Genomic DNA, 461,373 nt, shown 5'->3' with positions numbered 1-461,373 from the left:
AATAGCCCCATAATGGCCAAAGAGAACAGCAAACGATAGTACAGAGGTACCTTTCTCTGCTTACCGGCATGTCTGTTCTCTATTTGCCCCAAATTGAACTGAAAGCCATTCATAGCCAGTTTTGTATCACCCGATTTTCCCTTACCGTAGTGTTGGTTTTCCGGATGATTCATGGAACTCTACCTCCCTGAATCTGAATGCTGGCAATGCATCATCCAGACAAAACATTCGTGCTCCAAGACGAGCCAAACTATCTCCGACAGTTCCCTTTCCAGGCTGGCGAGCCTCCCCTGGCTTCGGTGCTGATTGGTCCCAAGCATAATAAAGCTCCACCTTCACACCTTGCATCAAGAACTTGGCAATCACCTTGGCAGATTCCTCTTCTAGCCGTCCCGTGATAATGGCTACTGTCATCCCCGGAATCCAGCCTCGGGAGGCATCATCAAGCAGCAGCGACAGGTTTCTAGTGCCATCCAGGGAAATTTCAGTCAGAATATCCAGCACTCTCCCTGGGATTTTACCCAGACCTTCATGTCTAGCCATACCTTCTGGCCAACCGCCGCTAAACAACTGAACATAAGCACCTGAACGCTCAGCGGAGAGCATCAGCCCCATCGCTGTCGACACCGCTTTCTCAAATGCTGGAGGCGAATCGTCTCGGCTCCCACGAGGTTTAAGCGCATCTGTAGGAACCTCGTAGCTGAGCGGGTCATTAGCCAATACGATACAGGTCATTCTTGCCTTTTCCCGTTCTGGAACTTTGCTCTGCAGCGCTCCCGTTCTTGCACTATTCTTCCAATGAATTCGGCTAAGTGGATCTCCTGGCTCATAATCCCTGGATTCCAAAGCCTCATCGCTGATGCTTCTTCCCCGTCTAGAATACAAGGTGTCACCCGTCATAAATCCGCTATCTGGTACAGTTCCAACAAAGTATAAAGGCGCTGGCAGCACCTTAAAACTCTGTCCTCCATCCGGTTCAGATCTTCCCGTGAACCAACCCGGAAAATCTCCCCAAGTTACTCTACAGCCCAGCAGATGATGATTGCCGCGAGATAAATTTTCAATCGTATATGTGTATGAAAAAGAACGTTTGAATCCAGGAAATAGCAGCTTCTGATGATGGCTATCACCCCAATAATCGGCAATGGTCATCCAAGGGAGAGGCAACCGAGAAGAGAAGCTCAGCTGTACCTTCACATGAAGTGTATTACCAGCCATCGGTCTCGCAGGAGTAATTGTACGAACTAGCTTAATCGTCCGTGGACCAGAGAGCTGAAGCATAAGTCCACCGAGCATAATAACTCCAACAACGATCAGGAGAAACAGCAAAGACGGACCTCCTCGCCAAACATATAAAGCACCTATAATTCCAGCCACAGTCAGCATCCTTAACCATTCCATCAGAGCACTTCGGCTACGCGGATAAGAGAAGCTTTTGACACTTCCGGCATCTTTCTTCAATTGATCAATTAGTGATGAAGAGGACAATGGGACACCCATCCTTTGGTCATAGACTTGTTCCCAGCTCAGGAACTTATTACTATCTATTCTTCCCATGAAAAAGGGTGCCCAGACATTTGTTTTTTCTTTTTACTAGACAGCCTCAGCTCTTCTTTCAGAATGTTTTTACCCGGCGTTCTACTTCAGTAACGCTTATATTAAGCGGAGGATGACCTGTTGTCTCCAGCAGTTCTCGTAGCGATACCCAGATCGATCCACCAATCATTTCTACCCTCGCATCGATTGTCTTTTGACCCTTATCAGGATGGTTTAGAATCAATTGTTTGTTCATTACATCGGCAATGACCGCTTTCCCGTTCCAATCTATTTCTCCACTTCGGCTATTCACATCCCAGCTAACTCGCCCTCCAAGCCGTTCAATTACAGCACGAAGCGGAACCATATACTGTCCATTTCGCACGGAATATTCCCCGGGATTCAGCTTCGTCTCCAGCTTTCCTACCTCCAGAATCAATGGCTTTCCAGGCGCAAAGAGCTCCGCATTCGGTGTGATATTTGAGGCGACCCAAGCTTCTGAAGGCTTTTTCCGCCCCAAATTAGTGGCTTTTGAAGAGACTCTAAATTGTACAGGTTCTACCGTTTCATCCAATAGGCCAAAGTCATATCCAGCCGCCTTATAGCGTGCAATAATGTCCGGCAGCGCTTTGACGCTCTCTTGATGACCGCCACCATCATGTAGCAGCAAAATAACCTGGGAAGACTTCATATCTATTGTGGATTCCTTCAAAATTTCTGAGGCTGGCACGCCTTTCCGTTTAGAATCGCCGCTATCCACCGTCCAATCCATCACCTTATAACCTGCTTGCTTCAATAAATTGAAATAGGTATTATCAAAATGATCATAGGTTCCACCTGGGGCGCGGATAAGCTGTGGCCGAACCCCTGTAATCCCCTGAACAATCTCTTCAGTCTGTTTAATTTGATTCCAAAATTCCGTGAATCCACTATATAAATCATGGTAATTATGATTATAGGTATGATTGCCAATCGCATGGCCCTGTTCCCATATGGAGTCGATGAGCTCAGGATGGCTTTTCGCTTGATTACCAAGAACAAAAAAGGTTGCCTTCACACCCTCCTGATGTAAAATTTCAAGTACATTGAAGGTGTTATCGCTAGGTCCGTCGTCAAATGTAATATAGACTGTTTTTTTAGATTTTTTGGCTGCTGTGATTGCAGAACTCTTTGTCGAAACCTTGGATATTTTCTCTACCCCATTAGCTTGAGGGAGTTGATTCACAGTAAGGGCCGCACTTGAAGAGGAGTGAACTTCCGGAGATGCAGAAGCGAGGGGTTCTACTGCAGATGGCAAATCTTGCATCGTCGCTGCGGTAAGCTTATTCTTAACAGATACAGACTCCGCGCTAGCGGGCTGCAAGGATCGGAGCTCCCATGAATTCAAGTTTTTCCCTATACTCCATCCGAGCATTACGATGAATATTACAACCATAACGAGCAATCCGCTTATCAACTTTCGGCGGCTGTGTGCGCTTTTATTACCCTTCATCTTCTCTACCTCCAGCATTCTATTGGCTTAAAAGCCATTTGGTAGATTGTATGAAGACAAGCTGTAAAATAGAATAAGGCAACTGCCTCTTGGAGAGTGACAATCTTATGGAAATGCTGAGTTTTATACAAGAATTATTCACTAAATATGGATATAGCGTATTATTCTTTGGATTACTTCTCGAGTTCGTTGCCCTGCCCTTTCCCGGAGAGACCACTATGGCGTTTGCCGGTTTCCTTTCCTATACTGGGAGACTTGATTTCTTTACACTAATTGTAGTTGCTTTTGCAGGCACCACTGCTGGGATGACCCTCACCTATTTTGTCGGATTAAAAGCCGGTATGCCCTTTATCCAGCGATATGGAAAATGGTTTCTATTCTCACCTACTAAGCTAGAAAAAACACAGAAATGGTTTGAGAAATACGGAAGCTTTCTAATTTTTATCGGTTATTTCATTCCAGGGGTACGGCACTTTACAGGTTATTTTGCTGGTATTATCGCGCTTCCCTTCCGTAAATTCGCCCTATATGCTTATAGTGGAGCCGTATTCTGGGTAGTGCTATTTCTTAGCATCGGAAAGGTGTTTGGTCCACAGTGGATGGGCATCTTCCATTTGTTCGAGTCCTATGCGCTTTGGATTATTTCTGGTGGTGCAGTAATAGCAGCTCTTGTGATCATTTACCGTTATCGCAAAAACATTGGTGCCCGCCTCTTCCCTGGCAAAGCTGCCACTCGGATTCAGGCCCAGATTAAAAAACCTTCCAAGGAGCGGTGAATTCACCGCTCTTTTTACTACGTATCAACGCATACCCTGCCAACAGTATAGCAATTACAGAAAACCCTGCTCCCCCAGCAAAACCCAGCGCCCGAGGCTCCATCCATGCTTTATTTTCAAGAATTTGCTAAGATGTAGTACATCATTACATAACGAAATTATCCGAAAAGGAGGGCTCTATTTTTGAAAATTGATCGATTGCTCTCTATCGTCATTCTACTAATGAACCGGCGTCTCATTCAGGCGAAGGAGCTCGCCGACATGTTCGAAGTGTCCGTGCGTACCATTTACCGTGATATTGAAAGTATTAATGGGGCTGGAATTCCTATCGTCACCTATCAGGGATCGGGTGGTGGTATCGGCCTTATGGAAGGCTACCGGTTAGACCGCAATGTATTGACCGACCGCGAGCTGGCTGATATTTTTTCCGCTCTGCAAAGCGTCTCCTCTTATGGAGGAACTGAACACACTCTGCTCATGGAGAAGATCAGTAGCGTAATCCCGCCCTCACAGACCGCCGCTTTCCGAAGCAAAACGACCCAGCTTATCATCGATTTCTCTCCTTGGGGTCTTCAGCCTATCCTAGAAGAGAAGATTGCAACTCTAAAAGAGGCGCTGGAAGAAAACAGAACTGTGGCCTTTGATTATGTCAATGCCGAGGGGCAGTCCAGTCAGCGTTCTGTCGAGCCCTATACTTTAGTCTTAAAAGGACAAGCATGGTACTTGTATGGTTACTGCCTGCAACGCCAGGATTTCAGATTATTCAAGCTGCATCGTATGAAAGGACTCGTTAAAGAAAAACGGGAGTTCATTAGAGAAGATAGGGACATGCATGAGCTACCCTGGAGCACTGATTATCAGCGAGTGACTTCTGCCTCAGTAGTGTCGCCAATCCTTCTGCACTTCACAGCTGAAGGCAGACATCTAGCGGAAGATCGCTTTGACTCCACTGAGCTTCAACCGGACGGACATGGTGGATATAACGTGTCCATCCATTATCCCGAGGACGGATGGCTCTATGGTTTCTTGCTCAGCTTCGGAACGGCTTTAGAAGTGCTAGAGCCGGAACATATTCGTCAGAAGCTTGGAGAGTTAGCTCTTGGGGTTGCCAAAAAATATGCAACCTCGCTTTAAACCTGACGGTATGTCGTCAGATTCATAGTTCTATAATGTACTTAAAGCGAGTGCTCATAAGCTTCGCATACTTTTAAAAGGAGTGCTGTATATGAATCAAGAGCATGTAGGGCAAATGCAAGGCGAACCGAAATTTTGTCAAAGCTGTGGGATGCCTATGCCTACGGAAGATCTACTTGGAACGAACAAGGAAGGGCAAAAGATCGAGGATTATTGTGTATACTGCTACGAAGATGGAGCATTTAAACAGCCTGATATTACGCTGCAAGAAATGTCTGACATTTGTACAGGCTACTTGGTTCAAGAAGGAATGGATGAGGCTGTCGCCCGCAAATTACTCGCCGAACAGCTGCCTCATCTGAAACGATGGAGAGGCGTAGCCAGCTCTCCTTCAACAAACTAATAATCAGCACAAAAAAGCGGACCAAGTGAATTCTTGGTCCGCTTTTTATAGGCACTTCTTCTATATGTTACCTTTTTAAGCTCAGGTTAAACTGTAGGAGCCTTCAAGTAGGGGCTGCTGCAGCGGTTTAAGTGATGGTTCTAAATCAGACACAGCATTCCCTTCATGACTGCTAGCAATCGACATCATCAGCTTGATTCGATTCGCTTGGTTAACTACACTAACTCCAGCATCATAATCAATGGCGACGATATTCGCACCTGGATACAACTCCTTAAGGCCCTTAATCATCCCACGCCCGGTAATATGATTGGGCAAGCAGGCGAACGGTTGAATACAAGCAATATTATTCACACCATTATCCAGCAGATCCATCATTTCTGCAGTCAGGAACCATCCCTCACCCATCTGATTTCCTACGGATACCAGTCGGCTGGCCTTCTCAGCAAGACCATAAATATTTTCCCGTCCTTTAGCCAGTCCAGCATCCTCAAGAGCTACCTTTATCGGCTTGCGATAAATCTCCAGATAGGAGATCAACATCGGATTAATATATCCTAGCCGTTTACTTTTACCGAATTGCTCGGCTTTGTAGATCGGATTATACACGCAATAAAAGATGAAATCTAAGAAGTCTGGCATTACCGCTTCTCCGCCCTCTGCCTCAATCATCTCGATGATGCGGTTGTTGGCGTCCGGATGAAATTTAATCAGGATCTCTCCAACAATGCCTACTCTTGGTTTAGTAGCACCTGTAACGGGCAGCTTACAAAAATCAGCTACAATTTCACGAATCAGACGTTTATATTCTCGGAACGAGAAGTTGACTAGGCTGACCTTACAGCGCTCCATCCCCTTACGGAATAAACGCTCAGCACTCTGTGGAACGACCTCATACGGCCTAAAAAGATTTAGCAACCGCATCATTAGATCACCATAGCAAGCCGCAGCGATCAGCCGATTTGCCAGCTTAAGACTGATTCGGAAGCCTGGCTGGTTCTCCATTCCAGAAGCATTCAGCGAAATCACAGGAATCTGTTCGAGGTCTGAATCCTTTAGGGCTTTGCGGAGCAAAGAAATATAATTCGTCGCCCGGCAGCCACCGCCCGTCTGTGACATGATTACAGCGGTACGATTCGGATCATAGTCCCCACTCTTCAGTGCCGACAGAATCTGCCCTATCGTTACAATAGCGGGATAACATGCATCATTGTTAACGTATCTAAGGCCCTCTTCCGTCTCTTCAGGCCCAGTGGTTTCAAGGATCTTGAGACGGTATCCCGCATCGCGGAAGACCTGTTCAAACAATTCAAAATGAATGGGCGACATCTGCGGCGCAAGGATCGTGTACGTTTCTTTCATTTCCTTCGTGAATGCTACATTAGCCTGTATTTTAGGCGGCTTCTGTGGCAGCACCTTTCCTTTTTCCCGTTCGCGCATCGCTGCCAGCAGTGAACGCAGCCGAATGCGCGCAGCGCCAAGGTTGCTAATCTCATCGATTTTGATCAGCGTATATACTTTGTTATGCCTTTCCATAATGTCTTGTACGGCATCACAGGTGATCGCATCAATCCCACAACCGAAGGAAGTCAATTGAACAAGCTCCAGGTCGGTTCGGACTGCGGCAAGGCGGGCTGCGCGGTACATTCGGGCATGATAGGTCCACTGATTAACTACCGCCACATCCCCTTCACTTCGGTCCAGATGGCAGACAGAATCTTCTGTCAGCACGGCGAGTCCCATACCGGTAATCATATCTGCAATGCCGTGATTAATTTCAGGATCCGCATGATAAGGGTGACCACAGAGAAGTATTCCCTTGTTCCCAGTGCTGGCAAGATACGCAAGCGTCTCTTCACCTTTGGTACGCACATCACTTTTGGCGCGGTCAGCTTCAGCAAGTCCTGCCTGCACAGCATTCGCAATCTCTTCTCTCGGAATCCCTGTAAATGTCTTCACGAGTCCCTTAGTCAGCGCAGATCTATCGTCGAAGGTCAGAAACGGACTGACCAGCGTGATTCCATTATCCTTTAGCCCATCCATATTGTTGCGAATGACCTCAGGGTAAGAGGCGACCACCGGACAATTGAAATGATTATCCGCTGCTTCATCTTCCTTCTTCTCATACACTACGGCAGGATAAAAAATAAAATCGACGCCTTTACCGATCAAGCTCTGCACATGTCCGTGCGCCATCTTTGCAGGATAGCAGATCGATTCTGAAGGAATCGTATCCATCCCACTTTCATAGAGCTTCTTGCTTGATTTAGGAGAGAGAATTACCCGGTAGCCAAGTTTGGTGAAAAAAGTGTGCCAGAACGGGTAATTCTCGAACATATTCATCGTACGTGGAATACCGACAGTGCCCCGTGCTGCACCTGCCTCAGGTAATGCTTCATAGTCAAAGAAACGTTCATACTTATACTGCATCAAATTTGGCAGTACATTCTTCTCTTTCCTGCCTCCTGCACCACGCTCACAGCGATTGCCTGTAACGTAGAAGCTCTTGTCCGGGAACCGACTGATCGTTAACGCACAGTTATTTCCACAGCGGCCACAGCGACCTGAAGATACCTCGTACTTAAAGTTGGCTATTTCCTCCGGTCCAAGCAGTGTACTTTTTCCGTCAGCCCCTGCTTGCTCACGGGCAATCAGTGCACAACCGTACGCTCCCATAACGCCAGCAATATCCGGTCTGACTACCGTTCTCCCCGTTAGGCGCTCAAAGGCCCGCAATACGGCTTCGTTATAGAAGGTGCCGCCCTGAACAATAATATTCCGCCCTAAATCCTCAGGGTTGCGAATTTTAATTACTTTTTGCAGGGCATTCTTAATTACGGAATAGGCAAGACCTGCCGAAAGATCAGCCAGCGACGCACCTTCCTTCTGAACCTGCTTCACTTTAGAATTCATGAATACCGTACAGCGGGAACCCAAATTAACAGGTTTGACTGCTTCCAGCGCTGACTTGGCAAACTCCTCGATACCTAATCCGAGCGCAGAAGCAAAGCTCTCCAGAAAAGAGCCGCAGCCTGCCGAACAGGCTTCATTGAGCATTAGACTGTCGATAGCACCGCCGCGGATCTTGATGCATTTCATGTCCTGTCCGCCGATATCCAGAATAAAGTCTACTTCCGGCATGAACTTAGATGCGGCCTTGTAATGAGCAACCGTCTCCACTTCACCGCCGTCCGTCCATAAAGCGGCTTTGATTAACCCCTCTCCATAACCTGTTACATAAGAACCTGCAATATAACAGCCTTCCGGTAGAACCCGATACATTTCCTTCAGTGCCTCACTGACAGAATACAAGGGATTCCCCTTGTTGCTTCCATAAAAGGTATGTAGAATTTCGTCAGCAGAGCCGGTCAATACGAGTTTGGTTGTTGTTGACCCCGCATCGATCCCCAGATAACAAGGGCCACGATACACAGCCAGGTCTGATCTGGCAGCAGAAGCTTTACCATGGCGCTGACGGAACGCAGCAAGCTCTTCGGGGTTCTCAAACAGCGGTGGTAATTCAGCATCCGCTGCCCGATCCGCTGTAAAATCCACAGCCGCTATTCGCGCGATCCAGCCTGAAAGCGGCAAAATAGTAGGATCCGCTTCAGAGAGTGCTGATCCAATCGCTACGAAATACTGCGACCGCTCGGGGAAAAGAATATCTGACTCCGCAAGTTCAAGCGTCCCCGCAAAACGCTGACGCAGGGCTGGCAGGAAGGTTAGCGGTCCGCCAAGGAAAGCCACCCGTCCGCGAATCGGACGTCCGCAAGCGAGACCGCTGATCGTCTGATTAACAATACTCTGAAAGATTGAAGCCGCCACGTCCTCCCGGCGGGCCCCCTCGTTTAATAGCGGCTGCACATCGCTTTTGGCGAATACACCGCAGCGTGAAGCGATAGGATAGATTCGCTCATGCTTCTCTGCCAATGCGTTTAAGCCCGCTGGGTCGGTCTGTAGCAGCGATGCCATTTGATCAATAAATGCTCCCGTTCCTCCCGCGCAAGCCGTATTCATACGCTGCTCAATGCCGCCTCGGAGATAGATGATCTTGGCGTCCTCACCCCCCAGTTCAATCGCCGTATCGCATTCTGGAATCAGCTCGCCTATCGCCTTTGTACAGGCGATCACCTCCTGAACGAACGGTACGCCTCCCAGTTTGGATAAAGATAAGCCCGAGGAACCGCTTACAGTAAGGGCTGCGCCTCTCTCAGGAAATCTGCTCTGTACATCAGATAGAAGAGAGAGGGCTGCTTTTTTTATATCGCTATAATGTCTTACATAGTCCTGATAAACAATAGTGTTACGCTCTATAACAACCACTTTCGCAGTAGTTGATCCGATATCAAGGCCAATACGCAGCATTATCACTACACCACCTCGTCTTGCTCCAAATTTGAAGCAATTATGAGGAAACTATATCATGACAACACCTTATGAAAGCTGTTAAAAATGTAACAGACTTTTACAAAAAGTTATTAACAAACTTTATGATTTGGAAATCCCTGCTATGGCAGATGCTACATGACCCTTCACTCGTACTTTCCGCCATTCTTCCACTAAGATCCCCTGCTCATCGATCAGAAAAGTAGAACGTACAATGCCCATGAATTCTCTACCATAGAGCTTCTTAAGCTGCCATACACCGAACATTTCACTGACCTTATGATCCTCATCAGACAACAGTGGAAAGGGTAGACTGTTCTTCTCCGTAAATCTCATATGCGAAGCCAAAGGATCTGGACTGATGCCTAGAACAACCGCACCAAGCGTAGTAATCTGATCATGGGCGTCCCGGAATTCGCAGGCCTCCTGCGTACAGGCTGGTGTCATATTTTTAGGATAAAAATATAAAATGACCTTTCGGCCCAGGTAATCACTTAAACTAACCTCTTGCCCGTTGGAAGACGGAAGAGTGAAATTCGGTACTTTTTGTCCAATAGCTACTACGTTCAAGTTATATCCACTCCTTCTTGATATTGGAGGATCGAGCATGAATTGCGCGTATCCCCAAAAGAAATTATAATGTAGAGAATGTGAATGCGAAAGGAAGAACGAGAAATGCCACCTAGAAAGAAAAGGCACGCAAAGACTGGTAAGTCAAAAAAGAAACCGCTGCTTTGGACACTGGCCATTATACTCCTCCTTATTATCGGTGGAGCCATTTACTACTTTACATCCATCTACACTGAGCTTGGCAGCATGTCGAACACCGAGAATTCACCATTTAAGAATGCTGAAACTGTTGATGTCGACACGCCAGAACCTCCAAAATGGGAAGGTACAGAGCCTGTTAATATACTGCTAATGGGCGTAGATGCCCGCGGTGTCAAGAAGGGAGAAATTCCTCGTTCTGATACAATGCTCGTAGCCTCACTTGATCCCGTGAAGAAGAAAATCAGCGTATTCTCAATTCTTAGAGACACTTACGTTCCGATTCCAGATCACGGCGAAAAACGTATTAATTCAGCTATCATTTATGGACCTAACACGGCGATGCAGACTGTAAGCGATCTGCTCGGCATCCCGATTCAATATTATGTCTACACGGACTTCCAAGGATTCATCAAGCTAGTAGATGCCGTTGGTGGTGTAGATTATGAAGTCGAGAAAGATATGGTGTACAAGACCATTGCAGATGGTCCCGAGTATGACATTGATCTTAAAAAAGGATATCAGCATCTCGACGGTAATAAAGCTCTGCAATATGTACGTTTTCGACATGACGCTACCTCCGACTTCACTCGGACCGAGCGCCAGCGTGCTTTTCTCAAGGTTGTGGCTGACAAGCTGATCAAGACCACATCCATAATCAAGCTACCGAATATCCTGTCTCAAGTTACGCCTTATATCGAAACCAATCTGACAGTAAATGATATGTGGAAGCTTGCAACCGTTGGGTACGATAGTACCATGGGCGGTAGTGAGCAAATTCCGCCAATGGATCTGCTCAAAGAGGAAACTACAAGTGACGGATCGCAGGTTATAGGCATTCGCAGTGAGAAAAAATTAAAGGAATTTGTTCAGGATACCTTAAATGGCCCTGAGCCAACGCCTACACCTTCAACTTCACCAGAGACTACTTCAAATAGTAATACTAGCGGAACCCAATAAAGATCTGACAAGCAACGTTCACAAGTAGACACTACAGGCAATGGTATAATACGGGCGGACAGCGGAAACACCGTTGTTCGCCCGTTGCCATGAGCACCAACAATCGAAAGGATGATCACATTATGAATCGTTCCACATCTGAGCAACTTTATCACGAAGCCCTTCAACATATCGTTGGAGGTGTAAATAGCCCTTCCCGCTCTTTTAAAGCCGTTGGAGGCGGAGCACCTGTATTTATGAAACGTGCCAGCGGATCTCACTTCTGGGATGTAGATGGCAATGAATATATCGACTATCTCCAAGCCTATGGACCGATCATTACCGGCCATGCTCACCCACATATAACGAAGGCAATTACCACTGCAGCTGAGAATGGTGTTCTTTACGGAACCCCAACAGAGCTCGAAATTAAGCTTGCTAAAATGCTTAAAGAAGCTATTCCGTCTATGGATAAAGTCCGGTTTGTCAATTCCGGCACAGAAGCGGTTATGACTACCATTCGTGTCGCTCGTGCTTATACAAAGCGCAGCAAAATCGTAAAATTCGCTGGCTGTTATCACGGCCACTCTGATCTAGTGCTCGTAGCAGCAGGATCCGGGCCTTCTACGCTTGGCATTCCAGATAGTGCCGGCGTTCCTAGCAGTATTGCACAGGAAGTAATCACTGTTCCTTTTAATGATCTGGAAAGCCTGCAAGAGGCACTAGAAAAATGGGGCGAAGATGTCGCCGCTGTAATGGTTGAACCGATCGTCGGTAATTTCGGTATGGTGATGCCGAAGCCGGGATTCCTCGAAGGGCTCTGCAAGCTGGCTCATGCTAACGGCTCACTTGTTATTTATGACGAAGTCATTACGGCCTTCCGCTTCCACTATGGTTCCACACAGACATATGCAGGACTGGATAACCATGAAGACATTACTCCTGACCTTACAGCACTCGGCAAAATCATCGGTGGCGGTCTACCGATCGGCGCGTACGGCGGACGTAAGCATGTGATGGAACAAGTAGCCCCACTAGGACCGGCATACCAAGCGGGAACAATGGCGGGAAATCCTGCTTCCATTTCCGCAGGGATCGCCTGTCTGGAAGTGCTGAGCGCAGAAGGCGTATATGATGAGATGGAACGGCTTGCGATCCGCCTTGTCGGCGGTCTTCAGGAATCCGCTGACCGTCATGGCATTCCACTGACGATCAACCGCATCCGTGGTTCATTCTCTACTCATTTCTGTAAGCATCCAGTTACGAATTACGATGAGGCACAGGATACAGATGGCGAATTGTTCGGTAGCTTCTTCCGTCACATGTTGAACCGAGGGATTAACCTCGCCCCTTCGAAATATGAAGCTTGGTTCCTAACGACAGCACATACCGATGCAGATATCGACGCTACGCTGATTGCAGCAGAAGATTCATTCCGCGCTATGGCGGCTGAGAAATAAGACGTTATTAACAGCCACTAAACATACTAAAACCTACCACCAAGCTTCTGGTGGTAGGTTTTTTTGCATAGGCACTATTCGAAGTCAATTTGCTTGTCCAATATAATCTCTGTCATGGTAGGTCGAAACATTTGGTCTCCTCCGGGTATTAAGGCAAATTGAACCGTATCCAGATCCGCTGGCAGCGGTGGCGAGACCAAGAACTGCATTTGTGTATGAGCTCCCCCTCCGTGACCTCCATGCTGCTGGATTTCATAGGCTGCCTCGCTCAAAATCTCCAATGATAGAGCGGGTCTAAGATGAACGTGCTCCACTGTTTCTTTTAAATACTTAATCTCCACAGTAACTATACTGAGCGTTTCATACTGCATAGCATGTGTAAGTGTATACTCGCAATCTTCGAGGACTGTCCGCTTCACAATTGGAAGTACGCCGAGCAGTAAACCAGGCTCTTCCCAATATTTCCGTCTGGGCACAGCCTCATTCAGACTGTGTATATACTGTACAATCTGAGAAGTGTCCATCTCGAATCTAGTTGACCATTCCTCAAGGAGCTCACTTTCGGGGGAGAACCGTTTTTTGCCTGTTATAGCTTTACGTTCCTGAATCAGAGTCAAAATCTGCTCATCAATCTTCTTAACCTCATCATTATATTCGTTGACCACGCCTCTTATTGGCATTCTACCCCAACCCATTTAATAACCTCCTTCTTATAATAAAGTTACTTTCTACCCATTAGCTATATGGTACCTCCTGTGGATTAATTTGTAAAATATTCGAAATCTTTCAATCTTGCAGATAGCAAAAAAAAGCATGTACCCCTCAGCTTTATGCTGCAAGACCACACGCTTTATGATTCAGAGATTTTCTTTTACTCGTACAAGTTACGGATTTCCACTCCCTGAGGAAGCTTGAATGGATTTTCCTTGTTGATTCGGTCGTAGAACATGATCCCATCGAGATGATCAATCTCATGCTGGATGATGATGGCTTGGTAGCCCTTAAATTTAAGGACCACTTCCTTCCCCTCAAGATCATATCCCTTTACCTTCACAGATTCATAACGAGGTACAAAACCATGCACCGGTCGATCAACGGACAGACACCCCTCGCTCTCCGGTAAGTACACCATGGTTAGTGAGTGACTGATGATCTTAGGGTTAACCCAAGCATGCTCTACAATCCTCCCTCTCTCGTCCGTAGAATACATCACGAACATACGCTTCAACAGTCCGATTTGATTCGCCGACAGACCTACGCCAGAGCGTAAATTGTATTCTTCGGAAATCTCCGGGTCCTGGCTGTTCTTCAGAAACTGAAGCATACATTGCAGAGTCTCACGATCCTCCTCTTGTAAAGGAAGCTCCACTGGTTGAGCTACGGTACGAAGTACGGGATGACCTTCCCGTACAATATCATCCATAGTGATGATATATTCAGCACTAAATTTTGAACTAGACAATATTCCATCCACCTTTGCCTTACGGGCTTAATTTAAAATACCTATGATATAGTATGCAGATTTATGGATTTATGAAAGCCGTTCGCAGTTTGCTACTATAATTAACATCAAATCCAAGTCCGGTCGCCAATGCGGCAAGGGGAAGATAGGTTTTATCTTCTTTGCCTACCTTTTGCAGAAAAGCAGGGGTATCAATGGCTACATTCTGTCCATTCACCTTAATAAATTTGCTACCAATCGTGATTACAACCGTCCGGCCACCGTATTCAATAGTAGCACTGGAGGTCTTATTATCCCACTTTCCATTAGCGCCTACGGCATTTAGAATATCTTTAAGCGCCAAGAAGTTCTGACCATTCTTAAGGATGGGCTTATTCGGCGTATTTAACTCCACACCCTTTACAACAATCGACATCGGTAAAGTATCCGTAGCCATCGCCGCTACAGTGGGAATACGGTATTCCCCCCATTGTAATTCAGCAAATACTTTTGCAATGGTCTCGTATCCGAGCTGCGTAGGGTGAAAATCCGCTTGTCCTGCCCCGATAATATGCGTGAGTGATCCCTCTGAGCCGGCAAACTTTGCCGCTACATGAGCTACTACTACCTTTGCTCCCTCTTGATTCATACTTGCAGCCACACGATCTGCCGAATCCGTAAATTTCGCTGCTGCGGTCATCAATTTAGTGTACATCGCACCAAGAGCGATCTTAGGAGCAGGCTGATATTGGTCAGCCAGTATAATTGTTGCTTGAGGATTTATCGCACGAATATTCTCAAGACTGGCCTTCACATTCGTATTGTAATCCGCTAGCTTCTGCTCCAGCTGAGATTCAAAATCTGTATCTGTCAGCTCCTTCACCTGTAAGAAAAGACGGCTTACATCATTCCCTCCAATTGTAATCGTAATCAGATCGGCTTCCTTCAGCTCTGATGCGATCTGCGGGGTTAACTTTACGAATTGGTCTATCCGCGGATCTGGAAGACCTGACTGAATACCTTCAGCGGTAATCGTTGAGCCGTCCTTGATGGCTCCAGTGTAATTACGTAATCCAGCAGTGGTCAATCCAAGAATACCATAATTGGTAAGCTCGCTCCGGCCATGATACCACCCCTGCTCCAGTAGTCGCTCCGCATAACCGTAAGGCTTGGTATTCACATCCGTCATTCCCGGCTCGTATCCGGCAGTAATCGAATCGCCAAGAGCTACGATGCGAAAGACATCCTGACTTGCATCTTGTGTTGTAGACGTGTCAGCTGCATTTGCCGATCCGGCACCTACGCCAATCAGCACAGATAACAAAAGCATACTGCTTGTGCTAGCTGCTAAAATTCTTCTCCACTTACTTAGCATCGTATCCCTCCCAAAATGTTCTAATTCTCATTCTACCATCCCTGATAGCAACGCAAAAGAGCGGCCTCCCATATTCGGGAAACCGCTCTGAACATCGCAATTATTATCACAGCTAGAAACGAATGTCTTATTCTTTATTAGAATCCTCTTGTGAATTCAAATGTTTCCCGGCACGTTCCAGATATTTATCATAACGATCGTCTAGTTCATGTCCAATCTTACGATACCGCAGCGTCTCCTCCACAATAGGATCCATTGTGGTCTGGATACGAATTTCATACTTCGGAGAGATCTCACGGATTTCTTTAGCTATACGGTCACCCTGTTCCATCTCACCATCAACCAGCATTTCGCTTAGCTTGCGTTCCAGATCATCCTTCTCGCTCATGACGCATCGTCCTCCCTAAAGCTTATATCCTGTTGCTTCAGCATTCTTCAGTGACGAAACCAAATATTCGTGAATATGACCATTACTTGCTACTATATGACGAGTGCCAATATCGTATGGACGCCCAAGCGTATCCGTAATTCTGCCCCCTGATTCAAGCACTAGCAGCACTCCTGCTGCACAATCCCAAGGGCTTAAGCCTACTTCCCAGTACCCATCTACCCGACCTGCTGCCACATAAGCCAAGTGTAGAGCAGCTGAACCTCCTGCGCGAATACCACGAATCTGCGGAAGAATGCTCTGCAGTCCTGCCATATTTACAGGTTGCGCAAATTCACGGTCCGGCGGAAAGCCCATTGCAATCAAGCTGTCTCCAAAAACGTCCTCCGTAGAGACTGCGGTAGGAACACCATGCATGTAGGCTCCCTTACCTTTTTCAGCAACGAACATTTCATCACGAATCGGATCGTAAATTACCCCCACCGTTAATTCTCCACGAATCACTAAAGCAATGGAGACACAGTAAAAAGGAAATCCGTGTACAAAATTAGTCGTACCATCTACAGGATCTACAATCCACAGATATTCATGCTCACGAGCTTCTTCCAATGCAGCGGTTGCTGCTGCTGCTCCCGGGGAAACGCCTTCCTCACCGAGGATCGCATGATCTGGATAATGTGTCAGGATCAACCTGCGGATCATCTGTTCAACGCCTTTATCTACTTCCGTGACCAGATCCTGTGCTGATGTCTTTGTATTAAGTTCCTTCACCAGGCCCTGTCTGCTTTTTATCCATTCTCCTGCTTTGGCAGCAGCATTAATGGCTACCGCCGTATGTCCCTTGCTTGTTACTACATAGGGTTCACGTTCTTTCTTACCCTCTGGTTTTAAAGGACTCATATCTTCACTCCGCTTCCTTGAACATAATCGCCATTGGCATGAAATTTAAAGCAATCCTATTCACAATACCGTTCACTACGCCAAAACGTTCTCAAAGTTCCGCCATAAGGGATACCCATCTCTATGTTCCCTTGAATGTTAATCGTAATAAAGTTTCATTCAACGTACCCTATTTCAAGTTACATATCAAGTCATGATAGGGCCCGTATTCGGGACCTATCGCCTTATTTTCATTGTTTAAGGTTCGATATTCACACTTGCCCCATTTAATACAGAAATTCCGTTACCGGCATCAGCCAGCTCCTTCATCGCTTCCATCAATCCAAATAACGCACCATCTTTTAGTTTTGCCTCAATCATAACATCAATAGCAGGGGTATCTGCAGCTATCCGCTTTAAAAACGCTACTAATGGCGCAGGCTCCACACCATCTGCATGGCTGCGTGGATCAGACGGACTGCGCGGACTAGATACATGAATCTTAGGCGGGAAAAGCTCTCCAGATGGAACATCCTTCTGTGCAAGCTCGCTCCGCCATGTCTGCTGAATATCAGGCCACAGCTCCCAAGGGAGCTCTCCTTCATTATTCACCCATTGATGGTGAATATCCAGCACCATCGGCAGGCCTACGTTCTGGCAGACTGCCAGTGTCTCCGGGGCTGTGAAGGTCTTATCATCATTCTCCAGCGTAATACGTGCCTGCAGCGCTGCTGGTAGCTCACGGAAATGCTTCTCAAACCGCTTGGCTGCCACCGGCTTGTCCCCATAGGCTCCGCCAATATGAATATTGTTCTTCGCCATGGCAGGAAGTCCCATGGCATTCAGCATGTCCGTGTGGTGCTGTAAATCCCGGATGGAACTTACTAGCACCTCAGGACGGGGTGTACTAAGCACTGTAAAGTGATCTGGATGAAAAGACACCCGCATCCCATGCTTTTTCACATATTGCCCCACTTCCGCGAATTCCTCAGCGAGCGCAGCAAACGGATTCCAATCCTGTAAATCAGGATGCGTCGCCAGAGGAATCAACTTGGAAGTGAGACGGTACACGAAGATGTCCGAACCCACATTATGCTTCATTAGTCGCAGCGTATTGTGCAGATTCATCCGAGCGAGGTTCTCCAAACGCCGAAGTGCCGCTTCACGGTCATCCAGCTTCTTGAAGGAGGCCATCGTCATAGTCTTGGATGGTGAGCAGTCTTTGATAACGGTGGACATCGCTACATATCCAAAACGGACAATCATCCCTGCGCTCCAAAAAACATTTCATCTGCTAGTGCAGTTTGCACTTTTGATTCTTCTTCATTCAATTTACGCACGAGTTCCATTTCGACCGCTGTAACCTCATGCCCCTGAAAATTAATCTCTGCAATCGAGGCTGAGATTTTGACGATCGCTACAGCTACATTCTCAGGTGTGTAGGCAATCACCTTCTGACCCGTCGGATACACGCGAAAGCCCTGCTTCACCATTTTGGTACGCCCATACTCCAGCAGCTCGTACAGCTCTTGTTCATTCTTGAACTTACAGACGGAATTGAATTCAGTTTGAAAACCCATATTTTGTCGCCCCTTTCCAGTCGGGATGAACCCGCTAGTAGCTTCAATTACTCGTTGTCATACTTAAGACCTTGTTTGAAATTATAGCGCTCTAAGGCTAACTCAATCATACGGTCTAACAGAGCTCTATAGGATACACCTGTCTCACGCCACAATAGCGGATACATGCTGTACGGAGTGAAGCCAGGCATCGTATTCACTTCGTTAATTAGAATTTTACCATCCGATCTCCGCAGGAAGAAGTCCGCCCGGGTAATCCCGCTACCCTCAATCGCTCTAAAAGCGGTTATCGCGGACTCCCGCAAACGATCAGCAACTTCAGAATCTACTGGCGCAGGAATCATCATTTGCGATTTACCATCCGTATATTTAGCTGCGTAGTCATAATATTCTCCAGAAGAAACGATTTCACCCGGAACAGAGGCCTCTGGCTCATCATTTCCGAGCACACCGACCTCTACCTCACGAGCATCCACGAATTCCTCAATAATGACTTTGGTGTCATAACGGAAGGCGAAATCTATAGCTTTTACAAGACTTTCCTTATCAGAAGCCTTAGAAATACCTACACTTGAGCCCAGATTAGCAGGCTTTACGAATACTGGATATCCCAGTTTATCCTCTACACCCACAATCAACTCATGGCTTTTTCTTTTCCAAGCGCTGATGTTAAAATAACAATATTCACACTGATCCAGACCTGCATCAGCGAATAGCTTCTTCATAACAACCTTATCCATCCCTGCCGAAGAGGCAAGAACACCAGCCCCAATGTAAGGAATATTCGCCATTTCGAACAACCCTTGAATTGTTCCGTCCTCGCCATACGTGCCGTGCAGCAGTGGGAACATAACGTCCACCGCTTTATCCGCACCGGATAGTCCACTAAATACTACATTCAGGGCTGTGCCCATATCTTCCGTTGCCTCTGAAAGCTTGAGCTGCTCTACCTCACTATAAGGTGCCGATAACGTCTCTCCGACTTTCCACAAGCCCTGTTTTGAAATATAAAACGGGATAATCTCATATTTATCGTAATCAAATGAGTTCATCACGGCAAAAGCCGTCTGTAAAGATACCTCATGTTCTCCGGATTTGCCCCCGTACACCAGCCCTACGGTTAGTTTTGCGTTCCCCATACCTTTATAACCTCTTTCTGTCTTATAAATAGTCGTTAATATGAAAAAAACGGTATTTCGTTTGATCCGTCCATGCGTAGGAATCACGATAGTCCCAGAAGCGATGACGACTGCTAACTGTACGTGCATTCACAAGCGGCATGCCACCAGCATCAAAGGCTGTGACGATCGTGCTGTGCTGATATTGCCCGTTACCATCCCAGTCATATTGAATGATATCGCCCAGCATCAATTGCTCCGGCCGCTCCATGACTTCCGCACGCAAGCCACTGCTCCGGCTAACGCTCAAATAGCGCTGCAGACTGTCTGATACAGCCCAGCTATAACTCCACCATTCTTGTTTTCCTTGGTAGCCTTTGTACCACCAACCCGTTTCTCTTTTACCAGTATAGTTGATAGGCGCGCCCCCTGCAAAGAGGCATTGGGAGACATAATTCGTACAATCTACCTCAAATGTTTCGAACTCCGGATTCCCGTCTTTCCACCAACGATCGGCATAAGCCACCGCTTCTTCACGGTTGTAGCGAACCTCTCTTGAGCCCGAGATCTCACCAAGAATATTCCGGTTTAGAAGGGGCTGTGATGGCAGCGGAGCAGGCAAAGCTTCCCCCCATTTGGACAACCTGCCTGATAACTCCACCTCAGCTCTATGAACTGTATTCCTTTCGGGAATGGTTCGTTCTATAGCAGCGATTTCCCAACCCCCTCCGTCCCGCACAAAGGTCAGCCGCTCCAGCTCAACCCTATCCTCGCGGTGGTTAACGCCTCCTTTTTCATAATAGAGTGCACTATGCAGCGTAACCTCTGCTACCACCTCAGTCGGAGTCTGCCGGACGGTCCGTAAAGTCTTTACACCTGTTTCTCCACGCAGCGGAGTGATCCCACGAGCGGTATACCATTCAGCGATACGGCGTGAACGTTCCCCTTGCTCCACCAGAAAACGTGGATCTTTAACGGATACGGAAACTGTTTGCGATGAGGACTTAGGTTCCACCCTGGCCTTATTCACTTGATCTACATATACATATAGACTCTGCTTCCACTGTTGTTCCATTATACTCGCACCCCTTCATTCCCTTTTAACTGCTGCTCTATGTATATGAAAGGAAACAGGCCGCTATACAGATCGCTTCAATTTACATGGTAGGGCATATGCTTTGCTTATAGCTTACGTTTTAGAGGTAACTCTAAATGGTTTCTGAGATGCGATATTCGGGCTTTATATATAGGAAAAAAAACTTTACTCCCCTCTTTGTAACCGTTATAATTAAATAACATGCAATGTGAAATTGAGTTTCAATAGATGAAACAAGGAGGCGCACATATGCCAAGCAAGGATCATTTCTCGTTGGCCCGCACCCTGGAATCAGGTGGCAAATCTTATCGCTATTATGATCTTAACTCCCTTGAGGAACAAGGATTGGGCTCTATCTCTTCCCTTCCTTTCTCGATCAAAGTATTACTTGAGGCGGCTGTTCGTCAATTTGACGGACGGGCGATTACAGAAGAACATGTGAAACAATTGGCTGATTGGTCAGGCGACATTGATCGCAATAAAGAAATTCCGTTTATCCCTGCTCGTATCGTACTTCAGGACTTTACCGGTGTTCCGGTAGTCGTAGATCTGGCAGCTATGCGTGACACCGTAAAGAAAGCCGGCGGAGATCCTAAACAGATCAACCCGCTCGTTCCCGTTGACCTTGTAATTGACCACTCTGTTATGGTTGATGCTTTCGGTACGGCAGACGCTTTGGAATACAATATGAACGTGGAGTTTGAGCGCAACGAGGAACGCTACCGTTTCCTTCGCTGGGCACAGACCGCTTTCAATAATTTCCGTGCAGTTCCTCCAGCTACCGGTATCGTGCATCAGGTGAATTTGGAGTATTTGGCTTCCGTAGCCACCACTAAAACTATCGATGGTGAAACTGTCGTTTATCCAGATTCCCTTGTTGGAACGGACTCCCACACTACGATGATCAATGGACTTGGTGTTGTGGGCTGGGGTGTAGGCGGTATTGAAGCTGAAGCAGGTATGCTCGGACAACCGCTCTATTTTGTTACACCAGATGTAGTGGGCTTCAAGCTTACAGGCAGTCTTATCGAAGGGGCTACAGCAACAGACTTGGCTCTGACAGTGACTGAAATGTTGCGTAAAAAGGGCGTAGTCGGCAAATTCGTCGAATTCTACGGTCCTGGTCTTGCTAACATCAGTCTTGCTGACCGGGCAACGGTTGCTAACATGGCGCCAGAATACGGAGCAACGATCGGTTTCTTCCCTGTAGATGAAGAGACACTTGCTTATCTTCGCAGCACAGGTCGTCCAGATGATCTGGTAGAGCTCGTTGAGTCTTATTACAAAGCACAAGGCATGTTCCGCACTTCGAATACGCCAGATCCTGAGTTCAGCGATGTAATTGAACTTGACCTAGCTTCTGTCGTTCCAAGCTTGGCTGGACCAAAACGTCCGCAAGACCGGATCGAACTTACGCATATGAAAGAAAATTTCGAAGGTATTATCCGTACACCTGTAGACAAAGGCGGTTACGGTCTCAGCGATGAGAAAATCGCCCAAGCTGTAGAAATAGAACATAAAAATGGCACCAAAAGCAAGCTAAGCACAGGCGCGGTCGTGATCGCAGCGATTACAAGCTGTACGAATACTTCTAACCCTAGCGTTATGCTTGGTGCAGGTCTTTTGGCGAAAAAAGCTGTGGAACGTGGTCTGACCAAACCAGCATACGTTAAGAGCAGCTTGACTCCAGGATCATTGGTTGTTACTGAATATTTGGAAAAAGCAGACTTGCTGAAGCCACTTGAAGCACTGGGCTTCTACTTGGCGGGATATGGCTGTGCTACTTGTATCGGTAACTCCGGTCCGTTGCCTGAAGAGGTTAGCCAAGCCATCACTGATAACGATATGACCGTAGCTGCTGTAATCTCCGGTAACCGTAACTTTGAAGGCCGCGTACATGCTCAGGTCAAAGCCAACTACTTGGCTTCACCGCCGCTCGTAGTTGCTTACGCACTGGCTGGCACTGTAAATATCGATTTGCAGACTGAACCGCTCGGATTTGATCCACAAGGTGAGCCAGTATTCCTGAAGGATATTTGGCCAACTACTGCTGAAATTCGTGAAGCTATCGGTCTCTCCCTTAGTCCGGAGATGTTCCGTCGTAAATACGAGAATGTATTCACTGCTAATGAACGTTGGAATTCTATCCCTGTTCCACAAGGCGAGCTGTATGAGTGGGATGATAATTCCACGTATATTCAGAATCCGCCATTCTTTGAACATCTGGCAGACGGTCTGGGAGACATCAAGGATATCAAGGATGCACGCGTTCTGGCGTTGCTTGCTGATTCCGTAACCACCGACCATATCTCACCTGCAGGTAATATCTCTACCTCTGGTCCTGCCGGCGAATATTTACGCGATCATGGTGTAGAACGTGCAGACTTCAACTCCTACGGCTCACGCCGCGGAAATCATGAAGTCATGATGCGTGGTACATTCGCTAATATTCGGATTCGTAACGCAGTAGCTCCAGGTACAGAAGGCGGAGTTACAACCTTCCTGCCAAGCGATGAAGTCATGTCCATCTATGACGCTTCCATGCTGTATCAGGACGCTGGACAGAATCTCATCGTTATCGCCGGTAAAGAATACGGCACAGGAAGCTCACGTGACTGGGCTGCCAAGGGCACGCTTCTGTTGGGTGTTAAAGCTGTTATCGCTGAGAGCTTTGAGCGGATTCACCGCAGCAATCTGGTTGGTATGGGTGTGCTTCCTCTGCAATTCCAGGAAGGCCACGGCTGGAGCAGCTTGGGACTGACCGGACGTGAGACCTTCAACATTACAGGTCTCGATAACGAGGTGACGCCAAGCCAAGATCTAACTGTTACCGCTACCCGTGAAGACGGTACTCAGTTCGATTTCCCTGTCACAGCACGCCTCGACAGTACGGTTGATATTGATTACTATCGCAATGGTGGTATTCTACAAACTGTACTTCGTCAAATGCTGGCGGATGCCACAGATTCTTCGGCTGTATCGGTAGAATAGGTTTATCGCAAGACGCACAAGGGAGTGCCCTCTGGCCATTAAGGCTAGAGACACTCCCTTGTCTTATTATATTTGGATATTAAACGGCCAGCCTCCGATCATCCGGAGACTGGCCGTTTTTCTCATGTTGGGCTATGGAATCATCATGCCCATTTCACTTGCTGCTTCCTTCAAGATGGCGGCATACTCTACTAACGTGTCCCTAGACAGGCGGCTGACCGGCCCTGACAGCGATAACGCCGCAATCACATTTCCACTACGGCCTGTGACTGGTACCGCCACAGCGGCCGCACCAGACTCACGTTCTTCGAAACTCGTAGCATACCCCAGCCGGATGATCTCATTAAGCTGATCTTTGTATACACTCTTCTCAACGTAATCCGGCCACTCCGAACTCTCCAGCAGCTCTCTCAACACCTCAGGTGGTGCATACGCTGCTAACACCTTACTCGACGCCCCTACGGATAATGGCAGCCTCGCACCGATCTGTGCAACTCTACGAATCGCTTGCTGGCTCTGTACCGCCTGAATACGTACGCGTTCAATACCATCCCGTAAGTAAAGGCTGACCGTCTCTCCGAGTCGATCTCTCAGCCGTTCCATAGATGGCAGCAATACCGCTGCCGACTCGTCAAAAGCAGGCAGATGCGTCGACAACTCCCAGATTCGTATACCCAGCCTGTATTTTTCTGTCGCCGGATTGCGAATAAGAAAGCCCTTTTCCTCTAGTGTTGCCAGCAATCTGTGGACTGTACTCTTATGTAAGTCAATCTTTGATGCGATCTCCGTTAACCCTAAATCTCTGTCCTGCGTAAAACAAAGTAATATATCAAGCGCACGTTCTACCGCGCGTACCGTAAGCTTTCGGTCCTCCACAGTAATCCCCCTTCGTGTTTCATCAAATGAAACGCGGTTACATTATAACTAACTCTATCTTAGTGCAAAACTCTACGGAAAGTCCAGTATATTCACTGAGCCGAAAAAGACTGGTCCGCACTTTACAGTTACATTACAAAACGGTCCAATTCATTGACTTTGTAAGTGCTTCAACTTACGATAAACATATTAAATATACTAATGCTTTAGTATCATTTTCGACAAATTATCCTAGGCACTAGTACTCACATCATACTTAGGAGGGGACCTTATGGATCTGACAACCAGCCGAGCCGGCACGTCAGTCTCCCGTCGTCCTAAACTACCTAAACAGGGCAGTTCATCACGACTATCGCTGCGGATGATCCGTGTTAAGCATATTATCGTTGCATTGCTATTATCTATATTTTTCTTTTTAGCATTTTGTTTTGTCTCGCTTCATGGCTACATCGCTTGGGTGCTATCCAATCCAACCGTCGCGCCACTGTACTCCAATCCTATGATGGCCAAAGGCCTCGCCTACGAGGATGTAACCTTCCCAGCTAAGGATGGCAGTCGCCTGATGAACGGCTGGTATATTCCAGCCAAGGATGCCACTAAGACTATCGTATTCAGTCATGGCTATGGTGCCAACCGCGAAGAGTCTTGGGTACCTATGTACGATCTCGCTCACTATGCACACAGTCTGAATTTCAATGTCGTAATGTTTGATTACGGATTTGCTGCCCAAGGTAATAAGGATATTGCAACCGGCGGCAAAAAAGAATCCCAGCAGCTTCTAGGCGCCATTGATTTCGCGAAGGAACGTGGGGCTAAAGAGCTCGTTGTTTGGGGCTTCTCCATGGGGGCTGGCACAGCACTGCAGGCAGGATTAGTATCTGAGGACATCGACGCGATGATTCTGGACAGTACCTTTTTGCTAGAACCAGACACGCTGTATCATAATATTAAGCAGAATATCGATCTGCCACGCCAGCCTTCCCTGGCGATCATGGAAATGCTGTTCCCGGTACTGAACGGTACGGGACTAGATCAGATTCCTTATGCAAAGGTTAAATCCAAAGATTATCCTTTCCCTATCCTTTTCATGCATGGAACCAAAGACGATAAAGCCCCTTATCCTATTGCCGAAGAACTAGCAGCAAATCAGAACAATCCGTTCTCTGATTCCTGGATCATCGAGGGTAGTCATCATGAGCTGTTGTTCCGCGAGCATCCCCGTGAGTATTTGCGGCGGGTCTCCGCTTTTTTAGGGAATGTCCATCTGGCCAAAAATAATAATGGCGATCAGCCAGCGATGGCAAGTAATTAACTAAGCGCTAATAACCATACAAACAGCCTCTTCCAGGGACAGAAAGAACGCGCCCTAGGAAGAGGCTGTTTTCATCCCCAGGAAAGAAAGAAGCCAAAGAGGCACTCTAAGTTTATGTTCTTCATAACCTTCCAAGACCGTTCATATAATGGACTGATAAAGACATATCACGGGAGGTTTTCTTGGCATGCTATATGTATACGGGCCGATGCTGCCAGTACGTATTCTGGAAGAAATCGTATTTTGGAAAACACAAGAGAAAGAGCATACCGAAGTCATCAAAGCGATCGTACCTAAATTAGAGGACCCTTATGTGAAACTCCTCGATGAATGGGCCGTTGTTTTTGGTGCAACTGAGCAGGCGGCACAGCAGCTATTGAATGCTGCCCTTTCCGCTTCTCCTCCGCCACAGGCAGAACTCACTGCGGAAACGGAGAAACTGCTACATATCTCCTGCAATCAATCCCAAGAGTTCGTCCGGCAGCTCTTTGCCATCATGGAGAGTAGCGCAGCGGTCAAAGCCGTCCCCCTTGCAACTACTGTGATTCTGCATATTATTCGCGAATCAGAATACTTCCTAGCCGTACTGCAGACACTCAGCTCGCCCGGAAAGCTATCACAAGTCATGCGCGATTATACAGAGGATTATGTCGTAAACATCGATACAGACGATACCATGCGGAATGATGGATTTTCTACTTTTACTGACACTGTTCCTGATATCCGCGATAAAAACGACGCGGTACCCATTGGCGGCCATACGCTACCTCCCTTGCCTTACGCCTATAATGCACTAGAACCTTATATTGACGAAAAGACGATGAGAATTCATCACGATAAGCACCATCAAAGTTATGTAGATGGATTAAACAAGGCTGAAGTTAAATTAGCAGATTCCCGTAAGAACGGTGACTTCGATCTCGTTAAACATTGGGAGAGAGAATTAGCCTTTAATGGTGCAGGCCACTATCTTCACACGATCTTTTGGAACGTGATGTCTCCGCAAGGTGGGGGCCGCCCAACAGGTGCTTTACTAGAAGCTATAGAACAAAGCTTTGGAAGCTATGAAAGCTTCAAGAAACAGTTCACCGAAGCTGCGAATAAAGTAGAAGGTGGCGGATGGGCCATTCTCGTCTGGAGCCCACGTAGCCATAGACTAGAAATTCTCACTGCGGAAAAACATCAAAATTTATCGCAATGGGACGTTGTTCCGCTCTTGGCCTTGGATGTATGGGAACATGCCTACTATCTGAAACATCAGAATAATCGTGCGGATTATATTAACGATTGGTGGAAGGTCGTCAACTGGCCATATGTGTCAGAGCGTTATGCCGCTGCCAGTAAACTTGCATGGAAGCCTTACTGATCTCTTACCACTTCGTAGAAGACATCACTTCTATTCGCTTATATTGACCCAAAAGGACCCATCGTTCACAAAAAGTGAATGATGGGTCCTTCTAATTTCGAGGCATAGACACCTCTATATACTATTCTTTAATCAAGTTCAGAAACTCCGCACGAGCGGCGGCATCCTCCCGGAAGACCCCTCTAGTAGACATGGTTACCGTCTTACTTCCTGGCTTCTTCACTCCACGTGCGCACATACAAAGATGTTCACCTTCCACAACGACCATAACGCCGTGAGGGCTTAGTACCTCCGTCATAATATCCGCAATTTGCGTCGTAATGCGCTCTTGAACCTGCAAACGCCGACTCACTGCTTCAACTAGGCGAGCTAATTTGCTGAGCCCGGCAATCCGTCCGCTCGGAATGTATCCAATATGCACTTTACCGAAGAATGGAGCCATGTGATGCTCACATTGGCTGTAATAGACGATATCCTTCACGATCACTAGCTCTTCATGAGACTCATCAAAAGTAACACCGAGCGCCTCGCGGGGATCTATCGAATAACCGCCGAATATCTCCTCGTACATCCGCGTAACACGTGCTGGTGTTTCAAGCAGTCCCTCGCGGCCGGTATCTTCACCGATTAATTCTAATATTTTCTCAACGTGATACTCGATTTGCTCACGGTTCTCTGATACTTTACCGTTCACGTATTCATTGATGTTCCCCATGATGTCTCCCCCTTCCGCACCCGTATAATTTCTATCCGGACCCGGTTACTTACTTCTACGTTTATTCCCTTTAGCTGCTCCTGGTCGGGCGCCTGTCTGGTTCTGATTCTTCATCATCTGTTGGGCACGTTGCATTTGTTTCCCATTCAGGTTATAACCCATTTGTTTCGCAACCTTTTGCAGCATTTCGGGATCATTCTGCATAGTTGTCATTTGTCTGCGCAGATAATACACACCGATAAAAAATCCACCGATGAGACCTACGACCAATGTAATAATAGGTAATGCGATATTCATCTAAAGCCCACCTCTACACTCTATTGTCTGCATCGCCATATGGCACGCGAATCTATCATAGCATTTCGAGAACTGGACAGCAATTGGGAATATGCAACCTGTCTATGATCTTTTTCCTTCATTAAACATCGCTGTCCTCTCGTGCCTGCTTCGCAGTAAGGAGCACATCCTGTGCCCGGCTCAGCATTTCTTTTACCGTGTCATGCTCTTCGCGCTCTAAAGCCGATTCAACAGCAGCTAGAGCCTCCTCACCACCGATGCGTCCCAGCGCCCAAGCAGCAGTGCCTCGCATCTCAGGCCGCGACTCTTTCAGAACAATTTCTGTTAGCTTTGGCACCGCTTCTACTTCCTTGAAATTACCGAGAGCGATGATCGCATTTCGTTGCATCGGCTTTTTGCCTCTCCAGGCAGCAGAGCTATTTCCGAATCTCTCTTTGAATTCACGGTTGCTAAGATCCAGGATTGGCATTAACAATGGCTTCACGATCTCAGGATCAGGCAGCATCTGAGGGCGATGATTCCAGTTCTTCCCTCGATTCTTGGGACATACAATCTGGCAGGTGTCACAGCCGTATAGACGATTGCCAATCTTGGTCATGTATTCATCACTCAGAAATCCTTTGGTCTGCGTCAGAAAAGAAATACAAGCCTGCGCGTTAAGCTGACCCGGCCCCACCAGTGCACCGGTTGGACAAGCATCAATACACTTGGTACACTCCCCGCAGCCTTCCTCAACAGGCTCATCCGGAGCAAAAGGAATGTTCGTAACCATCTCCCCTAGATAAATCCAGGATCCCCATTTGGGTGAGATGATAGAACAGTTTTTGCCGCTGAAGCCTATTCCTGCTCTTTCCGCAACCGCTCTATCTACCAGCACACCGGTATCGACCATACTTTCCAGCACAGCCTCCGGCACACGCTCATGAATAAAGTCCTCTAACTTACTTAAGGCCTCCCTCAGCACATGATGATAATCCCTGCCCCATGATGCTCGGGCGAGAATACCTCTTCGTGCACCTGGCTCAGACTTCGGAGGATTCTCCATTTTGGAAGGATAGGCCACAGCAATTGAAATAATAGATAAGGGCTTGTCCCCAGAGCTCAGAGCGGGGATTGTCCTTTTATCCAGATCCGGTTCCTCGAAACCAGATTCATATCCTTTGTCTCGGTGGTCTTGCAAAATATTTTTCAGATATAAAAAAGGCTCTGCTGTAGTAAACCCGATATCATCAATACCGAGTGACGTCGCAGCCTCCTGAATCTCCGCTTTAAGCTGTGCCCACTTGGAAGGCGGGGGAGCATACGGTGACTGAAATGTATTGTTCATTTCCGCCTTCTCCTTTCATGTTATCGATATAATTCTTATAGCCCTTTCAGTTTAGACAGCGGCCACCAGATATAATCCGCCCTGCCTACAATCATGTCCTCTGGGATGGAGCCGAAATAACGGCTATCTTTGCTTGCTGAAGCATGACGGTTATCTCCCATGACAAAATAGTTTCCGCTCTCCACAGTTAACGCAGCGAAATCCGGGTCTTCAATCTCAGTATCGATATAGGGCTCATTCACTATTTTTCCATTCACATATAACTGGTGATCCTTCACTTCTATGATATCTCCAGGTATACCAATGACTCGTTTCACTAAAAAGTCCTTCCGGCTAGGCCCCGTGCTAGGATCATGAAGAATGACGACATCCCCGTGTTTTGGGTTTACAAACATCAATGAAAGCTTATTAATAAAGAGCCTCTCACCTTCCACAAGCGTTGGCTGCATAGACTGACCTTTAACCGTTGATATATTGAACACAAAAATATTAAGAACCGACATTACCGCAAAGACAACTACCGCTGTAAGCAACCAATCCTTCAATTCCGCGGCCAAACGACCACCAAAGCCTTTGTTTGATCTGGACGATCTATGTCTTTGCTTCCGATTACGCATGAACTCTACTTGGGACTCCTGACTCAATATGTCACCTCTTATTCTCAATTATTGATGTCTATACTTGCAGATATTATAACAATAAAAAAGCATATCTCCCAGCCATTAGTAATGGACTTCTGGAAAATACGCTTGAGTATGAATGAAACAGACTATATCATCAACTATAGTTCTTTATTTAGTAAATGTTTCCGCTTACGCATCTGAGTGATCAAAATTACCCAACAATGCTCAGCTTCCGGACAGATTTAAAAATTTGATTCTCGCTATATCCCATTGCTTCATACAATGGCAATGCAAAAGAATTATGCTCATCGACGGCTACGTAGATACCACTAACCTTACGAGCTTGAAACCTGGATTCCATAGCCGATACCAGACTTCTACCGACTCCTCTGCGGCGATAATCAGGATGTACAGCAATCCGGAAATAACAACCGTGGTTTTTCTCAATCGTACCAATCAGTGCTCCAACAATTTCTTCTTCATCTTCCGCAACTACAATGAGATCTGAATCCCATGAAAGCTGCCTGGAGAAAGGCTCGATAGTGTTCTCGAAACATTCTTCCGATAATGCTGTTTGCAGCAAATCAGTCACAGGGCTAACGTCGCTTAATTGAAAGGAACGAACGTGCATTCTTTAAAATCTCCCTTGTCTATGGCTTATGAATTTAACAAAAAGAAGGGGTTCCCTTAACATTGAGAAAATAAAAAAAAGCATCAAATACCGAGGAATACCTGCTTTTAAATCTATTAAAGCACACTTTTCTCGTGATATCATCATTTTTCTTTTGAAAGCGCTTAATATCAAGCGTTTACATTTTGGCTGAGATTCATTGTTTCATTATAAGGGTAATTATAAAGAGTTATGTCTATGGGGTGACGGCTCTTTATTTTAACATTTTAAATACAATTGATGATCCTGTTTACACTCCCATCATACTTTATAAACATTTATGTTTGTTTAGTGTTGCATTATTGATCCAGATACTGTTTAATTAAAGTATCCTATTGGGAGATACCCTATAGTACATATCAACAATAAAGAATTTTGACGATAAACCGCCGAAGTTCTTTATCTATACAAATTCTAATATACTCAGGAGGGATTTTTCCATGGCATTTCAATTACCAGCACTTCCTTATGCAAACAACGCACTCGAACCACACATCGACGCTTTGACGATGGAAATTCACCATGATAGACACCATAACACATATGTGACTAATCTGAACGCAGCTTTGGAAAAGGCACCTGAATTGCAAAGCAAAAGCATCGAAGAACTTCTTACAGATCTGAACGCTGTACCAGAAGCTATCCGCACTGCTGTTCGTAACAATGGTGGCGGACACGCTAACCACACCTTGTTCTGGGAAGTTATCGGACCAAACGGCGGCGGCGCACCAACTGGCGCACTTGCAGCAGCTATTGATAGTGAACTAGGCGGATTCGAAAAATTCAAAGAAGATTTCGCAGCAGCAGCAACTACTCGTTTCGGCAGTGGCTGGGCTTGGCTAGTTGTTAAAGATGGCAAACTGGCAGTAACAAGCACACCTAACCAAGACAACCCAATCAGCGAAGGCGCTACTCCAATCCTCGGACTTGATGTATGGGAGCACGCTTACTACCTGAACTACCAAAACAAACGCCCTGATTACATCAAAGCGTTCTGGAACGTAGTAAACTGGGAAGAAGTTGGCAAACGTTACGAAAGCGCGAAATAAGGAATTAAATTACGGATAAAGTCATAGCCTTCAAGGCTGTGGATTTACCGCTTAACTAAGTATAAACAAAGAAGGTATCTCCGAGCCGTTATGGCTAAGGGATACCTTCTTTTGTGTTTGGGTCGTTTATTTGGGTGGGTGTGTAGAGAGTTTGTTTGAGACTAATTTCGTTTAGAAGCAGATTTGTTAAAAACAGGGTTCGTTAGAAACAGGGTTCGTTAGAAACAAATAGAGTAGATCATTATCCTCGGACATCGCTTTTTTACGCCGCTTGAATGCAGATCAATGAGTGTGGAACGAGACTGCCCTTTATCGTACCGCTGTTGGAAAGACGCCTAAATGAGGCATTCTGCTTCTAATTAGGGAATAACTCCCTCTAATTCTGCTCATAAACACTTAAATACGAGTAATTAGGGAAATCCTCCCTCTAAATCATCCATATTGGAGCATAATACAGGTATTCACCCAAATTAAAGGGAGTTTTTCCCTAAAAAGATCAAAAACAGATCCCCACAGGCAGTTTATAGGGAGGAATTCCCTTTAAACTGACCACGGGGATGAGATAAGTGATCATGTTTAGATGCGTACGCCACTCTCTCTTCACACATAACTTATATATTCAACACATCAAACTGTATCAACTCACTCAGCACAATCGACGCATTCATCACATCTTAAACATCTACATATTCAACTCGCTCAGCACAATCGACGCATTTAACATATTTCCTACTCCAGAGACTTTGGATGCGTTTCTTACTCATCGACTTCAGCGTACTTTGCTTACTTCAGGCACTTCTCGTATATCTGCTGCTTCTCTTACAACTCATTCTTTTGCCACATCGGATAATCTGCTACTTCCCCGACTTCGCCAGCTCTTCCTGCTCATCGAAATAAAGGTTCAGCAGCTTCAAGAAGACATTAGGGAACGCATAATTAGCCATGTCCTCACGACTGATCCAGCGCACGGCTCCGCCATCCTCTGGACTAGCATTACCGTCCTCAAATTTCTCGACGGGCACGCTGCTGTCCATCTCTGGGAACAGGCCTGCATCCGCGGTGTAGGCTGCCCGTACTTCTGCCGCTATTGGCAGCGGAAGGGCGTCCTCCTCCCTGCACCGATACACCTGCAGGGTCCACACAATATGGCTGAAGATATGCTCAGCAGCCATCCAGTGCTCCTCAGGCCGGGCGGAGATCCCGGCCTGCCGCAGTGACCGGCGCAGCCGGTCCAGCGCCGCGGCCTCCGGCAGCCGCGCGCTCTTAGCGCCGCCTTCCGCTGGCGGCGCCTGCCAGTGCGGCAGCTCCCACATGCGGGCTAACAGCCCGCTTTGTGGCCGCTGCCGGATGAGCACTTGGCCCGCGTGGGCACCGCGGCCCTCGATTAAGGCCGCCAGCCGCTCCTCTGGGCGCGGCGGCTTGGCCTTGGTCTTGACGGGCAGCGAAGTCTCGCAGCCCGCCAGGCGCGCAGCGCAATGCTCCATCACCGGGCAGGTTAAGCAGCTCGGTGATTTCGGGGTGCATACGAGCGCCCCGAGCTCCATAAGCGCCTGATTAAATGAGGCAGCTTCCCCCTCCGGGATCAGCTCAGCCGCCAGGCGCTCCATTTTCACGCGGGTGGGTCCCTTAGCGATATCATCCTCGATGAGGAAGTATCGGGACAACACCCGCATTACATTACCATCTACCGCTGGTTCTGGCCGATTAAACGCGATGCTGAGAATAGCCCCTGCTGTGTAAGGACCCACTCCCTTTAAGCTGAACACCGCATCACGGTCATTCGGCACCTGTCCACCATAAAGCTCCTTTACCTGCTTGGCTGCATGCTGTATATTACGTGCGCGGGAATAATACCCTAAGCCTTCCCAACACTTAAGCACGTCTTCTTCAGGGGCGTCAGCGAGTGACTCCACCGTCGGAAAGCGTTCAATAAAACGATTAAAATAAGGGATTACAGTATCTACCCTTGTCTGCTGCAGCATGATTTCAGAAATCCAAATATAATAAGGATTGCGGTGCCTGCGCCAAGGCAAATCCCGTTTCTGCCCTTGATACCACTCCAGCAAATGATAACTGAAATATTGCTTGGCCTCCCGCAGCTCCTGATCTTGTTTATCTTGTCCTTCTTTAAAATCCAGCTGTTTTGGTCGTTCATCTTGATCTTGCAGATCTTGTCCTTTTTTTAACTCTCGTCCTTCTTCTCGTTCCTGCAAATCCTGTCGTTCTTGTTGTTTCATTGTAACTCTCCTTGCCCTTCTATAATCACGGTTCAATTCATGAACCTAGCTCCTCCACCACCACCGCAAAAGCTGAAGCCAAATCACGGCCATGCGTTATCGTAAGATGAATGGTATACTTCTGTCCTTCAGGTAGATCTAGTCTGCTCCAGGCTTCGCATGATAAGGTTACTTCCGGCTTACCTTTGCGGCCAGGTAATATCTCAATATCCTGAAAACCAACCACATTACCAATGCCACAACCTAAAGCCTTCACAACAGCTTCCTTGGCAGCAAAACGCCCGGCTACGAACTCAGCCAACCTTCCACCTCGTTGCTCAGCAAGCTGGTACTCTTGCTCCGTTAGGATGCGCTGGTTGAATTTCTTGCCCTGTCCCCTGCGTATTACCTCTGAGATTCGCTCAATTTCTAACACATCATGTCCGATTCCGTAAATCAAAATTTCACGCTCCTTATGGACGTGTATCCTATACTACTTCAATAATGGTATGATCATTATACAGGTCATTCATTTCAATTTTAAATTATAGTCCTATAAGATTCTTTCTGCTATCTTAAAAGAAAATGCTTTGGAAGTCTATCTAGCCGCTTTCGTGATGGACTAGCTGATTTACTTCATTTATATATAGAGAGAGGGGATTACCCTATGCAGCATCGTAATTTCGAAATACCCGCTGGTGAAGACGCTGTTCTCCGCTGCTCACACTTTCCTGCCCAAGAAGCACCTAAGAGCCTTATCGTTATTGCACACGGCTACAAGGGCTTCAAAGATTGGGGGATGTTTCCTTACATAGCCACTACTCTCAGCCAAGATCATGAAGTGATCACCTTCAACTTCTCTCATGCTGGAATCGGAGAGGATCTGCTGCATTTTACCGAGCTTGAGAAATTCGCCCGCAACACCTTTCGTCGCGAGCTGAAGGACATGGAAATACTGTTGTCCTACCTTAGCCAGCACCCGAAATTCGGCAGCTTGCCCTTATTCCTTCTAGGACATAGTCTTGGAGGGGGCATTTGTCTAGTCTACACGCTTGATCATCCGAGTGAAGTTAGCGGGGTCATCTCCTGGAACGGGGTTACGAAGCTCGATTTGTTGACGGAAGAACAAAAGCAGGAGATGAAGCAAACAGGACGAACCCATGTCCTTAATGCACGCACAGGCCAACAAATGCCGCTGGATGCTGTTATTTTAGAAGATATGGAGAACCAACAAGAACGTTATAATATCCTTGAACGCATGAAGACAGCGTCCTTCCCAGTTGTTCTTATTCAAGGCAGTCTGGATGGAGCGCACCTCCGGCAAGGATCTGAGCAGCTCACTGAGCTCCGACCCGATATTAACTGGGTTCATATTCCTGAGGGTAATCATACCTTCGGTACTGTGCATCCTTTTGCCGGCACTACCCCACAATTGGAGCTTGCGATTGCTTCGACCACTAATTTTATCGATCAAACGCTGGCTAACTAAGATTCTTGTAGCTTATCCATCTTACAAAAAACCGCCACGAGAGCTGCTACAACGCAGACCCGTGGCGGTTTCTACTTCTACCTATTCTAAATTCCAGGAATGACATTGCGCTTATGCGCCGTTCTCCGGTAATAATTCTCGAGTTTCTCCGCTACCTCAGGGTTAACCTGTTTGCCTTCCAAATAATCGCTATTATCATCATAAGTAATGCCCAGCTCGGTTTCATCCGTCTGCCCCGGCCATAAGCCTGCCGTAGGTGCTTTAGTAACAATATCCGCAGGCACACCAATATGAGCAGCTAATTGACGAACCTGACGTTTGTTAAGTGTGGATAGAGGTGTAATATCTACAGCGCCATCCCCCCACTTGGTGTAGAAACCCGTAATGGCTTCTGAAGCATGATCCGTTCCTACTACAATCAGATTGTTCTCAAAAGAGAGCGCATATTGCATAACCATACGTGTTCTCGCTTTAACATTCCCCTTGCCTTGATGGGTCATATGACGATGTTGGCCCAAGGACTTCAGGCTATGCTCAACTTCAAGCGCAATCTCATTTACAGCTTCCTCAATGTTTGTCTCCACGGTATGGGTCAGATTAAAAGCTTTTGCGACATCATAGCTGTGCTGGATATCCTCTTGAACACCATATGGCTGGTATACGCCAAGCGTAATATACTCTGTGCCTTCTTGAGCCGACAGCTCGTCCGTAGCCTGCTTACACAGACCCGCAGCTACCGCGCTGTCCACCCCGCCGCTAATGGCGATCAATAATCCTTTGGCACCTGCCTTCAGCACGTACGACTTTAAGAAATCAACCCGTTTGCGTACCTCTGCTTCTACATCAATCGTTGGCTTCACACCAAGATCTGCAATAATTTCTTCCTGCAAACTCACAAACCACACCCCGTTCCATCAGAAATGGTTCCATATCCATCAAAATATCCATACCAAGTGAAGCTCTATGCTTCTAAGTATATTCTATCCCATTATCGCTCTTATATTTTGAAAAATCCCGCAACAGCCGAATTACCGACTAATGCGAGATTATATGGAATAACTTTTTTACTTGCAAAAACGATCAAAAACTTCTTTCAACTCAGCAGCAATTTCAGCAGCCGAACGATTTTCAACACTATGGCGTTCAATAAAATGAACGAGCTCTCCATCCTTCATCAATGCGATGGAAGGGGAAGATGGCGGATAAGGAGCAAAATATTCACGCGCTTTAGCAGTAGCTTCTTTCTCTTGACCTGCAAACACTGTGAACAAGTGATCCGGAGCGATCTCATTTTGCAATGCCTGAGCTACACCAGGACGGCATTGTCCAGCGGCACAACCACAGACCGAATTCACGACTACAAGCGCCGTACCTTTTGCGGTAGGAAGAGTGGCTTCCACCTCTTCTGGAGTCATAAGCTCCTGAAACCCAATGCTTGTAAGGTCATCACGCATAGGCTGAATCGAATCTCTCATATATTGATTAAAAGACATGGACATTTCTCTGCACTCTCCTTCACTGATTACTGTTTTGTCAGATAACATTACAGCAGTACTTACTAACTTTATTATACATTCATACTCTGTGAAAGCAAGAGATGCTACAGTAACCTGATTTAATCCGTAAGCATGGCTTCACTATATTCATCCTTTACTAAAGGGAATGAGATGGTAAATACTGTACCCTCTCCTTCTACAGAATCTACAGTTATTTTACCGTTATGCCGTTCCACAATACTGAGACACAAGGATAACCCTAGACCCGTTCCCTCCCTTTTTGTTGTGAAGAAAGGGGAAAACAGCTTCTCTCGTTGACTGTCCGACATACCGATTCCTCTATCCCTTACAATTAGCTCCACTTGTTCCTGAGTACTATGTGTTTCCAGTGTCAGAATCCCCTTGGATCCCATAGCCTCCATGCCGTTGCGGCCTAAATTAAGGATAAGCTGCTTGATTTCCCGAACGTTTAACTCCAATTCATGGATGGATGCGTTCAGCTTTAGCTCAACACTTTGACCACGAAGATTAGCATCCGCCCACAGCAGCGGACTGACTTCTTCTATAACTCGGTGTAATAGCACTTTCTCCTTATCGGATATCCGGCTTTGTGCCAGCGATAGGAAATCATTAATAATGCTATTCGCCCGATCCAGCTCCTCCAATACGATCTGATAATAAGAATCCAAATCATCCGAGCTCTTTTCTCTCATTAGCTGTAAAAATCCGCGAACTACCGCCATAGGATTACGAATCTCATGGGTAATTCCGGCAGCCATCTGCCCTACTAAGCTCAATCGTTCCACATGATCCAGCTCTGAGCGGAGTTTCACTTCATCCGTAATATCCTGTGCAATGAGTACCACTCCACTCGTTAATCCTGAGTTCTTATGCATTAGTGGTGCTGAATAAATTTGATAGATCCGCGTTCCATGAATCATTCGCTCATGGGAACGCCGTTTATGCTGAATGTTATCCCGTACCCTCATATATGCATCAACATCCGCTGAACCATTAAAAAATTCCCTAACCGGCTTGCCAATAATATCTTCCCTTTTCAAATTGGGATAATGAATTCGTGCCATTCCCAACATACAATCATTGAGGTCGGTCACAACTCCGTGATCATCCAGGGACATAATACTCAGAGGTACTACATTTGTAATCTGCTGCAGCTTCTCAGACTCCCACTGGAAATTATCACTTATACTTTCCATATGTATTTTAGCCCGCCAACTACTCCAGACCATTTCAACAAAATAAACAAAAATACCGCCTAGTGCGATGCTGAAAAATAGATACAAAGTAATCAAAAGTGACTCGCCAGAATGAGCCTCATATATATTTTTTCCACCTATAATAGGCACAAGTGCAATGAACAACATATTCGGACAAAGAACCATCCATAACATACCTATCTTCTCTACCACTGTGCCTTTCTTAAAAGGCTTAGCCAGCCCAAACAGCAACGGATATAATAATATTCCTGAATTTAATATCATATTACTTATTCCTGCTGGCTCTGCAATGAATATATTACAGACAAGCAAAAAGATGGACAGCAGAATGCCTGAACGTACAGTTCCATATAAAATACCGATATAAGCAGGAATCATTCCTAAATTCAAATAAGCAATACCGAATAAAGTCGTCGAAAGAAGAGAGCATAGCATAAGACTTAACGCACACGCCAAAACCAAAAAAGTTTGATTATCCGGGAAACTACCTTTTTTTCGAGCCACAAGCCCTCGGTCCACCCACCACTGAATCAGAAAAAGAAAGGAGCATGCTGCCGATATTTGCAATAATATATCCTTAATTGCGCCAATAATTACAATCACACCCCAAAATGGACAAATTGCCCTACATGACTAGATTAAAGCACAGGATTACTCTCCTGACAACGATTATAACCAAGTGAGCGGACAAGACTGGTTACATGACAGTCAGAATGGTATGATTCCGTTAGGAAAACACGAAGTAACACCCGTGTCTTAACATGTAAAGGAGTAAAATTTCATGAGCAACTTCGATGTGATCGTCATAGGTGGCGGCCCTTCGGGATTAATGGCAAGCGTGGCCGCAGCAGAACACGGGGCATCCGTACTACTGATCGACAAGGGAGCTAAGCTAGGACGAAAGCTCGGGATATCTGGTGGCGGACGCTGCAATGTAACGAACGTCAAGGAGAGAGATGAGTTAATCTCCCATATCCCGGGAAACGGGCGGTTTTTGTATAGCGCCTTCGACCATTTTAATAATCAAGATATCATTGCCTTTTTTGAAGGCTTAGGCATTGCATTAAAGGAAGAAGACAACGGACGGATGTTTCCCGTCTCCGATAAGGCCTCCAGCGTCGTCTCCGCCTTAATCAACAAAGTACGGGGTCTAGGTGTGCAGATTATGACGGATAGTCCTGTTTCACGTGTAATATATGGAGAAGGGGCTGTTAAAGGCGTTCAGCTGGGCTCGGGCAAAATGATTTCCAGTGCTGCCGTAATCATCGCCACCGGAGGAAAGTCCGTTCCTCAGACCGGCTCTACTGGAGATGGGTACCCATGGGCTGAAGCCGCAGGCCACACCATTACTGAGCTATTTCCGACAGAGGTACCGATTATTTCACGGGAAGAGTGGATTAAATCCGGTGAGCTGCAAGGATTGTCGCTACGCGATGTGACACTTACTGTATGGAATCCAAAAGGAAAAAAGGTCATTTCTCATCGTGGAGATATGATCTTCACCCATTTTGGATTATCCGGGCCAATTGTACTGCGCTGCAGCCAATTTCTGAGACAGGTCCAGCGTAAATCAGGGAATGACACGGTTGAGATGTCCATCGATCTCTTCCCTGATCTGAACTTGCAAGAAGTGGAATCATCGCTGCAGGACAAGCTGGACCAGGAGCCGAAGAAAGCGATCCGCAATTCACTAAAGGGGCTGCTGCCAGAACGTCTCATTCCCCTCTTGTTAGCTAAAGCTGACCTCGATGGAGATATTACGGGTCATCATGTATCCAAGAATGGATTGCATGCGCTAGCAGGTATCTTGAAAAGGATGCCCGTTAATGTTCATGGTACCCGCTCCCTGTCCGAAGCCTTTGTTACGGGTGGCGGCGTAAATCTGAAAGAGATCGATCCCAAAAGAATGGAATCTAAGCTTATGCAGGGGTTATTCTTCTGTGGAGAGGTACTCGATATCCATGGCTACACTGGTGGCTACAATATTACAGCAGCGTTCTCTACTGGATATACAGCAGGCAAACATGCCGCTGACCTTCGCCTTAGTTAATGCGTTGCAACTAAAAACAGCGTGACTTGAGAGGTTTCTCAAGTCACGCTGTTTTTTTATCTATCTATCAATCTTTGCCCAATCGGAACGTACCAAATATTCTGCTTATAAAGAGTCCAACCATGTATCCAACCGGTACGAACAAGATGATCCCCCACCATCCATATAAAGAGAGACAGATTAGTGCGGAGGTAATCATTGTAAAGGGAAGTAATAAAATAGGGACCGCATGCATACCCGCTTCAGCCTTTTGTTCTTTCGTAAATGGAAGTATCCCGATGTAATCATCCCCAACAAACAAAGACCAGAACGAAAACAGCCAAAAAGTCATAAGCGATGTTAATACTACAAATCCTAGCCATTTAAATCCCGATGGAATGATAAGGATCGCTACCGCGGACACGGCAGTGAAAGCCAAGTAAAGCTTCAAATGGGCCGGATTCCGTATGAGTGCCTTAATCGCTGCCGCAGAGAAACGGCTCTCGGCAGTCTTTGATTTAAGCAAAGGCTGCGACTTCCGGAAAATCCATGGCTTATGGCGAGTCGGGCGAGGTTTATCCAGAACATGGCGGAGCAGTATGGCCGCTATCTTCATTCGCTGCTTGTAGTCCTCCCGCACATCGTTCATAAATGTCCCACGCATCAATAAGCGCCACCGGAAAGCAAATATTGCAACGACTGTGAATACAACCGCACTCAGCAATATGATGAGCGGGCGATCATTCCAAAGGCTAGCTACTCTGAAATAAATAGCGTTCGGGACGGAGATCGCCAGAAATAGCCATAACCAGCGGCGCCAGCCTTGCTTCTGTACTTTTACAAGATGTCCCAGTAGCTTCACACACCAGCTGCACGCCAAGGTCAGCGCGAACAGCGCCCATACCTCCGATGACGTCATCTCAAATCCCCGAATCAGAAAAGGCAGTAACAGTGCAAAAGCTACACAGAACTTCAGCGAGGTTACAATCAGGCTGTAGAGCAACCCGCGAAATAGGATCGTATTCATCCATCGTTGCCGTTGTCTAAGAAATAATAGATCGCCTTCCTGCAATAATAGCACCAAGCCCCCGTTGCAGATCAAGAGCACTAATAATGAAGGAATGAGCATAAACGGCAAATTCACACTCCAAGCCGGTAGCGCCTCATTCCAGAACCCATAATACAAACGCCCTCCCAATAATCCCCCGGGAATAAGAATATATAAAAGAACGGTCCAATCAGCCGCCGTACGGATAATAGCGGATTGCTCACGCCAATGAGAGAATAGCCGCCGTCTGAATAGTTGTTTAGCGTTAGAAAAAGCAAACGCCCGCTGTCCCTGCTTACTCATGTTAATTCGTCGAAGCAATCAAACAACGACGCCTCCGGCAGTCCAGCATAATCACGTATATCTTCGAGTGTTCCTGAGGCGGCAACCTTTCCCCCGGAGATCAATACGAAATCATCGCATATCTTCTCTGCTGTATCCAGTACATGCGTAGACATTAATACACCAGCTCCGCGCTTCCGCTCCGCTTCTAGCAGCCGCAGGAAATCTTTAGTGGCGCGGGGGTCTAAACCAATAAATGGCTCGTCCACAATATAAACATCCGGTTGTACCAAGAAGCCAAGCATTAGCATCATTTTTTGTTTCATGCCCTTAGAGAATCCAGCTGGAAGATCATTGCGCACATGGCCCATACCAAACTGCTTCAACAGTCTTTCTGCAGTTTCTTCGAACTGTTCGTACTTCAGTCCATAGGCAGCGGCCGCTAAATCCAAGTGCTCCCACAATGTCAAATCCTCATAAAACACAGGCTGCTCCGGAACATAAGCGTAAGATTTATTAACTCCACTAAAAGACACCTTAGCCTTGGTATTCTTCAACAAACCAAGCAGGGTCTTAATGGTTGTACTTTTCCCAGCACCATTAGGTCCGATCAGTCCGAGCAGTTGACCTCGCTTCACTTGAAAAGAAATATCGAATATGCAAGGATCTCCCGCTTCATAGCCAGCTTCATCGATCTCAACATCGAGCACAATGTCGTCATAGCTCTCGGTATCCACTGTAGTTTCTTCTTTTTCCATACTCTCCATCTCCTAGTACTTCTAATAAATACTATTATAAATTGCATTCCCTATTGCGTATATGAATGATATTCAAATGATCAACAGAGGCAATCGCAACTTATCTAATCGTACTATATATTTTTCCTGAAAATAATCAAGCTGCTTTTTTCACAATAATAACTTAAGCCCTGCGAAATATCGAATAAAAGAAACCTCCCATCAAAGGGAGGTCTGTCCTACAAGGTCCATGTTATTCGTCGCAGCTATTCCTTCCTGCTTCTTGATCGCCGCTTCATCCCTGCGCTCGATTTTACCACGCAGCATTAACAGCCCTAGTCCTAGCAATCCTGTAAGCAAACCAGATAGAATAAAGGCAGATACCGGCCCAGATGCTGTCACTAAGGCTCCACCGGCTACAGGTCCTAGAATAACAGCTGCGCTTGTCAGGCTGCCTATGGTTCCAAATACACGACCCGTGTATTCCGCAGGTGTCCGTTGCTGGAGCATTGAATTGAAGGGGATAAACGCTAGTCCTGCACCCACACCAGCAAACATGAAGGACCCAAACAAAGCAATGTTCATCCAGATTCCGGCTTGACCATGAGCAGTTACGATCCCTGCACTTGAGAAGACAACGCCCATGATTACAGCACCTAATCCCATAAAAATAAGCGGATGCTTACCACTGCCTAATCGGCTTACAAGCAGCGCAGATAGCAAGGTTCCAAAGCCACTGGCTGCTACACACCACCCCAGCAGATCTCCGTTCACACCTGGAATCTCCCGGAATAACGTTACAATCTGAGAGTCTCCGATCTGTAGCATTAGCAGCACCAGTACTAGCATAACAATGCCACACAGCACTACAGGCATTCCTGCAATCACATGCAGACCTGCCGACATTTCTTGGCGGAAGGATTTACGCACCTCCGTATCCCCCCCGCTTGCTTCCGTATCTTCCTTCTTTATCACAGCTGTACGCGGTAATCCAAGCAAAATAATCGCTGATAAAACGAATGTAGCAGAATCGATCATATAACAAACAGATATGCCGAAGGCTGCAACTAGCAATCCACCAAGAGCTGGACCCACAATTTTAGTTATCTGCTCTATAGATGAGCTAAGCGCCATTGCTTTATCCATCTGAGCCGCAGGAACAAGTTCCTTAATCTTTCCGCTTTTGGCCGGAGAGAACAGCACATCCATACATCCCTTAGCCAGCAGCAGCACATAAACCTGCCACAGCGAGCCTGCAAATACCAAGCAAATAACAACCGCTGCACGGGCTATATCCGAACCAATCATTAGTGCCTTGCGGTTAAAACGATCACTTAAATAACCTGCAAACGGTCCTCCTAAGAGCAAAGGCACTGCCATACATAAAGATATAGCCGTAATTTCCCACGGTGTGGCATTCCATTTAAACCCTACCATTGTCAGTAGCGCTAGTATATGCAACCAGTCTCCTACATTCGATACAAGCTGTGCCGCAATAAGCAGCATGAATGGTTTATTTGCGGTTAGCTTACTTTCTTTTAAACCATCAATATGATGTTCCTCCATCCTTCCTTCACTCCCCGTTACTATTTCTCAATGAAATAATAGTAAAATATTGGGGATTGTCATTCATCCGTCTGGAGGCGTAAATAACACTGAACCGGGGGATGAAATTGATATCCTTTCAGAGACTGAAGTAAAAAAACATTCAATTTCAGCATCTTCAAAAAATTGTTTGATTTTTAATAATTAAAAGTTGCTCATTGTGACAAATCACATGTTCTTCATTCGATCTTTCACGTATTCTATTGTTATCTCAAAGTTCGTTGCACAGGTAAACCGTGCACTAATTAATATGATTACAGACGTGCGACGAGTTCACATGATTAACGATAGAGGGTGGAGAAGCATGATACAATCTTATGAACGTGATACACAATTAACACTACATTTGTACCGGGTATTTGCCAAATCATTCAAGAGTATTAATGAGCATGCTGTTACCGGCAGCAAAATTGAAGGTTTTAACCCTACTGCCTTTGCCGTCATGGAAGTGTTGTACTATAAGGGACCACAGCCCATTCAACAAATTGGTGCCAAACTACTGCTACAGAGCGGCAACGTGACTTACGTTATCGACAAGCTCGAAGAACGCGGCTATTTGCAACGCAAGCCTTGTCCAAGTGATCGTCGTGTTATTTTCGCAGAGTTGACCGCGGAAGGCGAACGTCTCATGAATGAGATGTATCCGAAATACTCAGAGCGTCTTCATCTTGCTTTCAGCGGACTGAATGATGAAGAGAAGGAACAAATGATCACTCTGCTCAAGAAGATGGGTCTGCAAGCTGAGAAGCTTTCTCCTCTTCCCCGTAAGTAGAGCTAGAGGCTAGGCTGCTTTTACTTCATATGTGTTAGACAAGCTGTTATTGCACGAAGAAGCCCGACCGGTAAATACCCGGTCGGGCTTCTTTATGTGATTTAGAGAATGAGTTATGCCTTTTTCAAAGACGACGTAGCATCCTCTACTGAAGGTACACCCTTGCGCAAACCCCAAGATATAACTAGTGACAAGACTGCGAAAACTGCCATCACAATAAATAGTGAATGAAGTCCCCCTTCTAGTGCACCACGTAAACTGTTTGATACTTCGCCGGAGAGGTTAGTGCCTGTATGCGAGCCTAGCAGCTTATTAATATCATCACCTGTAACGTTTGAATCCGGTTGTTTTCGCAACAGCTGATCAATATTCAAGTTCAGCCAGGAACCGAAAATAGCCACCCCAATGGTCTGACCTAGGGACCTTGTAAATGCATTAAGTGCTGTGGACGCACCGCGTTGATCATACGCAACCGACGACTGAGCGATAATCGTGAAGACCGTAGAGGAGTATCCGAAGCCTACCCCACAGACCAGCATCAAGCATAAGAGGATTACCTGTGAAGACTCTCCTGTCAAGAAAACCAGACCAATAGCTCCAGCAGCAATCATCATCAATCCAAGCATTGCCGTTCGGCGAGAACCTGCTCGCAGAATCATTCGTCCGCCTGCGATTGACCCAAACATCCAGCCTACAGACATTGGCGCAAGCAGCAAGCCTGAGATCGCAGCGCTTTTTCCAGAAACGCCCTGAACCCATAAAGGGATGTACGTAGAAAGTCCAATAATTAATGTGCTTACAAGCAGGTTAGCACCTGTTGATACTGCGATATTACGATTTGAGAATAGGTTCAGCGGAAGCATAGGCTCTGGTGCACGGCGCTCCACAAACAAAAATAAGATTAGCAGGATAACTGCTGCACCCAGTGTTGCGAGTAGTAACGGAGAGGTCCATGCCAGGTTCTGCCCTCCCGTGGAGAGTCCAAAGAGTAGAGCACCCATGCCTGCCGCGAACAGAAGGACGCCTGGCACATCGATCTGTGTCTTCCGACGCACCTTTTCTTCCTTCAGGTAGCGCGCAATAAATACCATTGCTAACACGCCAAATGGCAGATTGAATACAAATACCCAGCGCCAGCTTAAGTAATCTACCACATAGCCACCAAGCAGTGGCCCTACCAAAGAGGAAATCCCCCATACAGAGCTTAGCAACCCTTGTGTCTTTGCTCTTTCTTCAATGCTGTAAATATCACCGATAATGGTAAAGGTCATTGGAATAAGTGCACCCGCACCGATCCCCTGTATCGCGCGAAACAGGATCAGCTGTTCCATACTTTGAGATATGCCGCATAATAATGAGCCTAGTAAAAAAACAGCCGCTCCCCACATGAATACAGGCTTGCGTCCGAACAGATCACTGATTTTGCCGAAAATAGGTGTAGTAATAGCCATTGCCAGTAAATATGAAGTAAATATCCAGCTCAGCCACTGCATTCCCTGAAAGTCGCCTACAATCGCCGGTCCGGCTGGTCCTGTTACAGTTCCCTCAATAGCCGCCAGAAACGTGGCCAGCAGTACCCCTGTTAATATTAGTTTACGTTCTAAATCCCCTGTTGACTTCAATATTCCAAACCCTCTCTTTATGTATTAAGTGGATTGCCACTCCTCGCGCAGTAGAGCATGGAGAGCAGTATCCTGAAAGCCGGAAGCGATCTGCCTGTATTGACGCAATACGCCTTCCTTCTGAAATCCAAGCGTATGAACCAGCCTCTCCGCACGGATATTATCAGGATGACAGAGCGCTTCAATCCGATTCAAGCCCATAATATTGAAACCAAAATCGAGTACAAGCCCAAGCGCTTCTTTCATATATCCAAGCCCCCAAAAGGCAGGCGACAGATCACAGCCTATTTCACCACGGTAAGCTCCCTGAAGCTGCCAATGGTTATATCCACAGCTACCTATGACTTCCTCCCCTGGTCCAATAATACTCCAACGTAAGCTCTCCTCTTCCTGAGCCATCTGTGATAGAAGGTCGATAAGCTGCTTCGTCTCTTCTATAGAGGATAATGCCGGTGCACCCAGCCAGTGAGAAACTTCCGGATGAGACCAAACCTGAAATAACGCTGAAGCATGTTCAGTAGTCATAGCACATAATTTTAATCTTCTACCGATCAGTGTAGGTGTCACTCCATTGTATAGATACAATTCTCCGCTCCCCCTTCAACTTATCAATTATACATCATTCAAGAGTATATCCTTAAGCTAAAAGTTCTAATTTCTTTAACTTTGAAAAGAACAAATTGTATCCTCTCACGTAAAAAGCGCCTGCATCAGAAGGGTAATTCTCCCTTGATACAGACACTTTTATGGAACTTTGCTTTAAATGATTTCATTCTGCTCCCTGAATAACTTCACTACACAGCACCTGAAGTTTGGCTCGAATATCCTTGAACTCTTCAATACCCGTGCCAGTAATACTGTACCCTTCACTATGTGCAGTCAGAAAGTTGTCCAGCGTCAGCTTTTCCAATTCCTGTTTCACTTCGCGTTCTCCTACACGATACCCCATGTCTTCCAGTCCGAGCAGCATCTCCGAGATCGTCACATCTTTATCATGAGCACAATAAAGCATGTGAATTCCTATGAACAAGTTCTGTACATCAGCGCGCATATTCCACTCCTTCTGGCAACAAAGCCTTCGGTATTTACTCTTGCATTACCCTATGACAGTTCATTGGAAACATCATCACAAGGGTTCAGTGCTACAGAGGGGTCATAGCCCATCCCAAATTATTACAAAACAATGTTGTGTCTTGACGTACCCCTCATAGCTGTACTATGTTGTTAGTTACAGTTATGGTTTCATATTGAATTTAAAGTACAGGAAGGTGATGCTTCATGTTTCAAGCTATGCCATATGATGGAACGCGCAGCGAGCAGTTTGAAGCCGTTCTAATCCAACTCGAAGCATTGATAAAGGACGAACCAAGTGCTACAGCCAATCTGGCTAATGCTTCGGCACTACTTAAACACGCTCTACCGGATACGAATTGGGCCGGTTTTTATTTATTTGACGGCAAGGAGCTAGTACTTGGACCTTTTCAAGGCCTCCCTGCATGCATTCGAATTCCGCTATCTCGCGGGGTGTGCGGAACGGCAGCCGCCGAGCGGCGCACACTTGTAGTAGGTGATGTGCATGCATTCCCAGGTCATATCGCCTGTGATGCAGCCTCCAACAGCGAGATTGTTGTTCCTTTAATAAAGGATGATCGCTTGCTTGGCGTACTTGATATCGACAGTCCGCTCAAGGATCGCTTTGATGATGAAGAACGCCGGTTTCTGGAGCGGTTCGCAGCTTTAGTATCGGAAGCTATCTAAAAATTTCTTCGTTTTATATCCCATAAGAAAAAAGGCTGTCTTATTTGTAGGGGTTACCTACTTATAAGACAGCCTTTTTATGTTGATCCTACAGTCGAACTGGACTAATGTTCCAAATCTCAGCTGCATAGCGACTAATTGTGTTATCGCTGGAGAATTTACCGGAATGACCAATATTAATAATGGACTTCTTCAGCCATTCTTGCCGGTTGCGATATGCCCGATCAATTTCGACGTGCGTCTCAACGTAACTAGCGAAATCCTTCAGGACAAAAAACTCATCGTTATTATCCAGAAGAGAGTGGAAAATGCTCTCAAACTCCGTAGCGTGACAACATATAGGTCCTGGTTTGATTAACTGATCCAGCACTTCTTTCACACGACTATCCCCGTTGTAAATATCACGCGCATGATAACCGCCATGCTGGTAGTAATCCATGACCTGCTCAGCACGAAGTCCGAACAGGAACATATTGTTATCTCCCACCATTTCATGCATTTCTACATTTGCGCCATCCATCGTCCCTACCGTCAATGCACCGTTCATCATAAACTTCATATTCCCGGTACCGGATGCTTCTTTGCTGGCTGTAGAAATCTGCTCACTGATGTCCGCTGCAGGAATGATCTTTTCTGCTAGGGATACCGAATAATTTTCAAGGAAAAAGATACGAATCTTCCCTTTAACATCCGGATCTTTATTGACTACCTCCGCAACTGTATTAATTAGTTTGATAATCCGCTTCGCCAGATGATAACTCGGCGCTGCCTTTGCTCCGAATATAAACGTGCGTGGAACCATATCCATCGAAGGATTATCTTTGATTTGATTGTACAAATGCAGAATATGCAAAATATTAAGCAACTGGCGCTTGTAGGCATGTAGACGTTTCACCTGTACATCAAAGATAGAGTCAGGATCGACATGTACTGAATGCTTACTGTAGATGTACTCTGCAAGACGAAGCTTATTCTGGCGCTTAATACTGGCTACTTGTTCCTGGAAGGAAGCATCCTCACAATATTTAATCAAGCCAATCATTTCTTGAGGATGGCTCACCCAACGGGTCCCTATCGATTGATTGATTAAATTAGCCAGATCTGGATTGGCATGCAGTAACCATCGCCGATGTGTAATTCCGTTCGTCTTATTATTGAAACGGTGTGGATACATTTCATTAAAAAGTCGCATCTCGCGCTTCATTAATATTTCTGTATGCAGCGCCGCTACTCCATTGACACTATGGCTCGCTACAATCGCCAGATGAGCCATTCGAACCTGATCATCATGAATTATCGCCATCTGCGCAATTCGATCCTGATCCCCCGGATAACGACTCATAAGCTCGCCACAGAAACGCGCATTGATCTCTTCAATGATAAGAAAAATACGTGGCAGTAGCTCCCTAACCATTTGAATAGGCCATTTCTCAAGCGCCTCGCTCAGAATAGTGTGATTAGTGTAAGAGACCATACGCGTCGTGATACTCCATGCCTCATCCCATCCTAAACCATGTACATCCATCAGAATCCTCATCAATTCAGGAATCACCAACGTTGGATGTGTATCATTAATATGAAGAGCAACCTTGTCTGGCAGCGATTCTATAGGAGTCCCAAGCTTGGCATAGGTACGCAGAATACTTTGCAGCCCCGCGCTACAGAGGAAATACTGTTGCTTCAGGCGAAGCAGCTTACCTTCGTATTGAGAGTCATCTGGGTAAAGGAACTCCGAAATGGATTCTACAGAACGCTTATACTCCAGAAACTTATGATAGTCCGTCCCGGCAAAAGAACCAAAGGTTCTAGAGGGCTGGGTGATGGATTCTGCACTCCAGTTACGCAATGTATTCACATGCCGGCGATCAGCACCAATGATAGGGACATCGTAAGGCACTGCTCGAACAGCCTCATATTGCGTATGATCAAATACGAGTCGTCCGTTCTCTTCGCGGGTCTCAATAGTCCCCCAGAACCTAACTTCAACCTGCTTGTCTTCGCGGCGCACTTCCCATACATTATCATTCTGCAGCCAGTAATCAGGAAGTTCCACTTGATACCCATCAACGATCTTCTGCTCGAACAGGCCATATTTATACCGTATACCACAGCCATGTCCCGCATATTGCAGGGAAGCGAGTGAGTCCAGGAAGCAGGCGGCCAAACGACCGAGACCTCCATTCCCTAACCCAGCGTCCGATTCCTCCTCTTCTATATCCTGCAAACAAAAGCCAAGGTCCGCTAAACCTTCACGTACTACTTCCAGTACACCCATATTCAACAGATTGTTCCCCAGAAGCCTACCGATCAAGAACTCCATTGAAAAATAGTAAACCTGCTTATCTTTATCGAGCTTATATTTCTGGTTCGTTTCCGCCCAATTTTTCCCGGCGTTCTCACGAATCATGTTGCCCAGTATTTTATAGACATCGGCATTCGAGGCTTCCTCAAGCGGTTTACCTAATTTACCAATGAGGGTCTCACGGAATACCTGTTTGAAAGATTCTTTATCGTTAAACAACAGTAGGTCCTCCTGACAAATGCTTTTATTAGAAGTGCAGCAGACTGTGCCATTAGATCAGATAGGTTAATACTGCTTTGTTCATCTAATCCAGTCGTTAGATCTTGCTGCTCTTGGCGATGACGAATGGACGTTTGCTATCTCCAACAAGAATTCGATTCTTACTCAAATGTACGTCTTTATCCATGATTACATTCTCAATGACCGCATTTTCTTCGATGACGCACTTTTGCATAATTACTGAGTTGATGATCTTCGCTCCCTTCCGTACCTGAACCCCCCGAAAGATCACGCTGTTCTCTACCGTTCCAGCTATAATGCAGCCATTAGCCACCAACGAATTACTGACATTAGCACTTTCCAAGTATCGGGTTGGAGCCTCGTATTTAATCTTCGTCTGTACCGGGCTTTCTTTGAACAAACTGAAGTAATTCTCCTGCTGGAGCAGTTCCAAACTGTTCTTATAATAACTCTCCAATGAATTAATTACGGCATGATAGCCATGATATTCGTATGCGGCGATATTAAATTTGTGTCGGTTCTTCTGAACTACATCTCGGAAAAAATAACTCTCTCCATGCGCAATGCAATGCTCCACCTGCTCCAAGAACAGTTTTTTCTCCATAATGAAGATATCCAGATATAAATTAGGATGGTCTTTCTCATGATGGATATTAGTCACCTTATTCTCTTCGTCTACTTCAATACGCTGGCATAGATCATGTTCTGGCTGCAGTTCTTCAATCTTTTTATACACTACTGTAACGTCGGCACCCTTCTCCAGATGGTAACTATACAAATCCTGAAGATCGATCGTATTGATATGCTGGCTGCCGGAAAACACGATATATTTAGCAGATCCCCGTTTAAAAAGATCCAGATTGTTATGATAATGCTGTAAGTCCCCGAGAGAAGTATCCGTTGGATCGTTCCAGTCTGGAGGCAAAATGAATAATCCCCCATGCTTGCGGTTCATATCCCACGATTTCCCGTCACCCAAATGGTCCATTAGAGAACGGTATTTACGGCGGACGAACAGGCCAACGCTCTCCAGGTCTGCACGCATCATATTAGAAAGCACGAAATCAATCAACCGATAACGACTGGCAAAAGGTACGGCTGCACCACAGCGGAAATAAGTGAGTTCATTTAGTTTGTCGAGTTCATGATCCAGATTAATTACACCCATGAGTTGCTTCATCGGAATCCACCGTCCTCTTATAATTTATAAGAAAGTATAAGTTTCACGATATACTTTATCCTTATAAATCTCGCATAAACGCTTACCGTCCCTAGAAGGACGCCGAAGGCGTTTTAGCTTGATTATATGGTTTTGGCCACAGCTGATTTACGTTTTTTGCTTTTATTGTCGATCAGCAGAATTTCGTTCTCGTTCTCCCGTTCGATGCCTATTTCCATATAATCGTCGATTACCGTATTCTCACTAATAATCGCTTTATGAATGCGTACGTTCTTGCCAATCTTGACCTTAGGCATAATCACGGAGTCCGTAATTACACTTCCTTCACCCACTTCTACCCCATAAAAGAGAACCGAATGATTCACTTCTCCGTGCACTATGCAGCCTTCATTAATAATGCAGCCTGACACTTTCGCCCCAGGGGCAACATATTGGGCAGGTTGATTCGGATTACGTGTAAAAATGCGCCAGCTGGGATCATTTAGATTAAGTGGCGGAGTATCGCTCAGCAAATCCATATTTGCTTCCCATAAGCTAGTTACTGTACCTACATCTCTCCAGTATCCTTCAAAAGGGTACGCAAATAAGGAGTTTCCGTCCTCCAGCATCAAAGGAATGATATCCTTGCCGAAATCGTGGGATGATCCTACATTCTCCCCATCCTCTAGTAAATGCTTGCGGAGAACCTCCCATTTGAAGATATACACACCCATAGAAGCTAATGTGCTTTTTGGCTGAGCGGGCTTTTCCTCAAATTCGTAAATTTTTAGATCGTCCTCCGTATTCAAAATTCCAAATCGGCTTGCTTCCTCCAGCGGAACGTCAATGACAGAAATTGTGCAATCAGCGTTTCTTTCCTTGTGGTATTGAAGCATAGCGTGATAATCCATTTTATAAATGTGATCACCGGACAGAATAAGAACATGCTCTGGATCAAACTGATCCACAAACTTAAGATTCCGATAAATCGCATCGGCTGTTCCCCGATACCAGCTGCTTCCATTCTCACGTTCATGCGGTGGCAACACGAATACCCCACCGTTCTTACGGTTCAAATCCCAATCGCTGCCTACTCCGATGTATGAATGCAGTATGAGTGGCTCATATTGAGTCAGCACACCAACTGTATCAATACCTGAATTGGAGCAGTTACTTAAAGGGAAGTCGATGATCCGATAGGTCCCTCCAAAATAAACAGCGGGCTTGGCAAGCGATTTGGTTAAACCTTTCAATCTTTTGCCTTGGCCTCCAGCCAATAGCATGGCTACCATTTCCTTTTTCTTCATGGAAAAGCCTCCCTTGACTTATGGGTAATATGAAGTTCAGCAAGCACAGGTTGAATGAACAGAAGTTCCAAAAAGAAATGAATTAACAAGAAATACACTTGAAAGAAATGAGCCTTGATAGGAAGATGGACAAAGATGAGAAAAACGTGGAAGGAAATGTAACACGGTCGGATGATCTTTCCTAAAATGGGTAACTTTCACCAAAATCAGGAGATTATCCTTATTGTAAAGTGTTCTATATCCGCCGTCAAAACCCTTTATCACATTTTCGAAAATCCGAATTTTTTAACCTTGTTTGTTATTAAACACATTAATATTACTTATAACTAAATTAACCGCTTTGAATCATCATGAAATAAGAAAAGGCTCCTTTAATCGTAAAGCAAAGGGACTCATCTTCAGCAAACATTCAACCGAATATGTCATAATGTAGCTATCTATCACTGATTTGGAGGTACCTATGATGAAAGCAGCTCAAGGCGTTCGACTACTGCTCGTAGATGATGAGCCTCATATATTACAATTTCTAGAGTTGGGTCTCCTTAACGAAGGATTTGAAGTCAGAACCGCACCCGACGGAATCACAGCCATCTCGGTCGCTGCTGAGTTCAAGCCACATGTAGCCATCCTAGATGTCATGATGCCTGGCATGGATGGATTCGAGTTATGTCATTACCTTCGCTCGGAAGAGACGGAACTAGCCGTTATCATGCTAACTGCAAAGGATGAAGTGGACGATCGAGTCAAGGGTCTCACTATTGGTGCTGACGATTATATGGTCAAGCCCTTCAGCTTCGACGAATTGCTTGCCCGAATTCAAGCGCGGCTACGCAATCAGTTTCCAGGTCTGCTCGGCGAGGTACGCTGCGGTCCATTCCGAATTGATAGCCGTAGAAAAGAAATTCGCTTCAAGGAAGAAGTCCTTGAACTCTCACCCACGGAATACGAGTTATTACAGTATCTCGTTATTAATCACGGCCTTGTACTAAGTAAACCCATGATTCTTGATAAAGTGTGGGGCTATGACTTTGGTGGTGAGGAAAATATCGTTGAGGTCTATATCCGTTCGCTTCGCGAGAAGCTCGGGGATAAGGAGCACCGTATTATCCGTACCCTGCGGGGAGCAGGCTACCGGGTAGATCTATGAGTACGCGCTTCTCTAAATGGTTTCGTAAGCTGCCCGCACCACGTTCTCTACGCAAACAGCTGCTAGCCATTTCGCTGCTCATTCTATCAGGATTGCTTCTTCTAATCGGAGTATTACAATATATACTCATGCGGGATTTCATATATAGCAATAGAGCAGAGTCTATGGAAGCGCAAATACGTTCTGTTCCCCGTGAGATGTTTTTCAACTTTTTCAATTCCTATGACGAGGACACCACAACTCCGAATGAGGGAAACACCGAGTATAACGGCAATTTGCCGGGGGAAAGAAACGGCGAGAATAAAATCCCAAATGGTCAAAGAACCGGTGAGAATAGGCGTCCACTCCTGCTGGATGCCCATACAACCCTCGCTATTTATAGCTCAGATGGCACCTTCAGGGACTTACAGCAAATGACTTTATCTGATTCAGCCGCGCCTAGATTAACGAATGAGCAATACAATAATCTGCTCATTCATACCACGGATAGAGCAACAGGAAATTACAAGCTCATAGAGGCCGATGACGGCACTGAACATCTGGCTATATTCGTGAGTCTCTATAGACCTGGAAATACTCGATTGCTTCTCCAAATGAGCGTGAATACCGGACCTCTTACGGATGTAATCTTACAGCAATTGATGATCTACGCAGGTTTGTCAGTGATTGCTTTATTGGCTGGCTTCTTCCTATACTTGCCTGCCCTTCGAAAGACGCTGGTCCCTCTTTCAAATATGGGAGAGTCCGCCGAGATCATTGATGCCGGTAATCTGGATATCCGATTTCCAATTAACCAAGGCCAGACTGAGATCGACAAGCTGGCCCATTCATTCAATGGTATGCTCGAGCGTCTCGAAATATCCTTTCATAATGAACGGGAAGCCAAGGAACAGATGCGCCGCTTCGCTGCCGATGCTTCTCACGAGCTGCGAACGCCGCTGACCTCAATCCACGGTTTTTTGGAGGTCTTACTGCGTGGCGCTGCGGACAACAAAGAACAGTTATACAATTCATTGCGAAGCATGCATGGCGAATCGAAACGGATCAATAAGCTGGTGGAGGATTTGCTGCTGCTCGCTCGGATGGACGGCGCCCCTCAACTGCGGATGACGGATCTGTTGCTCGGTGAGGTCATTTCCGAAATGAAGCCGCATCTGCTCTTGTTAGCGGATCAGCGCAAAGTTACTTTTGATATCTCGTATGGCATCCATGGTAAATATGAACCCAATAAAATCAAACAGGTAATTCTGAATCTGTTCCACAATGCAGTTCAGCATACGGATACAGAATCTGGCACCATTCATCTCTCTTTACATGCTAGAGGAAATGAGGCCATTTTAACGGTGCAAGACAACGGCTGCGGGATTTCTCCAGAGCATATCCCACATATCTTTGATCGCTTCTACCGCAGCGATTCCTCTCGCACACGAAAATATGGTGGATCTGGACTCGGCCTTTCTATTACCAAGTCTATCGTGGAGGCACATCACGGCAAGATTAGTGTAAGCAGCACTCTCGGTGAGGGAACAACGTTTAGGGTTACCCTTCCCTGTGAGGAAGGATTAGCCAAGAGAGAGTAACAACCGTTATAATAGATGATAGACTTAAGCCTATGTCTACGATGCGAGTTTTGCTTCACAAAACTTAAGCCTATGCTTTCGATGCGAGTTTTGCTTCACAAAACTTTTAGGAGGTCAAAAAATGTACGAAATCGCCGTAATTGGAGCCGGTCCTGCCGGTGCAAGCGCAGCCCTGTTCGCCGCCAAGGCGGGCAAAAAAACGCTGCTGATCGACAATGATAAAGGCATGACCCGTAGAGGATGGTTTGAGAACTTTTATGGAATTTCCGAAGTAGGCGGTCCTGATCTCGTAGAAACCGGACATAAGCAAGCCGTCAAATTCGGCGCTGAGCTAGTAGCAGAACAAGCTATTAACCTCACTTCCAGCGGCAATGGATTTGTCATTGAGACCGAAGACGGAATCATTTATGAAGCCAAACATGTTATTCTTGCAACAGGCGCCCTTACTGATCTAGCCGCCAAAGCAGGGGTGGAAACTAAGGATGGTACAGAGCCAAGAATCAAAACAGTTGTCGCTGTTAATCCAGAAGGCAAAACAAATATTGAAGGCATTTGGGCTGCAGGTACCGTTGCCGGAGTAAGTGTACATGCCATTATTACGGCAGGCGATGGCGCGAAGGTAGCCATTAATGTGATTAGCGAGTTAAATGGTGCGCGTTACGTGGATCATGATGTACTAAAGGCTTAATAAATGACTGAAAATATAGATCCGGAGACGATTCTTAGGAATCTGTCCTCCGGATTTTTTATATCGCAAAAAATAACTGCACTTGGTGCAGCTATTTCATACTTCATCCCCTCTATGACTCTTTTAAGTGTAGTTGATGCAACTAAAAATAGATGGAAAGAGTATTTCCATTGGATTATGAAGAAATAAGTGTATCAAGTGCAACTAGGTCGATACATAGCAGTCTGATGCGCTTTTTAATTGTATAAAGTACACTTATTTTTTCATCCCCAACTGCCCTGTAAACGCCCCACGCGCAAAAAAACTGCCCCAAACATCATCCCACCGCCGCCGAAGACGATGTTAGGATCGTTTGAAACAGTCTCCTTCAATCACTAGCGTGTACCCCAAGGTAACGCCCCCACTTCTTCACTTTCCTTCAGACTAGCAGCCAGCTTTTGCAAATACGGAACCAGTAATGGACGCAACTCCTCCCGCATCAATCCGACCTCCAGCGTAGCCTGAATGTAGCCGAATTTATCACCAATATCATAACGTTTGCCGATCAAATCCAGGGCCAGCAAACCTTCATTACGACATACCTCATGCAATGCATCAGTCAGTTGATATTCACCACCTGCTCCCCGTTCAAGGTTAGCCAGCACTGAAAATATCGAAGACTCCAAAATGTAACGTCCCATAATCGCATGCTCTGAAGGTGCCGTATCCGGGGAGGGCTTCTCCACCAAACCTTTAACTTCATGGACGCCTTGTAGAGAACCGCTTGATGAAATAATTCCGTATTTATGAACATCCTGCCGTGGTACCGACTGAACACCGACGATGGTCTTCTCCTCTTGTTCATATAATCGCATCATTTGCAGCAGCGCCGGGTCCTCCGAGACCATGATATCGTCACCGAGCAGAACAGCGAAGGGCTCATCGCCAACGAACTGTTCCGCACAAAGGATGGCGTGACCTAGTCCTAGCGGCTCTTTTTGCCTAATGTAATGAATGCTGGCCAGTTCGCTAATCGCTTGGACTTCACGAAGCAGCTCCTCTTTTCCTTTTTCCAAAAGCGTCTGTTCCAGTTCCACTGATTTATCGAAATGATCTTCAATCGACTTCTTGTTGCGACCCGTCACGATAATGATGCTTTCAATGCCGGATCGAACAGCTTCTTCTACGATATATTGAATCGCCGGCTTATCCACAATGGGCAGCATTTCCTTGGGCTGAGCCTTAGTTGCAGGCAGGAAACGAGTGCCTAAACCCGCGGCGGGAATAACCGCTTTTCTAATCTTCACAACGAATCCCTCCCTTGCATTTATTGACGATGTAGAACTTGCTGTTCACGAACATCCTGTTGTTTCTTACCTTCATAGAACTCTTGAACAATATAGAGCGGACGTCCCTTGGTCTCATCATAAATCCGACCGACATACTCACCCAGAATCCCTAACATAATGAGCACAAAGCCATTAAAGGTCAGTGTGATTCCGATCATCGATGCCCAGCCCTTAACGACTGAATCCGTAAAAATCACCAGATATAGCACATACATCAGATATAGAAAGCCGGAGGCCGACAGCAGTGCGCCAAGGTATCCTGCCAGCTTCAGCGGCTTATAAGAGAAGGAAGTAATTCCATCCAGAGAGAGCTTGATCATCCGTTTCAGCGGATATTTAGTTTCTCCAGCCAGACGCTCATCGCGTTCATATTCAATGGCTTTTTGCCGAAAACCGACCCAACTGACTAGCCCGCGTACGAACCGATTTTTCTCCGGCAGGCGTTTGAGCTCCTCACAGACTTTACGATCGATGAGGCGGAAATCCCCCGTATCTACAGGTATTGAAATATCAGTTGAATAACGTAGCACTCTATAAAAGAGACTGGCCGTCCACTTTTTGAATAAGGATTCTCCGTTGCGCTTTATCCTTTTGGCATATACAACTTCATACCCCTGCTTCCATTCCGCAATCATGTCCAGAATCAGTTCCGGCGGATCTTGCAAATCGGCATCAATAATGACAACTGCATCCCCTAAGGCGTAATCCATTCCGGCAGTAATAGCGATCTGATGTCCAAAGTTACGAGACAAGTCGATCAGCTTCACACTCTCATCCCAGTAGCTATATTCCTCAATCATCTGGGCGCAATTATCTGTGCTGCCGTCATTCACAAAGATCAGCTCATACACTTCATTAGTTAAACCCATTACTTTTTTGATACGTCGATACGTCTCTTGAATGACCGCCTCTTCGTTAAACATCGGTATAATAATGGAATAGCGCACGTTGGTACTCATGAGCAGCTCCTCCTTAAATTTGAATAATGAAGCGTGCCTGATCTATCTCATAACACGCCTCATAGGATTAACATTCGCCTAGTTTACAGTAACTTTGTATAATGTCCCGCTGTTTCCTCCATCGCTTCCTTCCCAATCGGCTGCTGGAACTTCTGTACCATTCTCTGTGATCCAAGTCGTTAACTCGGAGCTTCCCCCGCGTCCACCACCCATACCACCGCTATTGATCAGGAAGTACTTCACCTTTCCACTCTCTACAAACGCCTTTAGGGTATCTGGGGTATACACGGTGTCTGAGTTAGAAAATCCGTTCAAAATAACTACCGATGTACCCTTGTCAACGATATAAGGAGCTGCTGTGCCATAATCCAATGTAGCGAAAAGATAGGGCTCCCCAGTATTGTTCTCCTCCAAATAGGACAACAGACTCTCATTCGCACTTGCGGCGCTATTACGTCCAAAATTGCTTGGACTGCCTCCCATTCCCCCTCTACCCTCACTACTAGTCGGGCCCGCCTCAGGGGTTTGACTGTTCAAGCCATAAGTAATGGGGGTAGCTGCCCAGTAAAGCGGCCCAATTAACAATACTAATACGGCTGCAATGCCTGTCGTATATATAAAGGATTTCTTCTTGCCTTTAAGAACTACCAGTACCAGCGAAACCACAATGCCTGCAGCTAAAATCCCAATGGACCAGCCACTGCCGATCGTATCGTTATAAGGATGAACAATGTACCACTGGAAACCTGCTGTAACCAGCGTTGCGGCTGGCAATAACCAAGACAGCCAACCAGAGTGCTCGCGATATAGCGTCCACAGCTTTGACCATCCTGCACCGACTAACGCTGCAACTGGCGGAGCCATCATCACCAGATAATATTGATGGAAGAACCCTGCGATACTGAAGAACCCCATAACGGGCACCAGCCACGCTAACCAGAAGAGAGCTTCTTTATGAGCCTGAGTAAAGTTCTTTCTCCGCAGATTGGCGAATAATCCAATGATGCCTAGCAATACAAAAGGCAGCATCCAGCTAGCTTGACCTGACAGTTCTGATTGGAACAGGCGCAGTGGGCCTGCTGTTCCTGTATTGAACATTCCGCCTCCGCTTCCACCGCCATTCATGCCGCCGCGATTTCCTCGCCCGCCGTCGTCGCCACCAAATTGCCGGCCTTGACTGTCTGTTCCACTAGGAGGCTGACCTGGTGCACCTCCATCATCGTCACCAGTCTGGCTATTTGAGGTCGAATTTGTGCCTTGCCGGCCCGAAAATGCTGCACGTCCACCATCAGTGCCATTATTACTGCCTGACCCATTCATAGCTGGCATCTCGCCGTTCATGTTTGGCATCTCACCATTCATCGCGGGCATTTCACCGTTCATGTTTGGCATCTCACCGCCATTCATTCCTGGCATTCCACCGCCACCACCACCTGCCCCACGATCCCCCGTTAATCGGGCAACGCCATTGTACCCAAAAGCAAGATTCAGCACTGAATTGGTACCACTGCTGCCGATATAAGGCCGTTTGCTGGCGGGAATCGAATCCACGATCACTGCCCAGGATAAGGAGACTACAAGCAATATTGCTGTGGAGGCTGCCAATACTCCCGTCTTCCGCTTCCAGTTCACTTTGGCAGCTAAGACATAAAAGAAATAAAAAGCCGGCAGAACCATGTACGCCTGCAGCATCTTCTCGTTAAACCCAACACCGATTAACGCAAATGCGGTAAGAAGGCTACCCATCTTGTTGCTCTTCGTCCCTTTAAATAAAAACCATGCCGCGAGCAGAAGGGTGAATACAAGCAGTGCATCAATATTGTTCGTCCGGCTGACTGCCGCTGCTACCGGAGTAGTCGCCATGACTAGAGCTGCTATACGTGCTGCCGCTCTGCCAAAGGTAGGCTTCACCAGCAGGTATACAAGTAACACGGAGCCCACGCCGCCGAGTGCCTGTGGCAAAATCACACTCCAACCATGCAGCCCGAAGATAAGTGCGCTAAGTGTCTGAATCCAAAAGGTAACTGGTGGTTTATCCACCGTTACTGAACCCGCGGAATCCAATGAAGCGAAGAAGAAATTATGAAAGTTCTGCAGCATACTTCCCACCGCGGTGGTGTAGTATGTATTCACATAGTGGTCGTTCCAAACTCCATAACCATACAAAAAAGCGGCAAGTAATAAAATGAGCCAAAGTATAAGATCCGAGCTTATTTTTTTGAACCTACTCATCTCCATCCACTCCTATCCTTTGATCGTCTATAATTCCGGCAGTTCTGTGCCCCCGGTTCAAACTTTCTGTAGGTGTATTATTTCACCCTTACCTTAACTCTCAATGAGTCCAAGCTGAATGTTTGCTGAATATACAAGGCCACCAGAACGCAAAAAAAGCCCCACAACTGTGGAGGCTTCTGTTCGAATCCCAACCCAAGCAAATATTTTAAAATAGACTATTCCATTCTGCCCATAGTAACGAGCTTATTCACCGTATTCCAATTACGTGCTGTAAGCGTCATACCCAATATTCTGTCAAAAGGAACCTTGAAAAGCGGCGACTGGCTCACACTGACCTCATATAACACGTACATCTCTCTGCCGACAAAACGCACTTTATCTGGTCCATCCTCATAAGTGCGCAGTTTATCCAATGCTTCCGCTGAAGGCTCGACTGGTAAAAAAGTAACATACCATCTTTTGAATTCCTCTGGCTCGGAGAGCTGAAAGGGATCGTTAGCGATCACGTTCTCCATTTCTGCTAAGGTACGGATAATAACAGAGACCTCGAATCCAAAAACCTCATGAATCTTACGTTCAATGACTCCAGTAAGCAGACTCTCCGAACCTTCATCACTCTCAAATACAACATTTCCGCTCTGAATATACGTTCGTACATTTTCAAATCCAAGAGTCCGAAACATCGCCTTCAGGTCCAACATTTTAATAATTTTGTTCCCGCCGACGTTAATTCCACGCAGCAGCGCAATATAGGTAGTCATAGAATACGCCTCCGTTTTTGTGCCATGATCAGCTTACCTCTGCGGCTAAGGTTTGTAGACGTTTACGAACTTCTTTTACCAGCAGCTCCTTCTCTGGAGGCGAAAGCCCCTCCACCAAACGCGCGGCAGCGATCGGCAAAATCCAGCGGTCTACGTCCTCATAAGTATGTCCTGATAATCTGAGATACTCTTGAATATATCCCTTGGTTAATTTCTTTCTAATAAAACCTATCATCATTCTCGATAAGGCAGAGGCTCCAGGGGGCATGGCTCCCATACTGAACATTACTACAGATCGCGCAGCATCGGCCGCTGGTTCTCCCACCACACCTGTCATCCAGTCGATTACCCAGAGCTGATCATCCATAAGTACATTGTCAGGATGGAAATCTCCATGACATAAATAGGTTCCTTGTGGTAACTTCTCCAGATAGCGCAGGATGGCTGACTTCTCATCTTCACTAAGCATTGGAGCCCCCATGATATTCCACTTCAACATATCCTTCTGCTGTCCAATCTCCTCAGTAATTTCAAGTTTATGCAAATCGTAGTGAAGCCTAGCCATCATTCTGGCATACTTACTAACTTTCCAAGGCTTCTCACCCATCACCTTTAGCAGGGAGGGACCTTTAATTTGTTGAAATACAATACCTTGTCTTGATTGTTCAGAAATGAGTTCAAATGGCTGTGGTGTCCGGACGCCCTGCGAGTGCACAAACTGGCTGATCTTATATTCTCGGCTAATATTCTGTTCTGAAACATCCTCTAGGTACAATTTAAGAATCCTCTGATCATCATGCTGCCAGATCTCCGCTGTTCTGCCTTTCCCAACAAGCTTCGCCTTCATTCGGCAGCCTCCATTTAGTCCAGATTAATGCGGGTAAAATGCTCAACATCCGGAAATGGGTCGTAGTAATGGTGAAGTAGCGCCTTCCATTCCTGATACTGGCTGGATTCTCTGAATCCTATGGTGTGATCTTCAAGCGTTCTCCACTTCACAAGCAGCAGATACTTATGATTATCCTCCAAGCAATGTTGCAATTCATGCCCTATGTAGCCTTCGATCGAAGAAATTAAGCTTGATGCCCCCTTGAAGCTTTTTTCAAATTCAGTAGTTAAACCAGGCTTCACTCGCAGCATCGCAGCTTCCAAAATCATAATCAGCATCCTCCAAAGGTTATGTATTTAAAGCATCACGGAAAAATTCATGATAAAAATTAATAATAACAAGCAGAATGGCTAGTGACTCGTTGACCTGCTCTACCTCAAGGCTATGATTAGCATCATCGATTCTATACACTTTTAAATGATGAAGCCCACTAATTTCACCAGAAAGCTGTTCGCTAAATAAAGGGTCGCTTCCCCCATAAATTACAGTCCCACGACTCTGCTGTATCAAAGGGATCGCCTCAGGTAATGGTGTTATATATAGATGAGACGTCTTTTTCTGTATTTCTAGCTCTTCTGCAATTCTCCCTGCTATGACCGAACCCACGCTTTTGCTAATGAATAGAATCTTTTTGTATTCAGGAAGAGATGCAATGGCCGCCTTACATTCCTGAATGAGAATAATCATTTCATCACGCTTAAAACCTACTCTAGCACTCTGGTAGCCATATTCAAGCAGCAGGACATCGCAATTATGTTCCCGAGCTGCTTTGGCCGCATAATCTAGCAGGGGGCGTTCAGCCGAGTAATTTTTACCTGGAAAAATAACAGCCAATGCCTTAGATCCTTGAGTAATATATTTATGTCTAACCTCTCTACCCCAATAAGAGGACATAATGATGTTGCTGACGTTCATACCTGTTTCCCTCTTTTCTAAAACAACCATTCTATATATATCTATCATTATAGCTAACTTATGTTTAGTTTTAAAATCAAAGAATTCCTAATCTTTACTAGAGATCAGGAATGTTCGAAAGTAGGTTTATTGCTGTGATGCCACCTGCTTATTTTTACTTTTACTAACCTTAATTTCAGCACAAATCCACAATATCAACGGAATAATCACCTGAAAAGGAAGCGCATATATTGGATAAATAGTATAGGCAAAATGCTGCATCTCCATAATATCCTTGAAGATAAATCGAGAGAAATAAACCATAATCAATCCCAGCTGAAGCACAACGGATCGGTAGCTCTTCAGTTTGAATAATTTAGCGACTCCAACACTAGCCACATATAAACATAAGCTAGTCTTTATGAATATCGTGATGACAAATCCAAGTGCTGATGATGCCTCCATTCGGGTCAAAAAATCCCCTATATTAATCCGACTAACCGCTACATAAGAGGGGAAGTATAAACTTTGAACAATATCAGGATTGAGAATCAGCAAATTCCGCAGAGAAACTAGCAAAATCACCCCACCAGAAATCAGCAATCCGCTTAGCAGAATCTTTTTGGCTGAGTCTTTTGCCGGTAAATGACTGAACACTCCCATAAAAAGAACAATTTCAGCAAAAGGAAAAGTAAATGACCCAAATGTATCTGCAAATATTGGTGACCATCCACTGGCAAGAAAAGGCTTCAAATAGTGATACTTGAGCTTGGGAATGGCTAAAATTTCAATAAACAGAACCTCAGCTAAAAGAAGCAGCAGAAATAGCTTAGCACATCTCCCAATCACCTCAATTCCTGCCTTAACCACCCAAATACATAACAGACCTACGCATAACATGGGTGCAATCATAGGCGTCTCTGTCAAGGCAACCGTTTTACTAAATTCCCCAAAATTCCGTAGAACGAGGGCCCCCATATGCAGCGCGTACCATATATACATACAAGAAACTACTCTCCCAAAGATAGATCCAAATACGATGATCAATATATCAAATAGATTCTTACCCGGAAAAAGCATATGAAATCTGGCGTATATAAACAGCAGGGGAACCGTTAAAGATATGGCAAAAAGTAGAGCAATCCAGCTACTGTTGCCCGATTTCCCCGGCAGACCCATGAATAGTGAAGTCCCAATAATAAATAGAACAACAATACTTATAGAATGCCCTGTGGGTATGATCTCTTTTTTCATGCTTAAATCTCCTCTTGGACTTGTAACTAAAATAACTTGCTGATCCAGCTTACAATTAAAGGTGAAGGACTAGGAAGCTGCCATTTCATGGCCAATGCAAAAGCAATACAGAAAGAAAACAGACATAGTGTACAACACACATAAAAATCCCGTTTCATCCCTTGCTTTAACAATCCGTAAGGATCCATCAATACAACAAAAAAGTAGATCAAAACAACGATAACAGCCAATTTTATCACCTATTCTTGATGGATCTGGATAGATCTTGAGTTTTGAGCACTGCTCTCAATAATTACTGTTGAATTTACAACCACATCTAGATCAGAGAATTCCCGCTCCCAATCTTTATCTAGCTCGGTCCAGGTCTTAGGCATATTCTCAAAGATAATCTCTCCGAATCCAAAAATATCGGAATGATATTCCTGCTGCAACTTTTTAATTACAGAGAGAATATGCTTCTGTAATTCCTTAGCGGCACGCTTCTCTATAACATTCTTACTATTCAGACTAGTGAATCCTTCAGTAGTCATTACCTCATCAAGCCCGGTATGTGTGACCATATTTATCTGTAATTGGAGCTTACCGTTTACCCAAACAGGCTTTACTTTTGTTTTATTGGAAAAAATCTCAAGTGTGAAGTCGGGGGCTCCCTTTTCGTTATTCACGGTTAACACCCCACCCTTTATCTCATCTTTAATAAACAACATGTACTTGGTCTCTTCGCCACTCAGTTTGCCAATCATTTTGTCCATTTTGAATATAGCAGTTCCACTAACACGCGGATTTTTCTGACCATTTTTTTCGTGAATATAAATAAGAGGAGCTATAGCACAATCCCCGGGCGTCTCCAGCTTTTCAATGAAGTCCCAAATCTCCACAACCGGGGCCGTACTAACATTTTGTTCAATTGCCATCTGCTGAGCAAGACCATAAGACATAATAGTTTCTGTTGAGCTATTTAAATTAATTACTTCCTGAGCCGTCTTCTCTTTAGAAACAAACACGTATACATCCGATCGAGTTTCTGTATCTCTGTTGTACCAATCAATCACTTTTACAACCCCTTCCTTCGCTATCTCCTCACTGAGGATGATCGCCTTGGAATGACTCCAAAATAGTTTCTTTCCCGTGATTGAAATCATGCTTCTTACAATATCAAACATCGTTTTTCCTGAAAGACTAACCATCTTATAACCCGCTTGACTAGATTTCATCCCCTCTTTCGTATCCACAATTTCGACCGTTGCTAGTAGCTTCCCGTCAGAATCCTTATCGATGCCCACGCCTGCTACAACTGCCCTATCTTCAATTTCGGCGTAATCCCAACAACCCAAGGTACTTACCAGAAGTAATAGCGATATACAAGCTAGCAACCCTCTTTTGATTTTTTTCATGACCGATTCCTTACTTTATTGGTCTTTTTTCTCTTTCGGTTACGCGCTCCAATCATCGCCGGACGTAAATACATATGCCACCATGGCGCCCTTATAGCTGTATCCTTAATATCCTGCGGATGAATAGAACCTACTCCAAGCATGTACTGAACCCCAAAGGAACGTAAACTCATCAAATGAATCACTAAACCGATCACACCCAAAAAATACCCATATAATCCCAGAAAAAAGGTTACGAACAGCAAAAGCGACCTTACTACGATTAGAGGACCCGTCAGTCTTGGGTTAAGCAAAGCCATAATTCCTGTTAAACCCACTACAATAATCATAGGAGCGCTAACGATTCTCGCTTCCACAGCCGCCTGACCCAGTACAAGCGCACCTACGATGCTAATCGCCTGACCAATGTAGGTCGGTATTCGTTCTCCTGCCTCTCGCAGAATTTCAAATATCGTTAGCATGAACAAGACCTCCACCACAGTTGGAAAAGGAACGGCTACTCTCGACGTTGAAATACTAAGTAACAACATGGTAGGCAGCATTTCCTGACTATAGGTAACCAACGCTACGTACAAAGCAGGAATACTAATAGACAAAAAGGCTCCAAGTACCCTTATCATTCGGTTAAACGAACCAAAGTAATAGTTAATATAATAATCAGCACTGGCCTGAAAATTCTCCACAAACAAATAGGGCACTGTCATTGCATAAGGACTGCCTTCCATTAATAAGGCAACTCTACCCTCCATAATTTTGCTTACTACAGAATCAGGACGTTCTGTGCTTCCCGTCATTTCAAAGGGTGAAAAGGGTTCATCTCGAATAAGCTCCGAAAGAATAGACGTATCCAATACAACATCTATGTCCACCTGTTGAATTCGGTTTTGCAGCTCTTTAACAACATCCGGTGAGGCCAAACCTTCGATATAACAAATACAAGTTTGTGTTTTGGAGCGAGTCCCGACTTGACCATAAATAATCTTTAAGTCCGGACTTTGCACTCTTCGGCGAATGAGCGTCAAGTTTACAAGCAGCGACTCTGTAAAACCTTCTCGCGGACCCTTTACGCTTTTTTCCGTCACAGGCTCCGCGATAGCCTTCGTTTCCCACCCCTGCGCACTAATGTTAAGCGCACCCGCAAAGCCATCCATCAGAAACAAAGTTTTTCCGGCTACGACCGCGCTAACCATCTCATCCAAACTCGTAGAGCAAACCACATCACTAATGTTAATAACCAGCGTCCGAATTTTCTCCATCATTTCAGCTGTATTCCCGCTATCCATTGCCGTAAAATCAAAATCCATTAGAGGCTTTATCACCCCGTACTGGATCATTTCCCTGTCTACCATTCCGTCTACATAGACTAATCCGCAGCGGATGCCGTCACTATGGATATTATTTATCACCCTTATTCTAAGTGTCCCATCATCCTTGAATATTTGTCGAAACAGATTCATCATTTCATCTAGTGACGTACTCGGAGTCTGCCCAGACGTCGTATTTTTTAGGGAATCTTTGCGGATACCATCTGCTGTCTGTTTCTCCACAGTAGTCACTCCTGTCACAATAGTTTCCTAGAAATTATCCCCCATCTCACTAAATACTATCCGCCAAAATTATACTGTAAAGGGATCAACTTCTTCGCAAAGGAGAGTAAAGTCCATCCGTTAAAATAAAAAAAAGCCGCTTTAGCAGCGGCATGTTGAATGTTTATGATTGTAGTGATCATCTGGTATAATTTGATGAAAATAAGAGATAGGAGCTCCCTATGACACCATTTACAGAACAAGTGATTCGTATCATACAATCTATACCTGAAGGAAAAGTGATGACTTACGGAGGCGTTGCTCGTGCGGCAGGAAGCCCAAGAGGCGCAAGGCAGGTAGTTCGTATCCTTCACTCCATGAGTAGAAAATATAAGCTTCCCTGGCATCGGGTTATCAACGCCAAAGGAATGATCGCCTTGACTGAAGATGAATCCAACTCCCTCCAGAAGCTTTATTTACAGGAGGAAGGGATTATTTTTAATGAAAAAGGTGTGGTAGATCTGAAGCAATACCAATTTGATCCGGAATTTATGGATTAACCACGTATGCGCTTAGCGCCCCTTCCTCTTTCACTGGTTCCAAGACCATTCAGCAAACAGTACATCGTAGCGTAGATAACCAGCAATACAAACGCAATGAACAAGCTGAAAAATACCGACTGTCGATTCAAGCTGTCCATAACCAGTTGGTACAACTGATGCCGGTCCGTCAGTACATCCCAGCTATTCAGCCTGTAGACTCGGCCAAGCAGGACACCATACCCCCCAAGTACACATGCTGCGAATACGAATATCCAAGAGAACAGCAGGCTGCTTTTGCGATAAACAACCGTCTGGAACTGGTATAAAGAGAAGAAACCAGTCAACCATCCGCTCCAAGTGAACAATAAGAGGGTAACCAGATCATACCAATACCGATTCTGAATGGTGCCATCCACGATATATCTGCTTTTTCTTATCGTCAGATGCACCAGATCCGTCATGAGATAAGGCGCGTTCGGAAAGAACAGCAGCCAAGCGACGCCTAGCGGAACAAGCAGCAAGCCGCCTATCTTCCTTTTATCCAGTTCATAAGCAGCCATAGAGAACAGGAACGGAATCCAAGCCAGGAATAAATTCCAGAGTAAAAATGCATAAAACGAATCCGTCTGTAGTGACACTACACGATATACGGCCAATGTCGCCACAGACAGACCTGCCAAGAGCATAAACACCTTCGGATAATGCAATTCCTTCATGAGCTTATATTCTCCTTATCGAGATAGTTTACATTTAACTTATACCCAATTGTACAAATTTGGCATTCCCAAGTCCAATCTCAAGCATAAACGCCTTTGTCGTCCTTATTAGGACGATAAGCATTTAAGCGAGAAATATAAGGATAATATATGATGTGAAACTTAAATTCTTATATTTGAACAGAAAAACCCGGACGCAGAAACGTCCGGGCTGACTCTTATCTATTTCACTCAAAGACCACTATTTAGTTCAGGTGCAATTACAGGTTTCTTGCGCCCTTTCAGACCGCGCACACTTCCCGCCTCTTCCAGACAGGAGAACGCTGTACACTCCCTAAAAGCGGCATGGCTACATCCAATACACTTGTTGTAATCGATGCTGTTAAGTGCGTCATTAATGGCTTCCCCGGTGTGCGGATAAAACTGAGCCTCACCTATGGTACTATATAGTCCAGTTCTCTTGAGTAGCTCAAGCGGCTGTGGCTGAATACCTGAGATCATAAGTTTCCCTCCAACAGCTTGTAAATGCCGCACAAGCTCTGCTAAATTGGATTCTCCAGTGGTATCCATGAAGGGTACTTTCCCCATCCGCATTAATATAATTCTAGGTTGATCTGAACCATAGCTTGGCATAGTGTCATCGAATCGATAAGCAGCGCCAAAAAACAGCGGACCTTCCACCGTGTAAATTCCAATTTGCGGACAGTCATGACTCTCCGTAACCATATGTGCCTCTACCTTAACGGACTTCGGATCAGGCAGCACTTTGGCTACCAGATGAACCTCTCCCATTCGTTTCACAAACAGAATAACCGCAAGAATTAATCCCACCTCTACAGCCAGCGTTAAATCTGCAAATATCGTTAACAAGAAGGTGATGAATAACACCAAGGAATCGCCGGTCTTGATCTTAAGCAGATGAAGGAACTCTTTGCGCTCACTCATATTCCAAGCTACTACCATTAAGATCGGTGCCATCGCAGCTAAAGGAATACTGGAAGCATAGGGTGCGAGCAACAGGAGAATTAGAAACACCACAACACCGTGAACGATCCCCGAGATGGGAGAAACAGCGCCACTCTTGATGTTCGTCGCTGTTCTAGCAATTGCTCCTGTCGCTGGTATGCCCCCGAACAATGGAGCAGCAATATTTGCGATTCCCTGACCGATCAGCTCTCGGTTACTATTATGGCGGCTGCCTGTCATTCCATCCGCTACAACAGCGGATAACAATGACTCTATAGCACCTAGCATTGCAATGATAAATGCCGGACGAATTAGCAGGGTAATTCGTTCCCAAGTAATGTCCGGAAATCGAAAGCTCGGTAATGTATTAGGGATTTCTCCGTAAGCAGAGCCAATCGTAGTCACTTTGCCGCTAAAGAATAACGCAGCAACCACAGTCGCGCACAGAAGACCTACCAATGATCCAGGCACCTTCGGAGCGAATCGAATCGCTAGGATAACGACGGCAAGACAAATCACGGCGGTCAGAATACTGTATCCATTCATCGTCGATAGATGAAGCCCTATTTCTTTCATATTATTTACAAAGCTCTCATGCCGTTCTATATTCCTTAGTCCAAGGAAATTAGCAATCTGCCCGGTGAAGATAATGACCGCTATCCCTGCTGTGAAACCAATCGTTACTGGCCTCGGAATAAACTTAATCAATACACCCAACTTTAATAATCCCATGAGAACTAGAATAACCCCTGCCATCATCCCAGCGATAAGCAAGTTCTCATAGCCATACTCCATCGCAATGGCAAACAAGATAGGAATAAAAGCACCTGTTGGCCCACCAATTTGAAATTTTGATCCTCCGAACAATGAAATACATATTCCGGCAACGATTGTCGTGTAAATGCCATACTCCGGTTTTACACCAGATGCAATAGCAAATGCCATCCCCAAAGGAATGGCAATAACACCAACGATTGTTCCCGAAATCAAATCCTTGCGAAATGCATTCATGTTGTAGCCTTTATATCGGCCCCACCCTGTCATGATCAAACCTTCTTTTCTTTAAATATCTGATTATTTGAATATAAGAAGAACATTACTCTAGGACGCAACTGTTGTCAACGCCAAAATAATGTTATTCCTTTATTCTCCGCGCATACCTTCGAGCAATGAAATGGTATTCACCAGATGGTTATCAAATATTTGTTTGGCTACAACCAGAAGATCTTTAATTAGAGGATCACGTAACGAATAGATCACAGTGGTGCCTTCTTTTACACTGGCTACTACATTCTTGGCGCGTAAAACAGCTAGCTGCTGGGATACAGCAGAGCCTTCTGATCCTAGAATGGCTTGTAGCTCATTCACATTCTTCTCACCTTCGCTGAGCAGTTCCAGTATACGAATTCGCATCGGATGAGCCAGCGCCTTGAAGAATTCGGTCTTAAATTGCTGAATTTCGGTGTTCATAGACTTCTACTCCTCATACTTACTTCTGAATCTAATGCTATCTTTGTATGTTATCTTAGTCCCTGATAAGCGTCAAATACTCAAAGGGTAGATACTCACATTACGAACCTGTACTTCTACAAACACACCAAGCGCCATAGGCTCACCGAGACACTCGAACATCACTAAACTTTCACCTATTCGCAAAAATCCTGTTCCGTCCTCTTCAATATTCTCCAGCACACCGGTAAAAACAACCTTATCTCCCTCTAACCTAGTATTGAACTCACTAGCAGGTGCAGGCAGAATATCCACCCATCTCATCAGCAGCTCCGAAAGCTCGAATTCCACATCTGTTTCCGTATCTGGCTCCACAGGAGCACCGCACCAGATCCCCCGACCCTCGCCAAACTCTGTGCGAAAGAATACCTCATCCTTTTTCATGCCATTCTTTGTAATTTTGATTTTCATAGCTATTATTCCACCTTGATAATTTATAACGATCATTATACATGACAATGAACCGATATTATCAAGTGTAATTCTGAGTAACCTTGTTCAGATACGTACTAGGATGCAGCCAAGGATACTTAAAGAACTCACTTTTCTTCGTAATTCTCCGTGAGACACCCAGATCATAATCGATCATAGACTTTATCCGCGCTGCGAAGGCCTCCCCTTTCACCAGCATTCCCAGCTCGAAATCGTGGCAGGCGCTTCTCTCATTGATGTTGTAGGAGCCATGAAATACCGCCCGTGATCTATGGTCATAGGTTATTTTCCAATGTGAAAAACGACCTGTGAAACTGTAATCATAAAAGGAAACCCCATTGAGAAACGGCTTATACATATTGCCTCGTACCGCCGCAGTATTGGTAGGATGATCATTAACCTTCAGCGGATTGCAGATGCTCAGATGACAGGAACAGTCTGGCCCCAGCTCCCCCAGCCGATCCCAAAACTCTTGATCAATCAAATAAGGATTTACAATCACCGTCTCCTCAGTCGCATAGGTAATTAAATTCAAATAGTATTGCTGAATTAAGTTAACTGGATTACCCGGAAAGCTTGCAAACAGTGTACATTCTTCCTCCCCAAAATGATAATTTACATTCGGATGGTAGAAGGCATCATCCACGTCAAAATGATCACCTCCCAGAAGTAACCAACGGGAATGAAACTTAGCATTTAAAGGCTGCGCCGCCGCGCCACGGATCCGGAAGCAGCCATCATGCCACTCCTCTTTTTTACTAGGAATCCCCTGTAGATGTCCTTCTATACTGATCGAAGAAGATGCCTGAACAGGCGTCACGTACGTGTATTGGTCTCCAATATTCAGGCTGCCAATAATAGAGGTTACCCCATCAATGACCATAAACTTCCGATGATCAATGACATTCAGCCCAGTGATTTCAACGTCCTCTTGTACTTTATCCTGTAAGAACAGGATACTTTCCGGTACGCCTTGTTGCTTCAGCGCCTTCCGCTTCACACGCCATTCTACGGCTGTATAATAAGAATTGAAGGTATTCAACAGCTTAGCTCCTGCATTCTCGAGCCTTTCAGAAATCTTGGAAAAATGACCAAACGCCAGATTGTTCTCATACCCTAAAGCTGTCAGCGCGTAATTGACCATGATCCGTACCTTCACCCCCCGTTTAAGGGCGTGAAATAATTCATCTGCAACCAGATTGCCTGAACGGTCATTAAAGAAGAGCATCACGGACAGGTGAATATAATGCTGTGCCTTCTTTATTTCTTCTAGTATCATCCCTAGGCACTCGGGTCCATTCACGTAAGGATCTACTTGGTTATTCCATGTGGTTTGTGGGGCCAGAGCTTTTAGCTTGTCTGAATCTAATCTGTCTAATACTTCAGTAAGTTGCCCCAGCAATCTTGGGCTAAAGCCAGGAACCTGAAATAGCTGCTGACCCTCCGTAATGACTCCGCCAATGGACTGTCGGTATGCTCTAGCCGCCTCCAGATCGATCCCCATTAGCCTGTGCTCCGCCTCTTCTCCTGCTTCGCACATAATGCGGGCAAGTGAACCGCCTGATAAATAATAGTTCACCATATCGATCATATTTTTCTGTATTTCCATATGTAAGATCCCCTATCTTTATTGTGAGTGCACATGTATCAAGGTAAGGATAGATACCCTTGAACTTCTCCTTATAAACGGGGAACATAAAAAACAGGGATGCCCCGCAGCCATTATGGCTATGGAACATCCCTGTTTAAGATTAACCAGGATTCACTAAGAATCGAGATAACTTATTTCACTTGCTCTGCGCTAAATACTTTTACGTCTAGTGGCGCAGCCAAGAATTCACCAGCTTTAGCTGAGAACGCGGTAAAATGAGCGCTCGTATTGTGGCTGGATACGGCTTCAGCGTCGCGCCAAGTCTCCACCATAATAAATGAGTTCGCTTCTCCAGCATTCTCATACAGCTCGTAAGAGAGATTTCCTTCTTCAGCGTGAGTAGCTGTGAGAAGTGTTTTGGACTCCGCTAAAAACTGCTCGCGACGTTCTGGATTCACTTTAAGTACTGCATGGATAATGATCATTGTGTTTTCCTCCTAAGGTATAAAGTATTATTTCCACTCAGCAATTTTATCGATAGGCAAACGGACAGATGGGTAACCTGCATCAACAGCCTTACCGATGGAAAGCAACATTACAGGAACATAACGATCTTTTTCCATGCCAAACGCTTCTGCGATTTGATCTTTTTCATAACCGCCGATTGGGTTTGTATCGTATCCATGTGCACGGGCAACCAGCATCAATTGCATTGCAACAAGAGCACCATCAATAAGCACAGTATCTTTGTTAACTTCACGTGGCAAGGTAGCAAAGTGAGCAGATAATCTAGTTAATTGGTTTTCTTTTACTTCAGCAGGCATTAGTCCACGTTCAACAGCTGTGCCATAAATCTCCTCTGCATAGTCGAAATTGTTCAAATCACCGAAAATGGCAATCATAGCTGCAGAGGTTTCAACTTGTACGCCATTAAAGCGAGCAAGAGGAGCTAAAGTAGCTTTTGCTTCGTCACTTTCAATGACAAGAAACCGCCAAGGCTGCATGTTTACAGAAGAAGGTGCAAGAGTCGCTTCCGTAAGAATCTGAGTCATCTCTTCTTTGCTGATCTTAACGGATGGATCATATTTGCGGATAGAGCGGCGACCCGTAATAATTTCTTTAAAATCATTGGTTTGTGTTTGTGTAGCGTTCATATGTGTATTTCTCCTTTGAATGTGTAATTTGGGTAGTTACAGTTACAACAGATTGATATTAGATTGCAGACGATTAAGCATATCTATGAGCACTTTTCGCTCCTGATCGTTAAATCCAGTAAGCAGAGTAGCGACAAATCGTCTCTTCTCTTCGCCATATTGAATCATTCTTTCCCGCCCTTGATCCGTTAATGAGACCAATGTAACCCTGTTATCTGCGGGGTTGTTGCGGCGAGTGATCGTACCACTCTCTTCCATCCCTTTCAAGTGCCGAGTGACGGCGGCCGCATCTATATCCATGCCCTTTTGCAGCGTAATTTGGCTGACTTCATCCACCTGGAATAGTTCATGCAGGAGGCGAAGCCGTGTGGGACTAATCCCAGCACATCGTTCAAATTTCGGACAGATTCCCTTGTTTAATGCCTGCAGCAGTTCAAATATGCGGTCTTCCTCAGGATAGTGCTCCGTCAAAATATACCTCCTTTATAAATTTAATTGTGCACAATTGTTTTGTATAAAATAATACTAACTGATAATCATTGACCCGTCAACTAATATATCAAATCATTTTTTAAAAATCAACATTGCTTATCCTCTTATGGTGCTATAGTCTTGAACAAAAAGGAGGAATCCTATGAGAATCTCCCTGATTCAGCTGGATATAGCATTTGGCAAACCCGATATGAATTATGCTGCTGTAGCAAATAAAATTAGTGTAGCTGCCGCCACAGCCCCCGACTGTCTTATTCTCCCTGAGCTTTGGACCACTGGCTATGATCTGACCCGACTAGAAGATATTGGTGATCCAGAAGGAGAAATTACCAAGGAATTCATCTCCATCTTAGCCAGACAATACAACATCAATATCGTCGCTGGTTCAGTCGCTAGCAAGAACGCCTCCGGTGTAACTAATCGTATGTTTGTATTTAATCGAACTGGAGAACTCGTTGGCGAATACAGTAAGCTACATTTGTTTCAGCTAATGGATGAACATCTATATTTGCAGCCTGGAGAAGACAAAGGCCTCTTCACATTGGAGGGCACGTTATGTGCCGGATTAATCTGTTATGATATCCGATTTCCAGAGTGGGTTCGTGCTCATACCGCACAAGGTGCAGAAATCTTGTTTATCAGTGCAGAATGGCCATTATCCAGGCTGTCACATTGGCGTGCACTACTGATCAGCCGAGCGATCGAGAACCAATGTTATGTAGTAGCCTGCAACCGTGCAGGAAGCGATCCTAACAATACCTTTGCTGGGCATTCTATGATAATTGATCCTTGGGGAGATATTTTATGTGAAGCTTCTGAAGGGGAAGAAATCCTAACGGGGGATATCGATTTACATATGGTGCGTGAAATTCGAGCACAAATCCCAATTTTTGCAGACAGACGTCCCGACTTATATGATTAAAAAGGACGTAACAGATGCTGGCCTCTCGCCAGATTTCTGTTACGTCCTTCTTGATGATGCTCAATATCCATTTATCCTTGGGCATAACGTTCATGCAGAACTCGCGCAGCATCCAGAACACGCGGATCTTCATAGTCTAGGAAATATCCGGTCTCCTGCTGTAGCCTGTCAGAGGATTTAAGCACCACTCCACGGTGGGCTAATGCTTGTCTAATACCTTCGGCAAATACTTCAGTCGCATTTGGTCCACCTAGTTCGCCAAGCCCAGCGATCGTCTCTGGACGAACCCGTGGATAAGATAATGCTGAGTCTCCTCCAGAGGCTTGCTCATAGAATTTATGAATGAGTTCACCACGCTCCTGTCCCGAACCCGAAACCACTACAAATGCATGTACGAAATAGGCATTATTTTGTCTGCGCTGAGCAATGCCGCAAAATTTCCGCCCACCGATCGCCAAATCGAAGTCCCCCGGGCAGTAAGAACCAACAATTTCACCAGCCTCAATTTGAGCTGCAGCCTGTGGATGACTCATAGCAACTGCCTCAGTGATCAGAGAAGCCAGAAGCCTAAAGTCATCATGAAAGTCCAGCTTTCCACGTCCTTTGGGGAGAACTAGCGAAACATTAACAATTCCATCATCCAGAGGCACCGCAGCACCACCGGAATGTCTCACCGCTGTACGAATGCCTCGCTGCTCCAACTTAGCCATCGCTTGGGCCGCGTACGGAAGCTTGCTGTCCCGTAGGCCGAGCACAACACCCCCAGAATGACTCCATAGGTGCAGACTAGGAGGAACAAGTCCCGCTCCGACATCCCTACAAAGGGTCTCTTCAAAGGCGAATGGGATCAACATCTCCCCGATGCCCCCTGCTTTCTCATCTATCCTGTCATCCTTTAAGATTAGATGCTGGAAAAGTCCCATTTCTGCAGGAAGTCCGATGACTTCTTTACTTCTATCAACAGATCCATTGATCATTGCATCGTATTCCCGAGTATCCACCGATTCCCCTCTTTCCCGTATTATCCGTAATATTGTAATCAATCTGCCTCGCTAGTGCGAAATCAGAATTGAAATGAGGTTATGATAACGCTATCCTTATAGTATACGAACATACCCCAGCTCGAATAGGGGGTAGCCTTAGGTTCATGCTATACACAACGTTAAGGAGTGATGCCGCATGACAGTGGAAGTGATGAAGGAACGACAGTTAACCAAGACAAGACAATGGGAACAGGCACTTAACCTGCTGTATATTGATTTCTGGGATTACTGCCATGATGCACTTAGCAAATTCGATGACGAGGACATTCACCAAGCAAGAGTGAACTGCCGCAAGCTGTTAACACTGCTATCCATTCTCGACCCTGGTCATACTCTAGGGCTATACCCTCTATTTGAAAGAGCCCAAAAGAGATTAGGCAAGGTCAGAGATGCAGACGTTCTGATTGAATCGTTCAAGACTAAACGCAAACAAGCCAAGGAAAACGGCGATATAAAGACCGCAGAGTTGTTGAAGGCAGTGATCGACCATCAAAAGGACAAGCGCAAAACTTATCGTAAGAAGCTGGCCGATGAGCTGCCTAAGCTAATCAATGAAGATCTGGATGAGAAGTGGAAAGCCTTCCTAAGTGAACAGCTTGAGGCCCTGGTAGCGAAAAAAGATGCCAACGTTGTCATTCGCGAACTTGAGGTAGCTTACGAGCAGAAGAAAAAAGCTTGCAAGGCTATATTTCGTGGACAAGATGCCGAATCAGAAGCAGCCTTCGACTCACTGCATGAGCTGAGGATGGCTGCTAAGGAACTGCGATATACCGCTAGTGCAGCCTCTTTTGCGTTAAATCAAAAATTTCATGCCCATGAGGAAATATATAAGCAGATCCAAGATCAGCTCGGGCTGATAAACGATAAACGCCTTTGGCTGGAAACACTAAATGCTATTGGGCGGGAAGAGCTGAATGTCGGCAAAAAAACATGGAATAACTTTACTGAGCAATTAAAAACCGAAGTACTCGTTGCGCTGCACCAAAATGATGTCATACCGCTCACACATCAAATGAAGTAACTCTGAACCTTTTACAATCTCTCTATTCAGCCGTTGTATCTGATGCGCCATATTCTTCTATATTCACATTTACTTCATAGGTAATCGGAATTTGGCTGAAGGTTTCGTCCCAGTTATCCTTGACGCTCCGCCATACGGCTGGATGCTGATTATGTAGACTGGTGCCGAAACCGGCAGCTTCGGTATGCAGCTCCTTCTGCATCTTTGTTACAGTAGTTTGCACCATTTCTAGGACACGCTTCTGCAGCAAGGCTTTATCCTTCTTTACAATTCCGTCGTGTAATTTCTTCGATTTCTCGGCAAAGACCTCAGCATATCTACCTGTAGATGTTATTTTCACGTTAAAAGAGATCTGACCATTATTCACATTGGCTTTGATCTTGCTATGCATGGTTTTAACCTCATAGGTTAAGAGGTCATTGGTATCCGGATTATACGTCTTAAGCACTCCCCCTAGCCCCCTTCCGGTCAACCAAGCCATCCCTTCCAGCTCCGACTCATCCAAAAACCCAACAAGCTTCCCCGTTTCCCCGTTGATTACACCTGCTCCCGATAGCTTTGTCTCCTGATCAATAGGGATAACATTTTGCAATAAGAAGCTTTTCTTTCCTTGCAACGGGCCAACTACTTTAGCCAGAGATACCGGCTCCCATATCCCCATATTCCGGTCTCTGTTATTGAATATCCCTTCAAGTACAAAGGCAGGAGTCTGACCCGGCAGCGCATTTTCCAATACATCCTTGGCCATTCCCTTGCTGACAAATAACATAACACTCGGACGAATATCATTATCCCGCGTAAAGAAATCTATGATTTTAGTAAGGTTATTGGAACGCGCGAGTTTTTCACTAATCACAATAACCTTTAAATGATGACCAATCGGAGTGCGTCTAGTACGCAGTGAAAGCTGCCGCATCGCTTCAAAGATAGAATCGCTAGTTTCACTCATATTATAGTAATTCTTAAAGGAGGAGGAAGAGGAACTGGCAGAAGACTTCATGACGGCGCCTCCCGATCCTTGTGGAATCGTAAATTGATAGGTACTTATTATTTTTTCAGGCTTCTTATGGCTCCCACCTTCCGGATTAGCTACTCCCTCGCCTCCTGACTCCTCCGCACTGTCTAGTGCAACACCAATCTGCATGTTTAATTCCTCGATCGGTACGCTGCTCCAGCAGCCTGATAACAGAGAACATAGTACAGTGAGTACGATCCACAACCTCCATTTTTTCATGAAGCAGCCCTCCGGAAGTATGTGATGATTAATAATGGTAAAGGAAGCACTCCGAATAAAATAAGCATACAATCACCAATGCCTGATCCTAAAGCAAACAAAGCATTCACATTAGGAGGAATCCTAGAAACTATATAAACAACCGGAAGTAATGCCAATAAACAGCTTTTGAAGCTTCTATGAATGATTTGAGACAAACCTAACGCCGCTGCATAAATCGCAACACAAAAGGTACAAAAGATCTGCATAATCCAGATCACCAGCAACAACGACTCAAACCTTTCAAAGATGAGATAGTTCACCTCAAAGCTACGTACAAGATCGAGAAACGGCCAGGTTCTTGTGAGAACTCCATCTATAGAAAAGGCACCTATGGTTGCTACAACTGCCAGGACATAAAATATCGTCGATATACAGGTTCCGGCTATAATTACCTTTACTGCTTTTTGGGGCTTGTCCATAAAAGCAACAACGAACAGCATCGCTTCACCAGCTGTAAAGGTCAGAATGGTTGGCCTGATCCCTTTCCATACGGGTTCCATTCCCTCTCCCAGTACTGGAAGTAGATTATTGAGGTCAAAAACTTCGAAACTTAGCAGACAAACCCCCAGAAACACTGTCCAGGTAATCGGAACAATAAGTCTGCACATGCTAGTGATCGCATTAATTCCTCCTCTGCATAAATAGAAGGCGATCCATATAAAAGCAGCCACTATCGCCCAAGGAGGTGTTCCTTCCAGTAGAAAAAAAGAGGTCACTTCCTGCACCGAACGTATCTCAAAGCCGGCAATACTGAGAAAATACCCAATGACTCCTATTGAGAGAACCACTCCGAGTGGTTTGCCGATGATCTTCCCGATATATTGAAAAAAAGTTTGGCCTGGAAACCTTTGACTAAGTTTCACAATGATCAAGCCTAACAGAAAGGAGATTAATCCCCCTAAAAAAATACTTATCCATACATCTGGACTACCACTGGCCTCTACAATGGTCCGAGGAAGCGTAAGTACCCCTGCCGCAATCGTATAATTGGCTAGAATGATCGTCGCTTGAACAGCAGTTATTCGATCCTTTACCTCGGCGCTCATGTTCTCTTCCTCCTTCACCTAGACTTTTCACCCTTTACGCAAAGGGTCCTTGGGTTTCAACAATGTAGGCCGCCCGGTTAAAAATTGCAAAGGCATTCGGAATATAAAATCTTTCCAATTGAATGTTCTATTCGGGACTGCCAGACCAAGATAGGGAACACCAAAACTCTTCAGCTTAATTAAATGACTACTAAGCAAAAGAAAAAAAAGTACCACTCCGTATAATCCAAAGATTGCTGCAAAAAACATAGCCGCAAACCGGAGCATACGAAGCGTCATCCCAGCACTATACATTGGCATAGAGAAGGAAGAAACAGCAGTAATTGATACTACAATGACTAGGATTGGACTCACGATTCCTGCTTCTACCGCGGCCTGGCCGATGATCAAACCGCCGACAATCCCCATCGCCGGACCGATAGGTTTAGGCAAACGAAGTCCAGCCTCCCGTAAAATTTCAATCGAGGTTTCCATAATCAATGCTTCGATTAATACAGTGAAGGGAACGCCTTGCCTGGAGGCAATAATGGAAATGGCCAGCTTCGTTGGAATCAATCCGGGTTGGAACGAGAGAAAGGAGATATATAGTGCCGGCGCAAACAGTGATATCGTTGCCGCAAAAAAACGTAACAGACGTAGCAGCGACCCTACCATCCAGCGATCGTTATAATCCTCTGGAGATTGCAGTAACATCCCGAAGGTAACCGGCATAATCAACGCGAAGGGAGTACCATCAATTAAGATAGCTACTCTTCCTTCCAGGAGTGCTGCCATTACGCGGTCCGGTCTTTCTGTATTCTGAATCTGCTGGAAGGGACTATAACTATTATCTTCAATCAATTGTTCGACATAACCAGATTCTTGAACATCATCTATATCTATCGTTTTAATTCTTCGTTTAACCTCTTCTACAAGCTCATCATTCGCAATATCCTTGATATAGGTTAAGATGAGTTCCTTCTGCATTCTCTTTCCTAGAGTAAAAGAAATCATCGCTAGCTCCGTACTCTGCCCGTGTCTACGCAGCATTGCCGTGTTGTCGCTTAAAGTCTCATTAAATCCGCTCCGTGAGCCCCGTAAGACTGCTTCAGATTCTGGCTCTTGAATCCCTCTTGTAGCCCCCTTTGGACTACTAAGCACAAAAACTTCTGATATCCCCTCCACGAGTAGCACGGCAGATCCAAATAACACCTTCTGAAGGGAGAGGTATGCATTATCCGTAAGCTCAACTTCCGAGATAAGCAGGATCTCGTGGATGAGAATATCTTGTAGATCTTTCGCTTCCGCTTTGTTATTCATGTTCATAAACGGCTGATATGCATTCATTAACGGTTTTAAAATATTCTGATCCATTTTGTCTTTGTCCGTTAGACCGTCTACGTACAAAAGTGCTGCCCTTGTCTTAATGCTTCCGATTCGCAACTCCCTTACATTCACATCATGCATATCGGCGCTGATCTCTCTGAATTTCTGCAAATCATCCTCAAAATGGCCACTATAAGTTATTCTCTTCCCCTTATCCTTAGTTACTACATTCGAGCTGGACTGCTTCACCGGCCCTTCTAAAATGCCTGTTTCTCCAGAGTTTTCTACGGAAGAAACACCTCCACCTTTGCTGCCAGTAGCTTTTTCCGCTCTAGTCGTTATCCTGTCTTCTTTAGCTTTAGCCCAGCTTATTGTACGAAGCAGGAAGAAAGGGACACAGAAAATCATAATCCCTTGGAAAACCACACCCCAACTTGGAATTAATTCTATTACCTCATTCCACACCCCTAACACCTCCTTTATAGCTGTGACCGTATTTTTTACCGAAGATGGATAATTCATGCATACAAAAAAGACCCCATAGTATGGGGTCTCCCTAAGTTAAACTTCATATGTTCTTATACCTCTATTGTATCTGTAAAGTGTCGGATGCTAGCCTTGGACGTTCGGCTGACGTAATTAAAGTTTATTGCGGCATCATGCGAGTGGTGATCGCGATGCGATTCCATGCATTGATTGTAACAATTGCCATGATGATCTCGCCAAGTCGCTTAGTATCGAAATGGCGCTCCGCTTCCGAATAGACATCGTCCGGTACATGTCCTTGTGTCACGAGTGTAACCGACTCGGTCAGCGCAAGCACTGCACGCTCCTCGTCGCTGTAGAACGGCGCTTCACGCCATGCGTTCAGCATGTAGATGCGCTGTTCCGACTCGCCTGCCTTGCGGGCATCCTTCGTATGCATATCGATGCAGAAGGCGCAGCCATTAATTTGTGACGCTCTGATTTTGATTAACTCCAATAACGACTTCTCCACGCCTGTCGATTGTACGAACGCTTCAAGACCCGTCATCGCTTTGTATGCGGCTGGAATTTCACCGGCCAGATCCATTCTTTGTTCCATGGGGATAGCTCCTCTCCGGCTGTAGACCGGTTATCTTTTGATTGTTTCACTAATAAGACAATGCAAAAGCTCCGTTTGTGACAGGTTACCCCATTCGTTGTAATTTATCGGGATTGAGTACGATATAAATATGCTCGATCCGCTCCCCGGCCGCATCAAGCTGGAAGCTGATCGCTTTAAGCGGTCGGCCATCCCGATAGATGACGATGCCCAGCTGGCCGTTAAGTAGCACCATCCTTTGCGAATCTCCGAGGAAGCCCTTCGTAATGACGCCTCCAATGAAAGCTTGAACACGATCCCTGCCCGTAATAGTGAAGATCGCTGCGCGAACTTTACCGCCGCCGTCCGACGTAAGCAGCGCGTCCTCGGTCAGCAGGCTGACAAGCGCATCGACGTTGCCGCCTCGCGCAGCTGCGAGGAATGCTGTCGCAAGAGGTGTTGCCTGAGCCGTGTTGCCTGGCAGAACTGGCGATTGTTGATGCAGCTTATCATTAGCGCGGCTAAATATTTTTCGACAGTTGGCTTCTGATTTTCCTAATACATCGGCAAGTTCGCTATATTCGAAAGCGAAGGATTGGCGCAAGATGAAGACGGCTCTCTCGACAGCCGACAAATGTTCCAGCATGACGAGCAGGGCGTAGGATACATTTTCATCGTGATCGAAGAGATCAGCAGGATTATCTCCGCCTCCATTCGTAAAGCTGACGAGTGGCTCCGGCAGCCATGTGCCGACATATTGCTCTCTCCTTATACGGGCGGATTGCATATAGTTGATGCAACGATTTGTTGTCATACGGATTAAGTAAGCTTTCGGATGGGTGATATCTATTGTTTGTAGCTTGCTGTACTCGATGAATACGTCTTGAACGAGGTCCTCTGCATCTGCTATAGAGCCGGTCATACGGTAAGCGATTGCTTTCAGCAGAGAGTGATAGTTGGTATATGCGACCTGAAAATCCATACGGGCTAGACTCCTTCCAAAGCTGTGCCTTTCATACCATCACGGCTCACCGCGGCGTCTACATCGATCAGCGGATGATCAACAATATAGACGCTCTCCTAGGGCTTCACGTCTAGCCTATCGAGTGCACGCAGGAAATATCCGGATGAGGCTTCTTAATGCCTTCTCAGCTTGAAATTAATATAGCATCAAAATACAACTAAATTCCAATTCGCTATGCTAGAATAACCTTGTTCAATATCCCTTGGTAGGCTGCTATCGGACGTAAGCCAACCAACTTTTCCATTGGCTGCCCATCTTTATATACAATGACTGTAGGCATCCCCATAACACCAGCTTCACCAGCCAGATCCGGCAACTCGTCACAATTCACCTTCACAATAGAGACATCGTCTCCATATTCCTGATGAAGATCTTCCAAAAGAGGCAGCAGCACCTTGCAAGGGGGACACCATGGCGCACCGTAATCTACCAATACCGTTCCACCACCGCGAATCTCTGCTCGTACCCAATCAGCGCTATCTGCATTTGTAATAGCCATTTGTCATTCCTCCTCATAGTTTTCAACTCCAGCAGTACCTACTCCAAACTCTCCAGTGTACATGCCTCTAAACTACTCTCGTTCTGCTCTTGCAAGATAGAGGCCATTCTTTCTTCCAAATTGCGTTTGATCTGATTCAGTTCTACAAGCTGACGTTCAATATCTTCAAGCTTGCTACGGTATAGTGGCATCACTTCTGCGCAGAAAGCTTCTTTGTTCTTCAAGACACAATGTAGAAAGCCCGCGATCTGCTCTGTGGACAGACCCAGGTTCAAATATAATTTTATCGTTTCTACCGTCTCCACAGCGAGCGGAGAGTACTCCCGATATCCGTTGGCCTGACGGATCGGCGAAATTAATCCCTGACTCTCATAATAACGAATTGAACGGACGCTTACGCCCGTCATTTTAGCAAGCTCACCTATTTTCATAGCAATCTCCCCGGGGTTCATGAGAATTGTTCTACACCAGTATAAACCCTGACATCAATGTAAGAGTCAACAAAAAAAATCCAACCGTAGTTATCCCACAGTTGGACTCATTTATAATCTTACAACAAGTATATCCGCCGCTTATATTCTACAATAATCCTGCTGCCCAAAGCCCACCTCTACGAATCATTTCGCGGAATGGTTCTACTGAGAATGATGGTAAATGATGCCCTGGCATTAAATAAACAACCCGGCCCAAGCCAAATTCGTGACACCAAGCCGCTTGGCGCATAGCTCCCTCATGAGAATATTCAGCGAGCACCGTTGTTTCGAAATAAGGATGCATCTCAAAATAATACGGCTCATCCTCAATTACAAATTCTTCAATTCCCTGCATAATGGGATGCTCTCGTGCGGGTATGGACATCTGCAGCGAAGTATACTCTGGATGATGGGTGAAATGTGCGCCCAGCATAACACCAAGCTCCTGATTGCGCTGTAAGGAAATTCCGTTATGTACCACTAGTAGTCCGCCCCCGCCAGCCACATAAGATAGCAAAGCACCACTTTGATCCGCGGGGATTTTGTCATCAGAAAATTCAGTGTAGGAGATTACCAGCTTATAGTTAGACAACGTTTCTTTATTGAGAAGTGCATAATCCTCTGAAGAGAAAACCTGTAAGTCATTCGCAAGGATTTGTTCGATCTCCCGGTCCACGCCAGCAAAGGGGTGATATTTAACCTCCGAGTAGCTTCCGAGTGCGAGTGCTTTTAGTGTAGACATGTTATCAGCGCCTTTCTTCTTATCTATTTTGAAATATCCGTTCTACCACGGCCATGAGCTGCCATCCGTATCCAGATAGGCCGGTTCCTCGCCCATATATTTTTTATAATCCAGAACAAGGTCGATAATCTGCTCCGCGGACTGTTCAGGAGTCATTTCCGCTTGCTCATCCTTCTTACCATGCATATAAGTCTGCAGCCAGCCAGGATGGAACACCATTACTTGACCGCCAAGCGTTTTCAGATGATTATGCATCAAGGAGGACTGCATATTCAGTGCTGCCTTCGACATACAATAGCCATACATGTTGATACGCTTATTTCGGGCAACACTGCCTGCCTCCGATGAAATATTGACGATTAATTTATCCTCACTTTGTAGTAATAGTCCCATCAGTGCATTGCTGACTCTTAACGCGCCAAGCGTATTTACATTATATATTTCTGCCATGCCTTCATCATCCAGCTCCACCAGCACAGTAGCATTATCAGCAGAACGAATAATACCAGCATTATTAATAATCATATCGACGTATCCAGTTTTACTGGCTATCACTCTTGCAGCCTGCTTTACACTATCTTTATTGCTGATATCTAGGGGGATAAGCTCCAACTGTTCAGGATATTGCTCTTTAAGCGCTTTCAAATCTTCCGATTCTTTCAAAAACTGTCCTGCAAATACTGAGAACTGGTTGGCCAGCAACGAACGTACAAGCGACAGCCCGAGCCCCCGATCAGCTCCAGTTACACATGCAACTCTCTTCATTCTTCTGAACACTCCTATCTCGTAGCGATATGGTTAGGCATGTTGCTTCTTTTCACCTTAGCATGCTGTACTCTTTTTTTCAACGCGATTGGTTTCAGGTATATCGCCTCTTGTGCAAGCCTTTCAGAATCCTTTTTGTTTTAATTTTGATATATGTTACAATCATGATTACAGGTTGTTAACAACACAATTGTTAGCAAAATAACGATCCCAGGAGGGTGATATCTATGTCTATTCAACAACTCCATACGCTGGAGGATCTTGAGCAATATGTAGCTAAGCCTGGCAAGAAGCTGCTGTTCAAACACAGCACGACCTGCCCGATTAGTGCTAAAGCTAATGAAGAGTTTCAGGCTTATCTAAAGGATGCGGATACTGCCGCTGCAGTGGTCTTAGTCATCGAGGATCGTCCCGTTTCCAATCAAATTGCTGAGGATTTTGGCATCAAACATGAATCTCCACAACTCTTCCTGCTTGAGGACAATGTGGTTCGCTGGAACACTTCCCACTGGAAAATTACAAGAGATGCTATCAAAGAGGCTGTGAACCAATGAGTGAGCCAGTGATTGTCTATTCAACCGCAGGGTGCAGTGACTGTAATTTGGTTAAAAATTATCTTACGGAGCAGGGTGTCCCTTTTGAAGTAAGAGATGTTATGACCAGCACAGTCTATCAAGAGGAAGTTGAGAAGCTTGGATTCATGGGTGTTCCTGTCACTGTAGCAGGGGATCAAGCGATCAAGGGATTTAATCTTCCTGCGCTCAAAGCACTCATCGAAGCTGCCCAATAATTAAGCCATTAAACTATTCAGTACATGATGTAATTCATAGCTGCAAAAAAGGGTATCCTCATAGCCAATCGGCTTGAAGGTACCCTTTTTCAAAATATAAGAATCTATAATTTTCACGCTATACATTATCCTTATATTTCTCGCATAAACGCTTACCGTCCTTTAGGGACGCCGAAGGCGTTTTTACTTGTTAGTCATAGTCTATGCTTCCTCACGTATGAGATCTGCCACGACCAGCACATCCACGTTTCTGGCAGAACGCAGAATCTGCTTGGTAACATCGCCGCGAATACTTTTTCGCAGCCATGAGCGTTGTGATTGACCGATAATAATCTGAGTACTCTGCAAAGCTTGAGATCTTTCAAGCAGCAAGGACGCCACTCGTGCAGGAAGTACGTTAGGAATCATCTTGAACGTTCCACCCAGTCGTTCCGTCAATTCCTTTAAATCATTTATACGTTTATCATATACGGGTCCATTTTGTTTAAATTCCTGCACATACGTAACATACCAGCAAGCTTTTAGACGATATGCAATCCGAAAACCACGCCGAATTAAACGCTCCGCATGATCCCCCAAGGTGATACACACATATATTACTTCCTGACGCCGCCAAGGTCCCCGTAACGAACCAACACGTTCCCAAGATTCTAGCCTTTCATCAACATCATCAGCAATTTCCCGCAACGCCAGCTCCCGTAGGGCGATCAAATTCCCGATTTTGAAAAAAGCCCCCAGCGCCTGATCCACCTTGGCCATAGCATATATTTTTCCATCCTTCATTCGCTCTTGAAGCGTCTTGGGTGATACATCGATAAGCTCTACCTCATTTGCCCGCTGTAGAATGCTGTCCGGAAAAGTCTCCCTTACTCTAACTCCTGTAATTTGCTCTACGGCGTCATTCAGACTTTCTAAATGCTGCACATTCACGGTAGAAATCACAGATATTCCCGCATCCAGCAGCTCCATAACATCCATATACCGCTTCTTATGTTTGCTGCCTGGCATATTGGTATGAGCGAGTTCGTCCACTAGCACGACTTCTGGATTACGCTTAATAATTGCTGCCGTATCCATCTCCTCAAGGATAGTCCCGCGGTACTCCATACGTAGACGCGGAAGGGTCTCCAAATCGCCGATTTGTTCAAGGGTTTCTTTGCGGCCATGTGTCTCCAGGAGCCCTATCACGACATCGATCCCTCTCTTTAAGAGATCGTTCCCTTCACGCAGCATCTTGTAAGTCTTGCCCACACCGGGAGCAGCCCCAATATATACCTTAAAGGTTCCTCCGCGAATCGCATCGATTTTATCCTTTACTTCCTGACTGCTTAACCTGTGATAGGCATCCGCTTTCCGTTCATTACGACTCTGCCGGGTTGGAAGTACACGTTCTCCTTCGCGATCTGCGCGATCCGCTACGAAGAACACATCCACACCTCGGATTTGCTTCAGTAACGAATTAGCGATTGAGCCTTTCCATAATTCCTGCCAAGCGGTCTGCTTGGAATGTCCCATAACGATCCGGGTAATATTATGTTCTATCGCGTATTTTACCAACAGATGTGGGATCTCCCGCTTCGAGCGAAAGGTGATCTCCTCCATAGAGGCACCAATCTTCTCGGTCAGCTTCCAGAGGGAACGCTTAAATGTAGCTGCTTCCTTAGAAAGGGTGAGACCCTGCTTCCAGAATGACACTACTGAAAGATCCCCATTTAACCGCTTGGCAATCTGCTGTCCACGTCGGATGTGGATCGAGCCATTCCAATAATACTGCGCAGATACCAACACTTTTTCTGCGATCCCCGAAGCTCCCTGCAGCCCTTGTTCTTCCCGGTGTTTCTCCAGCGAGTCATTAACATCCTCAGCGACCATCCGAAGTGCCAGCTCCCGCAGCTTGCTTAAATTACCCTTATTAAAAAGCGATCTCTGCTGGCGTTTACCTAAATGGCCATCGGACAAGCGCTGAAGTATTTTTTCAGGGGTCACATCAATTAGAACGATATCATCGGCAAGGGTAAGCACCTCGGCGGGAAGAGAATGCTCTACCTCAATCCCGGTCCATTTCCGTGCCAGATCCGCAGCACCTTCTAGTTCGTACACGTTTACAGTTGTGATGACACTAATCCCATTGCTCAATAAGTATTTGATATCGTCCAGTCTTCCAGATCTCTCCGCACCCTCGCGATTCTGGTGGGCCAAGCCATCGGTTAGCACAACTTCTGGATTACGTGCCACAATAGCTTCTACATCAAGATCCTTCTTCTCTATATCTTTCTGAAACCAATGAATACTTGGTATCCGTTCCAAATCGCCCAGCTGATCCTTAGTTTCTGGACTCTGATTCGTCGAAACCGCACAGATCACAACATCGATTCCCTGCGCTTTTAGTGCCTGGCCCTCACGCAGCATCTGATACGTTTTGCCCGACCCACTGACCGGACCGATATAGATCTTCAGACGTCCCCGATGCAGCTCATAGATAGAGAGCAGCAGCTCCTCCGGCGTCTTCCTCCGGTATGTTCCCATCAAGACCACTCCTTAATAACCGATCATGCATGTACCCTTCTGTTTCCGAAAGCAAGATATCCCTGCCCGATTCTAGTAATCTGGCAGGGACATTTACTATATTTATTTGTTCGCTAGTTTCAGTAGATCCATGTTCAGCTTCAACACATTGACCCGTTCTTCACCAAACAACCCTAAGTCACGACCCTCGGTATGCTTATTTACGAGCTCTTCCAGCTGCGATGCAGGAATACCGGTTAAATTGCTAATCCGAGGAATCTGCACCATTGCTGAAGCTGGTGTGATATGCGGATCAAGCCCCGAACCCGAGTTGGTGACCAAATCAACTGGCAATTTGTTCACGGGCACATCCGGATTATCGAGCTTCCACTGCGTAATGAAATCCTTTGTCCGCTGCAGCATATCCGGATTGGATGGAGCGTAGTTATTGGACCCTGAGGCTTCTGCTTTATACTCAATACTAGACACACGACCATGAAATAGTCCTGGGTTCGTAAAGTTCTGCCCAATGAGTTCCGAGCCTACAACTACTCCAGCATCATTCTTAAGCAAGCTGCCGTTCGCTTGCGACGGCATTAGAACCTGGGCAAGCGCTGTAGTTGTCAGAGGATAGATCACTCCGCAGAGAACAATAAATACTAAACTTAGTCGCACAATAATAAAGAAATAAGCACCTTTCGATGATGATAACTGCTCTTCAGTGTCCTCCATGGAGTTTCCGTTATTCACGATGCTCTCACCCTTTCAATGATTAGTCAACACGTCGTTAAATCCATACACTTACGATCATATCAATGAGCTTGATGCCAGCAAATGGAACAACCACTCCGCCTAGCCCATAAATAAATATATTACGTCCAAGCAGCTTCGTAGAGCTCATAGCTTTATACGACACACCCTTCATAGCCAGTGGGATGAGCAGCGGAATAATAATCGCATTAAATATTAAGGCGGATATTATAGCCGAGCTTGGCGAGCCTAGTCCCATTACATTCAGGGCTTCCATTTCAGGAATGGCGAGCATGAACATCGCCGGAATAATAGCGAAATACTTCGCGATATCATTCGCGATACTAAAGGTTGTTAACGCACCCCGCGTCATCAGCAGCTGTTTACCAATCGCTACGACCTCTATAATCTTCGAAGGGTCGGAGTCCAAATCGACCATATTTGCTGCTTCCTTAGCAGCTGTAGTGCCGCTATTCATGGCTAAGCCCACATCAGCTTGTGCAAGGGCAGGGGCATCATTTGTACCATCTCCGGTCATCGCAACCAGCTTGCCCTCGTTCTGTTCGCGGCGAATGACTGCTATTTTATCCTCAGGTGTACTTTCAGCGATGAAATCATCTACCCCCGCTTCACGGGCAATCGTAGCTGCGGTCAGCGGATTGTCACCCGTACACATGATGGTCTTGATCCCCATTTTCCGCAGCTCATCAAACCGCTCTTTCATGCCTGGCTTAACGGTATCCTTCAAGTAAATAAGTCCATAGATCCGATTGTCTACCGCAACCGCTAACGGGGTCCCCCCCATCCGGGCGATGGCATCAGAATTACTGTCGAGGTTCGCGGGAATGACACCGCCTTTCGACTGTACCCATTTCTTCACGGAGTCTACCGCACCTTTGCGTACGCAGCGTCCATCTTGCAGGTCAATACCACTCATCCGAGTTTCGGCCTTAAACTCTACGAATTCGCCACCTTCAGCAAGCTTGCTGTCATAGCTGCGTTCCAGCTTTTTGGCCAGCTCAATTACAGAACGTCCCTCAGGCGTCTCATCCTTTAGGGAACTGATGGCCGCCCATGCCGTAAGCTCCGCTTCGGATTCATTTCCGACTGGTACAAATTCACTCGCCATCCGGTTCCCAAAGGTAATCGTACCGGTCTTATCTAGGATCATCGTATTAATATCGCCAGCAGCCTCAACGGCCTTACCAGACATCGCGAGTACATTAAACTGGGTCACCCGGTCCATACCCGCTATTCCGATTGCGGATAGCAGTCCCCCGATAGTTGTCGGGATCAGACAGACCAACAAGGCGATCATAACCGGAATATCAAGATCAACACCTAGATAAGTTGCAATCGGCCGCAAGGTCACTACTACAATCAAGAAAATCAGCGTCAGACTGATCAAAAGCGTATTTAGCGCAATTTCGTTAGGTGTCTTCTGACGTTTCGCCCCTTCAACAAGAGAGATCATTCGATCTAGAAACGACTCACCAGGATCACTTGTAATTCTGACTTTAATCTCATCACTGACGACCCGTGTACCGCCTGTAACGGAGCCAAAGTCCCCACCAGCCTCCTTGATTACAGGTGCAGATTCACCTGTAATCGCTGATTCATCTACGGAAGCCAGCCCTTCAATCACCTCACCGTCACCAGGGATGAGTTCTCCCTGACTGACAATGACGATATCTCCTTTACGCAGCTCGGAGGAAGAGACTGTCTTCACCGCTCCTCCAACCAGTTTGTTAGCTGTGATATCTTGTTTTGTTTTCTTGAGCGAATCGGCTTGGGCTTTCCCCCGGCCTTCTGCCAGTGCTTCAGCGAAGTTCGCAAACAGCACTGTAAACAGCAGAATGAACAACACTGTGATATTGAAGCCTATCGATTGCTCTGCATTAAAATATCCAGGAGCCAGCACCATGAGGAGGACAATGATCGTACCGACCTCTACCACGAACATGACGGGATTTTTGATTAGCGTTACTGGGTTAAGCTTTATAAAACTATCCTTTACAGCGCTAAGGAGTATGGGTCCCGTCAGCAGCTTTTTTCTTTTTACAGTACTCATCTTATTCTCCCTCTTCCTACCGTAAGGTTAGATATTCTGCAATGGGGCCGAGTACAATGACCGGCAGGAACGTCAACGCACCGATAATCACTACTGTACCAATCAGAATTCCCGTAAACAGTCCATTGTCTGTGCGGAACGTGCCAATCGTCTCAGGAACCGGCTTCTTCTTAAGCAGAGAACCTGCTACCGCCAGCATTGCAATGATAGAGACATAACGACCTAGCAGCATGACAATCCCGGTTGTGACATTCCAAAAAGTTGTATTGTCTGCAAGCCCTTCAAATCCTGAACCATTGTTCGCGGCAGAAGAGACATATTCATATAACACTTGGCTGAGTCCATGGAATCCAGTGTTCGTAATCGCCCCTTGCCCCAAATCGGTCAGGAACGCAGCTGCGGTTGGCACAAGGATAATGAACGGATGCACAAGGATCGCTATGGCAATCAGCTTCATCTCCTTGGCCTCTATTTTCCGTCCGAGGAACTCCGGTGTCCTGCCGACCATGAGACCGCACAGGAAGACACCCAGAATCGCATACATCAGCATATTGATCAGTCCGACACCTTTACCACCGAAGACATTGTTGAGCATCATCAGTGCAAGAGGCGTAATGCCTCCCAGCGGCGTCAGCGTATCATGCATATTGTTAACACTACCTGTCGTAGCTGCGGTTGTTACTGAAGTAAACAAGGAAGACTGCGGTATGCCGAAGCGCACCTCTTTACCTTCCATACTACCTTGTGAAGATTCAATTCCTAGTGCATTGATCGCCGGATTGCCTTTCGATTCAGCATAGAAGTTTAGGCTTAATAGCAGAACAAACAAGGTCATCATTGCGGTAAAAATTACCCAGCCCTGACGTTTGTTCTTGGCAAACAATCCGTACATATAAGGGAGCGCAGCTGGCAGCATCCACATAGAGAGAATCTCTAGCACGTTCGTAAGTGGATTAGGGTTCTCAAAAGGATGCGATGAATTGGCTCCGAAGAAGCCGCCACCATTGGTGCCCAAATGCTTGATCGATTCCAGAGAAGCTACTGGACCGATAGCAATTTGTTGCGTTTGCCCCTCTAGTGTAGTGACTTCAAGCGATGGTTTGAGTGTTTGCGGCACATGTAGTCCTACCAGTACCAATGAAACCAGCAGAGCTAGAGGAATGAATACACGAATATGTGCTTTAACGAAATCCTCGAAGAAGTTCCCGACTGATTTCCGTCCTGTGATCCCTCTGACAAAGGCAACCGCAACAGAAAATCCGCTCGCTGCAGACGTGAACATCATCATCGTGATGACAGCCATTTGTGAAAAATACGAAAGTCCCGTCTCCCCGCTGTAATGCTGCAGGTTTGTATTAGTCATAAAACTAATCACCGTATTGAACGAAAGCGTCTGTTCCATATCCGCAATTCCATTCGGATTTAGCGGTAAACCCCGCTGCAATCGAAGAAAGATATAGCTGAAAGTAACCAGTACGATATTCGTTAAAACAAAGCTGAGCGCATACTTCTTCCAGGACATACCGTCCCGTTTTTTCAGGCCGATCAGCTTAAAAATTCCTTTTTCCATACCTCCAAACCATCGATCCGTACGGTTCGGTTCATTAGAAAACACATAATATAAATACGTGCCCATCGGCTTAACCAGCAAGATGAGAATTACGATTACAGCAACAATTTGCAAAATGCCCATGAATGCCCCTCCTTAAAATTTCTCCGGATGAATCAATGCATAAACCAGATATATAAACAGCAGTAGGGTAACAGCGATTACTAGAATCACAGCTTATCCCTCCCCGTATCCTCAACTACACCTGCACACCAGCGCATAAATCCATAAAATAACCCGTAAATTACAGCTAACGAAGCCACCATATACAGATCCATCATATCTTCCGCACTCCTTCTTTTATCCTTAATGAGGTGATCTATCTACCAGAAAATCAGCATCACCGCTGTGGGAATAGATTACATAACTCGCGCCAAGTCTTTTATAGACCAATCTAGGATTTATTGAGCTTGTAATTACAAAAATCGGCTGTGTCGTCCAGGTACGGCACATCTGAATGTAACGGCAGCATAACGTAAAGCTGCTCTCGAACAGATATACCCGGCCTACCGGAAACGGCGGGCGAAACCAAGTATTCTGATGGCGGGTATCAACTAGAACGACTTGTTCAATCCCCATCTCTTCGAGTAGGGCCTTCTCAGGCAAGTTGTTGGTCAATCCGGCCATCTTAATGCCTCTGAATTTTAGAAGCTTAATAAAATGTTCGCCTGCCTTCGTTGGCGCACATACCAGTACATATTCATTCTGATCTGTCATCTCTTATTCTCCTCAAATGCTTTGCTTGTAAGATCAGAGCTTGATCACCCTGATCTTGAAAGAAAAGCTACCGCTAATGATGAATATAACGACCTCTTCGTGAGGTTTTCCATAAATGCTTTGCTTAAAAAAGCACAGCAAAAAGCCACAAAGGATTCTCCTCTGTGGCTCGCTAGCGGTCACATTGCACTCATCCTCTCTCCATACGCTTACGAGGTTAGCTGTCGGATTCGGGCGGTGAGAGTCGCCCTACCTGTATAGATGCGAGCTCACTGGCATCTTCTACAGGATTCACCCCATAACCGGCTTCCGACTCTCACATCGTCTGCCGATTGTTGGTTCCCCCGCTTTCCTTATCGGAAATTAAGCGGATCAAATATTCGATTGTTGTTGAAACAGGAGTAATCATACCCTTATGCAGGAAGTATTGTAAAACCTGATTGATGCCAAAATAATGCAAATTAAAAACTATTTTCGCATTGGATAGCGCTTACTTGATATCCAATCTCTCTATATCTCTTGTTTACTCGAGTTTCAATCCATTAGCGAAAAACGGTCATACCATGTGATTTTATTCACCACGATTAGTGAAATCACCAAAAATCGCCTATATAAGAAAGGAAACAAGAAAGCGAGATTAAGCGAGGAAGAAGCCCGATAACTCGCAATAAATACCTATTTGGTTCCCTTTTTCGTCGTAGTAGGCAGGATTTGGTTTAAATTGCGCTCAAAAGAACACTTTCTGTTTTTACAGAAACACCTTGAAAAGAGTATGATTCGGGTTGAATCTATTTCACGAAATACATTCAACGCTGAGTTCCTGCATTTGCAGGGAACGGGGGAACCATCAGGCCACATGGCCTACTTGGGGTGAATCCGAAGGAGACTGTTCAAGTCTCACATAGGTAGGGCGACTCTCACCGTCCGAATCCGACAGCTAACCTCGTAAGCGTAAAGAGAGAGACCCTTGATCCGCCACGCTTTGGCACAGGTGTGTGTATACCTGTATTCCAAAACCGCAGCAGAGGTCCTCCTCTTGCTGCGGTTTTTGCGTTACCTGAATCTATAGGGTGATAGCATGCTGGACGGGGTGAAAGGAATGAAACACTATTATTGGGGAACTCAGCAAGGGCTACTTGAGCCGATAAGTCTAAATTATGTTTGCTTTGGAGCGTTGTGGTTCGAAGAGGATCATCACAGAACTATTGTCGGCTATGCTTTTGGTCAGAAGCAGATTGAATCACTTCGCCATTTCAGCAGCCCATCTACCTGTGAATACTGTATGGACCGAACAATTATATACGAAATATATAAAAATATCCGAGAAAAGCAACAGCTGCAGGATTGGTCAGCACACCAACGTTTTCCGTGGCTCACCGCTTTTAAGGAACCGTGGAAAGAAGTTGCAGTCGGTTGGTACGTAATGAGATCCCGCAACACCTTTCCCTTACATTTATCCGTTATACGCAAACAGAAATTCCGACTATGGCTGGAGCATGCCGCAGTCTGTGAGAATGAAGCTGAAATGCTCGCCTGTATAGAGAAGGCTAACGTCATTCACCATGTAAATCTTAAGCTTTTGGAAACCTAAGGAGGAGAAACCTGTCATGGACCAGCGAAGACTATCTCGCATAGAAGTATTCGTCTTTGATTCACCAGAGCCTATTCACTATGGAATGGAGGCTGATCAAGACAGCCGTTATGGCATCCTGAAACTTACCTGTAAAGGAGGTAGCAGCTGGGGGGCATGTCTTATCTCTGCCAATACCAAAACTTTCGATCTTATTAAATGGAGTTCTTTTCTCAGAATGATATACCATTGCCGGCTAGAGGAAGCGATAGATAAAGTACGTACCCATGGTTCAGAGTGGGATCAGACTCAGTTTGAGCTAGTGCAAGGTGCTTTACAGGATTTAAAAGCCAAGCTGCAGGGTAAATCCTTGGCAGGGCACATTGAGCAAGGTCGTCTGTACAGAGCTGTCGCTGGTGGGAGAGATTCCAAAGGAGGGCGGCTATATTATAAACCATCCAGTGTAGCGCTTCAAAAACATAGTTATCCAGAACCTGATACCGCCGAGCTTATCAACAAATCCATTTCTTACTTTTCTTTATTATAAGTTCATCCCATAACCCATTCTGAAAGGATCGTGTTTATCATGCCTGACCCCTTACCTTCCGAATCACCCCGTAGAACTATATTTGCAGAGTGTGTTCAAAAGTGTACGAATGATATCTATACGCTCAGTTCCATGTTGTTACAACAATCAGTAGAAGCCGAGAAGGTTACTATCCGTACTTTTAAAGAGCTTCATAAAATATTCCGTCAAAAAAGCTTCGACAGCCAGCTATTCTCTATCGAGGCTTACCGCTCTTGTATCCGACAATGCGCCGATTATTACGCACGCCGGTCTCTTCTGTCTGCCAAGACATTGCCTTGGGAGGAACAGCTTATAAAAACGATGTGGTATGGCCTAAAGCTATCTTTACCTCAAATAAGCATCATTCTGCAAAAGAGTGTTCCTGTCCTAAAAGCACAGCTTAGGCGTGTGCGGGAGCAACTGACTGCTCAAGAGGATTTGCTGCCTAGTGGTAATCTATCCGTTGTCTAACTCCCTCAACTATCTTCCAAATAACTTTTACGATACATACACAAAAAATAAAAAAGCCACGGCATCTGCCGCGGCTTCCTTTCCCTATTTTCCTACTATTACGCTTTACTCTTACGAGCCTTTCCGTACATCCACAATCCCGCAATCATCCCCACCATGGCAATCCCAGTCAATACACCCTGAGTGAAATCCATTAAAGTGGACCCATTGGTCGAGAGCATTCTACTAACCGTAGCCAGAGATACCGAACTCATTAAAAGCATCATATTGTATTGTTCACTTTTAGTCATGATTACCACTCCTTAAAAGTTTATATGAAGCCACTTAGATCTTGTAAGCCTTCATCGCTTTTCTGATCTCTTTAATACTTGGACGTTTGCCGTACATCAATACGCCTGTGCGATAGATCTTGGCAGCCAACCATCCAAAGATGAACGTTGTAACAAGCAGGATGGCTAATGATACAATAACTTGCCAGATCGCTACTTCACCAACACCAATCCGGAGCAGCATGGTCAATGGAGAGGTGAAAGGCACATAACTCGCTACCTTAACCAGCAGAGTATCCGCATTAGAGATACTGAATAGTGGAACATAGAATGCTACGAAGCCTAACATCATAATCGGCATAACCGCTTGGCCAAGATCCTCTGTACGGCTGACAATTGAACCTACAGCTGCATACATCAAGGCATAGAGGAAATAACCTAGTACATAAAGAACAATTCCATAAAGCAACAAGTTAATATTAAGCTGGCCTAAATCCAGGTCTAAATCTTTCAAAATCGTTGCATTATGCGGAAGCTTGAGATTGACAACTACCGCTGCAATAATGACGCCAATTTGTAATAACCCTACTAAGAAGACACCGATAACTTTACCGAACATTTGCGCTAAAGGTGAGGCACTTGTAATCAGAATCTCCATGATCCGTGAGCTCTTCTCTGAAGTAATCTCAGCTGCGATCATATTACCGGTCATCATGATAGACATGAAGAACAGCATAAGCATGGCGTATACAATGACGTAATTAATAGGTGGAGCGGATTCCTGCGACGCATCCTTATCTCCCGCAGTCCCATCAGGGTTGAGCTGCTGAGTAGCTATCTGTACCGGTGTTGACATAGCAGCAATCTGCTCCTGCGTCAGCTTGTCGCCAACGACGAACTGGGTGTTTACCTGCTGAAGGGCATTTTGGAGATAGATTTGTACATCGCCCTTCAATTCACCATTCTCACTATGATAAGTAACGGGTGGAAGTCCTTCACCAGTCGGTTCTGCAAAAGTAACATACCCTTCTACAGTCCCTTCATCTAAAGCTTTCTTTAGCTCCGCATCGTCGGCAGAAGTATATTGCACAACTTTTGCCTGCGGCATTCCTTCAGGTGAAGTATAAGCCTTCAACAACTCTGCAGCCTGATTTCCATCTTCCGCGATCACAGCAATTTGAGTCTCTGCGTTTGTAGAATCACCCTTAAACTGATCGATGATGTACGGAAGATTCATCCCAATGCTGAGCAGCAACACTAGAATTAACGTAGTAATCATGAATGATTTCGTTCTTACTTTATTTTTAAAGGTAAAGCCAATAATTGTCCCCATCTTATTCATGAGATTCACCCACCGCTCTGATAAAGATTTGATTTAACGTTGGTTCCTTAATTTCAAAATGCTCCACTTCACCCTGCGCCATCGCCTGCTGTAGGATACGTTGTGCTGCGCCGATCTCACTGATTGACAACAGATAACCTCGCTCCTGTCGCTGTACTGCTGTTACACCTGCAATTGATTCTAGACCGGTCACTTCGTTATCCGTACGCAACAATACTTGTTCACGAGGATATCCACTCTTAATCGTACGAATATCGCCCTGCACGACAGTATTGGAACGATCCAAAATCGTAATATTACGGCAAAGCTCTTCAACATGCTCCATCCGGTGAGTAGAGAATAAGATACTCGTTCCTTGATCACGCAATTCTTTTACCGTATCTTTCAGTAGTTCCACGTTAACAGGGTCCAAGCCACTGAAGGCTTCATCAAGGATGAGAATTTGCGGCTTATGAACGACTGCGGCGATAAAGCCCATTTTCTGCTGATTCCCTTTGGAGAGCTCTTCAATCTTCTTATTGTAGTAATCCGGAACCTCAAACCGATCGAGCCAGTAGCGAAGGCTCTTATCTGCATCACTAGCCGACATCCCGCGCAGACGTGCCAAGTAGACGATTTGATCGCTTACCTTTACCTTTGGATATAATCCTCTTTCTTCGGGCAGATAGCCCATGATTTGCTGAAGTTCGCTGTTATACGACTTTCCATTATACAAAATATTCCCGCCATCAGGGTAAATTAGGCCAAGCACCATGCGCATTGTGGTTGTTTTCCCTGCACCATTTGCCCCCAGTAATCCGTAAATTTCCCCCTTGCCTACCGTTAGGTTAATTCCGTTTACAGCGGTTTTTTCTCCATATTGCTTCATTACACTTTCCAGCTTTAAGGCTTCCATTTCTCTAGTCCCCTCTCTTGTGATCAATCAGGATAGGACGGTGTCCCTGTGTCCATAAACCCAATATTTCGTCCAATTCTAAACTGCGACTCTTGATAACCTTTACGCCCAAGTCCTGAATGCGTTTCTCGTTCTTAGAAAATTGTTCTATGATAAAAGAAGCTACACCCGGTGTATCCATGGTAAAGTTTATACCTCCCGGTAATTCCGCTGATAACTCAGCAAGCTCCTCTTCACCTGCAACCTGTACCCATACCTCGGTCCAAGTACCGAATAAACTGTCTTTCTCGGCCATACCCAGCAGTTCACCTCTATGCATAAGCATGATATAATCTGCCAACCGCCGCACCTCTTCCACAATGTGTGTAGAGATGATGATCGTAGCGTTGTTCTCATCCATATATTTAAGCAGCGTCTCGATCATAATCTTCCAGGCAAAGGGATCAAGACCTGATGAAGGTTCATCCAGTAGCAGCAGACTTGGGCGTGACGCAAGTGCTGCGGCAATTTCGAATTTCCGACGCTCACCCTTAGACATCTTAGAAAGCCTCATATGATATGGAACCTCAAAGCGATCCATTAGATCCTGAAAATACGACTCATCCCAGTTCGGATACCAATGCTGTCGAAATTGAGCGGCCTCTTCTGCATTCCAGTGGTTCTCCTCAGTAATCGACGTCTCAGGAACATAGGCAATGGTCTGCCGCAGCTCCAGAGGCAACCCGCTATCATACCTGTTCTCAAACCAATATATCTCGCCTTCCTCTGGATTGGTCAGCTGCATCAGTAGATTCAGTAGCGTGCTTTTGCCAGATCCATTCTGACCTACCAGGGCTGTAATATATCCTCTTGGCAGATTCATGGTCAGCGGTCCTATCGTCTTGTTTCGCCGCTGTTTAAGTACATTCCGCAATTCTATAGCCATCTGTACCATATGAATATGCGCCCCCCTTTCATTCCTTTGCTCTATACTTGCGTTCTACAATCTCCATAAAAATCTGCTCAAGTTCATCCTTGCTGCAATGTACCGATCGGCCGATATCCACAGCACTTTCAAGTGCTTTGCCTACCGTGTCTCGTTTGTATTCTTCCATTGCTCCGTCGCCTATGTGGGATACAAAGGTACCTGTTCCTTGTCTCGTTCGCAGCAAACCTTCGTTCTCCAGATCCTGATATACGCGCCGCACTGTAATTACACTGCATTTCAGATCTCCTGCAAACTCACGAATCGAGGGCAGTAGCGTACCTTCTGTAATGACTCCGCTAATGATTAATGATCTAAGCTGAGTCTCTATCTGATGATAGAGGGGCTCTGCACTATTTTCGTTGATTTGTACCGGTATCCACATTATTTACACCTCGCCTTCCACTCTAGCGTGCTAGAGCGCAGTCCTTGCCATTCCGATTTTTTATACGAGATTGCGACTCTTCAGTCGATGTATAGTCCATTTAGAGAATAACTGCACAGATATTGTCCCCAGCAGAAGTGATCCCCACATGATCGGAGATAACAGCCCCCACTCCTTGGAATAGGAGATACTGTATAAAAACAAATTACCTCCCCCAAGTGTAACTAGGAATGATATTCCCCACGATAACACTACGATAAGCAATGTTAGCCATAGATAAGCTTTGCCGCTAAAAAGATACTCAATAAAAATATATAGACCTGAGACCATGAATCCGAAGCCGAGCCATGTAATGGCAAAAGCTATATACGAGGGAACCGCCAGCTCTGTCCGGAAATTTTCCCCTAACAAGTAAACAATACCGAAGAATAACGTACCATTTAGAATAAAGGAGCAAACTCCCTGAAGTTTTCTCCGCGATAATATTACTGCAGCTGGAATTGGTAAGGTTCTTAAGTAAACCAACATTTTTGTGTAAGAGTCTTCACTCCAATATTTCATGGAACGGCGAGAGAATGTTAATCCCAATAAGGGTATGAAGGAGAGAAATAAGAAATCCGTTATCATCGTCCGATCCTGCTCACCTAGTACGTCATTTGCTACCAGGCTAGTCATTCCACCAAGATAACACATAAAAATAACTGTTATTACGAGGGTCCCAAATATCTTTAATTTGTCTCCGCGAAAATCAGAGCGCAACATAAACCATGAATCTTTTAATGTTCTCATTAAAACTAACCTCGCTTTACAATGTCTTCAGCGTCTAGCAGAAGCAGGTGTTCATATCCCTGTGCTTACTGTATATATCTATATACACAGTATATGACCTTAATTTACCATTGTCAATCCTGTAAATGGAAAACATTCAAGTTGATTAGGAGGTATGCGCTCCCCGTCCCTTTGGAGAAGGGTTTGCACGTATGAGAAACTGATCATTATTGGGATTAACTAATCAGAGGATTAAACATTACTTATGGAGAGGTTGTATGTGAGCGAAGGACGCGAAGTGAGGTCAGCCTCATTGTTGCTTCGCCAATGGGTTGTAGGTGTAGGGCCAGTTGTTGCGGCTCGGTGGGGTGATTGATGGGCGGGAGCGACTCCTCTGTGGGTGTGACCACTAATGGATGCGACTCCTCGGCGTGCGCTACCACTGAGTGGATGTGAGTCACTCGGTGAGTGTAACTGCTAGTAGAAGCAACAATTAGGGAAAATCTCCCTCTAATTACTTGGATTTATCCTGAAATCATCGTTTTTAGGGAATTCCTCCCTATAAATTCGCCCATTTACGCGTTTTAGCGCTAAAACCGTAAAAAAACAGGGAGGAATTCCCTAATTACCGATTTTCGAGCTCAAAACTTATCTCTTTCAGGGAGGTTTTCCCTAAAAGTAAGCAGATAGAATACTTCACATCACGCACTGTTCAGATCACGAGTGATTTCACAGTACAATTTCAAGATTTCAGCACTCCCCCAACTCCATAAACTAAAATAAGCCCGTCATCCATCATCCCTATTTAGGAACGAGCAGATGCACAGGCTTATTTCATTACTATTCACACAAATTCACGTACGATTCGCACGCATATTCACATGCTCTTTTCACATGCCAATCACAAGCTCTTTTCACGCAACTATCTTACGCGCCCAAAATAACTTCCCACACTGGCTTGGTGTGTCCACCTGGATACAGAACATAAAGCAGCACATATACCATAACGCCAGTAATCGCAGTAATGAACCAGATTATAGATGTTACTCTGCCCCACTTACGGTGCTTGGAGTACTTCGCCTTAAATCCAAGAGTTAACGTAGTAAGTCCGAATACCGCAGCTACCGTTGCCAGCACGATATGGAAGATCAGAAACACTTGATAAATCGTCTGAAGTTCATCCGGTCCGCCCCATGAGGTGTTTCCCACGAACAACGTTCTAGATACATAAACAATAAAAAACAGGAGCGCAGCGATTGCGGCAGCAATCATCGTCTTCTTGTGCGCCTCGCGTTTGCCCTTAATGATGAGCCACCAGCCAATAGCTACGAGCACCGCACTGAGCACGATGAACGATGTGCTAATAGTTGGAAACACCGTAAAAATATCCATGATTCTCCTCCTTGGCAGTCTACCAGTTATGCACGGGTCAAGGTGCTCTCCTCGAGTGCTGAGGAAGGCGTCGATAATTCATCGCCCTCTTGTCCGTTCTCTTTTTTATACCAATGATAGAACACATAAGCAAGCATAGAGGCAAAAATAAATTCCTGAATGAACTTCATCGCGATACCTCCCACCTGCTGATCCACTTTTGGTGACAACAATGAAAAGAACGCAGGACCCCCAAAATTCTGAAGTAAGGCAGAAGGATCACCCGATATACAATAGCCCATGGCAAGTGCCCAAGTCTCCGGATCACTGTAAGTAGCATAGAGCGGTTGATCTGCAAAAATAATCAGTCCGCATGCTGGTGTCAGCAATACCATGTTTAGAAAAATAAACCCAATCTTGCCCAGTCCACTCGCCATTCGGCGCTCCGGTAGCGGATTGATCAATGTCCACCACATTAAGGCAGCTGTTAGGAATAAAACAATATAGTAGATTCGGTGAACGGTAAAATGCAGCATCACATAATCATGGATAACAGGAATATGGTACAAAGAAAATAGTCCATTAAACAGTAAAGCAGCTACCACCGGTCGAGCTAAAAAAGACAGTCGGCGAAATGGATTTACTCTCAATATGCTGCGCCAGATAAAATCTGGAATCCCCAGCATAATCAGCGGCACCGCCACTAGGTATGACAAGGCCATACTAACCATGTGGAATGAAAACATCATATGTCCTAAGAGACTAACAGGACCGCCTTGTGCAAGATAAAGCGCAAGCATTCCGCACACAAATAGTGCTCTTCGCCAGATCGGAACCGGAACTGAATCGGCATGACGTCCAGCAATCGGACCAATCCAAACGAAATAACCCGCCGTCAGCAGCAGCATGACCGCCAGAAAAAGCGGGCTCCATAGTTCTGCAAAGCTAAAATATTGTAATCCGAGCATAACCCTAACCCCTCCTAGCGCAGGATCTAGTTAAACACCAAAAAGAGGGGGCATCTCAGCCCGCCTCTTTCTTTATAGTCCGTTAATTCCACCAAACCCAATACAGCGACATAATAATACAGGTACCGGCGGTAAAAAAACCACCCAGCATGAAGATAATCGGTATTAGATGTCCTTTATCTTTCAGGTGCATCCAGAAGCCCATCTGCACAATGACCTGAATGACTGCCATCACCAGGAGTAGAATAACCGCAAAGGTGGCATTCACCCCTCCAGCCGCAACAGCGGCGAAAGCAATTAAGGTCAAGACAATGGACAGTATAAAGACAACAATATGCCTCTGTGGCCCTTCATGCCGATGACGATGCTTATACCCGTCATTCTCTGGCACATGCTGATCTGTCGTCATAGTGTCTAGCCCACCTTTCCAAGTAGGTATACAACCGTAAAGATGAAGACCCATACCACATCAATAAAATGCCAGTACATGGCTGACACATACACTTTTGGTGCAGTAACTACGGTTAATCCTTTACGCATGAGTTGCCCAATCAGGATGGCGATCCATGCAATCCCGAAAGCTACGTGCGCACCGTGGAATCCTACTAATGTATAGAATGCCGAACTAAATGCACTTGTAGTCATTCCGAAGTCTTCGTGTCTCACATATTGAGTAAACTCATAGATCTCCAGAATCAGGAAGCCAAGCCCTAAGGCTACAGTTACCAAAAGCCAGTTACGAAGCACAGCCGGACGGTTCCTATGCATCGCTTGGATAGCGAATACACTCGTCAGACTGCTTACCAAAAGAATGAATGTTGCAGCAGCTACAAGCGGCAAGTGAAACAATTCATTCGCCGATGGCCCCTCATTCGTCTGATTACGCAATGCGAGGAACGTAGCGAACAACGTACCGAACAATACCGCTTCCCCACCTAGAAACAACCAAAAGGCAAGAACCTTGTTTCGTCCTTCGAGCGTAGCTTTTTCCGGCTCGTGAGGAAATTCTTCCTTAGAAGCTTCTGCATGTGCCGTTGTCATGTCCGCTCACTTCCTTCCAGCTCTTCAGGTTCAATATGCCATCCATGATCATCATACAGCGAACGCAACAGCATAGATCCAAACGTGATGATAAGACCGATGGCTGTAACGATATAATTATTAAACATAAAGCTCATAAAGGCGTTGCCGAAGTCATCCCGACTGAACATGAAGCCAAGTCCAGCGATGAAAATTCCAACAGACATAGTAAACGGCAATATAGTTGCAGACGGCATATGGATCGAGCCGACCGGTTCTGCCGGAGTCATGCCTTTATTTCCTGCCATCTTTTCTTTCCAGAATGCATCAATACCACGGATAAGTGGGGTTTGCTTGAAGTTATATTCTGGTGGTGGTGAAGGAATCGTCCATTCTAGTGTACGTCCATCCTCCCACGGATCATTAGCTGCATCCGCCGGTCTTCTTGAAGTTAGATAGATGTTAACCAAGAATATAATCATGCCCACACTCATCAATCCAGCACCGATTGTACTGACTAAATTCAACAAATCGAATTGCTGATTCGGCAAATACGTGAATACCCGACGTTGCATCCCCATGAGTCCAAGGAAATGCTGTACAAAGAATGTCAGATGGAATCCGATGATAAACGTCCAGAAGGTCCATTTGCCCAGCTTCTCACTTAGCATCCGACCAAACATCTTCGGCCACCAGTAATGCAGACCTGCAAACAGGCCAAGCACCAAGCCGCCCACAATAACGTAGTGAAAATGTGCTACAACAAAATACGTATCATGGAACTGAAAGTCAGCAGGCGCAGAAGCCAGCATGACGCCAGTGACGCCACCCATCGTAAAGGTAGGAATGAATCCTGCCGCGAACAGGTTTGGTGTCGTGAAACGTACTTGCCCGCCCCACATCGTGAACAACCAGTTAAAAATCTTGATTCCTGTCGGAACCGCAATCAACATCGTCGATACAGAGAACAACGCATTAGCTACCGGCCCAAGTCCGGTAGTGAACATATGGTGAGCCCAAACCATGAAGCCCAGGAAGGCAATCAGGATGGTAGCGAACACCATTGAGCTATACCCGAACAATCGCTTCCGTGAAAAAGTCGGGATAACCTCCGATATAATTCCGAAGGCAGGCAGAATGAGGATATATACTTCTGGATGACCAAATATCCAGAAGATATGTTGCCAGAGCACCGGATTACCCCCAGCCCCAACCTCGAAGAAATTGGCTCCAAGTATCCGGTCGAATGTCAGCAGTACTAAACCTACTGTAACTGCTGGAAATGCAAACAAAATAATTGCGGAAGTAATAAATGTAGTCCAAGCAAACATCGGCATCCGCATGTAGGTCATTCCCGGCGCGCGCATCGTAATGATCGTGGCTAGAAAGTTAATCCCCCCGATGAGGGTACCTAATCCGGCAATTTGAAGACCAATCGTATAAAAGTCTACACCGTGTGTAGTGCTGTATGTACTCGTAGATAGTGGGGTGTAGGAGGTCCATCCGGCATCAGGAGCGCCACCCATTATCCAGCTGAGATTCAGTAGAATTCCGCCGAACAGGAAGGTCCAGAAGCCAAGTGCATTTAGAAAAGGAAAGGCTACGTCACGTGCACCGATCTGTAGCGGTATGACGGCATTCATTAAGGCGAAGATGATTGGCATGACGCCGAGGAATATCATCGTCGTACCATGCATGGTAATAAGTTCATTAAACGTTTGGGCATCCAAAAAATTATTCATTGGTTTGATGAGTTGCCAGCGAATCAGAAGTGCTTCAATTCCGCCGATACCAAAAAATAATCCTCCGGCCCATAGGTACAAAATTGCGATTTTTTTATGATCGACGGTTGTTAGCCAATCCATAAGTCCTGTATGGCGCTTCACATTGTGGCCATGCCCCAGAGGCTTGGATGAATTCAAGGTATGCGCTGCTTGAGCCAAAGTTCGTACCCCCTTTTTCGAAAGTTCCGCCCGCCTTTAGGCTAAGGCATTAGTCCAGCTTATAGTTGGCCAGATACTCAGCAATGCCATCAATCTCCGCATCACTTAGGCCTAGATCTTTGGGGTTAGGCATCAGATTTCCCGGTTTTACGGATTGTGGATCATGCAGCCATGTTTTGAGATTCTCCTCAATTGGTGCACCATCCTCCCTCGTGTCGTCGTTGAGCAGGATCCCTGCAATCGACTCCCGAGAACCAATTCCGGTCAAGTTCGGCGCATTATTAATCCCTTGATCACCTACAGCGTGGCAAGTCAGACACGCCGCTTTGAACTTCTCAGCTAAAGCAGGATCCTCTGGCAGCACAGCTACGGGTGCTTTCATCGAATCTATCCACTTCTGAAAATCTTGCTCACTAACCGATTTCACCTTAAATTCCATGAATCCATGAGACGGCCCGCATAGTTCCGCACATTTGCCACGGTAAACGCCTTCATTAGGTGCACTGAAGCTGAAGCGGTTAATCGTCCCGGCTGGGTTGGTGTCGATTTTACCGGAAAGGGAAGGGACCCAGAAGGAGTGCAGCACGTCTTTAGTCTCCAGTTCAAAAGCAATATCTTTGCCCACTGGAATAATCAGATCCTGCGCTGTAGTCACCTTGTAATCGGTATACTCAAACTCCCACCAATATTGGTGGCCGGTTACTTTAACCTTAATCGCATCCTTGTCATTGGCATGATCATCTCCTGCGGCGAACACTGCTTTCACCGTTGGAACTGCCAGTACCACTACGAGGATAAGCGGAATGACCGTCCAGAGAATCTCAAGCTTGATGCTACCCTCAACCTGCTCAGGGATTTCATTCTGACCCGGCTTTCGACGGAAACGGATCAGTACATAAGCTGCAATCGTAAAGACAATCAGCAACACGACGATCATAATACTGATCGACAGCTCCATTAATCCATAAGACATTTCCGCCTGAGGCCCCTGTGGTCTGAGCACTGACAAGTCCTCACGGCCGCACCCGGCAAGAAAGAGACCAAACATAGCGGTCATGGGAAGGAGTCGCTTTACAGCCTGCCACGTTTTCATCATTGATCTACCCCGCTTTTCCCGATTTCGTAGGTTCCTGTTTTTTTCTGTCAATTATAACAATCACTATTAATATAAGTTTAAGGGAAAGTTTTGTCAATCGTTCACAACTAGTTCACATTGTAATTTTCGACATAATAATTCCTTGTCCTACCTGCATTTATGCGCGTTTTTTGAAAACGCAATCAAATAAAAAATGATCGTTAAAGCGCATTCATTGTGAAATGTGTCTATTAATTCATTTGACTATTTTATGAGAGACAATATTTCTTATTCATAAATGTACATACAAAAAAAACCGATTCCTGCAACAAACGCTGCTCGGGCACGGTTTATAAGAATCCTCGTGGATGTTATTACTCAAAATGATGTCAAAAGTAAGTGACACTCGTATCTGTTAGCTAGGAGACGGATGAATTCATCTTTACCAGCTCATGCTCCACGACCATGGTCAGTTCTTCTTCATAGCCTCCGGTAATCCGATATTTTCGGACGTACTCCTTTACGAATTTCTTGGGATCTTTGGGCCGGAAAATACGTGTCATTTCCCGTAAACTTTCCTTGACTTCGTTATGACCTTTACTTGCCATGATCAGTTCCCTCCCAAAACATTGAAAATGAATGCTCCGTTGTAGAGAATGCATGATGAAAAGTACGCCGTAACCTCGAATGCAAGTGAAGCAACCATTACACATACGTGGCTTGCATTATCCGCCAAAACGTAAAATTCAAAGCTTCAAAGCCTTGAGATACTGGTTCGCCGGTGAAGCAGGTTCGTCGTGATTTGGGCTGAGAGTAAGGACGCCTGTTGAACGAAAGCTCCTTGACACTTTTATTACCCGAAGAGCCACTTACTGAATCACCCCTTTCGGGCCTTATCGTTATATTGTATCATATTCCGGTCCAACTTCCACCTTTCCTTGTAAAATGTGCTAATTGGAAAATTTTTATTTTTTTACAATGTTCTTCGTAAGTCATATTGCTCGTGTCGGGTTAAAATACAATATGCTCTATAGCAGGCCACACCTAGCATATACCACAGCAAGAAAAGGAGATCATTATGGGCCAACCTACACCATTACTGACTTCATCTTATAACGTAGTTCCCGCGATGACTACCGCGCTACCCGAGGAAACTGCAACGCGCCGTGAGGGTCTTGAACAAGCTGATTATGCTATTCAGAAAGAATATCCAAAGATGCATAGTATGCTTATTGCTCGCCATGGCAAGCTCATCTTTGAACGTTATTACGGCAACCATCATGCCGGGGCATTAAATGATCTTCGATCTGCGACTAAAAGCTTTATCAGCGCAATTACCGGAATCGCTATCGATCGGGGAGATATCCCTGATATCGATGTCTCGGTTTCCAAGGTACTTCGTAAACATGTTCCATACCTGCACTCCCCTCATTTATCAAAAATCACTCTCCGTCATCTGCTTACCATGACTTCCGGATTTAGCTGGATCACGGGCAAGAAGCTGGGGGAGCCTTTCGTCCGGAATCTCCATCGTAGTCGCCGCTGGGGTTCCTTTGCTCTTAGTATGAACATAATTCCGGAACATATCGGTCAATTTCAATACCGTAGTATCGACACCCATCTGATTTCGATGATCCTTAGTGAATCTACAGGTCTCGATGCATTCACCTATGCTGCTGAGCATTTATTTAGCCCTCTCCGAATGACTCACACGGCTTGGTTACCGAGTCCCGAAGGACATAGTATGGGACATATTGGTCTGTACTTAAACTCAAGAGATATGGCTAAATTTGGTATGTGTCTGCTTAATAACGGCGTATTTGCAAAGCAGCAGATCATTCCGAAGCATTGGCTGCAAGAAGCACTAACTGCACAGACTACGGGATACCCGGCTTTTGGAGATTACGGATATCAGTTCTGGGTGGGTACGATGAGCGGCCAACCCTACAAGCTTGCCCACGGTCATGGCGGACAGCAAATCCTTATCCTACCCAAGTTAGATACGGTAGTGGTCTTTACAGCAGAGAGTAAGACAAACAATTGGAAGAACCCCCGCAAGCTGTTGGAAAAGTATATTATACCCACAATGAGCTAAACATACTTTTTCCTGACAAGTCATAGGCTTTTAAGGAAGAAGGAGTAGCGAACTAACCCCCTTCTTCTCCAAGTAGAAGGAGAGTGAGCCCTTTGTCCCCTTTCAAATCATCCACCGGATTGCCCGATAATATTGCGGGCGCGCTGTGCTATTTTTTCCCTTTTATCGGCGGTGTTGTCTTTCTCGCTCTGGAGAAACGCAACCGCTTCGTGCTGTTCCACGCGTTGCAATCACTGCTTACGTTCGGCGTGCTGATGATTCTCCATGTCCTAACCGGATTTATCCCTTTTCTCGGTTCCCTGTTGAGTGCAATCCTCTCTCTTTGCAGCTTTGCTATATGGCTGCTTATGATCTATCAAGCTTTAAGCAGCAGATGGTATAAGCTCCCTTGGGTTGGGGATATCGCAGAAAGTCAGATTCGGCATCTATAAACACCGCTGAACTAACACCTCTTATCGCTGAAAAGTATTCCCTTTTGCCCATCCACTCCTTACAATGGAAAGACGGGCATCAACGGAATTCTACAGGCTGGAGGAATTTAAATGTATCTATTCATCATAAACCCGCGTTCCGGCGGGGGCGCAGGCGGGCGGACCTGGCATACTGTAGAGGCGCTCATGAAAGAGCGGATGCTGCCATATATGACCTTGTTTACGCATAGCGCAGAGGGTGCAGAAGCCCTCGTTCTAAATACAATTAAACACCGTGAGGACTGGAAAGCCGCGATTGTAATTGGCGGCGATGGCACGCTGCACAGCATTTTGGGTGCCCTTCGTGGCAAAGATATTCCTATGGCAATCATCCCTGCCGGCTCCGGTAACGACTCCGCACGCGGCTTCGGCATTCCGCTTTCGACTGAAGCAGCGCTGGAAGCTGCACTTAGCGAACGGTATATCGAAGCCGATCTGATCTCAGGCGCAAACGGACTGACTTTAACAGCCGTTGCCAACGGCTTTGATGCTCAGGTGGCCGAGAATGTGAATGCCAGCCGTTACAAACGGCTGTGCAATGCCATTGGTGCAGGCCAACTGGCTTATATCATCGGCATATTGCATACGCTGATGACGTTTAAGCCATGCCGGGTGAGTGTTGCGTGCGACGGGACGGAGCACGTCTTTGAAAAGGCATGGCTGGTCTCGGTCTGCAACCTGCCCAGCTACGGCGGCGGGCTCTTGATCTGCCCGCAGGCGAAGGCCGATGACGGCCAGCTCGACGTCTGCGTCGTGCACGGGTGTAGCCGCGGGCAGCTGCTGCGGCTGTTCCCAACGGTACTGAAGGGCAAGCATGTAGCGTTGCCCTTCGTGTCGATGCTGCGTGGACGTAGCGTAGCCGTCAACTTCGCAGAGGCCCGGCCGGCGATCGGCGATGGCGAGAGCTTCGGCAAAGGGCCGCTTGCCGTGCGCTGCGAGCCTGGATCGCTGCGGGTGCTCTCGCCGCTGGCGGCGGTTAGCGCGCAGCGCCACGCCGATCCTGCAGCGGCATGCGGTAGCAACGGGTAATCCATACCCGTACATCACAAAAAACAGCAAGAGACAGGCTTATAAACCTGTCTCTTGCTGTTTTGTGTTAACTTCATCCGAATCTACACCAAAGAGTCTTAGCTAAGTAGCCCTTCCTCTTCTTCCACGAAAGAGATTCTTCCATCCTCCAGTGAAGCGATTCGCACGAGTGATTCTACCCGGTAACCAGCTTCCTGCAGTAACCGATTTCCTGGCTGGAACGCTTTTTCGATCACGATACCAATCCCAACCACACTTCCTCCTGCCTGCTCAACAATACGAGCAAGTCCGAAGGCAGCTTCGCCATTCGCCAAGAAATCATCGACAATCAGAACTCGCTCACCCGGAGCAATGAACTTCTTGGAAACGGTAATTTCATTCGTTTCTTTCTTCGTGAAGGAGTAAACCTTTTCTACATAAATATCCTCTGTGAGCGTCAACGATTTCTGCTTACGGGCAAAAATCAGCGGAACCTCCAGCTCTAATGCCGTCATAATCCCCGGAGCAATTCCCGAAGATTCAATCGTCAGTACCTTTGTAATCTCTTCGCCGGAAAAACGGCGGGTAAACTCACGGCCAACCTCACGCATTAGAAAGGGGTCCATCTGATGATTCAGAAAAGAATCTACCTTGAGCACGCCTTGCCCGAGTACAATACCTTCTTTTAACACCTTTTGTCTCAACAGCTCCATAGTGCTCCTCCTTCTCCCATCAATGAATCCTTTCTCCCCACTTTATAGACCTGTCGGTTTTTGTGGCAATAAATTTCCAACGATAGATTTTAAATTATGGTCATCCTTGCTCTTTTCTTGCCCATTATCATAACCCGTAATTCGGATCTCCACGAAATCGCCCGGATTTACCGGTTTAAAGATCAATTTCTCGCGATCTTCCAGTCTCACGTTAAATTTCATGTCCTTGAACATTTCAACTAGCTCTGCTTCTCCGGGACTTGCTCCTTTATCCAGAAACAGCAGTCCACGCAATTTTTTAGGACCATCCTCATGCACCACTTCAAAATGTACGATACATTCCATGCTTTTCACCTCCCTGTAATAGCTACTGCGCCTGTTCTTCCCCATCATCGCCTGGATCATGCATCACATATTTGCTGTGAATTTTGCTGTAACGCTCACCATAACGTTCTTCTAATTCTGCGCCCATATCCTGCTCCAGCTCGAACAGCACCATTTCCTGTGCAAAATGATTCAATAGCAGATCTACTAACACCGGGTGCTCGGTTACAACCGCTTGTGCCGATCCATCTTCATAGCGCATCCCGAGCATACACCAGCTCCGATCGATCACGAATGAGAACTTCCGTCCATCTGTTCGCTGAGTATCTCTTCCGAGAGGCGGCCATACCGGATAGGCGGCAGGAGCAGCATTGCCACCATCAAACGCCCACAAGAGTCTAACGCCACGCAACTCCGCCTGTTCAAGTTCACTCCGTAGAAGTGACGCTTCCTCACGCCACATATCCACTACGATCTCTTGCTCAGCCATATTAAGTTGGCGAATAAGAGCGCCCAATACATTGCGGTCACCTTCCACATTATAAAACGAAGGGCTAACAGGTCCACCGCGAGGCATCTCACTTTCCATATAAGCCAGTGAAGCTTGAACCCGTCCCGAGATCATGGTCGCAAGCTCCTCTGGATTGAGAACACTGTACCGCGCAGGTTCTCCTTCGCCACATCGTACATATCCCTGCTGCGTAAGGCGTTGTAACGCCGCATACACATTCGATCTTGAAACTCCGAGCTGTTTGGCAACCTCATAGCCAGAAGCCTGACCTTTTGTCGCAAGCTCTACCATAATTTTGGACTCCATCTCCGTGAAGCCCAGATTGCGCAGATGCAGCAGCAGCTGTTCCATCTTGTTGTCCCCCTAAGCTGACTGAAATCCGTACTATATTTGCTCTGACCCACATCGCGGGCACCATAAGGAGCCCTTAGGTAATTCGTTCCGACAGATTTGGCACTGGATCATATCTCGTACACCATGGTCCTCAGTGACCGCAGATTCCTCCTGATGCTCATTCTTGTGCCATTCGCCGAAGCGACGGTCTAGTTCAAGCTGTCTTTTTCTTTCCCGTTCCAGCTGCTCGGCTTGTTTACGTTCCCGCTCAATATCTTGCTCGCTCGCCTTATATTCCTCAAGTGGCAGCTCATCATCCGGATGCTGAACTTCAGCATATACGACACTCTGCGGGTGCAGCTTCATTGCAATTTCCTTCTCTTCATCCGTAAGCTCATCTGCACCATAATATTGATCTTCGTCATCTTCATTCACAGATTGAACAAATACCGGTGTGGAAGGCACCCTTCTCGAAGCGGACAATGGTTCCAGCTTACTTCCGCATTTCGGACAAAAGTTTGCATCAAGCGCCACAATATGACCACAGGAACATAACCGCTCATTTTTCAGCTCAGCAATTCGTGTCCGCAGGACTTCGATTTTTTCCTGAAGTTTGGAACAGTTACGGGACAGCTCCACCATTTTACCTTCAGCTACCGACATATCCTTTGAACGATATCCTTCATAAAAAAGTCTGCCCATTTTCGTAAATTCAACTTCCATCTCTTGTTCAACATCGGAAATAAGTCCGTTCAGCTTGCCGATCTCTACTGAGTTTTGGGCTTTTTCGGTAACCCGGCTCGCGCTATCTTTAATTTTTTTGATAAAACTCATTACAGTTCCTCCCTCTCCAGCGATACGTGTTTCTATCATACCAAATGTATCGAGTAGATTCATTAATGTGCTTTAATACGCGATTTAGAGGAGAATGTTCCTATAAAATCCATACTAATTGATTTAAGCCACTTCCCTCTTACACATATGGGTTATATTTCCTAATTTTGAATGTAATTTTGCGTCAGGGGTTCTACATCGGTTAAAATAGAATTATCACAAATAACGAAATCGGGAGAGTTTCAGTGGAAGAACATGAGAGCACACAGCTTACGCTTAGTCAGCTACAGGTACACGTAAAGGATCTGCAACAGTGGCAAGGTAACAGCAACGAGGATTTCGCCAAACTGGTTAACGAGTTCGAAGCCTTACCGGCACTCTATCGCCACGCGTTAAATGATCTTCAGAATAAAATTGATGTGATCAAGACGGAATGGCAATCCCGCGACGGCTTCAGTCCCATCGAACATGTCAAATGCCGGATCAAAGAACCAAAGAGCATTCTTCAAAAGATGGAGCGCAAAGGCTACGGCTTCAGCTTGGAAAATATGGAGCAATACATTCACGATATTGCCGGAATGCGGATTGTATGTGCCTTCGTTAAAGATATATACCGTTTAGTAGATCATCTTAGTACACGCGAAGACATCCGCGTGCTTGAGATTAAAGATTATATAGCTCATCCTAAACCAAACGGATATCAAAGCCTTCATCTTATAGTCGGTATCCCACTCGTCCTACTGGAAGGAACACGCTGGGTCAAGGCTGAGATCCAGCTGCGCACCCTAGCTATGGACTTTTGGGCAAGCATGGAACATATTCTGTATTATAAATTCGATAAGCAGTTGCCTTCGCATGTCGCTGAGGAACTGAAAGAAGCCGCGCGCGCCGCTGATGAACTAGATCAAAAAATGCTTCGTCTTCGCCGCGAAATTCTAGAGCTTTCAGAAGGAGAATTGCCTCCTGCTGGTCAGCATTAGAATAACTAACCAGATACTCTGTTAGATAATTAGGCAAAACAAGAGGCTGTTTCAAGAGTAGCATTCACTACTTTTGAGACAGCCTCTTTCGTATTTTCACTTACCGCTTAATCAGACCCTTATTCGCCCGACGTGCAGACGCTTCTGCAACCCGCTGCATAATCAAAGTTAATCCCTCAATGGCTTTAGGTGTCTGCGGTAGCAACGTTCCCCAGTCTTCTGTAACTTCAGCTACTACTACAGGCGAAGGAAACGGTCTAGCCGCAATCTCATGGAACTGTGGCCCAGGCTGATGTAGAGAACCCTCAGCAGCCGCTTCTGCCAGCCATTCGCCAGAGGAAATGGCCGGACCCTTGCGTTCAAGCCGAGCCAATTCTGTAGAAAGTTCACTAACCGAGGCCTCTTCTTCCTCTGTTTCAGCTTCGCCGCTAGAAATATCCCCTTCAGCCCAAAGGGCAAAAATTCCGTCCAAGAGCTCTCCTTTAGTAAATCCTCTCAGCGAAAGTGCCAGCAGTGGCTCTTCAGCAAGACGTTCTTTAATAAGCTTCAAAGTTTCCGCCTTATGCTCCAAACCCTCACCCTCAAAAAGGGCTTGCTCCAGCTCACTATCCGTAGGTAGAAGCTCAAGTTCTGCCAGCTCACCCGTCAAACGTCCTTGCAGCAGGGAAAATACTTCCCCGGGACTTAGTGCCAGACTTCGTAATATTTCTTTTCTTCGGGAAGCATGCCATACCGGAACCTTCAGAGAGAGAGGTCGATCCGCTTGTTGTTCCTGAGCAGGCGCACTGGCGTTCAATTCACCCTTCGACCGAGACCCTCCCGTCACTTTCCCAGGTAGCACCGACCATGCTGCTTTTACTAATCCAGGCACAACTTCCAGCCGCATCTCTAACCGTTCACTCATTGTTCGATCCCTCCGTAACACTCATATCTGTCTTACATCCAGTCCTGATCCTGCAGTTCAATAAGTTCCTTCAGCTCATGATTGGACATCTCAGTCAACCATGTTTCGCCAGAGCCAACAACCTGCTCGGAAAGATTCTTCTTACGCTCAATCAATTCATCAATACGTTCTTCCAACGTTCCTTGGCAAATCAACTTATGCACTTGAACATTTTTATCCTGACCAATTCGGAATGCCCGGTCTGTCGCCTGATTCTCGACTGCCGGATTCCACCAACGGTCATAATGGATGACATGATTAGCTCTTGTAAGGTTCAACCCTACACCACCCGCTTTTAAAGAAAGTACGAAGAAGGATGGGCCTTTTCCCTCTTGAAAATCATGAACCATCTCGTCGCGCTCTCGTTTTGGAATTCCGCCGTGTAAGAATAGCGGCGCTGTTCCATAACGCTTAGTCAGCTTGCTAACCAAGAGCTCACCCATCGCTACATATTGAGTAAAGATCAACACAGATTCTCCGACCTCCGCAATGCTATCCAGAATCTCGAACATGACTTCCATTTTACCGGAATGCTCACTTCGCGGACCCCTGCCTTCTTCTTTGCGGAATAGCTGAGGATGATTACAAATCTGCTTCAATTTCGTTAGAGAAGACAGCACGAGTCCTCTGCGAGCCATCCCGCTACTCTCTCCAATCACGCCAAGCATTTCATCCACGACACCCTGATATAGGACTGCCTGTGTTTCCGTCAGCGGACAATAAGACTTCAGCTCCAGCTTTTCCGGTAAATCTTTAGAGATATCCGGATCGCTTTTCAAGCGGCGCAACAAGAATGGCGATACCAAGCGATGCAATTCCCGCAGTCGTTCTCCACCCTCTCCAGATACATAACGCTGCCGGAAGGAATGGTAGGTTCCTAGGTAACCCGGGTTTAAAAAGTGAAAAATAGACCATAACTCACCTAGTCTGTTCTCTACTGGTGTCCCCGTCATAGCTATGCGATGCGGCGCTGATAGCTTCATCACACTTTGCGCCTGTTTCGTCCGATGATTCTTAATATACTGAGCTTCATCCAGCACCACAGTGGACCACTGAACATTCGCTAAATCCTCGCTGTCACGACCTGCTAAATGATAGGTCGTCAATACAATATCATGACTGGCAGCCAGTTCTAAAAAGCTATCTCCCCGCACTCGGCGTCCACCATGATGAATGTGAACTTTAAGCGAAGGCGCAAAGCGCTGCAATTCCCGCTGCCAGTTCCCCAAAAGTGAGGTTGGGCATAGAATCAGCACAGGCTCCTGCTTCTCTTCAGGTGGAGCACTTAAAGCGCGGTCCAGCAGGCAGGTAATGACCTGCACCGTCTTACCGAGACCCATGTCATCGGCCAGACACACCCCAAATCCCAGACCACTGAGAACGGAGAGCCATTGATAGCCGCGCTCCTGATAAGGTCTCAGGGTGCCGTGCAGACCTTCAGGTACGGCACGCACTGGAAGATTACGCAATATGTCGCCCCGCATCAGCGATGACAATAGTCCGGATGTTTCCATCCCCGTGACCGACATCCCTTTCCAGAGCCGCTCTTCACCATCCTCAGCCTCTAGGCGCATCCAATCGGCTGCGGTCATTTCCCCATTTTCATGGCGTTTCATATATCTAAGAACCTGGCGAATTTCTTTAGGATCTACCTCAATCCATTCTCCGCGGAAACGTACAAAGGGTACGCCTGCCTCCACTAGTGCGTTTAGTTCTTCTTCACTGATTGTACTCTCCCCAAGTGAGGCTTCAATGCGAAATGAAATCAGCTCTTCCATCCCAAGAGCCACTGGAGCAGGACTATCAATCCCACTCACTACCGGCTGCATTTTCATTTTCATGCCAATCCGGCGGCGTCCCTCACGGCTCCAGCGCGATGGCATCTGCACGGTTATTCCACGCTCACGCAGCTGCTGCACCGTCTCCTTCAAAAAGAAATAAAGACGCTCTGGTTCCAAATCTGCTCCCGTAGGTGCAGGCATAGAAAGAGCGCGCTCTATGTCTGGAGAGATTCTTGCCGCTCGGCCCAGCGCTATAAGAAGCTGCTGCTGTATATTTCGATAGCGTTTCCCCCATAACGTAAACTCTCGTTCCTTACTGCTCCAAATCGATTTTGCCGGAATCCAGAATTCCCCTTCTTCCTTGTTCTCCGCCCAGAAGGTTAACCGCCAGATTTCTTCATTATCTCCAGGGGGCTCAAGACGTAGCCCAAGACCCAGCTGTCCACTCCGCGCTTCTTCAGGTTCCGATTGCGGCACATCGCTACCAGCTGTCTCATTCACAGTAGCCAGAAGATCTGTCACCTCTGCTTGCGTTCCCTGCACGGGTATATCCCGGCTGCCTGTAAGAAGACTATTCCACCACAGCTCAGTTAAAGGGGAGTAACCCCGGCGATAATTGGCTTTGTAAGGGGTAAGTTCACTTTCAATACCCGCAATCACTTTCTTTATCTCTGCAGTCATTACCGCCTGCATAAAGGAGTAAAGCACATAGGCGCCTGCCTCTTCCCTCGAAGATAAATCCCCCGCTTCAGCTATATGCGTCCCTAAGGCCAATACCGGCATGGACGACGCCAGCTGCAGAAAGATCTCCTTATCCTCCTGCTTTCGAAAAGCTGGAGACCAGCAGACCGTTGCTGCTTGTTCACCACCACGACGGCGTGAACCTACCGGACGTGGGGGCAAGGCTCCTGGCGTAACGCCGCCAGTACCCATCAATTCCAGCGCAAAGCGGGCTGCTGCCGCCCAATAGCGCAATTCGCCTCCAGGCTCTACTCCCTGATCTCGGCATAACGTCTCATCCCATGCCAGAAGCAGTTCAAATGCATCGCTAGGGACTAAGGCGAGCCCTTCGAATGTTCTTCCGGGCAATCCACGGCGTGCTGGCTTCCCCTCTACAGGAGGAGCCGGATATTTCACTTCTGCGAGCCGCAGAGCAGCACTCGCAAAAGGGCGAACTCCTCCCTGCAGCTCCAGCCGCTTCACCACTCGGGTCCAAGCGTCAACCTTCGGCTCCGAAGTTTCGCCAGAGAAGCAAAATAACACATCCCCCAACCATATTGCATAAAGATGCTTAGTCATCGGTGATCTCCTGTCTTTTAAGCAAGCAAAAAAAGAACCAGTCCGCCACCATCAGGTGGTAACTGCAACCTTTTCCGCGAGAAATAAATTTTGAAGCTATACAAGTAGAAGTAGTTTCTCCATCCTTTTAGAGATGAGATACACTCCTGTAAGAAATATAAGGATAAAGAACTAGGATAAAACTTATCTGCTCTTGAATCTTCATCTCTTCATCTTATACGAAAAAGCGCTGATTTAAAAACGTTTCTGCATATTTTCTGTAGATTTTTATACAAATAAAGTTGAAGTACGTAGAAACACCCATGAATTTGATTCATTTCAGCATATTTTTAATAAATGTTCTAGCCACTATCGTAAAATACCCTTCACCACTACCATACTATCCATGAACATTATGACTCGCTAGTCACTTCTTTTCTTGTTTATAGTCTTAATTGTGCCGAAAGCGGGTATATTCTAAGTAAGCATCACCCTATTAAAAAGCTAGGGAGTGAATTATTTGAGACGTTATAATCCTTATAAATGGTGGAATCTTCTGTTTTTTTTAGGTGTGATTATCGTGAATGTGCTCTCGGTCACCTTACCATTAGGCGGGCACAGCACTGGAGAAATCTCTGATAAATATCAGACCTACATCACACCTGCCGGTTACGCGTTTTCCATCTGGTCATTGATTTATCTACTGTTAGCCGGCTTCATTATTTATCAATTCCGCTCCTATACAGCCTCTAGAGATTCTGTGCGGGCGGTTCAGTTCTGGTTTGTTCTGAGCTGTATTTTTAATATGAGTTGGCTCTTCCTTTGGCAATACTTATACATTGAGCTCTCTCTGGTTGCTATGGTGCTGATGTTAATCACACTGATTGTCATTTACCGAAAAACACGTTTGATCGCTAATCCTACCTCAGGCGAGAAATGGCTGATGAAGCTACCCTTTAGTATATACCTTGGCTGGATCTCTGTGGCTACTATCGTGAACATCAGCGTTGTTCTAGAAAAGAATCATTGGGGAGGTTGGGGTCTTAGCGGTAGCACCTGGGGCGTTATCATGCTCTGCGTAGGAACTCTACTTGCAATTGTGGTCAGCTATCCTTACCGAGATAGCATTTATCCACTCGTATTCGTGTGGGCCTTCATTGCGATTGCCTTGGAACACAAAGAGACCAGCGATGTCTATTTAACCGGAATGATTACAGCAGGCCTCCTGCTTCTTTACAGCATCTGGTTATTGTTCAAACCCCGCCGTAGCAGGTATCGGAGATACAGAAGTTACTAATTCTAATATAAAAAATGGCAGGCTAGGGTTATCCACCTTAGCCTGCCATTTTGGTAAAATAATAAAAGTGCAAAGGATAACTCCTTATTTCTTACGAGCTACCGCTTCAATCTCAACAAGTCCGTCTTTAGGCAGACGCGCAACCTCAATAGCACTGCGGGCAGGATAAGGTTCTTTAAAGAAGGTGCTATAAACCTCATTAACGGCCGCGAAATCATTCATATCCTTTAAGAATACAGTTGTCTTTACTACATGGTCTAGTGTTGCACCAGCTTCCTCAAGAATCGCTTGTACATTGTTAAGCGCTTGACGCGCTTGTTCTTGTACACCCTCAACCAAATTACCCGTTTCCGGATTCAGACCAAGTTGTCCTGAAGTGTATACCCAGCTACCCGTGGTTATAGCTTGACTATAAGGACCGATTGCTCCGGGTGCTTTTGTTGTAGCTACTTGTTTTTTGCTCATCTTACTACCCCTCTCCATTATGCGCTGATCATTTATTGTCCATTGTAAGTCCTGTTCTCATCTTAATGCAAATTTATTAGAGACCCAGAAAGCTTAGCGTTTCCCAATCACATGTATCACTTCATTCGTATAAATATGTAATCCATGGGTATCCGCAGACGCAATGTTAACCATAGCTCTTGCGACTGTCGTACCAGGTATTGCACGATATTTAGCCGCCTTACCCACCATTACAAAATCCAGCGCTTTCATCAAACTGGCTCCGACTCTCTCCCCTAATCTGAATTCTTCACGTTGGCCCAGTAGCAAGGAGGGGCGAAATATATGCATACCTTGAAATCCAATAGCGGTTAAACCTTCTTCCGCTCTTCCCTTAGTCCGACTGTAGAAATTACGCGACTTCGCATTTGCCCCTATTGAAGAGACGACCAAAAACTGTTTAACACCCTGTTCTCTCGCTATGGCTGCAGCATCAAGCGGATAGTGTAGATCGACTCGTTCAAACTTTTCTTGTGAACCCGCCTTTTTTATCGTAGTTCCTAAACAACAGAAGATGGAATGTACCCCTTCGAACGACTCTGTATAGTTTCTTAGGTTCTCCCAATCTACAACGATTTGTTTAAGCTTAGGATGTTCTATGGCTAACGGTGTCCGTACAAGCACCCTTACTTCTTCCCAGTTATCACGATTTAACAATTCCTCCGTAACCGCTTTGCCTACCAATCCGGTGGCACCTAATACCATCGCTATTCTTAACAAGGAATAACCCCCTTTTACTTCTATTCGTCCTTTAGAATACGACGACCTAGCAGAAACGCAAGTGCAATCATAAGCGTCCCTACCACTAGCTGCATACCGTATACCTGAGTCCATTGCGGCCAGTGCGCAATTTTTTCATAGAGCTGACCGCCAATAAGCGGACCAAAAAAGGATGATAACCCGGTAAGCGCCGCATATGTGGCCATATACATCGGCCGTTCTTTTTTCGGCGTGTCTCCAATAATAAAGTTAAAGGCCAGCTGGTTGAAACCGCCTACACCAACACCAAAAACGATATGGGCCGCAAATAAGACCACCAGCATCGGCATCACAGACAAGAGTCCCCACATCAATGAGGACAGTGCAATAATCGGCAAAGTAAAGAATAACAGTCGCTTATTGCTGTATTTCGCATTTAGATTGCCCCAAACGTAGAAGCTAGCCATCATAAACACGGTCTGGGACACATTAAGCAATGACAACGTTTCATAATTAATATGAAGTAACTGCAACATGACATAAGAGTATAGCGGAACCGTTAGGTTCTGCAACAACAGCCAAGCAGCCAGAAACAAGGTTGACTTCATAAATAATGTATCTTTAAGCGGTTTCTTAAACATGGGCAAAAATTTATGCTCTTCTGATTTCTCGAACGGTACATCCGGATAAAAAAAGAATACTACGACATTCGATATCGAGAAGATCCACACAACAATATATAGAATCAGAAAACCATGACCCCCGGGATAACGGTCCAGAATAATACCTCCGCCATACATAACCAAACTTCCAAGTGCATTCAGGACCGTGTTACGAATCCCAAAATAACGTCCACGTACCCGTGCGGGAACTAGATCACTAATCACTGAGCTCCACAACACACCACCAGCAGTATTGGCAATAAAAGCAGTAGTATATAAAGCAATAAATGCGATGACCCAATATTCTTTAGGAAAAATAAACGGGATTAGTCCCGTAGAACCCCAAAGTATCCTATGCAGACCGATAAAAGTAACCATAGCCCATTTGCGACTTGGCAGCTTCTGAATCAGAAAAGCTACCCCAATCTGTGCCACATTAACTAATGTAGTAAGCGCTAGCACAAATCCAATTTGACTAGAGGAAGCTCCTAAATATAGTAGAAATCCTGTTAGGAACTGCCCTTGCAGCAGTACCTGAAAAATAGTTGACGGCACACCTTCCAGCGTAGCTATACGCAAATTTCTGCGATGCACTGAAGGTTTACGAACACGTTTTGAAACCGTAACCTTATGCTTATTTTCCATGTTGTCCATAGAGGCGGTAACACTCCTTTGATGCGGCATTGGCTTCATTCTACTCCGCATCAATCTACTGTCAATACGCCAAATCACCAAATAATATTGGAGCTTTACTCACTATCCACTTCAAGGGGCAAATAAAGCGAAAATCGACTCCCCTTCTCTTCCTTACTCTCTAGAGAAATGAACCCGCCGAGCAATCTGGCCAAGTCATTACTAATAGAAAGTCCTAGTCCTGTTCCACCATATTTCCGGCTAGTCGTTCTGTCTGCCTGTTGAAAGGCTTCAAAGATCATGGCATGCTTCTCCGGTGCGATTCCTATGCCACTATCCTCCACATCAAATACAAGCCAATGTTGCACGGCATCCCCTTCCCCACCTTCCTGCTCGTGGATATGCAGCGATACGAAACCTGTCTTTGTAAATTTAAAAGCATTTGAGAGCAAATTACGCAAAATCTGCTGTACGCGATGTGGATCGGAATGAATCATTGGAGGGACATTCTCATCCATGGAGATATTAAAAGCCAGTCCTTTTTGTTTGGCCGTCACAGCGAACTGCATTGCCAGCAAATCTGGGATCTCGCTAACATTTAATTCTTCATTTATAATATCTAATCGACCTGCCTCCACCTTGGATAAATCCAGAATGTCGCTGATGATCATCAATAATTCATCACCCGAACGATGGATAATGGCTGCATACTCTCTTATTTCTGCTTCCGTAAGCAAATCATCATTTTCTTCAATTAATTGCGATAGATTAATGATGCTATTCAATGGAGTTCTAAGCTCATGTGACATATTGGCGAGAAATTCCGATTTGAATTGAGATGCCATCATTAACTGATTAGCACGCTCTTCAAGATCAAGCTTGTTCTTATGTAATTCTTCAGTCTGAGCAGACAACTGCTCGTTAGCATGCTGGATCTGCTCATTCCTTAGAAGACCGAGTTGAAAATCACGGATAATTAATGAGAACAAAATACTTAAAATTAGCCCCGCAGGGAACGTAATTGGCATAATCTCTCTTATGTACTCTTCCACAGGGATAACGCCTAACGCCATAATGTTTATGGCATTCATAAGATTAACGATTAGAATAACGATCAGACCTTGATTCACAATACTGAGGGTTGAGCGTCTGACCCAGTAGCTAAGCGCCGCGCAAATAACTCCCAAAATAAAAAGATTTAGCATTCCTGCAACTGCTGCCTCTGTCACTCCGAAAGTTAACCTTGTAAGCCCCGTCCCTATACCGATCAAAATAAGTGTGATGGGTCTAGGATACGCCAGCGTCGAGATGATTAAGGGTACAAACCGCAAATCAAAGATCACATGGTCGTCCAAATTATAACCAAAAAGAGTACTGATCCAACCAGCAAAGATCGCCAGGATCACCCAGCTCGCCTTTTTTATTCCTACACTTGCATTTGAAATGGTATGTTTATAGATCAGATTAGCCAAATAGGCCACGGCTATAAGAATTGCGGTATTCCCGAAAAATATTTTAAGATACCCCATAGTTTTGCTCCTGCCTGCACAAGATAAATTACAGATTTCATCTCACAATAATACCATAGCTTAACCTTCGCACACCTAATTGTTGCATAGGAAGAGCGCAAATCGTATACGATTTGCGCTCTTCCTATGCATTTTATATTTGGGTACTTAGAGTATAAGCTATTTTGAATTAATCTCGGTAGGAACGTCCCCAGCTTTGATACTCTTTTTCCGCGTCTTCTTTCGAATGGCCATAACGCTCTTGTAGTTTACCTACCAACTTATCCTTTTCACCATCAATCACATCAAGATCGTCATCTGTAAGCTTGCCCCATTGCTTTTTGGCCTCGCCTTTGAGCTGTTTCCATTTTCCTTTAAACACATTGTTGTCCATTATATGCTCATCTCCTTAGCTGAATTAAGTAGGGTAGAATACTATCCTGTGTTATCGTTACATTACCCTGTCCTATTCGCCATGAATCTTACCTAATCTATAGAAAGTCACAATTTGTCAAATAATAGTTTAAAAAAAGGTATTCAAATCCTTTAAAATTTGATACAATCAATGTATAAATTAAACATTTAATTTTTTAAGTGATTTTTTTCACATGAGTTATTTGCTCTATGTGCTAGAATGCCCTCGGAGATGAAACAACATCATTAAATTTTTTTCTATCGTATGCCGATATATGTCATGATACTGTTAGAGTTTGGCTCTTCACCCCAAGATTAAAGTGACAAATATCATTTATAAAGTGATTTTTATCACTTCGCATTACTATTAAAATGTTTTACATTTTAATATATATATTTTAAACTATATTTTTGGAGGTCATAACAAATGAAAAAAACAACAGTAATCTTGTCGACTGCCCTTATCTTAGGTAGTTTGCTTGCAGGTTGCGGTAACAACACAGACAACACACCGGCGGCTACTAATGCTCCAACAGAAAACAGTACAGCAACTAATTCCACTAACACTGGAACTGAAGCGGCTACGTACAAAGACGGAACTTATTACGCTACTGCTGATGTGGACGCTAAAACTGGCTGGCAATATTTCGCACTCCTAACTGTAGAAGGTGGAAAGATCACTAAGGCTGACTGGGATGCTTTTAACGTAAACACTGCTGGCGATCTGAAGAAAAAAGTTTCCGAAGATGGTAAATATGGCATGAAAGCTGGTGGTGCTTCTTCTGAATGGCACGAGCAAGCAGCAAAAGCTGAAGCTTTCCTGATTGAAAAACAAGATCCAGCAGCTATAACTTTAGACGCTGAGGGGAAAACTGATGCTATCTCCGGTGTATCTGTACACGTATCTGACTTTGTAAAAGCTGCTCAAGCTGCTCTGGCTGCTGGACCTGTTGAAGCTGGTCAATACAAAGACGGAGGTTACCATGCTGAAGGCGAAATGGATAAAGACTCCGGTTGGAAATCCACTGTTGACTTGACTGTTGCTAACGGTAATGTTGTTGCTGTTAAATTCAGTGGCGTAAATGCTGCTGGCGACGACAAGAAACAATTCTCCGTCGATGGTAAATACGGTATGAAAGCTGGCGGCGCTTCTGCTGAATGGCATGAAGAGATCGCAAAAGTTGAGCAATACTATCTTGAAAAAGGTACTGCTCCAGAACTTACAGCTGAAGGTAAAACTGATGCAATTTCCGGCGTGAGTATTCATGTTGGTGAATATTTTACACTTGCTGAAAAAGCACTCGAAGGCGCGAAATAATTTCGCATAACCTTCTGCAGTTAATCAGACGAATGAGGTGAATTTCTTTTGAAAAAAATAGTCATTTTGGGCGGCGGCTACGGCGGCGTACTCACGGCTAAGAAACTGGCAAAGAAATTTAAGAAAAACAAAGATGTTGAAATCACACTGATCGACCGGAATCCATATCACACTCTATTGACTGAGCTGCATGAGGTTGCCGCGAACCGTGCTCCAGAGGATTCAATCAAGATCGATCTAAAGAAAATCTTTGCTGGACTTAAAGTGAATGTTGTTCTTGACGAAATCAGCAATATTGATTTCAAGGGTAAGAAACTCAAATCCAATAAAACTACCTATGCGTACGATTACCTTGTAATCGGTACAGGTAGCAAACCAACCTTCTTCGGCATTCCAGGTGCAGAAGAGAATACCTTCTCCTTCTGGTCTTACGATGATGCGGTAGCATTGAAACGTCAAATCCGCGACATGTATACCAAAGCCGCTATGGAGAAAAATCCAACTGTACGCCGTGCAATGTTAACTTTCGTTATCATTGGTGCCGGCTTTACAGGTGTCGAGCTTGTTGGGGAAATGGCTGAGCAACGCGAGGAATTGTGCAAGGAGTTCTATATCGACCCATCCGAAGTAAGATTGATTGTGGCTGATATGGCTCCGAAGATTCTGCCTATCCTTCCAGATAAGCTGATTCAAAAAGCCGAAGCTCACCTTCGCAAGCTGAACGTGGAAATTGTAACAGGCGCCAAAATCACTGAAGTAGGCGAAGGTAGTGTTGCCCTTGGTGAGAAAAATGTTGTCGCTTCACAAACCATCGTTTGGACTGCAGGTGTTGAAGGTTCTGAAATCGTGGGTGGACTTGAAGTACAACAACAAGGACGCAAACGTATTGTTACGAATGAGAACCTTGAAAGTGTAGATCATAAGAACGTATATGTAGTAGGGGACAACATTTTCTTCATTCCTGAAGGTGAAACTCGTCCTGTACCACAAATGGTTGAGAATGCTGAACAAGCAGCTCCGATCGTTGCTGGTAACATTGCAGCTGACATTCAGAACACTGCTAAAAAAGCATACAAACCTGGTTTCCACGGTACCATGGTATCCATCGGTAGCCGCTACGGTGTAGCAAACGTTGGTTTGCCAGGCAAGTTCTTTATGCTTACTGGTTTTATGGCAATGTTATCCAAACACTTTATCAATATGTTCTACCTGTCTCAGGTTGTAGGCTTCAATAAAGTTTGGACTTACATGATGCATGAGTTCTTCCATGTTGAGAACCGTAAGAGCTTCTTGGGCGGACACTTCTCCAAGCGTTCACCTAACTTCTGGCTCGTTCCGCTTCGCATGCTGCTTGGTGGAATGTGGTTATATGAAGGTATAGATAAGCTACGGAAAATTTGGGTAGATCCAAACAAGATATTCCTAATTCCAGCCGCTCCTTTTGCAACGGATGCTTCATCAGCAGCCAGCGTAGCGGTGGATGCAGTTAAAACAACAGTAGATGCACAATCTGCAGCTTCAGCAGTATCCACTGCAAAAGAAGCGGTTGAAGCATTGCCAGTTCCTGGCTTCGTTTATAATATTACAAACTGGTTCATGGATTTGATGTTCTACAACAACGACGGAAGTTATACATTCCTCGCAAAATGGTTCCAAATCGGTATGGTATGTGCAGAAATCGTGTTCGGTATTATGCTCATCGTTGGTCTGTTCACAGCTATTGCTTCTATAGCGACGATAGCCATGTCCGTCATGATCTGGTCGACCAAAATGGCTTCTACAGAAATGTTATGGTATGTTGGTGCGGGTATCGCCTGCATCGGCGGATCGGGCAGCACATTTGGCCTAGATTACTATGTACTTCCTTGGCTTAAGAAACATTGGAAGAGAGTTCCGATCGTCAGACGATGGTATCTATACACCGACTGATTATAAAGCCCTGAATTCGTGTAATTTATTTTAAAGAAAATATGTAGATTGCATGTCAGTAAGCTAAATATGGATGTACTTCAGAGTAATGTGTCCCTAGGACACATTACTCTCCTTATTTACAAGAAGAAAATAATCTTCCTAATATCAGGAAATGGTCAATTTATTCTTTAATGAATGGTTTTGTAGGGATGATCAGGGGTATGGTTTCTTCCGGCAAAACCGACAAGAAGGAGAGAATCTTGTGAACAAACAACTCATAGAAGATACCCTCCGGTTGTTGCATACTGAAATGTCACCTATTGCCGGAATTGAGCTTAATCCCTCTCCGGCTGCATGTGAGCAGCTAATCTCGGTACTAGAACGCCATGATCTGGAATACAACCGCAAAGTCAATTTGCTGGGTATTTACACTATTCTCACTTTGGCAGCTGAGCGCCATATGGAATGTATCCCACATCATCCCGACCTTACACGCAACATTTTGGATGGAGATTATTTGTACAGCTTTTACCTTCAGTTTGCGGTGAAATGCCGTGAGCTCGACCTAGTTGCTTATCTAGCTCCTTCGATCAAAAAAATGCAAATTAGACGGTCAAATGGAGACTTCGCGGAACATGATCCAGCGGCTGGAATCGAACAGTTCTTGATTCAAGAGTGCAGACAGCGCAGTCGCACAAGCAAAGCCATTTGACAGGTGGGATCTATAAGATGAAGCTGCATGAGGCCTTAAACATAGACATAGACGAAATTAATCGTGAAATCGTAAATCTAGTGGCACGAGATAAGGATGTTCCTAAGAAATCACAACTCGGGCAGAGTGTTCTTGAGCTTATAAATTCTGGAGGTAAACGCCTCCGTCCTCTTATGGTCATTGTTGGCAGTCGTTTTGGCCGAAAGGATACAGGTCGAAGAGCGCTTCAATTAGCTGCTGCCGCTGAATTTATTCATGTTGCCTCATTAATTCATGATGATATCATCGACGATTCTGAGTTACGGCGGGGCAAACCCGCCCTACATACTAAGACAGGCACACTATCAGCTGTGCATATTGGCAATTATATGTCCGCTCGGGTTATCGAACTGTTAAGCAAATATACCGGAGACAAAAACAAATATGTTCATGACTTATCTTCTGTAGCTACTGCTCAGCTCTGTCTAGGTGAGTATCAGCAAATGGAACATGCTTTTGATTATGAGATTACAATGGAACAATATCTTGAGAAGTCCTTAAACAAAACAGCTCTTCTTATGGCCACCTGCTTACGTGTGGGTGCATTATCCACCGAAAGCTCAGAGGAAGTGGCCAACCTTCTGTATACCTTTGGCGAAGCCTTAGGCATGTCTTTTCAAATACAAGATGACCTGCTGGATTTCACGCAGTCTGAGGCTGTACTGGGTAAGCCCGCCGGTAGCGATCTGCGTCATGGTCAGGTTACCCTGCCAGTGCTTTATGCATTACAGGATCCAAAGCTTTCGCCTGTGATTCGTTCAATCGGCCCTGATTCTTCGGATGCTGAGGTGGCACATGTGCTCGCCCTTATTAAGAGAAGCGATGCCTTAGCTCGCGCCGAACAGTTCAGCCAGAACTACCTAGATAAGGCTGGAGCGATTGTGCAGCAGCTCTCCTCCTATCCGGCGCATGCCGATCTGGATACGCTACTGCAATATTTTGCCGACCGTGATCGCTAAGGATCTGCTCTCAGAGCAATCAAAAACGGATACCACCCATTTACTTGGGTTGGTATCCGTTTTTTTATGTACTTTTGCTAAACAAGCCGAACGTAGCGCAGCGCCCGTGAGCGTGTTTAGCCTTTTAGCTTCCAGGCTCTACTATTCCGAACATATAGGGAAATCCTCCCTTTAATTAGCTTAAAATCGCTTGGAATCCACGATTATAAGGAATTCGTCCCTCTAAAAACCTAAATTTGTATGGTTTATAGACTAATCAGCCAATTTAGAGGGAGACTTTCCCTATAACAAGATCGAAAGTCACTTAAGCTCGAAAATATAGGGAGCTTTCCCCTATAAGTCTACCTTAGATTAGTTCAGCCCTCTCACACTGCTCTAGCCCCCCTCGCAGATGCCCACAAAAACAAAAAAGGAAAGCCGCGTAGCCAGCTTTCCGATCCCATTGCCTACCCCCTTTTGGGTAGGCTATTGTCTTTTGTTGTTAGCTTGGAGGCAATGCGCCAATGGTTAGGACAGAACGGAGTGGAATTTTGGAACTGTAGAAACGAAGTGCTCGCCTTTATTCTCGGATTTCTACCGCAGACAGCCGGTTCAAATCAAAGAAATCCGAGGATAACAGCGATCGAAAGTCCAACATTCCACGCAGTGCAGCTTCCTAACCTCCTAACCATCCATCGAACTAACTCTCCCTAGCTAACATAAAAAAAATCAATCAGCGTACACAATAAAATCACTATGCTGATCACCTGATTCAGATTATAAGAGGCCACCTTCATCAGCTTACGATTCGATGGTTTTATAATCTTATGCTCGGTCATCAGGAGCAGCGTCGCAATCCCAATTCCCACCAGATACATCCAGCCGAGATCACGCCATAGATATAAGAACAATAGCAGCATAATCATGATGAAATGTAGACCTTTTGCAATGCGCAGCGCGTTCTCTAGACCGAAAAAGCTAGGAATAGACCATAGACCATGCCGCCGATCAAAGTCAATATCCTGAGTGCCGTAAATAATATCAAATCCGGCAATCCACAGCATAACAACAGTACCGATAACAAACGGTGTAAATGCGATATTTCCGGTTACAGCGAACCATGCGCCAATCGGTGCAGAAGCAATAACAAATCCTAAATATAAATGACTGAGAAAGGTAAACCGCTTCGTGTAGGAATAGGTTGATATCAATACGATAGCCACCGGTGACAAGATCAAGCAGAGCAAATTAAGCATGCCTGAAGCCACAATGAAAATGGCATAGTTGACAATAACAAAGACAACAACTTCTTTTTCCGCCAGTAAGCGTCGAGGCAGATGTCGATGTGCCGTACGAGGATTCTGTTCATCGAACGTACGGTCTGCCAGCCGATTGAATGCATTGGCGCCATTACGGGCGCCTATCAATGCAATCAATCCCCAGATCATCACATGTCCCGATGGCCAGCCCCCAGCGGCCCACACCATCGAGATAATGGCAAATGGCAGCGAAAAAAGTGTATGAGAGAACATCACCAGTTCGCTGAACATTTTAAGCTTTAGGCCTGCAGTTTTAAAAATGTTTAGAATAGCCATTCGTTTTCCTCTTTCTTCGCTACTTGAAATTCATCGTATTAGTCATTAAGCTCCGCAAGAACTTCGTTCAGGACGTTAAGCATCCCGTCGATATCTTCTTCCGTAATAATCATCGGTGGCTGGAAGGCTAGTACATTGCGTCCTATGCCATTTTTGCCGATTAGATAACCTCGGTCCTTCATCGCCTCCAGCACTTGATCTGTAAGTGCCGCTGCACCCTCAGCATCTACACCCGTTAGCTCCGCACCCAGCATTAGTCCAGTTCCCCGCACATCAACCATCAACGAAGGATAACGAGCTTGCAATGCCTTCAGACCTGCCTTCAATCGTTCTCCGAGCTGTACCGAGCGTTCAGGAAGCCGTTCATCTCGAATATAATCAAGCACAGCCAGCGCCGTTGCAGCAGATACCGGATTCCCCCCAAATGTGGAAGCTGAAGGACGGTTTAGAGCAAGAGCAATCTCATCGGTTGTAGCGAAGGCTGCAACTGGAATTCCGTTACCGAGTGCTTTGGCCATACTTATAATATCGGGTACAACGTCAAAATGCTCCATAGCAAACATTTTACCAGTACGTCCAAATCCAGTTTGGATTTCATCAGCGATTAGGAGTACACCGTATCTCTCTAACAATGCTTTTACATCACGGAAGTAGGTTCGGGTTGGCATAATCATTCCGCCGTTGCCTTGGATTGGCTCTACGATCATAGCAGCGATAGTATTCCCCTTCTCTTCAAGCACCCGCTCTAGCGACTCCAGGGATAACGATGCCGCTTCCTCCAGCGATAAATCCGGATGATAAGGGCGAGGAATAAACTCAACGTCATGATCCAAATATTTATCGGTACGCCACATAGGCAGGCCTGTCACACTCATAGTTAGATTGGTACGGCCATGCAGGCCACTCTCCAGCGCTATAAACCCTTTACGTCCCGTATACAACCGAGCGAGCAGCAGAGCTCCCTCATTAGCCTCAGAGCCACTGTTAACAAAGAAGGTCCGTCGTAGCCCACCCGGCATAACCTCTTCCAAACGCTCTGCCAAATCTACACTCGGTTGAGTTAGATAGATGGTTGTCGTATGCTGCAGCTGCTGCAGTTGTTCAATCGTGCGTACTGTTATAGCCGGATTACAGTGACCACATGCGACTACGGATACGCCAGCGAAGAAATCCGTATAGGACTTTCCTTTTTCATCATAAACAAACTGCATTGAACCACGAACAAGCTGAGGTGCATCACGGTAAAAATGCTGTGTACAAGGATAGAAATATTGCTTACGTTTGGCTGCTACTGCTTCTCTTCCGATGAAGTCTTGTTGTTCCATGAAGGGTTCTCTCCTTTTTGTGAAAATAGTAACTTATTCATAGAGTCCTGTGCACCGCCCTATCACTTAGGCGATATTTAGTTCCCATTAAAATACAATTAGTTGAACTGTAGCGAGCCCAAAGTATAACCAGCATAGACCGGCTTAAGGCCGCCCAGCATGTCATCCCCGCTATCAGATCGGTTGATTGCCTGTTGATAAGAAACAATAATTTCACGTAGCTGTTCGACGCTATAGGTTGCTCCTTCAATACGGAAGCTTGATATCCCTAGTCCACTCATCTCACTCAACAAAGGTAAATAGCAAAGCTCTTTTGCGAATAAAAGATGGCAACGGCCGTGCTGATCACGATATACCGGATTCTCGCCTTGGTCTGTCTTTAGTACCAATACATTATTGTGTACATATTGATTATCCTCTTCAGCAATAGGCTCCATTAACTCCGTATTCTCATAAAGATCATGTTCCATATACATTAGTGCAGGTGTACCATGAACAACAACTTCCAAAGGCGTTTTGCAACGAGAGGCAAAGGTAGCAAAATGCTCTAGCGTCATTTCTGGCGATACCGAAAGCTGAGTTAAACCTAAGTTAGCATATAATTGCGCTGAAAGATGATTGTATACATTTAAGTTACTGTCCCCAATTAGCGGATAACCTGTATTGTTATAACGACGAATAGCTCCTAAATTTGTAACGATAATACCGTCAATCGGCAAGCGTTCTCCGCCAAGCAATTGATCATATTGGTCAAAATGCAGCTCGGTCATCATCCGTGGTAAACCCAAGTAGATTTTGCTATCGCCCTTTAGCTCACCCAGTTCCTTGATGTCACGCTTTGTAAAAGGTTTATCTGGTTCAAATACATCCCCTGGCAAGTACAGGCTATCTACACCAAGCTCTAAGACCATCCGTGCCTGTTCCATATTATTCACACGTACAGCTAACTTAGCTTTTGTCCTTTGCGGTTGCTCGACCTCAGCCAATCTTTCCCGCAACTGCTCAACTCGTTTCTCAGACAGCTCACGCTCTGCAGTTGGTGTACTGAATACTTTTCCAGTGCTATAGAATTTACCAGTTCCTTCATAACGGCGGTTAATGTTAGTCAGTCCTGGTTTGCCGAAGGCATACGCCGTCGAAAAGTCACGTTTACGGTTATTATAAAGCTCTTTTGTATCTACCGTACGATCAAAGCCAATCGGATCATCGATATACCGGTCAATGGCTTCGCCGTAGCTATTCGCCAGCATCACCATAAACTCCTTATCCCGCATGCGGCCCTCTATTTTAAAGGAGGTGATCCCTGATTCAATCAATTCCGGAAGATGCTCATACATAAACATATCTTTTACAGCTAGGGGGTATTCGGCCGGATATACATACCCGTCTTTTTTAACCCGATAATCCCAGCGGCAAGGCTTCATACATTTCCCACGGTTACTGCTCATACCGAATACATGGGAGCTGAAATAACAATTCGCACCGTGAACGGAGCACATATCCCCGTGAATAAAATACTCCAGTTCCATCCCACTCCGCTGACCTAGCAGCTTAGCTGTCTGCAAATCCATTTCCCGCGAAGTAACCACACGACTTACACCCAGATCACGCAATGCGTAGATCATTTCCAGATTGTGAACATTCATCATGACCGAAGAGTGAATAGGAAGATTAAGCTCCATCTCGCGAATTAGCTCCAGCACTGCCATATCCTGAACAATCAAGGCATCAGGACGAGCACCATCAAGGAAACGCAAATATTCTTTAGCCTCTTCCACATCTTCTTCACTAAATAGGTTATTCACTGTGATATACACTTTTTTGTCTAGACGGTGAGCAATATCTAGTGCCTCTACGATCTCCTCATGAGACAGATTATATCCTTTACGCATCATTCTCATATTCAATACAGGTCCACCAAAATAAACTGCATCACATCGTGCCTGGATCACTTCCTTGAAAATCTCAAACGTTCCTGCGGGTGCTAATAATTCAATCTCTCTACCATTAAAATAACGTGCCATTCAAGTTCCCTCCCAAGTTGATACTCTCCATACAAGTTGTACTTTACACCAAAGCTACTGCAATCCCCATTACAATAAACATAGTAATAAAAATAGTATCGAATATGCCCCACCTTAGGCGGTGATACTGGCTACGCGGAGCATCCATACGAAAGCCACGAGCCTCCATGGAATATACCAGATCCTGCGCACGCCTAAACGCACTAGCGATAATCGGAACCAGCAAGGACACTAACATTCGTCCCTTTTCCTTTAAAGGTAGCTCCTTCAGATCAGCACCCCGTGAGGCCTGCGCTTTCATGATAATCTGCGACTCATCTAGAATCGTAGGTATGAAACGAAGGGAAATGCTGATCATCAGTGTGATACGGTCGGGCTTCAAGCCAAACTTTTTGAATGGAGCCAAAATCCCCTCCAGCCCTTGATTCAGCTTACCCGGCGTTGTGGTGAATGTAAGTAACGCCGTGAAAGTGATCAGAAAGAACATGCGGATGACCGAAAATGCGCCTAATCTTAGCCCTCCCTCATAAATGGACCACGAACCAAGCGTCAGCACCGCCTCACCCGTCTTCACAGACAGCAGCTGTACGATAAAGATAAATAGCATTAAATACCGTAAAGGCTTAGCTGCTTTCAGGAAGTATTTAAGCGGAATCCGAGTGGAAGCCATAACCGCTATTGAGAAAATAGCCAGCAGCGCCATAGCCATCCACGAACGGGAGAGCAGGATAACAGCTACGTATAATAGCATTCCGGTGATTTTGGCACGAGCATCTAGCTTATGCACCCATGAACCGGTCTCAATACTGCGCCCTATGATTAGCTTCTCATTCATGGCCATCCCTCTTTCCTTCGTGCTGCTCGCTAGAGTTGCCTGATCCAGATGGCAGCGAAGCGATTAGCTCTGCTAAGCTCTCAGCCGTTAAGCGAGGAGCTTCATCCGTAAGACCAAAGCGATCAGCTACTGCACGCCAGTAACGAAGGGACTGCGGAACCGTCAAGCCACACTGTTCCAGAATCGAAGGGTCATCTGCCAGCGCTTTTACGCTACCTTGAAATGCCGTACTGCCCTCTTTAAGGACAAGCCAGTTGTCCGCGTAAGGTAATAACTCATCCATCCGATGCGTGACGACGATGATCGTTCTCCCCTGCTCACGGCATAAACGCTCCAGCAAGTGGATTAGTTCTGCACGGCTGATGGGATCAAGCGTAGCCGTCGGTTCATCCAGAACGATGACTTCAGGATTCATAGCTAGTACGGAGGCGATAGCTGCCTTACGCATTTGCCCACCGCTCAATTTAAAAGGATTCCGCTCTAGCAGTGCCAGATCCAACCCCATATCTAGCATGGCCTGTCTTGCGCGTGCCTTTGCCTCTTCGAGGCTCATGCCGAAGTTAAGAGGACCGAAGATAAGATCCTTTTCGACCGTATCTTCAAACATTTGCTGCTCTGGAAATTGAAATACCAATCCGACTCTACGGCGCAGCGGCATCAGCTTAGGTGATTTCTCCCCCGCCTGGATGGTTACATCGAGTACTTTTACCGTACCCTCCGTTGGTTTCAGTATCCCGTTAAACAACTGCAGCAGTGTCGATTTACCAGAGCCTGTCGCCCCAGCAATACCAACCATAGAGCCTGTTGGAACACTGAGGTTAATGTCGCGGAGCGCCGTCAGCTTCCATAGGCTTCGGTCAGCATAGGAATAACTTACTTGCTGTAATTCTATGGCCATAACGTGTCTATAAGCTCCTTTTCACTGGCGGGAACATCCACATGGATGCCCTGATTCTGCAGCTCGCGTGCAAGGCGCCAAGGATACGGCTCACATAGATGGCATTTTTGCAGAAGCTCCTCGTTCCGGAACAATTCCGCCGGTGTAACATCAGCAGCTAAACCACCTCCATGCAGCGCAAGCACCCGATCCGATGCCAAAATCTCATCTGCATCATGCGTAATCATAAGGATCGTATACTTTCCTTCCGCTCGCATATCCTGCAAAATACCAAGAAGATCATTTCTGCTTCCTTCATCCAACATAGAAGAGGCCTCGTCAAAAATGACGATGCCTGGTTCCATAGCAAGAATGGAGGCGATAGCGACACGCTGCTTTTGGCCTCCAGACAGCTCACCTGGGTGTTTGGACAGCAGATGATTTATTCCCAGCCTCGTCGTATAAGAGTGTAGCCGCTCAGCCATCTCTGCGTACGACAAACAAAGCCCTTCCAGGCCGAATAAGATATCTTCCTCTACAGTGGCTCCAATAAACTGATTATCTGGATTTTGGAACACCATACCAATGCATTGCCGAATGCTTCCGATCGTTTCCTCACTCAGTTGCATACCACTAACCACAATCTCGCCAGCACTCTTAGGCAGCAAAGCATTTAGTAGCTTAACTAGCGTAGACTTTCCGCAGCCATTAGGACCAACCAAGCTAACCCATTGTCCCTGAGAAATAGATAACGTTATATTTTGAAGAATCGGATGCTCAGGATCATAACCAAACGATACCCCATCCAGAGAGATGATAGCTTGTCCTTCTCCCTCTAATTCTTGACCTTCATATGATTCATTCATGTTAGTCATCCTTCCGCTGATGTGACTAATCAGTCCAAAAACTCTTCAAACAACGATATTTTTGACAATGAAGCCACCAAATAACGGACTGCATAACCCACGGCAATTCCTGTTACTACTCCAGTGATTAGCAGCATGGGAAGATAATAAAAAATACTAAGGGATGAGAATACCATAGAAGCTGCCAGCAGCTGACCGATATTATGTGCAATCCCACCAGCTATACTAATGCCGATCAAGCTTATACTCTTGCCTTTGCCACTAATCAGCATTAATACGAACATTACAACAAAGCTAAACAGCGAACCGAATAAACTGAATAGTAAGCTTGAAAAAGTACCTAGCAAAAATGCAGTAAGCAACGTTTTGAGGATGACAAGCAGGAATGCGTCCCGTCCACGTAAAAAGTAAATACAAGTCAAAATCATGATGTTAGCTAATCCTAGTTTAGCACCCGGCACCAGTCCCATTCCTGACAACGGAATCTGCGCTTCTATTAGACTAAGCACTACTGCCACTGCGGCGAAAATCGCAATAATTACCGTTCTTTTTAAAGCTGTTGCAGATTCACTACTGGACATAGGCATCTATATCATCCTCCCCCGACGCACTTGTGATTTCCACTAATACTCTATGCGGTAGACAGACAATCGTCTGTTTGGGCAGGGTAATAAAACCAAAACCTAGGCATACTTGATCCGGGCAGTCGGCATCGTACATTTCAATCCCGTAATCATGCACCTTCAAGAGGTTATAGCCACGTTCGGTACGAACCTCAATGGTTTGTTCTTCTTTTGTAAGCTTTACCGTTTTAAATAACTCGCCGTCCACCGTTACATTGGCTACGAGATTTTTACCGGCCCCACCTTTATCATCATTGTCCGAAAACCATCTCGGTGCGAGAAAAGCGAGCGCAGCAATTAACACGATGGAAATCAACCACACATCTGCGCGTTTCATAAAAATCTCCCTTATTTTTTAATTAAAATCCAGACTTATTAATTATAACGGTCTACCCTCAATCCTTCAATCAATGTTGGGGTTTAATGTAAGTTTTAGAGACCAGTTCACAAAATAGGCACGCAAAATAACCCCCACAGCCCCATTTACTCTGGCTTTCTAGCTTTTCCGAATTAATCCACAAATAATCCAGCATACGATATATTCAAATCAAACGCTTTCTCTTGCTCTGCTTGTTCCCCTTCTAAATCAAACAACCCTTATCTTGGAATTCATTATTATATTTGCCTTTTAAACAATACTGTGTTATATTTATATCGTATTTGTTTTTCGATATATTGAATATCCCCATCAAGAAGATGTCAGGCCGACTATTTTACACTTCGGCAATTTGGACACAGAGGCTTCATGTTTTCTTGCAGAAACTTTCCTTTTTATGAGACTAAATTCGAAATATAGCATTCCGATTCACACTGGCGCGGTCAATGGAGCCGCAAGGGCAAAAGAGAGGTAGGGCTTTTGTCGTATTGGAAGGATTATTCTCGCCACACGGCTGCTGGAAATAACAAGGAATTAAGACACCCGTTACTCACGAACGGCGGGGGATGAATATAACGAAAAAGCATGGCTGTACGAACCTTACATAAGGACACATGCCATGTGTGGAAAAATATAGGCGCCCGATAACCGCTACCTAGCGGATATCGGGCGCTGTCTACGTTCAGGGCATCTAATTTACATACTGATTCACAAAAGCTGTTACTACGTTTATATACCCCGTCTTATCCATATCGTAAGCTAACCCATGCCCTGCTTGCGGCACTACGAACTTCTCTTTGGGACTCTGACATGACTCATACAATTCATTCATCATACTATATGGTACAAAATTATCGGCATCCCCATGAATAAAAAGAATCGGCACCTTCGCCTTCCGCACCTGTTTCAAGGCAGACGCTTCACTAAACCCATACCCTGCTTTCAAACGAGTAATAAGACTCGCACTTTGAATAAAAGGGAAACTTGGCAAGCGATACATACGCCGTAGTTGGTAGGCTAATTGTGCTTTAACTGAGCTGTAAGCGCAGTCCGAGACAATAGCTTTGACCTGCGACGGGAGATTTTCGCCTGAGGTCATTAGCACTGTAGCACCACCCATAGAGACCCCATGTAGTACAACTTGAGCACTGGGCCCAGTCTTTTCAATTATATAATCAATCCACTGCAAATAATCCTTGCGCTCATGCCATCCAAAACCAATATAATCCCCAGCGCTTTCCCCATGTCCCCTGGCATCGGGAATCAGGATATTAAAGCCCAGTCTCTCGTAATAGATTTTGGCGTACGCCCCCATATCCTTCCCTTTTCCAGAATAACCGTGAGCTAGAATCGCCGTACGACCTTCAGCACGATCCGAAAGGAGCAAGTACCCTCTTAGTTGTAGCCCGTCCTCAGATGTAATCTCCACATTCTCAAAGCTCTGACTGGAGATCCAATCCTTCCCCTCACCCCAAGAAGCCCCGGCAACCGGGGGATCAACCTTCAAATCACGATTATTACTCAGGAATTCCTTCGGTGCTCGTTTAATAGCAATTCCATAAAAGAAAAAGCCCGCATAGATCAGAGCTCCTATGACGATGACAGCGCTAATGAAGAACCATACCAATTCATCTTCCCCGTCCTTTCCTCATATCCGTTGTAAATCAGTATAACATCTACTTAGAATGCGCCAAAATATAACAATCATAACAAAAGAAAACCGCCCTCGGAATATGTCCCGAAAGCGGCTTTACTATTCTTCACGGCATAACTTGTATTCAAGCTACAATCACCGTTTATTATTTCTTGCTCGAGAATCTATTTCTCATTAGCAATCCAATAAGTGCAAAACCTAGACCAGTTACATAATAAGGGACTGAACTTGATTCTCCCGTTTTTGGAAGTTCATCAACAGGTGGATTACCTAGCGGGATTGTATCATCCACTACAGCAATATCCTCTGGTGACGGCGTTGGTGTTACTGTCAATACTGGTCCTAATGGAATCTCCTCCTCATCAACAAGTACCTCTGTATTGCTCGACGGTGTTGGTGTTGGTACTAGTACTGGAGTCGACGAAGCTACAGGGCCCAGCGGCACAGGATCATCATTAACAATGATAGTGCCAATTACAAATGATGGTGTTGGTGTCGGGAACACCGGAGGCTCCGGCGTTGGCGTCGGTGTTGGCGTTACTTCTGACGACGGTGCCGGTGTTGGTGTTACTTCCGACGACGATGTCGGTGTTGGCGTCACTTCCGACGACGGTGTCGGTGTTGGCGTCACTTCCGACGACGGTGTCGGTGTTGGCGTTACTTCCGGCGACGGTGTTGGCGTTGGCGTTACTTCCGGCGACGGTGTTGGCGTTACTTCCGGCGACGGTGTCGGCGTTGGTGTCACGGTCGGCGTTGGTGTTGGCGTCACGGTCGGCGTTGGTGTTGGCGTCACGGTCGGCGTTGGTGTTGGCGTCACGGTCGGCGTTGGTGTTGGCGTCACGGTCGGCGTTGGTGTTGGCGTCACGGTCGGCGTTGGTGTTGGCGTCACGGTCGGCGTTGGTGTTGGCGTCACGGTCGGCGTTGGTGTTGGCGTCACGGTCGGCGTTGGTGTTGGCGTCACGGTCGGCGTTGGTGTTGGTGTCACGATCGGCGTTGGTGTTGGCGTCACGGTCGGCGTTGGTGTTGGCGTCACGGTCGGCGTTGGTGTTGGCGTCACGGTCGGCGTTGGTGTTGGCGTCACGGTCGGCGTTGGTGTTGGCGTCACGATCGGCGTTGGCTTTGGTGTGTGTGTTGGCTTTGGTGTGTATGTTGGCTTCGGCGTTTGTGTTGGCTTCGGTGTGTGTGTTGGCTTCGGCGTTGGTGTTGGCTTCGGTGTCGGTGTCACGCACGGCGTAGGCGTCACGGTCGGCGTTGGTGTTGGCGTCACGGTCGGCGTCGGTGTTGGTGTCACGGTTGGCGTTGGTGTTGGCGTCACGGTTGGTGTCGGTGTTGGTGTCACGGTCGGCGTCGGTGTTGGCGTCACGGTCGGCGTTGGTGTTGGCGTCACGGTCGGCGTTGGTGTTGGTGTTACGGTTGGTGTCGGTGTTGGTGCCACGGTCGGCGTTGGTGTCGGAGGTGGTTCTTCCCCTCTATATGGATACCAATGCATCTGCACCCCACCAGCAAATCCCTTTGCAATCAGCGTCCCATGCAGTTCACCGGAATTATAAGTTACTTTTGCAAGCGGAGCTAGGATAGTTCCTTCTATTGTTAAACTTCCAATGTCAACAGTGCTAGCTTCATAAAAATTAAATAATACCTTGTTAGGGCTACCTCCCCAGATTTGAAAGCTTGGAATGTTAACTGAACTTCCGCTAACGTTAATGATAACTGTGGCGCTATTTGCAATATTAAACTGTAAGCCATTAGCACCAGCGAAATCGGCAGCACTAAGATTAAGAACGTTAAATGGTTCCGGAGCATCAATCGTTATTTTCCCATATTCCTTTTTGAAAGTTCCTATTGTAGCAAGCGAAGAGAATTCATTAGAACGTCCAATAAGAAATTGCTCTTCAGCATCAAAATCAATAGGAGTCCCTTTTCTCGCTGGTTCTTTAAGATCTACACCGTTGCTGGAAAAAACACCACCATAAACGGATGCTCCATGAACAGTCCCATTAGTAAAACTGATGTCATTACCAGCGATAAGAACATCTCCACCTGGATTATCCTTGGATACGCCGTAATTCTGCAAAATAATATTACCTTTGGCCGCAAGGCGCCCATGAACCTGATCATTAGATTGTTTGAAATCCCCAAAAATAAAAGTATTAAAATTCCCTGCAATACCTAACACAGGTGTAGGAGTATAGGGAAGCACCTCCCCAGCCGCATTTACCAAATGACCTCCAGAAAGACCACTACCTACCGTCAATATCCCCGCTAATACTAGTGCAAGCAGCGGTTTCATTCTTCTTTTCAAAAAGCACACCTCCTAAATCTATGATTTATATTTAATCAGAATAATTACCAGAAACTCTAAAGGACCTAACAACAAAAAAGACCGCCAAAAAAGAAGTGGAATTCCCTTCTCATGGCAGTCGGACGGTCATAGCGCATTTAAGACACTTTAGACTCCTGGACTTTGCGTCCCACCCTTTCAGGCGGTTTGCTATTATCATGATAATATATGTATTGACTTGCGGATTAGAACTAGCATTTTAAGCATCCTATTAAATAATCGTCTATGACTTTTAATACTTTTGAACTAATAATAGTTTAGCGCTCCATTCCTACAATTGTCAATCAATTCCTTTTGATATTCATACGCGTAAGCAAGCACAAAAAAAGCGCCTAAAGGCGCTTCACACAAAGGTTTTCCTTCAATTTTAAAGTAACTTTATAAAGCCTAATATCGATATCCATAATGGAATACTTAGAATCAAACCAAATACCATTCCACGGTGGAGACTTCCTTCCTCTTTCATCCTAATTCTCCCTTTATATAAGTCTGAAGCATTATTTTTTATTATTACAATTTTAATATATTTTATTCTTTCTAATTTAGTTGTGAATTCAATCACATTGGACTAGCTGTTTAGAAATACCATTGATTATTTTTGGAATATCGGGGTAGAATACGAATATACGTTCCCATTAGAGGTGATGAGATTCATGAATAGAGCTGAAAGCAGGGACAACATGCTGGTCAAATCTTATTTATTGCTTCCGATGATTTTATCAGCTTTCGAACGGGACTCCGCCATTCTATCTGCACATTTACGAACACCTACCCCCTATCTGGAGGTTCTTGAAACAGCCGCAGCAGTTGCTACAACAGATCTAAGAGATGTTCGTTCAGAGATGAGAAAACGGGGAATCAAGGTTTATGAGCAGAACAGACTTAACACGGGGATAGAAGCCAAATTTATATGTCGTGGATACCATGAACGAATGCTGCTGTTAAACGACATCGTCGCTGCCCAAGCTGCCATTCATATGCGCAGATATCTCGGTCTGGATATTTCATCTTTTAAGAGCTATGAAGAGCAGTATCAGATTAAGTGAAGTAGCGAAGAAGCTGCCCCCTCCCTCATTTAATTAGCGAACAAAAAAATAGGCCTTACCATGGGAGTTGGCAAGACCTGAGAGATTTATACCACAAAACACTGGGGGGTGTTTGGTGTCTTCAATATATACCTTGAACCTGAAAATAAGATGATGCTCACATGAAAATTACATTAAAAACTTCAATTCGTCGCTTAGGCTATCCGCTTGGCACTTTTGATTTCCAACCAAAGAGGCCCGCTTCGCCGACAGAGAAAATCGACCGATTGATAGTTAGCCACGAGTGCTTTGAACAAATTGTTTCAAAATGATATAGTGAATTCGTTCTCACAGGATGACTTGATAGCAGGTTGTAAAACATAATAAAGTCGGGACCTGAGTACGGAGCGACAACAGGCGTTTGCCTTTTCGTTGAATATTTTCTGAAGGAGGGTAATAGCCCATGAGTGATGAAATCTGTATACCGTCTGGCATTCAACAGAAGGACACTAGCTTTGGCTACACCTTGTCTATTATTAGTGGTAAATATAAAATGACTATTCTCTACTATCTCTCTGAAAACAAGATCGTGCGGTTCAATGAACTGCAACGGGGTATCGGTACAATACCTTTTAAGACATTAAGCGTTATGTTGAAAGAACTGGAAGCCGACTGTCTTGTCAGGCGCGAGGAATTCCCCCAGATTCCCCCTAAAGTTGAGTATTCCTTGACCGAGAAGGGCCAATCGCTTATTCCGGTGCTGGATATGATGTGCACTTGGGGAGAGAAAAACTTCGTTCCAGCCGCGCAAGAGATAACCATACCTTTTATGATTTAACGACAACTTATGACAAAAGCAGCATTTCCATTAATGAAAATGCTGCTTTTTGCTTCAAATCTAATTACATATTTTCGATAAATTCAACATAGCCTTGCGAACTGATATCCAATTTATTTAAGTAATCCGTACTTCCTACCGTCTCAGATTCCGTGCCATAAATGGCATAGAAGGAACGATAATCAGCGTTGCAATACAAAAAAGTCGTGTCAAAGGGAGATAAAATACGGTCAAGCCCGTAGCCGAGTTTACCTTCTTCACTAAAGTCTTTTGCACTTCCTCCGGCAGTTACAGCTAATGCGATTTTTCGATTTCTTAATTTATCACTCTTCGAGCCATATGCCCATCCGTAAGTAAATACTTCGTCCAGCCACTTTTTAAGCAGAGGTGGACTACTAAACCAGTAGACAGGGAATTGTAAGACGAGCTTATCATGCGCTTCAATCAGCTGTTGTTCCTTTTCCACGTTGATTTTTTCATCGGGATAGGCTTTGTACAGCTCGTGCACCGTATATTTGTCTGGATATTTACGGAGTTCTTCGATCCAGCGTTTATTAACGACGGATGTTTCGATGTTTGGGTGCGTAACGACAATAAGTGTTTTCATTGGTGTATCCTCCATGTTTGAATCAGATTTAGGACTTGAGTATACCTCCCACCATGACATCGCGTAAGTATGCACTTTTAGTTCACGTACTTACCTAAAGGTAAGCACTGCAACCTGCCTGCACGTGATTGATGTATAGTCTTCGGGGCGAATCTCGTCTTCGGTGTACACCCAAATATCACACAAGAGAGACTGGGTCATTCCGCCATTTTACTTGAGTAAAGGTTAGACGGATGTAACGTTATGTGTATGAACTCTATATCACTGATAAAAAAATTTGCCTGAACGCAAAGAAATACCCCACCATTACTGGCAGGGTACGGTACTTCCGCATAATTTCAACATAATCCATTTGGGATACTCGCCTACCACTTAAGGTTGACAGGGTGCGTCTTTGATTATGTATGAAAAAAATCCACCAGCATGAGTACTGGCGGATTTAATAAGGTGCAGCTATATTGGGAGGTTTGAAACTTAAATAAACAAAGTCTTAGAGATGATTACCAACAAGATAAACAGAACCAGAATTGCGGCGGTAGAAGTAAAGCCACCATATCCTCCTGCGAATTCGCCCATTTTAACTCCTCCTTTGTAATTGAATACAATTTAAAATATACAAGCTTTTGTAATGATGACCAGCAGGATAAAGAGCACTAAGATTGCCCCTGTGGATGTAAAGGCTCCACCAACAAAACGTTCAGGTTCACGTTCACGTTCACGTTCACCAACGCCGCAACAACGTTCTCCACGTACTTCGCCCATTTGTCAATTCCTCCTTTTTAATTGGATACAAAACTAAGATATGCGGGATTTGTATCGGTGCTTGGGTAAAAAAGAAACGAAAATAGTAGGCCTGTTGCGGGATCCGACATTTCGTAAAAAACAAAAAAATACCCACCAGCCGAAGCCAGTGGGCGGTTTTTCCCGGTTTTATGATTTTTTAAATAAGGGCTATAGCCAGCAGAGTGAACAAACTCAAGGTTAAGATGTCATTTGTAGCAAAAGGATTACCAAAAAAAGCTGAAGTGTGCACAGATCCGTTATGTTCCGTTCTTAAGTAAACACTATTTCTGTCCACATTTGTAATTACGCCTACGTGCTGTCTACCATCTTTAGTCAGAATCCGCACTCTTCTATTCATGTAGCGCAAGCAGCTGCAATAAGCATCCATCAGGAAACTCCCCCTCGCTCGTATTACTTTATTTTATGATGAGAGGTTACGCCGGTAACGGCCAGCAGCGCCCAAAACTTCCGGCTCGACAAATTAACTTTCCAGTTCACTTTGTAAGGTTAACTGTCTTACTTGCTCTTTCTTGCCGTTTACGAGTACTACCACTTTATTGTCATTGTTGCCCTGATTCGCTGTTTCCTTCTTTTTCAGCCCTAGGTACTTTGCAATCCCGATCACATGGCTATCAATGATTGCTTGGATAACCACATCTTTTTTGAGTTTGGCAGCGTCGGTTGCCACATCGAAAAATAAATTCTCCGTGAGTACTGCAGGCATGTTGCTCTCACGCACCACGTGGTTTTTTGCCTTTTGGCCCCGGTCGTTGGGGACTCCATTACAAGCGGAAAAGACACTCTTTCGGTAGAAGAATGGTAGAAGAAACAAAAAAGCGCGACTCCCCAAACTTCAAGAATCCGCGCCAAATATGGTTTTTTGGGATGCTGGTGAAGGGAATTGAACCCCCGGCCTACGCATTACGAGTGCGTTGCTCTACCCCTGAGCTACACCAGCTTAAGGCTGATTTTTCTGTCAAACAAAAAATATTATACAACTTTCAGCCAGAAACGCAAGCCTATTTCTCCCTATTTCCCTACTCTCCCGAACTGCTATTCCACCTGTAGTTTACGCTCCACAGACTCCAGCTTTCCACGGCTAGTGGAGGGTTTATCGCGGCGGTCGTCTATTTTAAGTGAGGTAGAGACACGCTCTGCGCCTGCGGAAAAAGGAGACTCGTGCAGCGCTTCGACTGCAGCAAAAATACGCTGAAGAGGCCCTTCGATGATTGTACCCATGGATGTAAGCTCATAAGTAATCCCTTCTACCGTCTTCAGCACTCGCTGCATATCCGCAACATAGCTGCTAAGGCTCGTACTACCTGTTCCAATCGGAATAACGGTTACTTCAGCAATAGGCATGGGAATACCTCCTGGGAATTTTAAAGTATGTGTCTCCTTCTATTGTAACAACTCCACCGCTCTCCCACAAATGATCTCAGCTTTATTATGCCCCTTCTTCTTTCCCCAAAATTCTCCGAAATATGACTTTCGCCACAAGTATTTTTTCTAACATGAATTCTAGGGTCATCTGCACTACATTTATGGACTCTTTGTGGCATCTTTTCGGACAATTTATGAATCATTTTTCATATGCCTGTGGATCAATTGTGGATTACTTATGGACAGCCTGTGGATCATTTGTGGAGTACTTTTGAAGAACCCGCTCCCCACGCGGGTTTTCTAAAAAACTATTTACAAACACAACATCTTGGGTTATTTTTATCTAACGACAACAAAATATAGTGGAGACAGGCGCTTTGATCCTTTATCGGAATTAGAGCTTAATAGGGAAGTACGGTGAAAATCCGCTGCGGTCCCGCCACTGTAACCGGATGCCCCTTATAAGCTTTTTTAAGCTTAAGATGGGCAGATCTCCTGGCAGAAGCCACTGAGGGGTAAGAGCCCCCTTGGGAAGGCGCTGAGAGGTCCTACGGAAGCCAGGAGACCTGCCTGTTTCGACGACACCAACTATGAGTGCCTGCGAGGAACAGGAACGGTGTCCGCATGCGGTCATCTTCTTAGAGACCACTGCAAATATCTGTGTGGATATTTACATAACGCATCGGGCATTTTCTGCCATCCTCGCTAGAGGATGCTTTTTTTATGAGATCACAATGAATATACGGCCGCTTATGCGGCCCCACTTCTTAATGATAGGACGATAGACTGAGAGGAGAGCTATACAATGACGTTGTTGGAGAGACAATTTAACGGTACAACAAATGCACGAGAAGTTCTTTTAGAAGAGCTCATTGATTTAGGACGCGATATTATCGACAGCCGGGATTTGGACCTGCTGCGCGAGAATGCCAATTTGAACGGAGAGAGTTTCTCCGGTAAAATGAGCAAGTTCGGCAGTGAATATTCAAAATGGTACGCCCGCAACTTTACGATGCCGCCGCAGCTAGTGCAAGCCATTGATGACAATGTCGTCTATGTGCATGATCTGGATCAATACGCAATCGGAACGACTAACTGCATTTTTATCCCGTTCGATAAGCTTCTCCGCGAAGGCTTCAACACCGGCAACGGCAGTGTTCGTCCTCCGAACTCCATAATGACAGCTATGTCACTGGTAGCAATTATTTTTCAATCCCAGCAAAATGCTCAATATGGCGGCGTATCCGCCAATAAACTCGACTATGATCTAGCACCTTATGTAACCAAATCCTTCGCTAAGCTGTTCCGCAAGGGTCTGGATTATTTTGATGAGGGACAAGCTAATGAATCTTTGGGCGAGATTACAATGAGCCGGACCGATCTGGCGGAGTTATATCCAAAAGCATTCCGTTTTGCACTAAAGGAAACCGAAATTGAAACCCTGCAAGCGGCTGAAAGTATGGTACATAATCTCAACACCATGTCCAGCCGATCCGGTGGGCAAATTCCGTTTACCAGCATCAATTATGGTACTTGTACTTCACCAGAAGGTCAGCTTGTGATCAGCTCCCTGCTAACAGCAACGATGAACGGACTTGGCAGCGGAGAAACACCTGTGTTCCCGATTCAAATCTTCAAATGCAAGCAAGGAGTCAATCAACAGCAAGGCGATCCTAACTATGAATTGTTCCTAAAAGCGGCGGAATGTTCTGCACGCAGACTATATCCGAACTTCGCTAATCTGGACGCTCCGCTCAACTTGCAGTATTATGATCCAAGTGATCCTGATACGGAATTTGCTACAATGGGCTGCCGCACCCGAGTGCTCGGTGACCGTTTTGGGCGTAATCATTGCTCCGGGAAGGGCAACCTTTCCTTTAATACACTGAATCTGGTTCGGCTCGGTCTGGCACACGGCACAGTAACAGGCCGACGTACCGTCGCAGATGAAGCTGGCTTCTATGAGGATCTAAACCACTATATGGATATTGCGCTGGAAGGACTTCTTCATCGGTTCCACATCCAAAGCGCGCAAAAAGCTAAAGCATCCGATTTCATGATGCGAGAAGGCGTCTGGGAAGGCGGCGAAAATCTCGCTCCTGAAGACTCTGTAGGCGAACTGCTGAAGCATGGTAGTCTGTCGCTTGGCTTCATCGGTATGGCGGAATGCATGAAAGCCATGTACGGCAAACACCATGGCGAGGATATGGAAGTCCATGCCAAGGCTGTGGCTATCGTGCGTCACATGCGGGAGTATTGCGACCTTAAAAGTGAGGAACTTAATCTCAACATTACCTTGTTCGCAACACCAGCAGAGGGCCTGTCCGGCAAATTCACCAAGATTGATCGCAAGGTACTGGGTTCTATTCCGGGCGTAACTGACCGTGAGTATTATACGAACTCTTTCCACATCCCTGTATACTACGATCTAGGTGCTGCTCAGAAGATCAGCTTGGAAGCTCCTTTCCATGAATACTGCAATGCCGGGGCTATTTCTTATGTCGAATTAAATGGCAATGCCCGCAGCAATCCATCTGCTTTTATCAAAATCATTAAATATGCACTAGAACAACAGGTCAGCTACTTCAGCATTAACCATCCGATTGACCGCTGCTCCAGCTGCGGATACGAAGGCGTAATTGGGACAAACTGTCCTTCCTGCAACGCACATGAGAATGACGTGCACATCCGTCGTTTGCGCAGAGTTACAGGTTATTTAACTGGCGACTATCAGACCCGCTTCAATGCCGCCAAACAAGCCGAAGTACGGGATCGCGTTAAGCATCTATGAATATTTGCGGATACTATCCGGAGTCGATTAACGAGGGAGAGGGCATGCGGGCCGTCCTCTTCATCAGCGGCTGCCGTCATCGTTGCCCGGGATGCTTTAATCCCGAGACATGGAACTTTAAATATGGAGAAGCCTTCACCTTAGAACGTCAACATGAAATCATTGCAGAAATCGCCGCTAACCCTTTGCTGGATGGTCTAACACTGGCAGGCGGCGATCCTTTTTTCTCGGCAGAAGAGGTACTTGGGTTCATTCATGAGCTTCGCGCCGTGCTCCCAGGCTTCCCCATCTGGATTTACAGTGGTTATACGTATGAGGAACTAACCGCCCTTCCCGGTTCGCCGGAGTGGAATCTACTTACACAGTGTCAGGTATTAATAGATGGACGTTTTATAGAAGAATTGAAAGATACTACACTTCCTTACCGAGGAAGCTCTAACCAACGCATAATCGACATTCCGGCCAGTACGAACGGCTCGGAGGTCTTTCTGTGGCAGCCTACTGCGCTATAATATATCAATTTTTGATATTCAAAATTAACCCAAAATAAGAAGGGATGAAATAACCATGCCACAATTCGTAGTAAAACCAGATAATCGCCAACTGGCTTTTGATGAGAAGCGCCTTTCCGTATACGCCGACCGTATCTTAGAAGGTCTTGATCAACTAAATAAAGAAACATTGCTGCGGGGAGTAATTTCCAAACTGCGTCGTGACTCCGTAAGCGGAGAAGAAATTAGCAATGCCTTCACCATGAGTGCTTTAGAGCTTGTAACGAAAGAAGAGCCTACTTGGAAGTTTGCAGCTGCCCGTGCCCTTCTGACTACCCTTTATAAAAAAGCAGCCGTTCATCGCCGCTATAAAGCTTATCCAGAAGAGCCTTACGGTGAGCTGTACCCGCTAATTACGGATCTCGTAAAAAAAGGAATCTATCGTGAAGAGCTTCTAAGTCATTACACCAAAGAACAAATTATCGAACTAGGTGGGTGTATCGATTATACACGCGATCTTTTGTTTGACTATATCGGTCTGCTTACGCTATCCGACCGTTATTTGGCGCATGATTTTGACGGCCGTGTAATGGAGCTTCCGCAAGAACGTTACATGATTATTGCTATGTACCTCATGCACCGTGAACCAGCTGAGAAACGTCTTGAGCTTGTAAAAGAAGCTTACTGGGCTATGAGCAACATCTACATGACAGCTGCTACCCCTACAATGTCCAATGCCGGCAAAAAGGTCGCTGGACAACTATCCAGCTGCTTCATTGATACGGTAGACGATTCCCTAGAGGGTATCTTTGACTCTAATACAGACGTAGCGCGCCTTAGCAAAATGGGTGGCGGTATCGGCGTCTACCTTGGTAAAGTACGGGCACGGGGTTCGGATATCCGTGGCCATAAGAACACTAGCTCCGGCGTAATTCCTTGGATTCGCCAATTGAACAATACAGCAGTCAGTGTAGATCAACTTGGAACACGTAAAGGTGCTGTCGCTGTCTACCTTGATGTATTCCATAAAGATATTCTCGCTTTCCTCGATCTTAAACTAAATAATGGTGACGAGCGTATGCGTGCACATGACGTATTCCACGGTGTAACCCTGCCGGACTTGTTCATGGAAGCCGTTGAATCACGCAGCCACTGGAACCTCTTCTGCCCACATGAAGTGAAGAAGGTTATGGGCTGGACGGATGAGAACGGTCGTCCGCTTGGTCTGGAAGACTTCTACGATGAAGAGCTTGGTAAAGGCATTTTCCGTGAAAAATATGCTGAAGCTACAGCCAATTTGGAATTGTCCCGTATTACCGTTCCTGCGATCGACATCATGAAACGGATTATGAAATCACAGCTTGAAACAGGTACTCCATATATGTTCTACCGTGATACGGTTAACCGGACGAACCCGAACCGTCACCAAGGTATGGTCTTCTCTTCCAACCTGTGCACAGAAATTATGCAGAATCAATCCGCTACCGTTATTGAACAGGAAGAATTAGTAACCAAAGATGGCAAGACCCGGATTGTTATCTCCAAAATCCCTGGCGACTTCGTAGTCTGCAACCTGAATTCGATTCACTTGGCACGTGCAATTCCAGCTGGTGTGCTGGAAAGACTTGTACCTATCCAAGTACGCATGCTGGACAACGTAATCGACATTAATAATATTGAAGTTCTGCAAGCACAATACACGAACAGCCAGTACCGCGCAGTCGGTCTCGGCACATTCGGCTTGCATCACCTATTGGCACTCAAGGGCATTCGTTGGGAATCTGATGAAGCCGTAGAATATAACAACCATTTGTATGAACACATCAACTACCTGTTGGTACGTTCGAGCATGGAGCTTGCCCGTGAAAAAGGCCGTTATCCGAAGTTCGCCGGTTCCGATTGGGAGACAGGTGCATACTTTACTTCACGTGGCTACGTTAGCGGTGAACAAGAAGGTAAATATGTTACCACTGAACAATGGCGCGAGCTGCAAGAAGAAGTGGCTAAAGACGGTGTTCGTAACGCATGGATGTTCGCGATTGCACCGAACGGCTCCACATCGATTATTGCCGGCTCCACAGCCAGCATTGATCCTTTGTATGAACTGCTTTCCTATGAAGAGAAAACAACTTACAAGATCGCTAACCCAGCACCAGATCTGTCCGACAAGACGATTTGGTACTATAAAACTGCGTTTACAATTGACCAAAACTGGTCGATCCGCATGGCTTCTGCTCGTCAGCGTCACGTCGATCAAGGCCAAAGCTTCAACCTGTATGTTCGTCCTGACATCAAGGCTACCGAGTTCCTTGAGCTGCATCTGAACGCCTGGAAGGGCGGATTGAAATCAACTTATTATGTGCGTAGCCGTGCTTTGACAATAGAAGAGTGTGATTCTTGCGCTAGCTAAGAGTCTTACTGCTTTAAAAAATTTGGTGATTTAATCGTAACTGCGAGAAATGTTTGGGCTTCCGGTCGCTGTTATCCTCAGATTTCTTGATCTATACCGTCTTCGCGGTAGAAATCCGAGGATAGCATATGCTTTCGATGCGAGCTTTCCTACGGAAAGCTTTCGGGCGAACGCTACCGCTCCTACAGCTCCAAACTTTCTCTCCGTTACTTCATCAACCTAATTTAATTAAAGATCAGACAAGACGAATTACCAGCGCAAAAAAATGGAGGGAAAATAAATGCAACTACAAAAGATTTTTAACACTGAAGCACCCAACCAATCCACACGCATCATCGACGGTGAATGCTCAGGTATTCTGAACTGGAACGATATTCGCATGCCGCATATGTACAAGCTGTACAAGGTGCTGCTGCTGAATCACTGGATCGCGGATGAAATCCCAATGTCCAAAGATGCGCAACAATTCCCTATGCTCGATGCTGAGGAGCAACGCGTATTTAAGATCAACATCTCCCTGCTCGCCGTGTTAGACTCGATGCAGACGATGTTCGTAAGCGACGTGAAGCGTTATTTTACTGACTCTTCTCTAGAAGCTATCTCTGCCATTATCGGACAACAAGAAGTGGTGCATAACCAATCCTATTCCTATGTTCTTTCCTCTATCGTGTCGGAAAGTGAGCAGAAAGAAATTTTTGAATATTGGAAAAAAGACCCTGTCCTGCTGGAACGCAATCAGTTTATCTCTGATATTTATCAAGAGTTCCGTGATAACCCTACGAGACAAACCTTTTTCCATGCGCTGGTAGCCGATCTCATCTTGGAAGGAATTTTCTTCTACAGCACCTTCGCCTTCTTCTACAATCTGGCCCGTGACCAGAAGATGATGGCGACCAGCCAAATGATCTCTTATATCCAACGTGACGAGAATCAGCACTGCTATTTCTTCGCAGAAGTATTTAAGCAGCTGCTTGTAGATTTCCCTGAGTTGAACACTAAAGAGAACATGGATTACGTGTATCGTACGATCGACCGCGCGGTAGAGCTTGAAACCAACTGGGCTTACTACACCCTTACTAATGTCCGCGGTATTGATCTTAACGAGCTTAGTGACTACATCAAATATACAGCGAACAAGCGCTTAACCTTGATGGGTATGGAAAAAGCCTACCAAGGCGTTGACGTTAACTGTATGCCTTGGATCAAACCTTTCTCCGATGATGCGCTTAATGCCACCAAAACCGACTTCTTCGAAGCTAAATCCCGTAACTACGGTAAGGTTGGCGACGATAACGGATTCGACGATTTGTAAGACAGGATTATAACGAACCCTATATAAAAAAAGGCCATTCTCTACTTTCACAGTGAGATGGCCTTTTTACTATAGCAAAAAGCGTCTCTTCACCCCTTGGATCAGGTATGAATGAGACGCTTATATAGTTGGTATGAATCCATACGAAACAGAATGCTTGCTACTTAGTCTTAAGCCTTGCGTTCCACACGATGTGTAGTTTCTTCTGCAAGCTCAGCTAACGCATCATTCAGACGCAGCTTCAGCTCCTCAGCAAGCTCTACCACTCCGTGATCATTACGAACCACCTGAGAATCCACGGCATACACTCCACCAAGAATGTAACGAGCACCGAGTACAGACAACACAGGTTTCAAAGCATAATCAATCGTAAGTAGATGTGCAAGACTGCCGCCCATGAAGAGCGGGAGTACGATTTTGCCGGCCAATCCCTTTTGTGGAACTAGATCCAAGAAGGTCTTCAGCACGCCTGTATAAGAGGCTTTATAAACCGGGCTAACCACGATTACCGCATCCGCTTCGGCTACAAGGCCGTTCGCTTTGACGATAGAATCACTCTCAAACTTGGTATGAATCAAATCTTCCGCTGGCAGCTCTGCAACGTTAATACGCTCAACCTCAAAGCCCTGATCCGTTAAGCTTGCCTCCGCATACTCTATAACTGCATTGATGCGCGATACCAAGGAAGGTGTTCCGTTAATCACAACAATTTTAGCCACTTCTCCACCTCTTTCATCCCATTAAGCAGCTCACACTGCAAGTATTTATCCCGACAGGAATACTTCAAATTAATATTAATCCTATCGCAGATCAGATATTATTGTCAAACCATAAACGCTTGCGCTCATCCCACTCTTGCGATATACTAAGCAACAATATTAAATCCAAGAATCAGGCCAATGACCGGCATCCAACCGTGAGGCGTCTGCGACCGGAGCCTATAATGACTCCCTAAGTTCACCGGGTTTCGCCCGTTACCGCGAAGACCAAAGAGGGTCGAATTCTTTCCTGCTGTTAAGGAGATTCGATCAACCTGGGTGGCACCGCGAGCTGACGCTCCTCGTCCCATGGATGAGGGCGTTTTTTGCGTTTTTTCAAGCATAAATACCTTCGGCGTCCTTTTAAGGACGGTAAGTGTTTGTGCGAGAACTAGAGGGATAAAGTGAAGTGTGAAACTTACACTTTCTTATCTTTTAAACAAAAAGGAGCGAGCGATATGCTGGAAATGAACTGGATCAAGGATAATCAAGAACTTGTAAGAAACACTGCCACATGGAAAAGAGTCGACTTCCCACTGGATGAATTGCTGGAATGGGATGAAAAGCGCCGAAGCCTGCGACAAGAAACCGAACAAATGAGAGCCGAACGTAATGGGCTAACCAAAGAGGTTGAACGATTATTACGGCAGGGTGACCGCCCTGCTGGAGAGATCGTCAAGGCACAGGTACGAGAACTCAATCATCGGCTGAACCTGCTGGAAGCTGATCTGAACGAGGCTGAACGCCGCTGTAGAGAGCTCATGCTGCTCGCACCGAATCCGGTGTCGCAGGATACACCCATCGGCCACGATGATAACGATAATGTAGAACTGCGGTTGAACGGAGCGGTGCCGGAATTCGGCTTTGCGCCTCGTGATCATGTGGAGCTAGGTGAACTCCACGATATTATTGATATTCCCCGTGGCGTCAAAGCAGGCGGTCCTCGCAGCTATGTGCTCAAAGGAGCCGGCCTGATGTTACATCTCGCTGTACAAAGACTTGCCCTAGATGTGCTCACTGCACGCGGATTCACCGTGATGGATGTTCCTGTGATTGTCCGCCCTGAAGCGTTGGAGCGAACCGGATTCTTCCCGGGTGGGATGGATCAGACGTACGAGCTCAGCGGAGATAATCGCTGGCTGGTAGGCACATCTGAAGTGTCGCTAGTTTCACTCTACAGCGACGAGATTGTAGAGCTCGACACACCCATGCGATTAGCCGGAATGTCGACTTGCTTCCGCCGTGAAGTTGGATCAGCGGGGCGAGATGTGCGCGGGCTGTACCGCGTACATCAGTTCTCGAAGATCGAGCAAGTCGTCTTATGCCGAAATGACGAGGGGGTCTCGGACCATATGCTTCACGAGATCCTCGCGAATGCCGAGCACATTCTCCAGCTCTTAGAGCTCCCCTATCGAGTTATGGCTGTCTGCACAGGGGATATGTCCCTGAAGACGCATAAGCAGTATGACATCGAGACATGGATGCCTAGCAGAAGCGCATACGGTGAGACCCATTCGGCTTCTAATCTACTCGATTTCCAAGCTCGCCGTTCGGGCATCCGTTATCGGGATGCGGACGGTCGCTTACAATACTGCCATACCTTAAATAACACCGCAGTGGCTACGCCAAGAATTCTGATCCCGCTGCTGGAGAATCACCAGCAAGAGGATGGTTCTATCTACATCCCTCAGGCGCTGCGCAAATATATGGACGGATTAGAGCGGCTAGAGCTCCCACAACAGTAGTCTGTTTTATCCAAGTAAATTTAAAATAAATAATGCCTATTCACTTCTCAACAAGAAGCTGAATGGGCATTTTTCTGTTCTAAGACCTCCCAAATAGTCGAGTCTAATAGCTCCTTCTCTATTGTTATTCAAATGTAAAATTTAACAGAAGTATAGAATACATTTGTTGTAATCCTTTGATAATTCAACTATAAAAATTGATTCATATATGGGACTATTCATCATCCAATAAACACTAGATTTTAAGGATTGTTGTATTTATGCACTATTTTCAGCCCCTATTCTTATGCGAAAACAATAACTTTTTATTTTTTTATTTTAATTTATAGAACCTTTAATTTATATTAATGCAAACCAACCTTTCATTTTACATTTGAATGATAAGATTTAGTAGGTTTCTAATAAAAGATTTGAGGGGAGAATACTTATCCAAATGATTATTTCTTCAAGAGTAAGGAAATGGTGGGCTAGTGGACTGGCAATGTTAATGCTTGTCGGCAGTGTGCTACCAGCTATTCAGACTGCCGAGGCAGCACCGGATAATAGCAATGTTGTTATCTCACAAGTCTATGGCGGTGGTGGAAACAGCGGAGCAGAGTTTAAGAATGATTTTATTGAATTATACAATCCTACCAACAAACCAGTAGTTTTGACTGGATGGAAAGTTCGGTATACTTCCGCAACTGGAACCTTTAGCAGCGGAACAGAATTAACAGGAACTATTCCTGCAAATGGATACTACCTCGTCCAAGAGGCTGCAGGAACAGGAGGAACTGCTGCACTACCTACTCCTGATGCCGCAGGTATCCTAGCTATGAGTGGGACAAACGGTAAAGTCGACTTGGTTGACCCATCGAATAATACGATAGATTTAGTTGGCTATGGTACAGCTACAGGTGTTGAGGGAACTCCAACCCCTGCTCTCACCAACGCGACAGCCGCTATTCGTAAAGCCGCAGCTGGTGCACCAGCTGATAGCCGTGGTCTAGATACGGATAACAACGTTGCGGATTTTGTTGTTCAAGCAGCAAGTCCACGCAATAGTAGTTATGGTAAAGCACCAGAGACAGCTAACTCCGTAGTAGCTTCACCAGCCGCTAATGCCTGGCCGGTAGGCACTGAAATTTCTCTGAACTCTCCGACAGTTGGAGCATCCGTCTATTCAGCTGTTTATGGATCAGGTGGTTCAACTGATTTCCAACCTTACACAGGGCCTATCACCTTAACTGAGGACACTACGATTAAGGCGTATGCTTCAGAACCGAATATGCCAAACAGCGCAATAACAACTTTTGACTACACGATTCTGACCAAAACAGACGTCGCAACAGCACGCCTTGGTAATAAAGGTCAGAATATTTCAACAGAAGGTATCGTAACTCACATTAACGCAGCAAAAATGTATATTCAGGATGGAACCGGTGGGATCGTACTTTATGGATTCCCAGAGTTCGCAAACGTTGGAGATCGTGTTGCAGTTAGTGGCGAGATGGATATCTACAGCAACCTGCAAGAGCTCAAACTCCAAAGCGGACTTCAATACTCTGTCGTTGCGAGTGATGTAGGTGTACCCGCACCTAAATTGATTACAGCAACCGACTTGTCTGCAGCGAACGGAGAAAACCATGAAGCTCAGCTGGTAACTATGAATAATGTCACTATAGATAATGTAAATGGAAATACAGTGACTGCAAGTCAAGGCGGACAACAATTCACAATTTTCTCAACCCTGCCTAAACTAGTAAAGGGTGCAACCTTTGATAGTATCATTGGGGTTATCGAGCAATATAATACAACTTATCAATTCATTCCACTTAACGAAAACGCTTTGGTGGAAGAAACTTTTTCTGTAATGGCGAGCCCTGGTGCAGGTCGCATCATTAAAGGAAGTGCTGTGACCCTATCCAGCCCTACCCTTGGAGCACAAATTCATTACACGACCGATGGAACTGAACCGACAGCAGCAAGCAAGCTTTATTCAGATCCAATTACAGTTAGTAAAGATCTTACCATTAATGCAATTGTCGTAGCAGATGGCAAGACAAGTAAGGTGTATACCTTTGCTTATAAAGCTTCTGATCTCCCTCGTATACATGATATTCAAGGAGAATCTCATGCCTCTGAGTATGTAGGTCAGAACGTTACTGACGTAGAAGGTATCGTTACCCAATACGGATACACATTCGCAACTGGCGCTTATAGAGGTTTCTTTATGCAGGACCCTCAGCCGGACAATAATGTGAACACATCGGAAGGTATTTTCGTTTACAGCACAAATGCATCCCTTAAACCTAAAGTTGGAGATTTAGTGCGCGTTAATGGAGTCGTTTCCGAGTATAACGAAGGAAGTGCGAGCAATCTAACCTCCACTCAAATTAATATGACATCACTAACAGTAGATTCCTCTTCTAGTTATACTGTGCCTGAACCTATCGTACTTGGCAAAGGTGGAAGAGCTATTCCTTCTTCCATCATTGATAATGACAGCATGGCTGATTTTGAACCTAGTGAAGATGCCATAGATTTTTATGAATCGTTAGAAGGCATGCTTGTAAAACTCCCTACCCCTACGATTATTAGTCCTTACTGGACAAGTGGTAGCGGAAATTCCATGCTTTATAACATCCCTACAAGAGTAGAAAATGATACTCCTGATGTCATCACACCAGCTGGTGGACTAGTTCTAAAAGAATATAACCAATTCAATCCTCAGCGCCTTATCATTGCTTATGGAAATCCGGGTCAAGAAGTAATCACCGGAGATAAGTTCGCTGGAGATGTTACAGGAGTCATCGGATACAACAATGGCAATTTCAAAGTAATTCCGGAGAACGGTAAGCTGCCAACCATTACCCCAAGTACTTTTAAACAAGAAACAACTACTCTTGAGGTTAATGAGGACAAGCTATTAATCGCTTCATACAACATTGAGAACTTCTACCCAGGCGTCGGAGCAACAAAAATCCAGAAACTTGCCGACTCCATCACGAATAATATGAAAAAGCCTGACATTATCGGCGTGGTCGAAATGCAGGATAGCAATGGTGAAACCAATAATGGAATCACTGAAGCAAGTGCTGACGAACTAATTAAGGCTATTGAAACTGCAGGCGGTCCTGTATATAAATACACAGACATCGCTCCAGTCAACAATCAGGATGGCGGAGCTCCAGGCGGAAACATTCGCGTAGGCTTCTTGTACAATCCAGCAAGAGTACAGCTTGCGGATAGTGTAAACGGTCAAAAAGGTACATCTACGCAATCCGTTGCTTATAATGCAGCGACAGACAAGCTGACTTACAATCCAGGACGAATTGATCCAACGAATGCTGCATTTGCTAGTTCACGTAAACCACTTGCTGCACAATTTATTTTCGGCGGAGAAAAAGTGATCGTGATCGCAAACCATTTCAATTCAAAAGGCGGCGATAATGGTCCTTTCGGGAACGTTCAGCCACCGGTATTGTCCAGTGAAACACAACGTCATAAAATTGCGGCGGTCGTAAACGGATTTGTCAAAGAGGTTCTGACTGCTAATCCTGAAGCCAACGTCGTAGCTCTTGGCGATTTGAATGATTTCCAATTCACTAAAACTGCAACTATTTTAAAAGGTACAGAGCTGGACAATTTGATCGACACATTGCCTTTGAATGAGCAGTATACGTACACCTATGACGGAAACTCTCAAGTACTGGATCATATTCTTGTCAGTAAAAATCTAACGGCTTCTTCCAAAGTAGATGTCGTCCATCTAAATGCCGACTTCTCTCCATCGAAAGGTCGGGTATCCGATCATGATGCGGTTGTAGCACAGATTGATTTTAGTACTGCTGAAGATTTTCCATTAACAGTTCTACACACCAACGATACGCATGCAGGATTAGATACTGTAAGCTCACCAAACAACATCTTGCGCCGTGTAACAGCAATCAAAAATGCTAAGGCGACTACAGAAAACCCTATTCTTCTCGATGCGGGTGATGTGTTCTCCGGAACACTGTACTTTAACAAGTATCTGGGTCAAGCAGATCTGGCCTTTATGAATCTAGTCAAATATGACGCTATGACTTTCGGTAATCATGAATTTGATAAAGATTCTGATACCCTTTCCAAATTTATCGGCAACGCTAAGTTCCCTTTTGTCTCATCTAATGTGAATTTCTCTGCAGATGATATTCTAAGCAAAATGTTCACCAACGAAATTGGTCGATCGGGTAATGCGGCAACCATCTACCCTGCTCTGATTAAAGAAGTAGACGGCGAACAGGTTGGTATCATTGGTCTGACGACAGAAGATACAGCGAACATTGCTTCACCAGGTAAAGTGACTTTTGAGAATGCTGTAGTGAAGGCAAAAGAAACTGTCGCTATGCTGCAAAAAGAAAAGATTAACAAGATTATTGTTCTCTCACACCTTGGCTACGAAGAGGATCTCAAGTTAGCCAAAGCGGTTAATGGCATTGATATTATTGTCGGTGGTCACAGCCACACGCAATTAGATCAAGCGGTTGTAGATAACAGCGATCCTAATGCACCGAAGCTTATCGTACAAACTGGTGAAAAAGGACTTTTCCTTGGTCAGCTTGAAGTTAAATTTAACAAAGATGGCATACTGACAAATTGGAAAGACCAATTAATCTCCATCGACGCTAAGAACGGCGCTAACTACGTAATCGCAGAAGATCCTGAAGCTAAAAAGATCCTGGATACCGAATATAAGCCAGGTATTCAAGAGCTAACCAATGAGGTAGTAGGTAACTCAGAGGTTGTTCTAAACGGCGTTCGTGATAATGTTCGTACAAAGGAAACCAACCTCGGTAACCTGATTGCCGATGGAATGCTTTTTGCAGCTAAGAAAGCTGGCACTAATGCGGTAATTGCCCTGCAGAATGGTGGCGGTATTCGCGAATCTATCAATGAAGGACCGATTACACAAGGTGAAGTACTCGGAGTACTTCCTTTCAACAACGATCTGGTTACGATCACTTTGACCGGACAAGAAATTAAGGATGCAATGGAGAATGGGGTTTCCAAAACTCCAGCAGCAGACGGACGTTTCCCACACGTTGCAGGGTTGAAATTCTACTATGACTCTACGAAGCCTGTGAACGAACGTGTATTACGTATCGAAGTGAAGAACGGAGACAAATACGTTCCTCTAGATCTAAAAGCATCTTATGAAGTAGCTACTAATGCTTTCACAGCTAAAGGTGGAGATTTCTATACTTCCCTTGAGAAGGCCTATAAAGAAGGCCGTGTGAATCTGCTGTACCTGCCGGACTTTGATGTATTTACGAAGTATCTTAAAGAAGTTGGAACTGTCACTGCGAACACTTCCGCTGTTGAGGGCCGGATTGTGGATCTGAAAGGTGCACCACTGCCGGAGACAACAGAAGACTTCCCATTAACAGTTCTACACACCAACGATACGCATGCAGGACTAGATACTGTAAGCTCACCAAATAACATTCTACGCCGTGTAACGGCAATCAAAAATGCTAAGGCGACTACAGAAAACCCTATTCTTCTCGATGCGGGTGATGTGTTCTCCGGAACACTTTACTTCAACAAGTATCTGGGTCAAGCAGATCTAACCTTTATGAATCTGGTTCAATATGATGCTATGACTTTCGGGAACCATGAATTTGATAAAAATGGTGAAAGTTCTGAAGTGCTTTCCAAATTCATCGGCAACGCTAAATTCCCTTTTGTCTCATCCAATGTGAATTTCTCTGCAGATGATACGCTAAGCAAAATGTTTACCAATGAAATCGGTCGTTCGGGTAATGCGGCAACCATCTACCCTGCTCTAATCAAAGAAGTTGACGGAGAACAGGTTGGTATCATTGGTCTGACGACAGAAGATACTGCCAACATTGCTTCACCAGGTAAAGTAACTTTTGAGAATGCTGTAGTGAAGGCAAAAGAAACTGTCGCTATGCTGCAAAAAGAAAAGGTTAACAAGATTATTGTTCTCTCACACCTTGGCTACGAAGAGGATCTCAAGTTAGCCAAAGCGGTTAATGGCATTGATATTATTGTCGGTGGTCACAGCCATACGCAATTAGATCAAGCGGTTGTAGATAACAGCGATCCTAAAGCACCGAAGCTTATTGTACAAACTGGTGAAAAAGGACTCTTCCTTGGTCAGCTTGAAGTTAAATTTAACAAAGATGGCGTACTGACAGATTGGAAAGACCAATTAATCTCCATCGACGCTAAGAACGGCGCTAACTATGTTATCGCAGAGGATCCTGAAGCTAAAAAGATCCTGGATACCGACTATAAGCCAGGTATTCTAGAACTGAGCAATGAGGTAGTAGGAAACTCAGAGGTTATTCTAAACGGCGTTCGTGATAATGTTCGCACAAAGGAAACCAACCTCGGTAACCTGATTGCCGATGGTATGCTTTTTGCAGCCAAGAAAGCTGGCACTAATGCGGTAATCGCCCTGCAAAATGGTGGCGGTATTCGCGAGTCCATCAATGAAGGACCAATTACACAAGGTGAAGTACTCGGAGTACTACCATTCAATAACGATCTGGTTACGATCACTTTGACCGGACAAGAAATTAAGGATGCAATGGAGAATGGGGTTTCCAAAACTCCAGCAGCAGACGGACGTTTCCCACACGTTGCAGGGTTGAAATTCTACTATGACTCTACGAAGCCTGTGAACGAACGCGTATTACGTATTGAAGTGAAGAACGGAGATAAATATGTTCCTCTAGATCTAAAAGCATCTTATGAAGTAGCTACTAATGCTTTCACAGCTAAGGGTGGAGATTTCTACACTTCACTTGAAAAGGCCTATAAAGAAGGTCGCGTGAATCTACTGTACCTGCCGGACTTTGATGTATTTACGAAGTATCTTCAGAAGATTGGAAATGTCACTGCGAACACTTCCGCTGTTGAGGGCCGGATTGTGGATCTGAAGGGTGCACCATTGCCGGAGATAACCCCAACTCCGACACCAGTGCCGACACCAGTGCCAACATCACCAACAGTTCCAACATCAACAGCAACAGTAGCACCAACACCTACTGCAACAACAGCACCAACGGCTGCACCGCAAGTAACAACAATTGATGCTGCTGATCTGACCAAACAACTTGCTGAACTGCCAACTGGTAAACATGAACTGGTTATTCCGGTTAAAGCGACTACTGGCGGCGCTCAAGTAGAACTCCCAGGCAGTGTGCTTGTAAAACAAGCTGCTGCACAGCCTAACACCATTCTTACCCTTACTACTGATGGCGCTTCGTATTCCTTGCCGCTCAGTGTTATAAACAGTGTATCGCTTGCCGCTCAATTAGGCACCAGCGACTTTACAATTACAGTATCCATTCTATTAGCGGATTCGAAAACGCTAAGCAGCACAAACCAAGCTATCGCTTCACAGCTAGGTAATGCTACTTTAGCTGCTCCAGTAATCGAATTTAGTGTTTCAGCAGTAGCCGGATCTAAGCGTGTACCGCTGAACAACTTCGGCAGTACTTATGTTAATCGGACGATCAATGTACCTACTTCCTTAAATTCAAATAACGCAACGGCAGTCGTCTTCGTGCCTGCTACAGGCAAGATTTCCTTCGTGCCTGCGATTTTTGCCCCTAAGGCTAATGGAACAACAGATGTTACGATTAAACGGAACAGCAACAGCTATTACACCGTTGTTAAATCTTCCAAAACGTTCGGAGATATTAGCGGACACTGGGCTAAAGCGTCCATTGATCTGTTAGCTTCCAAACTGATCGTTAGTGGAACCAATAGCGATACATTCTCTCCTTCACAGTCGATCACACGGGCTGAGTTCGCAGCATTAATTACGCGTTCTCTTGGACTTGTGACAACGGGTGGCGAGACAACTTTTAAGGATGTAAATCCAAACGCATGGTATGCTGATGCTATTCGCACTGCTGCAGAAGCCGAATTGATTTCTGGTTATACCGATGGCAGCTTTAAGCCAGGTAGCCCGATCACTCGGCAAGAAATGGCCTCTGTATTAGCTAAAGCCATCAAGTACACGGGCAAAACCTTAAATGCCGATCCTGCAGCACTAGCTAAATTCAGTGACGCAGCAAGCATTCCTGCTTGGTCCCAAGCAGCAGTAGCAGAAATCGCTGCTGAGGGCATCATTCAAGGAGCGAAAGACGGTTCCTTTGCTCCACAAAAGCTGGCAACTCGTGCTGAAGCCGTTACGATGCTGGAGAAGACCTTGAAATCTCTTCAGTTCATCAATTAATAAAGGCCCACAGCTCTGAGGACAAAAAGGCGGTTCCTAGGGTGCATAATGCACTCGAGGAACCGCCTCTTTTTCATATAACCTCTAGGATTCCATCCCAGCCTCATTCTCTTCATAATGACTTGTATCCCCGTGCAGCAGGATCTCCGGCACGCCATCCGTAAAATCAATCCTGGATAAGCAGGTTGGATATATGTAAGGCAGATCCCATAGCTTAGGCAACTCTCTGCCCTCAAAATAAGCCATCAAGAGCTTGATCACTACCGTATGCGTTACGATAAGAATCGTCTCACCCTGATGGGCAGTGAGAATTTCCTGAAGCTTCTCCAGTGCTCTTGTCTGCATCTCTGCGAAGGTCTCGCTGCCCTCCACTTTAAACCGGTCGGGTTCCTTCCAGAAATAACGATGCTGGTCTGAATACTGAGCTGCCAGTTCAGCAGAATCTCTACCTTCCCATACGCCCATGCCAATTTCTTTAAATGCATCGGAAATCTTCAGCGGAACATCCCGCTCTCCGCGTATAATTTCAGCTGTACGCAGCGCCCTTGGGCTAGAGCTTGCATAAATGACATCCAGATTTGTAGCCTGCATTCCCTGGCTCAACCATTCCGCCTGTTGTACGCCAAGCGTCGTCAGCGCAGAATCCATATGACCTTGCATACGATTCTGCACATTCCATTCTGTCTGTCCATGACGCGTTAGATATATCGTTGTAGTACTCATCCGTTGCTTCTCCTCCTAATCCCAAATTCAGAGATAGTCTACTTCCTGTTTTGCTCCATCCAGTTCACCGCATAGTCTACAATTTCACGCTGTGGAATCAATTGAGCTGCAGCTGAGGCGATATGACCATTTGTAATGAGCCCTGTCTCTTGCCCGAATTGCTCAGCAAGATCAACGAAATCGTCAGAGTTCCAATCTAGCTCCTTGAATTCCACCCACTGTCTATGACCATCCACTAGTATAGGTGCTCCGCCAATGGCTTCCTTCTTTCCTTCATAGAAGGCCCGGCATTCAGCAAGATGTAATGAAGTATTATTCAGATTACCAACGCCTAGCAGCAGCACACTTCCCCCCAGATCATAAATACGAGCTAATGGAGAGTCATCCCCCAAACCGTATTCGAGGGAGTGACCATATATAATCTCATCCCTATGCTTGCCCCAAGCCGCAAATGAATGAATGGGGTGATCGCTGCGCTTTACCTCTTTTTGTCTACGGAAGCAATCCGGAATAACCCCCATTCCTCTCAGTGGGGTCAGGTCTGGATCATAAGCCGGCATCTGCTCACGGATACTCTGCCACCAAGATTCGGGTACCGGTGGGTTACTCCAGCCAGCAGGGTCCGTCAGATCACTAGAATGCGTGGGCATCACAAGTGTACCTGACTCTCCAAGAACCTCCTCAAGCGCCAAAATAACGGCAACCGGGCCACCTGCCACCCATTGGCCTAGTGATTTGAAGGACGAATGCAGTATAATCGTCATCCCCGCCTGTACACCCAGTCGCCGAAAGTCCTCTGCCAACGTCTGAACTGTAATCAAATTGCCTTGAATTTCTTCCACCCTTCATTCCTCCAAACTCTCTTGCTGCTAATCCTAGCAAAGCTTCTCACTGCCATTATATAGGAGGATCACTTCTAACGACACCCTTAACGCCCATCAAGGTACAGTTCAGCAATGATATTTATACTAAAGCTACTTATCCTGCCTTTTACGACAGATCTTCAGACAGCATTTTGGCTCTATAATCCCCTGGAGAGATCCCTTCCAACTCTTTGAATACACGGGCAAATTGCTTACTGTTCTCAAAACCTACTTTCTCCGAAACCTCAGCAAGCTTGCCACAGTCTTTCGCTAGCAGTTCTTTAGCATGACGGATGCGTACCTTTTTTAAATAAATGACAAAATTCTCACCAGTATATGCTTTGAAGGCTTCGCTAAAATAAGAATAATTCAAAGAAACATGGTTACTAACCATAGCCATATTTAGTGGACGAGCATAGTTGGCTTCAATATAGTGCAGCGCTTCCTCCATGTCAGCATGCTCCGTATGAGCAGAGCGTACCCCTACAATGTAATTACTCACACTCAGGAGCAAATTCTCAAGCGCACGATAATAATCATGAAAATGACGATAATTGTACATATTGCCCACTGTGCGATACAGCTTCAACACCTCTACCGAGGCCTCGCCATGCACCCGAAATACTTCATCCAGCACCAATTCATTGATATTCTGTCCCACCGACTCCAAATAAGACAGGTCAAGCGCCTTCAAATGCTCAGTCTGAAAAATCACAGCCAGAAGATGCTTCATCTCCTTCTCGCGTTCTGTTCCAAGCATATTGAGCAGCTTGCGAAGCGCCTCCTTCGGCAAAGGAAAGTTACGACGCTCTTGACTGACATCCTCGTAATCCAAAAATCCTTCTTGCGGAAACAAAAAAGTATATTGTAGTGCCCGACAAGCTTCCTTGTAACAGGAACGAAGTTCTTCGAGACCTTTTCCCTCACGGCTGATTCCGATCGATAAACTAGTTATTTCTCTAGCTTCAGCTTGACGGGATAGTTCCATAAAGCTCTGTCTACTAGTCCCGATTAATACTAACTTACCGTCCCAGTCCGTTATAATTTCTGAAAAACACTTTTCGATTGGCCCCATCAAACGTTCGACCAGCCCTTGAACTTCTGTCGCCTTCATCCGAGTCCCATCATTAAAATAGTAATTCAGCACGCCAACTGTAAAAGGAACCTCCAAACCATTTAGCTCCTCTTGCTGCTCGGGCTCCAACTGAACCTCCTGCTGCTGCAGCAGTCCCCGTAAACGGCTGGAGCGTAGCTCTTTGCGAAACTGTTCTGCTTCCCGCTCTATTTTCTTGACGCTGAACTCCTGTTCTTCCTGTTCCTTATGGATATGCAGCAGGATTTCGAACAGCTCATCTCGGCGAATCGGCTTAAGTAGATAATCCTTCACACGATAACGTATGGCACATTTAGCATATTCGAAATCATCGTACCCACTTAGGATCACCACTGCTGGTTTTTTCTCGCCTCTTACCTCCATAGACAGCTGCTCCAAAAGCGTAATTCCATCCATTACCGGCATACGAATATCCGTAATAATAATATCGGCACCATCTGTCTTAAAGACCTCTAGCGCCTCTGCACCGTTGCTCGCCATTATGATCGAATATGCGGACGGAAATTCCCTTTCAATCATGATCTTCAGACCTACACGAATATTTTTCTCATCATCAACGATCAGTAATTTCTTCATGGTTGTTTTTCTCCCGTCAAAAGAACTTTCGGCAAGCTTAGACGTACCATCGTCCAACTCCCTGCCTCGCTCTGTACTACAAGCCCGTATTCTTCGCCATAAAAGATTTGCAGACGCTGGTGTACATTTCGCAGTCCTATGCCCCCTGCTCTCTGGCTTACTTCCCGCTGTTCACAGGAGCTATCACAATCACAACATTCATCCTTAGCATATATCGCCTCGTTTAAAGCAACTAGACGTTCTGGGGTAAGACCGATACCATTATCACGAAGCTCTATGGAAATATCACCTTCCGTTTCCGAAATATGAATATGAATGTTCGGGTTCTCTAAATTCTCTTTTTCACCGTTCCAAGCATGCTTAACACTGTTCTCTACAATAGGCTGCAGTGACATTTTCAGCACCTCCAGCTCCAAATATCGAGGTTCAATATGAAGTACAAGCTTAACCGGGTACTCAAAACGAATATTCATTACTTCAATGTAATTCTCAATATGGCGGACTTCATCACGAAGCTTCACATACTCCCCAGACCATTTGAAATTATAACGCATCATTCCACCGAGCGAAGTTAGTGCGTCTGATATCGTTCGTTGATTTTCAATTTCAGCAAGCATTTTAATATTTTCAAGTGTGTTATATAAAAAATGTGCATCTATTTGATTATGCAACGTGCGCAGCTCAGCCTCTTTGGACAATGCCTGCTTACTCACAGCCTGAGCCACCAACTTATTAATTGTATTCATTAGCTTAGAGAAATGATGGGCAAGCTCACCGACTTCTCCCCCACCCCGAATCGTAATGCCACTATATGCTTCACCTCTGCGCACGCTTTTCATCGTTTCGGTCAATCTGCGCAGATTTTTTAGAATAAAGGCATTCATCACATAAGCGATCAACGTGAGTAAAATAATAAATCCAATGTTAGCTCCAATAATAAAGTTGCGTGTACGGGAGATATCCTTCAAAACACCCTCCGTTGAGACCACATTTAACAGATAAGCATCAATACGTTCCAGCGGTGTGTTAATAAGTAAATAAGATTTACCGTTGGCTGTATAACTACTATCCCATTCACCAGTAGCCTTGAAGGTCTTGTATCGTTCAGTAATAACACTAGCCATCTCCTCGTTATCCTGTAGAAAAGACTGATCAGGACGAGTAAATAGCTGCAGCTCACCATCTACAAGGAACATTTGTGTCTGGTTATCCCGTACATCGGTATATGTCTTTGGTGTAAAGCGGTTCAACATCATATCTACTTGAACCATCCCAATATGGTTGCCAGCAGGACGACTCATCTCACGTAGTAAAGAAACCTTCGGCAAACTCTCAGTCGGTGCACCCAAGTATCTCTGCATCAGATCCGGATCACTCCTTTGAAAAGACCAGTACTCCTGTTCCTCCAACTGCAGTGCTTTCTGGTACCAGGGCTCGGAAGAGACTCGTTCTTCGCGAAATAAAATCGGCCAAATTTCATGCATCGTTTTACTTTTGGAATACAGCCGTAAATGCTCGATATTCGGATTATTAAATTGAATACGTGTCATATTCACATAAACATTTGTATTAAAATCAACCAAATCTTCAAGCATCGGCTCAGTCTCATTCGCAAGAAAGTCTTTAACATCCGAGTCAGAATACGCCATCTGTGCTGCCCGCTCCATCGCTTCAATTTGATTGTGGATATGCAATTTTTCCATTTGCAGCAAATACTCATTTTTCTCAACAGCATCTCGGAAATAGGTACTATTGATAGACTCATAAAAATAGACGGACACCAGCAAGCACGGACCTATAATAATAAAAACATAGGCAGCAATCAAACGACTCTGCAGCGACCTTCGTCCCCACCAATATAAGAAGGAATTCCAAATTTCTTTGCTGCGCTCACGCATATTATCCCTCTTCACTTCTTCAACGTTCACCTCGCTAATATCGTGAATACTTAACATACTTAACAACTATACCTTATTATTGTTTCAAAATAACCCAAAAACCCGCAATCAGCGGGCTTCTGGGTTATATTTTATTGGGCGAGCTTCACTTTGTTCTCTTCATACTTTTTCTGTTGATAGGCTTGGAATTTATCTACACCTATATCCTTTTGTTTCGCTAAATACTCACTCCATATTTTATCGAACTCAGCATCCGAAGAAGCCATAAGCAGCTTAGGAATCGTCTTCCCGCGCAGTTCTTTCAGCTTTGTAGCAATGATGCCTTCAGGGGAGTTACCTGTAGGATCAATCTGTTGGAACGTTGAAGTACTAGTCGCTTTTCCTCTCGTCCAATCTTCCAATTGTTTAAAAGGTTCTACTGATTTAGGTGCCCATTGATCCGTGATATTCGTGTTCTGCATCATCCAGTAGGTGAACGAAGATCCGTATTGCTTATCAAACGCCGAACGATCCTTATTCATTAGATCAAACACTTCAGGCTTAAATTGGTCTTTGCCATCAATCGTTTCGTAGCTGACACCCTTTTCACCGAGGAACAAATCTTTATTACCTTCTTCACTGTTCAAGTAGCTTAGGAAGCGGATAGCGCGAGCTTTATCCTTTACATCTTTGGAGATCAGCGTTACTGTCCAGCCTGCGATCGCAGGTCCATCTAGGGTCGGTTGATCCAAGTTCGTATTCGAAGGACCATCAATAGCAATATAAGTTTTGCTAGGATCTTGTTGGTAGATCGTACCTAGTTGCGCTGCAAAGTCTGTACGTTGGTAGAGCATCGCGAAATAACGACCTTGAGCGATCTTCTCTTCCATTTGTGGACGTTTATCAATAAAGATATCTTTAGCAAGCAGTCCATCCTGATTCGCTTGGCGAAGTGTCTTCATCCAGCGGATATATTCAGGATCAGTCTCACGGGCATATACCTGACCATCTTTTTCTCTAGGAATTGCCAGGAAGTTCTGAAGATAACCTTCCAGAGAATCATTACCATTTACACCAAATTCATGCAGACCAAGCGGGATTAGCGGCTGTCCATTTACGTCAGGGAATTTCTCTTTCGCTAACTTAAGCGCATTCAAGAAACCTTCTGGTGTGCGCATATCAGGACTGCCAATCGCTTCATACATATCCTTACGGACCGCGAATACTTGGTTGGATACGTAGTTCTCTCCATATTTCTCATAGTCAGCAGGAGAGGAAGAAGAGTTAGGATAGCCATACACATTGCCATCTTCCTGAGTGTACCAATTCAGCTTATCTTTATCAGAAACTTTGTAGAAATAAGGATCATATTCATCAGCAAGCTTGTTCAGAGGTAGCGCAAGATCACCTTCGATTATTTTCTTAATTGCATCTTCATAGAAGCCCAATGTGATGAAATCAGGCAATTTACCAGAAGCAATGAGTGTGTTCAGTTTCTCATTCTCGTTACCAGCCGGAACGATGAAATTAATATCAACGCCGGTCTTCTTAGTTACATATTGAGAAGTTGGGTCCACGCCCCATTTGTTAGGGAACCAAGAGAAGTTCAGGTACCAGTCAAACGTAATCGGTGAAGTGTCAATCTTCCAACCTGGTTCATCAGCAGACAATGTAGCAGCAGGTGCATCTGTCGCCCCCGTGTTCGTTTCTTTAGTACCATCCGAATTTCCTTTAGCGTTATTTCCACTGGAACAGCCTGCGGCTGACAAGGCCATAACCGCTGCCAGAAGTAGAGCCATCGCTGTTCTCGGTTTGCGTTTCATACCCATATTCTTTACCCCTTTTCTATGATTGTTAATTATAAGCTCAACCCCAGAGCTCATAGAGATGAGCTGCTGGAGGAGTTACCTTTACTAAGGATCAGCCCTTAATGGAGCCGATCATCATGCCTTTAACAAAGTAGCGTTGTAAGAAAGGATATACGAACACGATAGGAAGTGTGGTGACCACCATCGTCGCCAGCTTAATAGACTGTGACGTTACGCTTCTTGTCATGCCGCTACCTTGTGCAGCGACCATCATTTGAGTCGAGCTAGATTGTGCTACAACGCGGAACAGGTACGTCTGGATCGGCTGTAGCTCTGTATTATTGATATAGATCATACCTGTAAAATAATCATTCCATTGGAACACGCCGTGGAACAGCGCAATGGTCGCAATAACAGGCATAGACACTGGAAGCACAATTCGTAGGAAGATGGACCAATCATTAGCCCCATCAATCCGGGCCGCTTCCTCCAATCCTTCAGGAATCTCTCGGAAGAAGGTCATGAAGATAATAAGATCGAAGAAGCTAAACATCGCAGGAATGATATACACTAAGAAATTATCTAGTAACTGAAGATCTTTGATAAGCAAGAAGCTCGGGATCAATCCTCCAGCGAAGAAGAGCGTAACTGTACCCATAAACATGTAAAACTTTCCACCGATCAAGCCCTTACGAGAAAAGGCATAGGCTACCATTGCTGTGAAAAATACATGCAGGACTGTGCCGATTGCTGTTTTGGCAACGGTGATCCACATCGCCTGCATAATACCAGGGCTGTCGAACACCGCCTTGAAGTTTCCTAGACTGAACACCCGCGGCCACCAGTATATACCACCTCGCATAGCATCCGTACCTTCATTAAAGGCATTGACGAGTACGTACCAGATCGGATAAAGCGTTATGAAGCAAATACACAGCATGATGATGTTGTTGATGATATCGAATAGGGCCTCGCCCTTCGTTTTGCGCTTGAGAGCAAACATGTGTAGGTCCTCCTTATCCTAGAACAATGATGTATCGTTGATTTTTTTAGACACTTGGTTAGCTATCAGCAGCAAGATTAGAGCAATAATCGATTTTAATAGTCCAACTGCAGCCGAATAGGAGAAGCGGCCTGAGAGAATCCCTGTGTAGTACACATAATAATCGATTACATTACTTGCACTATCATTCAACGAGTTACGTAGCACCAAGATCTGATCGAAGTTGGAGCTTAGTACACCACTGACTGCAAGAATGAAGAGAATACTGATCGTCGATTTGATGGCCGGCAGCGTAACGAACCACATTTTCTGGAATCTTCCAGCACCATCAATCGTAGCAGCCTCATACATTTCAGGAGATACACCAGAGATTGCTGCTAGATATATAATCGCTGACCATCCAAGTTCCTTCCAAATATCAGATGAAATAACAATCGTCCAGAAATAGCTAGGTTCGGCCAGATAGGTAATCGGCTGATCAATGATATTTAGCGCTAACAAGATGTTATTGATAATCCCTATATCCGCAAGCCAGGTCGCTAGAATCCCGCCGAGTACAACCCATGAGAGAAAGTGAGGTAAATACGAAATCGTCTGAATCCACTTTTTGAATCTCACCGAACGGACCTCATTTAGGAATAGTGCAAATATAATCGGCAGCGGAAAACCGATGAAGAGCTTGATCAAGCTAATGCCTAACGTATTCCTAATAACGTCAACCAAGCTTTCATCTTGTAGGAATTCTTTGAAATGAGCTAGTCCTACCCATGGAGCTTCGGAAATTGATTTGACGATGTTGAACTCTTTGAAGGCAATAATAACTCCATACATTGGAATGTAGTTGAAGATGATCATCCAGGCTACGCCTAGTAGGGCCATGGTCTGTAAATGACGCTGGGCTACAAATCTCCTCCACAGCGAGTTCCTATTTACTTTACCGGTTTCGAAATTGCCAGGAATTAACGGATTCATCGCTGGGCTTACTTCCACGCTTTTTTTGTTCTCCATCCTTTGGACCTCCAGGCTATGTATCTTTTTCTTTTTCTGAAGCGCTTACAATATCTATGTATTTATTGTATTTGCTTTTGCCTGTCTCCGTAAGGCTTTGAATTTCGGGTTATAGGTTCCATTTTTCGGGTTCAAGCTAAAACGCCTTCGGCGTCCTTTAAGGACTTTCTTATATTTGGAGAAAAAAATAAAGGGAGGGCCTAGGCCCTCCCTTATTTTCTATGCCATTATTGCTCGAATTTGCTTGATCTCTCCACGCCGCAGAGCCTCTGCCTCTTCCCCACGAACGAGCGCTCCGGAAATTTCCGTCACCGTTCCATTCTGGTAGACTAGCGTCATGCTCTGAATAACAACCTTCTTCTCACCAAATGTATTCTCACATTGTGGGTTCGAATAAGTTACTTCCGTGCCACCTAGAAATGTGAAAGAGAGATTGCCTTGTTCATCAAATAGCCAGCCTGGTAGAACCGGATCCAAAGATAATGTAAGCTGTCCATCTTCTACTCTGAAAACATGGCTTCCGGCCATCATCGTTCTCCACATACTCAAGAACTCAGCAGTCGACCCACTTAATCTTGCAACGAACCCTCTACCATGATTGTTCGGATCAGGATTACCTCCGGTAGCGATAAAGGATGAATTTTCAAGCGTGCTGCGTCCATAGACAGCCGGATCTAGGAACGGAACTAGCGAGGTCTTCAGTTCTCCGTAGAACTCCTCATAAAGCCCGCCCTTCAACAGCTCAAGCAAATATTTGTAGGACATATGCAGGAAGTTGGACTCCCGCTCTAGCCAGCCTGGCGTAAAGGCTCTCATTCGTCCGATCTCATGAGACTCACCCTCTAGACTAACCGAAGTTTGATACATCGACGTAGTCGGATCATATAGCTCTGTTTGCTTAATCAAATTATAGATTTCTTTGGCTTGCACCGGATCTTTCAGCGTCTTCAACAGGCGAGTAGGCCCCTCAAGGAAGTATGGCAATGCATAGACCTCAAACTCCTCTACCACAGCTTTTGGCAGGCCGTATCCGCTAAGTACTGGTTGACCTTCAGCATCTGTTACCTGCTGGAATTTCTTCGCCTCAAAGCGGAAATAGGTTGGGGTAAGTCCGTTACCAAGTTCTACTGCCTTGTTGATTCCCTCGTCGATTTTGACCAAGAACTTGGAGAGGGCCTCACGAATGTATTCTAAGGTTACTTCAGACTCAGTTCCAGTAATACCGAAACGGATACGTGCTCTATAAGCCTCACGCGCCGAAGCTACAGTATCCCAATAATTAAATTGTTCCAAATCTCCCGACAGAACCGCCGTGACCGCATGATATACCTCTTCAAGCAACTGGGCAATTTCTTCTGGCAGGTCTACAGCTCCTTGGACGCTTTCTTTGCTGTTCAGAGCATCTAACAAAAAGACTACGGTACGTTTCAGCTCAAAAGTCTCACTCATTCCGGAGCCGAACAATCCAGGCAGTCCATTCATAGCATCGTTCCAGCCCGGCTTATTGCCTTCCATTTCTACACCCATACCATAAGGATCAAGCGTAGCAAATTTATTCAAGGCAAGAGACAACATCTTCACGAACAGATTGGTGTGGTAAATGGCGCCGTGACCGCCTTCAGTACGCAGCCAATGGGTATCTCCAGCTTTCCATTTCAGCTTGTGCAGCTTCTCCTCATCCTCAAGGAGTGCACCATATTGCCGGGCCTTTCCGTCACTGATTACATATTTCTCACTACGTGGCAGCACATACGCTGGGCTGTCATAGAACGCATAGGTGTTATCCCCAAATAGAAGCTCCTGCTTTTTGTCAGGGAAGATATCCAAGTAACCTACTACCAGATCCATATTATATGTCCAGTGATCCGACCAGAAGCCTTCGCCAAAGGCTGCCTCAATGTTTTGCTGTGACAGGGCAAGTAATCCCGACAAAAATTGTTGTTCGCTTACCTTCAAGGCAACGTTATGATCCGCAATATAGTTCACTAAGCTACCTGGTGTGAACCGAGTGCTACACAGCTTTACAAGCTCAGCTTGATGATCTGCCGCAGCTTTTCCAATCCACTCCGCAGCTTGTGCCTTACTATCCGGTTTCACTTCAAAGGTTGTTCCTTGCACGCTCAGTGGATTGTAACCATCCGCCTGAATCAAGCTATAGAACATTTTGATGTTAAAGCTACCCACCTTCGGATTAAAAAACACATCATTCCGACGATTCTGATTCATATCACGGAAGTTTCCGTTCCCCTGTGAATAATATTCTGGGGCGAGTGAGAAGAAATTGTAGTCACGCTCCAAGTCACCGTGCTTACGCGAGTATAAGTGAACTACAAAGCCATCACCACCATTGTCAAAGACAAAAGGATAGCCTCCACGCAGGAAGTTATCGAGATAGGATTGACGGCAATACGCATCAAACACAGCCGATGAAGTGTGAGTAGCAATATCTTCCGTTAATTCCTCCGTCAGACCTGCGGCCTCTTGAGATTTAGACAGGATATATTCATCGCGGCATAACTGCTCCGCCTTCTTATTGATTTTGTCGATGTCATTTACATGTCCAACCAGTGTATTCAGGATCAGATTGCTACCTGGTGCTAAACGTCTTGCCACTCCGCTAAAACCGCACGGAACCTTGTTGACGGGGTATTGTGGAAGCTCGCCCAGTTCGGCAAGGGTTAATCCCGCAAAGCGGTCCGGGTACGTAAGCGAGGTATTGCCACCAAAGACTAGCTCGAAATCGACGATTGGCGAGACTTTTTCTCCTTCTCCAGTGAACGACAGGTAGAAATGGCCATTGGTAATTTCGCTAACCTGTGCATCATCATTGGTACTGGAACGCAGCTTATAGAACGGAATACCATTCTCTAAGTTGTATACGTCCATCCAGCTGCGCAGCAGATTCCCTATTTCCTTGTATCCACTGTTTTCTACGCCGTAAGGCAAGATTTCAGGCAAACCATCCATCAGCTCCAGCTCGATCTCTTTACCGCCGATGTTCTCAATCTCTACCCGACGTACCAATGCTGCATAATCGTCATTAGGCAAATTAAAATAGTGTACGGTCGTCTTCAGACCATGTCCGGCATGGCTTTCTTCAATAGTAAGCCCATTAGGCAAAATGGTCATGAGGCGCTTTGCAGCAGGATCTGGACGCGCAGATTGAAACGGTTCATAAATCTCTTGCTCGCCTTTAATTTTGATAAAGGTTCTGAAACCGGTCGTCCCTACGTTCTTATAAGAGATATTTGCAGGAGAGAATTCCATGATTGGCGAATTCTTATCGCGTACCCCGAAGCTGCAAATGGCCTGCCCCCGATTCACATAAAAAGTCCACATCGGAATTCCCTTCAGTCCGGCAAGACCCGGTAAGAAACTGGAAAAAGGCTTTCCTTCATCAAATTGCTCCATTACAAATGTACCTGATTCGAAATAATAGTTGCTCATACTTATGTCCTCCTAGGTTGTAGATTATTTATGAAATCAAATGCGTTACGATGGAATGAGGCGATAGCTCGCAGCTTGCAATCTCTTCGCCTAGACCTAGCGTTACACTGTGCACTTCTTCACTTTCATTCATCAGTACGACAGCAATACTACCGTCGGGATTGCGGAATGCTGTGGTTAAGATACCTTCCGCTTCAGAGGTAAATCCGATCCGTACCGCACCTGGCACAATGAATTTACTGAAATGCCCAATGTAATAATAGGAGCTGTTATAGTGCACTTCATCCGTTGTAGTATCTGCAATAATCGGCGCATCGCAGAGATTGCCTACATGGTTAGGACCTCCAGTCTCATCCAGTACCAGGTTCCAATCCAGGTATCCTTCTGTCCACGCATTGAGATCTCCAATCATGTTTCTGCCGTAACGTTCGCCTGTAAACCATTCTCCCAGCTTAACGCCGCCCTCTTGGCAGCCCTCTGTGAACAACAAATGCTTGTCAGGAAATAAATCATGTACCTTTTCTACTTTGTCGAACTCCTCGCCTCCGTACCAGTGAATACCTGTACCCCACACATACTTTGCAGCTTCAGGATCAGATAATACTGCCGAAGCACGCTCGACCATAATATCGCGGTTATGATCCCAGATTACAATGTTCACATCTGAATGGCCGGTCTGATGCATCACCGGTCCAAGATAATTTTTAACAAAATCCCGTTCCTCTTCCGCACTATAAATACATGAATCCCAGATCTGAACGGCAGCCGGCTCATTTTGCACGGAAACTGCCCAAATCGGTACTCCCTCTTTTCCATAAGCTTCAATGAATTTCGTATAGTAGCGTGCCCAAACTTCTGCGTATTCCGGCTTCAGTGATCCACCGTTATTCATTTCCCCATTTGTTTTCATCCATGCCGGAGGGCTCCAAGGAGAAGCTAGCATCGTGAATGCACCGCCTCTTACTTCCATGGCGTCTTTTATCAGCGGAAGTACCCACTTATGGTCATGTGAGATATCAAAAGTAGCTAGCTCTGTGTCATGATCAGCAACATAAGTATAATTGCCGAGGGCAAAATCACAGCTGTGAATATGAACACGCCCCATGCTATAACCTAATCCCTCTACTGGATGGAAGTACCGATGAATAACCTCTGCTCGTTTCTCGGAGCTCAGACGTGACAACGTATAAGCAGCAGCTTCAGTGAAAGCGCCGCCAAATCCAATCATCTTTTGAAACTCCTGCTCTGGCTTAATCTCCACATCGGCAGACCCAGATCCTACTCTTGCGCTAAAAACAATTGCATCTTTTGGAGTTAAGCGTTCCCCTGTATCTTTTGCAGTTACCACAGTTTGAACTTTTGCCATTTCATCCATCTCCTCTGAATTGTTTTCTTACCAAAGCACTAGTCTTTACTGGATCATCTTCCGATGTTATAGATTCGGAGCAATGAGCCATCAAATCGAAACAATCGAAACCGGTTTCGATTGTTTCGAAAAAAAATGATCTTCCAAATCAATTGAAAGAGCATTTATAACAATGGGTCTATTATAGCTCCATCTCACTAAATAAGATGTGCCAAATACCACTATCTCATCTCATAAGAACAATTGAAAGCTATACTGTCTTTTACTTTAGCAGGACTCTTTTCAGTTCGTCAAGATTTATCAGACTACTTTCCGCTAATCGGAGGTGCACAGGATTCCCGTTCAACCACTTCCACCGGAACTAAAATCGCTTCCTTATCTAATACTTTACCTTCAATTGAGGTTAAAAGAATGTCCGCCGCTTGGCTTCCAAGAAGCTCCGTATCCTGACGCACCGTTGTCAATGCAGGTGTAACGTACTCGGCAAGATCAATGTCATCGTAACCCATAACTGAAATATCCATCGGTACGGAAAGTCCACTATCTTTAGCGGCCATAATAGCCCCTAAGGCTAGTAAGTCACCGGAAGCAAAGACGGCGGTTGGACGTTCAGGGAGCTTAAGAAGCTCCAGCATCGCGTTATAGCCGCTTTCTCGAGAATAAAAGGCTCCGTTTACAACATAGGACTTAGGTACTTTAAACCCTCGCTGCATCATAGCGGTCTTGTAACCCAACTCCCGCATTTTACCTGGAAATGTATTCATGCCTCCGGAAATATGGGCAATCTTGCGATGCCCCAAAGAGGCTAGATACTCCACTGCCAGCTGGGCTCCAGAAGTATTATCTGAGCATACCGTATGCGTCTCAGAAGTCTCAAAATCCATAATAACGGTAGGAATATCACTCTCAAGCAGTTCACGGAAATACGGATCCTCATAATCGGACAAGAAGACAACAACGCCGTCTACGCCACGAATCCTGCAATTCTCTAAATAACCGCTTTGCTTACCACCGACATCTTTGGAGATAAACATGAGGGCATAACCCTTTTCAACAGCAACCTTCTTAAAGCTTTCGATCACAGCGCTGAAAAAAGGATGGCGAATACCAAATCCCGTATTCTCTACGAACAGCACGCCGATGGTCCACGATTTCTTAGTGGTCAATGTACGGGCATGTGAATTTGGCAAATACCCCATTTCTTGGGCAACCCGGAATATTTCCTGACGAGTTTTCTCACGTACGTCGGAATAATTATTAAACGCCTTAGAAACCGTTGTTGGAGAGTAACCGGTTCTTTTGGCAATATCGTATATCGTTGTCAAATCGGCTCGCTCCTTGCCCTGACAAATGAAATGCCTTTTGTTCACTGCAATTTTAACGTCTTTCCGTACCGCCGTCCAGCGAAAAGTAACTTTGTACAGAGGGGAGTATTGTAACGGCCTGAATCAACAGCCCTAGACTCATATAGATCAGATGTATCATTGCAACACTATTCAGCATGTACGTCTGCACCGTTATCCAAATGATTTGCCCAAACCCGATATACAGAGACAAAGCCCAGAAGCTATATAATTTCTTGAACGGATTTAATCGTTCCACCAAGTGCCACTGAGGTCTCTTGATCAGACCATAAACAATGAGCAGAGGCAGTAAACCAAATACGATAAATAGCAGAATACCCGGGAATAAAAAATCTGAGAATGGCGATCTTTCCAGCATAGAAGTCGGCATTTTCATTAGATCCCCGCTTGGATCTATTACAAGAGCACCGCCCCCTCCTAACGCTCCAACCCCCAAAAAAATAAGAAGAATATAAAGCCATGATACTGTACCCGGCCTTCCCTTCGTTAATTCCATTTCACTTCCCCATTTCCAAATAAGAATTAGAGCAACCCTATCTAGATAACGAATCTGCCCTTTTTTCTATTTTACAAGTTTTCCCTGTTTATCACCGAGATGCATGTCACAAATTTGGCTGTGTTTACGGTTTTTTTACGTACGATGTGAACAGCAGTGCTTTACGTTATACTAAGTTTAGAGGCTAACATTTCAATTAACGGAACTCATAAATGAACATCATTGAATCCAAAGCATAAACAATTTCTACGTCCTTATAAGCGAGAAACCCAAGACATAAATTATGGTGTGGAACTTATAGTTTATATTACAAAAACAAGGAGACAGGACATGCGTACACATGCGCTGCACCTAACATATCTATGAACGATACCGACCTTCTATCTACCAAGCAGTGTGCTTATTGCCACAAGCTGAAGCCGCTCACAGAATTTCGCAGACGTACAGGAAAACGTTCCAAGGGGCAGTCACGCCGTGGTGCCTGCCGTGAATGTCGCAAACAACGGGAAACACTAAATATAAAACTCACAGCAACCCCCTTACTGGTGAAGCTTGATACGATCCAAACCCATCAGCACACTCTATTGGAGCGTCCCAAAGAGGGAAAGCCGTCTTCCGCTGCTGCTTCTTCAGGACAATCTAATCCGAACCGACGCGTACGAGGTTTGGAACAGCGAAGAAAAAGGTCGCATGCTCAGGGCACAAAGCTAAATCCCGAAGATCCAACCCAATTGATTCCTTCTACCAAAGGGATGATTCTAATGCGCGGTCATAGCGACAAGGGACGGCGCTGGCATCAGGAGATCGATCTAGCGCTTGCAATTACCCTGGTCAGGGAACATGCCGCTATCGTTGTAAACCGTCGAACGATTCGACGATTGTATAGTAATAAGGATTTTCGCGCTTATATACAAGCCAGAGACAATTACACCTGCTACTTCTGCGGCGCTTATGGGGACACCATTGATCATTTACTACCTCGTGCTAAAGGGGGTCATACAACCCCAGATAATTGCGTCTGCGCTTGCACGTTATGTAATCAGACTAAAGCTGATAAATCTGTTGAGGATTTTATGGGCCGAATATAACAACTTAAATCAAAAAGCCCTAATCTCGTAGGTATTGTTCTGTTTCCGTGAACAGAATAACCTACGAGATTAGGGTCGCTTTTTAATGTGGAAAAGTGTAGTTTATTTAGTTGCCTATAATATTCTTAACTCGTCCTACCTGTCCGCTAGTCAATCTGACCTTAATGCCATGCGGATGCCGAGGCGAGTTCGTGAGAATATCTTTCACCGTACCGTGTGTTAGCTTGCCTGTAGGCTGATCCTGTTTAAGTACAATATCCACTTCAAGCCCAGGACGAATATCCGCTCTTACTTGTCCGTTCATAATGTAATCCCCTTTCATGGGTTATAATGTTGTCAACTACAATAGATAAGGATGAGACGTTATGGCCTTCGGTATCAATAGAGAAGAATTAACCCGGTGGAAAAAAGCGGTCTCCGCAGGAGAGATCGCCTTCTTGACTCATTATTGGCTGGATCCACGCTTTCCCGGCATCACTACCGTCACCAAGGTGGGCTGTAGTGATCTTACCACACTGAAACACTGGTGCGAGGAGAACGGATTGCCTGCCCAATATATTCATAATCGTTCATCGTTTCCCCACTTTGACCTCATTGGACCTAGGCAGGCAGAAATCCTTCGACAAGAAGGTCAATGGGATCAGCTGGAACGTTTCAAACTGCTCTAAATACAAATTGTGATTTGAGACGTATTAATTACTTCTTTTTGCGTAAATCCTGCATGATTTTACGGCCGGTAGGTGTCTGTGCTAAACCGCCCCCTGCAGTCTCGCGGTGTTTCTCTGGCATAGCTGAGCCTACCTCGAGCATGACCTTGATAACTTCATCTGAAGGAATCACACTACGAACACCAGCCAGTGCCATATCTGCGGCGGCAAGTGCAGTAACTGCACCGAATCCGTTTCTAACAATACAAGGAATCTCAACAAGTCCGCCAACCGGATCACAAATCAGGCCTAAAGTGTTCTTAAGTGCTAACCCGACAGCATGCACTGCTTGTGCAGGCGTTCCGCCGCGTAGCTCGGTTAACGCGCCTGCTGCCATCCCAATAGCAGAACCTACCTCAGCTTGACAGCCGCCTTCCGCACCCGATACAAAGGAGTTATTGGCGATGACATAACCGATGGCCCCGGCTGCGAACAATCCGGATACCATGTAGTCATCATCCCAGCCAAACCGTTCCTGACAGCTGAGAAATACACCCGGAATAATCCCGCATGAACCAGCAGTAGGCGTCGCAATGATCCGGCCCATAGAAGCATTCACTTCGGATACAGCCAGCGCGTAAGCCATAGCTTGACCTGCAGGTCCACCTAGGCATGGCTCATCAGCCGCGTTGTATGCTCCTACACGCTGGGCATCCATGCCTGTAAGGCCGCTGCGCGAAGTTGTATCTTCATGCATCCCGCGATGAACAGCCTCTTTCATCACGCCATAATATTCACGCATCGTGGAAAATTCATGATCACTGGAACGTCCAGATTCCGCACTTTGCTCTTCGAGCATAAGTGCTCCAATCGTGAGACCACGTTCCTCACACAATACAGCCAGCTCGCTAAGTGTTTGAAAATTCATGTTAAACTTTCCTTCCCCTTCTCATCTTGCTTACCTTCGTTTAAATTAACCAGCTTCACGGATTTCACAGCAGTGAGCGCTTTAAGCGCTTCAAGAAGCTCCGGTGTAGCCGCTTCATCCAGCTCCAGCACCGTTAAGGCTGCACCACTACGATTCTTACGATCGAGAGACATATGCCCTATATTAAACTGTCCGTTACGCATCACTTCCGTAACACTTGCCAGAACACCTAAATAATCCATATGATTAATCAGAACCGTCGGATAGATCCCCGTAAGCTTCACTCCAAAACCGTCGATATCAACAATCTCGATGTTTCCGCCACCAATAGATGTCCCTGTTAGCGTCAGTTCGCTTCCTGTTTCTTGTCCGATGAGATGCAGCTTAACGGTGTTTGGATGTGGGAACAGACCTGTTCCTTGCTTAAAAGAAACTTCCATCCCGGATTCGACCGCCAGTTCTAGGGAATCTGGAAGCCGATGATCGTCGGTAGTGAAATCAAGTAACCCTCCAACAATTGCCCGATCTGTGCCATGTCCCTGATAAGTTGCTGCAAAAGAACCGAAAAACGTTACTTCAGCCACACGCGGTACTTCACCCAACACCTGCCTTGCGGCCCTCCCGATCCGTGCCGCCCCAGCGGTATGTGAGCTTGAAGGACCGACCATCGCCGGACCAATAATTGAAAATACATCCTTAAAACGCATAAAAGACCTCCTGCCTGCAAGAATAGGCAATTATCGTACTCCTATATAGTATACTGCACTAGCAGTCGGAGTTCACCGTGACATTTGCTGTGATATCCAAATGCCTGACTTTGCGTATTCAAAGGCTAGTATTTCTATTTCATGTCTTGAGTATCACAAGATATCCTGGGAGCACAGCATAATTCCACCTCTATACTGCCAGCCCATCCCTTCCCAGAACCCTCTTCCATGTTCATTGGTTTCAATAACCATCAGGTGGCACTTGGCAATACCGGCTGCGCGGAGATTCTCAAGACAAGATCATACTTGTTCCCTCGCTTGAACAGAATGGCATAAAGCATGAAGAGCGCTCCGAGGAAGCTTTTCCAGCTCCAGCAGCGCTTCGTAAGGATCGCCCTCTAATCCCATAGCTTTCGCAAAGGCAGGCTCTGTCTTCCATCCGCTTGATTTTAAAAGAATGATCCGTTCGCGAAAATCATCATCCATCTGAGCTAAAATTTCAGCTTCAACGATCATATGCAAATAACCATTCTGGAGCTCCGTTCGCCTCGGCTGTCCAAACAGTTCGATAGGCCAGCCCTTTACCATAAAGTTAATTTTCGTTCGAGGAATCCCTTGAACCACTCGTGATTCGCTAACAAACCCCTCCATGGCTCCAAAATATCGAACAACTAGCGCCTTAAACTTCACAGGATCATGAACCTCACAAATGATATCCAAATCGCTGCCCTCCACTTGAATTCCAAGCGGTATTGTCCCAACCAACAAAGGGTTGTAGTCTGTTAGCAAATTCATAATCTCCAGCTCTGTAAGAAGGTTATAGACCTCTTTCTGAACCGCGGTTCCATGAATCAAATCATCGACATTTCGCCAATCATTCATTTTGGACAAGCGCCTCCTCCGACTTGGGTTTATAAACGCATATGTATGTATTGATGACAGCGCACGCTTTTCTGGGCGCATGCATAGAAATATACGGAAGGTAGAACGCAAGGAGGTTATTTCAAAAAAATGAATCCCATCTACCCCTATTATGGGGAGCGGACAGTATGTAAAGAGCAGCCTATTGCTTTTCCTCCACAGCATCAAGATCGTCAGCCGGGCCTGGAGAGTCTGATGAATCCTCGTCCCATCAGTGAAAACCCGGAAATTATCGGCAGTGGAAAACTGAAGGGAAAGGTTGCACTCATCACCGGAGGCGACAGCGGAATTGGTAAAGCCGCAGACATTGCTTTTGCAAAAGAAGGTGCAGACATTGCTATAGCTTATTTATACGAAGCCTCAGATGCGGAAGTCACTCAAAAGCGGATCGAAGAATTAGGGCAACGCTGTCTAAGGATTGAAGTTGATTTACGCCATAAGGAGAATTGCTTCAGGGCTGTGGAACATACGATTCGCACCTTCGGCAAGCTGGACATTCTGGTCAATAATCACGGTGTCCAATATCCACAAAAAAGTATTTTGAATATCACAGAAGAGCAATTGTACCAGACGTTCCAGACGAATATCTTTCCATTCTTTTACCTCGCTCAGGCCGCACTTCCACATCTTAAAAAAGGTGCATCCATCATTAATACCGCTTCCATTACTGCCTATCAAGGAAATAAAGAGCTCATAGATTATTCCTCCACCAAAGGGGCGGTGGTCTCTTTTACCCGCTCTTTAGCCTTATCTCTCGTAGACGCTGGCGTCCGAGTCAACAGTGTAGCTCCCGGTCCGGTATGGACCCCACTGATTCCCTCAAGCTACTCTGCAGAGGAAGTTAGTATCTTTGGTACTGATACACCCTTTAAACGTGCTGCACAGCCTTATGAGCTAGCAGGAGCATATCTCTTTTTAGCGGGCCCTGATTCTTCATATGTTACCGGGACATGTATACATGTCAACGGTGGAGATATGGTCACCAGCTGATACACAACTCACCACGAGAGGAATGTATACCTATGAATAAGATGCCCGATTATGATATTCCTTCTGTCCGTTTAACAAGCGGCATGTATGCCTTAACAAAATTAGCCTGCGCAGGGCTAACGTACGTCCTTATCTCTTTACTTATGCTTGGGTTTCCACAACATAACGGCATACCAGAGGGTTGGCCACTTTCGATCCCCTATGCGATTTACGCTTATGGACTACCAGCCGCACTAGTAGCCGATGTTCTGCTGCGCCTCCTGCGTTCCACTTCCCACATCGTTTCCCTTGTTGTATACGTAGCCGCAGGTTTCGGTGCAGGTCTATGGCTCGCAGCAGAACAAGGTGCAGAGCTACTGCTGTGGGGCTTGGCTGGAATTTTGGGACTGTTGCTGCTACGAGTGACGCAACTGGGTGTAGAGCGTTCCCCTCTGTTACTGCCTGTGTTTGCACTATTTCTTCCGCTGCTCTGCTTGCTGCTGTTATAAGCTGCACTCAGAGTGCTTCTATGATATCACCGGCAATAATAGCCGCTGGATTATTCCGCTGACGGGCGGCTCTCTCCCCTGCTAATCCGTGTAGATATACACCAAAAGCTGCTGCCTGCGCCTCATTCAGTCCCTGAGCCAGCAGGCTGGAAATGATGCCCGTTAGCACATCACCGGCTCCACCAGTACCCATGCCGGGATGGCCTGTGGTGTTTACATAAGCTTGCCCTTCAGGCGTTGCTATAACCGTATGCGCTCCTTTTAATACAAGGGTAACCCCATGCTCTTTCGCATATCCCATAGCCAGACTGATGCGGTCCCGTTGCACCTCAGCTGTTGTTATACTAGCAAGACGGGCCATCTCACCTGGATGAGGCGTCAGAATCACCGGATGGCGTCTACTTGCCCAGCTCTTGTAATCAGCTTCAGCTAATATATTTAAAGCATCCGCATCGATCACCAGAGGACAATCCGTCTCTTCCCAGAGATTGCGAAGCCATTCTGTATCAGCCTCGAACCGACCAAGACCGGGACCAATGGCAAGAACATCTCGCTCTTTACTTAGCCTCAGCAGCTCTGAAACGCTCCCTGCTTGCCAGGTTCCATCTTCATTGCCCCCAACATCGGCTAACATGAGCTCAGGGGCAGAACCGATGATACAGGGCAGCAGCTTCTGAGGAAGCGCCCATGTCACTAATCCGCAGCCTGCCCGGAGCGCAGCACGGGCAGAGAGCAGTCCGGCGCCGCTCATTCTTAAGGTGCCGGCTGCAAGAAGGACATGCCCATAAGTACCCTTATGGCCTTCAGGCGAACGCCGGCGGGCCAGATCTACGCCCAGATGGGCATGCAGCACTTCCGGTGTCAGCAGGTGAACCTGCACACCGCTTTCAGGGGCCAAAGAAGACGGTATGCCGATGGCCCGGACCTTCACATGCCCCGCTGCGCCTGCACCGGGGTATTGCAGGAGACCTCGCTTGAGAAACGCGAGGCAAACCGTCACCGACGCATGAATGCAAGGCTCATGCGTTTCACCGGTGTCCGCGTTCAGACCACTCGGGATGTCCGCGGACACGATCACTTTGCCGCTGCTATTCGCTGCGGCAATCAGCTCCGCATAGGCACCGCGAGGGGCTCCCGCGGCGCCGGTGCCGAGCAGCGCATCCAAGATGCCGCTGCACTCGGCAAGGTCCAGCCGATCCCTGCCGTATACCACGGCAGGAAGGCCCATGGCTGCAGCCGCATCGCGCTGCAGAGCTGCCTCGCCGGAGAGCGATTCCGGCGGCACCGCATAAACGAGCGTGACGGCGATGCCGGTCTCGCGAAGATACCGTGCGGCGGCGAGGCCATCGCCGCCGTTGTTGCCTTTGCCGACGAGGATAAACCATCGCTCGGCGGCGGCATTGTCCAAGGTCAGCGCATGATCTGCGCTGACCTGAAATGCATCCTTCCCGGCGTCTTCCCATCCAGCTGCATTTCTGCAGCCCTCTCCACCTCTCCGCCGGCACAGCGCAACGATCTCCTCTGCGATCACTCTTCCCGCATTCTCCATCAGCGCAATAGCTGGAATCCCCAGCCGCTGGATTGTTTCTCCGTCCAGCCGCCGCATTTGCTCAGCAGTTACCAGATACATGGTTCGGCCCCTTTCCGCTACACTTCAATCCACAACTAGCTTGATATCAATAAGCTACAGTAAATCTCGTCCGGCTAAAATTCCCTTCCTCCAGCTCGTCCACCATAGCTACAGCAAAATCCTCAACACTGATAATACTTTCGCCGTTCTCATCAAAAACGAGACGGTCGAGTCCAATGCGAAATTGACCTGTACGTCGACCGGAATGAACCACCGCAGCAGGACTGGCATACGTATAATCCAGTTCTGTGTTTTTGTAAATTTCATAAGCTTCCGCATGTGCCTCTGCCAGTGGTCTAATCTGAGCAGGAAAATCTGCCGTATCCATCAACAGCTCTCCTGATTCAGTCTTCAAACTCCCTGCACCACCCACAACTAACAGTCGATTTAACCCAGCTTCTTGCATTCCCTCTACAATTGCCTTAGCTGCTGTTATCAAATCCTTCTCTTGGCCGAGTGCTGGACCGTATGCACTGATTACCTCTTCATGTCCACGGACTGCAGCTGCGACTGAAGCAGGATCTAGAACATCTACAGTCGTGATGTGCAGACGTTCATGTTCAAGGGTTACTGATTCTGGAGTCCGTACCGCAGCTGTAACCTCATGTTTTCTTTTTAAAGCCTCCTGTACAATCGCCTTTCCAATCGTTCCTGATGCACCCAATACTACAACATCCATCTGTTTTTTCCTCACTTTTTCCGGGTAAGGCCAGCGTGCGGCCTTCCTGCTTATTTATATTTTTCAATACTCGTCTCAATAGCCTTTCCCTTACAACCTTTAATCATTATTTATCCCCTGCGGTCCATTTGAAATCAAATCGCATCCGTTAACTTCCAAACGAAAAACCCCTTCACCAATACAAGGGGCACTCTCTACTAAGTAGCATGTCCTCACATTAAGGACGTAAAAACATTCCCTGAGAACGTGGCATGACCGATTCAAAGCCATATTGTGCATACAATTTAGAGGCTTCCCCATCCGCGATTAGACTGACATAAGCCTTGTCCGGTACAGTATGAAGAAAATCCCTGATTTCCCCCATGATCAATTTTCCTAAACCGCGACCCTGATAAGAAGGCTTCACTGCGATATCCGTAACCTGAAAAAAGCATCCCCCATCGCCAATCACCCTGCCCATCCCGACCAAGGAATCCTCCTCATACAAAGTTACCGCAAAAATAGAACGAGGTAGCCCTATTGCAGCACCTTCCGCGCTCATTGCACTCAATCCAGCCTCTTTTCTCAGCGCTAAATACTGTTCCACTGAAGGACATTCATGACGTATATCCAGCTTTCCTGTTGTCCCCATACCGTTCCCCTCCTAGCATCTTACAATAAAATAGAATTAGCGCCGTTCAGCATTGCTGTTCCAACTATATACGACTCAATGGTGCACAGGCAAGACTCGCCTCCGTCGAATATACAAAAGCCGCCTGGCACATAGGCTAGGCGGCTTTTTTTATCAACGATTTTCATTATTATGAAGTATTATCTTCTTATTAAATAGGCGATTACTCCCAATAATCTGGTTAACTGATCTGGTATATCGTTTACTACCACAAGAACAAGTCGTTCCCCTTTAACTTAAAAATAGCTTCCATAAAGTAATAATCGCCATAAATGATTGAAACATGAATGTCTTTATGATGATACGCTGCTGAACCGCCCATTAAAAGATGATCAAAATCTTTCGTCCAGTCGCAGCGAGTAGCGTCCACTGTTTTCAGGAGCTTCAGCGCAGCGTTCAGATAGACCTCCTTTTCGAGCTCGCCAACAACTTGGGCGATCTCGATCAGTCCGCAAGCTGCGATCACCGCTGCCGTGGAGTCTTCGTAAGCGGGCTCCTTCGGTTGCCGGAAATCGATTGGAATAACCCCGTTATCCGGAATATTAGCCATAAAATAATGCGCCACCCGTTTGGCCGCCTGCAAATACTCCGGCTTTCCCGTATGCGTATAACTGATCATAAAGCCGTATAAAGCCCAGGTCTGCCCACGTGTCCAGGACGAGCCATCCTCGTAGCCTTGGCCGCCGTAAGTTCGGACCACGCCTCCATGGAACGGATCGAACTCCACGATATGATTCACGGAACCGTCCGGCCTGATAAAAGCTTCTAGAGCAGTGTCCGCATGCCTCATTGCGATTTGCGCATATCGCGGATCTTTAGTCTCTTCGCTCGCCCAATAGAGAAGCGGGAGATTCATCATGCAGTCCACAATCGCCCACCCTCTTGTATCTTCGCTGGCCGTATCATCGTTCCAAGCGCGGATAAATCCGCCTGCCAGATTAAATCGTCCAGCAAGTAAGTTGGCGGCATGCATTGCCCTCTTACGAGATTCCGGATTTCCGGTAACTTTATAATTGGCCAAGCTCGTAGGCAACCACATAAATCCGACATCATGATGCAGACCGTAGAATTGATGGAAGCAGGCATCCAATGCATCCTCCGTGAAATTGGCGATTTCCTTGTACTTCTGAGCACCGGTTTCATGGTGCATGAGCCACATCATACCGCCCCAAAATCCATTCGTCCACCAGTTGATATCTTTTTCGATCTGATTGTCGTGCGTGCCATTTCTTGTCGTGTATGGAATTTTGTTTCTTGATCGTTCACATACGGCGTCCATTTTGTCCGTTAGTTTAGAAATGACATTATCTACCCAAATTTGATCATCAGCCTGAAGGTTCAACAATCTGCTCACTCCTATTTTTAACTTTCTAAGGGTCCCCCCTTTTCAAGCCCGTTTGCTTATGTGCATATCTCTTTCGTTTATCGAAACCAAGTACTGATCTCCAAGCTCGAAGCTAAATACACCTTCCTCTTCTTCAATAATCTGAACGGCAGGCTGTTGCCCCCCTTGAAAAGGAATAAGCACGGTCAAGAAAGTCATAGTACCGCTGTATCTATCCTGAAAGCGGACCCTTGTCGAAGGCCTTGAGAGATCGGTCTCATCGGATAATCTTCCCTCCAAGAGATTCAATTCTCCCGTATGGCTTGTCGCTATCGCCAGATTCGCAATATCACTTGTCGCGACCACACCGTTCTTGTTCTCCTCCACCTCGACAAAATCTAGATGGAAATAGCGCTGAACGCTATGGTCATTCAGCCCTTCTACCCGATCGGCAATAAGCACGAATCGATTATCCACTAGCGAAATATGCCGGTAATGAACAACCGGATCGTAGTTGGTATGACAAGCACTGGCGAGCCGGTAGAAGCCTCTATCTTCTACATTGTAGATTCCACCGGGCTTTTGCGGCCCGAATTTAAACGGAGAAATATACTCGAAATGATCTCGCTCATCGATCAGCAGTGTGGAGTGATAATTTGAGCTCTTAAACTGTTTGCGGTCTTCATCATTCCGATAACAAAAAAATCCGGGATCGCAAATCATGTCTTTTCCGAGCGCCGTAAAATCAAAGCTCATCAGATCGATATGGGCATGGGCATTCTGAATCGGGCTTTTACATGTAAACAAAAAACTGAGAGCCTTCGAATCCCAGCCACTGCGGATAATTGCTTGATCCAATGTACGATTCCAGAATGTCGTGGGCTTATCCAATACAAACTCTCTATCCTGCAAGGAATACAGCTCCTCCACAAATTGGCGGACATCGAGCGCTCTCCATACATGCTTACTAGCTTCCCTTACAACTTCGTGTACATCAATCAAATTCGTTGCAAGCCCTAGCCAGGAGCTATCATTCAAGGCATAATACCCATAAACACCAGACATTACCGCAAGCGGATTTGCAAAAGAGTCTCCGACAGGTACACATTTCCCGGTTGGTCTTAACGAGTAGATCGAGTAATCCAAATTCTTTCTGAACCGTCCCATGTACTCCGCAGAGAACTCAAAATCGAAACGTTTAGCCAGAACGACAGCCAGCCCGAACCAGAACATGCAGCCATTATGATACGATGGACAGCCTTCAATTTGACCGCCATCCTCTGTCAGTTGCGCCATGCTGCACTTTTCGATGCCCTCGATCGCAAAAGCCTTCCATTCCTCAGCTTCTTTCAGCTCGGGAAAGTAAAGGGCAGTCGTCAGAAGGCCCAAACATTCCATTAAATAATGGTTATGATCTGCTTTAGGCCACAGCTGAGGCGACACGTTACGCAAAGCTTTTACTTGCTTGTAAATGACCGTTAAATACTGCTCTAATACTACCTCCGTAAACAGCTCCGAGCGGCCTAGATGCTCCAAGACAAGCGGCCAAATTTTGTAGCCCCGGATACCAATCTCCAAAACCCTCAGCGGATGGCATTCCGTAAAATAGCCAATCGGCTTATCCAGTAAGTCCTCAGGAATAGTGACCGTTTCGATCCAGTCCAGCATTTCGTCGATGACCTTTAGTCCGTATTTCGCGTCCTTGGTGAGCGAGTAGGCTTCCAGTAAATCCTGCCAATGCGTCATGCGGTTCAGCTGCCATAAATATTCATTGTCATTATGTCTGCGCTCTAGCCAGCTAGGCGGATTCCCGACAAACTCCCTGACTCCCCCTGTGCCAGGAAGCATGATCATTCCTTGATAGGCGAATTCGGCATTCGCGATCGTCTCGCGCACGTGATCAGGCATATGTGCTGCGATATAGGCGCCCTTCTCACCCATCGGCTCCAGCCGCGAACGCAAGTTAGCTAATAGCTCCGTCGTAGTCATCTGCTCTTTCAGCAATGATTGCAGATTCATTTATCCATCTCCGTTAAGTTATTTTCGATTATGAATGCTCCCTCCGAAATCATCTAGACTCCGGAAGGAGCGATGCCAACTATTTCATGTAACGGTCGTATGCAACTTGCTCTAACGCAAGCAAATCCTTGATGCCCAAGCTTTCCAGCTCTTTAATATACTTGCTAAATGTCTCATCGTTGACCGGTTCCACGCCGAGCACCCAACGCTGCAGCTTTTCCTCAACATAAGTCAGTACGCCAGCATTTAACTCTTCAAATTCGCTCCGTTCCTCATCCGTATACGAAATCGGCGGATAAGCCTCCATAATATAGCCATTATCAATGTATTCCTTGATGCCTTTCAATGCAGTCGCGTTTGTCCATTGTTCTTCGTAAGCATAGTCTTGATGGAAGGCGAGCTCAATTTGTCCTCCCTCTTCCTGAAGCTGTTGAATCACTGTCTTTTCTTTATTTTCCAATATGGATTCTTTAAACTTCGGCTTGCCGTCCACGAGATCGTAGTGTTTTCCTTCGATACCAAAGTTCATCAATCTCCGGCCCTCCTCTGAGAACCAGAAATCCATATATTTGATCGCTTCGACGGGATGCTTAGTTGCCGCCGAGATTCCCCACCCGCTCGCATGCGTCTGCTTACGGGAGCTCTCTTCGACGACTTTGCCCTCGGTATTCGCTGGAGGCTTCATCGGACCAAAGGAGAAGCCAGGAATCTTAGTCGCAAGAATGTCATTGAAGTTAGCCGTGCTGGCGAACCAGTCGTGCGTTATGCCACCTATATTGTCTCCGAGCAAAATGTCACGCGCTTTCGCTCCGCGGGTGAAGATTTCTTTATCGATTAGGCCTTCCTTGTACCACTTCGCAATATTCTCGATTGCTGTCTTATAGCCCGGCTCATACATGCCGTACTTGACGACACCGTTGTCCGCGTAAAATCCGCGTTTTGCCGCATCGGCCCCGCCCCGCACGCCCCACTGGATCAACAAATCGTAAATCCCATCCAGCTTGGTTCGGCTAAAGTATGGAATTTCATCGTTTACTCCGTTACCGTTCGGATCTTTTTCTTTGAATTCTTTTAATAGTGCATGCAGCTCATCTACCGTTTTCGGCTGCTCAAGTCCCAACTTATCCAGCCAATCCTGGCGTACAAACCAGCCCTTGGCAGCCGGTCCATCTGGAGTAAAGTTTAGAAAATACGTCTTGCCGTTATAAGCCTTCATAAATTTGGCTGCATCTGGATGTTCGGACAAGAACTTTTTAATGTTCGGTGCATGTTCTTCGATCAATCCATCTAGCTCGAGAAAGGCTCCTTCAATCCCAAGGCTGTCGTACTGCTCTTTAATTTGATGATGGACCAGATCCGGAATTTTTCCGGAAGCCATCATTGTATTGAACAGTTCTTTACTATTCGTCGAGGCCTTAGATGCAGTACCCTTTAGCTTAATATTGGTCATGGCTTCCGCTTCTTTGAAGACAGGCCAGTTATCGTCGAATATAAACTTATCTGAGTAGTGCATATGGAGCGTCAGTTCAACCGGCTCTTTAGAGATCAAGTTCCCGGATAGTTGTTCTGTATCCGACCCTTTTGAATCATTCGCTGAACTTCCACTATTTTGCGGAGCGTTATTGTTACTACAGCCTGCCAGCAGCATACCGACTGACATCATGATTATTGCAGATGATTTCATCCATTTTTTGTTACCCATATTCATGACCTCCCAATATTGGTTTCTTGATTTCATAGTAAAAGGATTGAAGTAGCCATTAGCCTTTGACGGAACCGATCATGGCGCCTTTGACGAAATATTTCTGAATGAAGGGATAAGCTGCAACAATCGGTATAATGGAGACGATAATAGTTGCATAAATGATCGTTTCCTTAGAATATACCGCCATATTCCCCATTTCGTCGCTCACGTTCATTTCTACGATGAGTTTCTTTAGCAAGACTTGTAGCGGTACCTTACTCTCGTCGCTCAGTAGGATCATCGTCCAGAAATAGCCGTTCCAGCGGTGCACCGCATAGAATAATCCGATCGTTACAAGAGAGGCTTTGGACAGCGGCAGATACACCTTCCATAAAATCGTCAGATCATTTGCTCCGTCAACCTTTGCCGCTTCCTCGAGTTCCTCCGGAATACTCTGGAAGAACGTTCTCATGAGGAAGACATAGAAGGTCGTAATCGCGAAACCGATAATGATCGTAAACCTGTTGTCAAGCATGTTCAAATCTCTGAAATTGAGATACATCGGAATCATGCCCGGTTGGAACCACATTGTCAGCGCGATAAAGAAGCTGATGGCCGTACGCCCCATAACCCGTTTCTTGGACAGGGCATAGGCCCCGCAAATGGTGAGAATTAAATTGACGATTACGCCGAATATCGTGTAATAAAACGTGTTAAAATAGGCAATCCAAATCCCCTTTTCCGATAATACCTTTGCATAGGAGTCAAAGTTAATATCGCGCGGCAGCAAGATCACCTTGCCGGTAACGACCGCATCAGAGGAGCTGATGGATGCGGATAAGACATAGACAAACGGATATAATGCAAGCAAAGCGATTATTCCAAGAAATACACAGTTAAAGATATAGAACAGCTTTTCGCCTCTGGTTTTTTTCATCTTCCATCACCTACCATAATCCAGTCTCTGTTAACTTCTTGCTCATCTTGTTGGCAAATACGACTAGAATAAATCCAACGACGGCATTGAACAGTCCCACCGCTGTCGCCAGGTCGTAACGTGCATCCTGTAAACCGGACCGGTACACGTAGGTGTTAATAACGTCGGCCGTCTCATAGGTGGCTGGCTGATACAGAAGAATGATCGCCTCATAGCCTACTTCCAACATGGAGCCCACCTTCATGACAAGCATGATTGCGATCGTCGGAATGATGGCGGGAAGCGTGATATGCCACATTTGCTTCCATTTATTAGCTCCATCGATAACCGCTGCCTCATACAAAGCCGGATTGACACCGGACAATGCAGCTATATAGATGATGGTACCAAATCCCGCTTCCTTCCAAATATCCATGGACCCGATAAAAATCGTACGGAAATAATCGGGATTGGTCAGAAAGTATTGCTTTTCTCCACCCATCATTTCGATCAGGATATTGATAATGCCGTTGCTAGGAGCCAAAAAGTTAGTCACAATCCCAGCTACGACAACGACCGAAATAAAATGGGGCAAATACGTGAAGGTCTGCACCGTTGCTTTGAATACCCCATTCTTCAATTCGTTAAATAACAAAGCGAGGATAATCGGCACAGGGAACGCGAACAGCAATTGATACAAACTGAGCAATACTGTGTTTTTTAATAGCCGCCAGAAATATGGACTTTTAAAAAAGGTCTCGAAGTGTTCAAATCCAACCCAGGGACTCGCTTCAATTCCTTTATATACACTGAAATCCTTAAAGGCGATTTGCAGGCCGTACATCGGCTTATACGCAAAGATGATATACCAAGCCAGAAACGGTATCAGGAGTAGATAAAGATAACGGTCCCTGATCAGGTTGGTTTTTATTTCTTTAAAGTTAAGCAGCACTCTCTTCTCCTCTCGCAACGATGTTTAGCTGATCCCCTCAGGAGCGCTCCCAATTGAAAGGTCAGCGTTGCAATTTAAACTATAGGAATGAATGTAAGCGCTGTCTATCGCCATTATTTCATCTAGCGGCATCTCTTTATGTCTGGGTTCATAATGTGCATTATTTTATGTATCAACAATTTCTCGTTATATAGAGAAACGCCCGTCGAACATACAATAGCCGCCTGGCAATTAAGCTAGGCGGCTTTGTTTTGAATCAACAGTTCTCATTACTTGAAGCCTCATTCCTTCTCGTTAAGCTTCTTTGCGTATTGGCCAGGAGCTAACCCTTCATACTTGCGGAACATGCGAATAAACGTGTTTGCATTATTGCACCCGACCATTAGTGCTAAATCTCCAATTTTGATATCTTTCTGCTGACGCATAATCTCTTTAGCTTGCTGCACACGATAAAAATTCAAGTAATCTTTAAAATTTTCTCCGGAATGATTTTTGAAAGCGATACTGACATAACCAGGAGAGAAGTTAAACTCCTCCGCTATCATGCTAAGCGATAAATCCCTATTGTAGTTGTCATGAATATATTCAATCATCCGCTTTACCGTACTGTTATCCATCATTTCATTCTGCTGATCAATCGTATCCATCATGGCGCCGAACAAGGAAGTAATGGCGGAAACCATAAGCTCCTTCGATTCGCCGTGCTGTACGATGTCCAGAGATTCCTTATGAGCTTGAACGAACTCTTCGAAAGGCATATTCAACTGCTGGATAATTCGGCTCAGCGTAGCCAACACAAGCAGGCTGAACTGGTCGAGCTGCTGCCTGGTTAACTGCCTTTGCTCCAGATTTTCCGATAGCAGGCGGTTTAGCGTATTTAAAGCATTCTCCCGCTTGCCGCGAATCACATAGCTGATCAGCTCGCGTTCCGTATCGATAGGATAATAATAGCTGACCATCTGCACTTGACTGAGTTGTTTATAAGTAATGACAGAAGTCTTGTCCACTGCCGATCTCCTCTTCAGAATATCAAGCGCCTGGATAAAGGAGCGGTCAATTTCCCCAGCAGAAATTACAGGCTGGCCTACAGCTGCAGTCAATCCGTATGCATGCGCGTCCTCGATTTGAGCCATCGCTTTCATGAGCTTCTTCTGAATGGATTCCGTATCGGATTCACTGATTATGAAGATAAATTTGGTGAAATCATGATCAAGCAGTTCACAAGGGAAATGAACTTTCAACTGCTCATGAATAATCAAGGAAGTCTTTGATTTTATCGTAAGAATCGCATCTTTCGAATATTGCTCCTCCAATTCCTTAGCGTTCGAGAATGAAATCACACAAACGCTCAAGTTGCTAGAAAGGCTTTGCAGTTGATGTGCATTTAGCAGGTCATCAACCTTGTCAGGTGGAACGAGTCCATGGAGCAATTCCCGCAGGAACTTGTCTCTCATCGAGAGCTTGTGCTCATGTAGCGCGGATTTCATCTGTTCATTGGCTTTACTTATACTCGTCGCTGTCTCGTTCAAGAAAGCGAATTCATCTGCTCCCGCTGGCTCACCGTAGCTCTTGAACAATCCGACGAGATGACCCACAGGCCGGTACATACGCCTGGAAACTGCATAGGCGAACGCAAGTCCCACAAAGATAAGAATGGCTAATAGAAGTACAGCCCCTTTTAAATTAGGGGAAAAGGAGTCTACCAAAGAGTAGTTCTGTGTAACATACATATACGACCATTGCGGCATCGTATTCGAGCGGATTAAATGGAAATCGAATTCATCATTGGATAGCTTCTTATAATCCACGGTTGCCTGTTCATCCAGTTGTGCCAGTGGATAGGCAAGCAATTGCTTTTTCCGTTTATCGTCAAAGTTTGATTTAAGCGTTACGTATCGACCATTCTCGATAATGGCAAAAGCTTCTTGCGCATCAGGCGATAGGGGTGGCAGCAGCAATTGTTCAAAGAATGAGACAACAAAAAATAATGAATTCCCTATTCCTACCCGTTCCGGATTAACGATTCGTATGGATGCGCTTTCATTGTTCGTCGACGTTATATTTTGACTGCTCGATATCGTTATGTTTGGACTCGTACTGTCTGTACCTAATTGTGCCAAATCCTCATTAGTGATTCCCATATCTTCCATATAGCGTCTTCTATCCGACGAAATTTGCGGCGTAATAACCAAATCGTCGTTAGTCTTCATTAAATCGATGCTATAGCCGAATTCAGAGAATGCATCTATATGATTTTTCAGTGCATAAGAGGCTTGCGTGATCTCATAATAATCGCGATCTTTTTCGGCAAATTTAACAACATGATCATCTAATCTCAATTGTGTAATTAAATTGAAAGAAACACCGAGTTTCGTGTCAATTTTGTCGCGCGATTGCATGAGAAAATTCTGCTGGTTTTGACTCAATTCCGATCGCACTCTTTGACCGTCTTTAAAAAAAGAAAGGCAGACCGCAATCATCGTGTAAGCGAATACAATAATAAGATAAGCTATAAGTAGTTTTGTGAAAAAGGACTTTCTAAGCAATGTGATCTCCCCTTGATGATTCCTTTATAAATTGAAAATCACCCAATGGTAAAATTTTGTCTCCTTATTGGGTGAGCGTATATCTTTACACTCTTTTGGAAATATCTAACTCACACTATATATGAATATGAAAATGCCGTCCATTCCCAAAATTCATACACATCCACCAAAGTGGTAAGTATTATATTCTTGAATCCTATTACTCACTGTGTGGAATAGTATTTATAACAATATTCTAAAAAGGTTGGTGGCATAATGTCTCCTGTAGCAAAGCTGTTTAAATGGGGAACGTGTGTGTATGAGGCTTTTCTGGCTCTGCCTGTCCTCGGCGGTCTCTTTATTATAGCGAATGGTTGGGTCCCTCTTGCCGTTGCCTTTTTGCTCCACGCTGTAGCCATTGTAATCCTGCAAAGAGAGCGGAAACCCATCGTAGGGAATGTTCTAGGCATTATCACCTCGATTTTAGCGTTTATCCCACTCTTAGGTTGGATTATGCATGGCATCACTGCGCTCGTACTGTTGGTTGAAGGGATTTCCTCTTCACGTCAGGCAAATCGTTATTAATAAGAGCACCTAAATCGTCAGAAAAATAACCCGCCCCTATTCAGGAGTGGGTTATTAGCGTTTATTCTTAAATATGATATATACCTTTATGATTGCCCGAGATTGTATCAACGTCCTGCCGATTGGGAATCGGCCCGCCGGGTTCCACTCTCATTAATGTAACGCCCGTTTGCGTTGCCATTGCCATTCTCAAAACGTTTGCGTTCCGTACGCTCCATCTGAACAATCTGACCTTCATGCACTACGATGTGCAAGGAGCCAAATTCCATATCATCCAGAAGCCCTGCAATCCGCGTAAGCCATAAATCATCCACTTTCAGCGGTTTAGCCATTCTCTAGCCTCCCTTTCCCCATCCAAAGGATTATATCCGCCTAATCTCCATAATTCCGTTATTACCAACCAGTATACTATGAATTAACTTAGCACGGAACCAAAAGTACTGTCAATGGGCATTTTTTCGTGATAACCAGCTTTTAATAATCATCGTCACCAAAGCCAACAACAGGAGCAGAGATGCTACTGCAAAAGAGGCTGAAAATTGATATTCATTGTACAAAATCTCAACATGCAGCGGCAGTGTATTCGTCTCCCCACGTATATGCCCGGACACCACAGAAACTGCGCCGAACTCGCCCATGGCCCGCGCATTACACAAAATAATACCGTACAATAAGCCCCATTTAATATTAGGAAGCGTGACTCTGAAAAAGATTTGCCACCCATGTGCTCCGAGGGTAATCGCTGCCTCTTCCTCCTGTGTCCCTTGATCCTCCATCAGTGGAATCAACTCACGTGCCACAAAGGGAAAGGTCACAAACAGCGTGGCCAACACGATGCCTGGAAGCGCAAATACGATCTTGATATCATGGGCGCTCAGCCAAGGGCCAAACCAACCGTTGGCGCCGAAGACGAGCACAAAGATCAGACCGCCGATGACAGGCGATACTGCAAAGGGAAGATCAATCAAGGTAATGAGAAACCCTTTACCGCGAAAACGAAATTTGGTTACTGCCCATGCAGCCGCTACACCAAAAAAGGTATTCAGTGGTACAGTGATCGCTGCAACAAGCAACGTCAGCCGCAAAGCGGAACGGGCATCTGGATCGGTCAGAGCGGCTATATATACATCCCAGCCCTTTTTCAGCGCCTCTGTCAGCACAACAATCAAAGGCAAGGCAATCAGCCAAAAAAGGACTAGTCCAGCAGCTCCGATCAATACCCATTTTACAGCCTTGGTTTCCGTTGTCGCTGGCGAGGACGTATTCTTCTGTAGCCGGGGGGCTTGGAGTGGGATGGTGCCTGCCAAAAGTTATTCCTCCTTTAAAGGGTTTTACGAAAGCATGATTAGCTTCTGAAAAATGCCGTATTTCGGTAGATGTGAAGTGTCTTCGAGAAATCTTGGTTTTCCGATCGGTTGCTGTCTCGGAAATTTAATGAAACAAGATTACTGGTAATGGGTCACTCCAAGGAATATTGGACTTCCGATCGCTGTTATCCTCAGATTTCCTGAATTGAACCGCTGTCCGCGGTAGAAATCCGAGGATAAAGGCGAACGCTAACGCTTCTACAGTTCCAATATTCCTCTCCGTTCCTTTCTTACCAGCCATCTGGTTTCAAAACTTCGAGATCGCTATCGCTCCTCCAACACCCAGATTAATCTTCGAGTACTTTATCTAACGAAGGATTCCGCATTTTACAGAAACAAGTATGCTTCGTAAAATAAAGTCGTCATTTACCTGTTCGGATGTAGCCTCGCTAATACTCGCTCAGCAAGTTCTAATACAAAAACATTAGAGAATAGGGAATAAAATCTGAGTAAAACCGAAAGACCTACCGAGAAGTCTTACGCACCCAACGCTGGAGCGTATTAATGACTAACAGCATTAAGAAGGAAATGAGAAGCAGGAGCAACGCAACGGCAGTAGCACCAGCGTAATCATACTGCTCCAGTTTCGACATAATAAGCAAAGGCGCAATCTCCGTTCTCATCGGCATATTGCCGGAGATGAACACGACAGAGCCGAATTCACCAATACCACGGGCAAATGCCAAAGCAAAGCCGGTTAACAACGGCGGGAACAGCTCAGGCAGTACTACTGAACGAAAGGTTCTCCAGCGGCCTGCACCGAGGGTTGCCGAGGCTTCCTCCATATCTCGGTCCAAATCCTCCAGCACCGGCTGTACCGTTCGCACGACGAATGGTATCCCGATGAACATTAAGGCAAGGGTAATGCCAAGCGGAGTAAATGCCACCTTTAATCCTAGTGGCTCAAGCCACGCCCCGATCCAGCCATTTGTGGCATAAAGAGCCGTCAAGGAGACACCAGCTACAGCTGTCGGTAAAGCAAACGGAAGATCGATCAGCGCATCAAATATTCTTTTGCCCGGAAATTCGTAACGCACTAGTACCCACGCCAGCAAGAGACCTAGAATAGCATCCACAAAAGCAGCAGCCGCTGCCGTAGACAGGCTGACACGATACGAAGCCAATACACGCGGATCGGTAGCTACATCCCAGAATTTCGCCCAGCTCAGCCCAGTAGAATTGAACAACAATGCTGAAAGTGGCAAGAGTACCACGAGACTCAGGTAAAGTACGCTGTACCCCATCGTTATCCCAAAACCGGGTAGTATCTTTCGCCGCGTTGTCGCCGATACAGCTGTAGTCGTTGCGGTGACATTCATCCCCAATTCATCCTTTCTCGCCTTCGGCAGGTTAGCCGATCAGCCCCCTTACTAGGGACAAATCTCTAAAAGCAAAGTAAAAATCCCATTTTATTAATCTGTTATTTAGCACCCGGCACATAGATCTTGTCAAAGATCCCGCCATCGTTAAAATGCTTCTCTTGCGTTTCTTTCCAGGTTCCGAATTTATCAGCCAATGTGAAGAGCTTTATTTCCGGAAACTTATCTTTATATTGTTCTTTCACGCTTTCTAGCGTTGGACGGTAGTAGTTCTCAGCCGCGATTTTTTGTCCTTCTTCCGTATAGAGATACTTCAAGTAAGCCTCGGACACTTCACGCGTATTTCTTTTATCCACAACCTTATCTACTATTGCTACCGGCGGTTCAGCCAGAATGCTCTCAGATGGATTTACGATATCGAATTTATCTGGACCAAGCTCTTCTACAGAAAGGTAAGCTTCATTCTCCCATGCAATCAGCACATCGCCAATTCCACGCTCTACAAAAGTGGTCGTAGAACCGCGCGCACCCGTATCCAGCACCGGAACATGTTTGAACAATTCTTTTACAAATTCCTCAGCCTTAGCTTCGTCGTTATTGTTGTGGTCTAGCGCGTAACCCCACGCCGCCAAGTAGTTCCAACGTGCGCCACCTGATGTTTTCGGATTCGGTGTAATCACTTCTACGCCTTCCTTAAGCAAATCCGGCCAATCTTTGATTCCTTTTGGATTTCCTTTGCGTACTAAAAATACGATCGTCGAGGTGTACGGTGAACTGTTATGATCAAATTTACTTTGCCAGCCTTCATTAATAAGTCCCTTTTCCTGCAAGGCATCAATATCATAACCAAGTGCTAATGTCACAACATCCGCTTCCAGACCATCAAGTACAGCACGGCTTTGTTTCCCCGATCCACCGTGGGATTGTTTAATGGTGACCTTCTGTCCTGTTTCTTTCTCCCAATAGGCAGCAAAGGCTTTGTTATAATTCTCGTACAATTCGCGAGTAGGGTCATAAGATACGTTCAGTAGTTCTACTGGATCTTTAGATGGAGTTTTTGTTGCTTCAGCCGCATTTGTGGCCTCCGCTGAATTGGTTGTTGCTGGTGCGTCTGTTGCCGAACTAGCACTATTGCCGTTGTTGTTATTGCTGCCGCAAGCAGCAGTAAGCCCTGCCGTCAGCAACAAGCTAAACCCTACAAGAAGCCCTTTATTCATCTTTTTCTTCATCTTTTCCACTCCCCCATGTTTTTCTTGCCTTCATTTCTTTCCTGTGGATAACAAAAAGAACGGAGGAAAGCCCACGTATGGCAGGTCAAACCGGTCCTATGACACGTGTCTGCGAGCCTAATGCAGGCGTTCCTCCGTCTGTACGGTAAGAACTTTCTTCAATTATTCCTATCTACTTAGTTGGTTTATATGGATATAATACTGAAACCCTTTAACCGTGTCAAACCTTTTTTTCCAGCCAATGACAAAGGAATCTTTCAAATCCCACGCTATTCAGGCAATAGTGTGGGTTCCTGTAAGATCCACTTGTTATTGATGCTATAAAGTAATATTATTGCTACAGCTTATGGTCTAGAGAAATTACCGCTTAATGTCGGGAGTGAGAATCATGGGTATGGATTTAGAGTACGTCCCTGCGCCGATAAGACCACGGCTTCATAGGAGAATGACTCAAGAAATTAGTCGAAGGATTAGGGGAACTTACCGTTATGATACAACGGTCTGGAGGACAGCAATCGCTGGTCTTTGGATCGTTTGCTTTTTAGCCTTCACCACTGCCGTATTAGGTATACCCACTGGATTAGGGGTGCCAACAGATATTGCACTCGCTGCAGGTACGAGTACCATTCTGCTGGCCATTGCCAGCAATATCATTGCTGTACTGATCGCCTTGACCGGACTGCGCATCCCACGACTATTCGCAGGTTGTGTATTGAGCGATGTTGGAGCGATTCTACTAATCTTATATTACGCAGATTTTGAGATTGAAGCTGCGGCTCTCATTGCTGTTCTACTATCCGTATTAGGTGCATTGGGCGGATTAGCCATCGGTCTGCTGCGCAGCAAAAGAATAACCATGGGACTTCTGCTTACCATTACGGTGACTTTTTCCCAACTTGCTCTGGCAAACGGAGTGCAGGAAATACCTACTTTGGAACCCATTGATATCAGTGATTCAGATGTGATTCCATTAACAGCCGCAAGTCCATCACAACCTGGCAATCAAGCCTATCAGACCTTCACTTATGCCAGCGGTAAGGATCTGCATCGGACCGAATACGGCAAGGATACCAATGTGATCTCTTCTACAGTAGATGCTTCTGCTTATATTAAGGATTGGTCAAAACTCCGCACTTTATTCTGGGGTTTCGATTATAATGCACTTCCACTGAACGGCCGAGTATGGATGCCTGAGGGCGATGGTCCCTATCCGGTAGTTCTGATGGTGCACGGAAATCATATGATGGAAGATTACTCTGACGGAGGGTACGCTTATCTCGGTGAACTCTTGGCCAGCCGGGGGTTTATCGCAATTTCCCTGGATGAGAATTTCCTGAACTATTCTGCTTGGTCCGGTATTCCGGACAATGATTTCAAAGTACGGACCTGGATCATTCTGAAACACCTGGAACAGCTAGCAGCTTTCTCGGATGAACCAGACAATCCTTTTTATCAAAAAATAGATTTCACAAAAACCGCCCTGCTCGGCCATAGCCGTGGAGGACAAGCTGTTGCTATGGCAGCAGACGCCGAGCGTTGGTTCAAAAATGATCCCGTTATGAAGGCAGTAGATCGTTTTAATATAGCCTCTGTGGTCGCCCTTGCCCCTACGGACAAAACGATAGACGATCAGCAAGCCCGTCTCAAGGATGTCAACTATTTGACTCTGCAAGGGGCTCGTGATGGGGATGTACATGATTTCTATGGTGACCGGCAGTATATACGTACATCCTATTCCCAAGGGTCCTCTGCTTTCAAAAGCTCGCTGTATATTGCGGACGCCAATCACAGTCAATTCAACAGTGATTGGGGCGCGTATGATCAGACATTACCTGCTGGCCTCTTTTTAAATCGAGCGCAAACTATGGATGCAGATAAGCAGCGGCAAATCGCTAAAGTGTATGTATCAGCTTTTCTAGAGACCACTTTGCATGGAAAAGACGAATACCAGAGCTTGTTCCGGGATTACCGCAGCGGACTGAAATGGCTACCGGAGACCACTTACTACAATCGATTCCAGGATGGGGGATATCGGCCTGTAGCCACATTTGACGAGGACCGCAACAAGAATACCGTTAATCTCGGAACAGCAGAAGCATCCGGATTATCCTGGTCGGAAGAGCTCGCGAAGGATCGTGAATCGAAGAGCAAAGCCACATATGGTGTCGTTCTTGAACGCACAGCCAAAAAAGACGAGGAAGCTTATTACAACATTAAGCTTAAAGACAGTGTTGTTACTGAAATGGCCCTTTCAGACGCAGATGGCCTTACATTTTCCTTAGCAAACCTCAATGGTGATATCAAAGATGAACTAAGTATTCCGCTACCTCCCAATGTAGAGGTTGAATTAACCGACAAAAATGATACCTCGGCACGCTTGCCGTTAAGTGAGGTAATGGATATTCTTCCACTTCCGCAAACTCAGTTCACGTTATTCCCATGGCTTGAAGAACGGATTAATGATGGGAAGTACGGTGATCTGTCCGAAGCTGTATTTCAGACCTATGAGATGCCGTTCGAACAGTTTCAGGAGGAAGAACCTGAGCTAGAGCCTGAGAACCTGACGGAAATCACCTTCTACCTTGAAGCCGAGGGAGATAAAATCATGCTAGATGACATCGGCTTTTACGATCTAGGAATTCGAAATATGTTTTAAGGTAACTTGCCATTATACCATTTAAGGCCTTCCCCTCAGCACATGTACAGCTGATTGGAAGGCCTTTTATTTTGATAAATTTCGGGGAATAGCCCCTAATATTGAAACATACAATAACCTATTCCCAGCCTACACGGCTTGAATACAGACCGGTGTCTTTATCTTCAGCTCGTTCCCTGTAGGAATTAATCTGCCACTGTCACTATCGATGGAGAACGAAGTAATAATATCACTATTTTGATTCGCAGCGAGCAGCTTGCCACCAATAATGGCGAAATTACGCGGAGTACGTCCGCCTGTAACCTGCCAATCTACCGCTTCAAGATGACCTGTTGAACCCTCAATATGGAACAAGGCGATACTATCTTGTCCCCGGTTTGAGACATACAAGAATTTACCACATGGCGATACATGAATATCGGAAGCTGTATCATCACTACCCGCATTATATTGCTCTGGAAGCGTGCTGACATGCTGTAAAATGCTGAGGTTTCCATTCTGCTCATCATTAGCAAATACCGTTACTGTACAGTTTAGTTCATTCGCCAGATAAATCCATTGTCCTGAAGGGTGTACCGCCAGATGGCGTGGACCTGAACCTGGTGGGAGATTAATCTCCCGATGCTTAGACAGCTTACCTTCTTCAAGGCGATAAATCAGGATTTGATCCAGTCCCAAGTCGCAAACCAGTATATGCTTGCCACTTCCATCCGGAATGACGGAGTGTGGATGCGGAGCTTCCTGACGGTCTTCACGAATTCCTGAACCTACATGTTTCACTTGATCAGACATGACCTGAAGCGAACCATCCTCATTTACAGGAAATACGTTGGCATTGCCACCGGAATAATTAGAGACGAATATGTAATCTTGCTTAGGACTGATCGAGACATAACAAGGAGCGCCACCTTCCGTAGGACGACTTCCAAGTGGACTCAACGCTTTAGTAACAGGATCAATAGCAAAAGCATAGACCTCGCCCTCATCCTTCTCACTAACCGCATAGAGCACGCTGCCTGTGCTGTTTACTGCTAAAAACGATGGATTCTCAATGCCCTTAGTACCCTCAAGAATCTTCATTTCCCCTGATGAAGGACTAAGTGAGCAGAGTAGAATAGCTTCCTCACCTTCAGGGTTGTACGTTCCCACATAAAACAATACCTCATTAGGCCGTTCCATAGTAGCGACTCCTTTGTTTGTATAAATTGTATTTACTTCTTAATTACCCTTTACTGATAGCAACTCACTCAGTATTTTATAATATTTTTTCACTATAGCATGTTTATAGTTGTAATACATTATCGAGTTCAATTTTGAAGCCATTTCCTAACTCTTCCGGCAGTAGTAAGTTTTTACAAGTGGTTTAAACATGATTGGCAAGGTTAATAGTAGACATCGAAAACAACAAAACGAAGGAGTTGAAGTAACATGAGTTTTTTATGGATGTTAATTGTTGGTGGGATCATTGGTTGGTTAGCGGGTCTGATTATGGGCAGAGATATTCCAGGCGGGGTAATTGGTAACATTATCGCAGGTATTATCGGTTCATGGCTCGGTGGCGTGCTTCTGGGAAGTTGGGGACCTAAAGTAAGTGATTTCTATTTCTTCCCTTCTTTGATCGGGGCCGTTGTTCTGATCTTTATCGTCAGCCTTATTCTTCGCTCAACAAATGGACGTAGCCGTTCATAAGCTTAGGCTGAACCAATAATTATTGGACTACTTATATTATTAAAAAAATAGCAGGTCAAGGTTAACTACCTTGACCTGCTATTTGGTGTTTTCGGCCTCTTTCTACTTAATGTAGTATGCAGTGCTTTTCACGGAGCTACTACCTCCATACAGCGGCTACACTTCAATGTTCCGCCATCGTTTTTCTGTTATAATGAAGATACAAGTGACTCAAATCATAGAGAGGTCGTGAATCATGGGTAGCATTAACCCCTCACTCCTACATATCGGCTCCACTATAGGGACCTTGCTCATGGCGCTAATGGTTATTTTTATTCGTCTAAAAGCTAGCGCACGTCCGGTTACCATTCGAAAAATATGGATTCCACCTCTCGGGATGTCGACTGGCTTTGCCATGTTCGTTGTACCTGAAGTTAGGTTTCCTTTATGGTGGGCAGCACTCGCCTTTTTGATTGGCTGGTTCATCTTCGCGTATCCTCTAATACGCAGCACAAACTTCGAACAACGGGATGGACAAATTTATGCTCAGCGTTCTAAGAGCTTTGCTTTCATTCTGCTCGGACTCCTTTTAGTTCGCACCTTACTTCATGAATTTATTAATAGTTATGTCAGTATCCCTCAGTCCGGTGGGTTATTCTTCATCTTAGCCTTCGGAATGATTCTTCATTGGAGATTCTTTATGTACAAACGTTATAAAGCTATGACCTCCTCGGAGGCACAGTCCTTACAGTCATAAGTATATATTGTTATTCTAAGAAGCCATTTCAATTCATACGATTGAGATGGCTTCTTACGTGGATGAATACCTTGTAGGAAAAAACATTTTTCTGTGTCCGATGTTAGGTAACTTGTGGAGGGATACGTTAAAATATATGCATACCTAACAATAGAAAGCGAGGTCAAGGCAATTGAAAAGTAAATCAAGAAAAGTTGCCATCGTCGGTGCCGGGATGGTCGGTTCCAGCTGCGCCTACTCCATGGTCAATCAGGCAATTTGCGACGAGATCATGATGATCGACCGCACCTATGACCGCGCTATGGCACAAGCACTTGATCTCTCACACTGCATGGATTTCACAAGCACACGCACCAAGGTGTATGCCGGAACCCATAGCGACTGCGCAGGAATGGATGTAGTTATCTTAACAGCCGGCGCTAATCCAAAGGCAGGGCAGACAAGACTTGACGTCCTGGAAGCTTCTGCAGTCATTACTAGAGAAATTATTACCAACATTATGGCTGGGGGATTCGATGGAATATTCGTAGTCGCCGCTAATCCAGTCGATATTGTCACTTATATGGTATGGAAAATATCAGGGCTGCCTCGCCACAGAATTATTGGTACAGGAACCTCCATTGACTCCTCGCGCCTAAAGACACTACTATCTGATGTTTTCTCCATCGATCCACGCAGCGTAAACGGCTACGCACTTGGAGAACATGGTGAATCCCAGTTTGTAGCTTGGTCACATGTGACGATTGGCGGTAAGCCCATCCTGCAAATTATGGATCAGCATCGTGAGCGGTTCCAGCATCTAGATCTGGAGGATATCTCCCGCAAGACCAAAGATGCGGGCTGGGAGATATTTACCAAAAAAGGCTCCACACATTTCGGTATTGGCAGCGCACTGGCTTACATTACTCGTTCCATTCTGAATGATGAGCATAAGATCATTGCCGTATCCGCAATTCTGGATGGAGAGTACGGGCAAAGTGGTATATGTACCGGCGTACCTGCCATTATTGGCAACACTGGAATTCAAGAGCTACTGGAGCTTAACCTAAACACCGAAGAAGCGGAGAAATTCAACGCCTCCTGCAGCATTGTTCGCTCAGGCATTGAGAGCTTACACTTGGAAGACAGCATTTAATCTCCTGCAAACAGAAAAAATCGCTCTTTGGGGATCGGTGAATAACACCAATACCCTAAAGAGCGATTTTTTTATCCTTGATCTTTAACTTTTAATGCTCGGATACTGTTCAGTACAGCCAGCACGGTTACCCCAACATCTGAGAATACAGCCTCCCACATCGTGGCAATCCCAAATGCGCCGAGAATAAGAAATATAGCTTTAACGCCTAGAGCAAAAATAATATTTTGCCATACAATCATCCGTGTACGCTTGGCAATTCCGATAGCAACAGGAATCTTCGAAGGCTCATCGGTCATAATTACAATATCTGCCGCTTCAATCGCAGCATCGGAGCCCAGTCCGCCCATTGCGATCCCAACATCTGCTCTAGCTAGTACTGGGGTATCGTTAATTCCATCACCGACAAAAATAATTTTCTCGCGATGTGACTTTTCACGATCCAGCTTCTCGATGGCCTCTACCTTATGCTGCGGCAAAAGCTCCGCGTGAACCTCATCTACACCTAACTGCTTCCCAACATCTTCAGCTACAGAAGAAGCATCGCCAGTTAACATCACCGTTTTACGGATGCCAAGCTTCTTGAGGCTCTGAATAGCCTGCTGCGAGTCCTCCTTCACTTCATCAGCAATCACCAGATAACCCCCATACTGATGATCCACCGCGATGTGAACAACTGTACCGCTTTGCGCTGGCACGTCATAAGTTATGCCCTCTCGCTCCATCAGACGCGCGTTACCTGCAAGTACGGTCTTGCCTTCAATCGAAACCTCGATTCCATGACCGGAGATTTCGTTGTAATTCGAGATCGTTTCCTTAGAAATCTGTTCTCCATAAGCCGCCCTAATCGATTCGGCAATCGGATGGTTCGAATGGCTCTCCGCATAAGCAGCTGTCTGCAGCAATTCATCCTTAGACTTGCCACCTGACGGATAAATTCCTGTAACCTTAAATTGCCCCTTAGTCAACGTTCCGGTCTTATCAAAGACAACTACTTTCACATCATTTAACGCTTCAAGATAGTTGCTTCCTTTAATCAGAATACCACTGCGTGAAGCTGCTCCAATCCCTCCGAAGAAACCAAGTGGAATCGAGACCACAAGCGCACATGGACAGGAGATTACGAGGAATACAAGCGCCCGGTAAATCCAATCTGAGAAGTTTGCCCCGCTAATCACTAGCGGAGGAACGACAGCTAGCAGCACAGCTGTGATCACTACTATAGGTGTGTAAGCCCGTGCAAACTTAGTAATAAAGTTCTCTGTTTTGGCTTTGTTGCTTGAAGCATTCTGTACCAACTCCAGAATTTTGGATACGGCTGATTCACCAAAGGTCTGTGTGACTTGCATCGTAATAACGCCGTTCCGATTAATAAATCCACTTAATACTGTGCTTCCCGGTCCAGCCGAACGCGGTACAGACTCCCCGGTAAGTGCTGATGTATCCATCATGGCGCTTCCCTCAAGGATCGTTCCGTCCAGAGGTACCTTCTCACCCGGTTTCACAACAATCACATCACCGATCGACACTTCCTCAGGAGAGACTCGTTTTAGATCATTTCCAAGCTTAAGGTAAGCAAATTCGGGACGGATATCCATAAGTGCCGTGATAGATCGACGTGAACGGTTTACTGCTAGACCTTGGAACAACTCTCCGATTTGGTAAAAGAGCATAACCGCTACGCCCTCTGGATACTCACCAATCGCAAAAGCACCGATGGTTGCAAGAGCCATCAAGAAATTCTCATCAAATACCTGACCCCGGATAATGTTCTTAACCGCCTGCCAGACAACTTCACTACCCACAATGAGATAGGCTGCTAAGAAAATCAGCAGTTCTACTACACCCTCCACCGGTAAGAATATTCCGGCAAGCGCGAGTATCCCACCGCCACCTAACCGCAGTAGAATCTTACGCGTATCGCCTTCCCCATGCTCGTGGCTGTGGCCATGGCTGTGACCATCCGCATCATCATGCTTATGTCCGTCTGCAGCCTGATGATCGTGTTCATGGCCATGTTTGTGATCCTCTCCATGCGTATGACTACTGTTATTCTGCAGCTTGCGACTGCCCTGAGTCTTCTCTCTTACATTTACATGGGGCTCAAGTGCCTTCACCGTTTTCTTTGCTTCTACAATCGCCGATTCCTCATAACCTGCGGCGGTTTCCATCGTCATTGTCTTCGTAACAAAATTAACGGAACAAGACGATACGCCCTCAATTTTCTTCACTTTATCTTCGATTTTCCTTGCGCAATTGGCGCAATCTAAGCCTTCTAATTCCCACTGACGTTTTACTTTTCCTTGCATCGTATCCATACGGCACATCTCCTCAAATAAAAACCATATATGAGCACTTGTTCATATGTTTTCTTATTGCTATTATATTCCCTTTATTTTTGAAGGTCAATACGTCATATACACCATTTTTCTCCGCTCTCATAAAAATTAAATAAATTGATCTTTTCGTGAAAATATGGTAAATCATGTATGATCGCACCCGAGATGAATTGGCAACTAAATTACACAGAAGGAAGGATGAATGTAGACCATGTCAAAGCTAGCCAAGACGTCTTCTTTTTCACAGAAACACCCTATTTGGACCGTTGTTATTATTGAGATGCTGTTACTTCTAGCTGTATCTGCCGCCGGGACTTACGCTACAATTAAAGAGCTTTCGTATACCGCCCCTGTACTGATCTCCTTTATTCCAATCGCGCTTGTACTGATCATCTACTTCACGGTTAAGAACAAATGGAGTGATCTTGGCTTCCGTCCTCTGAATACCATTTCCTCTGGGAAGTGGATCTATTACGCACCTCTAGCTGTCGTCCTGATCACCATATCCTTTAAAGGTTTTCGTGAGATCAGTACGTCTGAGGTGTTGTTCTTTATCTTCTTCACCCTGCTTGTAGCCTTTGTGGAAGAAAGTATTTACCGCGGATTGATTTTCAAGACTTTACTCACTAAGGGCGCTAAAACGGCTGTGATTACTTCAAGCATACTCTTCTCTATTACCCACTTGCTTAATGCTTTATCCGGTACAGACATGATGCAAATCATCCTACAGCTCGTATATTCTCTTCTGATCGGTTTTGTGCTTTCTTTATTGATGCTGAAAAATAATAATATTCTACCGCTGATATTGTTTCATTTTGTACATAATCTGATTCAGTTTGTTGGAAATGATAATACAAGCGAATATATGGGGATCGATCTATTCATCCTTCTCGTACTCGCTGTGCATTGTCTCTGGCTGGCTCTATCCTTTAGAAAACCAACCCTATCGAGCAACCTAAATCAATCTAGTTAACGCAAAAGAGCGGTTCTCCAACAATCGGAGAACCGCTCTTTTTTGAAAAATACAGCTATTCATGACGGACATGTTCATGCGTCTGCAGAAAGATCTGCTCTACATGCGCATCGTTGAGCGAATAGAATACCGTCTTTCCTTCTTTACGACGCTTCACAATTCGTAAATTCCGTAAATAACGGAGCTGATGGGATATCGCAGATTGTCCCATATCAAGGATCACGGACAAATCGTGTACACATAATTCTTTCTGGGACAAAGCGTAAATGAGCCGCACTCGTGTGGGATCACCCAACGCTTTGAACATCTCTGCCATTTTATCCGTTATTTCTCGGTCAGGCAGAATCAATGCAATGGATTCCGGTTCAAGCTCCGAACCCTTGCATGTGTTATCGCAATCTTCTAATGCCGTTGGCTCCATGCTATCGCCTCCTCCACCAGCTAGTCAGCTTTGCTGATTGTTTTCCTCAATTATATGAAAACCAGCTCTGGATGTCCATGGAGAAGGCGTTTATAAGAATCGTACTAAATCAGACCGCTTTACGATAAAAGGAGAATAGTCCTGCCGCAAAAAACACAATAAAACTACCGCCCACTACCATCATCAGCGTTTCGAACGGTAAATTAAAAGCCCCAAACGTGTCATCACCATACGGCATCATAGCCAACATCGGTTGTACCCAAGGATAATAGGGGCCATAGGTTGAAGAATTGGCGATCAGCATATTAGGAATGGTCAGACTCACATTCAGCGCCAGCGGTGCGCCAAAACTGCTCCAGCCTTGAGAGATAGCCAGCTGCAGTGCAGCGAGTGGCAGACAGGCAATAAAGCCGCCAAATACCGAGCTAAGCAGCAGCGACCAAGGGATCGAATCCGGAATATTTCGGAAAAAACCCATTCCCAGCACCATCACCAGGAACGTTAGTTGAACCGCAGCCAGCAATCCGATAATCATCACATATTTTGAGAGGTACACTGATAACCGAGTCACAGGCAGAGACAACAACATCTTCCAGCCTCCGTCATGATGCTCATAACGACAGATCAGCGCTGCGAAAATACCCGAAAGCACAGGTAGAAACAGCAAGGCATGCATCATGGACATCACATTTAACAACAGTTCCCAACTCATCTTCTCCCCTTGATTATCCGCCAATGCCCCGGGAAGTAATGCTAAAATCGGACTGCCTATAACTAAAAGCCAGACATATGATTTAGACATTTTTAATCGTTCTGCCGACAACACTCTCCAAAATGAATTCATCGTTAATCCACATCCTTTCGTGCGAAGTGCAGTGCACCCGGCAAAAGAATCAGCAGCCCCAGCAGCAACCCTGCACCGCTAAATAAGAGACGATGCGAAGATTCCCAAGCCATATATGGCCATGTTAAAGGAACCCACTCCGAAAGTAACATGGAGAAGATAGACACCAGAGATAAGGTTATTCCAAGAGCAACTGGCAATGTCTGATTACGGTTAGCCAGAGAAAGCCACAGCTGCAAAGCGATAACCGGCAATGCTGCAATATAGGACATAAAGCCAATTCGTAACACATCCAAATACGGAATCAGTTCGACCTTGAAGCCCAAAACAAGCCCTAAACCAACTGTACCCACCGAGAGCAACAAACAAGAAACCGCCACTAGCACCAAACATAACACCAGCTTAGCCATAAATACTGAAGTACGTGAGATAGGTAGTGCCAAGAGCTGCTTCCACGAGCTCATCTGATGTTCTACATTTGCAATCAACGAGCATACTAAGGTCCCTCCAAGAAAGAGAGCAATGGGCACAAATGCAGCCACATTGTTCAGAAGTCCACCCCATAAATCCGCGCTATACTGCTCGCGAAGATAATCATAACGAAGGCCGAAGTTCAAGCCTTGCATGGCTACAAGTCCAAGCGGTCCAAGAAACACTAGAAACCAGAGTCCCTTGCCACGGATTTTGAGCCAATCCGCCGACAGTGCCCGCCACATCATGATTCCTCTCCTCCTACAACCTGCAGGAAGAAGTCCTCAAGTGATTGTCTCCGCTCCTCTACACGATAAATAGCATGCCCATTCTCTACCAAGGCTTTGACTAGCAAGGCAACTCTTGCATCGATCATCCGGGAGAAGACTAGCTTTTGGTCTTGAAGTATCCCTGCGTACCCCCGTTCTTCAGCAAGACGCAGCGCGGCCTCCGGGTCCGAGACTGCTAAACGCATTTCTCCCCCGGCTTGCCGCTGCAGATTCGTTATACTATCTTGGTACACCATTTGCCCTTGACGAATAATCCCTACGGTATCCGCCATTTGCTCAATTTCACTAAGCAAGTGACTGGATACTACGACAGTAATCCCTTGCTCCTGCGGCAATCGTTTAATCAGTCCGCGAATTTCCTGAATCCCTGACGGGTCAAGTCCGTTCGTCGGCTCATCCAGAATAAGCAGCTCCGGTTCCCCGAGCAAGGCAGCAGCAATACCTAGTCTCTGCTTCATCCCAAGGGAGAACCCTTTAACTGGACGCTTCTCTTCCCCTGTTAAGGAAACAATATCTAGCACCTCAGCAATCCGTGACTTCGGAGCACCAAGGATACGCCGGATGGCTTCAAGATTATCCACAGCGCTTAAGTGCCCGTAATAGGATGGAGACTCGACAAGCGACCCTACCTTCCGCAAAATTTGCAGTTTATGCTTGCGAAGATCCTGGCCGAAGACTTCAATCCTTCCTGATGTTGGAGTGATCAGTCCAAGCAGCATACGAATTGTTGTTGTTTTCCCTGCCCCGTTCGGGCCAAGAAAGCCATAGATCTCTCCCTTGCGGATGTTCAAATTTAAATTTTCCACCGCAGCCCGGCCACGGTATTTTTTTAATAAATCTTTCGTTTCAATCACTGTTTCTTTCATGTTCCTCACCTCGGTAATTAGCATAACGTCCCAAGGTTAAGAACAAGGCGGCACGAAGTTTAAGTTTTGTTTAAATTTCATCCCGTGGATTGAAGATTACAATAGAGGTGCCATCTCCTGTACTCTCCATATCCCACTCTAACTCCATATGCTTCATTAACAGATCCACGATGGACAGCCCTAATCCTGCCCCTTTGTAATCGGATGGACTCTGGATACCTCTGCCGTGATCCGTAATCAAAATAACACGTTGCCCATTACGGGACTCCGTAGAAATCCCTACATAAAGACCACTGCTGGCATGACGTACAATATTCTGAAACAGATTATCAAGAATACGGCGGAACCAGACCTCATCCACCATCCAGAACAGCGGATCAGCCTCCAGGTCAATATCGATCTCGAAGTTCTCTTTTTCCCATACGGGGTACCAAGCAGCAGCACTTTCCCGCAACAAGCGCAAGACATCTTTACGCTCCTTCTTCAAAGTGATCCGTCCGCTGTTGAGGAGATTGTAGGATAAAAGATTCTCGATCAAGACGCTAAGATCTGCTATTCGCTTATCCATTAGCTCTAAGGACTGTTGTCCTTGCGGGGTTAAGCTCTCTTTAGTCATTACATGGATGTGGCTGCGAATAACCGTTAGTGGTGTACGCAAATCATGAGATAGGTTAGATACTAGACGCTTTCGAAGCTCTTCCTCTTCGATTTCCCTCTTTCGACTTTCGTCAAGCTTCGCCACCATCGTGTTAAAAGCTTCCTCCAGTCTGCCAATCTCATCCAGCTTGCCCGTCATAATAGACTTAGGCATTCTATCCGGCCCCGTAATCGTCATCGCGGTTTGCAGCTGTAGTAGCCGTTTGCGTATTTTTCTAAAGAACAGCAAAGAAACCAGTGCGAACCCTCCAAAAAGTACAAAGAGCACAAAGTAATACAAAGCCCAAGCCCCGACTCCCCCATAAGCCCCTTTGTTGAGCAGCTTGTTTGGAATTTGCATTACCATAAACCCTTTACCCGCATCCACTCGATCTCCCATAAAGGCGACGATGGCTAAAGGATCACGCTTTGTACTTTCTTTCATAAAAAAAATAGCCTCAGCCGCAGTCCACTGCTCCGGAACTCCGCTGCCATGATCCGGATTGCCTTCATCAGGTGTGAGAATCAACTGGGTCATTCCCTGCCCATCTACCCAAAACATAGTAGCCTCAGTGTATTTCCCGCTCAGTTCATATAGCCGCTCATTTATGCCTTCCGAAGAAGCATTTTCCATTTGAAGCGCCTCTTTATGCCACATGGTCTCCAGCGCTGCAACACTCGAATACAGAGAGGTGTCTACAGGTGGAGCCCCTTTAGTCACTTCATTAACCATATTGTAGAGAACAAAAGATAACGGCAGGACCACAGGGATAAAAAGCAGTGCAGAAACGATAATAAGCAAATATCCCGATAGCAAAGAAGAGCTACGCTGCTTGCGAATACGCCCTAACCCCCTCATGCTCTTACCCGATATCCGATCCCCCGGACAGTTTCTATAATTTCCGGATTGCCTGGATCAAGTTCTAACTTTTCGCGCAAATATCGTATATGTACCATCAAAGTTTTATCCCCTTCGAGATAGGCTTCTCCCCAGACGGCTTCATAAATCTGCTCCTTCGTCATAATCTGGCCGAGATGACGCAGCAAATAAGAAAAAATCTGAAATTGCTTACCCGTAAGCATGACTTCTTCCTGTGTCTGAGCATTTATTACTCGGTTATCCCCTTCATATACGACTAGGTGTTTAAGCGTGAGCGAATCCTGAACAGATGCCCCATTCCGCCTGAGCAGCACTTCAATTCTGGCTGCCAATTCATCCGGATGAAATGGCTTCGTCAAATAATCATCCGCGAATTCAAGCCCCTGCAGTTTATCATCAATAGAGGTTCGCGCAGAGAGCATCAAGATCGGAAGCTTAGGGTACGCCCGCTTCAATCGTTGTCCGACAGTAAAGCCATCCAGACCCGGAAGCATTACATCCAGAATAGCTAATTGACAAGGCGCCGCTTCCTCCGTCGCTCCCTCCCCACTCCGCAGCCAACGCACACTATAACCACGCTCACTTAAATCCGCAGACACGACGCTGCCGATTTCATGATCATCTTCAATATATAACAGAGTAACGCTCATATATTTTAAGTCCTCCCCTGAGAAACTACGTAAAAAGTTGAAGTCATTATAACATGTTTTAACAGGACACTCAGGGACTTATCTTTTAAAAAAGCCCTCCTAAACCCGTGGGGGATAGGAAGGCTTTCGGAATCGATTTAAATTGGTTTAGGGAGTCCACACGCCGTGCTCTTTATTACTGCCAACATACTCAATACGCGTTGGAGTAAGTTCAAGAATCACATAATTAGGGTCATCAGGCCCTGTAAACCATGGCTCCAGCTCTTTGTTCCACACCTTTGTGCGCAGCCCTTCATCCTTAGAAACCGTAGCGGTGGCTTCAATCTCCAGCACGTCTTTGCTTCCACCTGACTCATATCCAAGCAGCAAAAAAGCATTCGGATTATTCGATAATTCCTCCACCTTATGAGTTTTGCGATTCGTAGCTAAATAAATCTTCAAACCCTCATGGAAAATGGCCATGTAACGTACTTTCGGCTTGTTTCCTTCTTCGATCGTACCAAAGGAACCAAACTTGTTGTCATCCAATGCTCTAATAATGAGTTGCTCCAGTTGTTTGTTATCCATTACGTAAATCTCTCCCTTCAAGCATGTAAACAAAAGTTTATATATCCAAGCTCACCGTTTGGATTTATCATAACAATGGTGCTTATTATAATGTACCCTTCCGGTTCACATTGAATCCGACCTTACTCCATAAACTACTTTCAATATAAGGAGCTTACTTCGTGAAAAAACTGATCTGGATCGGCTGTCTTTCCTACTTTGTCATTGGCCTTGCTCATGTAGTGCTGGGATCTATTCTTCCCGTTCTGCTACAGCATTATGACCAAAATTATAGTGCCGGCGGGCAATTAATCTTTAGTCAATTCGCTGGTTTTCTGGCTGGTGTGCTTATCTCTCCCCTACTCAATCGCCGTTTTGGGAAACGAGGAGGTATCATTATCGCCACCGCCCTTCTCCTGACTGCTGAGATTGCGTATGCTTTTCTACCCCCTTGGGAGTGGATGTATGTCATTGCTGTTGCGGCTGGCTTTGGTTTCGGTATGATCGAAGCCGTCATCGGCACCATCATTATCGGAGCTGTGACAGAAGGAACCGCGATCGCGATGAGCCGACTTGAAGTCCTATTTGGGATAGGAGCACTTGTAATGCCTCTTATCGCCAGTCCGCTCATTGCTACCGGAGCATGGAGATTGGCATTCCTAATTGTCGCTGGCTTCTCATTACTTTCTCTCATCCTCTGGGGAAGAGGCCATTTTGGGAATCTGCAGCGTATACTAGACGAGCGAGCACCTCGCAAAGTCTCAGCATCCGCACATTCCTCGCAGTCCAGCACACAGCTTCCGTATAAAGGGAAACAATGGATTCTGCTGGGCATCTTCATTCTTTTCTTCTTTCTCTATGTAGGTACGGAGATGAGTCTGGTCAACTTTATGCCCGCCATCTTTATCGCCAAGCTAGGGATGACAGAATCTGCGGCGGCGCTGACAGTCACTTTCTTTTGGCTAGCTATGTCTACGGGAAGATTGTTTGCTGGAGTGATTGCAGAGAAAATTTCTTACCGTGTATACATTTTAAGTAGCTGTTTACTAACCCTGTTACTGCTGGCTCTTTTTCCGTTCACAGATAATCGATTAGCTGCATTCATCGTAATTATGCTACTTGGGCTATTTATGTCCGGTATTTTCTCCATAGCTCTAGTCTTCTCCAGCAAGATGCTGCCAGGAGCCGAAGAATCAACACCCAGCATAATGATCGCTGCTGGAGGTGTCGGTGGAGCTCTGCTGCCCCTATTCATGGGCTGGTCTATGGACCATCTAAAAGTGGCACAAACTGCTGGATTACTTGCCGGTTTTGCCGCCTTCTTGTTCTTGCTGAGCATTGCCGCATGGAGGTTCCAATCCAGGCAAGCAGTCCAAAGAAAGAGTTCCAGTATTTAGAATGTTAGAATGGTATCAACCTAATCCTTTTAGGGTAATGTCATCTATAAGCATATTCTGAGCACAAGGATGGACGATGAATGGATAAGCTTTCAACTGAGCCTTTATTACATACTGCGCTTATGCAGTTTATTTTTCCCTTTTCAATAAAAAAGGGCGATTCTAAGAAGCTTATCCAACAATTGCAGGATGATGGCTTCACACGTTTTTTTCTGGATAATAAAGAATTAGAAAATGCCTATTACGGAGAAGGCCACTGTGTTTCCCATGAACGGATGGAGCGCACCTATTTACCGTTTGCTGCACACATTCTTTTTCCACGCAAGAAGGATGAAGACTCTTTCCGCCGCTTTTCCAGAGTCAATAATCTGGACTGTATTCTAGAGATTCCTCAGCAGTCTATATTTTTTAAAATTCTCTCGACGGATATATTCATATGTCCTTTTCAGCTTGGATTTGTGACGATACGTGTCCAGCTTGAGGGGGATTCGATTCCCTTTAGTAATGCACTGGAATTCGCGGACCGCTTCCGGACGCTTGAGAATACCTTCGTACAGGATGACTACACCTATATCCATTGCGGAGAACAGACCTATGAGATGGTAGAGGATTTTGTCTTCCGAAATCTGGTGGATGGACTGGAGCCTTTTCTGGATCACTCGGATATTAATGGGGCTTATTTCGAGACCCTTCCCTTTTTCGTAGATGAAAGAATGCAGGTGCAAGCCTTTTATGGCTTTCAGAGTGAAGGGGATTCTGATGAGATTAGTATAAATATACGCTATCGCGCCTCTCAGCTTGATGGAATTGATCTGAACGGGAAGCCCTATGCCAGTGCCAGCGATCCAGCGTATATTGCGAACTACTGTCATGAGCATTCCTATAATCGATGGGGCCCAGACTCGTATTATATGATGAATGAGCAGACCTTTTGCTGTCTGACCCGAGCTGAACCAAAGATCGCCGTTAGCCTCGCCAACCAGATGTACGGGCAATATTATTACGGATTTCTACTCAATATTTTCCACAAAATCGTTCTGCTAAAGCTGGCAAATATGCATTCCCGACTACGCATAAACCACGATTATGATGAGATCGATAATTTAATCTACTCGATTAATAAATTCTCGGCAAAGTTCTATTTCTTGGAGCTGATTTCACAGTCGCAAGGACGGGAGATTTTTCTTCAGCTGCGTAAAGTATACGGGAACGACGCTCTCTTCGAGGAAGTAAAAGAAACCTTGACTGACCTGTTTCAGTATCAAGATAAGTTCCAATCGAAGCGCCGGGATAATCTGCTGATGATCCTCACTGTATTTACGGTGGTAAGCGGGATTTATGGCATGAATCAAGTCATTGACGATCTGGATGGAAAGATTCAATGGAGTAAGATGGTTAGCTATTCCCCCTTTGAGTTTCTTGCTCTTTTCGTGATTATGAGCGGGATAATGATCAGTGTTGTCCTTACGCTAGGTGCTCTGGTTACTGAGCTTAAGCGGCGTCATCGCAAGAAACATAAAGATCTGGATTAATGAAAACGGACGGAGAGATTTGAAAAATTTAGGAGCGTGCTACTAGACATTCCGAGAACAGCCGTCTATAATACACCGTATGCAAGCATAAACGCCTTCAGCGTCCTTATAAAGACGATTAGCGTTTAAGCGAGAAATACCCGTTAACTTCATAGAACCAGGGGTGCTGGAATTGGCCGGCTGAGATTGTATCCCACAAGATACTGACCCTTATACCTGATCTGGATAATGCCAGCGTAGGAATCGCCAATTGGTTTTGGTCCCTGTGACCTTTACTAACCTTGCGCCAAGCCAGCGTCCCGATCACTCGGGGCGCTTTTTTTGTGTAGATCACAAAAGATGTAGAAGAAATGTACATACTACACTTTATGGTTCATGTTGGATGACGGGATCTGGCAACCTTAAAGGAGAGAAGAAGACATGCAAGTCAAAAAAGTACTTATGCTTAGCCTCACCTGTATGCTCATTCTTGCGATTGCCGGATGCGGCAGCAACAATGGGAATACAGCCGGAAACAAAGGAAATGCTGCGGAATCGAATGCAGCGACCGGATCAAATGCTCCAAAAGAGCTTACCAAAGTTAAGGTTGCACTGGATTGGACACCGAATACGAACCACACCGGTCTATACGTAGCCAAGGATCTTGGTTATTATGCGGAAGAAGGTCTGGATGTAGAAATCGTTCAACCTGGCGCAGCGGGTTCTGATACGATGGTTACCTCTGGCGAAGCTGCTTTTGGAATCAGCGCTCAGGAAGGATTGACTCTAGCTCGTCTACAAGGCGTTCCCCTTGTCTCGATTGCAGCCATTATTCAGCATAATACTTCGGGATTCGCCGCTCCAGTGGATCGGAATATTAAATCACCAAAAGATTTTGAGGGTAAAACTTACGGAGGCTGGGGCTCTCCCGCTGAGGAAGCAGCCATGAAGGCGATCATGGACCCTGTTGGTGGCGATGTGAACAAGGTGAAGCTAATCAGTATTGGTGAAGCTGACTATTTTACCGCAGTCAAACGTGACATTGATTTCGCTTGGATCTTCTACGCTTGGACCGGTATTGAAGCCGAACTGCGTGGTGAGCCTCTGGATATGCTCTACTTGAAGGATTATGCGCCTCAGCTCGATTATTACACCCCTGTGCTGACCACGAGTGAGAAGCAGATTTCTGAGAATCCAGATTTGGTGAAGGCTTTCCTGAAAGCCACATCGAAGGGTTATCAATATGCGATTGATCATCCAGAAGAGGCTGCCGCTACATTATCCAAGGCTGTGCCTGACCTTGATGCCGAGCTTGTCCTAGCTAGCCAAAAATGGCTTAGCCCGAAATATAAGGACGACGCCCCACGCTGGGGAGAGCAAAAAACCGAGGTCTGGCAGAATTACGGCGACTGGATGTATGATTTGAAGCTGCTGGACAAACCGCTGGATGCAGCTAGTGCATTCACGAATGATTTTTTACCGGCGGAGTAAATAACAATTATAAATGAATCACTTCGTTATCAAAGTTGGCTTTTTGAACTTACCTATACAATGAGAGCTCAAAAAGTCGACTTTCAGAACCGAGAAGGTTGAACGTTACTTGAGGAAGGAGGAACGGAGCGTAGTGATTTGCTACGTGAGTACCGGACTTCCCAAGTTCGTTCAAGATTCGACGCCGAATCTGCTTCCTGAATTACTTCGTTATCAAAGTTGGCTTTTTGAACTACCTATACAATTTGAGAGGATTGATTATTGTGGCTAACACACTTTTAAGCATTCAAGTAATTCCTAAGACTCCAAACAATGAGGACTCCATCCCATACGTAGATAAAGCGATTGAAGTTATTCAAAAATCAGGCGTTAAATATCAGGTGAATCCACTGGAAACTACTATGGAAGGTGAACTGAGCGAGCTCCTGGAGGTTGTACGTCAAATGCAGGAGGCGCTGATCGAAGCAGGTAGTCCAAGCGTGATCTCCCAAATCAAAATCGCTCATAACCCTAACGGAATCAGCATGGATAAATTGACGGAGAAATATCGGCCGTGAGATCGACCTGGAAGCTAATATGGCCGCCCCTTGTGGCGGTCGTCTTCTTTTTAACCGTATGGCAGTTATCTGTTTCTCTATTCCATATCGAATCCTGGATTCTGCCGAGTCCTGCTGATATTGCTCGCGAATCCACCAGTAATGCCTCAGGTCTCTGGGCTCATACGATGGCTACGCTCCGACTCACATTAATCGGTTTTCCTATTGGTACAGGTGTAGGCTTGATCGTCGCGCTACTTTTGCATCTTTTACCTTGGGCTAGGCGGGCTTTTTATCCACTCATTATTCTGAGTCAAAATGTTCCCTCTATCGCACTCGGACCACTGCTTATCATCTGGTTTGGCTTCGGCCTTTTGCCCAAAATCGTGCTGATTACACTGGTATGCTTCTTCCCGGTAGCTGTCGCTGCAATGGGCGGCTTGTCTCAAAGTGATCAGGTCATGATGAATTATATGAAAATGGCTGGCGCAAGCAAGTGGCAAATCTTCACCAAGCTGGAGCTCCCGTCTTCTATCCCGGCACTATTTTCCGGTGTGAAAATATCTGCTACTTATGCGGTTATGGGAGCCGTGGTCGCTGAGTGGATTGGCGCGGATAAAGGGATTGGCTATTATATGCTGCTGCAAAAATCGGCTTACCGTACGGATCGGATGTTTGTCGCTATTGTTATTATTGTGCTCCTTAGTCTTGTGCTTTTTGCGATTATCGCCTTGCTCGAAAAATGGTTAGTTCGCTGGAAACCGCGCCGTAACTCATAGAAAGGAAGATGCCTGTATGTCTCAAGCGACGCAAATAGAGCAAAGAACAACTGAAAACACAAGCTCTCCTGAAGCTCATACTGCACCACCTGCTCTTGAAGTAAGCGGCATCTCCAAGTCCTTCACCCATCGTCGCCGCGAGACGAACGTGCTTAACAACGTCTCTCTTAAGGTAGAGCAGCAAGAGTTCGTTTCGATCGTCGGTCCTTCCGGCTGCGGAAAAAGCACCTTATTCCATATGATCGGCGGACTAGTGAAGCCTGATGCAGGAACGATCCGCATGAGCGGCAAGGTCGTTACAGGTCAACGTGGTGAAATCAGTTATATGCCGCAGCAGCCTGCGCTTTTTCCTTGGCGAACGATTGAAGATAATGTACTGCTAGCCGGAGAAATTAAAGGCGCTCTGCAGGATGGAGCTCGTGAAGAAGCGCGCCAATGGCTCGCAAAGGTTGGCTTGAATGGATTCGAACAGGCTTATCCGCATATGCTGTCTGGCGGGATGCAGCAGCGTGCTGCTTTTCTCAGAGCATTGCTGGCTCCGCAGGAGTTGATGCTGCTCGATGAACCTTTCAGCGCACTGGATGCACTAACTCGCAGTGAAATGCAGCGCTGGCTGCTGGAGCTGTGGGAGGAGAATCGCCGCTCCGTGCTATTCATTACCCATAACATCGAAGAAGCGTTGCTGCTCTCGAATCGTATTTATGTATTCTCGGGTCGCCCTGGCTCCATCCTACATACTGTTGATGTGCCATTTCCACGGCCACGCCGCGATGAGATTACGGATTCCCCGGAATTCCTTAAACTCAAACGCCAGCTGTCACAGTGGATGCGAGAAGAACAAGCTAAAAGCGAGAAGTAGCTTTTTGAATAGAGGTCACTCCACTCACTTTAAACGAGAGATTAAACAAAGAACCGCCCGGGCTTCAATTAGCCCAAGCGGTTCTTTTGTTTTAACCAGAATAGCAGTTAAATCTTATTGTGCTTGTACAAACTCAGCAGATTTAACCCCTGCTTGACGGCCGAAAATAATGATTTCTGCTACAGAGTTACCGCCGATCCGGTTTTGACCGTGCAATCCACCTGTAACTTCACCAGCCGCATACAGGCCAGGAATAGCAGCGCCGTCTTTATTTAATACTTCTGTGTTCGTATTGATCTTCACGCCGCCCATGGTGTAATGAATCCCTGGGGCGATCTTAATAGCGTAGTAAGGACCCGCGGACAAATCGTTGTCCATCCCTGTTGTTCTGCCGAATTCAGCATCGTTCTTGTTCTTTACCGCGCTGTTCCAAGTATCAAGTGTCGCTTTTAGCTTATCGGCTGGAACACCGATTTCTTTCGCCAATGCTTCGATGGTATCCGCTTGGATTACGAAGCCCATTTTGTCATATTGTTCAATTGCTTTCACGCGTGATTTGACGCCGGAATCAAAGACAAGCGTTGCCGCTTTTTCAGGAAGTGCATTGATCGCTTCGGTAACTTTATCACGTGTAGTCAATTCGTTTACGAACCGTTTGCCTTCGCTATTCACGAGGATAGAACCTTCGCCGCGTACAGCTTCCCCGATCAGATAAGATTTTTCTTGTTGAACTGTTGGGTGAACCTGGATTTGATCCATATCAACGGTGGTTCCGCCAAGTGCCTCAATCATCTTGATGCCGTCGCCGGTACTGCCGATTTGGTTAGTCGTTACGTATCCTTCCAGATCAGGTCTAACTTTTGAAATCATATCCATGTTGGATCCAAAACCACCTGTTGTTACAACAACTGCCTTCGCTGTAATGGTTTTTTCATCAGCTTGGTTAAAGAGTACTTTGACACCGTTAGCCTTACCGTCTTTTTGAGTAATTTCTTTAACATCCGCGTTCACAAACAGTGGAATTTCTTTTTCTTGTACGTTTCTAACCAATCCTTTGACAAGGTATTGGCCTACCGCAGAGCCGTCTTCTGGACGGTGGGTGCGCTTTTCGCTCATGCCGCCTGTGATCGTAATATTGTTCAGCTTGATTCCGATCGAATCCAACCAATCGATTGCACTTGCGGAATTGTCAACGAAGAAACGAAGCATCTCTTTATCGTTCGTGTCATGGCCGCCCTTTAGTGTCTCTTCATAAAACTTATCATTGCTATCTTCAATGCTTTGCTCTTTTTGAAATTTCGTTTGGGAAGCGTTCATTCCTGAGGAGGATTTACTTGTATTCCCACCTGCAACCGGCATTTTTTCTAAAATAACAGGGTTCAAGCCTTTGGCCTTAGCTTCCAGTGCAGCAGACATTCCTGCACCACCAGCACCAACAATAACGATATCATAATTATCTTTTAATTGATCCAGTGGTGTGTAACTAGCTTCTGATGCACCTGATACGGCTTCCGTTTTATCATTTTTGGCCGTCTCATTTACCTTACTTTTGTTCTCGTTGCCATTACTATTACCTGCGCTGTTGCTATTACTGTTACCGCAGCCTGCGATTACGAGCATGACAGAGAGAATGAGAATGAGAGCAGTACTTGTTGTCTTCTTCATCTTTATAACGCCCCTTTGTGAATGTTTTCACATTTATAATAACGCAAAGATGCTGTTTTGGGAAGTTTTTTATGTAATTAGTTATGGTTACTGTTACATTTCCATGAATATTTTCATTTAAGTTTTCATAAAAATTCTTACTTTCAATATTTCCTCAGCTTACTACTCAAAAAAAGCCACCCTTTCCAGGGCGGCCATCTGCTTTATTTCCTAAGCATAGCTCGATACACGAATTTAGGAAGAACTGCTTGCCTGCGCCAGCGCGACTTTTGTCCTTTGGCCACAGGTGCGAATAAGAGTCGATGCAGCCACTCCAAATTGAATTTCTTCCATATCGCAGGGGCTGGAGTCACTTTTCCCGCTATAACATCCAAGCTTCCCCCCACGCCAAACACAACCTTAACCTGAGAAAGCGCCTGTTTATGCTTATAAACCCACTTGTCAGAGTATGGAGCCCCCATCGCGACAATCAGGAAATCTGGCTGTGCGTGCTGAATCTCTGCCACAATGGCCGGTTCCTCTTCTTTAGCAAGAAAACCATTATGTCTTCCGGCAATTTTCACATTCGGATATCGCTCTGTAATCTTTTCGACCGCTTTACAGCTGGTATGCTCATCCGTGCCTAAGAAATAAAAGCTCCAGCCCAGCTTATTCCCTTGTGCGAGCAGCTCAAGAAGTAGTTCATACCCCGTAACTCGTTCAGCTATAGGGTCACCTTTTCTTCTCGATGCCAGCACAATGCCAATCCCATCAGGAGTAATCAAATCTGCCTCATGGAGTATGGTTCGAAGCAGCTCATCCGATTGGCTTGTTATCGTAATTTCCGGGTTCGCCGTAATCAAATGAAATAGCTTCGGTTCTCCGGATTGAATATGTTTTGTTAGATGAAGTGTTGTCTCGTTTAGTGTTAGTTTTGAAAAAGGAACGCCTAATATAGAGACTGTCCCAGCCATTTAATCACCTCTTACTGAAAAGTTCATTCCAGTATACCTTACCGTAATCAAGAAGGATAGTCAGCGTCATTACTCTGTTTATTCCTCCAAAAACTTCCACCACTCTATTAACCAAGGTTCATCGATCCCTCGCAGGCGGAATTCCTCCAAAAGTATCTTTCGAAATTGTTTTTCCATTTTGACAAAATTATTGTCCTCCTGGTGCATGGGAGCAAAGGATTCATCCTCTCTAAGATAACTCCAAAAATCGCCTGCACACTCCAAAATCTTTCGACCTACGACCGTTTGCTGCGCTACGGGAACAAGCCATTTGTCATAGGGATACGGATAACCTTCAATAGTGATTGCACAGCGTAAAGCCTCTTTATAAAGGGAAACCGCTAAGAACAAGATTGGAAAGGCGTCGCCACGAACTACAGGATTATCTAGACTTCTGGCATAGCTTCTTAGCTGTATGTATGAATTCTTACGAAATTTCATTAGTACTTCAGATTGGAGTGGAACATAGGAATGAAAAAGTGACTTCAGATCCAGCTGATCGTAGTAAATATAGGACACCGATGCATTCCACAGCCATTCCATATCCCCGCTCATTAAAGCTTCTTTGATATCAGATATTTTATGGAGTGTATAATGCCCTGTCTTCCCACTCGGAAGCCTTAAATCCATAAAAAAACTACTGTGCTCCGGAATCAGCCCTGCTTCCTCGAACCGATGATTAATACTGTTGTAAGACTCATCCTCACAAATAATGATTATATCTACATCCGACTGCCCATCTACCACCCCGAGTGCGGTCGATCCATCTAGGATAATGCTTACCCTCTGACGATCTTCTTGCAATAACGGATGATTTAGGATCTCTTGCGTAATGAACTTTCCAATCTCCTCTAGTAATTCGCGATGAAGTAGCAACTTATCAGGTGTTAGTAAAATATCCGACAATACTGATTTCATCATCGTATCCATCAGCCTCCAATCGATCTCAACCCCCTTGTAAATATAGCGCTTACATTTAATCTGAAATGTGGATTTGGGAATATCATTCTATACTCTAGAGATACATCTTGCAACGATATATAGTACCCTTTTGCCCTTGCCCAAATATAATGAATCATCTAGTCATTTGAAGAGGGGGTTATATCATGGCGTTACCCACCATCATAACCACAGTTCCTACATCCGTACCTGTCGGAGATATTGAGGTAAATCCCATCACCAATCGGGTATACTTCGTAAATCCTAACACTACAGCCGGAACTGTTGGTGTATTAAGCACCCTGACCAATCGGATCATTGCAACCATACAAGTAGGTAGATTTCCGCTCAAGCTTGCCATCAACCCAAGAACAAACCGTGTGTACGTCACCAACTTCCGCGATGGAACGGTATCTGTAATTAGCGGACGGACAAACCGTGTAATCAAGACCCTCCAAGTGGGCAGGAACCCTGATAGTGTTAACGTTAATGTTCGAACGAACCTGATTTATGTGTCGAGTGCCTCTGGCATCGTAACCGTCATCGATGGCAGATCGAACTGCATTCGGACTACTATCCAGATCGGCGGCCGCCCTTCCGCTATCGTCATTAATAAACGTACCAATCGCATTTATGTAACGAATACTATAAACAATTCCGTATCTGTCATTAACGGTAGTACACAAACTGCAATAGCAACCATCAAGGTTGGCAACAACCCAGTAATCACACCTGCGCTAAATCCGATTACGAACCGTATTTATGTAGCGAACAACTTAAGCCGCTTTCTTTCCGTGATCAATGGCCGCACCAACAAGCTCCTCAAGAATGTACAGCTTGGACGGTTACAAAGCGAGGTCATCCTTAATCCGCTTACAAACCGTGTTTACGTGTCCAGTGCTCAACAGGTTAAACAAGGGAAGCTTTTTGTGCTTAATGGAAATACCAATAAAGTGATTGCAACTAGAGTGTTATCTTCCTCCTCCAGCACATTCATCAACCCGATTACAAATCATTTATTTGTCAGTAATTTCAATAAGAACAGAATGTCCGTGTATAACGCCAGTACGTTTAAAAGAATCGCGGTATTCCCCTCCGTAACAGGCGTAAACATCGCACTTAATCCACTAACGAACAGGTTATATGTCGCAAACGACAATACCATCACAGTCATTCAGGATGGTCCAAGATTAACACATCATTATAAGTAATCTTTACTTTCTTATATTTGCAAAAAAAGGCGCTTCACCTATAAGGTGAGCGCCTTTTTGAATATAGACTAATGCGTTGTAACCTGCTTAGCAGCTACTTTCTTTGCAGTCACTTTCTCTTCTGCCGTTTCCTTAGGCTGTACACCTCTTTTAATAAAGAAGGCTAGAATAAATGCAATAATCGCTACGCCTACAGATACCAAGAATGCATCGTTAATTCCTTCAATAGTAGCTTTCGCAATGACTTGATTTTGTATACCAAGCAATTGGTCTGCCGAAGGTTTAGTCGTTAATTTACTTACAGCATCAGCGACCATATCTTTCACATGTGAAGTGGTACTGTTAGACATAATGGTTACGAGTAGTGCCCCACCAATCGCCCCTGATACTTGCTGAATCGTACTGTTCATGGCTGTACCATGCGGCGTATATTTGGCTGGGATAGAATTCAAACCATTGGTCATAACTGGCATCATCACCATAGAGATCCCGAACATTCTCACAGAATATAGAATCATGAGTGTCGAATATTTAGTCGTTTCAGTCAGATCACTAAAGAAATACGTACTAATCACTACAATCGCTAGACCGATTAGCGCTAATACCTTACCGCCGAATTTATCGAACAATTTACCTGTGATTGGAGACATAACACCCATAATTAAAGCACCAGGCAACATTAGAAGTCCCGAATCCAGTGGTGAAATCCCTCTAATATTTTGCAGGTAAATCGGCATTAGCATCATCGCTGAGAACATTGCCATATTCAGTGTAATCGAAATCGCTGAGGATAAAGCGAACATCGGATATTTGTACACTCTGAAGTTAAGCATTGGCTCCTTCATCTTCATTTGGCGCATAATGAAGATCACTAATCCAATCGCTCCGATAATAAGCGCGGAGTAGACCATTGGATCATCCCATCCTTTGTTCCCAGCAGAACTGAAGCCATATAGGAGACCCCCGAAACCAATCGCTGATAGAACTACAGATAAGAAGTCAATCTTAATAGCCACATCTTTTTTAGGATCATGCAATTTGAAGAAGGCTAGAATGAACACCAATACGGCGATTGGGGCAATCATAAAGAATAGTACAGGCCATTCATAGTGCTGAATAATCCATCCAGATAATGTAGGTCCGATAGCTGGTGCAAAAATCATAACCAACCCGAACATCCCCATAGCTGAACCACGTTTCTCAGGTGGAAAGGTAGTGAACAATACATTCATTAATAGTGGCATCATGATCGCAGCCCCTGAAGCCTGAACCATTCTGGCGATTAGCAGCACAGGGAAGCTTGGTGCTAATCCGCCGATAAAGGTTCCTATCGCAAATAATCCAATCGCGATTAAGAACAACCGTCTCGCGGTATACTTTTGAATCAAAAAAGCTGTTGAAGGAATCATGATCCCGTTCACCAGCATATAGCCCGTTGATAGCCACTGTACCGTTGAGGCACTAACATTAAAATCCTTCATAATCGATGGTAAAGCTATATTGAGTAGGGTATTACTCAGTAAAGCAACAAATGCACCAATCATGAGGATTGCCAATATCCCGTAAGATGCTTTACTTTCTTTTGCTTTCATTTTGGAATCCTCCATTCTATAATCATACTAACAGTTCAATTTTGAACTCGTGTTATAATCCGGTGTAGAATATATTACTCCCTTATTTCTCGCTTGGCAAGACAAAAATCATTTAAAATTGAAATTGTATTAAGTGGAAATATACGCTAGTCTATATTGGAACAAAGAGTTCAGCTTAAAGGGGCACCTCAGATGATAAATAAACGAAAAGAGCAAGTGGTTCATAAAGCGCATGAATTATTTATTGAAAAAGGCTACCACGCCACATCCATTCAGGATATTTTGAATCATAGCCGGATCTCCAAAGGATCTTTTTACAACTATTTCCCTTCAAAAGGGGATCTCTTTAAGGCTGTATTTACGTCCATTCACGATCGACTTGAAGAAGGGCGAAATTCCCTGCTCATAGGTCAAGATCCTTCTGACATTAAGATATTTGCCGAGCAGATTCAGCTGGTCATGAAAATCAATAAGAAAAATAAATTGTTACAGCTCGTAGAAGATGCTTTGGTCTCCAATGACCCAGACTTAATAACGTTTATCAAAAAAACAAAGTTCAACCTCCTTACCTGGGTACATGAACGTTTCCTTCATATTTTCCCTGAGGATAAGAAACCCTATTTACTGGACGGAGCCATCATTTTTACAGGAATTCTACAAAATATGCTACAAATCAACAGTGCTATGAATGAAGTCATCACCTCTAAGCAGATCATTGATTATTGCACTACGCTTATCCAAACCATTGTTGAAGAAGTAAGTCAAATGGGCATTCAACTCATCTCACCAGAGCATGTGGGCAAATTATTACCCGCAGCGGAATACAGTGATTTTTTCAATAATGATTTATCCTTTGCGACCATCAGCTTAAAAAAAGTAATAGAGAGATCATTTACAACTGGTGATGCGAACCTCACTAATTATCTAAAGCTGTTATACTTTATCCAGGAAGAAATCATGAACAACAAGGAACCGAGACAGTTCTTAATCGAAAGTGCTCTGCTATCCTTAAGAACATGTCCTAATCTAAATGAAGCCAAAGAGTTTAAGCATTATCAGGATGTATTATCTAAAATGCTGTAAAGCTAACTAAAAGTGTGGTGAAGCATTTGTTCAAGCTATTATTAATCGAAGACGATTCAACGCTGTTTAATGAGATCAAGGAGCGACTTACCCAGTGGTCTTATGATGTGTATGGCATTCAAGATTTCAGCAATGTCACGCAGGAATTTATAGAGATCAAACCTGATTTAGTCATCATCGACATCCAATTACCTAAATTTGATGGGTTTCATTGGTGCCGAATGATTCGTTCCCACTCTAACCTTCCGATTATCTTCTTATCATCCCGGGATCATCCTACGGATATGGTAATGTCGATGCAGCTTGGAGCCGATGACTATATTCAAAAGCCCTTCCATTTCGATGTACTCATTGCCAAAGTACAAGCGATTCTTCGGCGCGTCTACAATTACAACACGGATAACCTTGAGCTCAAGACATGGTGTGGAGCAACCGTGGATTATGAGAGAAATGTATTGACGCATGATATGGGATCGATTGAGCTTACGAAAAACGAGATCTTTATATTGAAATTGCTTATTGAGAAAAAAAATAAAATCGTCACCCGCGAGGAATTAATCAATAGCTTGTGGGATGATAAACGTTTTATAAGTGACAACACCCTTACCGTCAACGTAAACCGGCTGCGAAAAAAGCTGGATGAGATAGGCTTAGGTAGTTTCATTGAAACGAAAGTAGGACAAGGGTATATGGCCATCGAAGAGGAAGCACTATGATTAAAAAGTATCTCTTGGAAAGAAGTAGCTGGATCCTACTAGTCCTCTTTACCAATCTTTTTATACTTTTTGTCACCTATATGGATTCATCAATCCCATTCTCTTCAGTTCTCTATCTGGTCTCCTTGTCGATGCTTTTTTTTGTGATGTTCTTAATCCTTCGCTATCCCAGAGAAACCAGGTTCTATAAAAGCTTGGTTGAGCGAGATGATGATCTGGATGTAACGAGTATCGCCACCCCCGAAAGCCCGTTTGAGCATATTATTGAAGAGAGTATTATCAATCAAGCTAAATGGTTAAAACAGGCTGCCTCGAACAATCAAATGACGTTAGAACAGGAAAAAGATGAACTATTATCGTGGATTCATGAAGTGAAGACCCCTCTGACAGCGATGCATTTAATGATTGAGCGAATCGAAGATGATGTAATGAGGAAACATCTGACCTATGAATGGCTGCGCATACATCTTCTGCTGGATCAACAGCTACATCAAAGGCGAATTCCCTTTATCGAAAATGATCTGTATATAGAACATATCGATTTAGAAACGCTTATATTCGGGGAGATTAAGACGTTGCAATCCTGGTGTATTCAGAAGGGGATCGGCTTTGAGCTGAACTTGGAAGTAGCTGAAGTGCTTAGTGATGCCAAATGGCTGGCTTTTATTATCCGACAACTACTAACCAACGCCGTAAAATATAGTGAGGCTTCAGATATTGCAGTGAGTAGCTATCAGCAAGCTGAGCATATCGTTCTTAAGGTGAAGGATGGCGGGCGCGGGATAGATCCCAAGGATCTGCCTCGGATATTTGATAGAGGATTTACTTCCACCACCGTGCATCGCGACAATGCCGCCACAGGTATGGGATTATATTTAGCCAAAAAAGCGGCGCAATCCTTGTTGATCGTCATCGGAGTTGAGTCGAGGCTCGGATCAGGAACGACGTTCACTTTAACCTTTCCGCTTAAAAATGAATTTGTGAAGCTCTCAAGCGTGTGACAACAATGTCACATGCTTTTTTATTTTGTTCGGGCAATCGAAGGATAAGAACGACAAAGCCTTTTATAATAAAGCTATACAAAAAGAACGAGTATAAAAAGGGAGTGAATCATTATGGTAATTCTTGAAGCCACTAAAATTCATAAAAGCTACGGAAATAAATTAAACAAACAATCCGTGTTGAGTGGACTGGATATTTCTATAGAAGAAGGCGAATTTGTTGGGATCATGGGCTCTTCCGGTTCAGGAAAGACCACCCTGCTTAACGTTCTCTCGTCAATTGATCAGATCAGCAACGGATCGATTACCATTGAGGGTACTGAAATTTCTAATATGAAAGAAAAGCAATTAGCTGAATTTCGGAAAAATCATTTAGGATTTATTTTTCAAGAATACAATCTCTTAGATACGCTGACGGTGAAGGAGAACATCCTGTTACCTCTATCCATTACCAACACCCCTAAGAAAATTGCCAATGAGAAATTCGAAAACGTCGCGAGGGAGCTGGGGATTTTAGAGTTGAAAAATAAGTACCCGAATGAAATCTCTGGGGGTCAAAAACAACGCACCTCTGCAGCTAGAGCCTTCATTCATGATCCAAGCATTATTTTTGCTGACGAACCTACAGGAGCCTTGGACTCTAAATCTGCTTCTGATTTGTTAAACAAGCTGAGTGAACTAAATCAAAGACGAAAAGCAACGATCGTTATGGTTACACATGATCCAGTGGCAGCTAGCTATTGCAGTAGAGTTATTTTTATAAAGGATGGTACGATCTATACGCAATTAAATAAAGGAGAACAATCAAGACAAGTCTTCTTTAATGACATCATAAAAACACAAGGTGTACTGGGTGGTGTGCAGAATGAGCATTAATGTACTGATGCTTCGAAATCTGCGAAAAAACATCAGAAATTACTATCTGTATGTATTTGCTCTCGTTTTTAGCGTGGCCTTATATTTCGCCTTTGTTACGTTGCAATACGATCCCTCGATGGATGCAGTAGAAGGCTCGATCAAAGGTGGCGCAGCAATCAAGGCTGCCTCGGTCTTACTGGTCGCGATTGTATCCATTTTCCTGTTATATGCAAACACTATCTTCATCAAACGCCGGGGAAAAGAAATTGGTCTGTTCCAGTTAATAGGGATGACCAAAAGTAAAATATTCCGAATCCTTTCGGCAGAGAATTTCATCCTATATTTTGGTTCTTTAATTCTAGGAATAGCCGTGGGCTTTTCTATTTCCAAATTAATTCTTATGATTCTTTTTAAAATAATGGGGATCGATGCGATAGCATCCCTTCGTTTTTCTACCCCAGCCCTGGTTCAAACGCTGATCGTATTCTTTGTAATCTATCTTTTGATCATGCTGATGAATTATGGATTTATTAAAAGACAAAGCATTCTATCCTTATTCCGGGTGACCTCAACCACAGAAGGCAACGTGAAAAAGCTGTCCTTCTTTGAAATGATTATAGGGATCGTTGGGATTGGATTGATTCTGCTTGGCTATTCGATTTCATCTCGATTATTTAGTGGAGACTTAACATCAATGACTGAGCTATCTATATCCATGATCACTATTCTGGCTTCAGTTATCATCGGGACTTATCTTTTTTATAAAGGCTCGGTAAGCTTTATCTTTCATCTCATTCGTAAAAAGAAAAACGGGTATCTGAATATTAAAGAGGTGTTGTCTCTCTCCTCCATTATGTTCCGAATGAAATCAAATGCCGTACTGTTAACCATCATTACAACGGTATCAGCTCTGGCGCTGGGTTTATTATCCTTGAGTTATATTTCGTTCTACTCTGCTGAGAAAAGTGCGAAGCTCTATGTTCCGTCAGATTTTATTCTTACGGATATCCAGGATGCTAAACAATTTAAAGAGGCATTAACGACTGAAAATTTGCTGTTTACGGAAAAAATAACCGAAGTCATTCAAGTGGATGTAAATATAGAGAAGATTCTGGCAGAAAATTCCAAGGCGCTCGGTATGATGTCGAATAATATGACTCTTCCCGTCATCAGTGAAAATTCGCTGGAGGGCATTGATCTATCCCCTGATGAGGCCTATTTTACGAAGACAAGTAGTGCAATGGAGAATCTGATTTCTATGAAGGACCAGGGTGGCATTGAATTCAAGGGACAACATGAAGTCATTCCGCAGTTTTATAAAAGAATTGATATGGAAGCCCCCGTTTTATACAATTTCACAGGTGGTGGCTTACCCCTTGCTATTGTAGACGACACGACCTTTGAACGCTTAAAGAAGGATCTAGATCCAGCCCTTCAAAGAAAGTCCTCTCTTAATATCGGCATCGATATGAAAGAACGGGCAAGCGTTGAGCAGGCTAATGAGCTTTTTCAGAACATGAAATTTGCAAAAGGCCACATAACCGACTCTCAACTGGAGACGATGAACAATCAAAAGCAAACTATGGGACTTATCATGTTTATCGTGGCCTTTCTGGGGTTAACGTTCCTGATTACCTCTGGATGCATTCTTTACTTTAAACAAATGGATGAAAGTGAGAATGAAAAGCCCAACTACACGATCCTCAGAAAGCTTGGTTTCACGCAAGGGGATCTGCTTAGAGGGATTCAGGCGAAACAATTATTTAATTTTGGGATTCCATTAGTCATTGGATTGCTTCACAGTTACTTCGCCGTAAAATCAGGATGGTTCTTCTTCGGTACAGAGCTCATGACACCGATGATTCTGGTGATGCTGCTATACACCGCTTTGTATTCGATTTTTGCAGTGCTATCCGTGTTCTATTATAAAAAGGTAATTAAAGAGTCACTTTAAAAAAAGAGGGGTTCCACAAGCCAGCATGGCTTAGGAACCCCTTGTTGTTATCATACCTCTATCTCCTATCTTCATATTCAATTCTAGTTAACCCGTAGAAGACTATATCCTCGAATTTATCCCATTTTAAAATATGCCGTTTAAATTCCCCTTCAAATCTCATTCCAGCTTTTTTCATAACGTTAGAGGAGGCAGGATTTCTAGTCATTGCCGCTGCCCATATTTTATTTAATGCGAGGTCTTCAAATCCAAAATCAATTAATCGCTTAGCTGCTTCAGTCGCATAGCCATCTCCCCAAAAAGATCTTCCTACCCAATAAGCAAGCTCACCTCTTTGATGCGATTTGTCTATATTTAGACTCATACAGCCTATTAAGGTATTACTCTCTTTACTAATTAAAGCAAAAGGAAATCCTTCCCCTTCGTCTGCGCTTTTCCTACAGGCACCAATCCAAGATTCAGCCGCTCCATCAGGGTATGGATGAGGAATAGACAGCGTTGTTCTAGCTACTTCTATATCCCCAGCAAGCTCTTGAACTTTACTTGCATCTGTGGATTGAAACGGTCTTAGTATTAACCTTTGTGTTTCAAATGTAGGTTGCATAGAAAGTACCTCTCACTATTGGATTTTCAATAGATTATATTACAATTGTTGGATATTGCAATACATATATCAGCTATTCACAATCCCCAATACGAAACCATCATACCCTTTACTTCCCACTGTCTGAATGGCAGTAGCCGAAATCTTAGGCTCTTCAGCCAACAGATCATAAAATTCCCGTACGCCTACTACACGAGGATCTTTGCTATTCTTGTTAATGATCTCGCCTTCACGAATCACATTATCGCCTATAATCACCGTACCGGGTCGGGAAAATTGAAGCGCCCACTGTAAATAGTTAGGGTTGTTAGGTTTATCAGCATCAATGAATATAAAGTCAAAGGGCTCCACACCCTCCTGTTTCATCTGAGACAATTGCCCCAAAGCATCGCCTATACGAAGTTCTATCAGATCATCTACCTGAGCAAGCGCGAAATTGGCCCCAGCCACCTGAGCATGAGATGGATCTAGCTCCAAGGTAACGATATGTCCGTCAGACGGGAGCGCCCTTGCCATCCAAATTGTACTGTACCCACCCAAAGTGCCAATCTCCAGAATCCGGCGTGCACCTTTCATTTGAACCAATAGGTTAAGGAATTTTCCCTGACTAGGTGAGACATCAAAGGGCGGCAGCCCTGCCTGTTGGTTAGCGGACAACACTTCCTCCAGCACGGAGTCCTGCGGAATTAAGCGCTCTGTAATGTACTGATCGACTTTATCCCATGTAGTCGTTTGATTCATATTTATCACTTCTCCTTTGGTTTTAATTACTTTACTGAAAAGAACACTCCAACCCACAATTAGGGATCGTTCGTACCTACGAGGAGTGTTTGGACTTCCGGCCGCTGTTGTCTTCAGATTTCTTTAATTTACTAATTGATAGTGGGTGAAATCCAAAGACAAAGGCGGTCGCTAACGCTCCTACAGTTCCAAACCTCCTCATCGTTACTCCTTTCCCTAACTAAAGATTTAAGTCCAAAATATAAGTTCATATTCAACTTCAACTTCAACTTCAACTTCATACCTGTATTGTAAATCAGTTATAATCATAAATATAATATATATTTAAATCTAAACTATATATTAATTATATGAATTAAACGATAACAGATAGGAGCTTAACCATGAATCTACACGCCTTGCGCTTATTCCATGTAATCGCATCGACAGGAAGTGTGACACGCGCCTCCGAAACTTTAAATATCAGTCAGCCTGCGATTACGGCTCAGATCAAGAAATTCGAAAAGGAAATATCCTTCACCCTATTTAAGCCTCAAGGCAGAGGAATTGCTTTAACGAATGCAGGTGAAGAGCTTGCCCTACTCGCGAAAAGACTGTTCGCCGTTGAACAGCAGATCGAACAATTTGCTCAAGATTACGTAAACGGCACGAATGGAAGTATTCGTCTAGCCGCGACGTATTTGCCTGCTCATTATCTCATCCCTACTTGGATCGCAAAGTTCAAGCAACAATATGAGCAAGTGGAAATGGTGATTACCACCACCAATTCAAGCGATGCCCTGAAGCAGCTGTTAAATGTAGACGTGGATATAGCAATTTACGGGGGAATCACTGAGGCATATCCAGATACGATCCAGACAGAGGAGTTATTTCAGGACGAGTTATGGTTTGTGGTCGCACCCCATCACCCCTATGCAAATCTGCAAATTTCTTTATCCGAAATGATGAAGGAGCCCTTTGTCATGCGTGAGGAAGGGAGTTCGACGAGAGAGAGATTATTATCGTTATGCCGTACATATAATACGCCAGCTCCCACGATCTCTTTGCAATTTAACGGACTTCATGAAGCGATTCAAGCCGTTATCGCCGGGTATGGCGCCAACTTCGTCTCTTCACTCGTTGTTCGCGAATATGTTGAACGTGGAGAGTTATGCCGAGTTTATGTTGAAGGCATACATCTGAAGAACAGCATTGCGATCTGTACGCGAAAAAATGAACCATTATCCGCCTCAGCGGCAAACCTTATTCAAATGATTCGCCAAAATCCTTATACCGTTTAGGATTTTTCAAAAAAAGACTGCTCTCTAGGCTGACTATATCCAGCCCGGAGAGCAGTCCTTGTAAGTACCGGCTTTATTGGAACACCTTACGCTTGCTTCTTCTCCGTTAAATAGTATAGGAAAGCCAAGATCGGCAGCGCCAGACCGATCAAGCTGGTCAGACTCCAGCCCCCGTACGCATATGCCCAGCCGCCCAGTGAAGAGCCGATGGCTCCGCCTACGAAAAATATCGCCATAAATAATCCGTTTAAACGTCCTCTCGCCTCGTTGCCAAGGGAATAAATTGCCCTTTGTCCAAGCACCAGATTACCCGATACCCCCATATCCAGCATAATAGCTGCTGCAATCAGCAATCCGAGCGTCACTCTTGAATCATTCTGAAACAAGTAAGCAAGAAGAAAAGCCACAGCTGCCAGCACAAACGCAAGTCCGGTCAACGGCCGGGTCCAGCCCCGGTCAGCCAATCTCCCAGCGATGGGAGAAGCGATAGCCCCAGCCACTCCGGCCAGCGCAAACAAGGCAATGCCTTGCTGACTTAAATGATACGTATCGGCCAGATGCAAAGAGACCGTCGTCCAGAACAGGCTGAAAGCTCCAAACAGGCTAGCCTGATAAATCGCTCGGCGGCGTAACACTGGCGTACTCTTCAGTAAAGTACCTAGAGAACGGATCAATCCGCCATAATTCATTGTAGGCACAGGTTGGCGCTGCGGCAGCACACGGGACAATAGAAGTGTTAATAAGGTAATCACTACGGCGGATATGGCATAAATCGCATGCCAACCCCACAATCCAGAGACAAAGCTGGCCAGTGGCCGGGCGAACATAATACCGAGCAGCAGCCCACTCATTACATTACCGACCACCCGGCCGCGCTGCTCTTCAGCAGCCAGAAAAGACGCATACGGCACAAGAATCTGGGCAGCTACGGAACCGAGACCAATGAACAGGGATGCTCCCAAAAAGATCGCTGCATTCGGAGCTAGTGTGGCTGCTACCAGTGATACCACCACCACAGCCAACGACACCACTGTCAGGCGGCGATTCTCAATAATATCGCTAAGCGGTACTACGAACAAAAGTCCAAGAACGTATCCTACCTGGGTCAAAGTTACAATCAGACCCGCTGCCCCAGAAGAAAGCTGCGTAGCTTGGGCGATCTGTCCGATCAGGGTTTGGGCGTAATACAGATTGGCCACAATTAGTCCGCAGGAGGCCGCTAATAGAAATGTAATCCATCCAGGGATCGTCTTTCCTTCCGCATGTTCCTTGACTGGATTCACTGAACTTACTGAACTTACTGAACTTACTGAACTTACAGGATTCATTCGTCTTCCTTGATTCATAAGATCTCCACCCTTCGATTATAAATACTGAACGCAACGTTCATTAATTGATTTAAATATATACTGAACGTTCAGTTTTGTAAATATGCGATTGGCTACTTCATATAACCTTTTGTATAATGAACGTATAGTTTCTTTTTAGATCGCAAGTTAAATAAAGGATAGATTAATCGGGAGGGATCTCTGATGGATAAAAAAAGAGGACGGCCGCGCAATAGCGAAGCCGAGGCTTCTATTCTGGCAGCATCGTATGATCTATTGCTGGAGACTGGATTTGGTGCGGTGACCGTAGAGAAAATCGCGGAACGGGCCAAGGTAAGTAAAGCGACCATTTATAAATGGTGGCCTAACAAAGCAGCTGTGGTCATGGACGGCTACCTCTCTGCAGCATCCGCAAGATTGCCAGTGCCGGACACCGGTTCGGTCATGGACGATATTATGATGCATGCCACAAACCTGGCTAATTTTCTTCGCAGCCGAGAAGGAAAGATCATTACCGAGTTGATCGGCGAAGGTCAATTTGATGCCGGCCTTGCTGAGGCCTATCGTGCGAGGTTTTTCGCTCCCCGCCGCCAAGAGGCACGACAGTTGTTGGAGCGTGGAGTGACCCGTGGCCAATTAAAAGCGGATCTGGATATTGGGATCACGATTGATCTGCTCTATGGACCGATATTTTATCGGCTTTTGATCACAGGGGATGAGCTAGACGAAGCTTTTGTGAAATATATGATCACCTCTGCCTTTGAGGGCATCAAAGCATAAACGCCTTTGGCGCGTGAAACTTATACTTTTATATATTTTAAAAAGCCATCCTTTGCAGGATGGCCTATCACTTATATTTACACAGTTCGATCCAAATTAACTTCAAACGTGTCTCCAGTTACATAATCCATATACCTCGTATTCCCATCGTAATCCAAATAAGCTTGATAGCGGGTACGAATAGCCGGTTGTGTAATCCAATCAAGCACTTTCTCTTTTGCCACCCACATCACTTCAGAGGTTTCCTCCGAGGTACATAATTCCCCACCCACGGGCTTGCAGATAAAATCAAACATGACCTTGGTAGGAACATCGGTTACACCGTCATACCATTTATGAATGCCTGTATTGGAATACACACCAATCAATTGAGATACCGTGACATCTATTCCACTTTCCTCTTTAATCTCTCGAATTAATGCATCCACCAGGTTCTCTCCGACCTCTACTTGTCCACCAGGAAATACCCATCCACCATCATGCGTCTTTACTAAAAGGACATCTCCTTGTTCATTTTCTGCGAATCCACCTGCAGCTACAATATGTGTTGGCCATGCCATAGACTGCACCTCTTTTTAAAAGAGGTTAACAATTTAATCAGCATTTGTAAACGATATTTTTCTATTCCATAACGCTTTAAAAGCTTCGCAATGTTCTATTAAATCATCAAACTTTCCTTCACCCACGACCGAGCCTTGGTCCACTACCAGTATCTTATCAACGTCTTTTATAAAATTTAGTCGGTGGGCAACAATAATGATGGTTTTATCCTTAAATTCCTGCAAAATCGTCTCCATAAGGCTTTGCTCCGTAATATTATCAAGTGCAGAAACAGGTTCATCTAGAATTAGAATGTTTCTTTTCTGAGCAATGATTCTGGCAAAAGCTAATCGCTGTCTCTCCCCGCCTGATAATTTAACCCCTTTTTCACCTACCAAAGTGTCTAAACGATCCGGTAATTGGCTTACCTTTTCTTGCAGATGAACCTTTTCCAAAATCTCATACAACTCTTCATCGGACAAGGAATGCTCATCAAATATAATATTGTCCCTAATCGTAGCGTCAAAAATCGGCGTGTCTTGTGATAAGTAAGAGATATGATCATAGTAGCTATCCAGATGGATCTGATCGATATCCTTACCGTCCAATAAGAGTTCACCTTTGTCCTTTTTTAATAAGCCTACGATTAACTTAATCAGAGTTGATTTCCCGCCCCCACTTAATCCGACAATAGCAACCGACGTTCCTCGTGCAATCGAAAAGGATAGATTATTCAAGATCTTCACTTGCCCATAATCAAAAGATACATCCCTAAATTCAATATTACCGTGGATCTCAGTGATAACTTCTCCTCGTTCTAGATTCTTATCTTCTGGGGCATGAATAAACTCTTCAAATCTCTTGTAGGTCACTCTATTCAGTCTGTAATCTACAAAGAGGACATTGAAGATAGCAATCGGCGAATAAATCTTATCAATAAACATAAACAAAGCGACCACAACACCAAGTGACGTCTCACCTGCGACAATGCTTTTCACACCGTAAATTAAAACAACGACTTTAATAATCGTGACAAACAACTCGAATATCGCGAAAAAAGCTTCATGGATCATTTGTAACTGAGCATTTTTTTGAATGATAGTGCGTGCAGTCTGGCTTAATTTATCGATCTCTTTCTCATATCTTTTGTTCGTTCGGAAGACGACTAATTCCATAAATCCACGGATAGAGAATCTGGACATCTTTTCTTGTTCCTGTAGAATGGCCGCCTTCCTCGCATACAGAAATTTCAACAGCAGATTCGTTATCAAAAAGACGACCACATAGCCAGCAGCAATCACTACCATGATCCTTAAATCATAGAAACTGATAAAGATAAGACTGAACAGAAGAGTGGGCAATAACTCATGTAATGTTTTGAGGAAAAAGGAGAAAATCATGCTGTTTCCAGCCGCTGCTCCATTCTCGATCACTTTAATCATCTGACCTGTGCCCATATCCTGATAGGCTTGATAGTCGATTTTGGATATTTTAGATAGTGCAAGTATCTTTAACCTCTCCGTTATACTGTTCGATAAATACACACTAGGGTATTCATCCACATAATTTAGGATCACCACCCCAGCCAGCAAAAGGCCGTACACCAAGATTAAATTAAATAGCTCACCAAAGCTGTTGATCACCGTGACCTTGTCTAATATTTTTTGAAACACTACAATGCCTAAACTACTCAGCAGTTGAATAGTAAAACCCAATAAAATATAACCGCATATCCACCATTTCAGGTGAGCTAGACTCTTTTTCAACATATCGTTAATCCCCTATCTTTTAATTGAATGCAAAAAAGCCAGGCAACCCCACCATCCAACTGTAAAAAACCATCCACAATTAAACGGTTCTCAAAGTTAAATAGGTTAAGTGCCTGGCTCTATACAAAAAGCTGCCTATGGCACCGTTCAAAGCTCTAGTTAATGTAATCAAAAGGGTAGACTCCCCCCTTGATAGCTGGTACGCGTTTGACCCAGCCCGATAACTAGTTACTTCGAACGATACGGAAAGACATCCATTTCACCCCAATTAAAAGAATTGTTCCTATTATAATTCTCTAATCCATATATTTCAAGAATTACGTTTGACGATACGTAGTCCTGCCACTTGGCCCACCTTATATCCTTCATGCGAAGCGAACTTGATCGTAACCGCTGATTTGCTCCTCGTGATCGTCTGCGGAAGCTCGTAACGAATGGTCTCCAGCTTGTTCATCTCTTCAGACTCAAGGACGCCTAGCCCAAGTTGCTCCCCATCTGCCGTAATATCGAAGGCCACCGAAGTATCGTTGGACTTCAAATACGTTACTACCAGATCTACTTGCTCCTCTGGCAAGACTTCCATCGTGAAGGAGAACCAGCCATTGATCCAGCTGTCGCGATACTTGCGGTTGTAGATTTTTCCTAAGCCTACATACTCTCCTTCGAAATTATGGTCGCGTTCGGGCTGCATTTCAGCAGGTTGTATCGAATCGACGGTTAGCTGCTCAAGCAGCAAATTCTTCTCTACGGCCTCGCGATATTCAACCTCTACCAGCTTCCATTCCTCTGGCGTGAACAAATCCCAATACACCGAATAACGATGATCATGCATAGGGTAGAACGGACGAAGCTCATGGTCTCCTGCATATCCTAAACCTTTCATCCGGAACACATTTTTGCTAACGTTAGACTGAATCAAGCTATCCGTTAGCGTCTCGCGATCTCCAATTAATACAGAAGTAAGGGCACGATCACTGCCTAGCTCAGCATTTATAGGTCCAAAATCACCTGCAAGCACAAGCGGTCCATAGAGGAATGCAATTCGGTTTGGATTATCCGGCATGGACTCGATTCTTACCGACATCGGAATATCATATTCGACAACGTCCCCATCCTGCCATACTCTATCCAAAGCTAGGTAGCTGGATTTGCCCACATTCACTTGAATGTCTTCACCATTTACTTTAACGCTCATGCCTTGCTCAGCCCAGTAGGGGTATCTTAGCTTCAATGTGAATTTAGTTGGTTTCTCCGTGCTGATACGCAGGGTGCCTAGTCCCTCTTCAGGGAACTTGGTCTCTTGCTTCAAACTAATGCCTTGCTCTTTCCAAGTCACTGTTGAAGGTGCGTACTGATTCACATACAGCTCATCTTCACTATGGAAGTAAATCGCTGAGCCATACATAGAATGGCTTTCCATTCCTGAGCCTACACAGCATGTAAAGCTCTCAAACTGGGAGTTGAACGACTTATTTCCACCCATTTCGAGGGATACAAAATAACACACACGTCCATCAACCGGCTCCTGAGAAGCTAGGATATGGTTATACATTGCACGTTCGTAGTAATCCGCATATGCGGCATAAGCATCCCACTGGAACATATGCTTGGTCAGCTTCAGCATGTTGTAGGTATTACACGTCTCACATGACCCCTCTCCCAATCGGTCGTTCAGCTTATCCGGTTCGCCGAAATGCTCATTATAGCTGTTGCCGCCAATCACGTATGAATGATGATTCACGACCCGATCCCAGAAGAAGCGGGAAATACCTGCATAATGCTCCTGCCCTGTTACCTCATATTGTCTAGCAGCTCCAATGATTTTTGGAATCTGTGTATTAGCATGTCTTCCAGCTAGGGTATCTTTTTCTATAGCAAGATCATTTAGCACTTCCCCATGATAAAAGCTTTCCGCTAACGTGAGGAAACGGTCATCGCCAGAATCCTCTGCCAAATCTGTGAGGACTTCATTCATACCGCCGAATTCACAACGCAGCACCTCTTGGATCTGATCTTTATTCAGCCCTGCAAAAATATCTTCAAGCCACATTCCAAGCTTCGTTTCAATAACGAGCGCCTTCTGATTTCCGGCCAATCGATAAGCATCACGAAGTCCCGCAAACAGCTTATGCATCGTGTACAGCGGTACCCAGCCACCGTTGAGGTCAAAGCCCTGTGAGCGAATGTCGCCTACCTTCACTTCCTCAAACAGCTCTTTGCCACGAGGAATCCCGGAAATGAAGCCATTACCATGCGCATCCTGACAATGCTCCAATTCGTCTACTACATAATTCACGCGGGTGAGCAGCTCTTCATTCCCTGTAGAGGCATACATTAACGCACATCCAGAGATATAATGGCCTAGCGTATGGCCGCTAATGCCTTGAGATTCCCAGCCTTCATAGTGAGCAGCCTTAGGCTCTAAGCCAGCATATTGGCGAAAACGCGACAGAAGCCGATCTGCCTCAAGCTTGAGTAAATAATCCGTATTTAACTCCATCGCATGGAGAAGTGGACCTGAATCAATGCGTACATTCTGCAAATCAAAAGCTTGCGTCTTCAATGAAATCGCTCCCTCGCAATCTTGTCAGGGTGATATGACAAGTGTATATTTGTATCCATAAGATAACATCGGAACGTTGATTTGTCGGTAGATCAGCCATACAAATGGTGGACAAATCCGACTTATTAATTGCTAGGAGGACCGCATGACCTATTTGAAAATAAATGCAGATATACCTGTTCATTTTACTGCGGCAGGTGAATTCATCTCAGAAACGCCATGGAAGCATGTAGAACGTGCAATGGGCAATTATGAGCTAATCATAGGCGTGAATGAAACGGTTTATTTAAATGAGGAGACCAAAAGCTTCGAAGTAGGCCCTGATGAAGCTCTTTTGCTTATGCCTAATCGCACGCATGTCGGCTATAGAGAATCACGGCCCGGGGTTAAGTTTTATTGGTTTCATTTCGAGCTGAAAAGCGAGGGTTTATTGCTGAGTGAGGAGGAAATGAAGCCTGAGGCGGAAGAAATCTTTTCGCGCACACAGCGCTTATGGTCCGTACATGATCTATATCTACCACAGTTCATAAAGATCGAGCACAGTGACCGGATTCATATCCTGGCGAATCAAATCCTCCATGTGGCTAACTCAGGATATTTGACCTATTCCAGTGTTAATTATTTGTTGACCTCACTCTTAATTGAGCTATCTGAGCATGCGCTTCAGCCGTTCGCCAGTAAGCTAATCCGTGCGCAACAAGATGTCACCTTTGTAAAAATAGCCGAGTGGACAAGAATACATGCAAGTGAACCTCTTACGGTGGCAATCATCGCGGAGAAATTCAACTACAACAAGGATTATTTAGCTCGGCTATTTAAACAACATACCTCGATGGGGCCTTTGGAGTATATTCATTCCGTACGTGTGACTAAAGCGAAGGAGCTGCTAACCAGAACCGCCCTCAGCGTGAGGGAAATCGCGACAGAGACGGGGTTCACCGACGATAAATATTTCATGCGCCTCTTCCGAAAATACGAAAACATGACACCTACCCAATATCGTAACGCCTATCATAAGACGTTTATGAATAATGATTGAAGAAAAGAAGCTGCCTCTAAGTAGCATTCACTACTCTTGAGACAGCCCCTTCTCTAAATTACATTCTCTATATTATTGAATCGTTTGCGAAGAAGAATTCCATCGCCAGCGCGGAGTTGGTCCTTGCAGATGAACCCCGCCATACCACTCATCGATTCCTTTTTTCTGAACCCAGTCTTCATTTCCAGCCAATACACTTTTGCCTAGCTCGGTTAATGCAAGCTCGCAGTCTTTGAATGGCATTACTGGATCGTTATAACCAGGAAAATCATTGAACCCATAGGTTTGCAGTAACGGATATGGATCTTGTGCCATCTGTCTTAGAATATGCCAATATTGCAGATCACCCATGCCTAAGATATGAAGTTTATCTCCCACATTTTTGAACAACCCGTAAGGGGAGTTAATTCCAGCATGAATCATCTCCAGAGTCATCTGTTCAACAATACCAAGTCCATTAGAGGTCGATGGGAACCGAGATAAATGCGCTATGAAGGCGTCATATGCAAATGGCAATGCGGACGTATCCTTAGTTAGTAGCTGTTGTAATGATTCTGGATTCGGTGATACATAGGCTTCCCAGAGTTCTTGGCCTACCTTTAGCTCCTTGTCGCCGATTAACTTCCACGTTCCTGATAAAGTCTCCATTTGCTCTACAGATAGTTGTCCAAGTCCTCGAAACAGCTCAATGCCGGGATATTCTCCAATGCACAATAAACTTAGCTTCGTGGATCCCTTCTTCTGCTTCGAGAACCAATGGAGCAAATAGCACAGCATCGTCTGATCGAATAGATCATGCTCGAACCATAATACAACTTCATCATATTTATGAAAATCAGCTAAAATCTTTTCCTGTTCCTTACTGATCTGTATAAATTCCTTCTGCGGAATCCCCATCGTTTGTTCTAAATAATGCGCTCTTACTGAGCGGTTATTCTGTTCCCCAGGCTCTAAAAAGACCGGACCATGAGAGTAGACCTCTCTCCATACTAGTACATCACCTTTCACGATTCCTTGCCGCAGCTTCTCTCCCACTACATCTCCATTTACAATATGAAGCACACCTTTTCCTCCTTCGTACAAATGATTGAACACGGAGAGGACATCCGCAACAGGTAGCGCACCCTTAAGCTTGCGGCGAGCATCAAAGAGTCGTTTCTTCAATACCGGGACTGAAGTCCCCAGAAAGTCAGCAATCTCTTGAAGGGAATATCCCTGAAAATAATATAATTGAACGGCGATCCGCATATTGGATGTCAATGCAGCTATAGACTCGTGAAGCAGTCGCCGCGCTTCTTTTTTCTCAATAATGTCCGCCACACTAAATGAAGATTCTGTCGCTTGCGCAGCTTCATCGTAGGGTAATGCAGGATGCTGCTTTCTTCGCAAGATACGATAACATTGCCGCACCACAATAGCTTTAAACCAGCCCGGGAATGCCTCTACTGCTCGTAATTTATTCAAATGCAAAAAGGCTTCTGTGAAAGCTTCCTGTACAGCATCCTCCGCTAATTGGTAATCGTGGAGCTTTTCGAACGCAACTGCATTTGCCATCGGTGTAAAGTGCCTAACAATCTGTTCAAAAACTTGTCGGTCTCCTTGTTTAGCCTCTTCGATATACTGAAGCATTTTCTCCCCCGCTCCCTTCTTCCGTATTATATACAAGTGCCAATGAACTTCCTAAAGGTTACGGATGGGATTGAAAAGTCAGACGTTATTTATTTTTTTCGATTACATCCTTTGCAATCTCTAAAGCTGAAGAGGCTCGCGGCCAGCCTACATAATAAGCAAGGTGGGTAATGGCCTCCACGATTTCTTCAAGTTGTAATCCGTTCTCTAAAGCCAAGCGCAAATGATAGGGGAGTTGTTCCGTCATGCCCCCCATCACCAAAGCAGAAATCGTAATCATGCTACGATCCCGAAGTGATAACTGCTCCCGTCTCCATAAGTCCCCAAATAACACATTTTCCGAGTAGTCGACGAATGCTGGAGCGAACTCCCCTAACGAATCCCGTACATTTGTGACGATTTTCCGATGCGCCATATTACACCTCCCTAACCGGAGGTTGTAGCATTTGAGCAACACCGTTACCAAACGACCAATCTTCGAATTCCGTGTCGACGAGCACAATGAATATATCTTCTTTTCTGATGTTTAGCGTCATCGATAATTCCTCGGCTAACATCGCGTAAAAGCTTGTTTTCTGCTCCGTCGATCTTCCGGATTTTAGCGTAACTTGGATATATATCAGTCCGTCGCTTCGTTCAATATTTAAATAATCTTTACTATAAAAAAACTCCCCCGCTTTATGCGCATGAAAAACCTGAAACAGATCATCCTCCGGTACATGGAAATGCTGAATTAACGCGCTCATAATCGCTCTACATATTACTTCTAGCTGATGAATGTCGTATTGTTGCTCCAGATAACTGACTCTAATGAATGGCATTTTAATTCACTCCTTCTTTGGAATTCTTTTATTGTACTCTCAGTATTTTGATTTATATAATTGAATAAGATAATAATCTTAATCAATTATACCGATAGAGGTGACAATCGATGGATCTAAAAGAACTGATGGCTTTTAAGACCATCCTTCAAGAAGGCACTTTCTCACGTGCTGCCGAAAAGTTGAATTATGCGCAGTCTACCATTACCAACCAAATTCAACGACTTGAAAAAGAACTGGGCATACAACTCTTTCACAGAGGCTGGGAAGTAGAACTGACAAGTGCTGGGCAAGTTTTTGCAGCAGAAATCGATAACCTTATTCAACATTGGAACTATGTATCAGAACTCACCAAGGCTTTACAGCATGACGAAATTGGCACACTTCATATCGGAGGCATTGAATCCATGATGGAATCCGTCCTACCGAATGCCTTGCGAAAATTTCATGAGCAAAAACCAAAGATGGCATGTAACTTCATTCAGGGTAACACTGATTCGCTCTCACAACTTGTTCTACAAAGTGAACTGGATTTCGCCATCTGCGGTGAGCCGTCCGACCTGTCTTTCTTTTATTTCGAACCGCTCTATCACGAGAAAATCGCTTTTATAGTAGATGAAAATCATCCTTTAAGCGGACGAGACGATATTTCATTTCGAGAAATTCTTGAATATCCAATTATAGCTGGAGGACGCACTTGCTTATATTACCTTCGGTTAGCTAAGCAATTTTCGAGATTCGAATCAAAGCCCACTTTATCAACCATAAACCAAATTTCTGCTATTCCTCATTTTGTAAGAAAGAACCCTGGGGTGGGGGTAGTGCTTGATTCGACAGCATTAATGACAGATATCGTAAAAATAGATGTTGAACTAAGCGAGCCGTTCATTCAAGTGGGTATATTACAGCGGCGCAACCGAGAATATCTAGCAACATCATCTAAAAAACTAATCCTACAAATCATAAAAGAAGAAATTGAGAGGATTAGTAACGCTAATCCTACGCTCCACATTTGAACCTCAAGCTAGTTCCATATATGATAGCTATATCATTGTTCTCAGGGAGAATTCACCCAAGTGGCTGTATTAATTAACGAACAAATTAGAGCATCCGAAGTAGTACTTACTGGACTTAGAGGTGAGAAGCTGGGGATTGTGTCCAGAGAAGAGGCGCTGGCCATGGCTCGTTCAGCAGGTGCTGATCTGGTATGCACCTCACTAATGAGCAGCCCACCGCCCTGCAGCCTAACTGCAAAGGGCAAAGCAAAAGCGGCCGCGCAGAAAGAAGCAGCCTCAGCACGCAAGGCTAGTGGTGGCTCAGCAGTAAAGGGCGGCAGCAAGGAGAAGGTCAAAGAGCTCCGCTTCACGGCTCATATTGAAGAGCATGACTACGATACGAAGCTCCGTCAGGCTGAGAAGCATCTCCGCTCCGGCAAGCCGGTGCAATTAGTCGTGAAGGCATCCGGCGCCAAAGAAGCGGCTGCCTCCAAGGCCGTATTGGAGCGACTAGTGACTGACTTGAAGGAAGTTGGAACGAAGGACACTGGCATCCAGACAGGCGGCAAAGGTTCACAGGTGAAATTAAATCCACGGTGAAGAGTGGCCTATTCGCTCCGATCAAATAGAGCTAGTAAAAAGGCCATCCTCTGTGGGATGGCCTTTCACTTCATAGGCAATGTTCTTACTCACTCTTAAGCATTCACTTTAAACATGATTGCCCATTAATCCCCTCGGGCGATAGTTCATGCCGCCAGCATAAAGGTGGGAGACATCTCCTAGTCCAATACATCTAGGAACCGCAAAGTGCTCGCTGCGCTCTTCAAACAAGATCGTCGTTACCGAGCTTGGCGCTAACCAAAATACGGACCAAGCCAAAGCTAAAGGAATCTGTAATAAATGAGCTAGCCATGCGAGACCAAAGCCACCATGGCATACTACTCCAATATTCTTGGTAGAAGGCTCAAGGATCCGATACAGGCCATCTTCTCTTTTATAATGGTGTCGGAGTAAGAATTGATCTGAAGCCGCTTGTAATTCGCTGAACCGCAATCTGTATTCCTCTTGCTTCAACCAATGATCTGTTTCATCAGACCATACTCTCTTTCCACTCGATAGTTCGCTAATATGTTCTCCGGGGCTATCCCAAATAGACGACAATTGCCCATCTAACATAATCTCTGTCCAATCCAGTTCACAAGTCCAAGGTTCTGTCTGAATTACAAGTCCCGTCTCTTTGGCCACATAACTGGCTGTTGTCTGTGCTCTACCCAGTGGTGAAGCATATAGTTCATCCAGACCGATAGATGCCATGCGTTTTCCTAGTGCTGCTGCTTCCTGATGCCCGAATTCTGTTAGACCATCTATGGAATAGTCCGGGTCACCATGACGAATCAGAAATATTTGCATAATAATGCCCTGCTCCCCTCAAATCCAGCCTTTTTCCTCTGCCAGTCGTACCGCCTCAATTCGACTTTTCACTTCCAGCTTATTGAGTATTTCTGAAATATAATTGCGAACAGTTCCATAAGAAAGATGTAGCGAAAAAGCGATCTCCGCCGCCGTTTGCCCTTCACCAGCCAGCTTTAAAATCTCTCGTTCCCGTGCTGTTAGTGGATTCTCTTCCCGCAGGCTACCAAAAACTAACTCGGGGGATACCTCCCGATGTCCAGCCATGACACGGCGAATAGATTCAGCCAGCTTATCTACAGGCTCGTCCTTCAACAAATACCCTTGTATACCAGCCTTCACTCCACGCTCGAAATAGCCCGGACGGGCAAAGGTAGTCAAGATGATAATTCGAGTCGGACAACCTTTACTCCGCAATATTTCTGCAACCTCCAGCCCACTCTTGAACGGCATTTCAATGTCCATGAGACATACATCCGGCTGAAGCCTGTCGATTAAAGCTAACGCCTCAGCTCCATCACAAGCCTCTCCGACGACTTCGATATCATCCTCAAGATCCAGCAGGGATGCCATCGCTCCCCGAAGCAGACGTTGATCCTCCGCTATAACGATGGTTATCATGCACTCTCACCTCCTGTTGCTTCCTTAACGATTAGAGGGATCATAACGATCAGCGTAGTTCCCTGACCTTCTTCTGAGCTTAACGACAGAGAGCCATCAATCAGGGATAGACGTTCCGCCATCCCCTTCATACCATTTCCATCACTAAGCTCACCATTACATCTCTCACCGTTCTGGAGACCAATTCCGTTATCTTTAACGGTAACTCGAACTTCACCGGCGGTCTTTGCCACCCCGATGAAGCATTTATCCGCTCTACTATGCTTCACAATGTTAGTCACCGCTTCTTTGATACAGAGGCTGAGAATATTTTGCGTCAGATCGGATACTCCCTCTAGCGAGATATCCCCTTCCACTTCCAAGGCAATCTCCGCCGTGCGCAGCATCTCCCCAGTTTCTGCCAGTTCTTCTGCTACTGAGATCGCACGCATTTCCGACACTAGCTCGCGCACCTGACGGAGCGCAGCCCGCGAAGTACGCTGAATTTCCCGCGCTTCCTCTTGGGCTCGCTCCGTATTTTTGGTCACCAGCTTCTCTACGAGTTGGCTTTTTAATGTAATTAAGGACAGCGTATGCCCGAGGGTATCATGCAAATCACGAGCGATTCTCATGCGTTCCTCACGCTTCACCAACTCTTTAATCACCTCATTAGCTTGATCTAGCTCTTTCTCCAGCTTCTGATGTTGATGCATGGATCTTACGCCGAATGGCATAATCAGCATAATAACGATAAACGGGACTAAGAACATAATACTAACCCATTCCAACTCACGGCCTACTAAGACCAGCACCGAAAGTACCATGACCACAAAAGAAGTAAATGCAATTTTAAACCCTTTATTCTCCGTATAATAAGCTATAAAATTCACGGTGAAAAAGCCCATATACAGATTAAAGGGCGTATAGAACAAGCTAAGCACCACGATGATCACCATTTGAGTCGTTAACCAAACATTAAACACGCCACCCCGAACCCAATACAGCTGGCGATAGCTGATGGCAAACACCGCTATCATAATCCCACCTAGAATGAGCTTCACTCCAGTCTCCCCGCGCAAATTCAGGATGGGCAAAATCAGATATACAGCCCATACATAAGGGAAAAACCCCTGACTTCTCGGAAATAACTGGAACTTTCCACGCTCAGTCATTACTTTACACCGCTTCCTGTTTTTTTCGAATATAAACCGATAGTAACATAAAAACTACCAAATATCCGAGCAAAATCAAGACATTACTCCAATGCGGGGCTGAACCACGTACAATCTCCCACGCCCCATTTCCATAGTTATAAGAAGGTAACCAATGACCAATCTTCTGCATTAAACGTGGTAAAATCTCAATTGGCATCCACATGCCCCCCGCTACAGCAAGCGCCATATAAATCACGTTACTGACTCCACTAGCCGTATCCACCCGTTTCATAGCACCCACAAGCGTACCAATCGCCAAAAATGGAAGGGAACCGATCAGAATCCATAGCCCACTAAGCACCCATTGACCCGCAGATAAGGAGACACCGTTGATTAAATATCCTGCGGCAAAAATACAAATGACCGAAAACAGATGCATCATCGTTTGCCCGAACATTTTTCCGAAGAAATAGACGGAACCCGGTAGCGGGGTAATCCGAATAAAGGTAGTCCAGCCTTGTGTTCGTTCTTGCACTAAACGGATGCCTAGCGTCATGATCGCAGAGCCCATTACACTAAAGGTTGCCATCGACATTAAGTAGTGAGCGCGCCAAGTCGGGTCATCATTACCTGTATTAACCACGCGGGTGAAGATGAAGTAGAACATAATGGGCATGAGCAATGACCAGAATACGTAATAAGGATTACGGATGATCCTCAGCATCTCGGCTTTACACTGTACAGTAATTAATCTCATCTTTAGATAGCCTCCTCTTGGTTCATGGTCAATTGTTCAAAAGCGTCATCCAAACGTCCCTGATCTATACGAACATCCTTCACGGGAAGTCCAGTAACAAAAATCGCTCGCAGCGCTTCATCCGTATCGTCTGTCGTCACATGAATTCGGCCCTCTTTTTCATAACAACCCTCAATAGCGGTTAGTTCCAGCAGGCTCCTGCGTAATTTTGATCGATCACCTATTGGCAAAAAGGACAGCGAACGCTTCACAATCCGCGATTTAATCTCATCTGGACTTCCGTCTGCAACTAAATGGCCTTTGCTAAACAATAGAATACGATCCGCAATATCTTCAGCTTCCTGTAAGTAATGTGTCGTGAACACAATCGTCTTGCCCTGCTCCGCAAGTCCACGAACCGTATCCCAGAACCGCCGCCGGGAAGTAATATCAAGTCCAACCGTTGGTTCATCGAAAAAGATCAACTCTGGATCACCAGCCAGGGCCAGCGCGAAGCCTAGACTACGCTTTTGACCGCCCGAGAGCTTCTCGGCGTATCTATTCAGATCCCCTGGCGCAAGCCCTGTAGCTTTAATTAGAAACTCCATATCCATCGGCTGTGGATAATAGCTACGGATCAGAGCAATGATCTCCCGAACCTTCAGCCGATCCATCACACTTACCTCTTGCAGCATCGCACCGGTCTTTTCACGTACCATTTTATCTTTTGGATGTTGTCCAAATATTTTCACTGTACCTTCAGTGGGTTCTAATAGCCCCAATAACATTCCCAATGCCGTTGTTTTGCCTGCTCCGTTTGGTCCAAGAATAGCTGTAATCGAACCTTTGGCAATGTTGAAGCTGATATTATCTACTGCTTTCTTATCCTTATATAATTTGCTAACTCCATTCATCTCAATAACACTGTCCATTTCGTAACCCCTCCGATTCCGAATGCGTTTGATCTATTTCAATCATATGGAAAAAGGAGACCTGACATTAGTATGGACTGTCATTTCTTTAAGATGACAACTGTCACCTTCATGCCTCAGGGTACGAAAAAGAGGTTGCCCTACCCGTAGTTTTAACTACGAATAGGGCAACCTCTTTAATCGAAAATACTAGATTACCTCTTAAAGAATCCTTTTCCGAGCAGGAATTCCTTCATATGCATTCGCGCTGGCTGTGCCAACCGTTCTGCCATAATCACAGACCAAGGTGTATCCTTGGCACCATGCGTCCGCTCACGCATATAGTCTGAAGAGACTTTATCGTAAGTCTTGACCTGCTCCACTGTCGTTTCGGCATTGTAGCGATTGCGATGTAGAACAGCCTCTAATGGCAGACGCGGACGCAGGCTTGTGGCTCCATCAGGATAGCCCACACACATTCCAAATATCGGATAAACCAATTCGGGCAGTCCAAGCAGCTCAGAAACCTCCGCAATCCGGTTACGGATTCCGCCGATATAAACAATCCCGAGCCCGAGTGATTCCGCAGCCACAGCAGCATTCTGAGCAGCAAGCGCAACATCAACGGTAGCTACAATAAGGTTCTCCGTAGAATCTTCATACGATGTCTCTCCCTGCAAATGAGGTTTTGTGACCTCACGCAGTCGATATAAATCCGCGCACCAGACCAAAAAGACTGGGCATTGTTCGATATAAGCCTGATTACCCGCTAATCCGGCAAGCTCTGCTTTTAGAGCCGGGTCAGTCACTGCAATAACACTATAGGCTTGTACACTGCTGGAAGTCGAAGCCATTTGGCCTGCTTCAATAATAGCTGCAAGCTGCTCTTCACTTACTGGCTTATCCTGATACTTACGGACAGATGCATGGTTCATTAATAGAGATATTGTCTCGTTGTTTTCTTGCACAGCGGCCACTCCTTACATAGTTAGGTTTCTCTTAAAGCTTTACCCGCTGCAAACGAAGTGCATTCAAGACGACGGACACAGAACTGAATGCCATCGCAGCTCCAGCTAGCCATGGAGCCAGAAATCCGAGTGCAGCAATCGGTATACCTATTGTATTGTATGCAAGTGCCCAGAACAAATTCTGCTTAATATTACTCATCGTTTTACGGCTCATCATAATGGCATCGGGTATGCTCTTCAGATCTCCCCGCATCAGTGTAATATCTGCAGCCTCCATTGCTACATCCGTCCCTGTACCAATCGCCATGCCCGTATCTGCAGTAGCCAGTGCAGGAGCATCATTGATGCCATCCCCAACCATAGCTACCTTTGTCCCATTCCGCTGCAGCTTACGAACTTCCTCCGCTTTGCCTTCGGGTAGAACCTCTGCTAACACTTTTCGAATACCTGCTTGCTTCGCAATAGCTTCTGCGGTGATTTTATTGTCACCTGTAATCATAATGACCTCTATGCCCATCGCATGAAGCGCAGCTACAGCTGCTTTAGAGGTTGGCTTAATCGTATCCGCCACAGCGACAATCCCGGCAATATCATCGTCCACCGCTACAAGCATAGCTGTCTTTCCTGCCTCTTCCAGTCTCTTCATGACTGGGGTCCACTCTGTGATGTCCAATTGATGATCTTCCATCATACGCCGTGTACCCACCCTAACTTGTTGATCGGAGACAACAGCCATAATTCCCCGTCCAGGTACATTATCAAACTGTTCAGCGGTGGGTAAGATCAAACCTCTGTCAGCGGCTCCTGCTACGATTGCTTCCGCAAGCGGATGTTCTGATAATTTCTCGGCTGCCGCAGTTAAAGCTAATAGACGATTCTCTGCACTTTCTTTACCATAAGCGGCAATTCCAGTGGTAGTCACGATATCAGTCAGCACGGGCTTACCATTTGTAACCGTACCTGTCTTATCCAAAACAACGATCTTAATCCCTTGTGCGCCTTCTAAATGCTCACCACCCTTGAACAGAATACCAAGCTCCGCAGCGCGGCCCGATCCCGCCATAATGGAGGTCGGCGTTGCAAGACCTAACGCACATGGACAAGCGATTACGAGCACCGCAATAGCTTTTTCAAGGGCATCGGCAAATTGACCAGGTGCTGCCCAGAAGTACCAGACCAAGAAAGTGATCATCGCAATGCCTACAACAATCGGTACAAAAATACCTGAGATGACATCCGCGATCCGCTGGATCGGCGCTTTGGAGCCTTGGGCCTCCTCCACTACTCTAATGATTTGAGCGAGAGCAGTGTCTCTTCCTACTTTGTTGGCTTTAATTCTTAAAATCCCATTCTTATTTAATGTAGCACCGATAACGGTATCTCCAGGTTTTTTCTCTACAGGAATACTTTCTCCGGTCAACATAGACTCGTCCACAGAAGAGGAACCCTCTACTACCTCGCCATCCACCGGCACCTTTGTTCCAGGCTTCACCAATACAATATCACCGGGAATCACTTCATCTGTCGAAATATTCATTTCTTTGCCATCGCGGATCACGAGAGCCGTCTTTGCCTGAAGCCCCATTAAGCTCTTAATAGCGTCAGAGGAACGTCCTTTGGCTAGCGCCTCGAACCATTTACCGACGAGGATGAGCGTGATGAGTACAGCACTCGTCTCATAATACATTGGGGCGGTATGATTCATTCCCTTCATACTTAATGAATCAATCGTCAGATAAAGACTGTAGAAATACGCTGCTGATGTCCCCAGTACGACCAACACATCCATATTGGCACTTCCGTTACGAAGTGCTTTATACGCGCCTACGTAGAACTGCCAACCGATGATAAACTGTACGGGGGTCGCCAGAACAAGCTGAAACGAAGGATTCATAAATAACTCCGGTGTTGGAATCCAGCTTGTGAATGAGAAATGACCTGCCATCGCCCATAACAATGGGAAAGAAAGAATAGCAGAAATGATCCACTTCCACTTCTTATGCTGAATTTCCTGTACACGACGATCCACATGATCCTTGCGGTCTTCTTTAAGAGTAGCTTTATATCCGATATTGCTTACCTTCTCCATGATCTCTCTTGGACTAATATTACCGGGAGTATATTCTACATGTGCCGTTTCCAGCGCTAAATTCACATTCACTGCTGCGATCCCCGGCGTACGACTCAACACTTTTTCGATCCGCGCCGAGCATGCAGCGCAGGTCATGCCTGATATATCAAAATCCGCGGTCTCTTTGACGGTATCATAACCAAGAGCGCGGATTTTATCTTCAATTTGTGGTAACCCTGATACAGAAGGATCGAATCCGACAGTGGCTTGTTCCAAGGCTAAATTTACATTTGCGCGAGAAACACCCTCCATCCGGGACAAACCTTTCTCAATTCGAGCTGCACAAGCAGAACAGGTCATGCCTGTAATCTGTACGGTCGCTTGCTGTTCATTGGGTGAAGCTGTTATTTTTAACTTATCCATGATTCCAAAGCCTCCTCATACCCCTATAGAGTATGATAATTTCTATAAAAAGAAAAGGCATTGGAGCTTATGGCATTCCCATACAGCTCCAAGCCTTATTACTTTGCTTCAAATTAAACTACATCATACCCTTGCTCTTCAATAGCTTCTTTAATAGCTCCAAGGCTCACCTTGTTCTCATCATACTCAACGGAAACTTTTTTAGCAGCAAGATCAACTTTAGCAGTAGCTCCAAGATTACCTACAGCCTTCTCTACAGAGTTGACACAGTGACCACAAGACATTCCTTCAACGTTTAATGTAGCGTTCGACATTATAATTACCTCCAGTAAATGTTATGAAGCCATGCTCAAGGAGCATTAGCTTATTATTTCATTAATTTGTTAACCGTAATTAGCAGCTCATCGATAACCTCATGTTCACCGGCTTCGATTCGTTCAATAATACAACTCTTCATATGCCCTTCCAGCAGCATCTTACCAACACCGTTTAGTGCCGCTTGAACCGCTGCGAGCTGATTGAGCACATCGTCACAATAAGTATCCCGCTCTATCATACCCTTTATCCCGCGGATCTGGCCTTCAATCCGGTTGAGGCGAGTATTCAAACCATTTTTGAAATCTGTCGAATGATGACTCATTCGTTCTCCAGATGCTGAAGAATGACAGTCAGCTTCGCAGGATTTCTCAGTTTGTTCTTGCTTACTAGTAGACATAAGAATCAGCCTCCTTGCCAATAATATAATATACCCCCGTAGGGTATGTCAAGAGGCGTTCTTTATTTCCTATCCCCCAAATCCCATTTTTTCAAGCTTAAACGCCTGCGGTGTCCTTATAAGGACGGTAAGCGTTTAAGCGAGAAATATAAGACATATAGTATTGTGTGAAACTTATACTTCTTATATTTGAAAAAAACTATTGCTACCCTATTCAAATTTGAATATAATAAATTTTGCTTCTAACCTATGAACATTTTTTGAACGGATTTATCACTATTAGAAAAAGGAGCCTGCGAAGCATGCATACTAAAGAAAGTAATCTTAAACTCGTAGTTATCGGCCTGCTGCTCGGTATTCTGATGTCCGCGATGGACAATACCATTGTAGCTTCAGCTATGGGAACCATTGTTTCCGACCTTGGTGGTCTGGACAAAATCGTATGGGTCACTTCGGCCTATATGGTCATGGTAATGGCTGGAACCCCTATCTTCGGCAAGCTCTCGGATATGTATGGACGTAAACGTTTCTTCATGTTCGGACTGATTGTATTCCTGATTGGCTCAGCACTGTGCGGTACTGCAACCAGTATTACACAACTAAGTATTTACCGGGCAATTCAAGGAATCGGCGGCGGTGCACTAATGCCTATCGCCTTCACCATCGTTTTCGACATTTTCCCTCCTGAAAAAAGAGGAAAGCTGACCGGCCTTTTCGGAGCGGTCTTCGGAATCTCCAGTGTACTCGGACCATTATTGGGTGCATATATTACCGACTATGTAGGCTGGCAATGGGTATTCTACATTAACCTTCCGCTCGGAATTATTGCACTTTTTCTGATTGCAACTTCTTACAAAGAATCGATCTCTCACGCTAAACAGCGCATCGACTGGGGCGGAGCCTTCACTCTCGTCGGCGCCATTATCTGCCTAATGTTTGCGCTAGAACTGGGAGGCAATCAATACGCTTGGGATTCCAGTGTCATTCTCGGCTTATTCGCCGGCTTCGCTGTACTCTTGCTGGCATTCATCCTCATTGAGAGAGTGGCGGCTGAACCTGTTATCTCGTTCGCGATGTTCAGTAAACGGTTGTTTGCAACAAGTAGTGTGACAGCCTTGTTCTATGGCTCTGCCTTTATCGTAGCCACCATCTACATTCCTATCTTTGTACAGGGCGTATTTGGCGGCTCCGCTACGAATTCTGGACTGATCCTCATGCCGATGATGATCGGTACGGTCGTGGGCAGTCAGACCGGTGGGCTACTTACAACCAAAACCAGCTTCCGCAACATTATGATCCTATCCGCAGTCTGTTTTGTAGCAGGCGTCTACAGTCTAAGCACTTTATCACCAGATACCTCCCGTCTCATGCTTAATGTATTCATGGCCTTAACTGGATTCGGCGTGGGCTTCTCCTTCTCCGTGCTAAGCATGGCAGCTATCCATAATTTCGATATGCGCCAACGCGGTTCGGCAACATCAACAAGTACCTTTATGCGCTCGCTTGGGATGACGTTGGGGATTACGATCTTCGGTATTATTCAGCGTAACAACTTCACTAGCAGCATTAGCGAAGCTTTTGGCGGAAGTGAGCAGTCAGCAGCCTTCGGCGATCCACGGGCAGCCCTGACACCTGAAGCAAGAGCCAAGATTCCACCTGAAATTTTAGAAAAAATATCTAGTGCACTGTCCTCTTCAATCGCACATACCTTTATGTGGGCCATGATTCCTGCCGTCCTTGGTTTAGTCTTTGTGCTGCTTATGCCAAAAGACCGCCTCACCATTCCGAGTAAAACTGCTCAGGCGTCCGAGGGTAAAAGGTAACGATTATGTCGATGAAATTGGCTATTCTCGGACTATTGCTTGAACGAAATATGCACCCCTATGAAATTACACTAGTCATGAAAGAGCGCTCCATGGACCGGATTACAAAGCTCCAGCTTGGGTCTCTCTACTATGCTGTCGATAAACTTGCACAAGATGGTTATATCGAAGCTTTAGAAGTGATTAGCAGCAGTGATCGCCCAGACAAAACCATTTACGGTATTACTGAGCAAGGTAAAAATTTATTCGAGCAGTTAATTCTACAGCAAATTAAAAAGAACGAGCCCTTCTATCATCCGATGTATATGGCTCTAGCCATGTCCCGTCATGTTGATCAAAACAAGGTGGAGAAGCTGCTCGAAGAACGTATTCGTGAAACCGAACATCAGGTGAATCTGGCTTATCAGGTATATGAAGAACATATTCCTATTGTTCCTCGTTCCGCCCTTCATCTCATGTACGGCACCTATGAACACACCCTTATTGAACTAAAATGGCTACAACGTCTCTATGATGATGTTGTAGCACGCAAGTTGAATGACATTGGAACACCACTTAATACAGAGTAGAGTCCTTAGGACCTCTACTCTTTTTTTCGCTTTTGCAGAGACAATAAATACCATACTAGAATCTAAGCGTGTACAATATGTACGTGTACGCAATCATATTTTCCTAGGAGGAATCACATTGTTGAGAACACTGCCTTTAAACAAGCGCGGTATACCAGCCAGCCGTATTGCTCTAGGTTGTATGGGATTTGGTGGGGGCTGGGATCATGAACCGATTACCGCCGAGAATGTTAAGCAAGGACATGCAGCCGTCGACGCAGCACTATCTATTGGTATCAATATGTTTGATCACGCAGATATTTATACCCGTGGTAAAGCCGAGAAGGTATTCGGTCAAATCTTTAAAGAACGCCCAGGACTCCGCGAAGAAATCATTATTCAATCGAAGTGCGGTATTAAGCTAATGGGGCCTGGAGACAGCTCTAATGTCTTTGACTTCTCAAGCCAGCATATTCTAAGCAGTGTAGAAGGAATATTGTCGCGACTAGGAACGGAGTATATTGATATTCTGCTGCTCCATCGGCCTGACCCCCTAATGGATCCAGAGGAAGTAGCTTCTGCTTTGCATCAATTAAAGGCAACAGGTAAAGTTCGTCATTTCGGCGTCTCCAATATGAGCGCAGCGCAGATCAAAATGCTGCAAGCCTATTGCGATGAACCTTTTATCGTAAACCAGCTACACATGAGCCTAGCCAAGCTCAGCTGGGTCGATGCTGGAATCAGTGTAAACCGTGAACCTTGGAAGGATATTACCTTTCCCGAAGGAACCCTTGAACATTGTCGAATGGAGAACATTCAGCTTCAAGCTTGGGGCCCACTCGCACAAGGCTTATTTAGCGGACGTTCATTAGAGGATCAACCAGAGAATATCGTCCAGACAGCTGCCATGGTTAAACAACTTGCAGATGAAAAAGGAACAACACCCGAAGCCATAGTGCTATCCTGGCTAATGACACATCCGGCAGCTATTCAGCCTATGATTGGGACTGTGAATCCGCAGCGCATCGCTTCCTGCGCCGATGCGGACAAGCTGGAGCTTACTCGTAAAGAATGGTATGACCTATATGTTAGTTCACGTGGTACTCGTCTTCCCTAACTGAGCCCACAATTAAACTCGCAAGAATTCTTAATAGCCTAATCGTGCCTCTCGCATGATTAGGCTATTTTTAATACATTCCCCTCCTATGCATCGTTCTCTATTGCGAATAAAAATAGATATCAAGCGATAAACCGAGATAAATAGAGATAAATTAACATTTTTGTTCTTTATAGAGCACAAACGAGACTTATTGACAGTTTTCTTTTCAATTTATTCCATGTATTATTCATTACAGAAGTTGTTCTCAATAAAGAACAACAATAACGAACAAAAGTAACTCAAGACATTGAGGGGAGGTATTCCTCTGAGACCCAGATCAGCAAAAAGAAGACCTAAACGAAAGAAACAAATCGGATTACGTGTTCTGCAATCAGGAATGGCTGTCTCCGTCTTGTTTCTGACTACCTCGCAGCAAGTGGGTAGTACCTATGGTGGTTTTGGAGCTACTACGCAAACCACTAGCACAATTAGCTTTTGCGAAGTATTTCCAAACTCGATCAAGGGGCTTCTAACAGAACTCAAAGATCATATCGAAAGAGCTACTGCTTTAAAAGGATCGCTGCAAAGCTATACCCCTTCAGGCAGTCTCTCAGACGTTTCGGGAATAGAAGGCATGACGCTGGATGAGCTTGATGTCGCAGCGCAAGAGATTTCCACACAAATCTCCGCGCTTCAATCTCAAATCGATGGCGTGAATGAGCAACTGGCCACCAACAGCCAAATTTGGAACGAAATCAATGGAGAGCTGAACGCAGCAGCAGCCGTCCTATTCCAGATTGGAGGATATATGACCTCTCTAGATTCAAACTGTCTAGAAATCAAGGATGAACAATTCTTCAGAGAGCTGCAAAGCAGCCTGAATCAAAGCGGTGTAATCTCTGAATCCCTGAATGCTTCCTTAAAGGGAGTCATCCAATATCTAAACTCCATACACGACATCGGGCTTCCATTTGCTTCGGTAGTGACCAGTGATGTATATGGACAACCCGAGTTACGCAACGAGGCGTTTCAGCAGCCGTTACCTTTCCTGATTCCTTTTAGTCAGCCGGCCGGCAATATCTCTAGCGAACTTACCTCCACTTATGAAAATCTCAATACTGAAATGAATGGTCTTAAAGAATCGGCTACTTCAGGAATCAGCAATCTTCAGAGTCAGCTCCAATTGATCAGTCAAACCCGTGAACAACAATTGGAAGCACTTGAGAAAGCCCGACTAGAGGCGCTGGAACAAACGAAGAAAGAAGAAGAACGTTTGGCACTTGAGAAAAAAGAAAAGCAAGAAGCCGAGGACAAAGCGAAAGCTGAAGCTGAGGAGAAAGCAAAATCGGAAGTGACTCCACCGACAGGTGAAGCTGCTCCAGAGAACATAAATAAAGAACAGCCTGAAGCCCCAGCCACTAACCCGGTCGTTCCGGAAATTGGTGAAGAGCTAACGATTCCAAAAGATGTACCACAGCAAGCGGTTCCTCAGGAGGCGCCAAAAGCGGAAGATACAACCACTTCCCCACCGGTAGCAACACCAGCCCCTTCGGACCCTCAACAAGTTAAAGGTGGCGAATAATATGCGGATTAAAAAAATGATCAACAATACATTATCGAGCATCATGCTTGTGATATTCATTCTGCTGGTGGTAGCCGTAGTTTTATCAAAGGCCTCCGGCGGTGAACCTGCCTTCTTCGGATACCAGATCAAATCGGTACTCTCAGGTTCGATGGAACCAGGGATTCAAACCGGATCGATTGTCGCTTTAAAACCCGGAGGAGATATGAATCGCTTCAAAAAAGGCGATGTGATCACCTTTAGAAATGAAGAAAACCTGCTCATTACTCACCGTGTTGTAGAAGCAACAATGAACAACGCTACTGGTGAAGCCATGTATCGCACGAAAGGCGATAACAATGATGCGCCTGATATGAACCCTACCAGTTCCACGAATGTTGTAGCTGAGTATACCGGGGTCACCGTACCTTACGTAGGTTACGCTATGAATTTCGCAGTTTCCAAAGCTGGAAGTGTCATGCTCATGATCGTACCAGGCTTGATGCTCCTGCTCTATGCTCTGTATTCGTCATGGAAGGCTGTAGCTGCACTCGAAAAGAAAAATGCTGCTATACTGCCCGCCTCTCCACCCCCAACTGAAATACAGTAATTCGTTGATTGTCCGCTTCCGCTTACGAACCGGAAGTTACAATATATAACTTTTATAAAAAAAACCACAAAAACCGAGGAGGAATTTTAATTATGGGTATCAAAAAAACATTGGGTCTTGGCGTAGCATCAGCAGCACTGGGTTTATCATTGATTGGTGGAGGAACCTTCGCTTACTTTAGTGACACTGCACAAAGCACTGCTACATTTGCTGCAGGTACACTCGATTTGAACTCCGACCCTTCAGTTATCGTAAATATTCCAAACCTAAAACCAGGTGATACTGTAACCAAATCCTTCAAATTGAAAAACGATGGTTCGCTCGATATCGGATCTATTATTCTGAACACTTCCACTCAAATTACGGATGCTAAAGGTGACAACTACCTGGATTTAGCCCAATTCATTAAGGTCAAATTCCTTAGAAATAACGATAAAGGAACCGTCGTTTCTCCTGAAGATGTAGTCTATCAAACTACGCTTGCTGATTTAAAATCTCAACATCCGGATCTCGTAAAAAATACTGGTTGGGATCAACTCTTCACCGAAGCATCTGGTATTAAAGCCGGCACCAATGACAGCTTCTCCGTCCAATTCGAATTTGTGGAAAATAACCAAGATCAAAATATTTTCCAAGGCGATAGCATAACCCTGACATGGGATTTCGTAGCTAAACAAGGTGCTAAAAAAGATTACTAAGATTAATAGAATAATTTAATATAATACTCGAAGAGCAGCAGATCCTGATTCCGGAAAGCGGATAAGTAGATGCTGCTCTTCTCTTTACAATAAACTTTGTCGAATTTAATGATATTTGCTATACTAATAACAAAAATTACGGAGGGGCGTCAGCATAGTGTCACAAAATATGGGCCAACGTATCCAGCATCTCCGCCTAGAAAAGGGATTGTCCCTATCTGAGCTTGCGGACAGAGCGGATGTTGCTAAGTCGTATCTTAGCAATGTGGAGAGAAACATCCAATCCAATCCTTCAATCCAGTTTATCGAAAAGATCGCCGATGCGCTTCAGGTATCTATCCACGCTTTGCTCTATGGAGAACCTAATGATGCTGAGGAGTCACCTTTAGATTCGGAATGGTTCCGATTGGTGCAGGAAGCTATGGCCTCAGGCATAAGCAAACGCGAATTCAAGGAGTTTCTGGACTACCAGAAATGGCGCCTTGATCAGAAGGATTAATATTCCACCTGACCTGATAAGATCCTCTTCTACTCATACTATTAAACATAAGCGCCTTCGCCCTCCTAACATGGACTGCAAAGGCGTTTTATATTCTAGTAAAATATAAGGACTATTTATCTTGTATACTTTCTTATATTTTGAAAAAGGGCCCAGCGAGTTATCGCTGGGCCCTTTTTCAAAATATAACGCACTAAATGTATTACTGCACGGCTTGCACAGTCTTCTCATGAAAGAATCGACGAATTTCATCTGCCTTTATGCCAGCCTTCTTAGCTGCTAATAATAAATGTACCCACTCAACGTCTAGATCAATGACCTGCTGTTCTCTGTTGCTTCCCTGGTTGGACTTGTCCAAAAAATCTCCTCCTAAGATTTTACGTCCCCAGGCAATCCGGCTGTCATAGTATTTCTACCTTAGACCCGCGACTTTGTGCCCCTGCCTTTCGGCAGGTTTACCTTTTACTGGACCCTTTACACGAAAGGATCTACTTTGAAATATATGAAAATCGCTAACTGCAATAACATTATACTATACTAAAGTGGAAAAGTGTGTCGATTTCTGATTAGTTTTTCCATTAAAAAACAAAAAATAGAAGCGCTTTTGTGCGATATCTTGTCCTATTAACACGATACTCGTCCCATTCATAAAATTAATTAAGCCAATATAATGATACTTCCTTCCCTATTAGTTAAAAATAAGGATATTAGAATCATTTTAGTGGGCCTTAGGAATGGGTAATGAGAAGAAACAGCGTTCTTTTCATTAGAACAAGCTAACCCATACCATTTTGCGAACGTATTGGACGAAAGAATGAATTGATTACACGTGTGGAAAGTAGCACAATAAGATGAGAAATGAAACCGCAATCATCACAGCTCCAGTAAGCGTTGACACAAAATGTCACGTATGGAGTTCATCCGTTAAGGAGGATGTATTCATGGCAGCCAAAGAGCCCTATAACGAATCCATTTGGAGTAAGTATTACGGACCCAATTTAGGCTACATTCAAGAAAGATATGAACAGTTTGTGAAAGATCCTTCCACCGTAGAGAATAATTATCGCGAGCTTTTTACAAATTCGGGTCCCCCACCCCTAACACCGGATAGCGAACCGGCTCCACAGCCTCGCATTTCGGGAGACACCGAATGGCTTAGAAAGGCAGTAAGAGCTTCCAAGCTAATCGCTAATATTCGTATATATGGCCATATGGCCGCTGATATTGATCCGCTTGAGCGCGATCACAATCCCATGGCTAAATATCTTGAACTCGAAACCTATGAGCTGACTCGTGAGGATCTGCTCGCACTACCTGCCACGCTCATTTGGGAGAATGCGCCGAATGATGTGCATACCGGATGGGATGCAGTTCAGCGTATGCGTCAGGCTTACACCAAGACAATCGCCTATGAATTCGGGCATGTGCATGAAGAACAAGAACTGAAATGGTTGAACAGACAGGCAGAATCCACAAGCTCACCAGCGCCTTTAAATAATGCAGAACGTAAAGAGCTGCTAAACCGCCTGATCCAAGTAGAGCAATTTGAAACCTTCCTTCACAAAACCTTTGTGGGTCAGAAGCGTTTCAGCTTGGAAGGCAATGACGCACTCGTACCGATGCTGGATGAAATCGTACGCGCTGCTGCGCATGACGGCGCAGAGCATATTCTGATGGGCATGGCGCATCGTGGTCGCCTCAACGTTCTTGCACATATTTTGGGCAAACCTTATGACATTATATTTTCAGAGTTTCATCATTCTCCGAACAAGGAGCTTTTCCCTTCCGAAGGCTCTACAGGCATTAACTATGGCTGGACGGGTGATGTGAAATACCATCTGGGTGCAGATCGCGCTGTCCGTGAAGGAGAAACCGTACGCACAAGAATAACACTAGCGAATAACCCAAGTCACTTGGAATTCGTCAATCCTGTCGTGGAAGGCTTCACTCGTGCTGCTCAAGAAGATCGGAGCACAGCCGGATTGCCGAAGATTGATACCAGTAAAGCTATGGCGGTACTGATGCATGGCGATGCTGCTTTTCCAGGTGAAGGGATTGTTGCAGAAACACTTAATATTGGCAAACTTCAAGGTTATCAGAATGGCGGGACGATCCATATCATTGTTAATAACCGGATCGGCTTTACGACAGAAAGCGAAGACTCCCGTTCAACGCATTATGCGAGTGACATCGCCAAAGGATATGAAATTCCAATTATCCATGTCAATGCTGATGATCCTGAGGCCTGTATATCAGCCGTTCGTTTAGCTAGTGCATATCGCAATCAATTCAAAAAGGATTTCGTTATTGATCTCATCGGCTATCGTCGTCATGGACATAACGAAATGGATGATCCTGAAACTACACAACCTATCGTGTACGGTAAGGTACGCAATCATCCAACCGTTTACAAGGTGTATGCGGAGCGGCTACAGCGTGAAAAAATTCTTACAGCTGAAGATGTACAAAAGATGCACGTTGAAACAGAAGGCGTATTGCAACGTGCGTACGATAGTATGAAGGAAGGCAATCACAAGAAAAAAGAACCAAAGGCCTTCATTCCTCTTCATACAGATCGCTCAGCGGCAGGCACTACAGCCGTACCGATCTCCAGTCTGCAAGAGATTAATCGTGAGCTACTGAGCGTACCTGATGGATTCCAAGTCTATCCGAAACTGGAGCGAATTCTGCAGCGTCGCAAGGACGCGCTGAATGAGGGTGAAAAGGTCGACTGGGCACTCGCTGAGTCCCTCGCCTTCGCAACCATCCTGAAGGATGGAACGCCAATTCGACTTAGCGGTCAGGATGCACAGCGCGGCACCTTCGCACACCGCCATCTGGTGCTGCACGACAGCAAGACAGGAGAATTATTCTCTCCGCTTCATCAGCTAAGTAATTCTCGCGCTTCCTTTGGCGTATATAACAGTCCGCTATCTGAAGCTTCTGTGTTAGGCTTTGAGTATGGTTATAATGTGTTCGCACCAGAAACCTTCGTCATCTGGGAAGCACAATATGGCGACTTCGCCAATGCAGGTCAGGTTATATTTGATCAGTTCATTGCCGCTGGACGTGCGAAATGGACGCAGCGCAGCAATCTCGTCGTCATGTTACCGCATGGCTACGAGGGACAGGGACCCGAGCATTCCAGTGGTAGATTGGAACGCTTCCTACAGTTATCCGCGGAAGAGAACTGGACCGTTGCTAACTTGACCACTGCTTCTCAATATTTCCATGTCTTGCGACGCCAAGCTGCTTTATGTGGACAGGAAGACGCTAAACCACTGGTGATTATGACACCGAAGAGTCTCATTCGTAATCCGCGCAGCACATCTGCCGGAACTGAGCTCGCCTCCGGACAATTCCAGCCTGTGTTAGCAGAGCCCCTGCTAGGCCAGAAGCCAGGTGAGGTCAAACGTCTAGTAGTCTGCAGCGGTAAAGTAGCTATCGACATCCAAACAGAGCTAGAAGCTGCTTCAGACAAAGATTGGTCATGGCTACATGTACTGCGCCTTGAGCAACTCTATCCGTTCCCAGAACATGAACTGAGTGCTCACTTAAGCTCCTTCACATCCCTTCAGGAAATTGTCTGGGTGCAAGAAGAGCCGAAGAATATGGGCGGGTGGAGTTATACCGAACCACGGTTACGGGCCATCGCACCGCAAAACACTAGCGTGAGATATATCGGACGTCCTGAACGTTCCAGCCCTGCGAGTGGTTATGCAGATGTTCATAGCTTTGAACAGCGTAGAATTGTTTCAGAGGCCCTAAAAGCAAATTCACAAGTACAAACAGCTGTACCGTCCTCTTAAGAGGACGGTATCACAATAGCGTAAACCATTATGTTTGGGGAGGTAACGGCCTGTGTCAGAAATCTTAGTACCCGATCTGGGAGAATCTATATCCGAAGGAACCATCTACAAATGGCTGGTTAAAGAAGGCGACACGGTAGGTCAAGGTGATGTGCTTGCTGAGTTAGAGACGGATAAAGTCAATTTAGAAATTAGTGCGGAGGTGGAGGGTGTCATCTCCTCCATCCTACGTCAAGCGGGCGAGAACGTAGCCGTTGGCGAAGCCATCGGCATCATCGGAGCCGCTAGTGGCAGTACGCCGCAGGCCGCTGAGAGCAAAGCGCCTGAAGCGGCACCGGCAAGCGGCAGCGCAGCAGCCGCACCTGTAGCAGCGCCCGAAGTCGCTGTAGCGGGTGGCGAAAGCCCCGCTGCACTGGCATCGCCGGGCGCACGCAAGCTGGCACGGGAGCGCGGCATCGACCTCGGCGATGTTAGCGCCCGTGACCCTATCGGCCGGATTGGTCAGGCCGATGTGTCGGGTCACGGTGCAGCAGCGCCACAGGCCGCTGCACCGGCAGCTCCGGCGGCACAAGCCAAGCCGGAGCCAGCGAAGCCGGCAGCGAGCAAAGCCGCGCCGGAGGATGGCAAGAACGTGGAGCGCAAGCGCATGTCGCGCAGACGGCTCACGATTGCCAGCCGCTTGGTAGAAGCGCAGCAGACCGCAGCCATGCTGACCACCTTCAACGAGGTGGACATGACAGCGATCCTCGACATCCGCAAGCGCCGCAAGGATGCTTTTAAAGAGAAGCATGAAGTAGGACTAGGCTTCATGTCCTTCTTCACCAAAGCCGTGATCGGTGCGCTGAAGACCTACCCTCTGCTGAACGCAGAGATTGACGGTGAAGATCTGATCGTTAAGAAATTCTACGATATCGGTATTGCCGTTGCAGCTAAGGAAGGTCTGGTGGTTCCGGTTGTCCGTGACGCAGATCGCCTCAGCTTCCCGGAAATCGAACGTCAGATTGGCGAACTCGCTTCCAAGGCACGCGCTAATACACTTAGTCTCTCCGAGCTTCAAGGCGGTACGTTCACTATCACCAACGGCGGTGTATTCGGTTCCCTATTATCTACCCCGATTCTGAATACCCCTCAAGTAGGTATTCTAGGGATGCATAAGATTCAATTGCGTCCAATTGCGCTGGACGAAGAAAGAACCGTTAACCGTCCAATGATGTATATCGCCCTTTCCTACGATCACCGGATCGTTGACGGCTCTGAAGCGGTTAGCTTCCTCGTCAAAGTGAAGGAATTGCTGGAAGATCCAGAAGCCCTGCTGCTGGAAGGCTAACCCTGATCGATCTTTCGACTTAAGAATATAAAGAAGGTATCCCTAAAGCTTCGCATTAGGGATACCTTCTTTTATATCTGAATCAACTTTTGAGATGAAGTATTTCATAAGTACAAGGTGAATCATGAATCCCTAGGTTAGAAAGTCCGGCGTTGTCGGGGATGCTTCCTACCTTGCATATGATCTAACTGTATTTTATACACTTATTTATTTCTGATCTCCCATATCCTCTTCCTTAATTGCATTCTCTACAACTAAAATCCGTAAAAACGTTTATTTCCACTAATTTAACCAGTAATAGCTGTATTAAATACAACTACAGGGCTTATATAAAGGTATTAGTTAACTTTAATTGTATATAGTACAACTAACTTAGCGCATGCAACTACAAGACTATAAGAATCTACTTCAACAGCTCCCCAGCCAACTGTAAAAATTGCTCCTTACTCAAAATCTTATCTCCGTAGCTGCTGAGTGTATAATACGCATCCTGCTTCTCGTTATACCAATTCAGATAATCGTAGCTGACCTCTTCCTTCACTACTTTGTTATAGATCACTTCTGTGCCTGCCACCATAATCTTATCCGCTTGATTCTCAGGTTCTTGCTCCACGAACACTTTCCCGCCATGCATGATCGATGCAGAGATACCTATATAAGCGTTATCCTTGGAATAAGTAGCGCTTATCCATCCGGGCTCCGACCACGGTATAGCCATCATGAATAACTTACCGCTCCCCTTCTCTTTATTGGCTTGGACAGTAAGATCTTGTAACGTCTCCTGATATAGAGAACTGTTCTTCTCCGCATCCGTAGTCGGATGATTAGGGTTTATAACCCCATATTCAAAAGCATACCCTGCTGCCAATGCAGGAAGCATCGGCGCCCCTGTCCGTTTGATTTCCTTCAAGAAATCAGAATATGCGCCTATCCGCTGCTCTTTATACTTAAAAGACAATTCTGTTGCACCTGCATTATTGTTCACAAGATAGGCGATCAATTCTCCCGGTTTATCGAAAGCATCTACTTTCTGTGCATACTTATCATAGGAGGCTACTCCTGCAGATTCATTCGGCGCAACATGCTGAACCTTTACTACGCCTTCACTATTGCGGATCTGTATATATTCCGATGCAGCATAAGCTGTCACTGAGATCATCAGGAACAAAGCTAACATACTGGCAATTGCCGTTGTTTTATTCATCGTCTTCAGCGAGAGCGAGAACGATCGCTTTCGATCTGATATGCCACGGATATGTCCCATAACCTTCTCTTCTACATCGATCTCACCCAGAAGTTCATTCCCGGCTGAGGTATAAATTATATTTTGGTATTCATCGCTGATTGTGGTTCGTTCCATCTGATCTCCTCCTCCAATTTCATAGCTTCCTGCACCTTCCGCTTGATCCGGTTCATTCTCTTCGTCAGTGCATTGGGACTGACCCCAAGAATTTCGCTTATCTCCGCATAAGTTTTTTCCTCGAACACCCGCAGAATAAGCATATTCCTCTCTTCCAGCGACAACTGTGCTAAAGCGGCTGACAATGAGGGATTAAACAACCGATCATCCAGCTCTTGTTCAGGACTTGCAGACATAAAATCAGGCTTGAAGATACTCATGACTCGCTTTTGCAAACGCCGTCTGCGCAGCAGGTTTAAGCAATGATGATACGCGATTCGATAGAGCCATGCCGAGAAATGCATCTGCGGCTTGTATTGATGGATAGATTGATAGCCTTTTACCAAAATATCCTGAACTGCGTCCTCCGCATCCTGCTTGTTTTCTAACAAACGATAGCAATAGCGGTAGATTGGCGTTTGGAAAGCTCTAACGATAAAAGCATACCGTTCGATATTCCCCTTTTGAATACTAATGATTAACTCTTCCAGCTCCTTTGGGTCTAGCGAATCCTGTGGCGATGTAAGCACCTCCTTAACCTTTATATCTTCTATAACACTTGGGCAGCGAAAAAAGTGCCTGCTCAAAGTTTTTTAGCGTTGCGATACAAAAAAGAAAAGGCATCTGATAATGATCAGATGCCTTTTCAGTATATCTATGAAATGCTACGATTTCAGCTACAACTTTTTCATCGCGATGCTCGCATAGGGTAATAACCTCCTATATTTTTCCTGGTACGTGTAAGTAATACAATATATATAACATCGAATATGGTACAGAAAATACCACATACAAGAACCAAGGGATTATAGTTTATAACTCCCATTAAAATTGTAGGAGCAAGAGTACCAATCCATTTTGCGTATGCTAGCAGTAATGACTGTCCTTCCATACTACCTCGTTTAACGAACATCCCGATAAACATAATGGACATCAAAAGATTTTGTAAAAATGCGGAATACTGAGCTCCCATTACGAATCCAAATTCTTCTATGAACACCAACTGTAACGCAAAGCAACACACTAAAACCAATAGCAGCCATGGTGCAAATAACTTTTTGCTTAGTGCTTGTGGCCATTCTTTCTTTCCATACTTGTAAAAGGTAACGAGAATAATAATATCTAGAAAAGCCCATGATGCATTAACGTATGCTTGAATCCCGGGATTAGGGCCATGTGCCTCTAAAAATAGATCCGAGTATCCATAAATGGCTTCCCATGCAAAGTTAAGCCCTAAGGCAAAAAGTGGCATAGCATATGATTTATGCTTAAAGCCAAGTCGTATACATTCTTCGTATACGATAATCCATCCTATCCCACTTAATAACGTTAAGAATAATTCCATCAGAATTGCTTCCTCCTTTATCTAATTAGCATTGACAGGTGTCAACGTTAATTTATAATAGAGATAGCCTTTACACCTGTCAATGTTATTCGAATAAGTTAGACATAAAGGAGAATCTGTCAATGTATACAAGAAACAATCCGATTGCCTTACAGTCCCAAAAAATGATTACGGACGCGCTCCTCTTACTCATGGAGAATAAAGAATTTTCCAAAATAAATATTAAAGAACTATGCGATAAGGCACTTGTTTCAAGACAAACCTTTTATTCATTGTTTAAATCAAAGGAACAGGTTATTGAATTATATTTTGACAAGCTGTTTGCTGACTATGTACAACCATTCGAAGAAACAAAAGAAAGCACTGTCAGCGAAGTATGTAATTCAGCTATTTCCTATCTTATTAGTAAAAAGAATTTTATTAGTTTACTTGTAAGAAATAATCTGAACTATATTATGATCCATAAATTTGAGCAGTATCTGATTCAATTTGGAAACATCATAAATGCACCACAGCGCGAAGATCAAGAATATGCTATGGCCTTTATATCAGGTGCACTAGTTGAAGTGATTGCTCGCTATATCAAAAATAACGCCTCTGACAGTCCTACAGAAATTTCAATGCTAGTGGAGCAAATTATTACAGGAAGATACTTCAGATAATCTTATTAGTCAGCTCAAAAAATGCACCCCTTAGAATGACATTAGATTTACCCGGAGGCTGTTCCAATGTCTATTCTAAGAGGTGCACTTGATAAGGTTAAGCCGTCCGTTCTGTAGCTTTGAGCCGAAGCGCTTTCTTCTCTTTCGCTTTCTCCACCGGCGGTTTTAGCGAAATCGCGATGATGCAGGCCAGAAGACACAAGAGACCAAAGATCACGAAGGTAGGTTTAAACCCGCCCAGGAAGACGGCGATGAACGAACCGGAAAGGGCTCCAATACCGAAACCTTGATATACGATTCCATAGTTCTTACTGTGATTCTTAAGACCAAAGAAGTCACTGACAATTGCCGGGAACACTGTAATGTTACCCCCGAAGCAGAATGCAATGGCAGCTACACAAGTGAAGAACAGTCCGAAATTCAGCGTCGCATAGCTAAGGGTCAACATAGCGGCTGCCGTTACTGCAAGCGAAGCGCCTACCAGCTTCAAGCGGCTCATTTTGTCAGACAAGGCACCCAAGATCAAACGTCCTGCTGTATTAAAAATTGCGATCATCGCTACCGCATTAGCTGCCGTCTGTACATCAAGTCCAGCCAGCTGCACACCGATGTCTTTTACAATACCGATCAAATACAGACCACACATACAAGCGGTAAAGAAAATAATGAATAACAGATAAGCTTCTTTCGTGCGTAGCATTTCTTTTACCGTGTAGTCTTTTGGTTTAGCGATAGTCGATGTTGCTGTTGCACCCAGTGATGCCGCTTGTACTGGAGCTTCTCTGACGAGTAAGGAACCGATTACAATCATCACCATAACAATCATGCCCCAATACATAAACGTATTAGACACACCCACCGAGTCGATCAAACTACCATTGATATATTTAAAAATCAAGCTCCCCGTTCCGTAAGCACCCACGGACACACCGGAGATTAAGCCTTTATTATTCGGAAACCATTTAATTAAGTTAGATAATGAAGTGATATAAGCTGTTCCGTCTGCAAAACCAACGATTACACCAGCCAATACATAGAACATTAGAAGCGAATTCGCCTGAGAGCTAAGAATCAATCCTAGACCAAGCACAATCCCTGCGGCGGCAGTTAACCGGCGAAGACCAAAACGATCCTGCAATTTCCCTGCAAACAAAGTCGCAAAAGCGAGTGCAAAGCTCGTGATCGAAAACGTAATCGAAACAGAATTAAGCTCCCACCCGAATTTTGTTACCAGATGTGCATTGAACAAGCTCCATGTATAAATGGTACCTAGACCCATCTGCATAATTACTGTTCCTAATACGATAAGCCACCGTTTGGCGTTTTTGTTGTCCATCGTCGAAGTCATGGTCTATTCCTTCTTTCCCTCTCGTGATCTGCTACAAGAGCTTCTATTGCCTCTTTATTGTAGCTAAACCAGCGGATGTTGAGAGAAATCTGGCATGAGATGACGAAAATGAAGAATGAACTGCATTTATAGGCGCATGATCTGCCTGAATTCCTTTACCTTGCTTCGACTTACCGGCACCTCAAACTCCAAATCATGCAGGCGCAGCAAGTATGTATTGTTGAACCAAGGGATGATTTCCTTGATTTTGGACAGGTTAACGATATAGGAACGATGGCAGCGGAAAAAACGATCCTCCGGCAGTCGATTATAAAAATCGCTGATGCTGAGCGCCATACTATATTCCTCACCTTTAGTTATTACGCTCGTACTTTTCTCTTGTGCGGAGGCGTAATAAATATCATCAGCATTCACTACGATAATCTTCTCATTTTTCCACAGATTCACCTTATCACTTACTGGATTACGTTCCTCTTCCCCCTGTCTTCCGCGAGCAGCGAACGCCCCCTCTAGCTTGTGCAGCATAGCCTTAATGCGAACCTCGCTGTAAGGTTTAAGAATATAGTCAAACGCTTCAATCTCAAACGCCTCAGCGGCATGCTCCTTATACGCAGTAATAAACACTATATAAGGTTTTACCGAGAATCTGCTAATATTCTGAGCCAGCAGGACTCCGTCAATCGAGGGAATGTTAATGTCCAGGAAAATCACATCTACCGTCTCAACCTGTAAAAATTTTAGTGCATCCAGCCCATCTTCAAATTGTGCAGCAATGTCGATTCCACTGTGAGTCTCTATTAAATAAGCCAGTTCCTGTCTCGCTAGCTCTTCATCCTCCACGATAATTGCTCTCATAGGCCCTCCTTTTTGACATCAAAATAAATGTTCGTCCCTTTATCGAGCCTCTGAATCGTAAGACCAGTTCCATAGATGAGCTTGACCCGTTGATGTACATTAAACAGTCCGATCTTATTCTCCGGCATATCGCCAGCATAGACCTTCTCTATGGTTTCTTCGCTGATGCCAGCTCCGGTATCCCGAATGCCAACTCGCACATTATCGCCTTGATCTTTTACAGAAATCGTTACGGTTCCCGTCCCTCGTACCTTCAGTATGCCATGTATGATCGCATTCTCTACAAGCGGCTGAATGATTAGACTCGGAATCCGAACCTGAACCTCATCAATATCATAGAGGACATTAAGCCGGCTTCCGAAGCGCGCTTTTTCAATCTCTACGTATTGTTGAACCTGTTGTAGCTCGCGCTTAATATCAATGAATTCATCCGTCAGCTCCAGATTGTATCTCATATAACCGGACAGATTCACGATCAGCTCGCGCGCCTTATCCGGGTTAATCCGAATCGAGGACGCAATCGCGTTCAGCGCATTGAACAGAAAGTGTGGGTTAATGCTTGTCTGCAGCGCCTTTAGCTCCGCTTTGTTCGCCATTTCTTTAATGCCCTCAACCCGCGATACTTCCATTAGTGTAGAGATCATTTGCGACAAACCTACAGCCATAGCTTGTAGAGAATAAGTGATCTTGTGGGCTCTGGTGTAATAGATTTTGAGCGCTCCCGTCACTTCACCTTTTTCCTTCAATGGAATAATAATCAGCGATTTAATCTCCGGATTCACATAATCACTATCGTCGTTACGGATCGTAATTTCACCACTGGACAACGTCACTTTAGTTTCTTCACTTATAATTTCATTGGTCGTAGTATAATCCTCTTCTCCAACACCAACGTAAGCGAGAATGAGTCTTGTATCCGAAATAGCTACAGCATCTGCACCGATATCTTCTTTGATAATTTGGCAGATGGTACGAAGCGACTCGGGATTAATATTGCGAAAATAAGGCAAGGTCTTATTGGCAATATCCAGTGCCAGCTTGGACTGCTTCGCCGCAATCCGTTCCTTTTCACCTTCCACACTCTGCACTAGCATGACAATCAGACCCACACTAATCTGGCTCATAATCATCGGAAAAGCAATTTTGGACACGATATCCACACCCAGTGACGACGGTTCGGCCATCACTAGAATGAGCAGCATCGTCAGGGCTTCACAGGCCATCCCAGCCAAAATACCGGCCATCCAGCGACGTTCACCAGAAGTGCGGCGGTATATTACCCCTGACACAATCCCTGCGGTAATACTCGTAATCAGACAAGGAAGAGAGGTTACCCCTCCGATATCAATTAAAAAACGGTGAACCCCTGAGATGATGCCTGTTATGAGTCCTACCCATGGCCCGAACAAAATCCCACCAGACACGATGGCGATAATTCGCACATTCACAAGCGAGCCTTCCACATTAATGCCACTATAGGTACCGAAGATGGCAAATAAACTGAATATCGTCGTCGCTATGGCAAGCTCCTGCGGGGCGTATGTTCCTTTTTGAAAAATCTCTTTAAACCGCGGCAGACGAGTCAGCACGAACAGACACATCAGCAGTAGTGCAGCTCTTTCGAATAATTGCAGTAAAATCGTAAACGTATATTGCACGGTCTCCGCCTCCAAAGGACTAGATGTCGACTTATTATAAAGATAGTTCATGCCTCTGTCCATTCAGCCTATCCTTTAATACCTCTATTGAAACTCTTGTTGTATGATATGAACAGAATAAAAGCATACATATACGGAGGTGGGCGGTTTGCAAAAATTAGAACACGAGGCAGATATCATACAGCTTGTACAAAATGATCCCTGGATGATGGATATATTAGAAAATGCTAGATCGCTGCAGTTACCTGACTGGTGGGTTTGCGCTGGCTTTGTGCGTGCAAAAATTTGGGACACCCTTCATGGCTTCGAAGAACGGACACCTTTGCCAGATGTTGATGTTATTTATTATGACGACAGCAATCTTCAAGAGGAAGTGGAGAAGGATTGGGAGGCGAAGCTAAGAGATTTAAACCCCAATGTTCCCTGGTCTGTTAAAAATGAAGCAAGAATGCATACCGTCAATCAACTTCCACCTTATACATCAGCTGTTGATGCGATATCCAAGTTTCCGGAAACCGCCACAGCACTTGGACTCTCCTTAGATCCAACAGGTAAAATCATCCTAGTCGCTCCACACGGAATTTCCGATGTTATTCATGTAGTATTACGACCTACCCCACATTTTACTGAAAACCCAAGCTTACTCCCTATTTATGAACAACGCGTTATTAAAAAGAACTGGCAGGCGACGTGGAAACAGTTGCAGATCAGCACTACCTAAAATAACAAAAAGCAAGCCCCCAATATAGCAGGGCTTGCTTTTCTGGTTTTTTTACACCGCCAAATCGATACCTACTACACCAACGACATCTCCCTGACGATTCTTAATCGCTCTGGATAATGTAACACAAGAACGCTTCGTAATCGCTGATACATAAGGATTCGAGACATATTGACCTTCATTTATGGCCCCATTCCACCAATCACGTCGCTTGGCATTCAAGAGGCCAGCCGCTGGCTCGGAATAGATAAAGGTCCCATCCGTCCGATTGGACCAAATGGCTTCTACATCCGGAATTTTTTTAATGTAAGAGGTCAAAACACCTTGATGAACTTCAGTATCCGGGTCGTACAGTTCTTCCTTAGCTGAAATTGTCTCCAAGAGACTCTGCATTTCTTGAAGCCGGGCTGCATATTGGCTCATCTCGATTTCTTCTCGGGCTGCTATGCTGGTAACCGATTGCTGCAACGATTGCGACTCCGCTAACAGATTAGCGCTGACTTCGTTCAGCTGCCCGATCTGGCTCCGCTGCCGTGTCACCTGTTCCAGCGTAAGATCGACATTGGCAATCGTCTCATTCACGATAGCCACTGCCCCACTCAGCTCCGTCGTCACTTCAACAATCAGCTTGCTCTGCTTCGCGGCAGCATCGATGGTTTCTGTTACGGCGCTGCCTACCTCATCGACTCTCGTCGCGATATCATCGAGTCGAAGCTTCACAGTGCCGACCTCGTTCACCCCACGTTCTACTGAAGCTTGCTCTTTCGTCACGGATTCCAGCACCTGCTGTACTCCGTTATTAATGTCGAGCAAGATGCCAGAGGAACGGTCTACCGAGCTCTTGCTTTGATCAGCCAGCTGCCGAATCCGGCTGGCCACCACCGCAAATCCACGGCCCTGTTCCCCCGCCCGGGCCGCTTCTATGGAAGCATTAAGCGCTAGCAGTGAGGTCTCATTCACAATTCCGTTAATAAGCGTATTGATCTCTTCTACCATCGCAATATGATTACTCAAGATAGTAAACTTAGCTAACATGTCCCCGCTCTGCATCTGTAAATCCTTCATCACAGCATCTGCGATGCTCAAGGAATCAACCATAGTTGTCATTCCTTGACGAGCATATTTCATATTTGACCCCAGTCTCTCCGTCAACTCTTCGATATGTGCGGTAACGGATGCTACTCCGCCCATTGTCTGATAAGCACCTTCAATATTAGCTTTAGCTTCGTTACTGCGAATCCGCAAATCCATCTCGTATTCATGTGAATAATCTGCTGTCTGCTGCAGCTCTTCTGTATGACGACTGATTTCTTCGAGTGCACCATGCAGTCGGTCCGAAGTAACTACAATCTCATTGCCAAGCAGCTCAACATTATTCTGCGACTCCTTCAGCAGCGCTTCTTTGCGGTAACCGTAGCGGGACAAATTCAGTGAGACCCAGCCTAGAGAAGCCATAAGCAGGATGATTACCAGCTTATGAATCCAGAACATGTCTATCAACAAACTGTAAGCACTGACAAGGAGCAACAGGACGACTACAAAAATCTGGCTAGGGCGAATCTGCATCATTATTCCCACTCCACTCGATTGATGTTATGTATTCTAACATTATATCAGCAGAGTTAATTAAAGGAAATACTTTCTATACTATTCCTTTTCGATCAGTCTTTTCACACGCAAATCCATATCCCTGGAGGACCTACACCAACGTTACCGTAATATACGAATATATTTGGAGATAATTGGTCGAGAGGGAATCCGTAATTATTGTCGAATATATAAGCAAATTGCCACTGGAAAAGAGGAACACATTATGCATACTACATCTCAAACTCCTCGTCAGACCCATTGGAATCGCGTGCTGCTTAATGCATTCTGGATCATCCTGATTGTGGATTTAAGTATTCATATGTTTGTTTCTCAATGCCTATGGGGCCAACATTCGGATACCCTAACCATGGGAGAGTTTATTACTCAGTCGCTGATTCCTGATTCCATCATATTGACTTTGATCATTATTCTGGAATTTATCTATAGATGGAAACCCTTATGGTCCGAGCTAGCTATTACAGTAGCGAGCCATTTATTTGCGCTTCTGATTATCATCAATCTCAATGATGAACTGTATGTAATGTCATTAATTATGCTGCTGCCGCTGCTTGTATCCATGATCTATATGAAGTCTAGTTATATGATAGCCTCTTCTGCTGTTTGTCTACTGTACACGATCATTTTATTCATCAAGGCATCTAATCACGGATACGTCCCCATCACCCAAACTATCATTATTGTTCTTATTTTTGCCGCTACTGCTTTAGCAGGCTTTGCAGTCATCGGTCGTGGGCGTGATTTGATGAGATCACTGGAGAACTCCGTAAAGTCAGAACAGGAATTACGCATTCAGAATATAATCATGGATCGGCTATCCAAGATCGATCCTCTGACGGACCTTTATAATCATAAGACGTTTCATGAATACTTAGGATGGCTGATCGATCATCAGCAGAGTAATCCATTTCCCATGCAGCTAGCCGTTATGGACATCGACAACTTCAAAAAAGTAAATGATTCCTATGGGCATTCCGTTGGAGATATCGTATTACAAAAGGTTGCAGCGATCCTCCTCGAGCATGTCGGTCCTGATGATTTCGCGGCTCGCTTTGGCGGGGAAGAATTTGTCGTCATTCTGACTTCTAAAACCCTTGATCATTCTCATGAGATTATGAAGCATATTCTAACGTCCATCTCCGATACCCCCTTTGCGGAAATGAACGATAAAAACGTAACCGTTAGTATCGGTATGCACGATTTTATAGGAACAGATTCCAAAAACTCTACATTTCAAAAAGCAGACGATGCACTTTACGAGGCTAAGAACACCGGGAAGAACAAAATCGTAATCAGCTAAAGACCGAACACAAGCAAAAACGCCTTCGACGTCCCTAATGGACGGTAAGCGTTTATGCGAGAAATATAAGGATAATATATAGCGTGAGACTTATAAATTCTTATATTTGAACAAATAAGCCCACGGATCTTTTCACGGGCTTGTTTGTGTTCATCTGTTTGAATCTGACTGCTAAATCCCATAGCGCCTCTGTGTTTCCAAAAGCTCTACGACTGCCTGCTTCGGCACAGGTCTGCTAATCAGGTAGCCTTGAACCTTGTCGCAGCCTAATTGCTTGAGCAAATCCATTTGAATAACCTCTTCTACACCCTCTGCTACAACTTTTAGTCCCATATTATGCCCCAACTGTATAATGGACTGCACAAAAGACTGGCTGTTAGCTTTTTCTGAGAGTGAATCAATAAAGGTTTTATCCATCTTGAGCGTTGAAATCGGTAATTGCTGCAAATAGCTAAGTGATGAGTAGCCCGTTCCGAAATCATCCAAGGCGATACTAATGCCCTTAGATTTAAGAAACTGCAGCTTACCCAGAATACTCTCAAATGATTTCATAAAAATAGACTCCGTGATTTCCAGCTCAAGACAGCTTGGATTTAGGCCACTTACTGCCAGACTATCCTGTACCATCTCGATAAAATCGTTCTGGAATAGCTGAATAATCGAAATATTGACCGATATTTTATAAGGAATACCTGTACGATCTTGAATACCTTTCATAAAGATGCAAGATTCACGAAGCACCCATTCACCAATATCGATGATTAGTCTGGAATCCTCAGCAATTTTTATAAACGAAAGTGGAGATACAGAACCAAGCGATGGGCTGTTCCAACGAATTAATGCTTCAAAGCCTGAGATGAATCCGGATTCGATATCCATCTGGGGCTGATAGTTCAGTTCAAATTCATTATTGTTCATTGCACTGCGCAAATGTTTCTCTATATTCATTCGTTCATTAAACGCTGTATGCATCGATTTGTTATAGACTACATAAGTTCCCTTGCCATCCTCTTTAGCACGGTACATCGCCACATCCGCATTACTCAAAATTTGCTCGGCAGTCTCCCCATCCTCTGGATAAAAGGAAATTCCGATGCTTAGCGAGACGTATAGATTACTCTCTCCTATTAAAAAGGACTGCCTGAACGCTCTCATTATATGCTCTGCCAGATTCAATACAGCCTCACGGTCCTCTGTATCCTTAATAAAAATGACAAATTCATCTCCACCTAGCCGTGAGAGCATATCTCCTTCCCGCATCAGTGACTGCAATCTCTCACTTGCCTTCCGGATGAGTACATCCCCGGATTTATGACCTAAGGTATCGTTGATGTATTTGAAATTATCTGAATCTAAAAACAGTAGTGCAAATTTCCCTCCCGGATGCTTTAGATACTTCTCCATGGTCTCCAGCAGACATAAACGGTTAGGTAAGTTACTAAGCGCATCCACATAAGCCAGACGATGCATATGTTTCTGATTGTCTAGAAGCATATTATATTGTACCAGAAGCTCCTGTTGAGTGGTCGTGAGCTGCTCATAGGTCGCCCCAAGTTCTTGGTAGCTGTTGCTCAAATTAAGCTCCGCTTGCTTCCGCTCGCTGATATCAATCAAGGAGCCCATAAATAATAGAACTTCATCCTTTGGATTAACGGTAGCCTTACCCCTAACTTCAAACCACACGATTTGATTGTCTTTGGTAATCATGCGGAACTCCGTTTCGAAAATAGGTGTAACACCCTCCAGGTGATCATGTTTAAGCTTACGGGTTGAAGCTATGTCATCGGGATGAACAATACTAAAAGCTCCCTCTTCAAACGAGTTGATTTCATCCTTCGTGTAACCTATGAGGTCATACCATCGGTCTGATAAATGAAATCGTCTCGCCTCCAAATCAAACTCCCACATATATGCACCAGAACCTTCTGTGGTGAGCCGGAAACGTCGTTCACTGATTTGAAGCCTATTAAATTGTTCCTGTAGATCGACCTCTGTCGCTGAGAGCTCTTCGTATGTAGCTTCCAATTCCTTATAACTTAGCTGTAGCCTCAGCTCATTTTGTTTACGATTATCGATATCCACACCTACAAGTACAAAGATATCGGCTGCTTGCTTATCAAGTCCTTTTAATAAGGCTGTCCGGAATGAGAAATATCGCGCTTCAGATGACTGGTCTGGGAGCTTAATTTCTACGTTGTTGACATATTCATTCCGTATTGCCCGCATCAAAAGATCACGGATTGCAGCCGTACTACCTTTTAGACCATCGATATCGTCAATATTTACTCCCAGCACCTCTTTTTCGCTTAAACCCGTCATCCGCTCAGCAAACTTGTTAAACCGTACTACCTTTTTATCTGCCTGCACCGCCCAAACTACCATGCCACTATGCTCTATAACATCCTCAAAAAATTGATGCTCTGAATAAACAGCACGCCGTAAACGATTAATATTCATTTTAAGCAGGACTCCACCCAGCATAAGAAGACAGAATAGAAGGATTGCTCCGTAAACCCATCTTTTGTGGATCATGCCTTTATAATAATCAGAATGAACGAAGAAATAGTTCTGGTACAATTCTTCAAAAGCACCCGAATGCTGTAATTCCACTAATCTCTCGTTAACATAAGAAACTAACTCCGGTGTAGACTTATTGATTGCAAAAGCCACATCCCTGGGATAAAGATCATTCATTTTCTTAATAATACTGTCCGTCTTCCCCTGTTCAACGAGCAGATAATCGACCACCTCCTGATTCTCAAATAGAAGGTCAATCTCCCCTTTTTCTAAAGCCTCCAAGGCTTCAGGAATCGTTGCATATTCTACGTAATCATTAATTCCCAGTTTCCCGTTCAGTACTGTTTCAGAATACTGCCCGTTTCCTAGACCTATCTTATAACCTCCAAGCTTATTTAAATCGATCTCACCCTTAAGCCCTCGCCTTGCGTAGATTGAAATATAGCTTTTGAAAACAGGTTCCGAAAATAACAACTCTTGTTTTCGTCCTTCCGTTACTGCCATTAGACCCGCTGTTTCGATATCTCCCTGAACGAGGCGATTATATACATCAGGCCACTTCCCTGTACTGTAGTGGACATCGTAATCCTGCTTCTCAAAGATCATATTACTCAATTCAATATCAAAACCAGTCATGTACCCATCTTTTATATATTTATAAGGTGGATATTCCAGCTCTACTTGATATTCGATCTCCTTTCTTTCGGCGTGAATGGCAGTAGGAGGTAAGAGCATAAATAGAATGCTAATCAGAAGCAACAGTCTGCACTGCTTCATCGCTCATCCCCCCTTTTTACTGAATTTACAGTAATATCCTAAATGTTATTCGACAAAATATGGCAATACCCCTGCTTTTTCTTTCCTCGTCACATAATATACGCAAATCCCAGCAATGAACCCTTCCCTTTGTAAATTATATAAAATTACGGATGCTACATTTTTATATTGCTTTTTAGATGGAAAATGTGGATAATAGCAATAATGATACAAGTTGATAATGATTATCATTATTAAATAAGTTATTGATTTCACTTTACAATATTTAAGTTAAAAGGAGACTGATCACCCATGAACGTTACCTCTACCCGAACAACACTACAGGTTGACGATTATCTGGATCTGCTCAATCTTGCCGTTAAAGTTGGAGATTTAAAATGGCAAAAAGAAATTAAATCCAGATTGCAATACATTCTTTGTCTGCCGACAAGATAATCTTTCTGAATATTCGCCGCATTCCTTTAGGGAATGCGGCTTTTTTTGCTTGTATGATTGGCAGCCATGTAAGAATAGGAGTATCCCCGCGTCACGTGAGGGTTAATGATATAGTATAATTATCAGCATAATATATTGAATACAAAGTCCTTCAGATTGGAGCGTGTCAGCTTGAAAAAGTATTTAGCTTTATTCTTATTGATCAGCGTGTTATGGATACCCGTTGCATACGCCGCCGAAATCCCTGCTCAACAGGGATTAGTAACCGATAAAGCTGGAATGTTTAGTTCCGCAGAAGCGACGTCCATTTCTGCTGCTGCCACTGGAGATCTCGTTACTATGCATGTACTCACCGTAGATTCCTTAAACGGTACTCCGGCCGATAGATACGCCGAGGATACTTACGCCTCATGGGGACTGTCCACTCGCGATATTCTCTTGCTGATCTCTGCTGGCGATCAGTCCATTGAACTTAATTTTAACAATCCTGGCTTTCAAACCTCGTTAAATGCCTGGTCCCAAAATCAGGGAGGGAAATCAGGAAGTGCTGCCATTACAGCGCTGCTTGATACTTATTTCATCCCTTATGCCAGAGAAGGAGACTTCGCTGGAGGGACAAAGGCTTTAATTAAAGCGGTCCATTCCATCGGGGAGAGTACCGGAAATGCTGGAGGAAGTGCAGGAAGCGGTAGCGCAGTTGGCAGTACGAATAGCGGTTCAGGGAACGGAACCTCCGGTAAACCTGGGAATTCGGTCAGTACAGGAAGCAGCTCCAGTAGCTCCATGTTTACGATTGCCGCCATTCTAATCGGAATCGTACTAATACTACTTGTGCTATTTATTGTGATCACAGGTCTACGTCGACGCAAACAGCTAAACGCACAACAAGAGCAGTTATCCGATTTGCTAGTACGGGCGAATCGAGCATTGGAGTCATTAAAGCCATTTCAAGGGATCGTTCAGGGAAAAACCGAGGTACTGGTAGAAGGCATTTCAAAACGACTCTCTGCAAAGCTCGTTGAAATCTCTTCACTGCAAAATGATGGGCAAGGTGTACAGCCACCCTTTTATCGTTTGACTGCCCTTAAGGCAGCCGTGGAACAATTACAGCAGACAGAGGACTCCTTCCGCGCAGCGCTTGAGGAGGAAGAGAAGAACATTGCTGTCATCAGTGAAGCTGATCGCAATGTTAAACAACGAATTACAGAGCTGAAAGAGGATGCACCAGAGCTTGAAGAGCAGCTACAAGGTGCGGTTAAAGAAACTGGCTATGCACTTCAAGAAATTGTAGAAGAGCTCAAGGAGCTTGCCGAGGAGACCTCAAAGGCAGATCAATTGGAGCTTTTTGACCCTATCGCCGCACAAGAAATTACCGAGAATGCACAAGATCGCCAAGAAAAGATTGAACAAGACCTGAAGGATGTCGATCTCTACGATGATAAGCTAAACCAGTTCCCTACGGTATTAGCTGCAGCCCGTACCAAAATCACAAACATCATCGAGCAGAATTCACTTCACAACATGAAGGTAAAACCATTTGACCGTCTGGAGCAGGCCCGCACAGAATCGCTGACGCTTGAAGCGCCGCTGCGTGTTGGAGATATGGATGAGGTGCGCAAGATTGGCGCCACTCTTGACCTTCTCCTGGATGAGGCTGTTGCTATGACAGAACAACAAGCACTCCTTCGGCAGAACAACCGCAGAGATTTAGAGACATTCCGCACCGAATGGAGCCAATTAAAACAGCGGCGAGACGGACTGCAAAGCCAGATTACCGAAGCACGTATGTATTTTGAAGAACAACATGTATCAACTGTGGAGAACATCCTTACAGAGTGGAGTACACGCCTTCGGGAAGGTGCTAGTGAAGTAGCGCAGATTGAGAATTGGACCAGTGATGAGCGCGGCGAATATGATAAGGCCCACAATGCGCTAGAACAGTTGCTATCCCTCCTAGATGAAGCTGCAAGGCAGTTCGATGGTGTCTCAGAAAGTCTAAATGCACTTCATGAAAGACTGGATAAGGTCACTCGCCTCTTTTCCGAAGGGCAAAGCCGGGTGGAAACGACCCAACGAATGCTGCATAGCAGAGGGTTATCTTCTAGAATTCACTTCGAGCTATCCTTACTGCCGGAATACAGTGCACTGGATCATCGCCTGGCATCCCGGCCTTATAATCTTGAGGAACTGGAGTCCCTTGGCCGTTCTTATGATTCACAGATCACTTCCTTTGTGAATGAAGCGAACCGACTCGTTCGTCAGAAGGAAGAAGAAGAACGATTAGCTCAATTAGCTATGATGAGAGAACAGCAACGTCGCGCGCAGGCTCGCAAGCGAATGTCCTCTGGCCCACCTTCATCAGGTGGATTCGGTGGAGGACGCTCCTCCGGTGGCTCCTCCTGGGGTGGCGGCGGCAGCGGTGGCAGATCCTCCGGCGGATCTTCTTGGGGCGGCGGAGGGAAGTCCGGCCGAAATTCATCAGGCGGATCCAAGTGGTAGACTATCTCCAAACAAAAGACTCTTCCAGCCTGCTTGGGCGGAAGAGTCTTTTATTATGAATTACTGCTTGCATGACGAAGAAATAACCAAGACAAGCCCTTTATTTTATTGGCAGATAAATCGTAACGGCCGTACCTACGCCCACTTCACTCGCTATGGCCACTCGCCCTCTATGTGCAGATACTATCTTTTTAACAATCATGATTCCCAGTCCATTACCATCACCTCTGGTCGTGTGAAAAGGCTGGCCTAATTTCTCCAGTACTTCCTGGTTCATACCCTCTCCGTTGTCTGTGAAGGTAATCTTCTGGAAGCCATTCTCCACATCTAGGGCAACTGTGATGCTTCCGCCAAAGGGCAAGGCTTCCATTGAGTTTCTTAGGATGTTTAGGAAGACCTGCTTGATATGATTGCGATCACACAAGATATTCGCATCAAAATGGAATTGCGTGTTCAATGATATATTATTCATCTCCACTTGAATCGCAAAGATGCTGAGCACTTCCTGCAGAATCGTGCTACATTGTTCTACCCTATAATGCGCGGCCTGCGGTTTACCTAGTATGAGGAACTCACTCACAATGAGGTTCATTCTTTCTACTTCTGACATAATAAGATCATAATGTAGCAGTTGCGAATCTTTATTGGCCAGTTGAAGCATTCCTTTGACTGTAGTTAGCGGATTGCGAATCTCATGTGCAATACTCATGGCTAGTTGTCCAGCAACCACTAGCTTCTCTGTATTGCGCAGCACTTCTTCCGTTTTTTTCATCTCTGTGATATTACGAAGACTCCCAATCACACGAGCTAAACATGCATTCGAATCATAAACCGGAAGCACATCCAGCATATAATGTTCAAACAAACCGTTGCTCTCCTGAATCACTTCCAGCCCAGCACATGCCTCTTGCTGAAGAATGACATGCTGAAAATAAGAGCCCACATTTCGAATTTCGAAGACACTGGCACCGATAACAGATTCTTGATGTTCACCATCCAAATGAAGCATGTTTAAGCAGTTCTCATTTATATTGACGATCGTTCCGAGTTCATCCGTTATAATAACACCCAAATAATTGGTATCCAATAGGATTCGATTTAAAAGCTGAAGCTCAGCATTCCCTCTACGCAGCAAAATCTCGCGTTCGATGGAGTCAGCCATGGTACAGAGCAATGGCAATAAGTGGGGATGCGCCACATCTATATCCGCCATAAATGATATCGTCCCCAATATTTCAAGCCCATCCTCTTTATAAAAAGGAGCCGTGCAGCACACTAAACGATGAAGAATTTGATGATAATGGTCTTGTCCCTTCAACTGAAAAGGCCGATGGTGTTCGAGACACAATGCAATTGAATTTGTACCCACTTCTTTATTTAGTTGCACACCTTCTTTGATGCCAACCTGCCCTACGAGATCAATAATCGTCGGATCCCCTTTGAACGCCAATAGATAACCTGCATCATCCGATATGGTAACAAGGATCGGATTGCCTTTTACTGAAGAAAGAAACTTGTTTACGAAAAAATCAATAACCTCAATCACTTCACTATATACACGGAGTTGCGACCCCAGTTCATCTGCAGCATAACATTTTGGAAAAATAGGAGGCTGCTCAGGGTCTATTCCTTGATCAATGCAATGCTGATTGGAAGCCTTAATGATAGTCTCATCCGTCAGTACCCCTGTTGTCTTTTCCAAAGCCTTACCCCATTCTGTATGAATCTTCAATTTTGTAATACTAATATGTATTCTACTTCTTTCCCCCTAATCCTTTTGAACCCTAAAAAATCAAAATATCCCAATGCGAATAAATTTCTTGCAGCACAAAAAAACTCCGCCCTTTTAAAGAGCGAAGTTGCGGATTCACATTATTTCTTCTTAATGTTTCGGATCATCCAGAAAAGGTTTGTTCACATAATAATACATAACCCCCATCAGAACTCCACCACCAATTAGATTTCCGATTGTAACGGGCACAAGATTATGTACCACACCGCCCCACGAAACCGTTCCGGGATGGTCAAGGACTAATGCAATTGCAAAGGTACACATATTGGCAATACTATGCTCATAACCAGAGATGAAAAAACAGAATACGAATAAGACCATTGCGAACATTTTGGCCCCATCGCCCTTTATATTCATCGGGATGAAAAAAGCCATACAAACGAGCCAGTTACAGAGGATAGCACGGAAAAAAAGCTGACCTGCCGGAGCCTCCATTTTATGCTCAACCACATATAGTAAAAAACCATTTACATCAGAACTGTAAAACAGGCCTGTTAAAAAAATCAACAGTGCAAATGCAGCAGCACCAAGAATGTTACCTATATAACTCATGATCCACATGCGTACAACCTCGGACCATTTCATTTTGCGTCTCAAAGCAGTGTACGTGTAGTAGAAAGTATCTCCGGTAAATAAGTCCCCTCCCCCGTATGAAATTAGGATGATCGCTGCTCCAAAAGTAATCGCAGCCATTGGATACGCAAATGGTGAATGCTCCATATAGAAGTAGTTGCCTGTCTTGAATGCTACAATTACGCCGAACCCGATAAACATACTGGCCAGCATGGCTCTGGCAATATAGCGCAATATACTTTGCCGATAGATCTTTTGTTTCTTAAGTGCTAATTGTTCAACCTGTAGCAGCGCCTCGTTCTCCATGTGACCTCCTTAGGAATTTGGGTTTTCCAGCTAGTTATGGGCTAATCGTGCAATCTTGCGTTATTATACCCAATAACCAGCTGGAAATTACTTGAACCAAATCATGGTAAAAATCCTAAGTGTCCTCATTCATGTTTGCAATCGCTTCTGCTCTTTCACTACTGGCTACGATGATAAGCACGAGTATCAAGCACCCTAAGATCATATGCCTATCCTCACTTCCTCCACATGTAGTCTTGTGACAACTTATGTGTGAAGATAGGGCTTTATGATTGAGTATTGGCGTTTAAAAAAGCCTGTTGAATGAATTCAACAGGCTTCTCAATCTATTCTCTGTATTTTTATTATTGTCAGAAACAATTTAGTTCAAGAAACTGCTCAGTTGACTCTCAGCCTCTCCTTGCTTCAGTGCCTGAGGCTTGTCCGCCTCATTTAGTCCTAAACGATTGCCCAGTTGAGTATTGATTGCTGTCATTTTAGACGTATAATCCTGGCAGCTCTCAATAATGCGACGGTTGGACTGTTCTGAAGTGTCTAATGCGCTAAGCAGATCACCGATCGCTTGATTCACAGCTTCCATAGACATAGAAGGCTTAGACAGCAACTCGGTGGTTTTCTCTGTAGTGGTACGCAGCAGACGTGCATTTTCTTTAAATTGATCTTCAATCGTCTTATTCGTCGCTTCTACAGCATTGATGACGTTCTCCTGATCCGCTAAAGACATCGCAATCATTGCCGACACCGTGATCAGATTAGAGGTCTTATCAATAGCGTTATTCACGGAATCAATCAGCTTGTCATTATTGTCATTAATAATATCTGTAGCAGCAATTGCTTGATTGTACAGCAGAATCATTTCTGTCATCGACTGAATTCGAACCATCACTTTACGCAAACCGCGCTCCAGATAAGCTTTACGGTACTCATTCTCAGGCTTCGCGACCTCTACCTCGAACAACTCTTTCAACTTAGTGCCGAAAGCAATTTTGGTCTGTAGGTTATAGATCTCTTCCATGGAAGTACGTTTCAGCTGACGCATATTTACAATGCTCTCTTCGAGGGTATCTCTACCATCGCGAAGCCCTGTAACAATGGCATCAATGTTCGTGCGGACCGACTGATATTTGTACACATAGTTCTTCATCGGACTCTTGCGCAGCATCTTGCCAAAGAAGCTCACATTCTTACTTTGCTGCAGATTCTCACACTCATTCCGCAGCTTCATAATCATGTTAGGTACTTCAACACGTTTACCAGACATCAGGTCATTCACCGGGCGATCCAGCAGCTTCAAGGTTTGTCCTGCTTTTTCCTGCGTCTTAACCCCAAGCTTACCGATATCATCCATCAAGGAATCCAGTGTAACAGTATCCGTTTGGGATACCTTCTCAATTAATTGTGCCGCTTCCTCGACTACCTTTTGTTCATCTTCTTTTTTTAATTGGATCAACTGCGTGGACATGGGATTCCCTCCTATAGTTCGGAACTGCTGTACCGCTGATGAATCAGTTCCGCCTTCGTCTGAAGTTCCATCAGGTCTTTATGTTCGATCGTGGACGCAATATCCGATATTTTGGAATCGACATCTCTTAGACCGTTCAGCAGCATTCTCCGATTCTTCGTCTTTGCTTCACCGCCAAGGCGTAAGAACGGGTTGATTACACCATTCAAATCCTTCAGAATCAATCTGCGGACCGTATGATTAATCTCGCCGTTATTCAGCTCCTGCAGCAGTGGAATTACACGTTGAAGCCTCGCGAAGAGCGCCAATGATTTCTCGACAATTTCATTGTCCAGCGTATCCTTCTGCCCTTCTGAGATAATCATATCTTCCAGAATGCTAAGATACTCCACAACCGGAGCGAACTCCGGTCCAATCTTCACCGCGCTCTCAGTTCTACCGTCATAGCTGTGATTACCTGATGTAGTATCATTTGTCGTGTTGCTTAATTGAGGAGCACTCGCAGCGGGTGCCTTAGCAATAGGTGTCGTCACAGGGCCTGCTGGCAACACCTCCGCTGGGAGATTGGTTCTTGGACTTCTCGTTACCAGAGCACCTATCCCCGCACCCGCTAAAGGCAACAGCAGAGAGATGAATTCGGGAAGAAAAGAACTCGTTAATACAGCAACAACGTAGCCGATACCGGCGTAAAGCAATACTTTCGATTTAAACTGAATTGTTCTCACCTCTTGTGAGCGACTTTATGAACGCTCAATTCACGGCATCCGGAATGACAGATTGGCCGTTTATTTTCATAATCATCGGTTGCTCCAGATGGCTAGCCAATACATCACCTTCAAAATTCATAGGCTGAACCTCGCCACCGAGTGCGCTTTTGACGGCTAAATAAGGAAAGTTAATCCCTGACAGACATGACATATGCAGTCCACCGGACATTCGTGGGTTAATTTCCAACAGCTTTGGAGTATCTCCATTGTATTTCATTTGAATATTGAAATTGAAGGGGATCTTGTAAACTTCTGCAACTCTAGCTGCAATCTCCTCCAGTTCAGGAATATGCTCCATCAATCGCAGACGACCGCCCACTTTTCGACGTGGCACAGCTACTAACAGCTTACCGTTCTCATCTGCCAGACAATCTATACTATACTCGTAACCCTCCAGTAATTCCATCACCATCAAATCAGGGAAGGTCTCTTTGCTTGCAAGAATACGATAGGCATCATCAAACGTAATCAATGGAGTTACATACCCAAAAAGCTCTTGAAGAGGATCGCGGGTATTGTCGATAATACGGAAGCCTAACCCGCCTTCTGTTTCAGTAGGCTTAAAGCAAACACGATATCCCTTGGCAACAAGGTCCTCGTAAGCCTCTTTAAACTGTTCCGCTGTACTAACCACATGATAATCTGGGATACTCATAATGCCTTGCTCACTAACATTCTCGTAAAATTTACCTTTGTCCATAATGGACTCCAGCAAATCAAGATCTCTACATACCAGAACCTTTGTACCAATCGCATCAAACATTGCCGCATGGAGAGCAATATCAAGCATATGCAACCGTGGAATAAAAACATCGATCTCATTACGCCGACAGAAATCAACGCAAAACTGAACATATTCTATTCCCTTCAGTGCCGGCTCGGTTTCAGCAAAGTCAGCACCTTGTAGCGACATGTGGCGGATATCCGGGTGTGTCGCAAAGATTTGAACCGGTATACCATCCTCGTTATTGCGGAGGAGATTCATATAATGGTAAGCCACGGAAAACCAACGATTGAAATAAATATTTACCTTTTTCATAGTGGCCCCACTCCCAATGCAGTTAGATTATTATAGATCATATTTACATACTGCAAAATCTCATCTCCAGCAAATACACCAGATTCTTTCGTAAATGGATATCTTGATTTTACAAGACCACTCTGTTGCTCTGCAAATATTTCACCATGACAAGGGGCAATAGCATAGTCGGCACTCTCAAGCAGACTCTTATCTAGCAGTGAGTCCCCGGAGGCCACCATAGGTTCAGAGCGAACGGTGCGCCGCAAATGGAGTATAGCATCGCTTTTGTTCACGGCAGCCGGCACAGCGTACAGCTTGCGGCCTTGTAAAGAAACTCTCCAGCCGAGATTATAGAGCCGATCTGATAGATTAGTGATTTCATCTAAAGGCAACTGATCCCGATAAACCATGAAGGAATAGAATAGATCATCACAATAATTCTCGCTAATGATCCAATCCTCACGTACAATCGCCTTGATATATGATCTAACCTCTTCAGCCCCAGCAGAGTGACGAGCTACCAATCTACCGATTGATTCTCTCCATTCCTTATCGACAACCCCACCGATTAGGATATTTCCCCCATTGCTTGTAACCGCATAGTCAGGTATGACCGTCTCTTGAAACAGATTAATACGCTTATATTGTTGTATCGTACGCGTAGTAACCGGGATGAAAATAATCCGCGTGTTCAGATCCATCAGCTGATTTAATGCTTGCTGCGAAATATAGGATCTCGTCTTTCCCTCTATTATTTCCGCCGGAATTAAACCTGGAGTATTCTCCGGCACACCTATGGCACCTAAAGAATAGATCAAAGTACGATCTAGATCACTAGCATATATCATTCTGTCTCCCCCTTCAGCGGTTTAATTATTCCGCAGCAGGAGTACGTCATCCCAGGAAAGATCTCAACAGGAACGCCCCGGTCCTTCGCTAAGAGAAGAATATGCTTTAGATTCGGATTATCCATAGTATCGACAAGAATTTTCCAAGGTACTCTGCGCAGTAATACGCGGGTTGTTTCGCCGACTCCCGGCTTTATCAGATTAATGTTATCTATACCGAAAGTCTCCTGAATACTCTGAATATCACGAAGACCCTGCCAAGTGATTTCTGGCGGATGCTCCAGCATCTGTCCAGCAATATTCTTCGCTTCTGCTACTATAGAAGGAAAATACGGGCAAATCGTATCAATAAATACATTGGACTCGTCCGCATCCAGCCACTCCTTATAAAACTTTGAACCATGAAATTCCTCAGGACCAATGAGATCAGCGTGTAACACCGTTCGGCTCATCAGCCCTGAAACGGTAGAGTTTAAGCAGGCGCTAGGAATGAGATAGTCTTCTCTAGTCCCAAACATGCCTGCGCAGTTTCCCGGGTCAGCCAATACGGCAAGATCATCATTTAAACGAATACCATACTTCTCATAGAGGGTGTTGCAAGAATCAATCAGCACCCCACGGATAGCCCCTTTTCCTGTCCACCCATCCACAAACTGCAAATCAGCATCAAGTCCATGCTTCTGCAGAATGTAGAGTATCGCATTCTCATCTATCCCTTTTCCTCGAATAATAGAAATACTATAATGCGGCAAGTCTACCTTGTATCTCTCAGCTATATAACGCTTAATCAGTATACCAATGGGTGTTCCTGCTCTAGCTAAAGAGACAAGCACCGTACTTAGTCCTCTTCTTGAGACAATCATCTCAGAAACAATGGCAACAGCTAAAGCTACCTTCTTGGCCGATTGCTGCAGCGTCTCATGAAACAAGTCGATATACTGCTCGGTAGGCTGATATTCAACAGGCAACATCTCAGAATAATGGACACCCGATTGAATAGCTTCCTCCCTTTCCTCTGTCGCCAGCTCAAGCGAAACGTCACTAAGATCCTTGAGCAGAAACGTAACATCTGACGGTGGATAGCTACCTAGCGGAACCGGTTCTGCTATTTTTTTGTCCATGACTTTATGATTACTTGTTCCCTTCATACTGGAGGCCTCCACTTCTTCCTTCAGGAGTCAGTACAATAAGATGCACTTTATGGCGGGCAAGTGTCTTCAGTATATCAAGCATGGGTTTCATTCGTTCATGCGGTACATCACGCTCAATCAGCACGAATATATCATCATACTGATCAGAATCCACATTATAAATAAAGTTTGTAATTTCCGGATCGCTAGCTGAAGGATATGCGGCAGCACTATGCACTCCGTAATCTGGTCGACGTTCAGGGTGGATTGGACTGCGAGTAGAGGACTGATATGAAATGCCTTCCCCCATCTCAGCCGCTATCCGCATAGGAAGGTACATAAATTCCCCTACACCCATCACTAGAGTCTTAGAATCTCCCCCTCGTAGTTCTCTTAGCTGTGCGGCTATCCGGGTTACTCCTACATCAAGATCATCATTATTCAGCGACTCCAGACCGAAACGTCCACTGTATTTCACATAAGGAGACGAGTTGGTGTTACCATATGAATCTACGGATGTTGCCTGCAGACGTTCTAAACCGTCCACTACATAAGTGGTCACTATTTCGGATTCCACTGAAGACGATAACAAATCTTTGTCATTCCTAGCATTTAGCAAAGGCGTGCCTTTTACTTCAATACTTCCTTGAAGCAAACACAAGGACTTAATCCGAATCCCCAGTTCCTGTTCTAATTCGCTATAGGTATGAAGATTGTTACCGCTCCTCCAATCCAAAATAGAAACGACTACGTATTCCTCCCGAGGGAATTTGGACTGAATATCACGGATCGTATTAATTGCTGTATTCCCTGTTGTAATCTCATCATCCACCAAAATAATCGGCTCAGTCCCTGATAATAGCTTAGTATTCAAGGCGTAACATAGATGGTCAACCGCATGTGAATGCTCTTCTTCAAAGCTAACAATGGACTCCAAATCGATGATATGTTCACGGGTAGTATGAATATATGATGCTGCATCGGCAAACATGTTGTACACACTGTGACCCAGCGCAGTTGCAGTCTCAGCAAAACCAATAAAGACAACAGGCCTAGGAAGAACTAATCTTGCAGCTAATAAATGCTCATAGGCTTCCTTGGCAGACTCAGGGTGCATCAGTCCGTGTACAGCTTTATCTAATAAATCTTCCATCCTATCATTATCCGCAGAATTACCGTTCATCTCCTGATATAACAGCAGCGCTAATGCAGCACCACTTAGCAGAGAGGTGTACGGATTAACAGGGATATGTTTACCAAGTACCTTGCTGACGAACAAAAAGGAACGTTTCTTATTAATCCGGGCTGCCATGGAGAATAAAGTATCCACAGGCAAATGAAAGGGATTAGATGTTTCGGTAACCGTAACCTGCAGGTTCTCGACTATGTTATACGTGTGTAAATTCGTTTTCGGGTAATAATCCGACAAAATGCTGTTGTTCATGTAACACCCCGTATATTTGTGATCGTAGTAAAATCCGTTTTGCCCAGTTCAAATGCGGCTTAATCTCGTTCATCTTATTAGAATATTGACTCTTGAAGACTCCTAGGCTACCATCGTTACTCTCTACGATACTGCAGGCGTCAACATATTCCTCGTGCATTACCGTGTACATGGCCTGAACAGGTCTGAGGTGTGAGGGATGTATAATCGTCTTGCCCAAGATCCCATTTTCTTTATCTAAAATCACTTCACGAATAAGCCCATCCATGCTGCTAGAAATGTAACTATTTCGCATGTCGCGGCCGTTTTTACCATAGGTGTCCTCAAATGGAGTCTGCCGTAGCTGTGGTCTGAGCACCCGGTGCCCTTTATTCGCAAAATATTCCCAGACTGGTCCGGAAATTACATACCCTTCTTCCACTCTGCCAAAAATATTAATAATATCCGATATGCAGTCTCGAATAGGGGTAAGATCATAAATGCTAATATCAGGACTACGGCGCAGTCCGAATAAACTTGAGAAGTCTGTTGCTCCAATTCTAACGTTCAACACATATTCGCGGTAATTGCCTAGCAAATTACGAATAGATAAAAGACTATCTACCCGGCTCTCCCGGTAAATAATAGGCGCACTTTCCAGAATTGGCATGCCATAAAGCACTGGGTCTGAGTAACTGCGCGTTCTATTGTAATCGGCTATCGCCTCGAAATATTGGATTCCGTTGTCGACCGAAAACTTAGGGAAAACAAACCCTGTTAACATCGTAACCAAAGATCCTAACTGAAAAATCAGCTGCCGCAGCTGCTCCGGGTTACGAACTCGGATGAAGAGGAGCGGAAGACTATCACTCCCGCTTGGCTCGTTCTCCTCATATGCGGCGAGAAAAATAAGATGCTGAATGAGAGACTCCTCTGCATGGTCAACCTCGTTATCCCCGATCGCATCCTCCAGATCAATAATAACGGTTACAAGTCCTGCACTTTTAAGCTTCAAAATGTCTTCGGGAACACTAGCACGAGTTGCTGGCATATAAAGGGCAGCTCCAACAGCATGAGCCAGCAAATCTTTACTCGTAGTATTATGGTTAAATGAAATCGGCGGATTATAAAATAAGGCTATTTCTTGTTCTTTCGTCAGGTAATCGAAGTATCTCAAGATGGTTCCCCCTTATAGTTTTGCGAAGCCAAGCAAAACAAGCGCAGGCCTCTCCTATAGAGAGTGGCAGAACCAGCTATACCCTATCCGGTTCTCTCATATATAAGTGAAGGCCTACGCTATAAACATATACGATTACCTGAAAGCAGCAGTGTTCAACTAGCTTTGAAATCAAGCATTTCTATGGGCTTCTTTTTTCTTACGCAGTACGCTGTAAAGGATCGTACCACCGAATACAAGAATAATGATTGAAAAGAATAATACATGTGGCATTTCGTACCCAAAAGCGCCCGCGAGCATTTTACCAGCAATAATGGCAATAAGAGCAAAAGCGGCACGCTCGAGTTCCGGAATTTTATCAATAAGCTTCAAGAATAATTGCGCTACTCCCCGCATCATCAGAACGCCTATGATTCCGCCCATAAAGAGCACCCAAACCTGGTTACTAACACCAAATGCAGCAATAACACTATCAATACTAAAAGCAATATCCATTAATTCAACAAGGAGAACCGTCTTCCAAAAAGAGAACCCCTTGTTCTCGATCTTCTCATCGCCACCGCCCTTAAATAACCCGCCATAAGCGATATAAAAGAGATAGGCTGCACCAAGAACCTTAACCAACATGAATTTAATAAGAAATGTCCCTAGACCGATAGCCAAAAATCTGAATACATAAGCTCCTATAATACCGTAAAAGAGCGCCTTCTTCTGTTGTTCTTTAGGTAAATGCTTAACCATGACGGCGAGAACAAGCGCATTATCTGCAGAGAGCAGCCCTTCTAGTAGCACTAAGCTACCAATAATGCCCCAGCTAACCGGGTCTGAGAGCGTACCTACCACATCGCTCCATGAGAAAAAATGACCGTAGTTCTCACTAATATTCCTGAAAAAATCAGCGAACCAATCCATTACACTTGCGCCTCCGAAAAAATCGTCTATTTACTGCCAGCAACCCAGCGCAGTCCCCAACCATATGCCTCATCAATCTCCCGATGACCACTGTAATATTGGACCAGCCGTTCAACACTGAATGTCTCGTTATTCACATTCCGAAATAACGCGATGGCACACATGCCTTTGCGGTTGTTATGCTCGTCCAAATTGACAATAATATCGGGGCCACCACTCTGGGTAATCGTGACAACACCGTCAGCTTCTGACCAATTGGTAACACCCTTATAAATAAAAGAAAAAATTAGAATCCGTTCAATATCAGCAATTTTGCTGCCATTAATCCGCAGATTCTCACCGGTTGTTACAGAGCCTGTCCGGTCATCTCCATCAAGCAAGACATAAGGAGGTTGGTTCAATGAGCCAAAAGCATTGCCCAGCGCCTGAACTACTCCCTTACTACCATTCTTCAACTCATATAGACAAGCAAGATCTAAATCCACACCATTTTTACGATTAAATAGCCCTCCACCCTGCTTCTGATTCCAGTTGAGGTTAATTAGCAATTCGCCCAAACCACCAGCTGATTTCTTCAGGTTGATCGAATCACCTTTTTTCTTCAGTTCGATCTTCTTCAGGTTGAGATTGACCGGAGGGGGTGTTACAGGTGAAGGCGCAGCTGCAGGAGGAGGTGGAATCTGAATCTTAGGCTCCGCTACCGGCGCTGATTGACGTTTAAGCTCTGGCTGCGGCGGAGCAGCAGGCTTAGGCACTGGTATTGGTGTCGGTGCCGGTTCATCGTTCGCTTCTATCCCAAAGTTCCTACACAGTTCCTGTAGACCACCAGCAAAACCCGCGGCAATGGCGCTGAATTTCCATTCACCGTTATATCTATATAATTCTCCTACCACAACAGCCGTTTCCACGGAGAAATGATTTTCAAGATCACATCGGAGAAGCTCCGCACCTGTTACTTGATTCAGAATCCGAAAATAGGCCTGATTTACCTGCCTAAAGCTTTGACCCCGCTTCTCGCCATCATAAATGGTAAGTGTAAACGCGAGTTTCATCACATCAGAAGGAACTTTGTTTAGTTCCACGTCAAATTGCTTGAGGCTGTTTGATGTAGGCATTTCCTTATATCTGATATAAGGTGTAGACGGATTATTATAAAATATCAAATCCTCATCTTTGCTTACTTTACCTTGCGCTCCAAGCAGAAAAGCAGAAGTATCAATCTCAAGTGAAGAAGGCGATTGCCAGCCAATCTCTACGATAAGAGAATCAAGTCCAGGATTCCCTTTAGTTAAATCAACCTTTTGTCCTTTGACAACTGTAATACCCATTCTTACACCACCTTTATAAATGGAGCAATCATAACGCCTTCGGCGTCCTTATAAGGACGGCAAGCGTTTAAGCGAGAAATATAAGACATAATGTATCGTGTGAAACTTATATTTTTAAATAACCCCACAAAGTGGAGTTTATACTTCGAGACCCATTCCATTTCCTTTGTGAGGCAATCCATAAAGAATTAAAAAAAGGGCAGGATCGGTGATGACCCCGCCCGGAAGATGCTATTGCGCGTCCAGCCCATAATTTTTACACAATGCACTAAGACCGCCGCCAAAACCACTACCGATTGCCTGGAATTTCCAATCCGCACCATTGCGGTAGAATTCGCAGAATACAACTGCCGTCTCTGTTGAGAAATCTTCACCCAGGTCGAAACGGAGTACTTCGCGATCTGTGGAAGCATCGACCACACGTACGAAAGCATTGGAGACTTGTCCAAAGTTCTGTGCACGAGTTTCGTAATCATAAATCGTTACGGTGATACCAATACGCTGAATATGGGCAGGGACTTTGCTAAAATCAACGATAATTTGCTCGTCATCTCCGTCGCCTTCTCCTGTACGGTTATCTCCCGTGTAGACTACAGAGCCTGCGCCACCATTTGGGTTGTTATAGAATACAAAATCATCTGTACCTTTAGCTTTGCCGTCTTCATGAAGCAGAAACGCTGAAGCATCGAGGTCAAAATCTTGACCTCCACTATACTTATTAGTGTCCCAGCCCAATCCAACTACTACCTTTGTCAGACCTGGATTAGTCTTGGTAAGATCAATCCGCTGTCCTTTGGAAAGACTGATCGTCACTGACATAACCTTCTTTCGTGAGTGGATTCAATTCACTGTGTACTACAAGATTTATACTACAAGATTTATACTTCAAGATTTATTGCAAGCCGTAATCGCGAGTCAAACCGCTCAAGCCGTCTTTGTAGCCGCTACCGATTGCATTGAACTTCCACTCTGCACCATGACGGTACAATTCACCGACAACAACGCCAGTTTCAATAGAGAAGTCTTCACCCAAATCAAAACGGATTAGTTCTTCATTGTTCAAATCATTTACGATACGTACATAAGAACGAGAAACTTGACCGAAGTTTTGGCTTCTTGTTTCAGCTTCATAAATTGTAATAGTAAAAGCTACCTTTTCTACATCCGCTGGGATACTCAGAAGATCCACTTGAATCTGCTCATCATCACCATCGCCGTCACCCGTACGGTTATCACCTGTATGAACAACAGAAGCGTTCTCGTTCTGTTTATTATTGAAGTAAATGAAGTTGGTTTCTTTTTCAACTTTGCTGTTCGCATTAGTCAAGAATACGGAAACGTCCAAGTCGAAATCTTTACCGCCGTCATATTTATTAGTGTCCCAACCAAGACCTACTGTGATTTTGGATAGACCTGGATTTGTTTTTGTTAAATCGATCTTTTGACCTTTGGATAGATTAATTGCCATGATAACATTCCTCTTTTCTTTTATTTGGATTATACGTAGCGTTCTGCCAGTTGATTGATATGTGCCGCGTGACTACCCTCACCAATTGCAGCGAACTTCCACTCTCCACCTTGACGGTAAAGTTCCCCACAAATAAGCGCCGTATAGCCATTGTAATTATCAGATAGGTTGAAACGGATTAGCTCATTGTTACCTACAGCGTTTATCACACGGATATAAGCTGACTTAATCAATCCGAAATCCTGTTTACGGTTCGTGGCATCATAAATATTCACAACTACCAGAACCTTGTGTACATCGGAAGGAATGGCATTCAGGTTAACCATGATTTGCTCATCATCTCCGTCACCATCACCCGTGAGATTGTCTCCGGAGTGAATGACAGAGTTACAAGGACTTTGCTTGTTATGGAAGCACACCAGGTTACCCTTCTTAACTAGCTTACCATTCTCGTTCAACATCAGTGCTGAAGCGTCACAGTCCACGTTGGCCTGTTTCTTCACACCGAAGAATCCTCGAGCTGGCTCAGCCGGATCCCAACCTAAACCTACAATTACGTTAGATAAGCCTGCATTACCTTTTGTGAGATCAATCTTCTGACCTTTTACCAGATTAATTCCAGCCAACTTTACGTACCTCCATTCCCTAAAAAGAATCACCATCTATTAGTCTAGCTTTTGGATGTTATATGAGTGATACGCTAAAGAACTAAATACGTTTCATCCGAACTCATGTATATGGTATTACATCATTTATAAACTGAATTCACCAGGGTTTAATCCCAAGACACCGCAAATATGCCGCACAACTGCTTTTTCATTGTCATCAAAATCACCATCAGCTGATCCAATAGCTGAGCACACACCCACAATTACACGTCCCACATCTGGTTTACCGGTAAACTTACCGATTGCTTTCAGTGCTTCCTGCTTACCGATTTCTGGTGAGAACTCAAAGTTACTTACATAAAAGTTGAACTGGGTAATGACATCTCTCATGTCAAACACCTTAAGCTCATTACTCATATTCATGTAACCAGCCATTTTATTCTTTTCAGCTTCTTCTATTTTACCGTCGGCAGCAGCAACCAAGGCGCAGCCCGCAACTACCGCATTCATGAAATCTTTATTTTTGAATTTCTTTACTTGTTCTGTTAGTCCGTTTTTGGTTGTGTTCAACCAGTTTTTAAATGTGCTCATCGTTTTCTCCTTCTATCACTGCAAGATTATGATAACAAAAGATATCCCAGAGCCTCCTCTCCACGTATCCGACAGAATTTTCATAGTAGATCCCTGAATCACGGTTTACTCTTCTAATATACCTGATAAAATATCAATATTCTACTTTTCCAGACTTTTACAGCACTTTTGATAGAAAAGATTGTGTCCGATCTTGCACAGGATTTCCGAACAATTGCTCCTCTGTTCAAAGAACCCCCGTATTTCTCGTTGAAACACCAAAAAAGGCACTGCCAGAGATTCTATCCTCTCTAGCAATGCCTTTAGCACATTTAACTGTGAATTCTTTTAAAGAATGATGTCCCCATCATAAGAACCAATCATTTTGTACAGCTCAGGCCGGCGATCACGGAAGACGCCCCACTCGATCCGTCCGACTTCCAAAGCATCCAGATCAAATTCGCTCACTATTACAGCTTGCTCGCCTCGGCCTGCTTCAACAATTTTATTGCCTTGCGGTCCCGCAATGAACGAAGAGCCGTAGAAATTAATGCTAGAATCTTCATCAATTTCTTCACCGATACGGTTGGAGGCAACGACTGGAATAAGGTTAGCCGCTGCATGCCCAAGCATACAAGTCTGCCAATGATCCTTAGAGTCGATCGATCCATCCTGTGGTTCTGATCCGATAGCGGTTGGATAGAACAGAATTTCTGCTCCCATCAGGCTCATCACTCTAGCCGCTTCCGGGTACCACTGATCCCAGCAAATTCCTACACCAATCTTGGCATAGCGAGTGTTCCATACTTTAAAGCCAGTATCTCCCGGATTGAAGTAGAATTTCTCTTCATATCCTGGGCCATCTGGAATATGGCTCTTGCGGTATTTGCCCAGTATCGTTCCATCGGCATCGATTACAGCTAGTGAATTGTAACGTGCGTAGTTCTTTTTCTCATAAAAACTGATTGGCAGTACCACTTGCAGTTCCTTGGCTATTGCTGTGAAATGATTAATCGCTTTGTTATGCTCAAGCTCTGTTGCATATGCGTAATAATCAGCTTTCTCTTTCTGGCAGAAATACGGAGTCTCGAACAGCTCCTGCAGCAAAATAATTTGTGCTCCCTGTGCCGCCGCTTCTCTGACCAATGTTTCGGCTTTGCTGATATTCTCATCAATATTGCTGGAACAGCTCATTTGCGTCGCAGCTACTTTTACATTTCTCAAGAATCTGTCCTCCTTATATATAAATGTCCCTTTGGACGTTTAGTTTCCTTCAATTATTGCTGAGCAGGCATTTGCTGCGTAGTGCAGTGAACGTTCCCGCCCTCGGTGATGACCGCCATACCGTTAACTGTACGAATCTTACGTTCCGGGAACAAACCAGCCAGTACTTCCTCGGCAAGTTTATCTGTTTCCACCGCCGTACCGCCAAACACAGGCAATATAATTCCACCATTTACGAAATAGAAGTTCAAATAACTGAGCGTCAGACGGCTGCCATCATGATCCACCCGTGGTGGTTGCTGAATCTTGATGATCTCCAGCTTACGCCCTTTGGCATCTATGGCATTCTCCAAAATACGAAGATTCTCCTGTGTAATCTCAAAATTCTCATCCTGCGGATCCTCACAGACCTGAATAATGACTTTACCTGGAGCTGCGAAGCAAGCGATATTATCCACATGACCATCGGTTTCATCACCACTTAGACCACGCTTAAGCCAGATAATAGTTTCTGTACCTGTATAATTGCGCACGTACTCTTCAATATTCTCGCGCTTCAAATCCGGGTTGCGGTTCGTATTGAGCAGACATTCTTCTGTAGTAATCAAGGTGCCTTCTCCATCCGTATGGATCGAGCCGCCTTCCATCACAAGCGGCGCATCAAAGCGTGTCACTTGTGAGTGTTCGAGAATCTGTGGAGCTACCTCATCATCCAGATCCCAAGGTGAATATTTACCGCCCCAGGCATTAAACTTCCAGTTCACGCCTGCTAGAACGCCGTCTTTATTAACAACAAAGGTAGGCCCGTTATCACGCAACCAAGCATCGCTATGCTTTATAGGCAGCAGCGTTACATTCGGTCCGCTGACCAGACGTTCTACCTTTTCCACGTCCTCCGGGTTAACGATGACCGTAATCGGTTCAAACTCGGCAATAGCTGTAATAATGTCAGCATAACCTTGGCATACCGACTCATGGTTGTCCGGGAAACACATAGATTCCTGCACCGGCCAGGAGATAAAAGTACGTTCATGCTTGCCCCATTCCGGTGGCATTGTATAGTTCAAATCTTTAGGATTCATGTGTTAACTACCTTTACTATTATATTTGGAGCCAGCCCTGCCCTAAAACTCCTACCTCATCATACAATAATATGTTCTAGTGCTCAATTCCCTAGAACACTAATAATGTTGGAAGGAATTCGGGTCACATGTGATCTGACTGAGCTTATAGTGTAATCCTTTTTACCACATCGCCCTCAAAATCCTTAACGATGAATTCTCCACCCTCAAGGATTCCATAGGAATTCGGATTATTCTCTTTAGGCAGCGATATAGAACCGGGATTCAGCACGTATACGCCCTCTTTTACATCCGCAACCGGAAGATGGGTATGCCCCTGAATAAAGATATCCTTCTCAGATAGTGCTGGTAAATTCTCAATACTAAAGCCATGACCGTGTGTAACATAGATTCGTCTGCCTTCATGCAGGAGCATCACATAATCGCCCATCATCGGAAACTGCAGCAGCATCTGGTCTACCTCAGCATCGCAGTTACCACGTACTGCCGTTATAGGCTTCTTTTTGTTATATTCATTCAGTTTATTAGCAACTCCCTGCGGGTCATAACCCTTCGGCAGTGGATTTCTGGGACCGTGATATAAAAAGTCTCCTACGATTACAAGACTGTCTGGCTGTTCTTCCTCTACCTTTTCCAAAGCCCGTTCTAACCAGAATAAAGATCCGTGAATATCGGAAATAAACATTAGCTTCATCATGTATTCTCCTTTTCGACTTAAATAGATCTTGTGCTTAGGTTTCAATTTTAACCTTGAATAGGCAAACAACGCAAAAGCGGACGTTCCTCCAAAAGGAACGCCCTGCCCTATATGCCTCTATTCTCACGGCAAATTCGATGATCCCATCAAGAATCGGTCCACTTCGCGGGCGGTCTGACGCCCCTCATCAATGGCCCAAACTACAAGGCTTTGTCCGCGGCGCATATCACCTGCTGTGAATACCGCCTCTACATTGGTCGCTTGTGCTCCGAACTCTGCCTTGGCATTTCCCCGCTCATCACTTTCCACCCCAAGCTCACCTAGCACAGACTCTTCGGGTCCTGTGAATCCTAATGCGAGTAGTACCAGCTGTGCATGTAGAACTTCTTCACTGCCTGGTACTTCAACCGGAACTATCCGTCCCTGTTCATTGCGAGTCCACTCAATGCGCACAGTATGCAGCTCCTGCACATGTCCACCATCGTCACCAACAAAACGTTTTGTCGAAACGAGATAACGACGTGGATCTTCCTTATACAGTGAAGCCGCTTCTTTTTGGCCATAGTCCACCTTAAGAACCTTTGGCCATTCTGGCCACGGATTGCTAGGCTGACGGGTCAGTGGAGCTTGTGGCATAATCTCAAGCTGGATCACACTACGACAGCCGTGGCGGATCGACGTAGCTACACAGTCTGTGCCAGTATCTCCGCCACCGATTACAACTACATCTTTATCTGCCGCAGACAAGTATTCACCATCAGCAAGCTCTGAATCCAGTAAGCTCTTAGTATTCAATGTCAGAAACTCCATCGCCTGATGAATGCCCCGCAGCTCACGACCCTCTATAGGAAGCTCTCGTGCCTGCGTAGACCCGCCACACAAGACAACAGCATCGTGCTCCGCCTTGAGTTGTGACGCCGAGATATCTCTCCCAATCTCTGTACGAGTTACGAATGTAATGCCTTCAGCCGTCAGCAGGTCTACTCGGCGCTGAACCGTCTTCTTATCCAGCTTCATGTTCGGAATACCATACATCAACAAACCACCAATCCGATCTGCCCGTTCATACACGGTCACCGTATGCCCCGCCTTGTTAAGCTGAGCTGCACAGGCAAGACCTGCTGGACCCGAGCCCACTACAGCTACCTTTTTACCTGTGCGAGTAAGCGGTGGCTCAGGAACAATCCAACCTTCTTCAAAACCTCTATCTACAATCGACTTTTCAATCGACTTTATCGTTACGGGCTTGCCGTTCATCCCTACTGTACAAGAACCTTCACAAGGTGCCGGACACACACGTCCAGTAAATTCAGGGAAGTTATTGGTCTTATGCAGACGTTTCAGTGCAACCTCCCAGTTCCCACGATAAACCATATCATTCCATTCAGGAATCAAGTTGTGTAGAGGGCAGCCGGAAGCCATACCAGACAACAGACGTCCTACATGACAAAATGGCGTACCACAGTCCATACAACGCGCGCCTTGCTCGCGCAGATTCTCTTCATCCATAGGAATCGAGAATTCATCCCAATTCTTAATCCGCTCAAGCGCCTCACACTCCGAAGGCGTCTGCCGTTCAAATTCCAAAAATCCGGTTGCTTTCCCCATCTCTCTCATCCTCTCTAAATATCCCCACAGATATATACTTCCTAAACCGTTAAAAAAGAAAAGTACGCGCTATGTTTGTCTGCTGCCAAGCCTATGCCACTCTAAAGCACCAAAGTAAATGCCTTCATATTAACATCCAATATCATCATCGAAAATGAGTAATGTCACCTTTTCATGTAAAATGAAACAATCAAATTAAGAAAATGGAAAAACAAAAAAAAGCACACAGTGTACTGTACCTAATTAAAGTACGTTACTCCGCATGCTTTTCAATAATGATCTTGTAAAAGACTATTTATTTCGCCGTCAGGACTACTGTCCCAATCCCATTTACAGTCAGCTTATTTCCAGTCAGCTCCTGCGTAAGATCAGCCCCGAAGATGGTCTTCCATGCTCCAAGCTGCGGCAGAACCACAGTGGTCTGTTCAGCATTCGAATTAAAAAGAACATAAATATGCTTCGCTGCATCTCCTCCAGCATGGCCACGTAGCGTGTAAGCTACTGCACTTGCCGGTGCTTTTTCAAAAACCAAATGGTTCCGAATGTCCGCTGCTGTTCGCATACGGAAGGCCGGGTGAGCTTTACGCAGTTCGATTAACTGTTTCATATACACCACATCTTCCTGATGCGCGGCGCACAATTCCCAGTCCATACGATTGATCTCGACCGAAGATTTATAGCTGTTCTCCACCCCGTCCTTCGTACGCATAAACTCCTGCCCTGCATGGATAAAAGGAATCCCCTGACTCATGAACACTATCGCAGAAGCTAGTCTGTGCATGGAACGGCGCTGAGTAACCGTCTCACCCTCGGTGGACAATACGATTTTATCCCATAAGGTATGATTATCATGACACTCCACATAATTAACGTTTTGCTGAGGCTCCACGGCAAATTGCTTAATTCCTGGGCTGAAGTCAATTCCTCCCGCAATCCCCGCCTTGATCGCAGGCTCCAGACCCATCATTCCACTGATGAAGCCCGGCTGATCGTACAAAAAGATATTTCCTTTAATAGCATCCCTGAAATCATCATTAAAATGTCCGATTCCCGGCATAAGGGAGGCATTCTTCTGATGAGCGAGCCGTTCCATCGGTAGCTCAGTCCCCATCATCCAGCCTTCACCGATCGTCATGATAGACGGATCTATTCCATCCAGACGCCGCCGGGTTTCCCGCATCGTATCGACATCCATCAAGCCCATCAAATCAAAGCGGAAGCCGTCGATATGGTATTCTTTAGCCCAATAGACCACGGACTCCACAATGAAGCGGGACATCATCAAGCGTTCTGTAGCCACGTCATTCCCACAGCCCGAGCCATTCGACAGGCTTCCGTCTTGTTTATAACGCAAATAATAGCCAGGAACCAGTTTAGTGAAATTCACGCGATATCCGTCGTACACATGGTTGTAAACAACATCCATAATGACGCGGAGTCCACGATCATGAAGCGCTTGAATCATTGTTTTTAGTTCTTGAATACGTAGTCCGGGCACATAAGGATCCGTAGCATAGGAGCCTTCAGGAGCATTGTAGTTCTTTGGATCATAACCCCAGTTAAAATGAGGCTCATCCAGCTTCGTCTCATCTACACTCTCTGTAGAATAATCATAAATAGGCAATAGCTGCACGTGGGTTACACCGAGATCTGCGATATGATCGAGTCCGGTGAGAATGCCCTCTGGTCCGCGGGTTCCTTCTTCCGCCAAAGCGAGATATTGACCCTTATGAGCCATACCGCTGGCTGGATGAATGGATAAGTCACGCAAATGAAGCTCATAAATAATAGCGTCTACAGGATCCTCAAACGACGGCTTATCTTCCGTCCACCGCTCAGGGTCCGTCTTGCGCAAATCTAGAATAGCACCTCTGTCCCCATTCACGCCGACAGCACGCGCGTAAGGATCAGCTGCTTCATTCCACTGTTCACCTAGACGTACTCGGTAGGTATAGAACTTGCCATCTAGATCACCGTCAACCGTAGCTCTCCACGTTCCCCGAATATCGCGAATCATAGCATATTTGGACCCCGCAGCTCCCTGCCATGAATCATAAATTACTAGCTCTGCCTCCTGAGCCGTAGGGGCCCACAAGCAAAATGATGAACAGGCCGATGAATATGTAAGTCCGAGATCACCCTCGTCATAACTAAACAACTGATCAAACTCCTGAGCGAATACGGAAATCCCTCTAGTAGTCGCAGGATCACCATAATAAATCGGTTCCTTCATTTCCTTTTGTACGGACAAAGCACCTATCCCCTTTTCCAGTTATTAACTGGATTATAGTATGATCCTCGAATTTGTGCAAACGTTTGGACTCAAAATAACCAGATCATTTTTCCAGGGTAATTGCATAGCTAAATCACGATTAACTAGGCGTTTCTAAGATATTCATTCCCACCATCGTAATGATGTCTTTATTTGCATAATATGGGATGCGGCGTTCTTTACAAAGAGCAATCCTTCCATCCTTATACCTCACACCATTATCCTGAACGATGAGGATTGGACGATCCCCGTTATCAGGTACTTCATATCCTATTCCTAATACCCAATGGTAATCGTAAGCAAAATTCCCTCTCCACCGAAAATTAAACCATTTATCAAATTTAACAGCTACTGGCCGACCTGCATCAATCTCCACTTTATACACATCAAAATCGTTAAAAGTAGAGACAGAAAGCTTATGTCCCCCTTTTGGCGAGATTGAAGAGTGGATATAAGCTGTGATTCCCTTTACAAAACTACGTGTACTCATCCCCAAAGGGGTACCTCCGTGATGACTGTATATGTAATTAATATGAGCTGCTTTAGAGTGAAAATGACCTTTGCCACGAATAAAGTCCATTCCTAGCTGGGTATTCCAATACTCGGTTAAAGCTGCCAGCGTAGCTGGTCCACATGCAGAAGACGGGGATGAAACCCCAGCCTCCCACTGTGTGTATGGATCTACCGATAGTTTGTTACTAAGACTGGAGTTTCTATGTCTCATCAGGATGGTTCTCCCTTTGAAGAGTTCGGCTTAGAAGCTGAAAGGGCAGGGCCTTCCGGAAGTAAAATCACATTTTCACCAACATCCATAGATCCCTCTGAATTAGATCGTGATTCCATTTCCTGTGCAGGCTTCTGCTCTGCCTGAGCAATATCTTCCTCTTCGCCCTCATATTTGTTTTCAGGATTAATCTGTAGTGTGAAATAGAAATTAGAGCCGTTTCCTTCGCTACTCTCCACCGCAATGGCTCCGCCCATCAGCTCGACAAGCTTCTTGCAAATGGCTAGTCCTAACCCCGTCCCGGCATACTTACGATTAAACGAGGAGTGCAGCTGGTAGAATGATTGAAACAGCTGATGCTGCTTTTCTAAAGGAATACCTATCCCCGTGTCTCTGACATTAAACTTCAAAGTTGATTTCTTTGAAACCACGGACAATTTCTGCTCCACATAAATACAGACTTTACCTCGGTCAGTAAATTTAATCGCATTGCTGACCAGATTAACCAATACCTGACGTAATCGTCCTGCATCTCCCATAATGAACGTAGGAACTCCTGGTGCCATGCTGTAAGACAGCTCAAGATTTTTTTCCAAAGCCTTAGCCATAAACAGATCCGTTACACTGTCCAGTACCTCTCGAAGATGTACGGGCTCATGTACGATCATCATTTTTCCGGCCTCAATTTTACTGTAATCGAGAATTTCATTCAGAATATATAGAAGAGAGCTACTGCTCTCCTTAATAATATTTGTGTACTCACGTTGTTCTTCATCTAGTTCCGTCTCGGCAAGCAGATCAGTCATCCCTACAATGCCGTTCATAGGCGTGCGTATTTCATGGCTCATAATGGCTAGAAACTCTGATTTAGCCTGGTCCGCTTTTTCCGCAGATTCCTTCGCCCGAATGATCTCCTTCTCATCTGTAATATCCCTGAACACGACTACAACACCCTTAGGTTCACCTTTATCAAAAAGAGGGGTTACTTGGTACTCCGCAAGAAAACTTGTACCATCTTTACGCCATAAAACTGCATCCTTGCTCTGGTAAGATCCCCCTGACCTAATGGCTTTGATAAGTGGCGACTCCTCTGGCCGATAATGGATCCCGTCAAGCGCTGTCTGCTGAATATGATCTAGATAGGTATGACCCATGATCTCATCATGTTCATAGCCGAGCATATGCAAACCTGCAGGGTTGATGAAGGTCACCTTCTCCTCCATATCGAGTCCAAAAATACCCTCAGATACTGCATTTAATATAAGAGTGTACTCATTGCTTAGCTTCTCAATTTGTTCTGTATATCTTATACGTTCCGTAATGTCACGGGAAATACCATATACACCAACCACTTGATCGTCTACAATGATCGGAATATTAGTGGTATTAATCTCTACAAGATGGCCTTCTTTATGAATAAGCGTCAGATCATAGCTTTGGGGATAGCCCTTAGCAGCTAAGTTAAAATGATACAGCGTCTTCTCCATATCCTTCTCATGCACAACGGGACCAAAGTACATTCCGATCAGTTCTTCCAGCGAATACCCGGTCAGCTTCTCCAGATTCGCATTGGCTGTTAAATAATCGCCTTGCAAATTCATTGAGTACACAGCAGAGGGATTATATTCAAATAAGGATTTATAGCGCTGTTCATTCTCCTGAAGCTTGAATTCGAACTGTTTGCGCTCTTCAACTGCATGACGCGAGATTAAATCCAGCGAATTCTCGGAAATCAATCTATAATTACGTTCACTTTGATAAATCTGTTCCTCTAGATCTCGTTGATCTGCCATTTGTTGGTCTGCAATCTTTCGGTCTGTAATATCTTCGGCGTACACAATAATACACGAAGGGGCTTGTCCTGCTGTTCCAAATCCTGAGAATGTCAGGGAAAGCCATACCGGTTGATCCCCTTTGTGAAAGCATTCTTCCTTCTTCCAGCTCCCTGCTGGAGAATTCTGAAGCTCGTCCATCACCAATCTATAGGAAAGCTCTTTCGAAGACGTCTGTCTATTTTCCATTTCTGCAAAAATAGCCCCAGCAAGAAACTCAGCTTCCGTAAAGCCAAGTAAATTGCAAAAAGCCGGATTGACCTTCAGCCAGTTACCCTTACCATCGTTTAAAGACAGTACGGCTATTCCCTCTGGGGACCACATAAATGCATGTTCCAACATTGTGCTATATTCTACCGCGTTATCCATCTACGCCAGACCTCCTTTGTTGCGAACGTTGCATCCTTTATTCCATCCTAAGTTCAGTATACGATAAGAGAAGTGAGTATAGAAATGCCCTCCGTATCATTTTGAATTGTGAATAGCTTAATTTTAAATATTGACTGGATGGCCTGGGGCAAACTATTATTAAACATAATAATATCGTTCGTGACCTATTACGCTGGAAGCACCCGTAATAAAGGCTTTTGCCTTTGCTACGGGTGCTTTTTTTGTTGCCATTAGGTTTCGATAATAGGAGGAGAATAAATGAAAATATTTAAGCCAGTGCCCTTACTACTGCTTACGATCCTGCTACTGCTAAGCACATCATCAGGAGCTATTGCTGCATCTACAACAGAATTAACCCCTTCTATAAAAGCAGCTTTTGATCTGACGGCCGCAACGGCAGAAGGTCCTGCCAGGGTTAAGCTGACTTCTCTTTACAATGATTTATCCACCTTAAAGCTGCAGTATGATCAGCGCGAGGAGCAAATCCGAATCCTTCACTACAATAATGAGCAATCGCTAGTTGTGGTTCGTCAACAAATTAAAGGAATTGATCTTGAAACAGTGACCCGATTGGAAGCCTCCGTTAAGAGTAGCAAGCAGCGCTATCAGCCCTTATTTGACCAGTATAGTGCACTTAACAAGCGAATTAGTATCGCCAAGTCACTTAAGGACAAGACCTTGAATACCGTACTGCGTGCCCAAGGTGATGCTATGAAGATCTTGGTTCAGTTGGCACGCCAAGAGATCAGTGACAAGCAGAATCAGCTGAACGCCGCGAAAAAGAAACGTTCCCAAAAGATAGCCGAAGCGCGTAAAACCTTGTCTGGTATTGAAAGTCCTCAAATCACGATCAAATCTAACAAGAGCGTAATCACCTCGTTAAACAAACGTGTCTCAGCAGATTGGACTGACTTTAAAGCAGCGATTCGCAAACAAAACCTTACCCTAACCAACCAGTCCTTAGCTGCACTGGTCTCCGGTTACCGTCAGATCGCAACCCATAAGCAAAAAATAATTGAGCTCGAACAAAAGGTTTCCCTTGTTATTGCGAATACGAAGAAGCAAATCAGTTAGCGGACTTCTTCTTCTCATTTGCTCTGCGGTAAGCCATCACTTTGCGGTACATGCTTTTATTAGAAAGATGTTTGAAAATATATGGATCTGGACTCGTATTCACTTCAATAATCCAAGGCGTCATATGCTTATCTAATCCTACATCTACACCAATCTGTTTAAAGCCAGGATATTTCTTATGGTAGAAACGTCCGGTATCCTCACCTAGCTTTCGCAATATCTTAAGCATCTGAGCTTGCTGAGCATCGTTCAAATAAGGCGACAGCAGCTTCTCCATAGACATTAGCGTACCACCGTTATGATAATTGGTAACAATCTTGCCCTTCTCAGCTACTCGGCCAATCAATCCGGTAGTTTCCCATTTGCCACGCGGACTGAGCTGGACCATCACACGGATATCAAAACGATGCTTTCCGTGCTTTAGCAAAACAATCCCTCTCTGAATCAAGTAACTGCGTCCGCGTGTTGCTTTCTTAAGGGATGAATAAAAGGTGTCATAGGCTCCAAAGGTTTTTATCTTTGTTCCACTTTGGTATTTGTATTCTGTTCCATGAGAATCCTTACTCTGTTCAACCTTCATTACACCGTTACCATAGGTGCCATGTTCCGGCTTAACGTAAATCATCCCATATTTCAAGAGCATCGTTCTTAAGTTTGCTTTACTAAACTTCACTGTTTCTGGAATGAGCGGTGAAATCTCGGAACTTTGCATGAGCACCTTGGTTTTAATCCATTTGCTGGTCAACGCAGACTTTAACTTTGTTCCCAATTGCCCTCTCCCCTGTCACTCAAATAATGATCACAGCCTTGCTTAACCTTAGTATTTTATGCTCCGACTATATGAATGGAATGGGTTGAACGCCCTCTCCGCTCTCAGATGTATCTCCAGATACTCAAGCTGCATATGGTGGGAAGAGGATAACCATTAGCGGATCAGAGGAGGCATGAACCATGCATATTTGTATTATTGCGCCGGAACGTCTCCCGGTTCCGGGAGACGGGTCAGTAGAAATCTGCATTTGGGCCATTGCCAGAAAGCTGGCTGAGAAACATAAGGTTACCATTGTGAGCCGCAAAGTGCTGGGACTGCCCGATGCTTCCATATTGGAGCGGGTCAGAATCATTCGGTTGCCCGCAAGTACTCCCGTTCATTATCGTACTTCGGTATTAGACTACATTCAGAATGAGTCATTTGATATAGTTCAGGTCGATAATCGCCCCCATCTTATGTCTGCTGTAAAGAAACGGCTCCCTCATCTTCCGGTATTTCTATTTCTGCATTCTCTTACATTCACACCGGACACAGTTAAGACTGCTAGAGCCTTGGCTAGAGCAGATCTGATTATTGCGAACAGCCACTCTCTACAGCGAAGACTAACCCGTCGCTTCCCTCAATTAAACAATGAAATCCGTATTGTCCTGCTCGGAGCAGATCTTGATCGATTCACTCCTGTAGCGCTACAGGAAAAATACCATCTTCGCAAACTTTACAGACTCCCGAGGGTCTTTACCGTCTTATTCGTCGGTCGAGTCATTCCCCGCAAAGGGGTGCCCATATTGATACGTGCTATGTACCATTTAAATAAGCACCTTCCTGCTCATCTTGTAATTGCAGGCAAAGGGAAACCGTCATATTTGCGACAGCTGAAGCTGCTTGCACAGCGACTAGGCGTATCCGTTTCCTTCCTTGGAAATGTAGCTCATGAGGATATCCATACCATTTATCAAGCAGCCGACTGCTTCGTATGTCCTTCTCAGAATCATGAATCCTTTGGGCTTGTTAATGTAGAGGCCATGGCCTCGGGACTACCGGTCATCGCTTCTAGCAATGGCGGTATCCGTGAGATTATCGACTCCGGCCATAACGGATATCTGGTGGAACGATATCGCGAGGCCTTGCCCTTTGCTAGAGATTTGCTGCGACTAGGCCGGAATCCGGAGGTAGCAGCAACCATTGGGAAACAAGGACGATCGGATGCGCTTGAAGCCTTCAATTGGCAACGTACAGCAACTGATTTGGAACGGCTTTATCAAGCTGCCTTAGTACAGCAATAGATCCTATAAACATAAAAAAGTAGTCCGCCTCCATTCACTGGAGACGGACTACTTTGATTTAAATAAATTGAACAACTGTAAGTACAAGCCCTACAACAAAACCGCATAAGGCACCGTTCACACGAATCCACTGAAGATCTTTACCTACTTTATCCTCCAGCATATTCACTAGACTAGCATCGTCCATGCTATCCAGATTCTCCTTCACCAAAAGACCGATTCGGAAGTGGTTAGCCTCTACAAATGCAATCAATGAAGCGCGAATCCGCTCCTCCCAGCTACCGATCCACTCTTGTTCCTTACTAATACGGCGCATAAGAAGGGTGTATAGTGCAAATAGTTTTCGTCCGCCAGCTGCCCGGTCCTCTTCTAATAAGGAGAGTGCCTTACTACGTACGTTCTCCAATTGAGTATGCAGAAAAGCAGTTACTGCTTCTCCCTCAAGCTCTTGTAGTGCCCATTCTTTCACAGAAGTCATTCTAGCCTCATCATTAACAATCTGGAACAACGCCACCCGAATTTCCCGGATGATCTCTTCACGATAAGGGCTATCCTCTTCACGAAAATCGCGAATACCGGACTGCAGCATGCCTTGCAGCATTTCACCAAGCATATCCGCATCCATGAATCCAACGAAAGCCTGAAAAGCCATCCCTTTCAGTCCACCGAGCTTTACTTCAGCCAGTTTCTCGCTGGCGATCTTACCCAGCATAGCTTTCGTTTCAGGACGACCGCTCCAGTTAGATACCCCTTCCAGCGCATAATCCAGAGCCGCTACATCTTTTCCGTCGTTCATTAATTTAGTGACAATCTTATCAGCCGCAACTCCAAGCTCCGCTTCACGAATATAGTCAGAGGCTGCCTTTTGAAGAAAAGGTACAGCTTTCTCTACCGGAAGACGTGACACGAATTCGCTAAGTTGCTCTAGGATCTGGGCTCTCGCCTTCTTCTTGCTAAAGAACTTCGTCAGCAGCTTGGAACTCATAGACATAATGCCAAACTTGCGCAGCTTGTTCTCAATACTCTCTTTGTTCAGCAGCTCAGTCTCCATAGCGGTAATTAACGACTGAATAATCTTATCCCGATTCTTGAGCAGCAGTGAGGTATGTGGAATACGCAGCCCGAGCGGATGGCGGAATAACGCGGTTACCGCGAACCAGTCGGCAATCCCCCCAACCAGCCCAGCCTCAAAGCCACCTCTTAGTAGAATTACAGCGAGATTTTCAGGTAGAAATAGTGTAATCAGAAACCCACATGCCATAAAAGCTAGTGACATGGTGGCCAAGTTTTTGGATCTCACGATTAGTCCCCCTTACATACACAGCTGCCGATGTCCTTACGCAGGAAAAATACCGACGGATCACGTCCCACGAACATGAACTGACGATAGACTCGGCTAGTCGATTAGTTTAACAACTATTGTACCACGACTGAACTATATTCTAAAAATATACGATTAGACTAGGAATGAAAAGGTGTTTTTGGTTTTCAGAATATTAATGATAAGATACAATTAACGTTCTCACTTGCCCGCGAAGGGGACAACTATGACTGGATAAGGAGATCTTACAATATGCTGATTGCTTTAGATATGGATGGAACATTGCTGAACGAAGAAGGACAAATTAGCCCAAAGAACCGCGAGGCGATTATAAAGGCTCAAAATTTAGGTCATATCGTAATTATTGCTACGGGACGCTCTTTTATGGATGCGGAACGACAACTGCGGCTGGCAGATCTGGAATGCCCTGTAGTCAGTCTGAATGGCGCAGTGGTTACATTGTCTGACCACACACTGGCAGCAAGTAAACCGCTGAAGAAGGAAGACATCATTCCTGCATTACGCTGGATGAACGAAATTCCGGATTTGTATTACGAGGTATACACAGAGGACAACGTATATGTGGAGCTCAATAAACGGGTAAGATTAGAGAAACTATCTGCACTAAGTGAAGAAGAAGTACCTGAGGAAGTCAGCTGGCTGCTAAAAGCAATGATCGATCAGCAGTTTCAACAAGCGGCTGTAACTTACGTCGAAAGTATGGAAGAGATCTGGAGTAAAGAAGAAAACGTCATTTATAAAACATTAGCCTTTTCTCTAGACCGGGAACTGCTCAAAGAAGCCTCCACCCGCTTCGCCGCGATCCCTGGCCTTATTATTACAGCCTCCCATGTCAATAATATCGAAATTAACCATGAGGACGCCAACAAAGGCTCCGGTGTAGCTATGCTCGCCGCCCACTATGGCATCCCGCTAACAGATGTAGCCGTAATGGGTGACAGCTATAATGATCAACCGATGTTCGAGGTGGCAGGCTACCGGATTGCCATGGCTAACGCAGCACCAATTCTAAAGGAAATGGCTGAATTTGTTACAGTCAGTAATGCCGAAGATGGAGTGGCGACAGGACTTGAGCATCTTATGGCTAAATTCTGAACCAACATGCCTGGCTTAAATCATAAACTGCCAAAATAACCTCTAACATCATCCTGAGGATGGGTTAGAGGTTTTTTTAAGATTGTCTTAACTAGTTATAGCTACAGCTTTATACAAGGATGATTGTCCAAGCTCAATGGCTTGGCAAACTCAACGTCTTTTAATAACTCGTTATTCCGCTTATTGTGCATAACACGTGATTCGGATAGCCCTGACTGAATCTCCTTGAGCATTTGACGATTCTCATCATATAAGGTAACTGCCAGTGTATGATCATCTTGTCTTACAACCAGCTCCATATTGGGCTTAACTTCAAGCGATACCGTTTCGAAAGGAGACATATCGATGATAACTTCCAGTCCCACATTCTTGAATGTATAGGCGTAAGTGATTTCAAGTCCACGGTTATACGTGGCTTCGATCTGTCCCTTTCCTATGTTCACATTATAAGCCAAGGATTCAAGCTCTTGCGGAATTCTTGGAGCAATTGTCAGTGTATTGTTAATCAGGTCTGGACGGATACCTAAGAAATATTGGTACCACACACGCAGGTGCTCAGCATTGGACCAAGCTTGCAGGTATGCACCCGTCAACTTCGCCCATTTCTCATCTTCCTCAGGATAAGCATCCATATTCTCACAAAGTCCACCAACAACACCTAAATTCAAGGCCTGCCAGTTCATATTCTTGAATAGCTGATAGGCCGTTTCTTCCTGCCCTGCTTCAATCATACGCTGCATCGCAATACCATTAAGCCAAATCCAAACCGCACCGTTATGGTAAGCCTCGTCTTTCGGATAATGAGATGTTAAATGAAACGGACGAAACAATGGGTGATGTCTATCTAGCGAAGCAACACCCCATGGATAGACCAACTCTTCCCACGCGGTACGAATCGCTCTAGCCTTAAAATCGTTATCATCAAACATTTCAAAAGCAAATAACTGGTTTGGGCGCAGGGAGAATTCCGGCTTGTCTTCTGCATCCAGTCTGTCTGCTAAATAAGGATGCGCTTGATCAATGAAATCAACCTCAAAATGGCGCTTCAAGGTTTCAGCAATGCCCTTCCATTTATCAGCATTCACCTTGTCATTCATATATTCAGCAAAGTAAACACCAGCAAGCAATTGGTTATACCAGAGTGCTTGAATATCATTGGCACGGGTATCCCGAGGAGAATATGACTCCAAATTGCCATCCCGGGCATCCATCCAAGTTTCATTATCTGCGTGCTTCAAGTACCCTTTATCATCTACCCAATATTTAATGGAACCTTCAATACTATATTGTACATTGTGATACAGCTCTTTAATGATCGCTGTATCTCCTGAATACTTAACGTAATCCTGCAACTGGATAATGAATCGCGGCGTACCATCCGTTGTATGGTAATCCACTTTTCCAGGAGACAAGATATTTGGAATTCTACCAAAGTATTTAGAATCTTCGTCCGTATTCTGAAACTCTGCGAATGATAGCAAGATATTTCTAGCCGTTTCGAATTGCCCTGTAACGAGCACAGCGCCTGGAAGAGCTATGAATTGATCCCGTCCCCAATATTCGTTAAACCATGGCAGTCCTGCATAGATACCATCACCCTGCTGTCTAGTAACCAACTGATCCATTGTGATGTTCAACCAATTCATGGCTAAAGTAAATGTATCATCACTGCTGGTTAGATGGGCATTATGGTGTAAGAAATCTTCCATCCGCTTAACACGTTCATCTTTCAAAGTGCTAATATCTTGTCTAGCTTTAAGGATTAAGCTTGCTGCTTCTTCGGATGTCTTACCTGCAGCGATATAGTAACCCCCAGCGTTTGCACCGGCAATTAGAACTTCATTATCCATATGCAAAGGTGAAAGGTTGATAGCACTAACTGCAATCACCCAATCTCCCTCGATAGCGCTAAAGAACGCGATATGATCCTGTTGGTTTATATAGCTAACATTCTCTCCCCTTAAAACGATGCCTATGTCTTCCTTAGCATTAGCGAGACTAATTTCTAATAGATTATGATAATCCAACAACCACAGCTCTTCTGTAAGATCGGCGTGCTTACGCACCATTCTATAAGGATAGGCCCAAACTTCAGATTGTCGATTGTCTAGCTTCTGTTCACCTACGAATAAGGTGTATCCACCGAAAATTCTATTCTTAGCAATATTAAGTCCCTCAAAAAATGCATGTTCCACATGATCCGTATGATGGGATTGCGTAAAATAAAATGCTGCCTCTTTATTCGTAAATGAAATACTCCGATTGGCTTCTTGAGAGACAAATGTCTTCATGTCATCCAGAATTGATGTATGAACTTGATTACTATTCATTGTAAGCCTCCTACTTGAAAATAGTAGGCCGCTATGAAGCTTCATAGCGGCTGTCTACTAATATTTATTCTTTAACCGAACCAACGACAATCCCTGATACGAAATACTTTTGCATAAACGGATAAATCAACAACAATGGTAGCGTAGAAACTACGATTTTAGCAGCGTTCAAAGTCTTATTCGAAACTTTTGCTAATTCCAATAATTTTTCAGGATCTGTAATGTTCTGAACCTCAACGCTAAGCTGTTGGATATAGGTTTGCAATGGATAATTCGCCGTTTTATTAATATATACCAGGGCACCAAAGTAATCATTCCAATGGCCCACAATAGTAAAGAGCGTAACGGTGGCAAGTGTAGGCAATACTATTGGAAGATAGATTGTTCCTAATATTCTCCACTGTGAAGCTCCATCTATATTTGCAGCTTCCTCTAGAGATTTCGGTACAGCCCGGAATGCATTCATCAGCAAGATAACATTCCCTATCGGTACTGCACCCGGCAAGATCAATGACCAGATGGAGTCTAAAAGATTAAGCTCTTTGACTACCATAAAGGTTGGAATCAATCCGCCTGAGAATAACATCGCGAAGATAACGAGATTCATATAAACCTTCTGACCCGTGAATACTCGTGAACTTTTAGACAATGGATAGGCTGTAAGAATCATCAATACCATATTCACAAGCAGACCTAACACTACCCGTTCTACAGAGATCATGAATGAACGCCAAAACTGGCTGTCAGACAATAACTTTTCATAGGAGCTAAACGTCGGATTAACCGGGAATATACTTACTAGATTTGCGGAAGCCGCCGCATTATCACTGAAAGAGATGGCTACTAAATTGACTAACGGTATGAGACAGGACAAGGCGAACGCTAGAACAAATACCCAGATAATAACATCTGCAATACGACCCTTGATGTTAGATGCGTAAATGGGAGAACCCCCCTTTCTTTAGAAAATACGATAATCCGTAAGTTTTTGGGCCAATTTATTCGCAGAAAGAATCAGTACGATACCAACGACCGACCGTAATAGGCCAACTGCTGTACCTAAGCTGTATTGTCTTTCTACCAGACCCACCCGATAAACGTAGGTATCAATAATATCCGAAGATTCATACACCAAAGGATTATACAGATTGAAGATCTGATCAAAACCAGCATTCAATACATTCGGCAAGTTCAAGGTTGTAACCAGCAAAATAGTTGGCATTAAGCCTGGCAACGTGATGTGCCACAGTTTCTTAAACCGGTTGGCTCCATCAATGGAGCCCGCCTCATAAAGTCCGGGATCAATGGATGTCAGGGAAGCTAGGTAGATGATTGAACCGTACCCAAAACCCTTCCAGACATCTGTTAATACTAGCATCGGTCTAAACCAAGTATTGCTGGCCATAAACAAGACCGGGTCAATCCCAAACCAACTTAACATGGCATTAACAGGACCTTCATAAGAGAAGATATTCATGACTACAGTAGCTAAGATCGCCCATGACAAGAAGTTCGGCAGATAAACAACCGTCTGTATGAATCGCTTAGCAAACTTTACCCGAATTTCATTTAATAACAGGGCAAACACGATGGATGTAAAAGTACCCACGATAATTTTCCATAACGCGATAACGATCGTATTACTGAAAATCTGTTTGCTGTCAGGAATTTGGAGCATAAATTTGAAATTATCAAGACCTACCCAGGATGAACCACTCATTCCCTTAGCCGGAACATAATTTTGAAAAGCCATTATAATACCGAACATTGGAATAAACGAAAAGATAATTAGGAAAATCATTCCTGGCGCCATCATGAGATGGAATGCTGTCTGATCTTTTTTATTTTTCATTTACGGATCATCTCTTTCAACATCATTTGGTTGCTATCGCTTCGTTAACTTCCTTAGTAATTACTTCGCCGCCAGTTTTATTCCAGCTTTCTACAAACTTATCAAATGCGTCAGGTGTTTGCTCACCTGTAATGATCTTCAAGTACATTTCAAGTTCCATTTTAGTAAGTGTCGGCCATTTCAACGTCATGGATGATGTACTTCCAAAGAATAATGGATTCACTTCTTTAATATTAGAGGCTTTCACCAAACTAGCTGTCGTAATACTGGAAGTATATCCAGCCCATGCATTGGAGTCTGGTGTTTCTCCATTCTTCTTACTATCAAGAAATTTCTTATAGGAGTTATAAGCCGTTAAATCCTCATTGCTAGTTAATTTACTTGTATCGCCTGTTTCTAATGCTTCTTTCATGATGTCAACGTTACGATAGAAAGCGTCATAATAATCGATATTAATAGCGAGCGGAGATCCGCCAACATTCATACTCTTATAATCTTCAAATTCTTTCAAAGCTTTTTCATCTTTTTCTTGGTAACGCTGATAGTCATATTGAACACTCACAAGCTTGGCTGCAAGTTCAGGATGTTCAAAGCCTTTGCGAACAACCAAATAACTGCTGGAAGGATTTCCAGTGAACATTGTAAGCGAGCCATCCTCTGATTGTGGGGCAACATAAGATACCCATTCCGCTTCTGGATTCAGCTTAAGCGTGTCAGCCACAGTCCAGCTTCCCCACCAGTTATCCATGAACGACCCACTTTTTCCGCTTGTAAGTAGCGCCTTGCGGTCATCACCAGTACGTACTGCAAACTGACGATCTATCAAGTTATTCTTGTACATTTCAGACAACTTGGTCAGTGCTGGCTTCATCTCTGGTTGAACAGATCCGTATACAGCCTTTCCACTTCCATCATCAATCCACTGTTTTGGATACGCACCATATAGTGAAAAGATATTATTAAATGAGAATTGTCCACCAGAGACACCGGCAACGTTTTCATTATCGACAACAAGACCTAGCGTTTTACCCGCTCCGTTACCACCTGGATCTTTTTCTACAAATTGCTTAATAATGTTCTCGACATCAGCCATTGATTTCGGCTCAGCAAGTCCCAATTTGTCCATCCAGTCTTTGCGAAGCCAGAGGATACCAGGACCATGTGAGATTTCAGTAGTTGGTATGGCCATCAGCTTGCCATCGAACTTTGCGCTATCCAGAACACGACCACCGTAGGAATCATAAATTTCCTTAATTCGATCGCTGGCAGTATTTTCATAAACCTCGGTCAGATCTGCAATCAGATCGTTCTCATAAAGCTGTTGCAATGTCGCGTAGTCAGGAACCACCATTAGATCAGGGATTTCACCGCTTACAATCGCCATCGAAACTTTCTGACTATAGTCTGTACCATCATTGGACTCAAACGAGGTCGTATTTTGAATGTTCAGCTTATCCTTGAAATATCTTGTCCACACATTGTTTGTGGCATTATCTTTCTCATAAGGCGTTCCTGCAAGTGCTGAATAGCTCGTTGCCACTTGTCCAACAGAATAAGTAACTGTTTCAGGATAGGCGCCAAATGGAGTCGTCTGTGCTTCTTTCCATGCAGGATCACTCGCATCTGTCTTTGGGGTAGATGCTGAAGAATTATTAGAACTTGAACAACCTACCATAGCAACAGCTAATAGTGATGCTAATACTATGGAGCTTGATTTTCTCAATTTATGTTTCATTATAAGAGCCTCCCTTTTTCTATAAAAAAACTCGTATTAGAAAACGATTTCAAAGCGCCGGCCAGCTTCAAAAAAATTTATATTGTTACTTCCTTAAGTTTATAGATTATTGCTATCCATCGTAAACGCAAAAAAATTATGTTTTACACAAATAAATACTCATCATTAACGATAATATCGAGGAATAATTGCTACGGTCGAAGATCTTATACTACAATATCAATGTCACTACATGTCGAAAGGTGGTAAATAATGTTATCCATATTGGTGGTAGATGATCATAAGGAGGAGCGAGAGGGGATTGCTTTCCTCATTAAGGAGCTTGGCTTCCCCCTCCAATTGCATGTTGCAGAAAACGGTCGTAAAGCACTTGAATATGTAAGCGCACACTCTGTCGATATTCTATTTACCGATGTGCGGATGCCTATAATGGATGGATTACAGCTAACAAAGGAAGCATTAAAGTTGCACCCCAAATTAAAGGTGATTTTGTTCAGTGGATTCGCTGAATTTGAGTATGCCAAAACAGCCCTTTCCCTGGGCGTATCCGAGTATCTTTTGAAACCGGTTAACATTGAAGCATTCCAAACTACTTTAGAAAAAGTTATTCAGGAATTAAAGAACCAGCAACAAAAAGAAGAAGCGTCACAAAGAAAGCTAAGCTATGTGAGAAAACATCTACTCTTCTCTCTAGTCAATGGCATCGGAAGCCCGCCGCCTCTTCAAGAGCTGTCTATTGAATTACCCAGCCATTACAATAAAATGCTTTTGTTAGAATTCGATAAGCCATTTTTTGAATCTGTGGATTCGGAGTTCGAAGAGTTTGTTCTTGGTTTAGTAGACACATCTGCTGATTACTTAAATCTAAACGGATGTCAGAGTCTACTACTGTTTCCCGAGCAAGAGTCCCCTTCTTCCCAGTTTGATAATAATTCAGCGATGCACCTGCATCATTGCATCTTTGATAAATATAAAGTAAATTGTTATCTCGCTATGAAAGAGGAAGTAACCTCAATACTAGATTTAGGTTCACTTTTGACTTCATTAGAAGAATTGATGGAATATCGTTTTTTTCTCCCAGATACCTTTGTGTTTAATACACAAAATGACTTACATTTCTCTGAGGCCTTGTATCCAGACCTTACAGATAGCCATCTACTAGATCAGATTCGAAATAATCTGAAGGATCAAGATATTTTTAGCTTACGAGCAAATACTGAGATTTTATATCAAAAATACGTACATCAAGTACAGTATTCACATTTATATGTAAAGTATATGTTCTCCACAATCTATCAAGAGATCATGACACAAGCTGCACCTATATCAGAAATGGAGCTGCAGACTGCCGTCGAGATCATATATGGATCTGAAGATTTGCGGGATATCAAAGATATCATATTTGAAGGTATCGCTCGGATTGATCAGAACTCTACTAACCATGAGCCTACTCAGAACCGTGATGTCGATGCCGTCAAACAATATATTGAACAATATTATGCAGATGATCTCAGTCTGGAAATGCTTGCTGCTAAAGTGTATTTGTCTCCACATTATCTTAGCTCCATATTCAAGAAGCAGACAGGCTGTGGGCTTAATAAATATATTAAGAATGTCCGCATGCAAAACGCAAAAGAGTTGTTAACAAATACGCATCAAAAAATATCAAATATTTGCACCGCAGTGGGCTATCGCAATATTTCATACTTCTGCCAAAATTTCAGGGATTTCTACGGGTACACACCAGAAAAATATAGACAGTATAATCAGAAGTCCTCTGTATATCGGGAGGAGCATCATGCAACTTTGGCGGACACTTAAGCAAAATATTCGCGACTTGAAGTTTCAAACCAAGATCATGCTTTCATTTATGTTAATCAGTATGATTCCTGTGATTATATTGGGCAGCTTCTGCTATCAAGAAGCCAAATCATCCCTCATTAAGCAATCCAAATCTGATTTGAAAGCAGCCTTAAATCAAGGGGCTTTAGCTTTAAATAGTCATCTGGATGTCTACAATAAACTCATGAATTTCTTGAGTTTTAATCAGGAAATTATTAATTCAGCTAATCATACCTACACAAGTATGTATGAAATGTATGATCAGTTAACCCATGTGATTGACCAAAATTTCAATACGGCACGGTATCTAAATACAGGTGTAGAACAAATCACTCTGTATACAGGAACCAATCTTTTGGCACATGGCAATACTGTCCGAGCCCTAAATGATATTAAACAGAAACATTGGTACCCGACGTTGATGAAGTCAGTCGATGTCCTGTGGTTTACGGATAATAAGGAGATTTTTGCTGTTCGACGCATTATTAATACGAAACAGAAAGATCCAAAAGAAAATGTGCTGTATGCACGTGTGAATTACGATTCGTTATTCACACCTTTTGACTCCCTACTCTCTCAAGGTTCAGAGATTCTCGTCAAAGATGCTTATGGAAAGTCGATCTATGCCTCGCCTGGTATAGAAGGATATATTCCTTCCAATAGCACAAACAACTTAGATACGCTGCAATGGAAAAATACAAAGTACACTGTATTGCAATCTGAAGTTCCTATATCAGGATGGACAGTGATGTTATGCAAACCTACGAAGATGATTACGAATTCTGCTTGGAAAATCCTTTCGACAGTTGGGCTTGTTATTGTTGCCTGTATTGCTGCCGTTGCTATAACCGCCAATCTATTCTCTCGAAAGTTCAATTCACAAATTAAGCGTCTGCGCAATAATATGCGCACCGTAGAAGAGGGATCCCTGGAAGTTACCGTCACCAGCACATCCAAAGATGAAATTGGGGATTTAATCAGAGGCTTTGGCAATATGGTTGACAAAACAAAAGTGTTAATCGATAAAGTCTACATTGAGGAAATTTCACGAAAAGAATATGAAATGAAAGCCCTACAGGCTCAGATTAATCCTCATTTTCTATATAATGCTCTTTCGCTCATCAATTGGAGAGCCATTCGAATCCATGCAACAGATATAAGTGAAATGGCTCAGCTTCTATCCACGTTCTATCGGACTACGCTGAATAAAGGGAATAATATTATTTCGGTTTCAGATGAACTATTGAATGTACAATCTTATATACAGATTCAGCTTAACATGCATAGCAACAGCTTTGAGATAGAATATCAGATCGACGAGGCTATTCTCTCTTATTACATGCCTAACCTGATGCTTCAGCCTCTAATTGAGAATGCTATTATTCATGGTATTGAGAATAGAGAAGAAGAAGGAAGCAAAATTATTCTATCCGGAGAAATGGTGGAGGAGTGTATCATCTTCAAAGTAAAGGATAATGGCGTTGGCATCCCACAAGAACGACTCAATCTTCTGCTTAAATCCCAGTCTATAGGCTATGGGCTCAAAAATGTAAATGACCGGGCTATGCTAATGTACGGACCAGAGTACGGCTTGTCCATTACCAGTATTCTAGGACTGGGAACGGAGGTCACATTTCGATTTCCATCCAAAAGATACGAAGGTGGCTCAGATCTATAACTCATTTAAATGCAGTGATGTAAATTAGCTACACTCTAAAATTAAATTCAACCGGGACATGTACGCTGGATTAAACCCGGTTGATTTTTTTCAATCTATTGAATTACAAATGATCAGGAGCGCTTTCCTCCCCCACCCATTCAGCAGAAACACGTACATAATCCCCCACATCAGAAGATGTCACCAGTTCAATAATGATCAATTCGAGCGGCGTAATCGCCCGCAAACCATGTCTCGCACCGGCAGGTACTATAACTGTGTCTCCGGCTGCAACTGCATAAAGAACGCCGTTCATACGGTACTCTCCATTGCCCGAAAGAAAAGACCATATTTCTTTGGTATGCCTGTGAAAATGATAGCTGGTGTGCTTCCCTGCCAACATCGTGATTTTGGAAGTCGTAACCTCAACTCCAGCTGCTGTTCGTGAGAAATCCAGAATGCGTGAGCTTCCCCACCGCTTTTCTTCAATCATCGGCTTCGCGGCATGACCCTCCAGCTTCTGCTTAATCCGTTTCGCCTGCTCGATCCCAGCAACCAAAATACCATCCGCACCCGCCGCCACAATCAAACCTGGGGCACCGATGACATGTACGGGACAAGAGAGTTCGTTCACTAAATAGGTTCCTTTTGAATCCTCAGAAATGCTCCCCCTGCCAATTACCTTTTCCTGCAAATGAGGGGTAAGCGCATCCCAACTACCAATATCCGCCCAAACTCCGGTGTAAGGAATAACTACTGCTCGCTGCGTATGCTCAAGCACTTCATAGTCAAAACTTCGTTCTGGCAATTCGTCATAACGCTCCACTAGCTCCATGTAATCTGCTGAAAGATTCCGTTCCACCATAGTTGAGAGCAAGTATCCTAATGTGCAGGAGAACACCCCACAGTTCCATAGTCCTCCACAGGAGATGAACTCGGCTGCCGCCATTTCGTCTGGTTTCTCTGCAAATTGCTTCACATTTAAAAAAGACATCCCCTCTGAACCTTCACTCGGCAATATATACCCGAACTGTGTGGATGGGAATTCAGGCGTAACACCGATCAGGGCAATATCCGCTTGTGATTCGGACAGCACGCTGGGAAACTGCCGAAGCTGACTGAAAAAAGAAGCCTCCACATAAGAATCCACCGGAATGACCACAACGATCTCTTCTAAGTCTATTTTCTTCACGGAATGCAAATAGCTCGCCGCCAATGCAACTGCAGTAAAAGTTCCCCGCTTCTGTGGCTCCGCCAGTAAAGCAACCTGATTGCCAACAGATTTGCGGGTAATTTCCACCTGACTGCGATGGGTTACAATGCAGCTTGAATCTAACAATCCTGCCTCATCCAGCCCTCTGCATACTCGCTCGATCATCGACTCCATGCCGCCATTTTCTGTTGGAAGAAGTCTTAAAAATGCCTTTGACCTGATCTCATTCGACAGCGGCCACAGCCTCTTCCCCGATCCCCCTGAAAGGAGCACGATCTGCAACGCTATCGCCCCCCTGCGCTGGACTTACTACTCGGTGTTCTCACATACCCCTTTCGTTTATGAAAAGACAATGATCTATACCTTTCCGCCAGCTCATTGAGCTTCTGCTTGGACAGCTGACCTGCATTCATATGGAGGCCTTTATTGCGTGCTTTTTGGATCTTCATGCCCCCGCGATCCTTTGAATACAGGTAATTCCCATAAGTTTCGAATTCAGAAAAAGCAAATTGCTTAGTTCGGTTCATACTGTGTATAATCGCCGAATACCAAGGCTTCTGATGCTTTGCTTCAATCTCTCTTTTCATCTGAGTCAATTGGCTGCGTTCAAACAGCATATAATGCGTCACAAAAGAAGAAGCAGATGCCGCCTTCTTACCCATTAGCTTCCTATAGGTTGTAAAGTACTGAGGCTGACTCCAATTGCGACTGTAAAAAATCGTCTTTCCCTTTTCACGGAATCGATGAGGAGCGATTAAGACCGTATCTGCATCGATGACTAAAAAATAGTCAGCCGTACATAGCTTGTCACCATTCAGCTTCAACAATTGCTGGAACAACCAACCGGATCTTTCCCATTTCCGTGAACGGTAATGGATATCTTTTTTTGTAATCGGAAGGACTGTATTCTCATCGACAAAGGTACAGCCCTTTTTTCGGCAGAAATCCAGTATACGAGTCTTTTTTGGAGCAACAATCAATATACGACCTATCGGATGCTTAACATGTGTTCGGACAGCGTCAATAACATAGGGGAGTGTAGCCAAATCTTTCTCGATAGCCGGAATCAGTACATCTATGGTAACGGCATGTCTTATGCGGACCTTATTGGGCGAGGGCATACGGTCATCTCCATATCATGATTTTGCTTTAGGATATGAGGATAATAAGGAAAGGGAATGGGCTTTACTGTAAACTTAAGAGAGGACAAGGGGGGATTCATACCCTTCTTTTCGCCCATAGAGCCCAATTCGCTCCTTTCTGGGGTATTTATACCCTTCTTTTCGCTCACAGAGCCCAATTCGCTCACTTCTGGGGTATTTATACCCCTCTTTTCGCTCACAGAGCCAATTCCGCTCACTTCTGGGGTATTTATACCCCTCTTTTCGCCCACAGAGCCAAATCCGCTCACTTCTGGGGGATTTATACCCTTCTTTTTGCCCATAGAGCCCAATCCGCTCACTTCTGGGGGATTTATACCCTTCTTTTCGCCCACAAAGCCAATTCCGCTCACTTCTGGGGTATTTATACCCCTCTTTTCGCCGCCGGAGCCAAATTCCCGCATTTATACGGGATTTATACCGCACATTTCACCCCCAGAGCCCAATTCCAGCTTTTCTACGGTATTTATACCGTTCTTTTCGCCCGCGGAGACCGATTCCAGCCTTTCTACGGGATTTATACCGTTCTTTTCGCCCGCGGAGACCGATTCCAGCCTTTCTACGAGATTTATACCGTACATCCCGCCACTTGAGCCCAATTCCAGCTTTTCTACGGGATTTATACCGTACATTTCACTCACCGAGCCCATTTCCCATATTTCTACGGGATTTATACCCTACATCCCGCCACTCGAGCCCGATTCCCGCTTTTCTACGGGATTTATACCGTACATCCCGCCCACCAATCCCCATTCACACAACCAAGCTCCACACTCCCCCATACTATATCCAGCATTTTTTTCTGTGCAGTAAAAAGGCTGGGATGGTATATTGTAGATTGGCTAAATTTTCGGCGTATTTTAATCGGCACATTTTAAGATGAACTCAACCATTCTCCAACTAGTTTTGTTGAGCTCACTCTATACAGAAATATATGAAGGTGAATCTATTGAATAAGCTCTTATTTCATAATATCCCGCTGGGAGCAACCGGCGAACGCATCCCGCAAGCGGCAGTAGCTTCAGCACAGACCAGCACAGAGCTAGTGAAGCGGGAGGAGGGGGACTCCGCTTATTTCCGCAGGCTCGAGGAAGGCGGCATCCTGCTCAACCGCCCGCAGATTGCTGCGGTGCGGCATCATAAAGGGCCGCTGCTGACACTGGCCGGTGCAGGCTCCGGCAAAACCTCGGTTCTGATCTGCAGAACCGGTTATTTGTTGTCCGTGCGCGGCGTCTCGCCGAGTCAGCTGCTATTGCTGACTTTTTCGAGTAAAGCCGCGGCAGAAATGCGCGAACGAATCGCCCTGCTCCCGGGAGTTAGCACAGCGGACGTTGCAAGACTTCAGGCCCGTACGTTCCATTCTTTTTTCTTATTTTTCTTGCGCAGACAAGGATTGCAACAGGAAATTTTCAGTGAGACACGGCGCCAGCACATCCTATTGAAGCAGATCATGCGTGAGCTCGGACTGCCGAAGGATGCTTATCCACCGGAAACCGTACTCTCTCTGCTCTCTTCCTGCAAAATGAACATGGGCACCGTGGAAGATCTACCAGAAGGCACCACCGCCGAAAAAGAAATGAAGTCCATTCTGGAAATATACGAACAATGGAAGCTAGACAATTTCAAAATCGATTTCGACGATGTCCTCTTAATTGCTTATCGGATGCTGAAGGAGCGTCCGGAGCTTTTGCAAGAGTTGCAGATGAGATATCTGTACGTGATGGTGGATGAGTTCCAGGATACAAACGCCTTGCAGTACGAACTTGTCAAAATGGTCGCTCACCCACAGCATAATCTAATGGTGGTTGGTGATGATGACCAAACGATTTATTCCTTCAACGGAGCGCGCAGTGAGTTCATTCTAGAGTTCGAGAAGCTCTATCCGGGAGCAAGGGTTATTACACTCGATATTAATTACCGCTCAGGCCCAGCTATCGTTGGACTTGGCAACGGCATTATCAAGCACAATACACGTCGGCGTTCCAAAACCCTGCAAGCCGCAAGAGGTAGTGGAAGTCAGCCACGATATATGCGTCCGCAAACTGCAGATGAAGAAGCCGAGCAGATGATCGAGCATATTTTAAACGAGGTCTCTAGCGGCAAAAGAGAATATAGCGACTTCGCCATGTTGTACCGGGCCTCGAGCAGCAATCGGGCCGTTCTCGAACTGCTCCTTTTACGCGATATTCCCTATATTGATTACGGAGAAGGGCAATTATTGTACGAGCACTGGCTGATCTCTCCGGTAGTGGATCATTTGCGACTCTCCTTGAATCGGCGAAATTTTGCAGCGATGGAGAATATCCTGCCGACACTATATATGAACCGTGAAAAAGGTATGAATCATATCCGCCAGATGGAAGCTAGACAGCCCAAGCAAGGACCGTTAATCCACCTATTGTCTATGCCTGGCATGGAAGACTTCAAAGGGACTAAACTAAGAGATCGACTCGATCTAATCCGAAATATACGCGAACTGACCCCAATACAAGCAATCCGGCAGATTCGTACCCAATTCTATGATTATTTCATCGAAGCGAATGAACGGCATCAAGCGACGCTGCATCGAGAGACGTTAAAAGAAATGCTAGATGAGCTAGAATCCTCCGCGGCGCGTTTCGACAGCATCCCTGCCTTTCTTGATTTCATAGATAATGTCACGGAGCGTAACGAGCATAATCGCCAACCAGGCACTAAAGAGCAAGGCAATCGGATTGCATTAATGACCATTCATAAATCAAAGGGGCTAGAGTTTCCTGTAGTCTTTTTAATTGGAGCGTCTGAGGGAATTCTTCCGCATAGCTCTGCACTGGAGGGCGACCGGTTAAAAGACCGCAAGCTTGCTGCCGGAAGCAGCGGAGCCTCAAGCTTAGCAGCACTGGAGGAGGAACGGAGACTGGCGTACGTGGCCGTTACGAGAGCCCGAGAGGAGCTATTCATCAGCTCACCTGCACAGCATCGGGGTAAAAAAGCGGAGGTCTCCCGCTTCATGTTATCCGCCTTCCGTTCAGCGGTTTCTTCCACAGCAGCAACTACGGTGAGTAGAACCGTGACAACAAGATCCTTGCCGACCAGCCGAACAGCCGCTACAAAAACCCATGTCGTTCCGGTATGGAACTGCACGGGCAGCAGTTGTCCTGGTTGGACACGCATGAAAGCTGGCGGAGCTGAGGATCATCTAACCTCAAAGCCCTGCCCCTTATGCAGCTCACCTATGGCAAAGGATCAGCGAGAAGTTCCCGTATGATTTACACGCAAAAAAAGCAAGTTTCCTCTTCCCTGGAAACTTGCTTTTTTTAATATAAATATATATTTAAGCTGTAGTTACTACTGCTTCTTCAACTTCTTCATGCACAGTCTTAATCTGAATCATTACTGCATTCGGATCGGTCAGCACTTCGATTCCATCTTGGAAAATCAGGTCAGAAACTAGCAGCTGATCGCCAATATCAAGTTTACTAATATCTACTTCCATAGAAGTAGGCAAAACGCCCGGCATACAACGAACTTCTACTTCATACAATTCCACTTGCAATACGCCACCGGCTTTCACGCCGATTGCTTCCCCTGCAAAATGAATCGTAACTTTACTATCCATATTTACAGACATGTTCACATGCTGGAAATCAATATGCAAGATCTTACCTGACAGAGAATCCTTTTGAATATGCTGAACAATGATCGGCATTGCTTCATCGTCCGTTGTTTTTGCTTGCAGAATAGCCCGTGGATTTTTTTTCAAAGTACCCAACAGCTCTTTTTCATCCACTTCTACGTTCAGAGTATCTTTACCCACTCCATACAATACAGCCGGGATACGTCCCTGTTTTCTTGCTAATTTCTTTTGGGACTTTGTTTCGCCAGTACGCTTGTTTAATTGAATAAATTTACTCATTTTTTATTTCCTGCTCTCTTTGACCATAAATTCTTGTCAGTCTAAGTATAACATGACCATATAATCTAGTCAAATTTAGCAGAGATCTCCCTTTTCCATACAAAAAAGAAGACTTGAGGTAATTCAACTTCCCATTCCTCAACTCTTCCCAACTGCACTTTCTCAATTTATTTAACGCTTACTTAAACCATGTTCACCTATCACTTCTTCTATTGTACAATCACTTTCATTCAACTCTTCGATTCCAATGAGTTCCCCAGGCTGTACATTAAAATATAAACAAAGCTTTAAGAGCAAGTCTCTGGGATACTGTACCATCTCATCCTTATACATACGGCGAACCGAATCAAAGTGATAATTAATATCCTTAGCAAGCTTTCGTATAGAGAGTTTGGGATCATGATTCTCCATGACCACACTTAATTTACTTCGGATAACCGGCATATATTCACCTCCAGCTTAAGTCCACGCCCACAAAAATCCATCGCGATCCCACGCGATTTTGCCGCCGTGCAGCTTCCGGAAAGCTTTCTTTACTTCCTTGGACAGTGAGGCATTGCCATTCTCATTCACAAATACAAATTGTTCCCCAAAATTCTCTTTCACATATTCAATCGCCGCGGTCTGATACAAGGTACCCGTAAACCGAATTTCCTTAACCATCCATTCCGCTACATCTTGTGCTGTTACTTCCATATGGATGTGCCTCCTTTCATGTACTTCATGCTAAAATGTGCCCTCATTATAACATGAATACAGCCCGACCGGACAAACGTCCGAATCGGGCTGTATTAGGATGTCTTAATTATTGTGGATAGGTATGATTCGAAGGATAACGAGTCTTCTGTCCACCGCTTACCATCAACAGAATCCCTGTAATCAAGTGTAATACCCATCCCACTATTGGAATCCAAGCCAATAAAGAAGTTACAATTCCGAGCACTGAACCATAGATAGATTCATTGTTCTTTAAAGATAAAATCAAAGTGATTAGATGAAGAATAAACATAAATCCCAGTACAGAGTACCCACTGAACACTACAATAGTAGCACCCAGAAATGGAATTGCCAAAATAATTTCAAACGAGCCTGTAATCCATTTCATAGCTTTAGAAGCGCTCAAAAGACAACCTCCTAATAGGTAAAATATACTATTTATTATACAAAAACCCAGCGTTCCCGTATATGATTTTCATCTTGCTTTACTATTTTATTTTCATCCTAAAATCACAGGTTCATTCACCTCATGAAGTGGTTGCTTTTGCACAAAAGGGGGCAAGCCTTCCTTGCTCATTGCAGCTGAGGGAGCAAGCCCTAAGCAGTGGCACATTAACGGAGCCAGCCTTAATTGGGGGATTGCTTGATCTTCTTTTGCCAGAGGCAATGCATCTACTCCAAACGTATATAACGGCACATCCCGCTCGGAAGAGGTGCCCCCTCCATGGTACCCATTTGCGTTCATTCCATGATCTGCCGTAATCAGAATCTTATACCCCTGCTCCATCCAAATAGGCAAAACAGTGGCTAGCAGTCCATCGGCGTTACGCACGGAAAGCTCATATTCCTTGCTCTCCCCGCCATAACGATGCCCGGCGTCGTCTATATTCATGGAGTGAATGTATAGAAAATGCGGATCATAAGCACTCCGTAAATACACGGCATCAGCAAACACATGACTGTCAGGATAGTGATCCTCGAAATAAAAGCTGCCATGCTGAATTGGCATCATCACATTATGCTGATGGCGATCAGCCAGTGGATCAAAGGGGGCCGAATTATAAAGCTCACTGACCCAATGATAGGCGACAGCAGCTGTACGCAAATTAGCGGCTACTGCCAAATGAAATACACTTTCTTCATGGCTAGGTCTCACAATATGGTTAGCCGTAATTCCATTTTTGGACACGGGTGTACCCGTTAAGAGCACTTCATAAAGCGGACGTGATAGACTGGGTAACTCCGACTGTACTCGATAACAAGATAAGGATCCTTGCTCCACAAGATGCTCCAGATAGCCCATGTATTTGCGAGCAGCATCATATCTAAGTCCGTCCAAGACAACCACAATGAGTTTATTGGTCATTTCCGTCAATCTACTCACGCTCCTTCTCGCTCTAAATGTAAAAGCTCGGAAGGGTTCAACGCCAATGTGACTTTGTCCCCTTCTCTAGCCCGCAGCCAGCGTCCATCATTTAAAAGATCAACCGTTAATCGGATTCCTTCAGCCTCAACCGTACATCGAATAATATTGCCTAGCACAGACACAGATTTAATCACTCCATTCACCAGTTGTGCTCCGGCAGCAGCCTCCTGCTGACCCGCCCCATCATGCAGTAACGTTACGGCTTCGGGGCGAATAGCAAAGCTGTCCATCCCACTATCTATTCCGTGGAACAGCGCCATCACCTCTGGCCGAGTCAATACGTTATAACTGCCCATGAACCGGGCAACGAACTCTGTGCGCGGCGCGGTGTACAGTCCTTCCGGTGTTCCATCTTGGACGATGCGTCCACCATTCATAATGCAGATGCGGTCGGATAGAATCAGCGCTTCTTCCTGATCATGCGTAACGAATAGAGTCGTCATGTTAAAGCGCTTCTGAATATCACGAATTTCAGCACGTAGATTCTTGCGGATCTTGGCATCGAGTGCACTCAGGGGTTCATCCAGCAGTAATACTTTGGGCTGCACGGCTAGAGAACGGGCCAGCGCTACCCGCTGCTGCTGTCCACCGGAGAGTGACTGCGGATAGACGTCCCGCTTCTCCTCTAGATCGACTAAAACCAGCAGTTCCTCGCAGCGGCTACGTCGGGCGGCTTTGGACAAACCACGCATCTTCATTCCATACTCAATATTTTGGCTCACCGTCAGATTAGGGAATAGAGCATAAGACTGGAACACCATCCCCACCTCGCGTTTACGGGGCGGCAGATTTGCCAGATCTTTATTCTCTAGAAGGATTCTGCCGCCATCCAGCTCCGAAAGGCCAGCTATGCAGCGAAGTAACGTACTTTTCCCGCAACCGGAAGGTCCTAGCAGCGTCACAAGCTCCCCTTCACGTATCTCCAAATCTATATTGTCTAGCACACAGGTCTCACCAAACATTTTGAGTATTCCCTGCAGCTTCAGATAATCGTTCATCCCTTAACGCCTCCTCCCATCTTTTTGCCAAGCTTCATTAGTACCATCGAAAGAACTAGAATAAACAGAAAATACGAGATGGCAATCGCACTGGCTAAATGTCCGCTTTCGCCCATTCTTTGATATAGATACACCTGAATCGTCTGAATATGCCCGCCAACTAGCATGTTTGTAAGAACAAATTCACCGAACAGAACGGAAAATGATAATAAGGTAGAGACGATAACGCCAGGCCAGATATTTGGCAAAATCACATTCATAAAAGCCGTTCTGCGGCGGGCTCCAAGCAATTCTGCGGCATGCAGCAGTTCTACGGCGTTAACGGTCAACAGACTATTGCGAATGCCCTGATACATATAGGGAAGAATGACCACAAAATACGCCCCCACCAATAAATAAGCTGTTCCAGCGATATCAAAGAGGCCAGAGGAATAGGTACGAATAAGTCCCACCGCAGCCACTACACCAGGCACCGCATAAGGCAGAACAACAATCACTTTCATAAAGCTCTCCCAGCGCGGAAAATAAATGGTGATGACAAAAACAGCTGGCAGCATCACGGCCAGACTCAGCACCACGCTAATCAGGCATAAATACAGCGAGGTCCAAAGCGCCTCCAAAAAACGAATATCCTTAAACATTTCTCCAAACCAATTCAGTGTCCAAGCTTGAGGCAACAAGGTATTCTGCCAGTCCTGCGCGAAGGCATAAATACCGGTTGCTAACAGTGGAAGTAATAAATACACCATGAGCATTAGCATGAAAGTGCGCGGAGCGAAGCCTGCTTTACGTATATTCATTGCCCCACCTCCTCACTAGCTGCCGTCCACAAGCGCCGAGAAGATTTGGTTTTCACATCCGGTTTACTGAGCGCTTTAGCTCCAAATCTCTCCGTTCGCCGAACCATCAGATGATTCAAATAGACGGCCAAAATCGTAGTCAGACCCAGCAGAACAGCAAGCGTACTCCCCATTTCTGGCTGAGTAACCACATCTCCAGCAACCAGTGAACCGATACGTACCGCCAGCAGATTATAATTCCCGCCAACCAAAGCATATGCCGTTGCATAAGCACCCATCGCATTGGCAAACAGTATTCCCAGTGTGCCGAAGATCGCCGGAGTTAGAATTGGCAGCCCAATCGTCTTCCAGAACTGCCACGGTCCTGCTCCCAGCAAGGACGCCGCCTCTCTCCACTGCTCACGAATTCCGTAAAAGGATGGATACAAGAGCAGTAAGGCTAAGGGAACCTGAAAATATACATACACCAGAATCAGACCTGACCAGCTATATAAATCAAAATCGGTAAAAACACTCCAGCCCCACTGTTTGAATAAGAGCGTAAACACTCCATTGTTACCAAGCAAAATAATATACGCAAAAGCCAGCGGAACCCCTGCGAAGTTAGAGGTCATATTCGACAGCATTAAGAGTCTGTCTCTTACTCTCGGAGTGAACCGAGTAATACAATATGCACAAAAAAGTCCGACAATGATCCCTATCAGACTTGAGGTTAAAGAGATCAGCAAGCTGTTCTTGATTGCCTGCATGTAATAGGCACTTTGCAGTGCATGCAGATAATTGCCTAGCGTAAGCCCAGTTCCATCTGCCTTTTGGAAACTTCCCGTCAGCATGGACAATACAGGTACCAGCTGAAATGCCAACACCATCAGTGCAAACGGAATGAGTGCCAGGATCACACCGCGGCTTTTCTGTTTCAACTTCCTCACTCCTTGTCGCGGGAATAGAACAAGGGCACCTTACGGCATCGTAACGAAGGCGCCCTGTTTCTTTTTTTGGGGGAAGAACAATTCTAGTTCAAATGCACAAGCACACGTTCCTGCCATAACTGTGGAATGGTCTTCGCTGTTTCTTCCCATACCTTGTAATCACCAACAGGCTTAGCGTTAACATACTCCTCTTTTGGCAGCAGCTTAGCCGCAACATCATCCGGCAGTGTTACACTGTCACGAATCGGACGAGCGTACCCTTTGGCAAGATTAATCTGTCCTTCATCACTAAGGATGTATTGACGTGTCAGCTTCGCAGCGTTAGGATGCGGCGCATATTTGTTAATGATCGTTGCATATCCACTCACCACACTGCCTTCCTTCGGAATGGCTACCGCGAAGCCATCTTTGTTGATCTGATCTCTATAGTTCAAAGCGTTGAAATCCCACAGCAGGGTAACTTCTACTTCCCCTTTTTCAATGTTAGCAAGAGAAGCTTCTGCATTGGAGAGACGTCCTTTTTTAGCTAAATCTTCGAAAAAAGCAATCCCCGGTTCAATGTTCGACTCATCGCCACCAAAAGCAATCGCTGCGGCCAATACAGCCATCTGCGCTTGAGCAGCTTTGGTTACATCACCTACGATGATTTTGTAATTTCCGTTCTTCAGATCTTCCCAGCTCTTCGGTGGATTAGCCACGAGCTTGGTGTTTGTCAGAAACGAAATCGTCCCTTGATAGCCGACAATCCAATTCCCGTCCTTATCCTTAGCCCAATTAGGGATCTCATCCCAGTAGGTCGTTTTATAAGGTTGTGTTACTCCTTTATCCACGGCAACCGATCCAAAAGCGATACCTACATCTCCGATGTCAGCCGTTGGTTTATCTTTTTCCGCATCAAACTTGGCAATTTCCTCCGCGCTCGACATATCCGTATCTGAATGTGTAAGACCATACTTACTACTCATATCACTCCATGTATCTTTCCAGTTCGCCCAGGAATCCGGCATTCCCACGCTGATAACACTGCCCTCTTCTTTAGCTTTACTCTCGATCTCGGTCAGACTTAATTCTTTGGTGCCAGCATTTCCATTCGTTGATTCGTCAGCCTTAGCCGAATTTCCACAAGCAGCAAGCAACAGGACGAGCAAGGATAACATTAGACCCATCGATAATTGATTTTTGATCCCTTTTTTCATGATTTCCCCTTCACTCCTATTTCTTATTTGCGGGCTTCTCTATGCTCCAACTGTTAGGCACCCAATTGCAGTATAGGCGTGTACTATTTTCGCGGCATTAAGGAGGATAGGAATATTTGTAAATAAAAAGTAAGACATACCAAAAAACCACCTGATTCACTCAGGCGGTTCTCGTGTTTATGCTTAAAGCTATACTACCTTCTACGCGCCGCCACACTTACCACGCCGTATCTATAGAGCACTTTCTTGCCGAACCATCCAAATAACCGATCCGTGAAAAAGCCCATAAAGCCAAGACAGAATAACCCTACAAAGATCCAATCTGTCCGGAAAAACAATCTGGAATTCCAAATCAGATAACCTACACCTTCGTTCGAAGCAATCATTTCCGCACCGATAATCGCCATATACGAGGTTCCCATCGCTAACCGGATGCCTGTAAAAATATACGGTATCGTCGCCGGGACGATCACATGAATCAGAATTTGCCACTCACTGGCGCCCATACTACGGGCTGAGCGGATTTTATCCTCCTCTACGGACATCACACCGGTCAAGGTATTCAGCACCACAATAAAAAAGGTAGCGTACATAATCAACGCAATCTTCGACTGCTCCCCAATGCCAAACCACACTAGAAACAATGTAATGAATGCAATCGGCGGGATAAAACGAATAAAGTTCAGAAAAGGCTCTGCAAAGATACGAATCATATTCACCTTTCCAATAATCAGACCTACGGGAATCGCCATTAAACTGCCGAGTACCCAGCCAATTAGCACCCGGTAAAAGCTAATCCCGATATATTGCATCAAAGTTCCGTCTTCCAGAAGTTCCTGTCCACCCTTAAGCGTACTCCACGGTCCAGGGATCACATCAGGACCGTAGATCACTGCCCCAAGCTGCCAGACGCAGAGTGCGGCAATCCATAGTATGGATACAGAAACCCATTTCTTTTCCACCCATTTCATCATCTGTCCCACCCTATCCTATTCTTCGAAATGGCTCTGAATCTGGTTGTATAGCGAGTAAAATTCCGCTGAGGCTACGTCCCGTGGATAAGGCAGCGTATTGTCATAAATGTCCGTGATGTTAGAGGAAGGGCCTACAGACATAATGCCGATCCGTTCCCCCAACAGCAAGGCTTCCTGAATATCATGGGTTACAAAAATTACCGTCTTATGCGTCTGTTGCCAGATGTTGACCAGTTCTTTCTGCATCGTCCTCCGGGTCATCGCATCAAGCGCACCAAAGGGTTCATCCATCAGCAGGATCGCTGGATCATTGGCAAGCACCCGTACCAGCTGAACACGCTGCTTCATGCCTCCCGATAACTCCTTCGGGAACTTCTCCTCATGCCCGTTCAGTCCTACAAGTCCGATGAACCTATCCGATATCGTGCGCCGTTCAGCCTTTGCGATTTTCTTCATTCGCAGTCCAAACTCCACATTCTCTCGAACCGTTAGCCAAGGGAATAAAGAGGAATCTGCTTGCTGAAATACAACTGCCCGATCTCTGCCAGGCTTATTCACCTCTTCGTTATCCACCCGAAGGTTACCGCCAGATTTGGAAACAAATCCGGCGATCATATTCAGCAGCGTCGACTTTCCGCAGCCACTTGGACCGAGTAGAACGAAGAACTCTCCACCTTTGATTACGAGATCCACATCTTTAATAATATAATGAACATCTCCAGCGGCTGACTCACTGTAGCTCTTGCGAAGCTGCTCAATATGAATGGTGTGCTGCTTAGCAGGTGATGACATGCTGAACCCTCCTATTTCTTATACGTGACTTTTTCCGGCAAAGCTTTGGTTAGCGGTTCAAGATTCAGCTTGCTATCCAGATCAAAATCCTTCTCAATGATTCCATTGTCGACCATATATTTCTTCTGCTTCGTCAGACTGTCATAAGCCGCCTGCGTGAATCCGAGCGCCCATGGATTGTTCGGAAGATCTTTGATCGTCGATTCCTTAGGCTGCTTCACTTCCTCGTACATCAAATCAGCAACCTCATCTGGATGAGCCTGGGCATAGCCCCCTGCTTCATCCACTGCTGCGAGAAAGTTCGCGATCCCCTCTGGATTTTTCGTTACAAAATCATTCCCTGCTACAATGCCCATCCCTAACCGCACGGTTGTTTTGGACATATCCGTCAGCTCATGTACGCCTGCAAGGGCACCCAGCTTATCATTAAGAACTGAACCATAGAACCATGCACCATCCACAGCCCCTTGCTTCAAAGCGATATAAGATTCGTCAAAGGCTCCCTGCCCTATCAATTCCACATCACTGAGCGCGATGTTATGCTCTTTTAAATATTCATCCCAAAGGTACGGAATGAAGGTTCCACGAATAAAGCTCAGCTTCTTGCTTTTCAATTCCTCAGCTGTCTTGATATCATCCTGTACGAACAGCTTCCATTCTGTAGAAGCTTCATCTGTCGCCAGACCCGCAGAGGCGATGATAGCGTAATCTCCTTTCGACACTGCGTTCAACAAGGGAAAATCGGCCCCGAAAGCCACATCTACCTGTTTAATGAAGAGTGCATTTACACCTTCTGCCGGGGAACCAAAGTTGACTAGTTCGGCGTCTATCCCGTGTTTGGCGAAGATACCTTTATCTAATGCCACACGAAAGGTTGGATTCGTATTGATGTCAGCGATTTTAATCTTCAATGTCTCTTTTTTGCCGTTCAATGCTCCATCTTTAGAGGACGACGCATCACCTTTGGAGCTGCAACCTGATAATAGGATAACAACGGATAAGGATAAGAGCAGAAAGCTTGAGCTGATCCATGACTTTTTCACAACGACATCCCCCTCAAATGTATTAGTTGGCTTTGCGGCTACTACCTTCATCAGTCGTCGCCACACAAGCAGCCCCCTCAACAAACGGCAGGGTTGTTGCCACGTTCACTACCGAATCCGATCCCTTAGGTGCAGCTCCTGGTACTCTGAACTGCGTGACATCTATCGGCTCAATCGCTTGTTCTTCCGGCTTCTCCAGCTGCGGTACCCACGCATAAGGCACACGATAGGAACGGTAAACCATGTTTGTATTTCTGGAATCGTTATACGGCGAGATGTATTCCCAGACCAGTTCATGCTCTGGCGTAACCTCGAAAAGTCTACCGTTAGATCCTTCTGTAATTAAGGTGTTGCCATTCGGTAACCGCTGGGCTGAGCTGATATAAGGACTATAGAATTTATAAGAATCCGTCGGAACAGAGAATCCTGCTTCTGCCGCGGTATACTGCCATTCAATTTCGAGTGTCACTGGATTAATCTCTAGAATTCGAGAGTAGTCGCGAAGTGCATTTTTTTGCCCAAAGGGTGAAGATGGATTGGGAAGACCATAACCGCCCCAACCTCCGTTATCAAATACAAGCAGGTTTCCTTCTCCCGGCAAGCCCTTCGGAATGATGTGCGCATGATGCTGGCCAATGATCCAATCGATATGCTTCAATTCTGGCAGTGAGTAATCTGGACCAATTCTCCACACGATGGCCCCGGTACGCTTATCTGTAATTGCGATAATATTCGCTTCCCGTGCATCCCAGATCACGTTATCTGGATGGAAACGCTCATCGCCTGCATCGTAAAACTTATTAGGTCCTACATACGAAGCTGAATTGATATGCAACCAGTCACCGACACCGCCCCCCAGATTCCCGAAGGAGCGTGAGTTAGGATCACGGAATAAGACGTTTTTCGCCGCTTCATCAAAGCCTAGCTCTGCAAAATGTTCATTCGGGGCCCACTCCCAAACGATATTCCCTTCCCAATCCACTTCGATAATCGTGTCATCCAGCAGCTGCTTGTCGGAGATTTGGTGGTTGTAGATATTTTTGTGAGCGAGGATTAGGGTTTTGCCACCGTCTACCTTAGGCTCTAGCCCTGGTGCAAAATAACCCACCGGATTGCCTTCGCGCTGATAGTCATGATGCTGGCGGGCATACCAGAGCGGTTCATAACCCGGATCTTCTATATGTTCATAGCTGTTATATTTCCATACGATGTTACCGTCCCAATCGACCTGCACCAGATCTACATTATCCTGAATGCCAAATTTGGGATCTCTCCTTCCTGTACTGCCTAGCACATAACCACCAGGGAAGATTTTAGCCGGAAACCCGAGCAGTCCCTTCCACAGATGCACTTCTTTACCGTTCATATCAATCAGTACAACACCTTCTTCACCCGCTTGAAATACGGTATAGCCACTCCACGCTTTGCTCGGATTAAATACGGTTGCTCCAGTTGGAAATATGGTTGAATGTCCCATCGTTCATCTCTCCTACATTTAATTTATTTTAATAGCTAAGATAATTACTTTTCTTTGTGACTGCTCGTGGCTTCTGTTCAAGGTTTGGAGAAGCTTCAGCCTCAGCATTCTCCTTCACCAGCTTCAGCAAGATGTCTGAGAATCCTTCGAGATTACTAATGATCCGCTGATAAAAGTGACTTTGCTGCACCAATTCCTCTTCCGTGAACCCCTCAAACAGAAGCGAAATACATCGTTCCCCAATGTTGCTGTTAAGCTCTGCCATCTTCCGGCCTTTGTCTGTGATGTCCAGCATCACCGTCCTGCGGTCCCCTTCCTTACGTCTGCGTACAGTAAATCCGCCTGCCTCAAGCTTATCGCTCAAAGCTGTGATCGCACCTGACGTAAAGTCCAGTTCATCTGCTAAATCCCCAAGCCGCTGTTCACCCTCGCGAATGATTTTATGTAGAATCAGCATGCCGGGTAAAGAGATGCCTGCTACTGCAACCTTATCCCGTTCCTTTACAAATCTGCGGACCATCTTGCGGAATACCCAGTCCGTCTCCTCCAGCTGTCTCCAATACGTATCGCTCATTCTTACCTCATCTCTCTCCATAGCCAACAAAAAAAGACTCCCAGCACATATCCCAGGCAAGGGAAAAGTGCGGGAGCCTTTGGCGGTCCAATCGGCTCAGATAAATTATTTCACTGTTCATTTAATTAGTGTTTAAGTATTGCTGATATCATATAACCCTTTATTCCTACCTGTCAAGTATGTATTTTTAATTCTAAAAAAATCACCCCGATACCGGTGCAGATCGCATGCTTGTACTAATTCAAAATCAAATAAATTTTAAGCTTTTTCATTGACATTTTGCCCATTGTTAAATATATTGTACCTAAGAATAAATGTTTACCTAGGGAAACAAATTAGATAATTAAAATAAATGTTTCCAATAGGAAACAAATCAATAAATTTCAAGACGAGGAGCTTTTTAATGATTGAAATTAGAAACCTAAACGTGGATTATTTCGGTAATTCAGCGCTAGAAAATGTAAATATCGATATTCCCTTTGGGTATACCATCGGAATTATCGGGCCAAATGGTGCAGGAAAATCGACATTCATTAAGTCATTGTTAGAAGTAATCAAGAAAAGAAGCGGAACGGTGAGGGTAGAGGGAAAAGACATTTCTGAGTATAAACGGAAGATCGCATATGTACCGCAAAAAAATGATATTGACCTTACTTTTCCAATCACAGTGAACGATACAGTGCTAACTGGAACCTATCCAAACTTAAGAATCTTCCAGCGCCCCGGGAAAAAAGAGCGGCAACGCGTCGAGGAATGTATGGCCATGGTAGATATAAGTGATCTTGCAAATAAACAAATTAGTAATTTGTCTGGAGGACAACTACAAAGAGTTTTTATTGCCAGAGCGCTTGCCCAAAAAGCGGATGTATTTTTTTTAGACGAACCTTTTGTCGGCATAGATCTTGTCAGTGAGAAAATTATTGTAAAACTGCTTAAACAGCTTCGCGAAGAAGGGAAAACCATATTGATCGTTCATCATGATTTACATGAAGTCGAAGAATACTTTGACAAAGTAATCATTCTCAATAAAAAGCTTATTGCTTTTGGCGATGTGAAAGACACCTTTACAGCCGACAATATCCTCAATGCTTACGGGGCTTCCTTAGGTAATCTTGTAATCAAAGGAATGGGGGGCGCCGAAAATGATTGATTATTTCTCATCATTATTAAACATTCCGATCTATGCGCTTAACGCAGGATTGTCTGCTATCATTCTTGGCATTGTTTCAGGGGTTTTAGGAAGTTTTATTGTACTTAGAAAAATGTCATTAATGGGAGATGCTTTGTCTCATGCTGTATTACCAGGTGTGGCGTTATCTTATATTTTAGGGATCAACATTCTTGTAGGAGCTTCATTGTTTGGACTTTTAGCGGCCATCCTCATTCAATTCATAACAAGTCGCAGCAATATCAAAAGTGATACCTCGATCGGAATTATTCTCAGCTCATTTTTCGCTCTAGGAATTGTCTTAATCACTTTCGCCAAGAGCGGGCTTGATTTAACTCACATTTTATTCGGTAACATCTTAGCCGTCCCGCAGTCCGAGTTAATGCAATCATTTATTATCATGCTTGTTGTTATAACCATCATTTCATTGTTGTATAAAGAGCTGTTAATTAGTTCGTTTGATCCTGTCGTCTCTAAGGCATTTGGTTTAAAAACGGGATTCTATCATTATTTATTGATGATGCTGTTATCCGTGGTTACTGTGTCCTCATTATCTCAAGTTGGAATTGTGCTTGTTATTGCAATGCTAGTTATTCCAGCAGCTACATCATATCTTTGGACAAATAAGCTGATCCATATGATTATCCTGGCTTCCACCATCGGCGCTGTATCTGGAATTATAGGTGTGATCATTAGCTTCAGATTCAATTTACCTACAAGTGCCACCATTGTTCTAGTAGGGGTAAGTTTGTTTGCTATATCATTTATTATCTCGCCCAAAAATAATTTTCTAAGAAAAGGGGTTAAACAAGGATGAAAAAAACAATAAAGATGCTCTCTTTGACAATGTTCATCTTGCTATTTACCGCATGTTCAAATGTTAGTGAGGGAGAAGCAGACCATGACAAGTTGAAGATTGTTGCAACCTACTCCATTATCGCGGATATGACCGAAAACATTGTAGGGGAAAAAGCTGAGGTCTATAGCATGGTTCCCATCGGAACAGACCCGCATATGTACGATCCATTACCTAAGGATACAAGTAAAGTATCTAGTGCAGATTTAGTTTTTTATAACGGATTGAACCTGGAAACAGGTAAGGGGTGGTTCCAAGACCTTCTTGATGTCACTAATAAAAAGGATGTCGCTTTTGCCGTCTCAGATGAAGTAACTCCAATGTACCTAACAGAAAAAGGCAAAGAAACTCAAGAAGATCCTCATGCCTGGCTTGATGTTCAGAATGCTATTAAATATGTAGATATCATCACTAAACATGTAATCGAAAAAGATCCGGACAACAAAGAATTTTATCTGAATAACCAATCAGAATATGTTAAGAAACTTAATGAATTGGATCAATATGCAAAAGAAGCGGTAGAAAAAGTCCCGCAGGAGAAACGTATTTTGGTTACAAGCGAAGGGGCATTTAAATATTTTTCAAAAGCCTACGGATTTGAATCCGCATTTATTTGGGAAATCAATACCGATAGTCAAGGAACGCCAGAACAAATGAAAAATATAATTAAAATCATTGATGAAAATCAAGTGCCGGCTTTATTTTTGGAAACGAGCGTTAATCCGAAAACAATGGAAACCATCTCCAATGAAACGGGTGTACCGATACATTCTAAGATTTTCACCGATTCTTTAGCTAAGAAAGGCGAAGAAGGCGACACATACATTAAGATGATTAAATGGAATATTGATAAAGTCGTTGAAGGATTGTCGTCATAAAAAAAGGCTGTCGAGATTTTTCTCGACAGCCTTAACTTTTATAATAACGAACCATTATTGGCCACTTTCCAGCACAATTGCATGACTGTCCTCATCATAAACCTGCATAAAAGCTGAAACCGTCGGCAAATATTCAGCTGCCACATATAAAGTGCCCTTTATGTTTTCCACATTAAGGCTTGCATCTGGCTTTAGGAAAAGTGTCCACTCCCCTTTGCTAATCATCGTCTCTTTGCTTGCCGAATCCCAACGAATGTCCGCTCCCCATGCGCTAAATAGCGCTCTAACCGGTAAATAAATTTTGCCGGATTGCTCAAGTGGTAGATTGTTAGTATTCAATTTCACCTGTACTCCGTCCAACCATACTTGCATGTCCTTACCCACTGGTAGTAACGAGACTGCATCGAGCAGATCACCCTCGCTACGCAGTGGCTTAAGGGCTTGCAAATCGAGACTCAATACCTTCAGCTTGTTATTCAGCGTATCCGTCACATACAATTTCCCGGAAGCAAACGCAACACCGGAAGGCTGATTAAACATCACTTTATCCAATGCTCCAACTTGATCTCCCAAGGTGCCCTGCCCTGCAACTGTGATGACTCTTCCATCTTTCTGAATGGCCCGAACCCTATGGTTCAGACTATCAGCAATCAGCAAGACTCCATCGGCATAGGCGAGTCCACGAGGACGATTGAACAGCGCAGACAGACGATCTCCATTGTGGAACCCTCCAGCCATATATCCAGTCACTGGATCAACTGTCGTTGCTTTGCCCGCAAAGGTCTCAACCATATTGCCTTTAATCAATCGAATCATCTGATTCCCACTGTCAGCCACATAGAGATTACCGGTTTCATCGAACACAAGACCCACGGGCTCATTAAATTTGACCGAAGCTACCGAACCATCTAAATAAGCACCAATATTACCCTGCTGACCTGCAAAAGTAGTCACAATACCTTCCGGTGTAACTTTGCGAATCACATGATTCAGCGTATCGGCTACATATACATTGTCATTATTGTCTATTGCCAATCCACCCGGCGCGTTAAACTGCGCGGTATTGGGTTGTCCATCTTTATAGCCAGCCGCTCCCGTTCCTGCGAAGGTATATACTTCTCCATTCTTAATTTTACGGATGACATGATTGTCGGTATCACTGATATAGATAATGCCTTTACTGTCAGCAGCGGTATACGTCGGATGATTAAACAAGGCCTTTGCACTCTTCGCATCGATATATCCTTCTGCACCTTGTCCAGCCACTGTCTGCAGCTCACCATTACTCCACTTGCTGATAGTACCGCTTCCGGACTGTACGATAATGAGATCATTGCTGCCAGATACAGCAGTCAATCCCCATGGCTGTTTAAGAGAGAGTACAGCGTTAGAAGAGATATTCTGATTTATACTCCCTTGAACATTGCCGCTTACGGGTTGTACTGCCTCTGCGGTAACGATGCTAGATGGCACTGCGCTTATGAGCATAAATCCACAAACGATGGAGATGAGTTCCTTTTTCATTATGTTTGTTCTCCTCTCGAAGGTTATTGCGCCTTTAAAATAACAAAGATAATCTAATCTGGAGGTTGTCTACTACTACCTCAACAGGGCCGTTTTCTGTATCTTCATTCCTCACGAGAGGAATGGTAACGATATAAGGTTCGGGAAATAATCCATTCAAGAACTCCGGAATAAGCTTAAGCACAAAGGTATTCTCACCGTTCCGCTCCAGTACATAATCTGTATCTTCTAGTGAAGATGGATCTCCCTCAGAATATTCATAATGATATCTAATCTCCCCTACATCATAACCCAGCGAATGGATGATAAATTCTGGTGCTTCACCTTCACCTATAGGGCCAGTATGGTTAAAATAACTCGGAGTGATCATTCCCTTGTAGGTAAAACCGCCATCTGCTATCAGTTGATCCTCTTCCTGTACTTCACCCCCGGAAAGGGCATTCTTTAACAAACCGCCGTTCACCTTGATTTGAACGAAAGAGCTATAAGGAAGTGATTCACGCAGCTGAATGTGAAGCTTATTCTCTCGAATATATACCTCACCTAAATCGAGCTTGTCCTCACTTTGATTCAAAGTAACACTCACCCCATCCCTCGCAGCATTAGGATTAGTGTCATCTGCGATATTAAAGAATAACGGTGCTGTAAACGGCAAAACAATCTCATTATCACGGACGAGATAGTCATAGATATGTTCTCTAAATTCCTGCTGGTCTAGCTCTGGTGCACCTAGCGGATTTGGTGTTGGCTCCGGTGTTGGTACCGGCGATGGTGTTGGTGTTGGTGTTGGTGTTGGTGTTGGTGTTGCCGTTGGTGTCGGCGTTGGTGTTGGTTCCAGCGTCGGCGTTGGTGTTGGCTCCGGCGTCGGTGTTGACGTCGGTTCCGGTGTCGGCGTTGGTGTAGGTCTCATCGGCGGTGTTGGTCTCGTCATATCTAAGGGAGCTGAACTAGATAGATCATAGTGAATCTGAGGTGGAATTGTTGGAATAGGCGGACTTGAGTGAACGGGCATAGTGGCTTTGATTTGCTCGAGTAGTTGCTCGATTTTTTTCTTAGCCGATTCGAATTCCAATACCTCTTCTTCGTTCAGATATTTCAAATGCTGCTCTAGCGCAAATTGTGGTAATGCATTTAGGGACAACTGCGACTCTATCCATTGTTGATTCTCCATAATTAACTGCTGGGAGGCTGTTATCATACGCTCAATCAGCGTGGGATCAATAGTCGAAACTACATGAACTGTTCCTTCCAGAACTCCCAGATAATCGCCGTTATTCCCTATCCCATTATTAAGGACTACATTGCCTTGGCTATTAACGCTTACAAAAAACTCTGTACCCATAACGCCCATAATAGCCGTTGGTGTCTCAATCTCAAAGCGAGAATCGCCATCCAGCTTCTTTTTCACCTTGATCAGGACTTGCCCGTTTTGCAGCTTCAGGCTTGTTTTCCCACCCAATGCCTTTGCGCTTTCTACTAATTGGCTAATGGTAAGCGTAGTGCTAGCTCCGATCGTAACTTCCTTGTTAGCATCAAGATCGAGGCTAATTTGCCCATCATTGCCTGTTATAATCGTATCACCTTGGGTAATCGCCATTCCTTTAAAAGCGTTGAATTTCTTCGTTCCACCGCTCTTTCTCACTTCAGACTTGCCTGAGACCGCAGTTATTTTCCCAACTTTGACGCTATCCTTCGCCTCTGTGACAACTGCTGGCCAAAGAATACTGAACAACAGCATAAACGACAGTGTAAGCTTTAACGACCTCATCTCAATCCCTCCAGTTCATAGACACTGATTCCTTGTTCCTTGCCCTTTACCTTGATCTCTCCTAATGAAACGGCTGATACTCTATCTTTTACAAAAGCGTAGGTAGCCTCACTGATGAGGATTTGTCCAGGCTTCGCATTGCTTTCCAGACGGGCTGCCGTGTTGACGGTGTCGCCAATCGCTGTATAATCCATCCGGGTCTTGGAGCCGATATTCCCGAATACAGCTGGACCAGTATGCACCCCGATACCGAATTTCACTACAAGACCAAACCGTTCGAACAGCTTTTGTTCCACCGCAGCCGAGCCTTCCTTCATCGCCCATGCCGCCTTCACCGCTTGCATTGGATGATCCTCCAGCAGCAATGGAGCATTAAAGATCGCCATCGTGGCATCCCCGATAAACTTGTCCAGCGTGCCATCATACTTAAAAATACAACCCGCAGTCAGATCCAGATACTCATTCAGAATCTCAACAATCTCCTCTGGTTCAGCAGCCTCCGACAACGGAGTGAACCCGCGAATATCAACGAATAACAAGGTTAGCTCTCTGCGGCTTCCTCCCAGCTTCAGCCCTTCTTTACCGTTCTTGAGAATTTGATCGACAACCTGCGGGGCAACATATCGACCAAAAATATCCGTAACTCTACGTTTCTCCATCAGTTCTTCTAAATATTGAAAAGCTATTACGATAATACAACTAACGATTAGAAAGGGAATCACATAACCCAGTGAAATTACTATCCCTTGGTCATAGAAAAAACGACCTGCAAAAATAAGAAGGGCAATGATGACCACAATGACCGCATAGGAATATAGCATCTTCACTTTACGGAATAGTAGATAGGCTAGGAGCGCAACAAAAAGCAACACTACCTCGTTCCACTTCCAATCCAGTACCCGCTTATAATTATCGTCCAGTAGAGATTGAATGATATTTGCATGAATTTCCACACCATATAACGTATTTTTTCCGCTAATTGGTGTTAGGAAGTCATCCTTAAACCCTGTAGCATAGGGCCCTATAAGCACAATTCTATTCTCAAAATAAGATGGTGGAACCTCTCCGCTAAGAACCGCCGAATAAGGAATCTCCTCAAAGTCGCCATTGCCACCTGAATAAGGGATATAAAAGCGCCCAAAGTCATCCAGTGGGAGTTTCTGCGGATCAGCAGTGCCCCCCATCGCCTCTCGATATTTCTGGTAGACCGTCCATGACAAGCTGTGAATAGACTCCCCTTCATAGTCAAAAGAATAAAGAGCCTTACGCACCACTCGATCAGTATCCGTAATAGTATTGATATGGGCGGTTGCAGCCGCAGCCTTCCGCAAAGCCTCAAACGGCTGGGATAGCTCCAGCGCTTCGATCTTTCCCTGCTCGGTATTTGGCGCAAATGTGCCATATACCGGCAAAACTACATTCCCCGCACGGGCCACAGCCGCAGCGAATTCTGTATCCGCCTCCGGGTCCTCCGAGCCTACAGGGAACGTAAGGTCAAAACCGATCACTGCTGGATGTCCCTCGGAGAGCGTATCTAACAGCTGTGCATGAACATTTCTGCTCCACGGCCAGCTGCCAAAGTCCTCCAAGCTCTGATCGTCTATCCCGATGATAGCAATCGTAGTATCCACAGACCGCTCGTGCTGCATCACGCGGTCTTGTAACAGATGATCAATGGAGTCAAGACTCCCTCTATACAGTAGAACCGCAAAAATCACCGTAAGTAGAAGCAAAATATGTGCTAACTTTACTCTCAAGGTTCGTTTCTCCAATCTATGTATTATGCAATGAGTCCGAGCCAGCGCTATAATAAGCGTTCAAATACGTTGGTAATTGATAAGCAAAGAAGAAGGGGGCAGTGGATAACAGAATAAGGAATATAAGCAATCATGGATGAATACCCATTCCTGCGCCAATTGGAAGAAGTGCCGTAACAAGGAGAATAACTGCCGGATCATCGTGAATAACTAGTGTAACAACGAAAGATATCATTATGACTGCCAGCAGGAAGCTAGATTATGTCTATTAAAAATTTATTCAAAAATATTATATATGAAAAATCATATGAATAGTAAGAATTTCCTGCTTTGCTAGAAGAAAAGGAATATAGAGTGCAAAAAATGACAAAGGCAGGCCAGAGTTACCTCTGCCTGCCTTTGCCATACTATTCTTATAAATTGATTATTCCATATAACAGTTTTGCAATTTCAGCACGGGTTACTTTGCCACGAGGATCGAAATGATTGTCGCCCTTACCGTCAAGGATTCCCTTAGCTTTCAATTCACTTACCGCTTGCTTCGCCCACTCTGATACGCTGTTTATATCCTTAAAGCTTGCAGTAGCAGCAATGGAAGACTGCGCTCCAGCTTTGTATTGTATCAATTTCTGCAGGACAACAGCCGCTTCTTCACGTGTAATTGCATCTTTAGGACGGAACTTGCCATCACTGCCTTGGATAAGTCCAAGCTGGACAGCTTTGTCTATCGATGATGCATAATAAGCATCTTTTGATACATCAGCAAAAGCACCATTCCCCGTAGTTTCACTTGTCTCATTCAATCCGAGTGAACGAATGGCTAGTGTAACAAAATCTGCACGGGTTACATTCGCTTGTGGACCATAGTGCGTATCGTCGATACCCTTAATCACATGCTTAGCCGTCAGCTTGGAAATGTACAGCTCTGCCCAGTGACCAGCGGTATCACTAAATTGCTTATGGTATTCCAGTACCGCGAAGGAAGAGAAATGATCTGTTGTAAAGGTAACGGTATTGCCTTTAAACACTCCACCCAAATATTCCAAGGTACTGCCATTTACATAATAGACACCCGCAAAATCTGTATCAAGCTTAGCAAGCTGTTCCTTCGTCAGCGTCAGGGTAATCGTAACAGCACCTTTAAGCTGGTGGATAGCCGTTTCTTTGCCGCCTGCTGTGGTACTGAGGTTCAGCGTCACGGTAGCCTTGGATGGACTCATTCCAGAGACATTGCTTTGTACAGCTGTCGTACTTGTATCAACGCTCAGCAGCAGCATGTCACTTCCGGCCGGGATCGCTGGTAAAGAGCTTGTTGGTACGCTTAATGTAACGCTGGAAGACACAATATTCAGATTCAGCTTCTTGTCGGCAGCCTGTTGGATGCTCGTTGCATCAAGTGCAAGTTTAAACTGATCTTGAGTCAAAGCTCCTCCGCCTAAGCTAATCTTGATATTTCCACCTGTCGTAGCTTCCTCAATCAGCTTCTTCAAGGCTGACGGATCAGCTGTATACGTTCCATTACTTCCTAATGCCAGTTCAATGTTTCCTTTTCCCCCTCCAGGTGTGGCTGTAGGCGTTGGAGTCACTGTTGGCACTGGTAAAACTACTGGAGGTGCCGATGTCACCTCTGGTGCTGGTGTCGGCGTCACTTCTGGCGATGGCGATACCTCTGGCGTCGGCGTTACCTCTGGTGTTGGTGTTGGTGTCACCTCTGGGGTCGGCGTCGGTCTTACATCCTCTTTTCCAGTGTAGAAGCCCCAAATGTCTGAAAGCACACTACCAGAGTTATCATCCTCGACTTTTGTATACCACTGGTAGTAGCTTTCTGGATTAAGCTTACTCCAAGTGACCTGAGTCTCCGCACCGCTCTCTACTTGCTGCTGGGTCGCGATTGTCTGATCACTGTAAACCTTAACTCCAATGTAATCGGTAGCTACACGTTTGGTTACAGGCTGCAGATCGAGATCTAGTACGAACTCATCTTTGCCAGGGAACTCATTTTCATCATAATAATTATAATCATCCAAGTAAGGCGAATAAGTCTTCACACGAAGCTTGTTGTTAGCTACATCGAACTGAAGCAGACGAATATAACCAAGTCCACCCTCTTCGGCACCTTGATAATCTGCCAGCATTTGATATACACTGCGGTCCGCAATGCCATCTCCATTATCATCCAACTCATCTACCTTAAGCTCCGCATCATGATAATGACCGGACAAAGCTGCGATTACGTTCTTGTTAGGTTTTACAACCTTTTCAAAGATCGTATCGGCAATCGGTGCGCGGTTATTAGATACGAGCAGGTATTCATGAAGACAAAGAATCGCTTTACGTTCTGGATAACGAGCAACGATCTCATTCATCCATTCAATTTCTTCTTCAGCCAGTCCCCAGCCCATATATACGATAATGAAGTCATTTCCGTTCGCAGATACTAAATCATAATGGCCCCGGTTGTTGTCATAGGATCCGCCAAAGGTTGGCATGTCCTTAAATCTCCATTCCCCAAAGTATTGCCAGAATTTCGTGTAATCTCCGGTTTGATGGCCTACATCATGATTACCCGCAAGAACACCATATGGAATACCTGCATCCTCAAGTACCTTCATATCCCGATCGGCTTCTTCCCATTCATATTCCTGATAGGATTTGTCCACTATATCTCCGGTATGAATTACATATTTCAAGTTCAAATTATCCTTATTGTCGGCAATCCACTTTACATTTTTCTGATAAATGTAAGGGTAGCTTTGAGAATAATATTGCGTATCAGACATCCATACAAAAGAAAAATCATAGGTATCCTGCTTAACTGTAGGTGCAGTCTTAGTCGCGGACGCAATCTCATCCTGAACCATGACAGCAATGCTACCTCCGCTAGCGAATTCTCCAACAGTCACCGTAGATTTCAGTTCAAAATCCTCAGTACCAGCAATCAAATGATCCAGCTGTATCCACTTCTCTTCAGCAGGACTCCACGCGTAGAGACTTACTTTACGACCTGGAAGTGAATTACCCTTCCATTCAATATCCACACGATCTGAAGCCTTCACCGATTCATCCAGCTTAATTTCATAGCGCTGATATGGGAATTGCTCAACCGCATCGTTAATTAAGTACTGTCCATCAACTGCACTTATTTTGCTGTATTCGTCACTGCTAAGGGCTTTTTCGCCCGCAGGAACGGATTGCTTCGGCGGTTCTGTATCGGATGCGTTCTTAAATCCAGTAAATCCTTGCTCTGGATGGTTACCATCGTACTTGAAGCCTCTATAGAAGGTAACATCCATCTTATCCTGGTTAGGATCTTCAACCTTAACCTTCAAGGTCGGATTCGTGCTCACACCAATCTCCCAGTTCTGAGGTGAGATCAGGAGTGGTGCAAATGGATTTTCATTCGGTACGTGGAATGTAATTACCTTTTCCACCTGATTACCTATCTTATCCAATGCGGTGATAGAAAGCGTATGGTCTCCACCGGACAACTTTCCAGATGAAGTAGCATAAGGCAGTTCAATAACATTGCCGTCCAGCTTCACGCTAACTTTATCTACACCTGCGTAAGTATCCTTGATCTCAGCAGTAATTACGAAATTACCACGATAAGTTTTTCCATCTTCAATCGATGCTTTAATAGATGGTGGCGTGTTGTCTACAACTACGTTTGACGATACCTTGGATCCACCTTCGGTCACTGTTACTTTATGTTCTCCGTCCGTTACTTCTTTAGTATTCCAGTTATAAGCCTTCGAACGGAACAAATCAGATTTCAGATCGAACCGGAAGCCGATGGATTCATGCTTACCTGCGCTGTCCCCCATCTTAATTTCTTTATCACGTTCTGCATAAGCAGGGTCCCAAACTTCAGTACCGTCTGCAAGTAATAGGCGCACATTCTTTACTTCAAAATCATCTTTATTCTCCTCGGGACGAGGGTCAAAAGGCGATGATTTAGAGCCCGCCCGAATGTAGATCACATTATCCTTGCCCACTTGCAAAGCGGCAGAGGAGATCGGGAAGGTCAATGTCGTATACGTAGTAATCGGGTCCATAAAGGTGTATAGAATACTCGCATCCCCTAATTCTTCTGGTCCCATGGTGATACCGTTTTTGAAATAATAATCTACATTCTTCGCATCAAATACAAAGTAAGCATCATTCTCAAGCGCGGCATATACTTCGTTATTGCCAAGCACCTTATTGTCGATGCTCAGGCCCACTTCATCAGCCTTTGCGGTAGCAGAGGTTCCTTTTACCGTCATAGAGCCATTAATGAATTGCCCATCCTTCACATTCAAACGAAGTGATGATTGATCTGGACCACCCGTAATTTTCACTTTCATTACCGGAGATTCAATCTCATTTGTGCCATCGGAAACGACGAAATAATACTGTATTTCATTTCTGCCGATCAAATCAGCAGACGACAATTTATAATGATACAAGCTATCGTTAAAGTCTTGGGATAAATTATGGCTGACAAAATCAGGCTGCTTATCCGAAGCTACCCTTACTTCTACAGACGTAACAGCTTTATTGTCATCCGCGAAAGCCTTCAAATCCAGACTCATCGACTGATCAATCTCCGTTACAGCAGTCAGATCATTTACCGTCGGATTTTCGGTATCCGGATCCACATGGATCGGTGTGTTAGGAAGCAGTGCAACATCTACCTGCCCTGGTGACGGAACCGCTGATCCTGTGCTAATCTTGAGCATTTTACTTTGCCCATTCACAGGATACTTGTATAGAAGGGCTTTATTTTCTTTGGTGTCGTCACCTTTAGCCCCACCATCATAGGTAAGATCAGCATCATAATACGCAGAGGAGATCTCTTTCTCGGTATTACTTTTGATTACGACGGCCCGGCGGCCAGAGTTCGCTATCCCATCGCTTTTGATTTGAAAGAGATTCGTGCCATCCATCAAATTAGTGTTGAATTCCGCATTAAAATCACTAGCGGTGTATGTACTGTTAGCACTATTAATAACCCAGAACACTACGGACTGCTGTGCAGGAATTACAAAACTCTCTTTCGTAGAGGGCCACTTCACATCGGAAGCATTGCCTTTATCAGGATAGCGATAATAGATCTTGTAGTTTTTAAAATCAATCGGTGCATCAGTATTGTTATATACCTCAATGAATTCAAAAGCATCGCTGCTCGTTCCTTTTACATTCGTCGAATTGGGCAGCAGCTCTGTAATTAACAGCGGTGGCACATTATTCGAATCAAATGCAGGCAGGTTCACATGAACAGAATAGCTCTCTGTTACATTGTTTACACGAATGCTGTAGTGCAGTTCTGGTTCTTCCAGTGCAGCCGCAGGAATCACGGCCGTATATTCCCCCTCGCCTTTTGAGGTCATGGTGATTACCGTATCTTTCACCTGAGAAGGAGAGCCGTATTGCAACTTCACTACCGGTAGCGTTCCGTCTGGTCCAATCTCTAGGTTCGTAATCTTCGCGGTGACGGGAAGATCCGCTGGATCCACACTGCTCTGCGAGTGGTGTTTAATTACCGGTTGCTTGTCTCCAGGTACTAGCTCAGGCAGTTGTTCTGGATCTACGGTTCCTGGTGTAGCCGCAACCGTTCCCGAAATCGCCATGAGACTCATCATAGAGCTGTCGGATTGCGAATACTTATAGAAAATCCCGTTGTTTTCCTTCACCTGTTCTTTTCCATAAGAAGCAGAGACAATAAGAGCATCTCCTGCTTTACTTTTAATTTGTAAGTTGCGCGCAGAAGCGTTGGCCATACCACCGCCACCGTTAATACGGAACAGGTTTACACCTTCCTGAAGAGATGCAGAAGGATTAAAGTTTTTGATGAAATCCTCGGCAGGAACACTCAGATTATTGCCGTTCATAATCCAGAAGACGATATTTCCATGCGCCGGTATGACCGCATCGCCGTTTGGTGTCCAAGTATCTTTGTCATTATAAAAGAAATAATAATCCTTAAAGTTAACCGGCTCGTCCGTATTATTGTAAACCTCAACAAATTCGTAACCATCTACAGAGCTACCATCCGCGCCTTTTACATTTTTAGTATCTGGAACAACCTCTGTAATAAGTAAAGAGCCTGGATTGGTTGGTGTCGCGTATACATCTGTCATTACAGTCGGTTGACTTAAAAGCGTGTTGAGCTCAACCTGTTCATCAAAATGTGCTCCTAATTCGGAAGATGTCTGCTCCGTATCCGGCTGCTGTTCTTCCGCATATCCTGCTGGAACCATGATCCCCAACATCAGACTACTTGCAATTACGCTGGATAGAAAACGTTTAGCTTTTGCTGTTATTCTCAAAACTCCGAACACTCCCCGTAAGTTTGATTGTGACCCTTCTGCATAAATATGCAATTTAGATCATCTGGAAATTATACTAGGGGTATATTATCGCTATATCATTTCAATGTTAAATCTTTAGGTTATCTTAAATATTGTTTAAGCTTCAGCTCAGCTTTCCGGGTTATAATAGAAATAAGTTAAACCACAACCATCACAGACACTTTCAACAGAAACCATAGAACGTTATTCGTAAAATAAGAAAAGAGGACTCTAATGGATATAAAAAGAGTGATTATAGTAGGAACCGTAGTTATAGTAATGTCTTTCGGAAATGCTTGGAGTAGCCTTACTGCTAACGCAAGCTCGTCAACTCAATGGTCCACCACAAGTGTTGCGGATAAAGACGAATTATTATTGAAAGCCCTTAACCAACCCACAGATGATGATCTGTACGATGCCTTATATGACGGCAAATCACTTCAAGATATTGCAATAGAACAAAACACAGATATTGAAGATGTGATCGATCTACAGGTAACCCAGCTAACGGAACAGCTAGATTCACGACTAGCTTCCGGAAATATTACAGCCGAGCAGTATGCAGCACACAAAGCGGAGCTGAGGGACATCGTTACGGAGAGCGTTCTCACTTCTTTCGGCTAAGAAAGATACATACATTGGCCGTACAACATTTCTCCGCGCCCAAGCTATAACGCCTTGGGCGTCCCTAATGGGACGGTAAGCATTTATGCGAGAAATATAAGGATAATATATAGCTTGGAGATTATATATTCTTATATTTAAATAAAGAGGGTGATCCGATAGCCATTGAATGGCTGTCAGATCACCCTCTTCGTATATTCAACGCTATTAAACTGAATTCCTAAGTCTCTATCTTGTTATCTCTATTGATCTCCAGTATATCCAGGAAGAATACAAAAATTGGAATCCCGAGAATTAGACCCCATACACCCATATAGTGCTCAGAGAAGAGAAGTACGATAAAGGTGTAGAACATAGGCAGATTCATTTTGGATGACATCAGTTTTGGATTTAAGAAATAACCCTCAACAAAATGTAGTATGGCGATCATAACCAATACATATATCGTCATTGCTATGCCACCAATGTTGTAACCAATAATACAAAGTGGTATTAAGGAGATCACAAAACCTACAACTGGAATCAAACTAAGCAGGAAGATCATAATCGATAAGGCGAATAAATACGGAAAACCTAAGATCCAGAGTCCGATCACCGTAAAGCATGTATTAAACAGCGCGATCAGAATTTGCGCTTCGATCACTTTACCAAACGATGAGATGAATTTTCTACCGAAATACTCAAGCTCAACATAGAACCAAGAAATCTTGCTCTCTTTAAGACGGGCAGTGAAACTGACAATTCTGTTCTTCTCAAGGATAAAGACAAAGCTCAGAATGGTGGATAATACGAAGCTTGTGCCCCAATTACTTATTTTCAGGACGTATTCAAGACCATCTTTCACATAAGACTGGTAGTTCAAATCCTTAAGCTGGGCAAATAAATACTGCACGATTTCGTTCTGCGGAATGTTTGCAGGGGTTAAACTGGTCAGAAAATTAGTTAACTGCTTTATCTGTGTGAAGACCTTCGGTAAATAATTCACTAAGGTCACTACGATCAGAGCAATCAGAGCTAAATACAAAATAACAATAATGACTTTACTGTTGACCGCAACATATTTATTGATTCGCTTCGTGAGCAGCACCTGAAAACTGTTCATTACATAAGCAATCAGAAATGTTAACAGTACTAAATTGAGCATATCTCTAATACTGAATAGCAGCAGGGCAACCAGCCCCAAAATAAAAAAACGCCGGACCGTTAAATTCGCGTAATAACGCTTAAATACTTCCATCTGTTCTCTCCATTCGCCTACCAATTAGTACTCTAATTATAGTCTACAGTAAGGAATTCACTTATAGCAACTAGTGATTCGCCCAAATTGGCGAAATTTCTCACTTTTTGTAAACTCCTATTGAACATAGGGAAAGCTGATATCCATTCCATTCATTTCCTTAGCCGTTTATGAGCCTCCCGTTGTGTTCATTAACTTAACGATTCGACTCTTCTGATCGTAGTTGAGATCAATATGTAGATCCTTGCATAATTGTATAAACGGAACCATCAGGGTCCCTTTCCTCATTTCGGGCGCACTTCCTATCAGAGCTACTCTTTGGTTATTCAAGGTTAATTCCATAGGTGAATCTATATGTTTAACCTGCTCAAGAGTTTGGACTGCAGTTAGACTCTGACTTCCCCCGTTGATCCGGGAGGCATTCCGGTCCGTTCTCGCATTGATCCCATCCTGGATTTTAAATGTTAGCGAAATTCCGAGTGAATCACATGCCGATAGCAATCGGTCATTGTATGATCCATAAGGAAAGGCAATCGCTGAATCGGTATTCCCCAGCTCTTCCTTCAGTCTTTGCTCCGCCTTGGCTAAATCACGAGTAACTCTGCTGTAGTACTCCGTATTCATTTCGTTTCTGTTCTCATCATCGATATATAACAAAGCACTGGCGGCTGGCCGCTCCCCACCCTCAGCATCCACGATACCATAATGGTGTAAATCGTACGTGTGACTATAGAATCCCATCCCGTCCCGCTTCATTTCCCGCATCTGCTCCCAATTGAGCTTCGGCACACTATTCGGATCTGGGTGATCAATCGTAGATACGATAACAAAATTCACTGCCGTATAGCCATATTTTTTGAGAATAGGAAAAGCCAATTCATAAAAGCTCTCATATCCATCATCAAAAGTCAGCAGCACCGCATTATCTGGAACCGTGCCGCCATTCAGCATAAATTCACGATATTGTTCCATCGTAATCACGTGAAACCCTTCTTGCTTCAGCAGGTTCATTTGATCATCAAACCGATCGGCAGATAAGATCCAAGGAAACTGCGGCATTGGCTTCTCTGAAAGATGATGGTACATCAGCACAGCTACATGGTCTCTATAGTAAATACCTTTCGGAAGTGCCCCCTGCTTCTGCCAGCCGATACGCATATTAAGGGCCTGTTCTGCTGCAGCCTTGGGAATCATTAGCTCATCAGGCGAGCCCGGATATGTAGCTACTGTCTTAATGATTTGACCGTTCACATCTATAGTAACTGCAGAAGACTCGTGTTGATTGTTGAAAATAGCAGCAAGACTTATTAGCAGAACAATGACTAAAAGTATCATATATTTTTTCGTATGCAATCTCTGAATCTCCTTAAAAAGTTCTTTTATTCACTATGTAACTACATATTTGGTGACAGTTCCACCTACTTTTGGTTACATTTTCTTTTTAATTTTGTTTCTTATCATAAAAATAGGAGGCGAACCCTAAGCCTGAACTGGCTTAAGGAACACCTCCCTCACATGGAGATCTATATATAATTATGTACATCTATGTGTAATTGTAGACGGTCTAGGATCTTCTCTTGTCTACAAAGTAATTTTCTTCCCCTAGCTCGTCCACAAACTGCTGCAGCCAATCATAATATTGAACGGCATGCTCCAGCTTCTCCAGATCCTTCAGGCAGAATTGCCGCTCCTCCTCAGGCGTATCCACGGCATGAACCAATCCCTCCAGCTCAGGAATAACAACATCCAAGGCTTGCCTCATGACATCAATCTCCCGCTGCAGCTTCATTCCAAAAAAGTTCTTAAAGGTTTCAAAGAAATCTGTTTCCACTGCATACAGATCTTTTCGCTCCCGCTTCTCCTCCAGCTTGGTCACCATTTTGGAAGCCATCAAAGATCGGACTCCATAGCTCATATTACTCTTACTCATATTCATCACATTCTTCATCTCTTCAAGCGTCATCGGCCGGTCTTCAAAGAACATAATTCCATACAGCTGCCCGAATGAGTAATTGGCACCATATAAGTCCATCGTCTGAGCAATTGCATCAATCATCGGACGCAGCAGCTGCTCGCGTGGAGATAAGTCTCTATTCTCTTCACCAAAGGCTACCTGTTTCATAGCTGCACCTTCATTCCACTTAGAATCTACCTTCTATTTTACACAAAATAGCAACTACTTTCGCTAATCTCTTAAATTTTTACATAATCTCGCATCGATCTTTACGCCCGCTTGACCACGCAGCTGCTCGATGAGTGTACAATTTTTTTTGAACGGAGGAGCTTTCCTCAGAATTATACCGCAAAAAACAGAAGATGGAATGGGGTATCGACAGAATAATGAAACGCACAAGATTTATAGGTGAGTTGAAACCGGTGCTCTTCACCTTGCCGGCAATGATTCCATTCGTGGTATTTTGGCTCGCGCCATTACTTTATGTATTTTATCTCAGTTTTACTGAATGGGACTTCATGAGCCCCGAGAAAACCTTTGTCGGACTAACTAACTATCTGGATCTGTTCAGCAATCCCGCCTTCTATAAAGCGCTAAGAGTAACCTTGTTATTCTGTGCGGGAAGTGTACTGCCCGTTATTCTGATCGGACTTGGACTTGCACTCCTGATGAATGGGAAGCTGAAAGGCTCCACTCTCTATCAGGTACTTCTTTTCTCCCCTTGGGTCACGCCGACCGTGGCGGTATCCATTGTCTGGTCCTGGATCTACGAACCTGAAATCGGTCTTGCCAATACTGTGCTTGATCTATTCGGTCTAGAAAAAATCGGCTGGCTTCAAGATCCTAAATGGGCACTGCTCGGCGTTCTGCTCGTGACGATATGGAAATCGGTAGGCTGGGCGATGATTTTTTACTTGGTGGCACTACGCAATGTCCCTACCGATCTGTTGGAAGCCGCTGAACTGGATGGAGCAAATGCTGTTCAAAAATTCAGCCGTATTACTTTACCGCTAATCTCGCCAACGACACTGTTTCTGTTCATCGTACAGATCATTGGTGCCTTACAGGCATATGACCAGATTAACGTACTCACACAAGGTGGACCGTCGGGATCAACACGTACCCTGCTCTATATGTATTATCAGTCTGCCTTTGAAGCCTTTCAGATTGGAGAAGCCTCTAGTGTCGCAATGATTCTGGTATTTATATGTATGCTGCTCTCCGTAATCTCACTAGAGGTTAGTAAACGGACAACCCATTATCAATAACTACTGCTGTAAAGGAGAACGACTGATGAATGCCACGACCGTACGAGTGGGCAAACTGGCCCGCCATCTATTTTTTGCAGCTATTGCACTGATCATGGCCTTCCCCTTCTATTGGATGGTCACCAGCGCCTTAAAAACCAATGATGAAATTTGGCAGTCTCCGCCGACGATCTGGCCGAAAGAGCCGCTGTGGAGTAACTTTTCAGCCGCCTGGCACGAAGCCCCTTTCTTTAGATATATGGGCAATAGCGTATTTGTCGCCGTCTCTATTGTTATTTTGCAGGTGATAAATTCCGGGATGATGGCCTATGCGCTTACGCATATGAAATTCCGCTTCAGAGGGCTGTTCGCAGGTGTCATTCTTTTCGGCTATATGGTCCCTGCCACCGCCGTTTATCTTCCCGGATATCTGGTATTGTCCCAGCTTCATCTACTGGATTCATATGCCGGGTTGATTCTATCTAACTGTGTAAGTGTCTTCTCCATCTTTCTAATTCGGCAAGCCTTCCTTCAGGTTCCCCATGAGCTGGTAGAGGCTGGAGAAGTGGATGGTTCCTCGCATATGCGGATTCTGTGGACCATTCTTGTCCCCATTACACGGTCTTCCTTTGCTGTGCTAGCCCTGATCACCTTCATTGATCAGTACAATAACTATTTCTGGCCAATGCTCATCACCAAAGATCCTAATCTACAGCTGGTCTCGGCCGGTCTGCGTAGTTTCTTCACTCAAGGAGGTGCTTACGGATTGAAATGGCCGCTGATCATGGCCGCTAGCGCATTCACCATCGCCCCGTTGCTGCTAGTATTTCTACTAGCTCAGAAAACGATCATGCAAAGCGTCAACATGACCGCTGGTTCCAGCAAAGGATAAGCTAACTATTCTATTTAATAAGAGGAGAATGATGATGAACGTATTGAAGAGACTGTCCGCCCTATCTTTGGTTGCCGGATTTACAATGTTAACAGCTTGTGGAGGAAATGCGAGTACAGATAATGTTACAGCGGCAAATGGAGCTTCTTCCTCCCCCTCCGCAGAGGCTGCACCTACACAAAATGCACCGGTAACGATTGAGTTCTGGTATGGTCTCGGCGGTAAGCTTGGTGAGAATATGGAGGCACTGATTCAGAAATTTAATGCCTCCCAGCAAGAGGTCATTGTCAAAGGTATCGCGCAGGCAGACTACACTGAAACCGAGCAGAAGCTGCAAGCGGCCATTGCTACAGGAAAAGTGCCTGCTGCTGCTCTCTCCTCAAATGTAGATTGGGCCCGCAAAGGATATTTCGCTCCGATAGATGAGCTTATGGCATTGCAGCCAGATTTTAATAAAGAGGATTTTGTCCAAACCTTTCTAAATCAGGGCCAGGTTGATGGCAAGCAATACTTCCTGCCGATGTATGGAACAACACAGATTATGTACTATCGCAAAGATGCTTTTGAGAAGAACGGAATTGATGCGAGCACATTGAAGACTTGGGAAGACCTAGCTGCCGCAGCTGCGAAAATGACCGTGAAAGACGGCGGCAAAACCACCTTCTTCGGTTGGGAGCCTATGTGGGGTTCAGGGAACATGATTGATGCCGCGCTCAGCAAAGGAGGCACTATTCTTAGCGAGGATGGGAAACAAGTCATGATCGACTCTAAAGAGTGGATCGAAACCTGGGATTTGTTCCGCAAATGGATCCACGAGGATAAGATCATGCGGATTCATTCAGGGGGTCAAGGCTGGGAATATTGGTACAAAACAATTGATGATGTAATGAAGAATCAATCCGCAGGCTACACCGGCTCCAGTGGCGATCAAGGTGACCTCGACTTTAGCATTGTTTCTGCTATGGAGCAGCCAGGCTGGGCAGGGATTGGCGAGGGCAAACCCGTAGCCCAAGCACTGATGGCCGGCATTCTATCTAAAGCAAGCGACAGTGAGAAACAAGCGGCTATGAAATGGCTAACCTACTTCACAAATGCCGAGAATACTGCCTCTTGGTCCATTAATACTGGATATATTTCGGTGCGCCAATCCGCATTGCAAGACCCGGCGTTTGTGTCATTCAGTGAAAGCAATCCACAGATTAAGGTTCCGTTGATGCAAGCTTCTCATGGCTCTGCACCATTCCAAGATCCTACTGGCGGCAAAATCAACGATGCGCTGAAAATCGCCGCTGATAAGGTGCAAATTGAGAATATTCCTGCAGCACAGGCACTTAAGGAAGCACAGGAAACAGCGCAAGCAGCGCTTGATAAACTAAAATAAAGGCGGTGGAGTTCATGTCTGAGCTCATCACGCCACAAGGCAGATACGCTGTAGCAGCTATTCTATTCGACAAGGATGGTACGCTGCTCCAGTTCGTATCCCTCTGGGGCAGCTGGGGCGAGTGTTTTTTAGAGCGATTCACGAAGGATATGAAGCAAAGAGGACTACAGATTCCAGAAGAACAGCTCCCTGCATTAATGGGAACTATACACAATGCCCAAGGAAGCATTACCGATTATGATCGGAACGGACCCCTGGCTATGGGGACTATGAGTGATCTCTATGCCATCCTGTCATGGCAGGGTTATTTGCAAGGTTTATCGTGGGCAGAGTCCATGGAGCTTGTTCATCAGTGCCGTCTGGAAGCGGATGTTATGTTGGAAAAGAAACGCCCCGTTCACTCGTTGCCGGGTATTCATCGTTTTCTCGATGAGTGTGCGAGTGCTGGTATCCCTCTCGCCGTGGTGACCGCAGATGAAACAGATGCTGCAGAGAAACATCTCCAATGGCTCGGCATACGGCACTATTTCTCCGAGGTAATTGGAACAGACCTTGTGGATCAGGGTAAACCTTTCCCCGACATGGTGCAGCTTGCCTGCGAAAGGTTGGCCGTTGAACCCGCGCACACAGCAGTTATCGGTGATACTAATGGGGATATGCGAATGGCTAAAGCAGCAGGTGTGCAGATAGCTATAGGTATCACTGAAAATGAAGACATTAGTGCTTCATCGCATATTCTCCCGGATGCAGATCTCATTGTGCGATCTTACGCTGAACTCAGCATCGAGGTTACTTCCCTGTGAAAATAGAAGGAATTTGGACATGGATGTTTCTGATGCTAGCGATTGTGTTCGAACTCTCAGGGACCATCTCAATGAAAATATCTCAGGGGTTCACTCAGCTCTGGCCTTCCGTGCTCATGTTTCTGTTCTATGGAGCCAGCTTCACCTCCCTGAATTATGCCCTCACCTCTATTAAGGTAGGCGTTGCTTATGCGATATGGTCAGGGGCGGGAATCATCCTTATTTCTTTCATAGGAGCCCTATTTTTCGAAGAAAAGCTAACCCTGTCCTCCCTACTATGGATAGCCGTTATCCTAACCGGGATCATAGGACTGAACATTAGCGGGAAGACGCATTAGTGAACAGCCACAGTATTTCATAGATTCATAAGATGAAGGGGGATGCCTAAACATGAGCGCGAACACATTACCTGAAGAGAAGCCTGTTATTACCTTTCAGATCATCACGGATACGCATGTCACCGCTGACCGAAATCATGAGTACAATCTTAACTTTGAGCTGGCGCTCCGTGATATAGCCGCACATGGAAAAGGCAGCAGTGGGATTATGCATATCGGTGATGTCACAAACCATGGTTTTTCTGCTGAATATAAAGAAATGCTTCGTATCATTAATCAACATAAGGCTGACTTGCCCGACATTACTTTCACTTTAGGTAATCATGATGTAGGCCTCGGGATTTGGAAGTCTCGCTTAGGGATGTATACGTCACAGACTGGAATGTCTGGACCCTATCATGATCACTGGATTAATGGCTATCATTTTATTTTTCTAGGTACAGAAAAAGGATTGCCTAAATTCTGTCATCTTTCCTCTAAGCAGCTTGATTGGCTGGAGCATAAGCTTGGGGAGCAAGCTTCACCGGATCAGCCTATCTTTCTTTTCCTGCATCAACCGCTTAAAGATACAGTAGCTGGATCGTTAGAATCACAAGATTGGTATGGTGTCACTCAAGATAAGGAATTAAAAGAGATTCTTTCGAAACACCCCCAGACCTTGTTATTCACTGGTCACACCCATTGGGAGCTAGAGGTAGACAACACTATGCACCCTGGCCATGGAGAGATGGCAACGATGTTTAATGCTGCTTCTGTCGCCTACCTTTGGACAAACGAAGATAAGCATAAGACAGGCAGCCAAGGCTTCTATGTGGAAGTATATAGAGATAAAGTGCTTGTCCGGGGCAGAGACTTTAAGACAGGAACCTGGATTGAAGCTGCACAATATGAGGTTGCTTATACAGCAGTAAACGTATAATGAAACTCCCCGCAGCAAGCTGCGGGGAGTTTCATTCTGTGAATTACACGCAGAAGGATTAGCCGTACCGTACCGCCACGCTCTGCGTTATTCATCCCATGCTTCTAACAGCTTTGGAATGCCTTCTACAAGAAGCTTGTGGTATACCTCGGAAATATCTTCAATATCATCCGTATTCGCCACACCCAGCAGCGTCTGCATAACGATCCCGTCAATAGCTCCAATCAGCAATGAGGCAATGGCTTTATTGTATTTCCCGGGTTGTTTTTCGTACAAGCGTTGCAACAGCTCGTCGGTATGACCAATCCATTTCTTATACTTAACTTTCAATTGATTGGAGATTTCCTCATTCCCTAGTATCGCTTCCTGGGCAAGATAGAACTGCATTCGATTGTCATCTATTTTGTTAAAACGATCTTTCACATTCTCGCTGATTTGCTCAATAACTTCCCCGCGGCTATACTTCCCTTGCTGTACCTCCTCGGCAATTCTCGTAGATACGGATAGACTGCGATCCATCGCATCATAAAGAATCTCTTCTTTACTATTGTAATGATGATACAACGCCCCCGTGCTAAGCCCGGCTTCATCGGCAATTCTCCGCATAGTCGTACCCGCAATACCCATTCGATAGATAACACGATTCGTCGCCTCAATAATATGTAATTTTTTATCCTCAGACATAAACTCCCCGCCCAACTGAATCGCTTATTGCGAATTATTTTTATATGAAAAGAGTACTGAATCTACTTTGTTTTTTGTGTGTTAATTAGCACAGACAGAACCAATTAATTCCTAATACAATAAAACCGAACAGTTGTTATGTTTATGAATTAACCAAGCTTTGTAGGGTTGAAGCTCAGTATCGGCACAAATTGATTACGCTTTCACAAAAAAGGAGGTTTATCATGGATATTCCTGCATGGCAGTACGGCGTTAGTATGATCGGCTACATAGTTCTGCTTCTTATTGTTGTCAGTATCATGCGCAAGCATTATAAGTTTGCCCACTGGTTCTGGATTGCTTCTTTACTAACCTTTCCCTTATGGCTTATGGGCGGTGTAGAAGGCTGGTTTCGGTGGGCAAAGATTTTAAGTGTAATTCTTCCTACGATATTTGTTGGATTCATTCGTATTGCTAACTACGAGAAACGAAAAGGACCGTTCTGGAATGGGTTACAGAAGGATTGGGTATTGTGGTTCGTATATGGCGTTCTATTCCTTAATATCATGGAAGCGACCATTAAAGACTTTACGATGGGGAATACGTTCAATGCGCTTACCGGCCTCCTATTATGTATAACCATCCCTTTTGCGCCAAAATATTGGAAAATTTCTACAGAATCACACGGCGATCTCATTGCATATACGACAATCGGCTGGAACTTCCTCTATACAACTTGGAATGCAGCCTTCGTCTATGCCGAGAGTCCGAAGTTCTTTGCAAGCTCGCTATGCATTCTTCTCGCAGCCGAGCTCTATCCCATCATCAAACGCCGCCCAGAACTCTACATCATTGCGCGGGTCTATACATTAGCGGCACATCTACTTCTACGTGCCTGCTTCGTTAGCCTGTTCCCGACAATAATGGATGCTTCATCGTGGTACAATGCAGACGTCATGAACTATTGGGGAATCATCAACTTTATTATGATTGTTCCGTTTGTATTCTGGCATATGTGGCAGCTGCACACCGGCAAAGCAGAAATCAGCTTCCGGCGTGGCCGGATTGAAGTGAACTAACCAAGAACGCCCTTATCCTTTCCATGAGGAAAAGGTAAGGGCGTTCTTTCTTTATTTCTTCTCTGCTCGGAGAGGCTATCGTTGAATCGGCTCGATCCGGTAGCTTGCGTTAGCGCTGGCACCGTCTTCCACACCGGCTCCAGCGTGAATCTGCCAGCCGAATGACAGCACAGATTCCAGCCGGTTCTTCTCGGCTGTCGTCAATACTATTTCTATGGCTTCTCTACCCTCTTCAAGCTCCAACTCTGCCTCTTTACCAAGAACAACCCATATCCAGCTACGAATACCACGAATCGTGTTGTACTTGATCTGATAGCCTGTCTTCACCGCTTGCTCGAACAATTCTGGCTGCTCCGCTTGTAAAGTGGTCAACTGCTTATAATCAAATTCGTATTCACTCTCATCAACGGGCAAATCGCCCTCCGCCACTTTACGAAGAATATCCTCATTGGACCAGCCCAAAGCGCGAAGTGATTCTACCAGTAAAGCATCCCACTGGGATAACTTTACCCGGTTCAAACTGTCTGACATCCTGATTCCCCCCATACCTGTATATAGATTCTACTTATTCCGTGAAATCATAAGCAACATAATGACCCGGACTAACTTCCTGCAATGTAGAGGTCTCAGCCCTGCCGTACTCTGCCGAATATCCATCTAAAATAATTCTCTGATTAGCCCGCTTAGGGTCCGTTTCCAAAATCGAAGATAGCAGCGCCTTCGTATAAGGATGAATAGGGTTCTCGTATAGTTCGTCACTTTCGGCTACCTCTACGAGACGACCGCCATACATCACGCCAATCCGGTCCGAAATATGCCGTACCATCGACAGATCGTGCGCAACAAAGAGGTAGGTCAACCCAAATTCCGACTGCAAATCCTCCAGCATATTCACTACCTGAGCCTGAACAGATACATCCAGCGCTGAGATTGGTTCATCGCACACTACGAATTCAGGTTTCACAGATAATGCTCGAGCGATCGAAATCCGTTGGCGTTGCCCCCCACTGAATTCATGAGGAAAGCGATAAAGATGCTCTCTTTTTAAACCCACCTTATCCAGCAGTGCCGCAACAGCCTCTATACGCTCGTCGCCTTCGTGGATCCCGTGGATTTTCATAGGCTCACTGATCAGATCAAGTACATTCAGGCTTGGATTCAACGAGGAATATGGATCTTGAAAGATCGATTGAATCCGTCTGCGAAAAGGCTTAAGCTGCTTCTCTCCAAGCTTGCTCAGCGGCTGCCCGTCAAAAGACACTTCACCATCTGTATAGTCATACAATCGCAGCAAGCAGCGTCCAACCGTGGACTTGCCACTCCCCGACTCTCCGACCAGTCCAAAGGTCTCCCCCTGACGAATCTGAAAGCTTACGCCATCTACCGCCTTAAGCACTGATGTATTACGTCCCCATATATCCTTGCCTTTGGAGAAATGTTTCTTCAGATTATTTACGTCCACTAGAATCTTATTATCACTCAACAGAACCGCTCCCTTCAACACCAGCTACGGCTGGAGTCTCCTGCACACCGTCTGCCAGCCAGCACATCGAACGATGGCCAGGCGATAATTCGATGACCGGAGGACGTTCGCTGCAACGGGCAAAAGCATTAGGGCAACGTTCCATAAATGGACAGCCCGAAGGAGGATCTAGCAAATCCGGAGGTGTGCCTTCGATAGGGACAAGGCGTTCCCGCGACTTGCCGTCACGTTTTGGAATCGAGCGAAGCAGACCTTTCGTGTAAGGATGCTGTGGGCGATAAAAGATATCCTCTACCGTGCCCTCCTCCATCACAAGTCCACCATACATTACGATAACCCGTGTACATACCTGTGCTACCACACCCAAGTCATGGGTAATGAGCGCTACAGCTGTACTGGTATTATTTTTCAACTCTTTAAAAAGATCGAGAATTTGCGCCTGTATTGTTACATCGAGCGCAGTTGTCGGCTCATCCGCAATCAATAGCTCTGGCTTACAGGAAAGAGCCATGGCGATCATGACCCGCTGGCGCATCCCGCCGCTGAATTCATGCGGATATTGCTGCAGCCGCTGTTCAGGATTATTAATTCCTACCTGACGCAAGATGCTTGCTGCCTCTTTAAGCGCTTCTTGTTTATTTAAACCCCGATGCCGACGGATGACTTCCGTAAGCTGCTGGCCGATTTTTTTTACAGGATTAAGAGAGGTCATGGGGTCCTGAAACACCATTGCTATACGATTGCCGCGTAGCTTTCTCCACTCTTTTTCCGAAAGGTTCGATAAATTCTCACCCCGAAAATTAATATTTCCACCGATAATTTTACCCGGAGGTGTAATTAACGACATAATCGCCTTGGCAGTTACACTCTTCCCACTACCAGATTCTCCGACGATTCCTACCGTCTCACCAGCATCTATATGAAAGCTAACGCCGCGAACTGCTTGATTCTCTCCGTCCCTTGTATGGAACGAAACCTTCAAATCCTCGACAGACAATAGCCGTTCCGTCATGATGTCTTCACACTCCTATCTTCGGATCAGCTTCGGTTCAAAGCCTACCCGCAAAATATCACCCAAAACATTAAAGCTCAGTACCGTTAATAGTATCAATAATCCAGGGAATAAAGCCAGATATGGCGCTTGAGCGATATATCCCTGCGCATTGTTAAGCATACTGCCCCAAGTCGCATTCGGAGGCTGTACCCCGAACCCGAGGAAACTTAGGGACGACTCCATCATTATCGCCGAAGCGATATTATTCGTCGCACCTACAATGACAACAGGCACTAGCCCCGGAAGAATATGACGCCAAATAATTCCGAAATTGCTCTGTCCGGAGGCTTTTGCATAGAGTACATATTCGCGTTCCTTAATCGTCATCGTCTCTGCCCGAATGACACGGGCGATATTCATCCACATTAATAGAGCAATAATAATGATGATATTCCCAACACTCGGCTTCAGAAATACGCTAAGCAGCAGCAGAACTAAGAAAGAAGGAATGGACAGCACTACATCAAGCATCCGCATGAGAAGATTATCAACCCATCCGCCAAAGAATCCACTGATTACGCCTACCGTCACACCTATACCTGTAGCAATGATCATTGAAGCAAAGCCAACTAGCAGTGATACCCGGCCACCATACAATGCGCGGGCAAAATAATCCCGGCCATAGTCATCCGTCCCGAACCAGTGATCGGCTCCCGGCGATTTCAGACGTGCCAGAACATCCATCGCATTCGGATCATGTCCAGATAAAAAAGCAAATATAGAGCCCAGTGAGAAGATGATTAAAGTAATGAGGGCTGCGACGCCCAATTTATTCGTAAATAGCTCATCTCCAACACTTTTCCATTTACTGCGATTCATGAGGTCACCTCGTTAATTTAATTCGTGGGTCCACGAAGCTATATAGAATATCCGCGACCAGATTACCGATGATCAGCATTAAAGAGGAGAATAGAGTAATTCCCATAATCACGGGGTAATCCATCCCTTTAACTGCAGTCATCCCCAAAGAGCCAATACCTGGCCATGAAAATACTGTTTCTGTAACAATTGCGCCTGCCACCAGATCACCCATAGACATCCCGAGCAATGTAATTACAGGAAGCAACACATGCTTCATTACATGACGGAACAGAATTGTTGTCTTGTTAGATCCAAAAGCATATTGAATCTGCACGTACTCTTCTTTTAGCTGTCCAATGGTACTAGAGCGAATGTATCGCACATAACCAGCCAAGAATCCAAAAGCAAGCACGGTGCAAGGCAAGATACCATGCTTGAATACATCAAACGCCGATTCCACACCAATCGTTCGCATCCCCATAATAGGAAGCAGATGCAGCTTAATCGCGAATAAGTACATTAGTAAGATGGCAAGCCAAAACAAAGGCACGGATATTCCGACATAGGATAAGAAATTAATCAGCTTATCTACCCAGCGGTTCCGGTTTGCTCCAGCAATAAGACCGAGTGGAATCGCCAGCAAAACAGCGAGACCGATCGCAGAACCCATCAAACCTGCCGTTGCAGGCAGGCGTTCTAGAATTTGATCCAATACTGGCTGATGATTCACTAGGGAATAACCGAAATTCCCCTGCAATATTTCTTTAATCCAGATTAAATATTGAATGTAGGCTGGCTTATCCAGCCCAAGGTTATGCCGGATGCGCTCAATATCATCTGCGTGCATATTCGGCGTAACGAAGGATAATACCGGATCCCCCGGAGCCAGCTTAATCATCGCAAAGCACACAACCGAAACAAAAAACAACATCGGCAGGGTTTGCAGTAATCTTCGGACGATAAGTTGTCTCATACGTTTATTCTCCCAGTTCTGTATCGGTAAAAAAGTAAGCTGGATAACCCAGCTTACTTTTTCCCGTTTTTATTTAAGGTAGATTTTCGATAAATCTTCAAAAATAACGACAGGCTTCAAGACTGCTTCTTCTAGACCGCCGTAGTTCTTGGAGACAGCTACAATAGTCTTAGTATTAGCAATTGGATAAATCGGTGCATCGTCAGCAATGATCTCTTGGATCTTCTTATAGATCTCACCACGTTTAGTCACATCTGCTTCTCCTGCACCTTCATTGAACAACTTATCGACTTCAGCATTATTATAATGCGAGTAGTTAGAGTCAGCAGTAGAAGTATACAAAATTCTGTAAGCATCAGGATCGTAACCCATAATATAACCTGCAATCGCAAGTTCAAAATCTGTTGAATTCATATCACTGAACTTCTGGCCATATGCCGAGGCATCCATATTTTGCAGTTCAACTTCAGCGCCAATGGCCTTTAGCTTTTGCTGCACGTATAGTGAAATAGCTTCCTGAGCTTTATTACCGCTCGATACAATCAATCTCAATTTCAGATCGCTAACCCCTGCCGATTGCAGAAGCTCTTTCGCTTTTTCCACATCATTATCGAAAGAAGGTACGTCATTAGTATAGAACAATGCATCCGGGGTCAAGAATGACTTCGCCGGGTCAGCATACTCGCTAGAGGAATAAGCAGCCTGAATGATTTCATCACGGCTTAGTGCTAGAGACAAGGCTTGACGAACTTCTTTTTTAGCAAGAGCACCTCTATCGCTGTTCGCGTTGAACAACAGGTACGACAATCGGCCTTCACTATAAGGAAGAATTTCGAAATTGTTCGAAGCTTCAATCGTTCCAACATCCTGTGGATCTAGATATTTAATGTTGATCTCACCACTCTGAAGTGCGAGGTTCGCAGCATTCGTATCTTTAGCAATCCGGTACGTAACAGAATCAAGATGTGGCTTGCCGCCAAAGTAGTTATCAAATCTTTCTAATGTAACATATTCGCCCGCTTTATATTCTTTAAATTTAAATGGTCCAGATCCAACAGGATTAGCATTCTTGGTGCTTTTCTCTAGATCCGTCTCATTTTCAAAAATATGCTTTGGAATCGGAAATACTTGCACTAGTGTAGCTTCAAAAGCTGGGCTGACCTGCGGAAGCTTGAACTCTACGGTCAGATCATCCACCTTAACGGCCTTAACGGGTTTATCACCGATGAATAAGTTCGCTCTCAACATGCTGTTTTGCTTCTCATCGAGGATGCTATCAATCGTGAACACGACATCGTCAGCAGTAAGCTTTTCTCCGTCATGCCATGTCAGTCCGCTTTTCAGCTTCAACGTATAAGTCAGGTTATCTTCTGAAAGGGTCAGGCTGTCTGCCAAGTAGAAGGTCTTCTTACCATCATTTACTTGGAACAGTGGAGCATAGAGCGCTTGGTCAATCGTAAGACTGACACGGTCACCCGCGTAGTTCGGATTTAGAATAACAGGATCAGCAGCGACTCCAATAATCAAGTTGCCTCCATCTTTTATCTCAGTGCTTGCTGTCGTTCCATCATTAGTAGCAGGTGTCTGATTTGTATTTGTAGAAGTGGCGGTGTTCCCTCCGGAGCACGCACTAATCAAAAATGTTAACAAAATCAAAGTAATAACTCCAGATAATCCTTTACGCATAAGTTTCTCCCCCGTATTCTATGTTCTGCGTTGCTTGTGTTTTTTATATTGTATATCGGAATACTAGGAATTACAATGGATAGCATTTCACATTAATGTAATATTGAGGGAATCGATTGATGGTTTATCCATAGCGCTCATCCTTTGCTGTTCATATTGTCATCTAATTATTCGGTTATTGTACAGCAGATCGTTACGAATTAATACATCTAATACTCATTTACTTTACAGAACTTTGAAAAATAAGGATTATTGCCGCTCTCCTGTAAATATATTGAGAACATAAGGACCATCCAAGGAAAGAGGGGCGTTCCCCAAGGAGGCGGCAATGACGGAAAACAAGGTTCGCGTATTGATTGGCAGTCCAATCCACCAGAAGCCCATGGTTTTAAAAGAATTTCTGAATTCCCTGCTTCGTCTGAATATTGCCGATATTGAGCTGGATTTCCATCTAGTTGATGATAATGATGATGAGGAATCAAGTCGGCTGCTCCAGGAATTCCAAAGCATGGGTGATCATATTTATCTTCAGAGCTCCGGCTTTCACGATGCGTATATTCGCAATGATACTACCCACTTTTGGAATACCAACTTAGTCTGGAAAGTAGCCAATTTTAAAAATCTCATGATCAACCGCGCCCAAACCTTGAACTATGATTATTTATTCCTTATAGACTCTGATCTCATCCTCCATCCTGATACCCTCAGACATCTAATAGGTACGAACAAGGATATTATTTCAGAGGTGTTCTGGACACAGTGGCAGCCCGAGACTATGTTTCAGCCGCAGGTATGGATGCACGACGAATACAATCAGTGGGAGCTACTGCCCGGTGAAAAACTACAACCAGAGGAGATTAATCGCAGATTTCATGAATTCATAGCAAAGATGCGGATTCCCGGAATCTATGAGGTGGGCGGACTCGGGGCTTGTACACTGATTAGTCAGCATGCGATAAAAGCTGGAGTCAGCTATAATCAAATTCGCAACATTTCATACTGGGGAGAAGACCGTCATTTCTGCATTCGTGCCGCTGCCCTTGGCATCCCCTTATTCGTCGATACCCATTATCCGGCGCTACACTTGTATAGAGACAGTGATTTGAGTAAAGTAGAGGATTTTATCAAAGAAACTACGGAGACCAAAGCTGAAGCCACTGATACTGAGAACAGTTCATCTACGGACGAATTACCTGCATCAGTAATGCCGACACCCACAATAGACAATCCAGACAACGAAAGCTCCAAGGAGACAGTCCCCCCAGCCAGAAAGCGGCCCAAGCTAACCCTTACCATGGTTGTGAAAAATGAAAGTGGACGCTTTCTGCGACAGGTTCTGGAAGAGCATCGCAAATACATCGACGAGGCCGTCATTATCGATGATGGCAGCACCGATAATTCAGCAGCTATCTGCCTGGAGGTGCTTGAAGGCATTCCCGTCCATCTCGTGCACAATACCATATCCAAATTCAGCAATGAAATTGAGCTGCGAAAGCAGCAATGGGAAGAGGTTCTGAAGACGAAGCCTGAGTGGATTCTAAGTCTGGACGCAGACGAAATCTTTGAAGCGAGCTTCGCGGCAAATATCGAACCCCTGCTGTATGCTGACGAGGTCGATTTATTCTGTTTCCGTCTCTATGATTTATGGAACGCCACCCATTACAGAGAAGATATTTACTGGCGCTCTCATTTGAACTACCGTCCTTTTCTGCTTCGTTATAAAGAAGACTTCAACTATGTATGGAATGAATCTCCACAGCACTGTGGGCGATTCCCAGAGAATGTCTTCGAGCTTCCCCACCAGCTAAGCAACTTGCGACTCAAGCATCTCGGTTGGTCGAAGGCAGAGTTCCGCTTAGAAAAATATCTGCGTTACATGCTCCTTGATCCCGATGGCCAATACGGCTGGAAGGAGCAATACCTGTCCATTCTGGATGAACACCCTCATTTAATACCTTGGGTGGAATGAGGGTAATCATAAAAAGGACGTCCACAAAACCTTAGTGGCTTTGTGGACGCCTTTTATTTTTACATAGTATCAACATCTGGCTTTATAATTCTCACCGTCAGGCCGCCGCCGGATTCGTCTACTTGAATCACCGTACCTTCTGCGGCTTCACCAGCAATGATCGCACGTGCCACACGGGTCTCCAGACTTCGCTGGATGAAGCGTTTCAGCGGTCTCGCCCCATACACTGGATCAAAACCTTCCTTAGCGATAAAACGTACCGCGGGCTCAGTTAACTCAAGACCAATCTCCCGGTCAGCAAGACGTAAACGTAATCCGTCCACCAGTTTGTCCACGATTTTCTCGATCTCGCCCAGGGTCAACGGCTTAAACATCACAATATCGTCAACCCGGTTCAGGAACTCTGGACGGAAATGACCCGTTAGTTCCTTCATTACGCTATCCTTGGCAGCCTCCGTAAGCTGACCCTTCTCATCGGTGCCTTGAATCAGATGTGGTGAACCGATATTTGAGGTCATAATAATGATCGTGTTCTTGAAGTCGACCATCCGGCCCTGCGAATCGGTCAGACGTCCATCATCAAGCAGCTGCAGTAGAATATTAAATACATCGGGATGCGCCTTCTCCACTTCATCGAGCAGCACTACTGTGTAAGGCTGACGCCGTACAGCTTCTGTAAGTTGGCCGCCCTCCTCATATCCAACGTATCCCGGAGGTGCACCGACTAGGCGAGAAACACTGTGCTTCTCCATATACTCCGACATATCGATACGGATCATGCCATCTTCGCGATCAAAGAGAGAGACCGCGAGTGATTTAGCCAGCTCCGTCTTCCCTACCCCAGTCGGACCGAGGAACAGGAAGGAACCGATCGGCCGATTCGGATCTTTGATCCCGGCTCTTGCCCGAAGCACGGCATCGGCCACCAAGCTGACAGCTTCATCTTGGCCCACAACTCGTTCATGCAGCGTTTCTTCCAGACGCAGCAGCTTATCCCGTTCGCCTTCAACCAGTCGGCTAACCGGCACACCCGTCCAGCGCGATACAATATCTGCGATTTCCTCCTCAGTTACAGCTTCACGCAATAATCTTGTATCCTGATCCTGCTGTGCCGCTTCTTCCGCTGCTTTCAATTGCCGCTCCAGATCAGGAATGATGCCGTAGCTCAATTCGGCTGATTTATTAAGATCGTATTCCTCCTGTGCATCGACCAAATCCTTGCGGGCTTGCTCCAGCCGTTTTTTGAGGTCGCGGATGCCTTGAATCGCTGACTTTTCCTTCTCCCAACGCGCCGTCATCCCAAGCTGCTTCTCCTTGAGATCGGCGAGTTCACGTTGTAAGATTTCCAAACGGCGTTTGCTGGCGTCATCGGTTTCTTTTTTAAGCGCTGCTTCCTCAATCTCCATCTGCATCAGACGGCGGGTCACTTCATCCATCTCACCCGGCATGGAATCAATCTCCGTACGGATCATGGCACAGGCTTCATCCACTAAGTCGATCGCTTTATCCGGCAAGAAACGATCCGTAATGTAGCGGTTAGACAGAACGCCTGCAGCGACGAGGGCGCTGTCATGGATTTTGACTCCATGATGGACTTCGAACCGTTCCTTCAGACCGCGTAGAATGGAGATCGTATCCTCTACATCCGGCTCGCTGACCAGCACCTGTTGGAAACGGCGCTCCAGCGCAGGGTCCTTCTCTATATACTTGCGGTATTCATCTAGCGTTGTAGCACCGATACAGTGCAGTTCGCCGCGAGCCAGCATCGGCTTCAGCATATTGCCCGCATCCATCGAGCCTTCAGTTTTCCCTGCACCTACAATCGTGTGCAGCTCATCAATAAAAAGAATAATACGGCCGTTACTTTCACGAACTTCCCTCAGTACCGCCTGCAGGCGTTCCTCGAATTCACCACGGAATTTCGCGCCTGCTACAAGGGAACTCATATCCAGCGAGAAAATCGTCTTGTCCTTCAGCCCCTCTGGTACGTCTTTGCGTACTATCCGGTGAGCCAAGCCTTCCACAATCGCTGTTTTACCTACACCTGGCTCTCCGATCAGCACAGGGTTATTCTTCGTTTTACGGGACAGAATTCGGATCACACGACGTATCTCAGCGTCACGTCCGATGACTGGATCGATCTTACCCGCACGAACCTCTGCTACAAGATCACGTCCGTATTTCTCCAGCACCTCATAAGTAGCCTCCGGCTCCCGACTCGTTACACGCTGATGCCCACGAATCTCAGCAAGTATAGACATCAGCTTCTCGCGTGTTAATCCACGACTGACAAAAAGATCACGCAGCTCACGATTATCCCTGCTCGAATCCGACACCATGGCCAGCACGGCATGCTCCACCGAAACAAACTCGTCTTGCATCTTCGCCGCTTCTTTCTCCGCCTGTTCCAGCAGATGGATCAGCGATTGCGAGGCATAACGCCGTACTGTGCTTGCCCCTGATCCGCTTATGCTCGGCTTACGCTGAAGCAGTTCATCCGTGCTGCGCAGCAGCTCAGCTACGGGGACGTTCATCTTTTGCAGCAATCTTGGCAGCAAGCCTTCTTGCTGCTGGAGTAACGCTTTTAACAGATGGAGATTATCGATCTCCTGATGTCCGCTTTCTGAAGCCAGCGACTGCGCCGCAGCCACTGCTTCCTGCAGCTTTTGAGTAAGTTTATTGAAATCCATAGCTCTCTCACCTTTCTATTTAGGAATGATATATAGGATCGGCCGTTTTGGCCGGGATAGATTAATTTAGCGGGATTAATACCGTTGAATTGGGCGGATGGGCCGTATTTGGCGCTATCTGCGGGATTAATACCGTACATTTGGACGGATGAGCCGCATTTGGCGCTTATCTACGGGATTAATACCGCACATTTGGACGGATGGGCCGCATTTGGCGCTATCAACGGGATTAATACCGTACATTTGGACGGATGAGCCGCATTTGGCGCTATCTGCGGGATTAATACCGTTCATTTGGACGGATGGGCCGTATTTGGCGCTATCTACGGGATTAATACCGCACATTTGGATGGATGGGCCGCATTTGGCGCTACCTGCGGGATTAATACCGTACATTGGGACGGATGGGCCGCATTTGGCTCATTCTGGGGTATTTTTACCCCTCTTTTCGCTAATCGAGCCGATCGGCGCATTCTGGGGTATTTTTGCCCCTCTTTTCGCTCACAGAGCCAAATTCGGCACGATCTGGGGTATTTTCACCCCTCATTTCGCTCATCGAGCTCAATCCGGCGCATTCTGGGGTTTTTTTACCCCTCTTTTCGCTCATCGAGCCGAAATTGGCGCATTCTGGGGTACTTTTACCCCTCTTTTCGCTCATCGAGCCGAAATCGGCACCTTTAGAACACTTTTACCCTTCCTTTTCCCGACACTTCTCACAGGTCTCTACTATTAGTTAGTTTCTAATTAAGTTACTTTTCTACTACTAGCACTCTATTCACCATATTCACTAGCCAAAATCGATCACGAACATACAAAGTTACCTCTACCTACCTATTAATTACCCACTTTTGCCTTCGGACGCTGCGCACTAGCGCTTTGACGTTTAGCTCTAGCCTCGAAATTACTGGATTCAGCCAGTTTACGGTACAAATTCTTCTCCGCTTCGCTGGTTGGCTCAGGGACAACAATCTCAATACCAAATAAAATATCACCGTTCGCACCATTCTCACGCTTCAAACCTTTGCCTGGGATGCGCAGCGTTTTACCACTTTGAATTCCTGCAGGAATCTTCAATTTCACGGCACCGCCACCCGGTAATGGAACCTTCACCTCACCACCCAATACCGCTTGCCATGGAGCAACTTCAACTACACCGTATAAATCGCCACCTCGAAGCTCGTATATATCATGAGGAAGAATATGAAGTGCCAGCAGTATATCGCCACCTGGAGCTATGCCACTCTGAGTGTTCCCTGCGATTTTTAAAATCGTGCCTTCACTAGATCCCCGCGGAACTTGAACATCCACAGTTTTATCACCGATCTGCACTCTTACAGTTGTTCCCTTATAGGCCTGCTCCAACGTAATATCCAGCTGCGCCTGCGTCGAACTGCGCGCCTCACCCCATGGATTGCCGTTCGAACGCCCACTACCACTACTAGAAAAGAAATCAAAGCCAGCGCGATCGGCCGATCCCCGATTCCCAAAAAACATTCCGAACAAATCTTCCTCCGAAATGCCAGAACCTCCTGCAGAATAAGTCCCACCGTTCCAGTTTCCACCAAAGTTTGAATCCCACGAAGAGGCCCCGCTCGACGCACCTCCACCAGCTCTACCACGCTGAGCCCCATAAAGCAGCTCCTCATCGTAAAGCTTGCGTTTCTCCTCATTGCCCAGCACTTCATAGGCTTCAGCAGCTTCTTTGAATTTCGCCTCTGCCTCAGAGGCTTTATTCACATCGGGATGCCACTTCTTGGCCAGCTTTTGATAAGCCTTTTTAATTTCCTGTTTAGTTGCTGTTTTGCTCACGCCCAAAGCATCATAATAGCTTTTGTTAGCCACTCGGATTCCTCCTTTCAACGCTTGATTAAATACAACCCATCGTACGATTCCGAGAAAAGACGCACCATAGCCGGAATCCTCCACTACAATGCGCCTTTTATTCATAACACTATATTAAAAGCTCGCTGCCTATCTCTAAGATGCTGAGCGGAAACTATTACCGCCTAAATTATGCTTATTCAGACTGCGATGCGCTAGAATCTCCGTCTTGAATCTCAATGCGTTTCCCTTGTGGTTTTTGCTGTTTTGGAACTTCCAACTTCAGTAATCCGTCTTTCAAAGACGCGCGAATCTCTTCCACTGCAATATCCTGAACATAGAATCTGCGAACATATTCACCATATCGACGTTCTCTACGTACAATTTGATGATCCTTGTTCTCCTCCGCATTCTCTTCCTTCCGCACCGCTTTAATCGTCAAGTAAGGGCTGGCATAATCAATGTCGATTTCTTCTTTTTTAAAGCCAGGAAGTTCAGCTTCAATCAGGTAAGCCTGCTCACTCTCGCGAATATCCGTTCTGAAGGACATCGTGGAGCTCTTGATCGGTGCAAAAAAATCATCATTAAAAACATCATTCAAAGACTTAGCCAGCATACCAAAAGCATCATCTCTACGTTTACCAAAAGGAACCAAATCAAACATTATCCATTCTCCTCTCATTGACTTTGACTTTATTTGACCTATGACCTTATTATAGTCCCCTATCAGAGGAATAACAAAACCGATTTAAGCGAATTTTCGGTCAAATTCAGGCAAATCAGCTGATTTAATGCTACAAATTTTAATGTTTTTAATGTTTTGACCTTTTTTGACCTTTGTTTGATCTATACTTCAAATTTCAGCACGATTAGTATATGTTTAGGCCCCACGTTCCATACAAGCCAGCAATTTCGCTTTCATTACATCGCCAAAACATCCTACTCAAAAAGAAATGATATAATGAAGGTCAAATAACGACCATTTTTCTTACGGGAGACCAATTGTATGCAACCAACCTATACTATGGATGATACGCAGTGGAGTAAGCTCATCCAGAATGTCGCCTATTATTTCGATGACCTCACCCTCAAACGAGGGTTCCAATATTATAAGCAAAGCCGTATTCGTTCGTTCACTATGACGGAGCCATCTAAGATCAATGCCCTTGTTGAAGGTAGAGAGGATTACCGCGTTACTATTGATCTGGACAGCTTCACTCGGTGCCATTGCAACTGCCCTGTTTCAGGTCATTGCAAGCATATGGCCGCTGTGCTGCTCAGTTTTGCTGAACAACAGAATAGGTCTGTACAAGTTCTAGCTAACGCCAAAGCCGCATCTTTTCTCCCAAAAACATCAAGTAGTTCACCTGTCGGAACCGATGGAAAGCACCAGCAGCAGCTAAAAGAACATGCCAGCCGGATCGCTGACGGAGGCATCACGGAGTGGCGCGAGTATTTTGCGTTCTGCATCACGCCTCTGGCACATACCACTCGGAATCCTGAATATGTGGATCGAGCATTATCTTCCATTACTAAATTTAAGCCGAAGTTATCACCGGAAATGGACAAGCTATTTACCCTGCATGCCCATCTTTTTCTTCTAGAGAAGCTGGCTAAGCCTTCCGCCAATCTACCCGGTCAGGTCGCCTTCACCTCATCACTCGGCTATTACACGCAAGTAGCGGTCTCTGAGCTACAGGAAGCAATCACACGTCTGTTAAAAAGCACACTCCCGCTGTTTCCCGAGCAAGAGCAGGAATACGATCTGTGGCCGCATATCATCGAGACCCTCTCCTACTTGCGGCGTGAGATGTTGACGGAGTCGCGCGATCGCTTGCGGGATCAGCCCTCTTTTTCACTGTGCTATGACCTGCTGTGGAGAAACTGGATTTATCCGAATACCGGTGGAACTAAGCTTTATCTGGATGAAATCAAACAGCTTCAGCAGGCAGAAAGTGAATTAGGCGCTTCCCTGTCACGCCATGCGTGGCTGTTAGCCCAGAGCCGCATGTATTTTTATCTGAAGGATGACCCAAAGGCATGGGAATTACTGAATAAAGCTGCCGAGCGCCCAGGTCTCCATCCTGATGAGCTTATGAGCTTCACCTCCCCGCTTCTGGATGCAGGTGAATGGTCACGCTTGGTGGGCTGGCTTGCTCAGATCGGTCCACTGCTGAGCAGCAGACTCTATAATCTGAATAACTATTCGAACAGATGGGAAGAGGCCGTTCGCCATCTTCCTGAAGCTGAGCCGCAAATGTGGAATACATTAGCCACCATGTTACCTATCTCTGGAGAAGTATACGAAGAGAAGTTAATTACCTATGAAAAATGGCAGACATGGATGGATTATCAACTGTCCATCGGTAAGCTGCCTTCCGAATTTCGTGTTACAGACCTCCAGCCTATGGAGAAAAACGCACCTGAAGTTCTGCTCCCCTTCTACCATCAGGCCGTCGAAAGATTTGTGCTGGATAAGAATAGACATAGCTACAAGGCGGCTGTGAAACTATTGAAGCGATTATCCAAGCTGTATAAAAAAATGAAACAAGAAGAACGGTGGGAAGAGTTCCTCATTGCCTTCACCACAAAGCACAGCAGACTCCGTGCGCTGCAAGAGGAGCTTCGGAAAGGAAAGCTAATACCATGAACATGCATTTGCGCACGCTGACCATCCGGCTTGCATTAAGCCAGTATGGGGACGCTTTATTATACGGATTGAATGAAAGAGAAGATCTCGTGCCCGGTTTGCAGCTTAAACAGCGGTTATTCGCCTGGCATGAGGCGTCTTTTTATGGAACGGAGTTAACGGTTCAACCAGCTGGTGAAGGTGTAGAGCTAGTGATTCTACCTGCGGAGCAGGTCATCCCTTTCTTTGCAGAGCAGAAGCTGCTGGTGCACATCGAATGGAACTGGGAGGGCGATGCGGCTCACCTGACTGAACTGGCGCCACTTCTGGCTATATGTCTGGAGCACAAACAGTATATTCCCGATATCTCCGCTTATCGTGCCGGGAGGTTGCAATGGACCTGGGATGAGGGCGCTTTGGCGCAGGTGGCAGTGGATAATGACACTGCCAAAGGGGCTCTTGAGGCGCTAAATGACGGCTGCGAATTTAGCCGTGGGTTACGCGCGGCGTTCTCCGCCGCCGTATCGCAGAGGTATTACAGCACGGAGGCCGAAGCAGGCGACCTCCGGAGCGATTTCCCGCTTCTATTCGATAGAAGCGGGGCCCTTGCAGCGGGCATGGATACCGCTGCATGGCTTATCGCCATTGGCTGGAAGGCGGATACCGCGCCTTTCCGGCCTGCACTTCAGCTGCTGGAGCCGGAAGGGGATGAATCCCCTTGGCGGCTGCAGCTGATCCTTCAGGACAAGCGCGATGAATCCGCGCTTGTTCCCATCAGGCTCGCCGATGATGGCGAGCCGCACGGCTTGTGGCCGACAGCATGGTCGGCCCACGTGCACGAACGCGCCGCGGGATGGCTGGAGCGCCTCCGCGGCAGTCTGCCGCCCGAGCGCTTCGCGGCGGGCGGCGACGTGCTGGCCGAACCGCTCAGCGATGCCATCGCTTGGCGGTTCTTAACCGCCGAGAGCCAGCGGCTGCTGGAAGCAGGCTGGCAAGTGCTGCTGCCGGCGTGGTGGGAAGCCGCCAGCCGGAAAAAACCGCGCCTCCGCGCCAAGATCAGCTCCGGCGAGGACAAACGCAGCGGCGGCGAGTCGCTGTTCGGCCTCGATTCGATCATCGATTTCGATTGGCGAATCTCCATCGGCGACGTCGACCTCACCGAAGCTGAATTTGCCGAGCTGGTCGCAAGAGGGGAACGACTCGTCCGCTTCAAAGGCAAATGGGTCTCGCTCGATCCCGCACTGCTGGCGCAAATCCAAAGAGCCATGGCAGGTATGGACAAGTCGCAAGGCTTGTCCTTCCAAGATGTGCTTCAGCTTCATTTGCTGCAAGCGAGTGAGGAAGCTGAGGCTGAGGCTACAGAAGAGCAGCTTCAAGAGGATGCGGCGCGCCTGCGGCTCGAGGTAGAGCTAAACGAGCATTTGATCAGTCTCATTGGTCAGCTCGGCCAGCGCTCACAATGGCCGAAGCCTCCAGTGCCCGCAGGACTCCAGGCAGAGCTACGCACCTATCAGCATGAAGGATATGCTTGGCTGACTTTCCTGCGTCAATTCGGTTTGGGGGCTTGTCTAGCCGATGATATGGGGCTTGGCAAGACCGTCCAACTCATCGCATATTTACTTCATATCAAAGAAAATACCGATCCTAGCTCATCCCGTCGCCAGACCGACCCTCCGGGTTGGCCTGCTCTGATCATCTGCCCTACCTCCGTGCTGGGCAACTGGCAGAAGGAATTGCAGCGCTTCGCGCCTTCTTTGAATGTGATGCTGCACTACGGAAGTCGCCGTTTGGACGCAGGATTCTTCTATGGCGCTGCGTCGCAAGCTGACGTGGTACTCACCTCTTATGCGACTGCAGCGCTTGATCAGGAGTTGCTGAAGGAATTCACTTGGGCGGCGATTTGTCTGGACGAAGCACAGAACATCAAGAATGCTCAAACGAAGCAGTCGGTAGCTGTGCGCAGCTTCCCGGCTTTACACCGGATTGCGCTGACAGGAACACCTATAGAGAACAGATTATCCGAGCTGTGGTCCATTTATGATTTTATAACCCCAGGTTATCTGGGTAGTGCCAAAGCCTTTAACGACCGATTCAGTAATGCCATTGAGAAGGAACGTGACGAGAAACGTACAGCGGACCTACAGAATCTCGTGAAGCCGTTCATGCTACGCCGTAAGAAAAAGGATCCTAACATTCAGCTCGATCTTCCAGATAAAAACGAGATGAAGACCTATGTCCATCTGACAGCTGAACAAGCTGCGCTCTATGACCAGACCGTAAACGGACTGCTCGACCGTATGCAGAAGTTGGAAGGTATTGAGCGTAAGGGCGCCATTCTTGGGGCTTTGACCGGACTTAAGCAGCTATGTGATCACCCGATGCTTGTGACTAAGGAGACCCTCCCTGAAACGGATTCGGACAACAAACTGGATACCAGTCTACTCATTAACCGTTCCTCTAAACTTGAAAGACTGCTGGATATGGTTAAGGAACTGCGTACAGAGGATGAGCGCTGTCTCATCTTTACGCAATATGTCGGGATGGGAAAAATGCTTCAGGCTGTTCTACAGCAAGAACTTGGAGAGCCTGTCCTTTATTTGAACGGAAGCACCTCCAAACAGGCGCGTGACCGAATGATTGAGCGATTCCAGACGCCTGCACCTTCCGCGGACGAAGGGTCCAGACGTCCAGATGCACCACCGTCTGATCAGCCGAATGTATTCATCCTTTCTCTCAAAGCCGGAGGTGTCGGTCTGAACTTAACCGCCGCCAATCACGTATTCCACTTCGATCGCTGGTGGAATCCGGCCGTTGAGAATCAGGCGACAGACCGCGCCTATCGGATGGGCCAGACGCGTGATGTACAGGTGCATAAGTTCATCGCTCTCGGGACTCTCGAGGAAAAGATTGATGAGATGCTGGAGAGTAAGCAGCAGCTAAGTGATAATGTCATCTCCAGCTCCGAAGGCTGGATTACCGAGCTGTCTACTGAGGCTTTGAAAGACCTCTTTACATTACGGCGAGGCTTAACAGACTAATCTTAACGCTTGCAACGACCATCAAAAGGAACATTCGCATCTACGCGGATGTTCCTTTTTTGAATCACTAATATTTATCTTTAGTACTGGATTAAAGAACGCTCACCATTGCTCGGACATCTTAAAGGTGACTGCGAGATCATCATCACCTGAAAGTGAGTTAACCACCAAAGTAACCGGCTCATTCTGAAGCTCGTAAGAGAGTCGCTCGTTAAGCAAATTAACAGCCAAATTCGCATAAGCACCGGAGATTCCCGATCCTGTACCTTGCATAATCACCTTTCCACCCGTGACCGTAGTGCAGGTGTAATTCACCAGCAGTGCCGTGTCTGTGACAGGAATATCCGTAGTTGGCGTTGGGAAATTTTCGAATGTCCCATCCAGAGTGCCACCTGCGACGACCATATATCGCACAGGTCTTTTGGATAGAATATCTAAAGCCGCCGGTCTAATCTCAGCCGCAAGACCCTGTGGAATAGTAAAGGCAGAACTCCTCATAAAGCTAATCGCCGCGAAGTCAGTCGATGTAACCGATACATTATCACGGATTTCCGAGGTTATACGGCCTACTTCAAACACTTCCAGATTAACAGCCGTCCAGACACCGTTCACATCCACAAGAAAAACCTGAATCTTCAATTGTTCCTGTGAATACACAAAATTAAATTGGAATAAATCCTCTACAATAGTGTAGGTCTTGCTTGACGTTTCCCGATATTGCAGCTCAAATAATTCTTCAATAAAGACTGTCTGAGGACTTGCACTATTGGCTAAACCCGTTAAATAACAAGCCGCGCCAGCTGATCCATTGTTAACCACTTTGATCACAACTTGATCTATTGGACGAGTACCGTCGACAGGTAAATTAATGATGGTGTTTGTAGAGAGGACAGGCAATGTCTTCACACCTCCTATTCATATCAAATTATATATATATGGTATGCAATCATTTTTTAGAATTCTTGGATTGATATTAAAATAGAGATGTGCTTCACCGAGCATAAAATACAGATTTGCCACCAAATAAAGGATGTGGTAAACTCGACTTAACTTTTTATGAACGGAGGGTTACGTGTGATAGACTTTATCCGAGTTAGAACTTTGCGCGGCTAATTGAATAGCGCTAAAGCTCTGCCCATGTGCAGAGGACTCAGGATTGGTCTACCCATTTAACTCCATAGAAGCCAACAAACTAAAACGCCTTCGGCGTCCTTATAAGGACGGTAGCGTTTATGTGAGAATTATAAGGATAAAGTATATCGTGAAACTTATACTTTCTTATAATTTAAACCAACTGCTACTCGTAAGGGATTAATTTATCATTCCCCTATGACCAAGCCGTTGTTTGCTTCGATATATCTATGGAAGACCCTAATGTCGTAAAGGAGATTTCTCCTTACACATTTGTTCTGACGTCCTCTAACGAACCGTAAGCACAGGCAGATGTCCTGTGTTTTTTTGCGTTTACTATTTACTTACTGGAGGATGAATAAATATATGGAACAACTACGAGAAAAAGCTATTATAGTCGGTGTCCAGCTACAAAACGAAACAAACTTCGACTATTCGATGGAAGAACTCACTAATCTGGCAGCTGCCTGTGACCTAGAAGTTGTCGGAGAACTTAGTCAGAAGGCAAGCCGGATCAACCCTTCCCACTATATCGGCACAGGCAAAATCCAAGAATTATCTGCGCTCTTAGAAGCGCATGATGCTCCTATTGTTATTTTTAATGATGAGCTGTCTCCTTCACAGATTCGCAATTTGGAGTCTTCTCTAGGCCGTCAGGTCATTGACCGAACGATTCTGATCTTGAATATTTTCGCAGAAAGAGCGAAGACCAAAGAAGCACAGCTGCAAGTAGAAGTAGCCAAGCTGCAGTATATGCTACCCCGCCTGACAGGTCTCAGAGAATCCCTCGGAAGACAAGGCGGTGGTGCTGGGCTTAAGAACAGAGGCGCTGGTGAAACGAAACTGGAGCTGGATCGCAGAAGAATAGAAGAACGTATTTCAGCGTTACAAGTTGAGCTTCAACAGCAAGTAGCAAGGCGCCAAATTCAGCGGAAGCAGCGGCATAAGAATGAGGTTCCGGTCGTCTGTCTCGTCGGCTATACGAATACCGGCAAGTCCAGCTTAATGAATGTGATCGTGGAGACGTATCATCCCGGCTCTAATAAGCAAGTGTTCGCCAAGGATATGTTATTTGCTACGCTGGAGACATCCGTTCGGAGCATTGAGCTACCGGATCACAAAACCTTTTTATTAACAGATACCGTTGGATTCGTCAGCCAGCTTCCCCATCATCTGGTCAAAGCCTTCCGCTCCACGCTCGAAGAGGTGACCGAAGCTGACTTATTGATTCACGTAGTCGATATTTCCGATCCGCAGCATGAGCAGCATATGGCCGTCACTGATGAGACTTTGAAAGCGCTCGGCGCGGACCAAATTCCAACGGTTTATGCCTACAACAAGGCTGACCTAACTGACTTGCCTTACCCTCACCTTGAGGGTGACAATGTCTATCTCTCTGCCAAACAAAATAGCGGAATAGCTGAACTTACAGATCTGATTCGCAGCCATGTGTTTACGGATTATGTACAGTGTGAAATTCTGATTCCATTTGATCGCGGCAATGTGGTCTCCTATTTCAACGAGCATGCCCATGTTCAATCGACTAGCTATGAAGAAACAGGCACACGGCTTGCGCTAGAATGTAGAAAATCTGATTTCGAGAAATTCCGCAACGACTTTGTTGAGCTTTAGGCTATTAGACATAGTAAATCCCGGACCTTATCGGAGGTCCGGAATTTTTTTCAGGAAGATAGCTCTTCTTAGCACTCTCTTAGCTGTTAAATCTTATAAATGTAACTTCTAGTCCCAATTCTTGAAAAGACAGTGCACTCAGAGCCTCTATTTTCCGCTCCGGGTAAGACAGAACCTGTAGATAGTCGCTGTAAATAATTAAAATCAGGATGTATCGACTCATTCGTAAGAAAAGCTGAGGTATTGCTTCCGGGCGATCTTTCCTCATTAAGTGAGGCTATGATGACTTCTGCAGTGGTTATCCCAATGCCGTGGCCATAATACAGGTCTTCTTCAAGCTTAACAGCATTCTCACCCTGCCACTCTGGCTTGCTAGGCGCATGATCTGGATTCCTGAAATACACAATATCTCCCCGCAGCATCTGATCCTTATTATAGTTCGTAACTAAGCGCAGATTCTCGTCGTAGTTCCAATCCCATAAGAATAAATCCTTAAAATACCTATTAAAGGCTTCTTCACCTATAGCTTCAATTGTCGCCCTGTACATAACAATGACCATCGCTGTCGCGCATTCGAAGGCATATAAATGTCCGTTCTGAAAAATGTCTTTAATCCCCACCGAAGGCGCCACACCAGCGTTCAGCTGTAGTCCTCCAATATCTGTACGCGTCCAAAACTGCGGGTTGCAGCGCGACTCATCAAATGTTGCAAAATCCGCTCCACTGTTATTTAAAGCTTCCGCCGATTCCACGATGCTGTCTCTCATTTTCCGTTCAAAGTCAAGGGCATCGGGTGAACGAACTTCCTTCACCATGCTTAGTCCCTCCAATATTATAGGTTCTAAATATAGGTTATTGTACGTGTTCGCTGCCCAGTTGGTGCTTAATTCATTTTATTCCCCTGACTCAACAAACCACTGATTGAGCTGCCTGGTCTCTTCCGTCAAAATATCCAAATATAAAGAAGTGCGGTATCCCGTATCCTTTAAGCTTTTTCCCGTAATCTCTGCTATGCGATTTAATCTGTACAGCAATGTGTTGGTATGAATATGTAAAAAAGCGGCGGATTCCTTCAAGTTTCCACTGAGTGATAAATAAACGGCAATGGTTTTTAGAAAATCACTTTTATGCTCGCGATCATGCTCTTTTAGGGGATACAGTAAAGGACTTTTACGGGTCCGACTACGTTTTTGCTCTATAATAGCCGGAACATACGCCCAAAATCCAATATCCTCATACAATAGTAACTCTCGGCCATGAAAAGGCAGCAGCTTCTTGATTTCCAGAATGGAACCCGCTTCCCAGTACGCAATGGCTGCCGACATATATTCAGTGTAATCCAGGCTACAGCCTGCAGCCAGCATACAGCTCTCACTCTTACGCATATCCTCGATAATTTTGTGCATGAACGAATACAGACCACCCGTACCTTCCATGCGAAAGCTGAATGAAAACAATATAATTAACCGATTGTGCTCAGCAGTCAGAAATAATAATTTCAGCCCCGGATAGGAGGTCATAGTTTGCCGAAACCGAAGTACGAAGTGGTCATTGATGACCTTGTCACTCTCAAACACGCTAATATAATATTTGTCCGGCAAAAGAATCGACCAAACTTCCGCGTCCTGCTTGATATTCGCTTCATTGTCATAATGGGAGGTGAGCAGCTTCCAGAAAAAATCCTCCTGCGTTTTCTCCTGCTTCGTCTTCCAACCCCGTTGCTTCAATATATAACGACCAACGATGGCCGCCGCTTTCTCTACAATATTCTCTGCGTGTCCTTCAACTAGATTGCCTGCATCTACTACCCATATGTACCCGAGAATTTCCTTCTGATGTTTGATGCAAATAGCGAGTCGGGGGCCAAGACCTACCTCCATGACCGCAGGAATCCGAATCGGACGTGTAGCGCTCTCAAGCTGCTGCATAATCCCCTTCTTACGCAAGCCAATAATGACAGCGTTAGGTACACGCTTTCCAATAATGGTCGAAATTCTCGCGGAATCACTCTCAAATTGATGGGAGCTGTATCCGATCACATGGTGATTGCTGTCCTCAATCGTAACTTGGGATTGAAGAGATTCACTAATCGCATCCGCCAACGATTCCATACTATCGAAGAAACGATCAAACAATGGATCCTTTTCCGTCACTAGCCCCACCCCTGCCTGAAAAAATAGCCGAACCTTGTACTCTAGAGTGATTTTATTATAGTATGCGTGCTCCCAGCTGACTATAAGATAATGGGATGGGGGCGAGCTGGCGGGACCTTGAGATCGCCGGGTGGAGGAGTTACGAGGTTATAGAGTGGCGTGGGGGCTTATTTGCTGAGTACAGGTTACGTTGGTTGCGGAATGGCGGGGTTATGGAGTGGCGTGGGACGGAGTTGCAGGTTACGTTGATGCGGATTACGGGAAGCGAGGTGACGGAGTGGCGCGACAACACTTAAACCGCTACTTGAGAGAGCCCCCTTATAGTTTTTAGGGAATTCTTCCCTGTAATTGTGTCTCTTTAGCTTTACCTGCTACTAATCAGGGAAAACCTCCCTATAATTCCTCCAATTCAGGCACAATCGGGGATATTCCTCGTATTTATAGGGAGAAATTCCCTAAAAATAGCGTTTTAAGCTTTTTTCGCGTAATTTATAGGGAGGATTTCCCTAAAAACTCCAACAAACCTCCACCCGATCCAACGATCTTCATAACGCAGTCCTAAAGCCTTTACAGCCGGATCTCCCCACACCGAACTGAGCCGAAATTATTACTCCCAGAAACAACAAACAGCAAACTCCCAAAGCGGGAATTCGCTGTCTATCGGTTCCTAAATATTACCACTTATTTGGAACGCATCTATTCATCTCTATTTAGCTCTATTTAGCTCATCGTGAACGTCTGCTCCATAGCTTGTTCTACCGTAAAATGTTTCTCGCCAAGCGCTTCAGCCACGGCTTGGCAGGTGATTTTACCGTTGGCGACATTTACGCCGCTTCTTAGGCCGGCATTATCCTGAATCGCCTTGATCACGCCTTTATTGGCAATTTGCAGGGCATATGGAACGGTGACATTGGTTAAAGCGATCGTCGAAGTTTTGGCCACAGCGCCCGGCATATTAGCAACAGAATAATGCAGCACGCCGTGCTTGATAAATACAGGATTATCATGTGTTGTCACTCTGTCGATCGTCTCTACGATACCACCTTGGTCAATGGCCACATCGACAATCACCGATCCCGGCTTCATGGTCTTGACCATTTCTTCTGTAACCAGCTTCGGTGCTTTCGCACCCGGAATCAACACCGCACCTACCAACAGGTCTGCCTCAGCTACCACTTTGGCAATATTATAAGGGTTAGAGATCAGCGTATTGATCTGTGCCCCAAAAATATCATCTAATTGACGCAATCTTTCAGCACTGAGGTCAACAATTGTAACATCAGCACCCAAACCGATAGCCATTTTTGCAGCGTTTGTACCTACTACTCCACCGCCGATAATGCTAACTTTGCCACGACTAACCCCGGGAACACCGGAGAGAAGAATCCCTTGTCCGCCATAGTTTTTTTGCAAGAACTGAGCGCCAAGCTGAACAGACATCCGGCCCGCTACTTCACTCATCGGTGTTAATAACGGCAAGGTACGTTCATGAACAACCGTCTCATACCCGATGGCAAAGACACCCTTGTCTTTGAGCGCAGCGGCCAGAGAAGGTTCAGGCGCAAGATGCAGATATGTGAACAAAATAAGGCCTGGACGGAAATAAGGGTACTCGCTTTCCAGCGGTTCTTTCACTTTCATCACCATTTCGGCAGAGCTCCAGACCGTAGCTGCGTCCTGAATTAGCTTCGCTCCGGCAGAAGCATACTCTTCGTTCGGAAATCCACTTCCCACACCAGCCCCAGCTTCCACCAGCACTTGATGTCCTTCTTTAATAAGGCTAACTACACCCGCAGGCGTTATGGCTACACGATTCTCATTATTTTTAATTTCTTTAGGCACTCCGATAATCATCATTCATCTCTCCCGTCTAATGTAGATCCCTTATGTAAAGAATGATAACATACGTTTAGTATTCCCAATTTGGTAAAAAATTAAAATATTATCTATCATCATTGTGTTTTTACACAAAGGATTCGACTTAAACCGCCCAGTAACTTTATGTCATTTGGTACCCAACACAACCCTAATCATTATCTCATAAAAAAAGACACTGCTTAAAGTGTCTTTTTGACGATTTTGTATGAAATTAAAGCACTACTTCCATATTGGAATGTTATGTTTAGTAACGCGTATTACTTTGACAACAATAACATCACCGTTTCTAAGATTACATTTACCCCTTTTTCACAGTCTTCATAAGAGGTAAGCTCCTCTTCACAATGGCTTTTTCCCTTCACACTAGGTACAAACACCATCGCGGATGGCAGAAAGCTAGCTACAAACTGAGCATCATGCCCTGCGCCACTAGCAATCTTCCGATTAGAATAACCTAAGACTTGTGTCGCTTGCTCCACTAAATCACATATCCCCCGGTCAAACCAAACAGTCTCTCTACCCCAAAGCTTGGTCTTACTTACTCCGCAGTCCAGTAGCATCTCCGGCAAGCTATGAATAATAGCTTCCACCTCACGGACAATCTCCATATCTTTATGTCTAGCCTCAATGGTGAAGATCACTTTATTGGGAATGACGGTATGAATATTAGGAAACACATTCATTCTGCCCATGGTATACACCAGTTCAGAATCGAGCGCACTAAGCTTGCTTCTAAGCTCCGTGATCAAATCCGTGGCAGCGAACAAGGCATCCTTGCGCATTGCCATAGGCGTAGTGCCCGCATGATCCGATTCCCCCGTCACCTCAATCTCATAACAGGCCATGCCAACTACACAGTCCACCAGACCAATCGACAGTTCTTCTTGTTCTAGCACAGGACCTTGCTCGATATGAAGCTCCAAATAAGCAGTGGCTTCGGTAATACGATTGCTCATTTCTCCCTTATACCCACTTTTCTCGAGCGCTTCTCCAAAAGTAATGCCCTCTGGATCTTTTTTATTCAGCATTGTCGCCTTATCGAACTTCCCGGACAGCACACCAGAGGCCATCATCGAAGGCTCAAAGCGAGCTCCTTCTTCATTTGTGAAATTCATAATGGTCACTGGTAGCCTCGGCTTTATTCCGTGATCCACGAGTGTGCGCACCACCTCTAGTCCAGCGATCACGCCTAGTACGCCATCGAATCTGCCGCCTTTTTTCACAGTATCCATATGCGAACCAATTACGATAGGAGGTCCAGATGCTACACCCGCAAGCGTAGCGTACATCGTGCCCATGTCGTCCATCTTCACAGACATCCCCAGCTCTTCACAGCAAGCGCAAAAATATTCCCGAACCTTAAGATCCTCTTCCGTCAGCGATAACCGGGTCACGCCGTTGTTATCTGTACGCCCATAATCCGCAAATGTCTCAATCGTATTCTTTAATCTCTCACCGTTCACGAATATTTTTTGCAGCTGCATCATAGGTCCCTCCGCTTCGAGCGTTCATGATTTTATAGACTTTCTATATATGTTATACCAATCGATATGATTGTCATTTTACATACTGTAATAATTATTATTCGCGTAATGTTACAACAAAATAGAGGTAGCAATAAGTAAACTAAAGTAGTATATACAATCTTTTGAGACGGAGGGTAAGCTTAAGATAGCTATTTATCCAGTTCTACCAAGGAAAGGAGCAGCACATGAATCTAAGCATTGTGGTCCCAGTATACAATATAGAACATTATATAACCCCTATGTTTAATTCACTCCTTACCCAAAGTGAACCGCATTTCGAGGTTATTATCGTGGATGACGGATCTACGGATAACACTTACAACGTTATAGCAAATATTCTCGCACTTCACCCCACCCTTTCCTGCAAAGTCATTCGAACAGAGAATCAGGGGGTTAGTTCGGCTAGAAATAGAGGCCTAGCAGAAGCCACAGGGAATTATGTGTTGTTTCTGGATGGAGATGATTATATTTCTGCAGACTTAGTGCGGACCATTCATACCTATATCCATGACGCTGGCCCCGAGATTATCTGCTGGGGTTATAACCATGTTTCAGAGGATGGAGTCACTACTTTGAGTTATACATCCGCTTATAGCGACATAACAGGCAGTGAAGCTCTGACTCATATTTTTGTGGACAAAAGCTTACGAATATGGACAGGGAGCATTGCGTACAAACGGGAATTGTTACTCCTTCATGATCTCCAATATACGGAATGCTGTGTGAATGGAGAAGATCAGGAATTCATCTACAAAGCCTTATCCAGAGCCGCCAGAGTTGTCACGCTTCCAGATATTCTATCGTTTTATTTACAAAGAAACACGTCAATTTCCAACAGCTATAATGTGAAAAAATTTGATGTCGTCGATGTATTCAAACGGGTCGATGCCTACTTTCAGGCACATCCCTTTGAGCAGTTGGATACGATATCCCCTTATATAAGAAATCGTGAGCTGATCGAGAATTACTTTTTCAACATAAAGACCTGTCTAAATGAGACAGAAGGGGTAAGCATTCAGGAGTTACTTCGCGACATCGATCATACCTATCCTGAACTAAATCAAGAAATGTATGAACTCATAAGACGTTATAGGGGCAATGATCGAAGATTAGCCCTTTATATCCGAGCATTCTTAATCTCCCCGCTTCTATATCACAGATTCATTTCTGTGGAGAGAAGCTTATCCAGGTTCAAGCGAAGGGAATCTAGAATATGAAAAAGATGCTGATCTATGCCTATACCGAATTTAATTTGGGCGATGATTTATTCATAAAGGTGTTGTGCGAGAGATATCCGGATACGGAGTTCAGAATCTGCGCTCCACACCTATACAAGCTATGCTTCAAAGAGATCAAGAATCTCAAAGTGATTCCTTCCGATTCCATTTTCTTAAGAGGTATTGCCTATATTTGCAGAAGATTAAAGATACATAATCTGGTGCAAAAATATATGGCAGACCACTCCGATGGCGTTGTTCATATCGGCGGATCGATTTTTATGCAGGCAGAGCATTGGGAAGAGCATTTCAAGAACGCAGAAGCTATTCGGAATAAGAATAAGCCCTACTATTTATTAGGATCGAATTTCGGCCCTTACACAGATAAAGAATATTATGAGGAACACAGGCGGATTTTTAAGGACTATACAGACATCTGCTTTAGAGAAAAGTACTCTTATGATTTATTTGAGGATCTGGATCATGTCCGTTTAGCACCCGATATTATTTTTCAGCTTAACCCGTCAGGTCTTCAAACCGAACCAGAGGATTATATCGTCTTATCCGTCATTAAGCCTTCTGCTAAAGGTCTGAACGGTTTTGACAACCTCTATTATGAAAAAATGAAAGAACTCGCAATTTATTTCATTGAAAAAGGCTACGCTGTTCATTTCATGTCATTTTGTGAACACGAAGGCGATCAGCTGGCGATTGAGGAAATCCGGAATCTTATGGGCCCCTCCTATGAGGATGCCACCCAAGTGCATTTATATAAAACGAATATGGAAGAGGTCTTGGCCGTTCTAGCCCATTCCAGCTTTATCGTAGCTTCAAGATTCCATGCGATGATCCTCGGCTGGGTATTGGGTAAACCAGTGTTTCCCGTCGCTTACAGCAAAAAAATGATCAATGTAATGGAAGATGCCCAGTTCAAAGGGCTATATACCGATTTCACTACACTGGAGCAGCTCCAGCCTGCGCAGGTTTTTGAAAGTATGACTACTCACTATATGGATGTCACGCCGCAAGCCAAACATGCCGAAAGGCATTTCGAGCATCTGGATACGTATTTATCGCTTTACGAAAGGAGGATACGTTATGAGAGCCAAGCGGAGCATTCTTAACTTATCTTTTGGACTCGGGAGTCAGCTCATTACGATCATCCTCGGTTTTTTTATACCCCGACTGATTATGGTCAACTATGGCTCAGAGGCCAATGGTTTAATCGCTTCTATTGTACAAATTATTAGTTATTTGGCACTGCTGGAAGCCGGCGTAGGCGCCGCTTCGATCCAAGCCCTATATAAGCCAGTAGCTTCGGATGATAAGAACCACATCAACTCTATTTTGGCCGCCACCTCTAGCTATTATAAAAAAACAGGCATTTATTATTTCTTCGCCGTCCTTCTAATCGCCACCGTGTATCCATTAGTGATCACTTCTGACATCGATCGATTATCGATTATGCTCATTATTTTACTCACAGGAATGGGCGGAGCGATCAATTATTATTTCCAAGGGAAATTCAAAGTACTCCTCGCTGCTGAGGGAAAAAGCTATGTTGAAACTTCTATAGTCACTGTCGCTAATATTCTGAACAATGTAATTCGGATTCTGTTATTACTTCAAGGCGTTAACATCATCGCTGTGCAAGCTTCATACTTCATACTGACCATACTTCAAATCGTCGTCTTCTATATTTATATCAATAAGCATTACAAATGGATCAACCTAAATCTTAAACCAGACTATGAAGCCATTGGTCAAAAAAATTCTGTCTTAGTCCATGAGATCTCCTACTTAGTGTTTAGAAATACTGACGTGCTAATCCTGACTATATTTACGAACTTAAAGATCGTCAGCATTTATGTCATGTACAACATGATTTTTACGATTGTAGATAACATCGTCCAAACCATAAACGGAAGCGTGAAGGCTGCTCTCGGCCAGAGCTTTCATGAGAGTAAAGAAGCCTTTATTAAATTTTATGATGCTTACGAAGTGTATTTTATGGGGCTCATTTTCTCGATTCTAACGGTAGCTTACATTCTAATTCTACCTTTTATGAAACTGTATACCGCTGGGGTAAATGACGTGAATTATATCGATATGTGGCTGCCGATCCTGTTCGTAGTCATCAAATTATTAACCAATGCCAGAGCTTCCTCCAATAATGTGATTACGATCGCCGGACATTTCAAGAACACACAGAACCGTTCCATTCTAGAATCCGCTATCAATCTAGTCGCTTCTATTGTCTTCGTTATCTTTATGGGGATTTACGGTGTATTGATGGGGACGATAGCCGCTCTCTTGTACCGTTCCATAGATATCGTGGTCTATGCTAGCAGACATCTGCTGGATCGGAGCCCTTGGGTCACTTTTAGAAGATGGCTAACGAATGCAGTAGTTTTTGTGGGCATTATTCTGATCTCCAGCGCCATCGACATCCCTATCCATTCCTATGCAGGAATTATGTTGTGGGGTGTACTGTTAGGGCTTGTGATCCTGCCCGTATATTTCGTCATTGCCTCCTTAATGGAACGGGAAGTATTCCTGTATACATGGGGGCATCTCAAAACGTATCGATATAAACTCAAAAGTAAAATTGCAGCTAGACCTAAGGTAAGTGGTTTATCCAAATAACACAGCAGGAGGCCCCCAAATGGATCATAGCGAGGTTTTGCAGCAAGCCTGTTACGTCTTTCTAAATGACCTTAATGATGAAATCAACCATTCATCTGCCCTTCAATTGGATGATCAAGAGATATTCCAACGATGCCGCCTGATCATAGATAAAGAACAAAATCCGCAAGTTAAAACCTATCTAGAAATCTTATCTGAGGTGATCCGTGCTTATCTCACAGGGAGAGCTTCAGAAGATGCATTAAGGTTCTATCTGTCAGAGCAATTCAGTATTGTGAACGAAGAAATTGACGGGTTAATCCATAGGATCGTTGCAATCAAACATCAGTCCTCCCATACGGATACTTCACACTCAGCACTCCTTTCCTTTGCCGAATATCCCAAGGTTAGTGTCATTATCACTACTTACAATAGAAAGGCATTTCTAAATCAAGCGATCCAAAGCATCTTAAAGCAAGACTATCCTTATATAGAGATCACAGTTATTGATGATTGCTCTACAGATGGCACGGAAGAGTTAATGTATCAAAACTTCGGGGGCGAGTCACGGGTAATCTACATGCGAAACGAAAAAAATAGCGGACCGGGAAATAATCGCCGTAAGGCTTTTGCTGCTCATGGTGATGGGGAGTATGTTCTTTTTCTCGATGATGATGACTATCTGATTGATATGAGTTATTTAAGTAAGGCTGTGGACTTTCACAATCACCATCCCGAAATATCATTTGTGGCTGCTAATGTGTTTCTTGAATTTTCAAAGGCCAAGCAACTGAAGATCAGTAGCCTACAGCTAAGCAGGATTATTAAGAAGCAGGATTATTTCATGAATTTCGAGAAAAAAGGATATCCGAAGCCCTCCTCCACCTTAACAACTGTCTTTAAGCGTGAGGCTTTAATGGCTATGGATATCCTGAATATGAACATGGTTAACGATGCTTCTATTTATCTGCGTTCCTTGCTCATCGGTGATGCTGGCTTCATAGATACCCTTGCCGGTGTGTACAGATTACACGGGGACAACATTACTTTTAATTTGAGTCAGCGATTCTTAATTGAGAATTTGGAGGAGAAGCTGTTAATTAAGAATATGGCCGTTCAGAAATATGGTTATCACGAGCAGGAAATGACGGAATGGTTTAACCATAATGCTTATGATACGATCTCATACTATTTATTAAATTCTGCGAAAGACGCCACAGACTTTAAATTCATGTATCATTGGGCCCTTAACCATTGCCCGCCGATCTACAATCAATTAAGAAATGAATTCCGTACAAAACTTATTAAAAAACAATTATTACGGATCTCGTTACTTCGAACGCTGCTCGGAAGATGATTCACGCATTAGCTTATCGAGCAGCAGTAAGAATCCTTTTACCTCTTCTTTAGGGATGTCGGCGTACTTGTCTCCAATACTGATCTCACAATAAGAACTATGTTCTCCCGTTGGTCTTATCGCTGCGCTTAAACCGATTCCTGTTGCCTCATATGCAGAAGACAGGATCGGTTCAATGCTCTCCCTAGACATTTGAAAATGCATATGAAACATGTTGGAGACAGGCTCAGCAGGTAACGTAGTCACCGCATGACATTGATTAACTAAAGCAGCAAGCTCTTTAGCCCCTTCATAATACTGCTGCATCTTATCTACTCTTTGCTGGTAGTAATAATCAGAGGAAATAATGTATGGATACAGACTGATTAGGTCGCCACCATGCCGCCGTTTCCATATCTTCGATTGCTTCGTAAACTCCTCACCGCCTGCAAGAATCGCGCCAGCAATTCCTCCGATTCCTTTATACAGTGAGATATAGACACTATCAAAGAGGGCGCAGATCTCAGCAGCTGTCTTTCCATAATAAGGAAGCGTCTCAAGCAATCTTGCGCCATCCAAATGCAGCTTAATTCCCCGAGCACGGCAATGTGCAGAAATCGCTTCAAGCTCCTGATACTCTGGTAACTGTCCGCCAATCTCACGCTGTGGCAATTCAAGCAGCAGACAAGCAATATCATCCTTCATTTGTAATACATCATCCAAGGTAATTAGTCGATTCTTATCCGCAAGTAGGACAGGCTCGATATGATGCAATTCCTTCAACCCATCCTGCTCATGGATCTCTAAATGACATAAAGGGTGATAGGCGACGCTCTTGAGTCCTTTTTCATCACACCATATTCTTAAAGCGATTTGCTGTGCCATCGTTCCACTCGGAAAGAAGACTGCTGTTTCTTTTCCCAAAAGCTTCGCCATTTCCGACTGGAAATCCTCAATCACCTTTCCCGATCCATAAATATCAGATGGTGTACTATTCTCTACAGCTTCAAAGGCTTCCTTCAAGACTTGAACATCTCGATCCCCATGTCCTACGATTCGATAAGTCGTTTCATTAAACGCCTCTTGCATTGATTTTTTTCCGTTCATTGGTAGAATTGCCCCTTCCGTGTTTGCCTTGTCCCTAATATAGACGAATTTCAAAAAATCCCATCTTAATTTTACCCGATCTAAGGTGAAAAAACATGAGCGCTGTGCTACAATATTGGAATTGCAACGGCAATCTTAGGGAGGGTTATTGAATCACATGCTCATCATTGGTATCGCCGGCGGCACCGGCTCGGGAAAAACAACCGTAGCCCGCTCCGTCATTGACCGTCTTGGAACGGGAAAGGTAACTTTCATATCTCAAGATAACTACTATAAAGATCATTCACACCTCAGCTTCGCTGAACGTGAATCCATCAATTACGATCATCCTTTCGCTTTCGATAACGAGCTGCTTATTGAGCATCTTAAATGTCTGCGAGAAGATCAGACTGCATATGCACCGGTGTATGACTTTACAGTTCATGCCCGCTCCACTACGGAGACTGTAGAACTGAAACCCAACAATATTGTAATCATCGAGGGACTCCATGTTCTATCCGACGAGAACCTCCGCGATATGCTTGATATCAAAGTCTTTGTTGATGCTGATCCTGATGTACGCATCCTCCGCCGGGTACTCCGCGATATCGAGGAACGCGGTCGGAGCATTCAATCGATCCATCATCAATATTTGAGCACGGTTAAACCGATGCACGAAGCTTTTATTGAGCCATCCAAAAAATACGCCGATTTGATCATCCCTGAAGGTGGCCATAATGAGGTCGGTATCCAGTTGTTGTCCATCCTAACTGAGAAACATTTATATAACGACTGGACGTCCTAAAGTTCTTAAATACCTAGTTCTAACCCTAGCTGTCGAGATTCTCTCGACGGCTTTTTTGCATGTTCATCCCCAAACCTGCAGTTGACTATTCAAAGAATAATCCCACCGCATTTTGGTAATAGCTAATTTCACAGCAGTTTGCGGAAGAGGGATAACAACTATGGGATTTCTAAACAGAACAATAACTAAAATATTCAAAAACCCTACATTAGGGCACCCCAACCCCACTAGAGAATTACCTAAAGAACCTCTCAAAGAAAACCTTCAAGATAATATTGAACATATAAAAAAGACGCTCGGCAATAGCACAGACCTTGTGATCAGAGATTTCTTCATTGGCTCCAAGCAACAAATGAAAGCCGCTATTTTCTATACAGATGGACTTGCTGACAGTAAAGCTATTCAGGATTTCATTCTGGAGTCTCTTGTCTTAGAAATTCCAGATTTGAGCTTAGAGCCTGATAGTGACAACTATTCCTTATTAAAAAATCACATGCTTACCGTAGGTGATATCAAAGATGCGATGGAGTTCCATTCTTTGCTAAACTCCCTATTATCAGGAGATGTGATCCTTTTACTAGATGGATACGCTAAGGGCTTCACGATTGGCATGCGTGGTTGGAAAGACCGTGGTGTCACGGAAAGTGCTACAGAAACGGTGATCCGTGGACCTAAGGAAGCCTTCACAGAAAGCTTGCGTACCAACACTGCATTAATCCGGCGGAAAATAAAAGATCCTAATCTGTGGTTAGAAACACAACAAATCGGACGTGTGACCCAAACCGATGTATCCATTATGTATATCAAAGGAATTGTAGATGATGGGATTGTACAAGAAGTACATACACGTTTAGATCGAATCGACATCGATGGCATTTTGGAGAGTGGTTATATCGAGGAATTAATTGAGGATGAAACCTATACTCCATTTCCAACGATTCATCATACCGAACGACCTGATGTTATTGCAGCTGCGCTTATGGAAGGAAAAGTAGCTATTTTAGTAGATGGAACGCCTATAGTCATGACGGTTCCTACTACATTCGTTTCCTTCATGCAGACCGCTGAGGATTACTACCAACGTGCAGATGTTGGTACCTTAGTTCGGATGCTCCGTTATTTCTGTATATTCATTTCTCTTTTAGCCCCATCCTTATATGTAGCTATTACTACTTTCCATCAAGAGATGTTGCCTACAACCCTACTCATTAGCTTAGCTGCTCAACGGGAAGGCGTACCGCTTCCAGCGTTTATTGAAGCCCTCTTAATGGAGCTTGCTTTTGAGATTCTAAGAGAAGCCAGCGTGCGTATGCCTCAAACCATAGCCCAATCTGTCTCTATAGTGGGAACGCTAGTCATTGGAACGGCTGCAGTAGATGCTGGCATTGTTTCTGCCGCCATGCTCATTGTCGTTGCTGTCACGGCAATCTCCAGCTTTGTTCTACCAGCCTTTGATCTCGCCTTGACGGTCAGAATGCTTCGTTTCCCAATGATGTTTCTAGCCGCTTCCTTCGGATTGTTCGGGATCATTATCGGAATTATTGCGATTGTTCTGCACATGTGCAGTTTACGCTCCTTTGGAGTTCCTTATATGAGCCCGCTAGCTCCGTTTAATCTTGTTGATCAAAAGGACACCTTTTTCCGAATGCCTCGTTGGGCTATGTTTACCCGTCCTAAGCTAATCAATCAAAAAAATCTCGTTCGGGAAAAGAGTACACCGCCGGAAAAACCGGGAGATCTGACGGAGGAATAAACTATGAAACGAAAATCTTTGTTAAATTCGCTTGTTTGGGAAAGTAACTAACTCTTTCTTGGAAGAAATGAAGTAATCATTAGGAGTGAACGAAACCATGTTAGAAAAGGGAAAAATAAGTGCCCGTCAGCTAACCATTCTTGTCATGCTCCTTACTATTGGCGATTCTATCCTTATAATTCCCTCTTCCACTACAGAATACGCCAGACAAAATGCCTGGATTTCCACTTTAATTGGGATGGTAGCAGGTTTATTAGCAGTCTATATGTACAGCAAGTTCGCAAAGTCATATCCCAATTTAACGCTTATTCAAGTGATTCAAAAGGCTTTTGGAAAATGGATAGGAACTATTATATCCCTTACATTTTTAATCTATTTTCTTATGGTTTCCGTTGGAAGTATGCGAGAAATCGGTGATTTTGTGACCTCGGAAATGTTACCTGGAACCCCTATTCCGGCCACTCTAATCTTGTTTATACTGATTATGATTATGGCAATACGACTCGGTATTGAGGTTATAGGGCGAGCTAGCGAGCTCTTCATTCCTATGTTCATTGTCTTATTCCTAATCCAGACGATTGCTATTATTCCCCAGATGGAAATTGTCAGAATACTGCCCGTATTGGAGGACGGAATAAAGCCTGTTCTAAGAGGGGCTATCTCCATCACTACTTACACCTTTTTAGAAACAGTTGTCTTTCTCATGATACTTCCTTATGTAAATCAACAAAAAATGATAACAAAGAGTTTCTTACTGGGTACGCTTCTAGGCGGTATTGTAATTTTTATTACGCTCACCGTCTCCATCCTGGTGTTAGGTCCGGATCTGACGACTAGAGATATCTATCCCAGTTATAACATCGCAAGGCGTATATCAGTTGGCGGATTCTTCGAACGGGTTGAAGCCATGATAGCTCTACAATGGATGTTAACTTTGTTTATAAAAGTAACTTTGTACTTCTATGCTTTCGTTCTGGGGTTGTCCCAATTATTAAAATTAAAAGATTATCGCGTGTTATCCTTACCCACAGGGATGATTTTAGTGGCACTCGCTCCAATCATTGCTCCGAATTTCACTTATTATAACGCTATTTTTGATAATTATTGGGTGTACTATGTTATAACCTTCGGTATTTTTGTACCGTTTGTGTTATTAAGTATGGGCATCTTTCGTAGAGCACTCAGCAAAGACTTAACATCTCGGAACTAAAGATTGTTTGGGAGGTTGTGAACATTGGGTATAGTAGTGATCCTCATCATTGTAGCCGTTATTATAGCCTTCGAAGTGCCTCTTATGCTGAGGAAAAATTTAATCAAGGAATTTTGGGTTTTTTTATTTCTTCTGTTGCTGGGAACTTTTTTTAGTCTGATTTACGTCATGAATATCTCGATCTCAGACCCGTTAGCCTGGATGGTGTTCATCTATAAACCTGTAGCCGACATGGTAAATGCCTGGTTATCTTAAAAATAATGGGACTAAACCCGAGAGATCTAACGGAGGAATACACCATGAAACGAAGATCACTTCTACTTTGTCTTCTTGTTCTCATACAAATTGGGTTAACTGGTTGCTGGAGTCGACAGGAAATGAATGATCTCGCGATTGCCGTAGGGATCGGCATCGATAAGATCGGAGATCAATATCAAGTTTCTGCACAAGTGGTTTTACCCAGTCAAATCGCTGGCTCAAAAGGGGGAAGTCCTCAATCACCCGTTAACCTTTACAAAGAGACAGGAAATACTGTATATGAAGCGCTTAGGAAGATCACAACCATTAGTCCACGTAAAATTTACATCTCTCATCTGCGGATCTTAGTCCTTAGCGAGGCTCTGGCTAAAGAGGGAATCAATGACGTTCTTGATTTCATGTCAAGAGATACCGAAGCGCGAAATGATTACTTTATTGTGGTGGCAAAGGATGCACGGGCAGAAGATACTTTGAAAATATTAACTAGCCTCGAAAAGATTCCTGCTGTGCGATTGTTTTCCAGCCTGGAAACATCGGAGAAAAAATGGGCACCTACATCTACTGTGACATTAGGAACACTGATTACAGAACTTGTAAGTAGGGGTAAGAATCCAGTCTTAACAGGGGTTGTCATCAATGGAAATGTAGATGCAGGAGAAACTCCGAAGAATGTAGAAACCGTAGATTCTCCAACAGAATTGAAATACTCTGGATTGGCCGTATTCAAAGAGGACAAATTGATCGGTTGGCTAAACCAAGAGGAATCAAAAGTGTATAACTATTTAACGAATAAGGTAAAGAGTACGATTTCCTTCATTAATTGTCCCCGAGATAAAGATAAAAAGATATCTCTTGATATATTTAAGGCCGAATCAAAAGTAAAAGGCAGCATGAATGGCAACAACCCAGAAATCAGTATCGAGCAACATATAGAAACAGATTTAGGAGAAGTTCAATGTAGAAATCTAGACCTCACCAATCCAAAGACCATCACCGAATTAGAACAAATCGCTAACGTGAAAGTAGAGCATTTATTCCAGACTACGATTAAAAAAGTACAACAAGAATACAAATCCGATATTTTTGGATTTGGCGAGGTCATCCATCGCTCTAACCCACAGGCGTGGAAAAAACTGAAGGATAATTGGGATCAAACCTTTGTTAACTTACCAGTAAACGTAAAGATGAACATAGAGATTCGCCAGTTAGGGAAAGTAACTAACTCTTTCTTGGAAGAGACGAAGTGATAAATTGGAGGGAACAAAGCCATGCTCGAAAAGGGTAAAATAAGTATTCGTCAACTTACCATTCTTGTTATGCTTCTTACCATTGGGGATTCCATTCTTGTAATCCCCCCTTCCACTACACACTACGCCAAACAAAATGCCTGGATTTCCTCCTTAATTGGAATGATCGTAGGTTTACTAGCCATTTTTTTGTACAGCAAATTCGCAAAGTTATACCCCAACCTAACGCTTATCCAAGTGATTCAAAAGGTTTTTGGAAAATGGATAGGGACTATTATATCTCTTTTGACCTTAATGTATTTTCTCATTGTTACCGTAGGAAGTATGCGGGAAGTCGCTGATTTCGTGACCTCGGAAATGTTACCCGGAACCCCCATTCCGGCCATTCTAATCTTATTTATACTGATTGTCATTATGGCAACACGACTCGGTATTGAGGTTATCGGACGAACGGGTGAGATCTTTACTCCCATGGTTATAATCCTATTTCTAATCCTAACGGTCGCCATTATTCCTCAGATGGAAATAGTCAGAATGCTGCCCATATTGGAGGACGGAATAAAGCCAGTGCTAAGAGGGTCCATCTCCATTTCGGCTTACACCTTCTTAGAACCCGTTGTCTTTCTAATGTTCCTCCCTTATGTAAATCAACAAAAAAAAATAACAAAAGCCTTATTACAGGGCTGTTTCCTAGGTGGGATTATCATCTTCCTGACAGTCACTGTTTCCGTATTAGTACTAGGTCCGGATTTAACGACCAGAGATATATATCCCAGTTATAACATAGCAAGACGCATATCGGTTGGTGGGATCTTTGAGCGGGTTGAAGCCATGATAGCTCTAATGTGGATGTTAACCTTGTTTATAGAAGTAACATTATACTTCTATGCTTTCGTCCTAGGGTTATCCCAATTATTAAACTTAAAAGATTTTCGGGTGCTAACTCTGCCTACTGGGATGATCCTAATCGCACTAGCACCTCTCATTGCTCCGAATTACACCTATTACAACGCGGTGTTTGATAATTATTGGGTGTACTACATTATAACCTTCGGGTTATTTCTACCCTTGGTATTGTTAAGTGTGGGGATGTTTCGAAGTGCACTGAGCAAAGACTTGAAATTTCGGAATTAAATAGGAGCGGCCTTTTTTACCTAATATCAATCCGAATCCGAGTAGGGTCACCGAATGCGGCGAGAGACCGTGTGATGTTGCTGATTCATTAAGTTTAATCTCTTGCGGCTCTATCTCCCCACCCCGATTCGTAAATAAACATAAACCTATAAAATTTTTTGACACTACAATATAGATCTCGTAGATTCTCTAACGATTAATTCTGCAGGGAAAATCTGATGCGCATGATTTACCTTCTTATTAATGAGATCAAACAAAATCTTAATCGACGCTTCCGCAATTTCTACTACTGGCTGTTTGATGGTAGTAATAGAAGGATTATAATAGAAGGAAATATCCAGTCCGTCATAACCTGCCACAGAGTAATCTTCAGGAACTCGCTTGCCTGCTTCAAATATGGCTTTACAAGCACCGATGGCCATACTATCTGACAAGGTGAAAATAGCAGTAAACTCTTCCCCTGACTCTAGCAACTCTTTTGTAACCGCATATCCATTTTCCATACTATAGCTGTCAATATTCTCTTTCATCCGCCGTACTAGCCGTTCATTATAAGCTATTCCATGATCAGAAAGAGCCTTTTTATATCCTTCATATCTTAATTTACCGATACTCACATCATCTTCAGGCGCGGTAATAACTGCTATTTTTTCATGTCCCAGATTACATAAATAGTCTACAATTTTATAGCTCTCATTAAAGTCATCTACAGATACGGAGGAATAGTTACTTAGATCAAACTCTTCCGTCATCCCAATCGTGCTGAGGACAAATGGAACCGTCAATTGCTGTAATTTTTCTTGAGAGTGTGAGAATAATCCCCCCAGGAACACAATTCCCTTCAGGCGCTTTTCTTTCTCCAGCTCAATTGCCACTTCGATCTCATCTTGATTCTCATCGACTCGCTGTAGGATAAAGGAGTACTTCTTTCGCTGGATCTCTTTTTCAAATACTTTAATCATCGGGCTGAAAAATGGATTTGATATCCCTTTGATCAATACTGCAATCGTTTTCGAATCGGAACGTTTTAAATTTCTGGCACTGTTATTCGGTACATAATGGTTTTCTTTGATGACCTTCATAACCATCGCTTTTGTTTCTTCATTAATATCCGGATGATTATTTATAGCTCTAGATACTGTAGTCACGCCAACCCCACATAATTTGGCGATATCTATGATAGTCAATCTCTCCATTTCTACCTTTCCTTTACACGTTAAATAAGAAAGTAGGGGATTCTTGAAGAGAAGACTCCACAAGAAAAGCACCCTACTCGCTTCTACATACATATTCTATTTAACCCTTAACGGCTCCTGCAACGACACCTTCGATAATATATTTTTGGCAGGTGAGGTAGAAAATGATGATGGGTACAATAGCTAGAACTAGCATCGCCATCATAGCTCCCATATCAATCGATCCGTATCCACCTTTTAGGTACTGTATCGCAATAGGAATGGTTTTGTATTCAGTACCGATCAGTAGGTCGGGCAACAGGAAGTCATTCCATACCCACATTACATTAAGGATCGCTACGGTTACAGCTATAGGCTTAAGGATGGGCAATACCACTTTAAAGAACGCCTGCGGTGGATTACATCCATCAATCATAACCGCCTCTTCAACCTCCAGTGGGATGGACTTCACAAATCCACTAAACATAAATACCGATAGCCCTGATCCAAATCCCAGATAGATCAAGATTATCCCAATCGGATTGTCGAGATGCAGTACATTGGCTGTCTTAGTCATTGTGAACATAACCATTTGGAACGGTACGATCATCGAGAACACAAATGCGTAATACATCAAGTTCGTGAATTTTGATTTCACCCGAGTAATATACCATGCGGTCATGGAAGTGAATAACACGATTACAGCAACCGAACACACCGTAATAAACAAGGACATTCCAAAAGCACTGAAGAAATCAATCTTCGCTATACCGCTAGTATAGTTCTTCAAACCAACAAAAGTAGTTCCATTAGGGAATAAGAAAGGTGTATCACTAATGTAGAACTTACCTTTAAAGGAGTTCATCAGAACAATAAAGATCGGAGATAAGAACGCAATGGCCAAGACCAACAAAATAGTGAATATGGAATAGTCTTTTGCTCTAGTCTGTTGCATTAGTTCTCAACCTCCTTTCTTCTAGTAATGACAAGTTGTACTAAGGCGATTAAGGCTACCAGTGCAAAGAATACGACGGCTTTCGCTTGACCAACACCTTCCCATCCTGTTTTTCCGTAGAAGGTATTGTAGATATCCAGTGCTAACATCGAGGTCTGCTTAGAAGGAGCACCAGCGGTCAACGCTAGGTTTTGGTCAAACAATTTGAATGAATTCGATAACGTTAAGAATAAACAAATGGTAATGGATGGCATTACGAGTGGAATCGTCACATTACGTAAAATCTTTGAACGTGAAGCTCCATCAATTCTTGCGGCTTCTACTATATCCTTAGGCACATTTTGAATACCTGCAACATAGATAATCATCATGTAACCTATCAATTGCCAATTCATAAGGATGATTAATCCCCAAAATCCATAAGTTGCGTCAGAGGTCAAAGTAACTCCAAATTTATACAGAATCCCATTAAAGATCAGCTGCCAGATATACCCTAATACGATACCGCCTATCAAGTTAGGCATGAAAAAAATAGTTCTAAATACGTTAGTCCCTTTTAGCTTTCTAGTTAACAACATCGCCAGTATGAAGGCGAATACATTAATCGTAAGAACAGATAGAACTGTAAACTTAACAGTAAAGCCTAGTGCATTTAGAAATTCTTGATTTGAAAATGCTTTAATGTAATTGCCAAACCCTATCCATTTTGCATCATTAACGGTAGTAAACTCTGTAAAGGATAAATATATACCTAGCAGAAAAGGTACAACAAATGCGATCCCAAAGGCTATTATGGTCGGTAATGCAAAAAGAGCAAAATATTTTCTTATCGATTTTTCCATGGAGTCTTCTCCTATCTCAGGATGGAAAATGATGAAACAGATGAATTCACTCGAATTGTTGCTTAGTGCCACTGAAATTCCAACGGGAATCCAGTGGCACTAAGCTTTTATCTTTATAACAATGAGAGTTATTCAATCATTTTTCCATGCATTTATTATTTTGCCTTTTCAGCCTTCCAAGTGTCCTTAAAGATGGTTACAACTTCATCCCAGGTTTTATTGCCTTGAGCATATTGCAAGAGCGCATCACCAAAGACATTTTTGAACTCTTCACTTGGGAATGCCGCAAATGTCCAAGCTACGGAAGTCAGATCTTTTTCCATCCAAGCGGATACTTCTTTAGCAAGTGGATCTGCTGGTTTTTCGCTGTCTTCAAACGTGTTGAATGGAGCGATAAAACCTAAGTCGTTCGTTACATAAGCTTTACCTTTTTCACTGGAGAACAGCCATTCCAAGAATGCGATAGAAGCTTGTTGGTTCTCAGCAGAGGCTTTGCTGTTGATTGCCAAATAGTTTTCTGTACCTACAGCTAGACCTTGTTTTTCTTCGCCTTCCATACCTGTGTAGATAGGCAAGAATTTGATGTCTTCAGCTTTAACTACGTTACCATCTACATCATTGATTTGTGACCAAGCCCAGTTACCGTTTTGAACCATCGCTGCGTTACCCAGTGCGAATTCAGCCATGGAGTCCGCTACAGATTTACTACCCAGAAGGGATTCTTTAGTCACAGAGTTTTTGATGTAAAGATCAAAGATGTTTTTGAATTTATCGTTATATTTGAATTCAACTTCCTTAGAAGCTAGACCGGCAAGAACTGTGTTATCAAACTCAGTGTTGTCTTTGAATTCATAGTACAGTGGCAAGTTAGCCAAGTGAGTCTGCCATCTCCATTGTTCACCCGCAGCGAGGGAAGTCGAGGCGAATACGCCTTTGATACCCAGTTGATCTTTTTTAGCGGTCATATCTTCTACTACTGCTTTCAAAGTCTCGAAATTATTGATTTCAGTTGTGGAAGAGATCGAAACAGCTTTGTCAGCTAAAGCGAAGTATTTCTTCATAATGGCGTCGTTGTAGATAATACCGTATCCTTCAACTACGTAAGGGATACCATACACGCCTTCGCCTTCAGTTACAGCCAAGCTTTTGTCGGACAAGTAGCTGTATAGCTTAGTATCTTTCAAATCCAAGGTGTAATCTTTCCACGCTTGGAAACCAACAGGTCCATTAATTTGGAAGATCGTAGGTGCATCGGACTTAGAAATTTCGGATTTCAATTTGGTTTCGTAAGTACCTGCTGCAGCTGTTACGACTTTTACTTTAACGCCTGTCTCCGCTTCATAATCCTTAGCGATTTTTTCATATATTTCTGCAATTTCAGGCTTGAAGTTTAAAAAGTAAACCGATCCATTTTTACCAGATGAAGCGTTTCCACCATTGGTTGCTGTATTGTTCTCTTTATTCCCACACCCTGCTGCCAAGACTACAACCATAGACATTACCAACATGAGCCCTAGATATTTTTTAATATTCTTCATTTTTCTTCCCCCTCGAACTTTTTATTAAATTACTTCTCTTAAAGACGTCTCCGAGCTTGCTCACCGAGAATAATGTCAGCGTTTTCATTTCTCTTAAATATTCTCCGCTTTTTTTCCGGTATCCTTATCGGTAACGTTTTCAATTGAAATATTAGCACACCGTTTGGAACATTTCAATAACCATTTTATTGCAGAAACTCGCCATTACAAATCTTCAAACGTTATAATAGACAAGTATAAACGCCTTCGACTTTCTTATATTTTTAAAATAACTATGAATAGGTGATTGCATATCTTATCTCTGATCGAAAAGTATGAGTTACAATTCTCTAATAATAATTATTTTGGCGATATCGGGGTAGAGCCCTCTTACTCCATTGTAGAAGGTACTCTTCCTGTCCTTGTGTCTGCTCCGCATGCCATTAACCACTATAGAGAACATGCTGTAAAACCTGCAGATATGTATACAGGCTCTCTTGCGCTGCTGTTACAAAAGCTTACCAATTGCTACTGTATCTATTCCAATAGCTTCTCCAAAGAAGACCCCAATTACATCCTTGGCGGAGAATATAAAGCTGCACTTGGAACAATTGTCAAAGAACATCAAATTAACTTTGTTATAGACTTGCATGGTGCCTCTAAGGATAGGGAATTTGATATTGATTTAGGTACATTACACGGAACTTCCATACAAGAAAATAACATAAATGAAGTCGTACGTATTTTTTTCAATAATGGTATTACCAATGTTCATCAAAACCATACATTTTCTGCATCTCATCCGGGAACGGTCACATCGTATTCCGCCAAAGAGCTGTTAGTTCAAAGTATTCAAATTGAAATTAATCGAAATTATCGTAACCCGAAATCATTTGATTTATTCCAAAAAACCATTCATTCCCTCGAACAAATCATCAATCAATTGGGAGGTGCCTAACATAAATATCGAGCAGACCTTCACCCTATTGGACAAACAAAGCTATACTGCCCGGGAAGAACTCACGATGAACCCCGACGAGCTGGCTGAATTAGGCTTAGTCCACCATATCTTTGTCGAGCTTAAAGCAGAGAATGATGCTCAGGTTAGCTGTTTGCTTTTATCTAAAAGTGATATCCCTAGAGGCAGTATTCAATTATCTAAAAGAGCAAAGGACAAGCTAGGAGATTGCCCCATAACAGGATTAACCATTACTAAACCTGAGTACAACACGATTTTTCGGGGAATTCCTAAAGTGGACGAGATTGCCAAACCTTATGTCAAAGCTTGTCCAACGCTCGTCCGCAAGTATTCGAACCATGTAGAGCTGATTAATCCTAAGAATGGCTTTCGGGTAAACTTAACGTTAAAAGAGGATGACACAGCCAAGCCGAATGCACTATATTTCAACAGATATATCATGTTGTTACTTGAGACTCATGCCACTGAGGATGATCAACTAATTATTACCCGTGCAAGAACAAGTCCTCAGTCCAAGCCAGGCATACATAAACTTATACATCTGGGAATCAAACGGCCCTTAACCGCATTAGGAAATCTTTTTATAGGCAAAAGAGAGCTTACACTAAGAGTAGGGCATCCCTACCCTTTTGATGAGCACCAAAATCTATGCCGAATTCACCCCAATGTTAGAAAGCTGCTGGGTATGGAAGAGACCGACAAAATCGTCATCACCTATAACAACAAAGAAATCACCGTCCCCATCTTAGATATAGACACTGAGCATATTGCCCAGTTGATCAAGCTAAATGAGGAGGATGATCAGCTCAAATTTATCGACAGCCACTTATTTATCGGAATCACCGCTTTGTCACGAAATGAACTAGAAATCCCCAGTATCGGCACATCGGTTACCGTAAAGAGAAGCATGAACTCCCTATTCTTAAAACACTTAAATAAGCTGGTCTTGCCTGTAATTGCTCTATTGTTTACAGTAGTACAGCTGTATAAGGATTTGAACTGGAGCATCGCTCTGACCGTTGCTATTTCTCTGATACTACTTCCGATAATCATCTACACGACACTATCTGAAGAACGAGCAAAAATTAACTAAATGGAGCGATGATCGTGGAATTCACTTCACAAGCCCAGGTAGAAGATATGATCTACAGCTCTTATCTAAGAGCCATTAACAACATCACTGAAACTTTGGATGGACAAGTTAGACGACCGGAATTAACCAGAGAATTGCTGGAACTAGTCGGAAATCCGGATCGAGATCAACAATACATACTAGTCACAGGCAGTAAAGGTAAGGGATCCACCTCAAGGTTTATCTCTTCTTTGTTAAGTCACCTAGGCTATAAAGTGGGCTTGTTTACCTCCCCTCATCTGGTGGATTTCAACGAAAGAATACGGATTGACGGGCGGGCCATATCCGCAGAGGATTTTGTACGATTAGGAAATGTGGTTCGCGAGGGATTTCAAACGATTGAAGATCAGCTTGCCGCTGATGAGTATCAAGGTCCTGTTGGGGTGGGTCTGGCGATTGCGACGTTGTACTTCAAGGAGAATCATACCGATTTCAATGTAATTGAATGTGGAAGAGGCGGAAGGTTTGATGACACGAATGTCCTGAAGAATAATTGGGCTGTCATTACTCCGATTATGGAGGAACATGTAGCTAATTTGGGACCTGACCTGAACAGCATTACACTACATAAACTGGGTATCGTCAAAAACAAGGCTACTAACGTCTATATTAGCAAACAGAAATCGAGCGTACTTGCGACTATAAAAGCGAACCTCACTTCCAACACTGTCCAGTATTATGAGGAGCAGTTCTGGGCTGACTCTATTGCAATAACACCCGTTGGAACTACTTTTAATGTTCAGACAAATCAAGCAATTTACCCGTCCTTAACGATTCCGTTATTGGGGCAATTTCAAGCTCTAAATGCAGCCACTGCAGTCGCACTATGTGAGGATATTACAAGTGGTCCTCTGAATAGGGAACTCGTTCTCAAATGCTTTGCACAATTGCAATGGCCGGGTCGCTGTGAAGTGATCTGCCATGATCCATTAACGATAATTGACGGAGCAATTCATAAAGAGTCGGCAGGCTATTTGGCTGAGCTTATTCAACTGGTGAATCCTGACCGCAGCCGAGCTGTAACTTCAATTATCGGTGTCCCTAAAGATAAAGATTACCCAGGGGTTATCGAAGTGATGAGTTCGGTCTCGGATCAATTAATCATCACAAAGCCCGATATTAGTCATCTTTCTTTTCCTACAGATGCACTCCATGTTGCCAAACGTTTTATCGAACAAAGTTACGAGTTCCCCTATTTAGAGGACGCTCTAACGCACATACAAACTCGCTCGTCTTCCGAGATTATTGTAATTGTCGGCACGCAAACCTTTATCGGAAATGCCAAAAGATTATTCGGGCAATCGCTGCTCGATATCGGCTTATAGCTTCTCAAAGCGCTGGAGAATGACTTCCTGATAAAGATCAGATAGCGCTGGCACTTCACTTGGATTCTGCTTACAATACTCATCTAGCATAACCTTATGATTCACTTCGATCACCCTGAGGCCTTGATCTGTCTCTAAAATATCCACGGAGCAAAAATCAAGGCCCATCGCTTTAGAGGTCTCGGAAGCAAGCGCCGCAAGCGCCGCTCGTTTGGCCTGATCGCTAACCTCAATAGCAACAGCCCCGTTAATCAAATTGTGCTTCCAAGAGCGAACTCTTTTTTTTCCAAGGAATACACGCGCCTGGTGATTAAAAGTTACGATTCTATACTCAGTCTCCGCTTCATAATAGGGACCTATTGCCCCATTAAGCTGTAAAGAAAATAATAAATCCAGCTTTTCGTGCAGATCCGCTATCTCATTAATTTTGTACACATGATTTCCCTGTGCCCCGTTATCCTGCTTCATAACTACCACCCCATTGAGCGTTTGGAAATAACGTTCAGCCAATGAATAAGGATTCAAGTTGTTAAATTTGGAGTCAGGATGTGGCAAATAGATATGTTCTACCGCGGGGATATTCGCCTTATGCAAAACGTCATAAGTTAGAGATTTACTCATAGCAATGATCGTAGAAGCACTGTTGTTTAGTCCGATCTCAGCGTCTACCATCACAAATGATTTCAATCCATCCGTCGCTCTATATACGAAATTCGGTGTAACTTCCTCAAAGGTAATCCCTGAGGTTGTAACAGAATGCTGGATCATTTTCAAGTAAGGTCTAGTCGTCATTCAGTTTCCTCATTTCTAACAAAATATGACCAAACCTAATCATAGCATGAGAAATATCAATCGAAAATATCATTTATATGTTATAATTACTATCATAAAAACCTTATAAATCTTGTTTGAGGGACTTTCTTAAAAAAATAACAGGGTTAATGTTATGTTTAATGACTGATAGCGCTCTTATAGTTAAAAATAAGTATTGATTATTTAGTGATCATCCTCTATGATAAGCTTATCAAGCGAACCAAAAAGTTAAAGCGATTAAACTTTAATACCAAGGTATCTATTATTATTGCTACTTAATAGTATTAGCACGACCAAAAGTTAAAGCGCTTATACTTTAAAATGAGAGGTTGGTGTGTCATGATCAATCGCGAGAACAGGCGGCAGACTTTCTACATGTATCTGTTCATTTCTCCTTGGATTATCGGCTTCCTAGTATTCGCCCTTTATCCTATCTTATCATCGCTTTACTTCAGCTTTACTGATTATGACATCATACACCCACCTAAGTTTATCGGGCTCGCTAACTACACAGAGATGTTTCACAATGACCTATTCTGGAAATCGGTGGTTGTCACGCTGAGATATACCTTCATCGGTGTACCTATCCAGCTTGTTCTCGGTCTTGGATTTGCGCTATTGCTTCACCAGACCATTCCCCTGCGCGGCTTTTTCCGAACGGCCATGTATTTTCCAAGCATGGTATCCGGCGTGGCCATGTCCCTCCTATGGTACTGGATCTTCAATCCGCAGATCGGGCTCTTCAATTACATCCTTTCCTGGTTCGGTATTCATGGACCGGCTTGGCTGATGAACCCGGACACTGCACTATATGCCTTGATCATCATGACGTTCTGGACAGCAGGCTCAGGAATGATTTTATTCCTCGCAGGTCTGCAAGGCGTACCAGCTAGCTTGATCGAAGCCGCTAACCTTGACGGTGCCGGACGCTTCAGAATTTTCTTGAACATTACCTTACCGATGATCTCTCCCGTGCTGCTTTTTCAACTAATTATGGGACTGATCGATTCCTTCCAAGTCTTTACCCAAGCTTTTGTTATGACTCAAGGAGGTCCAAATTACTCTACCTGGTTCTATGTCTATAATCTCTACACCAGTGCTTTCAAAGAATATCGTGCCGGTTATTCCTCAGCCTTGGCATGGGTGCTCCTCATCGTAGTTATGCTGTGCACCGCACTAATTATGAAATTGTCTAACCGTTATGTTCACTACGAAGGAGGCGGACGCAAATGAGTACAGTCAGAGCGCTAAGCCCCCAGACTAAAGGAACCAAACGCCGCCGGAAAGTGGAGCCTGTTAAGATTTTTAGCTTTATTACTTTAGTAGTTACAACATTTCTGATGCTGCTTCCTTTGTTCTTCATGGTCTCCACTTCACTTAAGTCCAAACGTGAGATGCTGAAGTTCCCACCCACCTTTCTTCCAGAGAGCTGGCAGTGGAGTAATTACACAGAAATATTTGATACCCTGCAGTTCGGTACGCTTTACAAAAATAGTTTAATTATTGCCGGCCTCAGCGTTGTAGGCACCTTGATTTCTTCAGCACTGGTCGCCTATGGATTCGCCAGATTCAGAGGTAGAGGGAATCAGATATGGTTCATCCTATTGTTGAGCACAATGATGTTGCCTTATCCAGCCATTATGATTCCGCAATTCGTACTCTTTTCGCAAATGAACTGGATCGACACCTTCCTACCCTTGATTGTGCCTGCTTTTTTCGGCTCAGCTTATAACATTTTCCTGCTGCGCCAATTCTTCTCCACGTTGCCTGAAGAGCTGTTTGATGCCGGACGCATTGATGGATGCGGCGAAATACGGATGTGGGCTACTATAGCACTCCCACTCTCCAAACCCGCCCTTGCAACTGTAGCTATCTTTGCTTTTATCTACAACTGGAACGATCTGCTTACACCGGTGCTTTACCTAAGCTCGTCAGAGAAGTTCACGCTACCCGTCGGGATGGCTTCTCTCACCTCATCGAGATTCCGCATTCCACCTTGGCATTTGCTGATGGTCGCTTCGGTTCTAGCTATGGTTCCTATCGTAACGCTGTTTGCTGTAGCACAGAAACAGTTCGTCGAAGGGATTGTACTTACAGGGATTAAGTAATAATCCGCCATCCGGGCGGCCAAATATACTTGAAATCATGGGGGTTTAGCTAATGAACAAGAACAGGAAAAGTAGTGCGCTTTTACTTGCAACAACCATGCTTGTTGTTCTGGCATTGTCAGGCTGTAGCGGCGGCAAATCGGCGGGTAACACTCTATCTGAAGGAAATGGTGGCTCGACCAATTCAGGAGGCAAAGCAGAAACGGTAACCATCACCCATTACACAATAGATTCAGAAGACCGGACTTTTGTTGAGAAATTAATTCCTGATTTCGAAAAGCAGCACCCGAACATTAAAGTAAAAGTGGAAAAAGCACCTTATGAGCAGTTCGACAGCAAGCTGCAAACGCTAATTGCCGGTGGCAAATCACCCGATGTGACAAGTCACTGGGGTTATGGAGGTTTCGCAGAATACTACAACAAGGATATGCTGCTCGATTTGACCGACCTTTTAAAAGAGGATGGTTTCAAGGCAGCGGATTACAACATCCCAGAGAACCTGATGAACATTTATAAGGTTAAAGATCACACATATGGTATCCCAGTTAATATGTATGTCACCTTGATGCTCTATAACAAAGACATGTTTGATGCTGCCAAACTGACTTACCCAACAAGCGATTATGAAGATAAGAGCTGGACGTTTGAAAAGATGGTCGACCAGGCTAAACAAATGACTCTCGTCTCCGATGATATTGCCAAAACACAATATGGCGTAGACTTCACCTGGTCTGAACGCGATATGCGGCCATTATATTTTGGAGCGCAGCCTTATTCAGAGGATACATGGACGAATGGCGGCGTGCCTTCCGAGACTTATTTTGATTCCCCTGAAGTGATTGCTGCCTACAACAAACTCTTTGATCTCGTCTTCAAAGATAAAGTCTCTCCTTCCTCCGAGTGGAGCAAAAGCGTAGCTGGACAGAACGGTGATCCCTTTGTTGCAGGCAAAATCGGGATGTCTATCGGTGGCTCATGGAACCTTGCAGGTGCGAATGACTTTCCCTTCAAAATCGGTGTAGCCGCTGTACCATGGGGAGGCAACGATAAGGTACGCAGCACACTTTACGTCGATCCGCTGCTGATCTTGAAGGACTCCAAACATCCGAAGGAAGCTTTGGAATGGATCAAATATTTGATCACTACCGAAGTGCAGGAGAAATCCATTGAGCTTAGTGGCGGTAACCCGCCAGTCAACACCGAAGCTGCTGAAGCTTACTATAAACATTTTGACGGCATCGATCCACAAGATATCAAAAATGTCTACGAGGGTGCTGTGAACTATGGCTTCGAATCCTACAACCATTTAATCACCAACTACTCGCAAATTAATGACATGTTCATTAATGAATTGCAGCCAGTAGAAACTGGACATAAGACGGTGGAAGAGGTGATGACGACGATTCAGAAAAAAGTTACGGAGATCATTCATCGTTAATATTTGGCAGATATGCCGTCCCTTTAGGGACGGTATACCTGTTTGAAATCATACGTTTAGCGGACAGTCTGCCAACCCTGTATACTAAAGGTAGAAAACAGGATCGGAAAATCTGCCGCGAGGAGAACTAGAGATGAAAGTGAGTATTTTTGATGTAGCCAAAAAATCAGGATTATCGGTTGTAACCGTATCCCGGGTCTTAAATGGGGCCGAATCGGTACGCGAGAATAATCGCCAGAAGGTGCTGGAGGCCATTAAAGAGCTGGATTATCGCCCTAATGCAGCGGCACGCAGTCTGGCAAGCGGTAAGACGGGAATTATCGGGATTATTGTCACGACCCTGCAGGATTCTTTTTTTGACGCAGTGGTCAAAGAGCTGAATGAAGTCTTAGCGATGCATGGTTATTTTTTGGCCATCTCCATCTCAGCAGGCATCGAATCGGATGATAGCCATTATTTAATCCAGGAGGATCGTGTAGACGGTTTGTTTCTACTCTCTCCGATGGAAGAGGATAATTATATTGTGGAATTAAAACGGCGCGGCATCCCCTATGTGCTGATTGATAACCAAAAGCCTGAGAATGACACCTACTCTATCACGATTGATAACTTCAAAGGTGGCTACATGGCTACCAGTCATCTGTTAGCGCTCGGTCATACGTCAATCGCTCATCTATGTGGACAGGAGATGTTCCGTAGTACGCGGGAGCGGCGTGCCGGATTCCTACAAGCGCTTGAGGAAAAAGGTCTTACTCCATTTGAGATTGTACATGGTGATTTCGAAATTGGAATGGGATACGAAACCTGCAAGCGTTGGCTGAACGAAGGACAATTACCTACTGCGGTATTCGCTGGCGATGACAATATCGCCCTTGGCGTCATCAACGCGTTAATGGAAGCTGGCATTCGGGTACCCGAACAAGTAGCTGTGATTGGTTATGATGATCATTATATTGCTTCACAGCTTCATCCATATTTAACAACGATCCGTCAGCCTTCGGACAAAATTGGATTAGCAGCTGCCGAAATGCTCTTAAAGCGTATCTCTGGAAAGATGAAGCGCGGAGCTGGAGTAAAGATTGACCCAGAGTTAATTGTACGGGAATCTACTACTTCCAATTAATTAAATCATATAAACAAGGAGTGACAACCATTGACTTACTACTTGGGGATCGATGGTGGAGGCACCAAAACCTATGCTCTGCTATGCGATGAACATGGCAATGTTCTCGGTAAGGGCAGGAGCGGTAACGGCAACCACCAGACAGGCGCACTTGAGGCAGCCAACAGCATTCGAGAGGCCACATTCGGGGCACTAGATGAGGCTGGACTCCGATTGGAGGACATCCAACATACCTATCTTGGGCTTGCCGGTGCTGACCGAGAGGCCGATTATCTCATTCTCCATCCAATGATTCGCGAGATCGGATTTATCAATTACACCATTAACTGTGACACCATGATCGGATTACGTGCAGGGACGACTCGCCCTTATGGAGTTGCACTAATCTGTGGCACAGGCACCAATTCGGCAGGCAGAAACACGCAAGGAGAGCACTATCAGTGTGGTGGCTTTGACTACATGTACGGTGACTTCGGTGGTGGCGGTGCTCTCAACATTGAAGTCTTTCGTTCTGTCATAAGAGCTTGGGATGGGCGGGAGCAACCTACCCTCTTAACCGGACTTCTACTCAACTTACTAGGTTATGAGGAAGTTGCAGATATGTTTAATGATTTCCTCAATCATTGGAAAAGGGTCCCTGTTCATGCTGCTCGATTGCTCTTCGAGGCAGCAGCTGAAGGAGATGCTGTAGCCTTAGAGATTCTAAATCGGCAAGGCGTTGAGTTAGGGAAGTCCGCTGCTGCAGTCATCCACAAGCTTGGGATGGAGCAGGACACCTTCGATGTGGTTCTGGCGGGAAGTCTGCTAACCCGTGGGGATCGCGGCTGGATTCGCGGACCTATTGAGAAAGCTGTACAAGCCGCAGCTCCACAAGCAACTGTGGTGACTCTTGCCACAGAGCCCGTAGTAGGTGCCGTTTGGTCCGCGATGGATCAAGATGGTTTGACCCTTAGTAGTGAAGCGTATGAGACCATGCGGCAATTTCAAGATTATGAATCGATCCAACAAACAAAAAAGACAGGAGTGGTTGATCTTGGCAACTAATCAAGGATTAAAGATCGCAGTTATCGGTGGGGGTTCTTCGTATACACCCGAATTGGTAGAGGGATTTATTCTTCATTACAAGGAGCTTCCTGTTCGTGAACTATGGCTCGTAGATATCGAACCTGGACTTCGCAAGCTGAATATCGTTGGAAATCTCGCTAAACGCATGGTTGAGAAATCCGGGCTTCCGATTGAAGTTCATCTTACAACAGACCGCCGGAAGGCTATCGAAGGTGCAGACTTCGTCAGCACTCAGATGCGTGTCGGTATGCTTGACGCCCGCGCACGTGATGAATCGATTCCTCTTAAATATGGTGTCATTGGTCAAGAAACGACAGGTCCTGGCGGAATGATGAAAGCACTGCGTACGATCCCTGTCATTCTGGATGTATGCCGGGATATCGAAGAGCTGGCTCCTAACGCATGGCTGCTCAATTTCACCAATCCTGCAGGAATGGTCACTGAGGCTGTTCTGAAATACTCCAAAGTAAAGAGTATCGGTCTCTGTAATGCACCTATCGGTCTGATCAAACAAGTATCCTCCAAATATAACGTAGCTGCCGACCGTGTTTATGCCGAATTCGTTGGTCTGAATCACTTACACTGGATTACTCGAATCGACGTTGAAGGTGAAGATAAGCTGGATGATATGCTCACAGAGGGCTACAGTGCCAAGAACGTGCCAGCCCGAGAGTGGAATCCAGAATTCCTAAAATCTCTTCGCGCCGTGCCTTCCTACTATTTGAAATATTTCTATATGACGGATGCCATGCTCGAAGAGCAGATGGAATCGTTTAAGCAAGGTATCAACCGCGCTGAAGTCGTCAAACGCGTAGAAGAAGAGCTATTTGAGCTATACGCCAACTTAGAGCTGAGCGAGAAACCGAAACAGCTAGAACAACGCGGTGGTGCTTTCTATTCAGAAGCAGCAGTTAATCTCATGAGATCGCTCTATAACGGTTCAAACGACATCCAGACCTTGAATGTTGCTAACCGTGGCATACTGGACTTCTTGCCAGATGATGCAAGCATTGAAGTGAACTGTGTTGTCACCAAGAACGGACCACTACCTCTACCACTGACTAAGATTCCACCGATGGCCAAAGGGCTTATTCATGCTGTAAAAACCTACGAGCAGCTGGCCATTGATGCCGCTGTGACCGGTGACCGTGCGCTTGCCCTTCAGGCAATGGTGCATCATCCACTCGTTCCATCTGTAGATGTGGCGGTTCGTATGCTGGATGAAATGCTGGAAGCCAATAAAGAGTTCTTGCCGAACTTTTTTTACTAAATAACCATAGAGATGAGGCGTCAATATGTCAGCTAAAGCGGTTTGGAAAGGCGATGTGAACCAAGCCATCTGCGCGTTTACATTTGATGATGGGCCTTCCCAGCTTCCGGTTGAATTATGGCTTGATGTTTTGGAGGAGGAAGGTGCTGTCGGCACCTTTTTCTTCACTGGGGAATGGATGGATCGCTATCCAGAGAAGGCGAGATTGATCCTGTCCCGGGGTCATGTGCTTGCTCCGCATACGTATCATCATCGGCGAATGGCCCAAGTACCAAAGGCGGTATTCTTAGAGCAGTTGAAGCTGACTGAGCTGGCCTATCAGGACGCAACGGGTCTCCCTTCTCCCAATTTCATGCGTTTTCCATATTGCTCATTCCGGGAAGAAAATCTCGAGTGGCTGACAGAATGGGGCGATTATCTAGATATTGAAGGCCTTGATTGCGGAGATTGGTCTGGTATTACTGCTGAAGAGATCGTTGCCAGAGTTGAACCTACGCTTGAGAATGGAACCATTGTAGTCATGCATAGTAATGATGTTGCAAAAGGTTCACCGGATGCACTGAGAGCACTTATTCGGATCGCCAAGCAAAGAGGCTTGGAAAGTGTCGGCATACCTGAGATCCTTGGGTCCATTGGCGTAGAAGTAAACCACAGACCCTGGAAAATAGTCGTAGACGTTCCCGCAGAGTTAGATCATCCCTTGGAAAATTGGATCCCTTTAGAAAATAGTAAGCAGCTTGCCGACCTCGCGACCCAGACAACTGAGTGGAACATTCCGCAATATACACTACATTTCACTTCTGAAAAGGAGTGGCTGGAGCATCTGGAGAGTCCACTAGAAGAGGTTGGAGTGACAGAGGATCGCGAGTTGTTTACCATACGGCAATTTGATGGCAGCTATTGGGGATATGTACGCGCCGGTGTCGTAGACAATACCCTTGTATTATTAGATTATGCGGCTAAAGAAGCGCAGGCTGATACCTTGGTATATTTGCTTCGCTTGGCTGCGGATACTTCGATCAGATTGGGCTTAACCCGGATTGAGGCTAGGCTGAATATTCGCAAAATGAGCGAGATGTGCAGACAGTTAGGCTGGCAGTCAGAGATAGTAGAAGATCAATAAGATATAATGTATTTCCTTAAGTCTGCTAAATTAAGCAGGCTTTTTTTATTCACCTCAAGTTTGCTGTAGCTTCTATTGCATTATCGTATTTCTCGAATCACCTGAGCAATGCCAGAAGAAATATCAGGCTCTTTTACACTAGATACGTTGAGCTTTAGAATTCTCTCTTTTTTCGCAAAATAGGGAAGGTAACCGCTATTCGCCATCTCCACTCGAATGAACTTTTTTTGCAGCCTTTTGATTATCTGCTCTGCTCTAAAGTTATCCTCCAATTTCAGATACGTATGCACGCCTAGCTGACTGGCAGGAACATAGGAATAATGCTGTTCAGACGCTGCATTTTCCTCCCTCATAATCGAATCATGGAGAAGCATGGATCTTTTTCCGTAGCAGGAACGCATCTTTTTTCGGTGGCGCTCGAACATTCCACTTTTCAAATACAACTCCAAGGCAGCTTGAGACAGCATAGAACTATCTATATCCATCAGTCTTTTGAATCGGTTAAAGGACTCACAGAGCACCTCAGGAAGTACAGCCACACCAACGCGCAGACCTGGGAATATAATCTTGGAGAAGCTTTTTAAATAGATAACGTGTGATGTATTGTCATAGGCATAAATCGGATCTTGCTTCGTATCCTGCTCCAGATCTGCCATGTAGTCATCCTCAACGATATACACATCGTATTTAGCTGCAAGCTGGGCAATCGCCTTCTTCTGGTTGCGGGTATAGGAAACGCCAAGCGGATTATGAAACCGTGGTACGGTATAGAAGAACTTGAACTGGCCCGTCTTAAATAACCGCTCTAATTCATTCAAATCCACCCCGTCATCCGAACGCTGTATCCCCTCTGTCTCAATGTCGTACGTCTTCAAATACTCCATAAACAGTGGGTAACTCGGCTGTTCAATCAACACACGCTCCCTGCCATTCGGAAAAGGAATACGGGTTAAGAGTCCAAGTGCTTGCTGCACACCAGAGGTGATGAAAATCTGTTTGCAATCAGCAAATACCTGATATGAGGCCAGTTGCCGCTGCATTTCACGGATCAGAGACGGCAGCCCTTGCGGCGTTCCATAGATAAACAAATCCTTACGGTACATATCGATCGCCTTATTAATACAATGTTGAAAATCTAGATACGGAAAAATATCCGGGTCCGGTGCAGATGCTGTAAAATCAATCCAGTGCGCGCCCTCTTCTTTTCGCTCCCCACTGCGTTTCATGACATAATATCCACTCTTTGACGCGGCATAGATTAGATGTTTGTCCTGAAGGTCTTGGAGTGCTCGAATAACCGTGCTCTTATTGCAATCATAACGTAGCGCTAGCTCTCGAATAGAAGGTAACTTGTCGCCCTCACGATATGTATCTTCAGCGATTTGTAATTCCAGATCGTTGATTAACTCCGAATACTTATATATGCCCTTCACCTACCTCCGAGTCTATTTTGTACCGGTACAGATGAACAATAATTACATTGTAGCATAGCTGTTCTAGCCTTAGAATAAAGAGCATAACAGGACCGGTCCTAAATGCGCGCAACACTTTGGAGGTCTTATAGATGAATACATCTTCTACTCAAAAAGCGATAGTAGCTGCTGTCTTGAATGCTATTATTGTCGGGTTTTCTTTTATATTTGTAAAAATGGCTTTAACCGTCTCGGACCCATTCGATACGTTAGCTCACCGCTTCACGTTATCTTTCCTTGCCGCTTCATTATTTACTTTTCCAGGATGGGGGCGGGTGAAGTTTGGTATTTCCAAGGCAGCAGTGGTAATCCCACTTGCTCTACTATACCCATCGTTGTACTTTACACTTCAAGCCTTTGGACTTCTGCATACAACATCTGCTGTAGCGGGTATTATTCAGGCGACCATGCCCATCTTTACCATCATTTTAGCAGCGATGTTCTTGAAAGAAACTACAAGCGGATTCCAGAAGATCTCCACCTTAATCTCGGTTGCAGGCATCATTCTTATCTTTGCCATTCCGGGCGTGAGTATTTCTTCCTCTAGTCTGTGGGGCGTCTTACTCATCCTAATCTCAGCTCTATCCCTTGCCGGCTATAATGTTGCGGCCCGAAAGCTGACACGAACTTGGAGTCCTAAAGAGCTCACTTATATGATTACTTTATTTGGATTTATATTTTTTAATGGATTGTCGATCATTAAACATGGATCGGCAGGAACCTTGAATCAATATTTCACACCTTTTCAGGAGCCAAAATTCATATTCTCCATGATTTATCTCGGTGTGCTATCTTCCCTCGTGACCTCCTTCCTCTCCAACTATGCTTTATCCCGAATGGAGGCTTCACGCGTGAGTATCTTCGGCAGTCTTTCGACGGTTGTCTCTATTCTTGGCGGTGTACTCCTGCTGAATGAACAGCTGGAATGGTATCATTGGACCGGCACGGTGATGATCATTGCCGGGGTGATCGGAGTGAATTGGCGGAAAAGGGCAAGGGTTCAATCAAAAAGCGAGATTGGGTTGGACTAGATACATTTACGTAACAAAAAGACACCCCTCGAGGTGTCTTTTTGCTTTTACCTTTTCATTCTCTCTATTCTGTATCAAGCTGCGGTTATCACTGTTACTTCGACGTTTCTAACGCCTTGATTTTCTCTTTATATTGATCCAATAATTTAGTTAAAGCTTCCTTAATCACAGTGGAATCTTTGGTTTTAGCCGCGCTATTCAGATCCTCTTGGGCTTTGAAGAAGGCTTTATCAGCCTCACTAAGTTCTTGAATTGAAATCGTAGCTCCAGTCGCTTCTACAGCCGCAATTGCCGCTACACCTTTAATTGAAGTAGAGACAACACTCTCCATCTTCTGAGCTTCAGGTAATTGGATATCAACGCTGCGACCCGCTTCAATGTAACTCACGGGCAGAGCTTCAGCTGATCCAATCTCTTTCGATAATTTAACTCCCTCCGCCTGCTCAGAAGGTACAAGCTCAGAAACTGCGGTAATGCTAAATCCAGCAGCCTTATAATATTGATCCAAGGTCTTCTTCCAGTCTTCCAGGGTATTAGGTGCGTATGTTTTAGCCAGTTCCAGGGGATCTACCCAATCAAAGCTTATTAAGCTTGCAGAAAGTGATCCACTATTTGCTGGAGTAACCACGGCTGCTGCTGTTGTCTTCGCACTTTGATCGTTTGCTCCACTAGCTGCGTTCACTGCAGTCGGTGCGACAACTGCGGACACTAGTAGGGCGGACAACGCTAACTTTTTAAATATCATCTGTTGATTCATAAATACAACACTCCTCGTCGATTTGAATGATCTTACAAGTCCAAGCTTACAAAATGGATGTGGCATAACATTGGTTAATTTGTGGAAAAACGATGGCAGACCCCTATACCCACCTATGGATTGATATAATTGCAGAAGAATACTCTGGAGGTAACGAAATGAATACCAACTATCTCATTGCCGTAGTAGACGATGATCAGCATATACGTAATCTTGTAGAAGCCTATTTACAAAAAGAAAATTACCGCACGATCGGCCTTGGCAGCGCTGAGGAAGCATGGACCTTATGGCAGACAAGCCCACCCGATATGTGGGTGCTCGACGTAATGTTGCCTGGCATGGACGGGTACGAGTTTTGTCGGCGGATTCGCAATGAAGCCGAGGTACCGATTATTATGATCTCTGCAAGAGATAATGAAGTGGATAAAATATTAGGCTTAGAGCTTGGCAGTGATGATTATCTGGTCAAGCCATTTAGCCCCCGGGAGCTAGTTGCTCGCATTAAACGCCAGTTACAACGCTGGTATAAAATGAGTAATCCCGTGGAACCCGCAATTAGTACCCCACACCCATCGACGCAAATTGAAGTTAGCCACCTACAGTTATTATTGGAGGAAAGACGTGTGTTCTGGCACGGAAATGAGATTGAACTTACCAGCAAAGAATTCACCCTTCTAAAAGTTTTTGCAGCTTCTCCAAACCGCGCATTTACAAGAGATGAGCTGTTAACCTATGTTTGGGGAGATGACTATTTCGGGAGTGACCGCGCCGTGGACCATTTAATTAAACGAATGCGAAAAAAACTAGACCTGCTCCCGATAGAAGCCGTATGGGGACATGGCTATCGTATGCGTATTGAGGAGGGAATGGAGATCAATGAAGCTAGCACATCAGATTAATATAGCCTTTAGCATCGTATTGGTACTGCTCCTGTCTATTACCGCTGTCGTGATCCACTTTGTACTGCTCAATCATTTTGTCGGTACACAAAAGGCAGAATTGCGAACCATTAGCTCTGCCATGTCAGCCACTATGATTGAGGGAAGCACGTACAAGGGCGACATGGGGACTGAACTCCATGCGTTACCCGTGATCATGCCTTCTACTGTTGGTACTGCAGGCGTCGAGGCCATTCTTAGCGATGAGACAGGAAAAGTATTGTCCACCTCATCGAACATGAGTTCAATCGCGGTAAACTCCAATACGCAGTTTGTCGCAGGTCAAACCTCGGATCTCCAGAACATATGGAATGGAACAGATGCAAGATATATAACGGAAGTGAAGTCCACCCCGATAGGCACGCTAACTCTGCTTACACCTATGAGCGCAGTTACAACGATTGAACAAGCTCTGCTCAAAAGACTTCTAATCGTTTTCGGTGCAGCAGGAGCATTCATGCTCCTATTTGGCCTGTTTATCACGAAAAAGCTAATCCAACCTCTAATGAAGCTGCAGCAAGAGCTGAAAAAGGTAAAGGAACGCCACTTTTCGGATGTTAAGCTAATCAAAGCTGGCGGAGAGATTGGCGCTGTCGCTAAGTCGGTATATGACATGGCTGGCGAATTAAATCGTTTTAACCACGTACAGAAGCAATTTTTCCAGAATGCCTCACATGAATTAAAGACCCCACTAATGTCTATCTCTGGGTATGCTGAAGGGATTAAGGATGGTATCTTCGAGGGGGAAGGGATCGATAAAGGTCTGGATATTATCATGAGTGAGAGTAGTCGTCTGAAGAAGCTCGTTACTGAAATGACCCTGCTTGCGAAGCTGGATAGTGAGGAGGATATATTTAGAACTAGCGAGCTTTCTCTGGACGATTTAGTCGTAGAAACAATTGAACGCATGAACCCCCTTTTGATGAAAAAGGGGCTGACTCTACATGTATCCTACGATGACTGCGAGCCACTTACGATCCGGGCCGATAGAGATAAGCTATTACAGGCGCTGCTTAATGTAGTTTCCAATGCCACTCGTTATGCTAACCAGCATATCTACATTCATGCTTCGGTTAAAGATGATCAGGTTCTGCTCTCCGTTAGTGATGATGGCCCTGGCATATCAGAAGATCTGCTTCCATACCTGTTCCACCGGTTTGTAAAAGGAAAAGATGGCGAATCAGGGCTAGGACTAGCCATATCCCGTGCGATCGTTGAGCGCTCCGGAGGTCTGATTTCGGCAGGGAACCGTAAGGATGGCGGTGCAGTGATCACCATGGGATTCCCTACACTCTCCCCTACCTAGACAGTTTTATGTCGAGCGAACACCAAAAAGCGATCCTCCTAAGCACCTCGAACTCAGTTCTTTCATTGTTAAAGAAGGCGGCAATGCACATGCATCTAGAATGAGTTCGATCGAAGAAATGACACAGTAAGATTCCGACTATATTACGGGTCAAACAATCATGATCGATGGCAGATCGATATTTACCATCAAGAGACTCCATTTAGAGGAGATCTCTTTTTCGTCTTCAAATCTCTTTATCGTTCGTTTAATGGCCTTCGGATTTAGGGTAATAATAAAGCAACATGCTATTTAATGCATAATTTAAAACACCCTGTGTGACCCGGAGGTATTAAAATGAACAAGTTCGACGCTATTATTATTGGTTTCGGTAAAGGCGGAAAGACCCTTGCCACAGAACTAGCTAATCGAAAATGGAAAGTAGCCGTGATTGAACGCTCTAAGAAAATGTACGGTGGAACTTGCATTAACATCGCCTGTATCCCTACGAAATCCTTAGCTTATCAAGCCCATCAAGGGGAAGATTATATAGAAGCGGTCCATAATAAGGATCAGCTTATTTCAAGTCTACGCCAAAAAAATTACGATAATCTAAATCAGAACGAGAATATAGAAGTTATCAATGGTGAAGCTTCCTTCTTATCGGATCACGAAGTCCAAGTAAAGGATGCCGGTGAGACGAAAATCTTGACCGCCGATAAAATCTTCATTAATACGGGCGCTGAAACCATCATTCCTACTATTGATGGGATACAAGATAGTAAGTTCGTATATACCAGCACATCCATTATGGATCTTAAGGAGCTCCCAACTAAACTAGCCATCATTGGTGGTGGTTATATTGGATTGGAATTCGCGTCGATCTACAGTCAATTCGGCTCACAGGTTACGGTGCTGGAGAGTTCCTCGAAATTCATTCCTAAAGAAGACCGCGATGTCGCGGACGCCATCCTCCAAACCTTTACCAAGAAGAACATTGAGGTCAAACTGAATGCAAAGGTTATAGGACTGAAGGATGTTAAAGATGGAGCAGTTATCTCCTTTTCGATAGATGGTGCTATTCAAGAATTGAAAGTCGATGGGGTTCTGGTTGCGACAGGTAGAAAACCAAACATTGAGGGATTAAATTTAGAAGCAAACGGTGTAGAAGTTACAGATCGGGGTGCTATTAAGGTGGACCCTTCCCTAAAAACCACCGTTCCCCATATATGGGCCCTCGGAGATGTCAAAGGCGGATTACAGTTTACCTACATCTCATTAGATGATTATAGAATTGTACGAAATGATCTCTTCGGCGATCATTCCCATACCACAAATGACCGTGACGTTGTTCCATACAGTGTATTTATTGATCCCCCGCTATCCAGAGTAGGAATAAGTGAAGAAGCAGCCGTCGAACAAGGACTTGAAATTAAAGTCGCTAAGTTGCCTGCAGCAGCTATTCCACGTGCTCGCTTAATTAACGAAACCGAGGGCTTCCTAAAAGCAATTGTGGATGCAAAAACCAATAAAATCCTAGGAGCTACATTGTTCTGTGCGGAATCTAGCGAAGTGATTAATATCGTGAGCATGACAATACAAACAGGGCAAGATTTTACCTTTTTGAGAGATCATATCTTTACTCACCCTACAATGAGTGAAGCTTTGAATGATTTGTTCTCACAGATCAAAGAATAATACTACATGCATGGCAAACAAAAAGACACCCACACGGGGTGTCTTTTACTTTTACTATATAACACGATGCTGAACCCACTTCTTACCCATGAAGCGCCGTAGAAATATGAATCCTCTTATTCCCCACTCACAGTTCATAGCTAACCAAACCCCAAGTAGACCGAAATCGAGAACAATACCTAAGATGTATCCGAGTACTACACGGAACAACCACATACTTAACATAGACACCATGGATGTGAACTTGGAATCACCCGCCGCTCTAAGCGCTGACGGTGTTATGAAGCTAACAGACCACAGCGGTATTTGTACGATTGTATTGATAAGTACAATTATGAAGATATCCCTCACAATCTCAGCAGGTGGATGGAACATCGACACTAGCGGATGGAAGAAAGGCATAACTAACAATCCCATCACCACAAAGGAAAGGGAAGATGCTACGAGAAACGATTTAACAAATTTCCGAGCATCCCTAACATTATTGCTTCCCATACATTGTCCGACCACTGTAATAATCGTCAAAGACAACGCATTACCCGGAATTTGCATAATCCCCGCAAAGGAAGAGGCGATAGCATTTGTAGCAAGCGCGTAAGTACCGAGACTGACGATAAAGACTTGCGTCAGAATCTTACCACCATTAAAGAACATCTGCTCCGCCGCAAACGGCATACCGATGAACATTATTTTTTTGAGCATGGAGAATTGAACCACCAGTAAGTCACGAATTCGAATATGCAGTTCATTGTCCATCCGGAACAGATAATACAGAGCGCATATCGCGCCCAAATATCGAGCTATATTTATAGAAATGGTCATTCCTAGAACGCCCATATGCAAAAGGTTAATAAATACGAGATTCAAGAGGACGTAAACTAAATTCATAATGAGCGATAGCGCAAGCGAGGCTCTCGTCCTTCCGATTCCCCGAAGAGCACCACACACCGCCTCTACCACAGCTATACCAAGATAGGAGATACAGCTCCCAATCAAATAGATTCGGGCGTTGTGCATTACCTCGGGTGAAGCTGCTCCAAATAGTAAGTTCAACAGCGGATTATGAAAAAGAATACCAAACATACCAATAACAAAAGCCATAAGGGAAACCGATGAAGTAGCGCCTGCGGTAGCTTTTGATACCATAAGACTATTACCGCTTCCTTTATACTGCGCTACGACAACCGTACCACCTGTTGATACCGCGATAAACACACTAATGAGAAAAAGATTAAGAGAATCAATCATGTTCACCGCACTGATAGCTGCCACACCGGACGAACTGATCATAGCCGTATTCACTAGATTTAGCCCCACTATAAAGGCTTGATCTACCAGAATAGGGATAAATAAAGCAATCATATGTCGATAATCTAACGATTCTCCTGAAAAATATTTTTCAAGAAACCTCACACTTCGCTTCGTATTGACATTTACATTAGGTTCCATCTTCGCTTCACTTCTTTTACATTAGAGTTATCCAAATCTGAAATATCCTTATAAATAGAAAAAGGCTCTTCAGGTTGAAGAGCAATTCAAAAGTACAGCTAATTTATAAGCACTTAGGTATGCGGTCGAGAGGACTCGAACCTCCACGGGGATTAACCCACACGGACCTGAACCGTGCGCGTCTGCCAATTCCGCCACGACCGCACAAAATATAAAAGAATCATGCAGTGCAGAACTAAATTATCATATATTAGCGCAAAGGGCAATACCTAATGTAAAAAGAAAAAGTGTACCGAGTCCCTATTAGGGATCATCGATACACTTTTTAGAAGAACTATCGGATTATGAAGCTTGTTCAAGCATACGGTAGATAATGACTGCCGCTTGAGCGCGGTTAGCTATGCCCTTAGGTGCAAATTTACCACCCTCAACACCGTTAACAATCCCCAATTGGGTCAGTTGTGCTATAGCGTCCTGTGCGTAAGGAGCAATACTGGACTTGTCTGCAAACTTGCCCAGCGCTGCATTCTTATCAATCGGCTGTAGTTTATCTTTCAATGCATTAGCAATCATAATAGCCATTTCTTCACGAGTCACTTCACGACCCGGTTCAAATTTACCATTTCCAGAGCCTTTTACAAGTCCGGCCTTGACCGCAAGGGCGATAGAATCCGTGTACCAAACTCCTTGCTTAACATCGCTGAATGAACTGGTTGTTGCCGAACCCGTCAGATTCAGTGCGCGTACCAGCATAGTAATAAACTCTGCTCTAGTCACTGTTTTAGTTGGCGCAAAAGTATTTGCATCCAATCCTTTTATAATGCCCTTAGCAGCCAATGCTTGAATAGCTTCTTGCGCCCAAGCTACCTTACCCAGATCTTTGAAGCTTGCTGCTGGAGCAGTAGTTGGCGCAGGCGCTGGTGTTGCTGTTGGTGCTGGTGTTGCTGTTGGTTTCACGGTTGGAGTAGGTGTTGGAATTACAACATTAGAACCTCCATCGCCATTGCCTGATCCCGTATCATCAGCCTTCTCTTTGTTAGTAATACGACCTTCAATTGCCGCCTTGATCTCTTTGCGATCAAACGTCTTCACAATGTAATCGTAGAATACGTCCAAATCAATCGGACCAGCCAGAGAATCACTCGCTTCAGTCAGAACCTTGTAGTTATCTCCACCCGCAGCCATAAAGTTATTGACTACTGCCGTATATTTCTGCGTAGGATTAATTGGTGTTCCATTATTTAACGTAAGACTCGTAATACGATCTGCCACTGGCAGATTCATAATCGCTGTATATTTCAGTCCAGAAATTTGTAACGTCTTGATATCTGGTTTTCCGTCAGCTGTCACATTCCATTGCTGCTGAAGTAATGTTTTGATCTGTGCTCCAGTTAGCGTCAGCTTCACTAGTGTATTACCGAATGGCTGGATTTTAGCGAGATCGCCAAAGGTTACAGGGCCTTTCGGAAGATCTGCACGGATACCACCTGGATTCATAAAGGCAAAATCAGCAGCACCTGCTTTGTCATCGAAGTCAGCAGTACGCATAGCATCAGCGATCAAATTACCAAGTGCGCTTTCTTTGGTGTAAGCATCGGTACGAGTGATAGTTCCGTCTGTTGTACCCACTGGTTGGGTAAGTTCAGGATGCTTCTCAAGGTAAGCATTTACCAGTGCCACACTTTCCGGATCTGGTGTTACACCATCGTGATTGGTGTACGTTACTACAGCAGACTTGTCCTTCACATCACCCGTTTTAGGATCAATGGTCAGCTTAATATCTTCAAATGCCATACCGTAAGAATACGCTTGTACAATCAGCTTACCGTTTACAGTTCCGTTTGCCAGACCATGGTTGTCACCAGCAACGATAACATCAACCGGAGAATCAGCAGGAAGTGCTCTGGCCAGATCAGCAGCTTCACCTGTAGTAACTCCATTTTTAGTAGTGGCAGGATCATGTGCAAGCACAACAATCGTCTCTACGCCCTCAGATTGGAGCTCCTTCGCATATTTTTCAACAGCCGCTACTTCCTCATCAGGTGTGAGGAAATATACACCTTCTGTGCCGGAAGGTGAAACTTTGCTTGGTGTAGCCTTCGTCACAAGTCCAATAAAGCCGATCTTTACACCACCCACTTCTTTGATTACATAAGGTTTAATAATCGGTTCGCGGGTGTCGGCTTTCACCGCGTTTGCATTGACATAGTCAAAATTTGTACCCTTGTGTATAACATTACTGTCCTTAGGGTCTTTTCCGCCGTTCAATTGTGTCATTAATGCATCGACACCTTGGTCAAATTCATGGTTCCCCAATGATCCAACATCAAATCTCATCATGTTCATCCACTCAATCGTTGGCTCATCACGCTCAAGTGAAGATACTGGAGCTGACGCACCAACAGAATCCCCATTATGAAAGAGCAAGGAGTTGTCATATTTAGCCTGTGCTTCATTCAGATAAGTTGCAAGAATTGCAGCTGTTCCCACATTTTTGTCATTCACAACAGAAACTGTATCCAGTTGTCCGTGGAAATCATTGATTCCGAGTAGGTGAACTTCAACATCCTTAGCTGGGAGAGCAAGCTTATAAATACTAAACCCCTTAATATCTTTTTCGCCAGTGTCTTCAATGTTGGCTGGCATAGTAACTTTTGCCGCTTCTGGTGATGAAGTAAAGGTGATATTCACATCTTTTAAAATAGGTGCCAATGACCAGTTACCATCCGCAGAAGGATCAATGGTACCTACTTCTCTGATGTAGTCCATAAGGATCTGACGATTCTCATCCTGAGAATCGACTACCATCTCTGAACCTTTCACACCCGGGAAGTTCCCACCACCACTTGCGCGGTAGTTGTTAGTCACAACAATGAAATCTTGGTTCGGATCCAAAGTTTTACCTTTATAAGTAATTTGCTTCACACGACTCGATAAGGCATCATTAATCTCACCAGAAGGAGTGTATTTTGCAGCTTTGGTTACATCAATTGTGTACTTAATGCCATCAATAACATCGAAGTTATATACAGCAAATTTGTCATTAAGCAGGCTTTGTGGTGCTGCACTCTCCACTTTGATGGTATTAAACGCACCCGCACTCATTTCAACCCATTCCTTAACAACAGAGCCTTTAACTTTAATAGCTTTCAGCGTGTTGTCATACAGATACAAGTCACTTGCACTGCGAATCGTCAGTGGACCTTTCTCAATACTCGTGTACTCCGAAGGGCCGTTACGTCCAGCCTTGAAAGGAGCACCTACGCTAAGAATCGGAAGATTTTTATACTGTGGAAGGTTAGTGTTAATATACTTCTCCACATACCACTTTTGGGCATTGGTAACGATTTGCACTGTAGGATCGTCCTGAACCATTGCAAAATAACTATTCATCGAAGCAGTAGTAACGCCTAGCTCTTGACCTGTGTAGTCAATAGTTGCCTGGTGGTCTGCTGCAACAGCAGCATCTATAGCAGGATCTGGTTTTGTATCGGCTATGGAACGGGTCGAAGCTTTAGAGTTCTCTTTATCGACTTTCCATTTGCCGCCTTCCTGCACCAGATTAAGATCAATCAGCCCCAGGTAACCCCCACCGTAACCTGCTTGCACAGCCGGAGTAGTATTAATGTGGCCGTAAACATTATCAACAACGGATTGAGCGTTATTATATGGTAGTTTTGTTAATGGATCTTTAAAAGAAGCATCAAGCGTTGCATTGTCACCTGTTGGGAACACTTTGTGGGTGTGTGAGAAGGTAATCGCATCGATGCCTTCAACTTTACTTAAAAGATTGATAGCATTTTCTGCATTAGTACCTGCAACTGCAGTTGCATCGAAGCCGGTATGTGCCATTGCTACAATAACATCGGCACCCTCTGTCTTCATAATAGGAACAAACTTTGCTGCTATTTCAGCAATGTCCTTGGCAATGACTTTACCTTCCAGATTAACCTTGTCCCATTCCATAATCTGAGGGGTCACAAGACCAAGTACACCGACTTTAATATCCCGGGGTTGGTTATCGCTATCCAATATCTGCTTTTTGATAATAACAAACGGTTCAAAAGCATTTACGTCATTATCTGGATTGTCATCTTTATCATCAATATATATATTGGCATTCACATAGGGGAAATCGGCACCAGTCAATGGATTATTATCATAGCCTTTAATAGTACGATTTAAGAATTCCAGCCCGTAATTAAATTCATGATTACCAAAAGTAGCCACATCATATTTCATGATATTCATAGCCGCAATCATAGGGTGTAGCTTGGTCTCTGATTCCATCAGGTTACTTTCGTTCGCAATGTAAGTTCCCAATGGTGTACCTTGAATCAGATCCCCGTTGTCGAGCAGAAGATTATTAACAGGATATTCGCTTCTAGCATAAGTTACCAACGTAGCTGTTCGATCGAGCCCTACAGTTGTAGAGGCTGCATTCTTAAAATAGTCCCAGCCGTAGACATTGGTGTGTACGTCCGTAGTGCTCATCAACCGGAGTTTGGCTGTGGCATCAGATGCGGCTTCGGCTTTGTCCGGACTCCAAACCGTACCCAAAACGACTCCACCTAGTACCTGTGCTGAAAGCACTGCAGTTGCTAGTACAGAAGCGAGAGGCTTGTTCCATCGTGTCTTCCATCCCATAAAGATTTATTCCCCCTAGTAGTTTTTACATAATTTCGGTGATATTATATCACACAAACATGACGAAAAAGTATAGGATTGTAAAATTAATATATATTCGTGTCAAATATATTAACGTGTGAAGAAAGACCTAGGTCACATTGTTATTTTATTAGATCAAGAGTCTCTAGACATATAAAAAAACACACCTTATACAGATGTGTCCCGAGAAAGCGCATACATAAGATCAAAACACGTCGAATCTTTATCTGATAATAACTCTCTCAAGACCCACTCATGATGGCAGTAAACCCAAAGCAAATTGCCGTGATTAAAGACAAAGGTGTCATCACAAGTCTTTCTTTTTTACTCTTCGATAATATGTTCATTACGGTATTGAGAATTAGATAGACTGTAAAAAAGTAACATACGCCTCTATCAAAAGGTAATCCAATAGAAATCACGTTGCCTGCCTGCAACAAGTACAAGATTGCAATCAGTTGTATAACAACTGAGATCGCACACGCAATCCTCATCTGTAAGGGCATGATTCTATGTTTGCCACCCATTGCAAATTCACCATAAGGTAATCCTAAAGACAGTAATATGTAAAGAATCGCCGCTCCCGCAAAAGTAATACTCCCAATCCATGCAGATAACATCCTTCCACCCCCTTCACTAATTGGTATTCGAATCGTATAAGCGGAAGAACACCTTTATAAATGCAATGGACTTTCACGAGAGATACTTGGGACTATAGCGTTGTTCATTCATTCGATCTATCAGCTTCTGTTGCTTTGACTATAATAAGAGACCTTTGAGATCAATATTTGTGTATAAATTTTTCTCATCCATTTTTTGGACTTTCTTTTCATATTAATGATGAACCCGCACAAGCAACACCGGGATATCTGAGTAATATATAATTAAATAGACCAATGAGGTGATCCACAAATGTCAAACAGAGCAAAAATTCGCAAGCGAGCTGAACAGCTCAAGGGTAGACCTGTGTGCGTTACGCTTCATGATGGACGTACGTATGTAGGATGGATAACTGGCCTCGATAAGGATGGATTGACCCTCTCCAAACCACGTAAAAATAAAAATAAAAACAAAAAATCAAAAAAACACTCTTCTTCCCGCTCCCGGAAAGCGAACGTATCAGGACTCATGCCATTATTCGGCTCACTTTTCGGAATGGGAGGAGGAGCTGCAGGGGCTACCGAGGCTGCAAGTTCAGGCGCTTCAGGATTCGGTGGAATTATGGGCTTCGTAGGGATGATCCAAAGAACAATGCCAGTTGTGAAAATGGGCTACAATATGATTAAATCTATTTCCCCATTCTTGAATGGACTGAAGGGTTTAATGGGATAGTCAAAAGACACCCCTCAAGGTGTCTTTTTATTTTCCTCATGAACTTATCAGTTTCTTCAACAGTCTCCCCGCAGATTTTACTCGTGGGCGCTTTAAATGCTCCTGTACATAGCGATAGTCCGTTAATTCAACACTAGCATCACGAATCGCATAGGTAAAATCATCATCAAAGGGTAGACGGTATTCCCAGACTCGCTTCTCCCAATGTGGTATATTTGCAAGCATCCACGGATCGTCGATTCCGGGATGAATATAGGTTTCACTAACACCATCAGGTAGCGAATACATCTTGGCAATAATGGATTGTTTGAAACGATCGTACGTCTCACCCTCTTCCACACCAAAAGGATGCGACAACAAGTAATCAGGAATCGGGACTCCAAGTGTATCGGCCAGCCCGGATCCAAGTGCAACAGGACGTTCAATATTTTTCAACGATCCCAGAAGAGGATCCTCTGGATGGATGTATCGAAAGAACCGTGATGGCAATCCCCAGCGCGAAATTCTCCACAACGTCTGCGGGAGCAAGCTACGTCCCGTTTCCATGCCATATAAACTTCCCATATGGTTGTCTACATGACTAATCACTATTCCCGATTGTTTCACTCTCTCATACTGCGCAACAATCTCCTTCAGCACAGCTTTTGTCTGCGCCCCCTGCTCAAACTCTTTTACCGTCTTATATTGATGCCCGCCATCGTCATGTAGTGAAGAGTCCCCCGTCAGGCTGCTCCAGCGTAAAGCCTCAAACTCACTAGTCATCGTCAAATGAAGGCCCACATTTTGTTGTTGCCTACGGCTACACCATCTAGCTGCCTCCTCGAATCCAGGGGCCACCGCCATGATCGTCGCTGAAGATACTTTTCCCTCTTCTAGTAGATGCATAATCGCCTGATTCATGGCAGGGCTTTGCCCAAAGTCATCACAATTGATGATTAATTTTCTGATCATGGTCAGCATCACCTCTCAATTGCCCCGTAAATGTAAATTTAATAGTAAAAGATATGACAACAGATATCGCTAGCAGACATAACGGCACCACGCTTATTAAATACCGGAACGTTGCTTCTGGATCAGACCCTGGGTCATCGCCACTCTTGTAACCAAAGATCATCCCTACAATGAAAAAAGCCAGCGCCGAGATTAATCCGCTCGAGCGAGTGATGAATCCACTTACCGCGGTATAGATGCCTTCTCTTCTCAGACCTGTCTTCTCCGCATCCTCATCAATAATTTTGCCACCTACGATTGCCGGGGTTACTAGAAATCCTGCTAGTCCGAAACCAACAACAATGCCAGCGGCCACACCACTTACAAGATCATAACCGAACCATAGCGGAATGACAGATAAAGCATATAGGATAAGCGATAGCCGCCATGCCTTGACCCCATCCATCTTACGAATAATCCAATACCACACGAACACTAATGGAATGACCGAGACAAAGACAGCCGCGAGCATAATAGATACCTGTGCTTCTGAAATATGTAGAACATATTTTGCATAAAAGGGAATCATCGAGCTTATAAGTCCATTAACCGTTTGGGCAAAAGAGTTCGAAATATTAAACACCCAGAACTTCTTATTCCGAATCGTTTCCCGAAAAGCCGGGATGAGCTTCAACGGTTCAGTCTTAGTGGTCTCTTTCTTCTCTTGGACATTCATCATACATAAAAACATAAACACGCCGAAGACACAGGCATACACAATAGCCATATTAGAGAAGTTAATTGCTGCGAAAAGTTTTGGCGTTAGAGCCGTACCGATTAACAGAGCAACCACTTGATACCCTTGCTGAATCACCGAGGCTTTTGCCCGAATACGATCTCCACGGAAGAGCTCCGGAAGCAGTGCGCCATAGTTCACCCACAAGACCGTAGCGACAGCCTCATAGAAAATAAGTGTCACTAGAAACCAAGTGAAGAGTCCATTTTCAGATAATCCGCCGGGTGGAGAGAACACCAGCACAAACGCCAGCATAAATAGCGGAATCGAGCCGAACACCCAGGGTCTACGCCGACCATAGCGGGTATTTGTGCGGTCTGACCAGTATCCAAACAGCGGATTATTCACCGCATCCCAGATCAGAAAGATTGTTCTGGCCAGTGTAGCAAGTCCAATGCCCAAGCCCAATTTCTCCACATAAAAATAACTGTAAAAAGAACTAAAAGCCTGACTGGGAACCATCATCGCAAACATCCCTAATGCAAAGGTGTACGGCGAGTTCATCCATTTATGCTTCACTCACATACCTCCCATATAGTAATCATCTAGTTGTAATATATTACCACATATACTGGAAGTTTAGTGACAAATTTGCTCCAATCTAATGCGTTTCCTCATCATAAAGGAGGGATAACCGCGGATGTTTACACAGTTCAAAAAAGTGCTGAGTAGTATAAACTACCAAGCACTTTGCTTCTTCCACTATAAAACGTCTTTCAGCTTTTTCCGACTCTGAATATCCAAAGTGGAATAATCACGAATTTCGCATCTTTTTCCGTTGACGTCAGTAAGAATGATGCGGTAAAGACTCGGGTATTGCATATGCTCATGCAGGTTACGCATAACGATACGGGTCTGCCCCAGATTCGTTTGTAGCTCCCAAATCCACATATCTGCCTTCTGTTTGATGGAATCAATTCGGGTCACAACGGGAAGAAAGTATCGCAGCTGCAATTCTTTGTCCACTTCCCCCCGACTTTCCTCATCCAGCTGATCAATGTCACGAATGACACCAATCTCCTCACTCTTAGAATTTCTCACAGAAATATACTGGGTGTTGTATTGAAAAGGAAATATACGAAAAAGGATTAGTTCTTCATAAACCTTACCTTCTATTACCCCTTGAAACACCCCACCTTGACTACGGCTAAAGGAAATCAGACCCGGTTCAAAAATGTTAATTTCATAGGGATCTTTATCTTTATCTTGAGCTTTCAATTCATCACTGACGCTGATTGGATCACTCATGCACTTCTACCCCCTTGATCTGGGACATTTCTTTCTGTGCCTCGACCAGTTTGAAGTAAGCCCCTTCTACTGCTAGCAATTCTTCATGCGTACCCACCTCAATAATCTTACCGCGTTCCAGCACGACGAGCCGATTGGCATTTCTTAAAGTGGACAGTCGATGAGCAATGGCGAATGTCGTTCTACCTTTGACCAGACGCGAGATCGCTTCTTGGATTTGCCGCTCAGTCACTGTATCCACAGAAGCCGTTGCTTCGTCCAGAATTAGAATCCGCGGATCGTGAATTATTGCTCGGGCAATAGACACTCGCTGCTTCTCCCCTCCGGATAACTTATGCCCACGTTCTCCTACCCTTGTGTCATAGCCATCAGGTAGCTGAACGATGAAGTCATGTGCATTGGCAATTTTAGCAGCACGCATAATTTCCAGCTCTGTAGCGTCCGGTTTAGAATAAGCGATATTCTCAGCAATCGTGCCGTCGAACAGGAATGTCTCCTGCAGCACTACACCGATCTGACTCCGAAGGTCAGACTGGCTAATATTTCGGATATCCACCCCATCGATGGTGATGGTACCCTCATCTGTGTCATAGAATCGGCAAATCATGTTGATGAAGGTCGACTTCCCAGCACCTGAATGTCCGACCAGACCAATCATCTCTCCTGCACCTACTTTTAAATCCACGTTCTTGAGCACAGGGTGATGCTTTTCGTATCCATAAGTGACCTGTTTAAACTCTACCTCACCATTAACACGACCAATATCAGCTGGGTTCGTAGTGTCAGGCACATCGGATGGTGTATCCATAATTTCGAAAACCCGATCTGCAGCTGAAATCGCATGACTGGCCCAATTGATCATTTGACTTACCCACTGCAAAGGTCCGAGGAGCATCCCGAGGTAAGTCACCAAAGCGATTAGTGTACCAATAGATAATTGCCCATCAAGCACCGTTCTGCCGCCATAATACCAAATTAATAGCGTACCTACGCCAGCAACTAACGCAAAGGCGGGAAACATTCCCTGCCACAAGCCTTCAATCCGGATATTGTGCCGTACCAATTCCTTATTAGCGACAGTATAACGTGACATTTCCGTAGTTTCCTGACCAAATGCTTTAACCACACGAATCCCCTGCAAAGAATCGCCAACCAGAGCGTTTAGTCTAAAAATAGATCTCCACTGCTGGTACCACCGTCTGCCAATCATCGGCCATAATACAGTCGATAGTACTACCATAAGCGGCATAGGTAGCATGGCTAGCAGTGTTAGCTTCCAATCCATACTAAACATAATGGCGAAGATTGCGATCACCCTTAATGATTCACCTGAGACCCATATTACGCCATCTGTCATGAATTGCCGCATCGCCTCAGAGTCATTATTTACCCGTCCAATGAATTGCGAAGACTGTCTTCGATCGAAGAAAGATAACGACAATTTCATCAAGGAATGATACACATCATGACGCAGATCACCCATAATTTTTGAGCCAATCCATACTCCGATAAGTCCACGTACAGTCTGCATTAGAGTAACCACCAGAGAGGTGGCTGCAAGCCCAATTACAATCCATAGCAACGTTGAACCCATGTCCTTTTTTGTTAGCACGTTATCTACAATCATTTTCGTCAAAAAAGGTGGAACAAGCTCTATCAATGTAGTGAAAATCAGCATAATCGCTGCTGCGATCATTTGGATTTTATACGGCTTAGCGTAACCTAACATTCGAAATAGAACCTTGCCGTTACTTTTACACACCGGACAGGTCTGAGAATCGTCAGGTAGCGGATTGCGGCATTTCGGACAATGTCTTGGAAATTCTTTTTCAGAAGCCGTTGGCCGCTCCTCCCCTTTAGCTACAGCAGCAATTAATTTAGACGCATATCCAAATATAGAGGTAAGCGATGCGGTATAACGTATAAGAATGATTGGACCCTCTTTAGTATCTACAAGTAACGAACCGCCTCCTACCCCACCTACTACTCGAGCATCGGTTATGCTCGAAACAAAAAACTTCGAAACCATTCTCCCGTCCGTTCCCCAAACGGACACTTCCTTCTCTGTCAATACAAGCCATTGCTCACCGAACTGTCCATCTTTCATTAAATCAGATCCAAAGTGGAATAACGGTTGTTCCGTAAGCTGCATTTCTATAGACTTGGGAAGTTTATCAACATATGGCATTCTTTTTCTCCCCTTTCTTTACCCACCTATTTACTCACATATATTTACAGTGGTAAAGATGAAAGAATGACTATAATTATTTTGTATAGTTACTTGAACAACCCAAAAAAGACACCCTTAAGGGTGTCCTTTTCATTATTTTCTATGATACTGGCTATGTCCTAAAAACAAATCCCGATGGATTTATTTTTATGTATAACGGGTCAGCAAATGCTCCTGCGCTAATTTCATATCTTATTAATTAACCAAATAGATCGGATTCTAGAAATCTGTTCGTTATTTTCGACGGCGAATGTTCATGCGATTATACATCACTAAACCGGCTATGACCATGCCCAGCGTACCTATACTACTCGCTACTTCAGTCTGCATACCAAACAAAATACATACGTTAGTCACCAGGCTTCTCGTAAGCAACGCGACAATAATTAGCATGATCGGACGCCAAAAGTTATATCTTCTCATTTCAGTAACACTCCTAATCCATTTTTCTTAAGCGCTTAACCTAATTTATCTATATGTATTATAGCATAAGTAAGTAACCGCATACATTTTACGTAATCCTAACAATTATGATCTAATCAGGGTATAATTCAGCACCCACTCTCCTTCTTTGTTCGACTTTAGGTATAGACTTATCATTTTTTACGGATTATAATAACAAACGAACACCAAAAGACGAACATTAAGGCGGAAATCATGACTGAATATATGCAAATATTCCTAGGCACTTCATTTTCAAGCAAATCACCAAAGGAAATTCAAATTTTAAAAGACCATCTCTACTGCATTAATACAGATGGAATGATAGAAAAGATCGTTTCACCAGAAGAACCCGACTATCAAACTTTACTAGCTACTTATCAAGACCAAGACAACTTCCATCGATTAGCTGAAGGTCAGTATTTTTTGCCTGGCTTTATCGACTTGCATGTTCACGCCCCGCAGTGGGCTCAATCTGGAACTGCATTAGATATTCCACTCTATGATTGGTTAAATACGTACACCTTCCCACTGGAGTCTAAGTTTTCGGACCTGGATTTTGCTAAAAAGGTCTACTCTGATGTGGTTGATACTTTACTCGCGAACGGAACTACTACAGCCCTTTATTTTGCAACGGTGCATAAAGAAGCCAGTTTACTATTAGCCCAAATATGTGCGGATAAAGGGCAACGTGGACTCGTTGGAAAAGTGGTAATGGACGACCCTCAAGGAAATCCAGAAAACTATCGCGACACTGACACCGACACCGCACTTAAAGATACAGAAGAATTTATACTAGCGGTAAAAGAACTAGCCAAATCTACTAAGCAAGGCGTTTATCCAGTAGTGACACCTAGGTTCATTCCTAGCTGTACAAATGAGGCTTTGCAAGGTTTAGGAGACTTAGCCGCCAAATATGATACTCATATTCAATCGCACTGTAGTGAAAGTGATTGGGCACATGGTTATGTACAAGAACGATTCCAGAAGAACGATGCTTTTGCCTTGCATGATTTCGGTCTGCTCCGTGATAAATCTGTAATGGCGCATTGTAATTTTTTAGAAGAAGACGATGTAGAGTTATTTGCAGAGACAGGAACGGCTATTGCGCATTGTCCGATATCAAACGCTTATTTTGCCAATAGTGTCATCCCTATCGCTCATTTCCACTCCAAAGGTGTAGAGATTGGTTTAGGGTCTGATATTTCTGGAGGTTTTTCACCTAGTCTCTTCGATAACATAAGACAAGCTGTAATGTCTTCAAGAATGCTAGAGGATGGCGTTAATCCTTCCCTTCCTGCACAAGAGCGTGGATTACTAGGATCACGGATTAAGATTGATGAAGCTTTCTATCTTGCTACTGCTGGCGGTGGTAAAAGTTTAAGCTTACCTATCGGTCGGATACTAGAAGGCTATACATGGGATGTTCAAATTATTGATACGAAATTACCATCGGCTAGATTGCCTATTTTTGATGGGAATGAAGATTTAGAGGACGTGTTTCAAAAGATGATGTATTTAGCTCGACCTGAGAATATCCGTGAAGTCTGGGTACAGGGTGAAAAGGTTCATTCACGTTAAGGATCGATAAAACTAGAAAATATAAGGTGGGCATCTGAGTGGAAACACAAGCAAACGTACAAGATCAAGCGCCATTGAAGTCACAACTATTAACCGTTCTACCCGATGAGAAAGTTTCCTTAGGTAAATCCATCATCCTAGGCTTTCAACATGTATTGGCAATGGACGTTTATGTAGTTCCTTTCCTGATTGCAATGTTAATCGGCTTACAACCGAATCAGTCAAGCGCGTTGATTCAATCTACCTTTATTGCTGCTGGACTTGCAACGATTGTGCAGACTTATTTCTGTATGAAGCTTCCTATCGCGCAAGGTCCATCTTATGTTCCGCTTGGTGCGATTGTCAGTATTTATGCCGCTAGTGGCGGCGGGGAGCTGGGTTGGAGTTCCGTGTTAGGTGCCAGCTTAATCGGTGCGGTTCTAGTTATTATTTTGGGCTATGTCGGGATCTTTAATAAAATCGTTAAGAACTTTATCCCACCCATTGTAGGTGGTACGATCATATTCATAGTTGGTCTTTCTTTATTACCTGTTGCTATAAGAGACAATATCTATGGAGCTTCAGGCGCTTCAATCAATCAGAACGTTTTGTTAGCCCTTATTTCAGCAGGTACACTCCTTTTATTCGTGATTCTCGGTTCTATGTTCCGTAATAAAGGATCGATCTTCCGAATTATTTCCGTCATGATGGCATTAGTAGTTGGATGTATCTCTGCTAACTTGATGGGTGTGTTAGATTTCTCAGCGATTAGCAAAGCGAACTGGTTTAGCATGCCGCGTATCGCTTTTGTAGATTTCGGATTCTCGTTCAACTTTTCGGCTATTATCACCATGGTTATTATTTATCTCGTACTGCTAGCTGAAACAACAGGTACCTGGTTTGCTGTCAGCAACGTAATCAATAAACCTTTAACAGACGAACATATTAATAAAGGGGTTATCGGTGAGGGGATTGGCTGTCTTATTGCTTCTGCACTCGGTTCAACACCTGTTACAGGCTATTCTACCAATGCGGGCATTATCTCCATCACAGGTGTTGCCTCCCGCCGGGTTTTCCTCGCAGTAGGAGGATGGTTTGTCCTCTTCGGTTGTTCTGGTAAATTAGCTGCTCTGATCTCTTCCATTCCATCCGCTGTAATCGGCGGCGTCTTCGCTATCGTCTGCGGGATCATTGCAATTAATGGTGTGCAGGTGATGAAGAACGTAACCATTGGCGAGAAAGAAATGTACATTATCGCAATACCGATGATTATCACGTTAGCTTTGGTACTCATTCCTGGCGACTACTTGCATTCCTTACCTTCATTCGTGCAATATTTATTGGGCTCACCTATACTAGCGGCTTCATTGGCTGCGATCTTATTGAATAAATTATTGCCTAGTGGAAAATAGAACGTAAAATGCTAGATCATAAAACGGGCATCAAATGATGTCCGTTTTTTACTTATTTCCTCAGCTTATTGGGTAATGGAATATGCCTAATTGACTCAATGGGATGATACAGTAACATCCATGGACCTGAAAAACGCATGACCCCTTTTATTCTTTGACGATACTCCGGTTTATAACAATGAATAGGGCATTTAGCACAAGCCGTTTTCACTTCCCCGAACTTACAATAAGCTAACCTCTTCAGAGCATAATCGTTTAGATCCTGACATTCGTTGCAAAGCCCCTTATGGTGATGTTTTTTCTTACAATATATACGAATCATTTTCGTGACAATATCTTGTTCTTTTTGAATTTTAGGACCTTCATTTAACTGTCGGTTCACCTTTATTGTCATTTATGAGCCCCCTTGTAACTTATACAATAAGATCTCATCTAATTATAGAGGAAAAGCAGTCCTTCTTTTTTTACATTTTTAAGGATTTTTATCATACTACACACCCAAGGCGTTATTTCGTTATACTAATAATTATTTTAGAAAGGCTGTAACGTTTATAGCTTTTTACGGATATATAAAGTGAGGAGGTGAACGGATGCAGGACAAAGAGGAATTATACAGGGAATATTCAACCCAAGTATATAAATTCGTATTTAGCTTTTGTCATAATCACTTACTGGCAGAAGAAATCACCCAAGAAACCTTTTATAGAGCTATAAAGTCCATACACAAATACGATGGAACCTGCAAAGTATATGTATGGCTTTGTCAGATTGCTAAGCATGTGTGGTATCAGGAACTGGACAAGCAGAACAAAAGGAAGACTTGTGAATTAGAAGACCCTCCTTTTTCTAACGCAAATTCAACAGAAACTGAGTTCATTTTAGCTCAAGACAAAATGGAGTTATTTAAACAGCTTCATTTACTTGATCCAAATACCAAGGAAGTATTGTATCTGCGTTTGACCGGAGAGTTCAGCTTTCGGGAAATTGGCGAAATTCTCGGAAGGGATGAAACCTGGGCAAGAGTTACCTTTTACCGTGGAAAACAAAAATTAATGAAAGGAAGATCTTCATGAAATGCGAGATCATTCAGGATTTATTGCCCTCCTATATCGAAAAGCTAACCTCTTTACATAGCAACGAAGAGATTGAAAAACATCTGCAAACCTGCGAAAGCTGCCTTCAGTCATATAACGAAATGACTGCAACAGCAAATCTAAACGTGCCTATTGTTGATAAAGAAGAGGTTAACAAACTTAATTATTTTAAAAAGGTGAAATCAAAAAACATAAAGGTAATCGTCCTTTCCATCTTATCGGTAATCATACTGGCTGCAGCTCTTATTGGACTTTTTGTGATTGGCTTCCCTGTGTCCTCTAAAGATGTGACTATCGATTATCAGAAGACAAAGACTCATTTGGAGGTTCATCTGACTTTGGAAAACGGCAAGGACTTGGTGTTCTCAGGAAAAACTAAATTTATCCGCGATGAAAATAATAATGTGATCGGTTCCGAAACTAAATATACCCCTAGAGGCTTGATTCATAATCCCTTTGATGATGTAGGAAAAAAAGTTATGTTGGGGACGGAGATTCAAACCGATCTGGATTTTCCAAACAAATTTATCCTTGAATTCAAAGATAAAACTATGACGTTCATTAATGGCGTTTTGGTGGAGTAGACATTGCCGCTAAACGAAAAAAGACACCTTTTAAGGTGTCTTTACTGATACTCCATGTGGAACTTAGTATCTGTTCATACCTCTATGATGAGCGAAGGACTTGTCTTCTCATCCACATCGTTGCAACCCACTTTTCGCCTTTGATCACTGGCGTACCTGCATGCAAGGTGGACTCGTTTAATTCATGATTATCGTAAAAATATTCGAAGTAGACCGCCATACCTTTGTTAGGACTCACTGTTAAATTAAGCATAGGGAAAGCTGTTTCTCCACCTTCCTCCACATCATTCAAATACATCACGAGCGTACTAATTCGATTATTGCTACTTGCTCGACTCGTTTGTGTGAAGAAATCATGATGGGGTAAATACTCTTGACCAGGGATATACAGCAGAACTTGCAAGCCATCACCATGCTCGATAGGAATATTCATAATTTGAGAGAATCGTTTCTCGATTCTTGTAACCGTCTCATTCTCCTCACAGAACACACCACTGCTCGTTCTAATCGGATTGACCGCATGGTCTTCACCAATTCTTGAACGTTGCAATCGTTGCCTAGAATATTCAATTAACTCATTACACTCCTCATCGCTAAGCACATTTCCTAGCAAGACAACCAGCGGTTCCTCATACTTGGCAAGAATTCGAATCTCTCGATCTTCTGTCTTAATCGTATTTCCAGCATGATCAAATATCGTCCGTTCTTTGTCTGTCGCATTCCCTGTCGTATTCCCTATCATCCTTATGCAGCTCCCAAGTTATAACATCCATCGCAAAAAACATACCATAAAATGGTTTTATTTGCTTGATTAACTTCAGAACATCTAAAGACTCAGAAAATCAGCCCATTGTTTGCTTATATCGCATTTTTCGTTGATACGTAGATAGCATAACTCCTGCTAGAATGAACAAAGACCCTAATATTTCTACACCTGTGATCGGTTTATGCAGTAATATCAACCCCATGATCATAGCTACAAAAGGCTCTAAATTAGATAATACAGACGCTTTTGAAGCATCAACATGGCGAATATTGTTATTCCAAACCAGTGTAGCTACACCATGTACAACAACAGCTGTTCCGATCAGAAGAGCCCAATCCGTAATATTCGAGCTCATTCGTAAAGGTGTATCTAGCGAGAAGGCAAACGGGACCGATACAATAAAGCCCACCAGATTCGAATATAAAGTAATCGTGAGCGGATCTATTCTTTGTGAGAGTACCCTAGTCATAATAATCATAATGGCGAAGGTTATCATCGTTACAACAATCCACAGTAGTCCTTTATCAAAATGCAAAGAGGAGGATCCCCCTTTTACAACGACAAAATAAATGCCTATGATCGCTAGAATAGACCCCATCAACATACGGATCGTTAATCTTTCCTTTAAAAAAATTGCCGCTAATAAACCCGTTAAAATAGGAGTCATAGCTAAAATGATTGCAGATGTTGTTGGATCAGCTGTTTGCAGCCCTTTAAAAAAGGACCATTGATTAATAAACACACCAATAACACCTAGCGATAAAATTAGGAATACATCCGATTTACTCACCAGCTTAAAATTCTTTTTGTAAGCCGTTATTCCTACTAGACATAACACTATAAATAAAAGTCTCAGTGAAGTTAATAGACCGGGGGAGAAGTCCTCAACTAAGATCTTTCCAAACACAAAATTACTGCCCCATACGACTACACAAAAAGTGAGCCAACCATAAGCTTTTAACATTTAAATCACCTTTCAATAATACCGACTCCACAATTTTCCCATTACAGCCTTACGCCAAAAAAATAGACCCCACCCATCGTAAGATACGGGGTCTATTGTACTGTTGGTTAGCAAACATCGGTTCTTCTTTGTATCTATTATAACCTTCATGGTTTCTTCATGCGCTTAATTTATAGAGGGAATAATATCCATAAGGCGCTGAATGCGGCATATTAAACCTCCATTTTTTTCTTAATATTCATCGACCCGGGAGCACCCGTGCCAAACTGATAACGGTAAAGTACAACTACAGCAATAATCACTAGGGACATGACGAGAAAAATATTACTGTACACATGGGCAGTTGCATTAGCATTCAAAGGATTGAACTGCACAGCGGCAGTACCCTTGTCGAGCATTTTACCGACCACACTCATGGCCGTCGCGCCAGAGATGAAATTGATCATGGAGAGTAATCCCATACCCACTCCTGTTTCCTCTTTTGGCAGTGTCCGCGAAATCGTATTGGACATCGAGATTTGCATGAAAGTCTGGCCCACGTTCCCTAATATTAAAATAATGGCAATGAAATATGCCGATAATCCAATAAAAGTAGAGAGTAGGGAGAAAGCAAGAAATAACAATACCGAAGCGACGAACACAAGCACGAAATTACCACGATCATCAGCCAACCTGCCTCCCTTGCGTCCCATGATAGCCGAAGCAATAGCAGCTGGTACTAACACGAAACCAATGGTCGAAGGGGACAAACCATTCACTGTCGCTAGAAATTGTGGTGTCATGAATGTCATGCTAAAGCTCATAGCTGTCGTCGTAAAAGCAAGCAACAACCCAATCGAATAGGTTTTGTTACGGAACAAAACGGGTTTAATAAAGGGCTCCTCAGCTTTCCGAATCCGAATGATAAATAAGGCTAGCAAGACAAGGCCCCCGAGGAACAACCACAGTTGCATCTGTGTGATGGCAAGCAAGAAGATTGCGACTGCTGCAGCTAGTAACCCGCCACCAAGGACATCAATACTTCCTGCCTTCCCTCTCGCATTATCTAAATACTTTCGGAAGAAAGGAAGCGTCAGTAGCGGAAGCAAGGAAAGGACGAACATGAGTCTCCAGCTTCCAAAGCTGGTGATAAGGCCTGCAGCGACCGGTCCCAAAGCATTACCAAGCGCTAACCCAACCGCAGAAGTCCCAAGTGCTCTCCCCCTCTTCTCGGGAGCAAAATACCGGATTGGAATGATCATTGCTGTTGCAGGAAGGACGGAAGCACCGGCAGCTTGAATTACACGGCCCAGAATAATAATCCAAAACTCACTAGCAAACAGACCTATTAATGAACCGAGAGCGAATATAAGCAGTCCATACGTTAACAAATCTTTCAACCGATACTTATCCGCCAATTTCCCCATGACGATAGAACCTACCGCGTAAACCACCATATAACTGGTCATAATCCAACTAACCTGCGATGGAACGAGATTAAACTCTTTGCCGATCTCAGGGAGAGCTACATTGAACATCGTACCGTTCATAACCGAGAATATTAAGGTAACTACAAGTATTTTCAGCAGCTTATCTGCATTTTGTGATGATGTATCCGTCATGATCTAAACCTCTTTTCTGATTAAATTCATAATGAACTATAAGTAAAAAGATAAATAATGAGTATCCTCAGTAATATATATTACTGAGGATACTCATTATTTTCTTGCGTGTCAAGTTATATCATTTACATGGAAGAATAGCTGGATGCGCCTTATAAGAGTATAATATAAAGAGTGTACTCATTAAGAGTGCACACATATTCGCCGTTTCCATGAAATTTAGTATGAAAAATTGACAATAAAGTCAAGGAGGCACTACATCCATGAACACAGATCATCCCAAGGCGATAGACGTCATTCACATATTAATGAGATCAACCAACTACATTAAAACAGAATTTCAATCCCAGTTATTAGCGCTTAATACGCCTTATCATCTCTCCGGTCCCAGGTTACGCCTGCTTTCAGTCGTTGCCGAAACAGGCAATATCCGTATGAATGAGTTAGCTGTTAAGTTAGGGATCAAAGCACGCACCGTTACTGATTTTGTTGATGCGCTTGAGCAGGATAAGCTCCTCGTTCGAATTCCTGATCCAACCGACCGACGAGCTACACTGATCCAGCTTACGGAACTTGCACAATCCACGATTGAGGAAGTTCTTACTTTCCAGGATACAGTCGCTGACAACATGCTGGAGAATCTTTCAATGGAGCAAAGAAAGCAATTCTATGACCTTCTATTGCAACTAACCAAAAACAAAGCAATCTCCGATTTATGTGAAGAAGCTAAGTGAGTCGCAGCCACATCGAGGAACAGGAACTCACGGCACCCAGTTCACCTCCCCCGGAATTCATCCCTCAGCAATCTGCGGTTTTGCCCTTGGCTGTCGATCCGGGAGCAATCGCTGGTTGTTTGTTTCGGAATACGTACGTTTGGCTCGTGAATAGAAATCAATTCTGGTTTTACCCGGTTTCGTAGGACGCACCTCGGTTGCGGGGTTTCAGTGGAACGGAAGATTTTGGGTCTACACTGGAATCCTTCAAATGCTTCTAAATAAACACGTAAAAAACTCCGTTCTGCTAGGAACGGAGCTTTTGGATCTACGTCAGAGTTAATTATCATTTAACCCTTAATGCTTGGCCACAGCGTGCACAGTAGCGGGTACCCTGAGGAGACAATGACCCGCAGCCTTCACAGTAAAGCTCCTGCGTCATGGGCTTCACTTGATCGTCATGCCTTATCGCCTCATGCGTGGTTGGATTCAACATATTCAATGTATGGAACTCCTCTTTTCTTCCCCTACGAATAAGTGAGAATAATAAATAGAGTCCTATAAACCCGACTACAGCCATAGCTCCCGCCTTCATCAGACCCGATTCAAAGTGATAATTCCATAGTGCATGCATCACGACTGCTGCCAAAAACATCTCCATTGCACGTATCCCTCTCGTCCACGGCTTACCGTCCCCCAAATTCGAGTGCTTATGCATGCTGTTTGCATACCAGATACCCACAGTTGCAATCGCAGTCCATGTTCCATGACCGAATGGCGATAATAATGCTCTCATCCATAGGACTGCGAGCATCCCAAGTGAAGAGGCTTCGTCTATATGCACCCATCCATAAATAATACTTTCCACTGCAGCAAATCCCATTCCTGCTGCGGCACCAAACACCACTGCATCCATCAGAAAATGGATTTTTCGCGTTCGAACGAGCATCACACAGACTAATAATTTTGCAGTTTCTTCTATTAGAGCTACAGACAAAGGTACGTAAAACTGCGAAAAGTCAAAGGAACTTGCTTTTGCTTCAAAAAGCCAAATCCGCTCTAAATACCAAGCCAGAGGGATAGCGACAATTCCGGTAGACGCAAAAACTAGACCAAGCCTCCTCTGACGAAAGCCTATTAACTGCTGATTTCTCACAAAAGCTACGAATGCTAGGGGACCCACCACACCTCCAACAATTAAGGCGGCGATCTTCCACCATTGGCTATGAAGGAACAGTGCCAAGAAGGATAAGACAAGGAATCCACCGACCAACCATAGCAACTGGTTAATCCAATTGTCTTTGGCTTTAGGTAGCAATTCATTATCCTCGATAATAGACTCCTCGCCAAAAGCAATTGTAACTCTCTCCATCAGATGGGGTGTTCGCATATTTAGAAACTCAATGAGTTGTTGACGAACCGGAGCGTAATAATCGAGTATAGTTAAGAATTCTAACTTGCCCATGATTAGCAATTCACTATCTTCTATCGCGATCAACGTGTGTGAGGAAGCCGTGTCTGTTAGTAACTCTGTCTCTCCATAAAAATCCCCTTCACGAAGAACAGTCTTACGCCGCTTTTGACCGTGAAGTTCGATACTCCCGCTACTAATCATGAGAAATTGATCCATTACCGCACCTTCTACGATAATCTCTTCGCCCTTGGTTACTTTCTTGATCGTTGTAATCTCTGCAAGACCCCGAAGTTCAGCATCAGGAATGACCGACCAAATTGTCGCTTTGCGAAGCATACTATGGATCATTCGGATCCGTATGTTCACAAGTACACTTTCATAAAATAACGGACTCAGCTTCGCCAAATATTCGAACGAGGAACGGTCTAGACGCAACGCTTGTACTGGCCCGATTGCCGTAACACTAGCTGATCTTTGTACGTTCCGAATCAGACCGATCTCTCCGACTAACTCTCCCGGTCCAAGTTCAGCCAAGAGCAGTGCCTGCCCAACTAAGTTAACTGAGGTGACTTGCACTTTCCCCTGCCATATAATGAAACAGTCCTTAGAGGTGGACTCTTCCATAAGAAGTCGCTGTCCATCCTCTAAAGACACAAGCTTTATAGCATTAATTACATTTCGTAGCTCATCATCAGGAATACCTCGTAATAACGGATGATCCCGTAGAAAATCGACTGCAGCACTTGGTATCATAGGTTTAACTCATCACCGCATATTTCCAATAACACTACTTCTGGAATCTTGCATTTTTTTAATAAAATTTGTCATTGTATCAAAAGCTTCGTTACGTTTATTCGTTAGACTTTGCAGGCGCAGCATGTCCATTTGCTGACTATTACTTGCACTATCAATCTGTGATTTGATTTGTCCCAACAGATTCTCAAGTTGCCCTTTTGTTTGCGGTATAGCCATACTCATAGCAGTAAACATGGCCCCCTTGTCATCTGCCAGCTTTACAGCAGCGTTGGCCTCGGCACCTGAAGGAAGCTTCGCTAGCTCTTCATTGATCACTCCTAACAATTGATTCAGTTTTGAGATTGTTTCATTCTTGGCTTGTACGGATGCGATTTGATCTTTCAACTGATCCTCTAACATACTTGCACGACTCGACTGTACAGCCATCATTGCTGCTTCAAGATCCATGCCCTGAATGTTAACCTGTGTCATACCACTCATATCAACGCTACCTACCGAATTTTGCGTGGCATTTCCATTCAGGGCATCCTTAACAGAGTTATACACCGAATTGTTATACAACAAAGCCCCTCCTACAATGATCCCCAGTACAAAAGTACCTGACATAGATAAAACTAATTTTTTCACGCTCATTTCATTTCCTCTTTTCATTTATGGATGATCATTGCGTCATTACGATTAACAAATCCAAATATGCGCTTTCTTTGTTAATATTGTTATATCATTTTGGGTGATAAATGGTCTGTAACCCCAATTACAATTTCCAAATACTCGAACTCAAATCACATCAAGTATCTTTCTAAGTCTATCTATGTTGCACACAAGTATTTTCCTCTGATCAATACGTATCAACTGCTCATCCTGTAATCCAAGCAATGATTTTGTCACGGTCTCGCGCGCCGTTCCTGTCATATCCGCCAGGTGTTGATGCGTCAGCTTCAAATCGATTAGAACACCCTCATCAGAGGGCACTCCATGCTGTTCTGTTAGACGCAGCAACACGCGAGCAATGCGCGTACGCACATCAATAACGGTTAAGTCTGTTATTAATTTATTGGCATCACGTAGACGATCTAACGCTGTTTCCAAAATGCCGATTAGTATTTCCGGATTACTTTTTAATAAGGGTATGAAATCGCGTTTTTTCAGAATACATAAGGTGGATTTCTCAATGGTTCTTGCAGACGCAGAACGTGCTCTTTCATTTTGCAATAAAGCCATCTCTCCAAAGAAATCACCTTCTCTAAAAATAGAAAGGATTACATCCCTAGAGTGGTTATCTTGATAGATTTGAACAACTCCAGATATAACCAGATAGAGTTCCTCTCCCTCTTCACCTTCAAAAAAGATGGACTCTCCCTTTATATAAGTACGCTCGCTACACAACTTGGCAATTTCAGCTAAATATTCATCATCAAGATGTTCGAAGAATGGGAAATCTCGTAACAGTTGTGGGTTCATCTTCAAGAGCAGCCTCCAGTGTATCATTTTATAATTTCTATTAGGCTTCAACTCTAGCAAAAGTTAAATCTTTAGGACCATCCTTTATTGTAATACTTTTAAATTAAGATAAATAGTGACTGTAGTCATCAAATTATCATATGACATTTTTACATTTTATGGATTAATAATCCTGGCAGGATATGCTTTTCTTCAAGTCTTTAGACAGGTCATAGAAAGCAAAAAACCACATCCTCATGCGGATGTGGTTTTGGGTAGAGGCGAGGGGATTTGTTGTTGATGATAGCTTAGGGCTTAGGAGGTGAAGGATTCATTATTTCAAGCCTACTTCACCTTATATAGTTTCCAATAACCATTAAACTCTTGATA

At 44.8% G+C, this 461,373-nt stretch carries 402 protein-coding genes, 2 tRNA genes, 2 pseudogenes and 6 riboswitches (2 of these 412 only partly in view); of the genes and pseudogenes, 136 read left to right on the top strand and 270 right to left on the bottom strand.

Going from position 1 to position 461,373, the window contains the following annotated elements:
- The 3 genes from NSS87_RS03105 to NSS87_RS03095 all read right to left on the bottom strand — a co-directional run.
- Positions 1 to 173, bottom strand: partial view of a transglutaminase-like domain-containing protein gene (locus tag NSS87_RS03105; RefSeq protein WP_339244656.1) — the beginning only. 2,212 nt of this gene lie to the left of the window's left edge; only the first 173 of its 2,385 coding nucleotides appear in the window; the start codon lies at positions 171 to 173; its stop codon lies off the left edge, out of view.
- A complete protein-coding gene (locus NSS87_RS03100; protein WP_339244653.1) occupies positions 142 to 1,488 on the bottom strand; it encodes a DUF58 domain-containing protein in 1,347 nt (448 codons plus the stop codon). Before NSS87_RS03100 ends, NSS87_RS03105 begins: the two co-directional genes overlap by 32 nt.
- A 127-nt stretch (positions 1,489 to 1,615) precedes the next feature.
- Complete coding sequence (locus NSS87_RS03095) at positions 1,616 to 3,028, bottom strand: polysaccharide deacetylase (RefSeq protein ID WP_339244649.1); 1,413 nt, start codon at positions 3,026 to 3,028, stop codon at positions 1,616 to 1,618.
- 107 nt (positions 3,029 to 3,135) lie between these two features.
- Between NSS87_RS03095 and NSS87_RS03090 the strand changes: the two genes are divergently transcribed.
- The 3 genes from NSS87_RS03090 to NSS87_RS03080 all read left to right on the top strand — a co-directional run bounded on the left by NSS87_RS03090 (position 3,136) and on the right by NSS87_RS03080 (position 5,341).
- Positions 3,136 to 3,804, top strand: a complete 669-nt coding sequence (locus NSS87_RS03090; RefSeq protein WP_076285863.1) for a DedA family protein — start codon at positions 3,136 to 3,138, stop codon at positions 3,802 to 3,804.
- 183 nt (positions 3,805 to 3,987) lie between these two features.
- A complete protein-coding gene (locus NSS87_RS03085; protein ID WP_076301085.1) occupies positions 3,988 to 4,938 on the top strand; it encodes a YafY family protein in 951 nt (316 codons plus the stop codon).
- Positions 4,939 to 5,029: 91 nt separating this feature from the next.
- Positions 5,030 to 5,341, top strand: coding sequence for a zinc ribbon domain-containing protein (locus tag NSS87_RS03080; RefSeq protein ID WP_231573377.1), 312 nt, complete (start codon positions 5,030 to 5,032; stop codon positions 5,339 to 5,341).
- Between the two features lie 81 nt (positions 5,342 to 5,422).
- On the opposite strand, the gene NSS87_RS03075 is transcribed toward NSS87_RS03080, so the two are convergent.
- Both NSS87_RS03075 and bcp read right to left on the bottom strand, forming a co-directional pair.
- Entirely contained in the window at positions 5,423 to 9,706 is a 4,284-nt protein-coding gene (locus NSS87_RS03075) for an acyl-CoA dehydratase activase-related protein (RefSeq protein WP_339244646.1), read from the bottom strand.
- A 123-nt stretch (positions 9,707 to 9,829) separates the two neighbouring features.
- Entirely contained in the window at positions 9,830 to 10,336 is a 507-nt protein-coding gene (gene bcp / locus NSS87_RS03070; RefSeq protein WP_143759600.1) for a thioredoxin-dependent thiol peroxidase, read from the bottom strand.
- Positions 10,337 to 10,402: 66 nt separating this feature from the next.
- On the opposite strand from bcp, the gene NSS87_RS03065 reads away from it, so the two are divergent.
- Positions 10,403 to 11,455: an LCP family protein gene (locus tag NSS87_RS03065; RefSeq protein ID WP_042184683.1), complete on the top strand. Its 1,053-nt coding sequence runs from the start codon at positions 10,403 to 10,405 to the stop codon at positions 11,453 to 11,455.
- 122 nt (positions 11,456 to 11,577) lie between these two features.
- Entirely contained in the window at positions 11,578 to 12,894 is a 1,317-nt protein-coding gene (locus NSS87_RS03060) for a glutamate-1-semialdehyde 2,1-aminomutase (protein WP_339244643.1), read from the top strand.
- A 74-nt stretch (positions 12,895 to 12,968) separates the two neighbouring features.
- On the opposite strand, the gene NSS87_RS03055 is transcribed toward NSS87_RS03060, so the two are convergent.
- From NSS87_RS03055 to NSS87_RS03015, 9 genes are all read right to left on the bottom strand, one after another.
- Positions 12,969 to 13,589: a hypothetical protein gene (locus NSS87_RS03055; protein WP_339244640.1), complete on the bottom strand. Its 621-nt coding sequence runs from the start codon at positions 13,587 to 13,589 to the stop codon at positions 12,969 to 12,971.
- Positions 13,590 to 13,765: 176 nt separating this feature from the next.
- Positions 13,766 to 14,317, bottom strand: a complete 552-nt coding sequence (gene def / locus NSS87_RS03050; RefSeq protein WP_042193240.1) for a peptide deformylase — start codon at positions 14,315 to 14,317, stop codon at positions 13,766 to 13,768.
- A 100-nt stretch (positions 14,318 to 14,417) separates the two neighbouring features.
- On the bottom strand, positions 14,418 to 15,710 hold the full coding sequence (locus tag NSS87_RS03045; RefSeq protein ID WP_339244638.1) for a stalk domain-containing protein: 1,293 nt from the start codon (positions 15,708 to 15,710) through the stop codon (positions 14,418 to 14,420).
- Positions 15,711 to 15,837: 127 nt separating this feature from the next.
- On the bottom strand, positions 15,838 to 16,098 hold the full coding sequence (locus tag NSS87_RS03040; RefSeq protein WP_076285870.1) for a hypothetical protein: 261 nt from the start codon (positions 16,096 to 16,098) through the stop codon (positions 15,838 to 15,840).
- 15 nt (positions 16,099 to 16,113) lie between these two features.
- On the bottom strand, positions 16,114 to 16,998 hold the full coding sequence (locus NSS87_RS03035; protein WP_042184672.1) for an inositol monophosphatase family protein: 885 nt from the start codon (positions 16,996 to 16,998) through the stop codon (positions 16,114 to 16,116).
- Between the two features lie 237 nt (positions 16,999 to 17,235).
- On the bottom strand, positions 17,236 to 18,243 hold the full coding sequence (gene uvsE / locus NSS87_RS03030; protein WP_339244634.1) for a UV DNA damage repair endonuclease UvsE: 1,008 nt from the start codon (positions 18,241 to 18,243) through the stop codon (positions 17,236 to 17,238).
- Entirely contained in the window at positions 18,240 to 18,557 is a 318-nt protein-coding gene (locus NSS87_RS03025) for a hypothetical protein (protein WP_042123954.1), read from the bottom strand. The genes uvsE and NSS87_RS03025 overlap by 4 nt, the downstream gene beginning before the upstream one ends.
- Before the next feature lie 47 nt (positions 18,558 to 18,604).
- Positions 18,605 to 19,696 carry a D-alanine--D-alanine ligase gene (locus NSS87_RS03020; protein ID WP_042184669.1) on the bottom strand — a complete coding sequence of 364 codons (1,092 nt, stop codon included), beginning with the start codon at positions 19,694 to 19,696 and terminating at the stop codon, positions 18,605 to 18,607.
- A gap of 22 nt (positions 19,697 to 19,718) precedes the next feature.
- Complete coding sequence (locus NSS87_RS03015; RefSeq protein ID WP_339248406.1) at positions 19,719 to 20,753, bottom strand: amidase domain-containing protein; 1,035 nt, start codon at positions 20,751 to 20,753, stop codon at positions 19,719 to 19,721.
- Between the two features lie 267 nt (positions 20,754 to 21,020).
- Here NSS87_RS03015 and acnA point away from each other — a divergent pair, with 267 nt between their 5' ends.
- A complete protein-coding gene (gene acnA, locus NSS87_RS03010) occupies positions 21,021 to 23,762 on the top strand; it encodes an aconitate hydratase AcnA (RefSeq protein ID WP_042184665.1) in 2,742 nt (913 codons plus the stop codon).
- 132 nt (positions 23,763 to 23,894) lie between these two features.
- On the opposite strand, the gene NSS87_RS03005 is transcribed toward acnA, so the two are convergent.
- Positions 23,895 to 24,638: an IclR family transcriptional regulator gene (locus tag NSS87_RS03005; RefSeq protein ID WP_042184662.1), complete on the bottom strand. Its 744-nt coding sequence runs from the start codon at positions 24,636 to 24,638 to the stop codon at positions 23,895 to 23,897.
- A gap of 271 nt (positions 24,639 to 24,909) precedes the next feature.
- On the opposite strand from NSS87_RS03005, the gene NSS87_RS03000 reads away from it, so the two are divergent.
- Both NSS87_RS03000 and NSS87_RS02995 read left to right on the top strand, forming a co-directional pair.
- Entirely contained in the window at positions 24,910 to 25,950 is a 1,041-nt protein-coding gene (locus NSS87_RS03000; RefSeq protein WP_042184661.1) for an alpha/beta fold hydrolase, read from the top strand.
- 187 nt (positions 25,951 to 26,137) lie between these two features.
- Positions 26,138 to 27,316, top strand: coding sequence for a Fe-Mn family superoxide dismutase (locus NSS87_RS02995; protein ID WP_339244629.1), 1,179 nt, complete (start codon positions 26,138 to 26,140; stop codon positions 27,314 to 27,316).
- A gap of 121 nt (positions 27,317 to 27,437) precedes the next feature.
- Here the strand turns inward: NSS87_RS02995 and folE are convergent, their stop codons facing one another.
- From folE to NSS87_RS02970, 5 genes and pseudogenes are all read right to left on the bottom strand, one after another.
- A complete protein-coding gene (folE, locus tag NSS87_RS02990; protein WP_076285879.1) occupies positions 27,438 to 28,031 on the bottom strand; it encodes a GTP cyclohydrolase I FolE in 594 nt (197 codons plus the stop codon).
- 45 nt (positions 28,032 to 28,076) lie between these two features.
- Positions 28,077 to 28,328 carry a YneF family protein gene (locus NSS87_RS02985; protein ID WP_042123938.1) on the bottom strand — a complete coding sequence of 84 codons (252 nt, stop codon included), beginning with the start codon at positions 28,326 to 28,328 and terminating at the stop codon, positions 28,077 to 28,079.
- A 172-nt stretch (positions 28,329 to 28,500) separates the two neighbouring features.
- Positions 28,501 to 29,655: pseudogene (gene queG, locus NSS87_RS02980) on the bottom strand (tRNA epoxyqueuosine(34) reductase QueG); the annotation flags it as partial.
- A gap of 35 nt (positions 29,656 to 29,690) precedes the next feature.
- Positions 29,691 to 30,299: a signal peptidase I gene (lepB, locus tag NSS87_RS02975; RefSeq protein WP_339244627.1), complete on the bottom strand. Its 609-nt coding sequence runs from the start codon at positions 30,297 to 30,299 to the stop codon at positions 29,691 to 29,693.
- Positions 30,300 to 30,489: 190 nt separating this feature from the next.
- Positions 30,490 to 30,909, bottom strand: a complete 420-nt coding sequence (locus tag NSS87_RS02970; RefSeq protein ID WP_036676822.1) for a GNAT family N-acetyltransferase — start codon at positions 30,907 to 30,909, stop codon at positions 30,490 to 30,492.
- A gap of 479 nt (positions 30,910 to 31,388) precedes the next feature.
- Between NSS87_RS02970 and NSS87_RS02965 the strand changes: the two genes are divergently transcribed.
- Positions 31,389 to 31,997, top strand: a complete 609-nt coding sequence (locus tag NSS87_RS02965) for a superoxide dismutase (protein WP_042184652.1) — start codon at positions 31,389 to 31,391, stop codon at positions 31,995 to 31,997.
- 854 nt (positions 31,998 to 32,851) lie between these two features.
- Here the strand turns inward: NSS87_RS02965 and mutY are convergent.
- Both mutY and acpS read right to left on the bottom strand, forming a co-directional pair.
- Positions 32,852 to 34,234, bottom strand: a complete 1,383-nt coding sequence (gene mutY, locus NSS87_RS02960) for an A/G-specific adenine glycosylase (RefSeq protein ID WP_339244625.1) — start codon at positions 34,232 to 34,234, stop codon at positions 32,852 to 32,854.
- 37 nt (positions 34,235 to 34,271) lie between these two features.
- Positions 34,272 to 34,673, bottom strand: coding sequence for a holo-ACP synthase (acpS, locus tag NSS87_RS02955; RefSeq protein WP_339244623.1), 402 nt, complete (start codon positions 34,671 to 34,673; stop codon positions 34,272 to 34,274).
- Between the two features lie 207 nt (positions 34,674 to 34,880).
- On the opposite strand from acpS, the gene NSS87_RS02950 reads away from it, so the two are divergent.
- Positions 34,881 to 35,702, top strand: coding sequence for an alpha/beta fold hydrolase (locus NSS87_RS02950; protein ID WP_042184648.1), 822 nt, complete (start codon positions 34,881 to 34,883; stop codon positions 35,700 to 35,702).
- An 86-nt stretch (positions 35,703 to 35,788) separates the two neighbouring features.
- On the opposite strand, the gene nadE is transcribed toward NSS87_RS02950, so the two are convergent.
- The 3 genes from nadE to NSS87_RS02935 all read right to left on the bottom strand — a co-directional run bounded on the left by nadE (position 35,789) and on the right by NSS87_RS02935 (position 38,940).
- The gene (nadE, locus tag NSS87_RS02945) at positions 35,789 to 36,598 is read right to left on the bottom strand and encodes an ammonia-dependent NAD(+) synthetase (RefSeq protein ID WP_042184646.1); all 810 of its coding nucleotides are present in this window, start codon (positions 36,596 to 36,598) and stop codon (positions 35,789 to 35,791) included.
- 168 nt (positions 36,599 to 36,766) lie between these two features.
- Complete coding sequence (locus NSS87_RS02940; RefSeq protein WP_042184644.1) at positions 36,767 to 37,201, bottom strand: BrxA/BrxB family bacilliredoxin; 435 nt, start codon at positions 37,199 to 37,201, stop codon at positions 36,767 to 36,769.
- Between the two features lie 116 nt (positions 37,202 to 37,317).
- The gene (locus NSS87_RS02935) at positions 37,318 to 38,940 is read right to left on the bottom strand and encodes an ATP-binding protein (protein ID WP_339244620.1); all 1,623 of its coding nucleotides are present in this window, start codon (positions 38,938 to 38,940) and stop codon (positions 37,318 to 37,320) included.
- Between the two features lie 277 nt (positions 38,941 to 39,217).
- Here NSS87_RS02935 and NSS87_RS02930 point away from each other — a divergent pair, with 277 nt between their 5' ends.
- Positions 39,218 to 40,486, top strand: coding sequence for an NAD(P)/FAD-dependent oxidoreductase (locus NSS87_RS02930; protein ID WP_339244618.1), 1,269 nt, complete (start codon positions 39,218 to 39,220; stop codon positions 40,484 to 40,486).
- A 67-nt stretch (positions 40,487 to 40,553) separates the two neighbouring features.
- Here the strand turns inward: NSS87_RS02930 and NSS87_RS02925 are convergent, their stop codons facing one another.
- The 3 genes from NSS87_RS02925 to NSS87_RS02915 all read right to left on the bottom strand — a co-directional run bounded on the left by NSS87_RS02925 (position 40,554) and on the right by NSS87_RS02915 (position 44,098).
- Positions 40,554 to 41,834 carry an ABC transporter permease gene (locus NSS87_RS02925; RefSeq protein WP_197071259.1) on the bottom strand — a complete coding sequence of 427 codons (1,281 nt, stop codon included), beginning with the start codon at positions 41,832 to 41,834 and terminating at the stop codon, positions 40,554 to 40,556.
- Positions 41,813 to 42,553, bottom strand: coding sequence for an ABC transporter ATP-binding protein (locus tag NSS87_RS02920; RefSeq protein ID WP_042184638.1), 741 nt, complete (start codon positions 42,551 to 42,553; stop codon positions 41,813 to 41,815). Before NSS87_RS02920 ends, NSS87_RS02925 begins: the two co-directional genes overlap by 22 nt.
- Positions 42,554 to 42,754: 201 nt before the next feature.
- Positions 42,755 to 44,098 carry an MFS transporter gene (locus tag NSS87_RS02915; RefSeq protein ID WP_339244615.1) on the bottom strand — a complete coding sequence of 448 codons (1,344 nt, stop codon included), beginning with the start codon at positions 44,096 to 44,098 and terminating at the stop codon, positions 42,755 to 42,757.
- A 343-nt stretch (positions 44,099 to 44,441) separates the two neighbouring features.
- Between NSS87_RS02915 and NSS87_RS02910 the strand changes: the two genes are divergently transcribed.
- Positions 44,442 to 44,909 carry a MarR family transcriptional regulator gene (locus NSS87_RS02910; RefSeq protein ID WP_042123913.1) on the top strand — a complete coding sequence of 156 codons (468 nt, stop codon included), beginning with the start codon at positions 44,442 to 44,444 and terminating at the stop codon, positions 44,907 to 44,909.
- Between the two features lie 113 nt (positions 44,910 to 45,022).
- Here the strand turns inward: NSS87_RS02910 and NSS87_RS02905 are convergent, their stop codons facing one another.
- The 3 genes from NSS87_RS02905 to NSS87_RS02895 all read right to left on the bottom strand — a co-directional run bounded on the left by NSS87_RS02905 (position 45,023) and on the right by NSS87_RS02895 (position 47,582).
- Positions 45,023 to 46,531, bottom strand: a complete 1,509-nt coding sequence (locus NSS87_RS02905; RefSeq protein WP_076285887.1) for an MDR family MFS transporter — start codon at positions 46,529 to 46,531, stop codon at positions 45,023 to 45,025.
- A 24-nt stretch (positions 46,532 to 46,555) separates the two neighbouring features.
- Complete coding sequence (locus NSS87_RS02900; RefSeq protein WP_339244611.1) at positions 46,556 to 47,116, bottom strand: GNAT family protein; 561 nt, start codon at positions 47,114 to 47,116, stop codon at positions 46,556 to 46,558.
- Positions 47,117 to 47,300: 184 nt separating this feature from the next.
- A complete protein-coding gene (locus NSS87_RS02895) occupies positions 47,301 to 47,582 on the bottom strand; it encodes a hypothetical protein (RefSeq protein WP_094874766.1) in 282 nt (93 codons plus the stop codon).
- A gap of 227 nt (positions 47,583 to 47,809) precedes the next feature.
- Between NSS87_RS02895 and NSS87_RS02890 the strand changes: the two genes are divergently transcribed.
- Positions 47,810 to 48,289, top strand: coding sequence for a GAF domain-containing protein (locus NSS87_RS02890; protein ID WP_042184630.1), 480 nt, complete (start codon positions 47,810 to 47,812; stop codon positions 48,287 to 48,289).
- Between the two features lie 88 nt (positions 48,290 to 48,377).
- Here NSS87_RS02890 and NSS87_RS02885 read toward each other — a convergent pair whose 3' ends face one another.
- The 3 genes from NSS87_RS02885 to NSS87_RS02875 form a co-directional block, all read right to left on the bottom strand.
- Positions 48,378 to 50,810, bottom strand: a complete 2,433-nt coding sequence (locus NSS87_RS02885) for a glycogen/starch/alpha-glucan phosphorylase (protein WP_339244608.1) — start codon at positions 50,808 to 50,810, stop codon at positions 48,378 to 48,380.
- Positions 50,811 to 50,907: 97 nt separating this feature from the next.
- Positions 50,908 to 52,011, bottom strand: coding sequence for a glucose-1-phosphate adenylyltransferase subunit GlgD (gene glgD / locus NSS87_RS02880; protein ID WP_042184625.1), 1,104 nt, complete (start codon positions 52,009 to 52,011; stop codon positions 50,908 to 50,910).
- A gap of 122 nt (positions 52,012 to 52,133) precedes the next feature.
- Complete coding sequence (locus NSS87_RS02875; RefSeq protein WP_042184623.1) at positions 52,134 to 53,297, bottom strand: glucose-1-phosphate adenylyltransferase; 1,164 nt, start codon at positions 53,295 to 53,297, stop codon at positions 52,134 to 52,136.
- A 463-nt stretch (positions 53,298 to 53,760) separates the two neighbouring features.
- On the opposite strand from NSS87_RS02875, the gene NSS87_RS02870 reads away from it, so the two are divergent.
- The 3 genes from NSS87_RS02870 (at position 53,761) to NSS87_RS02860 (ending at position 56,712) form a co-directional block, all read left to right on the top strand.
- Positions 53,761 to 54,444 carry a response regulator transcription factor gene (locus NSS87_RS02870; RefSeq protein WP_076116779.1) on the top strand — a complete coding sequence of 228 codons (684 nt, stop codon included), beginning with the start codon at positions 53,761 to 53,763 and terminating at the stop codon, positions 54,442 to 54,444.
- Entirely contained in the window at positions 54,441 to 56,024 is a 1,584-nt protein-coding gene (locus NSS87_RS02865) for a HAMP domain-containing sensor histidine kinase (protein WP_339244606.1), read from the top strand. The genes NSS87_RS02870 and NSS87_RS02865 overlap by 4 nt, the downstream gene beginning before the upstream one ends.
- A 121-nt stretch (positions 56,025 to 56,145) precedes the next feature.
- Positions 56,146 to 56,712 carry an FAD-dependent oxidoreductase gene (locus NSS87_RS02860; protein WP_042184618.1) on the top strand — a complete coding sequence of 189 codons (567 nt, stop codon included), beginning with the start codon at positions 56,146 to 56,148 and terminating at the stop codon, positions 56,710 to 56,712.
- A gap of 374 nt (positions 56,713 to 57,086) precedes the next feature.
- Here NSS87_RS02860 and galU read toward each other — a convergent pair whose 3' ends face one another.
- The 10 genes from galU to NSS87_RS02810 all read right to left on the bottom strand — a co-directional run bounded on the left by galU (position 57,087) and on the right by NSS87_RS02810 (position 67,973).
- On the bottom strand, positions 57,087 to 57,998 hold the full coding sequence (gene galU, locus NSS87_RS02855) for a UTP--glucose-1-phosphate uridylyltransferase GalU (RefSeq protein WP_339244604.1): 912 nt from the start codon (positions 57,996 to 57,998) through the stop codon (positions 57,087 to 57,089).
- Positions 57,999 to 58,018: 20 nt separating this feature from the next.
- Entirely contained in the window at positions 58,019 to 58,999 is a 981-nt protein-coding gene (locus NSS87_RS02850; RefSeq protein WP_042184612.1) for a glycosyltransferase family 2 protein, read from the bottom strand.
- A gap of 78 nt (positions 59,000 to 59,077) precedes the next feature.
- Positions 59,078 to 61,231 (bottom strand): glycosyltransferase family 39 protein, encoded by a 2,154-nt coding sequence (locus NSS87_RS02845; protein ID WP_339244601.1) that lies wholly within the window; start codon positions 61,229 to 61,231, stop codon positions 59,078 to 59,080.
- 218 nt (positions 61,232 to 61,449) lie between these two features.
- Positions 61,450 to 61,995 carry a DUF1697 domain-containing protein gene (locus tag NSS87_RS02840; RefSeq protein WP_339244598.1) on the bottom strand — a complete coding sequence of 182 codons (546 nt, stop codon included), beginning with the start codon at positions 61,993 to 61,995 and terminating at the stop codon, positions 61,450 to 61,452.
- A gap of 28 nt (positions 61,996 to 62,023) precedes the next feature.
- Positions 62,024 to 62,842 carry an aminoglycoside phosphotransferase family protein gene (locus NSS87_RS02835; RefSeq protein WP_042184606.1) on the bottom strand — a complete coding sequence of 273 codons (819 nt, stop codon included), beginning with the start codon at positions 62,840 to 62,842 and terminating at the stop codon, positions 62,024 to 62,026.
- Positions 62,843 to 62,856: 14 nt separating this feature from the next.
- Positions 62,857 to 63,153, bottom strand: a complete 297-nt coding sequence (locus NSS87_RS02830) for an antibiotic biosynthesis monooxygenase (RefSeq protein ID WP_339244594.1) — start codon at positions 63,151 to 63,153, stop codon at positions 62,857 to 62,859.
- 19 nt (positions 63,154 to 63,172) lie between these two features.
- Positions 63,173 to 63,799, bottom strand: coding sequence for a hypothetical protein (locus NSS87_RS02825; protein ID WP_339244592.1), 627 nt, complete (start codon positions 63,797 to 63,799; stop codon positions 63,173 to 63,175).
- Between the two features lie 126 nt (positions 63,800 to 63,925).
- Complete coding sequence (locus NSS87_RS02820) at positions 63,926 to 65,032, bottom strand: endospore germination permease (RefSeq protein ID WP_339244589.1); 1,107 nt, start codon at positions 65,030 to 65,032, stop codon at positions 63,926 to 63,928.
- Between the two features lie 239 nt (positions 65,033 to 65,271).
- A complete protein-coding gene (locus NSS87_RS02815; RefSeq protein WP_339244586.1) occupies positions 65,272 to 66,426 on the bottom strand; it encodes a Ger(x)C family spore germination protein in 1,155 nt (384 codons plus the stop codon).
- A complete protein-coding gene (locus NSS87_RS02810) occupies positions 66,423 to 67,973 on the bottom strand; it encodes a spore germination protein (RefSeq protein ID WP_339244584.1) in 1,551 nt (516 codons plus the stop codon). The genes NSS87_RS02815 and NSS87_RS02810 overlap by 4 nt, the downstream gene beginning before the upstream one ends.
- A gap of 221 nt (positions 67,974 to 68,194) precedes the next feature.
- On the opposite strand from NSS87_RS02810, the gene NSS87_RS02805 reads away from it, so the two are divergent.
- The gene (locus tag NSS87_RS02805) at positions 68,195 to 68,512 is read left to right on the top strand and encodes an MGMT family protein (protein ID WP_042184593.1); all 318 of its coding nucleotides are present in this window, start codon (positions 68,195 to 68,197) and stop codon (positions 68,510 to 68,512) included.
- Here the strand turns inward: NSS87_RS02805 and NSS87_RS02800 are convergent.
- From NSS87_RS02800 to NSS87_RS02765, 8 genes are all read right to left on the bottom strand, one after another.
- Positions 68,509 to 69,210, bottom strand: a complete 702-nt coding sequence (locus NSS87_RS02800) for a DUF1361 domain-containing protein (protein WP_076285900.1) — start codon at positions 69,208 to 69,210, stop codon at positions 68,509 to 68,511. The genes NSS87_RS02805 and NSS87_RS02800 overlap by 4 nt on opposite strands.
- A gap of 231 nt (positions 69,211 to 69,441) precedes the next feature.
- On the bottom strand, positions 69,442 to 71,220 hold the full coding sequence (gene sulP / locus NSS87_RS02795; RefSeq protein ID WP_076285901.1) for a sulfate permease: 1,779 nt from the start codon (positions 71,218 to 71,220) through the stop codon (positions 69,442 to 69,444).
- Positions 71,221 to 71,319: 99 nt separating this feature from the next.
- Positions 71,320 to 71,646: a metalloregulator ArsR/SmtB family transcription factor gene (locus NSS87_RS02790; RefSeq protein WP_042123860.1), complete on the bottom strand. Its 327-nt coding sequence runs from the start codon at positions 71,644 to 71,646 to the stop codon at positions 71,320 to 71,322.
- Between the two features lie 72 nt (positions 71,647 to 71,718).
- On the bottom strand, positions 71,719 to 72,096 hold the full coding sequence (locus NSS87_RS02785; RefSeq protein ID WP_339244578.1) for a hypothetical protein: 378 nt from the start codon (positions 72,094 to 72,096) through the stop codon (positions 71,719 to 71,721).
- Positions 72,097 to 72,157: 61 nt separating this feature from the next.
- Positions 72,158 to 73,726, bottom strand: coding sequence for a phospholipase D-like domain-containing protein (locus tag NSS87_RS02780; RefSeq protein WP_339244576.1), 1,569 nt, complete (start codon positions 73,724 to 73,726; stop codon positions 72,158 to 72,160).
- Positions 73,727 to 73,899: 173 nt separating this feature from the next.
- Positions 73,900 to 74,193 carry a putative quinol monooxygenase gene (locus NSS87_RS02775; protein ID WP_042184585.1) on the bottom strand — a complete coding sequence of 98 codons (294 nt, stop codon included), beginning with the start codon at positions 74,191 to 74,193 and terminating at the stop codon, positions 73,900 to 73,902.
- Between the two features lie 27 nt (positions 74,194 to 74,220).
- Entirely contained in the window at positions 74,221 to 74,862 is a 642-nt protein-coding gene (locus NSS87_RS02770; protein ID WP_042184583.1) for a nitroreductase family protein, read from the bottom strand.
- 42 nt (positions 74,863 to 74,904) lie between these two features.
- On the bottom strand, positions 74,905 to 75,333 hold the full coding sequence (locus NSS87_RS02765; RefSeq protein ID WP_042184581.1) for a MarR family winged helix-turn-helix transcriptional regulator: 429 nt from the start codon (positions 75,331 to 75,333) through the stop codon (positions 74,905 to 74,907).
- A gap of 163 nt (positions 75,334 to 75,496) precedes the next feature.
- Here NSS87_RS02765 and NSS87_RS02760 point away from each other — a divergent pair, with 163 nt between their 5' ends.
- A complete protein-coding gene (locus NSS87_RS02760) occupies positions 75,497 to 76,276 on the top strand; it encodes a carbon-nitrogen family hydrolase (RefSeq protein ID WP_339244573.1) in 780 nt (259 codons plus the stop codon).
- Between the two features lie 71 nt (positions 76,277 to 76,347).
- Here NSS87_RS02760 and NSS87_RS02755 read toward each other — a convergent pair whose 3' ends face one another.
- The gene (locus NSS87_RS02755) at positions 76,348 to 77,277 is read right to left on the bottom strand and encodes a hypothetical protein (protein ID WP_052404138.1); all 930 of its coding nucleotides are present in this window, start codon (positions 77,275 to 77,277) and stop codon (positions 76,348 to 76,350) included.
- 178 nt (positions 77,278 to 77,455) lie between these two features.
- Here NSS87_RS02755 and NSS87_RS02750 point away from each other — a divergent pair, with 178 nt between their 5' ends.
- Positions 77,456 to 78,340 carry a CHAD domain-containing protein gene (locus NSS87_RS02750; protein WP_339244571.1) on the top strand — a complete coding sequence of 295 codons (885 nt, stop codon included), beginning with the start codon at positions 77,456 to 77,458 and terminating at the stop codon, positions 78,338 to 78,340.
- 22 nt (positions 78,341 to 78,362) lie between these two features.
- Here the strand turns inward: NSS87_RS02750 and NSS87_RS02745 are convergent, their stop codons facing one another.
- The 9 genes from NSS87_RS02745 to NSS87_RS02705 all read right to left on the bottom strand — a co-directional run bounded on the left by NSS87_RS02745 (position 78,363) and on the right by NSS87_RS02705 (position 86,533).
- Positions 78,363 to 79,574 (bottom strand): Ger(x)C family spore germination protein, encoded by a 1,212-nt coding sequence (locus NSS87_RS02745; protein WP_339244568.1) that lies wholly within the window; start codon positions 79,572 to 79,574, stop codon positions 78,363 to 78,365.
- Entirely contained in the window at positions 79,571 to 80,662 is a 1,092-nt protein-coding gene (locus tag NSS87_RS02740) for a GerAB/ArcD/ProY family transporter (RefSeq protein ID WP_042184574.1), read from the bottom strand. The genes NSS87_RS02745 and NSS87_RS02740 overlap by 4 nt, the downstream gene beginning before the upstream one ends.
- Positions 80,663 to 80,689: 27 nt before the next feature.
- The gene (locus NSS87_RS02735; protein WP_042184572.1) at positions 80,690 to 82,432 is read right to left on the bottom strand and encodes a spore germination protein; all 1,743 of its coding nucleotides are present in this window, start codon (positions 82,430 to 82,432) and stop codon (positions 80,690 to 80,692) included.
- 181 nt (positions 82,433 to 82,613) lie between these two features.
- On the bottom strand, positions 82,614 to 83,051 hold the full coding sequence (locus NSS87_RS02730; RefSeq protein WP_339244565.1) for a carboxymuconolactone decarboxylase family protein: 438 nt from the start codon (positions 83,049 to 83,051) through the stop codon (positions 82,614 to 82,616).
- An 85-nt stretch (positions 83,052 to 83,136) separates the two neighbouring features.
- Positions 83,137 to 84,012 (bottom strand): RNA polymerase sigma factor SigJ, encoded by an 876-nt coding sequence (gene sigJ / locus NSS87_RS02725; RefSeq protein ID WP_076285911.1) that lies wholly within the window; start codon positions 84,010 to 84,012, stop codon positions 83,137 to 83,139.
- Between the two features lie 214 nt (positions 84,013 to 84,226).
- Complete coding sequence (locus NSS87_RS02720; protein WP_042184566.1) at positions 84,227 to 84,553, bottom strand: thioredoxin domain-containing protein; 327 nt, start codon at positions 84,551 to 84,553, stop codon at positions 84,227 to 84,229.
- 38 nt (positions 84,554 to 84,591) lie between these two features.
- Entirely contained in the window at positions 84,592 to 84,984 is a 393-nt protein-coding gene (locus tag NSS87_RS02715; protein ID WP_042184564.1) for a MerR family transcriptional regulator, read from the bottom strand.
- Between the two features lie 148 nt (positions 84,985 to 85,132).
- Positions 85,133 to 85,768 carry a ThuA domain-containing protein gene (locus NSS87_RS02710; protein ID WP_339244562.1) on the bottom strand — a complete coding sequence of 212 codons (636 nt, stop codon included), beginning with the start codon at positions 85,766 to 85,768 and terminating at the stop codon, positions 85,133 to 85,135.
- Positions 85,769 to 85,810: 42 nt separating this feature from the next.
- Positions 85,811 to 86,533: an SDR family NAD(P)-dependent oxidoreductase gene (locus NSS87_RS02705; protein WP_339244561.1), complete on the bottom strand. Its 723-nt coding sequence runs from the start codon at positions 86,531 to 86,533 to the stop codon at positions 85,811 to 85,813.
- Positions 86,534 to 86,760: 227 nt separating this feature from the next.
- On the opposite strand from NSS87_RS02705, the gene ytxJ reads away from it, so the two are divergent.
- Positions 86,761 to 87,087, top strand: a complete 327-nt coding sequence (ytxJ, locus tag NSS87_RS02700; RefSeq protein WP_339244559.1) for a bacillithiol system redox-active protein YtxJ — start codon at positions 86,761 to 86,763, stop codon at positions 87,085 to 87,087.
- Positions 87,084 to 87,323 carry a glutaredoxin family protein gene (locus NSS87_RS02695; RefSeq protein WP_042184561.1) on the top strand — a complete coding sequence of 80 codons (240 nt, stop codon included), beginning with the start codon at positions 87,084 to 87,086 and terminating at the stop codon, positions 87,321 to 87,323. The genes ytxJ and NSS87_RS02695 overlap by 4 nt, the downstream gene beginning before the upstream one ends.
- Positions 87,324 to 87,524: 201 nt before the next feature.
- Here the strand turns inward: NSS87_RS02695 and NSS87_RS02690 are convergent, their stop codons facing one another.
- The 5 genes from NSS87_RS02690 to NSS87_RS02670 all read right to left on the bottom strand — a co-directional run bounded on the left by NSS87_RS02690 (position 87,525) and on the right by NSS87_RS02670 (position 94,975).
- Positions 87,525 to 89,849 carry a histidine kinase gene (locus NSS87_RS02690; RefSeq protein WP_042184560.1) on the bottom strand — a complete coding sequence of 775 codons (2,325 nt, stop codon included), beginning with the start codon at positions 89,847 to 89,849 and terminating at the stop codon, positions 87,525 to 87,527.
- A 102-nt stretch (positions 89,850 to 89,951) separates the two neighbouring features.
- On the bottom strand, positions 89,952 to 90,560 hold the full coding sequence (kdpC, locus tag NSS87_RS02685; RefSeq protein ID WP_076300181.1) for a potassium-transporting ATPase subunit KdpC: 609 nt from the start codon (positions 90,558 to 90,560) through the stop codon (positions 89,952 to 89,954).
- 55 nt (positions 90,561 to 90,615) lie between these two features.
- Positions 90,616 to 92,649 (bottom strand): potassium-transporting ATPase subunit KdpB, encoded by a 2,034-nt coding sequence (kdpB, locus tag NSS87_RS02680; RefSeq protein WP_042184559.1) that lies wholly within the window; start codon positions 92,647 to 92,649, stop codon positions 90,616 to 90,618.
- A gap of 16 nt (positions 92,650 to 92,665) precedes the next feature.
- Positions 92,666 to 94,342, bottom strand: coding sequence for a potassium-transporting ATPase subunit KdpA (gene kdpA / locus NSS87_RS02675; protein WP_339244557.1), 1,677 nt, complete (start codon positions 94,340 to 94,342; stop codon positions 92,666 to 92,668).
- Positions 94,343 to 94,564: 222 nt separating this feature from the next.
- Positions 94,565 to 94,975, bottom strand: a complete 411-nt coding sequence (locus NSS87_RS02670; protein WP_042184555.1) for a hypothetical protein — start codon at positions 94,973 to 94,975, stop codon at positions 94,565 to 94,567.
- A gap of 190 nt (positions 94,976 to 95,165) precedes the next feature.
- Positions 95,166 to 95,355, bottom strand: a riboswitch (cyclic di-AMP (ydaO/yuaA leader).
- Positions 95,356 to 95,775: 420 nt separating this feature from the next.
- Positions 95,776 to 95,941, top strand: a riboswitch (cyclic di-AMP (ydaO/yuaA leader).
- A gap of 133 nt (positions 95,942 to 96,074) precedes the next feature.
- Here NSS87_RS02670 and NSS87_RS02665 point away from each other — a divergent pair.
- From NSS87_RS02665 to NSS87_RS02655, 3 genes are read left to right on the top strand one after another with little or no spacing between them, the layout of a single operon-like run.
- On the top strand, positions 96,075 to 96,566 hold the full coding sequence (locus NSS87_RS02665) for a hypothetical protein (RefSeq protein ID WP_156113046.1): 492 nt from the start codon (positions 96,075 to 96,077) through the stop codon (positions 96,564 to 96,566).
- 16 nt (positions 96,567 to 96,582) lie between these two features.
- Positions 96,583 to 97,092, top strand: coding sequence for a hypothetical protein (locus NSS87_RS02660; protein ID WP_052404137.1), 510 nt, complete (start codon positions 96,583 to 96,585; stop codon positions 97,090 to 97,092).
- Between the two features lie 39 nt (positions 97,093 to 97,131).
- On the top strand, positions 97,132 to 97,584 hold the full coding sequence (locus tag NSS87_RS02655; RefSeq protein ID WP_042184551.1) for a hypothetical protein: 453 nt from the start codon (positions 97,132 to 97,134) through the stop codon (positions 97,582 to 97,584).
- A 98-nt stretch (positions 97,585 to 97,682) separates the two neighbouring features.
- Here the strand turns inward: NSS87_RS02655 and NSS87_RS02650 are convergent, their stop codons facing one another.
- From NSS87_RS02650 to NSS87_RS02590, 13 genes are all read right to left on the bottom strand, one after another.
- Positions 97,683 to 97,874, bottom strand: a complete 192-nt coding sequence (locus NSS87_RS02650; protein ID WP_042184550.1) for a hypothetical protein — start codon at positions 97,872 to 97,874, stop codon at positions 97,683 to 97,685.
- Positions 97,875 to 97,908: 34 nt separating this feature from the next.
- Positions 97,909 to 99,195 carry an ABC transporter permease gene (locus NSS87_RS02645; RefSeq protein ID WP_339244553.1) on the bottom strand — a complete coding sequence of 429 codons (1,287 nt, stop codon included), beginning with the start codon at positions 99,193 to 99,195 and terminating at the stop codon, positions 97,909 to 97,911.
- On the bottom strand, positions 99,188 to 100,090 hold the full coding sequence (locus NSS87_RS02640; RefSeq protein ID WP_042184547.1) for an ATP-binding cassette domain-containing protein: 903 nt from the start codon (positions 100,088 to 100,090) through the stop codon (positions 99,188 to 99,190). Before NSS87_RS02640 ends, NSS87_RS02645 begins: the two co-directional genes overlap by 8 nt.
- 4 nt (positions 100,091 to 100,094) lie before the next feature.
- Positions 100,095 to 101,024 carry an ABC transporter ATP-binding protein gene (locus NSS87_RS02635; protein WP_042184545.1) on the bottom strand — a complete coding sequence of 310 codons (930 nt, stop codon included), beginning with the start codon at positions 101,022 to 101,024 and terminating at the stop codon, positions 100,095 to 100,097.
- Between the two features lie 19 nt (positions 101,025 to 101,043).
- Entirely contained in the window at positions 101,044 to 101,439 is a 396-nt protein-coding gene (locus NSS87_RS02630; protein WP_042184543.1) for a GntR family transcriptional regulator, read from the bottom strand.
- Between the two features lie 60 nt (positions 101,440 to 101,499).
- Positions 101,500 to 102,228 (bottom strand): hypothetical protein, encoded by a 729-nt coding sequence (locus tag NSS87_RS02625; protein WP_339244552.1) that lies wholly within the window; start codon positions 102,226 to 102,228, stop codon positions 101,500 to 101,502.
- A 906-nt stretch (positions 102,229 to 103,134) separates the two neighbouring features.
- Complete coding sequence (locus NSS87_RS02620; RefSeq protein WP_042123812.1) at positions 103,135 to 103,599, bottom strand: DUF420 domain-containing protein; 465 nt, start codon at positions 103,597 to 103,599, stop codon at positions 103,135 to 103,137.
- 26 nt (positions 103,600 to 103,625) lie between these two features.
- Complete coding sequence (ctaG, locus tag NSS87_RS02615; RefSeq protein WP_076285928.1) at positions 103,626 to 104,546, bottom strand: cytochrome c oxidase assembly factor CtaG; 921 nt, start codon at positions 104,544 to 104,546, stop codon at positions 103,626 to 103,628.
- Positions 104,547 to 104,628: 82 nt separating this feature from the next.
- On the bottom strand, positions 104,629 to 104,955 hold the full coding sequence (locus tag NSS87_RS02610; RefSeq protein WP_042184535.1) for a cytochrome C oxidase subunit IV family protein: 327 nt from the start codon (positions 104,953 to 104,955) through the stop codon (positions 104,629 to 104,631).
- Between the two features lie 5 nt (positions 104,956 to 104,960).
- A complete protein-coding gene (locus NSS87_RS02605) occupies positions 104,961 to 105,587 on the bottom strand; it encodes a cytochrome (ubi)quinol oxidase subunit III (protein WP_042184533.1) in 627 nt (208 codons plus the stop codon).
- Complete coding sequence (gene ctaD / locus NSS87_RS02600; protein ID WP_042193223.1) at positions 105,584 to 107,431, bottom strand: cytochrome c oxidase subunit I; 1,848 nt, start codon at positions 107,429 to 107,431, stop codon at positions 105,584 to 105,586. Before ctaD ends, NSS87_RS02605 begins: the two co-directional genes overlap by 4 nt.
- A 127-nt stretch (positions 107,432 to 107,558) precedes the next feature.
- Positions 107,559 to 108,605, bottom strand: a complete 1,047-nt coding sequence (coxB, locus tag NSS87_RS02595) for a cytochrome c oxidase subunit II (protein ID WP_042123804.1) — start codon at positions 108,603 to 108,605, stop codon at positions 107,559 to 107,561.
- A 398-nt stretch (positions 108,606 to 109,003) separates the two neighbouring features.
- On the bottom strand, positions 109,004 to 109,192 hold the full coding sequence (locus NSS87_RS02590) for a hypothetical protein (protein WP_042123803.1): 189 nt from the start codon (positions 109,190 to 109,192) through the stop codon (positions 109,004 to 109,006).
- A gap of 470 nt (positions 109,193 to 109,662) precedes the next feature.
- Between NSS87_RS02590 and NSS87_RS02585 the strand changes: the two genes are divergently transcribed.
- The 3 genes from NSS87_RS02585 to NSS87_RS02575 all read left to right on the top strand — a co-directional run bounded on the left by NSS87_RS02585 (position 109,663) and on the right by NSS87_RS02575 (position 112,178).
- On the top strand, positions 109,663 to 110,679 hold the full coding sequence (locus NSS87_RS02585; protein WP_339244548.1) for a serine hydrolase: 1,017 nt from the start codon (positions 109,663 to 109,665) through the stop codon (positions 110,677 to 110,679).
- A 92-nt stretch (positions 110,680 to 110,771) separates the two neighbouring features.
- Positions 110,772 to 111,110, top strand: a complete 339-nt coding sequence (locus NSS87_RS02580) for a hypothetical protein (RefSeq protein ID WP_060626766.1) — start codon at positions 110,772 to 110,774, stop codon at positions 111,108 to 111,110.
- Between the two features lie 111 nt (positions 111,111 to 111,221).
- Positions 111,222 to 112,178, top strand: a complete 957-nt coding sequence (locus NSS87_RS02575; protein WP_339244546.1) for a diacylglycerol kinase family protein — start codon at positions 111,222 to 111,224, stop codon at positions 112,176 to 112,178.
- 98 nt (positions 112,179 to 112,276) lie between these two features.
- Here NSS87_RS02575 and NSS87_RS02570 read toward each other — a convergent pair whose 3' ends face one another.
- Genes NSS87_RS02570 through NSS87_RS02555 form a run of 4 tightly spaced genes read right to left on the bottom strand, consistent with a single transcriptional unit; the run spans position 112,277 to position 114,872 of the window.
- On the bottom strand, positions 112,277 to 112,870 hold the full coding sequence (locus tag NSS87_RS02570; RefSeq protein WP_042123794.1) for a xanthine phosphoribosyltransferase: 594 nt from the start codon (positions 112,868 to 112,870) through the stop codon (positions 112,277 to 112,279).
- A gap of 42 nt (positions 112,871 to 112,912) precedes the next feature.
- Positions 112,913 to 113,215, bottom strand: a complete 303-nt coding sequence (locus NSS87_RS02565; RefSeq protein ID WP_042184527.1) for a hypothetical protein — start codon at positions 113,213 to 113,215, stop codon at positions 112,913 to 112,915.
- Positions 113,216 to 113,237: 22 nt separating this feature from the next.
- Positions 113,238 to 114,056 (bottom strand): helix-turn-helix domain-containing protein, encoded by an 819-nt coding sequence (locus NSS87_RS02560; protein ID WP_339244544.1) that lies wholly within the window; start codon positions 114,054 to 114,056, stop codon positions 113,238 to 113,240.
- A 33-nt stretch (positions 114,057 to 114,089) separates the two neighbouring features.
- Entirely contained in the window at positions 114,090 to 114,872 is a 783-nt protein-coding gene (locus NSS87_RS02555; RefSeq protein ID WP_339244542.1) for a zinc ribbon domain-containing protein, read from the bottom strand.
- Between the two features lie 305 nt (positions 114,873 to 115,177).
- Here NSS87_RS02555 and NSS87_RS02550 point away from each other — a divergent pair, with 305 nt between their 5' ends.
- Positions 115,178 to 115,852 (top strand): GTP pyrophosphokinase family protein, encoded by a 675-nt coding sequence (locus NSS87_RS02550; RefSeq protein WP_042193221.1) that lies wholly within the window; start codon positions 115,178 to 115,180, stop codon positions 115,850 to 115,852.
- A gap of 100 nt (positions 115,853 to 115,952) precedes the next feature.
- On the opposite strand, the gene NSS87_RS02545 is transcribed toward NSS87_RS02550, so the two are convergent.
- Together NSS87_RS02545 and NSS87_RS02540 are read right to left on the bottom strand one after the other, a co-directional pair.
- On the bottom strand, positions 115,953 to 116,756 hold the full coding sequence (locus NSS87_RS02545; RefSeq protein WP_339244541.1) for a hypothetical protein: 804 nt from the start codon (positions 116,754 to 116,756) through the stop codon (positions 115,953 to 115,955).
- 32 nt (positions 116,757 to 116,788) lie between these two features.
- Positions 116,789 to 119,875: a DEAD/DEAH box helicase gene (locus NSS87_RS02540; protein ID WP_339244540.1), complete on the bottom strand. Its 3,087-nt coding sequence runs from the start codon at positions 119,873 to 119,875 to the stop codon at positions 116,789 to 116,791.
- A 499-nt stretch (positions 119,876 to 120,374) separates the two neighbouring features.
- Here NSS87_RS02540 and NSS87_RS02535 point away from each other — a divergent pair, with 499 nt between their 5' ends.
- A complete protein-coding gene (locus NSS87_RS02535) occupies positions 120,375 to 121,151 on the top strand; it encodes a TspO/MBR family protein (protein ID WP_042184519.1) in 777 nt (258 codons plus the stop codon).
- 84 nt (positions 121,152 to 121,235) lie between these two features.
- On the opposite strand, the gene NSS87_RS02530 is transcribed toward NSS87_RS02535, so the two are convergent.
- The 5 genes from NSS87_RS02530 to NSS87_RS02510 form a co-directional block, all read right to left on the bottom strand.
- The gene (locus tag NSS87_RS02530) at positions 121,236 to 121,616 is read right to left on the bottom strand and encodes a RidA family protein (RefSeq protein ID WP_042184517.1); all 381 of its coding nucleotides are present in this window, start codon (positions 121,614 to 121,616) and stop codon (positions 121,236 to 121,238) included.
- Positions 121,617 to 121,709: 93 nt separating this feature from the next.
- A complete protein-coding gene (locus NSS87_RS02525) occupies positions 121,710 to 122,375 on the bottom strand; it encodes an oxidoreductase (protein WP_339244537.1) in 666 nt (221 codons plus the stop codon).
- A gap of 20 nt (positions 122,376 to 122,395) precedes the next feature.
- Positions 122,396 to 123,670, bottom strand: coding sequence for an MFS transporter (locus tag NSS87_RS02520; protein ID WP_081382976.1), 1,275 nt, complete (start codon positions 123,668 to 123,670; stop codon positions 122,396 to 122,398).
- Between the two features lie 95 nt (positions 123,671 to 123,765).
- Positions 123,766 to 125,178: an ATP-binding protein gene (locus tag NSS87_RS02515; protein WP_042184515.1), complete on the bottom strand. Its 1,413-nt coding sequence runs from the start codon at positions 125,176 to 125,178 to the stop codon at positions 123,766 to 123,768.
- Positions 125,179 to 125,347: 169 nt separating this feature from the next.
- The gene (locus tag NSS87_RS02510; RefSeq protein ID WP_042184513.1) at positions 125,348 to 125,551 is read right to left on the bottom strand and encodes a CsbD family protein; all 204 of its coding nucleotides are present in this window, start codon (positions 125,549 to 125,551) and stop codon (positions 125,348 to 125,350) included.
- A 447-nt stretch (positions 125,552 to 125,998) separates the two neighbouring features.
- Between NSS87_RS02510 and NSS87_RS02505 the strand changes: the two genes are divergently transcribed.
- The 4 genes from NSS87_RS02505 to NSS87_RS02490 all read left to right on the top strand — a co-directional run bounded on the left by NSS87_RS02505 (position 125,999) and on the right by NSS87_RS02490 (position 130,510).
- A complete protein-coding gene (locus tag NSS87_RS02505; protein WP_042184511.1) occupies positions 125,999 to 126,889 on the top strand; it encodes a hypothetical protein in 891 nt (296 codons plus the stop codon).
- A gap of 48 nt (positions 126,890 to 126,937) precedes the next feature.
- Entirely contained in the window at positions 126,938 to 128,818 is a 1,881-nt protein-coding gene (locus tag NSS87_RS02500) for an FAD-dependent oxidoreductase (protein ID WP_042184509.1), read from the top strand.
- A 244-nt stretch (positions 128,819 to 129,062) separates the two neighbouring features.
- A complete protein-coding gene (locus NSS87_RS02495) occupies positions 129,063 to 129,512 on the top strand; it encodes a hypothetical protein (RefSeq protein WP_042184507.1) in 450 nt (149 codons plus the stop codon).
- A gap of 17 nt (positions 129,513 to 129,529) precedes the next feature.
- Positions 129,530 to 130,510, top strand: a complete 981-nt coding sequence (locus NSS87_RS02490) for a polyprenyl synthetase family protein (protein ID WP_149644609.1) — start codon at positions 129,530 to 129,532, stop codon at positions 130,508 to 130,510.
- Positions 130,511 to 131,199: 689 nt separating this feature from the next.
- Here the strand turns inward: NSS87_RS02490 and NSS87_RS02485 are convergent.
- The 10 genes from NSS87_RS02485 to NSS87_RS02440 form a co-directional block, all read right to left on the bottom strand.
- Positions 131,200 to 132,084 (bottom strand): UbiA-like polyprenyltransferase, encoded by an 885-nt coding sequence (locus NSS87_RS02485; RefSeq protein ID WP_339244531.1) that lies wholly within the window; start codon positions 132,082 to 132,084, stop codon positions 131,200 to 131,202.
- A 38-nt stretch (positions 132,085 to 132,122) separates the two neighbouring features.
- On the bottom strand, positions 132,123 to 133,409 hold the full coding sequence (locus NSS87_RS02480; protein ID WP_339244529.1) for an aspartate aminotransferase family protein: 1,287 nt from the start codon (positions 133,407 to 133,409) through the stop codon (positions 132,123 to 132,125).
- 98 nt (positions 133,410 to 133,507) lie between these two features.
- Positions 133,508 to 135,433 carry a U32 family peptidase gene (locus NSS87_RS02475; protein WP_339244527.1) on the bottom strand — a complete coding sequence of 642 codons (1,926 nt, stop codon included), beginning with the start codon at positions 135,431 to 135,433 and terminating at the stop codon, positions 133,508 to 133,510.
- Between the two features lie 43 nt (positions 135,434 to 135,476).
- Positions 135,477 to 136,268: an energy-coupling factor transporter transmembrane component T gene (locus NSS87_RS02470; protein WP_042184497.1), complete on the bottom strand. Its 792-nt coding sequence runs from the start codon at positions 136,266 to 136,268 to the stop codon at positions 135,477 to 135,479.
- Entirely contained in the window at positions 136,261 to 137,166 is a 906-nt protein-coding gene (locus NSS87_RS02465) for an ATP-binding cassette domain-containing protein (protein ID WP_339244524.1), read from the bottom strand. The genes NSS87_RS02470 and NSS87_RS02465 overlap by 8 nt, the downstream gene beginning before the upstream one ends.
- On the bottom strand, positions 137,157 to 138,011 hold the full coding sequence (locus NSS87_RS02460; RefSeq protein WP_339244523.1) for an ATP-binding cassette domain-containing protein: 855 nt from the start codon (positions 138,009 to 138,011) through the stop codon (positions 137,157 to 137,159). The genes NSS87_RS02465 and NSS87_RS02460 overlap by 10 nt, the downstream gene beginning before the upstream one ends.
- 29 nt (positions 138,012 to 138,040) lie before the next feature.
- Positions 138,041 to 138,598, bottom strand: a complete 558-nt coding sequence (locus tag NSS87_RS02455; RefSeq protein WP_042123757.1) for a Gx transporter family protein — start codon at positions 138,596 to 138,598, stop codon at positions 138,041 to 138,043.
- A complete protein-coding gene (locus NSS87_RS02450; protein ID WP_042184493.1) occupies positions 138,582 to 138,971 on the bottom strand; it encodes a NusG domain II-containing protein in 390 nt (129 codons plus the stop codon). Before NSS87_RS02450 ends, NSS87_RS02455 begins: the two co-directional genes overlap by 17 nt.
- Positions 138,972 to 139,701: 730 nt before the next feature.
- Entirely contained in the window at positions 139,702 to 140,637 is a 936-nt protein-coding gene (locus tag NSS87_RS02445) for an alpha/beta hydrolase (RefSeq protein ID WP_339244521.1), read from the bottom strand.
- 172 nt (positions 140,638 to 140,809) lie between these two features.
- On the bottom strand, positions 140,810 to 142,966 hold the full coding sequence (locus NSS87_RS02440) for a collagen-binding domain-containing protein (protein WP_339244520.1): 2,157 nt from the start codon (positions 142,964 to 142,966) through the stop codon (positions 140,810 to 140,812).
- A 110-nt stretch (positions 142,967 to 143,076) separates the two neighbouring features.
- A riboswitch (cyclic di-GMP riboswitch) is annotated at positions 143,077 to 143,167 on the bottom strand.
- Between the two features lie 491 nt (positions 143,168 to 143,658).
- On the opposite strand from NSS87_RS02440, the gene NSS87_RS02435 reads away from it, so the two are divergent.
- Positions 143,659 to 144,051 carry a hypothetical protein gene (locus tag NSS87_RS02435; protein ID WP_042184484.1) on the top strand — a complete coding sequence of 131 codons (393 nt, stop codon included), beginning with the start codon at positions 143,659 to 143,661 and terminating at the stop codon, positions 144,049 to 144,051.
- A 442-nt stretch (positions 144,052 to 144,493) separates the two neighbouring features.
- Positions 144,494 to 144,868 (top strand): helix-turn-helix domain-containing protein, encoded by a 375-nt coding sequence (locus tag NSS87_RS02430; protein WP_339244519.1) that lies wholly within the window; start codon positions 144,494 to 144,496, stop codon positions 144,866 to 144,868.
- Between the two features lie 64 nt (positions 144,869 to 144,932).
- Here the strand turns inward: NSS87_RS02430 and NSS87_RS02425 are convergent, their stop codons facing one another.
- From NSS87_RS02425 to NSS87_RS02395, 7 genes are all read right to left on the bottom strand, one after another.
- Positions 144,933 to 145,475, bottom strand: a complete 543-nt coding sequence (locus NSS87_RS02425; protein ID WP_042184480.1) for an NAD(P)H-dependent oxidoreductase — start codon at positions 145,473 to 145,475, stop codon at positions 144,933 to 144,935.
- 474 nt (positions 145,476 to 145,949) lie between these two features.
- Entirely contained in the window at positions 145,950 to 146,051 is a 102-nt protein-coding gene (locus NSS87_RS02420) for a sporulation protein YjcZ (protein WP_197071258.1), read from the bottom strand.
- A 30-nt stretch (positions 146,052 to 146,081) separates the two neighbouring features.
- Positions 146,082 to 146,237, bottom strand: a complete 156-nt coding sequence (locus NSS87_RS02415) for a hypothetical protein (protein WP_197071257.1) — start codon at positions 146,235 to 146,237, stop codon at positions 146,082 to 146,084.
- 178 nt (positions 146,238 to 146,415) lie between these two features.
- A complete protein-coding gene (locus tag NSS87_RS02410; RefSeq protein WP_339244517.1) occupies positions 146,416 to 146,646 on the bottom strand; it encodes a hypothetical protein in 231 nt (76 codons plus the stop codon).
- A 93-nt stretch (positions 146,647 to 146,739) separates the two neighbouring features.
- Positions 146,740 to 147,090 carry an N-acetylmuramoyl-L-alanine amidase gene (locus tag NSS87_RS02405; protein WP_339244516.1) on the bottom strand — a complete coding sequence of 117 codons (351 nt, stop codon included), beginning with the start codon at positions 147,088 to 147,090 and terminating at the stop codon, positions 146,740 to 146,742.
- A gap of 54 nt (positions 147,091 to 147,144) precedes the next feature.
- A tRNA-Thr gene (locus NSS87_RS02400) sits at positions 147,145 to 147,216 on the bottom strand.
- Between the two features lie 95 nt (positions 147,217 to 147,311).
- A complete protein-coding gene (locus NSS87_RS02395) occupies positions 147,312 to 147,620 on the bottom strand; it encodes an MTH1187 family thiamine-binding protein (protein ID WP_042184474.1) in 309 nt (102 codons plus the stop codon).
- A gap of 374 nt (positions 147,621 to 147,994) precedes the next feature.
- Positions 147,995 to 148,230: riboswitch (cobalamin riboswitch) on the top strand.
- Between the two features lie 216 nt (positions 148,231 to 148,446).
- On the opposite strand from NSS87_RS02395, the gene NSS87_RS02390 reads away from it, so the two are divergent.
- The 4 genes from NSS87_RS02390 to NSS87_RS02375 all read left to right on the top strand — a co-directional run bounded on the left by NSS87_RS02390 (position 148,447) and on the right by NSS87_RS02375 (position 154,645).
- A complete protein-coding gene (locus NSS87_RS02390; protein WP_149646188.1) occupies positions 148,447 to 150,432 on the top strand; it encodes an anaerobic ribonucleoside triphosphate reductase in 1,986 nt (661 codons plus the stop codon).
- Positions 150,429 to 150,944 (top strand): anaerobic ribonucleoside-triphosphate reductase activating protein, encoded by a 516-nt coding sequence (nrdG, locus tag NSS87_RS02385; RefSeq protein WP_042184469.1) that lies wholly within the window; start codon positions 150,429 to 150,431, stop codon positions 150,942 to 150,944. The genes NSS87_RS02390 and nrdG overlap by 4 nt, the downstream gene beginning before the upstream one ends.
- Positions 150,945 to 150,999: 55 nt before the next feature.
- The gene (locus NSS87_RS02380; protein WP_339244513.1) at positions 151,000 to 153,333 is read left to right on the top strand and encodes a ribonucleoside-diphosphate reductase subunit alpha; all 2,334 of its coding nucleotides are present in this window, start codon (positions 151,000 to 151,002) and stop codon (positions 153,331 to 153,333) included.
- Between the two features lie 280 nt (positions 153,334 to 153,613).
- Entirely contained in the window at positions 153,614 to 154,645 is a 1,032-nt protein-coding gene (locus NSS87_RS02375) for a ribonucleotide-diphosphate reductase subunit beta (RefSeq protein WP_036682584.1), read from the top strand.
- 170 nt (positions 154,646 to 154,815) lie between these two features.
- Here NSS87_RS02375 and ssuE read toward each other — a convergent pair whose 3' ends face one another.
- Positions 154,816 to 155,364: an NADPH-dependent FMN reductase gene (gene ssuE, locus NSS87_RS02370; protein WP_042184465.1), complete on the bottom strand. Its 549-nt coding sequence runs from the start codon at positions 155,362 to 155,364 to the stop codon at positions 154,816 to 154,818.
- A gap of 497 nt (positions 155,365 to 155,861) precedes the next feature.
- Between ssuE and serS the strand changes: the two genes are divergently transcribed.
- Positions 155,862 to 157,148, top strand: coding sequence for a serine--tRNA ligase (gene serS, locus NSS87_RS02365; protein ID WP_339244512.1), 1,287 nt, complete (start codon positions 155,862 to 155,864; stop codon positions 157,146 to 157,148).
- Between the two features lie 433 nt (positions 157,149 to 157,581).
- Complete coding sequence (locus NSS87_RS02360; protein WP_339244510.1) at positions 157,582 to 165,390, top strand: 5'-nucleotidase C-terminal domain-containing protein; 7,809 nt, start codon at positions 157,582 to 157,584, stop codon at positions 165,388 to 165,390.
- Positions 165,391 to 165,474: 84 nt separating this feature from the next.
- On the opposite strand, the gene NSS87_RS02355 is transcribed toward NSS87_RS02360, so the two are convergent.
- The 11 genes from NSS87_RS02355 to NSS87_RS02305 all read right to left on the bottom strand — a co-directional run bounded on the left by NSS87_RS02355 (position 165,475) and on the right by NSS87_RS02305 (position 181,035).
- Positions 165,475 to 166,113: a histidine phosphatase family protein gene (locus tag NSS87_RS02355; protein WP_339244508.1), complete on the bottom strand. Its 639-nt coding sequence runs from the start codon at positions 166,111 to 166,113 to the stop codon at positions 165,475 to 165,477.
- Between the two features lie 38 nt (positions 166,114 to 166,151).
- Positions 166,152 to 166,955, bottom strand: a complete 804-nt coding sequence (locus tag NSS87_RS02350; protein ID WP_042184458.1) for an AAC(3) family N-acetyltransferase — start codon at positions 166,953 to 166,955, stop codon at positions 166,152 to 166,154.
- Positions 166,956 to 167,103: 148 nt separating this feature from the next.
- Positions 167,104 to 168,666 (bottom strand): response regulator, encoded by a 1,563-nt coding sequence (locus NSS87_RS02345; protein ID WP_339244507.1) that lies wholly within the window; start codon positions 168,664 to 168,666, stop codon positions 167,104 to 167,106.
- Complete coding sequence (locus tag NSS87_RS02340) at positions 168,663 to 170,564, bottom strand: histidine kinase (RefSeq protein ID WP_339244506.1); 1,902 nt, start codon at positions 170,562 to 170,564, stop codon at positions 168,663 to 168,665. Before NSS87_RS02340 ends, NSS87_RS02345 begins: the two co-directional genes overlap by 4 nt.
- 131 nt (positions 170,565 to 170,695) lie before the next feature.
- Positions 170,696 to 172,372 (bottom strand): extracellular solute-binding protein, encoded by a 1,677-nt coding sequence (locus NSS87_RS02335; RefSeq protein ID WP_339244505.1) that lies wholly within the window; start codon positions 172,370 to 172,372, stop codon positions 170,696 to 170,698.
- A gap of 91 nt (positions 172,373 to 172,463) precedes the next feature.
- Entirely contained in the window at positions 172,464 to 173,354 is an 891-nt protein-coding gene (locus NSS87_RS02330; RefSeq protein ID WP_339244503.1) for a carbohydrate ABC transporter permease, read from the bottom strand.
- An 18-nt stretch (positions 173,355 to 173,372) separates the two neighbouring features.
- Positions 173,373 to 174,362 carry an ABC transporter permease subunit gene (locus NSS87_RS02325; RefSeq protein ID WP_081389681.1) on the bottom strand — a complete coding sequence of 330 codons (990 nt, stop codon included), beginning with the start codon at positions 174,360 to 174,362 and terminating at the stop codon, positions 173,373 to 173,375.
- A 219-nt stretch (positions 174,363 to 174,581) separates the two neighbouring features.
- On the bottom strand, positions 174,582 to 177,809 hold the full coding sequence (locus NSS87_RS02320) for a cellobiose phosphorylase (RefSeq protein ID WP_339244501.1): 3,228 nt from the start codon (positions 177,807 to 177,809) through the stop codon (positions 174,582 to 174,584).
- Positions 177,810 to 177,837: 28 nt separating this feature from the next.
- Positions 177,838 to 179,175, bottom strand: coding sequence for a glycoside hydrolase family 30 protein (locus NSS87_RS02315; RefSeq protein ID WP_339244500.1), 1,338 nt, complete (start codon positions 179,173 to 179,175; stop codon positions 177,838 to 177,840).
- Positions 179,176 to 179,480: 305 nt separating this feature from the next.
- The gene (locus NSS87_RS02310) at positions 179,481 to 180,500 is read right to left on the bottom strand and encodes a LacI family DNA-binding transcriptional regulator (protein WP_076300118.1); all 1,020 of its coding nucleotides are present in this window, start codon (positions 180,498 to 180,500) and stop codon (positions 179,481 to 179,483) included.
- A 52-nt stretch (positions 180,501 to 180,552) separates the two neighbouring features.
- Complete coding sequence (locus tag NSS87_RS02305; protein ID WP_339244498.1) at positions 180,553 to 181,035, bottom strand: hypothetical protein; 483 nt, start codon at positions 181,033 to 181,035, stop codon at positions 180,553 to 180,555.
- A 362-nt stretch (positions 181,036 to 181,397) separates the two neighbouring features.
- On the opposite strand from NSS87_RS02305, the gene NSS87_RS02300 reads away from it, so the two are divergent.
- On the top strand, positions 181,398 to 182,123 hold the full coding sequence (locus NSS87_RS02300) for an HNH endonuclease (protein WP_339244496.1): 726 nt from the start codon (positions 181,398 to 181,400) through the stop codon (positions 182,121 to 182,123).
- 106 nt (positions 182,124 to 182,229) lie between these two features.
- Here NSS87_RS02300 and NSS87_RS02295 read toward each other — a convergent pair whose 3' ends face one another.
- Positions 182,230 to 182,427, bottom strand: coding sequence for a YwbE family protein (locus NSS87_RS02295; RefSeq protein WP_339244494.1), 198 nt, complete (start codon positions 182,425 to 182,427; stop codon positions 182,230 to 182,232).
- A 61-nt stretch (positions 182,428 to 182,488) separates the two neighbouring features.
- On the opposite strand from NSS87_RS02295, the gene NSS87_RS02290 reads away from it, so the two are divergent.
- Positions 182,489 to 182,791, top strand: coding sequence for a hypothetical protein (locus NSS87_RS02290; RefSeq protein WP_339244493.1), 303 nt, complete (start codon positions 182,489 to 182,491; stop codon positions 182,789 to 182,791).
- A gap of 28 nt (positions 182,792 to 182,819) precedes the next feature.
- Here the strand turns inward: NSS87_RS02290 and sdaAA are convergent, their stop codons facing one another.
- From sdaAA to NSS87_RS02275, 3 genes are all read right to left on the bottom strand, one after another.
- Complete coding sequence (sdaAA, locus tag NSS87_RS02285; RefSeq protein ID WP_042184434.1) at positions 182,820 to 183,698, bottom strand: L-serine ammonia-lyase, iron-sulfur-dependent, subunit alpha; 879 nt, start codon at positions 183,696 to 183,698, stop codon at positions 182,820 to 182,822.
- Positions 183,695 to 184,405: an L-serine ammonia-lyase, iron-sulfur-dependent subunit beta gene (gene sdaAB, locus NSS87_RS02280; protein ID WP_339244491.1), complete on the bottom strand. Its 711-nt coding sequence runs from the start codon at positions 184,403 to 184,405 to the stop codon at positions 183,695 to 183,697. Before sdaAB ends, sdaAA begins: the two co-directional genes overlap by 4 nt.
- A gap of 300 nt (positions 184,406 to 184,705) precedes the next feature.
- The gene (locus tag NSS87_RS02275; RefSeq protein ID WP_339244490.1) at positions 184,706 to 185,287 is read right to left on the bottom strand and encodes a DUF4269 domain-containing protein; all 582 of its coding nucleotides are present in this window, start codon (positions 185,285 to 185,287) and stop codon (positions 184,706 to 184,708) included.
- 129 nt (positions 185,288 to 185,416) lie between these two features.
- On the opposite strand from NSS87_RS02275, the gene NSS87_RS02270 reads away from it, so the two are divergent.
- Complete coding sequence (locus NSS87_RS02270) at positions 185,417 to 186,316, top strand: SDR family oxidoreductase (protein WP_339244488.1); 900 nt, start codon at positions 185,417 to 185,419, stop codon at positions 186,314 to 186,316.
- A 32-nt stretch (positions 186,317 to 186,348) separates the two neighbouring features.
- The gene (locus tag NSS87_RS02265) at positions 186,349 to 186,804 is read left to right on the top strand and encodes a hypothetical protein (RefSeq protein WP_094874201.1); all 456 of its coding nucleotides are present in this window, start codon (positions 186,349 to 186,351) and stop codon (positions 186,802 to 186,804) included.
- A gap of 7 nt (positions 186,805 to 186,811) precedes the next feature.
- Here the strand turns inward: NSS87_RS02265 and NSS87_RS02260 are convergent, their stop codons facing one another.
- From NSS87_RS02260 to NSS87_RS02220, 9 genes are all read right to left on the bottom strand, one after another.
- The gene (locus NSS87_RS02260) at positions 186,812 to 188,434 is read right to left on the bottom strand and encodes a bifunctional ADP-dependent NAD(P)H-hydrate dehydratase/NAD(P)H-hydrate epimerase (RefSeq protein WP_042184424.1); all 1,623 of its coding nucleotides are present in this window, start codon (positions 188,432 to 188,434) and stop codon (positions 186,812 to 186,814) included.
- A gap of 46 nt (positions 188,435 to 188,480) precedes the next feature.
- Positions 188,481 to 189,113: an NAD(P)H-binding protein gene (locus NSS87_RS02255; RefSeq protein ID WP_076300111.1), complete on the bottom strand. Its 633-nt coding sequence runs from the start codon at positions 189,111 to 189,113 to the stop codon at positions 188,481 to 188,483.
- A gap of 217 nt (positions 189,114 to 189,330) precedes the next feature.
- A complete protein-coding gene (locus NSS87_RS02250) occupies positions 189,331 to 189,744 on the bottom strand; it encodes a GNAT family N-acetyltransferase (RefSeq protein ID WP_339244486.1) in 414 nt (137 codons plus the stop codon).
- Positions 189,745 to 189,988: 244 nt separating this feature from the next.
- Positions 189,989 to 191,062 (bottom strand): glycoside hydrolase family 88 protein, encoded by a 1,074-nt coding sequence (locus tag NSS87_RS02245; protein ID WP_339248401.1) that lies wholly within the window; start codon positions 191,060 to 191,062, stop codon positions 189,989 to 189,991.
- Between the two features lie 108 nt (positions 191,063 to 191,170).
- Positions 191,171 to 193,126, bottom strand: coding sequence for an alginate lyase family protein (locus NSS87_RS02240; protein ID WP_339244485.1), 1,956 nt, complete (start codon positions 193,124 to 193,126; stop codon positions 191,171 to 191,173).
- Between the two features lie 79 nt (positions 193,127 to 193,205).
- On the bottom strand, positions 193,206 to 194,828 hold the full coding sequence (locus tag NSS87_RS02235; protein WP_339244484.1) for an extracellular solute-binding protein: 1,623 nt from the start codon (positions 194,826 to 194,828) through the stop codon (positions 193,206 to 193,208).
- 58 nt (positions 194,829 to 194,886) lie between these two features.
- A complete protein-coding gene (locus NSS87_RS02230; protein ID WP_339244483.1) occupies positions 194,887 to 195,747 on the bottom strand; it encodes a carbohydrate ABC transporter permease in 861 nt (286 codons plus the stop codon).
- Positions 195,748 to 195,757: 10 nt separating this feature from the next.
- Positions 195,758 to 196,678: an ABC transporter permease subunit gene (locus NSS87_RS02225; protein WP_231573375.1), complete on the bottom strand. Its 921-nt coding sequence runs from the start codon at positions 196,676 to 196,678 to the stop codon at positions 195,758 to 195,760.
- Between the two features lie 281 nt (positions 196,679 to 196,959).
- Entirely contained in the window at positions 196,960 to 199,224 is a 2,265-nt protein-coding gene (locus NSS87_RS02220; RefSeq protein ID WP_339244482.1) for a helix-turn-helix domain-containing protein, read from the bottom strand.
- Between the two features lie 255 nt (positions 199,225 to 199,479).
- Between NSS87_RS02220 and NSS87_RS02215 the strand changes: the two genes are divergently transcribed.
- On the top strand, positions 199,480 to 199,788 hold the full coding sequence (locus tag NSS87_RS02215) for a hypothetical protein (RefSeq protein ID WP_076285185.1): 309 nt from the start codon (positions 199,480 to 199,482) through the stop codon (positions 199,786 to 199,788).
- Positions 199,789 to 199,895: 107 nt separating this feature from the next.
- Here the strand turns inward: NSS87_RS02215 and NSS87_RS02210 are convergent, their stop codons facing one another.
- From NSS87_RS02210 to NSS87_RS02195, 4 genes are all read right to left on the bottom strand, one after another.
- The gene (locus NSS87_RS02210) at positions 199,896 to 200,120 is read right to left on the bottom strand and encodes a YezD family protein (RefSeq protein ID WP_042184406.1); all 225 of its coding nucleotides are present in this window, start codon (positions 200,118 to 200,120) and stop codon (positions 199,896 to 199,898) included.
- Between the two features lie 111 nt (positions 200,121 to 200,231).
- The gene (gene cysW, locus NSS87_RS02205; RefSeq protein WP_042184404.1) at positions 200,232 to 201,095 is read right to left on the bottom strand and encodes a sulfate ABC transporter permease subunit CysW; all 864 of its coding nucleotides are present in this window, start codon (positions 201,093 to 201,095) and stop codon (positions 200,232 to 200,234) included.
- Between the two features lie 524 nt (positions 201,096 to 201,619).
- Complete coding sequence (gene cysT, locus NSS87_RS02200) at positions 201,620 to 202,474, bottom strand: sulfate ABC transporter permease subunit CysT (RefSeq protein ID WP_076285184.1); 855 nt, start codon at positions 202,472 to 202,474, stop codon at positions 201,620 to 201,622.
- A gap of 101 nt (positions 202,475 to 202,575) precedes the next feature.
- Positions 202,576 to 203,703, bottom strand: a complete 1,128-nt coding sequence (locus NSS87_RS02195) for a sulfate ABC transporter substrate-binding protein (protein WP_042184400.1) — start codon at positions 203,701 to 203,703, stop codon at positions 202,576 to 202,578.
- A 388-nt stretch (positions 203,704 to 204,091) separates the two neighbouring features.
- On the opposite strand from NSS87_RS02195, the gene NSS87_RS02190 reads away from it, so the two are divergent.
- Positions 204,092 to 206,359, top strand: coding sequence for an alpha/beta hydrolase (locus NSS87_RS02190; protein WP_339244481.1), 2,268 nt, complete (start codon positions 204,092 to 204,094; stop codon positions 206,357 to 206,359).
- A gap of 129 nt (positions 206,360 to 206,488) precedes the next feature.
- Here the strand turns inward: NSS87_RS02190 and NSS87_RS02185 are convergent, their stop codons facing one another.
- Positions 206,489 to 207,538 carry a lactonase family protein gene (locus NSS87_RS02185; RefSeq protein WP_042184396.1) on the bottom strand — a complete coding sequence of 350 codons (1,050 nt, stop codon included), beginning with the start codon at positions 207,536 to 207,538 and terminating at the stop codon, positions 206,489 to 206,491.
- A gap of 249 nt (positions 207,539 to 207,787) precedes the next feature.
- Between NSS87_RS02185 and NSS87_RS02180 the strand changes: the two genes are divergently transcribed.
- From NSS87_RS02180 to NSS87_RS02170, 3 genes are all read left to right on the top strand, one after another.
- The gene (locus NSS87_RS02180; protein ID WP_042184394.1) at positions 207,788 to 208,048 is read left to right on the top strand and encodes a GlsB/YeaQ/YmgE family stress response membrane protein; all 261 of its coding nucleotides are present in this window, start codon (positions 207,788 to 207,790) and stop codon (positions 208,046 to 208,048) included.
- 235 nt (positions 208,049 to 208,283) lie between these two features.
- Positions 208,284 to 208,784 (top strand): cytochrome c biogenesis protein CcdC, encoded by a 501-nt coding sequence (locus NSS87_RS02175; RefSeq protein ID WP_042184392.1) that lies wholly within the window; start codon positions 208,284 to 208,286, stop codon positions 208,782 to 208,784.
- Between the two features lie 172 nt (positions 208,785 to 208,956).
- The gene (locus tag NSS87_RS02170) at positions 208,957 to 209,919 is read left to right on the top strand and encodes an L-lactate dehydrogenase (RefSeq protein ID WP_042184390.1); all 963 of its coding nucleotides are present in this window, start codon (positions 208,957 to 208,959) and stop codon (positions 209,917 to 209,919) included.
- 71 nt (positions 209,920 to 209,990) lie between these two features.
- Here the strand turns inward: NSS87_RS02170 and NSS87_RS02165 are convergent, their stop codons facing one another.
- Positions 209,991 to 212,237 (bottom strand): heavy metal translocating P-type ATPase, encoded by a 2,247-nt coding sequence (locus tag NSS87_RS02165; protein WP_339244479.1) that lies wholly within the window; start codon positions 212,235 to 212,237, stop codon positions 209,991 to 209,993.
- 232 nt (positions 212,238 to 212,469) lie between these two features.
- Here NSS87_RS02165 and NSS87_RS02160 point away from each other — a divergent pair, with 232 nt between their 5' ends.
- Positions 212,470 to 213,231, top strand: coding sequence for a CPBP family intramembrane glutamic endopeptidase (locus NSS87_RS02160; protein WP_339244478.1), 762 nt, complete (start codon positions 212,470 to 212,472; stop codon positions 213,229 to 213,231).
- Between the two features lie 55 nt (positions 213,232 to 213,286).
- Here the strand turns inward: NSS87_RS02160 and NSS87_RS02155 are convergent, their stop codons facing one another.
- The 7 genes from NSS87_RS02155 to NSS87_RS02125 form a co-directional block, all read right to left on the bottom strand.
- Positions 213,287 to 213,652, bottom strand: a complete 366-nt coding sequence (locus NSS87_RS02155) for a metalloregulator ArsR/SmtB family transcription factor (protein WP_042184384.1) — start codon at positions 213,650 to 213,652, stop codon at positions 213,287 to 213,289.
- A 109-nt stretch (positions 213,653 to 213,761) separates the two neighbouring features.
- Positions 213,762 to 214,496: an ABC transporter permease gene (locus NSS87_RS02150; RefSeq protein WP_076285177.1), complete on the bottom strand. Its 735-nt coding sequence runs from the start codon at positions 214,494 to 214,496 to the stop codon at positions 213,762 to 213,764.
- 2 nt (positions 214,497 to 214,498) lie between these two features.
- Positions 214,499 to 215,215 carry an ABC transporter permease gene (locus NSS87_RS02145; RefSeq protein ID WP_076285176.1) on the bottom strand — a complete coding sequence of 239 codons (717 nt, stop codon included), beginning with the start codon at positions 215,213 to 215,215 and terminating at the stop codon, positions 214,499 to 214,501.
- Entirely contained in the window at positions 215,212 to 216,123 is a 912-nt protein-coding gene (locus tag NSS87_RS02140) for an ABC transporter ATP-binding protein (protein WP_339244477.1), read from the bottom strand. The genes NSS87_RS02145 and NSS87_RS02140 overlap by 4 nt, the downstream gene beginning before the upstream one ends.
- A gap of 70 nt (positions 216,124 to 216,193) precedes the next feature.
- Positions 216,194 to 217,618 carry a HAMP domain-containing sensor histidine kinase gene (locus tag NSS87_RS02135; RefSeq protein WP_042184376.1) on the bottom strand — a complete coding sequence of 475 codons (1,425 nt, stop codon included), beginning with the start codon at positions 217,616 to 217,618 and terminating at the stop codon, positions 216,194 to 216,196.
- Entirely contained in the window at positions 217,615 to 218,289 is a 675-nt protein-coding gene (locus NSS87_RS02130; protein WP_042184374.1) for a response regulator transcription factor, read from the bottom strand. The genes NSS87_RS02135 and NSS87_RS02130 overlap by 4 nt, the downstream gene beginning before the upstream one ends.
- A 147-nt stretch (positions 218,290 to 218,436) precedes the next feature.
- The gene (locus tag NSS87_RS02125; RefSeq protein WP_042184372.1) at positions 218,437 to 218,856 is read right to left on the bottom strand and encodes a pyridoxamine 5'-phosphate oxidase family protein; all 420 of its coding nucleotides are present in this window, start codon (positions 218,854 to 218,856) and stop codon (positions 218,437 to 218,439) included.
- A gap of 161 nt (positions 218,857 to 219,017) precedes the next feature.
- Here NSS87_RS02125 and NSS87_RS02120 point away from each other — a divergent pair, with 161 nt between their 5' ends.
- The 6 genes from NSS87_RS02120 (at position 219,018) to NSS87_RS02095 (ending at position 225,408) form a co-directional block, all read left to right on the top strand.
- On the top strand, positions 219,018 to 220,232 hold the full coding sequence (locus tag NSS87_RS02120; protein WP_339244476.1) for an MFS transporter: 1,215 nt from the start codon (positions 219,018 to 219,020) through the stop codon (positions 220,230 to 220,232).
- 80 nt (positions 220,233 to 220,312) lie between these two features.
- Complete coding sequence (locus NSS87_RS02115; protein WP_339244475.1) at positions 220,313 to 221,764, top strand: hypothetical protein; 1,452 nt, start codon at positions 220,313 to 220,315, stop codon at positions 221,762 to 221,764.
- 149 nt (positions 221,765 to 221,913) lie between these two features.
- A riboswitch (TPP riboswitch) is annotated at positions 221,914 to 222,024 on the top strand.
- A gap of 160 nt (positions 222,025 to 222,184) precedes the next feature.
- A complete protein-coding gene (locus NSS87_RS02110) occupies positions 222,185 to 223,234 on the top strand; it encodes an ABC transporter substrate-binding protein (RefSeq protein ID WP_339244473.1) in 1,050 nt (349 codons plus the stop codon).
- 263 nt (positions 223,235 to 223,497) lie between these two features.
- Positions 223,498 to 223,791, top strand: coding sequence for an MTH1187 family thiamine-binding protein (locus NSS87_RS02105; protein WP_339244472.1), 294 nt, complete (start codon positions 223,498 to 223,500; stop codon positions 223,789 to 223,791).
- Entirely contained in the window at positions 223,788 to 224,549 is a 762-nt protein-coding gene (locus NSS87_RS02100; protein WP_076300092.1) for an ABC transporter permease, read from the top strand. Before NSS87_RS02105 ends, NSS87_RS02100 begins: the two co-directional genes overlap by 4 nt.
- Before the next feature lie 16 nt (positions 224,550 to 224,565).
- Complete coding sequence (locus NSS87_RS02095; RefSeq protein ID WP_339244471.1) at positions 224,566 to 225,408, top strand: ABC transporter ATP-binding protein; 843 nt, start codon at positions 224,566 to 224,568, stop codon at positions 225,406 to 225,408.
- A 114-nt stretch (positions 225,409 to 225,522) separates the two neighbouring features.
- Here the strand turns inward: NSS87_RS02095 and NSS87_RS02090 are convergent, their stop codons facing one another.
- The 3 genes from NSS87_RS02090 to NSS87_RS02080 form a co-directional block, all read right to left on the bottom strand.
- Entirely contained in the window at positions 225,523 to 227,073 is a 1,551-nt protein-coding gene (locus NSS87_RS02090) for a flavocytochrome c (protein WP_339244470.1), read from the bottom strand.
- A gap of 203 nt (positions 227,074 to 227,276) precedes the next feature.
- Positions 227,277 to 228,026, bottom strand: coding sequence for a WecB/TagA/CpsF family glycosyltransferase (locus NSS87_RS02085; protein ID WP_339244469.1), 750 nt, complete (start codon positions 228,024 to 228,026; stop codon positions 227,277 to 227,279).
- 78 nt (positions 228,027 to 228,104) lie between these two features.
- Complete coding sequence (locus tag NSS87_RS02080; RefSeq protein WP_339244467.1) at positions 228,105 to 228,986, bottom strand: nucleotidyltransferase domain-containing protein; 882 nt, start codon at positions 228,984 to 228,986, stop codon at positions 228,105 to 228,107.
- A 185-nt stretch (positions 228,987 to 229,171) separates the two neighbouring features.
- Between NSS87_RS02080 and NSS87_RS02075 the strand changes: the two genes are divergently transcribed.
- The gene (locus NSS87_RS02075) at positions 229,172 to 230,215 is read left to right on the top strand and encodes a YncE family protein (RefSeq protein ID WP_339244466.1); all 1,044 of its coding nucleotides are present in this window, start codon (positions 229,172 to 229,174) and stop codon (positions 230,213 to 230,215) included.
- 68 nt (positions 230,216 to 230,283) lie between these two features.
- Here the strand turns inward: NSS87_RS02075 and NSS87_RS02070 are convergent, their stop codons facing one another.
- A complete protein-coding gene (locus NSS87_RS02070) occupies positions 230,284 to 231,807 on the bottom strand; it encodes a DHA2 family efflux MFS transporter permease subunit (protein WP_042184348.1) in 1,524 nt (507 codons plus the stop codon).
- A gap of 192 nt (positions 231,808 to 231,999) precedes the next feature.
- Here NSS87_RS02070 and NSS87_RS02065 point away from each other — a divergent pair, with 192 nt between their 5' ends.
- The 5 genes from NSS87_RS02065 (at position 232,000) to NSS87_RS02045 (ending at position 237,419) form a co-directional block, all read left to right on the top strand.
- The gene (locus NSS87_RS02065) at positions 232,000 to 232,890 is read left to right on the top strand and encodes a TetR/AcrR family transcriptional regulator (protein WP_256716355.1); all 891 of its coding nucleotides are present in this window, start codon (positions 232,000 to 232,002) and stop codon (positions 232,888 to 232,890) included.
- A gap of 26 nt (positions 232,891 to 232,916) precedes the next feature.
- On the top strand, positions 232,917 to 233,606 hold the full coding sequence (locus NSS87_RS02060; RefSeq protein WP_042193184.1) for a response regulator transcription factor: 690 nt from the start codon (positions 232,917 to 232,919) through the stop codon (positions 233,604 to 233,606).
- Positions 233,603 to 234,607 (top strand): sensor histidine kinase, encoded by a 1,005-nt coding sequence (locus NSS87_RS02055; protein ID WP_339244465.1) that lies wholly within the window; start codon positions 233,603 to 233,605, stop codon positions 234,605 to 234,607. The genes NSS87_RS02060 and NSS87_RS02055 overlap by 4 nt, the downstream gene beginning before the upstream one ends.
- Before the next feature lie 114 nt (positions 234,608 to 234,721).
- Positions 234,722 to 235,483, top strand: a complete 762-nt coding sequence (locus NSS87_RS02050) for an ABC transporter ATP-binding protein (RefSeq protein WP_149646232.1) — start codon at positions 234,722 to 234,724, stop codon at positions 235,481 to 235,483.
- On the top strand, positions 235,473 to 237,419 hold the full coding sequence (locus NSS87_RS02045) for an ABC transporter permease (protein ID WP_339244463.1): 1,947 nt from the start codon (positions 235,473 to 235,475) through the stop codon (positions 237,417 to 237,419). Before NSS87_RS02050 ends, NSS87_RS02045 begins: the two co-directional genes overlap by 11 nt.
- Positions 237,420 to 237,477: 58 nt before the next feature.
- Here the strand turns inward: NSS87_RS02045 and NSS87_RS02040 are convergent, their stop codons facing one another.
- Entirely contained in the window at positions 237,478 to 238,023 is a 546-nt protein-coding gene (locus NSS87_RS02040) for a GNAT family N-acetyltransferase (protein ID WP_339244462.1), read from the bottom strand.
- A gap of 69 nt (positions 238,024 to 238,092) precedes the next feature.
- The gene (locus NSS87_RS02035; RefSeq protein ID WP_076285158.1) at positions 238,093 to 238,764 is read right to left on the bottom strand and encodes an O-methyltransferase; all 672 of its coding nucleotides are present in this window, start codon (positions 238,762 to 238,764) and stop codon (positions 238,093 to 238,095) included.
- A gap of 383 nt (positions 238,765 to 239,147) precedes the next feature.
- On the opposite strand from NSS87_RS02035, the gene NSS87_RS02030 reads away from it, so the two are divergent.
- Entirely contained in the window at positions 239,148 to 240,044 is an 897-nt protein-coding gene (locus NSS87_RS02030) for a LysR family transcriptional regulator (protein WP_339244461.1), read from the top strand.
- Positions 240,045 to 240,130: 86 nt separating this feature from the next.
- Here NSS87_RS02030 and NSS87_RS02025 read toward each other — a convergent pair whose 3' ends face one another.
- Positions 240,131 to 241,390, bottom strand: a complete 1,260-nt coding sequence (locus NSS87_RS02025; protein ID WP_339244460.1) for an MFS transporter — start codon at positions 241,388 to 241,390, stop codon at positions 240,131 to 240,133.
- Between the two features lie 186 nt (positions 241,391 to 241,576).
- On the opposite strand from NSS87_RS02025, the gene NSS87_RS02020 reads away from it, so the two are divergent.
- Positions 241,577 to 242,152 (top strand): TetR/AcrR family transcriptional regulator, encoded by a 576-nt coding sequence (locus tag NSS87_RS02020; protein ID WP_339244459.1) that lies wholly within the window; start codon positions 241,577 to 241,579, stop codon positions 242,150 to 242,152.
- Between the two features lie 77 nt (positions 242,153 to 242,229).
- On the opposite strand, the gene NSS87_RS02015 is transcribed toward NSS87_RS02020, so the two are convergent.
- From NSS87_RS02015 to NSS87_RS02005, 3 genes are all read right to left on the bottom strand, one after another.
- The gene (locus NSS87_RS02015; RefSeq protein WP_042184331.1) at positions 242,230 to 242,712 is read right to left on the bottom strand and encodes an NUDIX hydrolase; all 483 of its coding nucleotides are present in this window, start codon (positions 242,710 to 242,712) and stop codon (positions 242,230 to 242,232) included.
- A 33-nt stretch (positions 242,713 to 242,745) separates the two neighbouring features.
- Positions 242,746 to 244,461, bottom strand: coding sequence for an ABC transporter ATP-binding protein (locus tag NSS87_RS02010; protein ID WP_339244458.1), 1,716 nt, complete (start codon positions 244,459 to 244,461; stop codon positions 242,746 to 242,748).
- A gap of 310 nt (positions 244,462 to 244,771) precedes the next feature.
- Positions 244,772 to 247,024: a beta-L-arabinofuranosidase domain-containing protein gene (locus NSS87_RS02005; protein ID WP_339244457.1), complete on the bottom strand. Its 2,253-nt coding sequence runs from the start codon at positions 247,022 to 247,024 to the stop codon at positions 244,772 to 244,774.
- Between the two features lie 145 nt (positions 247,025 to 247,169).
- Between NSS87_RS02005 and NSS87_RS02000 the strand changes: the two genes are divergently transcribed.
- Entirely contained in the window at positions 247,170 to 248,063 is an 894-nt protein-coding gene (locus NSS87_RS02000; protein WP_339244455.1) for a helix-turn-helix transcriptional regulator, read from the top strand.
- A gap of 72 nt (positions 248,064 to 248,135) precedes the next feature.
- Here NSS87_RS02000 and NSS87_RS01995 read toward each other — a convergent pair whose 3' ends face one another.
- The 3 genes from NSS87_RS01995 to NSS87_RS01985 all read right to left on the bottom strand — a co-directional run bounded on the left by NSS87_RS01995 (position 248,136) and on the right by NSS87_RS01985 (position 250,513).
- Positions 248,136 to 249,692 (bottom strand): sigma-70 family RNA polymerase sigma factor, encoded by a 1,557-nt coding sequence (locus tag NSS87_RS01995; protein WP_339244454.1) that lies wholly within the window; start codon positions 249,690 to 249,692, stop codon positions 248,136 to 248,138.
- An 85-nt stretch (positions 249,693 to 249,777) separates the two neighbouring features.
- Positions 249,778 to 250,107 carry a carboxymuconolactone decarboxylase family protein gene (locus NSS87_RS01990; protein WP_339244453.1) on the bottom strand — a complete coding sequence of 110 codons (330 nt, stop codon included), beginning with the start codon at positions 250,105 to 250,107 and terminating at the stop codon, positions 249,778 to 249,780.
- A 1-nt stretch (position 250,108) separates the two neighbouring features.
- Positions 250,109 to 250,513 carry a tautomerase family protein gene (locus tag NSS87_RS01985; protein ID WP_339244452.1) on the bottom strand — a complete coding sequence of 135 codons (405 nt, stop codon included), beginning with the start codon at positions 250,511 to 250,513 and terminating at the stop codon, positions 250,109 to 250,111.
- Positions 250,514 to 250,623: 110 nt separating this feature from the next.
- Between NSS87_RS01985 and NSS87_RS01980 the strand changes: the two genes are divergently transcribed.
- Together NSS87_RS01980 and infC are read left to right on the top strand one after the other, a co-directional pair.
- A complete protein-coding gene (locus NSS87_RS01980) occupies positions 250,624 to 251,529 on the top strand; it encodes a LysR family transcriptional regulator (protein ID WP_339244451.1) in 906 nt (301 codons plus the stop codon).
- A gap of 60 nt (positions 251,530 to 251,589) precedes the next feature.
- Positions 251,590 to 252,108, top strand: a complete 519-nt coding sequence (gene infC, locus NSS87_RS01975) for a translation initiation factor IF-3 (RefSeq protein ID WP_339244450.1) — start codon at positions 251,590 to 251,592, stop codon at positions 252,106 to 252,108.
- A 108-nt stretch (positions 252,109 to 252,216) separates the two neighbouring features.
- Here infC and NSS87_RS01970 read toward each other — a convergent pair whose 3' ends face one another.
- From NSS87_RS01970 to NSS87_RS01930, 9 genes are all read right to left on the bottom strand, one after another.
- Complete coding sequence (locus tag NSS87_RS01970; protein WP_339244449.1) at positions 252,217 to 252,918, bottom strand: histidine phosphatase family protein; 702 nt, start codon at positions 252,916 to 252,918, stop codon at positions 252,217 to 252,219.
- 18 nt (positions 252,919 to 252,936) lie between these two features.
- Positions 252,937 to 253,539, bottom strand: coding sequence for a response regulator transcription factor (locus NSS87_RS01965; RefSeq protein ID WP_042184310.1), 603 nt, complete (start codon positions 253,537 to 253,539; stop codon positions 252,937 to 252,939).
- On the bottom strand, positions 253,536 to 254,690 hold the full coding sequence (locus NSS87_RS01960; RefSeq protein ID WP_339244448.1) for a sensor histidine kinase: 1,155 nt from the start codon (positions 254,688 to 254,690) through the stop codon (positions 253,536 to 253,538). Before NSS87_RS01960 ends, NSS87_RS01965 begins: the two co-directional genes overlap by 4 nt.
- 4 nt (positions 254,691 to 254,694) lie before the next feature.
- Complete coding sequence (locus tag NSS87_RS01955; protein WP_042184306.1) at positions 254,695 to 255,429, bottom strand: ABC transporter permease; 735 nt, start codon at positions 255,427 to 255,429, stop codon at positions 254,695 to 254,697.
- 2 nt (positions 255,430 to 255,431) lie between these two features.
- Positions 255,432 to 256,340 carry an ABC transporter ATP-binding protein gene (locus tag NSS87_RS01950; protein WP_339244446.1) on the bottom strand — a complete coding sequence of 303 codons (909 nt, stop codon included), beginning with the start codon at positions 256,338 to 256,340 and terminating at the stop codon, positions 255,432 to 255,434.
- Between the two features lie 194 nt (positions 256,341 to 256,534).
- On the bottom strand, positions 256,535 to 257,287 hold the full coding sequence (nfsA, locus tag NSS87_RS01945; RefSeq protein ID WP_081951009.1) for an oxygen-insensitive NADPH nitroreductase: 753 nt from the start codon (positions 257,285 to 257,287) through the stop codon (positions 256,535 to 256,537).
- A 31-nt stretch (positions 257,288 to 257,318) separates the two neighbouring features.
- On the bottom strand, positions 257,319 to 259,781 hold the full coding sequence (locus tag NSS87_RS01940; RefSeq protein ID WP_339244445.1) for a heavy metal translocating P-type ATPase: 2,463 nt from the start codon (positions 259,779 to 259,781) through the stop codon (positions 257,319 to 257,321).
- A 113-nt stretch (positions 259,782 to 259,894) separates the two neighbouring features.
- Positions 259,895 to 260,095 (bottom strand): copper chaperone CopZ, encoded by a 201-nt coding sequence (gene copZ, locus NSS87_RS01935; RefSeq protein WP_042184300.1) that lies wholly within the window; start codon positions 260,093 to 260,095, stop codon positions 259,895 to 259,897.
- 53 nt (positions 260,096 to 260,148) lie between these two features.
- Positions 260,149 to 260,421, bottom strand: a complete 273-nt coding sequence (locus NSS87_RS01930) for a metal-sensitive transcriptional regulator (protein ID WP_231573462.1) — start codon at positions 260,419 to 260,421, stop codon at positions 260,149 to 260,151.
- A 377-nt stretch (positions 260,422 to 260,798) separates the two neighbouring features.
- Between NSS87_RS01930 and NSS87_RS01925 the strand changes: the two genes are divergently transcribed.
- From NSS87_RS01925 to NSS87_RS01895, 7 genes are all read left to right on the top strand, one after another.
- Positions 260,799 to 262,319, top strand: a complete 1,521-nt coding sequence (locus NSS87_RS01925; protein WP_042184296.1) for an MDR family MFS transporter — start codon at positions 260,799 to 260,801, stop codon at positions 262,317 to 262,319.
- Positions 262,320 to 262,324: 5 nt separating this feature from the next.
- A complete protein-coding gene (locus NSS87_RS01920; protein ID WP_042184294.1) occupies positions 262,325 to 262,888 on the top strand; it encodes a PadR family transcriptional regulator in 564 nt (187 codons plus the stop codon).
- Positions 262,889 to 263,009: 121 nt separating this feature from the next.
- Positions 263,010 to 263,984, top strand: a complete 975-nt coding sequence (locus tag NSS87_RS01915) for an aldo/keto reductase (RefSeq protein ID WP_339248400.1) — start codon at positions 263,010 to 263,012, stop codon at positions 263,982 to 263,984.
- 394 nt (positions 263,985 to 264,378) lie between these two features.
- Positions 264,379 to 265,548, top strand: coding sequence for a hypothetical protein (locus tag NSS87_RS01910; RefSeq protein ID WP_339244443.1), 1,170 nt, complete (start codon positions 264,379 to 264,381; stop codon positions 265,546 to 265,548).
- 1 nt (position 265,549) lies between these two features.
- Positions 265,550 to 266,137 (top strand): signal peptidase I, encoded by a 588-nt coding sequence (locus NSS87_RS01905; RefSeq protein ID WP_149646254.1) that lies wholly within the window; start codon positions 265,550 to 265,552, stop codon positions 266,135 to 266,137.
- Between the two features lie 92 nt (positions 266,138 to 266,229).
- Positions 266,230 to 266,835: a TasA family protein gene (locus NSS87_RS01900; protein WP_042184288.1), complete on the top strand. Its 606-nt coding sequence runs from the start codon at positions 266,230 to 266,232 to the stop codon at positions 266,833 to 266,835.
- 169 nt (positions 266,836 to 267,004) lie between these two features.
- Complete coding sequence (locus NSS87_RS01895) at positions 267,005 to 267,334, top strand: helix-turn-helix domain-containing protein (RefSeq protein ID WP_042131791.1); 330 nt, start codon at positions 267,005 to 267,007, stop codon at positions 267,332 to 267,334.
- A 202-nt stretch (positions 267,335 to 267,536) separates the two neighbouring features.
- Here the strand turns inward: NSS87_RS01895 and NSS87_RS01890 are convergent, their stop codons facing one another.
- Positions 267,537 to 267,692, bottom strand: a complete 156-nt coding sequence (locus tag NSS87_RS01890; RefSeq protein ID WP_231573373.1) for an anti-repressor SinI family protein — start codon at positions 267,690 to 267,692, stop codon at positions 267,537 to 267,539.
- Between the two features lie 27 nt (positions 267,693 to 267,719).
- Positions 267,720 to 267,804: riboswitch (cyclic di-GMP riboswitch) on the bottom strand.
- Between the two features lie 471 nt (positions 267,805 to 268,275).
- Between NSS87_RS01890 and NSS87_RS01885 the strand changes: the two genes are divergently transcribed.
- Both NSS87_RS01885 and odhB read left to right on the top strand, forming a co-directional pair.
- Positions 268,276 to 271,143: a 2-oxoglutarate dehydrogenase E1 component gene (locus NSS87_RS01885; protein WP_042184285.1), complete on the top strand. Its 2,868-nt coding sequence runs from the start codon at positions 268,276 to 268,278 to the stop codon at positions 271,141 to 271,143.
- 52 nt (positions 271,144 to 271,195) lie between these two features.
- Entirely contained in the window at positions 271,196 to 272,470 is a 1,275-nt protein-coding gene (gene odhB, locus NSS87_RS01880; protein WP_339244441.1) for a 2-oxoglutarate dehydrogenase complex dihydrolipoyllysine-residue succinyltransferase, read from the top strand.
- Positions 272,471 to 272,873: 403 nt separating this feature from the next.
- Here the strand turns inward: odhB and NSS87_RS01875 are convergent, their stop codons facing one another.
- From NSS87_RS01875 to NSS87_RS01865, 3 genes are all read right to left on the bottom strand, one after another.
- Positions 272,874 to 273,830 carry a hypothetical protein gene (locus tag NSS87_RS01875; RefSeq protein ID WP_339244439.1) on the bottom strand — a complete coding sequence of 319 codons (957 nt, stop codon included), beginning with the start codon at positions 273,828 to 273,830 and terminating at the stop codon, positions 272,874 to 272,876.
- Complete coding sequence (locus NSS87_RS01870) at positions 273,791 to 274,399, bottom strand: RNA polymerase sigma factor (protein WP_052404127.1); 609 nt, start codon at positions 274,397 to 274,399, stop codon at positions 273,791 to 273,793. The genes NSS87_RS01875 and NSS87_RS01870 overlap by 40 nt, the downstream gene beginning before the upstream one ends.
- Before the next feature lie 158 nt (positions 274,400 to 274,557).
- Complete coding sequence (locus tag NSS87_RS01865; RefSeq protein WP_339244438.1) at positions 274,558 to 275,214, bottom strand: hypothetical protein; 657 nt, start codon at positions 275,212 to 275,214, stop codon at positions 274,558 to 274,560.
- A gap of 122 nt (positions 275,215 to 275,336) precedes the next feature.
- On the opposite strand from NSS87_RS01865, the gene NSS87_RS01860 reads away from it, so the two are divergent.
- Entirely contained in the window at positions 275,337 to 275,876 is a 540-nt protein-coding gene (locus NSS87_RS01860) for a TetR/AcrR family transcriptional regulator (protein WP_052404126.1), read from the top strand.
- 97 nt (positions 275,877 to 275,973) lie between these two features.
- Here NSS87_RS01860 and NSS87_RS01855 read toward each other — a convergent pair whose 3' ends face one another.
- From NSS87_RS01855 to NSS87_RS01845, 3 genes are all read right to left on the bottom strand, one after another.
- Positions 275,974 to 277,224 (bottom strand): OFA family MFS transporter, encoded by a 1,251-nt coding sequence (locus NSS87_RS01855; protein ID WP_339244437.1) that lies wholly within the window; start codon positions 277,222 to 277,224, stop codon positions 275,974 to 275,976.
- A 126-nt stretch (positions 277,225 to 277,350) separates the two neighbouring features.
- Entirely contained in the window at positions 277,351 to 278,079 is a 729-nt protein-coding gene (locus NSS87_RS01850) for a LytTR family DNA-binding domain-containing protein (RefSeq protein ID WP_042184277.1), read from the bottom strand.
- Positions 278,076 to 279,680 (bottom strand): sensor histidine kinase, encoded by a 1,605-nt coding sequence (locus tag NSS87_RS01845; RefSeq protein WP_269321837.1) that lies wholly within the window; start codon positions 279,678 to 279,680, stop codon positions 278,076 to 278,078. The genes NSS87_RS01850 and NSS87_RS01845 overlap by 4 nt, the downstream gene beginning before the upstream one ends.
- A gap of 262 nt (positions 279,681 to 279,942) precedes the next feature.
- Between NSS87_RS01845 and NSS87_RS01840 the strand changes: the two genes are divergently transcribed.
- On the top strand, positions 279,943 to 280,458 hold the full coding sequence (locus NSS87_RS01840; RefSeq protein ID WP_042193171.1) for a nucleotidyltransferase family protein: 516 nt from the start codon (positions 279,943 to 279,945) through the stop codon (positions 280,456 to 280,458).
- A 51-nt stretch (positions 280,459 to 280,509) separates the two neighbouring features.
- Here NSS87_RS01840 and NSS87_RS01835 read toward each other — a convergent pair whose 3' ends face one another.
- A complete protein-coding gene (locus NSS87_RS01835) occupies positions 280,510 to 282,027 on the bottom strand; it encodes a methyl-accepting chemotaxis protein (RefSeq protein WP_339244435.1) in 1,518 nt (505 codons plus the stop codon).
- A 244-nt stretch (positions 282,028 to 282,271) separates the two neighbouring features.
- Here NSS87_RS01835 and NSS87_RS01830 point away from each other — a divergent pair, with 244 nt between their 5' ends.
- On the top strand, positions 282,272 to 283,366 hold the full coding sequence (locus tag NSS87_RS01830) for a GGDEF domain-containing protein (RefSeq protein ID WP_076299893.1): 1,095 nt from the start codon (positions 282,272 to 282,274) through the stop codon (positions 283,364 to 283,366).
- Between the two features lie 171 nt (positions 283,367 to 283,537).
- Here NSS87_RS01830 and NSS87_RS01825 read toward each other — a convergent pair whose 3' ends face one another.
- On the bottom strand, positions 283,538 to 286,660 hold the full coding sequence (locus NSS87_RS01825; RefSeq protein ID WP_339244433.1) for an EAL domain-containing protein: 3,123 nt from the start codon (positions 286,658 to 286,660) through the stop codon (positions 283,538 to 283,540).
- Between the two features lie 291 nt (positions 286,661 to 286,951).
- Here NSS87_RS01825 and NSS87_RS01820 point away from each other — a divergent pair, with 291 nt between their 5' ends.
- The gene (locus NSS87_RS01820) at positions 286,952 to 287,095 is read left to right on the top strand and encodes a hypothetical protein (protein WP_167348483.1); all 144 of its coding nucleotides are present in this window, start codon (positions 286,952 to 286,954) and stop codon (positions 287,093 to 287,095) included.
- Positions 287,096 to 287,266: 171 nt separating this feature from the next.
- Positions 287,267 to 289,594: a septation ring formation regulator EzrA gene (locus tag NSS87_RS01815; protein ID WP_339244432.1), complete on the top strand. Its 2,328-nt coding sequence runs from the start codon at positions 287,267 to 287,269 to the stop codon at positions 289,592 to 289,594.
- Between the two features lie 100 nt (positions 289,595 to 289,694).
- On the opposite strand, the gene NSS87_RS01810 is transcribed toward NSS87_RS01815, so the two are convergent.
- The 22 genes from NSS87_RS01810 to NSS87_RS01705 all read right to left on the bottom strand — a co-directional run bounded on the left by NSS87_RS01810 (position 289,695) and on the right by NSS87_RS01705 (position 314,787).
- Positions 289,695 to 291,296, bottom strand: coding sequence for an ATP-binding protein (locus NSS87_RS01810; protein WP_339244430.1), 1,602 nt, complete (start codon positions 291,294 to 291,296; stop codon positions 289,695 to 289,697).
- A 180-nt stretch (positions 291,297 to 291,476) separates the two neighbouring features.
- Positions 291,477 to 292,265 (bottom strand): formate/nitrite transporter family protein, encoded by a 789-nt coding sequence (locus NSS87_RS01805; RefSeq protein WP_042184273.1) that lies wholly within the window; start codon positions 292,263 to 292,265, stop codon positions 291,477 to 291,479.
- Positions 292,266 to 292,626: 361 nt separating this feature from the next.
- A complete protein-coding gene (locus NSS87_RS01800) occupies positions 292,627 to 293,727 on the bottom strand; it encodes a toxic anion resistance protein (protein ID WP_339244428.1) in 1,101 nt (366 codons plus the stop codon).
- Between the two features lie 11 nt (positions 293,728 to 293,738).
- Positions 293,739 to 294,443 (bottom strand): hypothetical protein, encoded by a 705-nt coding sequence (locus NSS87_RS01795; protein ID WP_042193161.1) that lies wholly within the window; start codon positions 294,441 to 294,443, stop codon positions 293,739 to 293,741.
- Between the two features lie 34 nt (positions 294,444 to 294,477).
- Positions 294,478 to 295,533 carry an ATP-grasp domain-containing protein gene (locus NSS87_RS01790; protein WP_339244426.1) on the bottom strand — a complete coding sequence of 352 codons (1,056 nt, stop codon included), beginning with the start codon at positions 295,531 to 295,533 and terminating at the stop codon, positions 294,478 to 294,480.
- On the bottom strand, positions 295,530 to 296,363 hold the full coding sequence (locus NSS87_RS01785) for an HAD family hydrolase (protein ID WP_339244424.1): 834 nt from the start codon (positions 296,361 to 296,363) through the stop codon (positions 295,530 to 295,532). The genes NSS87_RS01790 and NSS87_RS01785 overlap by 4 nt, the downstream gene beginning before the upstream one ends.
- Entirely contained in the window at positions 296,360 to 297,511 is a 1,152-nt protein-coding gene (locus NSS87_RS01780; protein WP_339244422.1) for a cysteine protease StiP family protein, read from the bottom strand. Before NSS87_RS01780 ends, NSS87_RS01785 begins: the two co-directional genes overlap by 4 nt.
- Positions 297,495 to 298,805: a phosphoribosyltransferase family protein gene (locus tag NSS87_RS01775; RefSeq protein WP_339248392.1), complete on the bottom strand. Its 1,311-nt coding sequence runs from the start codon at positions 298,803 to 298,805 to the stop codon at positions 297,495 to 297,497. The genes NSS87_RS01780 and NSS87_RS01775 overlap by 17 nt, the downstream gene beginning before the upstream one ends.
- Before the next feature lie 76 nt (positions 298,806 to 298,881).
- Positions 298,882 to 300,093: an HpcH/HpaI aldolase/citrate lyase family protein gene (locus NSS87_RS01770; RefSeq protein WP_339244420.1), complete on the bottom strand. Its 1,212-nt coding sequence runs from the start codon at positions 300,091 to 300,093 to the stop codon at positions 298,882 to 298,884.
- A 171-nt stretch (positions 300,094 to 300,264) separates the two neighbouring features.
- The gene (locus NSS87_RS01765; protein ID WP_042123539.1) at positions 300,265 to 301,005 is read right to left on the bottom strand and encodes a DUF475 domain-containing protein; all 741 of its coding nucleotides are present in this window, start codon (positions 301,003 to 301,005) and stop codon (positions 300,265 to 300,267) included.
- A gap of 26 nt (positions 301,006 to 301,031) precedes the next feature.
- Positions 301,032 to 302,333: a TerD family protein gene (locus tag NSS87_RS01760; RefSeq protein ID WP_339244418.1), complete on the bottom strand. Its 1,302-nt coding sequence runs from the start codon at positions 302,331 to 302,333 to the stop codon at positions 301,032 to 301,034.
- Between the two features lie 231 nt (positions 302,334 to 302,564).
- Complete coding sequence (locus NSS87_RS01755; protein WP_339244416.1) at positions 302,565 to 303,146, bottom strand: TerD family protein; 582 nt, start codon at positions 303,144 to 303,146, stop codon at positions 302,565 to 302,567.
- 79 nt (positions 303,147 to 303,225) lie between these two features.
- Positions 303,226 to 303,801 (bottom strand): TerD family protein, encoded by a 576-nt coding sequence (locus tag NSS87_RS01750; RefSeq protein ID WP_042184261.1) that lies wholly within the window; start codon positions 303,799 to 303,801, stop codon positions 303,226 to 303,228.
- Between the two features lie 29 nt (positions 303,802 to 303,830).
- The gene (locus NSS87_RS01745; RefSeq protein ID WP_042184259.1) at positions 303,831 to 304,427 is read right to left on the bottom strand and encodes a TerD family protein; all 597 of its coding nucleotides are present in this window, start codon (positions 304,425 to 304,427) and stop codon (positions 303,831 to 303,833) included.
- Positions 304,428 to 304,553: 126 nt separating this feature from the next.
- Positions 304,554 to 305,000 (bottom strand): tellurite resistance TerB family protein, encoded by a 447-nt coding sequence (locus NSS87_RS01740; RefSeq protein ID WP_042184258.1) that lies wholly within the window; start codon positions 304,998 to 305,000, stop codon positions 304,554 to 304,556.
- Between the two features lie 327 nt (positions 305,001 to 305,327).
- Complete coding sequence (gene aguB, locus NSS87_RS01735; protein WP_339244415.1) at positions 305,328 to 306,203, bottom strand: N-carbamoylputrescine amidase; 876 nt, start codon at positions 306,201 to 306,203, stop codon at positions 305,328 to 305,330.
- Between the two features lie 53 nt (positions 306,204 to 306,256).
- Positions 306,257 to 307,285, bottom strand: a complete 1,029-nt coding sequence (locus tag NSS87_RS01730; protein ID WP_339244413.1) for an agmatine deiminase family protein — start codon at positions 307,283 to 307,285, stop codon at positions 306,257 to 306,259.
- Positions 307,286 to 307,430: 145 nt separating this feature from the next.
- Positions 307,431 to 307,979, bottom strand: a complete 549-nt coding sequence (gene yfcE / locus NSS87_RS01725; RefSeq protein ID WP_042184252.1) for a phosphodiesterase — start codon at positions 307,977 to 307,979, stop codon at positions 307,431 to 307,433.
- Positions 307,980 to 308,105: 126 nt separating this feature from the next.
- On the bottom strand, positions 308,106 to 309,590 hold the full coding sequence (locus tag NSS87_RS01720; RefSeq protein WP_339244411.1) for a glutamate synthase subunit beta: 1,485 nt from the start codon (positions 309,588 to 309,590) through the stop codon (positions 308,106 to 308,108).
- A 295-nt stretch (positions 309,591 to 309,885) separates the two neighbouring features.
- Positions 309,886 to 311,841 carry a type I pullulanase gene (gene pulA / locus NSS87_RS01715; RefSeq protein ID WP_339244409.1) on the bottom strand — a complete coding sequence of 652 codons (1,956 nt, stop codon included), beginning with the start codon at positions 311,839 to 311,841 and terminating at the stop codon, positions 309,886 to 309,888.
- Positions 311,842 to 311,962: 121 nt separating this feature from the next.
- Positions 311,963 to 312,586 carry a C39 family peptidase gene (locus tag NSS87_RS01710; protein WP_149646271.1) on the bottom strand — a complete coding sequence of 208 codons (624 nt, stop codon included), beginning with the start codon at positions 312,584 to 312,586 and terminating at the stop codon, positions 311,963 to 311,965.
- Complete coding sequence (locus tag NSS87_RS01705) at positions 312,586 to 314,787, bottom strand: PAS domain-containing hybrid sensor histidine kinase/response regulator (RefSeq protein ID WP_052404121.1); 2,202 nt, start codon at positions 314,785 to 314,787, stop codon at positions 312,586 to 312,588. Before NSS87_RS01705 ends, NSS87_RS01710 begins: the two co-directional genes overlap by 1 nt.
- 279 nt (positions 314,788 to 315,066) lie before the next feature.
- Here NSS87_RS01705 and NSS87_RS01700 point away from each other — a divergent pair, with 279 nt between their 5' ends.
- Positions 315,067 to 315,882: a hypothetical protein gene (locus NSS87_RS01700; protein ID WP_339244406.1), complete on the top strand. Its 816-nt coding sequence runs from the start codon at positions 315,067 to 315,069 to the stop codon at positions 315,880 to 315,882.
- On the opposite strand, the gene NSS87_RS01695 is transcribed toward NSS87_RS01700, so the two are convergent.
- The gene (locus NSS87_RS01695) at positions 315,875 to 316,651 is read right to left on the bottom strand and encodes a YheC/YheD family protein (protein ID WP_231573370.1); all 777 of its coding nucleotides are present in this window, start codon (positions 316,649 to 316,651) and stop codon (positions 315,875 to 315,877) included. The two genes, NSS87_RS01700 and NSS87_RS01695, sit on opposite strands and share 8 nt — an antisense overlap.
- Positions 316,652 to 316,833: 182 nt before the next feature.
- On the opposite strand from NSS87_RS01695, the gene NSS87_RS01690 reads away from it, so the two are divergent.
- Positions 316,834 to 317,937 carry a glycosyltransferase family 4 protein gene (locus tag NSS87_RS01690; RefSeq protein WP_339244404.1) on the top strand — a complete coding sequence of 368 codons (1,104 nt, stop codon included), beginning with the start codon at positions 316,834 to 316,836 and terminating at the stop codon, positions 317,935 to 317,937.
- Positions 317,938 to 317,995: 58 nt separating this feature from the next.
- On the opposite strand, the gene NSS87_RS01685 is transcribed toward NSS87_RS01690, so the two are convergent.
- Positions 317,996 to 319,237 carry a DUF445 domain-containing protein gene (locus NSS87_RS01685; protein ID WP_076285116.1) on the bottom strand — a complete coding sequence of 414 codons (1,242 nt, stop codon included), beginning with the start codon at positions 319,235 to 319,237 and terminating at the stop codon, positions 317,996 to 317,998.
- 273 nt (positions 319,238 to 319,510) lie between these two features.
- On the opposite strand from NSS87_RS01685, the gene NSS87_RS01680 reads away from it, so the two are divergent.
- Positions 319,511 to 320,374: a Cof-type HAD-IIB family hydrolase gene (locus NSS87_RS01680; protein ID WP_042184240.1), complete on the top strand. Its 864-nt coding sequence runs from the start codon at positions 319,511 to 319,513 to the stop codon at positions 320,372 to 320,374.
- A 101-nt stretch (positions 320,375 to 320,475) separates the two neighbouring features.
- Here NSS87_RS01680 and NSS87_RS01675 read toward each other — a convergent pair whose 3' ends face one another.
- The 4 genes from NSS87_RS01675 to NSS87_RS01660 all read right to left on the bottom strand — a co-directional run bounded on the left by NSS87_RS01675 (position 320,476) and on the right by NSS87_RS01660 (position 326,291).
- Positions 320,476 to 322,704: an amylo-alpha-1,6-glucosidase gene (locus tag NSS87_RS01675; protein WP_339244402.1), complete on the bottom strand. Its 2,229-nt coding sequence runs from the start codon at positions 322,702 to 322,704 to the stop codon at positions 320,476 to 320,478.
- Between the two features lie 64 nt (positions 322,705 to 322,768).
- Positions 322,769 to 323,425 carry a carbohydrate ABC transporter permease gene (locus tag NSS87_RS01670; protein ID WP_305953488.1) on the bottom strand — a complete coding sequence of 219 codons (657 nt, stop codon included), beginning with the start codon at positions 323,423 to 323,425 and terminating at the stop codon, positions 322,769 to 322,771.
- A 240-nt stretch (positions 323,426 to 323,665) separates the two neighbouring features.
- Positions 323,666 to 324,556, bottom strand: a complete 891-nt coding sequence (locus NSS87_RS01665; RefSeq protein WP_042184236.1) for an ABC transporter permease subunit — start codon at positions 324,554 to 324,556, stop codon at positions 323,666 to 323,668.
- 22 nt (positions 324,557 to 324,578) lie between these two features.
- The gene (locus NSS87_RS01660) at positions 324,579 to 326,291 is read right to left on the bottom strand and encodes an extracellular solute-binding protein (RefSeq protein ID WP_052404119.1); all 1,713 of its coding nucleotides are present in this window, start codon (positions 326,289 to 326,291) and stop codon (positions 324,579 to 324,581) included.
- A gap of 252 nt (positions 326,292 to 326,543) precedes the next feature.
- Here NSS87_RS01660 and NSS87_RS01655 point away from each other — a divergent pair, with 252 nt between their 5' ends.
- Positions 326,544 to 328,112 (top strand): response regulator, encoded by a 1,569-nt coding sequence (locus NSS87_RS01655; protein ID WP_339244400.1) that lies wholly within the window; start codon positions 326,544 to 326,546, stop codon positions 328,110 to 328,112.
- The gene (locus NSS87_RS01650) at positions 328,090 to 329,811 is read left to right on the top strand and encodes a sensor histidine kinase (protein ID WP_339244398.1); all 1,722 of its coding nucleotides are present in this window, start codon (positions 328,090 to 328,092) and stop codon (positions 329,809 to 329,811) included. The genes NSS87_RS01655 and NSS87_RS01650 overlap by 23 nt, the downstream gene beginning before the upstream one ends.
- 103 nt (positions 329,812 to 329,914) lie before the next feature.
- On the opposite strand, the gene NSS87_RS01645 is transcribed toward NSS87_RS01650, so the two are convergent.
- The 4 genes from NSS87_RS01645 to NSS87_RS01630 form a co-directional block, all read right to left on the bottom strand.
- On the bottom strand, positions 329,915 to 331,276 hold the full coding sequence (locus NSS87_RS01645; RefSeq protein WP_339248389.1) for a sugar phosphate nucleotidyltransferase: 1,362 nt from the start codon (positions 331,274 to 331,276) through the stop codon (positions 329,915 to 329,917).
- Between the two features lie 11 nt (positions 331,277 to 331,287).
- Positions 331,288 to 332,124, bottom strand: coding sequence for a DUF6492 family protein (locus NSS87_RS01640; protein WP_339244397.1), 837 nt, complete (start codon positions 332,122 to 332,124; stop codon positions 331,288 to 331,290).
- On the bottom strand, positions 332,097 to 332,498 hold the full coding sequence (locus NSS87_RS01635; protein ID WP_339244395.1) for a hypothetical protein: 402 nt from the start codon (positions 332,496 to 332,498) through the stop codon (positions 332,097 to 332,099). The genes NSS87_RS01640 and NSS87_RS01635 overlap by 28 nt, the downstream gene beginning before the upstream one ends.
- A 69-nt stretch (positions 332,499 to 332,567) precedes the next feature.
- Positions 332,568 to 332,804 (bottom strand): hypothetical protein, encoded by a 237-nt coding sequence (locus NSS87_RS01630; RefSeq protein WP_339244393.1) that lies wholly within the window; start codon positions 332,802 to 332,804, stop codon positions 332,568 to 332,570.
- 308 nt (positions 332,805 to 333,112) lie between these two features.
- Between NSS87_RS01630 and NSS87_RS01625 the strand changes: the two genes are divergently transcribed.
- Positions 333,113 to 335,410: a UvrD-helicase domain-containing protein gene (locus NSS87_RS01625; RefSeq protein ID WP_339244392.1), complete on the top strand. Its 2,298-nt coding sequence runs from the start codon at positions 333,113 to 333,115 to the stop codon at positions 335,408 to 335,410.
- Between the two features lie 66 nt (positions 335,411 to 335,476).
- Here NSS87_RS01625 and NSS87_RS01620 read toward each other — a convergent pair whose 3' ends face one another.
- The 14 genes from NSS87_RS01620 to NSS87_RS01555 all read right to left on the bottom strand — a co-directional run bounded on the left by NSS87_RS01620 (position 335,477) and on the right by NSS87_RS01555 (position 347,005).
- The gene (locus tag NSS87_RS01620) at positions 335,477 to 336,058 is read right to left on the bottom strand and encodes a 50S ribosomal protein L25 (protein WP_042184221.1); all 582 of its coding nucleotides are present in this window, start codon (positions 336,056 to 336,058) and stop codon (positions 335,477 to 335,479) included.
- A 171-nt stretch (positions 336,059 to 336,229) separates the two neighbouring features.
- Positions 336,230 to 336,502, bottom strand: coding sequence for a helix-turn-helix transcriptional regulator (locus NSS87_RS01615; protein ID WP_262495646.1), 273 nt, complete (start codon positions 336,500 to 336,502; stop codon positions 336,230 to 336,232).
- Positions 336,503 to 336,517: 15 nt separating this feature from the next.
- Complete coding sequence (locus tag NSS87_RS01610; protein WP_042123499.1) at positions 336,518 to 336,754, bottom strand: hypothetical protein; 237 nt, start codon at positions 336,752 to 336,754, stop codon at positions 336,518 to 336,520.
- Positions 336,755 to 336,863: 109 nt separating this feature from the next.
- Positions 336,864 to 337,181 carry a hypothetical protein gene (locus NSS87_RS01605; RefSeq protein WP_060623858.1) on the bottom strand — a complete coding sequence of 106 codons (318 nt, stop codon included), beginning with the start codon at positions 337,179 to 337,181 and terminating at the stop codon, positions 336,864 to 336,866.
- A gap of 93 nt (positions 337,182 to 337,274) precedes the next feature.
- Complete coding sequence (locus tag NSS87_RS01600; protein WP_339248387.1) at positions 337,275 to 338,141, bottom strand: alkaline phosphatase family protein; 867 nt, start codon at positions 338,139 to 338,141, stop codon at positions 337,275 to 337,277.
- Between the two features lie 14 nt (positions 338,142 to 338,155).
- Positions 338,156 to 339,199, bottom strand: a complete 1,044-nt coding sequence (locus tag NSS87_RS01595; RefSeq protein ID WP_339244387.1) for an ABC transporter ATP-binding protein — start codon at positions 339,197 to 339,199, stop codon at positions 338,156 to 338,158.
- Positions 339,196 to 339,999: an ABC transporter permease subunit gene (locus NSS87_RS01590; RefSeq protein ID WP_042184213.1), complete on the bottom strand. Its 804-nt coding sequence runs from the start codon at positions 339,997 to 339,999 to the stop codon at positions 339,196 to 339,198. The genes NSS87_RS01595 and NSS87_RS01590 overlap by 4 nt, the downstream gene beginning before the upstream one ends.
- Positions 339,996 to 340,919 (bottom strand): ABC transporter permease subunit, encoded by a 924-nt coding sequence (locus tag NSS87_RS01585; RefSeq protein ID WP_042184211.1) that lies wholly within the window; start codon positions 340,917 to 340,919, stop codon positions 339,996 to 339,998. The genes NSS87_RS01590 and NSS87_RS01585 overlap by 4 nt, the downstream gene beginning before the upstream one ends.
- Before the next feature lie 92 nt (positions 340,920 to 341,011).
- Positions 341,012 to 342,124 carry an extracellular solute-binding protein gene (locus NSS87_RS01580; protein WP_076285102.1) on the bottom strand — a complete coding sequence of 371 codons (1,113 nt, stop codon included), beginning with the start codon at positions 342,122 to 342,124 and terminating at the stop codon, positions 341,012 to 341,014.
- 194 nt (positions 342,125 to 342,318) lie between these two features.
- On the bottom strand, positions 342,319 to 343,095 hold the full coding sequence (locus NSS87_RS01575) for an ABC transporter permease (RefSeq protein ID WP_339248386.1): 777 nt from the start codon (positions 343,093 to 343,095) through the stop codon (positions 342,319 to 342,321).
- Positions 343,096 to 343,113: 18 nt separating this feature from the next.
- A complete protein-coding gene (locus tag NSS87_RS01570) occupies positions 343,114 to 343,890 on the bottom strand; it encodes an ABC transporter ATP-binding protein (RefSeq protein WP_339244385.1) in 777 nt (258 codons plus the stop codon).
- 11 nt (positions 343,891 to 343,901) lie between these two features.
- Positions 343,902 to 344,933: an ABC transporter substrate-binding protein gene (locus NSS87_RS01565; RefSeq protein ID WP_076285212.1), complete on the bottom strand. Its 1,032-nt coding sequence runs from the start codon at positions 344,931 to 344,933 to the stop codon at positions 343,902 to 343,904.
- A 22-nt stretch (positions 344,934 to 344,955) separates the two neighbouring features.
- Positions 344,956 to 346,410, bottom strand: coding sequence for an aryl-sulfate sulfotransferase (locus NSS87_RS01560; RefSeq protein WP_339244383.1), 1,455 nt, complete (start codon positions 346,408 to 346,410; stop codon positions 344,956 to 344,958).
- Positions 346,411 to 346,438: 28 nt separating this feature from the next.
- A complete protein-coding gene (locus tag NSS87_RS01555; protein ID WP_231573460.1) occupies positions 346,439 to 347,005 on the bottom strand; it encodes a MarR family transcriptional regulator in 567 nt (188 codons plus the stop codon).
- 382 nt (positions 347,006 to 347,387) lie between these two features.
- Between NSS87_RS01555 and NSS87_RS01550 the strand changes: the two genes are divergently transcribed.
- From NSS87_RS01550 to NSS87_RS01540, 3 genes are read left to right on the top strand one after another with little or no spacing between them, the layout of a single operon-like run.
- Positions 347,388 to 348,134, top strand: a complete 747-nt coding sequence (locus NSS87_RS01550; protein WP_042184202.1) for a metal ABC transporter ATP-binding protein — start codon at positions 347,388 to 347,390, stop codon at positions 348,132 to 348,134.
- A complete protein-coding gene (locus tag NSS87_RS01545; protein ID WP_339244381.1) occupies positions 348,127 to 348,969 on the top strand; it encodes a metal ABC transporter permease in 843 nt (280 codons plus the stop codon). Before NSS87_RS01550 ends, NSS87_RS01545 begins: the two co-directional genes overlap by 8 nt.
- Positions 348,966 to 349,886, top strand: a complete 921-nt coding sequence (locus tag NSS87_RS01540) for a metal ABC transporter substrate-binding protein (RefSeq protein WP_339244380.1) — start codon at positions 348,966 to 348,968, stop codon at positions 349,884 to 349,886. The genes NSS87_RS01545 and NSS87_RS01540 overlap by 4 nt, the downstream gene beginning before the upstream one ends.
- Positions 349,887 to 349,940: 54 nt before the next feature.
- On the opposite strand, the gene NSS87_RS01535 is transcribed toward NSS87_RS01540, so the two are convergent.
- From NSS87_RS01535 to NSS87_RS01520, 4 genes are all read right to left on the bottom strand, one after another.
- Complete coding sequence (locus tag NSS87_RS01535) at positions 349,941 to 351,410, bottom strand: stalk domain-containing protein (protein WP_339244378.1); 1,470 nt, start codon at positions 351,408 to 351,410, stop codon at positions 349,941 to 349,943.
- A 34-nt stretch (positions 351,411 to 351,444) separates the two neighbouring features.
- On the bottom strand, positions 351,445 to 353,178 hold the full coding sequence (locus NSS87_RS01530; RefSeq protein WP_339244377.1) for a FecR domain-containing protein: 1,734 nt from the start codon (positions 353,176 to 353,178) through the stop codon (positions 351,445 to 351,447).
- The gene (locus tag NSS87_RS01525) at positions 353,175 to 354,935 is read right to left on the bottom strand and encodes an adenylate/guanylate cyclase domain-containing protein (protein WP_339244375.1); all 1,761 of its coding nucleotides are present in this window, start codon (positions 354,933 to 354,935) and stop codon (positions 353,175 to 353,177) included. The genes NSS87_RS01530 and NSS87_RS01525 overlap by 4 nt, the downstream gene beginning before the upstream one ends.
- A gap of 413 nt (positions 354,936 to 355,348) precedes the next feature.
- Positions 355,349 to 361,246: an S-layer homology domain-containing protein gene (locus NSS87_RS01520; RefSeq protein WP_339244373.1), complete on the bottom strand. Its 5,898-nt coding sequence runs from the start codon at positions 361,244 to 361,246 to the stop codon at positions 355,349 to 355,351.
- 255 nt (positions 361,247 to 361,501) lie between these two features.
- Here NSS87_RS01520 and NSS87_RS01515 point away from each other — a divergent pair, with 255 nt between their 5' ends.
- Entirely contained in the window at positions 361,502 to 361,891 is a 390-nt protein-coding gene (locus NSS87_RS01515; RefSeq protein ID WP_042184194.1) for a hypothetical protein, read from the top strand.
- A 220-nt stretch (positions 361,892 to 362,111) separates the two neighbouring features.
- On the opposite strand, the gene NSS87_RS01510 is transcribed toward NSS87_RS01515, so the two are convergent.
- The 3 genes from NSS87_RS01510 to NSS87_RS01500 form a co-directional block, all read right to left on the bottom strand.
- Complete coding sequence (locus NSS87_RS01510; protein WP_042184192.1) at positions 362,112 to 363,128, bottom strand: AI-2E family transporter; 1,017 nt, start codon at positions 363,126 to 363,128, stop codon at positions 362,112 to 362,114.
- Positions 363,129 to 363,296: 168 nt separating this feature from the next.
- A complete protein-coding gene (locus NSS87_RS01505) occupies positions 363,297 to 364,481 on the bottom strand; it encodes a polysaccharide deacetylase family protein (RefSeq protein WP_339244370.1) in 1,185 nt (394 codons plus the stop codon).
- A gap of 211 nt (positions 364,482 to 364,692) precedes the next feature.
- Complete coding sequence (locus NSS87_RS01500; RefSeq protein ID WP_339244369.1) at positions 364,693 to 365,250, bottom strand: transcriptional regulator; 558 nt, start codon at positions 365,248 to 365,250, stop codon at positions 364,693 to 364,695.
- 218 nt (positions 365,251 to 365,468) lie between these two features.
- Between NSS87_RS01500 and NSS87_RS01495 the strand changes: the two genes are divergently transcribed.
- From NSS87_RS01495 to NSS87_RS01470, 6 genes are read left to right on the top strand one after another with little or no spacing between them, the layout of a single operon-like run.
- Positions 365,469 to 366,350 carry a sugar ABC transporter permease gene (locus NSS87_RS01495; RefSeq protein ID WP_042193124.1) on the top strand — a complete coding sequence of 294 codons (882 nt, stop codon included), beginning with the start codon at positions 365,469 to 365,471 and terminating at the stop codon, positions 366,348 to 366,350.
- Positions 366,351 to 366,375: 25 nt separating this feature from the next.
- Positions 366,376 to 367,221: a carbohydrate ABC transporter permease gene (locus NSS87_RS01490; protein WP_149646299.1), complete on the top strand. Its 846-nt coding sequence runs from the start codon at positions 366,376 to 366,378 to the stop codon at positions 367,219 to 367,221.
- A gap of 34 nt (positions 367,222 to 367,255) precedes the next feature.
- Positions 367,256 to 368,602: an ABC transporter substrate-binding protein gene (locus NSS87_RS01485; protein WP_081951003.1), complete on the top strand. Its 1,347-nt coding sequence runs from the start codon at positions 367,256 to 367,258 to the stop codon at positions 368,600 to 368,602.
- Positions 368,603 to 368,616: 14 nt separating this feature from the next.
- Positions 368,617 to 369,405: an HAD family hydrolase gene (locus NSS87_RS01480; RefSeq protein WP_339244366.1), complete on the top strand. Its 789-nt coding sequence runs from the start codon at positions 368,617 to 368,619 to the stop codon at positions 369,403 to 369,405.
- A 23-nt stretch (positions 369,406 to 369,428) separates the two neighbouring features.
- Complete coding sequence (locus NSS87_RS01475) at positions 369,429 to 369,743, top strand: multidrug efflux SMR transporter (protein WP_339248381.1); 315 nt, start codon at positions 369,429 to 369,431, stop codon at positions 369,741 to 369,743.
- A gap of 52 nt (positions 369,744 to 369,795) precedes the next feature.
- A complete protein-coding gene (locus tag NSS87_RS01470; RefSeq protein WP_339244365.1) occupies positions 369,796 to 370,662 on the top strand; it encodes a metallophosphoesterase in 867 nt (288 codons plus the stop codon).
- Between the two features lie 87 nt (positions 370,663 to 370,749).
- On the opposite strand, the gene NSS87_RS01465 is transcribed toward NSS87_RS01470, so the two are convergent.
- Positions 370,750 to 371,346, bottom strand: coding sequence for a TetR/AcrR family transcriptional regulator (locus NSS87_RS01465; RefSeq protein ID WP_339244363.1), 597 nt, complete (start codon positions 371,344 to 371,346; stop codon positions 370,750 to 370,752).
- Positions 371,347 to 371,570: 224 nt separating this feature from the next.
- Here NSS87_RS01465 and NSS87_RS01460 point away from each other — a divergent pair, with 224 nt between their 5' ends.
- On the top strand, positions 371,571 to 372,404 hold the full coding sequence (locus NSS87_RS01460) for a hypothetical protein (protein ID WP_339244361.1): 834 nt from the start codon (positions 371,571 to 371,573) through the stop codon (positions 372,402 to 372,404).
- Positions 372,405 to 372,479: 75 nt separating this feature from the next.
- Here NSS87_RS01460 and NSS87_RS01455 read toward each other — a convergent pair whose 3' ends face one another.
- From NSS87_RS01455 to NSS87_RS01430, 6 genes are all read right to left on the bottom strand, one after another.
- Complete coding sequence (locus tag NSS87_RS01455; RefSeq protein ID WP_339244359.1) at positions 372,480 to 372,935, bottom strand: hypothetical protein; 456 nt, start codon at positions 372,933 to 372,935, stop codon at positions 372,480 to 372,482.
- Between the two features lie 34 nt (positions 372,936 to 372,969).
- Positions 372,970 to 373,890 carry an ATP-binding cassette domain-containing protein gene (locus NSS87_RS01450; protein WP_143759515.1) on the bottom strand — a complete coding sequence of 307 codons (921 nt, stop codon included), beginning with the start codon at positions 373,888 to 373,890 and terminating at the stop codon, positions 372,970 to 372,972.
- On the bottom strand, positions 373,880 to 374,899 hold the full coding sequence (locus NSS87_RS01445) for an ABC transporter ATP-binding protein (protein ID WP_042184174.1): 1,020 nt from the start codon (positions 374,897 to 374,899) through the stop codon (positions 373,880 to 373,882). Before NSS87_RS01445 ends, NSS87_RS01450 begins: the two co-directional genes overlap by 11 nt.
- Positions 374,900 to 374,914: 15 nt before the next feature.
- Positions 374,915 to 375,760: an ABC transporter permease gene (locus tag NSS87_RS01440; RefSeq protein WP_042184173.1), complete on the bottom strand. Its 846-nt coding sequence runs from the start codon at positions 375,758 to 375,760 to the stop codon at positions 374,915 to 374,917.
- Between the two features lie 4 nt (positions 375,761 to 375,764).
- Entirely contained in the window at positions 375,765 to 376,715 is a 951-nt protein-coding gene (locus NSS87_RS01435; RefSeq protein ID WP_042123467.1) for an ABC transporter permease, read from the bottom strand.
- A gap of 69 nt (positions 376,716 to 376,784) precedes the next feature.
- A complete protein-coding gene (locus NSS87_RS01430; protein WP_076299927.1) occupies positions 376,785 to 378,401 on the bottom strand; it encodes an ABC transporter substrate-binding protein in 1,617 nt (538 codons plus the stop codon).
- Positions 378,402 to 378,729: 328 nt separating this feature from the next.
- Here NSS87_RS01430 and NSS87_RS01425 point away from each other — a divergent pair, with 328 nt between their 5' ends.
- Positions 378,730 to 380,370, top strand: coding sequence for a glycosyltransferase (locus NSS87_RS01425; RefSeq protein WP_339244357.1), 1,641 nt, complete (start codon positions 378,730 to 378,732; stop codon positions 380,368 to 380,370).
- A gap of 59 nt (positions 380,371 to 380,429) precedes the next feature.
- On the opposite strand, the gene clpB is transcribed toward NSS87_RS01425, so the two are convergent.
- Positions 380,430 to 383,060, bottom strand: a complete 2,631-nt coding sequence (gene clpB, locus NSS87_RS01420) for an ATP-dependent chaperone ClpB (RefSeq protein ID WP_339244356.1) — start codon at positions 383,058 to 383,060, stop codon at positions 380,430 to 380,432.
- 84 nt (positions 383,061 to 383,144) lie between these two features.
- Here clpB and NSS87_RS01415 point away from each other — a divergent pair, with 84 nt between their 5' ends.
- Positions 383,145 to 383,315, top strand: coding sequence for a hypothetical protein (locus tag NSS87_RS01415; RefSeq protein ID WP_339244354.1), 171 nt, complete (start codon positions 383,145 to 383,147; stop codon positions 383,313 to 383,315).
- The gene (locus tag NSS87_RS01410) at positions 383,272 to 383,793 is read left to right on the top strand and encodes a hypothetical protein (RefSeq protein WP_339244353.1); all 522 of its coding nucleotides are present in this window, start codon (positions 383,272 to 383,274) and stop codon (positions 383,791 to 383,793) included. The genes NSS87_RS01415 and NSS87_RS01410 overlap by 44 nt, the downstream gene beginning before the upstream one ends.
- A gap of 101 nt (positions 383,794 to 383,894) precedes the next feature.
- Here the strand turns inward: NSS87_RS01410 and NSS87_RS01405 are convergent, their stop codons facing one another.
- Together NSS87_RS01405 and NSS87_RS01400 are read right to left on the bottom strand one after the other, a co-directional pair.
- Complete coding sequence (locus tag NSS87_RS01405) at positions 383,895 to 384,902, bottom strand: J domain-containing protein (protein WP_339244351.1); 1,008 nt, start codon at positions 384,900 to 384,902, stop codon at positions 383,895 to 383,897.
- A gap of 175 nt (positions 384,903 to 385,077) precedes the next feature.
- Positions 385,078 to 385,545 carry an Hsp20/alpha crystallin family protein gene (locus tag NSS87_RS01400; RefSeq protein WP_076299931.1) on the bottom strand — a complete coding sequence of 156 codons (468 nt, stop codon included), beginning with the start codon at positions 385,543 to 385,545 and terminating at the stop codon, positions 385,078 to 385,080.
- Between the two features lie 342 nt (positions 385,546 to 385,887).
- Between NSS87_RS01400 and NSS87_RS01395 the strand changes: the two genes are divergently transcribed.
- Together NSS87_RS01395 and NSS87_RS01390 are read left to right on the top strand one after the other, a co-directional pair.
- Positions 385,888 to 387,531 carry an SWIM zinc finger family protein gene (locus tag NSS87_RS01395; RefSeq protein ID WP_339244349.1) on the top strand — a complete coding sequence of 548 codons (1,644 nt, stop codon included), beginning with the start codon at positions 385,888 to 385,890 and terminating at the stop codon, positions 387,529 to 387,531.
- Positions 387,528 to 390,548 carry a DEAD/DEAH box helicase gene (locus NSS87_RS01390; protein WP_339244348.1) on the top strand — a complete coding sequence of 1,007 codons (3,021 nt, stop codon included), beginning with the start codon at positions 387,528 to 387,530 and terminating at the stop codon, positions 390,546 to 390,548. Before NSS87_RS01395 ends, NSS87_RS01390 begins: the two co-directional genes overlap by 4 nt.
- A 102-nt stretch (positions 390,549 to 390,650) precedes the next feature.
- On the opposite strand, the gene NSS87_RS01385 is transcribed toward NSS87_RS01390, so the two are convergent.
- On the bottom strand, positions 390,651 to 391,454 hold the full coding sequence (locus NSS87_RS01385; protein ID WP_339244347.1) for a hypothetical protein: 804 nt from the start codon (positions 391,452 to 391,454) through the stop codon (positions 390,651 to 390,653).
- A 591-nt stretch (positions 391,455 to 392,045) separates the two neighbouring features.
- Between NSS87_RS01385 and hflX the strand changes: the two genes are divergently transcribed.
- Positions 392,046 to 393,311: a GTPase HflX gene (hflX, locus tag NSS87_RS01380; protein WP_076299935.1), complete on the top strand. Its 1,266-nt coding sequence runs from the start codon at positions 392,046 to 392,048 to the stop codon at positions 393,309 to 393,311.
- A gap of 86 nt (positions 393,312 to 393,397) precedes the next feature.
- On the opposite strand, the gene NSS87_RS01375 is transcribed toward hflX, so the two are convergent.
- The 4 genes from NSS87_RS01375 to NSS87_RS01360 form a co-directional block, all read right to left on the bottom strand.
- A complete protein-coding gene (locus tag NSS87_RS01375) occupies positions 393,398 to 394,126 on the bottom strand; it encodes a protein-glutamine gamma-glutamyltransferase (RefSeq protein WP_339244344.1) in 729 nt (242 codons plus the stop codon).
- A 78-nt stretch (positions 394,127 to 394,204) separates the two neighbouring features.
- The gene (locus NSS87_RS01370) at positions 394,205 to 395,464 is read right to left on the bottom strand and encodes a helix-turn-helix domain-containing protein (protein ID WP_339244343.1); all 1,260 of its coding nucleotides are present in this window, start codon (positions 395,462 to 395,464) and stop codon (positions 394,205 to 394,207) included.
- Between the two features lie 720 nt (positions 395,465 to 396,184).
- Positions 396,185 to 397,318, bottom strand: a complete 1,134-nt coding sequence (gene ald, locus NSS87_RS01365; protein ID WP_042184149.1) for an alanine dehydrogenase — start codon at positions 397,316 to 397,318, stop codon at positions 396,185 to 396,187.
- A gap of 281 nt (positions 397,319 to 397,599) precedes the next feature.
- Positions 397,600 to 398,826 carry a Zn-dependent hydrolase gene (locus NSS87_RS01360; RefSeq protein WP_339248377.1) on the bottom strand — a complete coding sequence of 409 codons (1,227 nt, stop codon included), beginning with the start codon at positions 398,824 to 398,826 and terminating at the stop codon, positions 397,600 to 397,602.
- 227 nt (positions 398,827 to 399,053) lie between these two features.
- Between NSS87_RS01360 and NSS87_RS01355 the strand changes: the two genes are divergently transcribed.
- The 4 genes from NSS87_RS01355 to NSS87_RS01340 are packed head-to-tail and all read left to right on the top strand — an operon-like array spanning position 399,054 to position 404,067.
- The gene (locus NSS87_RS01355; protein ID WP_339244342.1) at positions 399,054 to 400,085 is read left to right on the top strand and encodes a glycosyltransferase family A protein; all 1,032 of its coding nucleotides are present in this window, start codon (positions 399,054 to 399,056) and stop codon (positions 400,083 to 400,085) included.
- Positions 400,082 to 401,209 (top strand): polysaccharide pyruvyl transferase family protein, encoded by a 1,128-nt coding sequence (locus NSS87_RS01350; RefSeq protein ID WP_339244341.1) that lies wholly within the window; start codon positions 400,082 to 400,084, stop codon positions 401,207 to 401,209. Before NSS87_RS01355 ends, NSS87_RS01350 begins: the two co-directional genes overlap by 4 nt.
- Entirely contained in the window at positions 401,184 to 402,731 is a 1,548-nt protein-coding gene (locus tag NSS87_RS01345) for a sugar isomerase (protein WP_339244340.1), read from the top strand. The genes NSS87_RS01350 and NSS87_RS01345 overlap by 26 nt, the downstream gene beginning before the upstream one ends.
- A 19-nt stretch (positions 402,732 to 402,750) precedes the next feature.
- The gene (locus NSS87_RS01340; RefSeq protein ID WP_339244339.1) at positions 402,751 to 404,067 is read left to right on the top strand and encodes a glycosyltransferase family A protein; all 1,317 of its coding nucleotides are present in this window, start codon (positions 402,751 to 402,753) and stop codon (positions 404,065 to 404,067) included.
- Here NSS87_RS01340 and NSS87_RS01335 read toward each other — a convergent pair.
- Positions 404,041 to 405,153 (bottom strand): beta-eliminating lyase-related protein, encoded by a 1,113-nt coding sequence (locus NSS87_RS01335; RefSeq protein ID WP_339244338.1) that lies wholly within the window; start codon positions 405,151 to 405,153, stop codon positions 404,041 to 404,043. The genes NSS87_RS01340 and NSS87_RS01335 overlap by 27 nt on opposite strands.
- 157 nt (positions 405,154 to 405,310) lie before the next feature.
- Between NSS87_RS01335 and udk the strand changes: the two genes are divergently transcribed.
- From udk to NSS87_RS01305, 6 genes are all read left to right on the top strand, one after another.
- Positions 405,311 to 405,937 (top strand): uridine kinase, encoded by a 627-nt coding sequence (gene udk, locus NSS87_RS01330; RefSeq protein ID WP_042184138.1) that lies wholly within the window; start codon positions 405,311 to 405,313, stop codon positions 405,935 to 405,937.
- A gap of 160 nt (positions 405,938 to 406,097) precedes the next feature.
- Complete coding sequence (locus NSS87_RS01325; RefSeq protein WP_339244337.1) at positions 406,098 to 407,690, top strand: spore germination protein; 1,593 nt, start codon at positions 406,098 to 406,100, stop codon at positions 407,688 to 407,690.
- A gap of 97 nt (positions 407,691 to 407,787) precedes the next feature.
- Complete coding sequence (locus tag NSS87_RS01320) at positions 407,788 to 408,900, top strand: endospore germination permease (RefSeq protein ID WP_076286653.1); 1,113 nt, start codon at positions 407,788 to 407,790, stop codon at positions 408,898 to 408,900.
- Between the two features lie 24 nt (positions 408,901 to 408,924).
- Positions 408,925 to 409,155, top strand: a complete 231-nt coding sequence (locus NSS87_RS01315; protein ID WP_339244335.1) for a hypothetical protein — start codon at positions 408,925 to 408,927, stop codon at positions 409,153 to 409,155.
- A 44-nt stretch (positions 409,156 to 409,199) separates the two neighbouring features.
- Entirely contained in the window at positions 409,200 to 410,405 is a 1,206-nt protein-coding gene (locus NSS87_RS01310; protein ID WP_339244334.1) for a Ger(x)C family spore germination protein, read from the top strand.
- A gap of 21 nt (positions 410,406 to 410,426) precedes the next feature.
- Positions 410,427 to 411,539, top strand: a complete 1,113-nt coding sequence (locus tag NSS87_RS01305) for an endospore germination permease (RefSeq protein ID WP_339244332.1) — start codon at positions 410,427 to 410,429, stop codon at positions 411,537 to 411,539.
- Positions 411,540 to 411,703: 164 nt separating this feature from the next.
- Here NSS87_RS01305 and NSS87_RS01300 read toward each other — a convergent pair whose 3' ends face one another.
- The 4 genes from NSS87_RS01300 to NSS87_RS01285 form a co-directional block, all read right to left on the bottom strand.
- Positions 411,704 to 412,735 carry a LacI family DNA-binding transcriptional regulator gene (locus NSS87_RS01300; RefSeq protein ID WP_042184130.1) on the bottom strand — a complete coding sequence of 344 codons (1,032 nt, stop codon included), beginning with the start codon at positions 412,733 to 412,735 and terminating at the stop codon, positions 411,704 to 411,706.
- Between the two features lie 100 nt (positions 412,736 to 412,835).
- Positions 412,836 to 413,669 carry a carbohydrate ABC transporter permease gene (locus NSS87_RS01295; RefSeq protein ID WP_042184128.1) on the bottom strand — a complete coding sequence of 278 codons (834 nt, stop codon included), beginning with the start codon at positions 413,667 to 413,669 and terminating at the stop codon, positions 412,836 to 412,838.
- A complete protein-coding gene (locus tag NSS87_RS01290; protein ID WP_042184126.1) occupies positions 413,669 to 414,511 on the bottom strand; it encodes a sugar ABC transporter permease in 843 nt (280 codons plus the stop codon). Before NSS87_RS01290 ends, NSS87_RS01295 begins: the two co-directional genes overlap by 1 nt.
- A gap of 155 nt (positions 414,512 to 414,666) precedes the next feature.
- On the bottom strand, positions 414,667 to 416,049 hold the full coding sequence (locus NSS87_RS01285) for an ABC transporter substrate-binding protein (protein ID WP_076286658.1): 1,383 nt from the start codon (positions 416,047 to 416,049) through the stop codon (positions 414,667 to 414,669).
- A 286-nt stretch (positions 416,050 to 416,335) separates the two neighbouring features.
- Between NSS87_RS01285 and NSS87_RS01280 the strand changes: the two genes are divergently transcribed.
- The 3 genes from NSS87_RS01280 to NSS87_RS01270 all read left to right on the top strand — a co-directional run bounded on the left by NSS87_RS01280 (position 416,336) and on the right by NSS87_RS01270 (position 419,464).
- Positions 416,336 to 416,986, top strand: coding sequence for a hypothetical protein (locus NSS87_RS01280; protein ID WP_339244328.1), 651 nt, complete (start codon positions 416,336 to 416,338; stop codon positions 416,984 to 416,986).
- 67 nt (positions 416,987 to 417,053) lie between these two features.
- A complete protein-coding gene (locus tag NSS87_RS01275; protein WP_339244326.1) occupies positions 417,054 to 418,100 on the top strand; it encodes a hypothetical protein in 1,047 nt (348 codons plus the stop codon).
- Positions 418,101 to 418,114: 14 nt separating this feature from the next.
- The gene (locus tag NSS87_RS01270) at positions 418,115 to 419,464 is read left to right on the top strand and encodes a Mur ligase family protein (protein ID WP_339244325.1); all 1,350 of its coding nucleotides are present in this window, start codon (positions 418,115 to 418,117) and stop codon (positions 419,462 to 419,464) included.
- On the opposite strand, the gene NSS87_RS01265 is transcribed toward NSS87_RS01270, so the two are convergent.
- Positions 419,459 to 420,256, bottom strand: coding sequence for a hypothetical protein (locus tag NSS87_RS01265; protein ID WP_339244324.1), 798 nt, complete (start codon positions 420,254 to 420,256; stop codon positions 419,459 to 419,461). The two genes, NSS87_RS01270 and NSS87_RS01265, sit on opposite strands and share 6 nt — an antisense overlap.
- Before the next feature lie 360 nt (positions 420,257 to 420,616).
- Between NSS87_RS01265 and NSS87_RS01260 the strand changes: the two genes are divergently transcribed.
- From NSS87_RS01260 to NSS87_RS01230, 7 genes are all read left to right on the top strand, one after another.
- Positions 420,617 to 421,510: a sugar ABC transporter permease gene (locus NSS87_RS01260; RefSeq protein ID WP_042184117.1), complete on the top strand. Its 894-nt coding sequence runs from the start codon at positions 420,617 to 420,619 to the stop codon at positions 421,508 to 421,510.
- On the top strand, positions 421,507 to 422,385 hold the full coding sequence (locus tag NSS87_RS01255) for a carbohydrate ABC transporter permease (protein ID WP_042184115.1): 879 nt from the start codon (positions 421,507 to 421,509) through the stop codon (positions 422,383 to 422,385). The genes NSS87_RS01260 and NSS87_RS01255 overlap by 4 nt, the downstream gene beginning before the upstream one ends.
- A 52-nt stretch (positions 422,386 to 422,437) precedes the next feature.
- A complete protein-coding gene (locus tag NSS87_RS01250; protein WP_339244322.1) occupies positions 422,438 to 423,823 on the top strand; it encodes a sugar ABC transporter substrate-binding protein in 1,386 nt (461 codons plus the stop codon).
- Positions 423,824 to 423,956: 133 nt separating this feature from the next.
- Positions 423,957 to 424,946 carry a LacI family DNA-binding transcriptional regulator gene (locus tag NSS87_RS01245; RefSeq protein ID WP_042184112.1) on the top strand — a complete coding sequence of 330 codons (990 nt, stop codon included), beginning with the start codon at positions 423,957 to 423,959 and terminating at the stop codon, positions 424,944 to 424,946.
- A gap of 30 nt (positions 424,947 to 424,976) precedes the next feature.
- Positions 424,977 to 425,990, top strand: coding sequence for a BadF/BadG/BcrA/BcrD ATPase family protein (locus NSS87_RS01240; protein WP_339244321.1), 1,014 nt, complete (start codon positions 424,977 to 424,979; stop codon positions 425,988 to 425,990).
- Positions 425,938 to 427,281 (top strand): 6-phospho-beta-glucosidase, encoded by a 1,344-nt coding sequence (locus NSS87_RS01235; protein ID WP_339244320.1) that lies wholly within the window; start codon positions 425,938 to 425,940, stop codon positions 427,279 to 427,281. Before NSS87_RS01240 ends, NSS87_RS01235 begins: the two co-directional genes overlap by 53 nt.
- Positions 427,282 to 427,306: 25 nt before the next feature.
- A complete protein-coding gene (locus NSS87_RS01230; RefSeq protein ID WP_339244318.1) occupies positions 427,307 to 428,404 on the top strand; it encodes a polysaccharide deacetylase family protein in 1,098 nt (365 codons plus the stop codon).
- Positions 428,405 to 428,484: 80 nt separating this feature from the next.
- On the opposite strand, the gene NSS87_RS01225 is transcribed toward NSS87_RS01230, so the two are convergent.
- Positions 428,485 to 429,828 (bottom strand): PLP-dependent aminotransferase family protein, encoded by a 1,344-nt coding sequence (locus NSS87_RS01225; RefSeq protein ID WP_339248374.1) that lies wholly within the window; start codon positions 429,826 to 429,828, stop codon positions 428,485 to 428,487.
- Between the two features lie 140 nt (positions 429,829 to 429,968).
- Here NSS87_RS01225 and NSS87_RS01220 point away from each other — a divergent pair, with 140 nt between their 5' ends.
- On the top strand, positions 429,969 to 430,907 hold the full coding sequence (locus NSS87_RS01220; RefSeq protein WP_339244316.1) for a DMT family transporter: 939 nt from the start codon (positions 429,969 to 429,971) through the stop codon (positions 430,905 to 430,907).
- A gap of 94 nt (positions 430,908 to 431,001) precedes the next feature.
- Here the strand turns inward: NSS87_RS01220 and NSS87_RS01215 are convergent, their stop codons facing one another.
- Positions 431,002 to 431,664, bottom strand: coding sequence for a hypothetical protein (locus NSS87_RS01215; RefSeq protein WP_339244315.1), 663 nt, complete (start codon positions 431,662 to 431,664; stop codon positions 431,002 to 431,004).
- Between the two features lie 158 nt (positions 431,665 to 431,822).
- Between NSS87_RS01215 and NSS87_RS01210 the strand changes: the two genes are divergently transcribed.
- From NSS87_RS01210 to NSS87_RS01200, 3 genes are all read left to right on the top strand, one after another.
- The gene (locus NSS87_RS01210; protein ID WP_339244313.1) at positions 431,823 to 432,563 is read left to right on the top strand and encodes a response regulator transcription factor; all 741 of its coding nucleotides are present in this window, start codon (positions 431,823 to 431,825) and stop codon (positions 432,561 to 432,563) included.
- Positions 432,541 to 433,908, top strand: coding sequence for a HAMP domain-containing sensor histidine kinase (locus NSS87_RS01205; RefSeq protein WP_339244312.1), 1,368 nt, complete (start codon positions 432,541 to 432,543; stop codon positions 433,906 to 433,908). Before NSS87_RS01210 ends, NSS87_RS01205 begins: the two co-directional genes overlap by 23 nt.
- Positions 433,909 to 434,244: 336 nt before the next feature.
- Positions 434,245 to 435,585 carry an FAD-dependent oxidoreductase gene (locus NSS87_RS01200; protein ID WP_339244310.1) on the top strand — a complete coding sequence of 447 codons (1,341 nt, stop codon included), beginning with the start codon at positions 434,245 to 434,247 and terminating at the stop codon, positions 435,583 to 435,585.
- 54 nt (positions 435,586 to 435,639) lie between these two features.
- On the opposite strand, the gene NSS87_RS01195 is transcribed toward NSS87_RS01200, so the two are convergent.
- The 4 genes from NSS87_RS01195 to NSS87_RS01180 all read right to left on the bottom strand — a co-directional run bounded on the left by NSS87_RS01195 (position 435,640) and on the right by NSS87_RS01180 (position 442,322).
- A complete protein-coding gene (locus tag NSS87_RS01195) occupies positions 435,640 to 437,034 on the bottom strand; it encodes an MATE family efflux transporter (RefSeq protein WP_339244309.1) in 1,395 nt (464 codons plus the stop codon).
- A 120-nt stretch (positions 437,035 to 437,154) separates the two neighbouring features.
- Positions 437,155 to 437,238: transfer RNA gene (locus NSS87_RS01190), tRNA-Leu, on the bottom strand.
- Between the two features lie 138 nt (positions 437,239 to 437,376).
- Entirely contained in the window at positions 437,377 to 441,681 is a 4,305-nt protein-coding gene (locus NSS87_RS01185; protein ID WP_339244307.1) for a bifunctional 2',3'-cyclic-nucleotide 2'-phosphodiesterase/3'-nucleotidase, read from the bottom strand.
- 263 nt (positions 441,682 to 441,944) lie between these two features.
- On the bottom strand, positions 441,945 to 442,322 hold the full coding sequence (locus tag NSS87_RS01180; protein WP_339244305.1) for a hypothetical protein: 378 nt from the start codon (positions 442,320 to 442,322) through the stop codon (positions 441,945 to 441,947).
- 292 nt (positions 442,323 to 442,614) lie between these two features.
- Here NSS87_RS01180 and NSS87_RS01175 point away from each other — a divergent pair, with 292 nt between their 5' ends.
- Positions 442,615 to 443,034 carry a hypothetical protein gene (locus NSS87_RS01175; RefSeq protein ID WP_339244304.1) on the top strand — a complete coding sequence of 140 codons (420 nt, stop codon included), beginning with the start codon at positions 442,615 to 442,617 and terminating at the stop codon, positions 443,032 to 443,034.
- A gap of 36 nt (positions 443,035 to 443,070) precedes the next feature.
- Here NSS87_RS01175 and NSS87_RS01170 read toward each other — a convergent pair whose 3' ends face one another.
- From NSS87_RS01170 to NSS87_RS01150, 5 genes are all read right to left on the bottom strand, one after another.
- Positions 443,071 to 443,985, bottom strand: coding sequence for a polysaccharide deacetylase family protein (locus NSS87_RS01170; protein ID WP_042184085.1), 915 nt, complete (start codon positions 443,983 to 443,985; stop codon positions 443,071 to 443,073).
- Positions 443,957 to 445,279 (bottom strand): MFS transporter, encoded by a 1,323-nt coding sequence (locus NSS87_RS01165; protein ID WP_042184084.1) that lies wholly within the window; start codon positions 445,277 to 445,279, stop codon positions 443,957 to 443,959. The genes NSS87_RS01170 and NSS87_RS01165 overlap by 29 nt, the downstream gene beginning before the upstream one ends.
- Positions 445,280 to 445,462: 183 nt before the next feature.
- Positions 445,463 to 446,008 (bottom strand): DUF1854 domain-containing protein, encoded by a 546-nt coding sequence (locus NSS87_RS01160; RefSeq protein ID WP_339244302.1) that lies wholly within the window; start codon positions 446,006 to 446,008, stop codon positions 445,463 to 445,465.
- Positions 446,001 to 448,196, bottom strand: coding sequence for an ABC transporter ATP-binding protein (locus NSS87_RS01155; RefSeq protein WP_339244301.1), 2,196 nt, complete (start codon positions 448,194 to 448,196; stop codon positions 446,001 to 446,003). Before NSS87_RS01155 ends, NSS87_RS01160 begins: the two co-directional genes overlap by 8 nt.
- Before the next feature lie 276 nt (positions 448,197 to 448,472).
- Positions 448,473 to 448,661, bottom strand: coding sequence for a hypothetical protein (locus NSS87_RS01150; protein WP_042184077.1), 189 nt, complete (start codon positions 448,659 to 448,661; stop codon positions 448,473 to 448,475).
- 234 nt (positions 448,662 to 448,895) lie between these two features.
- Between NSS87_RS01150 and guaD the strand changes: the two genes are divergently transcribed.
- Positions 448,896 to 450,260 (top strand): guanine deaminase, encoded by a 1,365-nt coding sequence (gene guaD / locus NSS87_RS01145; RefSeq protein WP_339244299.1) that lies wholly within the window; start codon positions 448,896 to 448,898, stop codon positions 450,258 to 450,260.
- 38 nt (positions 450,261 to 450,298) lie between these two features.
- Complete coding sequence (locus NSS87_RS01140) at positions 450,299 to 451,651, top strand: solute carrier family 23 protein (protein WP_339244298.1); 1,353 nt, start codon at positions 450,299 to 450,301, stop codon at positions 451,649 to 451,651.
- A 52-nt stretch (positions 451,652 to 451,703) separates the two neighbouring features.
- On the opposite strand, the gene NSS87_RS01135 is transcribed toward NSS87_RS01140, so the two are convergent.
- Entirely contained in the window at positions 451,704 to 452,045 is a 342-nt protein-coding gene (locus NSS87_RS01135) for a nitrous oxide-stimulated promoter family protein (protein ID WP_076299956.1), read from the bottom strand.
- 196 nt (positions 452,046 to 452,241) lie between these two features.
- On the opposite strand from NSS87_RS01135, the gene NSS87_RS01130 reads away from it, so the two are divergent.
- Positions 452,242 to 452,724, top strand: a complete 483-nt coding sequence (locus tag NSS87_RS01130; RefSeq protein ID WP_076299957.1) for a sigma-70 family RNA polymerase sigma factor — start codon at positions 452,242 to 452,244, stop codon at positions 452,722 to 452,724.
- A complete protein-coding gene (locus NSS87_RS01125; protein ID WP_339244296.1) occupies positions 452,721 to 453,329 on the top strand; it encodes a zf-HC2 domain-containing protein in 609 nt (202 codons plus the stop codon). Before NSS87_RS01130 ends, NSS87_RS01125 begins: the two co-directional genes overlap by 4 nt.
- 82 nt (positions 453,330 to 453,411) lie before the next feature.
- On the opposite strand, the gene NSS87_RS01120 is transcribed toward NSS87_RS01125, so the two are convergent.
- The 3 genes from NSS87_RS01120 to NSS87_RS01110 form a co-directional block, all read right to left on the bottom strand.
- The gene (locus NSS87_RS01120) at positions 453,412 to 454,071 is read right to left on the bottom strand and encodes a 2OG-Fe(II) oxygenase (protein ID WP_042184065.1); all 660 of its coding nucleotides are present in this window, start codon (positions 454,069 to 454,071) and stop codon (positions 453,412 to 453,414) included.
- Between the two features lie 100 nt (positions 454,072 to 454,171).
- Positions 454,172 to 455,059 (bottom strand): DMT family transporter, encoded by an 888-nt coding sequence (locus NSS87_RS01115; protein ID WP_339244295.1) that lies wholly within the window; start codon positions 455,057 to 455,059, stop codon positions 454,172 to 454,174.
- A 212-nt stretch (positions 455,060 to 455,271) separates the two neighbouring features.
- On the bottom strand, positions 455,272 to 456,660 hold the full coding sequence (locus NSS87_RS01110) for an MFS transporter (protein ID WP_339244293.1): 1,389 nt from the start codon (positions 456,658 to 456,660) through the stop codon (positions 455,272 to 455,274).
- A 263-nt stretch (positions 456,661 to 456,923) separates the two neighbouring features.
- On the opposite strand from NSS87_RS01110, the gene NSS87_RS01105 reads away from it, so the two are divergent.
- Positions 456,924 to 457,394 (top strand): MarR family transcriptional regulator, encoded by a 471-nt coding sequence (locus tag NSS87_RS01105; protein WP_076286808.1) that lies wholly within the window; start codon positions 456,924 to 456,926, stop codon positions 457,392 to 457,394.
- Positions 457,395 to 457,426: 32 nt separating this feature from the next.
- A pseudogene (locus NSS87_RS01100) lies at positions 457,427 to 457,716 on the top strand (hypothetical protein); the annotation flags it as partial.
- 3 nt (positions 457,717 to 457,719) lie between these two features.
- Here NSS87_RS01100 and NSS87_RS01095 read toward each other — a convergent pair.
- From NSS87_RS01095 to NSS87_RS01080, 4 genes are all read right to left on the bottom strand, one after another.
- Positions 457,720 to 459,540: a cyclic nucleotide-binding domain-containing protein gene (locus tag NSS87_RS01095; RefSeq protein WP_339244291.1), complete on the bottom strand. Its 1,821-nt coding sequence runs from the start codon at positions 459,538 to 459,540 to the stop codon at positions 457,720 to 457,722.
- Positions 459,541 to 459,552: 12 nt separating this feature from the next.
- Positions 459,553 to 460,176 carry a hypothetical protein gene (locus NSS87_RS01090; RefSeq protein ID WP_076299962.1) on the bottom strand — a complete coding sequence of 208 codons (624 nt, stop codon included), beginning with the start codon at positions 460,174 to 460,176 and terminating at the stop codon, positions 459,553 to 459,555.
- Positions 460,177 to 460,320: 144 nt separating this feature from the next.
- Positions 460,321 to 461,004, bottom strand: a complete 684-nt coding sequence (locus NSS87_RS01085) for a Crp/Fnr family transcriptional regulator (protein ID WP_339244289.1) — start codon at positions 461,002 to 461,004, stop codon at positions 460,321 to 460,323.
- Between the two features lie 324 nt (positions 461,005 to 461,328).
- On the bottom strand, positions 461,329 to 461,373 hold the 3' portion of the coding sequence (locus tag NSS87_RS01080; RefSeq protein WP_339244288.1) for a glycosyltransferase family 39 protein. Its footprint extends 1,497 nt past the window's final position; 45 of the gene's 1,542 nt are visible here — the last part of the coding sequence; the start codon falls outside the window, past its right edge; its stop codon occupies positions 461,329 to 461,331.

Origin of the sequence: Paenibacillus sp. FSL F4-0243 (assembly GCF_037963295.1) — a bacterium.
Lineage (GTDB): Bacteria > Bacillota > Bacilli > Paenibacillales > Paenibacillaceae > Paenibacillus_AQ.
Note: the sequence above shows the minus strand (reverse complement) of the source record. Positions and strands in the feature narration are given on the sequence as shown.

What these genes read in the sequence shown, in the direction of transcription:
- NSS87_RS03095 (WP_339244649.1), bottom strand. Translation starts at nt 3,028, where the DNA reads ATGAAGGGTAATAAAAGCGCACACAGCCGCCGAAAGTTGATAAGCGGA.
- NSS87_RS03090 (WP_076285863.1), top strand. Translation starts at nt 3,136, where the DNA reads ATGGAAATGCTGAGTTTTATACAAGAATTATTCACTAAATATGGATAT.
- NSS87_RS03080 (WP_231573377.1), top strand. Translation starts at nt 5,030, where the DNA reads ATGAATCAAGAGCATGTAGGGCAAATGCAAGGCGAACCGAAATTTTGT.
- NSS87_RS03075 (WP_339244646.1), bottom strand. Translation starts at nt 9,706, where the DNA reads ATGCTGCGTATTGGCCTTGATATCGGATCAACTACTGCGAAAGTGGTT.
- bcp (WP_143759600.1), bottom strand. Translation starts at nt 10,336, where the DNA reads ATGCTCGATCCTCCAATATCAAGAAGGAGTGGATATAACTTGAACGTA.
- NSS87_RS03065 (WP_042184683.1), top strand. Translation starts at nt 10,403, where the DNA reads ATGCCACCTAGAAAGAAAAGGCACGCAAAGACTGGTAAGTCAAAAAAG.
- NSS87_RS03060 (WP_339244643.1), top strand. Translation starts at nt 11,578, where the DNA reads ATGAATCGTTCCACATCTGAGCAACTTTATCACGAAGCCCTTCAACAT.
- NSS87_RS03055 (WP_339244640.1), bottom strand. Translation starts at nt 13,589, where the DNA reads ATGGGTTGGGGTAGAATGCCAATAAGAGGCGTGGTCAACGAATATAAT.
- def (WP_042193240.1), bottom strand. Translation starts at nt 14,317, where the DNA reads ATGGATGATATTGTACGGGAAGGTCATCCCGTACTTCGTACCGTAGCT.
- NSS87_RS03045 (WP_339244638.1), bottom strand. Translation starts at nt 15,710, where the DNA reads ATGCTAAGTAAGTGGAGAAGAATTTTAGCAGCTAGCACAAGCAGTATG.
- NSS87_RS03040 (WP_076285870.1), bottom strand. Translation starts at nt 16,098, where the DNA reads ATGAGCGAGAAGGATGATCTGGAACGCAAGCTAAGCGAAATGCTGGTT.
- NSS87_RS03035 (WP_042184672.1), bottom strand. Translation starts at nt 16,998, where the DNA reads ATGAGTCCTTTAAAACCAGAGGGTAAGAAAGAACGTGAACCCTATGTA.
- uvsE (WP_339244634.1), bottom strand. Translation starts at nt 18,243, where the DNA reads ATGATTGTCCGTTTTGGATATGTAGCGATGTCCACCGTTATCAAAGAC.
- NSS87_RS03025 (WP_042123954.1), bottom strand. Translation starts at nt 18,557, where the DNA reads ATGGGTTTTCAAACTGAATTCAATTCCGTCTGTAAGTTCAAGAATGAA.
- NSS87_RS03020 (WP_042184669.1), bottom strand. Translation starts at nt 19,696, where the DNA reads ATGGGGAACGCAAAACTAACCGTAGGGCTGGTGTACGGGGGCAAATCC.
- acnA (WP_042184665.1), top strand. Translation starts at nt 21,021, where the DNA reads ATGCCAAGCAAGGATCATTTCTCGTTGGCCCGCACCCTGGAATCAGGT.
- NSS87_RS03000 (WP_042184661.1), top strand. Translation starts at nt 24,910, where the DNA reads ATGGATCTGACAACCAGCCGAGCCGGCACGTCAGTCTCCCGTCGTCCT.
- NSS87_RS02995 (WP_339244629.1), top strand. Translation starts at nt 26,138, where the DNA reads ATGCTATATGTATACGGGCCGATGCTGCCAGTACGTATTCTGGAAGAA.
- folE (WP_076285879.1), bottom strand. Translation starts at nt 28,031, where the DNA reads ATGGGGAACATCAATGAATACGTGAACGGTAAAGTATCAGAGAACCGT.
- NSS87_RS02985 (WP_042123938.1), bottom strand. Translation starts at nt 28,328, where the DNA reads ATGAATATCGCATTACCTATTATTACATTGGTCGTAGGTCTCATCGGT.
- NSS87_RS02970 (WP_036676822.1), bottom strand. Translation starts at nt 30,909, where the DNA reads ATGCACGTTCGTTCCTTTCAATTAAGCGACGTTAGCCCTGTGACTGAT.
- NSS87_RS02965 (WP_042184652.1), top strand. Translation starts at nt 31,389, where the DNA reads ATGGCATTTCAATTACCAGCACTTCCTTATGCAAACAACGCACTCGAA.
- mutY (WP_339244625.1), bottom strand. Translation starts at nt 34,234, where the DNA reads ATGAAACAACAAGAACGACAGGATTTGCAGGAACGAGAAGAAGGACGA.
- NSS87_RS02950 (WP_042184648.1), top strand. Translation starts at nt 34,881, where the DNA reads ATGCAGCATCGTAATTTCGAAATACCCGCTGGTGAAGACGCTGTTCTC.
- NSS87_RS02940 (WP_042184644.1), bottom strand. Translation starts at nt 37,201, where the DNA reads ATGTCCATGTCTTTTAATCAATATATGAGAGATTCGATTCAGCCTATG.
- NSS87_RS02930 (WP_339244618.1), top strand. Translation starts at nt 39,218, where the DNA reads ATGAGCAACTTCGATGTGATCGTCATAGGTGGCGGCCCTTCGGGATTA.
- NSS87_RS02920 (WP_042184638.1), bottom strand. Translation starts at nt 42,553, where the DNA reads ATGGAAAAAGAAGAAACTACAGTGGATACCGAGAGCTATGACGACATT.
- NSS87_RS02915 (WP_339244615.1), bottom strand. Translation starts at nt 44,098, where the DNA reads ATGGAGGAACATCATATTGATGGTTTAAAAGAAAGTAAGCTAACCGCA.
- NSS87_RS02910 (WP_042123913.1), top strand. Translation starts at nt 44,442, where the DNA reads ATGATACAATCTTATGAACGTGATACACAATTAACACTACATTTGTAC.
- NSS87_RS02895 (WP_094874766.1), bottom strand. Translation starts at nt 47,582, where the DNA reads ATGCGCGCTGATGTACAGAACTTGTTCATAGGAATTCACATGCTTTAT.
- NSS87_RS02890 (WP_042184630.1), top strand. Translation starts at nt 47,810, where the DNA reads ATGTTTCAAGCTATGCCATATGATGGAACGCGCAGCGAGCAGTTTGAA.
- glgD (WP_042184625.1), bottom strand. Translation starts at nt 52,011, where the DNA reads ATGAAGCAACTCATGGGTGTAATTAATCTGGATCATGAACTCGACAAA.
- NSS87_RS02875 (WP_042184623.1), bottom strand. Translation starts at nt 53,297, where the DNA reads ATGAAGAAAAAGGAAATGGTAGCCATGCTATTGGCTGGAGGCCAAGGC.
- NSS87_RS02870 (WP_076116779.1), top strand. Translation starts at nt 53,761, where the DNA reads ATGAAAGCAGCTCAAGGCGTTCGACTACTGCTCGTAGATGATGAGCCT.
- NSS87_RS02865 (WP_339244606.1), top strand. Translation starts at nt 54,441, where the DNA reads ATGAGTACGCGCTTCTCTAAATGGTTTCGTAAGCTGCCCGCACCACGT.
- NSS87_RS02860 (WP_042184618.1), top strand. Translation starts at nt 56,146, where the DNA reads ATGTACGAAATCGCCGTAATTGGAGCCGGTCCTGCCGGTGCAAGCGCA.
- NSS87_RS02850 (WP_042184612.1), bottom strand. Translation starts at nt 58,999, where the DNA reads ATGAGTACCAACGTGCGCTATTCCATTATTATACCGATGTTTAACGAA.
- NSS87_RS02845 (WP_339244601.1), bottom strand. Translation starts at nt 61,231, where the DNA reads ATGAGTAGGTTCAAAAAAATAAGCTCGGATCTTATACTTTGGCTCATT.
- NSS87_RS02840 (WP_339244598.1), bottom strand. Translation starts at nt 61,995, where the DNA reads ATGACTACCTATATTGCGCTGCTGCGTGGAATTAACGTCGGCGGGAAC.
- NSS87_RS02835 (WP_042184606.1), bottom strand. Translation starts at nt 62,842, where the DNA reads ATGAAGGCGAAGCTTGTTGGGAAAGGCAGAACAGCGGAGATCTGGCAG.
- NSS87_RS02830 (WP_339244594.1), bottom strand. Translation starts at nt 63,153, where the DNA reads ATGATTTTGGAAGCTGCGATGCTGCGAGTGAAGCCTGGTTTAACTACT.
- NSS87_RS02825 (WP_339244592.1), bottom strand. Translation starts at nt 63,799, where the DNA reads ATGAACGTCAGCAACATCATTATGTCCTCTTATTGGGGTAGAGAGGTT.
- NSS87_RS02820 (WP_339244589.1), bottom strand. Translation starts at nt 65,032, where the DNA reads ATGAAAAAAGAGATCATACCCACAGGGCATTCTATAAGTATTGTTGTT.
- NSS87_RS02815 (WP_339244586.1), bottom strand. Translation starts at nt 66,426, where the DNA reads ATGAAAAAAATCAAAAGAGGGTTGCTAGCTTGTATATCGCTATTACTT.
- NSS87_RS02805 (WP_042184593.1), top strand. Translation starts at nt 68,195, where the DNA reads ATGACACCATTTACAGAACAAGTGATTCGTATCATACAATCTATACCT.
- NSS87_RS02800 (WP_076285900.1), bottom strand. Translation starts at nt 69,210, where the DNA reads ATGAAGGAATTGCATTATCCGAAGGTGTTTATGCTCTTGGCAGGTCTG.
- sulP (WP_076285901.1), bottom strand. Translation starts at nt 71,220, where the DNA reads ATGACAGGGTGGGGCCGATATAAAGGCTACAACATGAATGCATTTCGC.
- NSS87_RS02790 (WP_042123860.1), bottom strand. Translation starts at nt 71,646, where the DNA reads ATGAACACCGAAATTCAGCAATTTAAGACCGAATTCTTCAAGGCGCTG.
- NSS87_RS02785 (WP_339244578.1), bottom strand. Translation starts at nt 72,096, where the DNA reads ATGAAAATCAAAATTACAAAGAATGGCATGAAAAAGGATGAGGTATTC.
- NSS87_RS02780 (WP_339244576.1), bottom strand. Translation starts at nt 73,726, where the DNA reads ATGGAAATACAGAAAAATATGATCGATATGGTGAACTATTATTTATCA.
- NSS87_RS02775 (WP_042184585.1), bottom strand. Translation starts at nt 74,193, where the DNA reads ATGATCATTATCCATGCAGTACTTAAAGTGAATCCAGAACGTCGCGAG.
- NSS87_RS02770 (WP_042184583.1), bottom strand. Translation starts at nt 74,862, where the DNA reads ATGAACGCTACACAAACACAAACCAATGATTTTAAAGAAATTATTACG.
- NSS87_RS02760 (WP_339244573.1), top strand. Translation starts at nt 75,497, where the DNA reads ATGAGAATCTCCCTGATTCAGCTGGATATAGCATTTGGCAAACCCGAT.
- NSS87_RS02750 (WP_339244571.1), top strand. Translation starts at nt 77,456, where the DNA reads ATGACAGTGGAAGTGATGAAGGAACGACAGTTAACCAAGACAAGACAA.
- NSS87_RS02745 (WP_339244568.1), bottom strand. Translation starts at nt 79,574, where the DNA reads ATGAAAAAATGGAGGTTGTGGATCGTACTCACTGTACTATGTTCTCTG.
- NSS87_RS02740 (WP_042184574.1), bottom strand. Translation starts at nt 80,662, where the DNA reads ATGAGCGCCGAGGTAAAGGATCGAATAACTGCTGTTCAAGCGACGATC.
- NSS87_RS02730 (WP_339244565.1), bottom strand. Translation starts at nt 83,051, where the DNA reads ATGGAACAAAGAATGGATCTGGCCGGTGAAATTCCAGCCGCATACAAA.
- sigJ (WP_076285911.1), bottom strand. Translation starts at nt 84,012, where the DNA reads ATGGATTTTCAGGTCGCATATACCAACTATCACTCTCTGCTGAAAGCA.
- NSS87_RS02720 (WP_042184566.1), bottom strand. Translation starts at nt 84,553, where the DNA reads ATGGCTATTACAAATGCAGATAGCGCTGATTGGGTACGAGCAGAGATT.
- NSS87_RS02715 (WP_042184564.1), bottom strand. Translation starts at nt 84,984, where the DNA reads ATGAAAATAGGTGAGCTTGCTAAAATGACGGGCGTAAGCGTCCGTTCA.
- NSS87_RS02710 (WP_339244562.1), bottom strand. Translation starts at nt 85,768, where the DNA reads ATGTCTACACTAAAAGCACTCGCACTCGGAAGCTACTCGGAGGTTAAA.
- NSS87_RS02705 (WP_339244561.1), bottom strand. Translation starts at nt 86,533, where the DNA reads ATGAAGAGAGTTGCATGTGTAACTGGAGCTGATCGGGGGCTCGGGCTG.
- ytxJ (WP_339244559.1), top strand. Translation starts at nt 86,761, where the DNA reads ATGTCTATTCAACAACTCCATACGCTGGAGGATCTTGAGCAATATGTA.
- NSS87_RS02695 (WP_042184561.1), top strand. Translation starts at nt 87,084, where the DNA reads ATGAGTGAGCCAGTGATTGTCTATTCAACCGCAGGGTGCAGTGACTGT.
- NSS87_RS02690 (WP_042184560.1), bottom strand. Translation starts at nt 89,849, where the DNA reads ATGGGAACATACCGGAGGAAGACGCCGGAGGAGCTGCTGCTCTCTATC.
- kdpC (WP_076300181.1), bottom strand. Translation starts at nt 90,560, where the DNA reads ATGGAGGACACTGAAGAGCAGTTATCATCATCGAAAGGTGCTTATTTC.
- kdpB (WP_042184559.1), bottom strand. Translation starts at nt 92,649, where the DNA reads ATGAGTACTGTAAAAAGAAAAAAGCTGCTGACGGGACCCATACTCCTT.
- kdpA (WP_339244557.1), bottom strand. Translation starts at nt 94,342, where the DNA reads ATGGGCATTTTGCAAATTGTTGCTGTAATCGTAATTCTCATCTTGCTG.
- NSS87_RS02670 (WP_042184555.1), bottom strand. Translation starts at nt 94,975, where the DNA reads ATGACAGATCAGAATGAATATGTACTGGTATGTGCGCCAACGAAGGCA.
- NSS87_RS02665 (WP_156113046.1), top strand. Translation starts at nt 96,075, where the DNA reads ATGAAACACTATTATTGGGGAACTCAGCAAGGGCTACTTGAGCCGATA.
- NSS87_RS02660 (WP_052404137.1), top strand. Translation starts at nt 96,583, where the DNA reads ATGGACCAGCGAAGACTATCTCGCATAGAAGTATTCGTCTTTGATTCA.
- NSS87_RS02655 (WP_042184551.1), top strand. Translation starts at nt 97,132, where the DNA reads ATGCCTGACCCCTTACCTTCCGAATCACCCCGTAGAACTATATTTGCA.
- NSS87_RS02650 (WP_042184550.1), bottom strand. Translation starts at nt 97,874, where the DNA reads ATGACTAAAAGTGAACAATACAATATGATGCTTTTAATGAGTTCGGTA.
- NSS87_RS02645 (WP_339244553.1), bottom strand. Translation starts at nt 99,195, where the DNA reads ATGAATAAGATGGGGACAATTATTGGCTTTACCTTTAAAAATAAAGTA.
- NSS87_RS02640 (WP_042184547.1), bottom strand. Translation starts at nt 100,090, where the DNA reads ATGGAAGCCTTAAAGCTGGAAAGTGTAATGAAGCAATATGGAGAAAAA.
- NSS87_RS02635 (WP_042184545.1), bottom strand. Translation starts at nt 101,024, where the DNA reads ATGGTACAGATGGCTATAGAATTGCGGAATGTACTTAAACAGCGGCGA.
- NSS87_RS02630 (WP_042184543.1), bottom strand. Translation starts at nt 101,439, where the DNA reads ATGTGGATACCGGTACAAATCAACGAAAATAGTGCAGAGCCCCTCTAT.
- NSS87_RS02625 (WP_339244552.1), bottom strand. Translation starts at nt 102,228, where the DNA reads ATGAGAACATTAAAAGATTCATGGTTTATGTTGCGCTCTGATTTTCGC.
- NSS87_RS02620 (WP_042123812.1), bottom strand. Translation starts at nt 103,599, where the DNA reads ATGGATATTTTTACGGTGTTTCCAACTATTAGCACATCGTTCATCGTG.
- ctaG (WP_076285928.1), bottom strand. Translation starts at nt 104,546, where the DNA reads ATGCTCGGATTACAATATTTTAGCTTTGCAGAACTATGGAGCCCGCTT.
- NSS87_RS02610 (WP_042184535.1), bottom strand. Translation starts at nt 104,955, where the DNA reads ATGACGACAGATCAGCATGTGCCAGAGAATGACGGGTATAAGCATCGT.
- NSS87_RS02605 (WP_042184533.1), bottom strand. Translation starts at nt 105,587, where the DNA reads ATGACAACGGCACATGCAGAAGCTTCTAAGGAAGAATTTCCTCACGAG.
- ctaD (WP_042193223.1), bottom strand. Translation starts at nt 107,431, where the DNA reads ATGGATTGGCTAACAACCGTCGATCATAAAAAAATCGCAATTTTGTAC.
- coxB (WP_042123804.1), bottom strand. Translation starts at nt 108,605, where the DNA reads ATGATGAAAACGTGGCAGGCTGTAAAGCGACTCCTTCCCATGACCGCT.
- NSS87_RS02590 (WP_042123803.1), bottom strand. Translation starts at nt 109,192, where the DNA reads ATGGCAAGTAAAGGTCATAACGAAGTCAAGGAAAGTTTACGGGAAATG.
- NSS87_RS02585 (WP_339244548.1), top strand. Translation starts at nt 109,663, where the DNA reads ATGGGCCAACCTACACCATTACTGACTTCATCTTATAACGTAGTTCCC.
- NSS87_RS02575 (WP_339244546.1), top strand. Translation starts at nt 111,222, where the DNA reads ATGTATCTATTCATCATAAACCCGCGTTCCGGCGGGGGCGCAGGCGGG.
- NSS87_RS02570 (WP_042123794.1), bottom strand. Translation starts at nt 112,870, where the DNA reads ATGGAGCTGTTGAGACAAAAGGTGTTAAAAGAAGGTATTGTACTCGGG.
- NSS87_RS02565 (WP_042184527.1), bottom strand. Translation starts at nt 113,215, where the DNA reads ATGGAATGTATCGTACATTTTGAAGTGGTGCATGAGGATGGTCCTAAA.
- NSS87_RS02560 (WP_339244544.1), bottom strand. Translation starts at nt 114,056, where the DNA reads ATGGAACAGCTGCTGCTGCATCTGCGCAATCTGGGCTTCACGGAGATG.
- NSS87_RS02555 (WP_339244542.1), bottom strand. Translation starts at nt 114,872, where the DNA reads ATGAGTTTTATCAAAAAAATTAAAGATAGCGCGAGCCGGGTTACCGAA.
- NSS87_RS02545 (WP_339244541.1), bottom strand. Translation starts at nt 116,756, where the DNA reads ATGAGTGAACGGTTAGAGATGCGGCTGGAAGTTGTGCCTGGATTAGTA.
- NSS87_RS02540 (WP_339244540.1), bottom strand. Translation starts at nt 119,875, where the DNA reads ATGACTAAGCATCTTTATGCAATATGGTTGGGGGATGTGTTATTTTGC.
- NSS87_RS02530 (WP_042184517.1), bottom strand. Translation starts at nt 121,616, where the DNA reads ATGAGCAAAAAACAAGTAGCTACAACAAAAGCACCCGGAGCAATCGGT.
- NSS87_RS02520 (WP_081382976.1), bottom strand. Translation starts at nt 123,670, where the DNA reads ATGGACAACATGGAAAATAAGCATAAGGTTACGGTTTCAAAACGTGTT.
- NSS87_RS02515 (WP_042184515.1), bottom strand. Translation starts at nt 125,178, where the DNA reads ATGGGGTATCTTAAAATATTTTTCGGGAATACCGCAATTCTTATAGCC.
- NSS87_RS02510 (WP_042184513.1), bottom strand. Translation starts at nt 125,551, where the DNA reads ATGGACAACAATGTGTTTAAAGGAAAATGGAAACAGCTCAAAGGCGAG.
- NSS87_RS02505 (WP_042184511.1), top strand. Translation starts at nt 125,999, where the DNA reads ATGAAAAAAACAACAGTAATCTTGTCGACTGCCCTTATCTTAGGTAGT.
- NSS87_RS02490 (WP_149644609.1), top strand. Translation starts at nt 129,530, where the DNA reads ATGAAGCTGCATGAGGCCTTAAACATAGACATAGACGAAATTAATCGT.
- NSS87_RS02485 (WP_339244531.1), bottom strand. Translation starts at nt 132,084, where the DNA reads ATGGCTATTCTAAACATTTTTAAAACTGCAGGCCTAAAGCTTAAAATG.
- NSS87_RS02480 (WP_339244529.1), bottom strand. Translation starts at nt 133,409, where the DNA reads ATGGAACAACAAGACTTCATCGGAAGAGAAGCAGTAGCAGCCAAACGT.
- NSS87_RS02475 (WP_339244527.1), bottom strand. Translation starts at nt 135,433, where the DNA reads ATGGCACGTTATTTTAATGGTAGAGAGATTGAATTATTAGCACCCGCA.
- NSS87_RS02470 (WP_042184497.1), bottom strand. Translation starts at nt 136,268, where the DNA reads ATGAATGAGAAGCTAATCATAGGGCGCAGTATTGAGACCGGTTCATGG.
- NSS87_RS02465 (WP_339244524.1), bottom strand. Translation starts at nt 137,166, where the DNA reads ATGGCCATAGAATTACAGCAAGTAAGTTATTCCTATGCTGACCGAAGC.
- NSS87_RS02460 (WP_339244523.1), bottom strand. Translation starts at nt 138,011, where the DNA reads ATGAATGAATCATATGAAGGTCAAGAATTAGAGGGAGAAGGACAAGCT.
- NSS87_RS02455 (WP_042123757.1), bottom strand. Translation starts at nt 138,598, where the DNA reads ATGCCTATGTCCAGTAGTGAATCTGCAACAGCTTTAAAAAGAACGGTA.
- NSS87_RS02450 (WP_042184493.1), bottom strand. Translation starts at nt 138,971, where the DNA reads ATGAAACGCGCAGATGTGTGGTTGATTTCCATCGTGTTAATTGCTGCG.
- NSS87_RS02435 (WP_042184484.1), top strand. Translation starts at nt 143,659, where the DNA reads ATGAATAGAGCTGAAAGCAGGGACAACATGCTGGTCAAATCTTATTTA.
- NSS87_RS02430 (WP_339244519.1), top strand. Translation starts at nt 144,494, where the DNA reads ATGAGTGATGAAATCTGTATACCGTCTGGCATTCAACAGAAGGACACT.
- NSS87_RS02425 (WP_042184480.1), bottom strand. Translation starts at nt 145,475, where the DNA reads ATGAAAACACTTATTGTCGTTACGCACCCAAACATCGAAACATCCGTC.
- NSS87_RS02420 (WP_197071258.1), bottom strand. Translation starts at nt 146,051, where the DNA reads ATGGGCGAATTCGCAGGAGGATATGGTGGCTTTACTTCTACCGCCGCA.
- NSS87_RS02415 (WP_197071257.1), bottom strand. Translation starts at nt 146,237, where the DNA reads ATGGGCGAAGTACGTGGAGAACGTTGTTGCGGCGTTGGTGAACGTGAA.
- NSS87_RS02410 (WP_339244517.1), bottom strand. Translation starts at nt 146,646, where the DNA reads ATGGATGCTTATTGCAGCTGCTTGCGCTACATGAATAGAAGAGTGCGG.
- NSS87_RS02395 (WP_042184474.1), bottom strand. Translation starts at nt 147,620, where the DNA reads ATGCCTATTGCTGAAGTAACCGTTATTCCGATTGGAACAGGTAGTACG.
- NSS87_RS02390 (WP_149646188.1), top strand. Translation starts at nt 148,447, where the DNA reads ATGACGTTGTTGGAGAGACAATTTAACGGTACAACAAATGCACGAGAA.
- nrdG (WP_042184469.1), top strand. Translation starts at nt 150,429, where the DNA reads ATGAATATTTGCGGATACTATCCGGAGTCGATTAACGAGGGAGAGGGC.
- NSS87_RS02380 (WP_339244513.1), top strand. Translation starts at nt 151,000, where the DNA reads ATGCCACAATTCGTAGTAAAACCAGATAATCGCCAACTGGCTTTTGAT.
- NSS87_RS02375 (WP_036682584.1), top strand. Translation starts at nt 153,614, where the DNA reads ATGCAACTACAAAAGATTTTTAACACTGAAGCACCCAACCAATCCACA.
- serS (WP_339244512.1), top strand. Translation starts at nt 155,862, where the DNA reads ATGCTGGAAATGAACTGGATCAAGGATAATCAAGAACTTGTAAGAAAC.
- NSS87_RS02360 (WP_339244510.1), top strand. Translation starts at nt 157,582, where the DNA reads ATGATTATTTCTTCAAGAGTAAGGAAATGGTGGGCTAGTGGACTGGCA.
- NSS87_RS02355 (WP_339244508.1), bottom strand. Translation starts at nt 166,113, where the DNA reads ATGAGTACTACAACGATATATCTAACGCGTCATGGACAGACAGAATGG.
- NSS87_RS02345 (WP_339244507.1), bottom strand. Translation starts at nt 168,666, where the DNA reads ATGAAGAAATTACTGATCGTTGATGATGAGAAAAATATTCGTGTAGGT.
- NSS87_RS02340 (WP_339244506.1), bottom strand. Translation starts at nt 170,564, where the DNA reads ATGCGTGAGCGCAGCAAAGAAATTTGGAATTCCTTCTTATATTGGTGG.
- NSS87_RS02335 (WP_339244505.1), bottom strand. Translation starts at nt 172,372, where the DNA reads ATGGGTATGAAACGCAAACCGAGAACAGCGATGGCTCTACTTCTGGCA.
- NSS87_RS02330 (WP_339244503.1), bottom strand. Translation starts at nt 173,354, where the DNA reads ATGTTTGCTCTCAAGCGCAAAACGAAGGGCGAGGCCCTATTCGATATC.
- NSS87_RS02325 (WP_081389681.1), bottom strand. Translation starts at nt 174,362, where the DNA reads ATGGAGAACAAAAAAAGCGTGGAAGTAAGCCCAGCGATGAATCCGTTA.
- NSS87_RS02320 (WP_339244501.1), bottom strand. Translation starts at nt 177,809, where the DNA reads ATGAGCAACTATTATTTCGAATCAGGTACATTTGTAATGGAGCAATTT.
- NSS87_RS02315 (WP_339244500.1), bottom strand. Translation starts at nt 179,175, where the DNA reads ATGGCAAAAGTTCAAACTGTGGTAACTGCAAAAGATACAGGGGAACGC.
- NSS87_RS02305 (WP_339244498.1), bottom strand. Translation starts at nt 181,035, where the DNA reads ATGGAATTAACGAAGGGAAGGCCGGGTACAGTATCATGGCTTTATATT.
- NSS87_RS02300 (WP_339244496.1), top strand. Translation starts at nt 181,398, where the DNA reads ATGAACGATACCGACCTTCTATCTACCAAGCAGTGTGCTTATTGCCAC.
- NSS87_RS02295 (WP_339244494.1), bottom strand. Translation starts at nt 182,427, where the DNA reads ATGAACGGACAAGTAAGAGCGGATATTCGTCCTGGGCTTGAAGTGGAT.
- NSS87_RS02290 (WP_339244493.1), top strand. Translation starts at nt 182,489, where the DNA reads ATGGCCTTCGGTATCAATAGAGAAGAATTAACCCGGTGGAAAAAAGCG.
- sdaAA (WP_042184434.1), bottom strand. Translation starts at nt 183,698, where the DNA reads ATGAATTTTCAAACACTTAGCGAGCTGGCTGTATTGTGTGAGGAACGT.
- sdaAB (WP_339244491.1), bottom strand. Translation starts at nt 184,405, where the DNA reads ATGCGTTTTAAGGATGTATTTTCAATTATTGGTCCGGCGATGGTCGGT.
- NSS87_RS02275 (WP_339244490.1), bottom strand. Translation starts at nt 185,287, where the DNA reads ATGAATGATTGGCGAAATGTCGATGATTTGATTCATGGAACCGCGGTT.
- NSS87_RS02270 (WP_339244488.1), top strand. Translation starts at nt 185,417, where the DNA reads ATGAATCCCATCTACCCCTATTATGGGGAGCGGACAGTATGTAAAGAG.
- NSS87_RS02265 (WP_094874201.1), top strand. Translation starts at nt 186,349, where the DNA reads ATGAATAAGATGCCCGATTATGATATTCCTTCTGTCCGTTTAACAAGC.
- NSS87_RS02260 (WP_042184424.1), bottom strand. Translation starts at nt 188,434, where the DNA reads ATGTATCTGGTAACTGCTGAGCAAATGCGGCGGCTGGACGGAGAAACA.
- NSS87_RS02255 (WP_076300111.1), bottom strand. Translation starts at nt 189,113, where the DNA reads ATGGATGTTGTAGTATTGGGTGCATCAGGAACGATTGGAAAGGCGATT.
- NSS87_RS02250 (WP_339244486.1), bottom strand. Translation starts at nt 189,744, where the DNA reads ATGGGGACAACAGGAAAGCTGGATATACGTCATGAATGTCCTTCAGTG.
- NSS87_RS02245 (WP_339248401.1), bottom strand. Translation starts at nt 191,062, where the DNA reads ATGGACGCCGTATGTGAACGATCAAGAAACAAAATTCCATACACGACA.
- NSS87_RS02240 (WP_339244485.1), bottom strand. Translation starts at nt 193,126, where the DNA reads ATGAATCTGCAATCATTGCTGAAAGAGCAGATGACTACGACGGAGCTA.
- NSS87_RS02235 (WP_339244484.1), bottom strand. Translation starts at nt 194,828, where the DNA reads ATGGGTAACAAAAAATGGATGAAATCATCTGCAATAATCATGATGTCA.
- NSS87_RS02230 (WP_339244483.1), bottom strand. Translation starts at nt 195,747, where the DNA reads ATGAAAAAAACCAGAGGCGAAAAGCTGTTCTATATCTTTAACTGTGTA.
- NSS87_RS02215 (WP_076285185.1), top strand. Translation starts at nt 199,480, where the DNA reads ATGTCTCCTGTAGCAAAGCTGTTTAAATGGGGAACGTGTGTGTATGAG.
- NSS87_RS02210 (WP_042184406.1), bottom strand. Translation starts at nt 200,120, where the DNA reads ATGGCTAAACCGCTGAAAGTGGATGATTTATGGCTTACGCGGATTGCA.
- cysT (WP_076285184.1), bottom strand. Translation starts at nt 202,474, where the DNA reads ATGAATGTCACCGCAACGACTACAGCTGTATCGGCGACAACGCGGCGA.
- NSS87_RS02195 (WP_042184400.1), bottom strand. Translation starts at nt 203,703, where the DNA reads ATGAAGAAAAAGATGAATAAAGGGCTTCTTGTAGGGTTTAGCTTGTTG.
- NSS87_RS02190 (WP_339244481.1), top strand. Translation starts at nt 204,092, where the DNA reads ATGGGTATGGATTTAGAGTACGTCCCTGCGCCGATAAGACCACGGCTT.
- NSS87_RS02185 (WP_042184396.1), bottom strand. Translation starts at nt 207,538, where the DNA reads ATGGAACGGCCTAATGAGGTATTGTTTTATGTGGGAACGTACAACCCT.
- NSS87_RS02180 (WP_042184394.1), top strand. Translation starts at nt 207,788, where the DNA reads ATGAGTTTTTTATGGATGTTAATTGTTGGTGGGATCATTGGTTGGTTA.
- NSS87_RS02175 (WP_042184392.1), top strand. Translation starts at nt 208,284, where the DNA reads ATGGGTAGCATTAACCCCTCACTCCTACATATCGGCTCCACTATAGGG.
- NSS87_RS02165 (WP_339244479.1), bottom strand. Translation starts at nt 212,237, where the DNA reads ATGGATACGATGCAAGGAAAAGTAAAACGTCAGTGGGAATTAGAAGGC.
- NSS87_RS02160 (WP_339244478.1), top strand. Translation starts at nt 212,470, where the DNA reads ATGTCAAAGCTAGCCAAGACGTCTTCTTTTTCACAGAAACACCCTATT.
- NSS87_RS02155 (WP_042184384.1), bottom strand. Translation starts at nt 213,652, where the DNA reads ATGGAGCCAACGGCATTAGAAGATTGCGATAACACATGCAAGGGTTCG.
- NSS87_RS02150 (WP_076285177.1), bottom strand. Translation starts at nt 214,496, where the DNA reads ATGAATTCATTTTGGAGAGTGTTGTCGGCAGAACGATTAAAAATGTCT.
- NSS87_RS02145 (WP_076285176.1), bottom strand. Translation starts at nt 215,215, where the DNA reads ATGATGTGGCGGGCACTGTCGGCGGATTGGCTCAAAATCCGTGGCAAG.
- NSS87_RS02140 (WP_339244477.1), bottom strand. Translation starts at nt 216,123, where the DNA reads ATGAAAGAAACAGTGATTGAAACGAAAGATTTATTAAAAAAATACCGT.
- NSS87_RS02135 (WP_042184376.1), bottom strand. Translation starts at nt 217,618, where the DNA reads ATGAGGGGGTTAGGGCGTATTCGCAAGCAGCGTAGCTCTTCTTTGCTA.
- NSS87_RS02130 (WP_042184374.1), bottom strand. Translation starts at nt 218,289, where the DNA reads ATGAGCGTTACTCTGTTATATATTGAAGATGATCATGAAATCGGCAGC.
- NSS87_RS02125 (WP_042184372.1), bottom strand. Translation starts at nt 218,856, where the DNA reads ATGGATAACAAACAACTGGAGCAACTCATTATTAGAGCATTGGATGAC.
- NSS87_RS02115 (WP_339244475.1), top strand. Translation starts at nt 220,313, where the DNA reads ATGGATAAGCTTTCAACTGAGCCTTTATTACATACTGCGCTTATGCAG.
- NSS87_RS02110 (WP_339244473.1), top strand. Translation starts at nt 222,185, where the DNA reads ATGCAAGTCAAAAAAGTACTTATGCTTAGCCTCACCTGTATGCTCATT.
- NSS87_RS02095 (WP_339244471.1), top strand. Translation starts at nt 224,566, where the DNA reads ATGTCTCAAGCGACGCAAATAGAGCAAAGAACAACTGAAAACACAAGC.
- NSS87_RS02090 (WP_339244470.1), bottom strand. Translation starts at nt 227,073, where the DNA reads ATGAAGAAGACAACAAGTACTGCTCTCATTCTCATTCTCTCTGTCATG.
- NSS87_RS02085 (WP_339244469.1), bottom strand. Translation starts at nt 228,026, where the DNA reads ATGGCTGGGACAGTCTCTATATTAGGCGTTCCTTTTTCAAAACTAACA.
- NSS87_RS02080 (WP_339244467.1), bottom strand. Translation starts at nt 228,986, where the DNA reads ATGATGAAATCAGTATTGTCGGATATTTTACTAACACCTGATAAGTTG.
- NSS87_RS02075 (WP_339244466.1), top strand. Translation starts at nt 229,172, where the DNA reads ATGGCGTTACCCACCATCATAACCACAGTTCCTACATCCGTACCTGTC.
- NSS87_RS02070 (WP_042184348.1), bottom strand. Translation starts at nt 231,807, where the DNA reads ATGAAAGCAAAAGAAAGTAAAGCATCTTACGGGATATTGGCAATCCTC.
- NSS87_RS02065 (WP_256716355.1), top strand. Translation starts at nt 232,000, where the DNA reads ATGATAAATAAACGAAAAGAGCAAGTGGTTCATAAAGCGCATGAATTA.
- NSS87_RS02055 (WP_339244465.1), top strand. Translation starts at nt 233,603, where the DNA reads ATGATTAAAAAGTATCTCTTGGAAAGAAGTAGCTGGATCCTACTAGTC.
- NSS87_RS02050 (WP_149646232.1), top strand. Translation starts at nt 234,722, where the DNA reads ATGGTAATTCTTGAAGCCACTAAAATTCATAAAAGCTACGGAAATAAA.
- NSS87_RS02045 (WP_339244463.1), top strand. Translation starts at nt 235,473, where the DNA reads ATGAGCATTAATGTACTGATGCTTCGAAATCTGCGAAAAAACATCAGA.
- NSS87_RS02040 (WP_339244462.1), bottom strand. Translation starts at nt 238,023, where the DNA reads ATGCAACCTACATTTGAAACACAAAGGTTAATACTAAGACCGTTTCAA.
- NSS87_RS02035 (WP_076285158.1), bottom strand. Translation starts at nt 238,764, where the DNA reads ATGAATCAAACGACTACATGGGATAAAGTCGATCAGTACATTACAGAG.
- NSS87_RS02030 (WP_339244461.1), top strand. Translation starts at nt 239,148, where the DNA reads ATGAATCTACACGCCTTGCGCTTATTCCATGTAATCGCATCGACAGGA.
- NSS87_RS02025 (WP_339244460.1), bottom strand. Translation starts at nt 241,390, where the DNA reads ATGAATCAAGGAAGACGAATGAATCCTGTAAGTTCAGTAAGTTCAGTA.
- NSS87_RS02020 (WP_339244459.1), top strand. Translation starts at nt 241,577, where the DNA reads ATGGATAAAAAAAGAGGACGGCCGCGCAATAGCGAAGCCGAGGCTTCT.
- NSS87_RS02015 (WP_042184331.1), bottom strand. Translation starts at nt 242,712, where the DNA reads ATGGCATGGCCAACACATATTGTAGCTGCAGGTGGATTCGCAGAAAAT.
- NSS87_RS02010 (WP_339244458.1), bottom strand. Translation starts at nt 244,461, where the DNA reads ATGTTGAAAAAGAGTCTAGCTCACCTGAAATGGTGGATATGCGGTTAT.
- NSS87_RS02000 (WP_339244455.1), top strand. Translation starts at nt 247,170, where the DNA reads ATGACCTATTTGAAAATAAATGCAGATATACCTGTTCATTTTACTGCG.
- NSS87_RS01995 (WP_339244454.1), bottom strand. Translation starts at nt 249,692, where the DNA reads ATGCTTCAGTATATCGAAGAGGCTAAACAAGGAGACCGACAAGTTTTT.
- NSS87_RS01990 (WP_339244453.1), bottom strand. Translation starts at nt 250,107, where the DNA reads ATGGCGCATCGGAAAATCGTCACAAATGTACGGGATTCGTTAGGGGAG.
- NSS87_RS01985 (WP_339244452.1), bottom strand. Translation starts at nt 250,513, where the DNA reads ATGCCATTCATTAGAGTCAGTTATCTGGAGCAACAATACGACATTCAT.
- NSS87_RS01980 (WP_339244451.1), top strand. Translation starts at nt 250,624, where the DNA reads ATGGATCTAAAAGAACTGATGGCTTTTAAGACCATCCTTCAAGAAGGC.
- NSS87_RS01970 (WP_339244449.1), bottom strand. Translation starts at nt 252,918, where the DNA reads ATGCAAATATTTCTGATTCGTCATGGTGACCCGGACTATTCCATAGAT.
- NSS87_RS01965 (WP_042184310.1), bottom strand. Translation starts at nt 253,539, where the DNA reads ATGATAACCATCGTTATAGCGGAGGATCAACGTCTGCTTCGGGGAGCG.
- NSS87_RS01960 (WP_339244448.1), bottom strand. Translation starts at nt 254,690, where the DNA reads ATGACTGAGCGTGGAAAGTTCCAGTTATTTCCGAGAAGTCAGGGGTTT.
- NSS87_RS01955 (WP_042184306.1), bottom strand. Translation starts at nt 255,429, where the DNA reads ATGAGATTAATTACTGTACAGTGTAAAGCCGAGATGCTGAGGATCATC.
- NSS87_RS01950 (WP_339244446.1), bottom strand. Translation starts at nt 256,340, where the DNA reads ATGGACAGTGTTATTGAGATGAATGGAGTTAGCAAATTATATAAGGAT.
- NSS87_RS01940 (WP_339244445.1), bottom strand. Translation starts at nt 259,781, where the DNA reads ATGGATAAGTTAAAAATAACAGCTTCACCCAATGAACAGCAAGCGACC.
- copZ (WP_042184300.1), bottom strand. Translation starts at nt 260,095, where the DNA reads ATGTCGAACGCTACATTAAACGTTGAAGGAATGTCTTGTGGTCACTGT.
- NSS87_RS01930 (WP_231573462.1), bottom strand. Translation starts at nt 260,421, where the DNA reads ATGAGTCATCATTCGACAGATTTCAAAAATGGTTTGAATACTCGCCTC.
- NSS87_RS01925 (WP_042184296.1), top strand. Translation starts at nt 260,799, where the DNA reads ATGCATACTAAAGAAAGTAATCTTAAACTCGTAGTTATCGGCCTGCTG.
- NSS87_RS01920 (WP_042184294.1), top strand. Translation starts at nt 262,325, where the DNA reads ATGTCGATGAAATTGGCTATTCTCGGACTATTGCTTGAACGAAATATG.
- NSS87_RS01905 (WP_149646254.1), top strand. Translation starts at nt 265,550, where the DNA reads ATGCGGATTAAAAAAATGATCAACAATACATTATCGAGCATCATGCTT.
- NSS87_RS01900 (WP_042184288.1), top strand. Translation starts at nt 266,230, where the DNA reads ATGGGTATCAAAAAAACATTGGGTCTTGGCGTAGCATCAGCAGCACTG.
- NSS87_RS01895 (WP_042131791.1), top strand. Translation starts at nt 267,005, where the DNA reads ATGGGCCAACGTATCCAGCATCTCCGCCTAGAAAAGGGATTGTCCCTA.
- NSS87_RS01885 (WP_042184285.1), top strand. Translation starts at nt 268,276, where the DNA reads ATGGCAGCCAAAGAGCCCTATAACGAATCCATTTGGAGTAAGTATTAC.
- NSS87_RS01875 (WP_339244439.1), bottom strand. Translation starts at nt 273,830, where the DNA reads ATGGAACGAACCACAATCAGCGATGAATACCAAAATATAATTTATACC.
- NSS87_RS01865 (WP_339244438.1), bottom strand. Translation starts at nt 275,214, where the DNA reads ATGGAATTATTCTTAACGTTATTAAGTGGGATAGGATGGATTATCGTA.
- NSS87_RS01860 (WP_052404126.1), top strand. Translation starts at nt 275,337, where the DNA reads ATGTATACAAGAAACAATCCGATTGCCTTACAGTCCCAAAAAATGATT.
- NSS87_RS01855 (WP_339244437.1), bottom strand. Translation starts at nt 277,224, where the DNA reads ATGACTTCGACGATGGACAACAAAAACGCCAAACGGTGGCTTATCGTA.
- NSS87_RS01850 (WP_042184277.1), bottom strand. Translation starts at nt 278,079, where the DNA reads ATGAGAGCAATTATCGTGGAGGATGAAGAGCTAGCGAGACAGGAACTG.
- NSS87_RS01845 (WP_269321837.1), bottom strand. Translation starts at nt 279,680, where the DNA reads ATGTGTCTGTTCGTGCTGACTCGTCTGCCGCGGTTTAAAGAGATTTTT.
- NSS87_RS01840 (WP_042193171.1), top strand. Translation starts at nt 279,943, where the DNA reads ATGATGGATATATTAGAAAATGCTAGATCGCTGCAGTTACCTGACTGG.
- NSS87_RS01835 (WP_339244435.1), bottom strand. Translation starts at nt 282,027, where the DNA reads ATGATGCAGATTCGCCCTAGCCAGATTTTTGTAGTCGTCCTGTTGCTC.
- NSS87_RS01830 (WP_076299893.1), top strand. Translation starts at nt 282,272, where the DNA reads ATGCATACTACATCTCAAACTCCTCGTCAGACCCATTGGAATCGCGTG.
- NSS87_RS01825 (WP_339244433.1), bottom strand. Translation starts at nt 286,660, where the DNA reads ATGAAGCAGTGCAGACTGTTGCTTCTGATTAGCATTCTATTTATGCTC.
- NSS87_RS01820 (WP_167348483.1), top strand. Translation starts at nt 286,952, where the DNA reads ATGAACGTTACCTCTACCCGAACAACACTACAGGTTGACGATTATCTG.
- NSS87_RS01805 (WP_042184273.1), bottom strand. Translation starts at nt 292,265, where the DNA reads ATGGAGAACGAGGCGCTGCTACAGGTTGAACAATTAGCACTTAAGAAA.
- NSS87_RS01800 (WP_339244428.1), bottom strand. Translation starts at nt 293,727, where the DNA reads ATGTCCACGCAGTTGATCCAATTAAAAAAAGAAGATGAACAAAAGGTA.
- NSS87_RS01790 (WP_339244426.1), bottom strand. Translation starts at nt 295,533, where the DNA reads ATGAAAAAGGTAAATATTTATTTCAATCGTTGGTTTTCCGTGGCTTAC.
- NSS87_RS01785 (WP_339244424.1), bottom strand. Translation starts at nt 296,363, where the DNA reads ATGATATATGCTAGTGATCTAGATCGTACTTTGATCTATTCTTTAGGT.
- NSS87_RS01780 (WP_339244422.1), bottom strand. Translation starts at nt 297,511, where the DNA reads ATGAAGGGAACAAGTAATCATAAAGTCATGGACAAAAAAATAGCAGAA.
- NSS87_RS01775 (WP_339248392.1), bottom strand. Translation starts at nt 298,805, where the DNA reads ATGGCAGCCCGGATTAATAAGAAACGTTCCTTTTTGTTCGTCAGCAAG.
- NSS87_RS01765 (WP_042123539.1), bottom strand. Translation starts at nt 301,005, where the DNA reads ATGGATTGGTTCGCTGATTTTTTCAGGAATATTAGTGAGAACTACGGT.
- NSS87_RS01760 (WP_339244418.1), bottom strand. Translation starts at nt 302,333, where the DNA reads ATGGGTATTACAGTTGTCAAAGGACAAAAGGTTGATTTAACTAAAGGG.
- NSS87_RS01750 (WP_042184261.1), bottom strand. Translation starts at nt 303,801, where the DNA reads ATGGCAATTAATCTATCCAAAGGTCAAAAGATCGATTTAACAAAAACA.
- NSS87_RS01740 (WP_042184258.1), bottom strand. Translation starts at nt 305,000, where the DNA reads ATGAGCACATTTAAAAACTGGTTGAACACAACCAAAAACGGACTAACA.
- NSS87_RS01730 (WP_339244413.1), bottom strand. Translation starts at nt 307,285, where the DNA reads ATGAATCCTAAAGATTTGAACTATACAATGCCACCGGAATGGGGCAAG.
- yfcE (WP_042184252.1), bottom strand. Translation starts at nt 307,979, where the DNA reads ATGAAGCTAATGTTTATTTCCGATATTCACGGATCTTTATTCTGGTTA.
- NSS87_RS01720 (WP_339244411.1), bottom strand. Translation starts at nt 309,590, where the DNA reads ATGGGGAAAGCAACCGGATTTTTGGAATTTGAACGGCAGACGCCTTCG.
- NSS87_RS01710 (WP_149646271.1), bottom strand. Translation starts at nt 312,586, where the DNA reads ATGAGACATAGAAACTCCAGTCTTAGTAACAAACTATCGGTAGATCCA.
- NSS87_RS01705 (WP_052404121.1), bottom strand. Translation starts at nt 314,787, where the DNA reads ATGGATAACGCGGTAGAATATAGCACAATGTTGGAACATGCATTTATG.
- NSS87_RS01700 (WP_339244406.1), top strand. Translation starts at nt 315,067, where the DNA reads ATGAAAATATTTAAGCCAGTGCCCTTACTACTGCTTACGATCCTGCTA.
- NSS87_RS01690 (WP_339244404.1), top strand. Translation starts at nt 316,834, where the DNA reads ATGCATATTTGTATTATTGCGCCGGAACGTCTCCCGGTTCCGGGAGAC.
- NSS87_RS01680 (WP_042184240.1), top strand. Translation starts at nt 319,511, where the DNA reads ATGCTGATTGCTTTAGATATGGATGGAACATTGCTGAACGAAGAAGGA.
- NSS87_RS01675 (WP_339244402.1), bottom strand. Translation starts at nt 322,704, where the DNA reads ATGAATAGTAATCAAGTTCATACATCAATTCTGGATGACATGAAGACA.
- NSS87_RS01670 (WP_305953488.1), bottom strand. Translation starts at nt 323,425, where the DNA reads ATGATCTCTGTAGAACGGGTAGTGTTAGGTCTGCTTGTGAATATGGTA.
- NSS87_RS01665 (WP_042184236.1), bottom strand. Translation starts at nt 324,556, where the DNA reads ATGAAAAATAAAAAAGATCAGACAGCATTCCATCTCATGATGGCGCCA.
- NSS87_RS01660 (WP_052404119.1), bottom strand. Translation starts at nt 326,291, where the DNA reads ATGAAACATAAATTGAGAAAATCAAGCTCCATAGTATTAGCATCACTA.
- NSS87_RS01655 (WP_339244400.1), top strand. Translation starts at nt 326,544, where the DNA reads ATGTTATCCATATTGGTGGTAGATGATCATAAGGAGGAGCGAGAGGGG.
- NSS87_RS01650 (WP_339244398.1), top strand. Translation starts at nt 328,090, where the DNA reads ATGCAACTTTGGCGGACACTTAAGCAAAATATTCGCGACTTGAAGTTT.
- NSS87_RS01640 (WP_339244397.1), bottom strand. Translation starts at nt 332,124, where the DNA reads ATGCCCTCGCCCAATAAGGTCCGCATAAGACATGCCGTTACCATAGAT.
- NSS87_RS01620 (WP_042184221.1), bottom strand. Translation starts at nt 336,058, where the DNA reads ATGAGTAAATTTATTCAATTAAACAAGCGTACTGGCGAAACAAAGTCC.
- NSS87_RS01615 (WP_262495646.1), bottom strand. Translation starts at nt 336,502, where the DNA reads ATGCCGGTTATCCGAAGTAAATTAAGTGTGGTCATGGAGAATCATGAT.
- NSS87_RS01610 (WP_042123499.1), bottom strand. Translation starts at nt 336,754, where the DNA reads ATGGAAGTAACAGCACAAGATGTAGCGGAATGGATGGTTAAGGAAATT.
- NSS87_RS01600 (WP_339248387.1), bottom strand. Translation starts at nt 338,141, where the DNA reads ATGACCAATAAACTCATTGTGGTTGTCTTGGACGGACTTAGATATGAT.
- NSS87_RS01595 (WP_339244387.1), bottom strand. Translation starts at nt 339,199, where the DNA reads ATGAACGATTATCTGAAGCTGCAGGGAATACTCAAAATGTTTGGTGAG.
- NSS87_RS01590 (WP_042184213.1), bottom strand. Translation starts at nt 339,999, where the DNA reads ATGAATATACGTAAAGCAGGCTTCGCTCCGCGCACTTTCATGCTAATG.
- NSS87_RS01580 (WP_076285102.1), bottom strand. Translation starts at nt 342,124, where the DNA reads ATGAAAAAAGGGATCAAAAATCAATTATCGATGGGTCTAATGTTATCC.
- NSS87_RS01575 (WP_339248386.1), bottom strand. Translation starts at nt 343,095, where the DNA reads ATGAAATGGGTGGAAAAGAAATGGGTTTCTGTATCCATACTATGGATT.
- NSS87_RS01570 (WP_339244385.1), bottom strand. Translation starts at nt 343,890, where the DNA reads ATGTCATCACCTGCTAAGCAGCACACCATTCATATTGAGCAGCTTCGC.
- NSS87_RS01560 (WP_339244383.1), bottom strand. Translation starts at nt 346,410, where the DNA reads ATGGGACATTCAACCATATTTCCAACTGGAGCAACCGTATTTAATCCG.
- NSS87_RS01555 (WP_231573460.1), bottom strand. Translation starts at nt 347,005, where the DNA reads ATGGAGAGAGATGAGGTAAGAATGAGCGATACGTATTGGAGACAGCTG.
- NSS87_RS01550 (WP_042184202.1), top strand. Translation starts at nt 347,388, where the DNA reads ATGATTGAAATTAGAAACCTAAACGTGGATTATTTCGGTAATTCAGCG.
- NSS87_RS01545 (WP_339244381.1), top strand. Translation starts at nt 348,127, where the DNA reads ATGATTGATTATTTCTCATCATTATTAAACATTCCGATCTATGCGCTT.
- NSS87_RS01540 (WP_339244380.1), top strand. Translation starts at nt 348,966, where the DNA reads ATGAAAAAAACAATAAAGATGCTCTCTTTGACAATGTTCATCTTGCTA.
- NSS87_RS01535 (WP_339244378.1), bottom strand. Translation starts at nt 351,410, where the DNA reads ATGAAAAAGGAACTCATCTCCATCGTTTGTGGATTTATGCTCATAAGC.
- NSS87_RS01530 (WP_339244377.1), bottom strand. Translation starts at nt 353,178, where the DNA reads ATGAGGTCGTTAAAGCTTACACTGTCGTTTATGCTGTTGTTCAGTATT.
- NSS87_RS01515 (WP_042184194.1), top strand. Translation starts at nt 361,502, where the DNA reads ATGGATATAAAAAGAGTGATTATAGTAGGAACCGTAGTTATAGTAATG.
- NSS87_RS01510 (WP_042184192.1), bottom strand. Translation starts at nt 363,128, where the DNA reads ATGGAAGTATTTAAGCGTTATTACGCGAATTTAACGGTCCGGCGTTTT.
- NSS87_RS01500 (WP_339244369.1), bottom strand. Translation starts at nt 365,250, where the DNA reads ATGAAACAGGTAGCCTTTGGTGAAGAGAATAGAGACTTATCTCCACGC.
- NSS87_RS01495 (WP_042193124.1), top strand. Translation starts at nt 365,469, where the DNA reads ATGAAACGCACAAGATTTATAGGTGAGTTGAAACCGGTGCTCTTCACC.
- NSS87_RS01490 (WP_149646299.1), top strand. Translation starts at nt 366,376, where the DNA reads ATGAATGCCACGACCGTACGAGTGGGCAAACTGGCCCGCCATCTATTT.
- NSS87_RS01485 (WP_081951003.1), top strand. Translation starts at nt 367,256, where the DNA reads ATGAACGTATTGAAGAGACTGTCCGCCCTATCTTTGGTTGCCGGATTT.
- NSS87_RS01480 (WP_339244366.1), top strand. Translation starts at nt 368,617, where the DNA reads ATGTCTGAGCTCATCACGCCACAAGGCAGATACGCTGTAGCAGCTATT.
- NSS87_RS01475 (WP_339248381.1), top strand. Translation starts at nt 369,429, where the DNA reads ATGTTTCTGATGCTAGCGATTGTGTTCGAACTCTCAGGGACCATCTCA.
- NSS87_RS01470 (WP_339244365.1), top strand. Translation starts at nt 369,796, where the DNA reads ATGAGCGCGAACACATTACCTGAAGAGAAGCCTGTTATTACCTTTCAG.
- NSS87_RS01465 (WP_339244363.1), bottom strand. Translation starts at nt 371,346, where the DNA reads ATGTCTGAGGATAAAAAATTACATATTATTGAGGCGACGAATCGTGTT.
- NSS87_RS01460 (WP_339244361.1), top strand. Translation starts at nt 371,571, where the DNA reads ATGGATATTCCTGCATGGCAGTACGGCGTTAGTATGATCGGCTACATA.
- NSS87_RS01455 (WP_339244359.1), bottom strand. Translation starts at nt 372,935, where the DNA reads ATGTCAGACAGTTTGAACCGGGTAAAGTTATCCCAGTGGGATGCTTTA.
- NSS87_RS01445 (WP_042184174.1), bottom strand. Translation starts at nt 374,899, where the DNA reads ATGACGGAACGGCTATTGTCTGTCGAGGATTTGAAGGTTTCGTTCCAT.
- NSS87_RS01440 (WP_042184173.1), bottom strand. Translation starts at nt 375,760, where the DNA reads ATGAATCGCAGTAAATGGAAAAGTGTTGGAGATGAGCTATTTACGAAT.
- NSS87_RS01435 (WP_042123467.1), bottom strand. Translation starts at nt 376,715, where the DNA reads ATGAGACAACTTATCGTCCGAAGATTACTGCAAACCCTGCCGATGTTG.
- NSS87_RS01430 (WP_076299927.1), bottom strand. Translation starts at nt 378,401, where the DNA reads ATGCGTAAAGGATTATCTGGAGTTATTACTTTGATTTTGTTAACATTT.
- NSS87_RS01425 (WP_339244357.1), top strand. Translation starts at nt 378,730, where the DNA reads ATGACGGAAAACAAGGTTCGCGTATTGATTGGCAGTCCAATCCACCAG.
- clpB (WP_339244356.1), bottom strand. Translation starts at nt 383,060, where the DNA reads ATGGATTTCAATAAACTTACTCAAAAGCTGCAGGAAGCAGTGGCTGCG.
- NSS87_RS01400 (WP_076299931.1), bottom strand. Translation starts at nt 385,545, where the DNA reads ATGTTTGATTTGGTTCCTTTTGGTAAACGTAGAGATGATGCTTTTGGT.
- NSS87_RS01395 (WP_339244349.1), top strand. Translation starts at nt 385,888, where the DNA reads ATGCAACCAACCTATACTATGGATGATACGCAGTGGAGTAAGCTCATC.
- NSS87_RS01390 (WP_339244348.1), top strand. Translation starts at nt 387,528, where the DNA reads ATGAACATGCATTTGCGCACGCTGACCATCCGGCTTGCATTAAGCCAG.
- hflX (WP_076299935.1), top strand. Translation starts at nt 392,046, where the DNA reads ATGGAACAACTACGAGAAAAAGCTATTATAGTCGGTGTCCAGCTACAA.
- NSS87_RS01375 (WP_339244344.1), bottom strand. Translation starts at nt 394,126, where the DNA reads ATGGTGAAGGAAGTTCGTTCACCCGATGCCCTTGACTTTGAACGGAAA.
- ald (WP_042184149.1), bottom strand. Translation starts at nt 397,318, where the DNA reads ATGATTATCGGAGTGCCTAAAGAAATTAAAAATAATGAGAATCGTGTA.
- NSS87_RS01360 (WP_339248377.1), bottom strand. Translation starts at nt 398,826, where the DNA reads ATGCAGCTGCAAAAAATATTCGTGAACGGTGAGAGATTAAAGAATACG.
- NSS87_RS01355 (WP_339244342.1), top strand. Translation starts at nt 399,054, where the DNA reads ATGAATCTAAGCATTGTGGTCCCAGTATACAATATAGAACATTATATA.
- NSS87_RS01350 (WP_339244341.1), top strand. Translation starts at nt 400,082, where the DNA reads ATGAAAAAGATGCTGATCTATGCCTATACCGAATTTAATTTGGGCGAT.
- NSS87_RS01345 (WP_339244340.1), top strand. Translation starts at nt 401,184, where the DNA reads ATGAGAGCCAAGCGGAGCATTCTTAACTTATCTTTTGGACTCGGGAGT.
- NSS87_RS01340 (WP_339244339.1), top strand. Translation starts at nt 402,751, where the DNA reads ATGGATCATAGCGAGGTTTTGCAGCAAGCCTGTTACGTCTTTCTAAAT.
- NSS87_RS01335 (WP_339244338.1), bottom strand. Translation starts at nt 405,153, where the DNA reads ATGAACGGAAAAAAATCAATGCAAGAGGCGTTTAATGAAACGACTTAT.
- udk (WP_042184138.1), top strand. Translation starts at nt 405,311, where the DNA reads ATGCTCATCATTGGTATCGCCGGCGGCACCGGCTCGGGAAAAACAACC.
- NSS87_RS01325 (WP_339244337.1), top strand. Translation starts at nt 406,098, where the DNA reads ATGGGATTTCTAAACAGAACAATAACTAAAATATTCAAAAACCCTACA.
- NSS87_RS01320 (WP_076286653.1), top strand. Translation starts at nt 407,788, where the DNA reads ATGTTAGAAAAGGGAAAAATAAGTGCCCGTCAGCTAACCATTCTTGTC.
- NSS87_RS01310 (WP_339244334.1), top strand. Translation starts at nt 409,200, where the DNA reads ATGAAACGAAGATCACTTCTACTTTGTCTTCTTGTTCTCATACAAATT.
- NSS87_RS01305 (WP_339244332.1), top strand. Translation starts at nt 410,427, where the DNA reads ATGCTCGAAAAGGGTAAAATAAGTATTCGTCAACTTACCATTCTTGTT.
- NSS87_RS01300 (WP_042184130.1), bottom strand. Translation starts at nt 412,735, where the DNA reads ATGGAGAGATTGACTATCATAGATATCGCCAAATTATGTGGGGTTGGC.
- NSS87_RS01295 (WP_042184128.1), bottom strand. Translation starts at nt 413,669, where the DNA reads ATGCAACAGACTAGAGCAAAAGACTATTCCATATTCACTATTTTGTTG.
- NSS87_RS01290 (WP_042184126.1), bottom strand. Translation starts at nt 414,511, where the DNA reads ATGGAAAAATCGATAAGAAAATATTTTGCTCTTTTTGCATTACCGACC.
- NSS87_RS01285 (WP_076286658.1), bottom strand. Translation starts at nt 416,049, where the DNA reads ATGAAGAATATTAAAAAATATCTAGGGCTCATGTTGGTAATGTCTATG.
- NSS87_RS01275 (WP_339244326.1), top strand. Translation starts at nt 417,054, where the DNA reads ATGAACCCCGACGAGCTGGCTGAATTAGGCTTAGTCCACCATATCTTT.
- NSS87_RS01265 (WP_339244324.1), bottom strand. Translation starts at nt 420,256, where the DNA reads ATGACGACTAGACCTTACTTGAAAATGATCCAGCATTCTGTTACAACC.
- NSS87_RS01260 (WP_042184117.1), top strand. Translation starts at nt 420,617, where the DNA reads ATGATCAATCGCGAGAACAGGCGGCAGACTTTCTACATGTATCTGTTC.
- NSS87_RS01255 (WP_042184115.1), top strand. Translation starts at nt 421,507, where the DNA reads ATGAGTACAGTCAGAGCGCTAAGCCCCCAGACTAAAGGAACCAAACGC.
- NSS87_RS01250 (WP_339244322.1), top strand. Translation starts at nt 422,438, where the DNA reads ATGAACAAGAACAGGAAAAGTAGTGCGCTTTTACTTGCAACAACCATG.
- NSS87_RS01245 (WP_042184112.1), top strand. Translation starts at nt 423,957, where the DNA reads ATGAAAGTGAGTATTTTTGATGTAGCCAAAAAATCAGGATTATCGGTT.
- NSS87_RS01235 (WP_339244320.1), top strand. Translation starts at nt 425,938, where the DNA reads ATGAATCGATCCAACAAACAAAAAAGACAGGAGTGGTTGATCTTGGCA.
- NSS87_RS01230 (WP_339244318.1), top strand. Translation starts at nt 427,307, where the DNA reads ATGTCAGCTAAAGCGGTTTGGAAAGGCGATGTGAACCAAGCCATCTGC.
- NSS87_RS01220 (WP_339244316.1), top strand. Translation starts at nt 429,969, where the DNA reads ATGAATACATCTTCTACTCAAAAAGCGATAGTAGCTGCTGTCTTGAAT.
- NSS87_RS01215 (WP_339244315.1), bottom strand. Translation starts at nt 431,664, where the DNA reads ATGAATCAACAGATGATATTTAAAAAGTTAGCGTTGTCCGCCCTACTA.
- NSS87_RS01210 (WP_339244313.1), top strand. Translation starts at nt 431,823, where the DNA reads ATGAATACCAACTATCTCATTGCCGTAGTAGACGATGATCAGCATATA.
- NSS87_RS01205 (WP_339244312.1), top strand. Translation starts at nt 432,541, where the DNA reads ATGAAGCTAGCACATCAGATTAATATAGCCTTTAGCATCGTATTGGTA.
- NSS87_RS01200 (WP_339244310.1), top strand. Translation starts at nt 434,245, where the DNA reads ATGAACAAGTTCGACGCTATTATTATTGGTTTCGGTAAAGGCGGAAAG.
- NSS87_RS01195 (WP_339244309.1), bottom strand. Translation starts at nt 437,034, where the DNA reads ATGGAACCTAATGTAAATGTCAATACGAAGCGAAGTGTGAGGTTTCTT.
- NSS87_RS01185 (WP_339244307.1), bottom strand. Translation starts at nt 441,681, where the DNA reads ATGGGATGGAAGACACGATGGAACAAGCCTCTCGCTTCTGTACTAGCA.
- NSS87_RS01180 (WP_339244305.1), bottom strand. Translation starts at nt 442,322, where the DNA reads ATGTTATCTGCATGGATTGGGAGTATTACTTTTGCGGGAGCGGCGATT.
- NSS87_RS01175 (WP_339244304.1), top strand. Translation starts at nt 442,615, where the DNA reads ATGTCAAACAGAGCAAAAATTCGCAAGCGAGCTGAACAGCTCAAGGGT.
- NSS87_RS01170 (WP_042184085.1), bottom strand. Translation starts at nt 443,985, where the DNA reads ATGATCAGAAAATTAATCATCAATTGTGATGACTTTGGGCAAAGCCCT.
- NSS87_RS01160 (WP_339244302.1), bottom strand. Translation starts at nt 446,008, where the DNA reads ATGAGTGATCCAATCAGCGTCAGTGATGAATTGAAAGCTCAAGATAAA.
- NSS87_RS01155 (WP_339244301.1), bottom strand. Translation starts at nt 448,196, where the DNA reads ATGCCATATGTTGATAAACTTCCCAAGTCTATAGAAATGCAGCTTACG.
- NSS87_RS01150 (WP_042184077.1), bottom strand. Translation starts at nt 448,661, where the DNA reads ATGAGAAGATATAACTTTTGGCGTCCGATCATGCTAATTATTGTCGCG.
- guaD (WP_339244299.1), top strand. Translation starts at nt 448,896, where the DNA reads ATGACTGAATATATGCAAATATTCCTAGGCACTTCATTTTCAAGCAAA.
- NSS87_RS01135 (WP_076299956.1), bottom strand. Translation starts at nt 452,045, where the DNA reads ATGACAATAAAGGTGAACCGACAGTTAAATGAAGGTCCTAAAATTCAA.
- NSS87_RS01130 (WP_076299957.1), top strand. Translation starts at nt 452,242, where the DNA reads ATGCAGGACAAAGAGGAATTATACAGGGAATATTCAACCCAAGTATAT.
- NSS87_RS01125 (WP_339244296.1), top strand. Translation starts at nt 452,721, where the DNA reads ATGAAATGCGAGATCATTCAGGATTTATTGCCCTCCTATATCGAAAAG.
- NSS87_RS01120 (WP_042184065.1), bottom strand. Translation starts at nt 454,071, where the DNA reads ATGATAGGGAATACGACAGGGAATGCGACAGACAAAGAACGGACGATA.
- NSS87_RS01115 (WP_339244295.1), bottom strand. Translation starts at nt 455,059, where the DNA reads ATGTTAAAAGCTTATGGTTGGCTCACTTTTTGTGTAGTCGTATGGGGC.
- NSS87_RS01110 (WP_339244293.1), bottom strand. Translation starts at nt 456,660, where the DNA reads ATGACGGATACATCATCACAAAATGCAGATAAGCTGCTGAAAATACTT.
- NSS87_RS01105 (WP_076286808.1), top strand. Translation starts at nt 456,924, where the DNA reads ATGAACACAGATCATCCCAAGGCGATAGACGTCATTCACATATTAATG.
- NSS87_RS01095 (WP_339244291.1), bottom strand. Translation starts at nt 459,540, where the DNA reads ATGATACCAAGTGCTGCAGTCGATTTTCTACGGGATCATCCGTTATTA.
- NSS87_RS01090 (WP_076299962.1), bottom strand. Translation starts at nt 460,176, where the DNA reads ATGAGCGTGAAAAAATTAGTTTTATCTATGTCAGGTACTTTTGTACTG.
- NSS87_RS01085 (WP_339244289.1), bottom strand. Translation starts at nt 461,004, where the DNA reads ATGAACCCACAACTGTTACGAGATTTCCCATTCTTCGAACATCTTGAT.